331 protein-coding genes, 1 pseudogene and 4 riboswitches (2 of these 336 only partly in view) are annotated in these 377,500 nt (G+C 59.2%); of the genes and pseudogenes, 190 read left to right on the top strand and 142 right to left on the bottom strand.

Annotation, left to right across the window (positions count from 1 at the left end; genetic code table 11):
- The 3 genes from hrpB to JZY08_RS13815 all read left to right on the top strand — a co-directional run.
- On the top strand, positions 1-1,680 hold the 3' portion of the coding sequence (gene hrpB / locus JZY08_RS13825; RefSeq protein WP_216330456.1) for an ATP-dependent helicase HrpB. 807 nt of this gene lie to the left of the window's left edge; only the last 1,680 of its 2,487 coding nucleotides appear in the window; its start codon lies off the left edge, out of view; its stop codon occupies positions 1,678-1,680.
- 29 nt (positions 1,681-1,709) lie between these two features.
- The gene (locus tag JZY08_RS13820) at positions 1,710-3,017 is read left to right on the top strand and encodes an ActS/PrrB/RegB family redox-sensitive histidine kinase (RefSeq protein WP_080600209.1); all 1,308 of its coding nucleotides are present in this window, start codon (positions 1,710-1,712) and stop codon (positions 3,015-3,017) included.
- A 65-nt stretch (positions 3,018-3,082) separates the two neighbouring features.
- Complete coding sequence (locus JZY08_RS13815; RefSeq protein WP_003492893.1) at positions 3,083-3,670, top strand: ActR/PrrA/RegA family redox response regulator transcription factor; 588 nt, start codon at positions 3,083-3,085, stop codon at positions 3,668-3,670.
- 58 nt (positions 3,671-3,728) lie between these two features.
- Here the strand turns inward: JZY08_RS13815 and JZY08_RS13810 are convergent, their stop codons facing one another.
- Positions 3,729-4,214, bottom strand: coding sequence for an MmcB family DNA repair protein (locus JZY08_RS13810; protein WP_035241937.1), 486 nt, complete (start codon positions 4,212-4,214; stop codon positions 3,729-3,731).
- Between the two features lie 183 nt (positions 4,215-4,397).
- Between JZY08_RS13810 and JZY08_RS13805 the strand changes: the two genes are divergently transcribed.
- On the top strand, positions 4,398-5,111 hold the full coding sequence (locus tag JZY08_RS13805) for a L,D-transpeptidase (RefSeq protein WP_003492889.1): 714 nt from the start codon (positions 4,398-4,400) through the stop codon (positions 5,109-5,111).
- Between the two features lie 78 nt (positions 5,112-5,189).
- Here JZY08_RS13805 and JZY08_RS13800 read toward each other — a convergent pair whose 3' ends face one another.
- The 4 genes from JZY08_RS13800 to hslV form a co-directional block, all read right to left on the bottom strand.
- A complete protein-coding gene (locus JZY08_RS13800; RefSeq protein ID WP_216330455.1) occupies positions 5,190-7,358 on the bottom strand; it encodes a malate synthase G in 2,169 nt (722 codons plus the stop codon).
- 121 nt (positions 7,359-7,479) lie between these two features.
- A complete protein-coding gene (locus JZY08_RS13795) occupies positions 7,480-8,445 on the bottom strand; it encodes a DUF1402 family protein (RefSeq protein WP_216330454.1) in 966 nt (321 codons plus the stop codon).
- A gap of 196 nt (positions 8,446-8,641) precedes the next feature.
- Complete coding sequence (hslU, locus tag JZY08_RS13790; protein ID WP_216330453.1) at positions 8,642-9,949, bottom strand: ATP-dependent protease ATPase subunit HslU; 1,308 nt, start codon at positions 9,947-9,949, stop codon at positions 8,642-8,644.
- An 84-nt stretch (positions 9,950-10,033) separates the two neighbouring features.
- Complete coding sequence (gene hslV / locus JZY08_RS13785; protein WP_003492881.1) at positions 10,034-10,558, bottom strand: ATP-dependent protease subunit HslV; 525 nt, start codon at positions 10,556-10,558, stop codon at positions 10,034-10,036.
- Between the two features lie 202 nt (positions 10,559-10,760).
- Here hslV and hisB point away from each other — a divergent pair, with 202 nt between their 5' ends.
- The 7 genes from hisB to coaA are packed head-to-tail and all read left to right on the top strand — an operon-like array spanning position 10,761 to position 15,381.
- Positions 10,761-11,357 (top strand): imidazoleglycerol-phosphate dehydratase HisB, encoded by a 597-nt coding sequence (hisB, locus tag JZY08_RS13780; protein WP_216330452.1) that lies wholly within the window; start codon positions 10,761-10,763, stop codon positions 11,355-11,357.
- Between the two features lie 23 nt (positions 11,358-11,380).
- Entirely contained in the window at positions 11,381-11,872 is a 492-nt protein-coding gene (locus JZY08_RS13775; protein WP_003492877.1) for a DUF2628 domain-containing protein, read from the top strand.
- 1 nt (position 11,873) lies between these two features.
- Positions 11,874-12,524, top strand: coding sequence for an imidazole glycerol phosphate synthase subunit HisH (gene hisH, locus JZY08_RS13770; protein WP_082183327.1), 651 nt, complete (start codon positions 11,874-11,876; stop codon positions 12,522-12,524).
- Between the two features lies 1 nt (position 12,525).
- Positions 12,526-13,269, top strand: coding sequence for a 1-(5-phosphoribosyl)-5-[(5-phosphoribosylamino)methylideneamino]imidazole-4-carboxamide isomerase (gene hisA, locus JZY08_RS13765; protein WP_216330451.1), 744 nt, complete (start codon positions 12,526-12,528; stop codon positions 13,267-13,269).
- Complete coding sequence (gene hisF, locus JZY08_RS13760) at positions 13,266-14,042, top strand: imidazole glycerol phosphate synthase subunit HisF (protein WP_216330450.1); 777 nt, start codon at positions 13,266-13,268, stop codon at positions 14,040-14,042. The genes hisA and hisF overlap by 4 nt, the downstream gene beginning before the upstream one ends.
- 17 nt (positions 14,043-14,059) lie before the next feature.
- On the top strand, positions 14,060-14,383 hold the full coding sequence (locus JZY08_RS13755; protein WP_003516295.1) for a phosphoribosyl-ATP diphosphatase: 324 nt from the start codon (positions 14,060-14,062) through the stop codon (positions 14,381-14,383).
- On the top strand, positions 14,380-15,381 hold the full coding sequence (gene coaA, locus JZY08_RS13750) for a type I pantothenate kinase (RefSeq protein ID WP_175414383.1): 1,002 nt from the start codon (positions 14,380-14,382) through the stop codon (positions 15,379-15,381). The genes JZY08_RS13755 and coaA overlap by 4 nt, the downstream gene beginning before the upstream one ends.
- 49 nt (positions 15,382-15,430) lie before the next feature.
- Here coaA and lysM read toward each other — a convergent pair whose 3' ends face one another.
- The 3 genes from lysM to JZY08_RS13735 form a co-directional block, all read right to left on the bottom strand.
- Positions 15,431-15,883, bottom strand: a complete 453-nt coding sequence (lysM, locus tag JZY08_RS13745) for a peptidoglycan-binding protein LysM (RefSeq protein WP_003492864.1) — start codon at positions 15,881-15,883, stop codon at positions 15,431-15,433.
- A gap of 83 nt (positions 15,884-15,966) precedes the next feature.
- Positions 15,967-16,401 (bottom strand): alternative ribosome rescue aminoacyl-tRNA hydrolase ArfB, encoded by a 435-nt coding sequence (arfB, locus tag JZY08_RS13740; protein ID WP_035241311.1) that lies wholly within the window; start codon positions 16,399-16,401, stop codon positions 15,967-15,969.
- A gap of 112 nt (positions 16,402-16,513) precedes the next feature.
- Positions 16,514-18,124, bottom strand: a complete 1,611-nt coding sequence (locus tag JZY08_RS13735) for a phosphoenolpyruvate carboxykinase (RefSeq protein ID WP_216330449.1) — start codon at positions 18,122-18,124, stop codon at positions 16,514-16,516.
- Between the two features lie 338 nt (positions 18,125-18,462).
- On the opposite strand from JZY08_RS13735, the gene chvI reads away from it, so the two are divergent.
- The 12 genes from chvI (at position 18,463) to trxA (ending at position 36,015) form a co-directional block, all read left to right on the top strand.
- A complete protein-coding gene (chvI, locus tag JZY08_RS13730) occupies positions 18,463-19,191 on the top strand; it encodes a two-component system response regulator ChvI (protein ID WP_080600208.1) in 729 nt (242 codons plus the stop codon).
- Between the two features lie 56 nt (positions 19,192-19,247).
- Positions 19,248-21,038, top strand: a complete 1,791-nt coding sequence (gene chvG, locus JZY08_RS13725) for a two-component system sensor histidine kinase ChvG (RefSeq protein ID WP_003492854.1) — start codon at positions 19,248-19,250, stop codon at positions 21,036-21,038.
- Positions 21,028-21,492, top strand: coding sequence for an HPr kinase/phosphorylase (locus tag JZY08_RS13720; RefSeq protein ID WP_216330448.1), 465 nt, complete (start codon positions 21,028-21,030; stop codon positions 21,490-21,492). Before chvG ends, JZY08_RS13720 begins: the two co-directional genes overlap by 11 nt.
- A gap of 125 nt (positions 21,493-21,617) precedes the next feature.
- A complete protein-coding gene (locus tag JZY08_RS13715; protein ID WP_035222011.1) occupies positions 21,618-22,019 on the top strand; it encodes a PTS sugar transporter subunit IIA in 402 nt (133 codons plus the stop codon).
- Positions 22,020-22,030: 11 nt separating this feature from the next.
- Positions 22,031-22,306: an HPr family phosphocarrier protein gene (locus JZY08_RS13710; RefSeq protein ID WP_003492846.1), complete on the top strand. Its 276-nt coding sequence runs from the start codon at positions 22,031-22,033 to the stop codon at positions 22,304-22,306.
- Between the two features lie 128 nt (positions 22,307-22,434).
- On the top strand, positions 22,435-23,835 hold the full coding sequence (gene ahcY, locus JZY08_RS13705; RefSeq protein ID WP_003492844.1) for an adenosylhomocysteinase: 1,401 nt from the start codon (positions 22,435-22,437) through the stop codon (positions 23,833-23,835).
- Positions 23,836-24,044: 209 nt separating this feature from the next.
- Positions 24,045-26,627 carry a PAS domain-containing sensor histidine kinase gene (locus JZY08_RS13700; protein WP_216330447.1) on the top strand — a complete coding sequence of 861 codons (2,583 nt, stop codon included), beginning with the start codon at positions 24,045-24,047 and terminating at the stop codon, positions 26,625-26,627.
- Positions 26,624-28,135 (top strand): tRNA (adenosine(37)-N6)-threonylcarbamoyltransferase complex ATPase subunit type 1 TsaE, encoded by a 1,512-nt coding sequence (tsaE, locus tag JZY08_RS13695; RefSeq protein ID WP_216330446.1) that lies wholly within the window; start codon positions 26,624-26,626, stop codon positions 28,133-28,135. Before JZY08_RS13700 ends, tsaE begins: the two co-directional genes overlap by 4 nt.
- 16 nt (positions 28,136-28,151) lie before the next feature.
- Positions 28,152-28,889 (top strand): nucleotidyltransferase family protein, encoded by a 738-nt coding sequence (locus tag JZY08_RS13690; RefSeq protein WP_216330445.1) that lies wholly within the window; start codon positions 28,152-28,154, stop codon positions 28,887-28,889.
- The gene (gene addB, locus JZY08_RS13685) at positions 28,886-32,071 is read left to right on the top strand and encodes a double-strand break repair protein AddB (RefSeq protein ID WP_216330444.1); all 3,186 of its coding nucleotides are present in this window, start codon (positions 28,886-28,888) and stop codon (positions 32,069-32,071) included. Before JZY08_RS13690 ends, addB begins: the two co-directional genes overlap by 4 nt.
- Positions 32,064-35,618, top strand: a complete 3,555-nt coding sequence (addA, locus tag JZY08_RS13680; protein WP_216330443.1) for a double-strand break repair helicase AddA — start codon at positions 32,064-32,066, stop codon at positions 35,616-35,618. Before addB ends, addA begins: the two co-directional genes overlap by 8 nt.
- 76 nt (positions 35,619-35,694) lie before the next feature.
- Positions 35,695-36,015, top strand: coding sequence for a thioredoxin (gene trxA / locus JZY08_RS13675; RefSeq protein ID WP_082183299.1), 321 nt, complete (start codon positions 35,695-35,697; stop codon positions 36,013-36,015).
- A 47-nt stretch (positions 36,016-36,062) separates the two neighbouring features.
- On the opposite strand, the gene JZY08_RS13670 is transcribed toward trxA, so the two are convergent.
- The 8 genes from JZY08_RS13670 to JZY08_RS13635 form a co-directional block, all read right to left on the bottom strand.
- Positions 36,063-37,442 carry a folylpolyglutamate synthase/dihydrofolate synthase family protein gene (locus JZY08_RS13670; RefSeq protein WP_216330442.1) on the bottom strand — a complete coding sequence of 460 codons (1,380 nt, stop codon included), beginning with the start codon at positions 37,440-37,442 and terminating at the stop codon, positions 36,063-36,065.
- A gap of 85 nt (positions 37,443-37,527) precedes the next feature.
- Positions 37,528-38,421 carry an acetyl-CoA carboxylase, carboxyltransferase subunit beta gene (gene accD / locus JZY08_RS13665; RefSeq protein ID WP_003492828.1) on the bottom strand — a complete coding sequence of 298 codons (894 nt, stop codon included), beginning with the start codon at positions 38,419-38,421 and terminating at the stop codon, positions 37,528-37,530.
- Positions 38,422-38,448: 27 nt separating this feature from the next.
- The gene (trpA, locus tag JZY08_RS13660; RefSeq protein ID WP_035241931.1) at positions 38,449-39,288 is read right to left on the bottom strand and encodes a tryptophan synthase subunit alpha; all 840 of its coding nucleotides are present in this window, start codon (positions 39,286-39,288) and stop codon (positions 38,449-38,451) included.
- 4 nt (positions 39,289-39,292) lie between these two features.
- Complete coding sequence (gene trpB / locus JZY08_RS13655) at positions 39,293-40,513, bottom strand: tryptophan synthase subunit beta (RefSeq protein ID WP_216330441.1); 1,221 nt, start codon at positions 40,511-40,513, stop codon at positions 39,293-39,295.
- A gap of 1 nt (position 40,514) precedes the next feature.
- Positions 40,515-41,177: a phosphoribosylanthranilate isomerase gene (locus tag JZY08_RS13650; RefSeq protein WP_003492823.1), complete on the bottom strand. Its 663-nt coding sequence runs from the start codon at positions 41,175-41,177 to the stop codon at positions 40,515-40,517.
- A 102-nt stretch (positions 41,178-41,279) separates the two neighbouring features.
- Positions 41,280-42,047 (bottom strand): M48 family metallopeptidase, encoded by a 768-nt coding sequence (locus tag JZY08_RS13645; RefSeq protein WP_216330440.1) that lies wholly within the window; start codon positions 42,045-42,047, stop codon positions 41,280-41,282.
- Between the two features lie 68 nt (positions 42,048-42,115).
- Positions 42,116-43,348 (bottom strand): polyhydroxyalkanoate depolymerase, encoded by a 1,233-nt coding sequence (locus JZY08_RS13640; protein WP_216330439.1) that lies wholly within the window; start codon positions 43,346-43,348, stop codon positions 42,116-42,118.
- A 123-nt stretch (positions 43,349-43,471) separates the two neighbouring features.
- The gene (locus JZY08_RS13635) at positions 43,472-44,314 is read right to left on the bottom strand and encodes a fumarylacetoacetate hydrolase family protein (protein ID WP_003492817.1); all 843 of its coding nucleotides are present in this window, start codon (positions 44,312-44,314) and stop codon (positions 43,472-43,474) included.
- 128 nt (positions 44,315-44,442) lie between these two features.
- On the opposite strand from JZY08_RS13635, the gene JZY08_RS13630 reads away from it, so the two are divergent.
- Positions 44,443-45,045, top strand: a complete 603-nt coding sequence (locus JZY08_RS13630; protein ID WP_216330438.1) for a nitroreductase family protein — start codon at positions 44,443-44,445, stop codon at positions 45,043-45,045.
- Between the two features lie 106 nt (positions 45,046-45,151).
- Here JZY08_RS13630 and gyrB read toward each other — a convergent pair whose 3' ends face one another.
- From gyrB to JZY08_RS13605, 5 genes are all read right to left on the bottom strand, one after another.
- Positions 45,152-47,587, bottom strand: a complete 2,436-nt coding sequence (gyrB, locus tag JZY08_RS13625; RefSeq protein ID WP_216330437.1) for a DNA topoisomerase (ATP-hydrolyzing) subunit B — start codon at positions 47,585-47,587, stop codon at positions 45,152-45,154.
- 156 nt (positions 47,588-47,743) lie between these two features.
- Positions 47,744-48,109 carry a helix-turn-helix domain-containing protein gene (locus tag JZY08_RS13620; protein ID WP_216330436.1) on the bottom strand — a complete coding sequence of 122 codons (366 nt, stop codon included), beginning with the start codon at positions 48,107-48,109 and terminating at the stop codon, positions 47,744-47,746.
- Complete coding sequence (locus tag JZY08_RS13615) at positions 48,106-48,675, bottom strand: Smr/MutS family protein (protein ID WP_035221977.1); 570 nt, start codon at positions 48,673-48,675, stop codon at positions 48,106-48,108. The genes JZY08_RS13620 and JZY08_RS13615 overlap by 4 nt, the downstream gene beginning before the upstream one ends.
- A complete protein-coding gene (locus tag JZY08_RS13610; protein ID WP_216330435.1) occupies positions 48,675-49,784 on the bottom strand; it encodes a murein transglycosylase A in 1,110 nt (369 codons plus the stop codon). The genes JZY08_RS13615 and JZY08_RS13610 overlap by 1 nt, the downstream gene beginning before the upstream one ends.
- Complete coding sequence (locus JZY08_RS13605; RefSeq protein WP_216330434.1) at positions 49,781-50,479, bottom strand: Tim44/TimA family putative adaptor protein; 699 nt, start codon at positions 50,477-50,479, stop codon at positions 49,781-49,783. The genes JZY08_RS13610 and JZY08_RS13605 overlap by 4 nt, the downstream gene beginning before the upstream one ends.
- 141 nt (positions 50,480-50,620) lie before the next feature.
- Between JZY08_RS13605 and JZY08_RS13600 the strand changes: the two genes are divergently transcribed.
- The gene (locus JZY08_RS13600) at positions 50,621-51,169 is read left to right on the top strand and encodes an FxsA family protein (RefSeq protein WP_216330433.1); all 549 of its coding nucleotides are present in this window, start codon (positions 50,621-50,623) and stop codon (positions 51,167-51,169) included.
- A gap of 101 nt (positions 51,170-51,270) precedes the next feature.
- Positions 51,271-51,753 (top strand): protein-export chaperone SecB, encoded by a 483-nt coding sequence (gene secB / locus JZY08_RS13595; protein ID WP_003492802.1) that lies wholly within the window; start codon positions 51,271-51,273, stop codon positions 51,751-51,753.
- A gap of 102 nt (positions 51,754-51,855) precedes the next feature.
- On the opposite strand, the gene dnaQ is transcribed toward secB, so the two are convergent.
- The 5 genes from dnaQ to JZY08_RS13570 are packed head-to-tail and all read right to left on the bottom strand — an operon-like array spanning position 51,856 to position 55,460.
- A complete protein-coding gene (dnaQ, locus tag JZY08_RS13590) occupies positions 51,856-52,554 on the bottom strand; it encodes a DNA polymerase III subunit epsilon (protein WP_082183292.1) in 699 nt (232 codons plus the stop codon).
- Entirely contained in the window at positions 52,547-53,155 is a 609-nt protein-coding gene (gene coaE, locus JZY08_RS13585) for a dephospho-CoA kinase (protein ID WP_216330432.1), read from the bottom strand. The genes dnaQ and coaE overlap by 8 nt, the downstream gene beginning before the upstream one ends.
- Positions 53,155-54,015, bottom strand: coding sequence for a shikimate dehydrogenase (locus JZY08_RS13580; RefSeq protein WP_216330431.1), 861 nt, complete (start codon positions 54,013-54,015; stop codon positions 53,155-53,157). Before JZY08_RS13580 ends, coaE begins: the two co-directional genes overlap by 1 nt.
- Complete coding sequence (locus JZY08_RS13575; protein WP_003492792.1) at positions 54,008-54,607, bottom strand: Maf-like protein; 600 nt, start codon at positions 54,605-54,607, stop codon at positions 54,008-54,010. Before JZY08_RS13575 ends, JZY08_RS13580 begins: the two co-directional genes overlap by 8 nt.
- Before the next feature lie 31 nt (positions 54,608-54,638).
- Positions 54,639-55,460 carry a pyruvate, water dikinase regulatory protein gene (locus tag JZY08_RS13570; RefSeq protein WP_003492790.1) on the bottom strand — a complete coding sequence of 274 codons (822 nt, stop codon included), beginning with the start codon at positions 55,458-55,460 and terminating at the stop codon, positions 54,639-54,641.
- Positions 55,461-55,867: 407 nt separating this feature from the next.
- Between JZY08_RS13570 and hemE the strand changes: the two genes are divergently transcribed.
- From hemE to JZY08_RS13530, 8 genes are all read left to right on the top strand, one after another.
- A complete protein-coding gene (gene hemE, locus JZY08_RS13565) occupies positions 55,868-56,902 on the top strand; it encodes a uroporphyrinogen decarboxylase (RefSeq protein WP_216330430.1) in 1,035 nt (344 codons plus the stop codon).
- Positions 56,899-57,444 (top strand): protoporphyrinogen oxidase HemJ, encoded by a 546-nt coding sequence (gene hemJ, locus JZY08_RS13560; protein WP_003492786.1) that lies wholly within the window; start codon positions 56,899-56,901, stop codon positions 57,442-57,444. Before hemE ends, hemJ begins: the two co-directional genes overlap by 4 nt.
- A gap of 185 nt (positions 57,445-57,629) precedes the next feature.
- Positions 57,630-58,895, top strand: a complete 1,266-nt coding sequence (gene rho, locus JZY08_RS13555) for a transcription termination factor Rho (protein WP_003492784.1) — start codon at positions 57,630-57,632, stop codon at positions 58,893-58,895.
- Between the two features lie 88 nt (positions 58,896-58,983).
- The gene (gene mnmE / locus JZY08_RS13550) at positions 58,984-60,312 is read left to right on the top strand and encodes a tRNA uridine-5-carboxymethylaminomethyl(34) synthesis GTPase MnmE (protein WP_216330429.1); all 1,329 of its coding nucleotides are present in this window, start codon (positions 58,984-58,986) and stop codon (positions 60,310-60,312) included.
- Positions 60,313-60,373: 61 nt separating this feature from the next.
- Positions 60,374-62,257 carry a tRNA uridine-5-carboxymethylaminomethyl(34) synthesis enzyme MnmG gene (gene mnmG / locus JZY08_RS13545; RefSeq protein WP_216330428.1) on the top strand — a complete coding sequence of 628 codons (1,884 nt, stop codon included), beginning with the start codon at positions 60,374-60,376 and terminating at the stop codon, positions 62,255-62,257.
- An 11-nt stretch (positions 62,258-62,268) separates the two neighbouring features.
- A complete protein-coding gene (rsmG, locus tag JZY08_RS13540) occupies positions 62,269-62,886 on the top strand; it encodes a 16S rRNA (guanine(527)-N(7))-methyltransferase RsmG (RefSeq protein ID WP_003492776.1) in 618 nt (205 codons plus the stop codon).
- A gap of 19 nt (positions 62,887-62,905) precedes the next feature.
- Positions 62,906-63,700, top strand: coding sequence for a ParA family protein (locus JZY08_RS13535; RefSeq protein ID WP_216330427.1), 795 nt, complete (start codon positions 62,906-62,908; stop codon positions 63,698-63,700).
- Positions 63,701-63,730: 30 nt separating this feature from the next.
- Entirely contained in the window at positions 63,731-64,612 is an 882-nt protein-coding gene (locus JZY08_RS13530; protein WP_216330426.1) for a ParB/RepB/Spo0J family partition protein, read from the top strand.
- Positions 64,613-64,672: 60 nt separating this feature from the next.
- Here JZY08_RS13530 and JZY08_RS13525 read toward each other — a convergent pair whose 3' ends face one another.
- Positions 64,673-64,873 carry a DUF1674 domain-containing protein gene (locus JZY08_RS13525; RefSeq protein ID WP_003492771.1) on the bottom strand — a complete coding sequence of 67 codons (201 nt, stop codon included), beginning with the start codon at positions 64,871-64,873 and terminating at the stop codon, positions 64,673-64,675.
- Between the two features lie 118 nt (positions 64,874-64,991).
- Between JZY08_RS13525 and htpX the strand changes: the two genes are divergently transcribed.
- The 4 genes from htpX (at position 64,992) to purH (ending at position 70,903) form a co-directional block, all read left to right on the top strand.
- Complete coding sequence (htpX, locus tag JZY08_RS13520) at positions 64,992-65,957, top strand: zinc metalloprotease HtpX (protein WP_003492769.1); 966 nt, start codon at positions 64,992-64,994, stop codon at positions 65,955-65,957.
- Complete coding sequence (locus JZY08_RS13515) at positions 65,954-67,339, top strand: RsmB/NOP family class I SAM-dependent RNA methyltransferase (RefSeq protein ID WP_216331564.1); 1,386 nt, start codon at positions 65,954-65,956, stop codon at positions 67,337-67,339. Before htpX ends, JZY08_RS13515 begins: the two co-directional genes overlap by 4 nt.
- 124 nt (positions 67,340-67,463) lie before the next feature.
- Complete coding sequence (locus JZY08_RS13510; protein WP_216331563.1) at positions 67,464-69,131, top strand: heparinase II/III family protein; 1,668 nt, start codon at positions 67,464-67,466, stop codon at positions 69,129-69,131.
- 155 nt (positions 69,132-69,286) lie between these two features.
- The gene (purH, locus tag JZY08_RS13505) at positions 69,287-70,903 is read left to right on the top strand and encodes a bifunctional phosphoribosylaminoimidazolecarboxamide formyltransferase/IMP cyclohydrolase (protein ID WP_216330425.1); all 1,617 of its coding nucleotides are present in this window, start codon (positions 69,287-69,289) and stop codon (positions 70,901-70,903) included.
- A 138-nt stretch (positions 70,904-71,041) separates the two neighbouring features.
- Here the strand turns inward: purH and JZY08_RS13500 are convergent, their stop codons facing one another.
- Positions 71,042-72,574 (bottom strand): UxaA family hydrolase, encoded by a 1,533-nt coding sequence (locus JZY08_RS13500; protein WP_003492761.1) that lies wholly within the window; start codon positions 72,572-72,574, stop codon positions 71,042-71,044.
- Between the two features lie 42 nt (positions 72,575-72,616).
- Positions 72,617-73,309, bottom strand: a complete 693-nt coding sequence (locus JZY08_RS13495; protein WP_003492759.1) for a FadR/GntR family transcriptional regulator — start codon at positions 73,307-73,309, stop codon at positions 72,617-72,619.
- A 257-nt stretch (positions 73,310-73,566) separates the two neighbouring features.
- Between JZY08_RS13495 and JZY08_RS13490 the strand changes: the two genes are divergently transcribed.
- From JZY08_RS13490 to JZY08_RS13450, 9 genes are all read left to right on the top strand, one after another.
- Positions 73,567-75,132 carry a sugar ABC transporter ATP-binding protein gene (locus JZY08_RS13490; RefSeq protein WP_216330424.1) on the top strand — a complete coding sequence of 522 codons (1,566 nt, stop codon included), beginning with the start codon at positions 73,567-73,569 and terminating at the stop codon, positions 75,130-75,132.
- A gap of 8 nt (positions 75,133-75,140) precedes the next feature.
- Positions 75,141-76,163, top strand: coding sequence for an ABC transporter permease (locus tag JZY08_RS13485; protein WP_003492755.1), 1,023 nt, complete (start codon positions 75,141-75,143; stop codon positions 76,161-76,163).
- 74 nt (positions 76,164-76,237) lie between these two features.
- Positions 76,238-77,179 carry an ABC transporter substrate-binding protein gene (locus JZY08_RS13480; RefSeq protein ID WP_003492753.1) on the top strand — a complete coding sequence of 314 codons (942 nt, stop codon included), beginning with the start codon at positions 76,238-76,240 and terminating at the stop codon, positions 77,177-77,179.
- 118 nt (positions 77,180-77,297) lie between these two features.
- Complete coding sequence (locus JZY08_RS13475; RefSeq protein WP_216330423.1) at positions 77,298-78,311, top strand: aldo/keto reductase; 1,014 nt, start codon at positions 77,298-77,300, stop codon at positions 78,309-78,311.
- Between the two features lie 4 nt (positions 78,312-78,315).
- Complete coding sequence (locus JZY08_RS13470; RefSeq protein WP_216330422.1) at positions 78,316-79,137, top strand: amidohydrolase; 822 nt, start codon at positions 78,316-78,318, stop codon at positions 79,135-79,137.
- A 3-nt stretch (positions 79,138-79,140) separates the two neighbouring features.
- A complete protein-coding gene (locus JZY08_RS13465) occupies positions 79,141-80,151 on the top strand; it encodes a zinc-binding alcohol dehydrogenase family protein (RefSeq protein WP_216330421.1) in 1,011 nt (336 codons plus the stop codon).
- On the top strand, positions 80,148-81,281 hold the full coding sequence (locus JZY08_RS13460; RefSeq protein WP_216330420.1) for a mannitol dehydrogenase family protein: 1,134 nt from the start codon (positions 80,148-80,150) through the stop codon (positions 81,279-81,281). The genes JZY08_RS13465 and JZY08_RS13460 overlap by 4 nt, the downstream gene beginning before the upstream one ends.
- A 12-nt stretch (positions 81,282-81,293) precedes the next feature.
- Positions 81,294-81,623 (top strand): L-rhamnose mutarotase, encoded by a 330-nt coding sequence (locus tag JZY08_RS13455; protein ID WP_216330419.1) that lies wholly within the window; start codon positions 81,294-81,296, stop codon positions 81,621-81,623.
- Positions 81,624-81,659: 36 nt separating this feature from the next.
- The gene (locus JZY08_RS13450; RefSeq protein WP_216330418.1) at positions 81,660-82,937 is read left to right on the top strand and encodes an L-fuconate dehydratase; all 1,278 of its coding nucleotides are present in this window, start codon (positions 81,660-81,662) and stop codon (positions 82,935-82,937) included.
- Here the strand turns inward: JZY08_RS13450 and cobD are convergent, their stop codons facing one another.
- The gene (gene cobD, locus JZY08_RS13445) at positions 82,938-83,966 is read right to left on the bottom strand and encodes a threonine-phosphate decarboxylase CobD (RefSeq protein WP_216330417.1); all 1,029 of its coding nucleotides are present in this window, start codon (positions 83,964-83,966) and stop codon (positions 82,938-82,940) included. It abuts the gene before it with no gap.
- Here cobD and cbiB point away from each other — a divergent pair.
- Positions 83,965-84,930 (top strand): adenosylcobinamide-phosphate synthase CbiB, encoded by a 966-nt coding sequence (cbiB, locus tag JZY08_RS13440; RefSeq protein ID WP_216330416.1) that lies wholly within the window; start codon positions 83,965-83,967, stop codon positions 84,928-84,930. The two genes, cobD and cbiB, sit on opposite strands and share 2 nt — an antisense overlap.
- Here cbiB and JZY08_RS13435 read toward each other — a convergent pair.
- Positions 84,917-86,374, bottom strand: coding sequence for a cobyric acid synthase (locus tag JZY08_RS13435; protein ID WP_216330415.1), 1,458 nt, complete (start codon positions 86,372-86,374; stop codon positions 84,917-84,919). The genes cbiB and JZY08_RS13435 overlap by 14 nt on opposite strands.
- A gap of 1 nt (position 86,375) precedes the next feature.
- Entirely contained in the window at positions 86,376-86,993 is a 618-nt protein-coding gene (gene cobO, locus JZY08_RS13430) for a cob(I)yrinic acid a,c-diamide adenosyltransferase (protein WP_216330414.1), read from the bottom strand.
- Between the two features lie 135 nt (positions 86,994-87,128).
- Positions 87,129-87,346: riboswitch (cobalamin riboswitch) on the top strand.
- Positions 87,347-87,465: 119 nt separating this feature from the next.
- Between cobO and JZY08_RS13425 the strand changes: the two genes are divergently transcribed.
- From JZY08_RS13425 to JZY08_RS13395, 7 genes are all read left to right on the top strand, one after another.
- Positions 87,466-87,891, top strand: coding sequence for a DUF1636 family protein (locus tag JZY08_RS13425; protein ID WP_216330413.1), 426 nt, complete (start codon positions 87,466-87,468; stop codon positions 87,889-87,891).
- On the top strand, positions 87,888-88,925 hold the full coding sequence (gene cobW, locus JZY08_RS13420) for a cobalamin biosynthesis protein CobW (protein ID WP_216330412.1): 1,038 nt from the start codon (positions 87,888-87,890) through the stop codon (positions 88,923-88,925). Before JZY08_RS13425 ends, cobW begins: the two co-directional genes overlap by 4 nt.
- 96 nt (positions 88,926-89,021) lie before the next feature.
- Positions 89,022-92,372 carry a cobaltochelatase subunit CobN gene (cobN, locus tag JZY08_RS13415; protein WP_216330411.1) on the top strand — a complete coding sequence of 1,117 codons (3,351 nt, stop codon included), beginning with the start codon at positions 89,022-89,024 and terminating at the stop codon, positions 92,370-92,372.
- Positions 92,369-93,727 (top strand): precorrin-3B synthase, encoded by a 1,359-nt coding sequence (gene cobG / locus JZY08_RS13410; protein WP_216330410.1) that lies wholly within the window; start codon positions 92,369-92,371, stop codon positions 93,725-93,727. Before cobN ends, cobG begins: the two co-directional genes overlap by 4 nt.
- Positions 93,724-94,356: a precorrin-8X methylmutase gene (locus JZY08_RS13405; protein WP_082183241.1), complete on the top strand. Its 633-nt coding sequence runs from the start codon at positions 93,724-93,726 to the stop codon at positions 94,354-94,356. The genes cobG and JZY08_RS13405 overlap by 4 nt, the downstream gene beginning before the upstream one ends.
- Positions 94,353-95,120 carry a precorrin-2 C(20)-methyltransferase gene (locus JZY08_RS13400; protein ID WP_003492723.1) on the top strand — a complete coding sequence of 256 codons (768 nt, stop codon included), beginning with the start codon at positions 94,353-94,355 and terminating at the stop codon, positions 95,118-95,120. Before JZY08_RS13405 ends, JZY08_RS13400 begins: the two co-directional genes overlap by 4 nt.
- Entirely contained in the window at positions 95,117-95,878 is a 762-nt protein-coding gene (locus JZY08_RS13395) for a precorrin-3B C(17)-methyltransferase (RefSeq protein WP_216330409.1), read from the top strand. The genes JZY08_RS13400 and JZY08_RS13395 overlap by 4 nt, the downstream gene beginning before the upstream one ends.
- On the opposite strand, the gene JZY08_RS13390 is transcribed toward JZY08_RS13395, so the two are convergent.
- On the bottom strand, positions 95,845-96,621 hold the full coding sequence (locus tag JZY08_RS13390) for a cobalt-precorrin-6A reductase (RefSeq protein WP_216330408.1): 777 nt from the start codon (positions 96,619-96,621) through the stop codon (positions 95,845-95,847). The genes JZY08_RS13395 and JZY08_RS13390 overlap by 34 nt on opposite strands.
- On the opposite strand from JZY08_RS13390, the gene cbiE reads away from it, so the two are divergent.
- From cbiE to cobM, 3 genes are read left to right on the top strand one after another with little or no spacing between them, the layout of a single operon-like run.
- A complete protein-coding gene (gene cbiE / locus JZY08_RS13385) occupies positions 96,620-97,897 on the top strand; it encodes a precorrin-6y C5,15-methyltransferase (decarboxylating) subunit CbiE (protein ID WP_216330407.1) in 1,278 nt (425 codons plus the stop codon). The two genes, JZY08_RS13390 and cbiE, sit on opposite strands and share 2 nt — an antisense overlap.
- Positions 97,891-98,310 (top strand): cobalamin biosynthesis protein, encoded by a 420-nt coding sequence (locus tag JZY08_RS13380; protein WP_216330406.1) that lies wholly within the window; start codon positions 97,891-97,893, stop codon positions 98,308-98,310. The genes cbiE and JZY08_RS13380 overlap by 7 nt, the downstream gene beginning before the upstream one ends.
- Positions 98,307-99,080 (top strand): precorrin-4 C(11)-methyltransferase, encoded by a 774-nt coding sequence (gene cobM, locus JZY08_RS13375; protein ID WP_216330405.1) that lies wholly within the window; start codon positions 98,307-98,309, stop codon positions 99,078-99,080. Before JZY08_RS13380 ends, cobM begins: the two co-directional genes overlap by 4 nt.
- On the opposite strand, the gene JZY08_RS13370 is transcribed toward cobM, so the two are convergent.
- Entirely contained in the window at positions 99,035-100,165 is a 1,131-nt protein-coding gene (locus JZY08_RS13370; RefSeq protein ID WP_216330404.1) for a cobalt-precorrin-5B (C(1))-methyltransferase, read from the bottom strand. The two genes, cobM and JZY08_RS13370, sit on opposite strands and share 46 nt — an antisense overlap.
- A 59-nt stretch (positions 100,166-100,224) precedes the next feature.
- On the opposite strand from JZY08_RS13370, the gene cobA reads away from it, so the two are divergent.
- From cobA to JZY08_RS13355, 3 genes are all read left to right on the top strand, one after another.
- Entirely contained in the window at positions 100,225-101,013 is a 789-nt protein-coding gene (cobA, locus tag JZY08_RS13365) for a uroporphyrinogen-III C-methyltransferase (protein ID WP_216330403.1), read from the top strand.
- Positions 101,010-102,326: a cobyrinate a,c-diamide synthase gene (locus JZY08_RS13360; protein ID WP_216330402.1), complete on the top strand. Its 1,317-nt coding sequence runs from the start codon at positions 101,010-101,012 to the stop codon at positions 102,324-102,326. Before cobA ends, JZY08_RS13360 begins: the two co-directional genes overlap by 4 nt.
- A 230-nt stretch (positions 102,327-102,556) precedes the next feature.
- Positions 102,557-103,807 carry a cytochrome-c peroxidase gene (locus JZY08_RS13355; RefSeq protein WP_216330401.1) on the top strand — a complete coding sequence of 417 codons (1,251 nt, stop codon included), beginning with the start codon at positions 102,557-102,559 and terminating at the stop codon, positions 103,805-103,807.
- On the opposite strand, the gene leuB is transcribed toward JZY08_RS13355, so the two are convergent.
- The 3 genes from leuB to JZY08_RS13340 all read right to left on the bottom strand — a co-directional run bounded on the left by leuB (position 103,788) and on the right by JZY08_RS13340 (position 106,125).
- Positions 103,788-104,900: a 3-isopropylmalate dehydrogenase gene (gene leuB / locus JZY08_RS13350; protein ID WP_216330400.1), complete on the bottom strand. Its 1,113-nt coding sequence runs from the start codon at positions 104,898-104,900 to the stop codon at positions 103,788-103,790. The genes JZY08_RS13355 and leuB overlap by 20 nt on opposite strands.
- A 224-nt stretch (positions 104,901-105,124) precedes the next feature.
- Entirely contained in the window at positions 105,125-105,730 is a 606-nt protein-coding gene (gene leuD, locus JZY08_RS13345; RefSeq protein ID WP_003492701.1) for a 3-isopropylmalate dehydratase small subunit, read from the bottom strand.
- Positions 105,731-105,894: 164 nt separating this feature from the next.
- The gene (locus JZY08_RS13340) at positions 105,895-106,125 is read right to left on the bottom strand and encodes a hypothetical protein (protein ID WP_003492699.1); all 231 of its coding nucleotides are present in this window, start codon (positions 106,123-106,125) and stop codon (positions 105,895-105,897) included.
- A 109-nt stretch (positions 106,126-106,234) separates the two neighbouring features.
- Here JZY08_RS13340 and JZY08_RS13335 point away from each other — a divergent pair, with 109 nt between their 5' ends.
- Together JZY08_RS13335 and JZY08_RS13330 are read left to right on the top strand one after the other, a co-directional pair.
- A complete protein-coding gene (locus tag JZY08_RS13335; RefSeq protein WP_216330399.1) occupies positions 106,235-107,146 on the top strand; it encodes a CoA ester lyase in 912 nt (303 codons plus the stop codon).
- A complete protein-coding gene (locus JZY08_RS13330; RefSeq protein WP_216330398.1) occupies positions 107,143-107,349 on the top strand; it encodes a DUF1737 domain-containing protein in 207 nt (68 codons plus the stop codon). The genes JZY08_RS13335 and JZY08_RS13330 overlap by 4 nt, the downstream gene beginning before the upstream one ends.
- A gap of 21 nt (positions 107,350-107,370) precedes the next feature.
- Here JZY08_RS13330 and JZY08_RS13325 read toward each other — a convergent pair whose 3' ends face one another.
- Entirely contained in the window at positions 107,371-107,811 is a 441-nt protein-coding gene (locus JZY08_RS13325; protein ID WP_003492693.1) for a metallopeptidase family protein, read from the bottom strand.
- A 330-nt stretch (positions 107,812-108,141) separates the two neighbouring features.
- Here JZY08_RS13325 and rplU point away from each other — a divergent pair, with 330 nt between their 5' ends.
- From rplU to JZY08_RS13255, 14 genes are all read left to right on the top strand, one after another.
- Positions 108,142-108,456: a 50S ribosomal protein L21 gene (gene rplU / locus JZY08_RS13320; protein WP_003492690.1), complete on the top strand. Its 315-nt coding sequence runs from the start codon at positions 108,142-108,144 to the stop codon at positions 108,454-108,456.
- A gap of 40 nt (positions 108,457-108,496) precedes the next feature.
- A complete protein-coding gene (gene rpmA / locus JZY08_RS13315; RefSeq protein ID WP_003492686.1) occupies positions 108,497-108,766 on the top strand; it encodes a 50S ribosomal protein L27 in 270 nt (89 codons plus the stop codon).
- Between the two features lie 130 nt (positions 108,767-108,896).
- Complete coding sequence (locus JZY08_RS13310) at positions 108,897-109,529, top strand: GNAT family protein (RefSeq protein WP_003516453.1); 633 nt, start codon at positions 108,897-108,899, stop codon at positions 109,527-109,529.
- Positions 109,526-110,116, top strand: coding sequence for a GNAT family N-acetyltransferase (locus JZY08_RS13305; protein WP_216330397.1), 591 nt, complete (start codon positions 109,526-109,528; stop codon positions 110,114-110,116). The genes JZY08_RS13310 and JZY08_RS13305 overlap by 4 nt, the downstream gene beginning before the upstream one ends.
- A 215-nt stretch (positions 110,117-110,331) precedes the next feature.
- Positions 110,332-111,399, top strand: a complete 1,068-nt coding sequence (obgE, locus tag JZY08_RS13300) for a GTPase ObgE (protein WP_082183220.1) — start codon at positions 110,332-110,334, stop codon at positions 111,397-111,399.
- Complete coding sequence (gene proB / locus JZY08_RS13295) at positions 111,396-112,565, top strand: glutamate 5-kinase (RefSeq protein ID WP_216330396.1); 1,170 nt, start codon at positions 111,396-111,398, stop codon at positions 112,563-112,565. The genes obgE and proB overlap by 4 nt, the downstream gene beginning before the upstream one ends.
- Positions 112,558-113,844 (top strand): glutamate-5-semialdehyde dehydrogenase, encoded by a 1,287-nt coding sequence (locus JZY08_RS13290; RefSeq protein ID WP_216330395.1) that lies wholly within the window; start codon positions 112,558-112,560, stop codon positions 113,842-113,844. The genes proB and JZY08_RS13290 overlap by 8 nt, the downstream gene beginning before the upstream one ends.
- Positions 113,845-113,847: 3 nt before the next feature.
- Positions 113,848-114,471: a nicotinate-nucleotide adenylyltransferase gene (locus JZY08_RS13285; RefSeq protein ID WP_003492670.1), complete on the top strand. Its 624-nt coding sequence runs from the start codon at positions 113,848-113,850 to the stop codon at positions 114,469-114,471.
- An 81-nt stretch (positions 114,472-114,552) separates the two neighbouring features.
- Positions 114,553-115,029 (top strand): ribosome silencing factor, encoded by a 477-nt coding sequence (gene rsfS, locus JZY08_RS13280; protein ID WP_216330394.1) that lies wholly within the window; start codon positions 114,553-114,555, stop codon positions 115,027-115,029.
- A 154-nt stretch (positions 115,030-115,183) separates the two neighbouring features.
- A complete protein-coding gene (rlmH, locus tag JZY08_RS13275; RefSeq protein WP_035221851.1) occupies positions 115,184-115,666 on the top strand; it encodes a 23S rRNA (pseudouridine(1915)-N(3))-methyltransferase RlmH in 483 nt (160 codons plus the stop codon).
- 159 nt (positions 115,667-115,825) lie between these two features.
- Positions 115,826-117,232 carry a murein hydrolase activator EnvC gene (locus JZY08_RS13270; protein WP_003492663.1) on the top strand — a complete coding sequence of 469 codons (1,407 nt, stop codon included), beginning with the start codon at positions 115,826-115,828 and terminating at the stop codon, positions 117,230-117,232.
- Positions 117,222-118,550 carry a S41 family peptidase gene (locus JZY08_RS13265; protein ID WP_035241275.1) on the top strand — a complete coding sequence of 443 codons (1,329 nt, stop codon included), beginning with the start codon at positions 117,222-117,224 and terminating at the stop codon, positions 118,548-118,550. The genes JZY08_RS13270 and JZY08_RS13265 overlap by 11 nt, the downstream gene beginning before the upstream one ends.
- A 63-nt stretch (positions 118,551-118,613) precedes the next feature.
- Positions 118,614-119,810, top strand: coding sequence for a divergent polysaccharide deacetylase family protein (locus tag JZY08_RS13260; RefSeq protein WP_216330393.1), 1,197 nt, complete (start codon positions 118,614-118,616; stop codon positions 119,808-119,810).
- Between the two features lie 57 nt (positions 119,811-119,867).
- Positions 119,868-120,380 (top strand): RNA pyrophosphohydrolase, encoded by a 513-nt coding sequence (locus tag JZY08_RS13255; RefSeq protein ID WP_216330392.1) that lies wholly within the window; start codon positions 119,868-119,870, stop codon positions 120,378-120,380.
- Between the two features lie 45 nt (positions 120,381-120,425).
- Here JZY08_RS13255 and bfr read toward each other — a convergent pair whose 3' ends face one another.
- From bfr to JZY08_RS13235, 4 genes are all read right to left on the bottom strand, one after another.
- Positions 120,426-120,911 carry a bacterioferritin gene (bfr, locus tag JZY08_RS13250; RefSeq protein ID WP_035241272.1) on the bottom strand — a complete coding sequence of 162 codons (486 nt, stop codon included), beginning with the start codon at positions 120,909-120,911 and terminating at the stop codon, positions 120,426-120,428.
- Entirely contained in the window at positions 120,877-121,188 is a 312-nt protein-coding gene (locus tag JZY08_RS13245; RefSeq protein WP_080600126.1) for a bacterioferritin-associated ferredoxin, read from the bottom strand. Before JZY08_RS13245 ends, bfr begins: the two co-directional genes overlap by 35 nt.
- 266 nt (positions 121,189-121,454) lie before the next feature.
- Positions 121,455-122,180, bottom strand: coding sequence for an acetoacetyl-CoA reductase (phbB, locus tag JZY08_RS13240; RefSeq protein WP_216330391.1), 726 nt, complete (start codon positions 122,178-122,180; stop codon positions 121,455-121,457).
- 169 nt (positions 122,181-122,349) lie between these two features.
- A complete protein-coding gene (locus JZY08_RS13235; protein WP_082183213.1) occupies positions 122,350-123,531 on the bottom strand; it encodes an acetyl-CoA C-acetyltransferase in 1,182 nt (393 codons plus the stop codon).
- 243 nt (positions 123,532-123,774) lie between these two features.
- Between JZY08_RS13235 and phaR the strand changes: the two genes are divergently transcribed.
- Positions 123,775-124,350 (top strand): polyhydroxyalkanoate synthesis repressor PhaR, encoded by a 576-nt coding sequence (phaR, locus tag JZY08_RS13230; protein ID WP_216330390.1) that lies wholly within the window; start codon positions 123,775-123,777, stop codon positions 124,348-124,350.
- A gap of 225 nt (positions 124,351-124,575) precedes the next feature.
- Here the strand turns inward: phaR and JZY08_RS13225 are convergent, their stop codons facing one another.
- Positions 124,576-125,952 (bottom strand): MFS transporter, encoded by a 1,377-nt coding sequence (locus tag JZY08_RS13225; protein ID WP_216330389.1) that lies wholly within the window; start codon positions 125,950-125,952, stop codon positions 124,576-124,578.
- A gap of 110 nt (positions 125,953-126,062) precedes the next feature.
- Complete coding sequence (locus tag JZY08_RS13220) at positions 126,063-130,823, bottom strand: NAD-glutamate dehydrogenase (RefSeq protein ID WP_216330388.1); 4,761 nt, start codon at positions 130,821-130,823, stop codon at positions 126,063-126,065.
- Between the two features lie 541 nt (positions 130,824-131,364).
- Here JZY08_RS13220 and JZY08_RS13215 point away from each other — a divergent pair.
- Entirely contained in the window at positions 131,365-131,934 is a 570-nt protein-coding gene (locus JZY08_RS13215; RefSeq protein ID WP_003492641.1) for a CarD family transcriptional regulator, read from the top strand.
- A gap of 62 nt (positions 131,935-131,996) precedes the next feature.
- Here the strand turns inward: JZY08_RS13215 and JZY08_RS13210 are convergent, their stop codons facing one another.
- Entirely contained in the window at positions 131,997-132,545 is a 549-nt protein-coding gene (locus tag JZY08_RS13210; RefSeq protein WP_216330387.1) for a L,D-transpeptidase, read from the bottom strand.
- 240 nt (positions 132,546-132,785) lie between these two features.
- Here JZY08_RS13210 and JZY08_RS13205 point away from each other — a divergent pair, with 240 nt between their 5' ends.
- On the top strand, positions 132,786-133,469 hold the full coding sequence (locus JZY08_RS13205; RefSeq protein WP_003492637.1) for a response regulator transcription factor: 684 nt from the start codon (positions 132,786-132,788) through the stop codon (positions 133,467-133,469).
- A 156-nt stretch (positions 133,470-133,625) separates the two neighbouring features.
- Positions 133,626-134,081: a cyclic nucleotide-binding domain-containing protein gene (locus tag JZY08_RS13200; RefSeq protein WP_216330386.1), complete on the top strand. Its 456-nt coding sequence runs from the start codon at positions 133,626-133,628 to the stop codon at positions 134,079-134,081.
- A 15-nt stretch (positions 134,082-134,096) separates the two neighbouring features.
- Here the strand turns inward: JZY08_RS13200 and JZY08_RS13195 are convergent, their stop codons facing one another.
- From JZY08_RS13195 to tesB, 6 genes are all read right to left on the bottom strand, one after another.
- On the bottom strand, positions 134,097-134,900 hold the full coding sequence (locus tag JZY08_RS13195; RefSeq protein WP_003492631.1) for an exodeoxyribonuclease III: 804 nt from the start codon (positions 134,898-134,900) through the stop codon (positions 134,097-134,099).
- Between the two features lie 219 nt (positions 134,901-135,119).
- The gene (locus JZY08_RS13190) at positions 135,120-135,845 is read right to left on the bottom strand and encodes an outer membrane lipoprotein carrier protein LolA (protein WP_003492627.1); all 726 of its coding nucleotides are present in this window, start codon (positions 135,843-135,845) and stop codon (positions 135,120-135,122) included.
- A 50-nt stretch (positions 135,846-135,895) separates the two neighbouring features.
- Positions 135,896-138,568: a DNA translocase FtsK gene (locus tag JZY08_RS13185; RefSeq protein ID WP_216330385.1), complete on the bottom strand. Its 2,673-nt coding sequence runs from the start codon at positions 138,566-138,568 to the stop codon at positions 135,896-135,898.
- A 321-nt stretch (positions 138,569-138,889) separates the two neighbouring features.
- Positions 138,890-140,239, bottom strand: a complete 1,350-nt coding sequence (locus JZY08_RS13180) for an ammonium transporter (RefSeq protein WP_137038364.1) — start codon at positions 140,237-140,239, stop codon at positions 138,890-138,892.
- A 29-nt stretch (positions 140,240-140,268) separates the two neighbouring features.
- Positions 140,269-140,619 (bottom strand): P-II family nitrogen regulator, encoded by a 351-nt coding sequence (locus tag JZY08_RS13175; protein WP_003492620.1) that lies wholly within the window; start codon positions 140,617-140,619, stop codon positions 140,269-140,271.
- Between the two features lie 213 nt (positions 140,620-140,832).
- Positions 140,833-141,717 (bottom strand): acyl-CoA thioesterase II, encoded by an 885-nt coding sequence (tesB, locus tag JZY08_RS13170; RefSeq protein WP_082183206.1) that lies wholly within the window; start codon positions 141,715-141,717, stop codon positions 140,833-140,835.
- Between the two features lie 86 nt (positions 141,718-141,803).
- Between tesB and JZY08_RS13165 the strand changes: the two genes are divergently transcribed.
- The 4 genes from JZY08_RS13165 to fdxA all read left to right on the top strand — a co-directional run bounded on the left by JZY08_RS13165 (position 141,804) and on the right by fdxA (position 147,428).
- The gene (locus JZY08_RS13165; RefSeq protein ID WP_253204025.1) at positions 141,804-143,018 is read left to right on the top strand and encodes a ubiquinone biosynthesis hydroxylase; all 1,215 of its coding nucleotides are present in this window, start codon (positions 141,804-141,806) and stop codon (positions 143,016-143,018) included.
- A gap of 426 nt (positions 143,019-143,444) precedes the next feature.
- The gene (locus JZY08_RS13160; protein WP_216330384.1) at positions 143,445-146,510 is read left to right on the top strand and encodes a helicase-related protein; all 3,066 of its coding nucleotides are present in this window, start codon (positions 143,445-143,447) and stop codon (positions 146,508-146,510) included.
- 4 nt (positions 146,511-146,514) lie between these two features.
- Positions 146,515-146,931 carry an RNA-binding S4 domain-containing protein gene (locus tag JZY08_RS13155; RefSeq protein WP_216330383.1) on the top strand — a complete coding sequence of 139 codons (417 nt, stop codon included), beginning with the start codon at positions 146,515-146,517 and terminating at the stop codon, positions 146,929-146,931.
- Between the two features lie 158 nt (positions 146,932-147,089).
- The gene (gene fdxA, locus JZY08_RS13150; RefSeq protein WP_035222116.1) at positions 147,090-147,428 is read left to right on the top strand and encodes a ferredoxin FdxA; all 339 of its coding nucleotides are present in this window, start codon (positions 147,090-147,092) and stop codon (positions 147,426-147,428) included.
- Positions 147,429-147,506: 78 nt separating this feature from the next.
- Here fdxA and holA read toward each other — a convergent pair whose 3' ends face one another.
- From holA to leuS, 3 genes are read right to left on the bottom strand one after another with little or no spacing between them, the layout of a single operon-like run.
- The gene (gene holA, locus JZY08_RS13145) at positions 147,507-148,544 is read right to left on the bottom strand and encodes a DNA polymerase III subunit delta (protein ID WP_216330382.1); all 1,038 of its coding nucleotides are present in this window, start codon (positions 148,542-148,544) and stop codon (positions 147,507-147,509) included.
- An 11-nt stretch (positions 148,545-148,555) separates the two neighbouring features.
- Positions 148,556-149,101, bottom strand: a complete 546-nt coding sequence (lptE, locus tag JZY08_RS13140) for an LPS assembly lipoprotein LptE (protein WP_253204024.1) — start codon at positions 149,099-149,101, stop codon at positions 148,556-148,558.
- Positions 149,094-151,724 carry a leucine--tRNA ligase gene (leuS, locus tag JZY08_RS13135; protein WP_216330381.1) on the bottom strand — a complete coding sequence of 877 codons (2,631 nt, stop codon included), beginning with the start codon at positions 151,722-151,724 and terminating at the stop codon, positions 149,094-149,096. The genes lptE and leuS overlap by 8 nt, the downstream gene beginning before the upstream one ends.
- A 192-nt stretch (positions 151,725-151,916) precedes the next feature.
- Here leuS and JZY08_RS13130 point away from each other — a divergent pair, with 192 nt between their 5' ends.
- Positions 151,917-152,576 carry a YggS family pyridoxal phosphate-dependent enzyme gene (locus JZY08_RS13130; protein ID WP_216330380.1) on the top strand — a complete coding sequence of 220 codons (660 nt, stop codon included), beginning with the start codon at positions 151,917-151,919 and terminating at the stop codon, positions 152,574-152,576.
- A 59-nt stretch (positions 152,577-152,635) separates the two neighbouring features.
- Here the strand turns inward: JZY08_RS13130 and JZY08_RS13125 are convergent, their stop codons facing one another.
- Positions 152,636-153,337 carry a DUF1013 domain-containing protein gene (locus JZY08_RS13125; protein WP_035241253.1) on the bottom strand — a complete coding sequence of 234 codons (702 nt, stop codon included), beginning with the start codon at positions 153,335-153,337 and terminating at the stop codon, positions 152,636-152,638.
- 235 nt (positions 153,338-153,572) lie between these two features.
- On the opposite strand from JZY08_RS13125, the gene acs reads away from it, so the two are divergent.
- Complete coding sequence (gene acs / locus JZY08_RS13120; RefSeq protein ID WP_216330379.1) at positions 153,573-155,528, top strand: acetate--CoA ligase; 1,956 nt, start codon at positions 153,573-153,575, stop codon at positions 155,526-155,528.
- 109 nt (positions 155,529-155,637) lie between these two features.
- Here acs and JZY08_RS13115 read toward each other — a convergent pair whose 3' ends face one another.
- The 6 genes from JZY08_RS13115 to JZY08_RS13090 all read right to left on the bottom strand — a co-directional run bounded on the left by JZY08_RS13115 (position 155,638) and on the right by JZY08_RS13090 (position 162,168).
- Positions 155,638-156,645, bottom strand: a complete 1,008-nt coding sequence (locus JZY08_RS13115; protein WP_003492596.1) for a TRAP transporter substrate-binding protein — start codon at positions 156,643-156,645, stop codon at positions 155,638-155,640.
- Between the two features lie 40 nt (positions 156,646-156,685).
- Positions 156,686-157,963 carry a TRAP transporter large permease gene (locus JZY08_RS13110; protein ID WP_003492595.1) on the bottom strand — a complete coding sequence of 426 codons (1,278 nt, stop codon included), beginning with the start codon at positions 157,961-157,963 and terminating at the stop codon, positions 156,686-156,688.
- A gap of 4 nt (positions 157,964-157,967) precedes the next feature.
- Positions 157,968-158,498 (bottom strand): TRAP transporter small permease, encoded by a 531-nt coding sequence (locus JZY08_RS13105; protein ID WP_003492593.1) that lies wholly within the window; start codon positions 158,496-158,498, stop codon positions 157,968-157,970.
- Positions 158,499-158,519: 21 nt separating this feature from the next.
- Positions 158,520-159,680 carry a fumarylacetoacetate hydrolase family protein gene (locus JZY08_RS13100; protein ID WP_035241250.1) on the bottom strand — a complete coding sequence of 387 codons (1,161 nt, stop codon included), beginning with the start codon at positions 159,678-159,680 and terminating at the stop codon, positions 158,520-158,522.
- A 207-nt stretch (positions 159,681-159,887) separates the two neighbouring features.
- The gene (locus JZY08_RS13095; RefSeq protein ID WP_035241247.1) at positions 159,888-160,604 is read right to left on the bottom strand and encodes a FadR/GntR family transcriptional regulator; all 717 of its coding nucleotides are present in this window, start codon (positions 160,602-160,604) and stop codon (positions 159,888-159,890) included.
- Between the two features lie 118 nt (positions 160,605-160,722).
- The gene (locus tag JZY08_RS13090; RefSeq protein ID WP_216330378.1) at positions 160,723-162,168 is read right to left on the bottom strand and encodes an FAD-binding oxidoreductase; all 1,446 of its coding nucleotides are present in this window, start codon (positions 162,166-162,168) and stop codon (positions 160,723-160,725) included.
- Positions 162,169-162,368: 200 nt separating this feature from the next.
- Here JZY08_RS13090 and denD point away from each other — a divergent pair, with 200 nt between their 5' ends.
- From denD to JZY08_RS13070, 4 genes are all read left to right on the top strand, one after another.
- Entirely contained in the window at positions 162,369-163,355 is a 987-nt protein-coding gene (denD, locus tag JZY08_RS13085) for a D-erythronate dehydrogenase (RefSeq protein ID WP_003492583.1), read from the top strand.
- Positions 163,352-164,254: an NAD(P)-dependent oxidoreductase gene (locus JZY08_RS13080; protein ID WP_216330377.1), complete on the top strand. Its 903-nt coding sequence runs from the start codon at positions 163,352-163,354 to the stop codon at positions 164,252-164,254. The genes denD and JZY08_RS13080 overlap by 4 nt, the downstream gene beginning before the upstream one ends.
- Positions 164,255-164,263: 9 nt before the next feature.
- Positions 164,264-166,048 carry an IlvD/Edd family dehydratase gene (locus JZY08_RS13075; RefSeq protein ID WP_216330376.1) on the top strand — a complete coding sequence of 595 codons (1,785 nt, stop codon included), beginning with the start codon at positions 164,264-164,266 and terminating at the stop codon, positions 166,046-166,048.
- A 109-nt stretch (positions 166,049-166,157) separates the two neighbouring features.
- On the top strand, positions 166,158-167,132 hold the full coding sequence (locus tag JZY08_RS13070; protein ID WP_216330375.1) for a threonine/serine dehydratase: 975 nt from the start codon (positions 166,158-166,160) through the stop codon (positions 167,130-167,132).
- Positions 167,133-167,134: 2 nt separating this feature from the next.
- Here JZY08_RS13070 and JZY08_RS13065 read toward each other — a convergent pair whose 3' ends face one another.
- A complete protein-coding gene (locus tag JZY08_RS13065; RefSeq protein ID WP_216330374.1) occupies positions 167,135-168,238 on the bottom strand; it encodes an NAD(P)/FAD-dependent oxidoreductase in 1,104 nt (367 codons plus the stop codon).
- A 230-nt stretch (positions 168,239-168,468) separates the two neighbouring features.
- On the opposite strand from JZY08_RS13065, the gene JZY08_RS13060 reads away from it, so the two are divergent.
- Complete coding sequence (locus JZY08_RS13060) at positions 168,469-168,612, top strand: hypothetical protein (RefSeq protein WP_003492573.1); 144 nt, start codon at positions 168,469-168,471, stop codon at positions 168,610-168,612.
- Between the two features lie 72 nt (positions 168,613-168,684).
- On the opposite strand, the gene JZY08_RS13055 is transcribed toward JZY08_RS13060, so the two are convergent.
- A complete protein-coding gene (locus JZY08_RS13055) occupies positions 168,685-169,866 on the bottom strand; it encodes a M20 aminoacylase family protein (RefSeq protein WP_216330373.1) in 1,182 nt (393 codons plus the stop codon).
- A gap of 575 nt (positions 169,867-170,441) precedes the next feature.
- Here JZY08_RS13055 and JZY08_RS13050 point away from each other — a divergent pair.
- Positions 170,442-178,925 carry a glucoamylase family protein gene (locus JZY08_RS13050; protein ID WP_216330372.1) on the top strand — a complete coding sequence of 2,828 codons (8,484 nt, stop codon included), beginning with the start codon at positions 170,442-170,444 and terminating at the stop codon, positions 178,923-178,925.
- A 437-nt stretch (positions 178,926-179,362) separates the two neighbouring features.
- On the opposite strand, the gene JZY08_RS13045 is transcribed toward JZY08_RS13050, so the two are convergent.
- Entirely contained in the window at positions 179,363-181,126 is a 1,764-nt protein-coding gene (locus JZY08_RS13045; protein ID WP_080600123.1) for a glucan ABC transporter ATP-binding protein/ permease, read from the bottom strand.
- 337 nt (positions 181,127-181,463) lie between these two features.
- Here JZY08_RS13045 and JZY08_RS13040 point away from each other — a divergent pair, with 337 nt between their 5' ends.
- The 6 genes from JZY08_RS13040 to JZY08_RS13015 all read left to right on the top strand — a co-directional run bounded on the left by JZY08_RS13040 (position 181,464) and on the right by JZY08_RS13015 (position 190,002).
- Positions 181,464-182,201, top strand: coding sequence for a LuxR family transcriptional regulator (locus tag JZY08_RS13040; RefSeq protein WP_003492558.1), 738 nt, complete (start codon positions 181,464-181,466; stop codon positions 182,199-182,201).
- A 106-nt stretch (positions 182,202-182,307) separates the two neighbouring features.
- The gene (gene pyc / locus JZY08_RS13035) at positions 182,308-185,769 is read left to right on the top strand and encodes a pyruvate carboxylase (protein WP_216330371.1); all 3,462 of its coding nucleotides are present in this window, start codon (positions 182,308-182,310) and stop codon (positions 185,767-185,769) included.
- 132 nt (positions 185,770-185,901) lie between these two features.
- Entirely contained in the window at positions 185,902-186,702 is an 801-nt protein-coding gene (locus JZY08_RS13030; protein WP_216330370.1) for a DeoR/GlpR family DNA-binding transcription regulator, read from the top strand.
- A gap of 12 nt (positions 186,703-186,714) precedes the next feature.
- Positions 186,715-187,905, top strand: a complete 1,191-nt coding sequence (locus tag JZY08_RS13025; protein WP_003492552.1) for an MFS transporter — start codon at positions 186,715-186,717, stop codon at positions 187,903-187,905.
- A gap of 120 nt (positions 187,906-188,025) precedes the next feature.
- Entirely contained in the window at positions 188,026-189,276 is a 1,251-nt protein-coding gene (ispG, locus tag JZY08_RS13020; RefSeq protein ID WP_035241238.1) for a flavodoxin-dependent (E)-4-hydroxy-3-methylbut-2-enyl-diphosphate synthase, read from the top strand.
- A gap of 63 nt (positions 189,277-189,339) precedes the next feature.
- Positions 189,340-190,002 (top strand): OmpA family protein, encoded by a 663-nt coding sequence (locus tag JZY08_RS13015; protein ID WP_003492547.1) that lies wholly within the window; start codon positions 189,340-189,342, stop codon positions 190,000-190,002.
- A gap of 154 nt (positions 190,003-190,156) precedes the next feature.
- Here the strand turns inward: JZY08_RS13015 and JZY08_RS13010 are convergent, their stop codons facing one another.
- Entirely contained in the window at positions 190,157-191,071 is a 915-nt protein-coding gene (locus tag JZY08_RS13010; protein ID WP_003492544.1) for a polyprenyl synthetase family protein, read from the bottom strand.
- A 171-nt stretch (positions 191,072-191,242) separates the two neighbouring features.
- Here JZY08_RS13010 and mtgA point away from each other — a divergent pair, with 171 nt between their 5' ends.
- Positions 191,243-191,953, top strand: a complete 711-nt coding sequence (gene mtgA / locus JZY08_RS13005; protein WP_003492542.1) for a monofunctional biosynthetic peptidoglycan transglycosylase — start codon at positions 191,243-191,245, stop codon at positions 191,951-191,953.
- A gap of 15 nt (positions 191,954-191,968) precedes the next feature.
- Here mtgA and JZY08_RS13000 read toward each other — a convergent pair whose 3' ends face one another.
- Together JZY08_RS13000 and metA are read right to left on the bottom strand one after the other, a co-directional pair.
- A complete protein-coding gene (locus JZY08_RS13000; RefSeq protein WP_082183163.1) occupies positions 191,969-192,988 on the bottom strand; it encodes an aldose epimerase family protein in 1,020 nt (339 codons plus the stop codon).
- A gap of 74 nt (positions 192,989-193,062) precedes the next feature.
- Positions 193,063-193,989 carry a homoserine O-succinyltransferase gene (gene metA, locus JZY08_RS12995; protein WP_082183160.1) on the bottom strand — a complete coding sequence of 309 codons (927 nt, stop codon included), beginning with the start codon at positions 193,987-193,989 and terminating at the stop codon, positions 193,063-193,065.
- A gap of 82 nt (positions 193,990-194,071) precedes the next feature.
- Positions 194,072-194,148: riboswitch (SAM riboswitch) on the bottom strand.
- 90 nt (positions 194,149-194,238) lie between these two features.
- On the opposite strand from metA, the gene JZY08_RS12990 reads away from it, so the two are divergent.
- From JZY08_RS12990 to JZY08_RS12960, 7 genes are all read left to right on the top strand, one after another.
- Complete coding sequence (locus tag JZY08_RS12990; RefSeq protein WP_216330369.1) at positions 194,239-194,892, top strand: thiamine diphosphokinase; 654 nt, start codon at positions 194,239-194,241, stop codon at positions 194,890-194,892.
- 4 nt (positions 194,893-194,896) lie between these two features.
- Positions 194,897-196,723: an ABC-F family ATP-binding cassette domain-containing protein gene (locus tag JZY08_RS12985; RefSeq protein ID WP_216330368.1), complete on the top strand. Its 1,827-nt coding sequence runs from the start codon at positions 194,897-194,899 to the stop codon at positions 196,721-196,723.
- 92 nt (positions 196,724-196,815) lie between these two features.
- Complete coding sequence (locus JZY08_RS12980; protein ID WP_003492532.1) at positions 196,816-197,208, top strand: VOC family protein; 393 nt, start codon at positions 196,816-196,818, stop codon at positions 197,206-197,208.
- A 45-nt stretch (positions 197,209-197,253) separates the two neighbouring features.
- A riboswitch (TPP riboswitch) is annotated at positions 197,254-197,364 on the top strand.
- A gap of 37 nt (positions 197,365-197,401) precedes the next feature.
- Positions 197,402-198,415, top strand: a complete 1,014-nt coding sequence (thiB, locus tag JZY08_RS12975) for a thiamine ABC transporter substrate binding subunit (protein ID WP_216330367.1) — start codon at positions 197,402-197,404, stop codon at positions 198,413-198,415.
- Positions 198,416-198,434: 19 nt separating this feature from the next.
- Complete coding sequence (gene thiP / locus JZY08_RS12970; protein ID WP_216330366.1) at positions 198,435-200,060, top strand: thiamine/thiamine pyrophosphate ABC transporter permease ThiP; 1,626 nt, start codon at positions 198,435-198,437, stop codon at positions 200,058-200,060.
- A complete protein-coding gene (locus JZY08_RS12965; RefSeq protein WP_216330365.1) occupies positions 200,057-200,773 on the top strand; it encodes an ATP-binding cassette domain-containing protein in 717 nt (238 codons plus the stop codon). The genes thiP and JZY08_RS12965 overlap by 4 nt, the downstream gene beginning before the upstream one ends.
- Before the next feature lie 307 nt (positions 200,774-201,080).
- Complete coding sequence (locus tag JZY08_RS12960; RefSeq protein ID WP_003492523.1) at positions 201,081-202,541, top strand: M48 family metalloprotease; 1,461 nt, start codon at positions 201,081-201,083, stop codon at positions 202,539-202,541.
- Between the two features lie 59 nt (positions 202,542-202,600).
- Here JZY08_RS12960 and leuC read toward each other — a convergent pair whose 3' ends face one another.
- Entirely contained in the window at positions 202,601-204,022 is a 1,422-nt protein-coding gene (leuC, locus tag JZY08_RS12955) for a 3-isopropylmalate dehydratase large subunit (RefSeq protein ID WP_003492521.1), read from the bottom strand.
- Positions 204,023-204,452: 430 nt separating this feature from the next.
- On the opposite strand from leuC, the gene JZY08_RS12950 reads away from it, so the two are divergent.
- Positions 204,453-205,730, top strand: coding sequence for an MFS transporter (locus JZY08_RS12950; protein WP_216330364.1), 1,278 nt, complete (start codon positions 204,453-204,455; stop codon positions 205,728-205,730).
- Positions 205,731-205,884: 154 nt separating this feature from the next.
- Here the strand turns inward: JZY08_RS12950 and JZY08_RS12945 are convergent, their stop codons facing one another.
- From JZY08_RS12945 to rplS, 4 genes are all read right to left on the bottom strand, one after another.
- Entirely contained in the window at positions 205,885-206,847 is a 963-nt protein-coding gene (locus JZY08_RS12945) for a rhizobiocin (RefSeq protein ID WP_082183144.1), read from the bottom strand.
- Between the two features lie 192 nt (positions 206,848-207,039).
- Entirely contained in the window at positions 207,040-208,353 is a 1,314-nt protein-coding gene (locus JZY08_RS12940) for an HlyD family type I secretion periplasmic adaptor subunit (RefSeq protein ID WP_216330363.1), read from the bottom strand.
- Positions 208,346-210,082, bottom strand: coding sequence for a type I secretion system permease/ATPase (locus JZY08_RS12935; RefSeq protein WP_035241225.1), 1,737 nt, complete (start codon positions 210,080-210,082; stop codon positions 208,346-208,348). Before JZY08_RS12935 ends, JZY08_RS12940 begins: the two co-directional genes overlap by 8 nt.
- Positions 210,083-210,316: 234 nt before the next feature.
- The gene (gene rplS, locus JZY08_RS12930; protein WP_003492508.1) at positions 210,317-210,856 is read right to left on the bottom strand and encodes a 50S ribosomal protein L19; all 540 of its coding nucleotides are present in this window, start codon (positions 210,854-210,856) and stop codon (positions 210,317-210,319) included.
- Between the two features lie 267 nt (positions 210,857-211,123).
- On the opposite strand from rplS, the gene JZY08_RS12925 reads away from it, so the two are divergent.
- Positions 211,124-211,870, top strand: a complete 747-nt coding sequence (locus JZY08_RS12925) for a sulfite exporter TauE/SafE family protein (protein ID WP_137038339.1) — start codon at positions 211,124-211,126, stop codon at positions 211,868-211,870.
- On the opposite strand, the gene trmD is transcribed toward JZY08_RS12925, so the two are convergent.
- From trmD to ffh, 5 genes are all read right to left on the bottom strand, one after another.
- Positions 211,852-212,550 carry a tRNA (guanosine(37)-N1)-methyltransferase TrmD gene (gene trmD / locus JZY08_RS12920; RefSeq protein ID WP_003492502.1) on the bottom strand — a complete coding sequence of 233 codons (699 nt, stop codon included), beginning with the start codon at positions 212,548-212,550 and terminating at the stop codon, positions 211,852-211,854. The genes JZY08_RS12925 and trmD overlap by 19 nt on opposite strands.
- A gap of 4 nt (positions 212,551-212,554) precedes the next feature.
- Positions 212,555-213,121 carry a ribosome maturation factor RimM gene (rimM, locus tag JZY08_RS12915; protein WP_216330362.1) on the bottom strand — a complete coding sequence of 189 codons (567 nt, stop codon included), beginning with the start codon at positions 213,119-213,121 and terminating at the stop codon, positions 212,555-212,557.
- Positions 213,122-213,241: 120 nt separating this feature from the next.
- A complete protein-coding gene (gene rpsP, locus JZY08_RS12910) occupies positions 213,242-213,619 on the bottom strand; it encodes a 30S ribosomal protein S16 (protein ID WP_003492498.1) in 378 nt (125 codons plus the stop codon).
- 33 nt (positions 213,620-213,652) lie between these two features.
- Entirely contained in the window at positions 213,653-213,970 is a 318-nt protein-coding gene (locus tag JZY08_RS12905) for a chorismate mutase (protein WP_082183136.1), read from the bottom strand.
- A gap of 11 nt (positions 213,971-213,981) precedes the next feature.
- Positions 213,982-215,550, bottom strand: coding sequence for a signal recognition particle protein (ffh, locus tag JZY08_RS12900; RefSeq protein WP_216330361.1), 1,569 nt, complete (start codon positions 215,548-215,550; stop codon positions 213,982-213,984).
- A 327-nt stretch (positions 215,551-215,877) separates the two neighbouring features.
- Here ffh and JZY08_RS12895 point away from each other — a divergent pair, with 327 nt between their 5' ends.
- From JZY08_RS12895 to JZY08_RS12865, 7 genes are all read left to right on the top strand, one after another.
- Positions 215,878-216,948 (top strand): MBL fold metallo-hydrolase, encoded by a 1,071-nt coding sequence (locus JZY08_RS12895; RefSeq protein ID WP_216330360.1) that lies wholly within the window; start codon positions 215,878-215,880, stop codon positions 216,946-216,948.
- A gap of 121 nt (positions 216,949-217,069) precedes the next feature.
- Positions 217,070-217,972: a diaminopimelate epimerase gene (gene dapF, locus JZY08_RS12890; RefSeq protein WP_216330359.1), complete on the top strand. Its 903-nt coding sequence runs from the start codon at positions 217,070-217,072 to the stop codon at positions 217,970-217,972.
- The gene (mtaB, locus tag JZY08_RS12885) at positions 217,969-219,243 is read left to right on the top strand and encodes a tRNA (N(6)-L-threonylcarbamoyladenosine(37)-C(2))-methylthiotransferase MtaB (protein ID WP_216330358.1); all 1,275 of its coding nucleotides are present in this window, start codon (positions 217,969-217,971) and stop codon (positions 219,241-219,243) included. Before dapF ends, mtaB begins: the two co-directional genes overlap by 4 nt.
- 31 nt (positions 219,244-219,274) lie before the next feature.
- Positions 219,275-220,699, top strand: a complete 1,425-nt coding sequence (ftsY, locus tag JZY08_RS12880) for a signal recognition particle-docking protein FtsY (RefSeq protein WP_216330357.1) — start codon at positions 219,275-219,277, stop codon at positions 220,697-220,699.
- A gap of 2 nt (positions 220,700-220,701) precedes the next feature.
- Complete coding sequence (locus tag JZY08_RS12875) at positions 220,702-221,352, top strand: septation protein A (RefSeq protein WP_003492484.1); 651 nt, start codon at positions 220,702-220,704, stop codon at positions 221,350-221,352.
- On the top strand, positions 221,349-221,945 hold the full coding sequence (locus tag JZY08_RS12870) for a DUF2585 domain-containing protein (RefSeq protein WP_216330356.1): 597 nt from the start codon (positions 221,349-221,351) through the stop codon (positions 221,943-221,945). Before JZY08_RS12875 ends, JZY08_RS12870 begins: the two co-directional genes overlap by 4 nt.
- A 121-nt stretch (positions 221,946-222,066) precedes the next feature.
- Positions 222,067-223,254: a diguanylate cyclase gene (locus tag JZY08_RS12865; protein ID WP_003492481.1), complete on the top strand. Its 1,188-nt coding sequence runs from the start codon at positions 222,067-222,069 to the stop codon at positions 223,252-223,254.
- A gap of 18 nt (positions 223,255-223,272) precedes the next feature.
- On the opposite strand, the gene JZY08_RS12860 is transcribed toward JZY08_RS12865, so the two are convergent.
- The 5 genes from JZY08_RS12860 to ccmA all read right to left on the bottom strand — a co-directional run bounded on the left by JZY08_RS12860 (position 223,273) and on the right by ccmA (position 226,391).
- Positions 223,273-223,878 (bottom strand): DsbE family thiol:disulfide interchange protein, encoded by a 606-nt coding sequence (locus JZY08_RS12860; protein ID WP_216330355.1) that lies wholly within the window; start codon positions 223,876-223,878, stop codon positions 223,273-223,275.
- Complete coding sequence (ccmD, locus tag JZY08_RS12855) at positions 223,875-224,048, bottom strand: heme exporter protein CcmD (protein WP_035241213.1); 174 nt, start codon at positions 224,046-224,048, stop codon at positions 223,875-223,877. The genes JZY08_RS12860 and ccmD overlap by 4 nt, the downstream gene beginning before the upstream one ends.
- A gap of 4 nt (positions 224,049-224,052) precedes the next feature.
- Complete coding sequence (locus tag JZY08_RS12850) at positions 224,053-224,814, bottom strand: heme ABC transporter permease (RefSeq protein ID WP_216330354.1); 762 nt, start codon at positions 224,812-224,814, stop codon at positions 224,053-224,055.
- Between the two features lie 73 nt (positions 224,815-224,887).
- Positions 224,888-225,547, bottom strand: a complete 660-nt coding sequence (gene ccmB, locus JZY08_RS12845) for a heme exporter protein CcmB (protein WP_003492473.1) — start codon at positions 225,545-225,547, stop codon at positions 224,888-224,890.
- A gap of 202 nt (positions 225,548-225,749) precedes the next feature.
- Entirely contained in the window at positions 225,750-226,391 is a 642-nt protein-coding gene (ccmA, locus tag JZY08_RS12840; RefSeq protein WP_216330353.1) for a heme ABC exporter ATP-binding protein CcmA, read from the bottom strand.
- 270 nt (positions 226,392-226,661) lie between these two features.
- Between ccmA and acnA the strand changes: the two genes are divergently transcribed.
- From acnA to JZY08_RS12825, 3 genes are all read left to right on the top strand, one after another.
- Complete coding sequence (gene acnA, locus JZY08_RS12835) at positions 226,662-229,355, top strand: aconitate hydratase AcnA (RefSeq protein WP_035241209.1); 2,694 nt, start codon at positions 226,662-226,664, stop codon at positions 229,353-229,355.
- 196 nt (positions 229,356-229,551) lie between these two features.
- Positions 229,552-230,292, top strand: a complete 741-nt coding sequence (locus JZY08_RS12830) for a thioredoxin family protein (RefSeq protein ID WP_216330352.1) — start codon at positions 229,552-229,554, stop codon at positions 230,290-230,292.
- A gap of 400 nt (positions 230,293-230,692) precedes the next feature.
- Entirely contained in the window at positions 230,693-231,085 is a 393-nt protein-coding gene (locus JZY08_RS12825) for a DUF2794 domain-containing protein (protein ID WP_003492464.1), read from the top strand.
- Between the two features lie 137 nt (positions 231,086-231,222).
- Here JZY08_RS12825 and JZY08_RS12820 read toward each other — a convergent pair whose 3' ends face one another.
- From JZY08_RS12820 to JZY08_RS12810, 3 genes are all read right to left on the bottom strand, one after another.
- Positions 231,223-231,960: a Bax inhibitor-1/YccA family protein gene (locus JZY08_RS12820; RefSeq protein WP_003492462.1), complete on the bottom strand. Its 738-nt coding sequence runs from the start codon at positions 231,958-231,960 to the stop codon at positions 231,223-231,225.
- A 218-nt stretch (positions 231,961-232,178) separates the two neighbouring features.
- Complete coding sequence (locus JZY08_RS12815; protein ID WP_216330351.1) at positions 232,179-234,740, bottom strand: ABC transporter permease; 2,562 nt, start codon at positions 234,738-234,740, stop codon at positions 232,179-232,181.
- Positions 234,737-235,447: an ABC transporter ATP-binding protein gene (locus JZY08_RS12810; RefSeq protein ID WP_080836142.1), complete on the bottom strand. Its 711-nt coding sequence runs from the start codon at positions 235,445-235,447 to the stop codon at positions 234,737-234,739. The genes JZY08_RS12815 and JZY08_RS12810 overlap by 4 nt, the downstream gene beginning before the upstream one ends.
- Positions 235,448-235,537: 90 nt before the next feature.
- Between JZY08_RS12810 and JZY08_RS12805 the strand changes: the two genes are divergently transcribed.
- Positions 235,538-236,188, top strand: a complete 651-nt coding sequence (locus tag JZY08_RS12805; RefSeq protein ID WP_082183108.1) for an arylesterase — start codon at positions 235,538-235,540, stop codon at positions 236,186-236,188.
- Between the two features lie 68 nt (positions 236,189-236,256).
- Positions 236,257-236,850, top strand: a complete 594-nt coding sequence (gene thpR / locus JZY08_RS12800) for an RNA 2',3'-cyclic phosphodiesterase (RefSeq protein ID WP_003492455.1) — start codon at positions 236,257-236,259, stop codon at positions 236,848-236,850.
- On the opposite strand, the gene JZY08_RS12795 is transcribed toward thpR, so the two are convergent.
- Positions 236,784-237,263, bottom strand: a complete 480-nt coding sequence (locus JZY08_RS12795; RefSeq protein ID WP_216330350.1) for a low molecular weight protein-tyrosine-phosphatase — start codon at positions 237,261-237,263, stop codon at positions 236,784-236,786. The two genes, thpR and JZY08_RS12795, sit on opposite strands and share 67 nt — an antisense overlap.
- An 83-nt stretch (positions 237,264-237,346) precedes the next feature.
- Between JZY08_RS12795 and JZY08_RS12790 the strand changes: the two genes are divergently transcribed.
- The 7 genes from JZY08_RS12790 to JZY08_RS12760 all read left to right on the top strand — a co-directional run bounded on the left by JZY08_RS12790 (position 237,347) and on the right by JZY08_RS12760 (position 243,157).
- Positions 237,347-237,652, top strand: a complete 306-nt coding sequence (locus JZY08_RS12790) for a 4a-hydroxytetrahydrobiopterin dehydratase (protein ID WP_035221696.1) — start codon at positions 237,347-237,349, stop codon at positions 237,650-237,652.
- A gap of 51 nt (positions 237,653-237,703) precedes the next feature.
- Positions 237,704-238,084 (top strand): YkvA family protein, encoded by a 381-nt coding sequence (locus JZY08_RS12785; protein ID WP_035221694.1) that lies wholly within the window; start codon positions 237,704-237,706, stop codon positions 238,082-238,084.
- Positions 238,085-238,380: 296 nt separating this feature from the next.
- Positions 238,381-238,884 carry an invasion associated locus B family protein gene (locus JZY08_RS12780; protein ID WP_035221692.1) on the top strand — a complete coding sequence of 168 codons (504 nt, stop codon included), beginning with the start codon at positions 238,381-238,383 and terminating at the stop codon, positions 238,882-238,884.
- Between the two features lie 266 nt (positions 238,885-239,150).
- Entirely contained in the window at positions 239,151-240,323 is a 1,173-nt protein-coding gene (gene rlmN, locus JZY08_RS12775) for a 23S rRNA (adenine(2503)-C(2))-methyltransferase RlmN (RefSeq protein WP_078052458.1), read from the top strand.
- A 108-nt stretch (positions 240,324-240,431) separates the two neighbouring features.
- Positions 240,432-241,385, top strand: a complete 954-nt coding sequence (locus JZY08_RS12770) for an ABC transporter substrate-binding protein (RefSeq protein ID WP_035221690.1) — start codon at positions 240,432-240,434, stop codon at positions 241,383-241,385.
- Positions 241,386-241,484: 99 nt separating this feature from the next.
- Positions 241,485-242,366, top strand: a complete 882-nt coding sequence (locus JZY08_RS12765) for an ABC transporter permease (RefSeq protein ID WP_035221688.1) — start codon at positions 241,485-241,487, stop codon at positions 242,364-242,366.
- Entirely contained in the window at positions 242,363-243,157 is a 795-nt protein-coding gene (locus JZY08_RS12760; RefSeq protein WP_216330349.1) for an ABC transporter ATP-binding protein, read from the top strand. The genes JZY08_RS12765 and JZY08_RS12760 overlap by 4 nt, the downstream gene beginning before the upstream one ends.
- 41 nt (positions 243,158-243,198) lie before the next feature.
- Here the strand turns inward: JZY08_RS12760 and JZY08_RS12755 are convergent, their stop codons facing one another.
- Complete coding sequence (locus JZY08_RS12755) at positions 243,199-243,846, bottom strand: LysE family translocator (protein WP_082184531.1); 648 nt, start codon at positions 243,844-243,846, stop codon at positions 243,199-243,201.
- Between the two features lie 150 nt (positions 243,847-243,996).
- Positions 243,997-244,851: an SDR family NAD(P)-dependent oxidoreductase gene (locus JZY08_RS12750; protein ID WP_216330348.1), complete on the bottom strand. Its 855-nt coding sequence runs from the start codon at positions 244,849-244,851 to the stop codon at positions 243,997-243,999.
- A 320-nt stretch (positions 244,852-245,171) separates the two neighbouring features.
- Here JZY08_RS12750 and JZY08_RS12745 point away from each other — a divergent pair, with 320 nt between their 5' ends.
- Positions 245,172-246,395 (top strand): argininosuccinate synthase, encoded by a 1,224-nt coding sequence (locus tag JZY08_RS12745; protein ID WP_035222091.1) that lies wholly within the window; start codon positions 245,172-245,174, stop codon positions 246,393-246,395.
- A gap of 57 nt (positions 246,396-246,452) precedes the next feature.
- Here the strand turns inward: JZY08_RS12745 and JZY08_RS12740 are convergent, their stop codons facing one another.
- From JZY08_RS12740 to JZY08_RS12730, 3 genes are all read right to left on the bottom strand, one after another.
- A complete protein-coding gene (locus JZY08_RS12740) occupies positions 246,453-247,649 on the bottom strand; it encodes a multidrug effflux MFS transporter (protein WP_216330347.1) in 1,197 nt (398 codons plus the stop codon).
- 5 nt (positions 247,650-247,654) lie between these two features.
- Complete coding sequence (locus tag JZY08_RS12735; RefSeq protein ID WP_003492430.1) at positions 247,655-248,113, bottom strand: MarR family winged helix-turn-helix transcriptional regulator; 459 nt, start codon at positions 248,111-248,113, stop codon at positions 247,655-247,657.
- A gap of 132 nt (positions 248,114-248,245) precedes the next feature.
- Positions 248,246-248,671, bottom strand: a complete 426-nt coding sequence (locus JZY08_RS12730) for a hypothetical protein (protein WP_003492429.1) — start codon at positions 248,669-248,671, stop codon at positions 248,246-248,248.
- Positions 248,672-248,847: 176 nt separating this feature from the next.
- On the opposite strand from JZY08_RS12730, the gene JZY08_RS12725 reads away from it, so the two are divergent.
- From JZY08_RS12725 to ppa, 4 genes are all read left to right on the top strand, one after another.
- A complete protein-coding gene (locus tag JZY08_RS12725; RefSeq protein WP_216330346.1) occupies positions 248,848-250,908 on the top strand; it encodes a M3 family metallopeptidase in 2,061 nt (686 codons plus the stop codon).
- Positions 250,909-251,070: 162 nt separating this feature from the next.
- Complete coding sequence (typA, locus tag JZY08_RS12720) at positions 251,071-252,891, top strand: translational GTPase TypA (RefSeq protein WP_003492424.1); 1,821 nt, start codon at positions 251,071-251,073, stop codon at positions 252,889-252,891.
- A gap of 216 nt (positions 252,892-253,107) precedes the next feature.
- Entirely contained in the window at positions 253,108-253,614 is a 507-nt protein-coding gene (locus tag JZY08_RS12715) for a GNAT family N-acetyltransferase (RefSeq protein WP_003492423.1), read from the top strand.
- Between the two features lie 167 nt (positions 253,615-253,781).
- Positions 253,782-254,315, top strand: coding sequence for an inorganic diphosphatase (ppa, locus tag JZY08_RS12710; RefSeq protein ID WP_003492422.1), 534 nt, complete (start codon positions 253,782-253,784; stop codon positions 254,313-254,315).
- A gap of 5 nt (positions 254,316-254,320) precedes the next feature.
- On the opposite strand, the gene JZY08_RS12705 is transcribed toward ppa, so the two are convergent.
- Entirely contained in the window at positions 254,321-254,632 is a 312-nt protein-coding gene (locus tag JZY08_RS12705; protein WP_216330345.1) for a DUF167 domain-containing protein, read from the bottom strand.
- A complete protein-coding gene (locus tag JZY08_RS12700) occupies positions 254,629-254,919 on the bottom strand; it encodes a YggT family protein (RefSeq protein WP_003492418.1) in 291 nt (96 codons plus the stop codon). The genes JZY08_RS12705 and JZY08_RS12700 overlap by 4 nt, the downstream gene beginning before the upstream one ends.
- A 137-nt stretch (positions 254,920-255,056) precedes the next feature.
- Between JZY08_RS12700 and JZY08_RS12695 the strand changes: the two genes are divergently transcribed.
- A complete protein-coding gene (locus JZY08_RS12695; protein WP_003492417.1) occupies positions 255,057-256,289 on the top strand; it encodes an MFS transporter in 1,233 nt (410 codons plus the stop codon).
- 12 nt (positions 256,290-256,301) lie between these two features.
- On the opposite strand, the gene JZY08_RS12690 is transcribed toward JZY08_RS12695, so the two are convergent.
- From JZY08_RS12690 to hemC, 6 genes are all read right to left on the bottom strand, one after another.
- Positions 256,302-257,033, bottom strand: a complete 732-nt coding sequence (locus JZY08_RS12690; protein ID WP_003492416.1) for a glutamine amidotransferase — start codon at positions 257,031-257,033, stop codon at positions 256,302-256,304.
- A complete protein-coding gene (locus JZY08_RS12685; protein WP_003492415.1) occupies positions 257,023-257,511 on the bottom strand; it encodes a TerB family tellurite resistance protein in 489 nt (162 codons plus the stop codon). Before JZY08_RS12685 ends, JZY08_RS12690 begins: the two co-directional genes overlap by 11 nt.
- A gap of 14 nt (positions 257,512-257,525) precedes the next feature.
- Entirely contained in the window at positions 257,526-259,142 is a 1,617-nt protein-coding gene (locus JZY08_RS12680; RefSeq protein WP_216330344.1) for a heme biosynthesis protein HemY, read from the bottom strand.
- Between the two features lie 3 nt (positions 259,143-259,145).
- The gene (locus JZY08_RS12675) at positions 259,146-260,606 is read right to left on the bottom strand and encodes a COG4223 family protein (RefSeq protein WP_216330343.1); all 1,461 of its coding nucleotides are present in this window, start codon (positions 260,604-260,606) and stop codon (positions 259,146-259,148) included.
- Positions 260,607-260,679: 73 nt separating this feature from the next.
- A complete protein-coding gene (locus tag JZY08_RS12670; RefSeq protein WP_216330342.1) occupies positions 260,680-261,420 on the bottom strand; it encodes a uroporphyrinogen-III synthase in 741 nt (246 codons plus the stop codon).
- A 4-nt stretch (positions 261,421-261,424) separates the two neighbouring features.
- Positions 261,425-262,354 (bottom strand): hydroxymethylbilane synthase, encoded by a 930-nt coding sequence (gene hemC / locus JZY08_RS12665; RefSeq protein WP_216330341.1) that lies wholly within the window; start codon positions 262,352-262,354, stop codon positions 261,425-261,427.
- 73 nt (positions 262,355-262,427) lie between these two features.
- On the opposite strand from hemC, the gene tsaD reads away from it, so the two are divergent.
- From tsaD to JZY08_RS12640, 5 genes are all read left to right on the top strand, one after another.
- Positions 262,428-263,525, top strand: a complete 1,098-nt coding sequence (gene tsaD / locus JZY08_RS12660) for a tRNA (adenosine(37)-N6)-threonylcarbamoyltransferase complex transferase subunit TsaD (protein ID WP_216330340.1) — start codon at positions 262,428-262,430, stop codon at positions 263,523-263,525.
- Positions 263,525-264,508, top strand: a complete 984-nt coding sequence (locus JZY08_RS12655; protein WP_216330339.1) for an NAD(P)H-dependent glycerol-3-phosphate dehydrogenase — start codon at positions 263,525-263,527, stop codon at positions 264,506-264,508. Before tsaD ends, JZY08_RS12655 begins: the two co-directional genes overlap by 1 nt.
- Positions 264,509-264,594: 86 nt before the next feature.
- On the top strand, positions 264,595-264,888 hold the full coding sequence (locus tag JZY08_RS12650; protein WP_003492408.1) for a YciI-like protein: 294 nt from the start codon (positions 264,595-264,597) through the stop codon (positions 264,886-264,888).
- A 6-nt stretch (positions 264,889-264,894) separates the two neighbouring features.
- Positions 264,895-265,338, top strand: coding sequence for an EVE domain-containing protein (locus JZY08_RS12645; RefSeq protein ID WP_003492407.1), 444 nt, complete (start codon positions 264,895-264,897; stop codon positions 265,336-265,338).
- Positions 265,339-265,345: 7 nt separating this feature from the next.
- Positions 265,346-265,990, top strand: a complete 645-nt coding sequence (locus tag JZY08_RS12640; RefSeq protein WP_003492406.1) for a methyltransferase — start codon at positions 265,346-265,348, stop codon at positions 265,988-265,990.
- An 11-nt stretch (positions 265,991-266,001) separates the two neighbouring features.
- Here the strand turns inward: JZY08_RS12640 and JZY08_RS12635 are convergent, their stop codons facing one another.
- The gene (locus JZY08_RS12635) at positions 266,002-266,370 is read right to left on the bottom strand and encodes a hypothetical protein (RefSeq protein ID WP_137038310.1); all 369 of its coding nucleotides are present in this window, start codon (positions 266,368-266,370) and stop codon (positions 266,002-266,004) included.
- A gap of 306 nt (positions 266,371-266,676) precedes the next feature.
- On the opposite strand from JZY08_RS12635, the gene sdhC reads away from it, so the two are divergent.
- The 16 genes from sdhC to JZY08_RS12555 all read left to right on the top strand — a co-directional run bounded on the left by sdhC (position 266,677) and on the right by JZY08_RS12555 (position 283,697).
- On the top strand, positions 266,677-267,069 hold the full coding sequence (gene sdhC, locus JZY08_RS12630; protein WP_035241184.1) for a succinate dehydrogenase, cytochrome b556 subunit: 393 nt from the start codon (positions 266,677-266,679) through the stop codon (positions 267,067-267,069).
- A gap of 11 nt (positions 267,070-267,080) precedes the next feature.
- The gene (gene sdhD / locus JZY08_RS12625) at positions 267,081-267,461 is read left to right on the top strand and encodes a succinate dehydrogenase, hydrophobic membrane anchor protein (RefSeq protein ID WP_137038309.1); all 381 of its coding nucleotides are present in this window, start codon (positions 267,081-267,083) and stop codon (positions 267,459-267,461) included.
- Positions 267,462-267,468: 7 nt separating this feature from the next.
- A complete protein-coding gene (gene sdhA, locus JZY08_RS12620; RefSeq protein ID WP_216330338.1) occupies positions 267,469-269,310 on the top strand; it encodes a succinate dehydrogenase flavoprotein subunit in 1,842 nt (613 codons plus the stop codon).
- A 15-nt stretch (positions 269,311-269,325) separates the two neighbouring features.
- Positions 269,326-270,105, top strand: coding sequence for a succinate dehydrogenase iron-sulfur subunit (locus JZY08_RS12615; RefSeq protein WP_003523509.1), 780 nt, complete (start codon positions 269,326-269,328; stop codon positions 270,103-270,105).
- 205 nt (positions 270,106-270,310) lie between these two features.
- Positions 270,311-270,853: a protease inhibitor Inh/omp19 family protein gene (locus JZY08_RS12610; protein ID WP_142174261.1), complete on the top strand. Its 543-nt coding sequence runs from the start codon at positions 270,311-270,313 to the stop codon at positions 270,851-270,853.
- A gap of 93 nt (positions 270,854-270,946) precedes the next feature.
- Positions 270,947-272,110, top strand: a complete 1,164-nt coding sequence (gene zapE / locus JZY08_RS12605; protein WP_216330337.1) for a cell division protein ZapE — start codon at positions 270,947-270,949, stop codon at positions 272,108-272,110.
- A gap of 178 nt (positions 272,111-272,288) precedes the next feature.
- The gene (mdh, locus tag JZY08_RS12600) at positions 272,289-273,251 is read left to right on the top strand and encodes a malate dehydrogenase (protein ID WP_035221645.1); all 963 of its coding nucleotides are present in this window, start codon (positions 272,289-272,291) and stop codon (positions 273,249-273,251) included.
- 33 nt (positions 273,252-273,284) lie between these two features.
- Positions 273,285-274,478: an ADP-forming succinate--CoA ligase subunit beta gene (gene sucC, locus JZY08_RS12595; RefSeq protein ID WP_142174260.1), complete on the top strand. Its 1,194-nt coding sequence runs from the start codon at positions 273,285-273,287 to the stop codon at positions 274,476-274,478.
- Between the two features lie 17 nt (positions 274,479-274,495).
- Positions 274,496-275,398: a succinate--CoA ligase subunit alpha gene (sucD, locus tag JZY08_RS12590; protein WP_003492390.1), complete on the top strand. Its 903-nt coding sequence runs from the start codon at positions 274,496-274,498 to the stop codon at positions 275,396-275,398.
- 178 nt (positions 275,399-275,576) lie between these two features.
- Positions 275,577-278,573: a 2-oxoglutarate dehydrogenase E1 component gene (locus JZY08_RS12585; protein WP_035221643.1), complete on the top strand. Its 2,997-nt coding sequence runs from the start codon at positions 275,577-275,579 to the stop codon at positions 278,571-278,573.
- 53 nt (positions 278,574-278,626) lie between these two features.
- Positions 278,627-279,865, top strand: coding sequence for a 2-oxoglutarate dehydrogenase complex dihydrolipoyllysine-residue succinyltransferase (gene odhB / locus JZY08_RS12580; RefSeq protein WP_035221640.1), 1,239 nt, complete (start codon positions 278,627-278,629; stop codon positions 279,863-279,865).
- Positions 279,866-279,934: 69 nt separating this feature from the next.
- Positions 279,935-280,348, top strand: a complete 414-nt coding sequence (locus tag JZY08_RS12575; RefSeq protein ID WP_216330336.1) for an MAPEG family protein — start codon at positions 279,935-279,937, stop codon at positions 280,346-280,348.
- Between the two features lie 13 nt (positions 280,349-280,361).
- Complete coding sequence (locus JZY08_RS12570; protein ID WP_035221636.1) at positions 280,362-281,006, top strand: LysE family translocator; 645 nt, start codon at positions 280,362-280,364, stop codon at positions 281,004-281,006.
- Positions 281,007-281,070: 64 nt separating this feature from the next.
- Entirely contained in the window at positions 281,071-282,477 is a 1,407-nt protein-coding gene (gene lpdA / locus JZY08_RS12565) for a dihydrolipoyl dehydrogenase (RefSeq protein WP_216330335.1), read from the top strand.
- 158 nt (positions 282,478-282,635) lie between these two features.
- A complete protein-coding gene (locus JZY08_RS12560) occupies positions 282,636-283,136 on the top strand; it encodes a cytochrome b (protein WP_082183041.1) in 501 nt (166 codons plus the stop codon).
- Positions 283,137-283,217: 81 nt separating this feature from the next.
- Positions 283,218-283,697, top strand: a complete 480-nt coding sequence (locus JZY08_RS12555; RefSeq protein ID WP_216330334.1) for a DUF2867 domain-containing protein — start codon at positions 283,218-283,220, stop codon at positions 283,695-283,697.
- Between the two features lie 9 nt (positions 283,698-283,706).
- Here JZY08_RS12555 and JZY08_RS12550 read toward each other — a convergent pair whose 3' ends face one another.
- Positions 283,707-284,801 carry a TraB/GumN family protein gene (locus JZY08_RS12550; RefSeq protein ID WP_216330333.1) on the bottom strand — a complete coding sequence of 365 codons (1,095 nt, stop codon included), beginning with the start codon at positions 284,799-284,801 and terminating at the stop codon, positions 283,707-283,709.
- Between the two features lie 80 nt (positions 284,802-284,881).
- Positions 284,882-285,829 carry a tyrosine recombinase XerC gene (locus tag JZY08_RS12545; protein ID WP_003492373.1) on the bottom strand — a complete coding sequence of 316 codons (948 nt, stop codon included), beginning with the start codon at positions 285,827-285,829 and terminating at the stop codon, positions 284,882-284,884.
- A gap of 145 nt (positions 285,830-285,974) precedes the next feature.
- Between JZY08_RS12545 and JZY08_RS12540 the strand changes: the two genes are divergently transcribed.
- The 8 genes from JZY08_RS12540 (at position 285,975) to fdhD (ending at position 295,024) form a co-directional block, all read left to right on the top strand.
- On the top strand, positions 285,975-288,191 hold the full coding sequence (locus JZY08_RS12540) for a primosomal protein N' (RefSeq protein ID WP_216330332.1): 2,217 nt from the start codon (positions 285,975-285,977) through the stop codon (positions 288,189-288,191).
- Positions 288,192-288,271: 80 nt separating this feature from the next.
- Complete coding sequence (locus tag JZY08_RS12535) at positions 288,272-288,658, top strand: phage infection protein (RefSeq protein ID WP_003492369.1); 387 nt, start codon at positions 288,272-288,274, stop codon at positions 288,656-288,658.
- Positions 288,659-288,919: 261 nt separating this feature from the next.
- A complete protein-coding gene (locus tag JZY08_RS12530) occupies positions 288,920-289,486 on the top strand; it encodes a F0F1 ATP synthase subunit delta (RefSeq protein ID WP_175414380.1) in 567 nt (188 codons plus the stop codon).
- A complete protein-coding gene (gene atpA, locus JZY08_RS12525; protein WP_003492364.1) occupies positions 289,486-291,015 on the top strand; it encodes a F0F1 ATP synthase subunit alpha in 1,530 nt (509 codons plus the stop codon). Before JZY08_RS12530 ends, atpA begins: the two co-directional genes overlap by 1 nt.
- A gap of 30 nt (positions 291,016-291,045) precedes the next feature.
- On the top strand, positions 291,046-291,924 hold the full coding sequence (locus tag JZY08_RS12520; protein WP_003492362.1) for a F0F1 ATP synthase subunit gamma: 879 nt from the start codon (positions 291,046-291,048) through the stop codon (positions 291,922-291,924).
- 23 nt (positions 291,925-291,947) lie between these two features.
- Positions 291,948-293,402 carry a F0F1 ATP synthase subunit beta gene (gene atpD, locus JZY08_RS12515; protein ID WP_026363767.1) on the top strand — a complete coding sequence of 485 codons (1,455 nt, stop codon included), beginning with the start codon at positions 291,948-291,950 and terminating at the stop codon, positions 293,400-293,402.
- A gap of 129 nt (positions 293,403-293,531) precedes the next feature.
- Positions 293,532-293,942: a F0F1 ATP synthase subunit epsilon gene (locus tag JZY08_RS12510; protein ID WP_003492358.1), complete on the top strand. Its 411-nt coding sequence runs from the start codon at positions 293,532-293,534 to the stop codon at positions 293,940-293,942.
- A 269-nt stretch (positions 293,943-294,211) separates the two neighbouring features.
- A complete protein-coding gene (fdhD, locus tag JZY08_RS12505; protein WP_216330331.1) occupies positions 294,212-295,024 on the top strand; it encodes a formate dehydrogenase accessory sulfurtransferase FdhD in 813 nt (270 codons plus the stop codon).
- 53 nt (positions 295,025-295,077) lie between these two features.
- Here the strand turns inward: fdhD and JZY08_RS12500 are convergent, their stop codons facing one another.
- The 5 genes from JZY08_RS12500 to JZY08_RS12480 all read right to left on the bottom strand — a co-directional run bounded on the left by JZY08_RS12500 (position 295,078) and on the right by JZY08_RS12480 (position 304,452).
- A complete protein-coding gene (locus JZY08_RS12500) occupies positions 295,078-296,850 on the bottom strand; it encodes a methyl-accepting chemotaxis protein (protein ID WP_253204023.1) in 1,773 nt (590 codons plus the stop codon).
- Positions 296,851-297,150: 300 nt separating this feature from the next.
- Positions 297,151-297,627, bottom strand: coding sequence for a chemotaxis protein CheW (locus JZY08_RS12495; RefSeq protein ID WP_003504949.1), 477 nt, complete (start codon positions 297,625-297,627; stop codon positions 297,151-297,153).
- 266 nt (positions 297,628-297,893) lie between these two features.
- Positions 297,894-302,054, bottom strand: a complete 4,161-nt coding sequence (locus JZY08_RS12490; RefSeq protein ID WP_216330329.1) for a translocation/assembly module TamB domain-containing protein — start codon at positions 302,052-302,054, stop codon at positions 297,894-297,896.
- A gap of 45 nt (positions 302,055-302,099) precedes the next feature.
- Positions 302,100-304,025, bottom strand: coding sequence for an autotransporter assembly complex family protein (locus JZY08_RS12485; protein WP_216330328.1), 1,926 nt, complete (start codon positions 304,023-304,025; stop codon positions 302,100-302,102).
- 175 nt (positions 304,026-304,200) lie between these two features.
- Entirely contained in the window at positions 304,201-304,452 is a 252-nt protein-coding gene (locus JZY08_RS12480) for a YMGG-like glycine zipper-containing protein (RefSeq protein ID WP_003492347.1), read from the bottom strand.
- Positions 304,453-304,822: 370 nt separating this feature from the next.
- Between JZY08_RS12480 and hemA the strand changes: the two genes are divergently transcribed.
- Complete coding sequence (hemA, locus tag JZY08_RS12475) at positions 304,823-306,040, top strand: 5-aminolevulinate synthase (RefSeq protein ID WP_035241168.1); 1,218 nt, start codon at positions 304,823-304,825, stop codon at positions 306,038-306,040.
- A 39-nt stretch (positions 306,041-306,079) separates the two neighbouring features.
- Here hemA and dxr read toward each other — a convergent pair whose 3' ends face one another.
- Positions 306,080-307,273 (bottom strand): 1-deoxy-D-xylulose-5-phosphate reductoisomerase, encoded by a 1,194-nt coding sequence (dxr, locus tag JZY08_RS12470; RefSeq protein WP_216330327.1) that lies wholly within the window; start codon positions 307,271-307,273, stop codon positions 306,080-306,082.
- Positions 307,274-307,459: 186 nt separating this feature from the next.
- On the opposite strand from dxr, the gene JZY08_RS12465 reads away from it, so the two are divergent.
- Positions 307,460-308,161: a phosphatase PAP2 family protein gene (locus JZY08_RS12465; RefSeq protein WP_216330326.1), complete on the top strand. Its 702-nt coding sequence runs from the start codon at positions 307,460-307,462 to the stop codon at positions 308,159-308,161.
- A gap of 33 nt (positions 308,162-308,194) precedes the next feature.
- Positions 308,195-309,457 carry an FAD-dependent oxidoreductase gene (locus JZY08_RS12460; RefSeq protein WP_164056408.1) on the top strand — a complete coding sequence of 421 codons (1,263 nt, stop codon included), beginning with the start codon at positions 308,195-308,197 and terminating at the stop codon, positions 309,455-309,457.
- Between the two features lie 6 nt (positions 309,458-309,463).
- On the opposite strand, the gene JZY08_RS12455 is transcribed toward JZY08_RS12460, so the two are convergent.
- Genes JZY08_RS12455 through JZY08_RS12440 form a run of 4 tightly spaced genes read right to left on the bottom strand, consistent with a single transcriptional unit; the run spans position 309,464 to position 313,361 of the window.
- Entirely contained in the window at positions 309,464-310,390 is a 927-nt protein-coding gene (locus tag JZY08_RS12455) for an ROK family protein (protein WP_216330325.1), read from the bottom strand.
- A 3-nt stretch (positions 310,391-310,393) separates the two neighbouring features.
- Complete coding sequence (gene nagA / locus JZY08_RS12450; protein ID WP_216330324.1) at positions 310,394-311,560, bottom strand: N-acetylglucosamine-6-phosphate deacetylase; 1,167 nt, start codon at positions 311,558-311,560, stop codon at positions 310,394-310,396.
- Positions 311,557-312,579: an SIS domain-containing protein gene (locus JZY08_RS12445; protein ID WP_216330323.1), complete on the bottom strand. Its 1,023-nt coding sequence runs from the start codon at positions 312,577-312,579 to the stop codon at positions 311,557-311,559. Before JZY08_RS12445 ends, nagA begins: the two co-directional genes overlap by 4 nt.
- 26 nt (positions 312,580-312,605) lie before the next feature.
- Entirely contained in the window at positions 312,606-313,361 is a 756-nt protein-coding gene (locus tag JZY08_RS12440) for a GntR family transcriptional regulator (protein WP_082183006.1), read from the bottom strand.
- Between the two features lie 439 nt (positions 313,362-313,800).
- On the opposite strand from JZY08_RS12440, the gene JZY08_RS12435 reads away from it, so the two are divergent.
- The 5 genes from JZY08_RS12435 (at position 313,801) to JZY08_RS12415 (ending at position 319,307) form a co-directional block, all read left to right on the top strand.
- A complete protein-coding gene (locus JZY08_RS12435) occupies positions 313,801-314,982 on the top strand; it encodes a Gfo/Idh/MocA family protein (protein WP_216330322.1) in 1,182 nt (393 codons plus the stop codon).
- Between the two features lie 12 nt (positions 314,983-314,994).
- Positions 314,995-315,879 carry a carbohydrate ABC transporter permease gene (locus tag JZY08_RS12430; RefSeq protein ID WP_003492321.1) on the top strand — a complete coding sequence of 295 codons (885 nt, stop codon included), beginning with the start codon at positions 314,995-314,997 and terminating at the stop codon, positions 315,877-315,879.
- Positions 315,876-316,733, top strand: coding sequence for a carbohydrate ABC transporter permease (locus JZY08_RS12425; protein WP_003492317.1), 858 nt, complete (start codon positions 315,876-315,878; stop codon positions 316,731-316,733). Before JZY08_RS12430 ends, JZY08_RS12425 begins: the two co-directional genes overlap by 4 nt.
- A 40-nt stretch (positions 316,734-316,773) precedes the next feature.
- Entirely contained in the window at positions 316,774-318,006 is a 1,233-nt protein-coding gene (locus JZY08_RS12420; protein ID WP_216330321.1) for an ABC transporter substrate-binding protein, read from the top strand.
- 188 nt (positions 318,007-318,194) lie between these two features.
- Positions 318,195-319,307 carry an ABC transporter ATP-binding protein gene (locus JZY08_RS12415; protein WP_082182997.1) on the top strand — a complete coding sequence of 371 codons (1,113 nt, stop codon included), beginning with the start codon at positions 318,195-318,197 and terminating at the stop codon, positions 319,305-319,307.
- Between the two features lie 152 nt (positions 319,308-319,459).
- Here JZY08_RS12415 and JZY08_RS12410 read toward each other — a convergent pair whose 3' ends face one another.
- The gene (locus tag JZY08_RS12410; protein WP_137038288.1) at positions 319,460-319,945 is read right to left on the bottom strand and encodes a hypothetical protein; all 486 of its coding nucleotides are present in this window, start codon (positions 319,943-319,945) and stop codon (positions 319,460-319,462) included.
- A gap of 243 nt (positions 319,946-320,188) precedes the next feature.
- Here JZY08_RS12410 and JZY08_RS12405 point away from each other — a divergent pair, with 243 nt between their 5' ends.
- The 6 genes from JZY08_RS12405 to JZY08_RS12380 all read left to right on the top strand — a co-directional run bounded on the left by JZY08_RS12405 (position 320,189) and on the right by JZY08_RS12380 (position 327,417).
- On the top strand, positions 320,189-321,052 hold the full coding sequence (locus JZY08_RS12405; protein ID WP_082182992.1) for a MurR/RpiR family transcriptional regulator: 864 nt from the start codon (positions 320,189-320,191) through the stop codon (positions 321,050-321,052).
- A gap of 84 nt (positions 321,053-321,136) precedes the next feature.
- Positions 321,137-321,919, top strand: coding sequence for an SDR family oxidoreductase (locus JZY08_RS12400; protein WP_082182990.1), 783 nt, complete (start codon positions 321,137-321,139; stop codon positions 321,917-321,919).
- Between the two features lie 44 nt (positions 321,920-321,963).
- Entirely contained in the window at positions 321,964-323,883 is a 1,920-nt protein-coding gene (locus JZY08_RS12395; protein WP_216330320.1) for a beta-N-acetylhexosaminidase, read from the top strand.
- Between the two features lie 12 nt (positions 323,884-323,895).
- A complete protein-coding gene (locus JZY08_RS12390; protein ID WP_216330319.1) occupies positions 323,896-325,329 on the top strand; it encodes a M81 family metallopeptidase in 1,434 nt (477 codons plus the stop codon).
- A gap of 62 nt (positions 325,330-325,391) precedes the next feature.
- On the top strand, positions 325,392-326,597 hold the full coding sequence (locus tag JZY08_RS12385) for an MFS transporter (RefSeq protein ID WP_216330318.1): 1,206 nt from the start codon (positions 325,392-325,394) through the stop codon (positions 326,595-326,597).
- Positions 326,598-326,676: 79 nt separating this feature from the next.
- Positions 326,677-327,417: a copper homeostasis protein CutC gene (locus tag JZY08_RS12380; protein WP_216330317.1), complete on the top strand. Its 741-nt coding sequence runs from the start codon at positions 326,677-326,679 to the stop codon at positions 327,415-327,417.
- Here JZY08_RS12380 and JZY08_RS12375 read toward each other — a convergent pair.
- From JZY08_RS12375 to JZY08_RS12345, 7 genes are all read right to left on the bottom strand, one after another.
- On the bottom strand, positions 327,383-328,534 hold the full coding sequence (locus tag JZY08_RS12375) for a glycosyltransferase family protein (protein WP_216330316.1): 1,152 nt from the start codon (positions 328,532-328,534) through the stop codon (positions 327,383-327,385). The genes JZY08_RS12380 and JZY08_RS12375 overlap by 35 nt on opposite strands.
- Positions 328,531-329,778, bottom strand: coding sequence for a glycosyltransferase (locus JZY08_RS12370; protein WP_216330315.1), 1,248 nt, complete (start codon positions 329,776-329,778; stop codon positions 328,531-328,533). Before JZY08_RS12370 ends, JZY08_RS12375 begins: the two co-directional genes overlap by 4 nt.
- A 43-nt stretch (positions 329,779-329,821) precedes the next feature.
- Entirely contained in the window at positions 329,822-331,030 is a 1,209-nt protein-coding gene (locus JZY08_RS12365; protein WP_035241152.1) for a glycosyltransferase family protein, read from the bottom strand.
- 72 nt (positions 331,031-331,102) lie between these two features.
- The gene (locus tag JZY08_RS12360; protein WP_003492297.1) at positions 331,103-332,278 is read right to left on the bottom strand and encodes an ABC transporter permease; all 1,176 of its coding nucleotides are present in this window, start codon (positions 332,276-332,278) and stop codon (positions 331,103-331,105) included.
- Entirely contained in the window at positions 332,275-333,273 is a 999-nt protein-coding gene (locus JZY08_RS12355) for an ABC transporter permease (protein ID WP_216330314.1), read from the bottom strand. Before JZY08_RS12355 ends, JZY08_RS12360 begins: the two co-directional genes overlap by 4 nt.
- Position 333,274: 1 nt before the next feature.
- Entirely contained in the window at positions 333,275-335,176 is a 1,902-nt protein-coding gene (locus JZY08_RS12350; RefSeq protein WP_216330313.1) for an ABC transporter substrate-binding protein, read from the bottom strand.
- Positions 335,173-337,065 carry an ABC transporter ATP-binding protein gene (locus JZY08_RS12345; protein WP_216330312.1) on the bottom strand — a complete coding sequence of 631 codons (1,893 nt, stop codon included), beginning with the start codon at positions 337,063-337,065 and terminating at the stop codon, positions 335,173-335,175. Before JZY08_RS12345 ends, JZY08_RS12350 begins: the two co-directional genes overlap by 4 nt.
- A gap of 211 nt (positions 337,066-337,276) precedes the next feature.
- On the opposite strand from JZY08_RS12345, the gene JZY08_RS12340 reads away from it, so the two are divergent.
- Positions 337,277-338,239 (top strand): glycosyltransferase family 32 protein, encoded by a 963-nt coding sequence (locus tag JZY08_RS12340; protein ID WP_216330311.1) that lies wholly within the window; start codon positions 337,277-337,279, stop codon positions 338,237-338,239.
- On the opposite strand, the gene JZY08_RS12335 is transcribed toward JZY08_RS12340, so the two are convergent.
- Together JZY08_RS12335 and JZY08_RS12330 are read right to left on the bottom strand one after the other, a co-directional pair.
- Positions 338,231-338,974: a polysaccharide deacetylase family protein gene (locus tag JZY08_RS12335; RefSeq protein WP_216330310.1), complete on the bottom strand. Its 744-nt coding sequence runs from the start codon at positions 338,972-338,974 to the stop codon at positions 338,231-338,233. The two genes, JZY08_RS12340 and JZY08_RS12335, sit on opposite strands and share 9 nt — an antisense overlap.
- Positions 338,971-340,068, bottom strand: a complete 1,098-nt coding sequence (locus tag JZY08_RS12330; RefSeq protein ID WP_216330309.1) for a glycosyltransferase family 4 protein — start codon at positions 340,066-340,068, stop codon at positions 338,971-338,973. The genes JZY08_RS12335 and JZY08_RS12330 overlap by 4 nt, the downstream gene beginning before the upstream one ends.
- Before the next feature lie 127 nt (positions 340,069-340,195).
- Between JZY08_RS12330 and JZY08_RS12325 the strand changes: the two genes are divergently transcribed.
- Together JZY08_RS12325 and JZY08_RS12320 are read left to right on the top strand one after the other, a co-directional pair.
- Positions 340,196-341,536, top strand: a complete 1,341-nt coding sequence (locus JZY08_RS12325) for a nucleotide sugar dehydrogenase (RefSeq protein WP_216330308.1) — start codon at positions 340,196-340,198, stop codon at positions 341,534-341,536.
- Between the two features lie 34 nt (positions 341,537-341,570).
- The gene (locus JZY08_RS12320; RefSeq protein WP_216330307.1) at positions 341,571-342,050 is read left to right on the top strand and encodes a class I SAM-dependent methyltransferase; all 480 of its coding nucleotides are present in this window, start codon (positions 341,571-341,573) and stop codon (positions 342,048-342,050) included.
- A 38-nt stretch (positions 342,051-342,088) separates the two neighbouring features.
- Here the strand turns inward: JZY08_RS12320 and JZY08_RS12315 are convergent, their stop codons facing one another.
- The 4 genes from JZY08_RS12315 to JZY08_RS12300 form a co-directional block, all read right to left on the bottom strand.
- Complete coding sequence (locus JZY08_RS12315) at positions 342,089-343,783, bottom strand: adenylate/guanylate cyclase domain-containing protein (protein WP_216330306.1); 1,695 nt, start codon at positions 343,781-343,783, stop codon at positions 342,089-342,091.
- Positions 343,784-343,997: 214 nt separating this feature from the next.
- Positions 343,998-344,699, bottom strand: coding sequence for an MBL fold metallo-hydrolase (locus tag JZY08_RS12310; protein WP_216330305.1), 702 nt, complete (start codon positions 344,697-344,699; stop codon positions 343,998-344,000).
- A gap of 348 nt (positions 344,700-345,047) precedes the next feature.
- Positions 345,048-345,503: a cyclic nucleotide-binding domain-containing protein gene (locus tag JZY08_RS12305; protein ID WP_035222069.1), complete on the bottom strand. Its 456-nt coding sequence runs from the start codon at positions 345,501-345,503 to the stop codon at positions 345,048-345,050.
- Between the two features lie 43 nt (positions 345,504-345,546).
- On the bottom strand, positions 345,547-348,264 hold the full coding sequence (locus tag JZY08_RS12300; RefSeq protein ID WP_216330304.1) for an ABC transporter ATP-binding protein: 2,718 nt from the start codon (positions 348,262-348,264) through the stop codon (positions 345,547-345,549).
- A 345-nt stretch (positions 348,265-348,609) separates the two neighbouring features.
- Between JZY08_RS12300 and JZY08_RS12295 the strand changes: the two genes are divergently transcribed.
- Positions 348,610-350,430, top strand: coding sequence for an alpha/beta hydrolase (locus JZY08_RS12295; RefSeq protein WP_216330303.1), 1,821 nt, complete (start codon positions 348,610-348,612; stop codon positions 350,428-350,430).
- On the opposite strand, the gene JZY08_RS12290 is transcribed toward JZY08_RS12295, so the two are convergent.
- From JZY08_RS12290 to JZY08_RS12270, 5 genes are read right to left on the bottom strand one after another with little or no spacing between them, the layout of a single operon-like run.
- Positions 350,398-352,854, bottom strand: coding sequence for a glycoside hydrolase family 2 protein (locus JZY08_RS12290; protein ID WP_216330302.1), 2,457 nt, complete (start codon positions 352,852-352,854; stop codon positions 350,398-350,400). The two genes, JZY08_RS12295 and JZY08_RS12290, sit on opposite strands and share 33 nt — an antisense overlap.
- Positions 352,851-353,834, bottom strand: coding sequence for a DUF1839 family protein (locus tag JZY08_RS12285; RefSeq protein WP_216330301.1), 984 nt, complete (start codon positions 353,832-353,834; stop codon positions 352,851-352,853). Before JZY08_RS12285 ends, JZY08_RS12290 begins: the two co-directional genes overlap by 4 nt.
- A 6-nt stretch (positions 353,835-353,840) precedes the next feature.
- Positions 353,841-354,749, bottom strand: coding sequence for an amino acid--[acyl-carrier-protein] ligase (locus JZY08_RS12280; RefSeq protein WP_216330300.1), 909 nt, complete (start codon positions 354,747-354,749; stop codon positions 353,841-353,843).
- 4 nt (positions 354,750-354,753) lie between these two features.
- On the bottom strand, positions 354,754-355,935 hold the full coding sequence (locus JZY08_RS12275) for an acyl-CoA dehydrogenase family protein (protein WP_216330299.1): 1,182 nt from the start codon (positions 355,933-355,935) through the stop codon (positions 354,754-354,756).
- Positions 355,935-356,186 (bottom strand): acyl carrier protein, encoded by a 252-nt coding sequence (locus tag JZY08_RS12270; RefSeq protein ID WP_003492279.1) that lies wholly within the window; start codon positions 356,184-356,186, stop codon positions 355,935-355,937. Before JZY08_RS12270 ends, JZY08_RS12275 begins: the two co-directional genes overlap by 1 nt.
- A 183-nt stretch (positions 356,187-356,369) precedes the next feature.
- A riboswitch (TPP riboswitch) is annotated at positions 356,370-356,481 on the top strand.
- 94 nt (positions 356,482-356,575) lie between these two features.
- Here JZY08_RS12270 and thiC point away from each other — a divergent pair.
- The 6 genes from thiC (at position 356,576) to JZY08_RS12240 (ending at position 361,841) form a co-directional block, all read left to right on the top strand.
- Entirely contained in the window at positions 356,576-358,399 is a 1,824-nt protein-coding gene (gene thiC, locus JZY08_RS12265) for a phosphomethylpyrimidine synthase ThiC (RefSeq protein WP_216331560.1), read from the top strand.
- A 1-nt stretch (position 358,400) separates the two neighbouring features.
- Positions 358,401-359,405: a glycine oxidase ThiO gene (thiO, locus tag JZY08_RS12260; RefSeq protein WP_216330298.1), complete on the top strand. Its 1,005-nt coding sequence runs from the start codon at positions 358,401-358,403 to the stop codon at positions 359,403-359,405.
- Positions 359,374-359,571, top strand: a complete 198-nt coding sequence (thiS, locus tag JZY08_RS12255; RefSeq protein ID WP_216330297.1) for a sulfur carrier protein ThiS — start codon at positions 359,374-359,376, stop codon at positions 359,569-359,571. Before thiO ends, thiS begins: the two co-directional genes overlap by 32 nt.
- Positions 359,572-359,575: 4 nt before the next feature.
- Positions 359,576-360,349 (top strand): thiazole synthase, encoded by a 774-nt coding sequence (locus tag JZY08_RS12250; protein WP_216330296.1) that lies wholly within the window; start codon positions 359,576-359,578, stop codon positions 360,347-360,349.
- An 88-nt stretch (positions 360,350-360,437) separates the two neighbouring features.
- Entirely contained in the window at positions 360,438-361,442 is a 1,005-nt protein-coding gene (locus JZY08_RS12245; protein ID WP_216330295.1) for a P1 family peptidase, read from the top strand.
- A gap of 3 nt (positions 361,443-361,445) precedes the next feature.
- Complete coding sequence (locus JZY08_RS12240) at positions 361,446-361,841, top strand: winged helix-turn-helix domain-containing protein (protein ID WP_216330294.1); 396 nt, start codon at positions 361,446-361,448, stop codon at positions 361,839-361,841.
- On the opposite strand, the gene modC is transcribed toward JZY08_RS12240, so the two are convergent.
- The 4 genes from modC to JZY08_RS12220 all read right to left on the bottom strand — a co-directional run bounded on the left by modC (position 361,810) and on the right by JZY08_RS12220 (position 365,850).
- Positions 361,810-362,886, bottom strand: coding sequence for a molybdenum ABC transporter ATP-binding protein (modC, locus tag JZY08_RS12235; protein ID WP_216330293.1), 1,077 nt, complete (start codon positions 362,884-362,886; stop codon positions 361,810-361,812). The genes JZY08_RS12240 and modC overlap by 32 nt on opposite strands.
- Complete coding sequence (modB, locus tag JZY08_RS12230) at positions 362,883-363,590, bottom strand: molybdate ABC transporter permease subunit (protein WP_082182926.1); 708 nt, start codon at positions 363,588-363,590, stop codon at positions 362,883-362,885. Before modB ends, modC begins: the two co-directional genes overlap by 4 nt.
- Before the next feature lie 56 nt (positions 363,591-363,646).
- On the bottom strand, positions 363,647-364,438 hold the full coding sequence (modA, locus tag JZY08_RS12225) for a molybdate ABC transporter substrate-binding protein (protein ID WP_216330292.1): 792 nt from the start codon (positions 364,436-364,438) through the stop codon (positions 363,647-363,649).
- A gap of 128 nt (positions 364,439-364,566) precedes the next feature.
- Entirely contained in the window at positions 364,567-365,850 is a 1,284-nt protein-coding gene (locus JZY08_RS12220; protein ID WP_216330291.1) for an FAD-binding oxidoreductase, read from the bottom strand.
- Between the two features lie 130 nt (positions 365,851-365,980).
- On the opposite strand from JZY08_RS12220, the gene JZY08_RS12215 reads away from it, so the two are divergent.
- Positions 365,981-366,892: a LysR family transcriptional regulator gene (locus JZY08_RS12215; protein WP_216330290.1), complete on the top strand. Its 912-nt coding sequence runs from the start codon at positions 365,981-365,983 to the stop codon at positions 366,890-366,892.
- 118 nt (positions 366,893-367,010) lie between these two features.
- A complete protein-coding gene (locus tag JZY08_RS12210) occupies positions 367,011-367,247 on the top strand; it encodes an Lrp/AsnC ligand binding domain-containing protein (protein WP_003521320.1) in 237 nt (78 codons plus the stop codon).
- A 371-nt stretch (positions 367,248-367,618) separates the two neighbouring features.
- Here JZY08_RS12210 and JZY08_RS12205 read toward each other — a convergent pair whose 3' ends face one another.
- The 3 genes from JZY08_RS12205 to epmA all read right to left on the bottom strand — a co-directional run bounded on the left by JZY08_RS12205 (position 367,619) and on the right by epmA (position 370,314).
- On the bottom strand, positions 367,619-367,810 hold the full coding sequence (locus JZY08_RS12205) for a hypothetical protein (protein WP_003492264.1): 192 nt from the start codon (positions 367,808-367,810) through the stop codon (positions 367,619-367,621).
- Between the two features lie 378 nt (positions 367,811-368,188).
- Entirely contained in the window at positions 368,189-369,253 is a 1,065-nt protein-coding gene (locus tag JZY08_RS12200) for a lysine-2,3-aminomutase-like protein (protein ID WP_216330289.1), read from the bottom strand.
- On the bottom strand, positions 369,250-370,314 hold the full coding sequence (epmA, locus tag JZY08_RS12195; protein ID WP_216330288.1) for an EF-P lysine aminoacylase EpmA: 1,065 nt from the start codon (positions 370,312-370,314) through the stop codon (positions 369,250-369,252). Before epmA ends, JZY08_RS12200 begins: the two co-directional genes overlap by 4 nt.
- Positions 370,315-370,565: 251 nt before the next feature.
- Between epmA and efp the strand changes: the two genes are divergently transcribed.
- The gene (efp, locus tag JZY08_RS12190; protein ID WP_003492258.1) at positions 370,566-371,135 is read left to right on the top strand and encodes an elongation factor P; all 570 of its coding nucleotides are present in this window, start codon (positions 370,566-370,568) and stop codon (positions 371,133-371,135) included.
- A 116-nt stretch (positions 371,136-371,251) separates the two neighbouring features.
- Here the strand turns inward: efp and JZY08_RS12185 are convergent, their stop codons facing one another.
- The 4 genes and pseudogenes from JZY08_RS12185 to JZY08_RS12170 all read right to left on the bottom strand — a co-directional run.
- Positions 371,252-372,694 carry an efflux transporter outer membrane subunit gene (locus JZY08_RS12185; RefSeq protein WP_142174215.1) on the bottom strand — a complete coding sequence of 481 codons (1,443 nt, stop codon included), beginning with the start codon at positions 372,692-372,694 and terminating at the stop codon, positions 371,252-371,254.
- A 149-nt stretch (positions 372,695-372,843) separates the two neighbouring features.
- A pseudogene (locus JZY08_RS12180) lies at positions 372,844-375,932 on the bottom strand (efflux RND transporter permease subunit).
- Between the two features lie 53 nt (positions 375,933-375,985).
- Positions 375,986-377,188 (bottom strand): efflux RND transporter periplasmic adaptor subunit, encoded by a 1,203-nt coding sequence (locus JZY08_RS12175; protein ID WP_035241128.1) that lies wholly within the window; start codon positions 377,186-377,188, stop codon positions 375,986-375,988.
- Positions 377,189-377,387: 199 nt separating this feature from the next.
- A protein-coding gene (locus tag JZY08_RS12170) for a TetR family transcriptional regulator (protein WP_216330287.1) crosses the window boundary here: on the bottom strand, positions 377,388-377,500 show its end. The gene runs 550 nt beyond the window's last position; 113 of the gene's 663 nt are visible here — the last part of the coding sequence; the start codon falls outside the window, past its right edge; its stop codon occupies positions 377,388-377,390.

Genomic DNA, 377,500 nt, shown 5'->3' with positions numbered 1-377,500 from the left:
ATCAAGCCGGCACCGGCCGGACGACGCAAGATCGTGCTTGCCACCTCGATCGCCGAAACATCGATCACCATAGACGGCGTGCGCGTGGTGATCGACAGCGGGTTGCAGCGACTGCCGGTCTTCGAACCGGCAACGGGCATAACGAGGCTGGAGACTGTGCGAGTTTCGCGGGCTTCCGCCGATCAGCGGGCGGGCCGCGCTGGGCGAACGGAGCCCGGCGTTGCGGTCCGTCTTTGGCATCAAGGGCAGATGGCGGCGCTCAACACCTTCACACCACCGCAAATTCTGGCGAGCGACCTTTCCAGCCTGGCGCTTGATCTTGCCCATTGGGGCGTTCACGATCCGTCTGCGCTTGCATTTCTGGACGCCCCTCCCGAAGCGGCGCTGAAGGAATCCATCGCGCTTCTCAAAAATCTCGGCGCACTCGATGAAGCCGGATCACTGACGCAACGCGGCCACCTCATGCGCGGCCTCTCATTGCCGCCGCGACTGGCGGCCATGGTGATTGCCGCGACGGGTGAAGGTGCGGGAAAAAAGGCGGCTATGCTCGCCGTCATGCTGACCGAACAGGGGCTCGGCGGAAACGACATTGATCTCGATGAACGTTTGCGGCGCTTTCTTTCCGAGAAGAACGAAAGGGCGCAGGCGGCCCGCAAGCTGGCGTCGAGGCTTTTCGATACGATCGGCGGTGCGAAGGCAGCAACCGAATTGCCGAACGAGGCTGGCCCCCTGCTGCTGCATGCCTATCCGGACCGGATTGCGCTTCAGCGTGGAGCACGCGGCCGTTACGTGATGGCGAACGGCCGGGGTGCTGAACTCGCCGAGACCGAGCGGCTTGCCTCAAGCAGGATGCTGGTGGTTGCCGACATCACCGGGCGGGCGGCGCAGCCGCGCATCCTTTCAGCTGCCGGCATCGAGCGGGCCGATATAGAAGAGCGAATGCCGCATCTTATCGTGCAGCAGGACCAGCTGCTGTTCGACAAGGCGAGCGGCCAGGCGCGTGCACGCCGCGTCACGCGCCTCGGCGCCATCATACTCGACGAAACGCCCCTACCCCGTCCCGAAGGCGAACAGGCGGCGCAGGCGCTCGCCAACGGCGTTCGCGAATACGGCATCGGCATTCTTCCTTTTTCGAAAGAGACCCTTCAGCTGCGTGACAGGATCGGCTTTCTGAGCGCCAGCATCGGCGAGCCTTGGCCGGATGTCAGCGATGCGGCATTGCTTTTGCGACTGGATGAATGGTTCGTGCCCTTCCAGCACGGCGCACGCAGCCTGCAGGATATCCGGCCCGGCAGCCTCTCCGAGGGACTTTTATCCTTGGTGCCCTATGAGGTCGCGCGCGATCTCGGCAGGCTTGCGCCGACGCATTTCGAAGCACCGACGGGCCAGCGGCATCCCATCCGCTACGACGCCAGCGAACCGACGCTTTCCATTCGCGTGCAGGAGCTTTTCGGGCTGACGGCCCACCCTGCCATCGCGCAGGGACGATTGCCGCTGCTTCTGGAATTGACCTCGCCGGCGCACAGGCCGATACAGACGACACGCGATCTTCCCGGTTTCTGGGCGGGATCGTGGAAGGACGTGCGGGCGGATATGCGCGGGCGTTATCCGCGCCATCCATGGCCGGAAGACCCTGCATCGGCATTGCCGACCAGCCGCGCCAAACCGCGCGGAACGTGACGACGATGACAAAGGTAAAGGAGACGAAGGTGGCTGGTCATCCGATCGAAACCACGAGGCTTGGCCGCGCCAGCCGCAGGATAAGGCTGCAAACCATCGTATGGTTGCGCTGGCTGGCGGTTGCGGGGCAGACCGCAACGATCCTGTTCGTCGCCCTGGGGCTGAATTTCCCCCTGCCGCTTCTCGCTTGCAGCCTTTTGATTGCGGCTCTGGCGCTTGCCAACCTGTTCCTCACAGCCCGTTTTCCCTCCACCTATCGTCTGGAGCCCTGGGAAGCGACGCTGCTGCTTGCTTTCGATCTGCTGCAATTGACCGCGCTCATCTATATTACCGGCGGCCTTTCCAATCCGTTCGCGCCGCTGATCTGCGTGCAGGTCATCATTGCCTTTGCCTCGCAGCCGCTTCGGCACTCTCTTATTCTTCTCGCCTTTGCCGTCATATGCTCGACGGCGATTGCCTTTTCGCCGTTTCCGGTTCCTTGGTATCCCGGCGAGGTGCTGCCGATCCAGCTTCTGCTGCATGTGGGCACCTGGGTCGCGATCATTGCTACCACTTCTTTCGCAGCCTTTTATGCCTATCGCGTTTCGCACGAGGCCAACCAGCTCGCGGATGCGCTGGCTGCGACCGAACTGGTGCTGGAGCGGGAAAAACACCTGTCTCAGCTGGATGGGCTTGCAGCAGCAGCAGCGCATGAACTGGGCACGCCGCTCGCGACAATCAGTGTCGTCGCCAAGGAGATGGAGCGGGAATTCGGCAATGATGAAAGATTTGGCGAAGACATAGCGCTGCTGCGCAGCCAGAGCGAACGATGCCGCGATATTCTGCGCCGCCTCACATCGCTTTCCGCCGACAATGAGGAGCACATGCGCCGCCTGCCTCTCTCCTCCCTGATCGAGGAGGTGGTGGCGCCGCACCGGGAATTCGGCATCCGCCTGGAACTCGTTGAAAAGAACAACCGGGCTGACGAGCCGGTCGGCATCCGCAATGCGGGCGTCATTTACGGGCTGGGCAACCTCATTGAAAACGGTGTCGACTATGCGCGGGAAAAAGTAACCGTGACGGTGGACTACGATTCGCAGACCATCACTGTCATCATTGAGGATGACGGACCTGGTTATGCCCATGACGTGCTTGCGCGCATCGGCGAACCCTATGTGACCGAACGTCACAATGACACGCGGGCTGGCGGGCTGGGCCTTGGGCTTTTTATCGCCAAGACGTTGCTGGAAAGGTCCGGCGCCGCCGTCACCTTCGGAAATCGCGGTTCGAGCGGAACCGGAGCGCGGGTCACAATCGTCTGGCCTCGGGCACTTATGGACGATAAAAGAAGCCGTTGACTTTACCATCCACGTTGAAGCGGCGATAAGAAGAAAGCCGACGAAGTTGCCGGAAGGCCGGAAACATGAAGACAGAAGACCAGAACCCATCCACCAGCGCGCCGACGGACGACGAAGATCCGATCGGACCTGACAGATCACTGCTGATCGTCGATGACGACGGCCCGTTTCTGCGCCGGCTTGCCCGGGCGATGGAAACACGCGGATTTGCCGTCGACACCGCCGAGACGGTCAGCGAGGGCATTGCGCGCTCCAAGGCGGCACCGCCCAAATATGCGGTCGTCGATCTGAGGCTTGCGGATGGCAATGGTCTGGAGGTCATCGAAGCCATCAGGCAGAACCGGGACGATACGCAGATCGTTGTCCTGACCGGCTACGGCAATATTGCAACCGCCGTTACCGCGGTAAAACTCGGGGCGCTGGACTATCTTGCCAAACCCGCCGATGCGGACGATGTCTTCAATGCGCTGACGCAGCGCAAGGGCGAGAAGACCGAAGTCCCTGAAAACCCCATGTCGGCGGACCGGGTTCGGTGGGAGCATATTCAGCGCGTTTATGAAATGTGCGAGCGCAACGTTTCGGAAACAGCCCGCCGGCTCAACATGCATCGGCGAACGCTGCAGCGCATTCTGGCGAAACGCGCGCCCAAGTAGCGCATTTCCAGTAAAAGTGCGAAGCGGTTCTGCGCCCGGAAAATGCGCCGAACCGGAACTACTCTCCGAAGCTGCGCCCGGTCGTCCATTCCGCCAGCATCAGCCGGGTTGCAGCGGTTCTCGAGAAATCCAGCATCACCGATTTGCGGGTCGCCGGCGGCAATTTGTGCTCCGGCGCATCGCGAAGCATATGGGCGCCATATCCATCCGACAGGATCAAACCGCATTCCTCCGGGAAGATTTCGACCGGTACTTCCGGATGGGTCGCGAAAAACAGCCGGTCGCAATGCAGGCGGTATTCCGGCCATTTGCGGTCGACCCGAAAATCCTCGATGGAGGATTTGATCTCGATGATCCAGATTTCACCCTTCACCGACAGGCTGATGAGGTCCGCCCTGCGTCCGCTTGCAAGCGGCAGTTCCGGCAGCACCGAATGGCGCATCTCGTGCAGAAGCACCTGAACGCCACGGCGTACAAGCATCGCCTTGTCCGACTGGCGGCCGTCGATTAACGGATTATTGTTGGTAACGGAAAGAATAGTCATGGATAAAAGCTGCTGAAGCGTTTGACCTATTGTTGCAAAAAGGCAATCAACCGGCAATTTCGAGGGCACAACCGTCTTGCGGCAGCGCAACGGCTTGCCAAGAGCGGCTGAATGGAAAATAACCGATTTATCCTGTTAAGCCTACTCCTTCGCACAATTTGGCGAATTTTCCGCGAGAACGACATGCGCATCCGCACCCCATTGACCGCACTCGGTCTGACGGCAGCACTGGCTCTGGCCGGCTGCGCCGAAACCACTTCCCAATCATCTGCGCCGACTTCCGGCAAGATCGCGGCGTCCGTGCCGGTCGCCGACCCGGTTCCGGCGAAGGTCGAAACGGTCCAGATCTTCAACGATGTTTACGGCCCCGTGACCGATGCGGGCTATGCGCTGCCGGCCATTCCGATCAATCGCGTGAATGAGAAGTTCCGTCGCCAGATCGTCGAGTTCCAGACCAGTGAACGGCCGGGCACGATCATCGTCAACACGCGTGACCGTTACCTCTATTATATCCTGTCCGGCAACCGTGCGGTTCGTTACGGCATCGGCGTCGGCAAGGCGGGTTTCGCCTGGGCCGGTGAGGCCTATGTCGCCTGGAAGCAGGAATGGCCAATGTGGCATCCGCCAAAGGAAATGGCGGACCGCAAGCCGGAAGTCGCGAAATATGTCGAGGCGGGCATGGGCCCGGGTCTTTCCAACCCGCTCGGCGCGCGCGCCATGTATCTCTTCAACGAAAAGGGACAGGACACGCTGTTCCGTATCCATGGTTCGCCTGAATGGGCTTCGATCGGCACTGCCGCCTCTTCCGGCTGCATCCGCATGATCAACCAGGACGTCATGGACCTCTACAGCCGCGTCCGTCCGGGCCGCAGCTCCAAGGTTGTCGTGATCCAGTAAGATCGATACCAGACAAAGAAAAAGCCGCCGAGGAATTCCCGGCGGCTTTTTTGTTTATGGAAATGACTTGCGGCGGCGTCAGGCCGCCTGCTTCGCCTTCAGTTCAAGACGGCGGCGATGCAGAACCGGTTCGGTATAACCGTTCGGCTGCTCCCGACCCTTCAGCACCAGTTCGACGGCGGCCTGAAACGCGACCGATCCATCAAAGTCGGACGCCATCGGCAGATAGGCCGGATCTCCGGAATTCTGGCCATCGACCACCGCCGCCATGCGCTTCATGGTCTCAACGATCTGCCCCTCTGTCACCACGCCATGGCGCAGCCAGTTCGCCATATGCTGCGCGGAGATACGCAGTGTGGCGCGGTCTTCCATCAGCCCGACATTGTTGATGTCAGGCACCTTGGAGCAACCAACGCCCTGATCAACCCAGCGCACGACATAGCCGAGAATACCCTGCGCATTATTATCGAGTTCGCGCTGGATTTCCTCCGGCGTCCAGTTGGGACGCGTCGCGACCGGGACGGACAGAATATCCGAGAGCTTCGCGCGGCCGCGGCTTTTCAAGCCTTCCTGAACGGCTGCGACATCGACTTTGTGATAGTGCGTGGCGTGCAGCGTTGCCGCCGTCGGTGAAGGCACCCAGGCGGTGTTGGCGCCGGCCTTCGGATGCGCGATCTTCTGTTCCAGCATGGCCGCCATCAGGTCCGGCATGGCCCACATGCCCTTGCCGATCTGCGCATGGCCGGAAAGGCCGCATTCCAGCCCGATATCGACGTTCCAGTTCTCGTAAGCCGCGATCCAGGCCGCCTGCTTCATGTCGCCCTTGCGGATCATCGGACCCGCTTCCATCGAGGTATGGATCTCGTCGCCCGTGCGGTCGAGGAAGCCCGTATTGATGAAGACGACCCGGTCCTTTGCCGCGCGGATGCTTTCCTTGAGGTTGACCGTCGTGCGGCGCTCCTCATCCATGATGCCCATTTTCATGGTGTTAGGCGCCATACCAATCAGATTTTCGACCCGCGCGAAAATCTCGTTGGCGAAGGCGACCTCCTCCGGCCCGTGCATCTTCGGCTTGACGACATACATCGAGCCGGCGCGTGAATTCTGACGCCGCCCGGACGGGCCAACATCATAGAGCGCGATCAGCGCAGTGACGACGGCGTCCATGATGCCTTCCGGCACCTCACGACCATCCCTGTCGAGGATCGCCGGATTGGTCATGAGATGACCGACATTGCGCACCAGCATCAGGGAGCGCCCCGGCAGAGTAAGCGCCGACCCATCGGGAGCGGTATAATAACGATCCGGATCGAGGCTGCGGGTGAAGGTCTTGCCACCCTTAGACACCTCTTCCGTCAGGTCGCCGCGCATCAGGCCAAGCCAGTTGCCATAAACCAGCACCTTGTCCTCGGCGTCGACTGCGGCAACCGAATCCTCGCAATCCATGATGGTCGTGAGCGCTGATTCGAGAAGGACATCCGAGATACCCGCCTTGTCGCCCTTGCCGATTTCGGTCGACGGATCGATGACGATCTCCGTGTGCAAACCATTCTTGCCAAGCAGGATGGTTGCCGGTTTTTCCGCCTCACCGGTAAAGCCCTTGAATTGCGCCGCATCCTTCAATCCCGTCGTGCCCTCACCGATTGCAAGCTGCAATACGCCGCCGACAATCTCGAAGCCGGTCACATCCGACCATCCTGCCGTTTCGAGCGGGGCCGATTCGTTGAGGAAGTTCCGCGCCCAGGCAATGACCTTGTCACCGCGCTTGGGATTGTAGCCCCTGCCCTTTTCCGCTCCGTCGGCATCAGAAATGGCATCCGTTCCGTAAAGCGCATCATAGAGCGAACCCCAGCGGGCGTTCGCAGCATTCAGCGCATAACGCGCATTCATGACCGGAACGACGAGCTGCGGGCCAGCAACGGCGGCAATTTCAGGGTCGACGTTGCTCGTTTCCACCTTGAAGTCGGGGCCTTCCGGCAGCAGATAACCGATTTCCTTGAGGAAACCTTCATACACATCGAAATCCGTCGGTGCGCCGTTCTGCCGGTACCAGCCATCAAGCTTTTCCTGCAAGGCGTCGCGCTTGGCGAGCAGCTCACGGTTTTTCGGGGAAAGCTCGTGGACGATGGCTGAAAAGCCTTCGAAAAAAGCCTCGCTGTTCAGGCCCGTGCCCGGCAGCACCTCATCCGTCAAAAAGGCATGAAGCCTGTTATCGATGGAAAGACCGAATTTATCCGTGCGGCTCACATGCGCCTCCATTTTAACTTGAGGGCACAGAGTGGACGCTGAGGCGGCCGCTCGTCAATTGCGGGAGACAACCAAATATTATTTCCATTTTGGAAATAATGCAGGAGATAATCGCCTTTTCCTACAAAAGCGCCTGCAGGTCCTTGAGGCGGTCATTCACCAGCCAGCCGTAATAATTCTCTTCCGGCAACAGGGGCTGTTCCCCGCCAGCGGCGCGCTGGCGGTTTTTCTGGGCGAGCGCCGCCGCACGTTGCTGCGAGCCGCCGACATTATAAAGCGTTGAGGTGACGCCCGGATTTCTGGCGATGTCCATGTCGGCAATGGATTTATAGTCATCGATCGATCTACGGATGGATGCCGCCATGAAGGCCAGCGAACGGTCGGGATCCATGATCGCGGTATAAACGGCTGTGGCGTCATTCTCGTCCAGCTTCTCGTAACCGGACGTTCTCGACACCATGTCGGACAGCATCAGTGCCGTCAGCGGATTGATCTGGCCGAGACCGAAAGTCTGTCCTGCATAAAAGGGCTGGAAGAATACGGCGCTGAAACGATTGTTCGGATAGGCAACGCCATCCACCGTCTTGCCGCGGAAGCTGTCGTCCCAGACATCTTCCCGACAGTTCCAAAGACTGTAGGAGTCCTTTTTCGACTGGCATCTGGAAAATTGCGAATGCGTCAGAAACTGCGCAATGGTTTCGTCCTTGTAGCCGAAACGGAAACTGTTGCCGGCATAGGAAGCCGCCTTGACGTAATAGGATTGCAGGCGGTCATAGGCATCGACATTATAAGTATGCTCACCAACGATTGCGCCGATCATATGGATCGGATCGATACCGTAGCGCCCGGCCGTCGACTTGATCTTGCCGATCAGCGCCTTGTCGGAGGACAGGAGGTCGATCACTTTCTGGTATTTGCGCTCGAAAGAGGTGTTGGACGCCTTGGTCCTCTTTGCGGAAGCGCCCGGGACGCCCGGCTGTTCTGCATTGCGATTGCCCGGCGGAACGACCGTCGCAGCCTCGGTAAAGGAAGACGAGACGACGGTGAACGTCAAAGCAGCGGCAAATGCCAGAAGAGTTTTGCGCACGAGCGAATGCCTTTTCTCAAGCCTGCGGTTTCCCTGGCGACATATGCGGGAAAACCGGACCATTCCACTAAAGCGGTTCCAACCGGAATGCAGCCCTTCCATAAACAAAATGCGGGCTGAATGCGAGACAAGGCAGATAAAATAAAAGAGTGCGGCAAATATGGCCGCACTCTCACCTCTTTGATCTGAAGAGTCTTCAGAGAATATAGCGCGACAAATCCGTATCGGCAGCAAGATCGCCGACATGTTTTTTCACATATTCCTGATCGATCTTGACGGCTGAACCACCGCGATCCGGTGCATTGAACGAAATCTCGTCCAGAACACGTTCCATCACGGTCTGGAGGCGGCGCGCACCGATATTCTCGACCGACGAGTTGAGATGAACGGCCACGTCGGCCAAAGCATCTATCGCATCGTCAGTGAAGTCGAGATCGAGTTCTTCCGTCGCCATCAGCGCCTTGTACTGGCGGATGAGGCTTGCTTCCGTCTCCGTCAGGATACGGCGGAAATCCTCCTTCGTCAGCGGCTTCAGCTCCACGCGGATCGGCAGACGACCCTGAAGCTCCGGCAGAAGGTCGGAAGGCTTTGCGACATGGAAAGCGCCCGATGCGATGAAGAGCACGTGGTCGGTCTTCACCGGTCCATATTTCGTCGAAACCGTCGTGCCTTCGACAAGCGGCAGAAGATCACGCTGCACACCTTCGCGCGAGACGCCGGCACCCATGCCACCGTCACGGGCAGCGATCTTGTCGATCTCGTCGAGGAAGACGATACCGTCATTTTCCACCGACTTCACCGCTTCGCGCTGGATCATTTCATTGTCGAGCAGCTTGTCGGATTCGTCGCGGACAAGATCGGTATAAGACTTCGAAACCGTGGTGCGCACCTTCTTGGTACGTCCGCCCATGGCCTTGCCGAACATTTCCGACAGGTTAAGAACGCCGATATTGGCGCCCGGCATGCCGGGAATTTCAAAGCCGGGCATGCCCGATCCGCTGTCTGCAACCTCGATGTCGATTTCCTTGTCGTCCAATTCACCATCACGCAGCTTCTTGCGGAAGCTTTCGCGAGTGCCGGGCGACGCCGTCGATCCGACCAGTGCGTCGAGCACCCGTTCTTCGGCGCTGGCATGGGCCTTTGCCTGAACCTCGGTACGCTTCTTTTCACGCACGAGACCGATGCCGATTTCGACCAGATCGCGTATGATCTGCTCGACATCGCGGCCGACATAACCGACTTCGGTGAACTTGGTCGCCTCGACCTTGATGAAGGGCGCGCCGGCAAGCTTGGCCAGGCGGCGGGAAATCTCCGTCTTGCCGACACCGGTCGGTCCAATCATCAGAATGTTTTTCGGCATGACTTCGTCGCGCAGGCTCTCATCGAGCTGCTGGCGACGCCAGCGGTTGCGAAGCGCAATCGCGACCGCACGTTTCGCATCATGCTGGCCGATGATGTGGCGGTCGAGTTCCGAGACAATTTCCCGGGGAGAAAAAGTGGTCATTCTGTCCTCTCGGCTTTCCTGTTCCGACCGGCCTTTCTGGCCCGGCCCACAGGACCCTTGGGTGAGAAATGGGGTGGAATATACTTACTCGGCGTCGAGAGTTTCGATGACGAGGTTATGGTTGGTATAAACGCAGATATCGGCGGCGATATCGAGCGACTGGCGCGCCACGTCTTCTGCCGACTTGTCCGTGTCCATCATCGCGCGGGCAGCCGCAAAGGCGTAGTTACCGCCCGAGCCGATGGCGATCGCGCCGTGTTCCGGCTCCAGCACGTCACCATTGCCGGTGATGGCCAAAGTGGTGGATTTGTCGGCCACCAGCATCATGGCTTCGAGGTTGCGCAGATATTTGTCCGTGCGCCAATCCTTCGCAAGCTCCACGGCTGCGCGCATCAACTGGCCGGGATATTGCTCGAGTTTCTTTTCGAGACGGTCGAGCAGCGTGAAGGCATCCGCGGTCGCACCGGCAAAACCGGCAATCACTTCGCCCTTGCCGATGCGGCGAACCTTGCGGGCGTTGCCCTTCATGACGGTCTGGCCAAGGCTTACCTGACCATCGCCAGCCATGACGACCTTGCCGCCCTTCCTGACTGTAATAATCGTTGTCATCAAACACCTGTCTGCCCTGCCGGGCCTGCTGTTAACGGGCCGGCATCCGGCCCTTCTCGAGTTCTATGTAAGTTTGCTTTTCACGATTGCAATCTTGGGCGCCGTGCACCGTTTTGCGCAAGCCAGGCAAGACGATGGAACAACTGGATATTTATGTCCTGTGCTGATAAGGAACGGCAACATTTTCACGGAGCGGCCACAAATGGCAGAACGTAAAGGCGAGATTATCCGCAAGACCAACGAAACCTCGGTTTCGGTGCGCGTGGATATCGACGGCACCGGCAAGTCGACAATTTCCACCGGCGTTGGATTTTTCGACCATATGCTGGACCAGCTCAGCCGCCATTCGCTGATCGACATGGAGATCGAGGTCAAGGGCGACCTGCATATCGATGACCACCATACGGTGGAAGATACGGGCATCGCCATCGGCCAGGCCATCGCCAAGGCGCTGGGCGACCGGCGCGGCATTACCCGTTATGCCTCGCTCGACCTCGCCATGGATGAGACGATGACCAAGGCCGCCGTCGATATTTCCGGGCGTCCCTTCCTGGTCTGGAACGTGAACTTCTCCGCACCGAAGATCGGCACCTTCGACACCGAGCTGGTGCGTGAGTTCTTTCAGGCGCTGGCGCAGAATGCCGGCATCACCCTGCATATCCTGAACCATTACGGCGCCAACAACCATCATATCGCCGAAACATGCTTCAAGGCCGTTGCCCGCGTTCTTCGCGCGGCAACCGAGATCGACCCCCGGCAGGCAGGCCGCGTTCCCTCGACAAAGGGCATGCTGGCCTGACCGCCAAAGCTGTCAGGAAGCCCATGACAAGCTATCTCGTTCTGGAAGCCCCCAACGGGCCGGACAGGGACCATAAAACGACCCGCTTCATCGCAGACCGTTTTGTCTGGCTGGCGCTGATTGCGCCCTGGCTGTGGCTCGCCCTGAACCGGTTGTGGCTGGCGGCCGCCATTGTTTTCGTCGCCATCATTCTGGCCGGTCAGGCATCGATGTTACCCGGGTTTGAACCGGCCGGCATTCTGTGCGGTTTCGCCATTGCCCTCATCACCGCACTGGAAGGACGCAATTTTCTCGTCCGGCACCTGATCGGCAAAGGCTGGAAGATGACTTCCGTCATTTCCGCCCCTGATCTTTCGAGTGCAGAGGAAATATATTTCTCCGACCTCACCGATACCGCAACGACGGAACAGCTGTCGCAGCCGGTATGGACCCCTGCGCCGCAAAGGAGCGGCGACAAAAACTTCGTCAACGATCCCGCCGGATCGTTTCTTTTCGACTTGAATGGAAGGCGCTGACATGCGTGTCGCGATCATCGACTACGGTTCGGGCAATCTGCGTTCGGCCACCAAAGCTTTCGAGCGTGCCGCCCGTGAAGCAGGCATCAGTGCAACCATCGACCTGACCGACAGGCCGGATCACGTCGCATCGGCGGACCGCATCGTTCTGCCCGGTGTCGGCGCCTATGCGGATTGCCGTGCAGGCCTCGATGCCGTTCCCGGCATGCATGAGGCGCTCATTGAAGCCGTCGAGAAAAAAGCCCATCCCTTCCTCGGCATCTGCGTCGGCATGCAGCTGATGTCCTCACGCGGTCTGGAAAAGACCGTCAGTGCCGGGCTTGGCTGGATCGAAGGCGACGTCGTGGAAATGACGCCGTCCGATCCGGGCCTGAAGATTCCGCAGATCGGCTGGAACACGCTGGAAATCCGGCATGCCCACCCGCTATTCGAAGGCATCAAGACCGGCGCGGACGGGTTGCATGCCTATTTCGTGCATTCCTATCATCTGGCGGCAAAACATCCGGCGGACGTCATCGCCACCACCAATTACGGTGGCGCGATGACGGCTTTCGTCGGCCGTGACAATATGGCGGGCGCGCAGTTCCACCCGGAAAAAAGCCAGACGCTCGGCCTTGCCCTGATTTCCAATTTCCTGCGCTGGAAGCCCTGACATGATTCTTTTTCCCGCAATCGACCTTAAAGACGGCCAGTGCGTTCGCCTGAAACTCGGCGATATGGAGCAGGCCACCGTTTATAACGAAGACCCCGGAGCACAGGCCAAGGCCTTCGAGGATCAGGGTTTCGAATGGCTGCATGTCGTTGATCTCAACGGCGCCTTTGCCGGCCAGACAGTCAATGGCGAGGCGGTCGACGCCATTCTGAAAGCCACGAAAAACCCGGTGCAGCTCGGCGGCGGCATCCGCACGCTCGACCATATCGAAGCGTGGCTGAGCCGTGGGCTTGCCCGCGTCATTCTCGGCACCGTGGCGGTGCGCGATCCGGCTCTGGTTCTGGAAGCCTGCAAGCGTTTCCCCGGCCAGGTCGCCGTCGGCATCGACGCCAAGGGCGGCAAGGTCGCTGTTGAGGGCTGGGCAGAGGCGTCCGAGCTCGGCGTCATCGAACTCGCCAAACGCTTCGAAGGTGCCGGCGTCGCCGCCATCATCTACACCGATATCGATCGCGACGGCATTCTGGCCGGCATCAACTGGGCCTCAACGCTGGAACTGGCGGATGCCGTGTCGATCCCGGTCATCGCATCCGGCGGTCTCGCCTCCATTGAGGACATCAAGCGCATGTTGCAGCCTGGTGCTGCAAAGCTCGAGGGTGCTATTTCAGGTCGTGCGCTTTATGACGGGCGCATCGACCCCGCCGAGGCGCTTGCTCTCATCAAGGCTGCAAAGGGAGTAGACGCATGACCCTCAAAGCCCGCGTTATCCCATGCCTCGATGTGAAAGACGGCCGCGTCGTCAAGGGCGTGAACTTCGTCGACCTGATCGACGCCGGTGATCCCGTCGAGGCGGCGAAGGCCTATGATGCGGCGGGAGCGGACGAACTCTGCTTTCTCGACATCACCGCCTCGTCCGACAATCGCGACACGATTTTCGACGTCGTATCGCGCACCGCCGACCATTGCTTCATGCCGCTCACCGTCGGCGGCGGTGTCCGCGCCGTCGCTGACATCCGCAAGCTGCTTCTCTGCGGTGCCGACAAGGTCTCGATCAATTCCGCAGCGGTGAAGGATCCTGATTTCGTCGCGCAGGCCGCCGACAAGTTCGGCAACCAGTGCATCGTCGTCTCGATCGACGCCAAGAGGGTTTCGAAAGACGGGGAAGCCGACCGTTGGGAAATCTTCACCCATGGCGGACGCCAGCCGACCGGGATCGATGCCGTGGAATTCGCCATCAAAATGGTCGAACGCGGTGCCGGCGAATTGCTCGTCACCTCAATGGATCGCGACGGCACCAAAAGCGGATACGATATTGGCCTGACGCGCACCATTGCCGATCAGGTTCGCGTGCCCGTTATCGCCTCGGGCGGCGTCGGAACGCTGGATGATCTGGTGGCAGGTGTGCGTGATGGCCATGCCACCGCGGTGCTTGCCGCTTCCATCTTCCACTTCGGCACCTATTCGATCGGGCAAGCCAAGACCTATATGGCCGAGCATGGCATCGCCATGCGTCTCGACTGATTGCAGGAACCTCTTCCATGAGCGCATTTTCCCTTTCCGATCTGGAGCGCATCGTCGCGACACGCGCCGCCGCCTCTCCTGACGAATCCTGGACAGCCAAACTTGTTGCGGCGGGTCAGGAACGTGCGGCTAAAAAACTGGGCGAAGAGGCGGTTGAGGCCGTCATCGCCGCCATCGCGAAAGACCGCGACGGGCTGAAAAACGAGGCCGCCGATCTGCTTTATCACCTGCTGGTGGTGCTGAAGATTGCCGACATTCCGCTTGCCGACGTTTTTGCCGAGCTGGAGCGCCGAACCGGACAGACCGGGCTTGCGGAAAAGGCAGCGAGGCCGACATCATGAACGTCAAGGCAGGCAGCGGGGAGAGAGGCATGCCGAGCACACTCGATCATTTCCGGCCGGATGAATATTCGCCCTACCACTTCTTCAGCTCTGAAGAATGGGCGAATTTTCGCGCCGATACGCCGCTCACCCTTTCCGCCGACGAGGTGAAAAGGCTGCGTTCGCTGGATGACCCGATCGATCTGGACGAAGTGCGGCGGATCTATCTGTCGCTGTCGCGCCTCTTGTCATCGCATGTCGAAGCGTCGCAGCTGCTTTTCGAACAGCGCAACCGCTTCCTGAATATGGCGGACGTCAACAAGACGCCTTTCGTCATCGGCATTGCCGGTTCGGTGGCCGTTGGCAAATCAACGACGGCGCGTATCCTGAAGGAGCTTCTGGCCCGCTGGCCTTCCAGCCCGAAGGTCGATCTCATCACCACCGACGGATTTCTTTACCCAAACGAGGTGCTGCGGCGCGAAAACCTGATGGAGCGCAAGGGCTTTCCGGAGAGCTACGATATCGGCGCTCTGCTGCGTTTCCTCTCGGCGATCAAGGCGGGCCAGCCGAATGTGAAGGCCCCGCGCTATTCCCACCTGACCTATGACGTTTTGCCGAACGAATTCACTGTCATCGACCAGCCGGACATCCTGATCTTCGAAGGCATCAACGTCCTGCAATCGCGTGATCTACCCGCAGGCGGGCGGATCGTGCCTATCGTGTCGGATTTCTTCGATTTCTCGATCTATATCGATGCGGATGAGGACTTCATTCACAACTGGTATGTGAACCGGTTCATGAATCTGCGGCAAACCGCGTTCCGCGACCCGAATTCGTTCTTCAATCGCTATGCATCGATCAGCGAGGAAGCAGCACTCAGCATTGCCGAGGGTCTCTGGCAGAACATCAACCTGAAGAACCTGCGCCAGAACATCGTGCCCACGCGACCGCGCGCCGATCTTATCTTGCGCAAGGGAAAGAACCACCTGATCGACACGGTGGCGCTTCGCAAGCTGTAAAAGATGCCGCACGAGGCGGCATCTCCATTGCTGCGGTTAAAAGCCGTTATTACGCAAGGTCTGGAATACGCAGGACCTGACCGGGATAGATTTTATCGGGGTGAGTCAGCATCGGCTTGTTGGCTTCGAAGATGATGTTGTTCTTCGCACCATTGGCCTTGCCATATTGCGCTTCGGCGATCTTCCAGAGATTGTCGCCCTTCTTGACCGTGTAGAAGACGGGTTCTTTCGCCGGCGCTTCGGCGACCTTCAGTTCACCCGCCTCGACCTTGGAAATGCCGAGCGTATTGCCAACCGCGATGACCGCCTTTTCGAAAACCGACTGATCGGCCACTTCGCCCTTCAGAACGACCTTGTCGTCCACCACCTCGACCTGAACCTTGTCCGTGCCGAGATCGTGGGAAGCGAGTTCCTTTTTGACCGCTTCGACATCGGGGGCATCATCACCACCGCCGATACCAAGCTTCTTTCCCGCTTCCTTGATGAAATTGAACAGACCCATAGCACCCTCCTTGGTTGTAGGGATGCTTACCAGACGATATTTGAGGCTCTATGACAAGTGCGAAACATTTCGCCGTCTGCCGCCTATTCGCCTGACGGTTTGCCACGCATTTTCTTCACGTCCGAACGTCCGGACTTTGCCTTGAGGCGGCGCTCGACCGAGCCTTTGGTCGGCTTGGTGGCCTTGCGCACAGGTGGCGGCGGGGCGGCGGCTTCAAGGATCAGTTCCTTCAGCCGATCACGGGCATCTTCCCGATTGCGCTCCTGGCTGCGAAACCGGCTCGCCTCGATCATCAGCACGCCTTCTTTCGAAACGCGCCGGCCGCCCAGCCGCAGGGCGTTTGCCTTCACCCGGTCTGGCAGGGACGGTGAATTGGCGATGTCGAAAAACAGCTGAACCGCCGTCGAGACCTTGTTGACATTCTGGCCGCCGGGACCACCGGCCAGCACGAATTGCTCCGTCAGTTCCCAGCCGGCGATGGTAATACGGTTACTGATGTAAAGCGCGTCGCTGGCCATGATCTTTCTCCGCGCCGGTGATGCCACAGATCGCAAAAAATGAAAACAGCAGGCCAAACGAAAGAACCCGGCACAAGGCCGGGTCCCCTCCTCCTCATAAATGAGGCTTCATTCATTCAGCCGCGAGCAGCAGGCCAGGTGCAGCGTCGCGAACCTTGCTGTCGACATGGTCCTCGAACTTGGTGAAGTTCGTGACGAACATGGATACGAGCTTCTCCGCCTGCGCATCGTAAGCTGCGCCATCAGCCCAGGTCGAACGCGGATCGAGGATCGTGCTGTCGACGCCTTCCAGCGACAGCGGCACGGCGAAACCGAAATTCGCATCGGTGCGGAATTCCGCATTCTTCAGGTCGCCGGTCAGTGCAGCGGTCAAAAGCGCGCGGGTCGCCTTGATGGGCATGCGCTTGCCGATGCCGTAAGCACCGCCCGTCCAGCCGGTGTTGACCAGCCAGCAATCGACGCCGTGCTTGCCGATCAGCTCACGCAGCAGGTTGCCATATTCCGCCGGATGACGCGGCATGAAGGGCGCGCCGAAGCAGGTGGAGAAGGTTGCTTCCGGTTCCGTTACGCCCTTTTCCGTGCCGGCAACCTTCGCGGTGTAACCGGAGAGGAAGTGGTACATGGCCTGTTCCGGCGTCAGACGGGCGATCGGCGGCAGCACGCCGAAGGCATCCGCCGTCAGCATGATGATCGTCTTCGGATGGCCGGCAATGCCGGTTTCCGATGCATTCGGAATGAAGTGCAGCGGATAGGCGCTGCGGGTGTTTTCCGTCAGCGAATTGTCGTTGAAGTCGGGAACGCGGTTTTCGTCCAGCACCACGTTTTCGAGAACCGTGCCGAAACGGCGGGTCGCGGCATAGATTTCCGGCTCGGCTTCAGCCGAAAGCTTGATCGCCTTGGCGTAGCAGCCGCCTTCGAAGTTGAAGATGCCGTGCTCGCCCCAACCATGTTCGTCGTCGCCGATCAGCGTGCGCGACGGATCGGCCGAAAGCGTGGTCTTGCCGGTGCCGGAGAGACCGAAGAACACGGCGGAATCACCCTGCGGACCGACATTGGCCGAGCAATGCATCGGCATGACGCCCTTGGCCGGCAGAAGGTAGTTCAGCACCGTGAAGACGGACTTTTTGTTTTCGCCGGCATAGGAGGTGCCGCCGATGAGGACGAGACCATTGGTGAGATCGCAGGCGATGACAGTTTCCGTACGCACGCCGTGACGGGCGGGATCAGCCTTGAAGCTCGGCAGGTTGATGATGGTCAGCTTCTGCTTGAAGCCCGCCAGTTTCTCCTGCTTCGGGCGGATCAGCAGATTGCGGATGAACAGCGAATGCCAGGCAAGCTCGGTGACGACGCGTGTTGGCAGCGCGTTTTCCTCATCGGCACCGCCGATCAGATCCTGCACGTAAAGTGTCTTGCCGGCGGCATGGGCCAGCATGTCCTGGCGCAGCAGCTCGAAATTTTCCGGCGACAGCGGCTTGTTGTTGTCCCACCAGATGGTGTTCTCGGTGGAGGCATCACGAACGACGAACTTATCCTTCGGCGAGCGGCCCGTATGCTGGCCGGTGACGGCGCGCAGCGCACCATCGATGGTCAGTTCAGCCTCGCCGTTGCGGATCGCCTCTTCGTATAATTCGCTCTCATTGAGGTTATAAAAGACGCGGGAGGCCTCGCCCAGTCCGAGTTCCGCAACTCCATTGGCAGGATTATGAACCCCAAGCTCGTTCATGACGCGTTCCTTGTTAATGACGATAAGGACGTTGAAATTTCCTCGGAAAATACGTGGCGGCTTTTAGAAACGCAAGAGCCGAACTTTAAAAAACTTAGTGATTTCAATATATTAATCGATTTAAAAGATTTTATTTCTTTTTAAATCGGTTGAAGACGCATTAAAATCCGGCTGCGGCGTTTTCACCGAAATCCCCTCATCGCGCTGCGGATTTGGCTGCGAGATTTCCTTTGCCACAATTTGTTCCACCTTTATACTCAAGAGAGTGGCTCACGGCGCACAACCTTGGCTGGGTGAATGTCGGGAGTTACGAGAAAATGACGATGGAGACCAACTACATGCAGACTATCGCGCTTGTCGACGATGACCGGAACATTCTCACTTCGGTATCGATCGCGCTCGAAGCCGAAGGGTACCGGGTCGAAACGTATACGGACGGCGCGTCCGCGCTTGACGGGCTGATCGCCCGCCCGCCGCAGCTCGCCATTTTCGACATCAAGATGCCCCGCATGGACGGCATGGAGCTTTTGCGGCGTCTTCGCCAGAAATCGGATATTCCCGTTATCTTCCTGACGTCCAAGGACGAAGAGATCGACGAATTGTTCGGCCTTAAGATGGGCGCTGACGATTTCATCACAAAGCCTTTTTCGCAGCGCCTTCTGGTGGAGCGCGTCAAGGCCATCCTGCGCCGCGCCAGCAGCCGCGATGCTTCCCCCGTTGCCGGTGGCGGCGCGGCGAAACCGACTGCGGACCAGCAGGCGCGCACGCTTGAACGCGGGCAGCTCGCCATGGACCAAGAGCGCCACACCTGCACCTGGAAGGGTGAACCGGTAACACTCACCGTGACCGAATTCCTCATTCTGCATTCGCTGGCACAGAGGCCGGGCGTGGTGAAAAGCCGCGACGCGCTGATGGATGCCGCCTATGACGAACAGGTCTATGTGGACGACCGCACGATCGACAGCCACATCAAGCGCCTTCGCAAGAAGTTCAAACTGGTCGACGGCGACTTCGATATGATTGAAACGCTTTATGGCGTAGGATATCGCTTCCGCGAAGCAGCTTAAACAAGCGCGCCAAGCGGAAGAGACCACCCGACGAGTGGTGGCGAGGACTTAAATACGTGTTGAAGAAAACGCCGGAAACCGTCTCGGACAGTGACGATGCCGAAGATCGCGGCAGCGAACGCCGCCATCGTATCCATCCACTGACGATTATCCGGCGCATCTTCGGCAATGCGGTGTTTTCCAGCCTCACGCGCCGTATTCTTTTCTTCAACGTCGCAGCGACGGTCGTTCTGGTCGGCGGCATTCTCTACCTCAACCAGTTCCGCGAGGGGCTGATCGATGCGCGGGTGGAGAGCCTTCTGACACAGGGCGAAATCATTGCTGGCGCCATTTCCGCCTCCGCCTCTGTTGATACCAACTCGATCACCATCAATCCGGAAAAGCTTCTCGAATTGCAGGCGGGGCAAAGCATCACGCCTGCCCCCAATGACGAGGACTTAAGTTTCCCGATCAATCCTGAACGGGTGGCCCCGGTGCTGCGCCGGCTGATTTCACCGACCCGCACCCGCGCGCGTCTGTTCGATGCCGACGCCAACCTGCTTCTCGATTCCCGCCATCTTTATTCCCGCGGCCAGGTCCTGCGCTTCGATCTGCCGCCGGTGACGCCGGAAACCCAGACCTGGGGCGAATGGTTCACCAGCATGTTCAACCGCATGCTGCAACCAAGCAGCCTGCCGCAATACAAGGAAGCGCCGGGCGGCGACGGCTCTATTTATCCGGAAGTGATGAATGCACTGACCGGCGTCCGTGGCGCCGTCGTGCGCGTCACCGAAAAGGGCGAGCTGATCGTTTCGGTTGCCGTGCCGGTGCAGCGCTTCCGGGCCGTGCTCGGCGTACTGCTGCTGTCGACGCAGGCGGGCGATATCGACAAGATCGTGCATGCGGAACGCCTTGCCATCATGCGCGTCTTCGGCATCGCCACGCTCGTCAATATCGTGCTGTCTCTGTTATTGTCCTCGACAATCGCCACGCCGCTCCGGCGGCTCTCGGCCGCCGCGATCCGCGTGCGTCGTGGAGCGAGAACCCGTGAGGAAATACCGGATTTCTCAGCGCGTCAGGACGAGATCGGCAACCTCTCCATAGCGCTGCGTGAAATGACGACGGCGCTTTATGACCGCATTGATGCGATCGAAAGTTTCGCCGCCGATGTGAGCCACGAGCTCAAGAACCCGCTGACGTCGCTGCGCAGCGCCGTGGAAACGCTGCCGCGCGCCAAGACCGAAGAGTCCAAACAGCGCCTGACAGAAATCATCTTCCACGATGTCCGCCGCCTCGACCGGCTGATCAGCGATATTTCGGATGCCTCGCGGCTCGATGCCGAGCTGGCACGCGCCGATGCATCGCCGCTCGATCTCGATGTGCTGATGAAGGGGCTTGTGGATATATCCCGCCAGATCAGCACCAAAAAGAAAAGCGTGACGATCGATTATGTTGCCGATCGCAAGGCAGGCGCCAAAACCTCCTTCGTGGTGAATGGTCACGATCTTCGTATCGGCCAGATCGTTACCAACCTCATCGAGAATGCGCGCTCTTTCGTTGCCGAGGAAAGCGGCCGCATCACGGTTCGCCTTTCCCGCCACAAGGATCGTTGCATCGTGCAGGTGGAGGACAACGGACCCGGCATTCAGGCAGAAGACATCGACCGGATTTTCGAGCGCTTCTACACCGACCGGCCGGCAAGCGAAGGTTTCGGCCAGAACTCCGGCCTTGGCCTTTCCATCAGCCGCCAGATCGCCGAGGCCCATGGCGGCAGCCTCAGGGCGGAAAATGTCGTCGACAAATATGGCGTGATTTCCGGCGCGCGCTTCACCCTGTCGCTGCCGGCGGCCGAGACCCATGAACGCTGAACGCTTCAACCTGCACGCAACCGCCATCGTCGTTCAAAATACCGGCATTCTTTTCACCGGACCGTCCGGCAGCGGCAAAAGCGAGCTTGCCTTCAGTTTCCTGACGGAAGCCGAACGGTGCGGATTGCCGGCTGCGTTGATCGCAGATGATCAGATCTTCGTGTATCGCGACGGCGAAAACATCATTGCCGAGAGGCCGGAGGCGATTGCCGGATTGCTGGAACTACGCGGCAGCGGCATTGTTTCGCTTAAAAGCGTTGCGCGCGCTCCACTACATTTCGCCGTCACGACAGTTCTTTCACCGGAAAATCCAAGACTTCCTGAAGATGACGAGGTGTTTCTGCTGCCCTGCGGCGGGCATCTTCCACTCTTACGCATTCCGCTTGCAAGTCTTGCGCCCTATGGAAAATTTGCTGCACTTGCTCAAAATCTTTTTAAAACGAATGTGAAGTGACCGCGATTCGGGCGATTTTAGGCTTGCGATTCGCATTTTCCTCATCAAGATGAAATCCCACCGATGGACAGGATTGCCGCGTTGCGATAGTCGGCAATGAGAGTGCGTGTGCAAGGGAGCATTTCATGATCGGACTAGTGCTTGTCACCCATGGCAAGCTGGCTGAGGAGTTTCGCCATGCGTTGGAGCATGTCGTCGGTCCCCAGAAATTGATCGAGACGGTTTGTATCGGTCCCGAAGACGACATGGATCAGCGCCGGCAGGATATCATCGACGCCGTCACACGCGCCAATGATGGCAATGGCGTCATCATCCTGACGGACATGTTCGGCGGCACGCCCTCCAATCTCGCGATTTCCGTCATGAACAACGGCAATGTCGAAGTCATCGCCGGCGTCAATCTTCCCATGCTGATAAAGCTCGCCGGTGTTCGCAGCGAAGACAACATGGACAAGGCGCTCCAGGATGCGTCCGACGCCGGCCGCAAATACATCAACGTCGCCAGCCGCGTTCTAAGCGGCAAGTGAGAAGTCAGCCCATGTCGCCATTTTCCCGGGAATTACCGATCATCAACAAACGCGGTCTCCACGCCCGGGCATCCGCGAAGTTCGTGCAGATGGTCGAGGGGTTCGACGCGACGATCACGGTTTCCAAGGATGGCATGACCGTTGGCGGCACTTCCATCATGGGTCTCATGATGCTGGCGGCGAGCCCCGGCTGCAGCGTCTATGTCGAGGCAAGCGGCAACCAGGCGGAAGAAGCGCTCGCGGCACTCGAGGCGCTTGTCGCCGACCGCTTCGGCGAAGAAGCCTGAACCTCAGCCATATAAAGACATAAAGACTTCTTTATATCATCATTGCCAGATCGTTTGTGGCCTGCTAAACCGCTGCTACGTTTAAAAGCCGGGCTGACAGGCACGGCATTTCTGATCTGGAGAACCTCATGAGCCTTGAGAAGGACTACATCGTCGCCGATATCAACCTTGCCGCATTCGGCCGCAAGGAATTGGACATCGCCGAAACCGAAATGCCTGGCCTGATGTCCTGCCGCAAAGAATTCGGCGAGAGCAAGCCCCTGAAGGGCGCACGCATCACCGGTTCTCTTCACATGACGATCCAGACCGGCGTTCTGATCGAGACGCTCAAGGAACTCGGCGCGGATATCCGCTGGGCATCCTGCAACATTTTCTCGACGCAGGATCATGCAGCAGCGGCCATCGCGGCTGCCGGCATTCCGGTCTTTGCCGTCAAGGGTGAAAGCCTGACGGAATATTGGGAATATACCGACAAGATTTTCCAGTGGACCGATGGCGGTCTCTCCAACATGATCCTCGATGATGGCGGCGACGCCACCATGTACATCCTGCTCGGTGCGCGCGCCGAAGCCGGCGAGGACGTTCTTTCCAATCCCGGCTCCGAAGAAGAAGAAATCCTCTTCGCACAGATCAACAAGCGCCTGAAGGCTTCGCCCGGCTGGTTCACCAAGCAGCGTGACGCGCTGAAGGGTGTTACCGAAGAAACGACGACAGGCGTTCACCGTCTTTACGACCTCAGCAAGAAGGGCCTGCTGCCCTTCCCGGCCATCAACGTCAATGACAGCGTCACCAAGTCGAAGTTCGACAACAAATACGGCTGCAAGGAATCGCTCGTCGACGGCATTCGCCGCGCAACCGACGTGATGATGGCCGGCAAGGTCGCCGTGGTCTGCGGTTACGGCGATGTGGGCAAGGGTTCGGCCGCCTCGCTGCAGGGCGCCGGCGCCCGTGTCAAGGTCACCGAAATCGACCCGATCTGCGCGCTTCAGGCCGCCATGGACGGTTTCGAAGTTGTTCGTCTTGAAGATGTCATTTCGTCGGCCGATATCTTCATCACCACCACCGGCAACAAGGACGTGATCCGCATCGAGCATATGCGCGAGATGAAGGACATGGCGATCGTCGGCAATATCGGCCATTTCGACAATGAAATTCAGGTCGCATCGCTGCGTAACCTCAAGTGGACGAACATCAAGCCGCAGGTCGACATGATCGAGTTCCCGAAGGGCAACCGCATCATCCTTCTGTCCGAAGGTCGCCTGCTGAACCTCGGCAATGCCACGGGTCACCCGTCCTTCGTCATGTCGGCGTCCTTCACCAACCAGGTGCTTGGCCAGATCGAACTCTTCACCAAGCAGGGCGAATACAAGAACGAGGTTTACGTGCTGCCGAAGCACCTCGACGAAAAGGTTGCACGCCTTCATCTTGAGAAGCTCGGCGTGCGTCTGACGGAACTTACCGACGTGCAGGCAGATTATATCGGCATCTCGAAGCAGGGCCCGTTCAAGGCAGAACACTACAGATATTAATTTCATAGTTAATATCCACTGAAATTACACAATATGTAGATGCCGCGCGCTTGACAAAGCGCGCGGCATCTTTTTTGCGCGCTCCCTTTCCGCAGATTTATGAAGGCGGTATTGTCATCGAACTTGATTCGGACACGCCAAAGGGCGGCGGGGGACGAAATGGGATGTCTTGTCGAAGATGCGGCACATAGGACGGAGACAGACCGGGGATGACGGTTCACAATTCGGATCTGCGCGAGCAGACAGTTCAACGCGTTGAAAACACGCATTCTGGCGTGGCATTGAGCGCGGCTATTGGCCGTTGCCGGCAGGTCGTCAGTGCGGTTCGGACGGGCTTTGCGAGGCTTCCCGTCCTGATGTCGGGTACTATTCTCACCGGCTCTGCAAGCATGGCACTGGCGCAGGACAGCCTTGCGGCAAAGACCGGCGCACGGCTGTTTTCATCCGGAGAAACAATCACCTATTCGCTTTTTGTCGGCATGCTGTCAGCAACGCTGTTTTCCGTCGTCTGGCTGGTGCGGCAGCGCGGCAATATAGAGGCGGAAAGCAGCGAATATCGCCAGGCACTTGCCCAGTCCCACCACAAGATCGCGAAATATGAAGCGCTGATCTCGGACAAAAGCCGACGCATCGTCATCTGGGATGGTGCGGACAGGCGCCCGGAGTTTCTCGGGCAATTGCCGGTGGAAACGGGCGCACCGCAGGCCGACCATGATTTTCTGGCCTTTGGGCGCTGGCTGAAACCCGCATCCGCAAGCCAGCTTGAAAAATCGTTGGAAAAGCTGCGCAGCCACGCGCAGAGTTTCGACCTGACCATCGAGACGCAGCGCGGCGAAGTCATTGAGGTTCAGGGCCGGGTTTCCGGCGGCAATGCCTTTGCGCGTTTCATCGCGCTTAACAATCTGCGTGCGGAGCTTGCCGAATTGCAGGTTGAGCGCGAGCGCCTCGTGGCCTCGGTCTCCACGTTTCAGGAACTTCTGGATTCGATCGAGCAGCCCGTCTGGCGGCGCAATGGCGAAGGTGACCTCACCTGGGTCAACCACGCCTATGCGCAGGCAGTGGATGCGCGCAATGCCGATCAGGCCGTTCACGAAAAACGCGAGCTTCTCAATACCGTTACCCGGCAGAAGATACGCGCGGCCGCAACGCCGGAATCGCCCTATCACGACCGTATTTCGACGGTGGTGTCCGGAAATCGCACCTTCTTTGATGTTGTCGACATTAAGACGGCGGGCGGGTCCGCCGGCATCGCCATCGATGCCACAGAAGCGGAAACCATCCGCGAGGAACTCAAGCGGGTTCTGAAAAGCCACGCCGAAACGCTGGATCATCTGGCAACGCCCGTCGCCATTTTCGACGGCCGGCAGCGGCTGCAATTCTACAATCAGGCTTTTGCAACCCTGTGGGGTTTCGATCTGGTTTTCCTCGAGTCCGGCCCTGATAATTCCGAGCTTCTCGACAGGCTGCGCACCGCCGGCAAGTTGCCGGAGCAGCTGAACTGGAAAAACTGGAAAGAGACGGCACTCTCCGTCTATCGTTCCCTCGATACCAAGACCGATCTCTGGCATCTGCCAAACGGCCAGACCCTGCGGGTCATCGCAACCGCCCACCCGCAGGGCGGCGCGACCTGGGTCTTCGAGAACCTGACCGAGCAGGTCGATCTGCAGATGCGCTACAACACGCTGGTGAAGGTGCAGGGTGAAACCATCGACCATCTGGCCGAAGGCGTCGCCGTTTTTGGTGCGGATGGGCGCATTCGCCTTTCCAACCCGGCATTCCGGGCGCTTTGGGGCGTTACCGCAGAGCAGGTCGAAACGGGCACCCACATCCGCGCGATCGAAACGGCCTGCACGCAATCCTATGACAGGCCGGACGGCTGGCGTTCTTTCAGCCAGTTCATCACCAGCTTTGACGACGAACGCCCGTCCAGGCAGGGTACGCTTGAGCTGCTCTCCGGCCTCGTGCTCGACTACGCCATCATTCCGCTGCCGGACGCACAAACCATGCTGACTTTCGTCAACATGACAGACAGCGTGCGGGCCGAGCGGGCTCTCAAGGAAAAGAACGACGCACTGCTCAAAGCAGACGAGTTGAAGAACGATTTCGTGCAGCACGTCTCCTACGAATTGCGCTCGCCGCTGACGAATATCATCGGTTTCACCGATCTCCTGAAGACCCCAGGTATTGGAGAACTGACGGAGCGGCAGGCGGAATATCTCGACCATATTTCCACCTCGTCCTCGGTTCTCCTGACCATCGTCAACGATATTCTCGATCTCGCGACCGTCGATGCCGGCATCATGCAGCTGAATTATTCGGAAAACGATCTGAACGAGTTGCTTGACGATGTATCGGTGCAGATCGCCGACCGGCTGCAGGAGAGCGGCATTTCGCTCGAGGTCGTCGCACCGGCCCATCTTGGCAGCCTGGTGGCCGATCATCAGCGCCTGAAGCAGATCCTCATCAAGCTTCTGACCAATGCGATCAATTTCGCGCCGGAAGGATCTGTCGTTCAGCTTTCCTGCCAGCGCAGCGAGGGCGACTTCCTGTTCTCGGTGGCGGACAAGGGCCCGGGCATCCCGGAAGACATGCTGAAGAGCGTCTTCGACCGCTTCGAGACGCGCGGTAATGGCGGGCGGCGAACCGGCGCGGGGCTTGGCCTTTCCATCGTGGAAAGCTTCGTCAGCCTGCATCACGGCACCGTCAGCATCGACAGCCGACCCGGTAACGGCACCATCGTCACCTGCCGCATTCCCTCCGCCACGCGCCCGCATTCCATCGCCGCAGAATGAGTGACGATATCCTGCCAATCACCATTTCCCTTGATGGGGAAAAAGACACCATCCGGTTAGGTGAAGATTTGGCGCTGGCTTTGACGGCCGGGGATTGCCTTGCGCTCATCGGCGATCTCGGTGCCGGCAAATCCACCCTCGCCCGTGCTTTCATCCGGGCGATGGCGGACACACCGGATCTTGAAGTTCCAAGCCCAACATTCACGATCATACAGACCTACCCCACACGTATTCCGGTCGCGCATCTCGATCTCTACCGGCTTTCGGATGTCTCCGAACTGGACGAGCTCGGCATTGACGAGATGCTGGAGGACGGTATCTGCCTGATCGAGTGGCCGGATATGGCTGCCGAGGTTCTGCCGCCCGAGCAGACAATCAGCTTGACGCTGACCCATTCCGGTGAAGGGCGTCTGGCTGTGATCGACGCTCCCGCGAAACAGAAAGCACGGCTTGAGCGCGTTTTTGCCATCCGCGCGTTCCTCGCAAAAAATGGTATGGGCGACGCGACGCGCCGTTTTCTGAGCGGCGATGCTTCCACACGCGCCTATGAGACCATTTCCACCGATGGTTCGGACCTTATCCTGATGGACTGGCGACGCCCCTTGAGAGGGGCGATCGTCGCGGATGGCAAGACCTATGCGGAAATCGCCCATCTCGCCCAGGATGCCCGTTCCTTCGTGGCGATCGGCAACTATCTGGGAAATAGCGGCTTTTGCGCGCCGGAGATTCTGGCGGCGGATACCGATCAGGGCATTCTCCTTCTGGAGGACCTCGGACGGGACGGAGTGCTGGCATCTGACGGAACGCCGATAGAGGAGCGTTATCTGCAAAGCGTCACCTGTCTCGCCGCCCTCCATCAGACGCCCCGGCCCGATCTGCTGCCGGTGGGTGATGGCAGCACCTATGAGGTTCCGCCCTTCGACCGGCAGGCGATGAAGATCGAGGTGTCGCTGCTGGTGGAATGGTATCTGCCCCATAAGCGTGGCAAGCCGCTCACCGATAGCGAAAAGAGCGACTATTACGCCCTATGGGACAGGCTGATCGATACGCTCGCCGATTGCGAAACAGGGCTTCTGCTGCGCGATTTCCATTCTCCGAATATTATCTGGCAACAGCAGAATAGCGGCATCCGGCAGGTCGGACTGATCGATTTTCAGGACGCGATGATCGGCCCGACCGCCTATGATCTCGCTTCCATCGTGCAGGATGCCCGGGTTACCATCTCCCGCGAACTGCAAGCGCGTCTGCTTTCGCACTATCTCGACGGCAGACGAAACACGCCTTCGTTTGAGGAGACCGCTTTCCTCAAGGCCTTCGCCATCATGTCGGCGCAGCGCAACTGCAAGCTGGCCGGTATCTGGGTAAGACTGTTGGAACGGGATGGAAAACCCGGTTATATGCAACATATGCCAAGGACGTTCCGCTATCTTGGCGCAGCGCTTTCGCATCCGGAACTTGCGCCTCTCCGAGACTGGTGCTTGCGCATGGGCATGGAATTTAACGACTGAAAGACGGTTGACCACGATGACGATCAAGAACGCGATGGTGCTTGCCGCAGGGCTCGGCACGCGGATGCGCCCGATCACGGATACGATACCGAAGCCGCTCGTCAAGATCGCCGGCAAGCCGATGATCGACTACGCGCTCGATGCCCTTGTCGAAGCCGGGGCCGAGAGGATCGTCGTCAATGTGCATCACCATGCCGAACAGATGATCGCCCATCTTGAAACCCGCTCGGATGCCGAGATCCTGATTTCCGACGAGCGGTCGCAGCTGATGAATTCCGGTGGCGGGCTTGCCAAGGGCCTGAAACTTCTGGAGCCCGGTCCCGTCTTCGTCATGAACGCCGATCTTTTCTGGATTGGCGAGCAGCTGAATGCCGTCAGCAATCTGCGCAAGCTTGCGCAATTCTTCGACGCCACGCACATGGATATGGCGCTGCTCTGCGTCGACATGGACCGCACAACCGGACATAACGGCAAGAGGGATTTCAACCTCTCTGCCAGTGGCAAACTGGCGCGTTATCGCGACGGTGATCCGAACCCGGTGGTTTATGCCGGGGCGATCGCCATGGATTCGCGCCTGCTTGACGATGCGCCGACGGATGCCTTCAATCTTAATATCTATTTTGACGGCGCCATCGAAAAAGACCGGCTTTTCGGGCTCTCACTGGATGGCCACTGGATCACCGTCGGCACGCCCGATGCGATAGAAGACGCCGAAAGCATTATCCGGCAATACCGGCAAAAGCGCTCTGCATGACTTTGACCCACCACGCAAAGCGCGTCCTGACGATCGCCGCGGGAACACCGTTCCTCAAGACGCTCGCGGAAACGCTGTGTGACGGGACACTGACATCCGGCTATCAATATGACCCGGCCGATCCGCTTTCGCTCGCCAAGGTGACGATCTATGTGCCGACCCGGCGCTCCGCCCGCGTGCTGCGCTCCGAATTCGTCGATCTTCTGGGGGGCCGTTCCGCCATTCTGCCACTCATCCGGCCGCTCGGCGAAACGGATGACGACAGCGGTTTCTTCGAAATCGAAAATCCCGAGATCATGGATCTGGCGCCGCCGATCTCCGGCACCGGCCGGCTGATCGAACTGGCGCGCCTCATTCTGGCATGGCGCAACAGCCTGCCGGACGCCATCAGGGCCATCCATTCGGATTCACCGCTCGTCGCCCCCGCCAGCCCCGCCGACGCCATATGGCTGGCGCGCGCGCTCGGCGAAGTGATCGATGCGATGGATACCGAAGAAAAAGAATGGGAAGCTCTTCAGCATCTCGATACCGGCGATCACGCCCAATGGTGGCAGCTGACGGCGGATTTCCTGAAGATCGCCAGCGTCTTCTGGCCTGCCCGTCTCGCCGAGCTCAACCGCACCTCCGCAGGCCGGCATCGAAACGGCATCCTGCGGGCGGAGGCCAACCGGCTTGCCAATCTGCCGGATACCGGACCGATTATCGTTGCGGGCTCCACGGGCTCCATTCCGGCGGCAGCTGACCTCATCGCCTCCGTTGCCTCCCTGCCGCAGGGCGTCGTCGTGCTTCCGGGTCTCGATCTTTCGATGCCGGAGGAGCAATGGGAGGCGATTGCCGAGGACGCAACCGACCCTTCCAGCCGCACCCATTCGCAATATGGGCTTTACATGCTTTTGCAGAAGCTCGGCATCATGCGCGACGATGTCGTTCAGATCGGCGCTGTCGACAGTGATCTCGAAAAACGCGCGGCGGTGTTTTCAGCGGCACTCGCGCCGGCCAAATCCACCAGCGACTGGAACCGCTGGCGTGAGGAGAAGCAGCCCGGATTTTTCAACGATGCTTTCGCAGCGGCGACCCTGATAGAAGCTGCCAATGAGCGGGAAGAGGCAACCGCAATCGCGGTGGCGCTGCGGCTGGCGCTCGAAGCGCCGGGTGCCGGGCGCCCGTCTCAGGCAGCGCTGATCACGCCCGACCGCGGACTGGCGCGGCGCGTTGCGACGGAACTGCAGCGCTTCGGTATCGAAGCCGATGATTCGGCCGGCACGCCATTATCCGCCACGCCACAGGCGGGGCTGACGCAACTGGCGCTGGAAGCGATCCTCAGGCCCGGAGATCCGGTGCCGGTCATTTCCCTTCTGAAACATCCGCTCAGCCGTTTCGGGCTTTCTGAGGAAGCATTCACGACGGCATCGAAAGCGCTGGAGTTGATCGCGCTCAGAGGCGGCCGCGTCGAAACTGAAATCGGCAATCTGGAGGCAGTTCTCGACGCGCAACTCGTGGCGCAGCGCGATGATCGGCACCCGCCTGCCTGGCGGCTGGCACTGCCGGAGGGAAGCGTGGAGGCCGCACACAATCTGGCGCGTCGGATCGCCGTTTCGACAGAGCCGCTCGGTGCTGCATTCGTTCGACGCGACAGGTCGGGCCGGTCTTTCACGGATAAATTACCGCTTTCCGATTGGGCGGAGCGCACCGGCCGGGTGATCGAGGCCATCTGCGCCGATGAAAACAATGATCTTGCCGCGCTCTGGTCCGGCGAGGCAGGCGACAAGCTTTCCGGCCTGTTCGGCGAATTGATGGAAAGCGGCGAAATCCTCGATGCTGACGGTCCGCAATGGGCCGATATCTTCGCAGCACTGGTGGCCGGCGAATCGATCAAACCGCGATCCATGCGCCATCCACGCATTTTCATTTTCGGCGCGCTCGAAGCGCGTTTGCAAAGCGTCGACACCGTGGTGATCGGCGGCCTCAACGAAGGGCTTTGGCCGGGCCAGACGGCAAACAATCCGTTTTTATCCCGCAACATGAAGACCGCGATCGGCCTGGAGCCGCCGGAGAGGCGGATCGGCCAACTGGCGCATGATTTCGAGATGGCGAACGGCACGCGGCAGATTTTTTACAGCCGGGCGCTCAGACAAGGTTCGACACCCGCCGTCGCATCGCGCTGGCTGCAGCGATTGCTGGCACTCGGCGGCGAAGATTTCGCCGACCAGCTGAAGAAGCGTGGCGAGACCTATCGCCACTGGGCGGGTCTGATGGACGCGAGCATCGACCAGGAAGCGGCAAAACGCCCTGCCCCGAAGCCGCCTGCAGAGTTGCATCCGAAAAGCTATTCCTTCAGCGAAGTGGGCAGGCTGCGCCGCGATCCCTATTCGATCTATGCGCGGCGCATCCTGCGGCTTGATCCTCTCCACCCGTTCAATCGCGACCCCAACGCCGCCGACCGTGGTACGCTTTATCACGCAATCATCGAACGCTATTCCCGCGAGGGGCATATTCCGGGCACGCCGGCATCGCTTGAGGCCATGCAGCGTATTCTGGATGAAAGTTTCGATGCGCAAGATCTTCCCTTGCATGTCGATGTCATCTGGCGCCCGCGATTCGAGGCGGTGGCGCGCGCCTTTATCGACTGGGAGAAGGAACGACACCCATCCATCCGCCGCAGCTTTTTCGAAGCCCGCGCCGGACAGGAAATCCCCGAGGCGGGCATAAGGCTGACTGGTATCGCCGACCGTATCGACATCAAGACCAGCGGTCAGGCGGATATTATCGATTACAAGACGGGGCTCGCGCCGTCAGTCAATCAGGCACGCGCGCTGCTTGACCCGCAGCTTGCGCTCGAAGCGGCAGCGCTGATGCGCGGCGCCTTTCGCGAGGCGGGTTCGCACACGCCGGAAAACCTTATCTATGTGCGCTTGCGGCCGGGCGCTCGTTTTTTTCCCGACCAGGTGAATAACGAACATTCCAACCGGAGCGGCAAGAAAGCGCCGAAATCGGCAATCGAACTGGCAACCGAATCCATCGACCAGCTGGCCAAATTCGTGCGTTCGCTGCGCGATGGCGAGAATGGCTTTGCCTCACGGCTGGTGCCGGAGGAGCAGCAATCCTATGGCGGGGAATATGACCACCTCGCCCGGGTTTCGGAATGGTCGACGGCGGAACCGGGAGACGGCGAGGATGATTGACCCTATCGATCACGGGCCCGCCACGGACACCCCTCAAAGCTGGATAGACTGGACGAGCGACCGGCAGCGGCTCGCCTCCGATCCGGCAAGCTCCGCCTGGGTTTCGGCCAACGCCGGATCCGGCAAGACCCATGTTCTGACCCAGCGCGTCATCCGCCTGCTTCTCGCCGGATGCCGACCCTCCGCGATTTTGTGCCTCACCTATACCAAGGCGGCGGCTTCTGAAATGTCGAGCCGCGTTTTCGACCGCCTGGCGGAATGGGCTACATTGCCGGATAATGATCTTAAGGACCGCATTGCCGCCATCGAAGGCAAGGTGCCGGATCGCATCAAGCTTGCCGAAGCGCGACGGCTGTTCGCCAAGGCGCTCGAAACGCCGGGCGGGCTGAAAATCCAGACGATCCACGCTTTCTGTGAAGCGCTGCTGCATCAGTTCCCGCTGGAGGCCAATGTCGCTGGCCATTTCTCGGTTCTTGATGACCGTGCCGCAACCACCCTGCTGGCCGAGGCGCGCCGTTCGCTCCTAACGGCGGTTTCGACGGAGGGAGACACTGATCTCGCGCAGTCTCTCGCTTATGTGCTTGATCTGGCAGATGAAAGCGGACTTGAATCGCTTCTGACCGCCATCATCGCCAATCGCAGCGCCCTTCGCGCCTTTTTGATCGAGGCAAAACAGGCTGATAGCATCGATGCCCAATTGCGGCAGGCAATGCAGATTGAAGCGGGTGAAACAGAAGAGACGGCAGCGGCGGCCTTCTGGCCCCTGCCCGGCCTCTACGGGCTTTCCCTCGATACATATCTCACGCTTGCCGACGAGGTGGGCGGATCGCGCGTCATCGACGTCGCTTATGCCCTGCGGGAAGCGAAACGGCAGACAGATCCCGTGCGGCGCATGGAATTCATCGAGGCCGCGCTCTTGACGGCCAAGGGCGAGAAAAAATCCGATGCCTATGTCATCAACAAAGGCATGCAGAAATCGGCACCTGATCTCCTCGACGCACTGACGCTTGCGCGGGACCATGTCGTTGCCTGCCGCAACCGCTATCGTCTGGTGCGGATGCTGGAGGCGACGAAATGTGCGCTTGTTCTGGCCGAGCGGTTGATCGGCGATTTCGAGGATCTGAAAAAGCAGCGAAGCCAGCTCGATTTCGAAGACCTGATCGAACGCGCCGCCAACCTCCTCAACCGCGATACGGCGGGCGCCTGGGTGCATTACAAGCTGGACCAGGGCATAGACCATATTCTCGTCGATGAGGCGCAGGATACGAGCCCGGTGCAATGGTCGATCATCCAGTCGCTGGCGGCGGATTTCTTCACCGGCGAGAGTGCGCGCCTAGGCCGGCGCACGCTTTTTGCAGTGGGTGACGAAAAGCAGTCGATCTATTCGTTTCAGGGCGCAAGGCCGGAGCGGTTCTCCCAGGAGCGCGACGAGACAAAAAGGCGCGTCGATTCGGTCGAGCAGGCGTTTCACCGCATCCGCCTGCCGCTGTCCTTCCGTTCCACGGAAGATGTTCTGGCTGCCGTCGATCAGGTCTTTTCCGACCCAAAAAATGCCAGTGGCCTCAGCGCCGATAACGAGCCTGTCGAACACCGTTCCAACCGCGCCGGCCACCCCGGCACGGTGGAAGTCTGGGATATGGTTGCGCCGGAAACCGCCGAGGACGAAGAGGACTGGACAGCACCTTTCGATGCACTTCGGGAAAGCGCGCCGGCTACCATCGTTGCCCGCCGGATCGCCGCGCGCATTGCCGGGATGATCGGGACCCAGACCATCATCGAAAAGGGCGTGGAACGCGCCGTCGAACCGGGCGACATTCTGGTCTTGGTCAGAAAACGCCACGCCTTCGTCAACGCGCTGACGCGCGAGCTGAAACGACGCAAGAACATTCCCGTTGCCGGTGCCGACCGTCTTCGCCTGACCGACCACATCGCCGTCCAGGATCTTCTGGCGCTTGGCCGTTTTGTCGTGCTGCCCGAGGATGATCTTTCGCTGGCAGCACTTTTGAAAAGCCCTATTTTCAATCTCACCGAAGATGATGTTTTCGATGCGGCTGCCTCGCGATCCGATATGGAGAGCGTGTGGCAGAGATTGCAGACACTTTCGCAGGATGAGAGCAGCCGCTTTTCCGCAGTGGTCAGCAAACTCAAAAACTTCATCGCGCTTTCAAAAACGGCAACCGTGCATGATTTCTTTGCCGCGGTTCTGACCCTGCATGACGGTCGCAAGAAGTTCCTGGGCCGTCTCGGCAACGAGGCGAGCGATGTTCTGGACGAGTTCCTGTCCTTTGCGCTTGACCATGAGAGGACAGGCCTGCCCGGCCTGCAGGCCTTCCTTTCCGTTCTGGAAACGGATTCGCCTGAGGTGAAGCGCGAACAGGACAAGGATCGCGGCGAAGTGCGCATCATGACCGTGCATGCCTCCAAGGGTCTTGAAGCGCCGGTTGTTTTCGTCGTTGATGGCGGATCAAAAGCCTTCAACCACAGCCATGTGCCGAAACTGCGCTTCGTGGAAGCGGACGGCGACGCCTTCCCCGTCTGGCTGCCAGGCAGCGGTTTTTCCAATCATCTCATTCGCGCTGACGAGGACCGCCTGAAGACGGCCGCCGAAGATGAATATCGCCGGCTGCTTTATGTAGCGATGACACGCGCTGCCGATCATCTGGTCGTTTGTGGTTATCGCGGCCAGAAGGAAAATCCAGAATGCTGGCATGCCATCGTCAAGGCAGCACTTGCCGACAATGAAAAACACTCGCAGCCGCAACTGTTTGCGGCCGACGGCGAGGAATGGCAGGGGCTGGTCTGGCGCAAGTCCGAGGCCCGCCCGACACCCGCCCCGCAAAGACTGACCGAACCGCAGCAGCACGAAGAATATGCGCTTCCGGCGGGACTTCTCGGCCCCTTGCCTGCCCTACCCTCCCTGCCGAGACCGCTCAGCCCTTCCGGCGCGGGCACCATCATCGATGACGGTGCCGACGATCTGGCCGTTCGTTCACCGCTGTTCGGCGAAAAAGCCGATGCATCCTCACTGGCGCTGCAACGCGGCCGGCTGGTGCATCGCATGCTGCAGGCCCTTCCGGATTTTACCGCGAGTGAGCGGGAAGAGGCGGCCCGCCGCTATGCGGAACGCGCTGCCCGTTTCTGGCCGCCCAATGAACGCGAACACCTGATACGGGCCGTCCTGCGGGTGATGTCCGAACCGGCGGTTCAGCCGGCATTTTCACCCAACAGCCGTGCGGAAGTTTCCATCATGGGAACCATGACGATCGGCAGGCAGCATTATGCCGTTTCTGGCCGTATCGACCGTCTGGCGGTGGATGGCGACCGGGTCATTCTGGTCGATTACAAGACCAACCGCGTACCGCCGCGCGAGGCGCGCGAAATACCCTTTTCCCACACGGCGCAGCTTGCGATTTATCGGGAAATTCTCGCACCGCTTTATCCCGGCAAAAAGTTCGTCTGCGCGCTGATCTACACGGAAAATGCTGCTTTTGTGACGGTAGATGACAATGCCATGAAGCAGGCCCTTGCCGCAATAAAGACAAAGTGAGATACCGGGGCATTGAAATTTCGCCGCGCCCGCATCACATCATAGCGGAAAAGTTTAGCTGAAAGGAGAGCCAGATATGGCTACCGTAAAAGTCGACGCCGCCAACTTCCAGTCCGAAGTCCTCGAATCCGCCGAACCTGTCGTGGTGGATTTCTGGGCCGAATGGTGTGGCCCGTGCAAGATGATCGCGCCGAGCCTTGAGGAAATTTCGTCCGAGCTTGCCGGCAAGGTCAAGGTTGCGAAGCTCAACATCGACGAAAACCCGGAACTGGCCGCCAAATTCGGCGTTCGCTCGATTCCGACCCTTGCCATTTTCAAGGGCGGCGAAGTGGCCGACATCAAGGTTGGCGCTGCTCCCAAGACAGCGCTTTCCGCCTGGATTTCCGGTGCTGCATAAGCGATTTTTGATGGAATAAAAAAGCCCGGCAGCGATGCCGGGCTTTTTTATTGGGGAATGGTGCCGTTCAGTGCGAGCGCATTTCCGGCAAGGTAAAGCGAACCGCCGATCAGGATACGCGGCGCCGGCCCTTCGGGATCGAAGCGGCGTGACAATTCATCAAGCGCTTCGGTAAGGGAAGATGTAGGCGCTGCCACCAGACCGGCATCAAAGGCCGCATGGGCAAGTACAACGGGGTCGATCGCCGCATCGGTGCCGCCGATCGGTACAGTGAAGACATATTCGGCGATATCCGCAAAAGCCTTGAAATAGCCCACCGGGTCCTTGGTATTGATCATGCCCGCAATGATGAACAGCGGACGTGGCGTCTTGTCCTCAAACCCCGCCATGGCTTCAGCGATAACTTCGCCGGCACCCGGGTTGTGGCCGCCATCGATCCAGATCTCCGCATCCTTCGGGGCCATGTCGGCGATTTTGCCGGTCAGGACGCGCTGAAGACGGCCGGGCCACTCCACTGTCGTCATGGCCTTTTCGATCATCCGCTCCGTCACCTCGAAACCGGCCGCCTTGACGGCGCGGATCGCGGCAGCGGCATTGGCAAGCTGGTGGCGGCCGGGGAGCCGCGGCAGCGGCGCATCGGTCAGGCCGAACTCATCCTGATAGACCATGCGGCCAAATTCTTCATGGGCGGAAAAATCCTGTCCATAGACCGATACAGGGCAACCGAGACGCTCCGCCGTGGCAACAAGCGTTTCCAGCGCCGCGTCGTATTCCTGGTGGCCGATGACGACGGGAGAACCCGATTTCATGATGCCGGCCTTTTCAGCGGCAATCAGTTCCACCCGATCTCCAAGATAGGCCTGATGATCGAGTGATATCGGCATGATAACGGAAACGGCCGGGTTGTTGATCACATTGGTCGCATCGAAGCGCCCGCCAAGCCCAACTTCGACGACAGCGGCGTCAGCGGGCTGCTCCGCAAAAAGCACGAACATCGCGGCGGTCAGGATTTCGAAAACCGTTATCATCTGGCCGCCATTGGCAGCTTCAATACGGCGCAGCGCATCCGCAAAGACGGCATCCTCGACATAACGGCCCCTCTCGCCGGAAACCCCGATCCGATAACGCTCGTGCCAGTTCACGAGATGCGGAGAGGTGTGCACGTGGACGGAAAGGCCCGCCGCCTCCAATAATGCGCGGCAGAAGGCCGTAACCGAACCCTTGCCGTTAGTGCCTGCGACATGAATGACCGGTGGGAGTCTTTTCTGAGGGCTACCCAATTTTTCGAGAAGACGGGAAATTCTATCCAGCGAAAGATCAAAACCCTTGGGGTGGAGCTGCATCAGCTCTTCGATGATCTGTTCGGCCTCGCCGATTGCGGGCTTCGTCATGTCTTCTGTCCGCCTTTCAGGCGTTGTCTTGGCCATTTTGTCCGCCGCATCAGAAATGAAATCATGCAACGTATAACATCACCCGAAGGCGATTTGCCGCCTTCGGGTGAGATATTTTTCATCAGGCCGAAGCCGCAAGCGGAACGACCGCATTTGCTTCCGCCGGCGCTTTCGTCATGATCTTGAGAAGGCTGGCCAGCGTATCGGGGATCTCGCGGCGGTCGATTACCATGTCGACCATACCGTGCTCGAACAGGTATTCCGATGTCTGGAAGCCCTCAGGAAGCTTTTCGCGAATGGTCTGCTCGATCACGCGCTTGCCCGCAAAGCAGATTTCGGCACCGGGCTCGGCGATATGCACATCACCCAGCATGGCGTAGGAAGCCGTAACACCACCCGTCGTCGGGTTCGTCAGAACCACGATGTAAGGCATGCCCGCCTCTTTCAGCATGTTCACCGCAACCGTGGTGCGCGGCAGCTGCATCAGGGAGAGAATGCCTTCCTGCATGCGAGCGCCACCGGAGGCCGGAAACATGACCAGCGGGCAACGCTCGGAAATGGCCCGCTCGAATGCCTTGACGATGGCTTCGCCCGCCGCAATGCCGAGAGAACCGCCCATGAACTGGAATTCATGCACGACGGCAACGATCTTGAGGCCTTTCAGCATACCAACGCCGGCAAGGATCGTATCTTCCTGCTCTGTCTTCGTGCGGCTGTCGCGCAGGCGATCGGTGTATTTCTTGGAATCGCGGAACTTCAGCGGATCCTGCGCCACCTTCGGCTGGGGCAAGGCCTCATACACGCCGCCATCAAAAAGATCGACGAGACGCGCCTTTGCCGGCATCTTCATGTGGTAACCGGAAGCCGGGATGACCCACTTGTTATCCTCGAGGTCCTTGTGGAAGACCATCTCGCCCGTTTCCGGGCACTTGATCCACAGGTTCTCCGGAACCTCCGGGCGGCGGCCAAGCATGGAATTGATCCGGGGCCGTACGTAATTGGTGATCCAGTTCAACTGACTACTCCTGACTGGGCCGCGCGATTATTCCGCAGCGGCAAGGCGCGACGCGCGCACGCCCGTTGAAAGTCCTTTTACCAGCGTCGTGACGGCCGGCACGGTATCGGCGGTCGCCTGTCCGTCCTTGGTCAGGCTGCCCGCAATCTGGTTGACGATGGCCGAACCGACCACCACGCCATCCGCCACGGCACCGATCGCTTTGGCATGATCGGCCGTCTTGACACCGAAACCGACGCACACTGGCAGTTCCGTATGCGCCTTGATACGACCGACCGCGCCCGAGATCAACGAGGGATCGGGAAGTGCGGAGCCGGTAATACCGTTCATCGAGACGTAATAAACGAAACCTGAGGTATTTTTAAGAACGGCAGGCAGGCGCTTGCCATCCGTCGTCGGCGTGGCAAGACGGATGAAATTGATGCCGCGCGCCAGGGCAGGCACGCAGAGCTCATCATCCATTTCCGGCGGCAGATCGACCACAATCAGGCCATCGACACCGGCCGCCAACGCATCATCCAGAAACCTGTCGACACCGTAGATATAGATCGGATTGTAATATCCCATCATCACGATCGGGGTCGCGTCATCACCCTTCCGGAACTCGCGGGCGAGATCGAGTGTGGTTTTCAGCGTCTGGCCACCTTTCAGCGCGCGCTGTCCCGCCAGCTGGATCGCCGGGCCGTCCGCCATCGGGTCGGAAAACGGCATTCCAAGCTCGATAACATCGGCGCCTGCTTCCGGCAGGGCCTTCATGATGCCGAGCGAGGTTTCGAAATCCGGGTCGCCGCCCATGAAATAGGTGATCAGGGCCGGGCGATTTTCCGCCCGCAGATCGGCGAAGCGCTTGTCCATACGTGCAGTCATGATCTTATACATCCATTCCAAGGAACTTGCTGACGGTGTGGACATCCTTGTCGCCGCGACCGGAGAGGTTCATCAGGATGATTTCGTCCTTGCCCATCGTCGGCGCGCGCTTGATGACTTCCGCCAGTGCGTGGCTTGGCTCCAGAGCGGGAATGATGCCTTCGAGGCGGGTCAGCATCTGGAAAGCGTCCAGCGCCTCATGGTCCATAATCGGCACATATTCCACGCGGCCGATATCGTTCAGCCAGGAATGTTCAGGGCCGATGCCGGGATAATCGAGGCCGGCGGAGATGGAATGGCCTTCCTTGATCTGGCCGTCCTCATCCTGCAGCAGATAGGTGCGGTTGCCATGCAGCACGCCCGGCGAACCGGCGGTGATGGAAGCGCAATGCTCATCACCCGAAAGACCCTTGCCGCCGGCTTCGACGCCAACGATACGGACATTCTTGTCATCGAGGAAAGGATGGAAGATGCCGATGGCATTCGAACCACCGCCGACAGCCGCGACGACCAGATCCGGCAGGCGGCCTTCGGCCTCCAGCATCTGCGCCTTGGCTTCCTCGCCGATGACGGCCTGGAAATCGCGGACCATTTCCGGATAGGGATGCGGGCCGGCCGCGGTGCCGATCAGGTAATAGGTATCCTCGACATTGGTAACCCAGTCGCGCAGGGCCTCGTTCATGGCATCCTTCAGGGTGCCGTGGCCAGCCGTGACCGGCTTCACTTCAGCGCCAAGGAGCTTCATGCGGAACACATTCGGGGCCTGACGGGCAACATCCGTCGCGCCCATGTAAACGACGCAGGGCAGGCCGAAGCGTGCGGCGACGGTTGCGGAGGCAACGCCGTGCTGGCCGGCACCGGTTTCGGCGATGATGCGGGTCTTGCCCATGCGCTTGGCAAGCAGGATCTGGCCGAGGCAATTGTTGATCTTGTGCGAGCCGGTGTGGTTCAGCTCTTCGCGCTTGAAATAGATCTTCGCGCCGCCAAGTTCCGCCGTGAGGCGTTCCGCAAAATAAAGCGGGCTCGGACGACCGGTATAGTGCGCGCCGAGATGCTTGAGTTCCGCCTGAAACGCGGGATCGGTCTTGGCCTTGTCCCATTCCGCCTGCAAATCCAGAATGAGCGGCATCAGCGTTTCGGCAACGAAGCGACCTCCGTAAATGCCGAAACGGCCGTCCTCATCGGGACCAGCGCGAAAAGAATTGGGTGTTGGCGCGTCGTTCACTTCAAGCTCCCTTTGGGCCTTTCGACCAATCATTCACCACATCGAAAAATGCGTCGATCATGGACAGATCCTTGACGCCCGGCGCGCTTTCCACACCGGACGATAAATCTAGTCCGCTTGCCCTGGTCTCCGCCAGCGCCTCAGCGACATTGTCCTTGTTCAATCCCCCGGAAAGCATGTAATCCACACTTCCGTCAAGTGATCGCAGGATGGTCCAGTCGAAGGAGACGCCGTTGCCGCCCGGAAGTTCGGAACCGGCGGGCGCCTTGGCATCCAGCAGAAAACGGTCGGCTATTCCAATATAAGGGTCGATTTTGGCAAGATCAGCGGCATCGCGAATGGAAATCGCCTTCATGACAGGCAGGCCATACAGCGCCTTGATATTCAGCAGCCGCTCCGGGCTTTCATTGCCATGCAGCTGCAGGATGTCCGGCTTGACGAGATCGACGATTTCATCGAGATAATCATTGTCGGCATTGACGGTGACGGCAACCACCTTGGCGGCGCCACGGGCACCTTCCGCCAGCCTGCCGGCAATATCGGGCTCGATGTTGCGCGGGCTTTTTTCAAAGAAAATAAAACCGACATGGGACGCACCACGCCTGACGGCGCGCTCGAGCGCTTCCGGTGTCTTCAATCCGCAAATCTTGATATCCGGTTTCATACCCGCGACCTGACATGAAATGCGACAAGAGTCGAGCCAAATCGCATCCGTTTTCTCTGGAATGTTTCACGTGAATCCAGATGGCGATCCACGCCTCCACTTTCAATCGAAATCGATGGCGTGGAGTTTGGAGCCATGGCGTTTCAGCCAGCTCTTGGCTTCTTCCGTGTACGGGCAGAGCTTTTCGCATAATGCCCAGAATTTCGGGCCGTGGTTCATTTCGCTCAGATGTGCAACCTCGTGGGCGGCGAGATAGTCGATGACCTTTTCGGGGGCCATGACGATACGCCATGAGAAGCTCAAATTTCCATCATGGGAACAGGAGCCCCAGCGGCTGCGGGTATCCTTCATGCTGATGGAGCGCACCGGCCGGCCGGCGGTGCGTGCATGAACAGCCACAAGCCGTTCCAGATCCGCTTTCGCTTCCTTTTTGAGGAATGTCGCTATCCGTCGTCTCAGATGTTCCGGCGTGCCGCTGACCTTCAGAACCGCCACCCCATCGGCGTCTTTCGTGACATGTGTCAGCCCTCGCAGGCTGCCAGTATGGTCAATGCGGTGGGCTATGCCGCGAATATCGATGGTCGCACCCGGACGCAAACCGTCGTCTGGGCTGAATTTCACAAGCTTGCCTTCCAGCCAGCCCTGATGCCTCTCGAGAAAGTCATCCACCTGGCGGTGATGCAGGCCCATCGGGATCGTCAGTTTCAGCGCCCTGCCGCCCGGTTCGATGCGCAGCGTAATGCGCGTGGCGCGCGGATTTTCCCTGACCGTAATCGGCACCTGCCTGCCCGCCACCGCAACGGTGCGCTGGCTGGGCAGCGCCTTCTTTGGGGCCGGTGATTTCAGGGATTTTCTGAGGAGCGAAAACATGAACTCTTCATAACCGATTCGTCCGTCGGTTGGCCATGCAAATGCGCGGCATGGCCCGCCGTCTGCCCTTAAGCTGTCTGGTGTTTACGGATAAAATCCAGCATGCGCGGCACGATTTCCTTGCGGAAGCGCGAACCGTTGAAGACGCCGTAGTGCCCGACATCCGGCTGCATGTAATGGGCGCGTTTGTCTTCAGGGATGTTCCGGCAGAGATCATGGGCCGCCTTTGTCTGGCCAACGCCGGAAATATCGTCGTTCTCACCTTCCACCGTAAACAATGCGACTTTGCGAATGGCGGCGGGATCGACCGCCCTGCCCCGGTGCAGCATGTTCCCCTTCGGAAGCGCATGGTCGATAAAAACCGTTTCCACCGTCTGCAGATAGAACTCCGCCGTCAGATCCATGACGGCCAGATATTCATCGTAGAATTCGCGGTGCTTTTCAGCGGAATCGCCATCATTCTTGACGAGGTTGAGGTAAAAATCCTTATGCGCTGTCATGTGCTTGTCGAGGTTCATGGACATGAAGCCGGAGAGTTGCAGGAAGCCAGGATAGACATTGCGGCCAAAAGCGGGCTGCGGCCACGGCACCTGCATGACGACATTGTCGCGGAACCATTCAATGGGTTTCGCCTTGGCAAGATCATTGACGGCTGTGGGATTGATGCGGGTGTCGATCGGACCGCCCATCAGCGTCATGGATGCCGGCGCGAATTTATCCCCATCCGCCTCCATTAACGAGACGGCGGCCAGCACCGGCACGGACGGCTGACAGACGGCAACCACATGCGCCCCCGGCCCGATCACGCGCAGCATCTCGATGACATAGCTGATGTAATCGTCGAGATCGAAGGTGCCCTCGCTCACCAGCACCGTGCGGGCATCGGCCCAATCGGTGATGTAGATATCCGCCGAAGGCAGAAGGGCCTCCACCGTCCCCCGTAACAGGGTGGCATAGTGGCCGGACATCGGCGCCACCAGCAGCACCTTCGGATCGGGCTGGCGGGCTGGATCAAGTTCCTTCTTGAAATGAAGCAGATTGCAGAACGGACGCGACCAGACGATCTGTTCGACAACATTGACGGTCTGGCCATCGATGATCGTATTTCGGAGAGCGAATTCCGGTTTTGCGTAACGGCGCGTCATGCGCTCGAAGACCTCAAAACCGGCATCGAGGCTTCTTCCGAAAGCCGTGCTGGAGAGCGGATTGAGCGGATTGTTGCAGGCCTGGCGCATCATGTCGGCACCGGCGCGCAGCGGCGCCATGGCCGCATGGTTCATTTCATAGAGGTGGTAGAACACTGATGACGCCTCCCTCGCGATCACGCTCTTTTTTCAACCATAGCAGCTTTTCGCAGGTGCACAAAATCGAAGGCGCCGGCGGTTTCCCGCCAGCGCCTCACTTTCCGTTGAACGCCTTTGCGATCAGATGTCGGCGACGAAAGTCTGCTTCTGGGAACCGAGGCCTTCAATGCCGAGTTCCACGACATCACCGGTCTTGAGATAACGCGGTGGCTTCTGGCCCATGCCGACGCCGGGAGGCGTGCCGGTGGAGATGACGTCACCGGGATGCAGCGACATGAACTGGCTGAGATAGGAAACGACATGAGCGACGCCGTAGACCATGGTCTTGCTGGAACCATCCTGCATCGTCTGACCGTTCACCTTCAGCCACATGCCGAGGTTCTGCGGATCAGTGATTTCGTCCTTCGTGACAAGCCAGGGGCCGATCGGACCGAAAGTGTCGCAGGACTTACCCTTGGTCCACTGCCCGGCACGCTCCGTCTGGAAGGCACGTTCGGAAACATCATGCGACACGCAATAACCGGCGACGTAATCGAGAGCATCGGCTTCCGAGACGTATTTGGCGGTCTTGCCGATGACCACGCCAAGCTCGACTTCCCAGTCGGTCTTTTCGGAGCCGCGCGGAATGACGACGTCATCGTTCGGACCGACGATCGCCGAGGTCGCCTTCATGAAAATGACCGGTTCCGGCGGTACGGTTGCACCCGTTTCAGCAGCATGGTCGGAGAAGTTGAGGCCGATGCAGATGAATTTCCCCGTTCCGGCAACGCAGGCGCCGATGCGCTCTTCGTTGAGGACCGGAAGAGTGCCAAGATCGATGGCAGCAATCTTCTTGAGGCCCTCTGGAGAGATGGCATCACCGCCTATATCTTTCACATGGGCGGACAGATCGCGGACTTTTCCTTCCGCGTCGAGGATCGCAGGCTTTTCCTGGCCGGGTTGGCCAACGCGCATCAATTTCATGGAACTCTCTCCCGGTTGTCTGACAAGGTGATGCATATATGAACGATGCATTCATACTTGTCACCCCTTGACTGCTCCGACTTTCGAAAAATACCTTTTCCCTCCCGGCAATCAAAAGGACATGGCCCGTGACGAACAGTAATTCCCGGCAATCAGAATATCCCGTCGATCCCCTTTTCCTCGATCGCTGGTCTCCGCGCGCCTTCGATGGCAATGCCATGCCGCAAGAGCATCTGCTGACCATTCTCGATGCGGCGCATTGGGCACCCTCGGCATCCAATCATCAGCCATGGCGATTTGTCTATGCACACAAGGATAGCGAGGACTGGCCGCTCTTCGTGGAACTTCTGATGGAGGGGAACCAGCGCTGGGCAAAAAATGCCTCCGTGCTGCTCTTCGTCATTTCCCGCGACCACAATATTTCGCGAGAAGGCGAGAAAAAACCTTCAGCGACCCATTCCTTCGATGCCGGTGCGGCATGGTTTTCGCTCGCCATGCAGGCCCATCTGCTCGGTTACCACGCCCATGGCATGGCCGGCATATTGAAAGACCAGATCGTGGAAAAGCTTGATGTTCCAGAAGGCTATAAAGTGGAGGCGGCGGTTGCCATCGGCACATTGACCGACAAGGCTGTGCTCCCCGACGATCTGGCGGAACGGGAAGTGCCGAGCAAACGCCTCCCCCTTTCGGACGTCGCTTTCAAGGGGCGTTTCACCGGCAAGGCCGATTGATATTCGAGCGTCAATATCAACAAAAAAGGCCCGGCGGAAAACGACCGCCGGGCCTTTTGTTAAAGTTTCGTTTCACGTGAATCGTTACGCGAAACGTCCCACAGAATTAAATGTCGAGGTTGGCAACGCTCAAGGCGTTTTCCTGGATGAAGTCACGGCGCGGCTCCACCTCGTCACCCATCAGGCGGGCAAACAGGCCGTCGGCATCGGTCGCATCGTTGACCTTGACCTGCAGAAGCGAACGGACATTGGCGTCAAGCGTCGTTTCCCAAAGCTGTTCGGCATTCATTTCGCCGAGGCCCTTGTAACGCTGCATGGAAAGACCCTTGCGGCCGGCGGCGAAAATCGCATCCAGAAGCGCACGCGGACCTGGCAGCTCCATGGTGCCGTCCTTGCGTTGCAGAACCGGCGGCGTCACGTAGATGTCGCGCGTGCGGGCTGCGAGTTGATCGATATGGCGGGCATCGGCCGAACCGATGAGACCCATATCCAGCGTCGAAACTTCCTTGACGCCGCGCACCATGCGCTCGAAGCGCAGTCCGCCATCATCCAGCACCGTACCCGTCCAGCCACGTTCGGTTTCTTCCGCAATCATGTCGAGACGGCGGGCAACTTCGGCAACCGTTTCCTCGGCACGCGCCGCATTGGCTGAAAGCTCAGGGTTGAGCGCACCGGCAATGGCGGCCTGTTCCACAATCGAACGGCTGTAGCGGGAGTGCAGACCATCGATCAGCGAGCGCATGCGCAGCGCATCGAGAATAACTTCGCGAAGATCGGCGCCAACGCGAACCTCACCGGTGCCGAGGGTCAGCGATGCTTCCTCAAGACCCATGGAAATGAGGTATTCTTCCAGCGCCTTCTCATCCTTGAGGTACTGCACGGACTTTCCGCGCGTCACCTTATAAAGCGGCGGCTGGGCGATATAGAGATGGCCGCGCTCGATCAGTTCCGGCATCTGGCGGAAGAAGAAGGTCAAAAGCAGGGTTCGGATATGGGCGCCGTCGACGTCAGCATCCGTCATGATGATGATCTTGTGGTAACGCAGCTTGTCGGCGTTGAATTCGTCCTTGCCGATCGACGTGCCAAGCGCGGTGATCAGCGTGCCGATTTCCTGGCTGGACAGCATCTTGTCAAAACGGGCGCGCTCGACATTCAGGATCTTACCGCGCAGCGGCAGGATGGCCTGGGTTTCGCGCGAGCGGCCCTGCTTGGCCGAACCGCCGGCGGAGTCGCCCTCGACGAGGAAGAGTTCGGATTTCGCCGGATCGCGCTCGGAGCAGTCGGCTAGCTTGCCGGGCAGAGAGGCGATATCGAGCGCACCCTTGCGGCGCGTCAGTTCACGCGCCTTGCGGGCGGCTTCGCGGGCGACGGCCGCTTCCACGACCTTGCCGACAAGGATCCTTGCATCGGAAGGATGTTCTTCCAGCCAGGTAGACAGGGCCTCGTTGACGAGGCTTTCCACGACCGGGCGCACTTCGGACGAAACGAGCTTGTCCTTCGTCTGCGACGAAAACTTGGGATCGGGAACCTTGACGGAGAGAATGGCCGTCAGACCTTCACGGCAGTCCTCACCCTGCAGGCTCACCTTTTCCTTTTTCAGGATGCCTGATGTTTCGGCGTAGGATGTTACCTGGCGTGTGAGCGCCGCACGGAAACCGGCCATATGGGTGCCGCCGTCGCGCTGGGGAATGTTGTTGGTAAAGCAGAGCACGTTTTCATGGTAGCTGTCGTTCCACCACAGCGCGACCTCGACCGTGATGCCGTCCTTTTCGCCACGGATGGCGACCGGCTTGTCCACCAGCGGCTTCTTGGCGCGGTCCAGATAACGGACGAAGGCTTCAAGCCCGCCGTCATACAGCAGCTCTTCCTGCTTGATATCGGAATGGCGCTTGTCGGTGAGCAGGATACGCACGCCGGAATTCAGGAACGCCAGTTCGCGTAGACGATGCTCCAGCGTGCCGTAATCATAGTCCGTCATGGTGAAGGTCTGCGGGCTCGCGAGGAAGGTGACCTCCGTTCCCGAGCGGCCTTCATATTCGCCAATGACCGAGAGCGGCGCATCGGCGACACCGTGGGTGAAGCCGATTTCGTGCAGCTTGCCATTGCGGCGGATTCTGAGCTTCAGCCAGACGGAAAGCGCATTCACTACCGAAACGCCCACACCGTGCAGACCGCCGGAAACCTTGTAGGAGTTCTGGTCGAATTTTCCGCCTGCATGCAGCTGGGTCATGATGACTTCGGCTGCGGAAACACCTTCGGAAGAATGGATGTCGGTCGGAATGCCGCGTCCATTATCCGTCACCGTCACCGATCCATCGGCATTCAGCGTCACCGTCACCAGATCGGCATGGCCCGCGAGCGCCTCGTCGATGGCGTTGTCGACCACTTCGTAGACCATGTGATGCAGGCCGGAACCGTCATCGGTATCGCCGATATACATGCCGGGCCGTTTGCGCACAGCATCAAGACCCTTGAGGACCTTGATCGAATCGGCTCCGTATTCCGTGTTCGCGCCGACTTCGCTTGACGATGTTTCGGTCATAAGTACTCTTTCCAAAGTTTTCCTGGCCAAGTTTTCAGTGAGAAGGCCTGAAGCCAGCGAATCACTCAAATCCGACATGCGACTATAGAAATTCTACACCCAATCCCAAAGGCCGCATGCTTCCGGATGCTGCATAAAGCAGGGGATAGAGGGGTTTCAATCGCAAGAACGGCTTTTTTGCAGCACCGCTGACAGTTCCTCTATCATACTCGGTGGCAGCTTGCGAATATCCCGCGCCAGACGATTGGCGAAAGCCGTATATAGTGGTGGCAGACCGATGGTGTCGATCACCACCTTCGGGTCGGACGAGCCGGCGAGAAAGAACAATTCCTCCGCCTCATCCCAGATAATATTGAAATATCCGGCAATGCGCTGAAGGAGATCAAAGCTCGGCTTGCCACGTTTACCGTGCTCCAGCGCCGAAAGATAGGCTGGCGATACGCCGATGGCTGCTGCCATTTCCTTCTGCGTTACGCCCTTGCGTTCGCGAAGCTGTCGCACGGCCTCCGCAAAGGGTGTCATGATTTTTCACCCCTGCGGCGTGCCAGCCGCACATAGAGCGCGCCGTCGCCGCCATGATTGGCAGATGCATCCTCGTACGAGGAAATCAAATGGCGATATTCCGGTTTGGAGAACCACATGGGCACCGCCCTCTTCAGCGCGCCGTCGCTGCCGATCGAGCGCCCCTTGCCGGTAATGACCAGCACATGCCGAAGACCACGCTCATGTGCGCGCAGCAGAAAATCAAGCAGAACTGCATGGGCCTCGCTCTGGAACATGCCGTGCAGATCGATCCGCCCTTCCAGCGGCAGCCTGCCGCGGGTGAGCTTACGCTTGACCGGTTTTTCCAGCGGCTGATGAATTCGGGGTTTCTTGTCCGGCGAAGCGGGCGGCACCTCCGCCGGCTCCGCGAGCATGCGCGGAAAGAGACCCTTGCCGGTTTGCGGAACCACCGGCTCGGCCGGGGTTTCCTCTACATCGTCGAAAGCCAGCAAATCCTCCAGCCTGCCTGGGATCGGCCGCGCTGTTCGTGCGACCTTACCCCACAGGATGCGTTCTTCCTTGCCAAGCTTTCGACTGCCCTTCATCACCGATACCTTTCCGCAGCAGCATGCGGCAACAGTATATAAAAATCGGCGTCGTTGCGCACCGTACCGGCAAGTTCGCCGGCTTCGAAACCGGAGCCGGTGAAAATATCACCGCGCGCCGGGCCGACGATGGCCGACCCCGTATCGAGCGCCAGCATCAGCCGGGCGAATGGTTTTCCATCATCCAGATGGGTCAATGACGGCGCATGGATGAAAAAGGGCAAACCGAATGTGTGAATGAGCCTATCGACCGCAAGCGCCCGGCCAGCGATCAGCGGCACCTTGGCGGCGGCAATCGGTCCCATATCGTCTTTGGCGACATCCGCTTCCAGGAAAAAAATATAGGAGCGGTTATGCCAGAGCACGCCATCCACGTCGTCGGGATGATCGGCGAGCCATTTTCGGATCGTCTGCATCGAGACGGTTTTTGGATCGAGTTCGCCGCGATCCAGAAGCAAGCGGCCGATTGGCGAAAACGGATGCCCGGCTTTTGCCGCATAGGTAATGCGTTTCACCTCACCATTGCGAAACAGGAGACGGGCAGCACCCTGAACGTGGACGAAAAACAGATCGACTTTCGATTTCGCCCAGGCGATCTCAAGACCCCTGCCCTGCAGATATCCTTCATCGATGGCGCGACGGTCCGGAAAATAGGAAATTCCGTCCTTGCCTTGTCTGCCGAAAGCATAGGTCGGATCGAAACCCGAGGGACGATTGTCGTCGTCGATATCCACCAGCTCCGGCGGCCTGCGATAGATCGGATAACGCCAGATCTCGTCCGGGGTGGAAGACACTTCCAGTTCCGGTTCGTAAAAGGCGGTGACGAAACCGCTCTTTCCCTGGGACGGAGAAATCTTGAAGGGTACGCAATTGGTTTCGAAAAAGCGGCGCGCCTGTTCCGGGCTATCCGCTTCGTTGCCGTCGGCGGCTTCCAGAAGCAAAACCAGTTCAGCGGCGGTGACGCCCAGCGCGCCGGTCCTGTAGGGTTTCGCATTCCGCAGATGCGACAGGATCGTTCCCATCGCTGCAAAAAGCTTGCTGGGATTGTCTTCCCGCCACCCAGGCAGATCGCGGAAAGACACTTCATCGATTGAAAAGGGCGTGTTCATTGCTCGGATTCGGTAGCTATCAGCTTCCAGTTCGGATCGCGCGAACGAATGTCGCGCGAGAAGGTCCAGATATCATCGACCTCTGCGACCGCATCCGGATCACCATCCACCAGCTTGCCGTCCTTGTCATAGGTGGCAGAAATCAGCTGGCTGACCAGCCTCAGCGTGACCTGCACTTCCGAGTCTCGAACGGCCGCCTGGGTGATATCGGCTTTTTCGATGCCGACGAAGGTGGACTTCACGACCTCGCCGCGACTTTCGCGCTCGGAAATGGCTGCATCGAAACCGTCAAAAACCTCCTTCGACAGAAGGTTCTTGAGTGTCTTGCGGTCGCCGTCGGCAAAACCCATGACAATCATTTCATAGGCCATGCGCGCGCCGTTGAGGAATTCCTTCGGGCGGAACGTCGGGTCCTTGGTCATCACGTCCCTGAGGGAAGCATTTAATGCGGAGTCCACGGGCGCAAGCGCATCCGCCTCGGCAAAGCGGTTTTCATCCTCAGCCTCGCCGCGTTTCGGCAGTGTCACGACCTTGTTATCGTCCGTGACGGGACCTTTCGCGACATCGCGCGGGCTGTAGGGATCGAATGGCGGCTTCTCATTGCCCGTTCGGCGGCCGAGAACGCTACGCAGCTGAAAGAAGATCAGCACCGCCGCAACGAGAAAAAACAATGTGATAAAGTCGCTAAAGCCCATCTTTTACCAAAACCGCCATTTAAAATCGAAAACCACACCATCATATAGTCTGCATCTTACCATCATTCAAATGTGCAGATTCAATCATCGGTGTTCTCGCAAACCGGCAATCTGCCAGAGATGCACACGCAAGGCTAGAAGATGCGTTTTTCCTTTCTCCCCATCGTCATCCTGATGATGCCCATCCTCGAAATTGCCGGCTTCATCATTGTCGGCAAAGCGATCGGTTTGTGGCTGACATTGGCGCTCGTCCTGTTCACGTCTTTTCTCGGGCTCCTGATCCTGCGCCTCGGCGGCATCGGCATGGTGAGAAACCTCCAGGCAGCCGGACGCACCGGTGCCCAGCCAGCGGATGAGCTGGTCAATGGCGCCATGCGGGTTGTCGCCGGAATCCTGCTTTTCATTCCCGGTTTCATTACCGACATCCTCGGCCTTCTGCTGTTGTCGAAAACGGTTCGGCGCTTTTTCTGGAAAGCCTTCGGACCACGCGTCGTTGTTGCGGGCTCGTTTCGCCGGTCTGGCAGCCAGTCCGGTCCGCAGCCCGGCGATTTTTCCGGGTTCCGCAATGATCAGGGAAAAAGCGGGAATTCCAAGGTTGTAGACCTCGACGAGGAAGAGTTTCACCGCGAAGGACCAACGGATTCTCCCTGGTCCCGCAAGCCGGATGATCGCGACCTGCCCAAACCCTGAAGGCGCGTTGGAACAGACCCAGGGCCGGCTCACGAAGGGTTGTAAGGCTCGGGTCGAAATGATAGACCGCCTTCCACGAATTCACGCCGCGAGGAAACGTAATGACCGCTGAAAATGGTGCACAGGACGCAGTAAGTCCTTCCCTCAACATTCTTACCCAGTACATCAAGGATCTTTCCTTCGAAAATCCGGGCGCTCCTCGTTCGCTCCAGGCACGTGAAAATGCGCCGTCGATCAACATCAACGTCAATGTCAATGCAAACCCGATCTCCGGTTCGGATTTCGACGTTGTTCTGGCGCTGAATGCGGAAGCCAAGGATGGCGACAAGGTTCTGTTCGCAGCCGAGCTGGTTTATGGCGGCGTGTTCCGCATTGCCGGTTTCCCGCAGGAACATATGCTGCCGGTGCTGTTCATCGAATGCCCTCGGCTTCTATTCCCCTTCGCACGCCAGATCATCGCGGACGTTACCCGCAACGGCGGCTTCCCGCCGCTGATGATCGACCCGATCGATTTCGCGCAGATGTTCGCTCAGCGCGTTGCCGAAGAACAGGCGAGAGCCAAGGTTCAGGCCGTACCGAACTGAACGGCGCATATCGCGTTTCAGAATCTCTGAGAAAACAAAACCCGGGTTATTCGCCCGGGTTTTTCTTTGACCACATTTGCCGTGTCAGCGTCCAGGCAGGCGTCAATTCTGGTAGCGGTTCCAGATCGCCTTGTCGCCCATGCCGAGAACAAGTTTGCCATGAGCCGCGAGCGTCTCCGCATCCAGTCTCGAGGGCAAGGGGCTCGGCCGTTGCAGTGGCTCAAGCGGCACATCATCCTCGATGACGATGGTTTCCTGCTTGGCGGAGGAACCGAAACCGAGCGCCGTCTGGCGCCCGCCGATCATCTCGATGTAGACTTCGGCCAGAAGTTCGGAGTCGAGAAGCGCGCCGTGCTTGGTGCGGTGGGAATTGTCGATGCCGTAACGCCGGCAAAGCGCATCGAGAGAATTCGGTCCCATCGGGTGCTTGCGGCGGGCGAGCGAAAGCGTATCCGTCACCAGATCGGGTGCGACAGGTTCAATTCCAAGACGGGCGAATTCCGCATTGATGAAGCCCATATCGAAGGTCGCATTATGCGCCACCCAGCGCGCGCCCTCGAAGAAATCACGGATCTCGTCGACGACATCGGCGAATTTCGGTTTGTCTTTCAGGAAGTCGTCGGTAATGCCGTGAACCGCAAGCGCATCGGGGTGAACCTTGCGGTCTTCCGGGCTGATATAGAGATGCAGTGTTTTTCCGGTTGGAAAATGGTTGATCAGCTCAATCCCGCCGATTTCGATAACACGGTCCAGTTTCGATTCAAGGCCCGTGGTTTCCGTATCGAAAATGATCTCACGCATTGTTTTCTCCGTGGCCTGAACCGGCGGCCAATCTTTGCAAAATCCCTCTTACCTGATCCCGCGCCGCTTCGACACCATTTCCGGTATCAATGACGAAATCGGCGCGCTTTCGCTTTTCAGCATCGGGCATCTGCCGGGCAAGGATCATTTCGAACTTCTGTTCCGTCATGCCCGGCCGCGATAAAACTCGCTGGCGCTGTATTTCCGGCGCACAACTGACGACCACTATTTTATCGACACGCTCTTCAGCCCCGGTTTCGAACAGAAGGGGAATATCCAGAAGGGCGAATTGCCGAGCTTCTTCCCTAGCCTTTGCGAGAAAGGCCTCCTGTTTCTGCCGGACAAGCGGGTGAACAATCGCTTCGAGCTTGCCAAAATTAGCCGGATTCTCCCGCAGAACTTCGCCGAGCTTCTGGCGATCCACCGCACCGGAAACGGTCGTACCGGGGAAAGCGGTTTCGATCAAGCCAACAGCTTCTGCCCGATAAAGCGCGTGCACGACCTCATCGGAATCGAGAACCGGGACGCCTTCTTCAGCAAACAGCTTTGCCGTCGTTGTTTTTCCCATTCCGATCGAGCCGGTAAGACCGATGACAATCATCAATGTTTTTCCATATCCGCGATGATGATGGAACGAAGGGTTTCGTCGACCTCCGGCATTTGACCGAACCACTTCTTGAAACCGGGTTTCGCCTGATGGAGGAGCATGCCAAGCCCATCCACGGTCGCAATGCCCTGCGCCTGCGCCATCTGCAGGATGGGCGTTATCAAGGGCACATAGACGATATCCGTCACGACGGCATTTTCTCCCAGCGGCGAGAAGTCGAGTTCGGGCGCTTCGGTCCCGTCCATGCCGAGCGATGTGGTGTTCACGAAAAGACCGGCACCTTGCATGACCTCATGAAGCGCGCCCTGCGGATGGGAAAAAACACGGGCGCCGAAACGGTCGGCCAGTTCCTGGGCACGTTCGACAGTACGGTTCAAAATGTGGATTTCGCCAATACCGCGGTCCCGCAAGGACTGAACCACCGCCCGGCTTGCGCCACCAGCCCCAAACACCACCGCCCGATCGGCTTTATCCCAGCCCGGGTGTCGCTCATCGAGATTGGAGACAAAACCATAACCATCCGTGTTGGTGGCGTGAATCCTACCCTCTTCCATCCAGATGGTGTTGGCCGCACCCAGTTCTTCAGCGACCTCGTCAGGGCTATCGGCGAGCCTGTAGGCGGCTTCCTTGTGCGGGATGGTGACGTTTCCGCCGACGGCGGATCCAAGCCCCTGCGCCCTTATTGTCGCAATGAAGTTCGGGAAGTCGTCCGGCGCGACCTCCACGGCCTTGTAGGAACCGGAAATGCCGAATTTCTTCAGCCAATAGGAGTGGATGATCGGCGACCTGGAATGCTTGATCGGGTAACCGGCAACAAAGGCATTTATGGTTAATGTTTCACGTGAATCAGCCATCGATAACATCCATGTCGCGCAGTTTCGATAAAAGAGGCAGAAGCGGCAGGCCGAGAATGGTGAAATAATCGCCTTCGATCGAAGTGAATAGCTGGATTCCCTCGCCCTCGAGCTGATAGGCGCCAACGCTACTCAGAGCTTTTTCTCCCACCCGTTGCAGGTGACGCGAGATAAATTCGACGCTCAGTTTCCGCACGGAAAGATCGGCACTGGAAACAGTCTGCCATATGATTTCTTCCCCGCGAACGAGGACGGCCGCGCTGTTCAGGCGATGAACCCTGCCGGACAATGAAAGCAGGTGCGCCTCGGCTTCCGCCATCGTTTTCGGCTTGTGATAGACGCGGGTGCCGAGCGCCATTGTCTGGTCGCATCCAAGAACGAGCGCTTCAGGATGGAGCGCGCTGACTGCGAGCGCCTTGGCTCTGGCAAGTTCAAGCGCAACCTCTTCCGGGCCGGCGCCGTTTTTCTCCAGCTCTTCATCGAGCGCACGCTCGTTTATATCCGCCGGGATTGCCGAAAATGTCAGGCCCGCATTGCGCATCAACATCTGGCGGGATGCGCTGGACGAGGCGAGGATCAATTCTTGTTTCATCGACTGTCTGCTCCGAATGGTGCGATCCGGATTATCGTGTCCTCGGGCGAAGGGCAAGAATGGCTGCCGCCGTTTCCTCAATGGACCGTCGCGTGACGTCAATCAGTGGCCAATTGTTGCGCGCGCAGAGCGCCCGCGCATATTTCAGCTCCTCCATGATGGTGGCGCGGTCCGTGTACCGCCCGCTGTCAAATCCGCCGGTAACGCCAAGCTCCCGGTTTTCACGCACCTGCGATATGCGATCCGATGTCGCGACGAGACCGACGATCAGTGGCCTTGTGGCCGCATAGAGGCTTTCGGGCAGAGGCACGTTGGGAACGACCGGAATGTTGGCGGTCTTTATTCCCCTGTTGGCGAGATAGATGCTGGTTGGCGTTTTTGATGTACGGCTGATCCCGATAATGACGATATCGGCCTCATCATAGGTTTCCGGCATCTGCCCGTCATCATGGTCCATGGCGAAATTGAGCGCCTCGATCCGCGCGAAATAATCCGCATTCAAGACATGCTGCGCCCCGACCCGACGTCTGGAGGGCGCGCCGAGATAGGTCTGGAAAATACCGATGATCGGTTCCAGAACGTTGACGCAGGGCACCCCGATCGCGTGGCAGCGTAGATCCAGAAACTCGGCCAGCTGCTGGTCAACGATGGTATAAAGGACGATGCCCGGTTCCTTGTCGATAAGGTCCACCACCTGGGCAAGCTGCTTCTGGTTCCTGATCATCGGATAAACATGTTCCACCGGCATGGAGGCGTGGAACTGCGCAGAAACCGCGCGGCCGGCCGACATCAGAGTCTCGCCCGTTGAGTCCGAAATCAGATGCAAATGGAAGAAGCTTTTTTTGTTCTCCACGCTGTTTTTCTCCCGCTGTTGATAAACCGGGACAAACTTCCGGATTGTCCTGCGGGCTGCGCCGCGCCGTGGATAAAGTGGTTTTTTTCCACAATTCGCAAGTGGCTTCTTTGTTGTTCGGCGTGCCTGTGAATAGTCTGAAAATCTGGAACTTGTTCAAATCTCTCCACAAGCCATCCACAGACAACGCCTTCGGTACTAAAATTCTAAATTATTGAAATAATTTATTGAATCTTCGATTTCTCCATTATTCTGCGAAAGAACGATTTCCTTGTGCTCACAGAATGATGAAAAGGCACGGCTGCGGCATTTCGACTGGAAAGATTTTAATCCTTGCTACTCACCGACTCTAAGAAATAGAAAATCTTTTAAATCTCTTTGATTTTATTTTTTAGAAGTTGGGTGGCATGAGCGAGCGTAAGGTTATAAAGGTGTTGAACGGGCAAACGGTCACACCTCCGCCCATATGGCTGATGCGGCAAGCAGGGCGTTACCTCCCCGAGTACAGGGAAACGCGAAAGATCGCCGGCAGTTTCCTCGATCTCTGTTATAATCCCGAGCTGGCAACTGAAGTGACCCTTCAGCCCATTCGCCGGTTCGGGCTCGATGCAGCCATTCTGTTTTCCGATATTCTGGTGATACCGGACGCGCTTCATCGCAATGTCTCTTTCAGCGAAGGAAAGGGTCCGGCCATGGACCCGATCGATGTGAGCGGTATCGAAAAGCTAGATTCAGCGAATGTCCTAAAACATCTTTCGCCTGTTTTCGAAACCGTTTCCCGGCTGCGCACAGCCTTGCCGGATGAGACGACGCTTCTCGGATTCTGCGGCGCGCCCTGGACGGTTGCCACCTATATGATTGCCGGCCACGGCACACCTGATCAGGCACCGGCGCGGCTATTCGGCTACCAGGAGCCGGTCGCGATGGAAAAACTTCTCGCTTTCCTTGCGGATATTTCCGCTGATTATCTGGTGGCGCAGATCGATGCCGGCGCCGATGCGGTTCAGATTTTCGATTCCTGGGCCGGCGTTCTCGGCGAGAAGGAATTCGAGGAATATGCAGTAAAGCCCGTTGCACGGATTATCGCTTCGGTACGCGCTCGTCGTCCATCCGCAAAGATCATCGCTTTCGCCAAGGGGGCCGGTTATCTTTTGAAGGATTATCGCCGCAAGACAGGTGCAGACGCCATCGGGCTCGACTGGTCTGTACCTCTCAGCTTCGCTCGCGATCTGCAAAAGGAAGGCCCTGTGCAGGGCAATCTGGACCCGATGCTGATGGTGGCAGGTGGCAGGGCGTTGCAGGATGGCATCGATGCCGTGCTACAGGCGCTCGGACAGGGTCCGCTGATCTTCAATCTCGGCCATGGCATTACCCCGCAGGCCGATCCGGAAAACGTCGCAAGGCTGGTACAGCGGGTGCGCGCTTATGGAGCCGGGGCATGAGCGACGAGAAACAGACCTCTGCCCGTTCGGGAAACAGAGCCGCCCTTCGGGCGGGCGTAGCACTTGGCGTCTTTGCGGCATTTGTCGCCCTGTTGTTTTACGCCGATCCCGCCGATCTTTATCTCTGGATCAAGGCGCTTCACATCATCGCGGTGATCTCCTGGATGGCGGCGATTTTTTACCTGCCGCGGCTGTTCATCTATCACACCGATGCGCCTGTTGGCTCACAGCAGTCCGAGACCTTCAAGGTGATGGAACAGCGGCTGATCAAGGTCATCATGAACCCGGCGATGATGATAAGCTGGGTATTGGGGCTTTATCTCGCCTGGTCGGTTTACGGTTTCTCCGGCGGCTGGCTGCATGCAAAAATCGCGCTGGTGGTGATTTTGACCATCACCCATGTCTATTTCACCCGCAGCGCCAAACGTTTCGCACGGGATGAAAATACCAGACCTGCCCGTCACTGGCGGTTGATGAACGAAGTTCCGACGGTGCTGATGATCCTCATAGTCGTACTTGTGGTTGTGAAACCCTTCGGTTAAGAGGTTCTCACGATAAATTTCGCGGAATTCGTGCTTTCCTCTTGCGGCGGCCGTGTTCAGTCGCTATTTTCCCCTCACTCATCTTCGTGGCATGTGAATTTTTCAGTCATCTGCGGTATCTCCCTCAGCATCTGATTCGCGAACACGCCCTCCCCCAAATTACATTATCAAACGGTCTTTCCTTCATGGCTGAAATGAAGCTTCAGGAACTTAAGAGCAAATCGCCTACCGACTTGCTGACTTTTGCTGAATCCCTGGAAGTTGAAAATGCGAGCACCATGCGCAAGCAGGAGCTTATGTTCGCAATCCTCAAGGTTCTCGCGAGCCAGGACATTGAAATTATCGGCGAAGGCGTCGTTGAAGTCCTGCAGGATGGTTTTGGTTTCCTGCGGTCTGCAAACGCGAACTATCTGCCGGGTCCGGACGACATCTATATTTCGCCCTCGCAAATCCGCCGCTTCTCGCTGAAGACTGGCGATACCGTTGAAGGCCCTATTCGTGGTCCCAAGGAAGGCGAACGTTACTTCGCGCTTCTGAAGGTCAACACGATCAATTTCGACGATCCTGAAAAGATCCGTCACAAGGTTCACTTCGATAACCTGACGCCGCTTTATCCGAACGAGCGGTTCAAGATGGAACTCGATGTTCCGACATCGAAGGATCTCTCTTCGCGGGTGATCGATCTCGTCGCGCCGCTCGGCAAGGGCCAGCGCGGATTGATCGTCGCGCCGCCGCGCACCGGTAAAACGGTTCTGCTGCAGAACATCGCCCATTCCATCACGGCGAACCATCCGGAATGTTATCTGATCGTTCTCCTGATCGACGAACGCCCGGAAGAAGTGACCGACATGCAGCGTTCGGTGAAGGGTGAGGTCGTCTCCTCCACCTTCGACGAACCGGCTGTGCGCCACGTCCAGGTCGCCGAAATGGTCATTGAAAAGGCGAAGCGCCTTGTGGAACATGGCCGCGACGTCGTCATCCTGCTCGATTCCATCACCCGCCTCGGCCGCGCCTATAACACTGTCGTTCCCTCTTCCGGCAAGGTCCTGACCGGTGGTGTGGACGCTAACGCGCTGCAGAGGCCAAAGCGTTTCTTTGGTGCGGCTCGTAACATCGAGGAAGGCGGTTCGCTGACGATTATCGCGACTGCATTGATCGATACGGGCAGCCGTATGGACGAAGTGATCTTCGAAGAATTCAAGGGTACGGGTAACTCGGAAATCGTGCTCGATCGCAAGGTCGCCGACAAGCGCATCTTCCCGGCTCTGGACATCCTGAAATCCGGCACGCGTAAGGAAGACCTGCTGGTACCGCGTCAGGATCTGCAGAAGATTTTCGTGCTTCGTCGAATTCTGGCACCGATGGGAACGATGGACGCCATCGAGTTCCTCATCGACAAGCTGAAGCAGACCAAGACAAACTCGGACTTCTTCGAGTCCATGAATACCTGATCCGGAGTTTAGCCGGATTCTTCGACCAAGATTTAAAGCCGCATTCGTTAGTTCGAATGCGGCTTGACTGTTTTAGACGAGGTACGTGATGTCAGCTTCCACCGATACGATCTATGCGCTTTCGAGCGGAGCCCTGCCGGCCGGTGTTGCCATCATCAGGATCAGCGGTCCGTTAGCCTTTGAGGCTCTGTTGAAGTTGACCGGCCGCGAGCTTCCCTCCCCTCGGCAAGTCGCGTTGGGTTCGATTCGGGATCGAAACAATGAGATTATCGACCAGGCGCTGACGGTCATTTTCCCGGCCCCAAATTCATTCACGGGCGAGGATTGCGTGGAGATTCACAGTCACGGCAGTCGGGCTGTCATGGCCTCGATTTTCACGGAACTCGACAATCTTCCGGGGCTCAGGCCCGCAGATGCCGGCGAATTCTCCCGTCGTGCATTCGAGAACGGCAAGATGGACCTTCTCGAAGTTGAAGGACTTGCCGACCTGTTGCAGGCGGAAACTGAAATGCAGAGGCGGTTGGCTGTCGAGCAAAGCTCAGGCAAACTCTCGGCGCTCTATGATGGCTGGGCAAATCGGTTGACCCGTGCTCGCGCCTTGATCGAGGCGGAACTCGACTTTGCCGATGAAGAGGACGTTCCGGATTCTGTTGCGTCCCAGGTCTGGGATTCCGTGTCGCAGCTGCGAGATGAGATTGCCGGTCATCTGCGGAGCGGTGGAAGCAGTGAAATCATTCGCGACGGCTTCAAGGTGGCGTTGGTTGGAGAGCCTAATGCGGGTAAATCCACTCTCCTTAACGCTCTGAGCGGTCGCGACGTCGCCATTGTGACGGATATCGCCGGCACGACCAGAGACGTGCTGAGTGTTGACATCAATCTGGATGGTTATCTGGTTCGGATATTCGATACAGCCGGTATCAGGGATACTCTGGATGTGGTCGAACAGGAGGGTGTCAGGCGTGCCGTTCTGACGGCGGAAACTGCCGATCTCGTATTGGTGTTGCAGGATAATGATTCGATTCCGAAACAATTTGCCGCGTCGGTTGAGAATCAAAGACGGTTACGGGTCCGAACTAAAACGGCGGTTTCCCACTCTAATGCAGGCTCGGATTATGATCTCTCTATCTCGGCCAAGGAGGGTGTTGGCTTGGCCGAGTTGCGTTCGTCGATCAAACGGGAGATTGAAAGGCGGGCCGGCGCTGCGCAGACTTTGGTTCCGGCGCGCGCGCGTCATAAAAAACGTCTTGAAGACACGCTGAATTATGTTAGTGATGCGCTCCATTCCGAAGCCATGGACCTTGCGATCAGGTCAGAATATTTGCGGCTTGCGGCGACCTCGCTCGGACGCATTACGGGCCGCGTGGATGTGGAAGATTTGCTCGGCGTGATCTTCTCGGAATTCTGCATAGGAAAATGATTCACGTGAAACATTGGCGACCCACGCGGTAGTGCCGATGGTTAGGATAAGGCGCAGGAATATGCACCACTCATTCGATGTCATTGTTATTGGTGGCGGTCACGCGGGCAGTGAGGCAGCAGCTGCGGCTGCCCGGCATGGTGCGAAAACCGCGCTCGTTACCCATAAGCGCGAAACGATTGGTGTGATGTCCTGCAACCCGGCCATCGGTGGCCTTGGTAAGGGCCATCTTGTTCGTGAAATCGACGCGCTGGACGGGTTGATGGGTCGGGTGGCTGATGCTGCGGGAATTCAGTTCCGTATGCTCAATCGTAAAAAGGGCCCAGCCGTGCGCGGGCCTCGCACCCAGGCCGATCGGCGTCTTTACCGAGAGGCGATGCAGCGCGAAATCGATGCCATAGACATGCTCACGATTATTGAAGGGGATGCTTTCGATATCGAAATGGCCGGTGACCGGGTTTCTGCCGTTATCATGGCAAATGGTAGCCGGATTCTCTGTGGCGCCGTTGTTCTGACTAGCGGCACTTTTCTACGCGGACTTATTCATATCGGCTCCGAAAAGATTCCCGCCGGCCGCGTCGGCGAAAAGCCGTCTCTTGGGCTCTCCGAAACGCTTTCCCGTCTCGGTCTTGCCATGGGTCGGCTGAAGACCGGCACGCCCGCGCGCCTTGATGGGCGCACAATCGATTGGAACGCGGTGGATCGCCAGGCTGCCGATGAGGATCCGGTCCCGTTTTCCTTTATGACGGACCGCATCGTCAATCCGCAGATCGAGTGTGGCGTGACCCGCACGACGCCTGCCGGGCACAAGATCATTCAGGACAATATTCATCTGTCGGCGATGTATTCAGGGCAAATTGAAGGCGTCGGTCCGCGCTATTGCCCGTCGATTGAGGATAAGATTACCCGCTTCGGTGAACGCGACGGCCACCAGATCTTTCTGGAGCCGGAAGGCCTGGATGATCACACCATTTATCCGAACGGGATTTCGACGTCTCTCCCCGCTTCTGTCCAGGAGCAATTTATCCGCACCATACCCGGCCTTGAGAACGTGACTATTCTCCAGCCTGGCTATGCAATCGAATATGATTATGTCGATCCGAGGGAGCTTAAGCCGTCTCTGGAATGCCGCAAAATTCCGGGGCTATTTCTTGCAGGGCAGATAAATGGAACGACAGGTTATGAAGAAGCCGCCGCCCAGGGTCTCGTTGCCGGACTGAACGCGTCGCATTATGCCGGCGGCGCGGATGCCATCCATTTCAGCCGCACGGAATCCTATATTGGCGTCATGATTGATGACCTCACCTCGAAAGGTGTTAGCGAGCCCTATCGCATGTTCACATCGAGAGCAGAATATCGACTTTCGCTTCGTGTCGACAATGCCGACCTGCGATTGACGCCCATTGGTCAAGTTGCCGGAATCATAGGCCGTGAACGGCAGGAGCGCTTCGCGAATTTCCTTTCCGATCTTCATCGGGGACGGGAGTTGATGAGGAGCATGTCCATCAGCCCCTCTCAGGCGGCCAAGCAAGGATTGAAGCTCAATCAGGACGGCCAACGTCGCTCGGTTTATGAACTGCTTGCCTATCCTGATATGACTCTTGAAACGCTGACTGAACATTGGCCGGAGCTGCAATCCATCGACAACAAGGTTGCTGAGGTATTGCAGATTGAGGCAAGTTACGCCGTCTACATGCAACGCCAGAGTGCGGATATTGTCGATATCAAGCGCGACGAGGACAGGAAGATTCCCGATGACTTCGATTTTCAGACTTTGTCCGGTCTATCCAATGAGCTGAAACAAAAGCTGGAAAAGGCGCGCCCAGAGAACATTGCACAGGCCGCCCGTGTTGACGGTATGACACCTGCTGCTATATCGCTGCTGCTCGCACTTTTGCGGAAGAGTTCCGCAACGCGAAATGAAAAACTGCGCATGCACCAATAGCGAGTCGGATTATGAAGATAAACGGCCAGAGTGTTTCACGTGAAACACAAGAGAGGCTCGAGCATTTTGTCGAGCTTTTCAAGAAGTGGAATAAAACCACAAATCTGGTGGCGCCTTCGACTCTTACTGAGCTTTGGAGCAGGCACGTCGCTGACAGTGCGCAGATTTTCCAGCTCTCCCCTGCCCCTCAGAAATGGATAGATCTGGGTAGCGGCGGCGGATTTCCCGGCGTCATCACCGCTATTTTTCTTGCGGAGCTTGGCGAAGGCTGGGTCGATCTCGTTGAAAGCAACAATAAGAAAGCTGCATTTCTGCGAATCGCGCTGAAGGAAACCGGCGCGAGAGGCTCTGTTCATCCGGTCAGAATTGAAAAAGCGCCCGAATCCGTTAAAAACTGCGATGCCGTTTCCGCAAGAGCGCTGGCTGAGCTGGATCTGCTGTTCGACTACATCCACCCCTGGGCGCGGAATAATCCAAATCTCAAGGCCTATTTTAATAAAGGCCGGGATTATGATTCCGAAGTGCAGAAAGCACATGGCCGCTGGCAGTTTGATCTGATAAAACATCAGAGTGCCATTGAGGCGGATTCTGTTGTTCTTGAAATCAGAAACCTCATTTTGAGGCACTGACGAACTGACCAGGTGCGGCATGAGCTTTGAAAAATACCGGATAATCGCAGTTGCAAACCAGAAGGGCGGCGTGGGTAAAACGACGACGGCCATCAATCTGGCCACCGCGTTGGCGGCAATTGGCGAGCGCGTGCTGATCATCGATCTTGATCCGCAGGGCAATGCGAGCACAGGACTTGGAATTGACCGTAAAGAGCGTAAGCTCTCGTCCTACGATCTTCTGGTAGGTGATAACACCATTGCCGAAGTTGCGGTCCCGACAGCGGTTCCAAACCTCGATATCGTTCCTTCTACGATGGATCTGCTTGGCTTCGAGATGCAGGTCGCCAATGTCGCCAATCGTGTCTTTCTTCTGCGCGCCGCCATGGAGACGCAGGAAGCGCGAGGCTATTCCTATATCCTCGTAGACTGCCCGCCCTCGTTTAATCTCCTGACCATGAATGCCATGACGGCCGCACATTCCGTGCTGGTGCCGCTGCAATGCGAGTTCTTCGCGCTGGAGGGTCTCAGCCAGTTGCTGGATACCGTCAGCCAGATACGTGGCTCGGTCAACCCGCAGCTCGATATTCAGGGCATCGTTCTAACGATGTTCGATGCGCGCAATAATCTTGCGCAACAGGTCGTGACCGATGTGCGTGCGCATCTGGGTGAGAAGGTTTACCACACTCTCATTCCGCGGAATGTGCGTGTTTCCGAGGCGCCGTCTTATGGTAAGCCTGCCATTCTTTACGACCTGAAATGTGCGGGTAGCCAAGCCTATCTGCAACTGGCGTCTGAAGTGATCCAGAGAGAGCGTCTGCGCAAGGCCGCGTGACGTTTGCCGGACTGTATGGAGTAATATCTTATGAGTGATGATCTTTCCAAGCGTCGTCTCGGACGCGGTCTTGCGGCGCTGATCGGTGAAATGGATCAGCCGGTGCCGGTGGGCGAACCACAGCGTGCCGTCAACGCTGATCGTACCATTCCGATCGAGTTCATCGCTCGCAGCCAGAGAAACCCGCGCCGTCATTTCGATGAGAATGAGCTGCAGGATCTCGCTGCATCCATTCGTCAGCACGGAATTGTTCAGCCGGTGGTGGTGCGGACAGTTGGCGTCAACCGTTACGAGATTATCGCTGGTGAAAGGCGTTGGCGTGCGGCGCAGCTGGCTGGTTTTACCAATGTCCCTGTCATCGTTCGTGATGTCGACGACCGCACGGCACTGGAGCTGGCGATTGTCGAAAACGTGCAGCGTTCCGACCTCAATCCGCTGGAAGAAGCGATGGGTTACGAACAGCTGATCGCCGAGCACGGTTACACCCAGAACGATCTGGGCGAAATTATCGGCAAAAGCCGAAGCCATGTTGCAAACAGCCTCAGGCTTCTGAAGCTTCCCGATCCGGTTCGGGATATGCTGGCCGATGGTTCTCTTTCCGCCGGTCACGCGCGAGCGCTTGTATCGACGTCAGATCCGGCCACTCTGGCAAAGACCATCGTCTCCAAGGGCCTCTCGGTGCGTGATGCCGAGCGTTTGGCGCAAAACGATATCAAGTCGCAGGGTGACGTTGCCGAGAAGCGCCCGGTTGCCGAAAAGGATTCCGATACGGTTGCTCTGGAACGCAGCCTGTCAGACGCTCTCGGCCTGGACGTGAAGATCAGCCACAAGGGTGGCTCCGGGCAAATACGCATCAGCTACCGTACACTGGAGCAACTGGAAGCGATCTGCCGGCTGTTGGAACAGAAATAAGCAAGTACTTGTTTTTATTGAAAAATACCCGCTAAAAGCGGGTATTTTTTATTGCAGTGTTCAAAAGTCGATAGCCCGGCCTTTTATTTCGTAGTCCCCGAAACGAACGGGTTCTGCGCCGCCGCGGCCCCCGGTTTCCGGCGGTAATTGGAGATCCGCCTGCTGTTTGCGGCGTTCTTCCGCTTCCTTCAACGCACGTTCCGCAGCAGGCGAAAGCCGCCTGGCCATCTCCGCGCCGTTGTCATTATCCGCATCCTGCATGAGAATCCTCCCTATGACGGGATATTGAAATATGTTTGCCGTTTACCAGATTATATAATCAAACGCGCTTTATAAACCCCGGAATATTCCCAGATAAATTACGAGGAGAGTTTGACAGATGAACATGATGCGCACGGCAATGCTTCTGGCCTTCATGACGGCATTGTTCATGGGTGTCGGTTTTCTGATTGGCGGCAGGGGTGGCATGATGATCGCTTTCCTCATCGCTGCCGGCATGAACCTCTTCTCCTACTGGAATTCGGACAAGATGGTCCTCTCAGCCTATCGCGCGAGGGAGATCGATGAGGCCAATGCGCCCGAGTTTTTTCACATGATCCGCGATCTCTCGCATAATGCCGGTCTGCCGATGCCTAAGGTCTATATTTACGACAGCCCGCAGCCCAACGCCTTTGCGACGGGAAGAAACCCGCAGAATGCCGCCGTCGCCGCCTCCACGGGTCTGCTGGAGCGTCTGACACCTGAGGAAGTGGCCGGTGTGATGGCGCATGAGCTTGCGCATGTGCAGAACCGGGATACGCTGACAATGACGATCACCGCAACATTGGCTGGTGCGATCTCCATGCTGGGCAATTTCGCGTTCCTGTTCGGTGGCAATCGCGAAAACAACAATAATCCACTTGGTTTCATCGGCGTGCTGGTCGCGATGATCGTGGCGCCGCTGGCTGCGATGCTGGTGCAGATGGCCATCAGCCGCACCCGGGAATATTCGGCTGACCGACGCGGGGCGGAAATCTGCGGCAATCCGCTGTGGCTTGCCTCCGCATTGCAGAAGATTTCCGGCATGGCGCAGCAGATTCACAATGACGATGCTGAGCGCAACCCGGCAACGGCCCATATGTTCATCATCAATCCGCTCTCGGGCGAGCGTATGGACAATCTCTTCTCGACGCATCCCAATACGGAAAACCGGGTCGCCGCGCTGCATGCCATGGCGCAGGAGTTTTCCCCGCGAGGATCGACGCCGGCGCCGTCGAATGATAAGCGTCTGCGCAAATCAGGCTCGGTTCCAAGCACAGGCTCGGGGCGAGGCAATGAAAACGAGCGAAAAGGGCCGTGGTCTTGACATCCGATACGCAGAACAAGCCGGCGCGGTCCAAAAAACCGAGGCCGGCCAATGGTGGGGGCCGCGAAGACGGCCCTTCGTCTTTCCAGGACAAGCCGGGCCTTGCCGCACGCGTTGCCGCGACGCGCATTCTCGCAGCCGTTCTGGAAAAGAAGACCTCGCTCGATGGAATGCTGGACAGCGAAAATGGCAATCCGGTGTACCGCGCGCTGTCCCTTGCGGACCGGGCGCTGGTGAGAGCCATCGTCAACAGCGCACTTAGACATCTGCCGCGTGTCGAGGCGGCATTGTCGATGCTGCTTGATGGCCCCTTGCCGCAGGGCGCCCGCTCGCTGCATCACGTTCTCGTCGTCGGTGCAGCGCAGATGCTTTATCTCGACGTTCCGGATCATTCGGCAGTGGATCTCGCTGTGGAACAGGCCCATCGCGACCCGCGCAACAGGCGCTTCGTCAAGCTGGTGAATGCCGTTTTGCGGCGACTGGGTCGGGAAAAAGCTGATATCGAACAGGCAATCGCGCAGGTCCCGGTACTGCCGGACTGGTTCTATGCGCGTCTGGTTTCCGCCTATGGTGATAAGACTGCCGAACGGATTTCCGAGGCACAGCTGACGCCGTCCTCCATCGATCTTACGGTGAAGGCCGATCCGGCTCTGTGGGCGGAAAAGCTGGGTGGCACGCTCATGCCGAATGGCAGCGTCCGTCTCGGGGAGTTCGAAGGGCAGATCCCGTCGCTGGAGGGCTTTGCCGATGGCGCCTGGTGGGTGCAGGATCTCGCTGCCAGCATGCCGGTGAGGCTGATGGGCGATGTGTCCGGCAAGCGCGTTGCCGATCTTTGTGCCGCTCCAGGCGGCAAGACCGCGCAGCTTGCGCTTGCGGGTGCGAAAGTGACTGCTCTGGACCAATCCGGCAATCGTCTTCGCCGCCTCAGGGAGAATCTCGATCGGCTCGGCCTTCACGCCGAAACGGTGGAGGTCAACATGATGAAGTACCAGCCGGAGCAGCTTTTCGACGCCGTTCTTCTTGATGCTCCCTGCTCGTCAACCGGCACGCTGCGCAAGCATCCCGATGTCTGCTGGACGAAGGATGAAAACGATATCGCCAAACTTGCTACGCTTCAGGGCCAGATGCTGCGGCATGCGCTTACTCTGGTCGATTCCGGAGGCATCGTGGTGTTCTCCAACTGCTCGCTCGATCCTTCTGAAGGGGAAGAGATGATTGCGCAGGTTCTGGCAGAAAACCCCGGTATTGAGCGTGTCGCCGTCCGCAAGGAGGACTGGCCCTCGATGGAGGCTGCTATCACCGCAGAGGGCGATCTTCGCACGACGCCGGATATGTTCGGTGGGGTCGATGGGTTTTTTAGCAGTGTCTTGCGTAAGAAGTAGAAAAAAGCGAAGCTCTCGCGAATCATTAGATATTTATCGATAACGTTCCGGTCATCGCGGTTCACTGATAAAAACAAAACATGTGAACGGGAAACACAGCTTGTTAGGGTCCTTTGCAGGCAGCATGAATGCGGCCGGTCTTCTTTCACGGATGGCGTATCGGCATCTGTGCGTCGGCCTCACGCCTTTGCGCCTGCATGTATCCCGGTTTGCCAATCGTGTTCCCGACGGGCTGGTGGCGGCGCCTACCGATCTGAGGGCGATCGATCCCTATTTTGCCGAGGAATTGTTGCGTGGCCGTATAGCGCTTGCCGGTCGCGTCGTTGAAACCGGTGGCCTCTCGCCATTTCAGGTGGATTACCCTTCGCTGGTTTTTGAGGAACGCTTGCACGCTTTCGGCTGGCTGCGGCATATCCGTTCCGACAGATCGAGCGAGGCGTGCAAGCGCGCGCGCCGTATCGTTGCCGAGTGGATCGCCATCCATGGCAAGCGGCTTGCGGGCGCCGCCTGGTCACCGGAAATTGCGGCGCAGAGGCTGATCGCCTGGCTCTCCCATTCACCCGTCGTTTTATATGAGGCAGATGCGGGCTTTTATCGCCGCTTCCTGAAAAGCCTTGCCTTTCATGTGCGTTACCTCGACAGGATCGTGAAACATGCGCCTGACGGAGAAGCGAGGCTGAGGATCAGGATTGCGCTCGCCATGGCCTCCATTGCCATGCCTACCCGCCTCTCCCGCATTACCCGGCACGGAATGAAGCTGGCTCAGGAAATGGAACGCCAGATTCTCCCCGATGGCGGACATGTTTCGCGCAATCCGCGGGTCATGCTTGATCTCCTGCTTGATCTTTTGCCGCTTCGGCAAAGCTACATCAATCTCGGCCACGATCTGCCCTCGGGGCTTGTGCCGGCGATTGACCGCATGTTTCCGGCAATCCGGTTTTTCCGGCATCAGGGAGGCGATCTCGCGCTGTTCAACGGCGCGACAGCCACGCTGGCCAATGAGCTCGTCTCCGTGCTCCGCTATGATGAAACGGCGGGCCGGCCCTCCAAGGTGCTGCCCGACGTGAACTACCACCGGCTTGCCACCGACGATACCGTTATCATAGTGGATACGGGTTATCCCAGTTCGGCAGAGCTTTCACGCAACGCCCATTCAGGGTGCCTGTCCTTCGAAATGTCTTGCGGCAAGAACCGGTTCATCGTTAATTCCGGTTTTCCGAAAAATGCCGCACCGGAATATCAACGGGCCAGCCGGTCGACGGCCGCCCACTCCACGGTCACGCTTGCGGACACGTCTTCCTGCAAATTGTCCCGATCGAGACTGCTTGGGCCCATCATGATCTCCGGTGTCAGCGAGGTCGATAGCAGGCGCGGAACGGATGGAAACGGCAATGATGTGCTGTGGGCATCGCATGATGGATATCTGCAGAATTTCGGCTGCTATCACGAGCGGGAAATCGAATTGAATGCAGCGGGTACGAAGATAAAAGGCCGCGACCTGCTGCGTGCGGATGAAGATGCAATAAAGACGCAGCTGCAATCCGTTTCGGCAGTATCGCGTTTCCATATCCATCCTCACATCCAGCTGCATCAGCGGGATGAGGAGTCGGTTTATCTTGAAGCGGCGGATGGAACCACCTGGCTGTTCTCCGCGCCGGGGCTGGAGCTTTTCGTCACAGAGGATGTCTTCATGGCCGATGCCTCCGGCATGCGGCCCTCGCAACAGATCGAGTTGCCCTTCAACCTTGCCAATACCCGGGAAATCCGCTGGATCATCGAACGCAAGGCCTAGATGGCTCCGGATGGTTTTCACACGAAAACCGCGTGTAGTTTTCGCCGTTCCGCATCCCCGCTGTTTATTAATACGGCAAGCTGTGTTAACGCGGCGGCAATTGCTGGATCAATCCCCAGTCCAGCCTGTCCTCCCTGTTGAATGGAGTATGCCTGATGGCTGTCGTATCCAAAAAAATCCCCGCTCCCGATAAGGTCAAAATCCGCACGGCACTTCTTTCCGTGTCCGACAAGACGGATATCCTCGAGCTGGCGACGGTTCTGTCGAAGCTTGGCGTCAAGCTCCTGTCGACAGGCGGTACGGCGAAGGCCATCGCCGAGGCGGGCCTGCCGGTGACGGATGTTTCCGATGTAACCAATTTTCCGGAAATCATGGACGGCCGGGTCAAGACCTTGCATCCCAATGTGCATGGCGGCCTTCTGGCCATCCGTGATGATGCCGACCATGTCGAGGCCATGAAGGCGCATGGTATCGAGGCGATTGATCTCTCGGTCATAAACCTTTATCCGTTTGAGGAAGTTCGCGCCAAGGGCGGCGATTATCCGACAACGGTCGAGAATATCGACATCGGCGGCCCGGCGATGATCCGCGCTTCGGCCAAGAACCACGCTTATGTCACTGTTGTCACCGATCCTTCAGACTACCCGGCACTGGTTGAAGCCCTGCAGGCGGATGACGGCCAGACATCCTATGCGCTGCGCCAGAGATTTGCCGCCAAGGCCTATGCCCGCACGGCCGCTTATGATGCGGTGATTTCCAACTGGTTTGCCCAGGCTCTTTCCATCGAGACGCCGGACTACCGGGCCATTGGCGGCGCGCTGAAGGAAAAGATGCGTTATGGCGAGAACCCGCATCAAAGTGCCGGCTTCTACCTGACCGGCGAAAAGCGTCCGGGCGTTGCAACGGCAACGCTTCTCCAGGGCAAGCAGCTTTCCTACAATAACATCAACGACACGGATGCGGCTTACGAGCTTGTGGCGGAGTTCCTGCCGGAAAACGCGCCGGCTGTTGCCATCATCAAGCACGCAAACCCCTGTGGCGTTGCAACCGGTCCCACGCTTGCCGAAGCTTACCGCCGGGCGCTGGCTTGCGATTCCGTTTCGGCATTCGGTGGTGTCATTGCGTTGAACCGCACGCTCGATGCGGAAACGGCGGAAGAGATTGTCAAGCTCTTTACCGAGGTCATCATTGCACCCGATGTTACGGAAGAGGCCAAGGCAATCATTGCCCGCAAGCCAAACCTTCGCCTGCTGGCTGCAGGCGGCCTGCCTGATCCGCGCGCAGCCGGTATCACGGCCAAGACCGTTTCGGGTGGCCTGCTCGTGCAGAGCCGTGACAACGGTATGGTCGAGGATCTTGAGCTGAAGGTTGTCACCAAGCGCGCGCCGACGGCGCAGGAACTTGAAGACATGAAATTTGCCTTCAAGATTGCCAAGCATGTGAAATCCAACGCCGTCATCTATGCCAAGGATGGCCAGACCGCTGGTATTGGCGCCGGTCAGATGAGCCGGGTCGATTCCGCCCGGATCGCCGCCCTGAAGGCGGAGGATGCGGCCAAGGCGCTTGGGCTCACTGAGCCCCTGACACGTGGCTCTGCCGTGGCGTCGGAAGCGTTCTATCCGTTCGCCGACGGTCTGCTTGCTGCGATTGCCGCAGGTGCCACCGCCGTCATCCAGCCGGGTGGTTCCATGCGCGATCAGGAAGTGATCGACGCGGCGAATGAGCATGATGTGACGATGGTCTTTACCGGCATGCGCCACTTCCGCCACTGAGCGAGAATACCCTACTCGAATGGGAAAAGGCCCGGGAAGTGATTTCCGGGCCTTTTGTTTCACGTGGGACAGTCGGATTTCATTTCCCGCATTTTCCGGATGCAGAACCGCTACGCAGTTTTACTGGAATGCTCAGGTTCAGGTCACCGCTCCTACCTGCCACGGTACGAATTCGTTGTCGCCGTAGTCGTAAATCTCACTGACAGTCTTATCACCGGACGCGACCGCCAGAATGTGCTCGAAAATTCGTTTGCCGGATTCCTCAATGGTTTCCGCGCCAGTAACGATCTCGCCGCAGTTGAGATCCATGTCTTCCTTCATGTGTTCATACATTTCGGAATTGGTGGCGATCTTGATGCACGGCGCCGGCTTGAACCCTGATACGGAGCCGCGGCCGGTGGTGAAACAGATGACGTTGCAGCCGCCGGCAACCTGGCCGGTGACGGCAACCGGATCGTAACCGGGCGTATCCATGAAAACGAAGCCCTGTTCGGTCACGGTTTCCGCAAATTCATAAACGGCTTTCAGCGGCATGGAGCCGCCCTTGGCGACCGCACCCAGCGATTTTTCCAGAATGGTGGTCAGGCCGCCGAGCTTGTTGCCGTGGGACGGGTTGTTGTTCAGTTCGTCACCATTACGGGCGGTATAATCCCGCCACCAGTCGATGCGCTGCAACAGCTTTTCAGCAACGGCAGGTGTGATGGCCCGCTTCGTCAGGAGGTGCTCGGCGCCGTAGATTTCCGGTGTCTCTGAAAGAACCGTCGTGCCGCCGTTACGGACAATGAGATCGGAGGCGTAACCGAGTGCCGGGTTCGCCGATATGCCGGAATAGCCGTCAGAGCCACCACATTCCAGCGCCACTTTCAGTTTTGAAAGGGGTTGTTCGGTTCTGCGGGCGGCATTGACCATCGGCAGCATGGCTTTGATCTCGGCAATCGCCGCGTCGATCGTCTTGCGCGTGCCGCCATGCTGCTGGATGGTCATGGTGCGCAGGCGCTCGCCTTCCTCCATCTTGTAGTGCTCGAGGATGGGGGCGATCTGGTTTGTTTCGCAACCGAGGCCGATCAGCAGAATGCCGCCGAAATTGGGATGGCGGGCATAACCCTGAATGGTGCGGATCAGAAGGCGGTATCCTTCCGATTTCGTGTTGAGCGCGCAGCCGCCGCCATGCGTCAGCGCCACGACACCATCGACATTGTCGAAACCTTCAAGGCCGCCCTGCTTGTTGAAATAATCGGCGATGTAGCGCGATACCGTGGCGGAACAGTTCACCGAAGCGATCACGCCGATGTAGTTGCGCGTGCCGACGCCACCGAGACCGCGATCATAACCCATGAAGGTCCGGCGGTCGGCTTCGGGCACCATACCCTTTTCTTCGATATCGACACTGAACTGATGCGCATGTTCGGAGGGCACCATGGCGAGATTGTGCAGATGCACGTGCCGGCCAGGCTCGATATCCTGTGTGGCGATGCCGATTACCTGCCCGTATTTCAGGACCTCGTCTCCGGATCTGATGAGCTTCAGGGCCACCTTGTGTCCGCGTCCGATCAGTTCAAGCGCCGTCAGATCGCCCCTGCCCGTCGCACCACCGGCCGGAATGGACCGGCGCGCCACCGCGACATTGTCGTTGGCGTTCAGCAAAATGGTTGCCTCGGAATTCTCACTCACGGGTTTTCCTCCTCCCGGTATATTGCCTGCTATATTTTAGATTCAACTATCAACCCAGCGCCTCTTGGAGCCTTCGAGATGGATGTGCATTGCGGCCTGCGCCAGCAGCGGGTCTTTCAGCTCCAGTGCCGCCAGAATGGCCTCGTGTTCCTGAAGGGCGAAGGCCCAGGTGTCGCGATCCTCAAATTTCACGCGCAGCTGGGCCGAAATGGGGCTGTGCCGCTCATCAAAGAGGTTTGCCACCAGCCGCGCCAGAACGCTGTTTCCGGATTGTTCGGCAATGGTGACATGAAACAGCCGGTCCTGATCGAGAGGCTTGCGTCCCGCCTCGATTTCCTTCTGCATGGTGTTCAGTATCTGGCGAAGGCTGGCTATGGTTTCCTCCGTCATGCGGCTTGCCGCCAAAACGATGGTTGCCCCTTCCAATGCCGCCCGCGCCTGCATCAGTTCAGACGGGCTGTCGCCCAGCGACTTGGTGTGATGGGTGGTCTGCAGAGCTTCGGTTGATACATAGACACCGGAACCCATGCGAATTTCGACGGTGTTGTCGATTTCCAGTGCGATCAGCGCCTCGCGCAGGGATGGTCTGGAGACGCCGAGTTTCTGTGCCAGTTCCCGTTCCGCCGGAAGCCGCGTTCCGGGCAAAAACTCGCCCAAATCGATGAGCTCGCGTATCTGGTCCGCAATCTGCTGATAAAGCCTGCGTGGTTCCGCTATTTTGGCCTGACCATTCATGTGTTTTCTAACGAGCCCTGTCTTTAATCTGCATTTGGCCTTACCGTAACGCCAAGCGTATCGATACGCAAGGAATTACTTAAATATAAGAATTTACAACACTATTACGGATTTTAGTTCTTGATGATTTTGTTCTTTCTTGAACCCCTATCCGAATTTTGACCAAATTGGCTTGACCATTCCAGAAAACCGGCCTAACCATTTGGCCTGTTCATGGTACCCCGGTGGAGCGGGGAGCACGGGTGGGAGGTTTCCAGATGTCGCAGGGCGCATCGACAATTCGGGGCGATTTTTCGCCTGAGGAGATGGCGCGCGACGAGCGGTCCGTTCTTCTGCGTCTTGAAAACATCAGCAAGGAATTCCCGGGCGTCAAGGCGCTGTCGAACGTGCATTTCGATTTGCGCAGCGGCGAAGTGCATGCCGTCTGCGGCGAAAATGGCGCGGGAAAATCGACGCTGATGAAAATCGTCAGCGGCGTCTATCAGCCGAGCGACGGCACGATCCTGCATAAGGACGTTAAGGTGCAATATGCATCGCCGCTGGAGTCCGAAGCCGCCGGCATCGCCATCATCCATCAGGAACTCAACCTCGTTCCGCATCTCTCCGTCGCCGAAAACATCTATCTCGCCCGCGAGCCACGGCGGGGTTTCCTCGTTGATCGCAAGAAGCTGCGGCTCGATGCCAAGCGCTGTCTTGATCGGCTTGGCGTCGATATTGACCCGGACCAGATCGTCCGCGGTCTGTCGGTCGCCCAATGTCAGATGGTGGAGATTGCCAAGGCTCTTTCTCTCGATGCTGAAGTCCTCATCATGGACGAGCCTACCTCCTCGCTGACCGAGCAGGAAACCCGGCTGCTGTTCAAGGTCATCCGTGATCTCAAGGCATCCGGCGTCGGCATCGTCTATATTTCCCACCGTCTCGATGAAATGGCCGAGATCGTCGACCGGGTAACGGTTCTGCGCGACGGACGCTATATTTCGACCGATGATTTCGCGTCGATCACCGTTGACGATATCGTCACGCGCATGGTCGGACGTTCTCTCGAGGACAAATTCCCCGAGCGCACCTCGCATCCTACGCAAGACATTATCTTCTCCGTGGAAGGGCTGACACGCAGCGGCGTGTTCCACGATGTCGGTTTTTCGCTGCGCCGGGGTGAAATTCTCGGTTTTGCCGGGCTGATGGGTGCGGGTCGAACCGAGGTTGCGCGGGCGATCTTTGGCGCCGATCCTCTGGATGCGGGCAAGATCGTTTTTAATGGGCGCGAACTTTCGATCAACTCACCGCAGGACGCCATCAGGGAAGGCATCGCCTATCTCTCGGAAGACCGAAAGAGTGATGGTCTCGCGATCAAAATGTCGGTTGCGGCCAATACGACGCTTGCCAATATCGGCGAGGTGTCCAACCGTTTCGGACTGATCGATTTCAAGAAACATGACGATGTCGCTAAGCGTTATGTCGATCTTCTGAATATTCGCACGCCCTCGATCGAGCAGACGGTGCGGCTGCTCTCGGGCGGCAATCAGCAGAAAATCATTATCGGCAAATGGCTGTTCCGGCAGTCGCGCGTGTTGTTCTTCGATGAGCCGACACGCGGCATCGATGTCGGCGCGAAATTTGCGATCTACAAGATCATGGATGAACTGGCCGCACAGGGGATTGGTGTCATTCTCATCAGTTCGGAACTGCCGGAAATTCTGGGGCTGACGGATCGTATCGCCGTCTTCCACCAGGGCCGCATCACGGGCGTGCTTGAGACCGCCAAGACCAATCAGGAAGAAATCATGCGGTATGCGTCCGGTTACGGCCGGGCCGCGCAGTGAGGAACGACATGGCTAATATTGCAGAACCCAAGAAGAGCTTCGCCTTCAGCGACCGCCAGAAGGATATTATCCAGAAGTTTGCGGCGCTTGGCAGTCTAGTTGTGCTGGTTATGGTGTTTTCCGCCACCAGCAGCGCCTTCTTCTCCGTCAACAATGCCATGACCATTGCGCTTCAGGTCACGTCCATCGCCCTGCTCGGCATCGGTGCGACCTGCGTCATCATCACCGGCGGCATCGATCTTTCCGTCGGCTCTGTGCTTGCCCTGGCGGGGGTCGTCGCCGCCCTTGCGGTGAAGGAACTTGGCATGCCGGTGCCGGTCGGCATGTTTCTCGGTGTTCTGACGGGGTCGCTCTGCGGTCTCATCAACGGCCTTCTGGTTACCCGCTTCAAGCTGCCGCCCTTTATCGCCACTCTCGGCATGATGCTGATTGCCCGCGGCGTGGCGCTGCAGATCACCGGCGCGCGCGCGGTTTCCGGTCTTGGCGAATCCTTCGGCGAACTTGGCAATGGCGCTCTCTTCCGCATCGTCAACATCGGTGATGACGGCTTTCCGAACGTGGTGTTCCCGGGCATTCCCTACCCTGTCATCCTGATGGTGGTGATTGCACTTGCCGTCTCCTTCATGCTCAACCGCTCGATCCTCGGCCGTCATATCTATGCCGTTGGCTCCAATGCGGAAGCCGCACGTCTTTCCGGCGTCAACGTCGCCCGCGTCACCAATTTCACCTACATCCTGTCCGGCACGCTCGCAGGGTTGACGGGTTGCGTGCTGATGTCGCGCCTCGTCACCGCCCAGCCGAATGAGGGCGTGATGTATGAGCTGGATGCAATCGCCAGCGCCGTCATCGGCGGCACATCGCTCATCGGCGGCGTGGGTACGATTTCCGGCACGGCCATCGGTGCCTTTGTCATCGGCATCCTGCGCAACGGTCTCAATATGAATGGCGTCTCCGCCTTCACGCAACAGATCATCATCGGCCTCGTCATTCTGGTCACCGTCTGGATCGACCAGTTGCGAAACCGCCGCTGATCAAAGGGCTGCGGACCCTTTCCGCAAAAAGATCGGCAGGGGAGGCCCGGTATGCCGACATCACGGAGGAAGAAATGAAGAAAATTGCGACTGCCCTTTTGACATCCGCAATCGCGCTGTGGAGCGTCTCCACCGTGCAGGCCGGCGAAATCGCCGTCATCGTCAAAACCGTCAACTCCACCTTCTGGCAGAACGTCCAGAAGGGCGCCGATGCGGCGATGAAGAACTCTTCCGGCAACACCATGACCTTCCAGGGTCCGGCTGCCGAATCCGCCATCGCCGACCAGGTCAACATGGTCGAAAACGCGATCAACCGTAAGGTCGCAGGCATCGTTCTCGCCCCTTCCGATCCGGATGCGCTGGTGCCGGCCGTCAAGAAGGCCTGGGAGGCCCGCATTCCCGTGGTTCTGATCGACTCGCAGCTCGCTCAGGGTTCCGAGCAGTATTACCAGTCCTTCCTCGCGACCGATAACAAGAAAGCCGGCGAACTGGCAGCGCAGGCGCTGATCGACAAGGTTGGCAAGGAAGGCAAGATCGCCGTCATGTCTTACGTGGCCGGTGCCGGTTCGGAAATCGGCCGTGTCGGTGGTTTCACCGACTACATCCAGATGAATTCCAACCTGAAGATCGTCGGCCCGTTCTATTCGCAGTCGCAGATGGCGACGGCGCTGAACCAGACGACCGACGTTCTGGCCGCCAATTCCGATCTCAAGGGCATCTTCGGCGCCAATGAGCCGACCGCCATCGGGGTTGGCCGTGCGCTTGCCCAGACCGGCAAGGCGGGCAAGGTCGTCGGCATCGGTTTTGACGGCAACCAGGACCTTCAGGGCTTCGTCAAGGACGGCACGCTCGCCGGCATCGTTGTTCAGGGTTCCTACCAGATGGGCGAAAAGGGCGTGGAGACCATCTCCAAGCTCATCAACAAGGAAAAGGTCGAGAAGTTCGTCGACACTGGCGTCGTTGTTGTCACCAAGGACAATATCGAGAAGCCGGAAGCCAAGAACGTTCTTTACTGATGCGTGACGGCGCGCCGCTTTGGCGGCGCGCCTCAAAATTTTGAGATGCGGGATTTCAGGCGAAAACCGCTCACCGTTTTTCGCCATCCCGATCTGCTAAAAATCAGAAAGCCCCGCGATGAAAGTCTCCGATACCCGTAAATTGCCGCGCCGAGCCGTCGAAGTCACCCTGATGGGCCTTGGTTGCGCCCAGATGGGCAATCTCTACCGCGTCACGCCCTACGAGGAATCCAAAGGCGCGTTCGACAAGGCATGGGAATGCGGCATTCGTTACTTCGATACCGCGCCTTTTTACGGGTACACACGTTCGGAGCGCCGTCTTGGAACCATGGTGACGGAGCATGACCGTGGTGAATACACGCTCAGCACCAAGGTCGGTCGCGTCATGGTTCCGGATGCAACCGTTGGCCCGGAAGAGGACGCCTATATTGCGCCCCTGCCCTTCCGTCCGGTCTATGACTATTCCTATGACGGTATCCTGCGGTCCTTCGAAGCCAGCCAGCAACGGCTCGGCGTTCTGAAGCCGGATATTCTTTATGTGCACGATATCGGTTCCTACACACATGGCGAGAAGCAGCAGCATTACTGGGAGCAGCTGACAAGCGGCGGCGGCTTCCGGGCGCTTGGCAAGCTGCGCGACGAAGGGTCGACGGGCGCCATCGGCCTTGGTGTCAACGAGTGGGAAATCGTCCGCGACGCCATGGATGTTTTCGATATCGATGTTGCGATGCTCGCCGGCCGCTATACGCTGCTCGAGCAGCAGAGCCTCGCCTTCATGAACCGCTGCGCGGAAACCGGCGTTGCGATCGTGGTCGCCGGTGCGTTCAATTCTGGCATTCTGGCCGGTAACCGCAAATTCAATTATGCCGACGCGCCTGCCGACATCATCACCCGTGTGGATGCCTTGCAGGGCGTTTGCGACGAAGTTGGCGTTTCCCTGCAGGCGGCCGCGCTGCAATTTCCGCTCGGTCATCCAGCCTCCGTCACGGTCGTCTCCGGCGCGCGCAATGCGCAGCAGCTTGCCTCCAACATCGAATGGTTCGAACAGGCGGTCCCGGATGAATTCTGGGCCGAGCTGCAAAAGCGCGGCCTGATCTCCGAAGGCGCGCCTGTGCCCGGCGGAAGGGCCTGAGGCCATGATCATCGACGCTCACCAGCATTTCTGGCTGATGAAGGACCGCGCCGGGCAATGGCCGCCGCCGTCTCTCTCCGCCATCTACCGGGATTTTTTGCCGGCCGATCTGTCGCCTCTGCTGGTTACGGCCGGGGTCTCCGGCACGGTGCTGGTGCAGACGATGGAAGATGCGGCCGATACGGATTTCATGCTGGAACTGGCGGAGCAAACGGATTTCATCAGGGGTGTGGTTGGCTGGGTGGACATGAAGTCCGCTGATGCGGCAGCAGAGATCGCGCGCCGGGCGAAACATCCGGCTTTCAAGGGCGTACGCCCGATGCTGCAAGGCCTGGAGGATGTCACCTGGATCGACGATCCGGCGCTCGACCCGGCCGTGGATGCGCTGGTGAAACACAGGCTCGTGTTCGATGCGCTGGTATTGCCGCCAAATCTGCCGCATCTCCTGTCTTTTGCCCGCCGGCATCCGCAATTGCCTGTTGTGATTGATCATGGCGCGAAGCCACTTATCGCCACCGGTCACTATAGGGAATGGCGCAGGGATATGGCGGCCCTGGCGGCCCTTCCCAACCTTCATTGCAAGCTTTCCGGCCTGTTGACCGAGCGCGGCGAACAGAAGCCCGAAGCGGTGCGGCCCTATGCAGAAACCATTCTGGAGCTGTTTGGCGGCAACCGCGTGATCTTCGGCAGCGACTGGCCGGTCGTGCGACTGGCCGGCGATTATCAGGAATGGCTGGATTTCTGCCGCGATATCGTCCCGGCGCAGGACCATGCGGCAGTCTTTGGCGACAATGCCATTCGTTTTTATTCCCTTTCCCACAGGTGATGCATGCTGGCAATTTTCTGCGAGACCCCCGGTCAACTCGTCCCAAAGGAACTGCCGAAACCCGTGCGTGGCGAAGGTGACGTGCTGGTACGCATTCGCCGCATCGGTGTCTGCGGTACGGATCTGCATATCTTTACCGGCAACCAGCCCTATCTTTCCTATCCGCGCATCATGGGCCACGAGCTTTCCGGCACGGTAGAGGAGGCGCCGGAAGGCAGCCATCTCTCGGTTGGCGATGTCGTCACCGTCATTCCGTATATTTCCTGCGGAAAATGCAGTGCCTGTCTGAAGGGCAAGAGCAATTGCTGCTGCAATATCGGCGTGCTCGGCGTTCACCGCGATGGCGGCATGGTCGAATATCTGAGTGTCCCGCAACAGTTCGTGCTCAAGGCGGACGGCCTCAGCCTCGATCAGGCGGCGATGACGGAATTTCTGGCGATCGGCGCGCATGCCGTGCGCCGTGGCGCGGTTGAAAAAGGGCAGAAGGTTCTGGTCGTCGGCGCCGGTCCTATCGGCATGGCGGTTGCGGTTTTCGCCGTTCTCGATGGCGGCGAAGTGACAATGATTGACGGGCGCACAGACCGGCTGGATTTCTGCAAGGAGCATCTCGGCGTGGCCCATACGGTGACGCTTGGCGAGGGTGACAAGGACCATCTGTTACATATTACCGATGGCGATTTCTTCGATGCGGTCTTTGATGCGACCGGTAATCCGAAAGCCATGGAGCGCGGTTTCTCCTTTGTCGGCCATGGCGGCTCCTATGTGCTGGTTTCCATCGTCGCCAGCGATATTACCTTCAACGATCCGGAGTTTCACAAGCGTGAGACGACGTTGCTCGGTAGCCGCAATGCGACGCCGGAGGATTTCGAGCGGGTGTTGCAGGCGCTGCGGGAAGGAAAGGTGCCGGAAGCCCTCATCACCCATCGCATGACGCTTGCCGATGTGCCTGCCAAATTTGCCTGGCTGACCGATCCGAAAGCCGGAGTCATCAAGGGCATGGTGGAGGTCGCATGACGCCTGACACACCCATCCTGCAATTCGGCACCAGCCGCTTTCTTCTCGCGCATGCGGATCTGTTCATTTCGCAAGCGTTGGACAAAGGCGAAGCTCTCGGGCGCATCGCAATTGTCCAGACGACGGGCAATGCGGAAAGCCTGAAGCGCGTTGCGGCGCTGAATAGCGGTGCCCCCTATCCCGTGCGTATCCGCGGCATTCGCGATGGGCAGGACGTTGATGAAGAAATTTCCGGCAAGGCTGTCGCATTGGCGCTGACGGCGGATACGGACTGGGCCGAGGTTCGACGCATTGCCTGCATGGCCGAAGTCATTCTGTCCAATACCGGCGATCGCGGTTATGAGCTGGATTCGTCTGATGGACCGGATCTCGCCGACGATTTCGAGCGCGTTCCGAAGAGCTTTCCGGCCAAGCTGTGCATGCTGTTGCTGGAGCGTTTTCAGACCAATCCGGAAGCGGCACTGTCGATCTTCCCCTGCGAGCTTGTTCCGCGCAATGGCGACCGCCTCAAAGCGGTTGTTCGCCAGCTTGCAGACGAGTGGCAATTGCCAGCGGGATTTGCCTTTTACCTGAATGAAAAATGCCGTTTCGCCAATAGCCTGGTGGATCGCATCGTCTCCGAGCCAATCGATCCGGTTGGTGCGGTTGCGGAACCCTATGCACTTTGGGCCATCGAAAAGCAGGAAGGTCTCGTCCTTCCCTGCGACCACCCGGCAATGGTGCTGACGGATGATCTGGACCACTACGAAAAGCTGAAGCTGTTCCTGCTTAATCTCGGCCATTCCTATCTTGCCGAGCGCTGGTTGCGGGATGGTCGCGTAAAAGACGAGACGGTTCGCCACGCAATGGCCGATGATGCATTGGTCGACGATCTTGAAACGCTCTGGCGTGACGAGGTGCTGCCGGTCTTTGCAGCGGAAGGCATGGGGGATGAGGCGCAGGCCTATATCGGTGTGCTGCGGGAGCGTTTGAGAAATCCCTTTCTCGCGCATCGGCTCGCCGACATCGCCGGCAATCATGATGAAAAGAAACGCCGTCGCTTCATCCCGATCATCGCTGCTGCGGAACGTCTGGGATTGAACCTGCCGCAACCGAAGCTGCGTGCGGCGCTCGCCACCATCAAGCAATAATGGAGTTTTTTCATGCAGCGTATGGGCATGGTCATCGGCGTCAAACCGGACATGATTGCTGAATATAAAAGACTGCACGCCGCCGTGTGGCCTGAGATTCTGGCGCTGATCAGCGACTGCAACATCCGCAACTACACGATCTTCCTGCGCGAGCCGGAAAATCTGCTGTTCGGCTATTGGGAGTACCACGGCAGTGATTTCAGCGCCGACATGGCGAAGATGGCCGCAAGCCCGAAGAACAAGGAATGGTGGTCTTTCACCATTCCCTGCCAGCAACCGCTCGAAAGCCGAAAGGAAGGCGAGTGGTGGGCAATGATGGAAGAAACCTTCCACCACGATTGAACGATTTCCTTTGACACTGACCGCGAGTGAACGGCCATGACCAAAATTACAGATCTGCGTGTTTTCGACCTGCGTTTCCCCACCTCCCAGAGTCTCGACGGTTCGGATGCGATGAATCCCGACCCGGACTATTCGGCGGCTTACGTCATCCTCGATACCGATGAGCCGGGACTGAAAGGCCACGGGCTGACATTTACCATCGGCCGTGGCAACGACATCTGCTGCATGGCGATCGAGGCGATGCGCCATCTGGTGGTTGGCACCGATCTTGCCACCGTGACCGAGAACCCCGGCAAATATTGGCGGCATCTGACGAGCGACAGCCAGCTGCGCTGGATCGGCCCGGACAAAGGTGCGATGCATCTCGCCACCGGCGCGGTCGTCAATGCTGTCTGGGATCTGCTGGCCAAGAAGGCGGGAAAGCCGGTCTGGCAGCTCGTTGCCGATATGAGCCCGGAAGAAATCGCCGATATCGTCGACTACCGTTATCTGACCGATGTGCTGACCCGCGATGATGCGCTTGCAATCCTTAAGAAAGCCGAAAGTGGCAAGAAGGAGCGGATCGAGACGCTGAAGAACGAAGGTTACGCCTGCTACACGACCTCGGCCGGCTGGCTCGGTTATGACGACGCCAAGCTGCGCCGTCTTTGCCAGGAAGCGATCGATGCCGGCTTCAACCACGTGAAGATGAAGGTTGGCCGCGATCTGGAAGACGATATTCGCCGTCTCACCATCGCCCGCGAGGTGATCGGTCCCGACCGTTATCTGATGATCGACGCCAATCAGGTGTGGGAAGTGGACCAGGCCATCGACTGGGTCAAGAAGCTTGCTTTTGCCAAGCCCTTCTTCATCGAAGAGCCGACCAGCCCGGACGACATTGCCGGCCATCGCAAGATTCGTTCGGCTATCGGTTCGGTGAAAGTGGCGACGGGCGAAATGTGCCAGAACCGCATCATGTTCAAGCAGTTCATCGCCGAAGGCGCAATCGATGTCGTGCAGATCGACAGCTGCCGCATGGGTGGTCTCAATGAGGTGCTGGCAGTTCTCCTGATTGCCGCCAAATACGGCCTGCCGGTCTGGCCGCATGCCGGCGGCGTCGGCCTTTGCGAATACGTCCAGCATCTGTCGATGATCGACTACCTCGTGGTTTCCGGCACCAAGGAAGGCCGCGTGATCGAATATGTCGACCATCTGCACGAGCACTTCATCGAACCCTGCGATATCAGAAATGCTGCTTACATGCCGCCGAAACTGCCTGGCTTCTCCATCGAAATGAAGCCGGAGTCTATCGAGACCTATACGTTCGAAGAATAATCAGAAGGATGACAGCGCTTCTTCGAGGCGCTGCCATTCCTCTTCAGCACCGGGAAGGCCGAAACGCATGTCGTTCGGCCTTTCATCAAAGATGCGTACCAGAATGCCGCGCCGGCCAAGATGATCGAACAACTCGGCAGCGCGATGGTCACGCACAAGAGTAAAAAGGGACGTACCGCCTGCAATCGTCAGTCCCGCTTTTTGCAGCAGGCCATTCATACGCTGCGCTTCTTCAGCGAGCCGTTGACGCATGGAGAATTGCCATTCCCTGTCCGCCAAGGCTTGCGTCGCAATATGCAGTGCCGGGCCGGAAACTGCCCACGGGCCAAGCCTTGCCTCCAGTTCTCCAGCGATCTCGGGACGTGCGAGCGCAAAACCGAGCCGGACACCCGCCATGCCGTAAAACTTGCCGAAGGAGCGCAGCACCACCAGTGCTTCATAATCGGCAGCATTTGCGAGGCTTTCGGCACCTCCAGTTTCGATGAAGGCCTCATCCACCACGAGCAGGCCGCTCTTCCGGTGCAGGGTCTTGGCCAAGGACAACAAGTCTTCGCGATCGATAACACGGCCATCGGGATTGTTGGGATTAACGACCACGGCATAATCAGATGCCGCCAGGCCGCTGAGGTCCTCCACTTCGGTCACAGTCAGTCCGGTCATTCGGGCGGTTCGGGCGTGTTCGGCATAGGCGGGGGAAAGCACGGCTCCGCTTTTCGCTCCGCGGTGGACCGCGATATGAGCCAGCAATGGCATCAGCATCTGGGTGCCGGGAGAAAGCGAAACATGGCGGGCCGAAGGTGCACCGAAAGAGGCTGCTGCGAGCCCTTTTAATTCTTCGGCTGCATCAGGCTCCGGCAGGCGGGCAAATGCGCTGGCGGGAATGGGCGAATGCGGGTAGGAGTGCGGATTGATCCCGGTCGACAGGTCGATCCACGGTTCCGGCGCTTCAGGAAACATCAGGCGCGCCCTGCCGAGATTGCCGCCGTGACGGATCGCAGTCTGCGCCTTTTCTGGTACTGTCTCGCCCATGTTCTTTGCTCTCGCTTTCCTGTCGCTCGTGATCGAACGCCTGACCGGTTATCCGGACTGGCTGTTCAAACGTATCGGCCATCCCGTCACCTGGATCGGTTCGCTTATCGCGCTGCTGGACAAAAAATGGAACCGGGAGAGCGCGTCATTTTCGCAGCGTAAGACGGCCGGCGTTGTGGCTCTGGTCGTTTTTGTAGGGCTGACTGTATTTCTCGCATGGTTTGCGCAGTCGCTTCTTATGTTCCTCCCCTTCGGTCTGTTGCTTGTTGCGGTGCTCGGGGCGTCGCTTCCGGCACAGAAAAGTCTGGAACAGCATGTGGAGGCCGTCGCCATCGCACTGGAGCGCGAGGGGGTGGAGGGGGGCCGCAAAGCCGTTTCGATGATTGTCGGCCGCGATCCGCAGGCGCTGGATGAGGCCGCGATATGCCGGGCGGCGATCGAAAGCCTGGCCGAGAATTTTTCCGACGGCATCGTTGCCCCTTCCCTCTGGCTAGGTCTTCTGGGGCTGCCGGGTGGTGCGGGTTACAAGGCGATCAATACGGCTGACAGCATGATCGGCCATCGCTCGCCACGCCATGAAGCCTTCGGCTGGGCGTCGGCGCGGCTGGACGATCTAGTCAATCTGCCGGCATCGAGGCTGAGCGGCGGTCTTTTCGTACTTGCGGCATTTTTTGTGAAAGGCGCATCGCCGGGCGGAGCCATCGCCGCGATACGCCGCGATGCGCGTCATCACCGCTCCCCAAATGCTGGTTGGCCGGAGTCGGCGCTTGCGGGTGCTCTCGGTTTCGCCCTTGCCGGTCCGCGTTCCTACGGTGGGCAGATGATCGAAGCCCGCTTCATGGGCGAAGGCGGAAGAGCGGCGTTGGTTGCCGGCGATATTCGCACGGCGCTTCGATTGGCGCGGATCGCAGACTTCTTGCTGATTGGGCTGTTCGGGTTACTGGCGATCCTTATCGCGCTATAGAAAGCAGTCTGTCGAGATCGAGGTGGTTTTCCATATGGGCCGCCAGGCGATCAAGAACGGCGTCCACCTGCGCTTCGTAGTTCAGTTCCGTGCTTTCTCCACCAAGCCGCTCAAGCCATGCACCACGCTGGCGATCATCCGCAAACAGACCATGTATATAGGTCCCGAAGATGCGGCCATCGGGCGATATCGTGCCGTCCGTATGTCCGTCGATGTTCGAAAACGGGAGATTGCCCGTTACGCTCGTCGTTTCGCCGACATGCATTTCATAGCCGGATAAATTAACTCCGTCGAAACTCCTGCCCTGCACGGAGACGAGCCTCTTGTCGCCGGTCAAAACCGTCGTCACATCCAGCAGGCCAAGCCCTTCCACCACGGCTGGTGGCCCTTCGATGCCGTCAGGATCGGCAACGGTTTTACCAAGCATCTGGTATCCGCCGCAGAGGCCGAGAACATAACCGCCGCGGCGCACATGCGCCTTGATGTCGATATCGAGCCCCGCATTTTTAAGCACGGCAAGATCGGCGATGGTGGATTTCGAACCGCAAAGCAGAACCAGCCCGCAATCGGCGGGTATGGTCTCGCCCGGCCGCACGCGTATCAACTCCACATCCGGCTCCATGTCGAGGGGATCGAGATCGTCGAAATTGGAAATATGCGGCAGGATCGGCACGGCAATGCGGATTTTTGCACCGGGCTTGTGTTGCGCCGGGCCGGAAAGCCCGAGAGCATCTTCGGCCGGCAATTTCGCAGCATCGGAAAAATGCGGCAGAAGCCCGATGGACGCCCAGCCGGTTTTTTCCGCAATCATTCGCATACCGTCCGAAAACAGTGACGGATCGCCGCGAAAGCGGTTGACGATGAAGCCCTTTATCATCGCGGCATCGTCGGGGTCGAGAACGGTTCTTGTACCCACGAGGCTGGCGATGACCCCGCCTCTGTCTATATCGCCGATCAGGATGACGGGAGCATCGGCCGCGCGGGCAAAGCCCATATTGGCGATGTCGTTGGCGCGCAGGTTGATTTCGGATGCGCTGCCCGCCCCTTCCACCAGCACCAGATCGGCCCGTTGTTTCAGGTGCTCGAAGCTTTCCAGCACGCGCGGCAGCAGCCCGGCCTTCATGTGCTGGTAATCGGCGGCTTTGGCATTGCCGACAATTTTACCCTGCACCACCACCTGCGCGCCGGTTTCGCTCTGCGGCTTCAAAAGCACCGGGTTCATGTGAACCGACAGCGGAACGCCCGCTGCACGCGCCTGCAGCGCCTGCGCGCGGCCTATCTCGCCGCCATCGGCGGTGACCGCGGCATTGTTCGACATGTTCTGCGGCTTGAACGGCATGACGGACAGGCCGCGTTTGACGAAGGCACGGGCAAGGCCGGCCACCATCAGCGATTTGCCGACATCCGAGCCGGTTCCCTGAAACATCAGCACGCGTGCAGTCATGTCAGAATTCTATCCCTGCCTGCGCCTTCACACCCGCCTTGAAGTGATGTTTGATAAGGGTCATTTCGGTCACCATGTCGGCGGCGTCGATCAACGGTTGCTTGGCGTTGCGGCCGGTGACGATGACGTGCAGATCGGGCCGGCGGTTGGAAAGGGTTTCGACGACTTCTTCCAGCGGCAGGTAATCGTAACGCAGCGCGATATTCAACTCGTCGAGGATCAGGAGGCCGATCGTTTCGTCAGCCATCAGGACCTTGGCTTCTTCCCAGGCCTTTGCGGCTGCCATGACATCGCGTTTCAGGTCCTGCGTGTCCCAGGTAAACCCCTCGCCCATGGTGCGCCAAGCCACTTTGTCACCGAAGAGCGTCAGTGCCTGCTGTTCACCCGTCGACCACGCTCCCTTGATGAATTGCACCACGCCCACCCTGCGTCCGGTGCCGAGCATGCGCAAAGCAAGGCCGAAAGCCGCCGTGGACTTGCCTTTTCCGGGGCCGGTATTGATCATCAGCAGACCTTTTTCGATGGTCTTTTCCGCGACTTCGGCATCCTGAACCGTCTTGCGGTTCACCATTTTCTGCCGGTGGCGTTCGGCTGCGCTGTCGCTGATGTCGCGTGTCATCGCGTTTTCCTTCTCGTCCAGCGGCGCGGGGCCGGATGCCCCTGCCTTTCGGAGCGGCGACTATACCCAATTTGCCGCACCCGGCAATGCGGCCAGCCAACGGGCCGCGGCATTGACCCCCACGCCCGTTCAGCCTAAGGGTAAGGGACTGACGGTCTTTTCCCGGCAACGGGAAAAGCTAAGAGGGAACACGGTTCCGCCCTGACAGGGGTCATTCCGTGGCTGCCCCCGCAACTGTAAGCGGCAAGCCCGCACCGTAAAGCCACTGAACCTCTAAAGATGGTTCGGGAAGGCGGTGCCCGGGTGTTTTAAAGCCGCAAGCCAGGAGACCTGCCGTTTCAGGAAAAACGTCTGCCGGGCGGGGTGCTCCGGTCAGTCGGTCAGATCGAACAGCCGGCTCTGCGCTTTTCCGCATGCCGTTTTCGACATCCGCACCCCGATGAGTTTTTAAAGGCGCGGAAAGCGAAACGGTTTGGATATTACAGCGGTCTCTTCATGTGCGAATTCGGAGGCGGAAGGCGAAAACGCCTCCGGCGTCGTCGTTTTTGTCTGCCGCAGCTGTCGCGATGAAACCGATCCCAATGCGGAGCCGCGACCCGGTGCACGTCTTGCGGATGCCGTCATGGCAACAGCGCAGGAATCCGGCATTGTCGTCCGTTCCGTCAATTGTCTTGCCAATTGCAAACGCGGCCTCAGCGCCGTGCTTCGCGGCGGCGGCGGCTGGTCCTATGTCTTTGGCGGGCTGACGCCCGACGACGCGGAAGACCTGCTGACCGGCGCGCGCATGCTGGCCGCCTCCGCCGATGGCCTGATGCCCTGGCGCGGCCGCCCCGATACGTTGAAGCGCGGCATGGTGGCGCGCATTCCCCCATTCGATTTTACCGAGGAGAGATCATGAGCACCCTTCTGGACCGCGTTCCCTGCACCATCGTCACCGGCTTTCTGGGGGCCGGAAAAACCACGCTGCTGCGCGGTCTTCTCGAAAAGCTTGATGGCAAGCGACTGGCCATCATCGTCAATGAATTCGGTGATATCGGCATCGATGGCGAAATCCTCAAAGGCTGCGGCATTGAGAGCTGCCCGGAGGAAAACATCGTCGAACTGGCCAATGGCTGCATCTGCTGCACGGTCGCGGATGATTTCCAGCCGGCCATTGAACAGATCCTCAGTCGCCAGCCGAAGGTGGAACATATCCTCATCGAGACCTCGGGCCTCGCCCTGCCGAAGCCCCTGGTGCAGGCGTTCCAGTGGCCGGCCATCAAGAGCCGCGTAACAGTGGATGCCGTGGTGGCTGTCGTGGATGGTGCCGCCCTTGCCGAGGGCCAGGTGGCACATGACATGGAAGCACTTGCCGCCCAGCGGGCGAATGACGAAGCGCTCGATCACGACGATCCGGTCGAAGAGGTTTTTGAGGATCAGGTCGCCTGCGCCGATCTCATCGTCCTCACCAAGGCCGATCTCCTTGGTCACGCCGGTCTGGAAAAGGCGAAGGCTCATATTCTCGAGCATCTGCCGCGGGCTGCGAAGATCGTCGTCGCCTCGAATGGTGCAATCGACCCCGCCGTTCTGATCGGCCTCGGCCTTGCGGTGGAGGAAGATATCGAAAACCGCCGCACCCATCATGATGGCGAGCTTGACCACGAACACGACGATTTCGACAGCTTCGTCATCGATCTGCCCGCCGTGACCGATCCGGAAGCACTGGCCACCCGTATCGCGGAAACTGCTGCTGCGGAAAACGTTCTTCGCATCAAGGGTTTCGTTGAAGTTTCCGCCAAGCCGATGCGCCTGCAGGTGCAGGCCGTCGGCAGCCGTGTCAACCATTATTACGATCGGCCATGGGCAGCCGGTGAGGAGCGCCGCAGCCGCCTCGTCGTCATCGGCCAGAAGGGCCTCAACCGCGAAAAGATCGAACAGATGCTGGCCGCCTGACATAAAGCACGTCCGGTTTAAACGGGACGTGCTCTCTAGTTTTTGCGCATCATCCGGACGCAAAACCGCACCGCACTTTTACTGGAAATGCCTTAGATGCATATTCTCGCCACCACATCCTCGTCTCTGGACGATCTGGTCGAGCCGGTTGATCTCAACCAGCCGCGATCGGATGTGGTGATGCTGTCTTTTTCGGCAAGCGATCTTGCCGGGCTGGAACAGGCATGGCGGCAGGTGGGGCCCAGACTTCCTTCCCTGTCCGCCGCCAACCTCTCCGAACTTCGGCATCCGATGTCGGTCGATCTGTGGATCGAAAAGACGGCGGAACACGCCCGTGTCATCCTTATCCGGATTCTGGGCGGTGCGGAGCGCTGGCGTTACGGCGTCGATCAACTCTCCATAATGGCGCGACGGCGCGGCATAAAGCTTCTGTTATTGCCTGGTGAGTGCAGCGAGAGGGACGAGAAGCTGGAGGCGGCCTCGACCGTCGATCGACAGACGCTTTCCTCAGTCCTCTCCTTCTTCCGTGAGGGTGGGAGGGAGAATATGGACCGGCTTGCCTCCGGGCTTTCGGTTCTTGCAAGCGGTGGCGCATGGCCGGATATCGAGGCTCAACCGCTGCCGAAAGCGGGCTTCTACCGGCCCGGTAAAGGCGTTGTGGATCAAGCGGAAGCCTGCGCGGGTTACCCCGCCGATGCACCTATTCTGCCCATTCTCTTTTACCGCTCCATGCTTCTGGCTTCGGATTCTGCGCCCATCGATGCGCTGTTTCATGGGCTCGCACAGCGCGGTTTTAGCCCTTTGCCGATTTTCGTCAGCGGCCTGAAGGATGGGGAGGCGATCCGCTTTCTCGAAACCGTGCTGCCGGATATCAAGCCCGCGGCCATTGTTGCCGCCACGGCTTTTGCCAGTCAGACGGACGACGGTGGCAAAACCCTGTTTGATCGCCTCGGCGTGCCGGTGTTTCAGGTGGTCATGGCGACGACGCGCCGCGACGGCTGGGCGGAAAATGCGCGCGGTCTCAACCCATCCGACCTTGCCATGCATGTGGTTTTGCCGGAACTCGATGGCCGGATTCTTGCCGGTGCTATCTCATTCAAACAGATGCGGACCGATGGCGGTGTCAGCCTCGTTAACACGCCGGAAGCGGATCGTGTCGAGCAGGTGGCAAACCGCATCGCTGCGTTTCTGCGGTTGAAACAGTCTGCGCCACGGGAACGGCGGATCGTTATTCTGATGCCGGATTATCCGGGTGCTGCGCCGGGGCGCACCGGTTATGCCGTTGGTCTCGATGTGCCGCAAAGCGTGCTTGAAATGCTGCGCGATCTGGCCGCGGCCGGATATGCCGTTTCGGATATTCCCGAAACGGCGCGGGCTTTGCTGGATTGTGTCGACCAACAGGAAGCGTCTGTCGAACTTTCAGCCTATCAGGATTTTCTCGCGGCTTTGTCTGAGGGGGCTTCTGCCTCCGTGGATGCCACGTGGGGTTCCGCCGAACGGGATGATGCGCTAGCCAACGGCGCATTCCGTTTTCGCGTTGCTCGTTTCGGCCAGGTGTTTGTAGCGCTGGCGCCGGACCGGGGGCGGAACGAGGACCGCCGGGTGGATTACCATGACCCTGCCCTGCCGCCACGTCACGCGCTCGTCGCTTTCGGCGTCTGGATGCAGCGGGTCGCGGATGCGCATGCCATCGTGCATGTGGGTGCGCATGGCACGCTGGAATGGTTGCCGGGCAAGACGGTGGCGCTTTCCCGCGATTGTTTTCCCGAGATCATCGCTGGTTCGTTGCCGGTGATCTATCCGTTCATCGTTTCCAATCCGGGCGAGGCGGCGGTTGCCAAACGGCGGATTGCTGCTGTTACCATCGGCCATGTTCCGCCGGTGCTGGTGCATGCCGGACTTTCGCCGGAACAATTGGCTTTGGAACAGCTTGTCGATGAATATGCACAGGCAGACGGGCTTGACCGCCGCCGCCGCGACCGGCTGGCGAAACTGATCGTAGAGAAGGCGCTGGAAACCGGGCTCGCGGCCGATGCGGGCGTGGGGGCTAAGGACGATGCCGATGCGGCGCTATCGCGCATTGATGCCTTTCTCTGCGACCTGAAGGATTTTGCCATCAAGGATGGCCAGCATGTTTTCGGTCGCTCCCCCGAAGGCGAGATCGATCTTCTGAGGCTTGAAAGCGCTGCGGCGGAAAAAGCAGCGCTGCTTGCCGCGCTCGATGGCCGCCATATTGTCCCCGGCCCGTCAGGCGCGCCCGCGCGCGGGCGTCTCGATGTCCTACCCACGGGCCGCAATCTTTATGCCGCCGATCCGCGCACCATGCCGACGCCGACGGCTTTCGAGCTGGGCCGCATGGCGGGTGAAGAAGTGCTTCGGCACCATCTGCAGTCCCATGGCGACTGGCCGAAACATCTGGTTTTTGATCTCTGGGGCAGCGCCAGCCTGCGCAATGGCGGCGAGGATGTGGCGCAGGCGCTGCATTTGATGGGGGCGCGACCGATCCATGACCCGGCCACGGGTCGCGTCACAGGCATCGAGGTTCTGCCGCCCGCCAGTATCGGGCGGCCGCGTGTCGACGTCACATTCAGGATTTCCGGCTTGTTCCGCGACATGTTTCCAGCGCTCATTGCTCTTCTCGACGCAGCGGCCAAGGCCGTCGCGCGGCGGGATGAAGCGCCGGGCGACAATCCTCTGGCGGAAGAGGCGGTGGCACTCGGGCACATACCGGCACGTATCTTCGGCTCCGCGCCCGGCACCTATGGCGCAGGTATTGAGGAAAAACTCGCCAGCGGGAAATGGGAAGAACGTGAGGAACTGGGCCAGGCCTATCTCGATTCGGCAAGTCACGCCTTCGGCGGTGCCGATGGGCTTGAGATTTTCGAGAATGCCGGTTTTGTTGAGCTGGTACGTCGGGCCGACCTTCTCGTTCACACCGGTGACGATCCGGGCCGGGATCTTCTCGACGGCTCTTCCGATGTCGCCTTCATTGGGGGGTTTTCCGCCGCAAAGGCAGTACTTGGCGGCGTTGCCGATATTGTGGCGCTGGATACGACCGATCCTGCACGTCCGCGCGCCCGGTCCATTTCTCAGGCGCTGACCCGCGTGGTGCGGGCCCGCGCCGTCAACCCACGCTTCATTGCCGGCCAGATGCGGCACGGCCCGCGCGGCGCGGCGGAATTTGCCGAGACGGTTGACCGGCTGATCGGCTTTGCCGAAACCACCCATGCGGTTTCTTCCTCGCTGATCGAGGCGCTTTATGACGCCTATTTCGGCAACGAGGACGTGCGCGATTTCATCCTGCGGGAAAATCCGAAGGCGGCGGAGGTGATGGCGACGCGCTTTTTATCCGCCCGTCGGCGCGGCCTGTGGCACAGCCGCCGCAATGCGGTTGATGTGGAACTTGAAATGCTGATCCTGCCCCGTTCTGAAAGGGTCGGCGCATGAGGACGGCCCCTTCCGATCCGGTCCAGCCATTTGGCCGCCGTGGGACGTGTCCGGCCTTGTCGACCCCGATGCTGACCGGTGACGGATACCTGTCACGCATCGCATTCGAGGCTGATATTGCGCCCCATGACATGATAGCGCTTTGCGAACTTGCCGAGCAGCACGGCAACGGGCTGATCGACATCACGGCACGCGGCAGCCTGCAATTTCGCGGTCTGACGCGGGAAAGCGCCTGCGACCTGGAGAATGATGTTCTGGCGCTCGGTTTGTCGCTTCGCGACGGACTGGCAGTCGAGACCTCACCCCTTGCCGGCCGAGACGATCAGGAAATCGCCGATGGCAGTTCTCTTGCGGGCGAGATTCGCAGAGAGGCTGCCGCGCTGGCGCTGCATGAAAAGCTCGCCGCCAAAATGTCCGTCGTCATCGATGGGGGCGGTCGTCTTTCCATGGGCGATTTGCTGGCCGATATCCGTCTGAAAGCGATGTGGTTTGAAGGCCGCGTTTTCTGGCAATTGTCTGTCGGGGGGCCGGAGAGCAAGGCGCTGCGCGCGGGATTTGTCGAGGCCGACAAGGCGGCGGATGTTGCCCTGTTGCTGCTCGTTCATCTGGCCGGCAAGGGACCGCTTGCCCGTGGCCGTGATCTGGATTTACGGACGATAAAGGCAATTTGCGGAGACCGGCTAGTGGATAGGGAGATTGAAGGCGAGACGCCCGCGCCTTCTTTGCCGCTGGGATTGATGGCGATCGGCACCGGCACTTTCGCTGCCGGTATCACCCCTGCTTTTGCGCAAGTCCGTGCCTCCGATCTGTCGCGGCTCTGTGATCTGGCGCGCGCAGTTGATATCGAAACATTGCGGCCCTCGCTCAATCATAGCCTGCTATTTTTCGGGTCACGGGATGCTTGTGTTGCGTTGATTCCGGCCGCAGGTACTTCCGGGTTCATCACAAGGGCAGGTGATGCGCGGTCTTCCATCGCCGTCTGTCCCGGCGTGCCGGGATGCGCTTCGGCGTTCTTTCCCACCCATGATCTGGCCACCTTTGCATCCGAGGAATGCGCCTCGTTGCTCGACGGCTCCTTCACGCTGCATATCTCCGGCTGCGGCAAGGGTTGCGCGCATCCCGCCGCGTCGCTCTTGACCTTTTCCGGCACCGTCGATGGCCTGGCCTTTTCGATTTCGGGCCGCGCCTGCGACCCGCAGGACGGTATTTTACCTTTAGAGCAACAGAGGACGGCGCTTTCGCGGCTTGCCCGTCTTTACGAAAAAGAACATAAGCCCGGGGAAAACGCTGCCAACCTCATCGCCCGCCTGGGCAAAGAGGCAATCGTTGCGGCGCTTCGACAGGATGACCGATGACCGACCATGATTATATTCGCGACGGCAATGCGATCTACGAGCGCTCCTTCGCCATTGTCCGCGAAGAAGCGGATTTATCTGCCTTTACCGAAGAACAGGCGGATATTGCCGTTCGCATGATCCACGCCTGCGGGCAGGTGGAGGCGGCCAGCCATTTCCGGTTCTCACCGGATTTCGTTGCCGCCGCACGCGGCGCTTTGCTGGCGGGCAAGCCCATACTTTGCGATGCGGAAATGGTTGCCCATGGCGTGACCCGCGCTCGCCTTCCGGCCAATAATGACGTGATTTGCACCCTTCGCGATCCGCGCACGCCGGAACTTGCAAAAAAGATCGGCAACACCCGCTCCGCCGCAGCGCTCGATCTCTGGGCGGACAAGCTGGACGGCGCTCTCGTTGCCATTGGCAACGCGCCAACAGCACTGTTCTATCTTCTGGAAATGCTGGAAAAAGGCGCTGCACGTCCCGCCGCCATCATCGGCATGCCGGTCGGTTTTGTCGGCGCGGCGGAATCGAAGGATGCGCTGGAGGCTAGTTCGCTCGGCATTCCTTATGCCATCGTCAAGGGACGCATGGGTGGCTCGGCCATGACGGCTGCTGCCGTCAACGCGGTCGCGAGGGCAGGTCTGTGAGCGCGGCTCTTTTTGAACACACCAAGGGTAAACTGGTCGGTGTCGGAACCGGCCCTGGCGATCCCGAGCTTCTGACGCTGAAAGCCGTCCGCGCCATCGAAAATGCCGATGTCCTTGCCTTCTTCTGCAAGAAGGGCAGCAGCGGCAATGGTCGCGGCATCGTTGAGGCCTTCATTCGTCCGGGCACGCTGGAAATGCCGCTGGTCTATCCGGTCACGGTCGAGAGCGACAAAAACGGCGATGAGTATCGCGGCGCAATCGCCGCCTTTTTCGATCAGTCGGCCATGGATATTGCTGCCCATCTCGATGCCGGGCGCAATGTCGCCGTGCTGTCGGAAGGCGATCCGCTGTTTTACGGCTCCTATATGCACCTTCATCTGCGGCTTGCGCCCTCCTATGAGGCGGAGGTCGTCGCCGGCATTACCGCCATGTCCGGCTGCTGGTCGATGGCCGGTCTACCGCTGGTGCAGGGTGACGATATCTTGAGCGTGCTTCCCGGCACGCTGGCGGAAGATGTGCTGACAGAGCGCCTGTCCGGCACGGATGGCGCCGTGATCATGAAGGTGGGGCGCAACCTGCCGAAGATCCGCCGGGCGCTGGAAAAGGCTGGCAAGCTTAACGAGGCGCTTTATGTCGAGCGCGGCACCATGGCGAACAGCCATGCCGTGCCGCTGATCGAGCGGGACGCATCGCCTGCCCCTTATTTTTCGCTGGTTCTGGTGCCGGGCTGGAAAACCAGACCCGCTGGCGGTGAAACGCCATGACCGGCAGGCTCGTCGTTGTCGGCCTCGGCCCCGGAAGTGCAGCGCAGGTGACGCCGGAGGCGCTCGCCGCCGTTGAGGCATCAGAGGATTTCTTCGGTTATATTCCCTATCTCGACCGTCTGGCGCTCAGACCCGACCAGCGCCGCCATGCCTCTGATAATCGCGAGGAAATTTCCCGCGCCGAACAGGCGCTGCGGCTCGCCGCCGCTGGCGGCAAGGTCTGTGTGGTTTCGGGCGGTGATCCCGGCGTTTTCGCCATGGCCGCGGCGGTTTGCGAGGCAATTGAAAACGGCCCGTCCGAATGGCGCGAGATAGACTTTTCGGTCGTGCCTGGTGTGACGGCGATGCTCGCTGTTGCCGCAAGAGCCGGCGCTCCGCTCGGGCATGATTTCTGCGCCATTTCGCTGTCGGACAATCTCAAGCCCTGGGGCATCATCGAAAAGCGGCTTATCGCGGCGGCGGAAGCCGGATTCGTGATGGCCTTCTACAATCCCGTCAGCAAGGCGCGCCCGCACCAGCTTGGCACCGCCTTCGATCTTTTAAGGGCGCATTTGCCTGGTTCGGTGCCGGTGATCTTCGGTCGGGCCGCAGGCCGGGCGGATGAACGCATCCGGGTCGTGCCTTTGTCGGAAGCATCGAGCGACATGGCGGATATGGCCACCTGCATCATCGTTGGTTCGGTGGAAACGCGTCTGATCGAACGCTCCGAGAAAGACCCGCTGGTCTATTCGCCACGTTTTTCGAAAAGAGAAAGCTGATGGCGGATGGCGGTGAGCGCAGTCGCTATATCAGGCACGTTCGCGCCATTGGCGTCGTTCCGCTGGGGCGGCCGCTCGATCATGATGACCGGCAGGCCGAGCCGCCTCGCCGCCTCGATCTTGCCATAACTGGCACTGCCGCCGGAATTCTTGGAAACAACAGTCTCGATACGGTTTTTTTCCAGCATGCGGATTTCATCATTGAGCGCAAAGGGACCGCGCGCGGTCATATAGCGCGCATCCGGCACCTTGAGCGGCGGCTCCACCGGATCGACGCTGCGGATGAGATAGCTGTGCTGAGGGGCGGCTTCGAAGGGAAGAAGCTCCTGCCGTCCGAGCGCCAGAAACACGTGCTTGCCTTCGCTGCCGAGCGCCGTGACGGCCTGTTCGACGGTGTCGACGCTCTGCCACCTGTCACCCGGCTGGCGCTGCCAGGCGGGGCGCGAAAGCGCTACGAGCGGAACTTTGGCAAGTCGGGCTGCCTCGATGGCATTGGCGGAAATCCTCGCCGCATAGGGATGGGTGGCGTCCACGAGAATATCGAAGCCCTCGGCGCGAATGAAATCCGCAAGACCCGTCGCACCGCCAAATCCGCCGCTGCGCATCGGCACGGGCTGTTCCACTGGCGAAAGCGTGCGTCCGGCCATGGAGAGCAGGATTCGGTAGCCGGAGTCCTCTGCCAGCCTGCCGGCCAGAATGCGGGCATCCGCCGTGCCGCCAAGGATGAGTATGGAGCGTGTCATGACGTCTGAATATTCCGGAACGGGCGGTGCTTCTACTGAAAAGAAGGCTTCCGCTGAAAAGAAAGAGAAGCCGTGGCTTTCCATCGTTGGCATTGGCGAGGATGGGCTTGAGGGACTCGGCCGGAATGCCCTTGCGGCGATAGAAGCGGCCGAGATCGTTTTCGGCGGCAAACGCCATCTGGAACTGGCAGCTTCAGCCATTCGTGGCGAAGCGCGTTCGTGGCCGGTGCCGTTCGATGCCGAGATGAGCGATGTCGTGGCGTTGCGCGGCGGCAAAGTCTGCGTGCTCGCCTCCGGCGATCCGTTCTTTTATGGTGTCGGCGTTACACTTCTGCGGCGAATCAATGCGGATGAGACAGTCTGCTATCCATCACCTTCCGCTTTTTCGCTTGCCGCGGCGCGGCTTGGCTGGGCCTTGCAGTCTGTCGACTGCGTGTCGTTGCATGGGCGCTCCATCGATCTTTTGCGACCGCACCTGCATCCGGGTGCAAGGATCATCGCGCTGACTTCGGATGAACGTGCGCCGGCTCTGATCGCGGAACTGCTGACCAGTTCGGGTTTCGGCCAGTCGGAATTTGTCCTGCTTGAAGCTTTGGGCGGACAGCGGGAAAAGCGGCGGCAGGTCAGGGCGGCTGATTTTGCCTTTGACGACATAGATCCGTTGAACGTCGTGGCCATCGATGTCGTCGCGGCTGAGGGCGCACGTGTTCTGCCTTTTGCACAGGGGCTTGATGACAGCCTGTTCGAGCATGACGGGCAGATCACCAAGCGTGAAATCCGTGCCGTGACGCTTTCATCGCTGGCCCCGCGCCGGGGCGAGTTGCTGTGGGATATCGGTGCCGGTTCGGGTTCGATCGGTATCGAATGGATGCTGTCGCACCCCTCGCTTCGTGCCATCGCCATAGAGCAGCACCCGGAAAGGGCGGAACGTATCGCCCGTAATGCCGAGGCATTTGGCGTTCCGGGGCTTGAGATCCTGATCGGTGCAGCACCTGCGGCTTTTGAAGGCCTGCCTCAACCGGATGCGATCTTCATTGGTGGCGGCGGCAGCGAAGCGGGTGTGCTGGAAGGCGCCATGCAGGCCCTGAAACCGGGCGGACGGCTGGTCGCCAATGCGGTGACGCTGGAAATGGAGGCGGTGTTGCTCGATGCCCATGCGCGACTTGGCGGTTCTATGATCCGTCTGGACGTGTCGCGCGTTGTTGCTGTCGGCTCCATGTCTGGCTGGCGTCCGGCGATGCCGGTGACGCAGTGGAGCTGGGTCAAGCCATGGTGACCGTCGCTGGCATAGGCTGCCGTAAAGGTACGGGTTCGGATGCAATTATAGCAGCCGTGCGCGCCGCCGAGCTTGCTTTCGGCGTGACCGTCGAATGCCTGGCGACTGCGCCGCTCAAGGCAGAAGAAGCTGGTCTTGTGGAAGCGGCGAAACGCCTGTCGTTGCCGCTTGAAATCGCATCGCAGGAACGGCTCGAGGCGGTTGCTTCGAAAACAATGACATTTTCACAGGCAAGCCTCGATCATGCCGGGACGCCCAGCGTCAGTGAAGCGGCGGCACTTGCCGCAGCCGGAGAAAATGCGCGGCTGGTTGCGGCGCGTCTTGTGGTTGGCGATGTGACGGTGGCAATCGCCACGACAAGCGACGCGTCACGGGACCGCGAGCGTGCCATCGAACATGGAGAACAACAATGACAGTTCATTTTATCGGCGCTGGTCCGGGTGCTGCCGACCTCATCACGGTGCGCGGGCGTGATCTTATCGCTGCCTGCCCAGTCTGCCTTTATGCCGGTTCGCTGGTTCCTAAGGCGCTGATCGATTATTGCCCGCCGGGTGCACGCATTGTCGATACGGCCGCACTGTCGCTGGATGAGATCGAGGCAGAATTCGTTGCGGCGGCAAAGGCGGGCAAAGATGTGGCGCGGCTGCATTCCGGCGATCTCTCCGTCTGGAGCGCTATGGGCGAACAGATTCGCCGGCTCGAACGGCTGGGTCTCGACTACACCGTGACTCCTGGCGTGCCCTCGTTTGCCGCTGCCGCTGCCACCCTGCAGCGGGAACTGACGGTGCCGGAGGTGGCGCAAAGCCTTGTACTGACCCGTATTTCAGGCCGCGCTTCGAAAATGCCCGAGGGCGAGACGCTGAAAGCCTTCGGTGCGACAGGTACTACGCTTGCCATCCACCTCGCCATCCATGCCATCGGCAAGGTGGTGGAAGAACTGACGCCGCTTTACGGTTCCGATTGCCCTGTTGCCATCGTCGTTCGCGCCTCCTGGCCGGACGAGCGGGTCATTCGCGGCACCTTGTTCGACATTGAAGGGAAACTGGCCGCCGAGCCGGTGGAGCGGACGGCGCTGATCTTCGTCGGGCGCGGGCTTGCCTCGACGGATTTTCGTGAGAGCGCACTTTATAGCACCGATTATGTACGCCGGTTCCGGTCCCCGAAGGAAGATGCGAAGGGTTGATGCGACGGCGTGGAGGCGGTGCGCCCCTTGAGCGTACCCTGACGATCGAAAACCAGAATATCGAGCGCGATGGTGGGCGTCTTCAGCGCGGCGGCCGCGGTTACCCAGGCTTTTTCCGCAACGATCGCACCGAGTTCAATCCCGGCGCCTTCGGCCAGCTCAAAAGCGTGCGCGACCATGTTGGCCTGACGGATGGCGACTGCGAGATTCTCATCTCCGCCGGCTTCGGTTGCCAGCTTCGCCAGCGCGTCGAGATCGGCGAGGCCTTTCTTGGAGTGGACATCGAGCATGCCCTGGGCGAGCTTCGTCATCTTGGCGACGCCACCGGCAATCGTGACCCGCTCGACAGGGTGGCTGCGCAGATATTTCAGCATGCCGCCGATGAAATCACCCATGTCGATCAGTGCGGTCTCCGGCAGGTCGTACAGTGCCTGTCCGGCTTTTTCGGAGGTATTGCCGGTTGCGCCGAGCAGATGGGTGCAGCCGGTCGCGCGCGCCACATCGATGCCGCGCCAGATGGAATGTATCCATGCCGAGCAGGAAAACGGGATGACGATGCCGGTGGTGCCGAGAATGGAAATGCCGCCAATGATGCCGAGCCTGCCATTCAGGGTCTTTTCCGCCAGTTTCTCACCGTCACGGACGGAAATCTCGACTTCGAAATCGGCATTCTCTCCGGCGACCTCGTGAATGGCGGTTTCGATCATCTTGCGTGGCACGGGGTTTATCGCGGGTTCGCCCGGAGGCAGGGGCAATCCCGGCCGGGTGATGGTGCCAACGCCCTTTCCGGCCCTGAAGGTGATGCCGCTTCCCGGTTTACCTCGTCTGACCGTGCTTTCGATCAGCGCGCCGTGGGTGACGTCGGGATCGTCGCCCGCATCCTTGACGACGCCAGCACGGGCGAAGTTTTCGCCTTTTTCCTCGGTGGCGAGGGAAAATGCCGGCCTTGCGCCGCTTGGAAGTTGGACTTCGACAGGGTAAGGAAACTCCCCGGTCAGAAGGGCGGCGCACGCCGCCTTCGAGGCCGCCGCCGCGCAGGTGCCCGTGGTCCAGCCGCGGCGAAGGGTCTTTCCATCTGTTTCCATATGAATTCCTATAGCCGGGACGGCTTTTTCCGTCATCGTTAAAAAAGCAGCCGAGAAGAATGTCGATACGCCAAGTTTTAAACAGCATCGCCGCAAAAGGTCCGGTCTTTGAGCCCGGTCACGTCTGGCTCGCAGGGGCGGGACCGGGGGATGTGCGTTATCTGACACTCGAAGTGGCGCTTGCGCTTTCGCAGGCCGATGTGATCGTTCGCGATGCGCTGGTCAGCGACGATGTCGTTGCCCTTGGTCCCCAGGCTGAAATCGTCTTTGCCGGCAAGCGTGGCGGCAAGCCTTCGGCAACGCAGGACGACATCACCGCCTCGCTGATCGATCTCGCCCGGCAGGGTAAGAAGGTGTTGCGGCTTAAGGGTGGCGATCCCTTTATTTTCGGGCGTGGTGGTGAAGAGGCGGAGGCGCTGATCCTAGCCGGTATCCCGTTCCGTATCCTGCCGGGCATGACCTCGTCGCTCGCAGCCCTTGCTTCCGCGCATATTCCCGCCACCATGCGCGGCATCAGCCGCGCCGTCACGCTCGCCACGGGCCATGCCGCTGGTACTGAAGAGGATCTGGATTGGCTGGCGTTGGCGAAAACACGGGAACCCATAGTCGTTTATATGGGGCTCAAGAACATAGGTTCTATCGCCGATCTTCTGATGCAGGGCGGCCGTTCAGGAATAACGCCGGTCGCCGTCATCATGTCGGCAACGACGGCGCAGGAGCGCATTTTCATCGGAACGCTGGAAAGCATAGCTGACGATGCAAAGCGGGAAGAATTTGAGGCACCGGCCCTGATCGTCATTGGCGAGATTGTTTCGATGAGAAACCGCCTTGGTGGAGCCGGACCATGACGGCCCGGGCGATCATCATCGGTGCACCGCGCTCCGGTTCCGGCAAGACCAGCGTGACCATTGGCCTGCTCAGGGCTTTTGCAAGACGCGGCGTCAAGGTGCGCGGCATCAAGACCGGGCCTGACTATATCGACCCCGGCTTCCATGCCTTCGCCACCGGCACGCCTGGGCTCAATCTGGACAGCTGGGCCATGCGGCCGGAACTGCTGCGGCACCTGTTCTTGCAGCAGACTGACGGCGCGGACCTCGTTCTGATCGAAAGCGCCATGGGCCTGTTCGACGGCATTCCCGTGGCGGAAAACCGTACCGGGTCGGCGGCGGATCTAGCCCGGCTGTTCGGCATTCCCGTGCTGCTGGTGCTGGATGTGTCCGGCCAGTCGCAGACGGCGGCGGCTGTCGCCCATGGTTTTGCCCATTACGATCCGGACGTCACAATGGCGGCGGTGGTGCTGAACCGGGCCGGCAGCGAAAGACACCGGACGCTGTGTACGGAGGCTATCGAAAAAATCGGACTGCCTGTCGCAGGCTGTGTATTGCGCGATCCGTCGCTCATCATGCCGGAGCGGCATCTGGGGCTGGTGCAGGCCAGCGAACATCCGGAAATTGACGCGCATATAGAACGGCTGGCGGATGCGATGGAAAGGTCCATCGATCTCGATGCCCTGCTTTCGCTCGCCGCGCCGGTGGATGTGCCCCTAGGCTTGGCGGAGGCGGCGATTGCGCCGCCCGGCCAGCGTATCGCGCTTGCGGACGATGCGGCTTTCACCTTCCTTTATCCGCATCTGAAGAGCCATTGGCATACGGCCGGAGCCGAGATCGTGCCCTTCTCACCGCTCGTAGACGAGGCGCCTGATGAGACCTGCGACATTTGCTGGCTGCCCGGTGGCTATCCAGAGCTTTACGCTGGAAAACTTGCCGATGCGGCCGGGTTCAAAGCGGGCATTACCCGTTTCGCCGCGACAAAACCAGTCCACGGTGAGTGCGGCGGCTATATGGTGCTTGGTGTAGCGCTGGAAGATGCCGATGGTGTGACCCATGCCATGACCGGACTCTTATCGCATGCCACCAGTTTCGCGACGCGCAAGATGAATCTCGGTTATCGGCAGGCGACGATCGTGGCAGATGGAGCGCTCGGCGGAGCGGGCGAGATCCTGCGCGGCCATGAGTTTCATTATGCGCGTGTTATCGATCCGGGCCACGATGAGCCTTTCGCCCAGATTGCTGACGGGCAGGGTCGTCCGCTCGGCCCCTCTGGCGGCAGGCGGGGTCTCGTTTCAGGCACTTTCTTCCATGCCATCGCCAGAGGCGGTTGATCGTCTCGGACATTTGCCTTCCCCCCCTGACAGTGCGGCAAAGTGGACCAAGCAGCGAAAGTTTGTAGGCTTGGAACGGGGGAAAGTGCTATAGATCGCCGCACAGGATGTGGAACAGGGGAATTGCCTCCGGGTCTCCACGCTTGGTGAAGCGCGGCCGGACCTGAAACCGCTTCATATTTTTCGGTCCGATATTGTACTCGCGCATTTTACATCGAGCGTGCATACCGATGATGAAACCCGGATTTTTTATCTCTGCCGTCTTTGCTGCGGCCATTCTGCTGGCTCCTATCGGTACCGGGTTCAACGGCACGCGCGCCCATGGCGGCGAAGACTATGCGACTTTGGAAAAGCTCGGCGCAGCTCTTTTCGGCGACCCCAATCTTTCCATGAATCGCACCATGGCCTGTTCCACCTGCCATATGCAGGCGGCGGGTTTTTCCGATGCGCGCGAGAGCGACAAGGTCGGGCGGGACGTGTCGCTCGGCGATGACGGGATTTCGCTGGGTGACCGCAACGCGCCGACTGCCGCCTATGCCAGGTTCACACCGCCTTTCGGCAAGAACGCGGCGGGCGAGTATGTAGGCGGGCAATTCTGGGACGGTCGCGCCTCGATGCTGGAAGATCAGGCGGGTGGTCCACCGCTCAACCCGATCGAAATGGGCATGCCGGACAAGGCGTCCGTCGTGAAACGGCTTAAGGAAAACCCTGACTATGTCGCGGCCTTCGGCACGCAGTTCGGCAAAGATGTTTTTGAGACCGATGAAACCGGCTATGCCGCAATGGCCAGGGCGCTGGCAAGCTTCGAGCGTTCGGATGAATTCTCCACCTTCGATTCCAAATATGACCGTTTCCTGCGCGGCGAGGAAAAGCTGACCGATCAGGAGGAGCTGGGGCGGGTTCTGATTTCCTCCACGCAATTTACCAATTGCAATACCTGCCATGAAATTCGCGGCGCCAAGGGGCTGGAAGACGGTCTCTTCACCAACCACAAATATTTCAACATTGGCGTTCCGGCCAACACGGCGGTGAGATCCGCCAACGGCTCGAAGCCGGATGCTGTCGATCTTGGGCTCGCGCAAAATCCTGTTGTGGCCGGCGATCCGGCTGAGCGTGGCAAGTTCAAGGTGCCGACGCTGCGCAACGTCGCCGTCACCGGTCCATACATGCACAATGGCGTCTTCAAGGACCTGCGCACGGTGGTGCTGTTTTACGTGAAATACAAAAGCAAGAAGCCCAGCCGGCAGATCAATCCGGAAACCGGCAAGACATGGGATGCGCCGGAAGTGCCTGAGAACATCGCCATGACGGAGTTGACGTCCGCGCCGGCACTCGACGACAAGCGTGTAGATGCCGTCGTCGCATTCTTGAAGACTTTGACCGACAAAAGATATGAGCATCTTTTGCCGAAGGAAGACGGGCAGGGAGCCGTGGCCCCTGCCCAGCCGGTTCCTGTAAACGTTACGCCGAAAGCGCCTTGAATTCGGAGAGAACCGTGTCACCCATTTCCGAGGTGCCGACCTGGCGGCTACCCTCGGCCATGATGTCGGCGGTGCGGATGCCCTTGTCCAGCACGTTTGCGATTGCCGCCTCGAGCTTCGTTGCCTCATCCACCATGTTGAACGAATAACGCAGGCACATGGCGAAGGACGCGATCATGGCGATGGGGTTGGCGATGCCCTTGCCGGCAATATCCGGTGCCGAACCGTGTACCGGCTCATACATGGCCTTGCGCTTGCCGGTCTTGGCGTCCGGTGCACCGAGGGAGGCCGACGGCAGCATGCCGAGCGAGCCGGTCAGCATGGCGGCGACGTCGGAAAGCATGTCGCCGAAGAGGTTGTCGGTCACGATCACGTCGAACTGCTTGGGCTTGCGCACCAGCTGCATGCCGCCGGCATCGGCCAGCATATGCTCCAGCTGCACATCCTTGTACTTGGCGGCGTGGGTCTCGGTGACGACCTGGTTCCACAAAACGCCTGATTTCATGACGTTGCGCTTTTCCATCGAGCAGACGCGGTTGTCGCGGGTGCGGGCCAGTTCGAAAGCGACGCTGGCAATGCGCTCGATCTCGAAAGTGTCGTAGATCTGCGTGTCGATGCCGCGCTTCTGGCCGTTGCCGAGATCGATGATTTGCTTCGGCTCGCCGAAATAGACGCCACCCGTCAGTTCGCGGACGATGAGGATATCGAGACCTTCGACCAGTTCCGGCTTCAGCGAGGAAGCGGCGGCAAGCGCCGGATAGCAGATGGCGGGACGCAGATTGGCGAAAAGCTCGAGATCCTTGCGCAGGCGAAGCAGGCCGGCTTCCGGGCGGTGTTCGTAGGGAACGCCATCCCACTTCGGGCCGCCGACGGCGCCGAACAGAATCGCATCGGCGGCAAGCGCCTTTTCCATGTCCGCATCGGAAATCGCCACGCCATGGGCGTCATAGGCAGAGCCGCCGACCAGACCTTCCGAGACGGTGAAGCCTGCATTGTGCGCGCTGTTCATATAATCGATCAGCTTGCGAACTTCGGCCATGGCTTCGGGGCCGATACCGTCACCGGGCAGCAGGAAAAGCGAACGGACTGTCATGAGAAACCCTCCTTGGGCGGCACGCCGGAAACCGTCATGAAGATTTTTCGGTTGCGGCGAGCGCGGCGTCAAACTCGTTTCCGTCCTGCGGCAAGCCAAGTCGTGTGGCCAGCCGGACGGGATCGAGGGCTTCTTATCTCCGGCTCAAGGGCTTTTCAAGCAAAGCAAAAGCCGATCCGGTACGGTTTTGTACGGGATCGGCTTTTAAAGGGATGGAAATCTCATCAGGCCCAGGGGCGGATCGAGGCGTTTGCCTTTTCGAAAGTGTCGATGGCGCCGGAATGTTCGAGCGTCAGGCCAATGTCATCAAGGCCGTTCAGCATGCAATGGCGCTTGAATTCATCGATCTCGAAGGTAATCGTGCCGCCATCGGGGCCGCTGATTTCCTGACTTTCCAGATCGACGGAGAGAACGGCATTCGATCCGCGCGACGCATCGTCCAGCAGCTTTTCGAGGTTCTCGGGGCTGACGACGATCGGCAGGATGCCGTTCTTGAAACAGTTATTGTAAAAGATGTCGGCGAAGCTGGTGGAGATCACGCAGCGGATGCCGAAATCGAGAAGCGCCCATGGCGCATGTTCGCGCGAGGAGCCGCAACCGAAATTGTCGCCGGCGACAAGGATCTGGGCGTTCTGGTAAGCGGGCTTGTTCAGCACGAAATCGGGATTGGGCGAGCCATCCTCGAGATAACGCGACTCGGCGAAGAGGCCCTTGCCGAGCCCGGTGCGCTTGATGGTCTTCAGATAGTCTTTCGGAATGATCATATCGGTGTCGATATTGACAACCGGCATGGGCGCGGCGACGCCCGTCAGCTTCGTGAACTTTTCCATCTGTCGCTTCCCGTTTTCCCTTCAACAAAATCCAGCGCGGGCCGAAGCTCGCCGGATGTGTTCTGCCGGGAAATACTGCAAAACGGATCGCTTTAGAAGCGCAAACCCGCGTTCTTCGGTACGCCTTCTGCGGCGTCCTCGCATTTTGACCGGATTAAACGATCTCAGAGATCGATAATCGTGCCCTTGCCATCGTTCCAGACGCGCATGTCGCGCTGGTTGCGGGGCTTGACCGGAATGGGGGCCGGCTTCAGACGCGCCGAAAGCAGACGGCCAGCGCTGAGAACGGCGAGCACGCCGATAAAAGCGACCGTAAGCGAGGCGGTGAAAAGAGCCACCAAAGCCAGAACTGCGATGCCGGATGCGGCGATGAAAAATGAACGGATGCCTTGCATGATTCAACCTTTCTTTCCAGACGAATGTGGGCCTTCTTCTTCCGGCTTGCAAGAGGATTCAGTGGATTGTCAGGTTGCAGATGTCACAAAAGCTTGACACAAGTGCGGCATGACTAATTTTTTCGAAAATATTCCTGTGAGACCGCGCCGTTCGCTGCTGTCGGTTCCGGCCATCAATGTCAGGGCGCTCGAAAAAATCCGCGATCTCGATTGCGACGGGGTAATCCTTGATCTGGAGGATTCCGTCGCGCCCGACATGAAGGGCGAGGCGCGGGAAAATCTGGGCAGGCTATTTTCGGATGCGCCTTTCGCCGGACGCGAGACCATTATCCGTATCAATCCGCTCTCAACGCCGGATGGCATGGCGGATTTGAAACTCGTGCTTTCCTGCCGGCCGGATGCGGTTTTATTGCCGAAGGTGGAGCAGCCTGCCGATATTCATGATGTGGCCGACCTTCTGGCGGAGGCCGATGCGCCCCAGGACCTGAAAATCTGGGCAATGATAGAGACGCCACTCGGTGTTTTGAACGCCGCTTCCATCGCCGACGCTGCCCACACGCCGGATGCGCGGCTTGCCGCTTTTGTCATCGGCCTGAACGATCTGCGCAAGGAAACGCGTGTTCCGGCACTGCCGGGGCGAACTTACCTCGTGCCATGGATGATGCAGGTGGTGCTTGCCGCCCGCGCCTACGGCCTTGATGTCATCGACAGCGTGTCCAACGATTTTCGCGATCTCGCGGCTTTTGCCAGCGAATGCGAGCAGGGTCGTGCGATGGGGTTCGACGGCAAGATGTTGATCCATCCGGCCCAGATCGAGCTCGCCAACCGGCATTTTGCTCCGGACGAGGCGTCTGTTGCGGAGGCCAAAGAGATTATTGCTGCTTTCGCAAAGCCCGAATCTGTGGAATTGAACGTCATCAACATGAACGGGCGAATGATCGAACGGCTGCATGTAAGCCAGGCCGAAAGGCTGGTCGCTATGGCCGATATCATCGCACAGAGAAAGGCAAAAAAGACGTGAAGGTCTATCGTTTCATAACCGGTCCGGACGACTCCAAATTCTGTCACCGGGTCACCGAGGCGCTGAACAAGGGATGGGAGCTAGCCGGTTCGCCGAGCTACGCCTTCAACGCGGCGAGCGGCGTCATGCATTGCGGCCAGGCCGTGACCAAGATGGTCGAGGGCAAGGACTATCATCCGGATATGAAGCTCGGCGAGCAATAAGAGGCGTAGCCGCCGGCGGGCTCAGCGCTCCGCCGCGGCCTCGTCGGCGCTTTCCTCGATCCGCTCCATATCATCATCCGAGAGGCCGAAATGGTGGCCGATCTCGTGGATGAGGACATGGGTGATGATGTCGCCCAAGGTTTCCTCGTTCTCGGCCCAGTAGTCGAGAATGGGACGACGATAGAGCGTGATGCGGTTCACCATCTCACCCGTTTCCATGGTGAAACGTTCGGAGATGCCGCGCCCTTCGAACAGTCCGAGAAGATCGAAGGGTGTTTCGAGCGCCATGTCTTCGAACACGTCATCGGTCGGAAAATCGGCGATCTCGATGATGAGATCCTTCGTTAAGGCGCGGAATTCTTCTGGCAGGTGGCCATATGCCTCGATCGCAAGCGACTCGAAGGCGGAAAGTGTCGGCGCATGGCGGTCCCGCCAATCGTCGGTCTGGTCTATGCGGGCCATTTCTGCTCCTTGTTGGAAGGCCCATATAAACACTTGCTGCGCAAATTTCGAGACCCGACTGCTCCACCTGCCGAAAAAGCATGAAATTCTTGGCGTTACAGTTACTTTTCAAGCCGTCGTCATCTTGACATAAACGGACGTCTCGCGTAATCGGCACCCAAATTGATGGCGTAGTGCGCCTTCTGTTTATTCCGCCCCTCAAAAGGCGGCTTCACCGGCAGACATTCAAAGGGGCATTCAGTCCTGACGGATTTCCGCTACTCCGACTGATAAAAAGACGGCCAGCTTGCATATGCGGGCAGAGCCGGAACGAACATGAAAGGATAAAAAATGTTCGCAGTCATCAAGACCGGCGGTAAGCAGTACCGCGTAGCGGCCGACGCCGTGCTGACCATCGAAAAGCTGGAAGCAGAGGCAGGCGCAACTGTAGAATTCACCGAAGTTCTCGTTGTTGGCGAAGGCGCCGACGCCAAGTTCGGTGCACCCTTTGTCAAGGGCGCCATCGTCAAGGCTGAAGTTGTCGAGCACAATCGCGGCAAGAAGGTCATCGCCTTCAAGAAGCGTCGTCGTCAGAACTCCAAGCGTTCGCGCGGCCATCGTCAGCATCACACTGTCGTCCGCATCACGGACATCGTTGCTGCCTAATCGGCGCGACACGGGAAACAAGGTTTAAAGGAGAACTCCAATGGCACACAAAAAAGCTGGCGGTTCCTCGCGTAACGGTCGCGATTCCGAATCCAAGCGCCTTGGCGTGAAGAAGTTCGGCGGCGAAGCCGTCATTCCAGGCAACATTATTCTGCGTCAGCGCGGCACGCAGTGGCATCCGGGCGCCAATGTTGGCATCGGCAAGGACCACACGATTTTCGCACTGACCGCAGGTAACGTGAACTTCCGCACGAAGGCCAACGGCCGCGTATTCGTATCCGTGGCGCCGAAAGCGGAAGCCGCAGAATAAGCCGGTAAGCGTCATATGCAGCCGGTGTCCCATCGACCCGGCTGAATAATGCAAAGTTCAGTCAAGAAAACAGGGGAGATGGGGCACTACCATCTCCCCTGTTTCTTTTACCCCAAGGAGGGACTGAACCATGCAAGCTGAATTGTTGAGGGTCGACCAATCACGGTCACCCGAGGAACGGCCGAGGCCCGATCGGTCGAGGAGCGATTGCCCCGTTTTACTGTCGCAGAGGCTGGTTTTACGCAAGCCTCACGAAGAAGACATCGACGCCCTTGCCCATCTTGCCAACAACGCCAATATCGCGACCATGGTGTCGCGTATGCCGCACCCGTACACGGCCAAAGACGCCGCGGACTTCGTGCGACGCACCAATGCTGGCGAGATCGGCAAGTGCGTCTATGCGATTACGCGCATGGACAATGGCGAGTTTCTGGGGTGCTGCGCGCTTGAACCCCAGGAAGACGAAAAAACGCTGGAGATCGGTTACTGGCTGGGGGAACCCTACTGGAACCGCGGTTATATGACGGAAGCGACGCATGCGCTGATCGACATGGCCTTCCGCACGCGTGAAATCGACCAGATCGATGCGCGTTGCCGGGTCACCAATATCCCGTCGCGCCGGGTCATCCAGAAGTGCGGCTTCCAGTTCCAGGGCTCCGGCATGGTCGGTTCGCTGGCGCTGGGCGGCATGGTGCCGGTCGAATGGTACAGGCTCGACCGCAAGACCTGGGTTTCACTGAAGAGCTGGGGGGACATGGGATGAGCACGCTCGAGCTTACCCGTCACCGGGCAGCTGCGACGGTTGCGCCGCCCGGTCCCTGCCCTGTCATCGAAACGTCGCGTCTGGTGCTGCGCCCGCAGCGGCTTACCGATGCCGGTAGCATTGCGGAATCGCTTGGCGATTTTGCCGTGACTAGGATGCTGGCCCGCGTTCCCGCGCCCTATCACAGGCAGGATGCGCTGGAATGGCTGGTCCTGCGCACTTCCGGCACCCTGCCCGACTGGGACTTCGCCATCACCAGCGGTGACGATACCCTGATCGGTGTCGTTTCGGTGGAATTGCGGCACGGCGAGTGGCATCTCGGCTACTGGCTGAACCGCTTCTACTGGGGCAAGGGTTACATGACCGAGGCGGTGGCCGCCGTGGTCGAGCGGTTCTTCCGCCGCATGCCCGGTGTGGTTCTCCATTCCGGTGTGTTTGCGGATAACCCTGCATCCCTGCGAGTGCAGGAAAAACTGGGCTTCCGGGTAACCGGCTGCCACCAGATCTATGCCACGGCGCGTGCTGCCATGGTGGCGCATATCGATACGGCGATCACGGCTGAGGATTTCATTCCGCCGCATCGCTGAAACCTGAGGAACATCGGGCCGAAAACCATTACAGTTTTCGGCCCGATGCTTTGAACAGGGCCGGTTTATCCCAAACCGACCTTGTCTCACGCAGGGGCTTCCCGCACGATAGTCTTTGACCTCGTGAAGAAGCGCTTGTATTCGAAACGACGATATTTTTGTTTGGCGCAACGCGATTAGCCGGTGTGCCCGCAAACCGATAGAACGGCAGTCCGATGAAATTTCTCGATGAAGCAAAAGTCTATATCAAGTCCGGTGATGGCGGCGCGGGCGCCGTTTCCTTCCGGCGCGAAAAATTCATCGAGTTCGGCGGCCCGGACGGTGGCGATGGTGGCCGCGGCGGCGATGTCTGGATCGAGGTGGTCAACGGTCTCAATACCCTGATCGACTTCCGCTTCCAGCAGCATTTCAAGGCCTCGATCGGACAGCACGGCATGGGCAAGACCCGCACCGGCGCAAAGGGTTCGGATGTGGTGCTGAAGGTGCCCGTCGGTACCCAGATATTCGAGGAAGACAACGAGACGCTGATCGTCGACCTCACCAAGGAAGGCCAGCGCTTTCGTCTTGCCGCTGGCGGCAATGGCGGTTTCGGCAACGCCTATTTCAAGTCTTCGACCAATCAGGCGCCCACCCATGCCAATCCGGGTCTTGCGGGCGAGGAAAAGACGGTCTGGCTTCGCCTGAAGCTGATTGCCGATGCCGGTCTCGTCGGTCTGCCGAATGCCGGCAAATCGACATTCCTCGCGACTGTGACGCGCGCGCGGCCGAAGATCGCCAATTATCCCTTTACGACCCTGCATCCGAATCTCGGCGTTGCGACCATCGATGGCCGTGAATTCGTGCTGGCCGATATTCCGGGCCTCATTGAAGGCGCGCATGAGGGCGTGGGCATCGGTGACCGTTTCCTCGGTCATGTGGAGCGTACCCGCGTTCTTCTGCATCTCGTCTCCGCGCAGGAAGAAAAAGTCGGCAAGGCCTATAAGACGGTCAAGGCCGAACTGGACGCCTATGGTGGCGGGCTGACCGACAAGCCGGAAATCGTGGCGCTGTCGCAGATCGACGTGCTCGATGAAAAAGAGCTGAAAAAGAAGGCCAAGGAACTGGAGAAGGCCTGCGGCCGTCCTCCGCTCCTGTTGTCTGCCGCTGCCCATATCGGCATGACGGAGGCACTGCGCGCCCTTCGTGATATTATCGTCTCGGCGAGCAATGGCGGCGAGACCGCCCTTCCCGACCGTTCAATGCCTGAGGAGAGCGAGGCCGAGGAAGAGGACGATCGCCTATGAGCCTGACGCGTAAACCGCTGGGCAGCCACCACAGGATCGTCATCAAGATCGGTTCGGCACTTCTGGTGGACCGGAAAAGCGGGCTGAAAAAGGATTGGCTCGACGCCATTTGCGAGGACATCGCGGCGCTGAAGAAAAACGGCGTCGATGTTCAGGTCGTGTCTTCGGGCGCCATTGCGCTTGGCCGCACAGTCCTTGGCCTGCCCTCCGGCGCATTGAAGCTGGAGGAAAGCCAGGCGGCGGCGGCAGTCGGCCAGATCGTCCTGGCAAGGGCATGGTCGGAAAGCCTGTCGCGGCATGAGATCGTTGCGGGCCAGATTCTGCTGACGCTGTCCGACACCGAGGAGCGTCGCCGTTACCTCAATGCCCGCGCCACCATCAACCAGCTGCTGAAGATCGGCGCCATTCCGATCATCAATGAAAACGACACGGTGGCGACCACCGAAATCCGTTATGGCGACAATGACCGTCTGGCGGCGCGTGTCGCGACCATGACGGGTGCCGATCTTCTGGTGCTGCTGTCGGATATTGACGGACTTTACACCGCCCCACCGCATCTTGATCCGGATGCGAAATTCCTTGAGACGATTGCGGACATTACCCCCGAGATTGAGGCCATGGCCGGCGGTGCTGCTTCCGAGCTTTCGCGTGGCGGCATGCGCACCAAGATCGATGCGGGCAAGATCGCGACCGCTGCCGGCTGCGGCATGATCATCGCTTCCGGCAAGACGCTCAATCCGCTGAAGGCCATCGAAAACGGTGCACGCTCCTCCTGGTTTGCGCCATCAGGCACACCGGTGACGGCGCGCAAGACCTGGATTGCCGGGCAGTTGCAGCCGGCCGGTGAAATCCATGTGGATGCCGGCGCGGAAAAAGCCCTCTATGCCGGCAAGAGCCTGCTTCCCGCGGGCGTGCGGGTGGTCAAGGGCAATTTCGGCCGCGGTGATGCCATCGCCATCATCGGCGTTGAGGGCCGCGAGGTCGCGCGTGGTCTCGCGGGTTACGATGCGGAAGAAGCGCGTCTCATCATCGGCCACAAGTCGAACGAGATCGAGGCGATCCTCGGTTATGTCGGACGTGCGGCGATGATCCATCGCGACGATCTGGTGATGACCGGTGCTGCCGTCAAAGTCAAAAATGCGAAGAAGGATGAGGTCCATGCCTGAACAGGCCGTGAAGCAGAGCCATGATATCGATGCGCTGATGATGACCATCGGCGCTCAGGCAAAAGCTGCTTCGCGACCGTTGTCCATTGCAGGGACTGAGCAGAAGAACCGCGCGCTTCTCGCCATGGCCTCCGCGATAGAGGCCTCCAGAGAAACGATCCTTGCGGCCAATGGCAAAGATCTGGCAGCGGCGGATAATGCCGGCCTTGCTGCTTCCTTCATCGACAGGCTCACCCTCAACGATGCGCGGATCGCCGGCATTGCCGAAGGCATCCGCTCGGTTGCGGCGCTGCCCGATCCGGTCGGCGAAGTCATTGCCGCCTGGGATCGTCCGAACGGGCTGAAGATCGAGCGGGTGCGCACGCCGCTTGGCGTCATCGGCGTGATCTACGAAAGCCGCCCGAATGTGACGGCGGATGCCGGTGCGCTCTGCCTTAAAGCGGGCAATGCCGTGATCCTGCGCGGTGGCTCGGATTCGCAACATTCATCGCGTGCTATTCATGCCTGCCTAGTCGAGGGCCTGAAGATTGCCGGTCTTCCCGAGCATGCCATTCAACTGGTGCCGGTCACCGACCGCGCTGCCGTGGGCGCACTTCTTGGCGGCTTGAATGGCACGGTTGACGTGATTGTGCCGCGCGGCGGCAAAAGCCTCGTTGCGCGCGTGCAGTCTGAAGCGCGGGTTCCGGTCTTTGCGCATCTGGAAGGTATTTGCCATATCTATGTCGACGGCTCGGCCGATCTCGACATGGCGAAACGCATCGTCGTGAATGCCAAGATGCGCCGTACCGGCATTTGCGGGGCGGCCGAAACCCTGCTGGTGGATGCCGCTGCCGTTTCCACGCATCTGCAACCGCTCATCAACGGCCTGATCGAGGCCGGTTGCGAAGTGCGCGGCTCTCAGGCCGTTCGCGATGTGGTTGAGGGCCTGAAAGCTGCGACGGAAGAAGACTGGCGCACCGAATATCTCGATGCAATCATTTCGGTTGCTGTCGTGGACGGCATTTCCGGCGCCATCGATCATATCAGCACCTATTCGTCCAATCACACCGAGGCCGTAATCGCTGAGGATCCCGATGTGGTCGAACGTTTCTTCAACGAACTCGATTCGGCCATTCTGCTGCATAATGCCTCGACGCAATTTGCCGATGGCGGCGAATTCGGCATGGGTGCGGAAATCGGCATTGCGACCGGCAAGATGCATGCGCGGGGCCCGGTCGGGGTCGAGCAGCTCACCTCGTTCAAATACCGGGTGCATGGCACCGGCCAGACACGGACCTGATATTTGTCGACCGAGAAACGCCTCGACAGACGTTATCTCACCATGCCGCACGCGGAGCGCGGCATGGTTGTCGGGCTATTCGGCGGCTCTTTCAATCCGCCACATGCCGGCCATGCCCTTGTTGCCGAAATTGCGCTGCGCAGGTTGGGTCTCGATCAGCTCTGGTGGATGGTCACACCTGGCAATCCGCTGAAAAGCCGCTCGGAACTGGCGTCTCTGGAGGATCGCATCGCCGCCTGCGAAAGGCTGGTCAGCGATCCGCGCATCAAAGTGACGGCCTTTGAAAAATCGCTGGGCATCAGCTACACGGCCAATACGCTCGCCAAGGTGAAGGCGAGAAATCCGCATGTCCGGTTTATCTGGATCATGGGCGCCGACAATCTGAAAAGCTTCCATCGCTGGCAGAAATGGCGGGAGATCGCAGAGACCTTTCCGATTGCGGTGATAGATCGGCCGGGCTCCACCCTCTCCTATCTCTCCTCCACCATGGCGCAGGCCTTCAGTCAGGCGCGGATAGATGAGGACGATGCGGGCGTCCTGTGGAAGAAGCGCGCCCCTGCCTGGGTTTTCATCCATGGCCCGCGCTCAACGCTCAGCTCCACGGCACTGCGCAACGGTCACAAATGACACGCGCGATCACAAATGATGTATGCGCCAGAAGCCGAAGCCTCCATATCTTGAAAAGTTAATGCTTTGGTGCCACCTTTATTGAGCGACGCAGAGAATCGCGTCGCCAGTACCTGTTTTGTCATTCTTGGAAAGGGAAAACCTCTGACAACAGTACACGCCAAGGGAAGAGCATTTGTTGCTATCCCGAAGGGCCAGGACAGTGGCGCCGATGCCGCCGGCCATGCCCTCGAAACCGTCCTCGCGAGCCTCGAGGACTCCAAGGCCGAAGATATCGTATCTCTCAACATTGCCGGAAAATCGGCGCTTGCGGACTACATGGTTGTGGTCTCCGGGCGATCGAACAGGCATGTTTCGGCGATCTGCGAACATCTTCTTAAAGATATGAAGGGTGAAGGGTTCGGAAACGCCCGCGTCGAAGGTCTTGAGACCGGAGACTGGGTGCTGATCGATACCGGCGATATCATCGTTCATGTGTTCCGTCCGGAAATCCGCGCCTTCTACAACATTGAAAAAATGTGGGCGACGCCGGATATGCCGGAAGAAACGCTGCATTGACGCGGTGAGCCTTGTTGCGCATCGAGCTTCCCGACTATCTCGTTTGATGTCGGGCCGGTGCGTCTGGCCGGAAAGCCAACCGGCCGCATAGGAATCCGCAGTCTATGCTGTTAAGAGCGTGACCCTGTTGGGTCACGACGAATGCAGGTTTGCGATGCGGATTTCGATTTTTGCGGTGGGGCGGCTTAAATCCGGCCCGGAGAAGGATCTTGCGACCCGTTATATCGAGCGTCTCGCCAAGACCGGCCCGGCGATCGGGCTGGAGTTTTCGCGGGTGATCGAGGTTGCGGAAAGCCGGGCGTCGAATGCCGAGACACGCAAGCGCGAAGAAGCGGCGATGCTCGAAAAACATTTGGTCGACGGGGCGGTTCTCGTGCTTCTGGACGAGCGCGGCAAAGCGCTGGACAGCCCGGGTTTTGCGACATTTTTTGGTGATTTGCGCGATAGCGGCAAGCGTGACCTCGTGATCGCGATCGGCGGTGCCGATGGTCTTGATCCGGCCCTTTACGACAGGGCGGCGGCCGTTCTTAATCTCGGCAAGCTCACATGGCCGCATCAGATCGTTCGCATTTTGATCGCCGAGCAGCTTTACCGCGCCGTCACTATCCTTTCCGGTCATCCATACCATCGCGTTTGAGCAGGCTCCGGACACGGAAAATTGTCTCAATTTCAACATGAAACTTCGCGAGACGGAAAGGCGTGGCGGCTCCGTCGCCAGCCTCTTTTGGGCCTCTTGGAAGATTGCGGCAAAATCCCTAATATCGGCGCTCCTGCTTCGGCATCAAAGAAAGTTCAAATGGACAAGAGGTTTCAACGAAAACGGCACGCTGCCCTTGCGGGCGCGGTTTTCGCTGTCTTGTCGATCGGGACTTTTCCGGTCGATTTCGCTTTTTCGCGCGACGATGCCGGTGCTGTTCCAGTGGAGAATGGCGATTCATCACCTGAGGCGCTTCAGACGCTGGAAAAGCGTCGTGATCAGAACCGGCAGGATCTGGAGGAGCTGGTCGACAGCATCGGCCTTTCCGAAGACAAGACCCGCACTCTTCAGGAAAGCATCGCTTCGCTTAATCAGGATAGTGCCCGCATCCGGGAGGAGCTGATCGCATCGGCTGCCCGGCGCAAGGCGCTGGAAACCAAGATCAGCGATGGCGAGGATCGTCTGGCGAAGCTTTCGGTTCGCGAAGACGGCGTCAAGGCATCGCTGCGGGAGAGACGCGGCGTGCTTGCCGAGGTTCTGGCCGCGTTGCAGCGCATGGGCAGAAACCCGCCGCCTGCCCTTCTCGTCTCACCGGAAGATGCGCTCGCTTCGGTGCGAAGCGCCATTCTTCTCGGCGCCGTCGTTCCAGGCATTCGCGGTGAAACCGACAAGCTGGTTTCCGCTCTCAAAGAATTGACCGATCTCAGGCAGGCAATCGCTCGCGAAAAGGACGATCTTACGGGTATGATGACGGCAAGTCTGGAAGAGGAAAAACGCCTCGACCTGCTGCTTGCCGAAAACGACCGCAGAAATTCCCAGACGGCGGCGGCGCTGGAGGCGGAACGCAAGCGATCCGAGGAACTTGCAAGCAAGGCCACCAGCCTTGAGGGGCTGGTGAGTTCGCTCGAAGGCGAGATTACTTCGGTACGGGAAGCGATGGAAAAGGCGCGTGCGGAAGAGCAGCGCATTGCCCGTCTTTCCGAGGCGGAACGCGAAAAAGAGCGTGCCGCGGCCGAGGCGGGAATGCCCGATAAAAACCGTATTGCCCCCGCATATCCCTTCGCAAGTTTGAAGGGAAAGCTGGAGGTTCCGGTTGCGGGCGAGGTGCTTCGGCGCTTTGGCGATGCTGATGGTACGGGCCACTTTTCCAAGGGAATTGTCGTCGCGAGTGGACCGGAAGCCATCGTGACAGCGCCTGCAGACGGCTTTGTGGTGTTTGCCGGAGATTTTCGCAGTTACGGCCGGATGATCATCCTCAATACGGGTGATGGATATCATGTGGTGATGACGGGCATGGACAATGTGAGGACACGGCAGGGAATGTTTGTGTTCTCCGGAGAGCCCATCGCCTCCATGGGTGCAAAAAGAGTAGCGAGTGCAGCAGCATTGGCGCTGGAAACCGACAGGCCAACGCTTTACATTGAGTTCAGGAAAGATGGTGTGCCGGTTGATTCCCAACCGTGGTGGACCGCAAAAAATACCGGAAGGGCGCACAATGATTCGTAAGGTTTCGCTTCTCCTTATCGGTGGGCTTATGGGCGCCACGGCGATGAGCGTGATTTATTCGGCGAGCATGCCGGCACAGGCGGCCGGGCCTTCGACCTATAAGGAGCTGTCGATATTCGGCGACGTGTTCGAGCGTGTGCGTGCACAATATGTGACGCCGCCGGATGACGAGAAGCTGGTGGAAAATGCCATCAACGGCATGCTGAGCTCGCTTGATCCGCATTCGAGCTTCATGAATGCCAAGGATGCCAACGACATGCGCACCCAGACCAAGGGTGAATTCGGTGGTCTCGGCATTGAAGTGACCATGGAAAACGAGCTGGTCAAGGTCATCACGCCGATCGACGATACGCCGGCTTCCCGCGCGGGCATTCTCTCCGGCGACTTCATTTCCGAAATTGACGGTACGCCGGTTCGCGGCCTGAAGCTGGAGCAGGCGGTCGAAAAGATGCGCGGCGCGGTCAAGACGCCGATCAAGCTGACGATCATCCGTCAGGGCGCCGACAAGCCGCTCGAATTCACCGTCATGCGTGATGTCATTGCCGTTCGTGCGGTGAAGTCGCGCGTCGAGGGCGACAATGTCGGTTATCTGCGCGTCATCTCCTTCACCGAGAAGACCTACGACGATCTCGAAAAGGCGATCAAGAAGATCAAGGCGGATGTGCCGGCCGACAAGCTGAAGGGCTATGTGCTCGACCTGCGTCTCAACCCGGGTGGTCTGCTCGATCAGGCGATCAATGTCTCAGACGCTTTCCTTGAGCGTGGCGAAGTCGTTTCGACCCGCGGCCGCAACCCGGACGAGACCCGTCGCTTCAATGCGACGGCAGGCGATCTGACCGACGGCAAGCCGGTAATCGTGCTCGTCAACGGTGGTTCTGCTTCGGCCTCTGAAATCGTCGCCGGTGCGCTGCAGGATCTGCGTCGCGCGACCGTGGTCGGCACCCGCTCCTTCGGCAAGGGTTCTGTCCAGACGATCATTCCGCTCGGCGAGGCCGGTGCGCTGCGCCTGACCACGGCGCTTTATTACACGCCGTCGGGCAAGTCGATCCAGGGTACGGGCATTACGCCTGACATCAAGGTTGAACAGCCGTTGCCGCCGGAATTGCAGGGCCGGGTGACCACCGAGGGTGAATCCAGCCTGACCGGCCACATCAAGGGACAAAGTGAAACGGACGAAGGTTCTGGTTCCTCCGCTTATGTTCCGCCGGAAGCCAAGGACGACATCCAGCTCAACTACGCGCTGGACCTGTTGCGCGGCAGCAAGACGGATCCGTCTTTCCCGCCGAACCCGGACAAGGCTGTGGTCAACAAGCAGTAAGATGGATGCGCCGGCCAGCCGGCGCATTTTCTCGATTGCCTAACCGTTTGGACGGATTTTTCATTGCCTTCGGACCTGCGAAAACCGCTTCTGGGTCGTCAGAAAAAAAGCGCCGGTATCAACCGGCGCTTTTCCGTCATTATGGTTCTGTCTGTGCTTGCTGTCCTTACACTCGGTGGGCTTTCCGTCTATACGGCCTTGTCTCCGGGCAATCTGCAGAAGACGGCGGCTGGTCCGGACACCCAACCCAAGCTCCCCGACAATAAGCCGGAACCGGCGGCGACCGATGCCGGACCCCGCGATACCGCTGGTCTGCAGCCGGAAAGCGGACGCTCCGGCGCCAATATCAATCGGGCGACGATGCCGGACGGCAATGTCGTGTCGGTCTATTCTCCCCGCCCCCGGGACAGCGACGGACCGGTGTTGATGAGCGGCCAGACCTATGGTCAGGATCCGCGCATGGCCACGCGGCCTAATGATGCGTTGCTGGAAGAGACCGCCTTTGGCCGGCTGCCGGTCGTCGGTGCCGATGGGTTGCGGCCGATGGAGCAATATGCCCGGCCGTGGTCCGGCGCACGTGGCACCCGGGTGGCGATCGTGGTCGGTGGTCTCGGCCTCAGCCAGACGGGATCGCAAAAGGCGATCCGGGAATTGCCACCCGAGGTGACGCTCGGTTTCGCCGCCAGCGGAAACAGCCTGCAGCGCTGGATGCAGGAGGCGCGCCGTGAGGGTCATGAAATCCTTCTTCAGATACCGCTGGAACCCTTCGGTTATCCCGGCACCAATCCCGGCCCGGATACGCTGCTGGCAGGCGATCCTGCCAAGGTCAACATGGACCGGCTGCACCGCTCCATGGCAAAAATCACCAATTATACCGGCGTCATGAATTATCTCGGCGGGCGCTTCCTTTCCGAACAGGCGGCGCTGGAGCCGGTGATGCGCGACATCGGCAAGCGCGGGCTGCTTTTTCTGGATGACGCCTCATCGGCGCAGTCGCTGAGCGGCGGGATCGCCAAGGCCATTTCTGCGCCGCAGGGTTTTGCCGATGTGCTGCTTGACGGCGAAGTGACCGAGGCCTCCATCCTGCGCAAGCTGGATGAGCTGGAGCGGATCGCGCGCCGCAACGGTCAGGCAATCGGTGTGGCGTCGGCATTCGACGAAAGCATTGCCGCCATCTCGAAATGGTCTCGGGAAGCCGGTGGACGCGGTATCGAGATCGTCGGCGTTTCTGCGCTTGTTTCGCAGCAGGCGGGGCAGTAAACCTTCTGCGCGGCAATTTTCCGCGCCTTTTCGGCGCCCAGACAGTGCGGGTTTCCAATGACAATCAAAGCAGAAGATTTGCCTTACCGTCCCTGCGCGGGGATGATGGTTCTGAACGCCGAAGGCCTCGTCTGGGCCGGCCGGCGCATCAGGGAGGGTAACTCCGAATATGACGGGTCACCGCAATTGTGGCAGATGCCGCAGGGCGGTATCGACGACGGCGAGCGGCCTTTAACAGCTGCCATTCGCGAACTCTATGAAGAGACGGGCATGACATCGGTGACCTTGCTCGCGGAAGCCAGCGACTGGATTCACTATGATCTGCCGCCCGAACTGATCGGCATCGGTCTCAGAGGCAAATATCGCGGGCAGGCGCAACGCTGGTTTGCGTTTCGTTTCGATGGCGACGAAAGCGAAATCCAGATCGATCCGCCGCCGACCGGGCATGCGGCTGAATTTGACGCCTGGGGCTGGAAACCGATGGAAAGCCTTCCCGAGCTGATCGTGCCGTTCAAGCGTGGGGTCTATGAGAAGGTGGTTGCGGAGTTCCGGCATCTCTCCGGCAAATAAAAAAGGCGGCCATTGGCCGCCTTTTCCTTAGTCCATTGTGAGAGCTTATTCCGCTTCGTTGGCGGAATCGGCGTTGAGCTGGCCGTATTTTTCCTGGCCGATCTTGCCGAGCAGTTCGAGCTGGGTTTCGAGGAAGTCGATATGGCCTTCCTCGTCGATCAGCAGGGTTTCGAACAGCTTCATGGAGACATAGTCTCCGGCCTCGTGACAGATATCACGCGATTTCTTGTAGGAGGTGCGGGCGTCGTATTCGCCGGCGAGATCCGCTTCCAGCACTTCCTTGACGTTCTGGCCGATGCGCAGCGGAGCCAGGGTCTGAAGGTTGGGGTGGCCTTCGAGGAAAATGATGCGATCAATGATCTTGTCGGCGTGCTGCATCTCTTCGATGGATTCCGCGCGCTCTTTCTTCGCGAGCTTGGTGTAACCCCAATCGTTCAGAAGCCGGTAGTGAAGCCAATATTGGTTTACTGCACCGAGTTCGAGGAATAGGGCCTCGTTAAGCCGCTCGATGACTTTTTTGTCGCCTTTCAATGTCCGCTCTCCTGTTCTCTTCATGGAATCGCTTCAAGCGGGACATAAAATCAAAAACATCGGCCTCAGTCGAGTGGCGACGGGCGTGATATTCTTCCGTGGTTTTGATGATCAGGTCGACAACGGTGGGAAAACAGCCGCAGCAGCGGCCGCGCTTTTCCATGGCATGATACACTTTTGCAGGAACGATCAACTGCCAACAGTCTTCATCCAGGAGCTCGTTGATGACGTCCCGGATATCGTGATCGGTGATGTAATTGCAGCTGCAAACCAGCATGATGAACTGCCTGTATGACGCAACACGTTGTTTTCGTTCTTAAACCAAAACAGGACACCTACTGTCAAGAAAAACATCCCGCCTGATGGCCTCCAGTTTTCTAGACTCATTCTAAACTATACAAAAACTATCGTGTTTTCATTGGTTTAGCATTTTCATCATTGAGGTATTTTACATTCAAGTTTTTGTGCTTCGCAAAAACGCAAACGCTATTATCACGAAAAGTTTACTGCATTCGGCCGGTCCGGAGGCCGTGGTAACCCTTATCAGGCGAAATATTGCCCGCCATTTGCGGTCATCGTGGAGCCGGTGATGAAGCCGGCCTCGTCGGACACCAGGAAGAGGACGCAGCGTGCAATTTCCTCCGGTTCGCCCAGTCGCCCAACGGGAATCTGCGGCACAATCCGTTCGGCCAATACTTTCTCCGGTATCGCTCTCACCATCTCCGTGCCGATATAGCCGGGGCAGATGGCGTTGACGGTGATGTTGCGGCTGGCACCTTCCTGGGCAAGCGCCTTGGTAAAGCCGATATCGCCGGCCTTGGAGGCGGAATAGTTCGCCTGGCCGGCCTGGCCCTTCTGGCCATTGATCGAGGATATATTGACGATGCGTCCGAAGCCGCGGTCGCGCATGCCCGGCCAGACGGGATGCGTCATGTTGAAGACGCCGGTGAGATTGGTGTCGATCACCTCGCGCCATTGCTGCGGCGACATCTTGTGAAACATGGCATCGCGGGTGATGCCGGCATTGTTGACGAGGACCTCAACGGGACCGAGGGTTTCTTCCACCTTCGCTATGCCGTTCACGCAGGCGTCGTAGTCGCGCACATCCCACTGAAATGCCGGAATGCCGGTTTCCCTCTGGAATGCTTCCGCCCTGTCCGTCGTGAAGGCGTAATTGACGGCGACCCGGTAGCCGGCCGCCTGCAAGGCGCGGGCGATTGCAGCGCCGATGCCGCTCGTTCCACCCGAAATCAACGCAACCCGGCTCATATCGGCCTCCATGACCTGTCACTGAAGCGCCTGCATATGCGCGGATGCTTCAATCCTGCTCAACTTTTTTGTCGTGCTCAACGGCCATAGAAATGCGGCCAATGGGAGGCCGCTTCTACCCTATTGTTCGCCGAACCGGAATTGCTTTTTGGAAGCCGCGTTGCTGCCGTCAGAGCGCCTCGATGCACATCGCGACACCCATGCCGCCGCCGATACAAAGCGTTGCGAGACCCTTCGATACGTTGCGGCGGCGCATCTCGAAAATCAATGTATTGAGGACACGTGCGCCGGAAGCGCCAATCGGATGGCCGATGGCAATGGCACCGCCGTTGACGTTGACGATATCAGGATCGAGGCCCAGTTCGCGCACCACGGCGCAGGACTGGGCGGCAAAGGCTTCGTTGGCTTCCACAAGGCCGATATCGTTTATCGACCAGCCGGCCTTGGCGAGCGCCTTGCGGGAGGCGGGGATGGGGCCGGTACCCATGATCTGCGGATCGACACCCGCCGTTGCCCAGGAGACGATACGCGCCAGAGGCTGGATGCCACGCTTTGCAGCTTCCTGCTCCGACATCAACAGTGTGGCGGCTGCGCCGTCATTCAGGCCGGAGGCATTGCCGGCCGTGACAGTGCCTTCCTTGTCGAAGGCGGGGCGCAGCTTGGCCATGGTTTCCAGCGAAGCGCCATGACGGATATGTTCGTCCGCATCAATGACGATATCAGCCTTGCGGCCTTTTACCGTGAAGGCCACGATCTCGTCCGTAAAGCGTCCGGCGTTCTGTGCCGCTTCGGCCTTGTTTTGCGATGCGACGGCGAACTGGTCCTGTTCATCGCGGGAGAGCTGCCATTGGCGGGCAATGTTTTCGGCGGTAATGCCCATGTGGTAACCGTAAAAGGCGTCGGTCAGGCCGTCTTTCAGCATGGTGTCGATCATCTTGAAATCGCCCATCTTCACGCCGCCGCGCAGATGCGCGCAATGGGGAGCCATGGACATGGATTCCTGGCCGCCGGCAATGACGATGGCTGCGTCGCCTGTCACGATCTGCTGCATGCCGAGGGCAACGGCGCGCAGGCCCGAACCGCAGAGCTGATTGAGGCCGAAGGCGGTTGCTTCCTGAGGGATACCGGCCTTCATCGCCGCCTGTCGTGCCGGGTTCTGCCCCTCACCTGCGGTGAGGACCTGGCCAAGGATGACTTCATCGATTTCACCTGCCGCAACACCGGCGCGTTCCAGCACCGCGTTGATGACGGTTGCCCCCAGTTCATGGGCGGGCGTATTGGCGAAATGGCCATTAAAAGAGCCGACGGCGGTGCGGGCGGCACTGGCAATCACGATTGAAGGCAGGGACATCTATTTTCTCCTCACAAGCGGGCGGAGACTGGCAAAGCTTTCAATGCAAGTCAAATGCCGAAAGTTGCTTTAAAAGATGTTGCTAAATCACGCTGGAATCTTGCGAAAAATTGCTGCGCAAAAAACAAACTGTTGCGATGCACAAAACATTTGTCAGAGGGCTTGTTTTGCGCATACACTTTGCAGCGGGAAGAGCAATAACACCAAAAAACAAAAAAATACCATCATCGCGAGGAGGCGGGCATGGCGAAACACGACGGCGAAACAATCATTAAAAAATATGCCAACCGGCGGCTCTACAATACCGGAACCAGCACCTATGTGACGCTCGACGATCTCGCGCAGATGGTCAAGCGCGGTGAAGACTTCAAGGTTCAGGACGCCAAGTCCTCCGAAGACATTACCCATGCGGTGCTTACGCAGATCATCGTCGAACAGGAGGCCAAAACCGGCAATACTCTGTTGCCGACGGCGTTTCTGCGGCAGTTGATCTCCTATTATGGCGATCAGATGCAGATGGTCGTGCCGACCTTCCTCGAACATTCGATGAAGACCTTTTCCGATCAGCAGAGCCAGATGCAGGAGCATATGGCCAAGGCCTTCGGCGATGGTTCGCTCGCCCGCAATTTTCAGGCGCCATTGCAGATGATGGAAGAGCAGATCCGTCGTAATACGGAACTGTTCCGGCAGGCGATGCAGGGCTTCACGCCTTTCGTAATGCCGCAGGCGCCCAAGGAAACCCGCAAGCCGAACGCATCCGAGATCGATGAGCTGAAGGCGCAGCTGCGCGCATTGCAGCAAAAACTCGACCAACTGTGATGAAGGCCGTGGCATTCAGAAGCGGTGCGCTTCGCTTGCCTATATCCGCGATGCAGCTTCCAGCTTGCTGACCAAGGTGTTCAGACCTCTCCTTCGTCGTCCTCGGGCTAGACCCGAGGATCCACAACATGCTGAAGTCAATGGATCCTCGGGTCAAGCCCGAGGATGACATCGAATATGCGGAGCGATTTGTCATCACTCGCGCGTCTTAAAGTTTGAGGTTCTTCAGTTTGCGGCCCGCTCCGGCACACGCAGCAACAGCAGAAATCCAGCCCCCAGGAACAGGATGAGCGTGGCCATGCCGATATGGGCGGAGCCGCTCATATAGGTTGCTATTGAAAAGGACAGCGTCGCCATGAAGCTAGTGGCGCGACCGGAGAGCGCATAGATGCCGAAATAACGGCCCGCTTCCGCCACAGTGATATTGCGGGCGAGATAAGACCGCGACGAGGCCTGGACGGGGCCGAAGGCAAGGCCGATCAACACACCGTAAATCAGATAGGCCTTTTCCGCGCCGGTGGCGAATATGCCGCCATTATCCGCCGTTGATAATTGTACCCAGCCGAACAGGGTCGAGCCCTTTTCCGTGGAGACAATGCCGAGCGTGGCAAGCAGCAGGAGCACCAGACTGATGAGAATGGTGATTCGAGAACCGAGTTTCTGATCGACGCGTCCGGCCGCAAAGCAGCCTGCGATGGCGACGACATTGAGGAGAATGCCGAAGAGGCCGATTTCCATCGTCGCCCAGCCGAACATGCCGGCGGCGAAGGCTCCCCCCAGAATGAGCACACCATTGACGCCGTCCTGATACAGCATGCGGGCGATGAGGAACCGCAGCAACACAGGGCGATAGCGAAGCTCGCGCAGCGTTGTTCTGAGCTCTGAAAGGCCCGAGCGGATTGCCGCCGCGAAAGGCAGGCCCTTGTCGGCATCCGGGGTCAACAGGAACATCGGTAAAATGAAGATGAGATACCAGAATGCGGCAAGCGGGCCGGTTATTCTGGCATCCTCGCCGGTTGCCGGGTCGAGGCCGAAGAGCGGTGTGATACCGGCGATGGTCAGCCCTGTCTGCGGGTTGGCGGCCAGAAGCGTAACTACGGCGATCAACACCACCATGCCGCCGAGATAACCCAGCCCCCAGGCAAGGTTGGAAATGCGTCCGACATTTTGCGGGTTGGTGAGCCGCGGCATCATGGAATCGTTGAAGACGATCGAAAATTCCGCGGCGATGGAGGCGAGGATCATGCAGACGATCGGCAGGATGAGCGGTGAGCCCGGTGCTGCGAACCAAAGGAAAAAGAGGCTGACGATCTTGATGACGGCAAAAAAAGCGATCCATGGCTTTCTTGCACCGGATTGGTCAGCGATGGATCCTAGGATGGGGGAGAAGAGGGCGATGATGATCGACGACACCGTCGCCATGTTGCTCCATGTCGCCTGCGCCGAAATCGGATCATCGGTGAGGCGGGCAACGAAATAGGGGCCGAAAACGAAAGTCGTAACAACTGTAAAGAAGGGCTGCGCCGCCCAGTCGAACATGACCCAGCCCCAGATACCGCGTTTTGCAACCACTGTTTCCGCATTCGGGGTGGGGACAGTCATTCATCGTCCTATCGGATATCAGGGGGAGGATAAAAGGTGGGATGCCGACGCATCGCGGCATCTATCGCCATCCGGGCCAAGAACCCGGATGGCGTTTTTCGGATGGTCGATCAGCGTGTCTGAACGATATCGCCAAGCAGTCCCGCTGCCACGGTCAGGCGAGCAAGGTTGGTGTCACCGCTTTCACTGAGCGCGCCGAGTTCCGAGACGATACGGTTGACGCGTACGCGGTCAGCCGCATACCAGGCCTGAACCGGATCCTTCTCCTTCGCATGCTCGGTAAGCGCCGAGATGACGATCCGGCGTCTCGACAGGGCGATTTGGTCCTGGCTGCGCAGGAGAGCCAGACTCTCATAGTGGTCGGCCGGTGTGATGCGCTGGCTGGCGTCCAGCAGACGCGCGACACGGAAGGTCGAGGAGACGGTGGCGTAGCTTTCGGCGGCGCGGGCGAGCGTGGTGCCTGCACTTTCGGCGATGCGCATGATCTCCGGCACGTAGACGAGCAGGGAAAGCGTATCCAGTTCCTCCAGAAGACCGGCAGGAACACCGTCAATTTCCGTGACGCCAAGCTCGCGACGATATTTCGCCGCCGCCGGCGACAGCGTCTTGATCGCGGTTTTCAGACGTTCGATCTCGGTCGCCATGTCTCCCGTCGCAGCGCCTGCGCTTCCGGTTTGCAGATAGAGCCTGCTTGCATCCGAGAAGATACGGGTGATCGTGGCATAAAGCCCGTTCTGGACTTCTCCGCCGATCTTTCCGTCAAGCGCATCGACCTCGCTCCACAGACGTTTGAGACCGAAACCATCCTCGACGATCACCGCCGCCTTGACGACATCGGCCGACAGCAGGCCGCTCGCATCCGCGAGTTTCTGCACAAAGCCCGGGCCGCCGCGGTTGACCACGGCATTGGCGAGTGCCGTTGCCACGATTTCGCGGTGCAGGCGATGCGCCTTGATATCGTCCGCATAGTTCTTCTGCATCTTGGCAGGGAAGTAATCGGCAAGAAGATGCTGGAGATAGGGTTCGTCGGGAAGCGGGCTTGCCACCAGTGCGTCAAACAGGGTCAGCTTGGCATATGACAGAAGCACGCCGATTTCCGGCCGGGTCAGCGGCTTGCCGGTGGCGTATCTTTCGCTGAGTTCGGCATTGCTCGGCAGGGTTTCGACCTTGCGGTTCAGTTGCCCGGTTGCCTCCAGCGCGCTCATGAGGCGGCCGAGTTCCTCGCGGTTTGCAAGCCCAAGCCGTTCCGTCAGCGAGATCGCCAGCGATTGCAGGTAGTTGTTGCGCAGCACCAGCTGCGCCACTTCCGGCGTCATGGAGGCGAGAAGCTGGTTGCGCTTCGGCATCGTCAGGCGACCGCTGTTGACGGCGGAGGCGAGCGCGATCTTGATATTGACCTCGACGTCGGAGGAGTTCACGCCGGCCGAGTTGTCGATGGCGTCGGAATTGCAACGTCCACCCGCCAGCGCGTAGGCGATGCGGCCCTTCTGGGTGATGCCCAGATTGGCGCCTTCGCCGATGACCTTGGCGCGCAGCTCCGTGGCGTTGACGCGGATGGGGTCGTTCGCCCTGTCACCCACCTCGGCATTGGTTTCCACCGCCGCCTTGATGTAGGTGCCAATGCCGCCGAACCACAGAAGATCGGTCGGCGCCTTCAAAATGGCGGTCATGATCTCGAAGGGTGTGGCGACGGATTTGTCGATGCCGATGGCAGCGACGGCTTCCGGTGTCAGCGTCACCGATTTTTCGGAACGCGAGATGATCATCGCGCCGGCGGAGAGAGCCGAGCGATCATAATCCTGCCAGCTGGAACGCGGCAGTTCGAAAAGCCGCTTGCGCTCGGCAAAGGATTTGTCGGTATCAGGATCCGGATCGATGAAGATGTCGCGGTGATCGAAGGCGGCGATCAGCCTGATCTTTTCCGACAGCAACATGCCGTTGCCGAAAACGTCTCCGGACATGTCGCCCACGCCCGCAACCGTGAAGGGCGTGGTCTGGATGTCGGTATTCATTTCGCGGAAATGACGTTTTACCGTTTCCCAGGCGCCGCGCGCGGTGATGCCCATCTTCTTGTGGTCGTAACCGGCGGAACCGCCCGATGCGAAGGCATCGTCCAGCCAGAAGCCGGCGTCGTGGGCAAGGCCGTTTGCCGTATCGGAGAACGTTGCCGTTCCCTTGTCGGCAGCGACGACGAAATAGGGGTCGTCACCATCCAGCCGCAGCGTATCGGCCGGCGGCACGATGGCGTCATCGACGATATTGTCGGTGATGGAAAGCAGGGTCCGGATATAGGTCTTGTAGGCTTCGCGGCCGGCATTGAAGACTTCGTCGCGGGAGCCGCCAACGGGCAGGTTCTTCGGGAAGAAGCCGCCCTTGGCGCCGACAGGCACGATCACCGCATTCTTGACCTGCTGGGCCTTGACGAGACCGAGCACTTCCGTGCGGTAATCCTGGCCGCGATCCGACCAGCGAAGACCGCCGCGCGCAACCTTGCCGAAGCGCAGGTGCACGCCTTCGACCTCGGTTCCATAAACGAAGATTTCGCGGAAGGGGCGCGGATCGGGCAGGCCATCCAGATGTTTGGGATCGAACTTGAACGCCAATAGGTCACGCGGCGTGCCGTCGGCATTTTTCTGGAAGTAGTTGGTGCGAAGCGTTGCGTCGATGGCGTTGACGTAGCGCCTGAGCGTGCGGTCCTCATCGAGATTGGGCACGCCGCTCAATGCAGATTCGATGGCCTTGTGTATTTCAGCGAGTTTCTTCAGCCGTTTCTTCTCTTCGATGGACGGATCGAAGCCCGCCTTGAACAGCGCGAAAATGTTCCGGGAAATGGCCGGATATTTGAAGAGTGTTTCGGAAATATGCTCCTGCGAATAGACAATGCCGGTCTGGCGCAGATAGCGGGCATAAGCGCGCAGCACGGAGACTTCACGCACGGTGAGGCCGCAGGCGAGGATCAGCCGGTTGAAGTTGTCATTATCGACCTTGCCCGAGAAGGCGGCGAGGAAGGCCTCTTCCAGTTTCGGCCCGTAATGTGGCAGGTCAAGCGTCGTGCCGGCCGCGACGGATAGTTCCATGTCATGCAGCACGATATCGCGCTTTTGGCCATCCGAAACGACGCCGATGTCGAAGGTGCGCTCGCTGATGACGTTGAAGCCGAGATTTTCGAGCAGGGGCACGCGGCGCGAGAGCGGCAGGTGCCCGTCGCGATGGAATATCTTCAGCGAAAGTGTCTCGGCCGACTGGCCTTCCTGCTGGTAGAATTCAATGCGGACCGGCTCGCCTTTGACGGCGGCGAGAATATCCGTCATGTCACCGATCGCCTCTTCCGGCGTGAAGGCCTCCTGATAGGCCTGATCCACCTCCAGCACGGGCGCACCCGGTTCGGAAAGCGCGATGAAGTGGTCTATCCAGCGCGCCGCAATATCGCTGACGGCATCTTCCAGCCTGTCCTGCGCAATGCGCGGTGTCTTGCCTTCCGTGCGGCCGACGATGAAGTGCACGCGGGCGACCGCGCCTTCGGGGAACGCCGGGTAATAGGCGGAAATATGCCCGTCATAGACCTTGCTCAGATAGTCGCCGATCTTCTCGCGCACATAGGAATTGTATTCCTCGCGCGGCACGAAAATGATGGCGGAAACGAAGCGGTCGAAACGGTCGATACGGGCGAGGACGCGGACGCGCGGACGGTCGCTCAGTTCCATGATCTGCTCGATGAAGCGGATCAGCAGATCCGTCTCGATCTGGAAGAGATCGTCACGGGGATAGGCTTCCAGCGTGTTCTGCAGGATGCGGCCGGAGTGGCTGTTCGGATCAAAACCGAAATGCCGCTCGACATCCGCGACCTTGGCGCGCAGCAGCGGTATCTGCTTGACCGAACGCGTATAGGCGGTGGCGGTGAACAGGCCGACGATACGCAATTCACCGATGACATTGCCGTCCTCGTCGAAGCGCTTGATGCCAATATAGTCCATGTAAGCGCGGCGATGCACGATGGACTTCACATTCGCCTTGGTGACGATGAGGAAATCGGGGCCATCGAGGAAGGCAAGGATTTCAGGGGTCGTCGTCACTGCGTTCTTGCCAAGGCGCAGGACGCGCACATCCGGATCGCTCAAGCTGCCGAGGCCGACGCCGTCACCGCGTTCGATCTTCGCGTTCTTTCCCTTGCCGGAATAGGTGTAGTCGCGCATGCCGAGGAAGGTGAAATTGTCGTTGCGAAGCCAGTTGAGAAACTCGACGGCTTCCGCACGCTCGGTCTTGCGCCGCGAGGAGCCGCGCTTCGACAGTTCGTCGAGCGCCTCGTCGAGCTTCGCCAGCATCGGCCGCCAGTCGCGGTAGGCGGACTGGACCTGCGTCAGCACGAAGCGCAACCTGTCTTCCAGCGCTGTTGCCGCCTGCGTCGCCAAGGGCGCGATGTGCAACTGGATGAGACTGATATTTTCGGAGGGCTCGTCATCGGGCTCTGCAAGGCGATAACCCGCCTGCGCCTTTTCGTCGCGCACCAGAATGGGGTGAACCGCAAGATAAAGGCCGCGATAGCTGCTTGTGACCTCCCCCATGACGGAATCGTAGAGGAAGGGCATGTTGCGGCCGATAATGGTCAGCACCGTTACCGGAATTTCCCGGGGGGTGACGCCTTCGACCTGGGCAATGCTGATGAGGGGCGCATCTCCGGTCCAGCGCGAAAGCGCCTCGAAACTGTGGGCAGCGCTGGCGGCCAGCATTTCTGCGGAATAATATTCTATGTCGTCCGCGCTTGCTCTTCCATAAAGAATACCCGGATCAAGAAATGGCGCATTTTCGGCAATTGCTTGCTGGCGTGCTTTTTCGATCTGTTTTTCGCGTTTTGGATTATTTCTGTAGCCCATTTGACGTGGATTCCTCCAAAAATCACACTTTAATGTAAAAAAGCACCGACAATTTGCGGATTTTGCCTTTTCATTCGAATCGGATACTGGCGTGTAATTACGAAGAGTTTAAGAGGCTTTCGTGTTTCTTCAGTCGGGATATGAAATTTTTTTGCTCTTTGTGCCGTGAAGGCCTGTCACGAAGCATTTGACAGTATTTCGGCAGACAATTTATAGGTGGTTCTTTGGCCGCCATGTGATGTTGCGGCCACGGTCGAAGCAAATTATTGATTTGTGCCTATTTTTGTGGTACACAAACGACACTGATCCACAGCGTGGCATTTGTGTGCCCAAAAACACCACGAAAGCAACACCTCTTTTGCACGCGGTTTCCGTGACATATCGAGCGTTTACGTTATCGAACCCCGCAATGCGGGAAGGTGTGTTTTTGCGTGCACGGCTGGACCAGTGCGGAGTCACCTGACGGTTCCCCCGTCTCATCAGGGCCTGACCGACCCAACCCCGGCACCTCCGGGTATGTAACAGGGAGTTTTTAGAACGAATGACGACCCAGCAGAAGAAATCTCCAGCACATCACGGTTTCAAGACCGGTGAAGCGATTGTGTATCCCGCTCATGGTGTCGGTACCATTTCTGCCATCGAGGAACAAGAAGTCGCCGGCATGAAGCTTGAGCTTTTTGTCATCGATTTCGAAAAAGACAAGATGCGTCTTAAAGTTCCCGTCGCAAAAGCCGTGAGCATCGGCATGCGCAAGCTTTCCGAAGGCGATTTTGTCGAGCGGGCGCTGAAAGTGGTGCAGGGCAAGGCGCGTGTGAAGCGTACCATGTGGTCGCGCCGCGCCCAGGAATATGATGCGAAAATCAATTCCGGCGATCTTATCGCGATTGCGGAAGTTGTGCGCGATCTTTACCGTGCGGAAAATCAGCCGGAGCAGTCCTATTCCGAGCGTCAGCTTTATGAGGCTGCTCTCGATCGCATGGCGCGCGAAATTGCCGCCGTCAACAAGATGTCTGAAACCGAGGCTGTTCGCCTGGTGGAAGTCAACCTTGCCAAGGGTCCGAAGCGCGGCAAGGCCGTCGAAGAGGACGATTCTCAGGAAGAAGCCGCGTAATCACCGGCTTTCTCCTTTTTTAAAAAAACCCGCCAAGAATGGCGGGTTTTTTTGTGCCTCATCTACAGGATGCGAATTTTCGTACCCTTGCGCAAATGGGGCAAAATACGTTTCATGTCGCGGGGATGGAGAGCGACGCAGCCGGCGGTCGGCTCATATCCCGGGCGGATCATATGCATGAAGATCGCCGAACCGCGGTTTCGACTTCTCGATGTGATGTTCCAATCGAGCACGAGGCAAACGTCATACAGGCCATCCTTTCGCATCATCTCCTCGTGGCTCTGCGTGAAAGGTCCCTTGACCAGCCTGTTGTAATTGGCGCTGCGGGGTTCGTCGCACCACAGCATGGATTGCCGCGTCCGTTGCATCGGCAATGCCGTGGGGATAGCGGGGTTACGGTCGCCCCGATAAAATCCGTGCAGCAGGCGTGTGAGGGAAATGGGTGACTTTCCGTCTCCCTCGCGTTTCAGCACGGTGCGGCCATTGCGCCCGATTGCTGCGGGAAAGGTGAGATGCCCGAGCTGGACGACGGCCCGGCTTATTTTCAAGGGCGCCGGCCGAACAATGAGCGTCGATGCGCGTTTATGTTGCTTTACGGGCTGTCTGCTCATGTTTTTCACGAGATTTTGCTTTGCAGGTTATCTAACGTGAAGTCATAGCACTTCGTAATATCATGGCAATGGGTTGACCTTTTATCGGCAAACCGCTGAATTGGCTGACAATTAGAGCACCTTGCCGCCTTTTGGAGGCACTGGAATGCTCTAACTCTTTTAAACTACGCATTGTGCTTTCCGAAAATCGAACGCGATTTTTGGGTCGATGCGCTAAAGTAAGAAAGGCTGAGAATCCGAATGACGGCTCGCACTATCCTTCTGGTGGACGACGACGACGATCTTCGGGAGACGCTGACCGAGCAACTGTCTCCTTATGAGGAATTCTCGCTTCTGAGCGGCGCAAACGCCGCCCAGGCAATGCAGACCGCAAAGACCGCCCAGGTCGATCTTCTGATCATGGATGTCGGCCTTCCGGACATGGATGGTCGTGAAGCGGTAAAGCTTTTGCGAAAGGGTGGCTTCAAGGCACCGATCATCATGCTGACGGGGCATGATACCGATTCCGATACGATCCTCGGGCTTGAAGCCGGCGCGAATGACTATGTGACGAAGCCTTTCCGTTTTGCCGTGCTTCTGGCGCGCATCCGGGCGCAGCTGCGTCAATACGAACAGAGTGAGGACGCGGTTTTCACCGTCGGCCCCTATCAGTTCAAACCCAGCCAGAAGCTGCTGACGACGGAAGACGGCAAGAAAATCCGTCTGACGGAAAAGGAAGCGGCGATCATCCGTTACCTCTATCGCGCCGGCAGTGCCGTGGTAACGCGTGATGTCCTGCTGGAGGAGGTGTGGGGTTACAATTCCGGGGTGACGACGCACACGCTTGAAACCCACGTATATCGTCTGCGCCAGAAGATCGAGCGTGACCCTTCCAATGCTGAAATTCTGGTGACCGAGAATGGCGGCTACAAGATCGTTCCCTGAAGCGGGATAGTCCTGTCGCTTGGCATTCATCCGTGTTCTAAAGCTGGCGCCGTGCGTTTGAGAAAACGCACGGCGTTCTAACTGCTTGTATTTTGAAGACCGATATTGGAAAACCGCTATAGTAGCGCAGGCGGCTTTCTGGAGTAGCGATCAAACATGGCCTTGACGGACGATATCATGCTTCTGGGGCAAGTGCCGTTGTTTGCGGGCTTCAGCGATGATCAGCTGCGGCTGATCGCCTTCGGCGCGGAACGCCGCCGCGTCTCGGCAGGCCAGACATTGTTCCGGGAACATTCACCGGCTGAGTGCGCCTTTGCGGTGACATCAGGCCATTTCGAGCTTTTCACGGCAGGAAGAGACGGCAAGCCCGTGCTGCAGGCAGCGCCCGGCAAGGGTGTGTTGCTTTCCGAACTTGCGCTTTTCACGCTCTGCGAACGGAAATTCACCGCTGTGGCCGCGGAGGATTCTGAGGTCATCCGCATCACGCGTATTCTTTTTCACCGGCTGGTGGAGGAGTTTCCGGAAGTGGCCGATATCGTATCGGCGCGCATTCGCGACAATATTGCGGCTCTGGCGGCAGGCGCGGCCCGTTTGCAGAACCGCTTCGCCTGACGCTAGTCAAAACCGTTAGAATCGGAAATGCGCGGTAACCGGAACATGGTCCGATGGCCGGTTCCAGCCGCGCGCCTCGCGCAATATGTCGATTTTTTCAAGCGAGGGGCCTAGGTCCTGAGACGACCAGATATGGTCGAGACGGCGGCCGCGGTCTGCGGCTTCCCAATCCTTGGCGCGGTAGCTCCACCAGGTATAAATCTTTTCACTGTCAGGCACGTTCAGCCGCATCAGGTCGAGCCAGTTGCCCTTCTTCATGATATCCAGCATGCCGTCGGTTTCGACCGGCGTATGGCTGACGATTTTCAGCAGCTGCTTGTGCGACCACACGTCATTTTCAAGCGGTGCGATGTTGAGATCGCCGACGAGAATGGACGAGGTGCCGGGAACGCCATCGGCGCGAAGCGCCTTCATTTCCTCGATGAAATCAAGCTTGTGGCCGAATTTCGGGTTTATTGAACGATCGGGTTCGTCGCCGCCGGCCGGCACGTAAAAATTATGCAGCCGCACGCGGCGCGATCCCACCTGAAAAATCGCGGAAATGTGCCGTGCATCGCCGATGCCGCAATAGTCCTGCCGATGGTCTTCGGTGAGCGGAATTTTCGAGGCGATCGCGACGCCGTGATAGCCCTTCTGGCCGTGGATGATGACGTGTTCGTAACCGAGCGCCTTCAGCGGCTTCATCGGAAATTCGCCATTCGGGCATTTTGTTTCCTGCAGGCAGAGAATGTCGGGTTTGTAACGCACCAGAAACTGCTCAACGATCGGCATTCTGAGCCTGACGGAGTTGATATTCCAGGTGGTTATCGAAAACGACATGCATGAGCTCCGCTTCTAGAATATTTTGGCATTTCCGGATGGAAAGAGGTGACCCCATTTCCAGGAAATGCTGTGTCGCCTCGAAGCCTGTTGTTTCGAGGCATGTTTCCGGGGCGCAGGCTTATAACATCGCGATGAAAACGGGAATGGATTTTAGCGGCAAAATAAAAAAGGCGACCGCCAGGCCGCCTTTCGAAGAGTTTTTACGAGCGAGAAGCTTTAGCCGCGCTTGCGGACTTCCTCGTAATTGATGTTGAAGACGCGTTCATCGAGGTTCACGCCCGTCTGAACGTTGAAGATCATGACGGTCGTGTCCTTGTTCTGGGCGTCCGTCGTCGTCCACTGCCTCAGATCGAAGGTCTTCGGGTCGAACATCAGGGTAATGGTGGAATCGCCGAAGATGCTCTTGTCGCCCAGCACGATGGTGGTCAGGTCCGACTCTTCCTTCACATTCCGGACCTTCTGGTTGCCGAGGTCGATCTTGTCGGAGAGAAGCAGGCTGAGCGGGGTCTTGGACAGAGGATAGAGATCCCACGTCTTCAGCTTCATATTGCCGATGACCACATTCTTGCCATCGGCGATGACCCGCATGGGCGAGGGGTCCTCATAATTGAAACGAAGCTTGCCCGGCCGTTCGATGTAGAATTTGCCGCCGGTCTGTTCACCGCGAGGGCCGAATTGCACAAATTCTCCCATCATGGTTTTGACCGAGGAGAAGTGATTGGCGATTTTCTGCGCGGTCGCGCCGTTGCCGGCGGCCTGGGCAAATGCGTTGAGCGGCGACAGGCCGGCCATGGCGGCTGCCATGGAAAATGCCGTCAGCACGCCGCGTCGCGTCACGCCGTTTTGCGGTGCGTTTGCGGCTGCAGTTTCGCCGGTGGTGAGGTCGTTCATTCTGTTCTCCTTCATCGCAGCGATTGTCCGCATAAAAGGCGGCGGCTTCATGACGTTGAAAGCGTGTAATAACGCTTCTCAACCCCGCTTGGTTGCGGACGTTATCGCTCGATGATGTCTGATTCCGTCGGTACGAGGATTTCGCGTTTTCCGGCATGGTTGGCGGGGCCGATAATGCCTTCCTGTTCCATGCGCTCGATCAGCGAGGCGGCGCGGTTGTAGCCGATACCCAGACGCCGCTGCACATAGGAGGTGGACGCCTTGCCGTCCCTCAGCACGACCGCCACGGCCTGATCGTAAGGGTCTTCCGAATCGGAGAAATTGCCTGTCCCGGCCGGGCCGCCGCCATTGCCTTCCTCGTCGTCTTCCTCGGTGATCGCTTCCAGATATTCCGGCGATCCCTGGGTCTTCAGATAAGCGACGATCTCTTCCACTTCGTTGTCGGAGACGAACGGGCCGTGCACACGCTGGATGCGGCCGCCACCGGCCATATAGAGCATGTCACCCATGCCGAGCAGCTGTTCCGCGCCCTGTTCGCCCAGAATGGTGCGGCTGTCGATTTTCGACGTTACCTGGAAGGAGATGCGGGTCGGGAAGTTGGCCTTGATGGTGCCGGTGATGACGTCGACGGACGGGCGCTGGGTCGCCATGATGACATGGATGCCGGCGGCACGCGCCATCTGAGCGAGACGCTGTACGGCGCCTTCGATGTCCTTGCCCGCAACCATCATCAGATCGGCCATTTCGTCGATGATGACGACAATATAGGGCAGGGGCTTCAGGTCGAATTCTTCCGTCTCGTACATGGCCTCGCCGGTCTGGCGGTCGAAGCCGGTCTGCACCGTGCGGGTGAGGATTTCGCCCTTGTCGAGGGCTTGCTGCACGCGGCTGTTGAAGCCGTCGATGTTGCGAACGCCGATCTTCGACATTTTCTTGTAGCGCTCTTCCATCTCGCGCACCGTCCACTTCAGGGCAACAACGGCCTTTTTCGGATCGGTGACAACAGGGGAGAGCAGGTGTGGAATACCGTCATAGATCGACAGTTCCAGCATTTTCGGATCGATCATGATCAGGCGGCACTGTTCCGGCGACATGCGGTAAATGAGCGACAGGATCATGGTGTTGATGGCGACGGATTTGCCCGAACCGGTGGTGCCGGCAACGAGCAGATGCGGCATCTTGGCGAGATCGGCGATGACGGGTTCGCCGCCAATGGTCTTGCCGAGCGCCATGGCAAGCTTGGCCTTGCTGTTTTCGAAATCGCGGCTGCCAACCAGTTCCCGCAGGAACACGGTTTCGCGGGTCTGGTTCGGAAGCTCGATGCCGATGGCGTTGCGGCCGGGAACGACGGCCACGCGCGCGGCAATGGCACTCATGGAGCGGGCGATATCATCCGCAAGGCCGATGACGCGCGAGGATTTGATGCCGGGTGCCGGTTCCAGTTCGTAGAGTGTCACGACCGGGCCGGGGCGAACATGAATGATCTCGCCCTTGACGCCGAAATCTTCGAGAACGCCTTCGAGCAGGCGGGCATTCTGCTCCAGCACTTCCTCGCTCAGTGTGTTGTCGCGCACGATATTCTTCGGCTCCGCCAGAAGATGGACGGAGGGCAGCTGGAAGCCGTCGGCGGCGATGAAGGAGGCCTGCGCCTCGCGTGCCACGCGCTCGCTCGGCTTGGGGCGTGCGGAAGGGGCGGTTATTCTGGGCTGACCGCGTCCCGGTGCCTGTCTTGCGATAAATTTGGGGTCGGATTCATCGGCACTGTCGTCATCCGAGAGAATGCCATTGGGCAAGCGCTGCCCGTCTGCAGCGAAACGCGGCTCTCCGTCCATGTCGTCATCATCATCGAGCGCGATGGAAGGAGGTGACACCTGCCGGCGGGATGCAGCGCGTTCCTCGAAGGACGGCTCCGCACGCTGGTCGAGGCGGTTGATCGCCGTCTTGAGGCGGGAAGGCTCGTTCAACGTGCCGAATTCATATTCGTTGAAATCGTATGGATGTTCGAATTCATCATGCAGGGATTTCGACTTGATGCCGAACAGGCGGCGAAGACGGGCCTGGGTAATGTACCAGTAATGTGCGATTGCGCCGAAGGCGAGGATATTGGCGAAGAAACCCTCGCCGTCGTCATCATCTTCCTCGGCCTCCCGGGTGGCGCGCGCCTTGCTCGTAACGGGTGCGCGTTCTTCCAGTTCCGGGACATCTTCCGGGCCTCCCATGAGACCGGCGGCGAACAGCATCAGCCAGGCGGCGGGTGCTGCGAATATGACGCCCAGTACCGTTGCAATGGTGCCCGTCGGATAAGCGCCGATGAAAAGGGCCGGGAAGCGCAGGATCATATCGCCGATGACGCCGCCGATGCCGTTTGGCAGCGGCCACGTGACGGGCGCGGGAAAACAGCCGAGCGAGGCGGCGCAGACGATGGCGCCGGCAACCCAGGCGACGAGGCGGGCGGGTATCCGGTTGAACCTGCGTCCGGCGATCAGCGCGATCGCCCAGGCGATCATCGGCAAAAGCGAGATGATTGCGGAGAGACCGAGGAACTGCATCACGATATCGGCGAAGATCGCCCCGCCGTATCCCAGAAGATTGGTGGGCTGGTTTCCGGTGGCATAGGAGAGGCTCGGATCCGCCACATTCCATGTGGCGAGCGCGGCAATACCCAGCGCAATGGTGGCCAGCAACGCGAAACCGGCCAGAGCCATGATCTGCCGCACGAAAAACGCCGTCAGCACGAAGCGTGTGTGACGACCATCGAATGTCGGAGATTGCATTCTGCCCATGTCCCTGAACCCGTCGTTTTTGTGGTTTCGGCAAGATCCGGCAGGTGACCAGATCCCGGATTGACAGGGAAAACTAACCGCTCGCTGGTTAATGTCGTGTTAACCATGCGGTTTTTTGATGCTGCCAGAGCATTTCCAGTAAAAGTGCGACGCGGTTTTACGTTCGGAAAATGCGTGAAAACAAAGATCTAGAGCGCGTCCAACTATTCCGTTTAAACTGGATGCGCTCTAGCAGATTTGCGACAAAGAAAAAGGCCCGCCGGAGCGGGCCTTCTTTTGGGTAAGGGGATGGAGAACCCCTTTTCCCTGATTTTAGGAGTGGTAAGCGGCTTCGCCGTGGGTTGCGAGGTCGAGACCTTCGCGTTCCGCTTCGACCGGGACCCTCAGACCGACGATAACGTCGACTATCTTGTAGAGGATTGCCGAGACGATTGCGCACCAGACGATGGTGATGGCGACGGCGACGAACTGCGTCCAGACCTGCGAGGCGATGGAGAAGTCTTCCTTGCCCGTGCCGCCAAGTAGCGGCGAGGTGAAGATGCCGGTGCCGAGGGCGCCGATGATGCCGCCGATGCCGTGGACGCCGAAGACGTCAGCCGTATCGTCGTAACCGAACTTGTTCTTCACGACCGAGACGAAGAAGTAGCAGATCGGCGAGACGATGAGGCCGAGAACGATGGCGCCCATCGGGCCGACGGAGCCGGCCGCAGGCGTGACGGCGACGAGGCCGGCAATCATGCCCGAAGCAGCACCCAGCATGGAAGCCTTGCCGCGGGTGAAGCTTTCAACCAGCGACCAGGAAACGATGGCAGCGGCAGTTGCGAGGAAGGTGTTCATGGTTGCAAGAACCGCACCACCCGATGCTTCGAGGTTGGAGCCGGCGTTGAAGCCGAACCAGCCGAACCACAGCATGGCCGCGCCGACCATCGTCAGCGTCATGGAGTGGGGCGCCATCATGTCCTTGCCGAAGCCTGTGCGCTTGCCGACCATGATCGCGCCGATCAGGCCTGCCACACCGGCATTGATGTGAACGACCGTGCCGCCGGCGAAGTCGAGAGCGCCCATGCCGAAGATCAGGCCGTTCGCATCCCATACCATGTGTGCAATCGGGAAATAGACGAAGGTTGCCCACAGGATGGTGAAGAGGATGACGGCGGAGAACTTCACGCGTTCCGCAAAGGCGCCGACGATCAGCGCCGGTGTGATGGCCGCAAAGGTCATCTGGAAGGCGATGAAGGTGTATTCGTAGATCACCACGCCTTCCGAGAAGGTCGCCGATGTGCTGTCAAGCGACACGCCGGAGAGGAACAGCTTGCCGAAGCCGCCAAAATAGGGGCCAGTGCCGCCGCCGAAGGCGAAGGAGTAACCGTAGATCACCCAGACGAGCATCATCACTGCCGCGACGACCGTGCACTGCATGAGAACGGAGAGCATGTTCTTGGTGCGGACGAGGCCGCCATAAAACAGGGCGAGGCCCGGAATGATCATGAAAAGCACGAGGATCGTCGCGACATACATGAATGCGGTGTCGGCTTTTTCCGGAACAGGTGCTGCGGCCGCTGCTGCCGGCGCGGCTTCCTGGGCAAAGGCGATGGCCGGGGCCATCAGGGCCGCCACACCGGCGCCCAGCTTGCCGAGCGTTGAAAACTTGTTGAGTTGCATAGCTAGAAAACTCCCCTGTCAGCCGTGCTTCAAAGCGCTTCTGTGTTGGTTTCGCCGGTACGGATGCGCACGGCCTGTTCGATAGAGTAGACGAAGATTTTTCCGTCACCGATCTGCCCGGTCTTTGCCGCAGACGCGATAGCCTCGACAGCCTTGTCGACGAGGTCGGATGGAACTGCGATTTCGATCTTCAGTTTGGGAAGGAAGCTCACCGCATATTCCGTGCCGCGATAAATCTCGGTATGCCCCTTCTGGCGTCCGTAACCCTTTACCTCGGTCACGGTCAGGCCTTGGATGCCGACGCCGGTGAGCGCTTCGCGCACCTCATCCAGCTTGAACGGCTTGATAATGGCCATCACAATTTTCATCTGGTTTCCCATCCTTTGTTTGTCCTCGGCACGGAGCCGACTCTCCTTGCCGCTGGCAGATCAGTAACAGCGACTGCGGACATACATTCAAAGGGCGTGCCAGTTTTTCATCTGGCTTATAAGCTATTGAAATATAAAACTTATATGAAGGACGTCTGAAAAAGGGGCATTTGTCGACGGAATTTGCGTCTATTAAATGTGCGATTTCTGAGAAAAGCACATTATTTAATCATCTGCCCTTTTGCGGATCAAACCTTCCTGTGCGACGGAGGCGACCAGCTCACCCTGTCTGGTGAAAATATTGCCACGGGTCAAACCGCGGGCACCGGAGGCGCTGGGGCTATCCTGCTTGTAGAGCAGCCAATCATCCAACCGGCAGGGGCGGTGGAACCACATGGCGTGATCGAGGCTGGCCACCTGAATGGAAGGATCGAAGATCGTCGTTCCATGGGCGTAGAGCGATGTGTCGAGCAGGGTCATGTCCGACAGATAAGCCAGAATGGCCGACTGGAAATGCGGATTGTCGGGCACATCACCGACGGCGCGAACCCAGATATCCTGCTGCGGTTCCAGCTTTTCTTTCGAGATGTAATGGGTCAGTGAAACAGGCCTTATCTCGATCGGGCGCTTGTTGCTCCAGTATTTGCGGATCGAGGCGGGTGCCTTGGCGAGAAAGGCCGCCTGCATCTGCTCTTCGCTCATCAGCTTTTCGGGCGGCGTCACATCCGGCATTTTTATCTGATGGTCAAAGCCGTCCTCAAATATCTGAAACGACGCGGACATGGAAAAAATCGCCTTGCCATGCTGTATGGCGACCACGCGGCGGGTGCCGAAGCTGGAACCATCGCGGATGCGTTCCACCTGGTAGAGGATGGGCACCAGCGGATCGCCGGGGAGCATGAAATAGGCATGCAGCGAATGCACTAGGCGGTCGTCGTCCACGGTCCTCTGCGCGGCGATCAGGGCCTGCGCAATGACCTGGCCGCCAAAGACGCGCTGCCAGCCGATTTGCGGGCTTTCGCCCCGGAACAGGTTCTCTTCCAGCTTTTCGAGATCGAGCGTGGTGATGAGATTGGCCATCGGGTCTGACGTTTGCAAAGGATGCGACATTTTTTCGGCCTGCTCCGGCTGTAGGAAGACGTCACATGGTCTATAGTGCGCCGATGATGTGTGCACAAGATTTGAGGAGAAGCGCGATGCTAGACGTGGTGGTTGCAGGCGGCGGATATGTCGGTCTTTCCGTTGCTGTCGCAATTAAGCAGGCGGCCCGGCATCTCAATGTGCAGGTGGTTGAGGCAGCTCCCGAGGATGTCTGGAAGAAGGATGTCCGCGCCTCCGCCATCATTGCGGCGGCCACGCGCATGCTCGACGTTTTCGGCATATGGAACGAGATCGAACCGGAGGCCCAGCCGATCAACAAGATGATCGTCACCGATTCGAAGACCGCAGACCCCGTCCGTCCGGTGTTTCTGACGTTTGATGGTGTGGTCGAGGAGGGCAGGCCGTTCGCCCATATGGTTCCGAACGTTGCGATGGTCGGCGCTTTGCGAGGCCTGTGCGAGCGTCTTGGCGTTGAAATCCGCCATGGTCTCAGTGTTTCCGGCTTTACTACTGGGCCGCAATCGACATTGATCAGCCTTTCTGACGGCTCTTCCCTTGAAGCGCGGCTGCTCGTCGCCTGCGACGGGGTTCGCTCGGCGCTCAGGGATATGGCAGGCATCAAGACCGTGCAATGGAATTATGATCAGTCCGGGATTGTTACCACCGTCGAACATGAGCGGCCGCATGAGGGCTGCGCGGAGGAACATTTCCTGCCGTCGGGGCCTTTCGCCATCCTGCCGCTCAAGGGAAACCGCTCCTCGCTTGTCTGGACCGAGCGCACGGCCGATGCCGACAGGCTGGTCGCTGCCGATGATCTGGTGTTCGAGGAAGAACTGGAGCGCCGGTTCGGTCACAAGCTCGGCCCTGTCCACCCCGTCGGCCCTCGCCGTGCCTTTCCGCTGGGGCTAACGCTGGCGCGCTCCTTCGTTGCACCGCGTTTCGCGCTCGCCGGCGATGCGGCCCATGGGATTCATCCAATCTCGGGCCAGGGCCTCAATCTCGGCTTCAAGGATGTTGCAGCCCTGGCCGAAACCGTGGTCGAGGCCGACCGCCTCGGCCTCGATATCGGCTCCCTCAACGTTCTCGAGCGGTACCAGTCCTGGCGGCGTTTCGATACGTTGCGGATGGGTGTGACGACGGATGTGCTGAACCGGCTTTTCTCCAACGATGTCGGTCCCATCCGCATCATGCGGGATTTCGGGCTGGGTGTTGTCGATCGTTTGCCGGCGCTGAAATCCTATTTCATCGGGCAGGCCGCCGGCACGACAGATGCGAATGCGCCGCGTTTGCTCGCTGGCGAGGCGCTCTGATCCCGCGATTGCGGCTTGACAGCCGATTCCGGTATTTTTGGCGAAAGGCCGGTGCGGAAAGCATGAATCCGGGCAAGGACTTACCCGGATTCACAATCTGGTATGGGAAGCGCATTCGCCAACCAGATGCTGTAGAGAACAAAAGCTGAATCCCGTCGAGTCAGCGATTCGTATTCGATTCGTTCGCAGACTGTTCCGCAACCGAATCGATTCCATTTTCGCCGGATTCTTTTTATTCTCTCAACCGGCTGAATCTGAACGGAAAATTCGGTGCAGCAGGAGCTGCGGCCGACTTTACGGGCAAGGCCTATTGCCTTTGTCTTCGGGCATTGCCATGTGTGGTGCGTGCGGCCTGCATCAGCGATGGTGGGCGGCACGGCAAGCAGTGCAAGTCGATTCGCGGATAGTACGTTGAATTTTCGCCCCATGATCCTGAGCGGCCGCGGTGTCACGGCCGTTCTCGGCCCCACCAATACCGGCAAGACCCATTACGCGATCGAGCGTATGGTGGCGCATGGCAGCGGTGTCATCGGCCTGCCGCTGCGCTTGCTGGCGCGGGAGGTCTATACCCGCCTTGTCGAAAAGGTGGGTGCGCCGAATGTGGCGCTGATTACCGGCGAAGAAAAGATTTCACCTCCCAAAGCCAAATATTCCGTCTGCACGGTGGAAGCCATGCCGCGCGAAACGACGGCCGCATTTGTCGCGATCGACGAGGTGCAGCTGGCCGGTGATCTGGAGCGTGGCCATATCTTCACCGACCGCGTGCTGCATTTGCGCGGGCGGGAGGAAACGCTGCTCCTTGGCGCAGGCACGATGCGCCCGATCCTTGAAAAGCTCTTGCCAGGAATTACCGTTGTGGAGCGGCCGCGTCTGTCGCAGCTTTTTTATGCGGGCCAGAAAAAGATTACCCGCCTGCCGCAACGCACGGCAATTGTCGCCTTTTCCGCCGATGAGGTTTATGCCATCGCCGAACTGGTGCGTCGCCAGCGCGGCGGTGCCGCTGTTGTGCTGGGCGCGCTTTCGCCGCGCACGCGCAATGCGCAGGTCGGTCTCTACCAGTCCGGCGATGTCGAATATCTGGTGGCGACCGACGCCATCGGCATGGGCCTTAACCTCGATGTCGATCATGTCGCCTTCGCGCAGGACCGCAAATTCGACGGTTATCAGTTTCGCAATCTCAACCCCGGCGAGATCGGCCAGATCGCCGGCCGCGCCGGCCGCCATCTTCGCGATGGCACTTTTGGCGTGACGGGGCGCGTCGATCCCTTTGACGACGAATTGGTGGAGCGTATCGAGACCCATCAGTTCGACGCGGTGAAGGTGCTGCAGTGGCGGACGAAGAATTTCGATTTCTCCTCCATCGCCAATCTGCGTTTGAGCCTTGATGCCGCACCGGCGATCCAGGGACTTTCCCGGGCTCTGCCGGCGATCGACCAGCAGGCGCTGGAATATCTGTCGCGTTACCCTGAGATCATCGACGTGACGACGACGGATGCGCGGGTGGAAAAACTGTGGGAGGCATGCGCGCTTCCCGACTATCGCCGTATCGCACCTGCCCAGCATGCCGACCTGATCTCGACGCTCTATTTCGATCTCGTAAAACGCGGTGCTGTGAACGAAGATTTCATGGGTGAGCAGGTGCGCCGCGCCGACCGCACGGACGGAGAGATCGATACACTGTCTGCAAGGATTGCGCAGATCAGAACATGGACTTATGTATCGAACCGCCCAGGATGGCTTGCCGATCCGACACACTGGCAAGAAAAGACGCGGGAAATCGAGGATCGATTGTCCGATGCACTACATGAAAGGTTGACGAAACGCTTTGTTGATCGCAGGACATCTGTGCTCATGAGGCGCCTGAGAGAGAATGCGATGCTTGAAGCTGAAATCAGTGTAAATGGTGATGTCTTCGTAGAAGGACATCACGTCGGCCAGTTGGCCGGGTTCCGGTTCACGCCGGTGCCGGGAATGGAAGGGCCGGATCAGAAGGCCGTGCAGGCTGCGGCGCAAAAGGCGCTCGCGCTCGAATACGAGGCGCGTGCTGCGCGTCTGCATGCCAGTGGAAACGGTGATCTCGCTTTGAGCTCCGATGGTCTGGTTCGCTGGTTGGGCGAGCCGGTGGCCCGCCTTTCGGCAGGCGACAACATCATGAAGCCGCGTGTGATCCTGCTTGCCGACGAACAGTTGAGCGGCAATGCCCGCGATCATGCGCTGGCGCGTGTCGAACGTTTCGTCAATCACCAGATTGCGACCGTGCTGAAGGCGCTGGACGATATTTCCCGCGCCGAAGACCTTCAGGGTCTGGCGAAGGGGCTGGCGTTCCAGCTGGTCGAAAATCTTGGCGTTCTGTTCCGCCGCGACGTCACCGAAGACGTGAAGTCGCTGGATCAGGATGCGCGCGCCTCCATGCGCCGCTACGGCGTGCGCTTTGGTGCCTATCACGTCTTCCTGCCCGCGCTGCTGAAGCCGGCTCCGGCCGAGCTGGTCACGCTGCTCTGGGCCCTGAAGAATGATGGCCTCGGTAAGCCGGGTTATGGCGATCTCATTCCGGTTCTGGCCGCCGGCCGCACCTCCGTGGTGACGGATCCGACCTTCGAGCGCATGTTCTACAAGCTTGCCGGTTTCCGTTTCCTCGGAAAGCGCGCCGTGCGTATCGACATTCTCGAGCGTCTGGCCGATCTCATCCGTCCGCTGTTGCAGTGGAAGCCCGGCCAGCAGCCGCGTCCGGAAGGCGCCTATGACGGCCGTCGTTTCACGACGACGACTGCGATGCTTTCCATTCTCGGTGCGACGCTCGACGACATGGAAGAGATCCTCAAGGGTCTCGGCTACCGTGCTGACCAGGTGACGGCGGAGGAGGCGCAGGCCTTCCTCGCCAGCCAGACCGGTGCTGCGGCTACGGCCGCCGCTGAATCGGTGACGGAAGAGGAAAGCGCCGAGACCGAGCAGGATGAACCGACTTCGGAAGAGCAGTCGTCCGAGACGGCTGTTGCTGAAGCCGCCGAGGAAACACCGGTCGCGGAAGCCGTCAGCGAAGAAGCCGCGGCGAGCGAGACCGTGCCTGCGGAAAGCGCTGAGGCTGCCGAGCCGAAGCCTGTTCTTCTATGGCGTCCCGGCGGCCGCAACGAAAACCAGCGTAGCGAGAACCGTCGTCCGGGCAATCGCGGTCAAGCCCGCGATGGCGCGCGCGAGCAGGGCGAGCGTCGTGGCGAAGGCCGTCGTGACAATCGTGACGGCGCAAATCGCGAGGCCGCTAATCGCGGCGGCGAGGGTGAGCGCAAGCGTGATGGCGGACGCCCTGATCGCGGCAATCGCAACGATCGTCAGGATCGCGGCGAGCGCAAGGACAGGCCGGATCGCAACGACCGCAGCGGAAAACCGCAGGGTCAGCAGCGTTTCGAAGCCAAGCCGCCCCGCAAGGAGAAGCCACTAGACCCGGATTCGCCTTTCGCAAAACTCGCTGCTCTCAAGGAGCAGCTGAAGAAGTAAGCCTATGGGGAGCAAAGAACAGCCATTGGAGAGTACGCGTCAGCGTCTGGACAAGTGGCTGTTCTTTGCCCGCATGGCTAAATCCCGCTCGCTTGCCCAGGGCTACATTCAGTCGGGTCACGTCAAGGTCAACGGGACAACCATCCGCCAGCCCAGCCATGCGGTGAAGGCGGGAGACAGGCTCGATATCGGTTTCGAGCGCATGGACAAGGTCCTCGTCATCAAGTCCGGGGGCGAGCGGCGCGGGCCCTATGAAGAAGCCCGGCTTCTCTACGACGATCTGACGCCGCCACGGGCGCCTTCCGACGGGCTGAGCCCCCTGGAGCAGGCGATGCGAGAGCCGGGCAGCGGTCGTCCGACCAAAAAAGAGCGCAGAGCGCTCGACAAGTTTCTGTCAGACAGTGACGGAAATACAGATTAGAATAAACCTCCAGGTCAGGCCGGTTTTTCAGAATTGTTTATCCTTGCTATCTGAAGGCAAAGGCATTACGTCACTTGCGAAATTGCCCTGTCTGAATTCCGGGCGACGGCTTGTGTTCCGAAGCCCAAAGACCCGGCCTGCATATTCTGGAGTTCATCATGACATATGTCGTGACCGACAATTGCATTCGCTGCAAATATACCGATTGCGTTGAAGTCTGCCCCGTCGACTGCTTTTACGAGGGTGAGAATTTCCTCGCGATCAATCCTGATGAATGCATCGACTGCGGTGTGTGCGAACCGGAATGTCCCGCCGAGGCAATCAAGCCCGATACGGAGCCGGGTCTCGACAAGTGGCTGAAGCTGAATGCGGAATATGCAGCGATCTGGCCGAACATCACGATAAAGCGCGACCCCATGCCCGAAGCCAAGGAAATGGACGGCGTCGAGGGCAAGCTGGACCTTTATTTTTCCGCCGAACCCGGTCAGGGTGACTGAGTTTTCGACGGCCTATCGTCTTCGTACTATGATTTTGAGAGCCCTCGCAGCGCCAGCGCGAGGGCTTTTTGCTGAAGTTCAGCCACCTCGGCCGGATTGCAGCGTGGTCGAAAGCAGGGTCAGAAGGGCCACGCTTTCTTCCAGGCTTTGCCGCTGGCGGCTTTGCAATATGGCGGCCTGGAGGCGGTTCATCTCGCGGGCAATCGCCGCTGGCTGCCATGTGCGCAGTGCCCTTTCGATCATCGGCTTTCTGCGAAAATGGATGTGGCGTCCGAGCGTTTGCATGACCTGACCGGCCTGCTGCTTTTTCTCGTCCATTTCGGCCCGCATCTGGTCGAGCAGCTGGAATTGCTTGAGGCAACCCTGAAGCACCAGAAAAATCGGCGTCTTTGACGAGATGATCTTCTGGGTCGCGTGGAAAAAGGCGTTTCTGTCACCTTTGAGAATGGCGTCGACCGCGTCGTCAGCGGAAACCGTGCTGGCATCGCCGATGATCGCCAGCACGTCGTCTTCCTCGATCACTTCCGCGCCACGGCAGTAAAGCGCCAGCTTGCGGATTTCGTTGCGCGAGGCAATGCGGTCGCCGCCGAGCGATTCAATCAGTCTCTGCCGTGCGGCCGGCGCGATGCGCAGATTGTCGGCCGACAGCTCCTGATCGATCAGTGCGTTCAACGAGCGCGCATCATCCGCATAACAGGGGATTGCGGCGATCGAGCGCGCGGGTTCTGCGATCTTGCGCAGCCCGGTGCCTTTTTTGAGGTCACCCGCCTCGATGATTAGGAAACTTGCTTCGGGTGGTGTCTCGGCCAGTATCTGGAGCGCATCCACCAGTGCCTTCTCAGCCGACGCACCTTTGATCCAGACGAGTTTTTCACCACCGAAGAGACCAATGGCGTTGACCTCATCGAGGAGGCGGCCGGGATCACCCTGCAGGTCGGATGCGGCCAGTTTCAGTGATGCAAAGGCGTCATCGGGATCGATGCCGGTTTTTTTAGCGATGAGGTTGGCCCGCTCCGATACGAGGCCCCGATCTGGGCCATAGAGCACAAAAACGCGAAAGCGCTCCGCCGGGTTTTCGGCGAAGCGCTCAAACTCATGCGATTTTATCTCCGCCACGGCCGCGGTTCTCAGCGGCCGAGAGTGGCGGCGATATCGGTGCGGATGATTTCAGCCAGTTCGCGGGCCGCCCGGTTTTCAGCATCGCGGGTTGCCCTGATCTTGGCGAATTCCTGCTGCGGCAGATCCACCTGCGCCGTTACGCTGCGGCGTGCGGAGCGCAGGATCTGACCATCGGAAATACGGGTCAGAACGTAGTTGCCGGTCATCACCACACGGCCGGGATAGGGGCCGTCGTAATTGTTGTTCGCGCGGGTCGTCAGGTCGTAATTCTGCACTTCCGTCGTTGAGGAGCTAGAGCTTACGGAAATCTTGACGTTATACTGTGCCGTTGCCGGCTGGCCTGCGCCACCCGCCATCAGAAAGATCAGCTGATTGCGGACTTCCTGCCCAACTCTTCCACCGACGTCGGAAACGCTGACAGCCGCCAGCCTTTCCTTGGTTCCGGAAGCCTCGCCATAAAGCGGGCGCACCTGGCAGCCCGCCAGAAGACCAGCCATCATCACGACGGAAATTGCTGCCGCGACGCGGCTCCATCTCAAAAAAACGTCAGACAACAATGTTCACAATCCTCTGCGGAACCACGATGACTTTCTTGGGCTCGCCACCGGCAAGAATAGATTTCACGGCATCCAGCGCAAGGGCGGCCGTGCGGACCGCATCTTGATCCGCATCGCGCGCGATTGTCAATTCGCCGCGCTTCTTGCCGTTGACCTGAACGGGCATCACCACATCGTTTTCCTCGACCAGCGAGGGCACGAAAGCTGGCCATGGCGTCTGGGCGACGAGACCCGTGTTCCCCAGTGCCGACCAGCATTCTTCGGCCAGATGCGGCGTCATGGGGGCAATGATGCGGATGAGGATTTCGACGGCATCGCGTGCCGCTGCCTTCACATCATCCGGCTTGCCGCCCGCCGCGACATCGGCAAGCGGGCCGGCCAGGGCGTTGACCAGTTCGTAAACGCGGGCTATCGCCTTGTTGAAGGCGAGCTTGTCCAGATCTTCTTGAACGGCCTTCAGCGTCTTGTGGGCCGCCTTGGACGCTGCCAGGCCTTCACCTTCGGTCGCAGGCTTCGGCTGAACGTTCTTCAGTTCCTCGGCTGCTTCGCCGATGATGCGCCAAACGCGCTGGACGAATCGATTTGCGCCCTCCACGCCAGCTTCCGACCAGATGACGTCACGATCGGGCGGAGAATCCGACAGGACGAAGAAGCGCGCGGTGTCCGCCCCATAGGATGCGATGATGTCATCCGGGTCGACCACGTTCTTCTTCGACTTCGACATCTTCTCGATCGAGCCGATCTTGACTTCGGCGCCGGAGGACAGAAGGAAAGCCCGGCGAGCGCCGTCCGTCTCCTCTATGCGCAGGTCGGCGGGTGCTATCCATTCGCGGCCAGTGCCTTCGCCATGGCTGTAGGTCTCGTGCACCACCATGCCCTGTGTGAACAGGCCCTTGAAGGGCTCCTTGACGCCCACATGGCCTGTCTCGCGCATGGCACGGGTGAAGAAGCGGGAATAGAGCAGATGCAGGATCGCATGCTCGATGCCGCCGATATACTGATCGACGGGCAGCCAGTGGTTGGCCACCTTCGGGTCGGTTGGCTGGTCTTCCCACGGCGCGGTGAAGCGGGTGTAATACCAGCTGGAATCGACGAAAGTATCCATCGTGTCGGTTTCGCGACGCGCGTCATGGCCGCATTGCGGGCAGGCGACGTGACGCCACGTGGGGTGGCGGTCCAGCGGGTTGCCGGGCACGTCGAAGGTCACGTCATCGGGCAGCTTGACCGGCAGGTCCTTCTTCGGAACCGGCACAACACCGCAGACTTCGCAATGGATGACGGGGATAGGGCAACCCCAGTAGCGCTGGCGGGAGATGCCCCAGTCGCGCAGGCGGAAATTGACCTTGCGCTCAGCCTGCGGCGCATTGCCCAGCATCTCGGCGGAGAGCTTCTGCACGACTGCCTCAAAGGCGTCAGCCGTCTTCATGCCGTTCAGGAAGCCGGAATTGATCATAACTCCATCATCGGTGAAGGCTGTGTCTTCAACGGTGAAGCTTGCGGCATCGGGACCTTCGGGTGCGACGACGGCCACGACGGGCAGGCCGTATTTGCGGGCGAAATCCAGATCGCGCTGGTCGCCGGACGGGCAGCCGAAAATCGCGCCGGTGCCGTAATCCATCAATACGAAATTGGCGACATAGACGGGCAGTTCCCAGGTCGGATCGAGCGGGTGCACGACCTTGACGCCGGTATCGATGCCCTTCTTTTCTGCTGTTTCCAGCGCGGCCAGGGAGGTGCCATGGCGGCGGCATTCATCGCAGAACTCGGCGATATCGGGGTTGTTCGCCGACAATTCTTTTGCCAGCGGGTGGTCTGCGGCAATCGCCAGGAAGGATGCGCCGAACAGGGTGTCCGGACGCGTCGTATAGACGGTGATGTCGGAAAAACCTTCCGGCACTGTGCCAGCAACTGTCTGCCAGCGCAGCGACAGGCCTTCGGAGCGGCCGATCCAGTTCTTCTGCATCAGGCGCACTTTTTCCGGCCATTGGTCCAGCGTGTCCAGCTCGTCCAGCAGATCCTGGCTGAAATCGGTGATGCGGAAGAACCATTGCGTCAGTTCGCGCTGCTCGACCAGCGCGCCGGAGCGCCAGCCGCGTCCGTCGATCACCTGCTCGTTGGCGAGAACGGTATGGTCGACCGGATCCCAGTTGACCTTGGACTGCTTGCGGTAAACCAGCCCCTTTTCCATGAAGTCGACGAACAGCGCCTGCTGGCGGTGGTAATATTCCACGTCGCAGGTCGCGAATTCACGGGTCCAGTCCAGCGACAGGCCCATGGACTTCAGCTGGCCGCGCATGGTGGCGATGTTCTGGTAGGTCCAGTCCTTCGGATGAACCTTGTTCTGCATGGCTGCGTTTTCCGCAGGCATGCCGAAGGCGTCCCAGCCCATCGGGTGCAGAACGTTGAAGCCGCGCGCACGCTTGTAGCGGGCGACGACGTCGCCCATGGCATAGTTGCGGACGTGGCCCATGTGAATGCGTCCCGACGGGTAGGGAAACATCTCTAGAACGTAATACTTCTCACGCGGATCGCTGTTGTCGGTGACGAAAACCTTGTCTTCGTTCCATTTCTGCTGCCAGCGCGGCTCGGCGTCGCGAGGATTGTAACGTTCGATGGCCATTGTTCTGAATTCCGGGTATCGAGGGGAAAAATTTGCGCTGACCTTCACCATGAAACGACCGGGGCGTCAAGTTTGGCGGGGCGTCCGGGCGTTCAATCTTGGCCAGCGTGCCTCAAATGGTGCTAAACCCGCTTGGCATCAAGGCAATCGGCGTCTAGTTAGCTTGCGAATGGTTCAAATAAAGGTTCTGTGATGGAAATCGAAGCACGTCTTGAGGATGTCAGGCAGCGTATCGCGGAAGCTGCGGAAAAATCCGGTCGCAGGGCTGACGAGGTTACGCTCGTCGCCGTCTCGAAGACATTCGATGCGGAGACCATCCAGCCGGTCATCGACAGTGGCCAGCGCGTGTTCGGTGAGAATCGTGTTCAGGAAGCGCAGGGCAAGTGGCCTGGCCTGAAAGAGAAGACACCTGACATCGAACTGCATCTGATCGGTCCGCTGCAATCCAACAAGGCGTCGGATGCCGTCGCGCTGTTTGACGTCATACAGAGCATCGACCGGGAGAAAATCGCCCGTGCGCTGTCCGAAGAATGTGCCAAACAGGGCCGCAGCCTTCGTTTTTATGTGCAGGTCAATACGGGGCTTGAGCCGCAGAAGGCTGGCATCGATCCGCGCGAGACGGTCGCCTTCGTTGCTCTTTGCCGGGACGAGCTGAAATTGCCGGTGGAGGGACTGATGTGCATTCCGCCGGCGGAGGAAAATCCCGGCCCGCATTTCGCGCTTCTGGCAAAGCTTGCAAAACAATGCGGCCTCGAGAAGCTTTCCATGGGCATGTCAGGCGATTTCGAGACTGCCGTTGAATTCGGCGCCACCAGCGTGCGGGTCGGCTCGGCGATCTTCGGCGCGCGATAAACCATTCAACAAAAAACCCGGCACTGCGGCCGGGTTTTAAATGAATGCAAGACGTCCGATCAGTAGTGATCGTCCTCGTCTTCGTCCTTCGGTGTCGACTTCAGCGAGCTGAGCTTCTTGAAGACGGCGTCGGCATCGATCTGTTCGTCTTCCTCGCGCTGGAAGTTATAGTCCAGACCTTCCGTCACCGTTGCCGGCTGCAGCGTGTTGCCGAGTTCTTCGGCAGTCGGCAGCGGACGGCCGCGCGAGGCGCGTTCAACCTCGAGGTCGAGATCGATCTGGCTGCAGAGGCCAAGCGTCACCGGGTCCATCGGCGTCAGGTTGGCCGAATTCCAGTGGGTGCGGTCGCGAATCTGCTCGATGGTGGATTTGGTCGTGCCGACGAGGCGCGAAATCTGCGCATCCTTCAGTTCCGGGTGGTTACGAACCAGCCAGAGAATGGCGTTCGGACGATCCTGGCGCTTGGAAACTGGCGTATAACGCGGGCCGCGGCGCTTGGATTCCGGCACACGGACCTTCGGCTCGGAAAGCTTGAGCTTGTGGTTGGGGTTGCCTTCAGCGCGGGCGATCTCGTCGCGGGAAAGCTGTCCGGTCGCGATCGGGTCGAGGCCCTTGATGCCCTGCGCGGCTTCACCGTCGGCAATCGCCTTGACTTCGAGCGGATGCAGTTTGCAGAACGTGGCGATCTGATCGAACGACAGCGCGGTGTTGTCAACCAGCCATACAGCCGTAGCTTTTGGCATGAGCAATTGTTGAGCCATAGATACAGTCCTTCTGTCCGTCCGCGCCGGTGTCGCGGGCGTGGTATCAACCACTGATTTCCGGGATATTGGCGCTCTATAACCGGATTGCATCATAATTGCAATTCTTTGCAAAACAAATGCCTTTGTCTAATTGCCGTCAGTCATCGACCTGCTATGAATTCACCACATGCCTGAGGATGGGAGTCTCTCGGCGCGCGCTAAAACAAGACATACTTGGTTTCAGGAGGAGTTCATGTCTGCCAAAATCTATCCGGTGCTCAAATCGGCGAAGGCCCGCACGCTCATCGACAATGAGCGTTACCAGAAATGGTATCAGGAGAGCGTCGAGGATCCAGAAAAGTTCTGGGACAAGCACGGCCGGCGGATCGACTGGTTCAAGCCCTATACCAAGGTCAAGAACACGTCCTTCAAGGGACGGGTGCCGATCAAGTGGTTCGAGGACGGCCTGACCAACGTCTCCTATAACTGTATCGACCGGCATCTGAAGACGCATGGCGAGCGCACGGCGATCATCTGGGAAGGTGACAATCCCTATATCGACAAGAAGATCACCTATAACCAGCTTTACGACTATGTCTGCCGACTGGCGAACGTGCTGAAGAAGCACGGCGTGAAGAAGGGTGACCGCGTCACCATCTACATGCCGATGATTCCCGAGGCGGCCTATGCCATGCTCGCCTGCGCGCGCATCGGCGCCATCCATTCCGTCGTGTTCGGCGGGTTCTCGCCAGAGGCGCTGGCGGGCCGTATCGTCGACTGCCAGTCCACCTTCGTCATCACCTGCGATGAAGGCGTGCGCGGCGGCAAGCCGATCCCGCTGAAGGAAAACACCGACAAGGCGATCGATATTGCCGCCAAGCAATATGTCATCGTCAACAAGGTTCTGGTCGTGCGCCGCACCGGCGGCAAGACCGGCTGGGCGCCGGGCCGTGACGTCTGGTACCATCAGGAAATCGCCACCGTGAAACCGGATTGCCCGCCCGTGAAGATGCGCGCGGAAGATCCGCTGTTCATCCTTTATACGTCGGGCTCCACCGGCAAGCCCAAGGGCGTGCTGCACACCACGGGTGGTTACCTCGTCTATACGTCGATGACGCATGAATATGTGTTCGATTACAAGGATGGTGAGGTCTATTGGTGTACCGCCGATGTCGGCTGGGTCACCGGCCATTCCTACATCGTCTATGGGCCGCTTGCGAACTGCGCGACGACGCTGATGTTCGAGGGCGTGCCCAACTTCCCGGATCAGGGCCGCTTCTGGGAAGTCATCGACAAGCACAAGGTCAATATCTTCTACACCGCACCGACGGCGCTCCGATCGCTGATGGGGGCGGGCGACCAGTTCGTTACGCGTTCGTCGCGCTCCAGCCTCCGGCTTCTCGGCACGGTGGGCGAGCCAATCAATCCGGAAGCCTGGGAGTGGTATTACCATGTGGTCGGCGAGGACAAGAGCCCCATCGTCGACACATGGTGGCAGACCGAAACCGGCGGCATTCTCATCTCGCCGCTACCGGGCGCGACCGATCTGAAACCCGGCTCGGCGACAAGGCCGTTCTTCGGCGTGCAGCCGCAGCTTGTCGATGCCGAAGGCAAGGTGCTGGAGGGCCCGGCGGACGGCAACCTCTGCATCATCGACAGCTGGCCGGGCCAGTCGCGGTCCGTTTATGGCGATCACCAGCGCTTTATCGATACCTATTTCTCGACCTACAAGGGCAAGTACTTCACCGGTGACGGCTGCCGGCGCGATGAGGACGGCTATTACTGGATCACCGGCCGCGTCGATGACGTCCTGAACGTTTCCGGCCACCGCCTCGGCACCGCCGAGGTGGAGTCCGCACTGGTGTCGCATCACCAGGTTTCGGAAGCGGCCGTGGTCGGTTATCCGCATCCCATCAAGGGGCAGGGCATCTATTGTTATGTCACGCTGATGGCAGGCCAGAACGGTGATTATGCGCTGCGCGAAGAGCTGGTAAAGCACGTGCGCAACGAGATCGGTCCGGTCGCGACGCCGGACAAGATCCAGTTCGCACCGGGCCTGCCGAAGACCCGTTCCGGCAAGATCATGCGGCGTATCCTGCGCAAGATCGCCGAGGACGATTTCGGCGCGCTGGGGGATACGTCGACGCTCGCCGATCCGGCGGTGGTGGAAGATCTCATCGCCAACCGGCAGAACCGCACGGCGTCCTGATTTTCATAAAAAGGCTGCTTCGGCAGCCTTTTTTCTGGCCTGAGTTTTCCGCAAATAAAAACACCCGGAGGCGGAACCTCCGGGTGTTTTTCATTTCAGTCAGATGGGCTTACTGGCCGCGGATCTTCTTGAGGTCGGCCAGAACGGCGTCAACGACATCAGCGCCGATTTCAGCCTTGTGCTTTTCGTAGACGACCATCGACTTCTCGCGGATACGGGCCTGCTCTTCCGGAGACAGCGAGTTCACCTCAAGACCGGCAGCCTTGATCTTTTCCAGCGACTTCTGGTTCAGATCGCGGATGACCTTGCGCTCTTCGTCGCGGCCCACGACTGCGCATTCACGCAGGGCGGTCTGTTCTTCGGGCGTGTAGCTGTCGAAGATCGGCTTGGAGAAGAGGAAAAGGAACGGCGTGTAGGCGTGGTTCGTCTCGGTGATGTACTTCTGCACCTCGTAGAACTTGGAGGTGTCGATCGTCACATAGGGGTTTTCCTGCGCGTCGATCGCGTTGGTTTCAAGCGCCGAGAAAACTTCGCCGAAAGCCATCGGCGTCGCATTGGCGCCGAGGTTCTGGAAGGTGTCGAGGAAGATGTTGTTCTGCATCACGCGAACCTTGAGACCGGAGAAGTCTTCCCACTTCGTAACGGCATGCTTGGAGTTCGACAGGTTGCGGAAGCCATTTTCCCAGTAAGCGAGGTTCACGAGACCCTGCTCTTCCAGCTTCTTGTTCATCATGTCGCCGAAGGCGCCGTCCATGACGGCATCGGCTTCCTTGTCATTGGCGAAGAGGAACGGCAGGTCGAACACGCCAAGCGACGGGATGAGGCCGACGAGGGGCGAAGAGGACGTCACGACGGCTTCCTGAACGCCGGAACGCAGGGCCTGAGTTGCCTGAAGGTCACCGCCGAGAGCGCCACCCCAGAATGCCGTCAGCTTCAGCTTGCCGCCCGACTTGTCGTCGAGGCAGGCCTGCATGGCCTTGATACCGTTGCCGACCGGGTGGTCCTGGTTGATGCCGTTCGAAACGCGGATGTTGCGGCTGTTGAATTCGGCCATTGCCGGCGCTGCGGCGCCAACGGCGAAAGCGATGGCCGTGGTGGTCAGAAGAAGCTTTCTCATAATATCCTCCCTTGGATTGTGTTCGAGAAGCGGTTGCGGATTAGCGGAGATATTGCAGCGGTACGAGAACGATGTCCGGGAAAATCACGAGCAGCGCCAGGACGATGGTTTCGGCAACGAGGAACGGCCAGACGCCGACCGTAACCTTGCCGAGCGGGATGCGGCCGACGCCGCTGACAACGTTCAGAACGACGCCAACCGGAGGGGTAATCAGGCCGATGGCGTTGTTGATGATGAAGAGGACACCGAAATAGACCGGGTCGATGCCCGCCTGTTTGACGATTGGCATCAGAACAGGCGTCAGGATCAGGATGGTCGGCGTCAGGTCGAGTGCGGTTCCGACAATGAAGACCAGTACCATCATGGCGGCCATGAGAAGCATCGGGCGGTCGATCAGCGGCTCGATATAACCCGCGACTTCGTTCGGAATGTTCGCTGCCGTGATGAGCCATGCGGAGACGAGCGCCGCGCAAACCAGGAACATGATGATGGACGTGCTCTTGGCGGCGCGCAGAAGCACGTGGAACAGATCCGCCGGTTTCAGTTCGCGGTAGATCACCATGCCGACGAAAAGCGCGTAGGCAGCCGCGACGACGGCAGCTTCCGTCGGCGTCATGATGCCCGCCTTGATGCCGCCGAGAATGATAACAGGCATGCCGAGCGCCCAGCCGGCACGAGCAGTCACGAGCAGACGTTCCTTGCCCGAAGTCTTGGGCAGGGGCTTTACGTTGTCCTTACGCACCACGATCAGCCAGGCGATGATGAGCGATGTGCCCATCAGAATACCAGGAACGATGCCGGCGAGGAAAAGCTGAGTGATTGACACGTTGGCGGCAACACCGAAGACGATGAAGGCCATGGACGGCGGAATGACCGGGGCGATGATGCCGCCTGCGGCGATGAGGCCACCGGAGCGCGGAATGTTGTAACCGGCCTTCGCCATCATCGGGATCAGGATTGCGGCAAGGGCTGCGGTATCAGCTGCCGCAGAACCGGAGATGCTGGCCATGATGATGGCCGCGACGATCGCCACGATGCCGAGGCCGCCACGGATATGGCCGACGAGCGCGATCGCAAAGTCGATGATGCGGCGGGAAAGACCGCCGGAATTCATCAGTTCGCCAGCCAGAATGAAGAAGGGGATGGCAAGCAGCGTGAAGGTGTCCGCGCCCGAGATCATGTTCTGGGCGATGATCGCGGTGTTGAACATGCCCATGTACCACATGAGCACGACGCCACAGAACATCAGCGAGAAAGCGACGGGAACGCCAATCGCCATGGCTCCCAGAAGAGAGCCGACAAAAACGAAAAGTGTCATGGTATCAGCGCTCCGAAAGCTGTTCGATCGTGAGGTTCTCGCCCGCGAACTGGGCGATTTCGTCCTCTGTCACGCGACCGGTCACATAGCGGTACAGGCGTTCCAGTGCGATGATGAACATCAGGCCGCCGGTGAACATGCCAATGCCATAGACCCAGATCATCGAAAGCTTGGTGACGGGCGCATGCATGCTGGCATTGATGGCGGACTGCTTCCACGTTCCCCAGAAGAAGATGGCGGAACAGGCCAGAATGATGATGTTCGACGCAATCATGCATACGATGCGGGCGCGGCGCGACAGGAACATCACGAGCGTTTCAATGCCCATGTGGCTGTTTTCGCGGAAGGTCAGCACGGCGCCGATGAAGGTCAGCCATACGAAGAAATATCGCGACAGTTCTTCCGAGATGTTGATGCCGGAATTCATCGTATAACGCATGACGACGTTAACGAAGACCATGATCGACATGCCGGCGAGCAGCAGGACGAGAATGATTTCGAGAATCCGATAAAAGAGATTGATGGTCTTTTGCATTTTCCCCTCCCGAAGAAATATCTAGAGTAGCCCTCGTTTCGCCAGATTGCGCATCAGGGCCGTCGTGCCGAATGTCCATTCCGGGCATTCGTCGGTCGTCGTGACCCAATTGATCAGCTTGCCGAGCTTGGGCGTGGAGATTTCGACACGGTCACCTTTTGAATGGGTGAAACCGAGGCCTGGGCCATGGCGATCCTTCACCGGGGCGAACATCGTGCCAAGGAAAAAGACAGCACCGTCAGGATATTGATGGTTGCGGTTCAAGAGCTGCGAAGCGAGGTTTTCCGGTGTGCGGCTGATCGCTTCCATGGGGCTGACGCCCGTCATGGTGAAGCCGTCTTCGCCTTCGACCAGAAGCGATATCTGCGACTTCTTCACGTCTTCGATGGTGAAGTTGCCATCGAACAGGCGGATGAAAGGACCGATGGCGCAGGAAGCGTTGTTGTCCTTCGCCTTGCTGAGAAGCAGGGCGGAACGGCCTTCGAAATCGCGAAGATTGACGTCGTTGCCAAGCGTCGCGCCGACGATGCGGCCGTCGGAAGCGATGGCCAGCACCACTTCCGGTTCCGGGTTGTTCCACTGCGATTTCGGGTGAACGCCGATCAGCGCACCGCAGCCGACGGAAGCCATGGCCTGCGCCTTGGAGAAAATTTCCGCATCCGGGCCAATGCCCACTTCCAGATATTGCGACCAGAGGCCCATTTCCTGGAGCAGTTTCTTCACTTCGGCGGCCTTTTCGGAGCCGGCCTCAAGTCCCTTCAGATTGTCGCCGAGAACCGGTGCCAGTCTTCCGCGGATTTCCTGCGCGCGAAGCGGGTCACCCTTGGCCTGTTCTTCGATCACGCGTTCCAGCATGCTGTCGGCGAAGGTGACGCCTGCGGCCTTGACGGCCTGAATGTCATTGGGGGCAAGAAGTTCGCCGGCGGAGCCGTCCAGAAAGGCTTCAAGCGAGCCGAGGGCGACGAAAGTGCCGGTGTCGGCGAGCCGCTCCACCAGATCCGTCTTTTCCAGAAGTTCCGACATGGTGGGCGAGATAGAGGTGAGGTCGTAAAGGACGCCGTCCTTGAGCAGGACCGGGCAGGGACCGCCTTCGCTTTTCGACCAGACGCGGCCGACGAGCAGCGCGTTCTGGAAATCTTCAGGCAAAATTGCGGTAGCGTCGATGGACCTTGTGCCGGTCATGTAGTCCTCCCCTTCAGCCTCCGGACAATCCGCCTCCTGCGGTCTTATTGTCTGGATGTCTGACAACCTAATCCCATTCTTCTTAGTATGACTTTTCTGCCGAGTCTAGCGGTCTCGCGGACAAAATTATCGTCTTTCGCCTCTGGATTACCGGAAAGCCGTGAAACCTGTCCTATAGCTTTGCGGTTCGGTCCTTTATTCCACCCTCTAGAAAATATCCAGTTCGAGGTTAACCCGGCTTGCCGCGCCGATCAGGTGCTTGCGCATGGCGTTCTTTGCCGCAGTCGCATCGGCGCGTTCGACGGCCTCGTAGATGGCCACATGTTCAGCGATCGTCACCTCGAGAATTTCTCCGAAAACAGCGCGCGAGAAAGCGATGTTGATGGCGGAGCTGATGCGTTCCGCAATAAAGCCGAGAAACATCAGGAAATATTCGTTCTCGGTCGCTTCCGCCAAAATGCGGTGGAAGTCGAGATCGGCCGCAACGCCTTCCGTCGACCAGTCGTCGGCGGTTTTCATCTTTTCGAGCGCTGCCGCCAGGCGCGCCAATTGCTGTGGGCTGCGGTGAAGTGCGGCCAAGCCCGCGGCCTCGATTTCCAGCGGCATGCGAAGCTGGAAAAGATCGCGGAAATTTTCCGGGTCGTTCAGGCGGGACCGCTCGATGCGGATGGACAGTCTCTGCCGGGGATCGGTGACGAATGCGCCCACGCCTTGGCGCGTTTCGACAAAGCCCTCGTTACGCAGTTGCGCGATCGCCTCGCGAATGACCGAGCGGCTGACGCCGAAGGTTTTCGCCAGAACATGTTCCGTCGGCAGCCTGTCGCCCGGCCCGAGTTTCGAATCATTGATCTCGCGGGCGATCTCCGCGGCGATACGGCCGGGAAGATGGTCGTTGCGATGTATCTGATTGAACTCCAGCGTCATGGTTGCTCCCGTTCCACAGAAACGATTGGTTCGTTTTCTCCCGCGGCAGCGACTTCCTCCTTCGCCGCCAGCGGGGTTTTCAAAGGCGGCGTACCCGGACGCCTCTGCCATTCTTCGATTAGCTATCCGGTTGTAGGCTTATCTGGCAACCGGGATTCATCCGCAAATCGGGGTCGAAGGCGTTTTTCAGCCCCGTGATCATCCGGCGCTGCACATCAGATAGCCGGCTCTCGAAATCGGAGCGCTTCAGACGGCCGATGCCGTGCTCGGCGCTGATGCTGCCGACGTAGCGGTCGAGCACCTCGTTAACGAGTGTCTTCGACTTGTAGATGAAGGCGTCGCGCTCTTCCGGCGCCGAACCGTTGGGCGGCAGGACGTTGAGGTGGACGTTGCCGTCTCCGACATGGCCGTAGGAAACCGCGAGGCACTCCGGCAGCTTTTCCGCCAGTTCCGCTTCCGCCTCGGCCACGAAAGCCGCGAGTTTGGACAGCGGCACCGAAATGTCGGTGCGCATATGGCTACCGCGCAGCGCCTGGCCTTCGTTCATGCCCTCGCGGAAAAGCCACAGCGACTGCGCCTGCGCGCGCGAGGAGGCGATGACGCCGTCCAGCACCAGGCCGTCTTCCATGACGCCTTCGAGGAAGCGTCCCATCAGGTCCGCGGTATCGACCAGACCGGAGCCTGAAATTTCCATCAGAACATAGGCCGGATAATCGCCGGCGATCGGCATTTTGAGGTCGGGTATGGCCTCGATCGCCAGCGTGAAGGCGACGGGCGGCATGAATTCGAAGGCGGACATCAGGTCACAGCATTCGCGGCGGGCGCGACGGTAAAGCTTGATGGCGTCATCCAGCGAGTTGAGGCCGAGCAGTGCGGTCTCGACATGTTCGGGATTGGGGTAAAGCTTGACGGCAACGGCAGTGATGATGCCGAGCGTTCCTTCGGCGCCGATGAAAAGCTGCTTGAGATCGATGCCGCGATTGTCCTTGCGCAGCGTCGACAGGCCATTCCAGATGGTGCCATCAGGCAATACCACTTCGAGACCCAACACCAGTTCGCGGGTCATGCCGTAGCGCAGGACATTGATGCCGCCGGCATTGGTGGAGACGTTGCCGCCAATGCGGCAGCTGCCCTGTGCGCCAAGCGACAACGGGAAGAACATTCCCTCATCCTGAACAGCATCCTTGAATTCCGACAGAATGCAGCCGGCTTCGACGACGGCCGAAAAATCGTCGCTGTCTATGGTGCGGATGGCGTTCATGCGCTCGAGGCTCAGCACGACCTGCCGCTTCGGCGCATCGGGAATACCGCCCAGAACAAGACCGGTATTGCCGCCCTGGGGAATGATGGAGAGGCCGAGCTCGGCGCAGGCGCGAACCGTGTCGGAGACTTCCTTGGTTGACCGGGGGCGGATGACGGCCACGGCAGAACTGGTGACGTCGCCGTGCCAGTCGCGGCAATAGCGCAGCATGTCTTCCTGCGATGTCAGCAGCAAAGCCTCGCCGAGCCTGTTTTTCAACGAGAACCGCAATTCCTCGATATCGTGTTCGCTCACGATCGTCATTCCACCCTCTCCGTCCAATCCGCCCTAAAATACCCGGACAAGGGTCTTTCGCCCTTGCTTTTGCCGGTTTGTGAAAAAATACTATTTTCAATCCGATCATATAAGGTTATCAGACAACCTTACAAGCTAATTTATCGGTCGACTGGCCGATGATGTTTTTTCGGTCTCGGGAGAATGACCGGGACAAAGAGGAGGAAGACATGCATATCGCAATCATCGGCGCCGCAGGTATGGTTGGCCGCAAGCTGACGCAGCGTCTCGTCAAGGACGGATCGCTTGGTGGCAAGCCGATCGACAAGTTCACGCTTATCGACGTTTTCCAGCCTGAAGCGCCCGCCGGTTTTTCGGGTGTGGTCGATGCGCGCGCGGCGGATCTGTCTGCGCCGGGCGAAGCCGAAAAGCTGGTTGAGACCCGTCCAGACGCCATCTTTCACCTCGCTGCCATCGTGTCCGGCGAAGCCGAGCTCGATTTCGACAAGGGCTACCGCATCAATCTCGATGGCACGCGTTATCTCTTCGACGCCATCCGCATTGCCAACGGCAAGGATGGTTACAAGCCGCGCGTGGTCTTCACCTCGTCGATCGCCGTCTTCGGTGCGCCGCTTCCCTATCCGATCCCGGATGAATTCCACACCACGCCGCTGACCAGCTACGGTACGCAGAAGGCGATTTGCGAACTGCTGCTGTCCGATTACAGCCGTCGCGGTTTCTTCGACGGTATCGGCATTCGCCTGCCGACCATCTGCATCCGCCCCGGCAAGCCGAATGCGGCCGCTTCCGGCTTCTTCTCCAATATCCTGCGCGAGCCGCTGGTCGGCCAAGAAGCGGTTCTGCCGGTGCCGGAAAGCATTCGCCACTGGCACGCCTCGCCGCGTTCCGCCGTCGGTTTCCTGATCCATGGCGCAACGATCGACGTGGATAAGGTCGGTCCGCGCCGCAACCTGTCCATGCCCGGCCTCAGCGCCACCGTTGGCGAACAGATCGAAGCACTGCGCAAGGTTGCCGGCGAAAAGGCCGTTGCCCTCATCCGCCGCGAGCCCAATGAGATGATCATGCGCATGTGCGAAGGCTGGGCCCCCGGTTTCGAAGCAAAGCGCGCCCGCGAACTTGGCTTTACGGCCGAAAGTTCCTTCGAAGAGATCATTCAGGTTCATATCGAGGACGAACTGGGAGGTTCGCTGAAATGAGTATCAATGGGGAGGAGAAGAAGCGGTCGGTTGCCTTTATCGGCACCGGCCTGATGGGCGGGCCGATGGCCCGGCGTCTGCTGGGTGCCGGCTTTTCGGTTTCGGTCTGGAACCGCAGCGTCGAAAAGGCTGAGGCGCTGGTTGCCGATGGTGCGGTTCTCGCGGCATCGCCGGCCGAGGCCGCCAAGGGTGCCGATATCGTCATCACCATGCTGAGCGATGGCAAAGCCGTGGGCGAGGTGCTGTTCGAGGCCGGAGTGGCCGAAGCGCTGGAAAAAGGCGCGGTCGTAATCGACAGCAGCTCGATTGCACCGCCTATTGCGCGCGAACACTCCTCCCGGCTTAAGGCTCTCGGCATTCATCATATCGATGCGCCGGTCTCTGGCGGTGTGCCGGGCGCAACCGCGGGCACGCTGGCTATCATGGCCGGCGGGGACGAAGCGCTGGTGTCCGGTCTGTCCGACGTATTTGCGCCGATGGGCAGGCTTACCTATGTCGGTCCCTCGGGTGCGGGCCAGCTCTGCAAGCTCGCCAATCAGCAGATCGTCGCCATCACCATCGGCGCGGTAGCAGAGGCGATGATGCTGGTGGAAGCGGGCGGTGCATCGCGTGAAGGATTCCGCAACGCCATTCGCGGCGGTTTTGCCGAAAGCCGGATCCTGGAATTACATGGCGACCGCATGGTGAAGCGCAATTTCGTGCCGGGTGGTCCCTCCAAGTTCCAGCTCAAGGATCTGAACGGCGTGCTGGCGACGGCGAAGGATCTGTCTCTCAACCTGCCGCTTACCCAGCAGGTGACGCGGGAATTCGATGACTTCGTCGGTGACGGCGGTGCCGATATCGACCATAGCGGCATCCTGCTTTACCTCGAAAAACTGAATAACCGGGAACAGGGCTGAGGCAGGTTCATGAGCGACGAGAAGACACCGATGCCCCGCCTGCGGTCGCAGGACTGGTTCGACTATCCCGACCATCTCGACATGACGGCGCTCTATCTGGAACGTTTCATGAATTATGGCGTGACGCCGGAGGAGCTGCGTTCCGGCAAGCCGGTCATCGGCATTGCCCAGAGCGGCAGCGACCTGACACCGTGCAACCGCGTCCATGTGGAACTGGTCAAGCGGGTGCGCGATGGTATCCGCGATGCCGGCGGCATCCCCATCGAGTTTCCGACCCATCCGATGTTCGAAAACTGCAAGCGCCCGACAGCGGCGCTTGACCGCAATCTCGCCTATCTCAGCCTTGTGGAAGTGCTTTACGGCTATCCGCTCGATGGCGTCGTTTTGACCACGGGCTGCGACAAGACCACGCCTTCGGCGCTGATGGCGGCTAGTACTGTCGATATTCCGGCCATCGTCTTGTCCGGCGGGCCGATGCTCGACGGGTACCATGATGGTGATCTGGTCGGCTCCGGTACTGTCATCTGGCGCATGCGCCGCAAATACGGCGCGGGCGAAATCACCCGCGAGGAATTCCTGCAGGCGGCGCTGGAATCCGCGCCTTCCGTCGGTCACTGCAATACCATGGGTACGGCATCGACCATGAATGCCATGGCGGAAGCGCTCGGCATGTCGCTGACCGGCTGCGGCGCGATCCCTGCCGCTTACCGCGAACGCGGTCAGATGGCCTATCGCACCGGCCGCCGCGCCGTCGAACTTGTTGTCGAAAATATCAAGCCTTCCGACATCATGACGCGCGAGGCGTTTTTGAACGCTATCCGCGTCAATTCGGCAATCGGCGGCTCCACCAATGCCCAGCCGCATCTGGCGGCGATGGCCAAACATGCGGGCGTCGAGCTTCGCGAGGAGGACTGGCAGGTCCACGGTTACGACATTCCGCTCATCGCCAATGTCCAGCCAGCCGGTAAATGGCTGGGTGAGAAATATCACCGCGCCGGCGGCACGCCCGCCATCATGTGGGAGCTTCTGAAGGCTGGTAAGCTCAATGGGGGCTGTCCGACCGTGACTGGCAAGACCATGGCGGAAAATCTGGAAGGCCGGGAATCGACTGACCGCGACGTGATCCTGCCTTACGACAAGCCGCTGAAAGAGCGGGCCGGTTTCCTCGTTCTCAAGGGCAATCTGTTCGATTTCGCCATCATGAAGACGAGCGTGATTTCGGCGGAATTCCGCCAGCGTTATCTGAGCGAGCCGGGACGCGAGGGAATTTTCGAGGGTAAATGCGTGGTGTTCGATGGTTCGGAAGACTATCATGCCCGCATCAACGATCCAGCGCTGGATATCGATGAGCGCACCATTCTCGTCATTCGCGGGGCGGGGCCGCTCGGCTGGCCGGGTTCGGCCGAGGTCGTGAACATGCAGCCGCCGGACGCGCTGTTGAAAAAGGGCATCACCAGCCTGCCGACGATCGGCGACGGCCGGCAATCGGGAACGGCGGACAGCCCGTCCATTCTCAACGCCTCGCCGGAAAGTGCCGCAGGCGGCGGACTGGCATGGCTTCGCACCGGCGATGTGATCCGCATCGATTTCAATCAGGGCCAATGCAATGTGCTGGTGGCGGAGGCGGAGCTTGCAGCCCGCAAGGCCGATGGCATTCCCGCGGTTCCTGCGGATGCAACGCCCTGGCAGCGCATCTACCGCCAGTCGGTGACGCAGCTTTCGGATGGTGCGGTTCTGGAAGGGGCCGCGGATTTCCGCCGTATTGCCGAAAAGATGCCCCGGCACAATCATTAATATAGGACAAAATCCCCGGCCACGTCCGGGGATTTTTCTTTTCCGGGCGGTTTCGCAATTGACTGCGACCTCTTAATGTATCCGCAAATCCGCATCACAGGGGCAGGACATGACAGATATTTCGATGATAGAAGCCGCGCGTGGGCGCATCGGCAACCATGCGGTTCGCACACCGCTTCTCTCATCGCCTTTTCTGGACGAAATTGCCGGGCGGAAGCTGTTCGTAAAGGCTGAATGCCTGCAGAGAACGGGTTCCTTCAAGTTTCGCGGCGGCTGGTCGGCCGTCTCCGGCCTGCCAGCGGAGGTGCGCGCCAAGGGCGTGATCGCCTTTTCCTCCGGCAACCATGCCCAGGGTGTCGCACTTGCCGCCCGCCTGCACGGCGTGCCTGCCGTCATCATCATGCCGTCCGATGCGCCGAAAATCAAAATCGACAATACCCGTGCTTATGGTGCGGAGGTGGTGCTCTATGACCGGGCGAACGAGGATCGCGACGCCATCGGAGATCGCATTTCTCGCGAGCGTGGGCTGACGCTGATCAGGCCCTATGACGAACCGCTGGTCATTGCCGGGCAGGGGACGGTGGGGCTGGAGATTGCCGAACAGGGCGCGGAGCTGGGCATCGATGCGGCCGAGGTTCTGGTGCCCTGCGGTGGCGGCGGCCTCACCTCCGGCATTTCCCTGGCACTTGCAGCGAAAGCGCCGAACTACAAGGTCAGGACGTCGGAACCGGAGCGGTTCGACGATGTGGCGCGCTCCCTTGCCTCGGGCAGGATCGAGCGTAACGCCACGACATCCGGTTCGATCTGCGACGCGATCGTCACGCCGCAACCCGGTAACATCACCTTCCCGATCATGGCCGGGCTTTGCGGAAAAGGCATCGCCGTGACGGAGGAGGAAGCGTTGCGGGCCATGGTTCTCGCCTTCAACCGGCTGAAGGTCGTCGTCGAGCCGGGTGGCGCGGTAGCGCTGGCAGCGGCGCTGTTTCACGGTGATGAACTGGAGAGTGAAACCGTAATTGCCGTCGCCTCCGGCGGCAATGTCGATCCGGGCATCATGGCGGACGCGCTATCCCGATTTGGCTGAGATCAGGCCTCGAGCCGCATCGCGACCTCATTGGCGATCGCCAGCGATGCGGTCAGGCCGGGGCTTTCAATGCCGAAAAGATTGACGAGGCCGGCAAGGCCGTGTTTTTCCGGCCCGTCGATGCGGAAGTCCATGGCCGGTTCGTCGGGACCTGAAATTTTCGGGCGGATGCCGGAATAGGCCGGGGTGAGTGCATGTTCGGGAAGGCCTGGCCAATAGCGGCGTATGGCGTCGCCGAAACCCTCCATGCGGCGGGGATCGACGGCATAATCCACGGTATCCACCCACTCCACATCCGGCCCGAAACGCGCCTGACCGGCCAGATCAAGCGTCAGATGCACGCCAAGGCCGTGGGTGTGCGGTGCCGGGTAGATGAGCCGTGAAAAAGGTGACTTACCGGCCAGCGAAAAATAGCTGCCCTTGGCGAAACGCGCTTGCGGTATCGCATGCTCCGGCAATCCCTCGATCTTTTTGGCCACCATCGGCGCCAGAAGGCCGGCGGAATTGACGAGCAGCCGGCATGTCAGGCTGAGAGGCTCTTTTCCGCCCACATGAACCCGGAAACCCTCGCCGGTCGCTTCCGCCCTTTCGAAGGGGGCGTTGAGCGCAAGGGCCGCGCCATGGTCTTCCGCATCGCCGAGCAGGGCCAGCATATAGCCATGGCTGTCGATAATGCCGGTGGAAGGCGAGAGCAGGGCGGCTGCGCAGGTGAGGGCAGGTTCGAGCGAGAGCGCCTGCCGCGCGTCGATCAGTTCGAGGTCGTCGCAGCCATTGGCGTAACCCTTGTCCTTCAGTCCGACCAGCAGGGCCGTTTCCGCCTCGTCTGCCGCCACGATGAGCTTGCCGCAGCGGCGGTGCGCAACACCGTGGCTTTGGCAGAAGGCATAGAGCTGCTTCTTTCCCTCCACGCAGAGGCGGGCCTTCAGGGTTCCGGCCGGATAATAAAGCCCGGCGTGAATGACTTCGCTGTTACGCGAAGAGGTGGCGGAGCCGAATTCCTTTTCGCTTTCGAGGATGATGACGGAGAGGCCGCGCATTGCCAGTTCACGACCCGTCGCCAGTCCTATCACCCCGGCCCCGATGATGATGGCGTCGATATCCGTCATTGTCCTTGTCCGAGCCTGCCGATGATTTTGAACGGAAATGCCATCCGCCGCGTTGATCCTGCGCAATGGGTAGATTGATGCTTGCCGGTGGGCAAGTCGCGATCCGTATTTTTCCCGATGCACCGATCTTATGGAATTTTATCTCTACTGAAACGGTGGGGAATAAAGCTATTCTCTAGTGGAAATGAGCAGTGCCCGCTTCGAAGGGCCGATCAGGAAGGGAGTGTACAATGTCTTATTCCAAGGCAGGAAAAGTAAAAGACTTTGTCTCGCAGCCCCAGTCGCCGCGCAACTGGCGGGATTCTGTTCATGCGGCTCTTGTCGGTGTGTGCGTGGCTTTTGTCGCCGCCGTTATCTTCGGTCTCGTTCCCTGATCCTCCCGACTTTTCCCATCAGGAAGCTTGAGAATAAAAGGCCGGTCGCTCCTCCGACCGGCCTTTTCATGTTTATCGCGCCTTGAGATAGTCCTCTGCCAGATCGACCCAGAAAGCGGTTCCGATCGGCAGGATATCGTCGTTGAAATCGAATTTCGGATGATGCAGCGGCGGGTCGTTGTCGGTGCGCGCGGTGCCAAGGAAGAAATAGCAGCCGGGCCGCTTTTCCAGCATGTAGGCGAAGTCTTCCGCGCCCATCGACAGGCGCTGCATCTCAGCCACCTTTTCGGCCCCGGCAAAACGGCGGGCCAGATCGGCGACATAATCCGTTTCCGCCTTGTGGTTGACCGTCGCGTTGTAACCGCGCTCGTAGTCGATGGTGACGCTCATGCCGTAGCTGGCCGCCTGGCCTTCGGCGATCGCCCGGATGCGCTTTTCCAGCTCGTCGCGCACGCCTGCGTCAAAGGAGCGGATGGTAAGCAGCATCTCCGCCTTTTCGGGAATGACGTTGCTGGCAGCACCGGCATGGAATGCGCCGACGGTGACGACGGCCGAGAGTTGCGGATGGATGTTGCGGGACACCACGGTCTGCAAAGCCATGATGATGCTCGCGCCTGCAACGATGGGGTCGGCCGCGTCCTGTGGTTCCGCGCCGTGGCCGCCATAACCGTTGACGGTGATCCTGCATTCATCGACTGCGGCAAGGACCGGCCCGTCACGCAGCACGAATTGCCCGAAGGGTACGCCGGGATCGTTATGAAGGGCAAAAACCGCATCGCAGGGAAAGCGGTCGAACAGTCCGTCCTCGATCATGATGCGGGCGCCGCCGAAGTTTTCCTCAGCCGGCTGGAAGATCAGATGCAGGGTTCCGTCGAAATTCTTGCGCTCGGCGATGATCTTCGCCGCGCCGAGAAGCATGGCCGTATGTCCGTCATGGCCGCAGGCATGCATAACACCTTCGTTGGCGCTCGCATAATCCGCTCCGGTCTCCTCATGGATCGGCAGGGCGTCAATATCGGCGCGGATGCCGAGAGTTCGCGGGCTGTCGCCATGGCGCAGCGTGGCGACGATACCCGTTCCGGCAAGCCCGCGCGTCACTTCGTAGCCCATCTCCACCAGCTGTTCGGCAATGAAGTCCGAGGTTTTGAACTCCGAAAGGCCGATTTCCGGATTGCGGTGCAGGTGGTGGCGGATCGCCACCACATCGGGCATGTGATTGGCAAAGGATGCGATGTCTGCGGTCTGTCTGGTCATTTTCGAAGTCCCGGTTTTCGCCGCTTTTTTCCGGCGTCTTTCAGCAAGGACATAGCAGCATATGGCGTTGCAGGTAAGGGGTGTTGCAGCACCCGAAATGCCCTGAAATTCAGCGCTTGCATCGTGCCGCGACAGGTGGCATGGAACTATTGACGTCCTGGGGCATTAGCTCCTTTCGGATGTGGCGCGGGTCTTCTTGGCCCTGTGTTGCCCTTCAGGTTGTCAACGGGGGACTATCGGGCGTTGCGCGAACAATTTTCGCCGTCGAGGAGGGAGCGAAATCCGGTCGGAACGGCGTTGCCGTGCCGCAGGACAAAGTTTTCCTGTCGCCCAAAATCTCCCTTTCAGACCGATCCCCGGCTTTGCAGACATCTCGGAATGATTGCGCCGCGGGACATCGCGCCTGCGGATATGCGCCGTCTGACGATCCGCTCCGCAAGGCGGGCAGTCCGGTTCACCGAAGGTTCAGGATAAGTCATAAATATAGCGTGGCCCGATTTCGTGCGTGTTCCCGCCACGGACGAAAATGACGGTCAAGTCGAACAAGTATCCCTAAAGTTCAGAATACGAGCCCGATGTCATTTCATATTACCCCGACCGCCGCCGCCCGTGATTCCGAGACGAAGCAGATCGATCACAATGATTCGATCCGCGCGTCGTATATGACGGTCGAGGAACTGCATGATGCGGGCGCCGCGCTTTCCCGTGACGGTGCCGACAGCCTTCCAGGCTTCATGGAGTTCGATTTCTTCGAGCGTCATCGCGAGAACGAAAAGGAAATCCTCAGGGTTTATCGCACGACGGCGGTCGACGCGGAAAATGGCGCGACGATTACGCCCGCTGCGGAATGGCTGCTCGACAATCACTACGTCATCGAAGAGGCGATCCAGGAAGTCCGCCGCGATTTCCCGCGCAAATTCTATCGCCAGCTGCCGACCATGACGGTTGGCGGCGTGACGATCCCGCGGGTGATGGCGCTCGGCTGGCTTTATGTCGCCCATACCCACAGCACGGTTTCGCGCGAGAACATGACGGCTCTGGTGGATGGCTACCAGACCTCGAAGACGCTGCAGATCGGCGAATTGTGGGCGCTGCCGTCGATCATCCGTTTTGTCCTCATCGAAAATCTGCGCCGCATCTCCATCCGTGTGGAGCGCTCGCGCCGCATGCGCCAGAAGGCGAACGAGGTCGTTGACGAGATCATTCGTCTCAACGATGCGGAAGCCTCCGCAGCCCTTCTGAAGCAGGTCGATACGCTGGTCGACGACCCGACTTTCGCAACGCAGTTCCTCTATCGCCTGAGAAACGGCTCGCAGACATCTGGTTTTGCGGTGGCTTGGCTCGAAGAGCGCCTGCATGCCGCCGGCACCGACGCCGAAAACGTCATGATGTCGGAACATAATCGCCTGGCCTCCGGCAATGTGACTATGGGCAATATCGTCAAGAGCCTGCGCGAAATCGACGATACGGAATGGTCGGTATGGTTCGAGGAAGTCAGCCATATCGACAAGGTCCTGCGTGAGGAAACCGACTACGAGGTTCTCGATTTCGGTTCCCGCAACACCTATCGCAACACCATCGAGCTCCTGGCGCGTCGTTCCCCCAAGACCGAAGTGGAAGTTGCGCGCGCCGCCGTTGAAATGGCGCGATCCGATATGCCTGCGGAGGCGGCTGAAAACCAGCGCGTCAATGTTGGCTCCGTGCTTGTCGGCCAGCGCCGGTTTGAGCTTGAAAAGGCGCTGGGTTACCGGCCGCTGGTGTCGCAGCATATCGTCCGCTCAATGCGCAAGTTCAACTGGCTCGCGATCGCGGCGCCGGTGCTTATGATCACCGCGCTGGTCATGCTGGCGGTGGGCTGGTTCCTGGCGGAAGCGGGCATGCCGTGGTATGTGGTGACCGCTTTCCTGCTGATGTTCGCACTGCCTGCCTCGGAAGGCGCGACCGGCCTCTTCAACACGCTCGTCACATTCTTCGTGAAACCGTTCCGCCTGGTCGGATACGAGTTCAAGAACGGTATTCCGCAGGATGCCCGGACATTGGTCGCCGTGCCCTGCATGCTGACCAGCCGCGACAGCGTCGACGAGATGATGCGCAATATCGAGGTGCATTATCTCGCCAATCCGCATGGCGAGATCTATTTCTCGCTGGTGAGCGACTGGCGCGATGCGCAATACGAACAGTCCGACGACGATCTCGAGATTCTCGACTATGCCAAGCGCGAGCTTGCGGCGCTGAACAGCCGTTACGCTTTTGACGGCAAGACGCGTTTTTACCTGCTGCACCGCCGCCGCATCTACAATCCGGCAGAAGGCTGCTGGATGGGTTGGGAGCGCAAGCGTGGCAAGCTGCATGAGTTGAACATGCTGCTGCGCGGGGACAAGGACACGACGTTCCTCAGCGGCGCGAACATCGTACCGGCGGACGTCAAATACGTCATGACTCTGGATGCCGATACGCGCCTGATGCGCGACGCGGTGACCAAGCTCGTCGGCAAGATGCATCACCCGATCAACCGTCCGGTTATCGATCCGCAATCCGGCCGTGTCGTCGAAGGTTACGGCCTGTTGCAGCCGCGCGTAACGCCCTCGCTCACGACCGGCAAGGATGCATCCGTCTTCCAGCGCGTCTTCTCGATCAACCGCGGTATCGATCCTTACGTCTTTACGGTTTCCGACGTTTATCAGGACCTGACGTCCGAGGGCACTTTCACCGGCAAGGGCCTTTATGACGTTGATGCCTTCGAGGCGGCCCTGAAGGGCCGTATCGAGGAAAACTCCGTTCTCAGCCACGATCTGCTCGAAGGCTCGTTTGCGCGTTGCGCGCTGGTGACCGATGTGGAGCTGGTCGAGGATTTCCCGACCCGCTACGAGGTGGAAGTCTCGCGCCAACATCGCTGGGCCCGTGGCGACTGGCAGCTGCTGCCCTATATTCTCGACCGTGCCCGTGGCGTCACCGCCATCGGCCGCTGGAAAATGGTCGACAATCTGCGTCGTTCGCTGACGCCGATCGCCTGGTTCTTCGCTTCGATCCTCGGCTGGTATTTCATGGATCCGCTCGGCGCCTTGATCTGGCAGATCCTGCTGATCTTCTCGCTGTTCGTCGCGCCCACGCTTTCTCTGCTTTCCGGCCTCGTGCCGCGTTCCACCGACATCGTACCGCAGGCGCATTTCCACACCATCTGGTCGGAAATCCGCGCCACCAATGCGCAAGTCGCGTTGCGCATCGTCTTCATCGCCGATTCCGCCTGCATGATGACCGATGCGATTGCCCGTTCGCTTTACCGTCTGCTCGTCAGCCACAAGCTGATGCTGGAATGGCGTACCGCCGCCAGCATGCAGTCCAGCGCGCAGGGCGGCATCACCTATTATTTCCGTCAGATGTGGCATGCGCCCGTCGTTGCCATGCTTGGCCTTTTGTTTGCGGCGCTGCCCGGCGACAACGCCTTCCTGATCGGCATTCCCTTCACGCTGCTCTGGGTCCTGTCGCCTGCCGTTGCCTGGTATGTCAGCCAGTCGGCCGAAACCGAGGACCGGCTGTTCGTTTCGGAACATGTCTCCTTCGAGCTTCGCAAAATCGCACGTCGCACGTGGCGTTATTACGAGGCTTTCGTGACGCCGCAGGAAAATCACCTGCCGCCTGACAACTTCCAGGAAACGCCGGAGCCGATCGTCGCTTCGCGTACCTCGCCCACCAATATCGGCGTCTATCTCCTGTCCGTCATTTCGGCGCGCCAGTTCGGCTGGATCAGCTTTGCCGATACTCTGGAGCGGATCGAGAATACGATCCAGACCGTTGAAAAGATGGAGAAACATCGCGGCCATCTCTACAACTGGTATCATACCGACACCTTGCAGACGCTTGGACCCCGCTATGTTTCCGCGGTGGACAGCGGCAATCTCGCCGGCCACCTGATTGCGGTTTCGTCCGCCTGCCGCGATTGGGCGGAAGCACCCTCTGCCCATCTTCAGGGCAATCTGGACGGCATTGGTGATGTCGCCGGCATTCTGCGCGAAACGCTGAAGGCGTTGCCCGACGACCGCAAGAACCTGCGTCCGCTGCATCGCCGCCTCGAAGAGCGCATCATCGGTTTCTCGAATGCTCTGGCCTCCGTCAAGCGCGAGCATGAATTCGCATCCATCCGCGTCATCAATCTTGCGGTGCTGGCACGCGACATCCAGAAGCTTGCAACCAATGTCGACCATGAGGTGAAGTCCACGCAGAGCGCGGAAGTGACCCGCTGGGCGCAGTTGCTCGTGGAATCCTGCGAGGCGCATATTTCCGACAGCGCCATCGACCTCACCAATATGGAGCCGCTGCGCCAGCGTCTCGCATCGCTGCGCGACCGCAGCCGCAATCTCGCCTTCTCGATGGATTTCACGTTCCTTTACCGCAAGGATCGCCGTCTTCTGTCAATTGGCTACCGCGTCGAAAGCAAGGAGCTGGATGAGGCCTGCTACGACCTTCTCGCCTCCGAATGCCGCCTGACCAGCCTCTTCGCCATCGCCAAGGGCGATCTGCCGACCGAGCACTGGTACCGTCTCGGCCGTCAGGTCGTGCCGATCGGCGCGCAGGGCGCGCTGGTCTCCTGGTCCGGCTCGATGTTCGAATATCTGATGCCGCCGCTCGTCATGCAGGAGCGTCAGGGTGGCATTCTCAACCAGACCAACAATCTGATCGTCAAGGAACAGATGAATCACGGTCGCCGTCTTGGCACGCCGTGGGGCATTTCCGAAGCGGCGTTCAACGCCCGCGATCACAATATGAATTACCAGTACACCAACTTCGGCGTACCGACGCTCGGTCTGAAACGCGGCCTTGGCCAGAATGCGGTGATCGCGCCTTACGCGTCGATCCTCGCCAGCCAGTACGATCCTGACGGTGCGTTGGAAAACCTCGACAAGCTGCGCAAGCTTGGCGCACTCGGCCAGTACGGTTTCCACGATGCGGTGGATTTCACGCCGACACGCGTACCTGACGGCAAGGTCTGCGCGGTGGTCTACAATTATTATGCCCACCACCATGGCATGTCGATTGCGGCCGTCGCCAACGTCGCCTTTGACGGCGTGCTGCGCGAACTCTTCCATTCAGACCCGGTGATCGAGGCCGCCGAACTGCTGCTGCAGGAGAAGGCACCGCGCGAAGTGCCTGTCATGAGCGCCAAATACGAGCCGGAGACCCCCGGCAAGGAGCAGGCCGACCTGCTGCGCGCGGAAGTGCGCTCCATCGCCGATCCGGCCGTCCGCGACCGCGAAGTGGTGTTCCTCTCGAATGGCCACTATTCGACGATGCTCACCTCGACGGGTGCGGGTTATTCGAAGTGGAACGGCCAGGCAATTTCCCGCTGGAAAGCCGATCCGACCGAGGACCGCTGGGGCACCTTCATCTTCCTGCGCGACACCACCAACGGACAGTGGTGGAGTGCGACGGCAGAGCCGCGCGTCATCGAAGGTGAAAAGACCAAGACGATCTTCACCGACGACAAGGCCGAGTTCCACAAGACGACCGGCGATCTGCAGAGCGTGGTCGAATGCATCGTTGCCACCGAGCATGATGCCGAAGGCCGCCGCGTCACCCTGCTCAATGTCGGTTCCGAGGATCGTTACATCGAAGTAACCTCCTATATGGAGCCGGTCATTGCTTCGGAGGACGATGACAACGCCCATCCGCTGTTCTCGCGCATGTTCGTGCAGACGGAGATTGGCCGGCGCGGCGATGTCATCCGCGCCTGGCGCAACCGCCGCAGCCCGAACGAGCCCGGCACCGTCATCGCGCATCTTGCCGCCGACAATGCCGGCCCGTCGCGCCCGACGGAATTCGAGACGGATCGCGCCAAGTTCATCGGCCGTGGCCGGTCGCTTGGCGAGGCGGCGGCTTTCGATGCCGGTGCCACGCTGTCCAGCACCGATGGCTTCACGCTCGATCCCATCCTGTCGCTGCGCCGCACCGTGCGCGTGCCGGCCGGCAAGAAAGTGAGCGTGATCTTCTGGACGATTGCCGCGCCGAGCCGCGAGGAAGTCGACAAGGCGATCGACCGTTACCGCCATCCGGACGCTTTTGCGCATGAACTCGTGCATGCCTGGACGCGTACGCAGGTGCAGATGCGCCATGTGGGCGTGACCTCTCAGCAGGCGGCAGCCTTCCAGCATCTCGGCCGTTATCTGACCTATCCCGACATGCATCTGCGTGCCGATTCGGAAACGCTGAAAACGGGCCTCGCTTCGCAGCGGGCGCTTTGGCCGCTTGCCATTTCGGGCGATTTCCCGATCTTCAGCCTGCGCATCAACGACGATATGGATATGGATATCGCCCGCGAAGCGCTGAGCGCGCATGAATATCTTCGTTCGCGCGGCGTGATCTTCGATCTTGTCATCGTCAACGAACGGGCTGCGTCCTACGCACAGGACATGCAGCATGCGCTCGATCACATTTCCGAGGCGCAGCGCCGCATCAATCCCGCCGATGGCGGTCGTCCGCACGTCTTCTCGGTGCGCCGTGACCTGATGGATGAAGAGACCTGGACCGCGCTTCTGGCGGCTTCCCGCGTCGTTCTGCACGTGCGCAACGGCAAGATCGTTGACCAGATCAACCGCGCAGTATCGCTGTTTGCGGCCCACCGTGGCCCCGACGCCGCGCAAGCGCGTCTACCTGTGCCGGCTTTCCCCATTGCGGAACCGGTCGAGGATGCGGGCGATCTCGATTTCTGGAACGGTTTCGGCGGTTTCGCCAAAAGCGACCAGGAATATGTCGTGCGCCTGCATGGCGGGCAGTCCACACCGCACCCGTGGATCAACGTCATCTCGAACGAGAATTTCGGCTTCCATATTTCGGCCGAAGGCGCCGGTTTCAGCTGGAGCCGTAATTCGCGCGACTATCAGCTGACGCCCTGGAGCAACGATCCGGTCATCAACCGGCCGGGTGAGGCCTTCTATGTCGCCGATGTGGAAACAGGGAAGCTCTATACGCCCTGTGCCGCGCTGTCGCGCGATCCGGAAGCCATGTTCGAAACCCGCCATGGTCTCGGCTACTCCGTGCTGACAGGCGTTGCGGATACGCTTGAAGTCGAGGTGACACAGACCGTTGACCGCGAAAAACCGGTCAAGTTCTCGCAGGTCATCGTTCGCAACAAGGGTTCGAAGAGCCGCCGTCTGAAGGTCTATGCCTATGTGGAATGGGTACTCGGCAATAACGGCCAGAAGTCCGCGCCGTTCATCCTGAGCAGACATGATGCGGGCAGCAATGCGATCTTTGCTTCGAATCCCTACAGCATCGATTACAGCGCCCGCACCTCGTTCCTCACGCTCGATAGCGAGGCAAGCGGTTTCACCACCAGCCGCCGGGAATTCATCGGCCGCTTCGGTACGCCGCAGGCCCCGCAGGGCATCGTGTCCGGTGCCGCACTCAGCGGCAGCACCGAGGTGGATGGTGATCCCTGCGCCGCCTTGATGCAGGAAATCCACCTGAAGCCGGGCGAAGAACGGCACATGACCTTCATTCTCGGCGATGCCGACAATGCGGAGGAGGCCGAAGCGCTGGTGAAGGACGTTCGCCAGGCGGATTTCCAGTCGGTGCTGGACGAAAGCAAGGCGTTCTGGACGGGCTTTACCGGCCAGTTGCAGGTTTCCACGCCGGATGCCGGCTTCAACCACATGGTCAACAGCTGGCTGCCCTATCAGGCACTGGCATGCCGTATCCTGGCGCGTACCGCCTTTTACCAGTCGAGCGGTGCCTTCGGTTTCCGTGACCAGCTTCAGGATACGCTCGCCTTCCTCCTTTATCAGCCAGATCTCGCCCGCAAGCAGATTCTGCGCGCGGCAGGCCGTCAGTTTGCAGAAGGTGACGTGCAGCATTGGTGGCTGCCTTTGACCGGTGCCGGCGTGCGCACGACGATCTCGGACGACGTTGTCTGGCTCGCTTATGCGATCAACCAGTATGTTTCCGCTACGGGCGATAGTGCCATTCTCGACGAAAGCATCCCCTTCATTAAGGGTCCGGCATTGATGCCGGGTCAGCACGATGCCTTCTTCCAGCCGGAGACGAGCGACAGATCCGCAAGCCTTTACGAACATGCGGCGCTGGCTCTCGATCTTGCCATCCATCGCACCGGCGAAAATGGCCTGCCGTTGATCCTCGGCGGTGACTGGAACGACGGCATGAACCGCGTCGGCGTTGGCGGAAGGGGCACCAGTGTCTGGCTCGGCTGGTTCCTGGCCGGGGCCTTGCGCGATTTCATCGAGATCGCCGAAAAGCGCGGTGATACTGACCGCGTCGGCAGATGGGCGTCGCACCGGGAAAAGCTGCGCAAGGCGCTGGAAACGGCGGGTTGGGACGGCAGCTATTACCGTCGCGGCTACTTCGATGACGGCACGCCACTCGGTTCCGCCGAAAGCGAGGAGTGCCGGATCGATTCACTCGGCCAGAGCTGGAGCGTTCTCTCCGGCGAGGGCGAGGAAGGCCGCTCGCGGCAGGCGATGGATGCCGTCATGGAGCATCTGGTCGATGAGCAGACGGGCATCATCCGCCTGTTCACGCCGCCCTTCTCGCGTGCGCCGCATGATCCGGGTTACATCAAGGGATATCCGCCGGGTGTACGTGAAAACGGCGGACAATATACCCATGCGGCGACCTGGGTGGTGCTTGCCCTTGCACGACAGGGCCGCGCCCAGGAGGCCTGGAACTGCTTCAAGCTGCTCAACCCGGTTAATCATGCCCTTGATGCGGCATCGTCTGAAACCTATCGGGTCGAACCCTATGTGGTGACAGCGGATGTTTATGGTGAGGGTGCCTATGCGGGTCGTGGTGGCTGGAGCTGGTATACGGGTTCGGCCGGCTGGCTCTATCGGGCTGCGATCGAGGGTATTCTCGGTATCACCCGAACCAACGGCAAGCTTCATATTGCGCCTTCGCTGCCGGAGGACTGGAGCGGTTTCTCGGTGAAGATCACGCTCGACGGGAAGGCAAAGGACATTGTCGTCAGCCGCAAGGCCGGTGCGGCGGAAGTCTCCGTATCCGTCGACGGCAAGCCGCTCTCGGCAGGTGATCGGGTGATCCCGTTCGACTGAGACGAAAGGTTCTCCGTTCGCTTTTAAAGCCAGGCTCCTGCGGTGACGCAGGGGCCTGAACTTTTACGGGATATGTCCGCTGCAGACCCACCTCCGTCATTCCGGCCCTGAGCCGGAATCCAGCCGACGCGCGTCTGCGCGACGGGAAGACTCCTTTCAGCCCAAGGACTTGGGCTGGCTGGATTCCGGCTCAGGGCCGGAATGACGGAGGTGGGTGTGCAGCGGCACCGATAATCGGGTCAGTAATCTTCTAACGGCTTTCGCAACAGGGGTTTCATACATGTTGTGTGAGTGTGCGTGAAACCGGTCCAAAGGTTTAGGCGGTTACTCGCCCGATTTAAGATCGTACTCGTTGCGTCGCGGAACGCACGAAGCGAATAAAGAAAAAGGGCGGAACATTGTGTCCGCCCTTTCTGTATTCCTTGCGCTATAAAGCCTTAGGAAGCTATCGCCTTTGGTCGAGGCTGGCCTTCGTCTTCGGTCAGCAGGCCGCTGGTGCGCAGCAGCGAGGTGAAGCGTCCGCCGCGCTGGCTGAGTTCGTCGAAAGTGCCCTTTTCGATGATCCGGCCCTGATCGAGGAACAGCACCTGATCGGCATCACGCACCGTGGAAAGGCGGTGGGCGATGATGAAGGTCGTGCGGTTCATTCTGAGCGCATCCACGGCGGCTTTAACGCGCGCTTCCGTTTCCACGTCCAGCGCACTGGTCGCCTCGTCGAGAACCAGGATGGGGGCATTCTTCAGGATGGCGCGGGCAATGGCGATGCGCTGGCGTTCGCCGCCGGACAGGCGGTTGCCGCGCTCGCCCACCTGAGTCAGGTAGCCATTGATGCGGCTGTCGATGAAATCCGTCGCCGCCGCTGCTGCCGCCGCCTCCACCACTTCCGCATCCGTGGCCGATTCGCGGCCAAGGCGGATGTTTTCGCGGATGGAGCGATTCAGGAGGCCTGCATCCTGGAATACGGTGGCGATGGAGTTGCGAAGCGAGTTCTTCGTCACGGTCGAAATATCGGTTCCATCTATCAGAATCTGGCCGGAATCCGGATCGTAGACACGCTGCAGCAGGTTGATGAGCGTCGTCTTGCCGGCACCCGTCGGTCCGACGATCGCGATGGTCTGTCCGGCCTTGGCCGTGAACGAGATGTCGTGAACACCCTGCTTGGTGTTGGCGAAACCGAAATTGATGTTACGGAATTCCACGGTGCCGGAGACGTTCGACAATTCGCGGGCATCACCCGGCTCTTCCCGTTCCTTGACGGAATCCTCCAGCACGAAGAAATCCTCGAGCTTGGCGCGCGCCTCGAAAATCTGCGTCACGAATTGGCGCATCTGATCGAGCCTGCCGATGAGAAGATTGGCAAAACCGATGAAGGCGATGACGTCGCCGACGCGCAATTCGCCGTTTTTCACCAGCACGGTGCCGATGACGAGGATGATCATCATCGAAACCGTCGAGGCCGTGCGGTTCAGCGCACTGGCGAAAGCCCACCAGTCAAGCACCGGATATTGCGCGCTCAGCAGTTTTTCGGTGAAGGATTTCAGCGCTTTCGTTTCGGCCTCGATGCGGTTGTAGCTGTGCAGCACCGACACGTTGCTGATGGAATCGCTGACATGGGCAAAAACGCTGTGATAGTGCTCCTCGACCGAAGCCTGGCCGTCCTTGGTCCGGCCCATCACCCACTTGCCGATGAACCAGTAGACGATACCGAGGCCGATCAGGACGAAGCTGAGGCGCAGATCCATGGCCATGGCTGTCGGAATAAGCAGCACGAGCGCCACGAAGGTTGCCAGATGCGTGCGCATGAATTCGAGCCAGAGGCCGAACAGCGTTTCGCTGGCGCGCAGCAGTGTGTGCAGCGCATTGGAGGTGCCGCGCTGATGGTGCCAGGACAGCGGCATCGAGATGATGCGCCCGAAGGCTTCCGTCAGCAGCGTCGCACGGCGGCCATGCGCCAGCCGGTCGGCCTCGCGGGCAACGGCGACATAGGCAACGGTGTTGAAGACGCCAAAGCCCGCCCACAGGATGAGGATGGACGTGACACCGGTGCCGGAAGAGATGGCGTCGATGATCCGTCCGAACAGCACGGGTTCGGCAATGGTTATCGCTGCAAGAATGACGTTGGCGATGACGACGACCGTGACACGCCATTTATGTACGGTCAGATAGCGCAGAGCGCGTGTGTAAACCTGAAACAAAGTCAAATTTTCAATCCAGTCCGGCGTCTTTTTCGAGCGGTTGATTGTTCGGTCTCAAGACAATCCTTTTTTAGCAAGGTTGCATGAGACGGCGAAATTTGTGTAATTATCGCTCTTTCTGTCTGAATGGCGGCTTAACAAACTGACCGCGTGTGCGAACCGAAAAAAACCGAACCTGATATTTCCAGAGGCGTCGTCACAAGATTTTGCATGTTCGTTTCAGGGATTGCTAACGATGACATGATCAATCTCATCCGACCGGCGCCCGAGTAACATGACGTCATCGCGGGACCATGTCCTTCGGTCATTCCTTTCAAGTCAAGCTCCGGGCCATGTGTCTTTAATGCACGATATCCTTCACTTCATCTCTGCGTGTTACCAGGCGGGAAGCGCCGACCGCGTTCGCTCTGAATTCGCAACGCTTATTCGCGAATATGGTTTCGAATATTTCCTCGTCAGCAGGCGAATGACCGGGGAGCTTGCCTCCACCGGCCAGATTCTCGCGCAACATCTCCCCGAAGGCTGGATCGAGGTCTACAGGGCCAAGAAATACAATCTCGTCGATCCCGTCCGCAAGGTGATCGGCATGGTGCACAAGCCGTTTCAATGGAAAGAGGCTCTCGAAGGCCTGCCCCGCGCCATGCATCGGAAAAGGGCAAGCGTGTTTTTTAACGATGCCGGCCGCTATGGCCTGCAGGGCGGTTATGCCTTTCCCGTGCATGGGCGCGCCGGATTTATCGGCGCGGTGTTCATTGGTGGTCAGGACAGGCAATTGCCCTCGCTCCAGGTCGAACTGCTGGATGCGGCCACGCGTGCGGTATTCTGGCGCCTGCTCGATCTTTCCGGTCAGGCTCACGGCCTCAACAATTCCCCGGATGTTTCCGCTCTCGAGTTGACGAAACGGGAAATGGAGGTGCTGACGCTGATGGCTGATGGCATGACCTCGACCGAAATCGGACGCCAGCTATCGATCTCCAACCATACGGTCGACTGGTATATCAACGGAATCCAGCGCCGGTTCAGCGCCAAGAACCGGCAGCATACAGTCGCGCTCGCTTTTCGCCACGGCCTGCTGAGCTAGCGGCGACAGGACGGTTCTCTCCCGAATTGCCCTTTCCAAGACCGGGTTTTGCTGCTTAATTCCGCAGTGCAGCAGAAATTTTGTTTTGGCGTGTGGGGAGACCGTCTTGAAAATATCGAAAATACTTGTTGCCAACCGATCCGAAATTGCGATCCGCGTTTTCCGGGCAGCGAATGAGCTGGGGATAAAAACCGTCGCGATCTGGGCGGAAGAGGACAAGCTGTCTTTGCACCGCTTCAAGGCGGATGAAAGTTATCAGGTCGGCAGGGGCCCTCATCTTGCCAAGGATATGGGACCGATCGAAAGTTATCTTTCGATCGAGGAGGTTATCCGCGTCGCCAAACTTTCGGGAGCTGACGCGATCCATCCCGGCTATGGCCTTCTGTCCGAAAGTCCTGAATTCGTAGAGGCCTGCAACAAGGCGGGTATCACCTTCATAGGACCGACGGCGGATACGATGCGCCAGCTCGGCAACAAGGTCGCCGCCCGCAATCTTGCCATTTCGGTTGATGTACCCGTTGTTCCCGCCACCGATCCGCTGCCGGACGATATTGCGCAAGTCGAGCGCATGGCTGAGGAAATCGGTTATCCCGTCATGCTGAAGGCCTCCTGGGGCGGCGGCGGCCGCGGCATGCGCGCCATCCGCAAGAAGGAAGACCTGGCGCGTGAGGTGACCGAGGCCAAGCGCGAGGCGAAGGCCGCCTTCGGCAAGGACGAGGTCTATCTCGAAAAGCTGGTGGAGCGCGCGCGCCACGTCGAGAGCCAGGTTCTCGGCGATACACACGGCAATGTCGTGCATCTGTTCGAGCGTGATTGTTCTATTCAGCGCCGCAATCAAAAAGTGGTCGAGCGTGCACCCGCACCTTACCTCAGCGAAGCGCAGCGCCAGGAACTGGCAGCCTATTCCCTCAGGATCGCAGCCGCGACCAATTATATCGGCGCAGGTACGGTCGAATATCTGATGGATGCCGATACCGGCAAGTTCTACTTCATCGAGGTCAATCCACGCATTCAGGTGGAGCATACCGTCACCGAAGTCGTGACCGGTATCGATATCGTCAAGGCGCAGATCCATATTCTGGAAGGTGCCGCAATCGGCACGCCGGAATCGGGCGTGCCGAAGCAGGAAGATATTCGCCTCAACGGGCATGCGCTGCAGTGCCGCATCACCACGGAAGATCCGGAACACAACTTCATTCCGGATTATGGCCGTATCACCGCTTATCGCTCGGCGTCCGGCTTCGGCATTCGTCTGGATGGCGGCACGTCCTATTCGGGAGCGATCATTACCCGCTATTACGATCCGCTGCTGGTCAAGGTAACGGCCTGGGCGCCGCAGCCGGACGAAGCGATCAGCCGCATGGACCGCGCGCTGCGCGAATTCCGTATCCGCGGCGTAGCGACCAACCTGACCTTCCTCGAAGCCATCATCGGCCATCCGAGTTTCCTCAACAACACCTATACGACCCGCTTCATCGATTCGACGCCGGAACTGTTCGCGCAGGTCAAGCGTCAGGACCGCGCTACCAAGCTGCTGACCTATCTTGCGGATGTTACGGTGAACGGCCATCCGGAAACCAAGGGCCGCGTCAGGCCGCCGCCGAATGCGGCGCAGCCAGTCGTGCCCTATATCGACGCGCCGACGCCGGATGGTACGAAGCAGTTGCTCGACCGGCTGGGACCGAAGGGTTTTTCCGACTGGATGCGCAATGAAAAGCGGGTGCTGGTGACCGATACGACGATGCGCGACGGCCATCAGTCGCTGCTGGCCACGCGCATGCGCACACACGACATTGCCGGCGTGGCGAGCGTTTACGCCAAGGCCTTGCCGCAGCTTCTGTCGCTGGAATGCTGGGGTGGTGCAACCTTCGACGTTTCCATGCGCTTCCTGACCGAAGACCCGTGGGAGCGTCTGGCGCTGATCCGCGAGGGTGCGCCGAACCTGCTTCTGCAAATGCTGCTGCGCGGTGCGAACGGCGTCGGATACAAGAACTATCCCGACAATGTCGTGAAATATTTCGTCCGCCAGGCCGCAAGGGGCGGTATCGACCTGTTCCGTGTGTTTGACTGCCTCAACTGGGTGGAGAATATGCGTGTCTCGATGGACGCAATCGCCGAAGAGAACAAGCTCTGCGAAGCAGCCATCTGCTATACCGGTGATATCCTCAATTCGGCACGCCCGAAATACGACCTGAAATATTACACCAATCTCGCCGCTGAGCTGGAACGTGCAGGCGCCAATATCATCGCCGTGAAGGATATGGCAGGGCTTCTGAAGCCTGCCGCTGCCAGGGTGCTGTTCAAGGCGCTGCGGGAGGCGACCAGCCTGCCGATCCATTTCCACACCCATGACACATCCGGCATTGCGGCTGCGACCGTGCTTGCCGCCGTCGATGCGGGCGTGGATGCGGTGGATGCCGCCATGGACGCGCTTTCTGGCAATACGTCCCAGCCCTGCCTTGGCTCCATCGTCGAGGCGCTGGCCGGGTCGGAACGGGATACCGGTCTTGATCCAGAATGGATCCGTCGCATCTCCTTCTACTGGGAGGCGGCGCGCAACCAGTATGCGGCTTTCGAAAGCGACCTCAAAGGACCGGCCTCGGAAGTCTATCTGCATGAAATGCCGGGCGGCCAGTTCACCAACCTCAAGGAACAGGCCCGTTCGCTGGGTCTGGAGAGCCGCTGGCACGAGGTGGCGCAGGCCTATGCCGATGCCAACCGCATGTTCGGTGATATCGTCAAGGTAACGCCGTCTTCCAAGGTCGTCGGCGATATGGCGTTGATGATGGTGAGCCAGGATCTGACGGTTGCCGATGTCGAAAACCCTGATCGTGAAGTGTCATTCCCGGACTCGGTGGTTTCGATGCTGAAGGGCGATCTTGGACAGTCGCCAGGCGGCTGGCCGGAAGCCCTGCAGAAAAAGGCGCTGAAAGGTGAGGCGCCCTACACCGTGCGTCCCGGTTCGCTGCTGCCGGATGCCGACCTCGATGCGGAAAGAAAGGCGATCGAAACCAAGCTCGAGCGCTCCGTGAACGACTTCGAATTCGCGTCCTATCTGATGTACCCGAAGGTGTTCACCGATTTCGCACTGACCGCCGAGACCTATGGTCCGGTCTCGGTCCTGCCCACTCATGCCTATTTCTACGGCATGGAGGATGGGGAGGAGCTGTTTGCCGATATCGAACGCGGCAAGACGCTGGTCATCGTCAATCAGGCCTCATCCGGTACGGATGACAAGGGCATGGTGACGGTGTTCTTCGAGATCAACGGCCAGCCGCGCCGCATCAAGGTGCCGGACCGCGCCCATGGCGCATCGGGTTCTGCGGTCCGCCGCAAGGCTGAACCCGGCAATGCGTCGCATATCGGCGCGCCGATGCCGGGCGTGATCAGCCGCGTCTTCATCAATCAGGGTCAGGAGGTGAAGGCCGGTGACGTGCTCCTGTCCATCGAGGCCATGAAGATGGAAACAGCGCTTCACGCCGAACGTGACGGCAAAATCGCCGAGGTTCTGGTGCGCCCCGGTGACCAGATCGACGCGAAGGACCTGCTGATCTCCTACGCCGAATGATGCGCTGACGCGTGACATTTTACTTTTCGGTATAAACGCCCGCCCTTTGGCGGGCGTTTTGCTGTTGCGCCTTTGCTAAAACTCAATTATGCATGTTCGTGCACGTTTATTCCTGTTTATGCATGAGTCCCGATGAACGATCATTTTGTCAGCGAGCGCCAGGCGCTCATCCTTGCGCAGTTGCGGCAAAGCGGCCGTGTGCTCGCACAGGATCTGGCGCAGAACTTCGGCGTTTCCGAAGACACGGTCCGCCGGGATCTGCGCGAGATGGCGGCACGTGGCGAATGCCTGCGCGTTTATGGCGGGGCTTTGCTTTCCGATAGCACGACGGTGCCGCTGAAGACGCGTATTGCCGAGGATGCCGACCGCAAGGCTTCGCTGGCGCGCGCAGCCATTCCACTTCTCGAGCCGGGCATGGTCGTTTTCATCGATGCTGGCTCCACCAATCTGGCCATCGCCAGAGCGATCCCCACCGGTCTTAACTTGACCGTGGTGACGAATACGCCGGCCATCGCCGCTGAACTGACGGGGCGGGCCGATATCGATCTGGTGCTGATCGGCGGCAAGGTCGATCCGGCCGTTGGCGCTGCGATCGACGCCATGGCTTTGCGGCAACTTGAATTGATGCGGCCCGATCTCTGTATTCTCGGCGTTTGCGGCGTCGCGGACGAGACCGGCCTTTCGGCGGATGTTTTCGAGGATGCCGTGTTCAAGCGGCTCGCCTGCAGCGCCAGCCAGCGGATTGTCGCCGCCGTTACCACGGAAAAGCTTGGCCACAGAGCGGCTTTTCACGTGCATGATTTTTCCCCGCCCCTTTCCCTGGTGCTCGAACATGATGCCGACCCGGCGCTGATCGAGGCGCTGTCGGCAAGAGGTGTACAGCTTCATTGCGGCGATGATGACGCCGTTCGATTTTCCCATGGTCAAGTCTGAAGGATATTGCCGATGAACGGCCCCACGACATTTTCGCCAACGGTGAAGCGCTCATCCTATCTGACGCGCCACAGGCTTGGTGTGTCCCTGCTGTTTTTGATGAACGGTTTCATGATGGGGTCCTGGGCCCCGAAGATTCCGGAGTTTGCGGCGCGTTTATCCCTAAGCGAAAGTGCGCTCGGCCTGATTATTCTGGTTTTTGGCATCGGTTCGCTGGTTTTCATGCCGATCGCCGGTTCCCAGATCGCCCGTTTCGGATCGCGCACGGTCAGTCTCGTGACGGCAGCGATCTTCCTGCCGACACTGCTTTTCATCTCCTGGGCAGGCACGATCTGGGCGGGAGTGATTGCGGTTTTCCTGTTTGGCGGTCTGACGGGAGCGATGGATGTGGCCATGAACGCCAATGCCGTGGCGGTCGAGCGTGACATGCGCCGCGCCATCATGTCGTCGTGTCATGCCTTCTGGAGCCTCGGCGGCCTGATCGGTGCCGGTCTTGGCGGTTACCTCATCACGGCAATCGGCGTTCAGGGTCACGCGATTGCACTGACAATTATCGCCCTTGTCCTGCTGGTCATTGCATGGCCGCGCGTTCTTGCGGATCGTCCCCATGCGGAAGAGGAGCGCCCGAAGGGCGGCCTGCCGATGACACCCCTGCCGTGGATCATCGGCCTGATGGCGTTGTTTTCGATGATCCCGGAAGGTGCGATCCTCGATTGGGGTGCTCTTTATCTGCGCAACGAACTCGGTGCTTCCGTCTCGCAGTCCGGTTTCGCCTTCGCTGCATTTTCCATGACCATGGCGATCATGCGTTTTGCCGGCGATCTGGTGCGCGACAGGTTCGGGGCCGTCCGGACCCTGCGTTTCTGCTCGGTCATGTCGATCACCGGTCTTCTGATTGCCGGTCTTGCGGGAAATTCCACTTTCGTGATTATCGGTTTCGCCATTGCCGGTATCGGTATTTCCAACATGGTTCCGATCGCCTTTTCGGCAGCGGGCAACATGCCCGGGCTGGCACCCGGCATCGGCCTGTCAGTCGTCACCACCATGGGTTATTCCGGCATTCTGGTAGCGCCCTCGGCCATCGGCTTCATTGCCGAACATACCGGCCTTGCCAGCGTCTTTCTCGCTCTGCCGTTGCTGCATGTGGTGGTTTTGCTGCTTTCGCGGCTTGCCCGGCACGCGGATGGTGCGGGCAAGGAATAGGCGTCTCGAATTTTGCCATGATTGCGGTAAAGTAGAAGCTCTTACGCGTTGGGTGTTGACAAGGAGGCCCCCTTGTTTCACCTCAATTGCCAGACCTTGCCGCAAGCTCCAGAGACCGCCATGACGTCACACGCCGATTACGACCCAAAGCCCCGCCGCGCATCCGTCGCCGTCGACGTGGGCGGCGTCATCGTCGGGGGCGGCGCGCCCGTTGTCGTGCAATCCATGACCAATACCGACACGGCGGATATTGACGCCACCGTGCAGCAGGTGGCGGCGCTTTTCCAGGCTGGTTCGGAAATGGTGCGCATCACCGTTGACCGGGACGAGAGCGCCGCAGCCGTGCCGAAAATCCGCGAGCGGCTGCTGCGTCTTGGCATGGATGTGCCGTTGATCGGTGATTTCCACTATATCGGCCACAAGCTTCTGGCGGATCATCCGGCCTGTGCGGAAGCTCTGGCGAAGTATCGCATCAATCCCGGCAATGTCGGCTTCAAGGACAAGAAGGACAAGCAGTTCGGCGAAATAGTCGAAATGGCCATCCGCTACGACAAGCCGGTTCGCATCGGTGTGAACTGGGGATCGCTTGACCAGGAATTGCTGACGACGCTGATGGACAAGAACAAGGAGGAGGGTTTTCCGCTCTCCGCCCGTCAGGTCACCCGTGAGGCCATCGTCCAGTCGGCGCTGATCTCCGCCGAGCTTGCCGAAGAGATCGGCCTGCCGCGCAACCGCATCATCCTTTCTGCCAAGGTCAGCCAGGTGCAGGACCTGATCGCGGTTTATTCGATGCTGTCGGAGCGGTCCAACCACGCCCTGCATCTCGGGCTCACCGAAGCGGGCATGGGTTCCAAGGGCATCGTCGCCTCTTCTGCCGCCATGGGTTATGTGCTGCAGCATGGCATCGGTGACACGATCCGCGTTTCGCTGACGCCGGAGCCGAATGGCGACCGCACCCGCGAAGTCCAGGTGGCGCAGGAATTGCTGCAGGTCATGGGTTTTCGCCAGTTCATTCCGGTCGTTGCGGCATGTCCCGGCTGCGGGCGCACCACGTCCACCGTGTTTCAGGAACTTGCCCAGAACATTCAGAACGACATTCGCAAGAACATGCCGCTCTGGCGTGAAAAATATCCCGGCGTCGAGGCGCTCAATGTTGCCGTCATGGGCTGCATCGTGAATGGCCCCGGCGAAAGCAAACATGCCGATATCGGCATTTCGCTGCCCGGAACCGGCGAGAGCCCCGCCGCTCCAGTCTTCATCGACGGCGAAAAGGCCCTTACCCTGCGTGGGCCCAATATCGCCGCCGATTTTGAAGCGCTTGTGATCGATTACATCGAAAAGCGTTTTGGCCGGAAAGATGCGGCGGAGTAAAGAGTACCGTGAAACCGGAATTCCACTGTCATACCTCCTGAACCCTTCGGAGCATCAAACTACATGATCAAGAAAATTGCGATCGTTGCCCTTTGCGCGACCTATCTTTCCTCCTGCACCACCACCGACCCCTATACGGGCGAGCAGAAGATGTCGAACACGGCGGGCGGCGCCGGCATCGGCGCTGTCGTCGGTGCTCTCGGTGGTCTGGCTGTCGGCGGGTCGCCGACGGGTCGCCGTAACGCAGCCCTCATCGGTGCCGGTATCGGTGCGCTTGCCGGCGGCGCCATCGGTAATTACATGGATGGTCAGGAAGCCGAACTGCGCGCCCAGCTTCAGGGCACGGGCGTTTCGGTTAGCCGCCGTGGCGACAGCATCGTTCTCAACATGCCGTCGAACATCACCTTCGCGACGGATCAGGATCAGGTCATTCCGCCGTTCTATCAGACGCTTGATTCCGTTGGCATCGTGCTGAACAAGTTCAACCGCACGCTGATCGACATCAATGGTCACACCGATTCCACCGGTAGCCCCGGCTACAATCAGGGCCTCTCGGAACGCCGTGCCGCCTCGGTTGCCAATTATCTTGGCGCACGCGGCGTCGATCAGCGCCGTATTTCGACGCTCGGCTTCGGTCCGTCGCAGCCGATCGCTTCGAATGCAACGCCGGATGGTCGCGCCCAGAACCGTCGCGTCGAAGTGCTGATTTCGCCGCTCAAGGGCTAAAGCGCACGTAGCTCTCCTACCGTCACCCCGGACTAGATCCGGGGTCCAGCGCGATCAAGTCCTTGATCGCGAAAGACTCCCGTCACGACGCAGACGCGCCGTGGCTGGATGCCGGATCTAGTCCGGCATGACGGAAGACGCTACGAGAACCTTGTCAGCTTTTTCGTTCAGCGATGAATCTTGCGGCCGCGATGAGAATCGCGGCCTTTTCGCCATAAGGGGCCAGGAGTTCGCCGGCTTCCGCCACCAGTTCCTGAAGCTTGCCGCGCGCCCAGTCCTCACCGCGCAGCGCCACCAGCGTTCCCTTGCCGCGTGCGGCGTCCTTGCCGGTTGCCTTGCCCATGGTGGCGGCATCGGCCGTCAGGTCGAGGAGATCGTCGGCAAGCTGGAAGGCGAGGCCGATCTTTTCACCGAAGAGGCGCAGTCTTTGCCTTTCGGAAATATCGCTGCCGGCGATGATCGCGCCGGCTTCGCAGGCGAAACGCAGCAGCGCACCGGTTTTCATAGCCTGCAATGTAACAATGCCTGCTTCGTCCGGAGCCTTCTTTTCCGCAGCGAGATCGAACGCCTGACCGCCGGCCATCCCGCCGATACCCGCTGCGCGGGCGAGTGACAGCACGAGAGCGGCCTTGCGATCTGCCGAGAGCGGATTTTCGTCCGACGCGATGATGTCGAAGGCGAGCGTCAGCAGGCTGTCGCCGGCGAGAATGGCGGTTGCCTCGTCGAATTTGCGATGCACGGTCGGCTGGCCGCGACGCAGATCGTCATCATCCATGGCTGGAAGATCGTCATGCACCAGCGAATAACAATGGAGGCATTCGAGTGCAGCACCGACATAAAGGGCAGCACCGGCATCTCCGCCCAAAAGGGCAGCGCTTTCAATGACGAGGAAAGGCCGCAGACGTTTGCCGCCGTTCAGCACACCATGACGCATGGCGTCGAGCAGGTTTTGCGGGCGCGTAATCTCATCCGCGCGCGCCTCTGCGGACAGCAGGCGACCAAGCAGGGATTCGGTCTTTGCCGCGTTATCGCGCAGCCGCGTTTCGAAATTCGTCATCTGAGCGTCCATGTCGCGCTCTTTGGCATGCCGCGCGGGGCCAGGCAACCTTTTCGTGATTCCTGAGGTCAACTGTTTGACCGGACTCGCCTTGAAGCCGGCAATGGAATATGAAAGGCTTCGATTGGTGCGGGGCTTTGACGAATATTGAGCAGTACGCCTGAAAGCGACGCAGATTACGCCGTGCTGGCGGAAGACCGGAGCAGTCCGAAGGTGGATTTTCGCACGTTGGCAAAGCGTATCTTCTTGACCTTGCTGGCATTGCTGATCCTGCCCTATCTGCTGATCCCGGTTTATGCGCTGCCTTTCATCCGGCCGGTCTCGACGCTGATGCTTGCCGATCTGGTGACCCTGCAGGGTTATGACCGGCGCTGGGTGCCTCTTGAGGATATTTCACCGCGCCTCGTTCAATCCGTGATGATGTCCGAGGACGGGCAATTCTGTTTCCATGGCGGCGTTGACTGGAACCAGATGCAGTCCGTCGTCAGCAATGCGCTCGACGGCGCCTCCACCCGCGGTGCCAGCACCATTCCGATGCAGACAGCCAAGAACCTGTTTTTATGGAACGGCCGTTCTTTCCTGCGCAAGGGGCTGGAACTGCCGCTGGCGATTGCGGCCGATTTCGTCTGGTCGAAAAAGCGTATGATGGAGATTTATCTCAACGTTGCCGAATGGGGGCCTGGCATTTACGGCATTGAGGCGGCGGCGCAACATCATTTCAAGGTGCCGGCTGCAAAGCTCAGTTCCCGTCAGGCAGCGCTGCTAGCCGTTTCCCTGCCCAATCCCATCGACCGTGTCGCCGGCAAGCCGGGTCGTGGCCTGCAAAGACTTGCCGGCCTTATAGAACGACGCGCCCGGGCCTCCGGGGCTTATGTCGGCTGCGTGCTGGACTGACGCCAGCCCGCTGCCTTAGCCCTTCTTGAAAATATAATCGGTTTCCTGACGCAGCGTTTCGCCCGGCCGAAGGATCGCGTGCGGAAAATCGGGGTGATTAACGGCGTCCGGCCATATCTGCGTTTCCAGACAAAAACCGGCAAAGGGGCCGTAGTGGCGGCCATCGAGACCCGCAACAGGAACGTTCAGCTTGAAGGCCGAATAGAATTGCACGCCGGGTTCGGTGGTGTGAACCTCAAGGGCGATATCGGAGGCGGGCGAATAGGCGCGGGCAACCTTGCGCTTGGCGCGACGCTCTGGCGAAAGGCAGAAATTGTGGTCGTAGAGAACCTGTTCGCCATTTTCCTTGCGCCGCATCGGCGTCGGGTGTCGCAGGTCGAAGACGGTGCCCTCGACGGAGCGTATTTCGCCGGTCGGTATCTGCTTGTCGTTGGTCGGCAGGTAAAAGTCGGCGGCGATGCTGATCTCGTGCCCAAGTGCGGTATCCGCGCCATCGAGATTGAAATAGGAGTGCTGGCAGACATTGGCGATGGTCGGCTTGTCAGTCACCGTTTCATAGACCACCGAAAGCACGCCGCCGTCGCGGATCGTATAGGTGGCGGTAACAGTGCAATTGCCGGGATAACCGGCGCGGCCATCGGGATCGATGATCTGCAGAACCGCATGGCTTTCGCCATGTTCCATCAGCATCCAGTTGCGTTTGCCCATGCCGTCGCTGCCGCCATGCAGGTGGCTGACGCCTTTTTCGTTCAGTTCCAGCTGGTATTCGTGCCCGTCGATCGAGAATTTGCCATCACCGATACGGTTGGCATTCCGGCCGGGGGTGGCGCCGAAATAGGACGAATATTTGTAGTCCTCGAAGGTATCGAAGCCGAGGACGAGCGGCGGCTGGTGGCCCTCAAGGCGCAGATCCTGAATGACCGCTCCCCAGGTGATAACCTTGGCCGTCAAGCCGCCCTTCGAGATGGTGACGCGCTCGACCTTTTCGCCGGTCGCCGTGAAACCGAAATTCTCCCGTGCCGCCGCGTCGCTCATGGCGTCCTTCTCCCGATATCTTTGAATTGCCGGCGGACGTTGCGTCATTTTCCGGCAATTCGCAATCCCGCAATTTACGCGGCGATTTCCCCGATGGATTCGAGATCGTAGGGCGTCGTCTGGTATATCTCGTTGATCCAGTTGCCAAAAAACAGATGGGCATGGCTGCGCCAGCGGTTGAGCGGGGCTAGTTCCGGATCATTGTGCGGAAAATAATCATGCGGCAGCTTGATAGGCACGCCGGCATTCGCATCGCGGAAATATTCATCCGAAAGCGAAGTGGAATCATATTCGACGTGGTTGAACATGTAGAGACGGTTGCCCGCTTTCTCATGCACCAGGCACACGCCCATTTCCTCTGACTCCATCAGGATTTCGAGCTCGGGGTGTTTTTCAATGTCAGTGCGGCGCACTTCCGTCCAGCGTGAGACCGGAACCTGGAAATCGTCCGAAAAGCCGTTCAGATAGATCGATGAAGGGCAGAGATTGCGGTGACGATAAACACCGAAAGCCTTTTCCTTCAGTTCGTATTTCGGCACACCGTGGAAATGGTAGATGGCGGCCATCGCGCCCCAGCAGACGTTCAGTGTCGAATGGACGTTGGTTTGCGTCCAGTCGAAAATCTTTTGCATCTCGTCCCAGTAGGTGACGTCTTCATAGTCCAGCATTTCGATCGGCGCGCCGGTGATGATGAAGCCGTCGAACTTGCGGTGGCGCACTTCCTCCCAGGTCTCGTAGAAAGACAGAAGGTGCTCTTCCGGCGTATTCTTGGCGCGGTGGCCGCCGATGCGTATCAGAGAAAACTCCACCTGCAGCGGCGAAGCACCGACGAGGCGCGCCATCTGCACTTCCGTCTTGATCTTGTTCGGCATGAGATTGAGAAGCCCGATCTGGAGCGGGCGGATATCCTGCCGGATGGCCGCCGTTTCAGTCATGACCCGCACACCCTCATGAACGAGGGTGTCGAAGGCGGGAAGCGTATCGGGAATCTTGATCGGCATGTCGAACTCTCTTTTCGGATGACGTAAAGAACGTTGCGAAAACAAAAAAACCGGCAGCGAAATCGCAGCCGGTCCCAGGAAATTGCCTTTTTCCTCGACCCTTTAGCGACTTCTTTAAAGTGGCTGCAAGCCGGTCGGCAAATCACCACTGAGGCGTTTCATAATCCTGAAGCCGACGAAAATCAATATCGGCTGATTTCGTCGGGTTTCTGCCTTTCCATTTTTGCCTGAGGTGCGATAAGGCAGGGCATGGATAGAGAACGCTTCACCATTCTGCTTGGCGGCGATGTGACGGTTACCGACCGCCTGAAGCTGGCGGTTGCGAACAGCCGTGTGATCGCGGCCGATGGCGGCATGCGCCATGCTGCACCGCTTGATCTTACGCCAGAGCTCTGGGTGGGAGATTTCGATTCCGCCAGCACGGAGCTGCTCAGCTCCTGGCCAAATGTGGAGCGCCAACCTTACCCGGCCGCAAAGGCCGTGACCGATGGCGAGATCGCAGTCTCGGGGGCTCTCGCCCGCGGCGCGGGTTCGCTGGTGCTCGTTGGTGCACTCGGCGGGGCGAGAAGCGACCATGCGCTTCAGCATCTTCTTTACGCGGTGGCGCTTGCTGAGCGTGGTCTAGACGTTACGCTGACCTCCGGCGAAGAGGAGGCTCGCCCGCTTGTTGCCGGTTCCCTCGATATCGATCTGCCGCCCGCTTCGCTGTTTTCCGTTGCCGGGCTCACCGCTCTTACGGGGCTTGATATCGGCAATGTGCGTTATCCGCTCAAGGATTTCGCGCTTGCTTTCGGCTCCTCCCGCACTATTTCCAATGTCGCGAATGGCGGGCTCGTGCATTTCTCGCTGAAAAGCGGAAAAGCCATCGTGCTCGCCCGCCCTTATGATCTGACCGGAGCCTGACGCCTTGGCACCCCCAATTTTGAAACTCGATGACATCAAGCTGACTTTCGGCGTGACCCCGCTGCTCGATGGCGCCAATCTTCAGGTGGAGCCGGGCGACCGCATCTGCCTTGTCGGGCGCAACGGTTCCGGCAAGTCGACCCTGATGAAGATCGCCGCAGGTCTCGTCGAAGCGCAGTCAGGCGAGGTTTTCCGCCACCCCTCCGCCACCATCCGCTATCTGGAACAGGCACCGGATTTTGCCGGTTACGATACCGTGCAGGCCTATGCCGAGGCGGGGCTCGGGCCGGGAGACGATGCCTATCGTGTCACTTATCTTCTCGAGCATCTCGGCCTGACCGGACAGGAACATCCGGAAAGCCTTTCCGGCGGCGAAGCGCGGCGCGCGGCTCTTGCCCGCGTTATGGCGCCCGAGCCCGATATTCTGATGCTGGACGAGCCGACCAACCATCTGGACCTGCCCACCATCGAATGGCTTGAAGGCGAATTGCAGCAGACGCGCAGCGCGTTGGTGCTGATTTCGCACGATAGGCGTTTTCTGGAGAAGGTCTCCACCTCGACCGTGTGGCTCGATCGCGGCCAGTCGCGCCGTCTCAATCGCGGCTTTGCGCATTTCGAGGAATGGCGTGACAAGGTGTTGGAAGAGGAAGAACTGGAGCAGCACAAGCTCGGTAAGGCCATCGAGCGCGAAGAACACTGGATGCGTTATGGCGTGACTGCCAGACGCAAGCGCAACATGCGCCGCGTGGGCGAGCTTCAGGCCATGCGCGCGGAATATCGCGGTCACAAGGGACCGCAGGGCGCGGTGCAGGCGACGGCTTCGGACGTGCGGGAATCCGGCAAGCTGGTCATCGAGGCCGAGGCCATCACCAAGTCTTATGGCGAGCGCGTGATAATCGCACCGTTTTCGCTGCGGGTGCATCGTGGCGATTGCATCGGTCTCGTCGGCCCGAATGGTGCGGGCAAGACCACGCTTCTGAAGATGCTGACCGGACAGCTTGAGCCGGACAGCGGCACGGTGAAGCTCGGCACCAATCTCGAGATAGCGACGCTTGACCAGAAGCGCGAAGATCTCAATCCAAACGATACGCTTGCCCATTACCTCACCGACGGGCGAGGCGATAATCTGCTGGTCAACGGCGAACTGAAACATGTGACGGGCTACATGAAGGACTTCCTGTTCCAGCCGGAACAGGCCCGCACGCCGATCCGCAACCTTTCCGGTGGTGAGCGCGCCCGTCTTATTCTGGCGCGCATTCTGGCAAGGCCGACCAATCTGCTCATCCTCGACGAGCCGACCAACGATCTCGATATCGAAACGCTCGATCTGTTGCAGGAAATCGTTGCGGGCTTTTCGGGCACCGTCATCCTCGTCAGCCACGACCGCGATTTTCTCGACCGTACCGTTACTTCCACCATTGCGCCCGCCAATCCGGACCAGCCGGATGGACGCTGGATCGAATATGCCGGTGGCTATTCGGACATGATGGCGCAGCGCAAGGGTGCGGCGGAAGAAAAACGCAAGGCGGAGAAGCAGGAAAGGGCGAAGGCCGCACCTTCCGCTTCCGCGTCGCAGGACCCTTCAAAGGCCAAGGCCAAGCTTTCCTTCAAGCAGAAATTTGCGCTCGAAAATCTTCCCAAGGAAATGGAAAAGGCGCAGGGCGAAATCGCAAAACGCGAGCAGCGCATGGCCGATCCCAATCTCTTTGCCAAGGATCCGGCTGCCTTCAACACGCTGGCGCAGGAAATGACGAAGCTGCGCGAAAAGCTCGAAGCCATGGAAGAAGAATGGCTGGAGCTGGAGATGCTGCGCGAGGAAATTGAGGGGTGACTGCGGTCGCGATTTCTTGACTAAGGTCTCATCCGCCTTTGACAGGGAGGCGGAATTGCCGTTTCCTGTGCGGGTTCGGAGGAGTTCAGAAAATGCGCATGATCTTCGTCAATCTGCCGGTCAAGAATATCGAGACATCCAGAAGCTTCTTCACGGCTCTCGGTTTCAGCTTCAATCCGGAATATTCGGATGACCGCACGCTTTGCATGATCGTTGAGGAGAACATCTTCGTGATGCTTCTCCAGGAAGAGCGTTTTCGTGATTTCATCAATGGCGATATCGCCGATGCGACGCGCAGCACCGAGGTGCTGACCTGTCTGACGGCGGGAAGCCGCGAGGAAATCGACCGGATGATCGCAACGGCGCTTGCCTCCGGTGGCAGCGACTGGAAACCCGTGCAGGATCACGGCTTCATGTATGCCGGCAGCTTTCAGGATCCGGACGGTCACGTCTGGGAACTGGTCCATATGACGGCGCAGGGCTGACGGCAGCCATCTTGCCAATCAGAGACGGCGGGACTACATCATCATCATGATCTAACGGGGTGTCTTTTGTGCTTGCGTGCAAAAGGCTGAGAGGCTTGCCAACCCGAAGAACCTGATCCGGTTCATACCGGCGGAGGGATTAGACGGCTTCAAGGCAAGCGGCTATTTCCCTTTTTGTTATGAGGAGATACCCGTGCGCCGTCGTCTTTTCCCGAGTTTTCTCGTTGCCGCTTCGCTGTTTCTGCCAGGTCCTGCCGCTGCGCAGGATAAACAGGAACTGACCGTCTACACCTATGAAAGCTTCGTTTCCGAATGGGGTCCCGGCCCCAAGGTGAAGGAAGCCTTCGAGAAGGTCTGCGGATGCACGCTCAATTTCGTTGGCGTGGCGGATGGTGTTGCGCTTCTCAACCGTCTGAAGCTTGAAGGCGCAGGGTCCAAGGCGGACGTCGTCGTTGGTCTCGACACCAATCTGGTCGCGGAAGCGAAACAGACCGGTCTCTTTGATGTCAGCGGCATCGATGTATCGGCGGCCAAGGTGCCGGGCGGTTACAAGGACGATGTTTTCGTGCCCTACGACTACGGGCATTTTGCCGTCATCTATGACACGCAGACGGTGAAGAACCCGCCGACGAGTCTCAAGGACCTCGTGGAAGGCGACCCCTCGCAGAAGATCGCCATTCAGGACCCGCGCACTTCCACGCCGGGGCTTGGCCTGCTGCTCTGGGTAAAGTCGGTTTATGGCGACAAGGCCCCGGAAGCCTGGGCGAAGCTCAGAAAGCGCATCCTCACCGTCACGCCGGGCTGGTCGGAATCCTATGGCCTCTTCACCAAGGGTGAGGTTCCGATGGTGCTCTCCTACACCACGTCGCCTGCCTATCACATGGTCTCGGAAAAGACCGATCGCTATCAGGCCGCGGCTTTTTCCGAGGGGCACTACATCCAGATCGAGGTTTCCGGCCTTCTCAAAAACGCGCCGCATAAGGAACTGGCGAAGCAGTTCCTCGCTTTCACGCTGACATCAGGATTTCAGGATGCCATTCCGGAAAACAACTGGATGATGCCGGTCGCTGAAACGTCCAAGCCTCTGCCCGAGGCGTTCTCCAAACTCGTCGTGCCGCAGAAGACATTCCTGATGGACCCGGAAGAGGTGGCGAAGAACCGCAAGGCCTGGATCGACGAATGGCTTGCAGCCATGAGCATGAATTGAGGAAGAGGCAAGCCCGCGCATGATGCTGCGTCGCGACTACAGGTGGTCGATCATCGCCGGAACGGCGGCCTTTGCCGCCGTTTTCCTGTTCATGGCGCTCGCTGTCGCGACCCTTCTGTCTTTCGATGCCGGTGCACCCGCCGCCGGCATCATGGATGCCTATACGCTGCGCATCCTGCGTTTCACGCTTTATCAGGCAACGCTGTCCACCGTTCTATCGATCCTTCTAGGCCTGCCGGTGGCGCTGGCGCTCTCCCGCCGACAAGATTTTCCGGGGCGGATATGGATCATCCGGCTAATGGCGGTGCCGATGGGGCTGCCGGTCATTGTCGGCGCCTTCGGCATCATCGCCATCTGGGGCAGGCAGGGTGTTTTGAATACGGCCCTTGTTTTTGCAGGTGCGGATGAGCCCTTCAGTATTTATGGCCTTTCCGGCATCCTCATCGCGCATGTGTTTTTCAATCTGCCGCTCGCGGTGCGGCTGATGCTGGCCGGGCTGGAGCGCATTCCGGGCGAATATTGGCGCATGGCCGCGAGCCTTGGCATGGGGCCGGTTGCGGTTTTCCGTTTCATCGAATGGCCGACGGTCTCGCGGCTTGTTCCCGGCATTGCCGGGCTTGTCTTCATGCTGTGCGCCACCAGCTTCACGCTCGTGCTTCTGCTGGGCGGCGGGCCAGCGGCAACGACACTGGAAGTGACGATCTATCAGGCGCTGCGGTTCGATTTCGATCCGCAGCGGGCGATTGCGCTTTCGGTTCTGCAGATTGCTCTCACGGCGATCCTGCTCGGCCTTCTTGCCTTTTTGCCATCGCCCGAGGCGGAAATTGCCTCGCTTGGCCGTCCCCTTCGCCGTTTCGACGGCAAGGGCGCTGGCGCCCGTCTTTGGGATGGGATGGCCATCGCTTTTGCGGTTCTGCTGATTGGCTTGCCGCTTGTCGCCATAACAGTCTCAGGGTTGGGGGCAGATTTGACGCGTCTTCTGTCGGCGTCGATCTTCCTGCGCGCGGCGGCGACCAGCCTTGCAATCGCCCTGCTTTCAGCAACTCTCGTCGTGCTCTGCTGCTTCGCAATCATAAATGCGCGCCAGGCTGTGGCTTCCGGACGGCATGCAGCCCGACCGCTGCGATTTCTGTCCAACACGCTCGGGGCGGGGTCTTCGCTTGTGTTGCTGGTGCCGCCCGTCGTGCTGGGAAGCGGGTGGTTCCTGCTGTTGCGGGTGTTCGGCGATGTCAGCTTTTATGCTCCCGTTCTGGTGGCGCTGATCAACATGCTGATGGCGCTGCCGCTTGCCATGCGGGTGCTGGAGCCAGCCTTCACCAGCCATTTTTTACGCACGTCTCGGCTCTCCGCCAGCCTTGGGCTTCAGGGACTAACGCGGCTGCGGTTTGCCGATCTGCCGGTTCTGCGGCGGCCTTTACTCATGGCGTTTTCCTTTGCCATGGCCCTCTCGCTCGGCGATCTCGGGGCGGTTGCCCTGTTCGGTTCGGAAAGTTTCGTGACCTTGCCATGGCTGGTCTATAGCAATATGGGCAGCTACCGCACCAATGATGCCGCCGGATACGCATTCATTCTTGGCATCGTCTGCCTGCTGCTTGCCGCCGGCGGTGTTTCACGGCAATCGCAATCAGCAAGGGCGAGCATATGACGGGCGATGAATTTGCCGTGGGGCTGGACAAGGTCACGCTGAGGCTTGGAACGCAGGATTTCGATCTTGATTGCACCTTCCCGCAAGGCCAGATGACGGCCGTGGTCGGGGCCTCCGGTTCGGGAAAGTCGACGCTCCTCAATCTCATCGCTGGTTTCGAGGTTCCCGATTCCGGGCGCGTCCTGATCGGCGGGCAGGACATGAAGGCGCTCGATCCTTCCGAAAGGCCGGTTTCATCGATCTTCCAGGACAATAATCTTTTCGCCCATCTCGATATCTTCACCAATGTCGCGCTCGGCATCAGCCCCGGGCTGAAACTGCGGGCGGAAGACCGGCAGAGGATCGACGTGGCGCTTACACGCGTGGGACTTGCCGGTTTTGACAAACGTTTGCCCGGAACGCTTTCCGGCGGGGAAAGGCAGAGGGCGGCGCTGGCGCGTGCGCTGGTCCGGAAAAAACCGGTCATGCTGCTCGACGAACCTTTCGCGGCCCTCGATCCGGGGTTGCGGGCGGGCATGGCCTCTCTGCTTCTGGACTTGCATGCTGAAACAAAAAACACGGTGATTATTGTCACCCACCATCCCGAAGACATAAAAAAGCTGGCGCAGCGGGTGGTTTTTCTTGATCGTGGCCGGGTCGTCTACACTGGCGCGACCGCAGATTTCTTCGCCACACAAAATGTGAAGGCGGTGGAGAGTTTTCTGAACGGCTGATCGCCTTATTTTCGACGCGCCTCGCTGGCAATCGCTTTAGATGACTTCAATGGCGCTAATTTGCACTTGCCAGTTTCAAGTTGTTGCCCGAGAAAAGACGAGAATTATTGCGTTCTTCAGGAATATTCCGGACTTGATGGATCGTTTTTACCGTTTCGGCATTCATGGCTCGTTGGGGCGAATCTGTTATTCTGGTCTGCAATTAACGGATGATCAGGAACGTTAGGGGCAGGCATAGAGAATGAGAAATAGCATGACTGCACAGGGGAGGCTCTTCTCCCGTTCAGGCCTTAGCCGTTCGGGCAGGATGGCTGCCGCGTGGTCTTTGCTGACGGCGTCCGCTGTGCTCCTGTCGTCGTGCCAGTCTCTCTTCAGCCCGGCCTACCAGTCCACCTTGCGCCCCTCGGACAATCCGCAGACCGTGGAAGAGGTGCAGAAGAACGATCCCCGTGCCCAGATGGGGGCGCGTGAACATCCGCGTATCGTGGCGAGTTACGGCGGTGAATATCGTGACGCGAAGACGGAGCGGCTCGTCGCGCGCATCGCGGGTGCTTTGACAGCCGTTTCGGAAAACCCGCAGCAGTCCTACCGCATCACCATCCTCAATTCGCCTGCCATCAACGCCTTTGCGCTGCCGGGCGGTTATCTCTACGTGACGCGCGGGCTTCTCGCGCTCGCCAACGATGCCTCGGAAGTCGCAGCCGTGCTGTCGCACGAGATGGGCCATGTCACCGCAAACCACGGTATCGAGCGCCAGCGCCGGGAAGAGGCGGAGGTGATTGCGAGCCGCGTGGTTGCCGAGGTGCTGTCGAGCGATCTTGCCGGCAAGCAGGCGCTTGCACGTGGCAAGCTGCGGCTCGCGGCCTTTTCGCGTCAGCAGGAATTGCAGGCGGATGTGATTGGCGTGCGCATGTTGGGTGAGGCCGGTTACGACCCCTTCGCATCGCCGCGTTTTCTGGATTCCATGGCCGCCTATGCGCGTTTTTCCTCGGCCGATCCGGAAAACGACCAGAGCCTCGACTTCCTTTCGAGCCACCCCAACACGCCGCAGCGCATCGAGCTTGCGCGCCGGCACGCCCGCGCCTTTGGCCAGGAGGGCCAGGTCGGGGATCGTGGGCGCGACTGGTTTCTGGATGGCATAGACGGCCTGCTTTATGGCGACAGCCCGCAGGAAGGGTACGTCAGGGGCCAGACGTTCCTCCACGGAACGCTCGGAATCCGCTTCGACGTGCCGGAAGGTTTCGTCATCGACAACAAGGTGGAGGCGGTGCTTGCAACGGGGCCGGGCGATATGGCGATCCGTTTCGACGGCGTGGCCGACCCGAAGCAGACCACCCTTGCAAATTATCTGACCAGCGGCTGGGTTGCCGGCCTGATACCGGAAACCGTGAAGGAAACGCAGATCAACGGTCTGGAAGCCGCTACAGCCCGGGCGACCGCCGACAAATGGGATTTCGACGTGACCGTCATTCGTGTCGGGCAACAGATATTCCGTTTCCTGACGGCGGTGCCGAAGGGCAATGCGCAGCTTGATTCAATCGCCAACGTGCTGCGCACAAGCTTCCGCAAGATGACTCCGTCGGAGATCGCTTCACTGAAGCCGCTGCGGGTGCGGGTGGTGACGGTGAAGTCCGGTGAAACCGTGGCGACGATCGCCGCGCGGATGATGGGGACCGACCGGAAGCTCGACATGTTCCGCATGATCAATGCGATGAGCGCCACCGCCACGCTTCAGCCCGGCCAGCGGGTGAAGATCATTTCGGAATAAAGCTCAAAGAAAAACCCCGGATCGCTCCGGGGTTTGCTGTTCAAGCCGTCGTCCGGCAATTATTGCCACTCACGCACATCGACAAAATGACCTGCGATGGCCGCTGCCGCCGCCATGGCGGGAGAGACGAGGTGAGTGCGGCTCTTGTAACCCTGACGGCCTTCGAAGTTGCGGTTCGAGGTGGAGGCACAGCGTTCGCCGGGCTTCAAGCGGTCGTCATTCATGGCAAGGCACATCGAGCATCCCGGTTCGCGCCATTCAAAACCGGCTTCGAGGAAGATCTTGTCCAGACCTTCCTTCTCCGCCTGTTCCTTCACGAGACCGGAGCCGGGCACAATCATGGCTGAAACGGTGGGAGCCACCTTGCGGCCATCGACGATCTTCGCGGCTGCACGCAAATCCTCGATGCGACCATTGGTGCAGGAACCGATGAAGACGCGATCGATGGCAATATCGGTGATGCGTGTGCCGGGTTTCAGGCCCATATAATCCAGCGCACGCCACTTGGACGTGCGCTTGTTTTCTTCCTCGATATCATCCGGATTGGGAACGATGCCCTCTACGGAAGTCACGTCCTCAGGTGACGAACCCCAGGAGACGATCGGCGGCAGGTTGGCCGCGTCGAGCACTACGACCTTGTCATAGTGGGCGCCTTCGTCGGATTTCAGCGTTTTCCAATAGGCGATGGCCTGTTCCAGCGTCTCACCCTGCGGTGCGCGCGGCTTGCCCTTGATGTAATCGAAGGTGGTCTCATCCGGTGCGATCAGACCGGCGCGGGCTCCGCCCTCGATGGTCATGTTGCAAACCGTCATGCGGCCTTCCATGGAGAGTGACCGGATCGCCTCGCCTGCAAATTCGATCACATGGCCGGTTCCACCCGCCGTGCCGATCTCACCGATGATGGCGAGGATGATGTCCTTGGCGGTAACGCCATCCGGAACCTTGCCATCGACACGCACCAGCATGTTCTTGGCCTTCTTCTGGATCAACGTCTGGGTCGCCAGAACATGCTCCACTTCAGACGTGCCGATACCATGCGCCAGCGCGCCGAAAGCGCCGTGTGTGGAGGTGTGGCTGTCGCCGCAGACGATCGTCATGCCCGGCAGGGTAAAGCCCTGTTCAGGGCCGACGATGTGGACGATGCCCTGGCGCTTGTCACGCTCGGAATAATATTCGACACCGAAATCCCTGGCGTTCTGCGCAAGCGCTTCCACCTGGATGCGGCTTTCTTCATTCTTGATGCCTTCCAGCCGGTCGGCTGTGGTGGGCACGTTATGATCAACGACAGCGAGTGTGCGGGTGGGCGAATGGACCGGTCGACCGGCGATGCGCAGGCCTTCGAAGGCCTGCGGGCTCGTCACCTCATGGACCAGGTGACGGTCGATATAGAGAAGACAGGTCCCGTCCGGATCACGATTGACGACGTGGTCGTCCCAGATCTTGTCATAGAGGGTGCGGGGCAGGGTGCTGGATGCGCTCATGGCTCTATTGCCTTGTCATGGAAAAGGTAAATCAGGGTTCAATACGGCGGTGGACAGCGTGGTGCTGTCAGGCGAGCCTAAGTCGGCTGTTGAGCGCCCCGGAAATGCGCGCGAAAAATCGTGCCGGCAGACGCTTGTGGTCCTGCAGCACATATACATTCTGCGCGAGACATCCGAATTTAGATCCCATGGCGGTCTTCATAGCAGATTGCCGGTTTCGCGGCAATATGAATGCACGCCGACCGTAAAACGCTGACGCGGCGACTTAAATGTGCGCCGCACCATCTGTTTGCGACCCTGAAGTGCCTGTTTTGCAGCCCTTTCACCATTGGTTATGATGCAATGCAACTTGCGTATTTTGCGCCGCACATATAGATGGGTCCCCTTATCATTTGCATTTCGACGAGCAATCGAAGGGAGGGAAAAGCATATGGTATCGGAAAAATCCCTTATCTCGAAGATCACCTGGCGGCTGATGCCGTTTCTTGGCCTTCTCTATCTCATCGCCTATATCGACCGGCAAAACGTCAGCTATGCCAAGCTGCAGATGGTCGATGCGCTGAGCCTCAGCGAATATGCCTATGGACTTGGCGCTTCGCTGTTCTTCATCGGGTATTTCATTTTCGAAGTGCCCAGCAATCTGTTCCTCAACCGTTTTGGCGCCAGCAAATGGTTCGCCCGCATTTTGGTTTCCTGGGGTGCCGTCACCATCGCGCTTGCCTATACGCAGAATGCCACGATGTTCTACATCCTGCGCTTCCTGCTGGGGCTTTGCGAGGCCGGTTTCTTCCCGGGCGTGCTGTTCCTGATGACGCTGTGGTTCCCGCGCGATTATCGCGGCCGCATGATCGGCCTGTTCATGATCTTCAGTGCGCTTGCCAATGCGATCGGCGCACCGCTCGGCGGCATGCTGCTCGATCTCGATGGTTTCCTTGGTTATGCCGGCTGGGAGTGGGTGTTCCTGGCAACGGGTATTCCCGCCGTCATCGCTGGTATAGCCACCTTCTTCTATCTGGATGATACACCGGAAAAGGCGAAGTTCCTGACCCAGGCTGAGAAGGACTGGTTGAAGAACCGCTTGGCCGAAGAAAACAAGGGCATGGAAGAGCATGCGGAGGACGGCTTCAAGGCCCTGATCAATCCGCGTGTGCTGTTCATGGCGCTTTGCTATGTCGGCTTTCCGCTGGCGGCCTATGGTCTCAGCTACTGGCTGCCGACGATCGTGAAGAGCTTCGGCGTTTCCAACACCGCCAATGGCTTCATCAACATCATCCCCTGGGTGATCGTGGCTGTCGCCCTCTTCGTCGTGCCTCTGGCAGCCGACAAGGCGAAGAACAAGACGCCTTATATCGTCGGCCCTGCCTTCGTCGGCGCGTTTTGCCTGCTGATGTCGGCGCTGCTCAGCGACCCGGTCCTGCAGTTCGCCTTCCTCTGTATCGCCGCTGCGGGCATTTTCGCCGGCCAGCCGGTGTTCTGGAGCCTGCCCGGCCGCTTCCTGAAGGGAGCGGGTGCCGCTGCCGGCATCGCCGCCATCAACTCCGTCGGCAATCTGGGTGGTTTCGTGGCGCAGAACGTGGTGCCATGGATCAAGGATCAAACCGGCAGCACGATTGCGCCAATGTTCTTCCTTGCCTTCTGCCTTGCGCTAGCAGGTGTGCTCGTCATCATCGCGGCGCGCAAAATGGGCAATCAGGCGGAGGCGGCCTGATTTCGGAAGGCGACAATGGGGGCACCTCGCCAGCTGTTGGGGCTTCTCGGTCATAGCTGTCTCTTGCGGCATCAACATAAAAAATTGTGGCCCGGACATGTGTCCGGGCCACTACTATTTAAGGGGTATTGTGCAGAAATTCTCTTTTAGAGAATTATGCAGTGAACCAGTCGCTGCCTGTCAGGTGAACACCCTCAAGAACGATTTTCTCGCCCTTGTGTGCGCCATCAACGTTGTAGCTTACAATGGTGTCTGCCTCATAGGTCGACACTGTCCAGTTGCTGATTGTCGTGCCGACCAGCTTCAGCTTGTCCATCGACGCATTGAAGCCGGTGATGGTGTCGGTAACAATGCTCTTGGCCATGTCGCCCAGATTGAAGACGAAGGTATCGGCGCCAGCGCTTGCAATGATGTGGTCGATACCCGTGCCGCCCGTTACCAGCGAAGAAGCAAGCTTTACGCCGCTGAGATCGATCGTATCGTTACCGGCGCCTGCGTTGATTGTGACGGAGGTGAAGCTGCCGTCGGTGACGCCAGCGCCACCGTTCACAACATTGGTGCCGGCAGCAATACCGCCCGTGCCCGCAGCAGAGGCGCTGTTGAACGCCGTGCCAGCCTTGACGGTGATGGTGTCGTTGCCTGCACCGGTGTCGATGTTGAAGGCGTTTACCCAACCACTGTCATTCGAAACGACGGAGACGGTGACCGTGTCGTTGCCAGCGCCGGTGGTGATATTGCCGCGTTTGGCGTTCAGAACTTCGACATTGGAAGAACCTGTGCCGCCAAGGTAAACGTCAACGTGAACGAAATCCTTGAACGAAAGATTTTCAGAGGTCTCGGACTTGGCGAGAACGTTTTTCACCGAGTTCCATGCCGACGTTACGTCAAAGGTGAAGCCGTTCTTGCTGGCATCGTATCCGACATCGACATTTCCGCCTGCACCACTGCCGGGAACCGCGACGGCCGCGACGTTGACTACGCCGGAATCGAGCGAGGAGCCGTTCTTGGTCTGCGTCGTGGATTCCGTGAGGAGCTTATAAGCTTCCTGATCGACCAGATTGGTGAGCGATGAAACCGTGGAGGCACCGCCATTACCGAAAGTTACTGTTAATGCCATGTTACTCTCCCATAAATTTTTGAGAATGAAATGATGTGAAATTTACTTTTGGATAAATATGCTTGTGATATCTAATCCATAAAAATTGACAGTACAATATATATTAAATTGTTTTTTTAGAAAAATTGATTTTTGATTCTCTCATGTCCTTTCGTGAAGATTTTACTAGGGGAACGGAATTTTTAAAGTAGTTTATTCCTGTATGAACGTTTCTCTTAGTCTATCCTGGAATGGTTTTACAAAATAAGAAAGAACGCTTCTTTCACTTGTCTGTATGAATACTTCTGCGGGCATGCCGGGATATAGTTTTCCGCCGGGAAGATGTTCCATTCCAGCTTTGCTTGGTTTGATGCGCAGCGAATAATAGGATGTTCCAGTTCGGGAATCCGTTTGCAGATCGGGAGCAACGACGGCGACCTCCGCGCTGACATCCGGCGTAGTACTTTGATTGAATGCCGTGAAACGAATGGTTACCGGCTGTCCCACGTAAATCTGGTCGATGTCTCGCGGAACTATGTTGGCCTCGATTGCAAGCTCTTCCTTTTCCGGCACCACGAGCATCAGCACTTCACCCGGCTGGATCACGCCATTTATGTTGTGCACCGAGAGCTGATAGATGCGTCCTGCAATGGGCGAGCGAATATCGAGGCGATCCAGCTGGTCGCGTGTTGCCGCAAGCCGTTCTTCATATTCCGCCACCGTCGCTTCGATCGACGTCAGATCTTTGGTCACCTCGGACTTGCGGTCTTCGTCAAGCTGCAGCAGCTGCAGGTCCAGTTCGCTCAGCTTGCCCACCGTCTGGGCCCTGGCCGCCATGTACTGGCCCTGCTGGCCTTCGAGATTGGAAAGCTGGCGCTTCAGGAGATTAAGGCGCTGAAGCGTCACGAGCCCCTTGCTGTAGAGCTCCTGCGTCTTGGAAACATCTTCCTTGACGATGACAAGCTCGTTGTCGGTCGCTCCCACCTGAACACCGAGGCCCCGGGCCTCATCGGCAAGCTGGTCCTTACGCGTCGCCAACTGCTTTTTCATGCCGCTCAGCGCGTTGCGGCGGCTGCTGAAAAGGCTCTGTTCGCTATCTATGAAAGTCTTTGCAGCCTTGGAATTCGTCAGAGCCTCCAGATCTTCTGGAACGGAAAAGGAAGATGCCTCGGCAAGCTCAGCCCCCAGACGCGCCCGGCGCGAATAGAGTTGTGCCAGCGTGTTCTCGACAATGGACAGGTTGGCCTGGACGATCGTATCGCTCAGGCGCAGCAAAACCTGGCCGGCGTCGACCCTGTCACCTTCGGCAACATCTATTTCGCTGACGATACCGCCGGAGAGATGCTGGATCTTCTTGGAATTGCCTTCCACAACAACCCGACCGGTGGCGACGACCGCGCCGGCAAGTTTTGCCAGAGCCGCCCAGCCTCCCAATCCAACCAGAAGACCGATAGCCAGAACGATAACCGCGGCCGAGTGTTTGGCGATAGACGCATGCGTCAAACCGGCTTTCTTTGTCTCAGCCATTTTCGCTCACCCGGTTTTCGATCTTGCGTGTTTCTTCCTCTGCTGCCGGTACCTGATGGATGTTCTGCCGCAGGATCTGCGCAAGCACCTCTTCCTTGGTGCCGAAGCGGAACATCCGGCCATTGCTCATCACCATCACGAGATTGATGCTTTCGATGGCGCTGGGGCGATGGGCAATGACGACGACGATGCCGCCCCGCGCCCTGATGTCACCGATGGCGTTGCGCAAAGCGGCCTCGCCTTCGCTGTCCAGATTGGAGTTCGGTTCGTCGAGAAGCACGAAGAAGGGCTCGCCGAAAAGTGCGCGTGCAAGGCCGATGCGCTGTTTCTGCCCGCCTGACAATGCCTCTCCGCGGTCGCCAATATAGGTATCGTAACCATTGGGCAGGTTGAGGATGAGCTCGTGCACCTGTGCGGCCTTGGCGGCGGATACAATGGATTCCGCCGTCGCATCACGGTCGAAGCGGGCGATGTTCTGCGCCACAGTCCCCGGCATCAGTTCCACCTGCTGGGGCATATAACCGATGGATTTGCCGAGAACTTCGAAATCCCACTGGTTCAATGCCGCCCCGTCGAAGCGCACGGAGCCACGCTCATAGGGCCAGATACCGGTTATGAGACGCGCCAGCGTGGATTTGCCGGAGGCACTGGGGCCAATGATCCCAAGACCATCGCCCGCATTCAATGTGAACGAAATATCGGCAACGGTGTCGCGCGCGCCATTGGGTGGGCCACCGGTTACGCGATCAACGGCCACGGTAAATTGTGGACGCGGCAGGGAAAGCGGCGGAGCGGGTTCCGGCACCAGTTCAAGAAATTCGTTGACGCGCTTCCAGCCCTGCCGCGCGGTCATGAAGCCGCGCCAGTTTGCAATCGCATGTTCAACAGGGCCAAGCGCCTTTGCCGAAAGGATCGAGCCCGCGATGATGCTGCCCGCTGAGGCATTCCCGTCGATAACCAGCACGGCGCCGATGGCCATGACGCCGGACTGCAGCAGCAGGCGGAATGTTCTGGAAATTGCACCGAGCATGCCTGCCGTATCTGACGTCGACAGGGTGACGGCGCGGTACTGGTTATGCAGACCGTCCCACATCGATGTCACCGCCCCCATCATGCCCATGGTTTTGATGGATTCGATGTTGCGCTGGCTGCTGCCGACGAGGGCGTTTCTCTGCCCACGCACGGCATAAGCCTGCTTGGTTGCCCTTTCCGTCAGCCAGTTGGTCAGAAGCGTCAGTATAACCAGGACGACCGCGCCGCCAAGCACGGCAAAACCGATCCAGGGATGCAGGGCAAAACAGATCAGCAGATAGATCGGCAGCCACGGAATATCGAAAAACGCGCCGGGGCCGGGGCCGGAAAGAAACTGACGCATCTGATCCAGATCGCCAACGATCTGCAGTCCGTCGACTTTAGCGGAGGCAACCAGCGGCGCACTGATCGACGCCCTGAAAAGCTTCTGGTTGAGCGCGTCATCCATATTGTCCGAGATGCGTGCCAATATCCGGCCTCGCAAAACATCAAAGCCCATCAGAAAGGCATAGAGGACCACAAGGAGGACGACCAGAGCCACAAGAGAAGGAATACTCTTGCTCGGCAAGATGCGGTCGTAGACCTCCAGCATGAAGAGAGAGCCTGAAAGATGAAGTATATTCATCAATGCGCTGGCAAGGCCAACAGCAAAAAAAGCGCTCTTATTTTTTGTTAAAAAAGAATTAAAAAAAAGCATATCAACACCTAAAACTGCATGAAAATTGCACAATAAGTGAAATTAGGCAATGCTGTTCGAGTAAGACCTAAAGCAATATGCTTTTTGAACTCGGCCGGTCGATGTATTTTGAAGGGCGTGGACGCGAAAAAGGCCGGTCCCGCTGCGCCGCGTTTCGGATCTCCCTGATATTTTTGCGCAACAAAAAAGGCGGCCCGAAGACCGCCTTTTCGTCAATCCATCTAAATGGAAATCTTATTCCGCTGCAGTTTCCGCAGCCTTCGCTGCTTCTTCCGCTGCCTTGGCTTCTGCTGCTTCGGCTGCTGCCTTCTCGGCGGCGAGAGCCTGTGCTGCTGCTACCTTTTCAGCTTCCAGACGTGCCTTTTCTTCGGCAACGGCCTGACGCTCGGACTCGTTCAGCTTGCGGGCGCGGGTACCGGTGTTTTCAACGATACGGGCAGCCTTGCCGCGACGGTCGCGCAGGTAGTAGAGCTTCGCGCGGCGAACCTTACCGCGGCGAACGATCTCAACGCCTTCGACCAGCGGGGAGTAGATCGGGAATACGCGCTCGACGCCTTCGCCGTAGGAGATCTTGCGAACGGTGAAGCTTTCGGAAAGGCCACCGCCGGAACGGGCAATGCAAACGCCTTCGTAGGCCTGAACGCGGGTACGGTTACCTTCCGTCACGCGAACGTTGACGCGCAGCGTGTCGCCCGGAGAAAACTCAGGCAGGGTACGCTTTGCTTCGATCTTGGCAGCCTGTTCGGCTTCCAGCTGCTGAATGATGTTGGTCATGTTAACCTCTGATTTCTTCTGAAACAGCCAGAGCGCTCAACGTTCGTCCGTTGGTCAATGCCTTCGGACCATGCCTTGCGGAAGGAGCGGGTTCGCCATTCTTTGATTACGGTTAAAGGGGAAAACCCCAATTCCACGCGGGCACATACACGAGGCAGCGCCATTTGTCATCCCTTTCATGACAATATTTTATCAATTCTGCGTCGCACTCGGGTGGTTGCGAAGGCGCATTCCTCCGGCTATGGCATGAATACCTTGGGAGGGGCCATGTCAGTTTTCATCGTTCTCATGCTGTTTGCGACCGGTTTCCTGTCGGGCGTCGTCAATGCGATTGCCGGTGGCGGCACCTTCCTGACCTTCGGAGCGATGACGCTTGCCGGCCTGCCGCCCATCGTCGCCAACGCCACGTCGGCGATCGTGCAGTTTCCGGGCTACATCACGTCGGTGATCGCCTACGGTCCGGAAATCCGTGCGCATTGGCGTGAAGCGATCCTCCTGTCTGCGGTTTCCGTCGTCGGCGGGCTGGCAGGGTCGCTGCTTCTGCTCTCGCTTGACAATCCCTCCTTCCGCCAGCTGGTGCCTTGGCTGCTTCTGGCGGCGACCGTCGTTTTCGCTGCCGGCCCATGGCTGCGGCCCAAGGCCAGTGCGGAACGGTCACCTGGTAATCTGCCGAGCCTCGTCTTTCAGGGGCTCGCCTCCATCTATGGCGGTTTTTTCGGGGCAGGAATGGGCATCATGATGCTGGCCATCCTCGGAATGACCTCGGGCGGCAGCTACCATCATCTGAACGCGCTGAAGAACCTCCTGTCGGTGGTGATCGCCGTCATCGCGATTACGATCTTCGTCAGTGGCGGCGTCGTTTCCTGGTGGGCGGCTTTCATCATGTTCCCGGCGGCTGCACTTGGCGGATATGCGGGCGTGCACACGGCAAGGCGGGTGCCGCAATGGATCATCCGCTGGCTGGTGATCGCGGTCGGGCTGATATTGACGGTCTATTACTTCGTTTCGACCTGAGCTTTTTTGAGAAGATCTGGCCGTCTTTCCTTCGTCAGCGCCAGCGCCTGCTCGTGCCGCCATTTGTCGATGACGGCATGGTTGCCGGAGGTTAGAACGGCAGGAATGTCACGGCCTTCCCAGACCTGTGGCCGGGTATAATGCGGGTGCTCCAGAAGCCCGCCTTCGAAGCTTTCATGAACACCGGACAGATCGTTGCCCATCACGCCCGGCAGAATGCGGACGATGGCGTCCAGAAGCGTCAACGCCGCAGGTTCACCGCCGGAGAGGATGTAGTCGCCGATCGACACTTCCTCCAGCCCGCGTGCCTCTATGACCCGCTGGTCGACACCTTCGAAGCGTCCGCACACGATGATCGCGCCGTCGCCCGCCGCCAGTTCGCGCACACGGTCCTGCGACAGTGGCTTGCCGCGCGGGCTCATCAGCAGGCGCGGTCGGGTATCGCCATTGGAAACATGGTCGATGGCGGCTGCGAGAATGTCGGGTTTCAGCACCATGCCGGCGCCACCGCCTGCCGGGGTGTCGTCGACGCTTCTGTGCCTGTCGGTGGCGAATTCGCGGATCTGCACGGCCTCAAGCGACCATTGCTCGCGCTCCAGCGCCTTGCCCGCCAGCGAATATCCCAGGTGCCCCGGAAACATTTCCGGGTAGAGCGTGAGAACGGTAGCCTTGAACGTCATGGTTTTATTTCTTGCCGAACGGCGATCCGCCGGTTTCGTCTTTGTCGTCCGGATTGTCGATCAGGCCGGCAGCCATGGGATCGATGAGAATACGGCCGCCTTCCAGATCGATTTCAAGCACGGCAGATTCGGAAAACGGAATGAGCGCGGGTCGGCGGCCAGCGCCTTTGAGTTCCAGCAGGTCACCCGCGCCGAAATCGTAAACGGCGCTGACGGCGCCATAACTTTTGCCTTCGGCATCGACGGCTTCCAGCCCTTCGAGATCGGCATAATAAAACTCGTCGTCATCAAGTTCGTCGTCGGGAAGGTTGTCGCGGTCGATGAACAGTTCCAGACCGTTCAGGCTTTCCGCCGCATTGCGATCGTTGACGCCCCTGAAACGGACGACGACCACATTCTTGCCCTCGCGAACCTCCAGAATTTCGAAGATACGGCCATCGGCGGTGACCAGATTGCCGTATTCGCCGAGCGCCATCGGATCGGCCGTATAGGTGCTGACACGGACTTCGCCGCGCAGACCCTGCGCGCCGCCGATCTTTGCCATGAGTACCGGGTTTTCCAGCTTTGCCATCGGGCCGTCCGTCTTCTGGTGTTGGTTGCGTCAGCTTTAAGGTTTGTTGACGCCAAAATAAACAAAAAACGGGCGGCATGGAAAACCACGCCACCCGTTCTTCAAAAGATTCCGCGCAGATTATTCTGCGGCAGAGGCTTCCGCAGCAGCAGCGGCTGCATCTTCAGCCTTCTGCTTCTTTTCTGCGACGCGTTCCAGGGCGCGCTTGCCCGGCAGTGCCTTTTCCGGGTTGCTGCGAGCGGCGCGCTCGGCAAGGCCGGCCTCTGCGAGGAAGCGCAGAACGCGGTCGGTCGGCTGTGCGCCCTTGGCGATCCATTCCTTGATGAGGTCAGCCTTCAGCTCAACGCGCTGCGGGTTGTCCTTGGCGAGCATCGGGTTCCAGGAACCGACCTTCTCGAGGAAACGGCCGTCGCGGGGCGAACGGGCGTCAGCAACGACGATCTGGTAATACGGGCGCTTCTTGGAACCACCGCGTGCGAGACGAATTTTAAGTGCCATTTTATTTACTCCTTAGGATGGCTTGTCCGCCGTTCAGGCGGTCTTTTCGGTGCCGCCATGTTCGGCGGCGATTGCTTCATGATGCCGGATGACTTCCTTGATGATGAAGTTCAAGAACTTCTCGGCGAAATCCGGGTCCAGATTGGCATCCTTCGCCAGATGGCGAAGGCGTTCGATCTGGTATTCCTCGCGCGCCGGGTCGGCCGGCGGCAAATTGTACTTTGCCTTCAGCACGCCCACCGCCTTGGTACAGCGGAAACGTTCGGCAAGAATATGGACCAGTGCGGCATCGATATTGTCGATCGACTGGCGGTATTCGGAAAGCTGGGTTTTCACTTCTGTATTGTTCACCGGTGTCCCCCTCACTTCTTTTTCGGAAAGCCGGGCAGGCCCGGCATGCCGCCAAGACCGGGCAGCTTGGCGCCACCCAGACCCGGCAATCCGCCCGGCAGACCACCAAGACCGGGCATTGCGCCCGGCTTGCCGAGACCGGCGGCTTCAGCCTGCTTCTGGAGCGCTTCAAGCTGCTTCGGATCGATGTTCGACAGATCAGGCATGCCGCCACCAAGGCCACCGAGGCCCATCTTGCCGGCAAGGCCGCCCATCATCTGCTTCATGATGCCGCCTTTGCCCTTGCCGCCCATGGCCTTCATCATGTCGGCCATGCCGCGATGCATCTTCAGAAGCTTGTTGATTTCGGCGGCATCCGTGCCGGAACCGGCGGCGATGCGCTTCTTGCGGCTGTGCTTCAGAATGTCGGGATTGGCGCGTTCCGCCTTGGTCATGGAGGAGATGATGGCGATCTGGCGGTCGAACATCTTGTCGTTCATGCCGGCCGAAGCCATCTTGTCCTTCATGCCGGCCATGCCGGGCATCAGCCCCATGATGCCGCCCATGCCGCCCATCTTTTGCATCTGGCGAAGCTGGTCGGCCAGATCGTTGAGGTCGAACTTGCCCTTGGCCATTTTCTCGGCCATGGCGCGGGCTTTTTCCGCATCGATGTTTTCGGCGGCCTTTTCGACCAGCGAGACGATGTCACCCATGCCGAGAATACGGTCGGCGATACGGCGCGGATGGAACTCGTCGAGTTCGTTCATGCGCTCGCCGATACCGATCAGCTTGATTGGCTTGCCGGTAACGGCGCGCATGGAGAGGGCCGCGCCGCCGCGTCCATCGCCATCCATACGGGTCAGCACGAGACCGGTGATGCCGACGCGCTCATCGAAATTGCGCGCGAGATTGACGGCGTCCTGACCGGTCAGCGAATCCGCGACCAGCAGGATTTCATGCGGGTTGGACTTCTTCTTGATGTCGGCCATTTCCAGCATCAAGGGTTCGTCGATATGGGTGCGGCCGGCGGTGTCGAGAATGACGACGTCATGGCCGCCGAGTTTTGCAGCCTGCACGGCGCGTGCGGCGATATCGGTCGGCGACTGGCCGGCGATGATCGGCAGCGTGTCGACGCCGGTCTGGACGCCGAGCTGGCGAAGCTGTTCCTGGGCGGCGGGACGGCGCGTGTCGAGAGATGCCATCAGCACCTTCTTCTTCTCGCGGTCCGTCAGGCGCTTGGCGATCTTGCCCGTCGTGGTTGTTTTACCAGAACCCTGCAGACCGACCATCATGATGACGACCGGGGCGGCCGCATGCAGGTCGATCGAGACGCCTTCGGTGCCGAGCATTTCGACAAGTTCGTCATGCACGATCTTGACGACCATCTGGCCAGGCTTGATGGACTTCAGGACGGCGGCACCAACAGCCTTTTCACGCACCCTGTCGGTGAAGGAACGCACGACTTCCAGCGCAACGTCCGCTTCCAGAAGCGCACGGCGAACCTCGCGCAGGGCGGCGGCAACATCGGCTTCCGTCAGCGCGCCACGGCCGGTCAGTCCATTCAGAATGGAACCAAGGCGGTCCTGGAGGTTTTCAAACATCGTTTCTTCCTTCTTCGTTCCGGGGTCTCCGAAACGTCGGTGCTTTCGCTGGCAAAAACAAGACGCAAAGCCAAAAAGCACCCGAGGGCGCATCGCGCTGTCGGGTGTTGACCTCCGGGATCTCTTTATACCTTTGCGGGTCCCGGTCGGCGGCTTGGAGTCGTGAAACTACCAGCTGATTGGCGGGGATAAACAGGAAAGTGCGGGAAAAGTCAAGGCGGTGCCGGTTTTCAGCCGCGCGGCCACGCATTTCATCTTTGCGTGATCGGCTGCAAGCCGCGATTGGCGCCGCTTGAACGGCACCATTCCGCTCCCTATACCTTTAGCATGAACCGTCGAAACTTCTTTCGTTTTTCAACTCTTGGATTGCTCGCTGTGGCGGGCGGTGGGCTGTTTGCCCGCCGTTCGAACGCCAGCGCCTATTATAGTGGCCCGATCTCCGATCATTTCGACGGGGTGCGCTTCTTCAACCCCGGCGGTTCGCCGCCCGGCAATTTCATGGGCCTGCTCAAATGGCGCTTCAACGGCGAGCGCGCAACATGGCCGGAAGATTATCCGAGCCCCTTTCCTTTCGCGAAGCCAGAACCGCGGATCGACGGAAAAGATATTCGCGTGACCTTTGTCGGTCACGCCTCCTTTCTCATCCAGACGGCGGGGCTGAATATCCTCATCGATCCGGTATGGTCGCAGCGTACCAGCCCGTTCAGTTTTGTCGGTCCCAAACGCGTCAATGCGCCCGGTATCCGCTTCGAGGATTTGCCGCCCATCGATCTGGTGCTGGTGACGCATAATCACTACGACCATCTAGATATGGAAACGCTGAAGCGGCTGCATGTGGCGCACAAACCGCTTTTCGTCACGCCGCTCGGCAATGACGCAATCATCCGTACGGGCGTCGAGGCGGCGCGTATCAAGGTGGGGGACTGGGGCGATGTCGTGGAGACCGGTTCGGTCAAAATTCATTTCGAACCCTGCCACCATTGGTCCGCGCGGGGTCTCAACGACCGGCGCATGGCGCTCTGGGCGGCCTTCGTCATCGAAACGCCTGGCGGCAAGATCTACCATATCGGCGATACGGGTTTTCACGAGGGCCTCAATTATCACGCCGCGCGCAAGAAGCACGGCGATTTCCGTCTCGCCAACCTGCCTTTCGGCGCCTATGAGCCGCGCTGGTTCATGAAGGGCCAGCACCAGAACCCGGCGGAAGCCGTGGAAGGCATGAAGATCTGCGGTGCTGCGCATGTCTGCGGCCACCATTGGGGCACGGTGCAGCTTACCGATGAAGCGGTGGATGCACCGCTTGCGGCGCTCAAGACAGCACTTGTCGGGCAGGAGGTAGAGGAGAGCCGTTTCCGGCCGATGCGCCCCGGCGAGGTTTTCGACGTGCCTGCCGCCTGAGCGGCTCACCGGTTTGCGCCGCAACAGTCTGGTAATTTGCCGTCCTTTCCGCCATATAGGGCGAAAGCGCGAGGCAAAGCCCGTGTATAATCCGGTTTTCAGATAATTCAGGTTCAAGGCGATGGCGGATACGGTCGAATTTGCGAAGATGAACGGGCTTGGCAACAAGATCCTCGTTGTCGACATGCGCGGCCGCAAGGACATGGTGACGCCCGCCGCAGCCATTGCGCTCAACGCCGATCCCACCACCCAGTTCGACCAGATCATGGCAATCCACGATCCCCGTATCGGCGGCACCGATGCCTTCATCGATATCCTCAATTGCGATGGCACGAAGGCGCAGGCCTGCGGCAACGGCACGCGCTGCGTGGTGCAGGCGCTTTCCTCGGAAACCGGCAAGACCAGCTTTACCTTCCAGACGGTGGCGGGCATCCTCAACGCCGTCGAGCATGAGGACGGCATGATTTCCGTCGACATGGGCCTGCCGCGTTTCCGCTGGAGCGACATTCCGCTTTCCGAAGAATTCCACGATACGAGCCGCATCGAGTTGCAGATCGGGCCGATCGATGCGCCTATCCTGCATTCGCCCGCCGTCATGTCGATGGGCAACCCGCATGCGATTTTCTGGGTGGATCGCGACCCGATGAGTTTTGATCTGGAACGGTTCGGACCGCTTCTCGAAAACCACCCGATGTTCCCGGAAAAGGCCAATATCACGCTGGCGCAGGTGATTTCCGACAGCGCGCTTCGCACGCGCACCTGGGAGCGCGGCGCGGGGCTGACACTTGCCTGCGGTTCCGCCGCCTGCGCTGCCGCCGTTTCCGCCGCGCGCACCGGTCGCACAGCTAAGAAGGTCACCATCGATGTCGCCTCCAGCCCCGTACGTGTGCCGCTGACCATCGACTGGCGCGAGGACAACCACGTCATCATGACCGGCCCGGCCGAATGGGAATGGTCCGGCGTTGTCGATCCCGTCACCGGCGTCTGGTCGCGGGATGTCGCGGCCGAACAGGGGGCCATATGAGCGGCGTCGAGGTCATAACCTTCGGCTGCCGTCTCAACACCTACGAATCGGAAGTGATGCGGGCGGAAGCCGAAAAGGCCGGGCTCAACAATGCCGTGCTGGTCAATACCTGTGCGGTGACGGGTGAGGCGGTGCGACAGGCCCGCCAGGCCATTCGCCGGGCGCGGCGCGACAATCCGCATGCGCGCATCATCGTTACCGGCTGTGCCGCCCAGACGGAAAAACAGACCTTCGCCGAAATGCCCGAGGTGGATGCGGTGCTGGGCAATGAGGAAAAGCTGAAAAGCGCCTCCTATCGCGCGCTGCCGGATTTCGGCGTTTCGGCGGAAGAAAAGCTGCGCGTCAACGATATCATGAGCATCAAGGCGACCGCGCCGCAGATGGTCAAGCACATAGACGGGCATGTGCGCGCCTTCATTCAGGTGCAGAACGGCTGTGACCATCGCTGCACCTTCTGCATCATTCCTTATGGGCGCGGCAATTCCCGCTCCGTGCCGATGGGTGCCGTGGTGGATCAGGCGCGCAGGCTGACGGAAAGCCGCTATTGCGAGATCGTTCTGACCGGGGTGGACGCCACGAGCTATGGCGCGGACCTGCCGGGCGAGCCTTCCCTTGGTTACCTCGCGAAGACGTTGCTCAAGCAGGTGCCGGACATCCTGCGGCTGCGGCTTTCCTCCATCGACAGTATCGAGGCCGACCACCATCTGATGGATCTTATTGCCGGTGAGCCGCGTTTCATGCCGCATCTGCACCTCTCCCTCCAGCATGGCGACGACATGATCCTGAAACGCATGAAACGCCGTCATTCTAGGGCTGATGCCATTCGTTTCTGTCACGAGGTGCGGTCGCTCCGGCCGGATATCGTCTTTGGCGCGGATATGATCGCCGGTTTTCCGACCGAGACGGAAGAGATGTTTGAAAATGCTGCGACGCTTGCGGAAGAATGCGGCATTTCCAGCCTGCATGTGTTTCCCTATAGCCCGCGCGCCGGCACGCCTGCTGCACGCATGCCGCAGCTTGACCGCGCCTTGGTGAAGGAGCGGGCCGCGAGGCTTCGCGAGCGCGGCGAGGCGCTGAGGCTCGCGCATCTGCAAAACATGGTCGGCTCGGTGCAGACGATCCTCGTTGAAAACAACGGTTTTGCGCATACCGACAATTTCACGCTGGTGGAGGCACCGCATCTTGCCCCGCGCACTCTTGCGCAGGTTGCGATTACCGGCCACAACGGCAAACATCTGAACATGAAGCTTCTGGCGGCGGATGCGGCCTGAAGCGGTACGAGATTAAGACACGGGAACAACCATGGCCCTCGGCTTCATCAAAAAAGTCTTCTCGTTCGGCAAGGATAAGGCCGACGACAGGCCGCACGAGGATTCCGCGCCCGAACACGGCAAGGAAAACGCCTCTTTCGAAGAAGCGTTGAGCGAGGCCGAAGCGCATAACCCTGTCGATGTGGATCCGGTTTCGGAACTGGAGATGGAGACGGCCGGCGGACCGGCTCCGGACGAGACGGCGGATGTTGTCCTTTCCGAAGAGGATGAGGATGCGCCGCTGCTGCCCGGCGCCGAGCTTTCCGGCGATATGGGTATCGTGCCGTTGTCGCTGTTGCAGGCGGAAGCCGCGGCCGAAGAACAGGTAGAACCTTCGCCGGACGTTGTGGATGCCGTGCTTCATGCGGATGCGATGGATGCGCTGCTGGATGAGGCCGAGTCCATAGATGCCGTCGAACCACCCGCCGTGCCACAGGCTTTACCGAAGGGCTTTTCATCGGCAAGTGAGCGTGAAGAGCCTGTTATCGCTGCGCCGGAGCCGAAGCTCAGCTGGTTTCAGCGTCTGAGGGCCGGGCTTGCCCGCACATCATCGCAACTGACCACGCAGATTTCGGCGCTGTTCACCAAGCGCAAGCTGGACGAGGATACGCTTGATGAACTGGAAGACCTTCTGATCCAGTCGGATCTGGGTGTCGAGACCGCCATGCGCATCACCGGCGCCCTGTCGTCCGAACGTTATGGCAAGGATGTGAGCGGCGAGGATGTGGCGCGCATCATGGCCGGCGAGATCACCAAGGTCCTGAAGCCCGTCGCCAAACCGCTGGAACTGGATCTTTCGCACAAGCCGCATGTCATTCTTGTCGTCGGCGTGAACGGTACGGGCAAGACGACGACGATCGGCAAGCTTGCCGCCAAGCTTTCGGGCTCCGGCCTCAAGGTCATGCTCGCGGCTGGCGACACGTTTCGAGCTGCTGCAATCGAGCAGCTCAAGATCTGGGCCGACCGGACCGGCTCGCAATTCATTGGCACCAAGCTGGGTGCGGATGCCTCTGGCCTGGCTTATGATGCTTACGAGCAGGCGCGGGCGCAAAAAAGCGATGTACTCATCATCGACACGGCCGGCCGCCTCCAGAACAAGACGGAACTGATGGCGGAGCTGGAAAAGATCGTGCGGGTGCTCGGCAAGCTCGATCCGGATGCGCCGCACACCGTGCTGCAGACGCTGGATGCGACGACCGGGCAGAACGCCCTGAACCAGGTGGAAATATTCCGCAATGTTGCGGGTGTTTCGGGCCTGATTATGACAAAATTGGATGGCACGGCGCGGGGCGGTATCCTCGTTGCCATCGCCGCCAAACACAAGCTGCCGGTTTATTTCATCGGTGTGGGTGAAGGTGTGGACGATCTGGAGCCCTTCGAGGCGGAAGATTTCGCCAAGGCCATTGCGGGAGTTTGAGTATGGATATCGAAAGCAATTCCAAGGAAAGCGAAAAGATGGTGGCGGAAATCAGCCCGCTCCTGAAATTCGTGCTCGAGCTTGGCCCGCTTATGGTGTTCTTTTTCGCCAACTCCCGCGGCGAGTGGTTGGCGTCGACTTTCCCCGTGCTGACGGAGTTCGGTGGGCCGATCTTCATCGCCACCGGCCTGTTCATGATCGCAACGGCGCTCGCGCTTTCGGTTTCATGGGTGCTGACGCGGAAACTGCCGATCATGCCGCTGATATCAGGCATCGTGGTTTTCGTGTTCGGTGCGCTGACGCTCTGGTTGCAGAACGATACTTTCATCAAGATGAAGCCGACCATCGTCAACGCCCTGTTCGGTGTCATCCTGCTTGGCGGCCTGTTCTTCGGCCAGTCTCTGCTGGGTTATGTCTTCAATTCCGCCTTCAAGCTGAACGATGAGGGCTGGCGCAAGCTGACCCTGCGCTGGGGTGTATTTTTCCTCTTCCTCGCGGTGTTGAACGAGGTGGTCTGGCGCATGTTCTCCACCGACACCTGGGTCGCCTTCAAGGTGTGGGGCACGATGCCGATCACCATCATCTTCACCATGGCGCAGATGCCGCTCGTCATGCGCCATTCTGTCGAGCCTCTCGGCAAGGACGAAAAATGACAGTTGCGGAGATGCCGGCTTCCCGTTCGCGTTCGCTCAAATGGTTCGGCGTGGCCGCCGGGCTACTTCTCCTGCAGATCGTCATCCTTTATTTCATGGGCCGCATTCCCATTTGCGAATGCGGTTACGTGAAGCTGTTCGAACCGGGCGTGAACACGCCGGGCAATTCCCAGCATCTGGCTGACTGGTATACGCCGTCGCATATCATCCATGGCTTCCTATTCTACTGGTTCGCCTGGCTGCTGTTCCGCAACAAGCCGCTTTCCATGCGGCTTTCGCTTGCTGTTCTGGTGGAAGCGGCATGGGAAATCCTCGAAAACTCGCCTATCATCATTGATCGTTACCGTACGGCGACCATGGCGCTGGGTTACACCGGCGACAGCATATTGAACTCGGCGATGGACACGGTTTTCATGGCGCTGGGTTTCCTTTTCGCAGCCCGCATGCCGGTGTGGCTGACGGTGGTGATCGCCATCTTCTTCGAAATCTTCACCGGATGGCTGATCCGCGATAATCTGACGCTGAACGTGGTCATGCTCGTCTGGCCCGTCGAGGCGATCAAGGAATGGCAGAACGCGCTCCCGCAAATGTGAACATATCTGCCGGGGCATGCGGCGGAAAGGCACGAAAACCCCGCGCCATATGCAAGTTTTCTTAAGGGCATTGCGGTAGTGTCCGGGCTCAAAGGCTCGTCTTTCCGTCCGGCAGAACACTGTGCAAGATAATTTCGCCTATCTTCTCCCCTTCATCATGCTGACATTCGGTGTGGTGTTCCTGTTCCTGCAGAGGATCGGCCACGCTTCGGCGCGATATTGGGGTTTGGGATATCTTTCGGCGGCCTTTGGTTTTGCCGCACCCCTGGTGCTTGGCGGTTTGCCGTTCGAAGTTCAGGCGATCGTCTCGAACCTGTTGTTCTTTTCTGCGTTTTTTCTCTACGGCCACGCGCTGCTCACCCATTTCGGACGGCCGCTTTATACGACGGCGCGACTGTCCATCGTAGCTGCGGCGGTTCTGTTGGTCTCGTTCCATGTCTTCGTCACACCGGATCTGAAACGTGAGCTGGTCATCGGCGATCTTGTCTGCGCCCTGCTGCTCGCCATCCCGGTCTGGATCGTGCGGAGGCGGCCTTTGGCGCTTGCCGACAGGCTGATGGTGGCGATCGCGTCGCTCGTGGTGCTGGAGACGCTGGTGCGCATCGGCATGTTGCTGGTGATGACGCCGAACGGCTCGATGATCGAACTCAGCGAATTCTTCGAATCCGATTATGCTTTCTACATGCAGCTTGCCGCGAGCATATTCGGCTTCCTTCTTGCGCTTTCCGTGCTTGCGAGCCAGATTTCCGTTACCGTTGACCGGCACCTGCATGCGGCGGAGCACGATCCGCTGACGGATGTGCTGAACCGCCGCGGCTTCGACCGGCGCGTGCCCGATTTTCGCAATGATACGCCGGATGGTGCCGTCATTGCCTGCGACATAGACCATTTCAAGCGCATCAACGATGTCTACGGTCATGCTGCGGGAGATATCGTTCTCATCGGCCTTGCCGATCTTCTCAGGCGAAATGCGCCTGAAGATGCGCTGGTGGCCCGTTTCGGCGGTGAGGAATTCGTGGTCTTCCTGCCCGGCCAGACCGCTGCCTTGGCCGGACAGCTCGCCAATGGCATGCGACTTGGCCTCTCGTCGCTCGATTGGCGCAACCGCGGCGTGGCGACACAGATCACCGCAAGCTTTGGCGTCTCGGCCGTCGCGAGAGGAGATCATTCCATTCACGATGCCATCAAGCGTGCCGATGACAGTCTCTATGCCGCAAAACGTGGCGGTCGCGATCAGGTCGTGCTGGAGGGCATACGTCTTCCCGCGACCGCTGAGGTCCCGTCGCTCAGGGTAGTTTCCAAAGTGTGAGGTTTTTCGACCCGGGTGTTATTTTCCGGCGGCGGCAGCAATGGCCGGCAGCAGGTCGCGTTCGACGCTGCGGGCATCGAATGGGCCGACCTTTTTGTAAAGGATCGTGCCGTCCGCGCCGACCAGATAGCTTTCGGGAATGCCATAGACACCCCAGTCGATCGCGGCCTTGCCGTTTGGATCGACGCCTATCGCAGCGAAGGGATTGCCGAGTTCGCCGAGGAAGCGCAGCGCGTTGTCCTGCTTGTCCTTGTAATTGATGCCGACAACGGTGATGCGGCTGTCTTTGGCCAGTTCCTGAAGCAGCGGGTGCTCCTGACGGCAGGGAATGCACCAGGAAGCAAAGACGTTGACCAGAGTCAGCTTGCCCTTGATGGCGGCATCGGTGAGCGCCGGCAGGTTGGAGCCCTCCAGCGGCGGCAGCGACAAACTCGGCGCTTTGGTGCCGATGAGAGCCGAGGGAATGGCGCTGATATCCAGCCCGTTCACGTCCTGATCATAGAGCATCTTGCCGGCGACGAGGGCAAAGCCGCCGAAAAGCAGAAGCGGCAGCAGCGCCAGCGCATATCGTGCGCGGCCGGTGGCTTTGGCCTTTGTATTCTGGTCCTGGCCGGCCTGCGTCATGGCGCGTCACCCGCAGAACCGGCTTTCGTCCTGCGGCGAACGCCGGATGCTTCCAATGCTTTCAGTTCCCGTTTACGCGCCTGACCGTCTAAAACGACCCAGGCGATGAGACAGAGAACGACAAGGCCGGTCGCCGCATAGGACATGCCGATATAAAAGGCGTGCGTCATCACCTCAGCCCTCCCGGTTTGCCATGCGGGCGGCAAGGCGCCGTTGCGCAGCCACGCGCCGGCGCCAGATTTCATTGCGCATGGCAGCGATGTGCAATGTGAAGAACAGCAGCGTGAAGCCGATCGCCATGGTCAGAAGCGGCCAGAGAAATTCCGCATCAATGGCGGAACCGCCCATGCGGATGACGCTTGCCGGCTGGTGCAGCGTGTTCCACCACTCGACCGAAAACTTGATGATGGGAATATTCACGAAACCGACAAGGATCAGCACGGCGCTGACACGGGCGGCTCTGGAGGGGTCGTCCATGGCACGGTTGAGCGCGATCAGCCCCAGATACATCAGGAAAAGCACGAAAACGGAGGTCAGCCGCGCATCCCACACCCACCAGGTTCCCCACATGGGCTTGCCCCAGAGGGAGCCGGTGACCAGCGCAATCAGCGTGAAGGCGGCCCCGATGGGGGCGGCGGCCTTGTGGCTAACATCCGCCAGCGGATGACGCCAGACGAGGGTGCCAATGGCCGAGACGGCCATGACCGTATAACACATCATGGCCAGCCACGCCGAGGGGACATGCACATACATGATGCGCACGGTGTAACCCTGCTGATAATCGCCCTCGGTCGTAAAGGACAGATAAAGGCCTATGGCCAGCACCAGCGCTGTCAGAACAACGAGCCAGGGCAGAATGCGTGCGGCAAGCGCCAGAAACCGCGTGGGATTGGCGAGATCGCTGAATTTGGTGATGGCGAAAGTCTGCTCGTTCATGCCGTTTGTGTAACCCGAGAATGGCCATCCCGCAATTGATCCCTGTCAATCCGGGATCGTCTGGCCGGTTTCATCAATCCATAACATTGCGCAACGCCAAAGCGGCAAAGAAAGGACCGGTTACGGCTGAAAATAATGTGATCGCGCAGAGAATGAGGAATGGCGGCATAAAGGGCGCCGGGTCCTGCACCGCCGCATAGGAGGCGCTGACGCCGAAGATCAGGACCGGAATGGCAAGCGGCAGGACGAGAATGGAGACCAGCAGACCGCCACGCGGCAATGCCACGGCGACGGCGGCGCCCACAGCCCCGATGAAGGTAATGGCGGGTGAGCCGACGAGAAGGGTCAGCATCACCGCGCCGATCGCCACTTCATCCATATTCATGAAAAGGCCGAGCAACGGCGAAGCAAGCACCAGCGGCAGGCCGGTTGCGACCCAATGCGCCAGGCATTTGACGAGCACGGTCAGGACCAGCGGGTTTTCCTGCATGAGAATGAGGTCGAGGGAGCCGTCATCCCGTTCCGCCTGAAAAAGCCGGTCTAGGCCGAGAAGGGCGGACAGAAGTGCGCCTATCCAGACGATGGCAGGGCCGATGCGGGCAAGCAGATTGAGATCGGGTCCGACGCCGAAGGGGATGACGGCAACCACGGTCATGAAGAACAATACGCCGATCAGCGCGCCACCGCCGGCACGGATGGAGAGTTTGATGTCACGGAGGAAAAGGGCGGTCATCGGGGTGCCCTCGTGTTCGCGGCGTGACCCCCCTCTGCCCTGCCGGGCATCTCCCCCTCAAGGGGGGAGATCGGCAGGAGGCACTTTCGCCACTCCATCCGCAAACTTCGAGATGGGCGAAACCTCGCCGCAGATCGATCTCCCCCCTTGAGGGGGAGATGCCCGGCAGGGCAGAGGGGGGTATGTCCCGCGCGCCTACCCATCATGCCCAAGCCTCCACACCCGCAAACCCCGTCATCTGCAATTCACGAGCATTCTCCAGTCCCAAAGGCTGATGGGTAGCAGCCAGGACGATGCCGCCTCTCCCCAAGTGGCTCTGGACCAGACCGGTAAACATCCCGTCAGCCGCCTTGTCGAGCGCCGCGGTCGGCTCGTCGAGAATCCACACCGGCCGCCATGCAATCAAAAGCTTCGCCATGGCAAAACGCCGTTGCTGGCCGGCGGAAAGATAACCGAAGGGCAGATGGGTGATGCCGGCAAGGCCGACGATTTCCGCCGCCTCATCGATCTCCACACCCGCCCCACCGGAAAAATCGCCGAGGAAGTCTTTCCAGAATCTGAGATTTTCCCAAACGGTCAGCTCCGTTTTCATCGCATTGCGATGGCCGAGATAGTGACAGGCCTCCGATGGCCGCATGTCCATTTCTATCCCTTTGCCGGCTATCTTTATGCGCCCCTGTTCGGGGCGCAAAAGACCGGCCACGGTACGCAGAAGCGTCGATTTTCCCGAGCCGTTTCGGCCCGTCAGGACCAGTGCGTCGCCGTCGCTTAACTTGAAGGAAACATTCATGAATATGAAATCTTCACCGCGCCGCACGCCAAGATTTTCCGCCGTCAAATCCATGCCGCGTTTCCGTATAAGATTTTCATCGTGTCGCACAAAAAAATCGATTTGATTTCCTGAATGGTCTGGCACGTTTCTCCGAAATTATCTATATGGGTGTCAACCACGCCAGCGGCCGGCGTGAACATCATCTTGCGCCGGACCTGAATGTTACGAGGAGTAACTTTCACGTGCGGACAGCGGAAATGGTCGTACCCGCATCCTGATGTGCATGAGTGCATAGGTGTCCGCACGCACGTGTTGGCTATCAGAGTAAGCGGGGTTTTATCCATGCCCAAATCACTCGACAGTTTCAATTGTCGTTCCGTCCTTACCGTGGATGGTAAGGAATACGTCTATTTCAGCCTTCCCAAGGCTGAGGCAAATGGCCTCAAGGGCGTATCCAGGCTGCCCTATTCCATGAAGGTGCTGCTCGAAAATCTGCTTCGTTTCGAGGACGGCCAGTCCGTCACCAAGCAGCATATTCTGGCCGTTGCCGAATGGCTCAACAACAAGGGCCTGACCGAAACCGAAATCGCTTATCGCCCCGCCCGCGTTCTGATGCAGGACTTCACCGGTGTTCCAGCCGTAGTCGATCTTGCAGCCATGCGCGACGCCATGGTGTCGCTTGGCGGCGACCCGGAAAAAATCAATCCGCTCGTCCCCGTCGATCTCGTCATCGACCACTCGGTCATCGTTGACGAATTCGGCACACCGACTGCGTTTGCCCGCAACGTAGAGCTCGAATATGAGCGCAATGGTGAGCGTTACCGCTTCCTGAAGTGGGGCCAGCAGGCATTCAAGAATTTTCGCGTGGTGCCGCCCGGTACGGGTATCTGTCACCAGGTCAACCTCGAATATCTCGGCCAGACCGTCTGGACGAAGGAAGAGGATGGCGAAACGATTGCTTACCCGGATACCTGCGTTGGCACGGATTCGCATACCACGATGATCAATGGTCTCGGCGTTCTCGGCTGGGGCGTTGGCGGTATCGAGGCTGAAGCGGCGATGCTCGGTCAGCCGGTCTCCATGCTTCTGCCTGAGGTCATCGGCTTCAAACTGACGGGCAAGGTGAAGGAGGGCGTGACCGCGACCGACCTCGTGCTGACCGTCGTGCAGATGCTGCGCAAGAAGGGCGTGGTTTCCAAATTCGTCGAATTCTTCGGCCCCGGCCTTGATTCGATGACGCTGGCCGACCGCGCCACCATCGGCAACATGGGTCCGGAATATGGCGCGACCTGCGGCTTCTTCCCGGTTGACGGCGAGACCATCAACTATCTGACCATGTCCGGTCGCACCAAGGACCGTATTGCGCTCGTCGAAGCCTATTCGAAGGCGCAGGACATGTGGCGCACCGGCGACGGTTCGGACCTCGTTTTCACTGATACGCTGGAACTCGACCTCGGCGATGTCGTGCCCTCCATGGCCGGCCCGAAGCGTCCGGAAGGCCGCCTGCCGCTCGAAACCATTGCGCCGAATTTCGCGACGGCTCTCGAAAACGACTACAAGAAGCCCGGCCAGCTCCACAGCCGCTATGCGGTTGAGGGCGAGGAGTTCGATCTCGGCCATGGCGATGTGGCGATTGCCGCCATCACCTCCTGCACCAACACTTCCAACCCCTCGGTTCTCATCGCTGCCGGCCTTCTCGCCCGCAACGCCGTTGCCAAGGGGCTGAAGTCCAAGCCGTGGGTGAAAACCTCGCTCGCGCCGGGAAGCCAAGTGGTTGCCGAATATCTCGACAAGTCCGGTCTGCAGAAGGACCTCGACACCATCGGCTTCAACCTCGTCGGTTTCGGCTGCACGACCTGCATCGGCAACTCCGGCCCGCTGCCGGCGCCGATCTCCAAGACGATCAACGACAAGGGTCTGATCACGGCTGGCGTTCTTTCGGGCAACCGCAACTTCGAGGGCCGTATTTCGCCGGACGTTCAGGCGAACTATCTGGCCTCTCCGCCGCTCGTCGTGGCCTATGCGCTTGCCGGCACGGTCCAGAAGGACCTGACGAAGGAGCCAATCGGCGACGATCAGAACGGCAATCCGGTCTATCTCAAGGATATCTGGCCGACCTCGCAGGAAATCCAGGAATTCATCCTGAAATACGTCACCCGCGAACTTTACGAATCGAAGTACGCTGATGTCTTCAAGGGTGACGCGAACTGGCAGGCCGTTCAGGTTCCCCCGGGCCAGACATATGCCTGGGACGACAAGTCGACCTATGTTCAGAACCCGCCTTATTTCGTGGGCATGGGCAAGACCGGTTCCGGCCTCAAGAATATCAAGGGCGCGCGCGTTCTTGGTCTCTTTGGCGACAAGATCACCACCGACCACATTTCTCCGGCCGGTTCGATCAAGGCCGCTTCGCCGGCCGGCGCCTATCTGACGGAGAATGGTGTGGCCGTTGCCGACTTCAACCAGTACGGCACGCGTCGTGGCAATCATGAAGTGATGATGCGCGGCACCTTCGCCAATATCCGCATCCGCAACCACATGCTCGGCCCGAACGGCAAGGAAGGTGGCTACACCATCCACTATCCGTCCAAGGAAGAGATGTCGATCTACGACGCTGCCATGAAATACAAGGCGGAGGGCGTTCCGCTCGTCATCTTCGCCGGTGTCGAATATGGCAACGGTTCTTCCCGTGACTGGGCGGCGAAGGGCACCAACCTGCTCGGCGTCAAGGCCGTGATCGCACAGTCCTTTGAGCGTATTCACCGTTCGAACCTCGTGGGCATGGGTGTCGTTCCCTTCGTTTTCGAGGAAGGCACGACCTGGGCAAGCCTTGATCTGAAGGGGGACGAAATCGTCGAGATCGACGGTCTCGAAGGTGAGATCAAGCCGCGTGAAAAGAAGATCGCCAAGATCACCTACAGCGACGGTTCGGTTAAGGAAGTTCCGCTTCTTTGCCGCATCGATACGCTGGACGAAGTGATCTACATGAACAATGGCGGCATTCTGCAGACCGTTCTTCGCGATCTGGCTGCCTGATCAAGCATAGACCAATAAAAGGCGCCGCGAGAAATCCCGGCGTCTTTCCTGTTTCTTCGTCTGTTTTTTTGTGATTGCCGCTCACCCCTTCGTGACTTTCTATTGAGGGGGAATAGACGTTATTTTCCGGTTTGCATCCCGGCGGGATTGATCGCATCAATTCGTCTGGATATCTTGCCGGACAAAGGTTTTTGTAATGCCACTGAAATTCCCCCTGTCGATATGTCTTCTCGGCACGTTCCTCGTCACATCCGCGCATGCGCAGGAGGCAGTGAAGGGCGTCGTTGAATTGTTCACATCGCAGGGATGCTCGTCTTGCCCGCCGGCGGACGAGGCTTTGCGCAAGATGATCCAGAAGGGCGATGTCGTCGGTCTCTCTTATCATGTCGACTACTGGAATTATCTCGGCTGGGCGGATTCGCTTGCATCGAAGGAAAATACCGAACGGCAATATGGCTATATGCGCGCGCTTGGCCGCAACGGTGTCTATACGCCGCAGGCCATTCTGAACGGTCGCGATCATGTCAAGGGTGCCGATGTTCGCGGCATTTATGACCGGCTTGATGCATTCAAGCGCGAGGGGCAGGGGCTGAACGTGCCGGTCTCGTCAAAATTTGCCGGGGACGAGGTGGAGATCGATATTGGCGCCGGCAACGGCAAGGCCGATGTCGTGGTTGCCTATTTCACGCGCGAGCAGACGGTGGATGTGCAGAAGGGCGAAAACCAGGGAAAAAAAATGTCCTACTGGCACAGCGTCTATGATGTGCAGACCGTCGGCATGTGGGATGGTTCGCCGATGACAGTGAAACTTCCGGCGAGTGTCGTTGCAAAGGTGAAAAAGGGTGGCTGCGCCGTCCTGCTGCAGACGGCTAATGCCAGCGGCGATCCGGCGGCTATCGTCGGCGCGAGCATTCTTTTGGGAAATGAAACCCCCTAATCGCCTGTCGGGCGATGGAAGATCCGGTCCGGGCATTGGGGGCTGGGGGTAAAGGGTCAATGCACCGGACCGGGTCATCTTGGTGCCTAGGCATCAATTGACAATAGGACTATTCCACCCAATTCGGGCCATGGTTTGACCGAAATACGGCAGGCCATGCTAAAATGGCTGCCTAAATGGTTACCATTTTTTACCCCTGCTTTTGCGGCAGGCAGCCTCCCTGGTGGCTTTGGTGGGAGCCATTTTATGTAGTCGCCTCTCGATTTTGGTGTCGTTCCAAGATTGTAAAATGCCTTCGGATCATTGCCGATGCTGTGTCTTACGGCGCGGGCGAGGCTTGCAATTTCGCCGTCACGGGCTCACATTAAGTGGATGATTTGGGTGGAATCGGAGGTATTGGATGACCGATCAACCGGATGTGCAGCAGGTGCAGACTGCTTCACGCGACAATTCCACCGTTATCGATCTCCGTGAATACAAGAAGAACAAGGACCCTTTGCCGGTCACCTTTCACCGGCGCGAGCTGGATGCGATCCTGCGCATCTATGGCCGGATGGTGGGAGAGGGCGAGTGGCGCGATTATGCCATCGACCACTTGCGGGAAAAGGCGGTATTTTCGGTCTTCAAGCGCTCCGGCGAAATGCCGCTCTACAGGATTGAGAAAAACCCCAAGCTGGCAACGAAACAGGGGGCCTATAGCGTGGTCAATACGGACGGCCGCATTCTCAAACGAGGTCATGAGCTTCCGCAGGTTCTCAAGGTTTTCGACAAGGTCTTGAAGCTCATCGAGTGAGCTTCAGACCGGCGGGGTGCGTACTTGCCGCCGGTTGAGGACAAGAGAATTCGGAGGCCGTCAGGTTTCGATTGCAGGTAAATAAAAAGGCGGCCGATGGGCCGCCTTTCGCATGTTTGCCAGTCGGGTTCCTACCCTTACTTGTCACGGTTGCCCATGAACTGCAGAAGGAACATGAACAGGTTGATGAAGTCGAGATAAAGCGTCAGCGCACCCATGATGGCTTTGCGGCCAGCCACGGCAACTTCGTCGCCATCGAAGTACATTTCCTTGATCTTCTGCGTGTCATAGGCGGTGAGGCCTGCGAAGATCAGCACGCCGATCGCGGAAATCGCGAACTGCAGCGCAGAGGAGGCGAGGAAGATGTTGACGATGGATGCGATGATGAGGCCGAATAGACCCATGATCAGGAACGAACCCATGCCTGAAAGGTCTTTTTTCGTCGTGTAACCGTAAAGCGAGAGCGCGCCGAACGAGGCAGCGGTCACGAAGAACGTCTGTACGACGCTCTGGCCGGTATAGACCAGAAAGATCGAGGACAGAGACACACCCATCAGCGCCGCATAGACCCAGAAGGTCATCTGGGCGGCGGAAACGCTCATGTTCTGGATACGGAAGCTAAGGAAGAACACCAGTCCGAGCGGTGCGAGCATGACGACCCAGCGCAGCGGCGACGCATAGAGCAACTGTGCGAAAGCCGGATTGGTGGTCGCGAGCGTGAAGGTAGCGAACGCCGCAATGCCGGTGATGACCAGAGCCAGCGCCATCAGGTTGTAAACCTTGAGCATATAGGCGCGAAGACCTTCATCGATCATCGCACCAGTCTGTGCACGGGTCTGCGCCATGCGGTTCTGGTAGTTATTGAAGTCAGCCATTGTTTCCTCTTTTGAGCTCCGTAATTGCTACGGTGTCGGGATACCTCCCGGGCGCCGCTGCGGAGCTTCAGCAAGCCTGCCCAAGAATATGATGGCAGAACGTGTCCGATACAAGGCCTTTTCCGGTCGAAAAGACACCATATGCGCGAAAAGCGCTCACGTTTCGGCGATCATTACAAAGAATTAATCGTTAAAGTTAAGCGGCGCACAACCGATGATTATTCACCCGCCTGCCGCAAAACCGGAGCGGCTTTCTGTCCGAGAATTCGCCAGGTACCGATGAGGCCGATACCCACCGTCATGACGAGGGCGACGACGAGCGTGCCTATCGCCACATCCGGCAGGAAGGTGGAGGGCAGTTTCATGATGCGGGCAATCACGAACCATGCCGAGACGCCACCGGCGAAAAGTGCGAAAACGGCGGTGGCGAGACCGAGCATCATGTACTCGTAGGAGAAGGCGCGGATGAGCAGATTGCGCGTGCCGCCCAGCGTTTTCAGGATGACCGCGTCATGGGTGCGGGCGCGGTTTCCGGCGGCAAGAGCGCCGGCGAGAACGAGAACCGATGCTATCAGGGCAACGGCCGCCGCGGCACGAATGGCAGTGGCAAGCTGGCCGACCAACCGGTTGACGACATCGAGGGCGTCCTTCACGCGCACGCTGGTGATCGTCGGGTAGGCGTTGGTGACGGCGCGCAATATCTGGCCTTCATCACTTGCGGATGCGGAAGGGTCAGCGAGTGTCGCAAGCCAGGCATGCGGTGCGCCGCGGAACGTGTTTGGCGAAAACACCATGACGAAATTGATCGACAGGGATTCCCATTCGACATTGCGCAGATTGGCGATCTTCGCCGTGATGCTGCGGCCGAGCACGTTGACGGTGACGCTGTCGCCGATCTTGAGGCCCAGTTCCCGCGCCTCTTCCGCCGCAAAAGAGACCAGCGGTTCGCCGCTATAGTCCTGTCCCCACCACGTTCCTTCCGTCAGTGTCGCGTTTTCGGGAATATCCTGCGAATAGGTAATGCCCCGATCGCCGCGCAGCACCCATCGACCGGCCGGCGGCACATCCATTTTTGTCACATCTTCGCCGTTGAGCGCGAGGATCCGCCCGCGCAGCATCGGCACCTCGGTCAGCGTGCCTTCCGGCGCTTCCCGCTTCAGGAGATCGCGGAAGCCCTGCAGCTCGCTGCCCTGAATATCCACGAAGAAGAAATTCGGCGCGCGGTCCGGCAGGCTGTCCGTCAGTTCGCGGCGCAGATTGCCGTCGATCAGCGTCAGGGTCACGAGCAGGGTCAGGCCAAGGCCGAGGGAGAGCACGACCGAGGGTGTGAGCGCACCCGGCCGGTGAATATTGCCAATCGCCAGGCGAAGGGCGGCGGAATGAACGCGTGGGCTGCGTTTGGCGATGGCCTTCACGCCAGATGCCACGAGCCGCAGGACCACGAAAGCGAAGGCGATGGCGGCGAGGAAGACCGAGGCGATGAAACGGTCTTCCGCCGAAAATATGGCAAGTGCTGCGAGCGCTGCCAGCAGCAGGCCGGTGGTGGCCAGATAGGGCCAGGACGGCCAGCTGCCCTCTTCGAAACCCTGTTCGCGGAAGAGCGCCGTCGCCGGGACCTCGCGTGCCTGACCGAGAGGCACGATGGCGAAGGCAAGCGTCGTCAAGAGGCCGAACAGCGCGGCGAGACCGAGTGCGCCGGGGTAGAAGGCGAGTTCTTCCGGCACCGGAAGCACGCCTTCCAGAAAGCGCATGGCGACCAGTGGCGCGATGGCGCCCACCGCAAGGCCGATGACGATGCCGACAACGGCAATGAAGGCGATCTGGAAGAGATAGGTCATGGTGACCACGGAGGCCGGTGCGCCCAGGCATTTCAGCGAGGCAATCGTGGTGCGCTTGGAATCGAGAAAGGCGCGAACGGCGTTGGCGACGCCGACACCGCCGACGATGAGGGCGGTAAGCCCCACCAGCGTCAGGAATTGCGAGAAGCGGTTGACGTTTTCGGTGAGCGAGGGGGCTGCGCGGTCGCTGGTGCGGATGGACCAGCCGGCATCGGGGAACGCCTTGTTGGCCGCGTCGGTCATCGTTGTCCGTGCTGCCGGGTCGTCCAGCCGGATTTTATAGGCATGTTCGACCAGGCTGCCGTTCTGAACGAGACCCGAGGCAAAAAGGGCATCGCGGCTGACCATCAGCCTCGGTGCAAAACCGAAGCCATCGGACAACGCGTCCGGTTCGTCGACCACGGTGCCGGTCAGTTTAAGCTTCGCATTGCCAAGCAGGATTTCATCGCCGACCTTGATGCCGAGCCGTTCGAGCAAAAGCGGCGCAGCGATTGCGCCATAGGTGTCGCCGGTCGCGGCCAGAAGCTCGCTCAGCGGCCGATTGGGATCCGCCACGAAGGTACCGTAGAGCGGATAGGCGCCATCGATGGCCTTCACTTCCGTCAGGGTCTGTTCGGAACCGTCGGCGAGGCGCGCCATGGAGCGCAGCCCGGTGGAAACGGCGATCTTGCCGAGGCCGTCGAGATAGGCCCTTTCCTCTGCGGTCGCCTCCCTGTTGCGCAGTTCGAAACGCACATCGCCTGCCAATATGGACTGGCCTTCCGTGGCGATGGCGCTGGTGACGGCGCGTGACACGGAATTGACGGCTGCAATGGCGCCGGTTCCGAGCGCGATGCAGGCGAGGAAAATGTAAAAGCCGCGCAGGCCGCCGCGAATTTCCCGCCGCGCGAGCCTCGCGGCGTTCCGGATATTGGCGAAAGACGGGAGAAAGGAGCCGATCATGCCGAGACCGCCCGCGCCATCTGGGCCTTGGCGCTGTCACCCTCTATTTCGCCTGAGCGCACCTTGATCTGCCGTGAGCAGCGGGCGGCAAGCGATGGGTCATGGGTGACGAGGACCATGGTCATGCCGCGTTCGGCCTGTTTTGTAAAAAGAAGATCGGCGATCTGCTTGCCGGTATCTGTATCGAGATTGCCCGTCGGTTCATCGGCGATCAACACGGCGGGGGAGGGGGCCAGCGCGCGGGCGATGGCGACACGCTGCTGCTCGCCGCCGGAGAGTTGACCGGGATAGTGGTTGAGGCGTTCGCCCAGACCGACGGCCACGAGTTCCCGTTTGGCGATCTCGAAGGGGTTCGGAACATTGGCCAGTTCCAGCGGAACGGCGACGTTTTCCAGCGCTGTCATGTTTGCGATGAGATGGAAGGACTGGAAAACGATGCCGATATTCTTGCCGCGGAAATCCGCGAGCGCATCTTCGCCGAGCTTGTGCAGCTCCGTGTTCGCGATGACGATCTCACCGCTATCAAGCCTCTCAAGCCCGGCAAGCACCATCAGAAGCGTCGATTTTCCCGAGCCGGACGGGCCGACAATGCCAACCGCCTCGCCTTCGCCGATGGCGAGATCGATGTTCTTGAGAACGTGAACGGAGGCGGCGGCGTTGCCGAGCGTGAGGTCGGCTTTCTTCAGCTCTATGATGCTTTTCGTCACAATTCTCGTTCCTATATATGATGAAAACAGTCTGGCGGTGTCGATGCGGTCGGTATTTCAGACAATGTGAACCAAGTTAGGAAAGCCGTGATGAGATTTAAAGCTGCCCTGTTTCACTTCATCGTCATTTTCGCCGCCGCCTTTTCTGCCTCTGTGGCCATGGCTCAGGAGCGGACATTGCAATTGGTCGGCCTCGGCGACAGCCTGATGGCCGGGTATCAGCTGCCTCCTAACGACAGCTACACCGCACAGCTTGAAGCTGCATTAAAAGCCAAGGGCATCAATGTCACCGTCACCAATGCCGGTGTGTCCGGAGATACCTCGTCCGGCGGTCTGGCGCGGGCGGAATGGTCCGTTCCTGATGGTACGGACGGGGTCATTCTGGAACTCGGAGCCAATGATGCGCTGCGTGGTATTGCGCCGGAACAGACCGAAAAGAACCTCGACGCCATCATTTCCGGTTTTCAGAAGCGCAATATAGCCGTCTTGCTGGTCGGCATTATGGCGCCGCCGAATATGGGCGAAGATTATGCCAAGCGCTTCAATCCGCTCTATCCTCAGCTTGCGGAAAAATACAACCTGCCGCTTTATCCCTTCTTTCTGGATGGCGTGGTGACAGATGACAAGCTGAAGCTGGATGACAAGATGCACCCCAATACGCAAGGAGTTGCCATGATGGTCGAGAAATCTTTGCCGGCTGTTGAAAGCTTCATCAAGACAATCGGTGCGCAAAAAAAATAAGCACTTGCGCCCGCCTGCATTGCGTGATTCGCTATGCTTGTTCTGCCAAGAGATTCGGGGAGCTCGCCATGCCGAGACTGTTTACCGCCCTCGAAATTCCGCGCAATGCGGCTATGAGCCTCTCATTGTTGCGCGGTGGTCTGCCGGGAGCCCGGTGGATCGATGTGGAGAATTATCACATAACCCTGCGTTTTATCGGTGATATCGACGGGCGGACCGCCGATGAGGTCGTTGACCGGCTGGATCGGATCGAAAGGCCGGAATTCCAGCTCAATCTCACCGGCATGGGTTCCTTCGGTTCCAAGAAACCGCATTCCATCTGGGCAGGGGTTTCCCCCTCACCGGAAATGCATGCGCTGCAGGCCGAGGTCGAGAGAATTTGTCAGAGGATCGGTCTCCCACCCGATCCGCGCAAATTCATGCCACATGTGACGCTGGCGCGGCTGCGCTCCTCGCGTCTGGACGATGTGGTGCATTATCTTTCCGGACGCGGCAACTTCCGCACCTCGCCCTTCACGGTCGGCCGTTTCGTGCTGATGTCGTCGAAGGAATCGGTGGGCGGCGGGCCCTATATCGTTGAAGAGGCCTTCCCGCTTCACGAGGCGCGATCCAGCTCCATCTTTTCGAGCAACGAGCTGCATCCCGCCAAAAGCATGTTGTAGACGGTTAGAAAGCCGTCTTCACCGCCGAAATATGGATCGGGGACGCTATCGCGGCGTCCCGACGCATAGTCCAGAAAAAGGTGGATTTTGTGCTTGCGGTTTTCCGGCGCTTTTTGGAGCAGCTTCGCCAGGTTGCTCGTATCCATGGCAAGGATCAGATCGAAGGTTTCGAAATCGACCTGACTGACCTGCCTTGCCCGTTGCCGGGAAATATCGATGCCATGCTTGCGGGCCACCGCAACCGATCTGCGGTCCGGGGCGTTGCCCGCGTGCCAGCCACCCGTTCCGGCGGAATCGACGGTGAGTTGGTCTGCGACACCTTTCAGTTCGGCAAGATGGGCAAAAACGCCTTCGGCGAGGGGTGAACGGCAGATGTTGCCCATGCAAACAAACAGAACGGATGTGCGTTTCATGAGGATTATGGGTCGCTCCGGCAATTCAAGCGTGCCATGGTTGTGCCGGTACGGCAGGCGCCCTGTCACGCGGAGGTGAAAACATGAAATATCCCAGACTTGAGCAGGACGCCATCCGGCAGGAGCTCTTAAAACTTGAAGGCTGGTCGTTACGGGAAGATGGCGCGGCGATCGTCAGATCTTTCAAGTTTTCGAGTTTTGCGGAGGCTTTCGGTTTCATGGCGGAGTCCGCTCTTGTGGCGGAAAAGCTCAACCACCACCCGGAATGGTCCAATGTCTACTCGCGGGTGAAGGTCTGCCTCACCACGCATGATTCGCAGGGCGTGACCGAGCAGGATTTTCTTCTGGCCGGTGCCATGCAGAAGGCTGCCGCCGGCCGGGGGAATTGAACGCTGGGCCATAAGTCCCATATAATAGCCGTGACCGGAGGACCGTCGATCATGGATGATGTGAAAATCGGTGAAATTCTTCTGCCCGGCGAAAACGACAGGCAGGAAGAGCGCGAGAGCGTCGTGCGTGCCAAATTCTGGCCGAAGCTGAAGCGCGTGATGACGAAGGTGCCGTTTGCGCGCGACGCGGCGGCTGCCTATTATTGCGCGATCGACCGCGACACGCCGCTGCGCGCCAAGGGCATCATTCTTGCTGCTCTCGCCTATTTCATCATGCCGATGGATGCCGTGCCGGATGTGCTGGCGGTCATCGGTTTTACCGACGACATCGCGGTTATCACCGCCGCCCTTGCCATGATCCGCGCCCATATCAAGATGGAACATTACGACGCCGCGGACGCCATGCTGAAAAGACAGCAGGAAGCCGGGTAACGTGTCTGTGATGTGCCTGCCCGGTCGAGCCCAGCAGGTGACAAATTCTTGCCTGAATTTGTGTGTCATACACATGACGGAAGGACGTGCCTCGCCCTTCTCCTCAGGGTGCTGGGAGTCGCCGATCTGTAACACTGCAAGACGTTTCGGCATTTTATGCGTGTTGTTGACGGTTTGGTAACCGCTTCCTGACCACAATGAGAAAAGACGATCCGCACCTGAACGTGGCCGATCCATAAAATGGAGCCCGCCGCTGCTTCGGGCCAATGGAAGACAATAACCCGGCAGGAAATTCTATGTTTGTAAGAAGTGTAGCAACCGCAGTGGCCATTTTGCTGACCAGCGTCGGCGTAGCATCTGCACAGTCGCCCACGCGCATCCAGCAGTTCAATGCATGGGGTGCCTATTCGTACAAATCGGGCAACAGCACCGTCTGCTACGTTCTTTCCATTCCGACCGCCAAGGAACCGGCGAGCGTCGATCACGGTGATATCTTCTTCATCGTGTCGCAGCGTCCGGGCCAGAACATCTCCTATGAGCCGCAGGCCATGGTGGGTTACCCGCTGAAGCAGGGTTCAAAGGTCAATGTGACGATCGACAACAAGAACTTCGTCATGTTCACCAAGGACAAGGCTGCCTGGGTTGAAAATGCTGCCGAAGAACCGGCTCTCGTGGCTGCGATGAAGGGCGGCAAGTCGATGACCGTCAAGGCCGTCTCCGGCCGCGGCACCGCGACGTCCTATTCCTATTCGCTCTCGGGCATTTCGGCCGCTCTCAAGCAGATCGAGAGCTGCAAGTAATACTGACACTCTGTCAGCTTGGTGGATGGCCGGTCATGGATCGGCCATTTGCGTTTTTACCAGTTTGATGCTAAACGCGCGGCAACATTGACAGGCGGATGCGCGAAAAGTGCTCCGCCTTTGATTTTCTCGACATGCAGACGATTTTCCGCCTATCCGACAGGCCGGTCGTGCGATGCATGGAATGATGGGATAGCGTGATGTCCGTAATGCAAGCCCCTGCCGGCCTGGCAGTCAAAACCCCGCTGATCGCCAATAGCGATCTCATGTCCGGCAAGCCGTCGCTGATCGGCCTGACGCGTGAGGACATGGGTGAGGCGCTGGCCGAAATCGGCGTGCCGCAGAAGCAGGTGAAGATGCGCGTCAGCCAGTTGTGGAACTGGCTTTATGTGCGCGGCGTCTCGGATTTCGACAATATGACCAATGTCGCCAAGGAGCTTCGCGAGAAGCTGAAGGCGGCCTTCACTATCGCCCGCCCGGAAATCGTCGAAGAGCAGATCTCCAATGACGGTACCCGCAAATGGCTGATGCGTTTTCCGCCGCGCGGTGCGGGACGTCCCGTCGAGATTGAGACTGTCTATATTCCCGAAGAGGGTCGCGGCACGCTGTGCATTTCGAGTCAGGTGGGCTGTTCGCTGACCTGTTCCTTCTGTCACACCGGCACCCAGCGCCTGGTGCGCAATCTGACGGCTGAGGAAATCCTCTCCCAGCTTCTGCTGGCCCGCGATCGGCTCGGCGATTTTCCCGATGGTTCGACACCGGTTGGCGCCTATGTGCCGAGCGAAGGCCGCAAGGTCTCCAACATCGTGATGATGGGGATGGGCGAACCGCTCTATAATTTCGAGCATGTGAAGACCGCGCTTCTGATTGCCACCGATGGCGACGGCCTGTCGCTCTCCAAGCGTCGCGTCACGCTCTCCACCTCCGGCGTTGTGCCGGAAATCTTCCGCACCGGGGATGAGATCGGCGTGATGCTGGCGATTTCGCTGCATGCGGTGCGTGATGAGCTGCGCGACATGCTGGTGCCGATCAACAAGAAATATCCGCTGAAGGAGCTGATCGAAGCCTGCCGCAAATATCCCGGCCTTTCCAATGCCCGCCGCATTACCTTCGAATATGTGATGCTGAAGGATGTGAATGACAGCCTGGAAGACGCAAAGATGCTGGTTCAGCTTCTGAAGGGCGTTCCGGCCAAGATCAACCTCATCCCGTTCAATCCATGGCCGGGCACGAATTACCAGTGCTCTGACTGGGCGCAGATCGAGAAGTTCGCCGATTTCATCAATCAGGCGGGTTATGCCTCGCCGATCCGCACGCCGCGCGGCCGCGACATTCTTGCCGCTTGCGGTCAGCTGAAGTCGGAATCGGAGCGCATGCGCAAGACGGAGCGGCTGGCTTTCGAGGCGATGATGATCGCCAACCACGGCGCTGATGACTGAATAAGTCACAACTGCGCCAGAAAGCTTGGCTTGCGGCGGTTCTACGATTGATTTCGGGCTGTCTTGTTTCTAATAAGACGGCAATAAGAAACCAACTGGAGGATACCCATGCGCGCATTTATTCTGGCGCTCGCAGCAGCGAGCGCCCTCGTTCTGCCGGCCAAGGCTGAAAACGTCACCGTCGCCGTCACTGCCATCGTCGAACATCCGGCGCTTGACGCAGCACGTGATGGCGTCAAGGCAGCCCTTGCGGAAGCCGGTTACAAGGAAGGCGAGAACCTCAAGTTCCTCTACGAGTCCGCGCAGGGCAATCCCGGCACCGCAGCGCAGATCGCGCGCCAGTTCGTGGGCGATGCGCCTGATGTCATCGTGCCGATCTCCACGCCGTCGGCACAGGCCGTCGTTGCGGCGACGCGCGATATTCCTGTCGTCTTCACGGCCGTTTCCGATCCGGTCGGTGCACAGCTCGTCAAGAGCATGGAAAAGCCCGGCCGCAACGTGACCGGCCTTTCCGACATGCTGCCGGTTGGCGAGCATCTGGCGCTCATCAAGGAAATTTCGCCGAACGCGAAGTCCATCGGCTTCATATACAACTCGGCCGAGGCCAACTCCGCGTCCACTCTCGCACTGCTGAAGGCTGAAGCCGAAAAGGCCGGCCTGAAGATCGTCGAATCCGTCGCCACCAAGTCCGCTGAAGTTCAGGGCGCGACACGCGCGCTGGTCGGCAAGGCGGACGTGATCTACGTTCCGACCGACAACACCATCGTTTCCGCTTTTGAGGCGGCAGCCGGCGTTGCAGCGGAAGCCAAGATCCCGCTTTATGCCGCCGATACGGATTCCGTTGCGCGCGGTGCGGTTGCTGCCCTCGGCTTCAACTATTTCGACGTTGGCAAGCAGACCGGCGCCGTGGTTGTCCGTATCCTCAAGGGTGAAAAGCCGGGCGATATTCCGGCAACCGTTGCTGTCGGCACGGATCTGGTGATCAACAAGAAGGCCGCTGAAAAAGCCGGCGTCACCTTCCCGGAAAGCGTGACCAAGCGCGCCACCAAGGTCATCGACTAACAACCGAACTTCGGGCGGCGGCAACCCGCCGCCCGCTTTGCGCGGCACGAAAACAATGCCCGCATCCGCCGACGTGGCGGCAATAACAAGGACATTACCGTGAGCCAAATCGCCTTCTGGGGTGCCGTGGAGCTGGGACTGGTCTTCGCTTTCGTGGCGATCGGCGTCTATCTCGCTTTCCGCGTGCTTGATTTTCCTGATCTGACCGTTGACGGTTCGTTTCCGCTCGGCGCTGCCGTGGCGGCCGTACTGATCATTTACGGTCTCAATGCCTGGGTCGCGACGGCGATTGCGATGGTTGCGGGTGCAGCCGCCGGCATCGTTACGGCCACGCTGAACGTCCGCTTCAAGATACTCAACCTGCTTGCGTCGATCCTGACGATGATCGCGCTATTTTCGGTCAATCTCCGTGTGATGGGGAAACCGAATGTGGCGCTGCTCAATCAGGATACGATGATCTCGCCATTTTATGGTCTTGGCCTTTCCGAATATCTCGTGCGGCCGCTCTTTGTCGGCGCGCTGGTGGTGATTGCGGTCATTCTCGTCTGGCGTTTCCTTGAAAGCGATGCCGGCCTTGCCATGCGGGCAACGGGCGCCAATGCGCGCATGGCGCGGGCGCAGGGTGTGAAGACCGGCAACCAGATCTATCTCGGCATGGCGCTTTCCAATGCGCTGGTGGCGCTCGGCGGGGCGCTGTTTGCGCAGACCAACGGTTTTGCGGATGTGACCTCGGGTGTCGGCACCATCGTCGTCGGGCTTGCGGCCGTCATCATCGGTGAAACGCTGTTCGGCGCACGGGGCATTCTGATTGCGCTGATCGGGTGTGTTTTCGGCTCCATCGCCTATCGCCTTGCCATCCAGCTTGCTTTGTCGAGCGATGTGCTGGGCCTCAAGGCATCCGATCTCAATTTCGTAACGGCGGTATTGGTGGCCATCGCATTGATCCTGCCCCGACTGCGCCGCGGGGGAGCAACATCGTGATTTCCCTTTCCGATATTCAGGTTGTCTTCGGGCGCGGCACGCCGCTGCAAAAGCAGGCGCTGGCCAAGATCGATCTTACCATTGAGACCGGTTCCTTCGTGACCGTTATCGGCTCGAACGGTGCCGGCAAATCCACGCTGCTCGGCGTTCTGGCCGGCGACGTCCTGCCGACGGCCGGAAAGGTGACGATCGGCGGCGCCGATGTCACCCGCAAGCCGACCGCGAGCCGCGCGGGAAGGGTGGCGCGCGTGTTTCAGGACCCGCTGGCGGGCAGCTGCGGCGCGCTCACCATCGAGGAAAATCTGGCGCTTGCGGCATCACGCGGAGAGCGTCGCGGTTTGTTGCCGGCGCTTGGGCGCGGCAGACGGGATTTCTTCAAGGAGCGGATCGCTTCGCTCAATCTCGGCCTGGAAAATCGCCTGAAGGACCGTATGGACCTGTTGTCCGGGGGACAAAGACAGGCGGTCTCGCTTGTCATGGCGACGCTTTCCGGCTCGGATGTGCTGCTGCTGGATGAACATACGGCAGCGCTTGACCCTGGTATGGCGGAGTTCGTGATGGAACTGACCCGCAAGGTGGTCTCCGAGCGCAAGCTGACAACGCTGATGGTCACCCATTCCATGCGCCAGGCGCTGGATTATGGCGACCGCACCATCATGCTGCATGCCGGTGAAATCGTGCTCGACGTATCCGGTGACAGCCGCAAGGGGCTAGAGGTCGAGGATCTGATCGACATGTTCCGCAAGATACGTGGGCAGACGCTAGATGACGACGAGTTGTTGATCGGCTGATCGTTTCAAAAGGCGCCTTCGGGCGCCTTTTTTGTTTGCCGTCAGCGCGCCTGGGTGAAGAAAATCTTGAAGGCGAAAATCGAAAAGACGCCGGCGATCGTATAGTCCAGCCCGCGCAGCACCTTCCTGTTGCGCTGCAGCCAGGCGGACAGGACATCGGCGGCGATAACGATGCCGATGCCGATCGGCAACGCCACTATTATGGACCAGAGCCCAAGGAAAATCAGCTTGCCGGTGACGTGCGGATCGGAGGCGCTGACGAATTGCGGCAGGAAGGTCATGAAGAAGATGATGATCTTCGGGTTCAGGAGATTGACCCAGATGCCGTTCAGCAGGGCGGATTTCAGGGAGGCCTGCGTTTTCTCGCCGGTGGTCTTGACCATCACGAAATCCGAACCCTTGCGGATCGCCTGAATGGCGAGCCAGACGAGATAGGCGGCTCCGCCGGTCTTGAGGACCATGAAGGCGGTCGGTGAGGCGACGATGAGGGCGGCAACGCCGAAAGCGACGAGCATCGTGTGCACGGTAATGCCAATATTGGTTCCGAGAAGCGTCATGAAACCAGCCGTGCGGCCTTCGCGCAGGGACCGGCTGATCCACAGCGTCATGTCGGGTCCCGGCGTTACCGCCAGGAGCAGAATGGCAATGGTGAAGGCGGCAAGTGTTGGCAGGCTTGGAACGAAATCCATCGCGGCACCCATGAAATCTGGAGATTGCCGTTGCTTAACGCGATTTCGCGTTTCTGCCAATGTTTTTGCATGCCGATGAAATGGCGGGCAAAGCCGAACCGGTCATGGCGAAAGCCACCGCAATTTTCAAATCGCGGTGGCTCCAGACATTCAGTTTTTCAGGAAGCTGGTGAAGGCGGCGGAATATTCCGTGTGCCAGCGTGACAGCGGTGGACGGTTCTCGACGATGTCCTGAGCCGCCCAGAGAATGCGTTTCTCATCTGTGGAGCGATCCACCTCGCCATCCGGGCAGAGAATGTAGAAATCGCCCTTGCCGATGCTTTCGACCATGAAGTCGACGGTCTGTTCGCCGGTCCACGCCCCTGCCGGCTTTTCCGTCCTGCCATGGGCGGTAAGGCCCGTAAAGACGAAGCCAGGGATCAGGAGATGGGCGGAAACTGCGCCGTTCGGAATATTGCGCAGCTCATGCTGAAGCGCTTCCGTGAAGGCTTTGACGCCCGCCTTCGAGACATTATAGGCGGGATCGCCGGGCGGGGTGGTGATGCCCTGCTTCGAGCCGGTATTGATGATGAGCGAGGCCTCGCCATGGGCGATCATGCCCTGTCCGAAGACGCGGCTGCCGTTCACCACGCCCATCAGGTTGACGTTGATGACTTTTTCCCAATTGGCCTGCGGGCCGAAAATGGCGCTTCCCGGCTGAATGCCAGCATTGTTCATCAGCACGTGAACCCGCCCGAAACGCTGGATGACAGCACGTTCCAGCGCTTCCAGCTCATCGAGTTTCGAAACGTCGGTTGGAATTGCGACGATCTGCGCCTCGCCGTCCTTTGCGAATGTCAGAATATCCGCATGCGCTGCGGCGAGCCTGTCGCCGTCGAGATCGGCGAGCACAACGCTCATGCCGAAACCGGCGAATTTGCGCGCGGCGGCAAGTCCGATGCCGGATGCCGCACCGGTGATGACGGCGACATTATCTTCCTTGAATGCGGGGTGGATGGTCGTCATAGGTTTCTCCTTCGCGTCGTTTTGTGCTGTTTCCAGCCGTTTGCAACGTTGCCTGAACCCTGAGTGGCTTCATTCACGGTCTTCAAGTCGATCGAGACGCTCCCATGTTAAAGCGCGAAATTCCATAATGCATGTGACAATCCCTTCGTTCCAGTCATGAAGAGCCGGTCGCTTGCATTTGGCCATTCGCGCCATTCGATGTTTTGTCGCGCATCTTTTCGGAAAATCGCTTCACAGTTTTGGGGTTGCACTGTAAAAGTGCCGAAATCCCAAGGAAATGGCGGTGTCTCGATGCCGTCTTCATGCAGATGGACATCATTATGGCACTCCCGAAAGACGTTAAGAAAGTCGTTCTCGCCTATTCCGGCGGCCTCGACACCTCGATCATCCTGAAGTGGCTTCAGACGGAACTCGGCGCTGAGGTCGTGACCTTCACCGCCGATCTCGGCCAGGGCGAAGAGCTTGAGCCGGCGCGCAAGAAGGCCGAGATGCTGGGCATCAAGGAAATCTTCATCGAGGACGTCCGCGAAGAGTTCGTACGTGATTTCGTTTTCCCGATGTTCCGCGCCAACGCCGTTTATGAAGGCGTCTATCTGCTTGGCACCTCCATTGCCCGTCCGCTGATTTCCAAGCACCTGATCGAGATCGCCAAGAAGACCGGCGCCGACGCCATTGCGCATGGCGCCACGGGCAAGGGTAATGACCAGGTCCGTTTCGAACTTTCGGCTTATGCGCTGAACCCGGATATCAAGATCATCGCCCCCTGGCGTGACTGGACGTTCAAGAGCCGTACCGACCTCCTGAACTTCGCCGAACAGCACCAGATCCCTGTTGCCAAGGACAAGAAGGGCGAAGCGCCTTTCTCGGTTGACGCCAACCTTCTGCATTCCTCCTCCGAGGGCAAGGTTCTGGAAGACCCGGCACTGGAAGCTCCGGAATATGTGCATATGCGCACCATCTCGCCGGAAGCGGCCCCGGACAAGGCAACCGTCATCAAGGTCGGTTTCCGCAAGGGCGATGCCTGCTCCATCAACGGCGTTGAAATGTCGCCGGCCACGCTTCTTGCAACGCTCAACAATTACGGTCGTGAAAACGGCATTGGCCGTCTCGATCTCGTTGAGAACCGTTTCGTCGGCATGAAGTCGCGCGGCGTTTACGAGACGCCCGGCGGCACCATTTTGCTGGCCGCGCATCGCGCCATCGAGTCCATCACGCTTGACCGGGGTGCTGCCCACCTCAAGGACGAGCTGATGCCGCGTTACGCCGAACTGATCTATTACGGTTTCTGGTTCTCGCCCGAGCGCGAAATGCTTCAGGCCCTGATCGACAAGAGCCAGGAACATGTGGAAGGCGAAGTGACGCTGAAGCTCTACAAGGGCAACGTCATGGTAACCGGCCGCGAGAGCGCCAAGTCGCTCTATTCCGACGCGCTGGTAACCTTCGAAGACGACCACGGCGCTTACGACCAGAAGGATGCGGCGGGCTTCATCAAGCTCAATGCGCTGCGCCTGCGCACCCTGGCCAAGCGTAACCTCAGCAAGTAATTTTCACTGAGGTACAGATAAGAAAAACCCGCAGGCGGGAACGCCTTGCGGGTTTTTTCACGTCTGTCTTTTGGAGACGATCCTGAAGCCGATGTAGCTTGCGACTGCTGTAAACTCCATCACCGGGATGATGATACCGAAGCCGGTCAAGGGCGAGCCGATCAGGGAGGCCGTGGCCCCGCCCGCAAAACCCGATCCCATCTGGATGAAACCCATCATGGCCGATGCCGAACCGGCAATGTGCGGGAAGGGCGCAAGCGCGGCCGTTACCATCGAGGGCGTCAGCAAGGCGATGCCGACTGTCGCTACCGCCACGGGCGCCATGATGGAGAGGAAGGATGGCGGCACGAGAAATACGGACAGCATGATGAGAAGCCCACCCGTGCCGGAAAAACAGAGGCCAAGTACGACCGAGCGCCGGTCGCCCAGCCGCGGTGCGATATAACGCAGGGCGATGGAGCCGAAGAAATAAGCGCCGGTCTGCATCAGCATGCCAACGCCGAAGGCTGTGGGGGACATGCCGACTTCGTTGATAAGGATGAAAGTCAGCATGGTCGCCTGCGCATAAAGCGCGCCTATGGAGCCGCCGAGCACGAGCGCGGCCAGAAGAAAACGCGGTTGCGCCAGCAATGCGCCATAGGCTGACAGGAGGTGGCGAGGGCGGATCAGGTTTTTATCCGGCCTCGTCGTTTCGCGCAGGAAAAACACCACGGACAGGATGGCGATAGCTCCAAGGCCGGCCATCAGGAAAAATACCGATTGCCAGCCGAAAGCCGCAAGCGAGAGACCGCCGATCGTCGGGCCCATGGCGGGACCGACGGCCAGCATGATGCCGATGAGGTTCATGATGCTGGAGGCTTCCGCGCCGGTGAACTGGTCGCGTACCACGGCGCGCGCCACCGTCATGCCGACGGAGGCGCCGATGCCCTGGACAAGCCGGGCGAAGAGCAGCACTTCAATCGTCGGGGCAAGGATGGCGAGCAAGCCGCCGCCGAGAAAGATCGACAGGAAGACGAGGCTCGCCTTGCGCCGTCCGAAGGCGTCGGATGCCGGCCCGGCAAGCAACTGCGCGATGGCGAAACCGGCGAAATAGAGGGAGAGGCTGAGTTTTACGGAGGACTCTGTTGTTGCGAAAACCCGTGTCAGCTCCGGCATGGCCGGCGTGTAGATCGCCATGGAAATGGGCGCAAGCGCCGTCAGCAAAGCTCCAAGCATTGCCGTGCGCTTTGTGGACATGATCGTTTTTGACGACATTGCGATCAGCAGTTCTGGCCAGGCTGTTCTGGCTGCAGATTGTTGCGCAACGTCTGCAGGAAGCTGCGGAAGAGCGCAACTTCCTCTTCGTTCAGCCCCTGTGTGGCATGAAGAACGAGCTGGTCGATTTCCTGCCGCACGGCTTCCAGCATTTCGGTAGAAGCCTTCGTCAGCACGATGCGCTTGGAACGTCTGTCCTGCGGGTCCTGCTGGCGCTCGATGAGATCGAGAGATTGCAGCTTGTCGAGATAGGCGCAGATCGTCATGGGTTCGATCCCGAGGCGGGCGGCGATGTCCGACTGCTTGCTGCCATCGACAACGGCAACCGTCAGCAAGGCTCTCGCCTCGCCGGGGGTCAGGCCCAGTCCGGCTTCAGAAATACGGCGCTCAAAAGCACTGTTCAGCAGCCGCGCGCCGCTGTTCAACAAAAATGCCAGTGAGTCTTTTTCGCGTTTCGTGCCCATGCTTTGCCTTTTCGTAAGTCAGCCTTACTAAATTCCGGGCGATAAGCAATGGTACGCAAATCATATTGTCGAAAATCGAGTAAAGTATTTGTCAATTAGGGTGCAGCATGTGCCGCACCATTGCGATAATCATCACGTCGAAGTTAAAAAAAACAGCACATCCTGCATTTTCTCTATGTCATCCGCAGTGCCGATGGACCGGGCAATCTCCACCTTGTGGGAAAAATAGGTCTGAAAGTCGAAATCCGTGTCGTCCGTCACGTCGGTTATATCGATCACGTCGCCATTGGCGTTCAGTGTCTGAGCGGGCAGTTCTGACGAAAGCTCAAGCCAGGTCTCATGGCTTATTTTCCCCGCGTCGTAATACTCCCGAGCGATTTCCCGCAATTCCCGGGGGCTGACACGGGTGAAGTCGATGCGATTGATCGTCTCTTCGAAGCCGGTAGCTGTGTCGGACTGGGCTGCCTTGCCGAAATCGGTGCTGTCTACAGGTCTGGCGTTTCTGGAATTGTCTCTGAAAAGGAAATTATTAGAGGCCCTTAAAGAATAAATCTCCATAATACATATCTCCATCATGGGATATTATTGCGATGAATCAGACCATGCCGTTGCCCGGCCGGTCAATACTTGGCGGCGACGGCATCTGGGTATTCCACACCAAAATCCGGCATATTGAATTGGTGGTGGAGGCGTGCCCATATGGGCTTAAACCGGAATTGTACAAGGAAGATGAAATGCCATCCAAGACCGCGCCCTATCCCGCACTCGTTACCTGGAACGGTTACAACGGTCTGCCAAAATTCGAAGCGGTCAAGGATGAGGATTTCGGCCCGGCCTTCGACGCAGCACTTCTGTCTCACGAGCAGGAAATCGATGCGATTGCCGGCAATCCACAGGCACCGACCTTTGAAAACACCGTGACGGCGCTCGAAATCGCAGGTGATGAGCTTTCGCGCATCTCGGCCCTGTTCTGGAACAAGGCGGGCGCTCACACCAATGGCAACATCCAGGCGCTGGAGCGGGAAATCGCGCCGAAAATGTCACGGCACTATTCCAAGATCGGCATGAACGAGGCGCTGTTCAAACGCATCGATGCGCTGTGGGAAAAGCGCGAGTCGCTTGCCCTGACAAATGAGGAAAAACGCGTTCTCGAACGGCATTGGAAGGGCTTCGTGCGCTCCGGTGCCAAGTTGCAGAAGGACCGCCAGGAGCGGCTCGCCGCGATCAACGAAGAACTTGCCGGCCTCGGTGCCAAGTTCGGGCAGAATGTGCTGGCGGATGAAAAGAACTGGAAGCTTCTGCTTTCTGCGGAAGACGAGCTTGCCGGCATTCCCGGTTTTCTGCGAGACGCGATGGCGGGTGCCGCACGCGAGCATGGTGAAGACGGAAAGTTCGCCGTCACCCTTTCCCGCTCCATCATCGAGCCATTCCTCACCTTTTCCGAGCGCCGTGATTTGCGCGAACAGGCCTTCAAGGCATGGGTGGCGCGTGGTGAAAACGGTGGCGAAACCGACAATCGCGATATCGTCCACCGCACGCTGGAACTGCGCGAGGAAAAAGCGAAGCTTCTCGGCTATGAGAATTTCGCGGCCTACAAGCTTGATGACACGATGGCGAAAACGCCGGATGCGGTGAACGGCCTTCTGGGGCAGGTCTGGGAAAAGGCCGTGCTGCGCGCGGGTGAAGAAGAGGCGGAGCTTGCCGCCATCATCACGCAGGAGGGCAAGAACCACGAGGTCATGCCCTGGGACTGGCGTCACTATGCCGAAAAACTGCGGGCGCAGAAATTCAGCTTCTCAGAGGCTGAGTTGAAGCCCTATCTGCAGCTGGAAAAGATCATCGACGCCTGCTTCGATGTGGCCAACCGGCTCTTCGGAATTCGGGCTGTCGAGGTCAAGGATGTCGCTGCCTATCACCCGGATGTGCGGGTTTTCGAAATCCGAGACAACAACGGCGATCTGAAAGCCATGTTCCTTGGCGATTATTTCGCCCGCCCCTCCAAGCGTTCCGGCGCATGGATGAGTTCGTTCCAGTCGCAGCACAAGCTGCCTTTGAAGAACGGCACGGTCGGCGAAATACCGATCATCTACAATGTCTGCAATTTCGCGAAACCGGCCGAGGGAAAACCGGCGCTGCTGTCGCTGGACGATGCGCGCACGCTGTTTCACGAATTCGGTCACGCCCTGCACGGCATGCTGTCCAATGTCACCTATCCTTCCGTCTCAGGAACGGGTGTCTCGCGCGATTTCGTCGAATTGCCTTCGCAGCTTTACGAGCATTGGCTGACGGTTCCGGAAATTCTGGAAAAATACGCGCTGCATTACGAAACCGGTGCGCCGATGCCGAAGGCCTTACTGGACAAGGTTCTGGCCGCCCAGACCTTCAATGCCGGTTTCAGCACGGTCGAGTTTACTTCTTCGGCAATCGTCGACATGGCGTTCCACACCCGGGAAAGCGTGAGCGACCCCATGGTCGTGCAAGGCGAGGTGCTGTCCGCCCTCAACATGCCGAAGTCCATCGTCATGCGGCACGCGACGCCGCATTTCCAGCACGTGTTTTCCGGCGATGGCTATTCTGCCGGTTATTATTCCTACATGTGGTCGGAAGTGCTGGATGCTGACGCCTTTTCAGCCTTCGAGGAGACCGGCAATCCCTTCGACGGCGAGATGGCGCGCAAGCTGAAGGATAATATCTACTCGGTTGGCGGCTCCATCGATCCGGAGGAGGCCTATCTTGCTTTTCGGGGCAAGATGCCGAGCCCGGACGCCATGCTTTTGAAGCGCGGCCTCGTATAACAGCCCGGTATAAAGACTGTCATATTTCTGAGCTAGAACCTGAGCGCAGGGGCCTTATGACAAGGCCCCCCCTTTCGCATTTGCAAAAAAAAGGTTATGAGCGCGCCAAACTAAATTGGCGTATCTCCTGATAGTAGCGCCCAACCTCAGAGATTTTGAACAATGGCACTTCGCAACATCGCGATCATCGCGCACGTTGACCATGGAAAAACGACGCTCGTGGACGAGCTTCTGAAGCAGTCCGGCTCGTTCCGCGACAACCAGCGTGTCGCCGAGCGCGTGATGGATAGCAACGATCTCGAAAAGGAACGCGGCATCACCATTCTCGCCAAGGCGACCTCGGTGGAGTGGAAGGGTGTTCGCATCAATATCGTCGACACCCCCGGCCACGCCGACTTCGGCGGTGAAGTCGAGCGTATCCTGTCGATGGTGGACGGCGCGATTGTTCTGGTCGATAGCTCGGAAGGCCCGATGCCGCAGACCAAGTTCGTGGTCAGCAAGGCGCTGAAGGTCGGTCTTCGCCCGATCGTTGCGATCAACAAGATCGACCGTCCGGATGGCCGCCATGAAGAAGTCATCAACGAAGTCTTCGACCTCTTCGCAAATCTCGATGCCACCGATGAGCAGCTCGACTTCCCCATCCTCTACGGTTCCGGCCGTGACGGCTGGATGAACGTCAACCCGGAAGGTCCGAAGGATCAGGGTCTTGCGCCGCTGCTCGATCTGGTTCTCGAACATGTTCCGGAGCCCACGGTTGAAGAAGGTCCGTTCCGTCTGATCGGCACGATCCTTGAAGCCAACCCCTTCCTCGGCCGTATCATCACCGGCCGCATCGCCTCCGGTTCGATCAAGCCGAACCAGGCCGTGAAGGTGCTTGGCCAGGATGGCAAGACGATCGAAACCGGTCGTATTTCCAAGATCCTCGCCTTCCGCGGCATCGAGCGCACTGCGATTGACGAAGCCCATGCGGGCGATATCGTCGCCATTGCCGGTCTGTCCAAGGGTACTGTTGCCGACACCTTCTGTGACCCCTCGGTCACTGAAGCGATGACCGCACAGCCGATCGATCCGCCGACCGTCACCATGTCCTTCATCGTCAACGACAGCCCGCTCGCCGGCACCGAAGGCGACAAGGTAACGTCGCGCGTCATCCGCGACCGCCTGTTCAAGGAAGCCGAAGGCAACGTTGCGCTGAAGATTGAAGAAGCCGAAGGCAAGGATTCGTTCTTCGTGTCCGGCCGTGGCGAATTGCAGCTGGCGGTTCTGATCGAAACCATGCGTCGCGAAGGTTTCGAGCTCGCCGTTTCGCGTCCGCGCGTCGTCATGCACAAGGATGAGAACGGCACCCTGCTGGAGCCGATCGAAGAAGTCGTGATCGACGTCGATGAAGAGCATTCCGGCGTCGTCGTTCAGAAGATGTCCGAGCGCAAGGCTGAAATGGCCGAGCTTCGTCCTTCCGGCGGCAATCGCGTTCGTCTGAAGTTCTATGCCCCGACTCGCGGCCTGATCGGCTACCAGTCGGAACTTTTGACCGACACGCGCGGCACGGCAATCATGAACCGTCTGTTCCACGACTATCAGCCCTTCAAGGGCCAGATCGCCGGTCGCGTCAACGGCGTTCTCCTGTCGAACGGTTCGGGCGAGGCAGTCGCTTACGCCATGTTCAACCTGGAAGATCGCGGCCCGATGATCATCGAGCCGGGTGAGAAGGTTTACGCCGGTATGATCATCGGCATTCACACGCGCGACAACGATCTTGAAGTGAACGTGCTGAAGGGCAAGCAGCTGACCAACATCCGCGCCGCCGGCAAGGATGAAGCCGTGAAGCTGACGCCGCCGATCCGCATGACGCTCGATCGCGCCCTTTCCTGGATCCAGGAAGACGAACTGATGGAAGTGACGCCGAAGTCCATCCGTCTGCGCAAGATGTTCCTGGACGCCAACGACCGCAAGCGTTTCGAAAAGGCAAAGCTCGCTGTCTGATCGCGGCTTGTCGTCACGAATTTGGAAAAACCCGGCTTCGAGCCGGGTTTTTTTATGCCCATGTTTTTATTTGTGCATGAGTCGAAAGATGCTTGTGCCAAAGGTTAAGGATGCGTTAATTTTTATCGGTCGTCCACATGAATAGGCTGTGGGTAAGCTTGCCGGCGTTAACCTTTATGACTGGTAAGTTTCCGTGGCCGGGGCCAGAATCGCGTTATGAAAACGTTATCCATCGATGTTCGCCGGGCCGAACCGCATGATGCGCGCGCCATCTCCGAGGCGCACCGTCTGTCGTGGCAACAGGCCTATGCGGGGCTTATCCCGCACAGGCCGCTGACGCAGATGCTGGAGCGCCGTGGCGAAGTCTGGTGGAAGAAGGCGACCAAAGGCTCCGCTACCATGCTGGTGGTGGAAGTGGCCGGTGTGGTTGCCGGATATGCGACACTGGGCCTCAGCCGCGCGCGCGGGCTGCCGCATGATGGCGAGATTTATGAACTTTATCTGCGGCCGGAATATCAGGGCATCGGACTCGGCTCGTTGCTATTCACCGAAGCGCGACGGCTGCTGAGATCGCTCGGATGCAACGGCATCGTTGTGTGGTGCCTTGAAGACAGCGACGTCGCCAATCGGTTTTTCCGTTCGCATGGCGGCCGGGATATTGCCGAGGGCATGGAAGACTTCGACGGCAAGTCACTGCGCAAAGTCGGCTTCGTCTGGAACTGATAAAAGTGCCGGTGGATGCCGCCCGGTTTGGTTTTTCCTGCCGGCCATGCGCAATCGCGATACCCTCAAATCTTGCATTCTGCCTTATCCGCCCAAAGCCATGTTGCAATGCGGCGACTTTCCCAGTATCGAAAACCAAATCCAACCCGTCGAATTGAGGGAAGCGAATGCGTATCGATGCAATTTCCATAGGCAAGAACCCACCGGATGACGTGAATGTTATCGTTGAGGTGCCGGTCGGTGGCCATCCGATCAAGTATGAAATGGACAAGGACGCCGGTGCGCTGATCGTCGATCGTTTCCTCTACACGCCGATGACCTATCCGGGTAACTATGGCTTCGTGCCGCACACGCTGTCCGACGATGGCGACCCGATTGATGTTCTCATCTGCAACACCCGTCCGCTGGTTCCCGGCTGCGTGATCAACGTTCGTCCCATCGGCGTGATGATCATGGAAGATGACGGCGGCAAGGACGAGAAGATCCTCGCTGTGCCGGCTCCCAAGCTGACGCGCCGTTACGACAAGGTCCACAACTACACCGACCTGCCGGAAATCACGCTGAAGCAGATCGAGCATTTCTTCGAGCACTACAAGGATCTGGAGCCCGGCAAGTGGGTGAAGATGGGCGGCTGGCAGGATGTCGACGTCGCCAAGAAGCTGATCGTCGAAGCCATTGAGCGCTACAAGGCGCAGGGCTGATTGGCTTAACCTGTCAGCTTTTTAAAAAGCTTTTCGAAATCCTCCGGGTCGGTATCGATCCGGAGGATTTTTTTACGCGCTGTTTCGCCTGAAATGACGGTGATCGTAGATTTGGGCAGGCCGAGTTTTTTTGCCAGCAAAACAATCAGGGCCCTGTTCGCCTTGCCACCTTCCGGCACGGCGCTGACGCGGACTTTCAGATGCGCGTTTCCGTCCGCATCCTGTTCCACGCCGTCAATCGCATCCCGCCCGCCATTCGGCGTGAGGCGAACCGACAGGCGGACATGACCATCGTGCTTTTGCCAGAGGCCACTCAAACGGTCATCGGATAAAGCGTGTTCCACATGAAGGAGCGGATGAAGAAGATGATCAGCAGCAGGATGATCGGCGAAATGTCGATGCCGCCGAGATTGGGCAGAATGCGGCGGATGGGGCGCAGGGCCGGTTCCGTGACATTGACCAGGAAACTTCCAATGGCATTCACGAACTGGTTGCGGGAATTGATGACGTTGAAGGCGTAAAGCCAGGAAAAAATGGCGCTGGCAATCAGCACCCACGTATAGAGGTTCAAGGCCAGATCGATGGTCTGAAACAGGGCAAGCATCAATATCTCCGTATCTTGGTTGCTAGACATTTAGACATTCGCTCGTGAACCGGCAAGTGTTGCGCCAGGAGGGCTGGCGATTCTTGTCGTATCGCTCTATTGCAAACGTCTCATATTGTCTTGCGAGCACCCAGCCGATGTCCCTGCCTTCTGCCGAAAACCGCTTCGGTGCATTCCGGCACAGTTCCTATCGCCGTTTTTTCAGCGCCCGGTTTTTCTCGGCCTTCGCCATTCAGATCGTCAGCGTTTCCGTCGGCTGGCAGATGTATGAGGTCACCGGCAATGCATTTTATCTCGGTCTGATCGGTCTTTTCCAGTTTCTGCCGTCATTGCTTTTGATCCTCGTCACGGGAACAGTCGCCGACAGGCATAACCGCCGGCGTATCATGGCCATCTGCCTCGTGATCGCGGCCGGCTGCGCTGTGGCTCTGCTTGGCTTGACGATAACGCACAGCTTTTCGCCCTGGCCGGTCTTCGCCATTCTGGTTGTGTTCGGCATAGAGCGGGCATTCATGGGGCCGGCTGTGCAGTCGCTTGCACCCAATCTCGTGCCGGTCGAGGATTTGCCGAATGCCATTGCCTGGAATTCCTCGTCCTGGCAAATGGCATCCATTCTCGGCCCCGTTGCCGGCGGTCTGCTTTATGGGCTCGGCGCATCCGTTGCCTATAGCGTGGCATTCGTGCTCTTCATCGTGTCCGCGACGCTGGCCGTGACGATCCGGAAGCCTGAGCAGCGCGGTCCGGCGAAAGCCATCAGCCTCGAGACCATGCTGGCGGGATTCAAATTTATCTCGCAGGAAAAAGTCGTTCTCGGCGCCATTTCGCTCGATCTTTTTGCCGTCCTGCTGGGCGGCGCTGTCGCTTTGATGCCGATTTTTGCCAAGGAAGTGCTGACACTCGGACCATGGGGTCTCGGGCTTCTGCGTGCGGCACCCGGTATCGGCGCAATTACAGTTGCGGTCATTCTGGCATTCAGGCCCATCCGCCACAATGCCGGTCTGCTGATGTTTGTTGGTGTCGGGTTTTTCGGTATTTCGACGGTGGTGTTCGGACTTTCCGAAACCGCATGGGTGTCGATTGCCGCATTGGTGGTGATGGGCGCATCGGACATGGTGTCCGTTTATGTGCGGGAAACGCTGATTGCACTCTGGACGCCGGATGAGGTGCGCGGGCGCGTGAATGCGGTGAACATGGTCTTCGTCGGAGCCTCCAACGAGCTGGGAGAATTCCGCGCCGGCACCATGGCGCATGTGGTTGGAGCCGTGCCCGCCGTCGTCATCGGCGGGACGGGCACGCTTGCGGTCGCGGTCATCTGGGCGCTCGGCTTTTCAAAGCTGCGCAGGATCGACAATCTGGATGCGCCGAACTGACGGCGGATTGCCTCAGCGCTGCGCCTTGCCTTCGAAAACCAGATCAAGGAAATTGCCGAGCCAGGAACGGAGCGGCGTGTCGAACAACATGCGTCCTTCGAGATGCTGGCTGCCCACCTGTGCATTGGGCATGCCGAAACGCTGCGCGCCGCGCACCACCCAGCTGTGCATCATGGCGCGGGTCAATTCGGCATGAAATTGCAGGCCCCAGGCGTTCTTTCCGTATCTATAGGCCTGATTGGGATAGGTTTCGCCCGACGCCAGCAGCTCGGCCCCTCGCGGAAGCTCGAAGCCCTCGCGGTGAAAATGGTAGACCATCTTCGGCCAATGCGGCATCAGCAGCCGCCCGTGTTCGGTGGCGTGAAGCGGATACCAGCCGATCTCCACCTTGCCTTCCCTGTCAGCCTCCACCTTGCCGCCCAGATGTTTGGACAGCATCTGCGCGCCGAGACAGATGCCGAGAAAGGGCTTGTTTTCCTTCAGCGGCACCTTCAGCCAGTCAATTTCGGCTTTGACATAATCATGCGGGTCATTGGCGCTCATCGGGCCGCCGAAAATGATGGCGCCCGCATGTTTCTCCAGCGTTTGCGGCAGGTCATCGCCGAGCGCGGGGCGCCTTATATCCAGCCTGTAGCCCTTTTCCACCAGCATCTGGCCGACGCGGCCGGGCGTGGAACGTTCCTGATGCAGGACTACGAGCAGTGAAGGTTGTTTTCCCTGTTGCCTGGAAGGGTCAAACAGCATCGTCTTCGTTTTCGCTTTCTTCAGCGGGCCCGGACCTCGTGGCGGCCTGCTGACGTTGCAGAACCCTGTCGCGTACGGAAACACCGAGCAGATCGGCCACTCGCCAGATCACATGGTCTTCCATTTCGCTTCGTTCGCCGTCAGCGTAAACAATATCCCAGAGGATGCCAATAAGCTCCACACGCTGATCTTCGTCGAGATGGCGGCGGATATCGGTGGTGAAGCGGTAATAGTCGACGGCTTCCTTGCCGGCCTCCTGGCCTGCGGCAAGAAGCGCGTCCAGCTTGCCGGCGTCGAGACTGTAATAGTCCTGGAGGATTTCGCGAAGGCGGTCACGCTCGCTTTTCGAGACGGTGCCATCGGCTTCCATCACCTGAAAGCAGAGGGCGGCGACCGCCACCCTCAGATCATCCGGGCTGAATTCATCCGTATGCTGGCCAACGAGGTTCTGAATAAACGACTGGATTTGGTTGAACATCGATAGCCTGTTCGTCAGAAGAGTTTCAAGCGGGTCTTTGGTTCGGTTTCGACGCCGGGCTTTTTGACGCCCGGGTCATCCGGCGCCCCGCCGAAAAACGGCACGGGTTCCGCCTTCACATCCGCTGCATCCGCTTCCACCGGCGCCTCGATCGTTACCGGCCTGTTCTCCTTGGGGGCCGATACGACCGGCTTGACCTCAATCGGCTCGGCAGGTGCGGGTTTCGGCTCCACACGCGCCTCAGGTGCGGCCGGGACAACGATCGTTGCGGGGGCTGGTTCGGCCCTCGCTGGTGCGGCGGCAATCGCATTGTCTATCGTCATGTCTTCGACGGGACCTTCCAGCTGGCCGAAAGGCGCTTTCCATTCAAAGGCGTCGAGGCGGCCGGTGACCGGCGAGACGGGCAGCCATTTTTCCGAAACGATGTTATCGGCCACCCAGGCCGGATCTCGCGGTGCGCGCAGCGCCTGCGCCATCCAGTAGCGGACCCGTCCCTGATCGCCGGTTTCGGCCTCCTCGATATCGGCCATCAGCAGGAAGATGCTTTCGCGTGGCTCGATGCGGGCGGCGGCCTCCGCCTTGGCTCGCGCCTTGGCAAATTCCTTGGCGTCGAGTGCGGCCTGCGCCACGGCAAACAGGGATTCGATGTTGTTGGGCTTCAGGCTTTCAAGCCGTTCGGCGCGTTTCAGGCGGTCAATAGCCGTATCGCCGCTGCGCGCCCGCACATAAAGTTCGGCGATCTGCGGATGCGGATCGGTCTTCCAGACCGGCTCCAGAACCGTTGCCGCCTTGCGCAGATTGTCTTCGCGAAGATAGGATTTTGCCGCGATCAACGCTGCCGGCACAAGGCTTTTCGCGAGCTTGAGAGCATGTTTTGCATCCTCGCGCGCACCCACCGGATCGCTTTCCAGCTTCTCGCCGGCCTTTGCCGTCAGCAGCACCGCTTTCAGCCGTTCCGCCTCACCGCGTTCGATGACGCCTGCCGCCTTCTGCTGGTCGAGGAGGCGGATCGCGTCGTCCCATTGTCCATTGCGGCAGCGGTTTTCCAACGTCGCCTGCGCTGCCCATGGCAGGTAAGGGGCTTTTTCCGCCGCGTCCTCGGCATATTGCTGGGCCGCCTCATAGGCTCCCTGACGGCGGGCCTCGATATAGAGGCCGCGAAGACCAAGTTCGCGGGTTTCCGGATCGCGGGCCATCGCCTCGAATTTGCGTCGCGCCTCGTCATATTTGCCTTCGATGAGATCGGCCTGCGCATCGAGCAGATGGATCAACGGCTCCTGATCGGCGCTGAGCAGCCCCTGCGTGCGGGCCGTCATCTTGCGGGCGAGAATGGCGTTGCCGGCACCGGCGGCGATAAGGCCGGTGGAAAGCGCCTGATAACCGCGGTCGCGCTTGCGGGCGCGAAAATAGCGCCGGGCAGCGTTCGGCGATGTCCATACGGCATTAACGATCCACCAGACCAGCATCACGGCGGCAACCAGCGCCGCAATGATGGAAGCGGCGACCATCAGGCTCATTTCGATCAACTGGCCCTGCCAGACGATGGAAAGGACACCGGGCCTGTCCGCGAGCCAGGAAAAACCGAAACCGAGCGCCAGAACGATAAGGGCGAAAGTCAGAATTCTGGTCATGCCTTACCCCTGCCTGCCGGTGCTGGTGATGGCGCGGTTCAAGGTGCCTCCCACCAGGTTTTCAACCTCGATGCGGGCATCGAGGGACTTTTTATAGTCGGCGGATGCTGTCCTGGCGGCCTCGGGAAGCCCGTTCCATTCAAGCGCCGCACCCTGCAGATCACCGTTGCGCAGCTTGTTTTCCATGCGCGCGATCATGGCGTCGGGGGTCTCGCCTTCGATATTTCCGACCGGGCGCACCTTCACCAGCGAAAAGGCGCTTTCCGTCAGGCGCTCAACGATGCCCTGATTGGGATCAGGCTGGTTGATGGCGGACAGCATCGCATTGGCGACATCAGGGAACTTCTGCATCAGTTCCGAGCGCGACGGCACACCGGTCGCAGCAAAGGATTGCAGCGATGCAATGGCGGGATCGTCGGGGATCACTTTCGAGAGCGTATCGAGTTCGGTCAGGAACGGCCCGCCGCGATCGATCGCTGCCTTCAGCCCGGCAGACGCGATGGCGCGGGCGACTTCGATATCGTCACGCGGCTCGTTGATCTTGGCTTCCGCGTCAGTAAGGCGACGCGTCAGGTCCGCCGTCGCCGAGGCCTGTGCGGATCGCTCCGACTGGAGTGTGGATTCCAGCGCGGCTATTTTTTCCGAAAGCGCATCCACCTGTGGCGCCTCGCCCTTTGTGCTCTCGAGGGTGGCGATGCGTTGTTCCAGAGCCGAGGTGTCTCCGGTGCTGGCCGGAACATTGGCGAGCTGCTGACGCAGGCTCCCCAGATCGGTTCTCAATGCGGCGATCTCATCGCTTCCGGCTTTACCCGCATTAAATGAGGGCAGGATGCCGGCATATTGCATGCTGCCGGCAGCAGCGAGGGCCACGAGGCCGCCGACGATGCCCGCTGCGATCAGGCCGGAGGTTGCTGCCTGTTTGCGCTCGGGTTGCTGCGTCGTGGAGGGTCTGGCCGGTCCCGATGACGGGGCGCTGGTCGAGGGTCTTGCAGTGGCAGTCGCGCTTCCGGATGCGGCAGAGGCCGATGAAGTGGAAGCAGAAGTCGCAGGCTTTGCGCTGGCTGCGGCAGCGGCGCTTGTTCCGATGGTGCCCGTGGCGGGTTTCGCATCGGTTTTTGGCGGAACAGGCGTCGGCGAAACGGCCTCTGTCTGTTTGTCCGTCGGCTTCTCTCCCTGCGGCCTGTCGGCTGCGGGCTCTGCCTTGTGGACGTTCGGCTCGGGCTCGATTGGGGTCTTGTGTGGCTGGTCCCAAACCGGCGCAGGGTTGGCCGTTTCGGCTACCGAGGGCTTCTGGTCCGGAACGCTTGGTTCTGCAGCTGTGGCCTGTGCCTTCTCGCTGGTCCTATCATCAGTATTGGCAGCGTCCACGTCGGCGGAAATTGCTTTCACGTCTTTTGCGTCCAGGTCGATGGTGACCGGTTCGGCTTTGGACTTGGAGTGGCGTGGCGGCTTTCCCGATACCATGACAACCTCATTTCTGCCTGCAATAGTCTAAACCTAGTCAGTGACGGCGGCAAAGGAAAGAGGCGAGCCTGAATTAGGTTCCCGAGTTGCGGTGAAGAAGTTCAAACATCGCCGCCTCGTTCGCGCTTTCTGCCGCCCCTGCATTCTCACGGAAGATTTCCGGAACCAGCGAAAGCACATTGCGGCTGATGCAGACGAATTGTGTAGAGGCCAGCGCCGCCACATATTTTTCCGCAGACGCGTGACGGAAAAATGCCTTTGCCGCTTCCGATGAATAGAGCAGCACCACATCGGCAGCTCTCTTCAGAAGCACCGTTTCGAGCATATCTTCCGAAAGATCTGACGGCTGCATTTCGTAACAATCGACTGCCCGGAAGGGGATCCCGGCAGCAGCAAGACCATCTTCGAAGACGGAGCCTCGTGGCGTACCGGCGAGATAAAGCAGGGGGAGGCCGTTCTTCAGAAGGGAGCGATGCTCCGCGACGAGCGCAGCGAGAGCCGCCGCATCGCCAGAGGCTGTGAAGATATTGCTGAAGCCGATTTTTTCTGCCGCCTCCGCCGTCGCCTCACCGACGGCGAAGAGCGGTTTTGACAGATGGGGTACAAGTCGGTCGCGCATGGTCTCCAGCGACCGCAGGGCCTCGGCGCTGGTGACGGCGATAGCCGATAGCGGGTCCGATAGCGCCGGGATGGCGTGCTCGCCGTAGTGGACGGGATGAAACAGCGGAAGAAGCACTGGCTGGTGGCCGAGGGCTTCAAGCTTTGCGGCCGTCTTTTCGCCCGAACGATGCGGCCGGGTGACGACGATCCGCATCGGCTCAGCTCCAGCCGTCGAAAAAGTTGCTGCCGGCCCGGGCGCGCACGTCTTCGCCGGCCTTGCGGCCCAAAGCTTCGGCATCCTTGCGGGCCCCGGAAATCTCGACGCCGTGGCTCGTCTGTCCGTCCGGGGTGAGGATCAGGCCGGAAAAATGCAGTTCCTCACTGTCACAGGTGGCGTAGCCTGCAATCGGGGTGCGACAGGAGCCATCGAGGGCTGCCAGAAAGGCACGTTCGCAGGTCACGGCATCATAAGTGGGCATGTCATTGATGGATGACAGCAAATCGTCCATGCGATTGTCACCGATACGGCTCTCGACGCAGATCGCGCCCTGCGCGGGGGCAGGCGGAAAATCCTTCGGGTCGAGGATTTCCGTCGGGACGCTATCCATGCCCAGCCTCTTCAAGCCGGCAAAGGCGAGAAGCGTGGCGTCCGCCTGCCCTTCTTCCAGCTTGCGCAGGCGGGTTTCCACCTGGCCGCGGAAGATGATGACGCTCAGATCCGGCCGCAGTCGCCGGATCAGCGCCTGGCGGCGCAAGGAGGCAGAACCGACCACGGCGCCCTGCGGCAGTTCCAGAAGTTTCGGTGCGGTGCGGCCGATGAAGGCGTCCCGCATGTCCTCGCGCGGCAGGAAGGCGGAAAGATGGAGGCCGTTGGGCAGAACGGTCGGCATGTCCTTGGAGGAATGGACGGCAATATCAAGCTCGCCGGACAGAAGCTGGCTCTCCAGTTCCTCCGTAAACAGGCCCTTGCCGCCGATCTCCGACAGAGCGCGGTCGGTTATCCGGTCACCCTTGGTGGACAGCACGACGATTTCGAACATCTCTTCCGGCAGATCATGTGCCGCCATCAGCCGGTCACGCGTCTCGTAAGCCTGTGCGAGCGCCAGAGGGCTGCCGCGCGTGCCGATTCGGAAAGGTTTTGTTTGCATCCGCGTCTATCCATTGTTACCGGAGTTGTCTTAGACCAACTCAGCGCATGATCGCAATGAACGAACAGAATTGATGACCCCCTTTCTTCGTATCCTCGGCATAGAGACAAGCTGTGACGAAACCGCTGCATCCATTGTGGTTCGGCATGCGGACGGCCATGGCGAGATCGTCTCCGACGTCGTTTTGTCGCAGCTTGAGGAACACAGCGCCTATGGTGGCGTGGTGCCTGAAATCGCCGCCCGCGCCCATGTCGAGGCGCTGGACACGCTGGTGGAAGAAGCGCTGGAGCAGGCGGGTGTTACCCTTGCCGATGTCGACGCCATTGCGGCCACATCCGGTCCGGGCCTTATCGGCGGCCTGCTGGTGGGCCTGATGACGGGCAAGGCGATTGCCATGGCAGCAGACAAACCGCTTTACGCCATCAACCATCTGGAAGGCCATGCGCTGACGGCGCGTCTGACCGATGGTCTGTCTTTCCCCTATCTGATGCTGCTGGTGTCCGGCGGCCACACCCAGCTGGTGCTGGTGCGCGGCGTCGGCGAATACGAGCGCTGGGGCACCACCATCGATGATGCGCTGGGGGAGGCCTTCGACAAGACCGCGAAGCTTCTGGGGTTGCCCTATCCCGGCGGACCTGCCGTTGAAAAGGCAGCGGCGAAAGGCAATCCGGACCGTTTTGCGCTGCCGCGTCCGATGGTCGGTGAGGTGAGGCTCGATTTTTCCTTCTCCGGCCTCAAGACGGCGGTGCGGCAGGCGGCGACCGCCATTGCCCCGCTCTCTGAGCAGGATATTGCCGATATCTGCGCTTCCTTCCAGAAGGCGGTGTCGCGCACCCTGAAAGACCGTATTGGCCGTGGCCTTGCGCGCTTTAAAGAGGAATTTCCGCATCTGGAGACGGAGCCTGCTCTGGTCGTGGCCGGCGGCGTCGCCGCCAATCAGGAAATCCGCCAGACGCTTCAGGCACTTTGCGATGCCCATGGCTTCCGTTTTGTTGCACCGCCGCACCGGCTCTGCACCGACAATGCCGCGATGATCGCCTGGGCGGGGCTGGAGCGGATGGCTGAGGGCAAAAAAGCCGATCCCCTTGAGATACCGCCGCGCTCACGCTGGCCTCTCGATGGCAATGCGGAGACATTGATCGGTTTCGGCAAAAGGGGAGCCAAGGCCTGATGCAGCGGGAAAAAATCGTCGTCATCGGTGCTGGCGCCTTCGGAACCGCGCTCGCCGTCGTCATCGCGCTGGAGAACCGGCATGATGTGACCCTGCTCGGCCGCGATGCGTCCCTGATGGCCGATCTGAAGGTTGATCGTATTCACGAGGCTGTCCTGCCGGGTGTCGACCTCCCGGATGCGCTTGCGTTTTCCGTCGAGCCGGATGTCCTGGCCGATGCAGGCATTGTCCTATTCGCCATGCCCTCGCAGGCCCATGCGGATGCGGCCCGCCATTACGGTCCCTATCTGGCTAAAGATTGTATCATCGTTACCTGCGCCAAGGGCATAGACCGGGTTTCCGGGCGTCTGCTGACCGAGCTTCTGGAAGCGGAACTGCCGCATCATCCAATCGCCGTTCTCTCCGGTCCGGGTTTCGCCGCCGATATTGCACGCGGACTGCCGACCGCGATGGCGATCGCGGCGGAAGATGCTGTCATCGCCGAGCGGCTGGCGACAACGATTTCCGGCAGAACCTTCAGGCTTTATGCCTCCACCGATCGCATCGGTGTGCAGCTTGGCGGCGCGCTGAAGAATGTGCTCGCCATTGCCGCTGGCATCGTTGAGGGCGCGGGTCTCGGTGATTCCGCCCGGGCAGCGCTGATTTCGCGCGGTCTCGCTGAAATGTCGCGGCTGGTCGTCGCCATGGGCGGCAAGGCGGATACGGTGCGCGGTCTTTCAGGCCTTGGTGATCTGGTCCTGACCGCCACCAGCCACCAGTCGCGAAACCTGCGTTTCGGCATCGCTCTTGGCCGGGGCGAGGGCAAGGATATGTCCGGCGGGCTGGTGGAGGGCGCCTTTGCGGCAGCCGTTGCCGCCCGGCTCGGCGAACATCACGCTGTCGACATGCCCGTCACCGAGGCGGTAGCGGCCATCATAGACGGTAATCTGGATGTGGCGAGCGCCATGCAACAATTGATGACACGGCCCATCACCACGGAATGAGTGTGGCCTCTGAATAGTTTTTACGCATGTCCTGGTCCCAAAACCGCTGACACTTTTATAGGACATGCGCCAGCGAGGAGAAAAAAATGCTGTTTGCCTTTATCTGCAAGGACAAGCCCGGCCATCTGAATGTGCGCATGGACACGCGCCCGGCCCATCTGGAGCACCTGAACAAGCTGAATGCCGAGGGCACGCTGAAGATTGCCGGCCCGTTTCTGGACGCCGAAGGCAAGCCCAATGGCAGTCTGGTTATCGTCGAAGCCGCGGATATCGAGGCCGCGAAGGCGCTTGCCGATGCCGACCCCTACGCCAAGGCCGGCCTGTTCGAAAGCGTGGATGTGAAGCCCTATAACTGGGTCTTCAACAATCCGGGAGCGTGATGGGTCATGGCGAATTACTGGCTTTACAAGTCCGAGCCGTTCAAATGGTCCTGGGAAATGCAGAAGGCCAAGGGCGAGGCCGGCGAAGAATGGACCGGCGTGCGCAACTATCAGGCCCGCAACAACATGCGCGCCATGAAAATCGGCGACAAGGGTTTCTTCTACCACTCCAATGAGGGGCTGGATGTCGTCGGCATCGTCGAAGTCTGCGCCCTTTCGCATCCGGATTCGACCGCAGAGGGCGACCTGAAGTGGGATTGCGTGGATATCCGCGCCGTATGCGACATGCCGCAGCCGGTTTCGCTGAAGGATGTGAAGGCCAATCCGAAACTGGAGAAGATGTCTCTGGTCACGTCCATGCGGCTTTCCGTGCAGCCGGTGACGGAAGAGGAATATCTCGAGGTCTGCCGCATGGGTGGTCTCGCCAATCCGCCGAAATCGCCAGACTGAGCTTTCGGTGAGGACCGATCCCGAACGCTTCATTCTTGACAATACCGGCATCATGCATCCGCCGCATGTGCCGGAATTGCGCCTTCATCTGGCAAGCGAAGCCCATGAGCTTTGGCTGAAGACGGAGGAGGAGCTGGAAGAGATCGGCCTGCCTCCACCTTTCTGGGCCTTCGCATGGGCCGGCGGGCAGGGGCTTGCGCGCTATGTTCTCGATCATCCTGAAAGTGTCTCCGGCAAGCGCGTGGTGGATTTCGCCAGCGGTTCAGGGCTGGTCGCCATCGCTGCCGCCAAGGCGGGTGCCGCTGCCGTCATTGCCGCCGATATCGACCCCTGGACGGAAACGGCCATCCGGCTGAATGCTGCTCTCAATGGCGTGGATGTCGATTTTACCGGGCGCAATCTGGTCGGGACGCCGGTTGAAGCGGATGTTCTGCTGGCCGGCGACGTGTTTTATGACCGCGCCTTTGCCGATCTTCTCGTACCCTGGTTCCTGGAACTGACGGCGAAAGGCGTGAGCGTGCTCGTCGGTGACCCGGGGCGTGCCTATCTGCCCAAGCAGCGCCTTGTCGCAGAGGCAACCTATCAGGTGCCGGTGACACGGGCTCTGGAAGACAGTGAAGTCAAAAAGACCACCGTCTGGCGTTTTGTCTGACTATATTTGACTTACGGCCGGATGATGCAGACGCCATGCTCATAGGCGCAGGCGTCGCCGGCTGTATCGGCATGAACATTGATGATTTTCGCTCGGGGGGCCAGTTGCGTGCCCGTCGTGGCGACTGCAACTCTTCCTGAAAGACCACCGCCAATAGCAAAGTAATTGCCGTTGCCGCGAACCCGCAAGGCCGATATCGCCCCCACATAGGTGCCGCCGTGGAGGGTTGACGGCAAGCCGTCGGTGGAGAAACTGTCCTGCGATTGCCGATGCTGATTATCGTGGCGTCCGTTAAAATTCTCTGCCGTCGCAGCAGGCACTGCGGTGAAAATGATACCTGCCGCCAGCATGACCAGAGCGGCGATTCGATGCTGTAACATGAGCCTTATTCTCCGGATTTTTTCAGTTAATGAATAGTAAATTACACGATTCATGAATTACGTAAAGGTAAATATTTTGAGGGTGTAAATCTTGGAAATGCTCGATTTTTTATTTTCGAGCAAAAAAATTCCAAAAAAAATTCGTGAACCAATCGATTAAATTGGAATCGGTCATGAAATGTGCTTGTCGTGATGCTCCCATGTGATTAAACGTCGCGGTTGGTGCAATGCACATTCTTTCGTCATGTGCTGTTGCTTGGGGGCGCCCTATCTCATGGGCGCACGGGAAAACGCCGCGAGGTTCTGATGGCGAATGCGACTAATAACCGGCCTCTGTCGCCGCATCTTCAAATTTACAAGCCGATTCCGACGATGGTTGCGTCCATCGTGCACCGCATCACGGGTGCTGCACTTTACTTCGGAACGCTTCTGGTTGCCTGGTGGCTTATCGCACTTGCTTCCGGCCCGGCCTATTATGACTGGGTCAGCTGGGCGATGGGGACGATCATCGGCAAGCTTATCCTGATCGGATACACCTGGGCTCTCGTTCACCACCTGCTGGGCGGCCTTCGCCACTTCATGTGGGATCTCGGCCATGGCTTCGAAAAGAACTTCAACACGAAACTCGCCAAGGCGACCTTCGCAGCGTCGATCTGTCTGACCGCGCTCATCTGGGTCATCGCCCTGATCGTGCGCTGAGGAGATTTATCATGGATATGCGTACACCTCTCGGAAAGGTTCGCGGCCTCGGCTCCGCCAAGGAAGGCACCGACCATTTCTGGCGTCAGCGCCTGACGGCGGTCGCCAACGTTCCGTTGCTCATCTTCTTCGTGGTCTTCCTCATCCAGTACGCCGGCGCGCCCTATCCGGAAGTCGTCGCCGCGCTGTCGAACCCGCTCGTCGCCGTTATCATGGGTCTGGTGCTGGTTTCCGGCCTCATCCACATGAAGCTCGGCATGCAGGTCATCATTGAAGACTATGTTCACGCCGAGGTTTCGAAGCTCGTTCTTCTGATGCTCAATACGTTTTTCGCGGTTCTCATTGGCGGTCTTTGCATCTTCGCCATTCTGAAAATCGCATTCGCAGGATAAGTCCGCCATGGCATCGATCAGTTCACCTTCCCAGAATGGCAAGGCCTACACCTATGTCGATCACTCCTATGACGTGATCGTGGTGGGCGCCGGCGGCGCGGGTCTGCGCGCAACGCTCGGCATGGCGGAACAGGGTTTCCGCACGGCCTGCATCACCAAGGTTTTCCCGACGCGCTCGCACACGGTCGCGGCGCAGGGCGGCATCGCCGCATCGCTCACCAATATGACGCCCGACTGTTGGCAGTGGCACCTTTACGACACCGTAAAGGGCTCCGACTGGCTGGGCGACGTCGACGCGATGCAATATCTCGCCATGGAAGCGCCAAAGGCGGTCTATGAGCTGGAGCATTACGGCGTGCCGTTCTCGCGCAATGCCGAAGGCAAGATCTACCAGCGCCCGTTCGGCGGTCACATGCAGAATTACGGCGAAGGCCCGCCGGTGCAGCGCACCTGCGCTGCCGCCGACCGTACCGGCCACGCCATCCTGCACACGCTTTACGGCCAGTCGCTGCGCAACAATGCGGAATTCTTCATCGAATATTTCGCGCTCGATCTGATCATGTCGGCAGATGGCCGCTGCACCGGCGTCGTCGCATGGAACCTCGATGACGGCACGATCCATCGCTTCTCCGCCAAGATGGTGGTGCTGGCGACCGGCGGTTACGGTCGTGCGTATTTCTCGGCGACCTCCGCCCATACCTGCACCGGCGACGGTGGCGGCATGATCGCACGTGCCGGCCTGCCGCTTCAGGATATGGAATTCGTTCAGTTCCACCCGACCGGCATTTACGGCGCGGGCTGCCTGATTACCGAAGGTGCGCGCGGCGAGGGCGGTTATCTCGTCAATTCCGAAGGCGAGCGCTTCATGGAGCGTTATGCGCCTTCCGCGAAGGACCTTGCCTCGCGTGATGTCGTGTCGCGCTGCATGACGATGGAAATCCGCGAAGGCCGCGGCGTCGGCAAGAACAAGGACCACATCTTCCTGCATCTCGATCACCTTGATCCGGCGATCCTGCACGAGCGTCTTCCGGGCATTTCCGAAAGCGCCAAGATTTTCGCCGGCGTCGACGTGACGCGCGAGCCGATCCCGGTTCTGCCGACCGTTCATTACAATATGGGCGGCATTCCGACCAATTATTGGGGCGAAGTGCTCAACGCCAACGCCGAAAACCCGGAACGCATCGCGCCCGGCCTGATGGCCGTTGGCGAAGCCGGTTGCGCCTCGGTTCACGGCGCGAACCGTCTCGGCTCCAACTCGCTGATCGACCTCGTGGTCTTCGGTCGTGCTGCCGCCATCCGTGCAGCCCAGGTCATCGACCGCGATGCGCCGGTTCCGGCTCTCGACACGGCGGCCTGCGACAGGATCATGGAACGCTTCGACAGCCTGCGTTACGCCAATGGCTCGACGCCGACGGCGGTGCTGCGCGACAAGATGCAGCGCGCCATGCAGGACGATGCGGCCGTGTTCCGTACGCAGGAATCGCTGGAAAGCGGCTGCCAGCGCATTTCCGCCATCTGGAGGGAGCTGCCTGATGTCAAGGTCACCGACCGTTCGATGGTCTGGAACTCCGATCTGGTCGAGACGCTCGAGCTGCACAATCTGATGGCCAACGCGATCACCACGGTCTACGGCGCGGAAGCGCGCAAGGAAAGCCGCGGCTCGCATGCCCGCGAGGATTTCGTCGATGGTCCGTTCGGCGGTCGCGACGATGTGAACTGGCGCAAGCACACCCTTGCCTGGGTCAGCCCCGAAGGTGACGTCAAGCTCGACTACCGCCCTGTTCATACCGACCTGATCGCCGACGGCATCGATCCCAAAAAGATCGAGCCGAAGGCTCGCGTCTACTGATTTGAGGAACTGGATATGGTTGAACTCGCTCTCCCCAAGAATTCCCAGATCAGCGAAGGCAAAGTCTGGCCGAAGCCGGATGGTGCCAAGAACGTTCGCGAATACCGGATCTATCGCTGGAACCCGGATGACGGCCAGAACCCGCGCATCGATACCTATTATATCGATGTCGACGATTGCGGGCCGATGGTTCTCGATGCGCTTCTCTACATCAAGAACAATATCGACCCGACGCTGACGCTGCGCCGCTCCTGCCGTGAAGGCATCTGCGGCTCCTGCGCCATGAACATCGACGGCACCAATACGCTCGCCTGCACCAAGGGCATGGAAGAGATCAACGGTACGGTGAAGGTCTATCCGCTGCCGCATATGCCAGTCGTGAAGGATCTTGTTCCTGATCTGTCGAACTTCTACGCCCAGCACCGCTCCATCGAACCCTGGCTGAAGACGGTTTCGCCGACGCCCGCCAAGGAATGGAAACAGAGCCATGAGGACCGTCTGAAGCTCGACGGTCTTTATGAGTGCATTCTCTGCGCCTGCTGCTCCACCTCCTGTCCCAGCTACTGGTGGAATGGCGATCGTTATCTCGGTCCGGCCGTTCTGCTGCAGGCCTATCGCTGGCTGATCGACAGCCGCGATGAGGCAACCGGCGAGCGTCTCGATAATCTCGAGGACCCGTTCCGTCTTTATCGTTGCCACACCATCATGAACTGCGCGCAGGCTTGCCCGAAGGGCTTGAACCCGGCCAAGGCGATCGCGGAAATCAAGAAGATGATGGTCGAGCGTCGCGTCTGAAGGCGATTCGCCTGGACGGAAAATCTATCGGGTCGCGGTGTGGACTGCGGCCCTTTTTTACAACCGGGTGCGGGAAATTTCGGTAAAAATCGACCGAAATTGTAATTATCCCGGCCATCGCTTGCGCAAGATAAGGCTTTGGTAATAATTCAGCCTTCTTGTTTGATCATGGTCTTTCCGGAAGCGAGAGAATCGGGAGCTTGATATGCAATTCAGATATGTGGTGACGGGCCTTGCGGTTGTAATGAGCCTTGCCGGTTGCCAACGTACCTCCTACGATTACAACAACAATAGCGGCAGTAATCCCGGTTATACGCCGCCGCTGCAGGCTCAGCCGGTTCCGTCCGTTCAGTCTGGCGCGCTGCCGCCACCCGGCGGTGCGACGGGCAGTCAGTTCCCTTCGGCGCCCGCTTCTGCGACGCCTGGCGGCACTGATGTGGCCTCTGCCGCTCCGCCGACAACGGCGCTCGATGTCACCAAGGAATCCATGGTCGGCAACTGGCGTGTTTCCAACGGCGGCGCCAATTGCGACATGTTCCTGACACTCACCAATCTCGGCAGCGGTTCGCGTGGCGGTACGCGCGGATGCTCCGGCGAGTTGACGGCGATGGGCTCCTGGGAAGTGTCCGGCAAGATGGTCCTCTTCAAGAACCGTTCGGGCGATACGATCGGCCGCGTCTACAAGAGCGCCGATGCGCGCTTTGACGGCACGACCAATAGCGGCCAGCCGCTCAGCCTCAGCCGATAGAGCATTTCCGGTGTATCCGGATCGCCCTGCCTGTTCTGAGCCATTCCATTCGTCGCGGATGCCTGTCGGCGTCCGCGACCGGAGCGCTTTTCCATGAAGCCATTGCCCGACTACAATCATAGTGTCGTTGAACAGCTCAACGCATTAACGGCAGCTGGCACCTTGCAGGCGGATGCGGCACAACTCGGCGTGGCGGCTCACCTCGACCGTATCCTTGCCGATCTGAAGGCACGCAAGCCCGCCAAGAAAAAAAGCGCGCTCGGCTGGATGTTCGCGCGCAAGGCCGGTCCGGCTGCGCCCGTCAAGGGATTGTATGTCTATGGCAGCGTCGGCCGCGGCAAGACGATGCTGATGGACATGTTCTATGAGATGGCGCCCGTCACTTCCAAACGGCGCTGCCATTTTCACGAGTTCATGGCGGATGTGCATAATCGTGTGCATGCGCATCGGCAGAAGCTGAAGAATGGCGAAACCAAACAGGCAGATCCCATTCCGCCTGTCGCGGCTCAACTTCTGGCGGAAGCGGAGCTCCTTTGCTTCGACGAGTTCACCGTTACGGATATTGCCGATGCGATGATCCTCGCCCGGCTGTTCAGCGAACTCTTCGCTAATGGCTGCACTCTGGTAACGACATCCAACGTCGTTCCCGACAATCTCTACAAGGACGGGCTCAATCGCGGCCTGTTCCTGCCTTTCGTCGAGTTGCTGAAGAAATATGTTGAGGTCGTGACGCTCGACAGCCCCACCGATTACCGGATGGAAAAGCTGGAAAGCCTGCCGGTCTATGTCACGCCGCTCGACGGTTCGGCGGATCAGGCGATGGACATGGCCTGGCGTCACATGACCGGTGGCCACCTTATCGCGCCAACGGAAATACCGATGAAGGGCCGCTCTATTCTGGTGCCACGCGCCAGTGGCCGTGTGGCGCGCTTCTCCTTCTCCGATCTTTGCGAGAAGCCGCTCGGGGCTTCCGACTTCCTGGCCATCGCCAATCGTTTCGATACGGTCTTCATCGACCATATCCCGTTCTTGAATGCGGACAAGCGCAACGAGACCAAGCGTTTCATCATCCTCATCGATGCGCTTTACGACCACAGCGTCCGGCTTTTTGCCTCCGCTGCCGCCATGCCGGAAGACCTGCTCGGCAAGCGCAAGGGAACCGAAGGCTTCGAGTTTGATCGCACCGCCTCGCGGCTGTTTGAGATGCGCAGCGCGGATTATCTGGCGCTGCATCACGAAAAACGGCAGAAAGTTTGACACTTTCGTGACGCATTTTCTTACGTTTACGTAAGAAAATAATGATCTAAACGATTGAAAATATTCATCACAAAAGAATCTGTTGCCAATTTTGGCCAATGGGGCTAATCGAAGTCCGACAATTTGGCTGCCGGTTTGGCGCGGTGAAATTGAATTGAAGCTCAAGAGGAAGCATTCGATGGCTCGCAAAAAAATTGCACTTATTGGTTCTGGCATGATCGGCGGCACGCTGGCACATCTCGCCAGCCTGAAGGAACTGGGCGATATCGTCCTCTTCGATATTGCCGACGGCATCCCGCAGGGCAAGGGTCTGGATATTGCCCAGTCCGGCCCGGTTGAAGGCTTCAATGCAAAGCTCACCGGCGCTTCCGATTACGCCGCCATCGAAGGTGCTGACGTCTGCATCGTCACCGCTGGCGTTGCCCGCAAGCCGGGCATGAGCCGCGACGATCTTCTCGGCATCAACCTCAAGGTCATGGAGCAGGTCGGCGCCGGCATCAAGAAATATGCCCCGAATGCTTTCGTCATCTGCATCACCAACCCGCTCGACGCCATGGTCTGGGCGCTGCAGAAGTTCTCCGGCCTGCCGAAGAACAAGGTCGTCGGCATGGCCGGCGTTCTCGACAGCGCGCGCTTCCGTCTTTTCCTCTCCGAAGAATTCAATGTTTCGGTTGAAGACGTCACCGCCTTCGTTCTCGGCGGCCACGGCGACACCATGGTGCCGCTCGCACGCTACTCCACGGTTGCCGGCATTCCGCTGACCGACCTCGTCAAGATGGGCTGGCTGACCGCCGAGCGTCTCGAAGAGATCGTACAGCGCACCCGCGATGGCGGTGCGGAAATCGTCGGCCTGCTCAAGACCGGTTCGGCTTATTACGCACCGGCTGCCTCGGCGATCGAAATGGCTGAATCCTACCTCAAGGACAAGAAGCGCGTCCTGCCCGCCGCTGCCCATCTTTCGGGTCAGTATGGCGTTGACGATATGTATGTCGGCGTTCCCACCATCATCGGTGCCGGCGGTATCGAGCGCATCATCGAGATCGAGCTGAACAAGGAAGAAGAAGCAGCCTTCCGCAAGTCCGTCGGCGCTGTCGCCGGTCTTTGCGAGGCCTGCATCAACATTGCTCCGTCGCTGAAGTAATAGCCTCTAGCGGCTCCAAACAGGGATTATTCCATGAATATTCACGAATATCAGGCCAAGGCTCTTCTGAAGGGCTACGGCGCGCCGGTTGCTGAAGGCGTCGCCATCCTCAAGGTCGAAGAAGCCGAAGCTGCTGCAAAGCAGCTTCCCGGCCCGCTCTACGTCGTCAAGAGCCAGATTCACGCCGGCGGCCGCGGCAAGGGCAAGTTCAAGGAACTCGGCCCCGACGCCAAGGGCGGCGTTCGCCTGGCAAAGTCCATCGAGGAAGTCGTTTCCCATGCCAAGGACATGCTCGGCAACACGCTGGTAACGGCGCAGACGGGCGACGCCGGCAAGCAGGTCAACCGCCTCTACATCGAAGACGGTGCCGACATTGCCCGCGAACTCTACTGCTCGCTGCTGGTTGACCGTTCCGTCGGCCAGGTCGCATTCGTGGTTTCCACGGAAGGCGGCATGGACATCGAGGCTGTCGCCCACGACACGCCGGAAAAGATCCACACCATCGCCATCAACCCGGAAAAGGGTGTGAGCGACGCTGACGTTGCCGCGATCTCCAAGGCTCTCGAGCTTGATGGCGTTGCTGCGGAAGACGCCAAGGCGCTGTTCCCGATCCTCTACAAGGCCTTCAACGAGAAGGACATGGCTCTCCTCGAGGTCAACCCGCTGATCGTCATGGAAAATGGCCATCTGCGCGTTCTCGACGCCAAGATGTCCTTCGACGGCAACGCGCTGTTCCGCCATGACGATGTCAAGGCGCTGCGCGACGAGACCGAAGAAGACGCCAAGGAAATCGAAGCCTCCAAGTGGGACCTCGCTTACGTTGCTCTCGACGGCAACATCGGCTGCATGGTCAATGGTGCAGGTCTTGCCATGGCGACGATGGACATCATCAAGCTCTACGGCAAAGAGCCGGCTAACTTCTGCGACGTCGGCGGCGGCGCCGGCAAGGAGAAGGTTGCGGCAGCCTTCAAGATCATCACGGCTGACCCGAAGGTCGAGGGCATCCTCGTCAACATCTTCGGCGGCATCATGAAGTGCGACGTCATCGCCGAAGGCGTGATTGCCGCGGTGAAGGAAGTCGGTTTGCAGGTTCCGCTCGTTGTTCGCCTCGAAGGCACCAACGTCGAACTTGGCAAGAAGCTCCTGAACGAATCTGGCCTTGCGATTACGGCTGCTGACGATCTGGACGACGCAGCCAAGAAGATCGTCGCGGCGATCAACGGCTAATTGAGGGACCGGAAATAATGTCTATTCTTGTTAATAAAGACACGAAGATCCTTGTTCAGGGTCTGACCGGCAAGACCGGCACCTTCCACACCGAACAGGCGCTTGCCTATTACGGCACGCAGATGGTCGGCGGTATTCACCCGAAGAAGGGTGGCGAAACCTGGACCGGTTCCAAGGGCGAAAGCCTGCCGATCTTCGCAACGGTTGCCGAAGCCAAGGAAAAGACCGGTGCAGACGCATCCGTGATCTATGTTCCGCCGGCAGGTGCAGCAGACGCCATCATCGAAGCCATCGATGCGGAAATTCCGTTCATCACCTGCATCACCGAAGGTATTCCGGTGATGGACATGGTTCGCGTCAAGGCTCGCCTCGACCGCTCCAAGTCGCGCCTGCTCGGCCCGAACTGCCCGGGTATCCTGACGCCGGAAGAATGCAAGATCGGCATCATGCCGGGCTCCATCTTCCGCAAGGGTTCGGTCGGTATCGTTTCCCGTTCGGGCACGCTCACCTATGAAGCCGTGTTCCAGACCTCCAATGAAGGCCTCGGCCAGACCACGGCTGTCGGCATCGGCGGCGACCCGGTCAAGGGCACCGAGTTCATCGACGTGCTGGAAATGTTCCTCGCCGACGACGCCACCCAGTCGATCATCATGATCGGCGAAATCGGTGGTTCGGCTGAAGAAGATGCGGCGCAGTTCCTGATCGACGAAGCCAAGAAGGGCCGCAAGAAGCCGATGGCCGGCTTCATCGCAGGCCGTACGGCTCCGAAGGGTCGCACCATGGGTCACGCCGGCGCTGTCGTTTCCGGCGGCAAGGGCGACGCAGAGTCCAAGATCGCAGCCATGGAAGCAGCCGGCATCAAGGTCTCGCCCTCTCCGGCGCGCCTCGGCAAGACGCTGGTTGAAGTCCTCAAGGGCTGAGACCACATGAGACCGGTAACGGGCGGCGCGGCTTCAACGCTGCGCTGCCCGATGCCGCAAGAACGACAGACAGAACGGCATACCGCCCCGGCGGCAGACAGCAATAATCAAAGCGGCAGGCTGGTCAAACAGCCCTAACGGCATCGAGGAGGCGGACGGACAAGTCCGCAAGAACACAATGGCAAGGCAAGAAGCGAACGAGCAGTTTCAGATCACGTCGTTTCTGGACGGCGCGAATGCAGCCTATATCGAGCAGCTCTATGCCCGGTACGAAGAGGATCCCTCTTCCGTGTCGCCGGAGTGGCAGAGCTTCTTCAAGGCGTTGTCCGATAATCCGGAAGACGTGAAGAAGGCGGCCAAGGGCGCCTCCTGGAAGCGCGCCAACTGGCCTATCCCGGCCAATGGCGACCTGGTATCCGCTCTCGACGGCAACTGGGCCACGGTCGAGAAGGCCATCGAAAAGAAGGTTCAGGCGAAGGCCGAGGCGAAGAGCGCCGATACCGGCAAGGCCGTCAGCCCGGCTGAAGTGCTTCAGGCGACCCGTGACAGCGTCCGCGCCATCATGATGATCCGCGCCTATCGCATGCGCGGCCACCTGCACGCCAAGCTCGACCCGCTGGGCATCGCCAGCGCCGTTGAGGATTACAACGAGCTTTCGCCGAAGTCCTACGGCTTCGAAGAAAGCGATTACGACCGCAAGATTTTCATCGATAACGTTCTCGGTCTCGAATATGCGACCGTGCGCGAGATGGTCGATATTCTCGAGCGTACCTATTGCTCGACGCTCGGCGTCGAATTCATGCATATGTCCAACCCGGAAGAAAAGGGCTGGATCCAGGAACGCATCGAAGGCCCGGACAAGGGTGTCGCTTTCACGCCGGAAGGCAAGAAGGCCATTCTTTCCAAGCTGGTCGAAGCCGAAGGTTACGAGCAGTTCCTCGACGTGCGTTTCAAGGGCACCAAGCGTTTCGGCCTCGACGGCGGTGAATCGCTGATCCCGGCGCTCGAACAGATCATCAAGCGCGGCGGCCAGGACGGTCTGGAAGAAGTCGTGCTCGGCATGGCCCACCGTGGCCGTCTGAACGTTCTCACCAACGTCATGGGCAAGCCGCACCGCGCCGTGTTCCACGAATTCAAGGGCGGTTCGTTCAAGCCTGACGACGTCGAAGGTTCCGGCGACGTGAAGTACCATCTCGGTGCTTCCTCCGACCGCGAATTCGATGGCAACAAGGTTCACCTGTCGCTGACGGCCAACCCGTCGCACCTTGAAATTGTCAACCCCGTCGTCATGGGCAAGGCGCGCGCCAAGCAGGACCAGCTTGCCAAGGCATGGGACGGCGACATCATCCCGCTGTCCGAACGCGCCAAGGTGCTGCCGCTGCTGCTGCACGGCGATGCCGCTTTTGCGGGTCAGGGCGTGGTTGCTGAAATTCTCGGCCTTTCCGGCCTGCGCGGTCACCGCGTTGCCGGCACCATGCATTTCATCATCAACAACCAGATCGGCTTTACGACAAACCCGGCCTTCTCGCGCTCGTCGCCCTATCCGTCCGACGTTGCCAAGATGATCGAGGCACCGATCTTCCACGTCAATGGCGACGATCCGGAAGCGGTTACCTATGCGGCAAAGGTTGCCACCGAATACCGCATGAAGTTCCACAAGCCTGTCGTCATCGACATGTTCTGTTACCGCCGCTTCGGCCATAATGAAGGCGACGAGCCGGCGTTCACGCAGCCGAAGATGTACAAGGTTATCCGTGGTCACAAGACCGTCGCGCGCATCTATGCCGACCGTCTGATCGCCGAAGGCCTGATCAACGAAGGCGAATTCGAGAAGATGAAGGCCGACTGGCGCGCGCATCTCGAGCAGGAATTCGAAGCGGGCCAGTCCTACAAGCCGAACAAGGCCGACTGGCTGGACGGCCAGTGGTCGGGTCTGCGTGCCGCCGACAATGCCGATGAGCAGCGTCGCGGCAAGACCGGCGTGCCGATGAAGCAGCTGAAGGAAATCGGCAAGAAGCTGTCGACCATTCCGGAAGGCTTCAGCGCCCACCGCACGATCCAGCGTTTCATGGAAAACCGCTCGCAGATGATCGAGACGGGTGAGGGCATCGACTGGGCGATGGCGGAAGCACTTGCTTTCGGTTCGCTTGTCGCCGATGGCCACAAGATCCGTCTTTCCGGTCAGGATTGCGAACGTGGCACCTTCTCGCAGCGCCACTCGGTTCTCTACGATCAGGAAACCGAAGAACGTTACATCCCGCTCGCCAACCTTTCGCCAACGCAGGCCCGTTACGAAGTCATCAACTCGATGCTTTCGGAAGAAGCGGTTCTCGGTTTCGAATATGGTTATTCGCTGGCCCGTCCGAATGCGCTGACGCTCTGGGAAGCCCAGTTCGGCGACTTCGCCAACGGCGCGCAGGTGGTGTTCGACCAGTTCATCTCTTCGGGTGAACGCAAGTGGCTGCGCATGTCCGGTCTCGTCTGCCTTCTGCCGCACGGTTATGAAGGTCAGGGTCCGGAGCACTCGTCCGCCCGTCTGGAGCGCTGGCTGCAGATGTGCGCCGAAGACAACATGCAGGTTGCCAACTGCACGACGCCGGCCAACTACTTCCACATCCTGCGCCGTCAGATGAAGCGTGATTTCCGCAAGCCGCTGATCCTGATGACGCCGAAGTCGCTGCTGCGTCACAAGCGCGCCACCTCGTCGCTGGCGGAGCTTGCGGGTGAGTCCTCCTTCCACCGTCTACTGTGGGACGATGCTGAAGTCATCAAGGACGGCCCGATCAAGCTGCAGAAGGATTCGAAGATCCGTCGCGTCGTCATGTGCACGGGCAAGGTCTATTACGATCTGCTCGAGGAGCGTGAAAAGCGCGGTATCGACGACATCTACCTGCTGCGCGTCGAACAGCTCTATCCGTTCCCGGCCAAGGCGCTCATCAACGAGCTTTCGCGTTTCCGCAATGCGGAGATGGTCTGGTGCCAGGAAGAGCCGAAGAACATGGGTGCGTGGTCGTTCATCGATCCTTACCTTGAATGGGTTCTGGCGCATATCGACGCTAAGTACCAGAAGGTCCGTTACACGGGCCGTCCGGCTGCCGCCTCTCCGGCGACCGGCCTGATGTCCAAGCATCTGGCGCAGCTAGCTGCGTTCCTGGAAGACGCGCTGGGAGAGTGAGAACTCTCCCGCATCGCCCCGCAAAAAAGACACCTGAATAACGGAACTAGATCATGGCCACTGAAATCCGCGTACCAACCCTCGGCGAATCCGTCAGCGAAGCGACCGTCGGCACCTGGTTCAAGAAGGTCGGCGATACCGTCAAGGCCGACGAACCTCTCGTTGAACTGGAAACCGACAAGGTTACCGTCGAAGTCCCGGCACCCGCCTCCGGCGTGTTGACCGAAATCGTCGCGCAGAATGGCGAAACCGTCGGTCTCGACGCGCTTCTCGGCCAGATCGCCGAAGGTGCTGCCGGCGCTGCGACCTCCGCACCCGCTGCCGAACCGGCAAAGCCTGCTGCTGCCGCAGCTGCCCCGGCCCCTGCGGCTACCGCTGCTCCGGCAACGGGTTCCATGCCGCCGGCACCTGCCGCCGGCAAGCTGCTTGCTGAAAACAACCTGTCTGCCGATCAGGTCGACGGTTCGGGCAAGCGTGGCCAGGTTCTGAAGGGCGACGTTCTCGCTGCCGTCGCCAAGGGCGTTTCGGCACCTGCCGCCGCTCCGGCTCCGGTTGCTGCTGCTCCCCGTCCGGTTTCCGCCGAGCAGGATCAGGTTCGCGAAGAGCGCGTGAAGATGACGCGCCTGCGCCAGACGATCGCCCGTCGCCTGAAGGATGCGCAGAACACCGCCGCCATGCTGACCACCTATAATGAGGTGGACATGAGCGCCGTCATGGACCTGCGTAACCGCTACAAGGACGTGTTCGAGAAGAAGCATGGCGTCAAGCTCGGCTTCATGGGCTTCTTCACCAAGGCCGTGACCCACGCGCTGAAGGAACTGCCGGCCGTCAACGCTGAAATCGACGGCACGGACATCATCTACAAGAACTATTGTCACGTCGGCATGGCTGTCGGCACCGACAAGGGTCTCGTTGTTCCCGTTATCCGCGATGCTGACCAGCTCTCCATCGCCGGCGTTGAAAAGGAACTGGGTCGCCTCGCCAAGGCAGCGCGTGACGGTTCGCTCGGCATGGCCGACATGCAGGGCGGCACCTTCACCATCACCAATGGCGGTGTCTATGGTTCGCTGATGTCTTCGCCGATCCTCAACGCGCCGCAGTCCGGCATCCTCGGCATGCACAAGATCCAGGAGCGCCCGGTCGCTATCGGCGGTCAGGTCGTCATCCGTCCGATGATGTATCTCGCGCTCTCCTACGATCACCGTATCGTTGACGGCAAGGAAGCCGTGACCTTCCTCGTCCGCGTTAAGGAAAGCCTCGAAGATCCGGAACGCCTAGTTCTCGATCTCTGATCGGTCTTGCTTTTCGTTTCGGCGGGGTTTCAATTGAGGCCCCGCTGAAATTCCATCAGGAGAGCGAACGTGCAGCCGACATTTCTTGCCGCTTCACCCTTTCTACCGCTGATCGGTCTCAGCGTCCTTCTGCTTGTGGTGCATATCATGCTGCAGGGAATGACGGCGACGCGGGAATTTGGGATGGACTGGAATGCCGGCCCACGGGATGCGGAGAGGAAGCCTGAAGGCAGGTTCACCGGCCGGGCAGCACGCGCCTCGGAAAATTTCCGGGAAACCTATCCCGCTTTCATCGCGCTCGCCTTCGGTGTCATCATGGCCGGCGATCCGTCCGGGCTGGCACTCACCGGCGCATGGATCTGGCTGATCTGCCGGGTGGCCTATATTCCACTTTATCTGGCCGGTGTGCCTTATATTCGTTCACTGGTCTGGCTCGGCTCGATGCTCGGCCTGCTGCTGATGCTCTTCGTGTTGATGTTCTAGAGGCTGGTTTCCGATGCATCAGTATTTGATCGAACTTGCATCCCTGATGGCGATCTTCGCTTTCGCAATCGTCTCGCCCGGCGCCGATCTGGCGATGGTCATGCGTCAGGCCATGGTACATGGGCGAAAACAGGCCATCATCACCAGCTTCGGCGTGGGCACATCGCTGATGTTCCATGTCACCTATACGATCCTAGGACTTGGTCTCATCATTTCCCAGTCGATCTATCTCTTTAATATCGTCAAATGGCTGGGTGTTGCCTACCTCATCTATATCGGTATCAAGGCGCTGCGCGCCGGCAAGACCGAATTGCCGGAGGTCGGTGCGGATGGTGTCGTGCCGGTCAAAAGCAGGCAGACCGCGCTCAAGGCCTTCACGCTCGGTTTTGCCGCCAATGCGCTCAATCCCAAGCCGGTGTTTTTCTTCCTGTCGATCTTTTCGACGGTGGTTCATGCGCATACACCCGTCACCATCAAATTCGGATATGGCCTCGTCATGGCAAGCTGCCTTATCCTGTGGTTCGTCGGGGTCAGCCTGTTCATGACGACGCCCCGCATGCGCGCCGCATTTCAGCGCGCCAGCCAATGGATCGACCGCACCAGCGGCGTGGTCTTCATCGCACTCGGTATAAAACTCGCAACGGAAAAAGCGGCCTGAGTTTCAGGTCAAACGGAAGCAGGGCGGTTCAAAATCCTGCCCGATATCAATCAGGAACAGAAACATGGCATATGATGTAGTTGTAATCGGTACGGGTCCCGGCGGTTATGTTTGCGCGGTCAAGGCGGCACAGCTCGGCCTGAAGGTCGCTGTCATCGAAAAACGCGCGACCTATGGCGGCACCTGCCTCAATGTCGGCTGCATCCCTTCCAAGGCGCTGCTGCATGCGTCCGAAACCTTTGCGCATGTCGCCCATGGCGTCGATACGCTCGGTATCGAAGTTGCCGCTCCGAAACTGAACCTCGACAAGATGATGGCCCACAAGGACGGCGTGGTGAAAGCCAATGTCGACGGCGTTTCCTTCCTGTTCAAGAAGAACAAGATCGATGCCTTCCAGGGCACCGGCAAAGTGGTTTCCGCCGGCAAGGTTTCCGTCACCAACGACAAGGGCGAAACACAGGAAATCGAAGCGAAGAACATCGTCATCGCCACCGGTTCTGATGTTGCGGGCATTCCAGGCGTCAAGGTCGATATCGATGAAACCGTCATCGTCTCCTCCACTGGCGCGATCGCTCTTTCCAAGGTTCCGGAAAAGCTGATCGTCGTCGGCGGCGGCGTCATCGGCCTCGAGCTTGGTTCGGTCTGGTCGCGCCTCGGCGCCAAGGTGACCGTCGTCGAATATCTCGACAATATTCTCGGCGGCATGGATGGCGAAGTTTCCAAGCAGGCGCAGCGTCTGCTGGCCAAGCAGGGTCTCGATTTCAAGCTCGGCGCCAAGGTGACGGCTGTTGAAAAGACTGCTGGCGGCGCAAAGGTTGTGTTCGAACCGGTCAAGGGCGGTGCTGCTGAGACGCTGGAAGCGAACGTCGTGCTGATCTCCACCGGCCGCAAGCCCTACACCGAAGGTCTCGGCCTTGCGGAAGCCGGCGTCGTGCTGGACAGCCGTGGCCGTGTCGAAATCGACGGTCACTACAAGACGAATGTCGACGGCATCTATGCGATCGGCGACGTGGTGAAGGGTCCGATGCTGGCGCACAAGGCGGAAGACGAGGGCGTTGCTCTCGCGGAAATCCTCGCCGGCCAGCGAGGCCATGTGAATTACGATGTCATTCCGGCAGTCGTCTATACGCAGCCTGAAATCGCTTCCGTCGGCAAGACCGAAGAGGAGCTGAAGGCCGCTGGTATCGCCTACAAGGTCGGCAAGTTCCCCTTCACCGCCAATGGCCGCGCCCGCGCCATGCAGGTGACGGATGGTTTCGTGAAGATCCTCGCCGACAAGGAAACCGACCGGGTTCTCGGTGGTCACATTGTCGGTTTCGGCGCTGGCGAGATGATCCACGAGATCACCGTGCTGATGGAATTCGGCGGTTCTTCGGAAGATCTCGGCCGCACCTGCCATGCGCATCCGACCATGTCGGAAGCGGTGAAGGAAGCGGCACTGGCGACTTTCTTCAAGCCGATCCATATGTGATCGACGTTGGAGCGCTGAACATGAAACTGCTGTGCAGTTTCAGTCTGATGCTCCAATATTAAATTTCAGCCATCTGCTGAACCCCGGCTTGCCATGCAGGCCGGGGTTTTCCATACTCGCGCCACAGCCTGTCTAACCTTTTGATAAAAGGCAATAAAATGGCGTCTTCCACTCAAGTTTCATTTTCCGTTCCACAGCGCGTCATCCATTGGGCGATGGCGCTTCTGATCTTCTTCAATCTCCTGTTTCCGGATGGCATGGCCCATGCGTATCGGCTGATGCGGCGGGGTGAAACGCTGACGCCCGACCAGATTTCGTCCGCCAATATTCACGCCTATGTCGGCTTTGCCATTCTGTTCCTTGCTGTTCTGCGCCTCTGTCTGCGGTTCTTCCAGGGGGTGCCGCCGCACCCCGCCGAGGAACCGCGTGTCTTTCAGATCGCCGCAAAGGTGGCTCATTTCACCTTCTATGCGCTGTTCCTCATCCTGCCATTGTCCGGCATCGCCGCCTATTACTTTGGTGTTCAGGCTGCGGGGCAATTGCATTCGGGCCCGTTCAAGGCACTGATGTGGGTGTTGATCGCCGGCCATCTCGTCGCTGTTCTGGTTCACCAGTTCTATTGGCGTACCGGCGTCCTGAAGCGCATGACGCACGGCTGAGCGGCGGTTTGCCGCGTTTTCGCATCAACAGGAATATAGGATAGTGCCTTTGCCGCGAAGGGCGGCAAAAAGGGGTTACGAATGCCGGATTTCGAAGGAATATTACCGGGTGCTGACTGGCGGGATAGCTATCAGGGAGAGATGGTGCAGGGTGCATGGAGTTCGCTCGATGTGAGCCGACTTCTTCTCGATCATCCGCCGGCGTGGATCGGCAGGCTCATGGCCCTGCGCAACCGTATCGTGTCGCTTTTTGGTCTCAAGACAGTTGAACACGCATCCGGAACCTCGGCGGGAGGGTTCCCCATCGTGTCAACCACCCCGGACCGGACCGTTCTTGGTTTCGACGACAGCCATCTCGATTTCCGCATCGTTGTAGATTTGGAGGAGAAGCATGATCTGCCGATCGTCCATGACCGGCGGATCGTGAAAGTCACCACCATCGTCAGGCGCAAGACGTTGTTCGGGCGTATTTATCTGTTGGTTGTCGGTCCGTTTCATCGCCGCATCGTGCCCGCGACGATGCGGCCGTTTTGCAGGGACATCCAGCCCGTCAGGACATGAGCGCGAGTTTTAATCGACCCGTGTCAGTGTGAAACCCTGCGAGCGCAGGAGCTCGACAACGCCTTCCTCGCCCGGCAGGTGCAGGGCGCCAACGGCCATGAAGACATTGCCCTTGCCAAGCTCGGGCGAAGCCCGCTCCGCCATGACGTGATTGCGGTCGGTGATGATGCGTTGCTCGAAGGCGGCGTAACCCTGGTCGCTCTCTTCCGGTTTCTTGGGGTCGAGGCTTTTCAGCATCGGCATCGTCATGCCGATATCGCCGCTGACATAGAGATCGGTCATGGTCGTCATGATGTCGTCCATGCGGTCGCCCAGTTCCAGCGTTTCGATGAGCGCCTGAAGATGAAACTCCATGGGTAGCTCTGACATGGCCGTCAGCTGCTCGACCATCGTTTCCAGCCCGACGAGACGTTTCCCGTCAGCGACCGCGTCTTCGGCCAGCTTCTTGTCGAGGAAGGACAGGCCGGTGGCCTTGCGGGCAAATTCGCAGGCGGGAAGGGCGACGAAGCTCGACAGCATCCATGGCTTCATGCGCGAAACCGCGTTCAGCGGAATGCCGCGCTCCTTGAGGCCCTTTTCAAGGCGGGCAACATTGTCGGGGGACAGGATGTCGGTGATCGACTTGCCGTCGAGAAACATGGTGAGTTCGGGCCGGGTCAGCAGCGATGCGGCAATCTTCTTGTCGTCAACGATTTCGTCGGATTCCACGATGACCGTCGCAGCCTTGTCGAAGGCAGGTGCGGCGGCGGCAGGCATGCCCAGAACACGCGGATCGGTGATGTGCATGGTGCCGAGAAGAAAGGAGGGTTCCGTTCCGGCTTTTTCGATGCGCCAGAAGTTGCCCTTGCCGTTCGGGATCGCGGCCGCTTCCTGTTCGATTTTCGCAAAGCCCTGCGGATCGTTTTTGCGCATCTCCACGAGAATGTCGCTGCCGGTGCAGCTTATCTCCTGTTCGGCCGCTTGCGCCTCACCCAGCGAGAGCAGAGTCGCGAGCAGGATTGCGACGGCGGCGACGTGCATGGCTGCGAGCAACCAGAGCAGGGCATCGCCGGTCTTGCCCATCAGGGTGGCGGTGAGATTGTGTGGCTTTATCAGGCTTTGCATAGGTACCATCCGGTTCTTGTTTTCTTATAGAACGGTGGCTTGGACGTCTGGTTAATGACTATGGTTAAGCATTTCCTGCTTCATGCGCGCGGGTGGGCATTATCATATATTTCCAGCAATCTTGCGGTATCGACGCCGGTGTAGATCTGCGTGGTGGAAAGGCTGGCGTGGCCGAGCAGCTCCTGAATGGTGCGAAGATCGCCGCCGCCGGCCAGAAGATGGGTGGCGAAGGAGTGGCGCAGCGCATGCGGCGTGGCGTTTTCAGGCAGGCCGAAAGCGCCGCGCAATTTCTGCATTTCGCGCTGGATGATGGCAGGCTGCAGCTTGCCGCCGCGCGCACCGAGGAACAACGGCTGATCCGCCGCCAGATGATACGGGCAGAGTTTCTTGTAGGCTTCGACCGCTTCCGTTACCACCGCCAACAGGGGAACGATCCGGGTCTTGTTGCCTTTGCCGGTGATGCGAAGGCTGCGCGCACCGGGCGGGAAATCGGCCGGAATGAGCCCCAGCGCTTCTGAAATGCGAAGGCCGCAGCCATAAAGCAGCGAGAGGACGGCGGCGTTGCGGGCAGCAATCCACGGCTCTTCGTTCAATTGCGCCTCGGCGGTGGTGATTTTCAGCGCCTGCCGGTCGGTCAGCGGCTTAGGCAGTGATTTTGGCTGTTTCGGCGCGCGCATGGCAGTGGCGCCCGCCGCATTCACCAGACCTTTCTTTTGTAGATAGTGAAGAAAGGAGCGCAGGCCTGCCAGATGGCGACCAAGTGAGCGTGCGCCGGCACCTTCCCTGCGGCGGCTGGCCAGAAAGGCACGAAGATCGACCGGGCGCAGATCGGCTATATCCGCAATGGCTGTGGGCTTGCCAATATAACCGGTGAGGAATGTCAAAAACTGGCGGGTGTCGCGCTCATAGGCCTCGACGGTGTTGTCTGAAAGACGACGTTCGCCCGCGATCGAGGCAAGCCAGGACTGGCGCTCGTTCAGGAGATCGGGTTCGGCAAAAGTCAGGATTTCAGTCACGGGACGCTCCATTCCTCTCCTCAAAGCTATGCTCTTATGGTCAGCATTTGGTTAAGGCCTGCGTCTGCGCTTTCTATCTGGCGTGGACTTTGCGGGAGCCAGACATTACATCCGGGCGGTTTCCTTTTTCACCTCGCCGGGGCATGGTCGCCACATCATGGCAAAAGATTCGTCCGATCTGTTTGGGGCTCTGTTCGACCCGCCGTCGCCCACGCGCACGGTGCCCGTTCTTGTGCCCATGCCGGCGCCGGGACCCTACAGTTACGCCGTGCCTGAAGATATGGTCGTGGAGACCGGCTCCGTCGTTCAGGTGCCGCTCGGCCCGCGGCAGGTCTTCGGCGTGGTGTGGGACGATGCCGGAGAAAAGAGCGTCGATCCGAAGAAGCTGCGGCCCATCACCAAAAGTTTCGAGTGCCCGCCGCTGAAAACGGAAATGCGGCGCTTCATCGACTGGGTTGCCGCCTATACGCTTTCTCCCCCCGGCCTTGTGGCACGCATGGCGCTTCGAGCGCCCGCCGCCTTCGATCCCGAGCCGATGATCGAGGGACTGCGACTGACCGAAGGCAGGCCGGAACGTCTGACGCCTGCCCGCGAGAGGGTGATGGAACTGGCGGCCGAGGGGCACGGCTGGACGAAGAGCGGGCTTGCCCATGCAGCCGGCGTCTCCACCAGCGTTGTCGACGGTCTCGTCAAGCAGGGTGTGTTCGAGACGGTTTTTCTGCCTGCGCCGCCCGTGGTCGCTGAACCTGATCCTGATTATGCCGAGCCTCGACTGGAAGGCCCCCAGAGACAGGCGGCATCGGAAATTCTTGAGGATGTCCGCAAGGGCGGTTTTCATGTTTCGCTGATCGACGGCGTGACCGGCTCCGGCAAGACGGAGGTCTATTTCGAAGCCGTGGCCGAGACGCTGAGGCAGGGCAAGCAGGTCCTTATCCTGCTACCCGAAATCGCGCTAACGGCGGCGTTTCTGGATCGATTTCACGATCGCTTCGGTGCACGGCCGGCGGAATGGCATTCGGATCTGTCGCCGCGCATGCGCGAAAAGGTCTGGCGGCAGGCCGTGACGGGCGAGGTGAAGGTGGTTGCCGGTGCCCGCTCGGCGCTTTTTCTCCCCTTCGACAATCTTGGTCTCATCATCGTCGATGAAGAGCACGATCCGGCCTACAAGCAGGAGGACCGCGTCTATTATAATGCCCGCGACATGGCAGTGGTGAGAGCAAGGATCGCGGATTTCCCGGTGGTGCTGGTGTCCGCTACGCCCTCGGTGGAAAGCCAGGTCAATGGCAGTTCTGGCCGCTACAATACCATCCACCTGCACACCCGCTTCGGTGATGCGGCGATGCCCGACCTGCACCTTGTCGATATGCGCCGTCATCCGCCGGAAAGGGGAGGGTTCCTGTCACCCGTCCTGCTGCGCGGCATCGGCAAGACTATCGAGAAGGGTGAGCAGGCTCTGCTTTTCCTCAATCGCCGGGGTTATGCGCCATTGACGCTCTGCCGGGTCTGCGGCCACCGTTTCCAGTGCCCGCAATGTTCCAGCTGGCTGGTGGAGCACCGGTTCCGCAACCAGTTACAATGCCACCAGTGCGGTCACAGCGAGCCGACGCCCGACCATTGCCCGGAATGCGGTACCTTCGATCATCTGGTCGCCTGCGGGCCGGGGGTGGAGCGGATCGCTGAGGAAGTGGAGAGACATTTCCCCGAGGCCCGGACCATTGTCCTCTCTTCCGATCTCATGGGCGTCAAGCGGCTGCGTCTGGAGCTTGAGGCCATCGTCAAGGGGGAGGCCGACATCGTCATTGGCACGCAGCTCGTCGCCAAGGGACACAACTTTCCCCTGATGACGCTTGTCGGCATTGTCGATGCCGATCTCGGCCTTGCCAACGGTGATCCGCGCGCGGCGGAGCGGACGTTTCAGCTGCTCTCGCAGGTGACAGGGCGCGCCGGGCGCACGGGCTTGAAGAGCCATGGCCTGTTGCAGACCTATCAGCCGCAGCATCCCGTCATGCAGGCGATCGTTTCAGGGGATGCATCGGCTTTTTACGAAAGGGAGATCGTGGAACGGGAAAAGGCCGTTCTGCCACCCTTCGGGCGTCTTGCCTCGGTCATTGTCTCCGCCGATACTCGTGCCGAGGCCGAAACCCATGCGCGGGGCTTAAGGGCGGCAGCACCGCAGGTTACGGGCATCATGCTGCTTGGCCCGGCCGAAGCGCCGCTGGCGCTCATCCGTGGTCGGCACCGCTTCCGTCTGCTGGTGCACGGGCGGCGCAATTCCGACATGCAATCCTTCCTTCGAACGCTCCTGGCAAACGGGCCGAAGGAGCGGGGCAGCGTGCATGTACAGCTCGATATCGATCCGCAAAGTTTCCTTTGAACTTTATCGACAGGGGCGTTTTCCCGCTGTCATGACCGTGTCATAACGCAGCAGGCGAAAAGAATGATTTGGGGAACGAGATGGAGTTTTATTTTCCCGCCGAGTTCGGCGAGCAGCTGGCCTTTGGAGCGGCTGCGATATCGGCCGTGATCGGCCTGTTTTTCATGTTTGCACCGGGCATGACGCTGCGCGCCTTCGGCCTGCAACCGGCTGGCGAGCGCAGGGACGGTTACACGCTCGTGCGCTCCTCGCTTGCCGGTTTTTATCTCGGCCTCGGCGCTGCCGCTCTGCTTCTGGCGCAGCCGATGGTCTATCTTGCTTTCGGCGCGGCCTTCGCCCTGAGTGTCTTCGGTGGCATTCTCTCCATTCTCTCCGATGGAGGCGCAACCATGCGAAATTGCTTACTCATGGTTGTGCATTTTCTCCTGGCCGCATTGTCGTTGAGCTACGTGTTTGGACTGGTCTAAACCGGGCTTTTTGGCTTTTCTGCCGCACCAGACCCGCATCCTGAGCGAAATCGGAAAATTTAAACGCATTCCCCCTTGCCCAAACGGCGCTTTCCGCTATTACGCGTGTTGCGAGTCCCGGCGTCCTATGCTAGACGGACCGCGAAATTGGGAAAAGGCAGGGGGGAATTCCGGTCTTTTTCGGGGAAATTGAAACGATTTCAAGAATTTGATGCGGTGGATCGCCACCGTTGATAATCTTGGACGATTAGCAGGGAAAAAGTGCCCGTGGCAGATACCTCCCATGGAACATCCGGTGTAGCGGAAAGGTATGCGTCGTCGCTTTTCGAGCTTGCTTTGGAAGCGGGTGCGGTCGAAGCGGTTGGAGCCGATCTGGACAAGTTCGGCGCACTTCTCGACGAGAGCGACGATTTGAAGCGTCTGGTTGCGAGCCCGGTGTTTTCCGCCGAGGATCAGTTCAAGGCAATCACCGCAATCTGCGAAAAGGCCGGCATTGCGGGTCTTGCCGTCAATTTCCTCAAGGTTGTTGCCAATAATCGCCGTCTCTTTGCCGTTCCCGGCATGATCCGCGCCTACCGCACCATTGCCGCTGCCCATCGCGGCGAAATCACCGCCGAGGTCACCTCGGCACATGCGCTCGACGAGGCGCAGGAAACTGAACTGAAAGCGGCGCTGAAGAGCGTTACCGGCAAGGATGTGACGATTTCCGTTACCGTCGATCCGTCGATCCTCGGGGGCCTGATCGTCAAGGTCGGTTCCCGCCAGATCGATACGTCTCTTCGCACCAAACTTTCCACCCTTAAGCTTGCACTGAAAGAGGTTGGCTGATGGATATCCGCGCCGCGGAAATTTCCGCAATTCTGAAAGATCAAATCAAAAATTTCGGCAACGAGGCGGAAGTCTCGGAAGTCGGTCAGGTGCTTTCCGTCGGTGACGGTATCGCCCGCGTTTACGGCCTCGACAATGTTCAGGCTGGCGAAATGGTCGAGTTTCCCGGCGGCATTCGCGGCATGGCGCTCAACCTCGAAGCCGACAACGTCGGTGTGGTTATCTTCGGTTCGGACCGTGACATCAAGGAAGGCGACACCGTAAAGCGGACTGGCGCTATCGTTGACGTTCCCGTCGGCCCGGAACTGCTCGGCCGCGTCGTTGACGCGCTTGGCAACCCGATCGACGGCAAGGGCCCGATCAATGCCGCCAAGCGTTCGCGCGTTGACGTCAAGGCTCCCGGCATCATTCCGCGCAAGTCGGTTCATGAGCCGATGTCGACCGGCCTCAAGGCCATCGACGCCCTCATCCCGGTTGGCCGCGGCCAGCGCGAACTCGTCATCGGCGACCGCCAGACCGGCAAGACCGCGATCATTCTCGACACGATCCTGAACCAGAAGGCCATTCACGATAATGGTCCTGACGGCGACAAGCTTTATTGCGTTTACGTCGCTATCGGTCAGAAGCGTTCGACCGTTGCCCAGTTCGTGAAGGTTCTGGAAGAGCGCGGCGCGCTGCAGTATTCGATCATCGTTGCTGCTACCGCTTCCGACCCGGCTCCGATGCAGTACCTCGCTCCGTTTGCTGGTTGCGCCATGGGTGAATACTTCCGTGACAACGGCAAGCACGCTCTCATCGGCTATGACGACCTTTCCAAGCAGGCCGTTGCCTATCGTCAGATGTCGCTCCTGCTGCGCCGTCCTCCGGGCCGCGAAGCTTATCCGGGCGACGTTTTCTACCTTCACTCCCGTCTTCTGGAGCGCGCTGCGAAGCTCTCCGACGAAATGGGCGCTGGTTCGCTGACGGCTCTGCCTGTTATCGAAACCCAGGGTAACGACGTTTCGGCGTTCATTCCGACCAACGTGATCTCGATCACCGACGGCCAGATCTTCCTTGAAACCGACCTGTTCTACCAGGGCATTCGTCCGGCCGTTAACGTCGGTCTGTCGGTTTCGCGCGTTGGCTCCGCCGCCCAGATCAAGGCGATGAAGCAGGTTGCCGGTTCGATCAAGGGCGAGCTTGCCCAGTATCGCGAAATGGCCGCCTTTGCCCAGTTCGGCTCGGACCTCGACGCGTCCACGCAGCGCCTGCTCAACCGCGGCGCCCGCCTGACAGAGCTTCTGAAGCAGCCGCAGTTCTCTCCGCTCAAGACGGAAGAACAGGTCGCGGTGATCTTCGCCGGTGTCAACGGCTACCTCGACAAGATCCCGGTCGCACAGGTCGGCAAGTTCGAGCAGGGTTTCCTCTCCTACCTCCGCTCGGAAGGCAAGGCGATCCTCGACACCATCCGCACGGAAAAGGCAATCAGCGACGATACCAAGGGCAAGCTCAAGGGCGCTCTCGATACCTTCGCGAAGTCTTTCTCGTAATTAGGGCTCTTTTACTCGGACGGATAACGGATGCCTTCACTTAAGGATCTGAAAAACCGCATTGCCTCCGTGAAGGCGACGCAGAAGATTACCAAGGCGATGAAAATGGTCGCCGCGGCGAAGCTTCGGCGCGCCCAGGAAGCTGCGGAGGCCGCCCGGCCTTATTCTCAGCGCATGAGCGCCGTTCTTGCCAACATCGCCAAGGCGGTTGAGGCGGACGTTGCTCCGGCGTTGATGACCGGCACCGGCAAGGACGACGTGCATCTGCTCGTCGTCTGCACGGCCGAACGTGGTCTTTGCGGCGGTTTCAACTCGCAAATCGCCCGTTTTGCCCGCGATCAGGCCCGCAAGCTGATTTCCGAAGGCAAGACGGTCAAGATCATCACGGTCGGCAAGAAGGGTTATGACAGCCTTCGCCGCGAATTTGCAGCCAACATCATCGAGCGCATTGAACTGCGCGACGTGAAGAAGGTCGGTTTTGAAAACGCCGACCAGATCGCCAAGAAGGTGATCTCGCTCTTCAACGCGGGTGAATTCGACGTCTGCACTCTGATCTATTCGGAGTTCAAGTCCGTCATCAGCCAGATCCCGACCGGCCTGCAGCTCATTCCGGCCGCAACGCCTGTTGTGGAAGAGGATGAAGTGACGCAGAGCGCCGTCTACGAATACGAGCCGGATGCGGCTTCTATTCTGGAAGACCTTATTCCGCGCAACATTTCGGTTCAGGTTTTCCGGGCTCTGCTCGAAAACGTTGCCGGTGAAATGGGCGCCAAGATGAGCGCGATGGATAATGCAACGCGCAATGCCGGTGAGATGATCAACAAGCTGACGCTTTCCTACAACCGTCAGCGCCAGGCTCAGATCACCAAGGAACTCATTGAAATCATTTCGGGCGCGGAAGCGCTCTGAGGTAAGGAAAGAGGGTAAGGATAATGGCTAAGGCAGCTACCCCCAAGAAAACCGCAGCGGTGAACGGCGCGGGCAAGGTTACCCAGGTTATCGGCGCTGTTGTCGACGTGGCGTTCGAAGGCGAACTGCCTCCGATCCTGAACGCGCTCGAAACCGAGAACAACGGCAACCGCCTCGTTCTGGAAGTCGCGCAGCATCTCGGCGAAAACGTCGTACGCACGATCGCCATGGACTCGACCGAAGGTCTTGTCCGCGGTCAGCCGGTCAGCAACACGGGCGCTCCGATCGAGGTTCCGGTCGGTCCTGAAACGCTCGGCCGCATCATGAACGTCATCGGCGAGCCGGTTGACGAAGCAGGCCCGATCGTTACGGCCAAGAAGCGCGCCATCCACCAGGATGCGCCGTCTTACGTCGAGCAGTCGACCGAAGCACAGATCCTCGTCACCGGCATCAAGGTCGTCGACCTTCTGGCTCCTTACGCCAAGGGCGGCAAGATCGGCCTGTTCGGCGGCGCCGGCGTTGGCAAGACGGTTCTCATCATGGAACTGATCAACAACGTCGCCAAGGCGCACGGTGGTTACTCGGTATTCGCCGGCGTGGGTGAGCGTACCCGCGAAGGTAACGATCTCTACCACGAAATGATCGAGTCCAACGTCAACAAGCTTGGCGGCGGCGAAGGCTCCAAGGCTGCGCTCGTTTACGGCCAGATGAACGAACCGCCGGGTGCCCGCGCCCGCGTCGCCCTGACCGGTCTGACGATCGCTGAAAACTTCCGTGATGAAGGCCAGGACGTTCTGTTCTTCGTGGACAACATCTTCCGCTTCACGCAGGCTGGTTCGGAAGTGTCGGCTCTGCTCGGCCGTATTCCTTCGGCCGTGGGCTACCAGCCGACGCTCGCAACGGACATGGGCCAGATGCAGGAACGCATCACCACCACGAACAAGGGTTCGATTACCTCGGTTCAGGCTATTTACGTTCCCGCCGATGACTTGACCGACCCGGCACCGGCCACCTCGTTCGCGCATCTTGACGCAACGACGGTTCTGTCGCGTTCGATCGCCGAAAAGGGTATTTACCCGGCTGTTGACCCGCTCGACTCCACCTCGCGCATGCTCGACCCGATGATCGTCGGTGAAGAGCACTACGAGGTTGCCCGTAAGGTTCAGTCGACCCTGCAGCGCTACAAGTCTCTCCAGGACATCATCGCCATCCTCGGCATGGACGAACTGTCGGAAGAAGACAAGCTGACGGTTGCCCGCGCCCGCAAGATCGAGCGCTTCCTGTCGCAGCCGTTCTTCGTTGCTGAAGTCTTCACCGGTTCGCCGGGCAAGCTCGTTGCGCTCGAAGACACGATCAAGGGCTTCAAGGGCCTGGTCAACGGCGAATACGACAACCTGCCGGAAGCCGCTTTCTACATGGTCGGTTCGATGGAAGAAGCCATCGAAAAGGCAAAGAAGCTGGCTGGCGAAGCTGCCTGATCATGAATTGGCGGGCGCGTGGTTCAACCGCGCGCCTTGCCAGCAATGACGGCGAAACCGAAATGGTGAGGCCGGCGTTGTAAAAGACAAGTCCGTGACGCCCGCGTAATTGAAAAGAAGTGAATAGCCATGGCTGACAGTTTCAAATTCGATCTCGTTTCCCCGGAACGTCTGCTCGTTTCCGAAACGGTTACGGAAGTCGTCATCCCGGCTACGCTGGGTGAGATGACGGTGCTGGCCAATCACGCGCCGACCATGACGACGATCAAGCCGGGTCTGGTGACGGTGAAGTTTGCCTCCGGTGAAACGCATAAATACGTCGTTTTCGGCGGTTTTGCCGATATTCTTCCGACGGGCTGCACGCTTCTGGCGGAATCCGCCGTTTCGGCCGACGATATGTCCCCCGATACGCTGCAGAAGCGCATCGATGCGGCCAAGGCTGAAATCGAAGAAGGCAATCACCACCACGAGCATCTGACCAAGCTTGAGAAGCATCTTTACGAACTGACGAACCTGCATGAGGTTCTCGTCGCTGCTTGAAAGCACCGGGCGGGTTCGAAAGAATGACTGCCCACACAATATCAAACCAGAAAAGCGGCCGCTTCGGTCGCTTTTTTGTTTTAAGCCGGTGCCTGTCTCTCGGGATGAGGGGAAGAAGTCCCCCTCCGTAAGGTCCCTGCCTCGATCGACGCGCTCAACGGCCTGAAATAGATTCCGATTTTCCGGGCCTTGGGCTAGAGGTGATGTTGAGAAGAAATGCAGCTTCTGTCAGCCGCGAGCGGAGAGAGGTGCCTTCTTGCAATGGAGGGATGATCGTGTCGGCAAAGGCAAGTTACCGAAGGGTCGCAAGAACTGCCCTGCGACAGGGCATAGTCGCCGCGGGTGAGCGATCCGTGCCGGAAGAGGTGCCCGTTGCCTTTTCTTATGGTGGCAGCACCCATGCCGTGATGATGGCGAGCCCAGCCGATCTTGTCGATTTCGCCATCGGCTTCAGCCTCACCGAGGGTATCATATCGGCGCGTTCGGAAATCCTCTCGGTAGAGGTGATTGAAGCAGGGCAAGGCTTTGATGTTCAGGTGGATCTGCGGGATGCGGAAGCAGACGCCCTGCGGGCGAGACGGCGGCATATGGCGGGACCGGTTGGCTGCGGTCTTTGCGGTATCGAATCCATCGAACAGGCCGTGCGCCTCGTGCCCGATTTGAGTGGCGCGGAACTATCCGTTGAGGGTCACGAGATCGTCGCCGCAATGAAGGCGCTCAATGATGCGCAAGACCTCAACCGCGAAACGAGGGCCGTTCACGGTGCGGGGTTCTATAATCCCGAAAAGGGTCTGCTTGCTGCGCGCGAGGATGTCGGCCGCCATAATGCGCTCGACAAGCTTGCCGGCGCTGTCGTCAACGCCGGCATATCAGCCAGGGCGGGCATCTTGGCTGTCACCAGCCGCCTGTCGGTGGAAATGGTTCAGAAGACGGCGATCCTCGGCAGTCCCGTTCTGGCGGCAATTTCGGCCCCCACCGCGCTTGCCATTGAAACCGCCGAGAGAGCAGGCATCACGCTTGTCGCTTTGGTGCGGGGTGAAGACTTCGAAATCTTCACCCGTGCGGACCGCATTATTTTATAACGCCAGGGGCCACCATCTGTCGGTGGCCTTCCGGCCTGGTGCGCTGTTAATATCTAAAACTCCGCCCATTCTGCCGCCACGTTCCCATGAGATCTCGCTGCGGAATATCGCTGTTGCGGTGCTGGCAGCCTGGTGACGATGGCTGGCTTTCTGTCGCCCGATTGCGCAGACGATGGCGAAGCCACATGCGAGATTCTGAACTGACGCAGCAATTCGTGTAGCGTTTCAGCTTCATTGGCGAGGCCGTGGCTGGCGGCGGTGGTTTCCTCCACCATGGCGGCGTTTTTCTGGGTTGCCTGATCCATGACGTTGACGGCCTGGTTGATTTCCCTCAGCCCATTCGCCTGTTCGCGCGAGGCTTCGACGATGGCCGAGACATTGGCATCGATTTCGCCCATCTGGGACTGAATATCCCGCAGAGCGCCGCCGGTTCTGCCGACCAGATCAACACCATTGGCCACCTGTTCGCGCGAGGTGTTGATAAGGGACTTGATCTCCTTGGCCGCAACGGCGGATCGTTGTGCAAGTTCCCGGACCTCCTGTGCCACGACGGCGAAACCCTTGCCCGCTTCACCGGCACGGGCAGCTTCGACGCCTGCATTCAGGGCAAGAAGATTGGTCTGGAAGGCGATGTCGTCTATGACGCCGATAATGTTGGTGATTTCGCCGGAGGAGCGCGAAATCGCATCCATGGCGGAAATTGCCTGCTGAACGATTTCACCGGAATGCTCGGCATGATCTTTCGTGCGCAGCACCAGCTTCCCGGCTTCGCCGGCGCGCTGGCTGGCATCGGTGACGGTGGTGGTGATTTCTTCCAGCGCGGCTGCGGTCTGCTCCAGCGAGGCGGCCTGCTGTTCGGTGCGTTGCGAGAGCTGATCCGCAGCTATGCGTATCTCGCCCGAGCCGGATGCGATTGTCGAGGCGTTGTGGGCGATCGTCTGCATGGTGGTCTGGAGCTTGCCGACCACGTCGTTGAAGTCGTGCCGAAGCTTCTCCATGCTTGGCACGAAGCTATTGTCGAGCCGCTGCACCAGATCGCCCTCGGCCAGCGCCTGCAGGGCATCGGCAAGAACCGTAATGGCGCTCATGCGCGGCGTGACGTCGGTTGCGAATTTTACGACTTTCACCACCTTGCCCGCCTCATCCAGCACCGGATTATAGGCGGCTTGGATCCATATCTCCTTGCCGTTCTTTCCGTAGCGTACGAACTCGTCAGAAATGAATTCTCCCGATGCCAGCCGCGGCCAGAAATTGGCATAGGCCGGAGACGCTGCGTAAGCGGGATCACAGAACATGCGGTGGTGCTTGCCCTCGATTTCCTTGAGGTCGTAATTCACCGTAGCGCAGAAATTCGGATTGGCGGTGATGATCGTGCCGTCGGGGAAAAATTCGATGGTGGCCTGAGAGCGGGAAAGCGCCTCGAGCTTGCCGGCGTCTTCGACGGCCTTGATCTTCTTGGCGGTGATATCGGTCGCGATCTTGATGACCTTGTAGGGTTTGCCCGAACGGAAGACCGGATTGTAGGACGCTTCGATCCAGATGACCGAGCCGTCCCTGCGGATGCGGCGATATTCCTTGGCCTGAAATTCGCCTCGGCCGAGGGATTCCCAGAATTCCTGATAGCTGCGCGAGGCTGCAAGATCCCGGTCGCAGAAGATGCGATGATGTTTGCCGACGATCTCGGCGAGCTCATAGCCGAGCGCCTTGCAGAAATTGCTGTTTGCCGTGAGAATATTGCCTTTAAGATCGAATTCTATAACCGCCTGCGATCTGGATATCGCATCGAGCATGTTTCGGTTATCTGCGCTTTTCCCTAACCCCAGCATTGGACGTCCCCCAAATATCGGTCCACGGTGCGGCGAACTACACTGTTATGCGGTTCACGCCGTATTAGTTTGAACATCGGACAGGTTCTGCCGCCGAGGCGGCAATTCAGGCACTTGCGACTTCTTGGCCTCGGTCGGGCATCCTTTTAGTGTGTACTGATCTTCGGCCTTTAATATTAGATATCTATAATATTAAAATGTTCTTATTTGATAAAATGAGATCAGCACAAAAAACAAAAACCGCCGGGCTTGTGCTCCGGCGGTGCTGTCTTATTGTCGATAATCGAAGCGAAGGGCTGCTTAGGCCGCGAGATCTTCCGCTTCTGTCCCCTTGAACATCTTTGCAAGGTTCAGGAAGCAGATCATGCCATGTTCGTTGGCGATGATGCCTTCGGAATAGGACTTGTCGAAAGAGGCGGAGATTTCCGGAACCGGCTGGACCTGATTTGCCGGGATCGTCAGAATGTCGGACACGCGGTCGACGAGCATGCCGATGACCATGTTGTGCACTTCAGCCACCACGATGGCGCTTCTCTCATTGGCGACGGTGCTCTTCATGCCGAGCTTGTGGGCCAGATCGATGATCGGAATGACCGAGCCGCGCAGGTTCATGACGCCGATGACGTCTTTCGGCGCGTGGGGAATGGGCGTGGAAGGCGCCCAGCCGCGAATTTCGCGAATGGTCGTCGTCTTTACGCAGAATTCCTGATCATGCAGGCGGAACGCGATGATTTCGAGCGTCTCACCGCCAAAATTGGTAGAGTTAATCATTGCCATCAGAATTCTTCCCAATGCTCGCTGTGGAGGCCGGCGCAAGTGCACCGACACTTGCATATGCGGATTTGGCGTTCTGCCTGGTGCCTGAACAGCCGGAAACAATATTTCCGTCTTCATTCAATGATTCTTACCATGAGATGGTTTCGCAAACCTAAATGCGGACCGGCCTCGGAGCGTTTTCGCTTTTCTTCGAATCGCGAAAACACTCTCCCTTTGATTCTGCGCATTGTCCGGACGTAAAATCGCTACGCACTTTTACTGGAATGCTAGTATTCCTTCTCGTAAAATATGCCGGCAGCGCCTTCGCCATCGCCGCCTGCTTCACCGCGCAATTTCACACCGCGCCCGACATCGAGGTTGATTATGGCTTTGGCGCCGGAATCGCCGCTTTGCTGCAATTCGAGATAGGTTCTTTCATTGAGATATTTGCCGGCGGAAACGCGGGCCTGGCCTTCGGAATCCGTCGAGATATCAAGATCGTCGACGCCGAGATTGCTTCTGAGCTTGTCGAACAGCGAGGTGGAGCGTCCGCCGGCAAGCTGGGCGGCGGCATCCGCCAGCCGTGCGATCTGCAGGGCGGAGAGTTTCGACATGGACTGACCGAAGATCAGCTGGGCCATGACTTCATCCTGCGGCAGGGCAGGGGCCGAGGAGAAGGCGAATGTAGGGTCGTTGGCATTGCCGGAAACCGCGACCGTGACGGTGGTTGAACCGACCGTCGAGTCCGCCTTCATATCGAGAACCGGGATGAGGCCGCCACCGAAGCTGATGTTGCCGGTGGTGAAATCAAGACGACGGGTGAGGATTTCCAGCCTGCCGCGACGCATTTCAAAGCCGCCGGAGATGACGGGAACGGCCGCCGTGCCCCGGATCGTCAGATTGCCCGTCAACTCGGCGTCGATGCCGCGTCCGCGTACGAAGATGCCGCTTGGGGCGTTCACCTGCAGATCGAGATTGATGGTGGAGGAACTGCCGCTGCCGCCCTGATCGCCACCCAGTGCTTTTGCCTGCGCGCGTACCTTCGGTGGGGCATTCTTGTGTTTGACGTCGATTTCCGTCAGTGAGGCCGGAAGCTTTTCGGGAATGGTGATGGCGCTCCTGTCCAGCGTCAGGTTGCCGCCGAGCACGGGTGAGTTCAACAGCGGGCCTTTCAGCGTCAGCGTACCGCTGACCACCGTCGTTACCAGCGTGCCGTCATTATAACCGGCGCGATCCAGCGTGATCGAAATATCTGCGGGGAAGCCCGAGCCACCGGCTATGCCGACGCTGCCGGTTCCCGAGATTGTGCCGCCGCCTGCCAGCTTGCCCGTCAACCGGGAAATGACGGCGCGGTCGCGATCGAAAGTGATGGTTGCACCCAGTCCATTGACGGTCAGGTTCCGGCGCACGTCGGTCAGGCGCGTGCCATCTGTGGTGATGCTACCGGTCACGACGGGTGCGGATGCGCTGCCGGAAATCTTCACGTCGATGGCGGCTGTGCCATTCACATCGAGGCCCTGGGCGGCGGTCTGCGCGGCAACCGCAGAGAAGGGCAGCCTTCCGGTAAAGGCCATGGAAAGCGGGCGATTGCCGGCAATGCCAAGGGAGCCGCCGCCCGCAAGCGACATGCCGCCCTGACCGGTCACATTGGTGTCGATCTGCAGCGTACCGCCGGCAAAGCGGCCGTTCGCCTTGATGCCAAGCGCTGCAAGCCCGGCGGCGCGGGTCTGCGAGACCTCGGCATTCGCCCAGTTCAGATTATAATCAACCGAGGGGTCGGATGCCGCCCCCTTGGCGCTGACGGTGCCGGATATGCTGCCGGCCGCATCCAGCCCGGCGGCGAAGGCGTTTGCCAGGCTTGCGGGAAGCGAACGGATATCGGCATTGATGTCGAGCGTCGATCCGGCAGTACCGTTGACCTCGACGCGCCCGTCGCCTGTGATGATGGTCAGACCGGAAATGCGGGCCGTGCCGTTCTCGATCGCGATGGTGCTCGGCTTTTCGAGCCGCACGGCGATGCCCTTGGGGGCGGCGGAAAAGGCGTCGATCCGCACGGTCATCGGCGAGCCGCCGGTATCGGCGCTGCCTTTTGCCACCAGCGGCGCATTGTCGTAGCGGCCGTTGACGTCGAATTGCGTTGTGGTGCCGGAATGGCCGATGGTCGCGTTCAGTGCGGAAATCGATGCAGCACCCGCATTGACGCTGTCGGCACTGACCTTGCCATTGATGGCGAGCGCCTGCAGGTCATCGATGGAGATATCGGCAGCCAGCTTGGAGATCGTCGTCGTGCCCTGACGGATGGTGCCGCCATTCGCCTTTATCGTTGCGGCAATCCGGTCATTTTCGTTGCTCAGCGCTATATCGCCGGCAACGTCGCCTTCCGCCTGTTGTGCGGCAAGGGCTGCCAGCAGAGCCAGATCCGGGAAGTTGAAGGAAAGATTGCCGGAAGGGAGGAACTGCTGCGAAAATTGCAGCTGCCCGTCCAAGATATTGCGGCCCACCGCGACGTGAAGCTCGGGGATCGCCGTGCCGTTTTCGGTCTGCACCACATTGGCGTTGGCGTCGATCTTCTGCTGGTCGAGGCTGCCGCTGGCCGTCAGTTTCGCCTGCGGGGCCTTGGGATCGGCCTTGCCAGAGGCATTGACCTTCAGCGCTTCGAGTTTTCGTCCGGCAAGGATCGCACTTTCGGAACTCAGGGTGACATTGAAATCAGGTGCGGCGAGCGCGCCGCTGGCTTCGATTGCAAAATCGGCAACGCCTTTGGCCTGCGGCGTCAGCTTTTCGAGCGCCGGAAATTTACCTGTCAGATTGGCGCTCAACGCGTCGTTTTCGAGGCTGACATCGCCGGCCGCTTCGATCGTTCCGGATTTGACCACGAGGTTCTGAACGCTGGTGCGCCCGCCAATGATCAGGTCGATATCGCCCTGGAGAGCGATGGTGGTATCGAATTTTTCGGCAAGCGCCGGCGGCAGGGTGGCGGGCAAAGCGAAAAGCTGCACGCTGGATGTCAGGCGATTATTGGCAAGGTCGAAACTGCCGTTCAGCGTTCCGCCCACACTGGCGCTTTCCAGCGTCGCGCCGTCAAAGCCAATGGCGGAAGAGGTGAGGCGGAGCGGCGCCTTGATGGTGACGGGCGCGCGCACGAGCCGGTCGATATCCGGGCTGACGAAGGACGATTGCGCGACGGAAAGGACGGTCTGGATGGTGCCGCTCTGGTCGGCAATATTGAGATCGGTGCTTTCCGCCGTCAGCTTGATATCGTCAAGCTTGCCTTGCGGCAAAGAAAGGCTGCGCAATGACGCCGTGGTCTTGAGATGTGCGGCATCGGCGTTGCCTTTCAGCGAAAGATCAAGCCCGTTGATGAGGGCCTGAACCTCGCCATTGTTCAGCGGCCAGCGAAAATCTACCGGACCCGCTGTGCCGATGAGGTTCGCACTAAGATCGTTCTGACCGTTTGGATCGACGATGCCGGAGGCCGTCAGCAGCAGGGTGCCGGTTTCCAGCGTGCTGCTGCCGATTTCTATGCGGTTCTGCGGAGAAAGCGTGGCGTTCGCATCGAGTTTCGTCTCGCCGGCAAAAAGCTGGCGGAAGGCAGGGGGCAGAAGCAGATCCGGCTGGCCGCCGCCGGCAATCTCGATGCGGCGTGTGCCGTCGTCGGCAAGAAGATGGCGGCCCGTGACATTGAGGATCTGGTTGCCTGCGACATTGCCGCGCAAGGTGCCGGTCCAGTCGGAAAGCGGCCCTTCGCCGTTCACGTCGATAGCCACGGCTGGCGTGCCGGGAAGGGAAAGCAGCGTGGCGAGAAGCCCGCCCTCTGGCTCTTTCATCTCCGCTTTCAGCTTCAGCACATTTTCATTCGGAAGAAATGCGACATCCGCATTGACGGAGGCATTGGGAGCATTCAGCCGGTTGGCCGTGAGCGACAGCCGCATATCGTCCTGCGCCGCCTTCAGATTGCCTTCGGTCGTCAGGTCGAAGGGGCGCCCGAGAAGCGACTGCCCGAGGCTGATATCGGGAAAGCTGAAATTATCGATGGCGATTTCGATTGGCAGCGAGGAATTGCCGGCGCTTTTCGTCGCTGTTTCCTGTGCGGGAAGCGGCTTACGCTCGACATCGATCGATCCGGCCGACACACGGTCGGCATGGAAAGTGCCGGCAAGCAGAGAGAGCGGCGACCAGTCGACGGCAATCTGGTTTACACGGGCATAGGCTCCCTGCCGGTCCGAAAGGGTGACGTTGTCGAGCCGCAGGCGGCCAGTCAGAAGACCGCTGGGCGGGGATATTTCAATCGTCTGATCGGGCGTGGATACGAGCGATGAAATCTGTTTTGCGGCAATTCTGGCACCCATCGGTGTAAAACCGACGAACAGAACCGCAAGCAATACCAATACAACGCCGCACAATGCAGCGTAGCCCAGCCATTTCAGCAATCGAATCAACGTTTTCATCAAGGGTAATCTACACTCTGTTGTAAGGGTGTTCGACTGCGGCGTTTAAAAAGACTGGCCGATGCCAGCATAAATGCCGAAACTGTTGCCGCCATCATATTTATCAAGCGGCATGGCAACATCGAGACGCAGAGGCCCGAAGGGCGTCGCGTAACGCAGACCAATACCGGCGCCAGCCCGGATATCGGAGAAATCGGGGGTCACTTCGTCCGAAACCACGCCGGCATCGATGAAAGGCACGATGCCGATCGTATCAGTGACCTTGATGCGGGCTTCGACGGAGCCTACCACATAAGAGCGGCCGCCGGTTGCATCCCCGTCTGCATTATAGGGCGATATTTCCTGGTAGCTATAGCCGCGAACCGAGCCGCCGCCGCCGGCGTAAAAACGCCGGGTGGTCGGTATGTCCTGCAGGTCGCTGCCGCCGACCAGCACGCCGCCCGAAAGCTTTCCGGCCATGATCAGCCGGTCTTCGGCGCCGAGCCCCTTGTAGCCCGTGATGGAGCCTTCGAAGGAGGAAAAGAACGTGCCGTTCAGCGCCTCATAGCTGGGCTTCGCCGCTACCGATGCACGGAAGCCTTCGGTGGGGTTGAGCTTGTCGTCGCGTGTATCGCGCACGAATTCCAGCGGTATGGAGGTGGTCAGATATTCGTTCTTGCCGAAAGCATCTTCGGTATCGGCCCATTGGACCTCAAGACCGGCGGCCGCGGTGTCCGTATCGTTCAGCTCATAGCTGAAACCGGCCGTTCCCGTCAGCGTCTTCGCCTCATAGGTATCGGGATGCTCGGTCTTGGCGATAAGGCTGGTCTTGAATGTAGTGCGCGGATTGAACATACCGGGCTTGGTGAAGGTGATGCCCGCCGAATAATCCATGCCTTCGACGCTGGATGCTTCGGCGATGCGCGAAACCGAGCCCTCGATGCGCAGCGATTCCGCCTGTCCGAACAGGTTCCGGTGGCCCCAGTAGCCCTGGAGGCCGATACCTTCGGTGGTGGAATATTGTGCACCGACACCGAAATAACGGTGCTTGCCTTCCGACACCTCGATGGTGAGCGGAATGGTGCCGTCGCGCGAAAGCGTTCCGGCTTCCTTGATTGTCAGGCTGGAAAACACGCCCAGCTGGCGCAGCCTGTCCGCAGCCTTGCGCAGCTTTTCCGGCGAATAGGGCTCACCGCCATTGAGGCGCGAATAACGGCGGATGAAGTCCCCATCGACGGTTTTTTCACCGGTGACGGTCACCTCTCCGAGGGGGGCAATAGGCCCGCCTTCGGCGGCCATGGTAATGTCGACCGTATTCGTCGCGTGGTTTGCGACCGCCTCGCGTTTCGTCAGCTTTGCAAGCGGGCGGCCTTCGGCTTTCAGATCCTCGATCAGCTTGTTGCCGGCGCGGATGATTGCCAGAGATCCGGCATCGCCGCCGGTGATGAGACCGTATTCTTCAAGGTTGCGTCCCGTCACATCGCCTTCAAGGCGGACGCTGCCGAGCGTGAATTTAGGACCCGGCGTCACCGTTATGACCACCGGTACGGGTGCGCTGTGGTCGAACACAGGATTGGGGGGCAGATCGTCCACGTCCTTGCCGGCGACGGTGACCTTGACGATGCCGCCATACCGCGCGTTTTCATAGAGAGCTGCGATCAGCCTGTCCCTGTCATCTCTTGCCTTTATGAGAAGGCCAAGATCGCCGGAGGCGGGTTTGTCCTTGTCTGCCAGAAGGAGCGAGCTGTTCTCGAGGCTGCCTGTCAACGATTTGTCGGCATCGGGCGCGTTGAGCGTGACGGCATATTTGACCGGATTGATAACCTCAACCTCCGGTTCTTCCGAACCCCAGAGGCGCACACCGAACAGTTTGAAGGCAAAGGCGTCGCGGGCAAAAGCCGGATACAGGGCGAACGCCATGGCAACCGCAAGAGCGGTGCCAGCTTTCCGATACGCAATACCTGTCTTCGGGTTAGTCCGTTTTCTTCGCATAAGCTGCTTTATGGTTGAGCATTTATTTTGGCTCTAACCCGTTTCCTGTCCGTTAACATTGCAATTTAATCATAAATAAACGGCGTTGAGGACCCTTTGGCTTGCGTTTTGCCCGTCTTAACGCAAAAAGCCCCGGGTGACCGGGGCTTCTGTGCAACGGTATTTCGCGATGCGATTAACGGCAACGCGCCGTGTAACGCTGACCGTACTGGTCGCGATAATAGCAATAGCCCGGCTCGGATGCATTGCCGATCAATGCGCCGCCTACGCCGCCGATCGCTGCGCCCACTGCCGCGCCACGAACATTGCCCGTGATAGCGCCGCCAAGGACCGCACCGGAAACGGCACCGATCGAAGCTCCCTTTTCAGTCTGCGTGCAGCTTGCAAGCGACAGGCCGACCAGCGCAAATATGATTGCCTTTTTCATGAAACTCTCTCCAACGTTACAATGAGCTCTTCGGCTCGGTAGGCGTCCCATATTTATCTGCGGCGACTGCTACCTCCGACCGCCACAGATAACTAACAATTCGATGCCGTTTAGGGAAGCCTCGAGTTCAGGCATTCCTCCGAGCGTAAATCGATTGCGTCCCAAACAACGGCGCGTCGCGAAAAAGGTTACAAAATTCGCGGTTTTTTGATGTGAATCAATTTTGTACTTTTCATTGGGTTCTATAAACGGTTTATTGGAATGGTTCAAAACAACGGCGAATTGACGCAGACGCGGTTAAAGTGGCCCAAAAGGGTTGACGGTCCCGATGTCGGGGGAGAAAACGATCTGGTCAATTCTGGAGCATGGCATGGACTTCGAGGCATTTTTCACGGCGGAACTGCAGAGCCTGCATTCTGAGGGACGCTATCGCGTTTTTGCGGATATCGAGCGCCAGCAGGGCAATTTTCCCCGCGCGACACGGTACAACGCCAATGGCGAGCGCAAGGACGTAACGGTCTGGTGCTCCAACGATTATCTCGGCATGGGCCAGAACCCGAAAGTCATCGAAGCCATGAAAGCCGCCATCGATCACTGTGGCGCGGGTGCGGGAGGCACCCGGAATATTTCTGGCACCAATCATTACCATGTCCTGCTTGAACAGGAACTTGCCGATCTGCACGGCAAGGAATCGGCGCTGATCTTCACCTCGGGTTATGTGTCCAACTGGGCGACACTCGGTACGCTCGGCCAGAAAATTCCCGGCCTGATCATTTTCTCCGATGCGCTGAACCATGCTTCGATGATCGAAGGCATCCGTTACGGCCGTTGCGAGCGGGTGATCTGGAAGCACAATGATCTCGAAGATCTCGAGGCGAAACTCAAGGCGGCCGATCCGAACGCGCCGAAGCTCATCGCTTTTGAGTCTGTCTATTCGATGGACGGCGATATCGCGCCGATCAAGGAAATCTGCGATCTCGCCGATCGTTACGGCGCCATGACCTATCTCGATGAGGTTCACGCCGTTGGCATGTACGGACCGCGCGGCGGCGGAATTGCCGAGCGCGAAGGTCTCATGGATCGCCTGACGATCATCGAAGGGACGCTCGGCAAGGCCTTCGGCGTGATGGGCGGTTATATTACCGGCTCTACGGCGGTCTGCGACTTCATCCGCTCCTTTGCCTCCGGTTTCATCTTCACGACGGCCCTGCCGCCGTCGCTTGCCGCCGGCGCGATTGCCTCGATCCAGCATCTGAAGGCAAGTCCCTTCGAGCGCGCCCGCCATCAGGATCGGGTGCGCAAGCTGCGGGGTCTTCTCGACGCGCGCGGCATTCCGCATATGGACAATCCAAGCCATATCGTGCCCGTGATGGTCGGTGATGCTGCCAAATGCAAATGGATTTCGGATATCCTGCTCGACAATCACGGCGTCTATGTGCAGCCGATCAACTATCCGACCGTGCCGCGCAAGACAGAGCGCCTACGCATCACGCCGACACCGCTGCATACCGATGCCGACATCGAGCAGCTGGTCGGTGCATTGCACCAGCTCTGGTCGCATTGCGCGCTGGCTCGTGCAGTGGCCTAAGGCCGCAGTTCAAATATCAAGAGAAGAACGGGGCCGCGTTTACGCGGCCTTTTCTTTGGTGGCGATCAGTTCGCGCGCGTGGTCCCGGGCTTCGTCGTCCGCCGCGAACACATCGTCAATCGTTACGCCGGATCGGCCATCATGCATACGGTCCATGACCGTTTCGACGATCTCGGCCATATCGAGAAACCCGATGCCGCCCTCGACGAAGGCGTGAAAGGCGGTCTCCTCGGCTGCGTTCAGAGCCGCGCCCTGCAGGCCCCCGCGCTCCAGCGCCGTGCGCGCCAGACGGAGCGCCGGGAACCGGTTCTCGTCGGGCGCTTCGAAATCGAGCCGCGCCAGTTTTGCAAAATCCAGACGCTCGACATTGAGATTGCCGCGCTCGGGGTAGGTAAGGGCATAGGAGATGGCGGTTCGCATATCGGGCGACCCGAGTTGTGCGATGTAGGAGCCATCGCTGTAACCGACCATTGAATGCACGATCGACTGCGGGTGGACGATCACCTCCACCTGATCGGGCCTGAGGTCGAAGAGGTATTTCGCCTCGATCATTTCCAGACCCTTGTTGAACATCGAGGCGCTGCCGATCGATACCTTTAACCCCATCGACCAGTTGGGATGGGCGCGGGCGATATCCGCCGTAACATTGGCCATCTGTTCACGCGACCAGGTGCGGAACGGTCCGCCGGAAGCCGTGAGTACGATGCGCTCCACGGCCTGTTTGTGTTCGCCCGTCAGGCACTGGAAGATCGCGCTATGTTCGCTGTCGACCGGGATCAGCCTGCCGCCGCCCTGTTTGACCGTGCGCAGGAAAACATCGCCCGCCGAAACAAGGCATTCCTTGTTGGCAAGTGCTATATCCGCGCCGCGCCGTGCGGCCGTCAATGTCGGGGCCAGACCGGGTGTTCCGGCAATCGCCGCCATCACCCAGCCTGCCTCCATCGAGGCCGCCTCTTCGAGGCCGGATTTGCCTGCTGCAACCTTGATGCCGGTGCCGGAAAGTGCGGATTTCAGCGCCTCGTATTTGTCATCCTCGGCAGTCACCGCGAGCTCAGCGCCGAATTCGCGCGCCTGTTCCGCCAGAAGGGTGATGTTGCCTGCGCCGGTGAGCGCCATGATCTCGAATTGGCCACGGCCCCCCAGCTGACGCACGACATCCAGCGTGTTCGTTCCGATCGAGCCCGTCGAACCCAATATCGTCAGCTTGCGTGGCATTTCACTGGCAGTCGTCATCTTCAGTCCGTCGGTCGTTTCCGGTTCGCACCTTCCGGTGCATGACATTCCCCGAAACCGCTACACAGTTTCGGGCGACATGCATTAGCCTCTACTCGCGAAAACCAGCCATAACAAGGACAAAGCCCGGCTATTGTTTTTGTGGACGGCAAAGCCATATGCAAGAAAAACGATGAGAGGATATTGATGCGACGTTTCCTTGTTTCCAGTGGTTGGATTTTTGCGGCAAGCATTGTGCTGGTTCTGGTCTTTATTCCTTTCGACCCGCGCCTTTCGGAACGTGCCCAGGCCCTGCCGGGAACGATCGTTTCCTTCAATCGCTCCATTACCGATTTCGGAACATTCAGCTGGATGCTCTATTCCACGGGGGCTCTCGCAATCCTTGCCTATGTCGGCGCGCGCGTTTTGCAGGCGCGGACCTATGCCGGGCAGCTGCGAACCGCATGGCGGCTTCTCGCTTATTTCTTCCTGACGATCGGTACGGCCAGCATTCTCGTCCACACGCTGAAATTCCTGATCGGGCGGGCGCGGCCGGAGCTTCTTCTGGAGATGGGCGCCTACAGCCTCACGCCCTTCACCGGCGACAATCTCTATGAAAGTTTCCCCTCCGGCCATTCGACCGCTGCCGGGGCATTTTTTGGCGTCTTCGCCATGCTGATGCCGCGCTTCCGCTGGGTGTTTCTCCTGCTTGCCCTGGTCATCGGCGTTTCGCGCGTCATTGTCGGTGCGCATTATCCAAGCGATGTCGCCGCCGGGCTGTTGCTTGGCATGTGGACTGCCATGGCCTTCGCCTTTATCTTCGCCCGATCCGAAATGCTTTTTCGCTTCGATGCGCACGGCTGGCCGCAGCCGAAAAATGCAACCCTTCCGGCGGCGGATTCACGATAAAGACCTTTAAAGGGACGGAAACGGGGGAAGGTGATGGAAGAAGCGAAAGTCGTAGCGGAAAATGACGGTAGTGGTGTTCAACACATCCGCACGTCGGTCGTCGTGGCGGGCGGCGGGCCGGCCGGCCTGATGCTCGGCCTGCTCCTTGCCCGCAGCGGCATCGATGTCACGGTGGTCGAGAAACACGGGGATTTTCTGCGTGATTTTCGCGGCGACACCATCCACCCTTCCACGCTGGAATTGATGGAGCAACTGGGTTTTATCGATGAGTTCCTGAGTCTGCCGCATACACGCGCGCCACGGCTGAACGCAGTCATTGGCGGCGAGCGCATCACGATCGCAGATTTTTCGCGGCTGCCGGTCCGGCATCGCTTCATTGCGTTCATGCCGCAATGGGATTTTCTCAATTTCATCGTCGGCAAGGCCGGGCAATATGAAAATTTCCGGCTGCTGATGAATGCGCCGGTGACCGGCCTGATCGAGAGGGACGGGCGTATTGGCGGTCTCATCGTCAATACGCCGGAAGGCGCGATCGAGATCGCCGCTGATCTGGTGGTGGGCGCGGACGGCCGCAATTCCATCGTCCGAGAGGCGGCTGGCCTCGAAGTGCAGCGCTTCGGTATACCGACCGAAGTGCTGTGGTTGCGCCTTTCGAAACAGCCGGGTGATCCAACCGAAACCATGGGGCATGCGGGCTCGCAGCAGGGTTTCGTGATGATCAACCGCGGCGACTACTGGCAATGCGGTTATGTGGTGCGCAAGGGCTTTTTCGCGGACATAAAGCTGCAGGGAATTGAAGCCTTCAGGGACAGGGTCGCGGAAATCTGCCCTTTCCCGCGCGAGAGGCTCGATGAACTCAAAAGTTGGGATGACGTGCATCTCCTGACCGTTCGTATCGACCGGTTGAAGCGCTGGTGGAAACCAGGCCTCATCTGCATCGGCGACGCGGCCCACGCCATGTCGCCTGTTGGCGGTGTCGGCATCAATCTCGCTGTTCAGGACGCCGTGGCCGCGGCCAATGTGCTCGTGCCGGTGTTCTTGTCCGGCCGGGCCGTTGCCGATGATGATCTCGCCGCAATCCAGAAACGCCGGTCCTTTCCGACCAAGGCCACACAGTTTCTGCAGCGGATGATGCGTATCGGCCGCAAGAAAGAGCAGGCGGATACGGATAGGGTGGAAAAGCCCAAAGGCCCGCCCGCCTTTGTGCGGGCGATCATGCGATTTCCGCTTTTTGCCCATTTGACAGGCCGGCTGGTGGGGCTGGGCTTTCGTCGGGAAAAGATCAAGACGGTGTAACGCGGCTTAAGCCGCGTTCCCGATTTCCTTCGCATATTTCAGCCCGATAACAGCCGAACCGATCAGACCCGGCTCGATCCGGCAAATGGCGGGCACGACGAGCGGTCGGTTGAAGCGCCTCAGAATGCGGCTCCTGACGGCCTCGTCCAGAGCGCCCACAAGTTCCCTGGAATTCGAAAGCCCGCCGCCGACCGGGACGATGGTCGCGCCGGTGACATTGATCACCATTGCCAGCGGTGAAGCGAGAATATCGATGAGAACATCGATGGTTCTGGCGGATTGTGCGTCGCCCGCCTGCCATGCGGCAATAATATCCTCACTGGTCAAATCCTGCCGGTGAAGATGCAGATGCAGCTTTTCCATGCCGCGGGCGCTGCCGATCGCGTCGACGCAGCCGGTAAGGCCGCAACCGCATTCGAAGCGCGGCAGCGAGACCGGCGGGTTGCCCGCCAATGTCGCGGCCACCGGGCCGTGGCCCCATTCACCGGCAAAACCACCATCGCTATTGATGAGCTTACCGTCGATCACCAGCCCGCCGCCGACACCCGTTCCGAGGATGACGCCGAAGACGACGCGATGACCCTGTCCGGAGCCGATCTCCGATTCGGCGATCACGAAGCAATCCGCGTCGTTCGAAACGATGACGGGAAGGTTGAGCGCCTTTTCGAGTTCGTCCTTCAATACTGTACGGTGAATACTGGGAATATTGGCAACGGTGGCCTTGCCCGTTTCCGGATCGATGACGCCAGCAATCGACAGCGAGACGCAGCCGGGTGTGCCGCCGCTCTCGTCGATGACGGATTTCAGGCCGGCGGCGAAGTCTTCAAAACTGGTTTTCGGTGTCGGTATGCGCGGAACGGGGCGAATATCGTCCGGGGCATGGGCAATTGCGCCCTTGATGGTCGTTCCGCCAATATCGAAACAAACAATCATTGTTCACACTCCGGAACGCTTGGCATCATAGATTTTTTCTCCTGATATCCATGTGGAATGCATCTGGAGGTCTGGTGTCAGCATGACGAAATCAGCATCGAAACCGGGCAGGAGTTTTCCCTTGGCTGACGCGCCGATTGCCTCCGCCGGGTAGGCGGATGCCATTCGCAGGGCTTCTTCCAGCGGTGTTTCCATCTTCTCATGCATGAAGCGGATGCAGGAGAGCATGTCGATATCCGCGCCTGCCAGCGTGCCGTCGGCCAGTGTCAGCCGTCCGCCGTTGCGATAGACGCGCCGGCCATTCAGCTCGAAACCGTCATCATCGGTCCCGATAGTGGACATGGCATCGGTGACGAGGAAAATACGGGCCGGGCCATTCTTGGCACGAAGTGCAATGCCGATTGCAGCAGGGTCGACATGAAAACCATCGGCGATCAGCCCGCAATGCAATTTGCCGTTCGAAAGTGCGGCTCCGACCAGCCCCGGTTCGCGGTGGCCAAGCGGGCTCATGGCGTTGAAGAGATGGGTCACCATGGATGCGCCGGCTTCAGCATAGGCAGTCGCCACATCGAGGCCCGTGTCGGTGTGGCCGAGGCTGACGATGATGCCGGTGTCCCTGAGGGCCTTAACCTGTTCGACTGTCACGTTTTCGGGGGCAATGGTTGTCAGCACGAAGGGAAGTTGCGCCTTGCAGCCGGTCAGAACTGCAAGATCGGCCGTCTCCATCTTGCGGATCAGCGCCGGATCATGCGTGCCCTTGCGCGCAACGGAAAGATGCGGCCCTTCGAAATGCAGACCGAGGAAACCGGGCACCTGCGCCTTGCCGGCGGCAATGCCCGCCTGCGCCGCCTTGGAGGTCACGTCCGGCCGGTCGGTGATGAGCGTGACCATCAGCGCCGTGGTGCCGAATTGCGCATGAGCGGAACAGATGCGGGCAATGCCTGCCACATCCGGCTGGTTGTTGAACATGACCCCGCCGCCGCCATTGACCTGGAGGTCGATGAAGCCCGGCGCGATCAGCAGCCCATTCACATCGATCGTCTCGGCGTCGGCGGGTACGCTGTCCGAAATTGCGGCAACATGCCCGTCGCGGGTCAGAAGCACCTTGTCATCGTGCCACACGACGCCATCGAAAATGCGCGCGCCGATAAATGCCTTGATGCCGCTCATTGGGTTTCCGTGACCTTCTTCAATGCCACGGGCGCATCCGGGTTGAAGCCTCTTGCACGCGACAATTGCTCGATGAAGCCATAAAACGGTGCGATCAGCAGCAAGGCATCGGTCAGCGGATGATTGGTTTCCACGAAGGGCAGGGGCTTGGCCGGGCTGCCCTTGGCGGAAGTGACGAAAACATTCGCGCCTTTCTGAGCGAGATTTGCGGCAATATCCGTGACGGAGGTTTCGGCGCGGTCGCGCGCAGCAAAGGCAATGACCGGAAACTTCGGCGCAACCAGCGAGACCGGGCCGTGCATGACTTCCGCCGAAGAATAGGCTTCCGCATGCAGCTCGCAGGTTTCCTTGCACTTCAACGCGGCTTCTGCGGCAATCGCAAGGGCGGGACCGCGACCCAGCATATAAAGCGATTCCTCGCCCTTCACCGCCTCAGCGATCTGGCTCCAGTCAAGCGCAATGGCTCTCGCGAAGTTCTGCGGCAGGGCGCTGACGGCCTTGGCCAGCAGGGTGTCTTCCGTCCATTCGGCAAGGATCGCAAGGCCCGCGACAATGGAATTGACGAAGGATTTGGTTGCGGCAACGGCTTTTTCCGGTCCTGCCTGGATATCGATCGCCTGATTGGCCGCATCGCCAAGCGGAGAGGGCAGGGTGTTGACGAGAGAAAAGGTGAGCGCGCCGCCCTTGCGGGCGCTTTGTGCCAGGGCAACGATGTCAGGGCTTTTACCCGATTGCGACACGGCGAAGGCCGCCGCCCGCTCCAGCCGCAGTTTCGTCTGGTAGATGGAAGCGAGCGACGGTCCGAGAGAGGCCACCGGAAGGCCGGTCTGCAATTCGATCGCATATTTCAGAAAATGTGCAGCGTGGTCGGAAGAGCCGCGCGCAATCGTGACGATAACGGCGGGATCGCGGGCCTTCAGCTGGCTGCCGGCCTCGTGGAAATCATTTTTCGCATTGTCCAGCAGACGGGCGACGGCATCGGGAATCTCGTTGATTTCCTGGCGCATCAGGGTTGTCATCGTTTTCTGTCCTTGGTCGATTTGTTTCAGTCGGAGGTCATCGTCAGTTCGGCGACGAGGTCATAGGCGTCGCTGCGATAAAGGGCGCGGGATATTTCCATGAGGCGTCCGCTTTCCAGATATGCCATGCGCTGCACGGAAAGTGCAGCCGAGCCCGGCGGAACGCCAAGCAGCAGGGTTTCCTCGTCCGTCAGGTTGCGGGCGGAGATGCGCTGGATGGCGCGGACCGGGCGAATGCCGTTTTTCTCAAGCTCCAGATAAAGCGAGTTTTCCACCAGTTGCGGGTCAGGCAGAATATCGCCCGGCAGGCTGGTGACTTCGAGCGCGATCGGCTGGTCGTTGGCAAGGCGCAGTCGCGTCAACCGTGCAACCATGGCGGATTGGGACAGGCCGAGAGCCATCATCTCGTCACCTGTCGGATAAAACAGGCCCCTGTCCAGCCAGCGCGTGCTTGCGGCCATGCCGCGGCGGCGCATGTCCTCGGTAAACGAGGTCAGCTTGGTCAAGGGCTGCTGCATGCGGGTGATGGGCTTGACGACAAAGGTGCCCGAACCGTGCCTGCGCACCAGAAGCCCATCACGGACGAGATCGTCCACCGCCTTGCGCACCGTGACACGGCTGACGCAGGCGCTTTCGGCAATATCGCGCTCGGGCGGCAAGGCGTCGCCATGTTTCAGGCGGCCGGCATTGATGGCATCTTCAATCGTCTGACGCAGTTTCAGGTAAAGCGGGCCACCGCCCCCCGATTGCAGGTCGTCCAGATTAAGCGCTGCGCCGTTCATGCATAACCTCTGTCACAATCGATGTGGCGAATTTTGGCTATACCATAAGCATCGCAATCGGCAATACCAAAATAGAACCATTAGCGTATTTGTACGATAAATCGGTGTTTTTTTCGAGTTTTTGCTGAATAATCGGGCTATGTGCTTGATATTTTCGCATTAACCAAAAAAAATTTCCCACTGCAGGAATTGCTCTAGACGATTGGCATTTTTTTGGTATTGTTTTTTTGCGTTGGTGGCTGCAGCGGTCTGTTTCGCTTGCGCTCCGACGGGAAAGTCGATCTCCGGTCCTCCGCAGGGTTGGCGAAATCGAATTTAGCTTGACCGTTGTGAAAATTAATTTCATCGTGGCAGGAAATTATCGCAGATATGTGAATAGCCAGCACAGAAATGGTTACTTCTGCGAAAATGAATTACGAATGAACAGGGAACAAAGTTCATGAAGGTGGGAATTATCGGACTCGGATTCCGTCTCGGTTATCTGGGCTACGTTTTTCATGAGATTGACAAGGACTTCGAGATCGTCGGTTACGTCGATCCCGCGCCGGCTGGTCTTCCGGGTCTCAAGGAAAAAGGCATTTCGGCCGGCAAGGCCTATGACAGCCCCGAGGCGCTGATCGCCGGCGAGAAATTCGACCTCTTGATGATCGGCTCGCCGAACCATATGCATCTTGATCATATCCGCATCGGGCTTGAAGCCGGTTGCACCATCTTCTCCGAAAAGCCCATCGTCGTCAGCATCGAGGAAAGCCTCGAGCTCGCCCGGCTGCTCAACAAGCATGGTCATGAGCGGCTGCTGGTGGGTCTGGTCCTGCGTTATTCGCCGCTTTACCGCGATCTGCGCGCCGCGCAGGCCGAAGGCAAGCTGGGCGATGTCGTTTCCATCGAGGCTTCGGAACATATCCCGCCCTATCATGGCGCGTTCTTCATGCGCGACTGGCGGCGTTACGAAAATTATTCCGGCTCTTTCATGCTGGAAAAATGCTGCCACGACCTCGATCTCTATAATGGTGTTGTCGGTGCGCGGCCGCGTTTTGTGTCGAGTTTCGGCGGGCGCAAGAGCTTCACGCCTGCGAATGCCCCACAGAATGACGGCATCAACGACATGGAGGTCTACCATCGCAAGCCGAGCGGCTGGATGGGCTCGGAAAAGGTCTTCGACAGCGACGGCGACATCATCGATTACCAGACGGCGATCGTCGAATATGAGAACGGCGCGTCGCTTGCCTTCCATACCAATCTCAACGTTCCCGACGATTTCCGCCGTTTCTGCGTCATTGGCGCCAAAGGCATGGCGGAGGGCGATTTCGTGCGCGGTTTCCTGAACGTGCACAATGCCCGGACCAACGAAAAGACGGTCGCCAAGACCTATTCGGCGGCGACCGTGCTCTCCCAGCATTATGGTGCTGACGAACAGATGGCCGAGGACGTGATCGATCATATCGTCAAGGGCACGCCACTGCCGGTTTCCGCACTTGATGCCATCGAGGCCGGCATTCTGGCGCTTGCCATGGATGAGGCGCGCCACGGCCGCAAGGTGGTGGATCTCAAGCCGGTGTGGGAGGAATACGATCTGGCGCTCCACGGGCAGCCGAAGACGCCTGCGGCGAAATCGGCTTAAGGGGGCGCGGCGATGGATGCGAAACGCAGCGCGGTCGTCTTTGCCTGGCTTCTTCTTTTGCCGGCACTTCTCTACATCACGGTTATCGTTGCTTATCCGCTCGTCGATACCTTCATCCTGTCCTTTACCGATGCGTCGCTCAGAAAAACGACGAATTGGGTAGGCTTCATCAACTACGACAAGATCTTCAACGCGACTTTTGCCGATGTCATCACGCGGACCTTTATCTGGACGTTCTTTTCCGTCTCGATAAAGATGATCATCGGCACATTTGGCGCGGTGCTTCTGAATTCCGCCGTTCCCGGCCGTGCGCTGTTTCGCATCCTGACCATGCCGCCATGGATCGTGCCGATGGCCATCGGCATCTTCATGTGGGGCTGGATGTATAACGGCCAGTTCGGCATGATTTCCGGTGTTCTTCAGAACCTGGGTCTCGTGAATGGACCCGTCGCTTTCCTCGCCTATGGCAACACGGCCTTCTGGGCGACCATCATTACCGACGTGTGGATCGGCGTGCCGATGGTGACGCTCTATCTGCTGGCGGCAATCCAGGCCATTCCGCAGGACCTCTATGAGGCGGCCTGGACGGATGGGGCAAGCCGCGCCTACCGCTTCCGCCGCATCACGCTGCCGCTGATGCTGCCCGCCATGATCACCATGTCGATGATCTCGCTGATTTCGACCTTCAATTCCTTCGACATCATCTGGATCCTGACGCAGGGCGGTCCGACCGGCCAGACGACGACCATGATCATCGACACATACAAGACGGCGATCGGTTCTTACAAATACGGTGAGGGTGCCGCCCGCGCCGTGCTGATCTGCATCTTCCTGTCGATCTTCACCTATTTCTACTTCCGCATCACCAGCCGTATCTCGCAGGAGGCCAGCCGATGACCGACAAGAATGCGATGATCAACCGCTACAGGTGGTATGAAATGGTCGGGATCTATTGCGGCATCGCCGTGTTCCTGACCTTCGTCCTGGCGCCTTTCGTGGAAGGATTTCTGGTTTCGCTGAAACCGCTCAGCCTGCTGTTTTCCTCGCCGTATAAATTCTGGCCGGAGAACGGTTCCTTCGAGGCCTATAGGACCATGTGGGTCAGCGTTCCCGGCTTTGCCCGCTACGTCTTCAACTCCTTCTTCATTTCGACGATCTCGACGATCATCGTTCTGCTTCTGGTGGTACCGGCCTCCTATGCTTTCGCCCGGTTCCAGTTTCGCGGTCGCGGGCAATTGCTCGGCGCGTTTCTGGCGATCAACATGTTTTCCGGCGCGGTCCTTCTGATCCCGCTTTACCGGCTGATGCGCAATATGGGCGTGCTGAACACCTATCTGGCGATGATCATTCCCGGCGCCGCCTTCCTGATCCCCACCGCCATCTGGCTCTTGCGGACCTACATGCTGCGTATTCCACGTGAGCTGGAGGAAGCGGCCTATGTGGACGGCGCGAGCTATTTCTATACCTTCCGCCGGGTGATCCTGCCGCTTGCGATGCCCGGCATCGCGGTCGTCTCCATCACCACCTTCATCGGCGCTTATGCCCAGCAGTTCATCTTCGCGCTCACCTTCAATTCCAAGACCGAATATATGCCGCTGCCCATTGGTCTGTTCGCTTATTTCGGTCGTCAGGAAGTCATCTGGAATGAGTTGATGGCAGCCAGCTTCGTCGGCATTGCCCCGGCCATGGTCGTCATCTTCTTCATGCAACGATATCTCGTCAGCGGTCTGACCGCCGGCGCGGTGAAATAATCAACAATCGGAACGACCACCAGAAAATGGGAGACTACCTATGGCACTGAAACATTACGGATTGGCGCTTTGCGCTTTCGCATTTGCCGGTTCCACTGCCCTTGGCACGGTGACGGCGCATGCCGCCGACAAGGAGATCAGCTGGATCTATTGCGGCGACAAGATGGACCCCATCCATGAGAAGTATATCAAGGAATGGGAAGGCAAGAATGCAGGCTGGAAAGTCGTGCCTGAAGTCGTCGGCTGGGCTCAGTGCCAGGACAAGGCAACCACTCTCGCTGCTGCCGGCACCCCGGTCGCCATGGCCTATGTCGGTTCGCGCACGCTGAAGCAGTTCGCGCAGAACGATCTCATCGTTCCGGTGCCGATGACGGAAGACGAAAAGAAGACCTATTACCCCAACATCGTCGACACGGTCACCTTCGAGGATACGCAGTGGGGCGTGCCGGTCGCTTTCTCGACCAAGGCGCTCTACTGGAACAAGGACCTCTTCAAGCAGGCCGGCCTCGACCCGGAAACACCGCCGAAGACCTGGGCGGAAGAAATTGCCTTCGCCAAGCAGATCAAGGAAAAGACCGGCATCGCCGGTTACGGTCTTCCCGCCAAGACCTTCGACAACACCATGCACCAGTTCATGCACTGGGTTTACACCAATAACGGCAAGGTTATCGATGGCGACAAGATCACTGTCGACAGCCCGCAGGTTGTTGCAGCCCTTACGGCCTACAAGGACATCACGCCCTATTCCGTCGAAGGTCCGACCGCCTATGAGCAGAACGAAATCCGCGCCATCTTCCTCGATGGCAAGGTTGGCATGATCCAGGCCGGCTCGGGTGCTGCAACCCGCCTGCAGGAAACCAAGATCAACTGGGGCATCGCGACCCTGCCGCTCGGCCCCGAAGCCAAGGGTCCCGGCACGCTGCTCATCACCGACAGCCTCGCGATCTTCAAGGGAACGGGCGTGGAAGAAAAGGCGACCGAATTCGCCAAGTTCATCACTTCGCCCGGCCCGCAGGGCGAATACGAGTTGCAGGGCGGCGCTGGCCTCACCCCGCTTCGTCCGTCGCCGAAGGTTGATGAATTCATCGCCAAGGACCCCTTCTGGAAGCCGCTGATCGACGGTATCGCCTATGGTGGTCCCGAGCCGCTCTTCACCGACTACAAGGGCTTCCAGGACACGATGATCGAGATGGTACAGTCTGTCGTTACCGGCAAGGCTACGCCGGAGGATGCCGCGAAGAAGGCCTCCGCCGCTCTCGAGCAGTATAAATAATCCACAATGCGACGGTTGCGGGCGCAGGTCGCCCGCAACCTCATGAATTCGCCGCGAGAATGCCAGCCGCTGTGACGGAAGGGGCTTCTCGTGTTTTTCAACGGTTCCGGTAAGGCGCGGTTTTCTCCCGTGTTGCGGAACGTCTCTGAACGCAGCCTGATGTCGGCTGGTGACGGGAGAGGCAAGTTTTGGGTCAGCTTTATCTCAACAACGTCCGCAAGAACTATGGACATTTCGAAGTCATCAAGGGCGTTCAGCTCGACATCAGGGATGGCGAGTTCGTCGTTTTTGTCGGCCCCTCGGGATGCGGAAAATCCACATTGCTGCGCATGATCGCCGGCCTTGAGGATATTACCGCCGGCGACGTCGTCATCAACGGCGTCAAGGTCAATGAATTGCCGCCGGTAAAACGCGGCATTGCCATGGTGTTCCAGTCCTATGCGCTCTACCCGCATATGACAGTTTTCGAAAACATTGCTTTTCCCCTCCGCGTCGAAAAGATGGAAGAGAGCAAGATCAAGGAAAAGGTTGAGGGGGTTGCCAAGATCCTGCAACTCGACCAGCGCCTGCAGCAGCGCCCCGGCATGTTGTCCGGTGGCCAGCGCCAGCGCGTGGCGATCGGTCGCGCTATCGTTCGCGAACCGAAGATCTTCCTGTTTGACGAGCCGCTTTCCAACCTCGATGCGGCACTTCGCGCCGACATGCGCATCGAGCTTACCAATCTTCACCGGACGCTGCAGGCGACGATGATCTACGTCACGCACGATCAGGTGGAAGCCATGACCATGGCCGACCGCATCGTTGTGCTGAATGCCGGTGAAATCGCCCAGGTCGGTGCGCCGCTGGAGCTTTATCATAAGCCGGCGAACCTTTTCGTCGCCGGTTTTATCGGCAACCCGAAAATGAACTTCCTGAAGGTCACCTGCAAATCCGCCAGCGCCGATGGCGTGACCGTGGAATATGAGGGCCAGACGATCACCGTGCCGGTGGAACCTCGCCCCGGTCTCGAAGGCGCGCAGCTGACGCTTGGCATTCGTCCGGAACATACAGGTCTTGAAACGGCCGACCTGAATATCAAGATCGCGCCCAGCGTCATTGAGCGGCTGGGGGTCAATACCATCGCTTACGGTGTTGCTCCGACGGGCGAGAACTATTGCGCGCTTCTTTCCGGTTCCGCCCCGGTTGTCGTTGATGAACCTATTGTCACCGGCATCAAGGCGTCGGATTGCCATCTGTTTGATGAGAGCGGTATCGCGCTGGAACGGCGCGTCGACCTCTCAGTCCTCAAGCTGATACAATAAAGGGCAGGAACCGGGCCATGAAATCTGTTTCCCCATGCCCGGTTTTTCCTGACGCGATCCCTTTTCGGCGGTTTTCCTCCGCCTTCTCCGGACGAAAAAATAACGCCGGGCTTTCGGCCCGGCGCTCGAATATCTCTCGCAGAAGCCTTGGATCAAGGCATCGGGTTGGGCATGTAGCCGGTAAAACCGCTGATTTTCCAGCGGCCCTCATGCAGCCGGCAATAATAGAGCGTCTGCCATTTCATGACGTCGAAGCTGCCATCGGCCTTGCGAAGCCCGCCATCGAACTTCTTGCGAACCAGCGCGGTTTCACCTTCCACTTCGATTTCTTCCAGCGTGGTGGTCGTAAAGATCGCACCCCGTGGGTCTTCGGCGAATTGCTGGGTTTGGAAATCCTGCGCCTGTCGCAGCCATTCGTCGCGATAGGCCACGAGCGACGGGAAGGACAGACGCCAGTTGTCCGGGTTTGCATCCCGGTTGGCATTGATGCCGAGAAAGCCCTCTTCGACGAAATCATCCGCGACCTTCGACCAGTCGGCGGCGAGGAATGCGTCGATGTCCCGCGTCACCAGCATCTCCCAGATGGAATGGCGGGCGACGTCTGTTTCGGGAAAGGGGTTTTTGAAGGGATCGCGCATGATTCAGGTCCATTGTTGAAATTATTTTCAGGATTTGGAGATTTCTCTGGCGAAGATTGTTGGCATATGCTCATCTCGCAATCAACAGAGAAAATAATTTTCAAATCAAAGGTGTCCATCGTGTCGTCAATGGGACGAAGCATGGTTGATTCATGGGTGTGTACGGTTGACGGGCGTCTCGGATTAGGATGCATCGGTAACGGGGCCAAGCCTTAAGTTTTGGCGGAACGGAGACCGGTGAGCATGGATATTTTCGCAAGGATTCAGGAAGACAAGGGGCAGTTCTCGCAATCGGAGCGGCGCATCGCCGAGATTCTGGTTTCGGACTTCGAATTCGCCGTCAATGCCTCTATCATCGAGCTTGCCGCTCGCGCCGAGGTTTCGCCGCCAACGGTGACGCGCTTCTGCCGGCGTCTCGGCTGCCAGAGCTTTTCGGATTTCAAGGTCAGCCTTGCCAAGACCGCCTATGTGGGCATCCGTTATCTCACCTCGGAACCCACAAGCACCGGCCCGTCGGATGTGGCAGAGGAAGTGCTTGCGAAAGCGCAGGAAGCACTTTTCCTGTTGCACAAGACGCTCGATCCCGCTCTTGCCGACGAAGCGGCGATCAAGATCGCCAATAGCGGCATGATCTATGCCTTTGGTGCCGGCGGTAATTCCTCGATGATCGCGTCGGAAATCCAGAACCGGCTGTTTCGCCTGGGCCTGCGCGTTTCCACCAGCGCCGACCATAGCATGCAACTGATGATGGCCGCTGCCGCGCGGAAAGAAGATGTCATCATCGGCTCCTCCTTTTCCGGGCGCAACATGGAACTGGTGAAATGCTTCAAGGTGGCGCGGGAAATGGGGGTCACCACCATCGCGCTTACCCAGAGCGACACGCCCGTTGCCATGGCCGCCGATATGGTGGTGGCCGTCAACGTGCCTGAAGGAAACAATATCTTCCGCCCGACCTCATCACGTTACGCCTATCTGGCCGCCGTCGATATCCTGGCGACCCTTGCTGCCTATCATCACCGGCAACGGTCGATGGTGACCCTGCGTCACATCAAGCAGCAACTCGTGGAACATCGCGATCCGGATGACCGGCAATTGCTGGGTGATTGAAGGCGGGAAAGTGAAAATTGTGAGCGGTTTGCCTGAAGAACCCGCTCCGAGACTGATTGGAAAGCTTCGAAGGAGTGGGATGAGATGCAGGACAGGAAAGACCGGGTCGCCGTCGTAACGGGGGCGGCAGGTGACATAGGCCGGGCAATTGCCGCGGCGCTTTCTGAAAGCCATGCGAAGGTGGTGTTGGTGGATATCGATCCCGACGCCCTTTCCAATGCGCTTTCCCTGCTTTCCGGTCCCGCCTTCGTTTCGAAAACCTGCGATGTCACCGATCCGCAGGACCTTGCAAGGCTGGCTGCGGAGGTCGCGGAGCTGGGTGATGTTGCGACCCTCGTCAACAATGCAGGGGCTGCAAGGGCGGTCAGCCTGCACGACACGACCGCCGAAATATGGCGCAAGGACAATACCCTCAATCTGGAAGCACCGTTTCTCTGCTTCAGGGCTTTCGAAGAGGCGCTGAAGCGAACGCAGGGTTCCGTGGTCAATATCAGTTCCGTCAACGGCATGGCTGTGTTCGGCCATCCCGCCTATAGCGCGGCAAAGGCGGGGCTGATCCATCTGACGAAGCTGATCGCCGTCGAATACGGTAAATTCGGCATCCGTTCCAATGCCGTTGCGCCGGGCACCGTGCGCACGCAGGCGTGGGAGGCGCGGGCGGCGGTCAATCCTCAGGTCTTCGAGGAAGCGAAGCACTGGTATCCGCTGCAGCGCATCGTGAGACCCGAAGATGTGGCCAACGCCGTGGCCTTTCTGGCCGGTCCACAGGCGGCCGCCATCAGCGGCGTGTGCCTGCCGGTGGACTGCGGGCTCACGGCGGGGCAAGCGCCGCTTGCCCGTACTTTCTCGCAATCCGAACACTACTGATCGAAGCCCTTTCGGGGGCGCAATGCGCAATAAAGGGGAGCATCATGGCGCTCGCACATTATCGTCTTGAAAATTCGTGGCATCCGCTCGCAGAATCCGCATCGGGTGGTTTCACCTTCACCCTGTTCAATCTCTCCCGTGAGCCGCTGAAAGATTTCCGGATCGTCTACACGTCCCTCACCCGGACGGTGGACAAGCCGGTTTGCGGCAATGCCGTTTATCTGCGCCGCAATGCCAATTTCCATGAATTTGCGCCGCCGCCCGGTTTCGTGCTCGAGGCCGGTAAATCCTGGCGTTTCACCGTCGATGGCTTGCTGAGGCCAGCCCGCCATCGCACGGATGGCGCGAAATCCGCCTATGTCAGCCTTGCCGACGGTACGCATCGCGCCGTTGCTGTCGGCGATTTGATGCTGGACGGGCGTCACAGCGAGCCGGCGCCGGTTCTGCTTCCTGAAGGGAAGCTCGACCTACCCTTCGCCATCCAGCCATGGCCAGCGGAAATCGATGCCGAGCCGGGCGAGACCTTCCCCGTCGCGCTTTACCCGGCGGATAATGCGAAGGCTGAGGAAGTACTTGCGGTGGAAACCGTGCTTTCGCTGTTCCGCAGGCTTTTTGCCGTGGGACATGTGCCTTTCAGCCTTGCGCCGGTTCATGAGGGAAAACCGCTTCGTTTCAAACAGCATAGCGGGCTGGAAGCGGAAGGTTATCGCCTGTCTTTCTCCGATGAAGCCGTCGTTGTGGAATATTCGGCCGCTGCCGGTCTGCAATATGGCCTGACGGTGCTGGCGCAATTGCTGCATGGCGCGCGGATCGATCCCAAGTTCCGCTTCCCGGCCTCCGGCACCATCACCGATGCACCGCGTTACAGCTGGCGCGGTTGCCATCTGGATGTTTCGCGGCAATTCTATCCGACTGATGATGTCGTGCGGCTGATCGATATTCTCGCATGGCTGCGCATGAACAGGTTCCATTGGCATCTGACGGATGACGAGGCGTGGCGGCTTGAAATCAAGGCCTATCCGCTGCTGACAACCGTTGGCGCAACCCGCGGTCCGGATACGCCGCTTCTGCCGCAGCTCGGCAACGGGGCCGAGCCCGTTTCCGGCTATTACAGCCAGGACGATGTGCGCAAGGTCGTTGCGCATGCGGCCGCATTGAACGTCGAGATCGTGCCGGAGGTCGATATTCCCGGCCATAGCACTGCGGCTCTCGTCGCCTATCCGGATCTGACAGACGGGCAGGAAGCGCCGGACAGCTACCGTTCGGTGCAGGGCTATCCCAACAATGCGCTCAACCCCGCCATCGAGCCGACCTATGAGTTCCTCGGCAAGATATTCGACGAGATGGTGGAGCTTTTCCCCTCGCGGCTGATCCACATCGGTGGCGACGAGGTTGCGGATGGTTCCTGGCTTGCCTCGCCGCTTGCCAAGTCGTTGATGGAAAAGGAAGGGCTCGACGGCACCTTCGGCATCCAGTCCTATTTCATGAAGCGCATCCAGGGGATGCTGCATGAGCGCGGCCGCCAGCTTGCGGGCTGGGACGAGGTTTCGCACGGCGGCGGCGTCGATCCGGCTGGAACATTGCTGATGGCCTGGCAGAAGCCGGAAGTTGGCCTTGAGCTTGCAAAACAAGGCTATGACGTGGTGATGACGCCGGGACAGGCCTATTATCTCGACATGGTGCAGGATGAAGCCTGGCAGGAGCCCGGTGCAAGCTGGGCGGGCACCGTTCCGCCTTCGCACACCTATGCCTATGAGGCAGTCGGCGACTTCCCGGAGGAATTGAAGGAGCGGATGAAAGGCGTTCAGGCCTGCATCTGGTCGGAGCATTTCCTCAACCGCGCCTATTTCAACCATCTGGTTTTCCCGAGGCTGCCGGCCATTGCCGAGGCGGCGTGGACTCCGAAGGCGCAGAAGGACTGGCTGCGTTTTTCCGCCATCGTCTCCTTGAACCCGGTTTATTGAGGGGCAGGCGAGATGCGTATTGCCGTTGGTGGTATTCATACCGAATGCAGCACCTATTCGCCGGTGCTGATGCGCCAGGAAGACTTTCGCGTTTTCCGCGGCGCGGAGTTACCGGAAGCCGAGTACTTCAATTTCCTCGGCGAAGGCGGGGCGGAGGTGTTGCCGTTGCTTCATGCGCGGGCGGTGCCGGGTGGTCCGGTATCGCGCGCGGCCTATGACGCGTTCAAGCAGGAATTTCTCGAGCGTCTGAACGCTTCACTGCCGCTGGATGGACTTTATCTCGCAATGCACGGCGCGATGAATGTCGAAGGCATGGACGATGCGGAGGGCGACTGGATTTCCAGCGCCCGCGCCGTGGTCGGGCCGGATGTGATCATTTCCGCCAGCTACGATCTGCACGGCAATGTCAGCCAGACGATCGTCGATCAGCTGGATATATTCGCCGGCTACCGAACTGCACCGCATATCGATGTGCGCGAGACGATGGTGCGGGCGTGGACGATGCTGATCAAGGCCCTGAAAACGGGCGAGAAGCCCGGTGTGGCCTGGGCGAAAATCCCCGTGCTGCTGCCGGGTGAAAAGACCTCCACGGAAGATGAACCGGCCAAAAGCCTCTATGCCGTCCTGCCGGATCACGATACCCGTCCGGGCATATGGGATGCGAATTTCATGATTGGCTATGTCTGGGCCGATGAACCAAGGGCGACGGCCTGCGCTGTCGTGACGGGAACGGATCGGAAGGCCGCGCAGGCGGTTGCCGCCGAGATCGCGCAATCCTACTGGAATGCCCGGCAGGATTTCCGTTTCGGCCCCGTGACCGAACCGCTTGAGGCCATTCTGGATATTGCGGAAAAAACGGCCACCAGCCCGATCATTCTCGCAGACTCGGGGGACAATCCGACCGGCGGCGGCGTGGGCGATCGCGCCGATGTTCTGGCGGCGCTGATTAAACGCAACTGGCAGGGCGCTTTGATGGGCGGCATCACCGATAGGCCGGCCGTCGAAGCCTGTTTTGCGGCAGGTGAGAACGCGACGCTTTCCCTGAAGATTGGCGGCAGCCTCGATCCGGAGAGCCCGTCCGTCACGGTGGAAGCCAAGGTTCTGAAACTGGACGATCCCGGTGCTGCGGATCAGCGGCAGGCGGTGGTCGGCATCGGCGGCATCATCGTCATTCTGGCCGCAAGGCGCAGGCCCTATCACATGATTTCGGATTTCACCCGTCTGGGCTTCGATCCGAAGGCTGTGAGGCTGCTGGTCGTCAAATCCGGTTATCTTTCGCCGGAGTTGGCGCCGATCGCCAATCCCAATCTGATGGCGCTGACGGAGGGGGTTATCAATCAGGATATCGAAAATCTTCCCAATCGCCGCCGGGAAGGCGATTTTTACCCATGGAAGCCTCATTTCGACTATATCCCGAAACCCATCCTTTCGGCCCGCTGGCGATGACGGCGGTTCGATAGCTTTTATCCAGCGATCCGGTGATGCCGGATCATCTCAGGCGAATATCCATGCCGTCGGCTCTTTCCATCGTTATCAATAATCCGTCGATCCGCATCGGGGCGCTCGCCATTCTGTTTTTCGGGTTTTCGAATGCAGCCACCGCTCCCTATCAGGCGGTTATCGGCATTCGCGAAATCGGGCTCAGCAACACCGTCTATTCCCTGCTGATGCTGTTTGCCGCCGTCATCAATGTCAGCGCCAGCGTGCTGATGGGCATCGTCGCCGACAGGCTGGGCGAATATCGCAAGCCCATGCTGCTCATCGCGCTCTTCGGCGTCAGCGGCTACCTGCTGGTTTATCTCGTCGGTAACGCCATGGCTTTCATCAGTGCGAAGCTGGTCCTCCTGCCGATTTTCGGGGCGATGAATTCGCTGATCTTTGCACATGTGCGCGCCGATGCCCGTAATCTTTCGACGGGTGACATGATTGCCGTGAATTCGATCATGCGGGCCACGATCTCGCTGTCCTGGGTGCTGGTGCCTGGCATCGTCGGTATTTTTCTGGTGAATTCCGGCAATATGCTGCTGGCTTTCCTCTTCTCGGGTATTTGTGCGCTTATCTGCTTTCTGCTTGTCGCCTTTTGCCTGCCGCGCGCCTCCACGCCGGCAACGGTGAATACGCAAGCGCGATTCGGCCTGCGCGCCTCGCTTGCTGAAATCGGGTCGCGGCGGGTGCTGCTGCGGATCATCGCCATAGCCCTGATCTGCTCGATGCTGCATCTCAATGATTCCATACGTTCGCTGATCATAACGGGTCAGGCGCAGGGCACGGTCGCGGATATCGGTATCGTGGCGGGTATTGTCGCGGCGCTGGAAATCGTTTTCATTCTCCTGTGGGGCTGGATCGAGAAAAAGGTGCCGCAAACGCTGACGCTGGCGGCGGGAGCGGTGCTTTATGCCATCTATCTCATCCTGCAGGGGCTCGCTTCCGCGCCATGGCACATTTACGCACAAACCGTCATCAGCGCGCTGGGCGCGGCGGCCATCATCAGTATCCCGATTACCTATCTGCAGGAGCTGATCGCGGATCGGCCGGGGCTTGGAAGCTCGCTGATCGCCGTCAATATCTTCCTTGGTGCCGGTCTGGGTGCGCTGATTTTCGCCCTGGGCACATTTGTCACAAGCTATTCGGGAACCTCTATTCTGGGAGCAGTTGTGGGTCTCGGCGGCGTTTACATGCTCTATGCGCTTGATGGGACGGGTCGCCGCAGGTAGAGCGTCGGACCGAAAAGTGTGGGCGGTTTTCGGATGATCCGGCGCGTGAACAGAGCACGTTCGAATGAAAGAGGTTACGATGATTCTCGAGATTTGCGTGGACGATGTGGCCGGGCTGGAAGCGGCGGTCAGGGGCGGGGCCGATCGGATCGAGCTCTGCGCGGCGTTGTCCGGAGGTGGCGTGACACCGTCTGCGGGTTTCATGCAGCGGGCGGCGGCCTATGGGTTGCCGGTCAGCGTGATGATCAGGCCGCGCGCGGGCGATTTCGTGTTCACGCGTGACGAAGCCGATGTGATGAAACGCGATATTGATACGGCGCGTGCTGCGGGGCTTTCCGGCGTGGTGCTCGGCGCATCGCTTGGCGACGGATCGCTTGATATTCCACTGCTCGAGGAATTGCGCCGCCACGCCGATGGGCTGGATTTGACGCTGCACCGGGCGATCGATGTCGTTCCCGACATGGATGAGGCTTTGGAGGCCGCCATCGCGCTCGGCTTTCCGCGAATCCTCACCTCCGGCGGCGCACGTTCGGCGCTCGAGGGCATTGAGACGCTGGCGCGATTATCCGAGAAGGCCGCTGGCCGGATCGTCATTATGCCAGGTGCGGGCGTGCGTCCACAGATCGTGCAGACATTGCTGGACCGCTTTCCCATCACGGAAATCCACGCATCCTGTTCCGCCGTTCCGTCTTATGATCCAGAAAGCAAGGTGGCGAAACTCGGTTTCACCGGCGATGGTCGCAAGGGAACGGACGAAGCGGCGGTTCGCGAGTTAAAGGCGATCCTCACCGCTCATCAAAAAGGCGGCGCAAGACTCTAGCCGTTCCGGCAGCGCCGTCGAGATCGAGTTTGATCTTATCCGGGGCTGGCAGAGCCAATGCGGCCCTGATGGCATCTGCCATGGATTGCGCGGAGATATCTTTCTCCTCCAGCACCTGCGCCAGTCCCAGCCGCGCCAGTCGTTCGGCGCGGGCGCTCTGTTCCGTTTCGCCGCCCGCCGCGAAGGGGATCAGAAGCGAGCGGCATTTTGCCTGAAGAATATCGCAGACGGTGTTGTAGCCGGCCTGCGAAACCGAAAGCCGCGCGCCGGCAAGAAGGCTTGCGAAGTCCTTGCGGAAACGGAAGACGGATACATTGTCTGCCGCCTCAGCCGAGATCGCATCGAAATCCGCCTGAGGCATATTGGGGCCGGTGACGAGGCACCAGCTTTTGATGCCGTCCAGCAGCGGGGCGGCTTCAAGTGCTGCCCGGACGAGTGCTGCGCCAACCGCGCCACCGCCTGCGGAAACGACGATATCGAATTTCTCCGCCGGTTCGGGGGGCGGCAGCGGTGCAACGAGGCCGGTATAGATGATACGCTGGGTGATTTCGCCGGCAAGGGGAAAGGTATCCTCCAGTCGCACAAATTCCGGATCGCCATGGACCAGCACCGCGTCGAAATGCTTCTTCACCAGCGACACGGTTTCTTCGTCCCGGCCCGGTTTGGTTTTTTCCTGCAGAATGTCGCGTAGCGACGTCATGACGAGCGGGCGCGGTTCGCTGTCCTCGATCTCATCCAGAAGCGGCAGCAATTCGAAACGCACTTGTCTGCGGCCAAAGGGGAAAGCCTCGATGATGACGATATCCGGTTTTGCACCGTGATAGGCGCCGATCAGCATGTCTGTTCGAAGCTTTTTGAAGTCGTCATCCACCGGTTTGCCGGAACTGTCGACAAGGCCGGAAAAGCTGCCATCGCTGACGGCGATGGGCGGCAATTCGACGTGGCGGATGCCTTCACCGGGAAAGCCCGGAACCGGGGTGCCGCCCGTTACCAGAACGACATCGAAACCATCCGCCTGAAGGGCGTTGGCAATGCGGCTGGCGCGGGCGATATGGCCGATACCCAGAAGATGCTGGACGTAAAAGAAAACGACGGGGCGTTTTTCCATGTCGGTCATGGCGTTTTTTCCCACTCGGTCTCGAACAGGGCCTTCAGCTCGGCAATGCTGGTGCGATGATCGAAAGCGGTTCGAACGCGGTTTTCGGCGGCAGCACCCAGACGCTGGCGCAATTGCGGATCTGTGATGGCAGTGCGCAGGGCTTCAGTGAAGGCGGCCGGATTTTCCGGCTCGGTCAGCAGCCCGTTTTCGCCGCTGACGAAGAATTCCGGAATGCCTGATATATTGGTGGAAATACAGGTCATTGCCTGGCTGGCGGCCTCGACCAGCACATTGGGGAGGCCGTCACGGTCACCGTCGCTGGTGATGCGGCAGGCAAGGGCGAAGAGGTCCGCCTCCCGGTAGTTCTCCAGCACCTGTTTCTGGTCCATGGCCCCGGTCCAGACGATCCTGTCGGCAATGCCAAGCTCGTCGGCAAGTTTCTTCAGCGCGGCAAGTTCGTCACCGCCGCCGATATGGGTGAAGCGCCAATGGATATCCTGCGGAAGCGAGGCCAGGGCCTGCAACAGAATGTCGATGCCCTTTTTCTTGACCGCGCGGCCGACACTCAAAATCCTGACCGGATCGTCAGCGTCTGAACCATCTCTTTGCGGACGAGGGGCGTCGAAATGCGGGAAGCGGGTAAGATCCAGCCCGTGATAGCTTAAGTGCACGTTCTGCCTTGGCCCGGAAAGGGTGCGAAGATGCTGAAAGCCGCTCGCCGTACAGGTCACGGCCCAGCGGGCGCTTTCCAGCTTTGCGGCAAGGTCGCGGTCGCTCGAGGTCCAGATATCCTTAGCGTGGGCCGAAATCGTCCAGGGCGTGCCGGCGATGAGATGGGTGTAGGCGGCGACCGAGGCCGGCGTGTGGATGAAATGGACATGCAGCCATTCGGCATCCGCCGGCCATTCATGCGAAAGGACGGCGGCCTGCCCGAAACGGCGGAACCGGTTGCGGCTGAGATCATGCGGCAGATCGCTGAAAAACCGGCGGAGCGCCTTGGTGAAGCCCGGCTTTTTGCGGCACGCCCACAACGCCTTTAGAACGCGCAGCGGTTCTTCATGCAGATATTCCGGCAGGTAGGTGACGGGTGCGCGAATTTCATCATGAACGGGGTGGCGTTTTTTATCCGTCGGCCGGCGCATGGACATGAGTTCGAGTTGCAGCCCGGCCTTCTCCAGCCCCAGAAGTTCTTGGGCGATGAAAGTCTCCGACAGGCGCGGATAGCCCTTGAGGAGCACCACGATTTTTTTTGTATCTGTCACGTTGCGCGTGTCTCTTTTGAAGCGGTGATTGTCAGGGAACCGGTCACGCGGTCAGCGTGATCGGCGCCCGCTCGCCCTCGGGCGGCAGCCATTCAGCGATCCGTTTCGAGATGTTCTCGAGACCGTCGAGCTTCAGATCCCGCGAATTGACGGAGGGCGGTGCACGGTTTGGCAGCGCCTTGAGAGCCGCCGCCATTTTTGCGGGGTTCTCGGCATCCTCCGGCAGAAGCATGTCGAAAAGGCCGAGTTCCGACGCGCGGCTGGCGCGGATAAGCTGCTCTTCCCTCGGCACCGTGCGCGGTACAACGAGGGCGGGTTTGTCGAAGGACAAAATCTCGCAGACGGTATTATAGCCGCCCATCGACACGACGGCTTGAGCGCCGGCGACGAGGTCTTCCATGCGATTGTCGAATTCGATGATCTCGATATGCGGGATATCGGCAACGCTGCTCATGAAGCGCTGGCGCTGATCCGCCGGCATATAGGGGCCGAGCACCACCAGCGCCTTGTGCGTCAGTTCACTGTCATGGCGATAGGCATTGATGACGTCGTCGATCAATTCGCTGCCATCGCCGCCGCCGCCGGTGGTGATGAGAAGATAATCGCCTTCCGGCCGGTGCGCCACGGTTTCGGCCTGCGTTTTCGAGCGCTGCAGGAAACCGACGAAATCCATCTTGTCGCGAACGTTCTTCGGAACATCGAGCCCCGTCAGCGGGTCGTGGAAATCCGGCGGGCCGTAGACCCAGACATGGTCATAGAACTGACCGATCTTGGTCATGACGTTATTGCGCTTCCACTCCGCTTCGAGCAGTTGCGGCGCATCCATGACATCGCGTAGGCCGATGACGAGCTTGGTTCCCTGTCCCTTGAGATAGGCCAGCGTCTCCTCCACCTCGCCGCGAAGGCCCATGGGCTCCTTGTCGACGATGAAGATATCCGGCTTAAAGCTTTCGGCGGTATGATAAATGATGGAGCGGCGCATCTTCAGCGTTTCCTGAAGATCGATATGCCTGTCCATCGAGGTGTATTCACCGTTGCGCAGCTTGATGACGCTTGGGATTTTCACGAAATCGACGCGGGCGCGATAATCGAAAGCGCCGGCAATCGTCGCGCCGGAAATGATGAGAACGTTGAGGCCGCGATAATCCTCCACCAGCGCATGCGCAATCGTGCGACACCGCCGCAGATGCCCGAGGCCGAAGGAATCGTGGCTGTACATGAGGATACGCGCGTCGTTCAAACGGGAGGTCATGGGCCACACCTCTTTTTGCCTTTCACAAAAAAGGCGATGGCGGAAGAGCAGTTCATCAAAGGGTGTTCCATTTTATCTGAAGGGATCCGCAGCATCACGTAGTCCGTCACCGAAGAAATTAAAGGCCAGAATGACGAGAACGACCGGGATCGTCGGTAGCAGAAGCCACGGATATAGCGCAATGACGCTGACGCTGCGCGCCTCCGTGAGCAGAATTCCCCAACTTGTGATCGGTGGCCTGAGGCCGAGGCCGAGGAAGCTCAGCGCGGTTTCGCCGAGAATCATGCCCGGTATCGTCAGCGTTGCCGAAGCGATCAGATGCGACATGAAGCCGGGGATAAGGTGTCTGCCAATGATGCGCGGCGTGCCAGCACCCATCAATTGCGCAGCCAAAACATAGTCTTCTTCGCGAAGCGCCAGCAATTTCGAACGCACGGCGCGCGCCAGTCCCGTCCAGTCCAGCATGCCGAGAATGATGGTGATGCCGAGATAGACGAGGATTGGGCTCCAGGTCACGGGCATGATCGCCGCAAGCGCCAGCCATAGCGGAATGCTCGGGATGGATTGCAGGACCTCGATGATGCGCTGGACGATGAGATCGAAGGTGCCGCCGCGATAACCGGCTAAACCGCCGATCACAATGCCGAGAACAAAGCTCATGGCGACGCCGAGGAGGCCGATGGTCAGCGAGATGCGTGCGCCGTAGATGATGCGCGACAGCACGTCGCGTCCCAGCCGGTCGGTGCCGAGCAGGAACATTTCACCGCCTTCGGCGGGGCACACGAGGTGGGTTCTGCCTTCGAACATGCCCCAGAAACGGTAGGTATCGCCCTTGCAGAAGAAGCGGAGCGGCTGGATATCCGTCGGTACATCCCGGTAAACGCGCCTCAGATTGTCCATGTCGAGCGTCATTTCCCGGCCATAAACGAAGGGGCCGACAAATTTGCCGTCGTTGAAGAGGTGAATAGCCTGTGGCGGAGCGTAGATATGCTCGATATTGCGGGTGTGGAGATTATACGGCGCCAGGAACTCGCTGATCAGGATCGAGAGATAAAGCACCACCAGAAATGCGCCGGACCATACCGCGATCTTGTGCTGGCGGAACTGCCACCACATGAGCCGCAATTGCGACGCCTTGCTGAAGGCCGCCATTCCGGACGTATTGGGTTCGATGAGCGACGGGTCGAATGGTGCCGTCGAGACGTAGTGGGGCAGCGCTTCGCCTGAGTTCGGGATGGATGAAGTCATTTGACGTTACCACCTCCAAAGCGAATTCTCGGGTCGAGTATGGCAAGGGCGATATCCGAGACCAGAACGCCGATCACCGTCAGGAAAGCGAGGAACATCAGGAACGAACCGGCCAGATACATATCCTGGCTCTGCAAAGCCCGAATGAGCATCGGACCGGTGGTTTCGAGCGACAGGACGACGGCGGTGATTTCCGCGCCGGAAATAATGGCAGGCAGGATCGAGCCGATGTCCGAAATGAAGAAATTCAACGCCATGCGCAGCGGATATTTGATCAGCACCTTGAAAGGGTGAAGCCCTTTGGCGCGCGCCGTTACGACATATTGTTTTTGCAATTCGTCCAGAAGGTTGGCGCGCAGGCGGCGGATCATGCCGGCCGTGCCCGCTGTGCCGATGATGAGGACGGGGATCCAGATATGTTCGAGGATCGACCTGAACTTCGCCCAGCTCATCGCCTGGTTCAGATATTCCCTGTCCATCAGATGGCCGATGGAAATGCCGAACCATATATTGGCGAAATACATCAGGATCAGCGCCAGCATGAAGTTGGGGATGGCGATGCCGAGCAGGCCGAGGAAGGTCAGTCCGTAGTCACCCCAGCTGTATTTGTGGGTGGCGGAATAGATGCCGATCGGGAATGCGAGGAGCCATGTGACGATGATGGTGACGAAGGACACCAGAACCGTCAGCCACAGGCGATCCCCCACCACATCGCTGACGGGCAGCTGATATTCGAAGGAGTAACCGAAATCGCCGACCAGCATGCCGGTTGCCCAGCGGAAGTAGCGGATCGGCGCTGGCTGGTCGAAGCCGTAGCGGGTGCGCAGCTCCTCGATTTCGGAGAGGTTCGCGGTCTCACCCATGGCACGCAGTTCGGCGACATAGCTTTCGAAATAATCGCCCGGCGGCAGTTCGATGATGGTGAAAACCAGCATCGATATCAGGATCAGCGTGGGGATCATGACGAGGATGCGCTTGAGAATATACCGCAGCATATCAGGCGTCTCCGTCGTACCAGAAGGCATCCGGCAGGTAGACGCCGAGATACGATGTGGGTTCATAGCCGAAAAGCGCCTTTTCCGGCACGTTTCGCATGCGTTTGACATGGACGACGGGCTGAAGCGCGCCGTTGACAATGCCGATGGAAAACACCTGCTGTGTATAGATTTCCAGCATTTCCAGCCAGATGGCCGTCCGCTCTTCTTCGGTGATGCTTCTGCGCCATTTTTTCAAGAGATCGAGCAGATGGGCGGCCTCCGGCAGATCGGGCTCCTTGCCTTCACGTCCGCCGGAGAGATAGTGGATGCCCCAGACCGGCCACTGCAGCTGGTCGTCGCCTGTGGGTGCGAGGCCGGAGGGCAGCATGTCGGGCGTCGGCACGCCATTGTCCATGCCCATCCATACCGACATCAGCACCTCGCCGCCCATGGCGCGCTTGCGGAAGACATCGCGCTGCGTGGGGCGGACGGAAACCGCAATGCCGATGTGACGCCAGTGATCCGTCACCAGTTCCATCACGTCGGTCTCAAGCGTGCTTTCGCCTGTTGTCTCGACGATGATATAGGCCGGACGGCCGTCCGGCAGGAGCCTTATGCCGGCACTGTCGCGCTTGTCGAGACCCACCTCATCGAGCAGCCTGTTGGCCGCCGCCCGGTCGAAGGCGCTCCAGGCTTCTGCGAATTCCGGCCGGTAAAGCGGGCTTTCCGGCAGAACGGTGTCGGCGCTCTCCTTTGCCAGCCCGTAAAAGCAGACCATGTTGATTTCGTGCCGGTTGATCGCCAGCGATAGCGCACGGCGCACGCGCACATCCTGGAAATAGCCACGCCATACCGGATCGGCGCAATTGAGGTTGGGCAAAAGCGCGATGCGCGACCCTTGAGAGCGCTTGTAGAGGTTGACCTTCAGGGGGAAGCGCTTTTCGGCATCCTTCAGAAAGGTGTAGTCGGCGAAATCGAGGCCGAAATATTGCAGGTCGCTGTCGCCAGATGCTGTCTTGGCCGAGATAATGTCGGACGAGGTCACGTTCAGCAGGAACCGGTCGAGATAAGGCAGTTGCAGGCCATTTTCATCGACACGGTGATAATAGGGGTTGCGTTCGAACACGAACTGTTCGGCCGGCGGCGAAGTGGTGTTTCGCCATGCGTCGAGCGTCGGCAAAGCGGGATTTTCCGGCCGGACCTGCCGCGACATCTTGATATGTAGCCCGCTCCAGTCATCCGTCTTGTTTTTCTTGATGAGCTTGGCGAGGTTTTCTGCAGTCTGATATTTGATGTGGAACTGCTTCATATAGGCGGCGGGAAGGAACAGCCGCGCGGGTGAGGCCGCCGCGAGCTTCGCCAGAAAATCCGGGTTCGGACCTTCCCAGGTGTAACGCACCGTCAAACGGTCGATGACTTCGATCAGGGGAGGCTGGTTATTGACCAGAAGTTCGATCGGCGGACCGCCCTTGTGGATTTCCTTATTGAGGGCGACATCCTCCCAGAAATAGCGAAAATCCTCAGAGGTGAGGTCGCTGCCGTCGGACCATTTGTGACCCTCACGCAGCTTGAAGGTGAAGATGCGCTCTTCCTGAACATCGTAGCTTTCCAGAATATCCGGATGAAGCTCGAATTTTTCGTCATAACCGACAAGGCGGGCATAGTTGCTGATCGGCATAAGCCTGATATCGCGCTGGCCGCCAATCAGCATGCGCACGGAGCCGCCGTGTTTGCCCGGCTCGCGGCCAAGCGCCTTCATGTCGATGACGCGCGGATTTTTCGGCAGGCGTTCCGCTATATCAGGCAATTCGCCCTTTTCCCGCTTTTCCTTGAAGTAGGCAGGGTCGGTATAGGCGGCGCGTGCATAGGCCGGTAAAAAGACGGAGGCCAACAAGGCAAGGGTGGTGCGGCGCGTGATCAAGGGCGGAGCTCTCGGATATCGGCATTGCCGTTTGCGAGAACGAAATGGCCGTCACCCAGATCGGCAGAGATCATTTCGCCGTCACCCTCGTCGCGGAACTGTTTGCCCCAGTCGAACTTTCCGGTCGCGCTGATCTTGCCGATGGTGCGGAAATCGAGCGGACGGTCGAGGTCGGGGAAGGGCACGGCCGCCAGCAGCGATTTGGTATAGGGATGCACGGGTGAGCGCATCATGACTTCCCGCGGCGCCAACTCGACGATACGGCCCTCGCACATCACGGCCACGCGGTCGGCCATGTAATCCACCACTGCCAGATTGTGCGAGATGAAGAGGTAGGTAAGCCCGAGGTCCTTTTGCAGATCCTTGAGCAGGTTGAGAATTTGCGCCTGCACGGAGACATCGAGGGCGGAGACGGGTTCGTCGCAGATCAGCAGCTCGGGACCGAGCGCGAGGGCTCTGGCAATGCCGATACGCTGCCTCTGGCCGCCAGAGAAACTGTGCGGGTAACGGTTCAGCGCACTTTCTCCAAGACCGATGGCCTTGACGAGGTTGCGGACTTTTTCCGCGCGGTATTTCGCATCGCCTCGCCCATGGATTTGAAGTGGTTCACTGAGGATGTTGCCCACGGTCATGCGCGGCGAAAGCGATGAGATCGGGTCCTGGAAGACCATCTGTATCTTCGAGCGCAACTCCTTGAGATCGCCGTCCCTGGCATTGAGGACATCGATATCGCCCTGCGGCCGGTGAAAGGTCACGGAGCCTTCGTCCGGGCGAACGGCGCGCATGAGGATCTTGCTGACGGTTGTCTTGCCGCTGCCGCTTTCGCCGACCAGACCGAGGCATTCACCCCGGCGGATGTCAAAACTGACGCTGTTGACCGCCTTGGTGGCATGGGCATCGCCTTTGCGGAACCAGCTGGACTTGCGGGTCGTGAAGGTCTTGCTGATATTGTCCACCGTCAGGAGCGGGCCGGGGGTCTTGTTGACTGCGGCGGTTTTCTTCCCGACAAGGCTTTCATGGTCGACGGTGATCTCGCGCAGCGCCTTCAGCCTCTCGCCGGGCTTCATGTCGAAATGCGGCACCGCGGCCATCAGGCCCTTGAGATAGGGATGGCTTGGTGATTTGAAAATGTCGTCGACCGTGCCCGCTTCCATGATCTCGCCCTGATAGATCACGGCCACTTCATCGGCGATGTTTGCCACCACGCCGAGATCATGGGTGATGAGCAGCATGCTCATGTTGAGCCGGCTCTGCAGATCTCGCAGGAGTTTGAGGATTTGCGCCTGGATGGTCACATCAAGCGCCGTCGTCGGCTCGTCGGCGATCAGAAGCGCCGGGCGACAGATCAGCGCCATGGCGATCATGGCGCGCTGGCGCATGCCGCCCGACAATTCGAAGGGATACATGTTCACGACCTTCTTCGGGTTGGAAAACCCTACAAGATCAAGCGTTTCATGCATTTTTTCCGCGCGCTCGGCCGGCGACAGGATGCTGTGGATTCGCAGCGCCTCGTCGATCTGGTTGCCGATGGTGTGCAGCGGTGAAAAAGACGTCATCGGCTCCTGAAAAATCAGCCCGATGCGATTTCCGCGGATGGCCCGTATTTCCCGGCCGTCCTTCGGCAATTGCAGCAGATCGACGGGGCCGGCGGCGGTATTTTTAGGATCGGTAAAGAGCACGCGGCCGTTCACGCGGGCCGTCTTGGGGTGAATACCCATGATCGTCTGGCCGATGACGGATTTTCCGGAGCCGGACTCGCCGACCAGTGCGGTTACTTTGCCCGGAAGAATGCGGAGGCTGGCGCCTCTCACGGCTTCAATGGTGCCACCCATAAGAGAAAACGAGACCCGCAGGTTTTCAATACGGAGCAAATCTGCGCCTGCGCTCATGCCAAAGGGTTCCTTGCCGTCTCTTTATCGTTGCCTTGTGACAACTTGCTCAGGAGGGCTTAAATTCACGTTATCGCAGGGTTTGTTGTCTGTCTATGCTTCTGAAACATCGAATTGTTTAGCAAATTCAAAGCCGGCTTCTGAAACCTGACGGCTTGCGCGACGGCTCTTGTTTGACGATATGTTAACGAGCGTTTCTGGATGAGGATCCATGTCCGACAAGAAATATTACGATGCCCAGCTGGACAGAGCCCGGCAGTTGCAAAACGAAGGCCTGTATGGGGAAGCGCACGCGCTTCTCCTATCGCTGGTTGCAGTAAAAGACGGGCACCTGATGGGCGAGGAAACAGTGCTCGGCTTGCCGCGCAGGCTTCATTCCGCGCGGCTGCGTCTCGCCAAGGCCGAAGGCGATATTGTCGCCAGGATCGGCTATCAATATACGTTGGTTCCGCCGCCGCGGGTGCTGGCAAAATATGCACAATTTTCGCCTGAAGAGCGCCGCACGATCAACCTGAAAAGCAGGGAGGAGGTGCCGAAGCTCATTCACCAGATATGGATTGGTGAAAAGGCCCCGCCCGCATCGGTCAAGGCCTGGGCTTCCCATGCGGCCTCGCACGGTTACGAGTATCGCCTCTGGCGCGAGTCCGATCTTGAGCGGGAAGGCGTGTTTGCAAACGACGTCTTCAGAACGATGCTGGATCAGGGCGATTATCCGGGAGCGGTGGATGTGGCCCGTTACATTCTGCTGGAACGTTTCGGCGGCATCTATCTCGATTGTGACTGGTATCCGGCGAGGGACGATCTGAGTTTCGACGCTTTCCTGCCCTTGATGGGGCTGACGGCGTTCGATGAAAAAACGCCGCGCGATACCGGGCAGGGCAGCATGTTGCTCGCCAATTCTTTCATCGCCGCGCCTGCCGGACATCCGGTCTTCCGCAAGATGCTGGAGGCCTTTCCCGGGATCATCGAAGACATGCCGCGTGCACCCGCCTGGTGGTCGACAGGCCCTTTGATCTTCTCTGTCATCGCCCGGGCGGGAAGCATCAGCCTCGCGCCTGCATCCTTTGTCGCCGCGTCCCTTCCCGACCGCGCGCCTTTCGAGGCGGTGGAAGCGGTCAGGCGGGAACTCGCAACCGAAGAAGGTGGGTTGCTGATTGCCTGGAAGTCATGGTGAAATTTCGTTGACAAGGTCTGCCGAGGAACGCCAGCGGGCGGCGGGATGCCCGGTGGTCACCTCGAAAAGCCGTCTCAGAAAACGCCAGACATTGTCGTCATGCACGAGATGATGGGTGAGAACACCGGTGGCGCCTCCACCCTCCGCAGTCGTTAAGATACGGGCGGCGGTTTCGGCGAAAAGGATGTCATCGTCACGGCCACCTCGGCTGCCATGCCAGTCGATGACGTCGACATGGGTGTTCAGGCACGGCGGCAGGGTGTTTTTCTCCGGGCCGAAAACTGAAAGCGCGCCATATCCGAGGCCCGTCAGCCCCTCCACGATGCTGGCATCTATCCGGTTCCACGGCGGAACGAGCATCGGCACCAGGCGCGCACCGTGCAGATCGTGCAGCTTTTCCAGCCCGGATTGCAGTTCATCGAGAACGATGGACAGGTCGCGATGCGCTCCGAGTTCCTGTTTCTTTTCTTTCTCGCCGGCATAATTCGTATGGGACCAGCCATGGACGGCGATCTGGGCGATGTTCGAAGCATCCAGATGCCGTGCGAGCCTGTCCGTGGTCATTTCGGGAATGACCGCGAGCGTGACCGGAGCGGAAAAGCTGCCGCAAAGATCGAGCAGCGTGTCGAGAGCCGGTGTTGGCTCCACCGCATCGTCGTCTCTCAGCCAGAGATCGGCGGTTATGCCGCGCCGTCCGCATTCGTCCAGTGCCGCTACGAGTTTTTCCAGACTCATGATGTTCGTGCCTTTGCTCGCAACAGGATATGGTTCAGTTCTTTCGCGGCGTTCTGCAAAGACCGTTCATCCTTGACGAATTGTCGGGCCGCCCTTGCCATTTCTTCACGCCGCCTGTCATTGCCGAGCAGGGTTTCAATTGCTCCGGCATAGGCGGCTTTATCATTTTCTGGTGTCAGTAATCCGGTGGTTCCGGATTTCACCACTTCGGGAACACCTGCCACCTTTTCGGCCACCACGGGCAGCCCGGCCGCCTGCGCTTCAAGATAGGCAAGACCATAGGCTTCGCCATGCCCCGGCCAGACGTAAAGGGACGCTTTGGAAAGAAGAGCAGCGATTTCCGTCGCGGTTTTTTCCCCGTGCCAGACAGGGCGGTGAGCGGGAAAAGAGCTGAACAGGGCTTCCACGGCCGCGCGTTCCGGCCCGTCGCCGACGATATCCAGCGTCCAGTGCACCTCCTGCGGCAAGAGGGCGAGCGCTTCGGAAAGCGCGCGGTAGCTGTCGAGCTTGTCCCCCGCCCGCATCATGGCGACGGTGATCAGCCTTGCCGGTGTCGCGCGAGGCTCGTTTTCGAGAAAGGCGCTGGCGTCGATAAAGGGTTGCAAGGTCGCATGGTGGATTGTGGGGGAGGCGCGCAGAAGCCCCTCGCGATCGCGCGCGGTGAAGCAGATATTGACGGCGGCGGCATTCAGTGCGGCCAGCAATTCGTCCTGAACCGCCTGCCAGCCCATGCCGTTGCGCTTCGGGGAATAGGAGGCCTCGGCGGTGACGTAGGGAATATCGAAACGCCTGCCCAGTTCCGGCCCGAGCAAATCCGGGGCCTTGTAATAGGGGTGATAACAAAACCAGAGGTCCGGTGCGCCCTGCTTTCGCCAGCGCTCTGCAATGGTCTCGATTTCGCGTTCGGCCGCATCGGTGAGCAAGGTCCGCGCCGGATCATCCGCCTGTTTCAGAAAGCTGCGCAACTCGGAGGCGACGGAAACCTCATGGCCGCCCATGGTCATCGCCGTCATCAGCAGGCGGGCCATCAACCGGTCGCCGGAGGGAACGGGATGGTTGGGCGATTTGAGCGGCGAATAAAAGGCGATCTTCATGCCGATGGTTGTGCGTTGGCCGCGGCTGCGGCGTCAACCGGAATTTGAAAGGGCGCAGCCTTGACAGCCCGGCCATTCTTGCCCAACTGAAAGGCATCTTTTGCACATGCGCGGAGCGTGACACGCTTTGACTTCCCCAGATGTCTCCCAGAACCTGCTTTCCAGCATCGAAAACAAGAGCGCCAGAGCGGGCGTGATCGGCCTTGGCTATGTCGGCCTGCCGCTTGCCATGACAATTGCCAAGGCCGGTTTCAAGGTCATCGGTTTTGATATCGATCCCGGTAAAATCACCGCGATCGATGCGGGCCGGAGCTATATCGAGGCCGTGTCGGACGACGTGCTTTCAAGTGTCCGGCGGGGTGACGGCTTCGTCGCAACCTCCGATTTTTCCAGACTGGCCGAATGTGATGTAATCGCCATCTGCGTGCCGACGCCCTTGACGAAATATCGCGAGCCGGATCTTTCCTACGTTGAAAAGACCTGCCGGGATATTGCCGCGCATCTGCGCAAGGGGCAGCTCGTCGTTCTGGAATCCACCACCTATCCCGGCACGACCGACGGTGTGGTAAAGACCATTCTGGAAAGCACCGGGCTTGTCTCCGGCGTTGATTTCTTCATCGGCTTTTCCCCCGAGCGGGAAGATCCCGGCAATCGCGATTTCGAGACCTCGACCATTCCAAAGGTCGTTGCAGGCGATGGTGAGGCTGCCGGAAAACTGATGGCCGCCTTCTACGGTTCGGTGGTCAAGAAGATCGTTCCGGTTTCCACAAACGCCACGGCCGAGGCCGTCAAGATTACCGAAAACGTCTTTCGCGCCGTCAATATCGCCCTCGTCAACGAACTCAAGGTCGTCTATGAGGCAATGGGCATCGATATCTGGGAAGTGATCGACGCGGCGAAAACCAAGCCGTTCGGTTTCATGCCGTTTTATCCCGGTCCGGGTCTCGGTGGCCATTGCATACCGATCGACCCTTTCTATCTCACCTGGAAATCGCGGGAATACGAGTTGCCGACGCGGTTCATCGAACTTGCCGGCGAAATCAACACCGGCATGCCGCGCCATGTCATCGGGCGGGTGGCGGAAGCGCTCGATATCCATTCCGGCAAGGCGCTCAGCCGCTCGAAGGTGCTGGTCGTCGGTCTCGCCTACAAGAAGAACGTGCCCGATATTCGTGAAAGTCCCTCGCTGAAACTCATCGAGCTCATCCAGGAGCGTGGCGGCGAAGCTGCCTATTATGATCCGCACGTGGCTGAAATCCCGAAAACCCGGGAATATAGCCACCTGATGGGCATGAAATCCGTGGCATGGGACAGGCAGTCGATCGGCGCCTTTGATGCCGTTCTCGTCGCGACGGATCACGACAATGTCGACTATGCCGCTCTTTGCGAGTGGTCGCCGCTGATCATCGATACGCGAAATGTCTTCGCGCGCCGGGATATAGTCGCAAAACACATCATCAAGGCCTGATAGCCCTCATCAGGCATTCATGAACGGACGGAATATGAGCAGACTGGACAGTTTCATTCGCCGGTTGACCGCGCAGCGGGATATCCTCAACCACGTCGAGGCCGATCTGGATCTTCCGGAGGGCGCGATTATGGAAATCGGGCTTGGAAACGGGCGCACATTCAACCATTTGCGGGAACTGTTTCCGGAGCGCCGTATCGTTGCCTTCGACAGGGCCATGGGGGCACACGCCTCCTCCGTTCCGCCTCAGGAAGATCTCGTGATCGGCGAAATATCGCAAACCGCTCCGGCCTTCATCGGTGCTGAGGCGGCGCTGGTGCATGCCGATATCGGTACCGGCTATTCCGAGAAGGATGCCATCACCCTGACGTGGCTTCCTGATCTCGCTGCGGGCATGCTCGCAAAGGGAGGCGTTGCGGTCAGCGGTCTGCCTCTTGATCATCCCGTGTTGAAGCCGCTGCCGGTGCCGGAAAGCGTGCCGACCGACCGCTATTTTCTCTACCGAAAGATTTGAGACCAAGCGGCCTGCCAGCAGGCGCGCGGGGGCTTGTCTCATAGATAGCGTTCGCTCTCTTCCTTGGAGAGCAGGAAGACCTTCATTTGCGAGTTTCGTCCGCGAATGGCGATTTTCTCACTTCGCAGATCGGAGATTTCCTGGCCCGCCTGAATGATGGCCGGTTCGGAAACGACGATGGCGGCGCCGAATTCCTTTGCCTTGGACTCCAGCCTGCTGGCGACGTTTACAGTGTCACCAATCGCGGTCAGGGTCTTCGCCGCGCCATACCCCATGATGCCGACGATTGTCGGGCCGACGTGGATGCCGACCACCACTTCCAGCCGGACGGCAAACTGCTTTTCCAGACCCTCGTTCAGGATGGAAAGTTCCCGCAGGATGATCGCGGCCGCCTTCATGGCATTGCGGCAGGCATTTTCCGCGTTATCGCCAAGTCCGAAGAGGGCCATGGCGCCGTCGCCGATAAATTTGTCGAGATGGCCGCCAGCCTGTTCGACGGCCTGGCCGACGATGGTGAAGTAGCGATTCAGGAGAAATACGACGTCGTAGGGCAGCTTGGCTTCGGAAAGCGTGGTGAAATTGCGCAGATCGCAGAATAGGATGGCGATCTCCTCTTCCGTGCCGGGTCGTGCGGGTTGGGCATCCGCCGGCAGGTCGCTTTGTTGCGGTGGCGATACGAGAAGTGCAACTCCGAGATCATGGTTGGGCCGCAACTGACAGCCGAGGCGCACATCCGAATCGGCATGGATACGCCTCAACGTGGTTTGCTCGATATCTCCGGGAGGCGGAAGCGGACCCTTGCTGCCGACAACTCTGACACGGCAGGTCGAGCAACGTCCTTTGCCTCCACAGACGGAATAATGCGGGATGCCCGCCAGCCGGCTGGCTTCCAGAATGCTGAGCCCTGCCGGTACACGCGCCTGCGCGCCATGTTCGTAGCGGATTTCGATGGCCGTCAGCCGTTGCCGGAAGCTGCGCACACCGCGCAGCACGAATACCAGCATCACTGCGCCGGCGAACAGGGTCTCCGTCGCGCCGGTGATAAAGCGGATCCGCGTCTCCATTTCCCGTTGCAGCGGCAGTTCGTCTTTCTGAATGGTATTGTCGGTCAGCCCGGGAGGAAGGGCGTATTTTTGATCGATCTCCGCCAGCCAGCGGCCCGCATCGCTGAAGCCGAGGAGTGCCAAAAGGGGAAGCATCACCGCCACCGTCATGAACAGCCCGGCTATGCGCGGATACCAGTCCCGGTAACGCAGCCAGAAATAGAGGCCGATGCATCCGTGAACCCAGATCACGATCAATGCGAGGCTTTGCCACATGCCCTGTATCGGATTGTTGATCCACAGCCGGCGGATGACCGAGTAGTAGCCGACATCAATGCCATAAAGCATATGCGATACACGGATATTGACGGCATGGCCAATGATCAGAAATGGGATCGACAGGCCGAATATGACCTGAAGCGCTTCACGAAGCGGCATGCGCAGGGTTCGACGCTGATAAAGCGAGCGCAGGACAAGACAGACATGCACCAGAACCGACCCGTAAAAAAGCAGGCTGCTGACGGGATTGAGCCAGATCAGGCTGAACCATTTCCGTGCCCGCTCGGCGGTATCGATGGAGATGAGTGCAAGGGAATGGTTGAAAAGATGGGAAAAGACGAAAGCAAATATGATGAGGCCGGATAAAATCCGGGCGCGTCTCAAATTGGTCTCCGAAAAGAAACGGATCATGCAAATCCCGTCAAATGGCCATTCGGCGTAGAATCAAATGCAATATGTGGTGGCGATTGCTTTAGTGCAGGCCGCCTCGTGGCAATATCGTGGAGCAATCGATCGGAATCGGTCAATTGTGCGTGTTCGAATGCCTGTCTCATGGCAAGGCTGTCGAAGCAGGCCTTCGAAAAACCGTTTGGCAGGTCAGGCTGCGATCAGCGCAAAGTTGTGATCAGAGTTCTATAATCTGGCCATCCATGGCCGCGAATGCGCCGCTGAACTGAGACTTTGCCTGTTTTTCGATATCGTCCAGTTCGTCGTCGCTGCGGCTTGGGGCATGATGGATGAAGCCGACATTTCTCGCGCCCGCGAGCTTTGCGAGGCGGATTGCCTCCTGCCAGGATGAGTGGCCATAACCGCGGTAAAGGCTCATCTCCTCCTCGGTGAACATGGCGTCATAGAGGAAAAGATCGACGTCCCTGATCAGATCGAGGACGTTATTGTCGGTATTGCCCGGCTCGTGTTCGGTATCGGTGATGATGGCGAGGGATTTTCCTTCCCAGTCCAGACGGTAACCGATGGCGTTGCCTGGATGGTTGAGCATTCCGGTCCTGATCGTCAGTCCCGGATGAACATCGAGCGCATCACCCGGCATGAAGTCCCGCGTCGCCATCTTTGCGCAGCAGACTTCCAGCGGCACGGGGAACCACGGCGGGCTCATGAATTCGCGGAGCATTTGCCGTGTCGTCATGGTGCCGGAGAGGTGACCTGACCAGATGGCGACATCATTGGAGCTGTTATAAAACGGCTTGAAATAGGGGAAGCCGACAATATGGTCGTAATGACAGTGCGAGAAGAACAGGTTGACGTCGGTAATGCCTTCCGCCCGCAACGCCAGACCGGCGGGGTGCAGCCCCGATCCTGCGTCGAACAAAAGAACGTGATCTCCGCATCGTACCTCGATGCAGATGGTATTTCCGCCGTATTTTCGGAAGTTTTCACCTGAAACAGGAAGCGTTCCCCGCGCACCCCAGATCTTTACCCGAAAATTTCTATTACTTTCCCGACTTGCTGTGTCGGAATCGAACGCCATGACACACCCCAATAACAACGGAATCTTGCACGCTTTCCTCCCATGAAGCCCGTTGTCTCTAAAGATTCTTATATCCGCCATTTTCTGGCGGATGCCTTTGCCCTTATTCAGTCAGCATTTCATTTATATTGCAATGGTGCGACATTTATTTTTCCAATATCGCCCGTCACGGTAGCAAGGAATTGTCGCTCATGTTCTGGCGTTTGCGCGTGCTTTGCTCAGTTCCGTCGTCGTCTGGGTGAGGCGTTCGGCAAGAACGCGCATGACCTTGATCGTGATGTCGGGGAAATCGGACATGAGCTTGAAGAACTGTTCCTTGCCGATCCGCAGCGCTTCCACATCGGTCGAAGCGCGGATGGTTGCCGTTCTGACGCTGTCGCAGAGGATGGCGATTTCGCCGACGATCGCATTGCCGGTCATTTCGGCCACTTTCAGCGTGCCCGATGGGGAATCGACCAGAACATCGACTTTTCCGGTCAAAAGAACGTAGGCCGCATCTCCGACATCTCCCTGCCGGAACAGAACATCACCGGTGTGATAGGACACGCGGTCTGATGCAAATGCGAGCAGTTTAAGTTTTGACGGTTCCATTTCCGAAAAAAATGGGACCCGTTTCAACATCTGAATTTCGTCTTTGAATAGCATTGCCTTACCCTGTTCCTGTTCCACCTCGGCCACATTCTTTGATTTATGTTGCGACCATTTCCTTGAATGTACCGTTTTCCTCCGCGAGAGTCTCGTAACTTCCGTCGGCGGTGATCAGGCCCTGGTGGACAACGATGACCCGGCCAAACATACGCGAGAGCGTTGCATTGGACAGAACCCATACGATCGAGGGGTTATTGTTGTTCTGTTGCAGGAGTGTGATGACCCGTTCGACAATTTCCTCCTGCTGCCGGGGATCAAGGCCGGGGAGAGGGCGGTTGAAGACGTAATAATCGGACTTGCGGATCAATGCCCTTGCAAGGTTGAGCTTCTGACGCTGGAGAGGCCCGAGCCGCTTGCCGCCGGCGCCGAGATTGAAATCCAGACCCACTGCCAGAACGCGCTCGTAAACGCCCTGCTTGCGCATGACATCCGCGACGATGCGGGTGATGCGCCGCGAGGCATCCGTATAACGATGGCTGACCTTGCCGAAGAGAATATTGTCCAGGAGGCTGGTGGCGCTCATGTATTTTGTCGGATCGTAGATTTCGATCACGTTCTTCAGGCTGTCGGGCAGGTTTTCATGGAACATGTGCCGTACTTCGACGATCCGGTTCATGATCTCCGGTGACAGAAGGCCGAAACGCTGCCTGGGTTCGATGTAGAAGAAGCTCAGCCGCAGCATTGCGCGCTTTTCGCTTTCATTGGCCTCGTCGAAACCGCGACCCTGAAGGCGTTGCAGCATTTGCTGATAGACCGGGATATCATCCGGCGTCATGAATGTGAGCTGCTGGAAGAAGGGGTGATCGCCCGGCAGATCTGCGAAGATTTCCACGATGTTTTCCGCGATCGTGTAACCCATCTCGAACAGGGTTTTGACGAGGCCGGTCTCACGCATAAGCGAGCGGAAATAGTCACTTTCGATGACGGTCCTGATTGTCTGGGTGGAGTCCCGCATGGTGCCAAACAGCAGGTTCTCACCAACAGTCGCTTCGCTGTTGTAGCTCTCCAGCTCGAAGGGCGCGATGAGACCGCTCAGGTTCTCCTTTTCCAGTTCGGCGCGCAGAACATGCCGCAATTCCACGATGCGGGCGGCCAGATGCAGGTCGGTCAGTGGATCGATGGACGAGCGCAGCGCAAATTCCAGAATATCCTGCGAGAGTTCGACGCTGTCGAGGACTGCCAGAATGGCCTGGATGAGATTTTCCGGCCGACCGTCACTCGCCGGGCTCGAAGCATAATCGATCCATTCGCCGTTGATGTCGATCAGCGGATTGCCCGCCATCTTGGCTTCGCGGATTTCCCATTTGCGATGTTCCAGCGCGGCACCTTCATAATCCTTGTCCGCAAGTGGTGCGTGTTTCAGGCCGTAAAGCAGGTTGTCCTTGAGGCTGGCGTGAAAAAAATAACTGTCCGAGGAGACATAGGAGATGCGTCGTCCCGTCAGCGATTCCGGCAGTTCCAATATGTCGACGTCGTTGATGCTGATCTTGCCGGAAGTCGGCCAAAGTGTGCGGCCGATCGCATCCGCTAAAGCCTCGGCTCCTGAGCCGCCAACGATCGCGATTACTTCGCCCGGTTCGATCTTCAACGTTGCCTGCTCAAGAAGCCGGCTGCCGCTATCGTCTTCGAGCGTCAGATTGGTGACCACGATCGGCGCGGTGATTGCCGCGACGCTTCCCGGGGACAGTTTTTGGACCTTGTCATCGATCATGTTTGGCGCGTTGAACTGTTCGAAGACCTGCTCGTATTTAACCTGGACGTCCTGACGCGCCTGATCCCAGTCGATCAGTTCCTTCAGCGGCCCGGGCAGTTCCTTATAGGCGTTGATGACGGCGACCAGCTGGCCGACATCGAGACTGCCCTTGAGCGTGAGATAACCGCCGAGCGCGTAAAAGAAGAAAGGAGTGAGCTGTGCGAGGAAGTTATTGATGAATTTGACCAGAAACTTCCACTGGTAGAGATCGTAGCGGATCTTGAAAATGTCGCCGAGCCGGTGCGAGGCATCGGCGCGCTCGAAATTAGACGTATCATAGGCGTGGATGGTGCCGATGCCGTCAACCATTTCGCCGATGCGCCCGGCAAGCTGGCGCGCGCTCAGCTGCCGCTGCCGCCCCAGTTCGATGAGGCGGCGTCGCATCTTGGGAATGATGCCCACCTGGATGGCGGCCATGAAGGCCGCGATCAGACCCAGCCAGAAATTCTGCACGAGGATGAAGAAGAGTGCTGAAAGCGCCTGACCGCCGAGAAGCGCCGGCTGCACAAAGGCATCGCCGGTAAACCCGCCCAGCGGCTCGACCTCGTCCTTCACCATGCTGGAGATTTCGGCGCCCTTGACGCGCTTGAAATGCGTGGGCGGAAACCGGAGGATTCTGTCGATCAGTTCAAAACGGATACGACGGAGAAGCCGTTCGCCGAGGCGGCCCTTGTAGGTATTGATGTAATATTTGAAGAGCCCGTTGATGATGACAAGCGCAAGGAAGGTGAGGCTGAGCGCCATCAGCATCGACATGCGGTTGAGCTCAAGCCCGGGGAACAATGTCACGGTGCCCCAATAGGGAATATCGACCGTGAGATGCATGAAAAGCTGCGTTGCGTTCGCCCCCTCGAAACCGTCTCCCTGAATGGGACCGTTGACGATCTGCTTGGGCAGATCGAATGCGAGGAAGTAAGGGATCATGGACAGGGCGACGATCAGCAGGATGAAAAGCTGCTGCCGCCTTGTGTGCGACCAGATGTAACGCGTAAGGCTTTGTTCCATATAAAACTTCTATGACCGGTCGGGCCAGGCCCGGCGTGTTGGTTTGCGCGGTGTCAAGACGATCGGGCTGCCAGGCGGCGGAACCTCCTCCTGCAAATAGGTATGAGATTCGCTATTTATCAGTATATTCAAGCGGTTTCGAGCAAAATAGCGCCTGGGCCGTACGCTGGCCAGCCTATCGGCATGTTCCCTTGTCACGCCGCTTTTGCGACATATGGAACACGGCGGTATTTCTATATTTCTCTAATGTTACTGTTTTTATTGTTGAACAGGCGTTATGAGACTTCTGTATAGTGAACCCGATGAATGTCTGAGCCACCCACTGGCGCAATAATGGCAAGGTTGATGGCGATAGATATTTCAGAGCGCGCCGGCAATGAACCCTCCTTTGATACGTTGTCGCTTTCAGGCATTGCATCGGATGGGGTGATCGCGCATCCGGTTTCTTTTGAAGGGTGCACGGGTATTTTCCATCCGGTGCGCAAAGACGTTAAACAGGATCATGCGGTTCTTTTCGTCAGCCCCTGGGGCATGGAGGAGCTGTGCAGCCGCAAGTTTCAGCGGGTTCTGGCCGAGCGGCTGGCCGCATCGGGTGTCGCCAGTCTGCGGTTCGATTATCACGGTGCAGGTGATGCGCTTGATCCGGAAGACATGGGCCGGACGGCGGACTGGCTTTCCGACACGCGGGCGGCGCTTGACTATCTCAAACGTCTTTCCGGCTGTTCCCGAGTGGCCGTTATCGCCCAGGGCCTTGGTTGCCTGATCGCCGCACAGGCGCTTGCCGGTGAGGCCGCTGTGGGTTCCATGGCGCTTCTGGCCCCCGTTGTCTCCGGTCGCGCCTATCTTCGCGAGCTGGCCATGTGGTCTTCCATGATCGATGATGGACTTGGTCTTCGCCCAGAACAGCGCATTGCGGAGGCTGGCGCGATTGCGGGCATGGTGATGCCGGCGGGTGTTGCCGACGGGATCAAGAAGGTCAATCTTTCAAATCTGGATGCCGCTCCGGCACGCGCCATTCTGGTCCTGTCGAGGTCAGGCCGGGTGACCGACGGCGATTTAGCAAAACGCCTCGCCACAATCGGCGGTGAGGTGGAGGAGGCGGAGTTTTCCGGCTATGACGATCTCGTCTCCAGCCCGACGCTGTCGAAAATATCCGGCGATGTGGTGAACCGGCTTCATGACTGGGTGCTGTCCAGGGCCCGCGCCGGGGATGCGGTGGGCCGGCGGTCGGATTTTACCATCAACGCCCCCCAGCACGGTCGCGGGTTCTTCGAGCAGCCGGTACAATTTGGCGAAGGCGGTCGGCTTTTCGGTGTTTTTTGCGAGCCAGACGATCGGCAGGCAGTCTCTTCGGTCCTTCTTCTTGGCGCGGCCTATGACCGGCATGCGGGCTGGGGCAGGCTTTCCGTGCAGACGGCCCGCACCCTTGCGCGCGAGGGCATCGCCTCGCTCCGGTTCGATGCGGCCAATATTGCCGACAGCCCTCCCGTCAAGAGCGTGCCCGATCAGGTTCTCTACGATGTCGCGCAGAATGACGATGTTGCAGCGGCGCTCGATTTCCTTGGCCGGCGCGGCAAAGGACCCTTGATTGCCGCGGGCCGCTGCAGCGGCGCTTATCTCGCCTTCAACGGCGCGCTCGCCGATGACAGGATCAGCGCCGTCGTCGCGGTCAATCCGGTCGTCTTCCACTGGCAGAAAGGCCGCTCGGTTGATGAGGCGCTGCACAAGCGGCCGCGCTCCTTCGGTGAATACAGCCAGCGTTTTCGTCAGGGCGCTACATTCAAGCGCCTCATCAGCGGCGATGTCGATGTTGTGAGCGCCGGGCTGAACATCGTCAAGGCGACGCTCAAGAAGCTCAAGACAAAAACGGCGAGGCTTTTCCGCAGGGGAAGCGAGGAAGGGCGCGCCGTCTACGGTGCCTTTGACAGGTTGAAGGCGCAGAACACCGCCATCAGCCTGCTTTACAGCGACAATGACGACGGGCTTGAGCATTTTCAGTATTATTTCGATGCCGATGGCAGGGGACTGTCGGCCTATCGGAATGTTTCGCTGACCATCATTCCCGATGCCGACCACAATCTCTCGACGCCTGAAGCGAGAAAAACCTATATCGATGCGGTGAAGCGACTGGCTTTAAAAGGAAAATCGCCGGCTCGACCCCAGTGACATCACCTCGCCGGAAGGCAGCGTTTCGGATGCCGTAGTCTCCGGCAATAGGGCGATTTTCCTGCTCTCGCCGGGGGCGAGATGGAACCAGTTTTCCGAGGCACGGTAACCTTCCGTCGTGACATGGACGGATTGAGCCAGCCGGTCCGTGCTGATTTCCAGTGACCAGCCGCCATTTTCCTCGCGCACTGCCACCTGAAGATTGGCGGCATGCAGCGCCTTTTTCCGGCCAAGCGGAAAATGGAAGGCGTCGGCGATGACATGTCCGGTCGCCATATCACGAAGCCGGGCAACCGTGACATCATGGGATGGCGGGCCGAAACGATAGGCGTAGGTGGTGTCGAAAAAGGCGCCGAACATGCCCGTTGCGGCGATGGTCTGGCTCTGTCGCGGCAAAAGCGTCAGCGGCCGTTTGGCGTGGACGACGGGTTGTGTGCCGTCGCGCAGGCAGGTCAGCTCCAGCATTGCTTCAAGGCCGTTGCCGGTTTCGTTGATGAGATGAATGTCCAGCCCGTTTGTGCCCTCATCGGAAAGACTGAGCTGTATCGGGCGAAATGCTCTTTTCAGCGCATACCACACGGATTTCGGCCTGCCGGTGGCGTCGATGACACCCCAGCCTGCGCCGGGCACCAGATCCTGCAGGGTCCAGACCAGGGCACCCTGGCACGAAGAAGCATCGCGGCGCCATTCGGCGAAGGTTGCTTCCATGACTTCGGCCGTGGCGGCGCGGGACATGTCGAGATAGAGACCGCCATCCTCGCGGCGCAGCACATCCGGTTCGACGTCGTATAGCAGTTTTAGATAATGGTCGCGAACATCCTCGAAATCCCAGGAGGCGCCGCGATCGCGTGGCGCGCGGGCCTTCCATCGCGGATCATGCACCGCCAGCGCGGGAAGATGTCTGTCAAGGGTTTCCTGCTCGGGAATATTGGCGAAGGCGAGGCACTCGGCGGCAAAGCGCACATCTGCCCGGCGGGCATCTTCCAGCGGACGGCAATAGGCGCCGACGCCATAATAATGGCCGACCCTGGCGTTGGGGAAGAAGGGCAATGCGCCACCCGAGGGTGAGTTGGCGACATAGACCGTGTCCGGCCGTTTCTCGACCACCACTTCCGGCAGGATTTCCTCGGTGAGCGTTCCTTTCCAGATTTGCTCCGGCAGACCGAGCATTGCGCCCTGCTGGTACATTTCGCTGCCGCCGCAAAAGACGGCGAGCGAGGGAGAAAGGGCCGTCGTCTCAAGGAACTGCGAGATTTCCGTGACGATATGCTGGCGGAGGGCTTCGTCCTTTGCCGGGTAATCGAAATTGGCGAGCATGGCGTCCTGCCAGACCATGATGCCGAGTTCGTCGCAGAGCGTGAAGAATTCCGGCGTCTCATAAGCCATGGTGCCGCCAACGCGGATCATGTTCATGCCGGCTTCGGCAGCTTTCCTGAGCCATGGTTCGTAATCCGGTCTCGATCCCGGCAGACGCACAATGTCTGCCGTCGTCCAGACCGCACCACGGCAGAAAACGGATTGTCCGTTTACCCTCAGCCCGAAACCGTTGCCGTCCTCGCCGTGATCGATCTCGAGATTTCGAAAGCCGGTCCGTCCGAGACGGTGTTGTTTGCCGTCCAGCTCCAGAATGATCTCGTGGAGAGCCGGTCTGCCATGCGTGTGCGGCCACCAGGTTTCGACGCCCGGTATGTGAAGTTCGCCGGAGAATTTGCCATTTTCAATGCTCGAAAGATCGGTGCTGTATCCGGCACAGATCAGGCGTGTGGTTGCAACGGTGCGGTCTGTTTCCAGTGCAATAGCCAGCTTGCCGGTGCCGGTTTCATCCAGTGAGGATCGGGCTGTGCAGAGAACTCCGTCCTGCCTTATCAGGCTGATGGGTCGCCATGGGCCGGCAGCATGGATTTCCGGGCACCAGCCGGGCATATAGCCGAGTGCCGTTGTCCGGATGAGCCGCAGACCCTGCGTGTTCATCATCTGTGGCCGCCAGCGGGCGCGCGGGCCGGTTTTTTCAAGCCTCGGCGCAAGCGCCCGGAAGCAGATCGACAGTTCGTCCGCACCCGTCAGCTTGACTGGAACCTCCAGCCTTTCGAACATGCTCTGACTGGCCGCGATCAATTCGCCGTTGAAGAAGATTTCCGCAATTGTCGACAGGCCATCGAAGCGCAGGATTGCCCTTTCGCGGACATCGGAAATCATCGTCAGGCGATACCAGGCGTCCCTGTCGTTGAGGGCTGCCGGGGCAATGCGATCGAATTTTCCGGCCATTTCCAAGGCCTGCGCCACAGTGCTCGGAACGGATACGTTAAGGCTTTCAAGGGTTGCGGAAATATCCGACGGCGTCTCGAAGGCATCGGCCGGCGTCAGCGTCAGCGTCCAGCCTTCGCTCAGCAATTCTACGCTTTCGCCCGGAAGGTAGATCCTCACGCGGCCTCGCTGGCGTTCGACAGTTTCGCAGCAAGGCTGTCCATCAGGCCATCCCATGCATCCGCAGCCGGATCGAGCACGGCGGCAAGCGCATCGAACTTGCGGCGCGTAACGGCGCGGGCAAGCTGGAACTGCACGGTCTTGGCGACCTCAGAGAGGCGAAGCGCATGATCTCTCGCTTCAGAAAAGCCGTCCTTGTCCAGCCAATCGAGGTGGCTTGCCGCCAGTTCGAAATTGGCGCCGAGCTGGCGCAGCGTGTTGAAGGCGTATTTGTGGAAAAAGCCGAATGGCCTGTCTGCGACCTTTTCCACCTGGGCCGGAAACACGGCCGCGAAAGCCCTGACCGGGTTGGCGGAAGGGCGTCTTGAAAAATGAAATTTCAGCAGCCGTTCGGCTGTCTTGCGGATATGGGCCGGTGAAGGATCGCCGTCCGCGAATTTTGCAAATTCCGTATAGGGCAGGAATGGCGGGTCGGTTTCCTGCAGATGATGCTGGAACAGGCCGTCAAAGTCTTCGCCCGATAAGTGGAAAAAACCGGCATTGTGGAAATAGTCGAGTTCCCGCGTCGCCAGATCGAGCCGGTTGATGGCAATGGTGGTCTTGCCATGCTCCTTCTGGTAACCCACCCCATGGGTATCGGGCATATAGAAGCTGTCCATCTCGATCAGGCAGATGCGGCCGCGTTCCAGCTGCGCCTCGATGTGGTTTTCCACCCGGTCGAAGATCGCAAGTTCGGTGGCGCGAACGCCATAAAGCGCTTCGAGATCTTCCAGCGGCACTTTGAAGAAGGTGAACTGGTCGCCTTCGAAATCCTGCGTCAGGGTGAAACCGAACATGGCTTCCGGCGGCAGCCCCTTGGCGGCCAGCACCTCGATCCACAAATCGATGTAGCAATTGGTTTCCGGCCACATTCGCTCTGACGAATGAAGCGGATGCTGCACATGATTTCTGGGATCGAGACCGGGGAAAATCTGCCGCATGAACGATCAGCCCCAGAGCGTTTCCACGACCTTGGAAGGCCATTGCTTCACATTAAGACCGTGATGGGCAAAGAGCGCCAGTGCAATGCGCTCAAGACCGAAACCGACGCAGGCGGTATGGGCCACGTCACCATTGTCGAGGTTCAAATCCCATTTCTGGCCAAAGGCGTCCTGATGATAGTTGAAACTCATGCAGGCCGTCGGGTTGGTGGCGGATGTGACGGGGATCAGCAGTTCGAACTTCAGGTTCTGGTCACGCTGGTTGTTGGCCAGCATCTTACCCGCGCGGCCAAAGAAGGGATCGTTGGCCACATCGATGGTGACATCGAGCCCCACGGCTTCCATCATCGCCACGCCGCGATCCATCCATGTCTGGCGGAATTCGGTCACATCGCTCTCCGTGCCCATGCGAACATATTCACGCATGCGGAAAAGCTGCTGACGCGCGGGGTCCTTGGAGGGCTCATGGCGGAAACAATAGGACTGGATGTCGTAGAGACCGCCGCCGAAAGGCAGCGCGCCGCGCTTGGCAATCGTCGGATAAAGCGGGTAGCAGGCCGCCGGCGTCAGCACGATGTCGGTGGCTTTCTGATCCTTGGTCCAGTCGCCGCCCTCATCCATGGTTTTCAGCAGGCTGACATGGTCGAGCTCGCAGCCACAGAAGGAGTGGACCGTGCCGGCAAGCTGCGGAAAGCTCTTCATGTAGCCGCTTTTTTCGAAATAGGCGCGGTTGATGCCCGGCGGAAAACGGATTGCTTCCGCGCCGTCAGCGCCGCCCGTGCGGTCGATCAGCCGTTCGAATGCGGCAATGACGTCCTCGAACTGGCCGCTGCGCCCGTAAAGACCGTCCACACCCGTTTCAATCAGCAGGCCCTCTTCGAACAGTCGATCGAGAAAGGATGTTTGCATGTCCATGGTCTTATCCCAAAAGGCTGGTGTCCTGCCTGTGAACCAGCAGGAGATTGGCGGAGTTACCGAGAATACGGTCATTGGAGATCATCAGGCGGGCGGAATGCGCATCGCGAAGGTGCCGGCCGAGGCTGTAGGGCGTACCGTTCTTGTAACCCATGATGCCGCAGACCAGCATGGCGTGGTCGATGATCTGAAGAATGGTTTCAGAAGAGCAGATCTTCACATTGTTCATGGCCACTGCAAAGGCCATGGACATGAGCTTGTCCGGGTCGCTCTTGGTGTCCTCGTAAGCCTTGATGCCGGCGATGATGTTGGATTTGACCACCTGCAGTTTGGTGGAAACTTCAGCAAGTCGGATCGCGCCGGGCGGAGCGACGCCGGGTGACTTGCGCGCCGCTGCTCTCACAAAGGACTGGGCGCGCAGCACGGCGTCGGACGCGATACCGTACCAGACGGCGCTCCACAGCAGATGGGAGCTTGCAAGCATCGATTGCGCCGCGATTTCAGCAAATGGTTTCGGGAATATCTGCACTGCCGGCGCTTCGCCGCGAAACAGGAAACCGTCCGAACAGGTGCCGCGCATGCCAAGCGTATCCCAGACATGGGTTTTTTCGAGCGTGTACTGATTTTTCAGGAAGACGGTCATCACCTGATCGGCGGGCGCGGCATCCTTGTGGGAGCGGGAGGTGATGAGGATGGCATCGGCATTGCTGCCATAGGAAATGACGGTGGCGTCCTTCTCCAGCTGGCAGAAGTCTCCGTCGACCTCGATGGCGCAGATTGAATTGCGCAGATTGCCGCCGATGCCGCCTTCGGTCGTCGCAGAGCCAAGCAGAAGCTGCTCGTTTGCAATGCGGCTCATGAAGCCTGCATGCCAAGCGCTTGCCTCGCCATGTTCCACAAGGCTGGATGCCTTGATGTGGTGCATGGCGAAAATCATCGCGGTTGCCGAACAGGCCTGGCCAAGCCGGGCACAGATATCGGCGATTTCCTGCAGGGAGGCCCCTTCGCCGCCAAGGGAGGAGGGGATCTGGATGCCCAGCAGGCGTTCCCGCTTCAATGCATCGACAGCCTCCTCAGGGAAGCGGCCGGTGACATCCACCTCGTCCGCATGTTTGGCGGCGATCGTCGCGACACGGTTCGCGCGCGCCGACAGTGTTTCATCCTGCGGCGATACGGTTACGTTCATCAGGCGGCCTCTTTGCCGTCCAGGATGAGCTTAACGGTGTCTTCGATGGCCTTGATGCTTGCAAAGGACTTGCGGTTGAGGAGGTTGTCCGGGAATTCGATATCGAAAGCTTCCTCGATACCCAGCATCAATTGCACCGATGCAAAGGAAGAAAGGCCGGCCGCATAAAGATCGGCTTCATTTTCAATCGTATCGACGGGGGTGGGAAGCTGGCCGAATTTTGCCAGTATTTCACGAATAGTCGCATTCATTCCAACGTATCTCCCGTGAATTTCACATTAGGATGGTTTGTGCTTATCGTTACGTTGCAAACGATAATATTCACCTAAACCGTTAGGTTAACTACAGCTGACGGCAACATGCGACATTCACGCACCGTTGCCAAGCATTGATCCGCGCCCTTGACAAATGTCGGGTGGTGTCTTTTGCTATCCTCCATTCACCAGGGGTGTCCCGTCAAGGGGCTGAGATTCTGCTTTCTTGCGCAGTGACCCGTTGAACCTGATCCAGTTCATACTGGCGTAGGGACGGTGCAAAGACCGAAGGTCGGCTGGCGTATGGCGTCCAGTGTCGGCACTTCGGTATTTTCCATCATTCCGGCTCGAACTGGGTCTCCACTGTCAAACTTTGGAGCCTCATGATGAATATCGCTGCCAAGAATATCCCGCTTTCAGTTACAACCGGGCCGCATCCCGCCTCCACGAAAACCCATAAAAGCGGAATTTTACATCCGCATATCCGCGTGCCGATGCGCGAGATCGCCGTTCACCCGACCGCCGGCGAACCGCCGGTGACGATCTATGATTCCTCGGGTCCCTATACCGATCCTTCACACGCCGTTCTGATCGAAAAGGGCCTGCCGCGTCTGCGTCACGACTGGGTTGTGGCGCGTGGCGATGTCGAGGCTTATGACGGCCGGCACGTCAAGCCGGAGGATAACGGCTTTGCAACCGGCGAGCGCCTGACGCCTGAATTTTCCGTCCGCCATCAACCGCTCAGGGCAACGGGGGGCAAGGCCGTGACGCAGCTTGCCTATGCGCGTGCCGGCATCATCACGCCGGAAATGGAATTCATCGCCATCCGGGAAAATCTCGGACGCGAAGCTGCGAAAGAGAAGCTGATCCGCGATGGCGAGAGTTTTGGCGCGCAGATCCCCGACTACGTAACGGCTGAATTCGTTCGTCAGGAAGTTGCTTCGGGCCGTGCCATTATCCCCGCCAACATCAACCACCCGGAACTCGAGCCGATGATCATCGGTCGCAATTTTCTGGTGAAGATCAACGCCAATATCGGCAATTCCGCCGTCACCTCCTCCATGGCCGAAGAGGTGGAGAAGATGGTCTGGGCGATCCGCTGGGGCGCCGATACCGTCATGGACCTTTCGACCGGGCGCAACATCCACAATATCCGCGAATGGATCATCCGCAATTCGCCGGTGCCGATCGGCACCGTGCCGCTTTATCAGGCGCTGGAAAAGGTCAACGGCATTGCCGAAGACCTGAACTGGGAGGTGTTCCGAGATACGCTGATCGAACAGGCGGAGCAGGGTGTGGATTACTTCACCATCCATGCCGGCGTTCGGCTGCATTACATCCCGCTCACCGTCAACCGCGTCACCGGCATCGTGTCGCGTGGTGGTTCGATCATGGCCAAGTGGTGTCTGCATCACCACAAGGAGAGTTTCCTCTATGAGCATTTCGATGAGATCTGCGACATCTGCCGCGCCTATGACGTTTCCTTCTCGCTGGGTGACGGCCTGCGGCCCGGCTCGATTGCCGACGCCAATGACGCGGCGCAATTTGCAGAACTGGAGACGCTGGGCGAGCTGACGCAGATCGCCTGGGCCAAGGACTGCCAGGTCATGATCGAAGGCCCCGGCCATGTGCCGATGCACAAGATCAAGGAGAACATGGACAAGCAGTTGAAGACCTGCGGCGAGGCACCCTTTTATACGCTCGGGCCGCTGACCACCGATATCGCCCCCGGTTACGATCATATCACCTCCGGCATCGGGGCCGCGATGATTGGCTGGTTCGGCACGGCGATGCTCTGCTACGTCACGCCGAAGGAACATCTTGGCCTGCCTGATCGTAACGACGTGAAGGTCGGTGTCATCACCTACAAGATCGCTGCCCACGCCGCCGATCTAGCCAAGGGCCATCCGGCCGCGCAGGTGCGGGACGATGCGCTGTCGCGTGCAAGGTTCGAGTTCCGCTGGGAAGATCAGTTCAACCTGTCGCTCGACCCGGATACGGCGCGTTCCTTCCATGACGAGACACTGCCGAAAGAGGCGCACAAGGTCGCGCATTTCTGCTCCATGTGCGGGCCGAAATTCTGCTCGATGCGGATTTCCCACGATATCCGCGCCGAGGCGCAGAAAGAGGGGCTGGAGGCCATGGCCGCGCGCTTCAAGGAAGGTGGCGAGCTATATATGCCGCTCGCCGCCCCGGTGGACGGCCAGTAGCATGCGTGTCCTTGTCAAGGGAACGGGGGTCGCCGGTCTGACGGCGGCCTTCGAACTGGCACGGAACGACGTTACCGTGGAGGTTTGCGAGCGCAATGCCGAACCCTCGCGCGGCGCATCGTGGTATGCCGGCGGTATGCTGGCGCCATGGTGCGAGCGCGAGAATGCGGAAGAGGCGGTTCTGACGCTCGGCCAGGCGGCGCTCGACTGGTGGGACGAAGCGACCTCCGGCCTTGTCGTCCGGCACGGCACGCTGGTTGTCGCGCCCGCCCGCGACAAAGCGGAGCTTTCGCGTTTCGCATCGCGGACCGGTGGCTATCGCTGGGTGGATGAGGGTGAAATCGCCGCTCTGGAGCCCGATCTTGCCGGGCGGTTTTGCTCCGGGCTTTATTTTCCGGGCGAGGGGCATCTCGATCCGCGCCTTGCGCTGAAATCGCTCTATGAGCGGCTTTGCACCATGGGTGTGCGGTTTCACATGGGCATCCCGGTGGATGAACGACCGTTCGACCGGGTGGTGGATTGCACCGGCCCCGCGGCGGTGGGTGAGATTGCCAACCTTCGCGGGGTGCGGGGAGAGATGCTTTATCTCGCCACGTCAGAGGTTTCCCTGTCCCGTCCCGTCCGGCTGCTGCATCCGCGCATTCCGCTTTACATCGTGCCGCGTGAGCCGGGCCGTTTCATGGTGGGTGCGACGATGATCGAAACGGAGGATGCGGGTGCCATTTCCGCGCGCTCGATGATGGAGTTCCTGAACGCCGCCTATGCGGTGCATCCGGCCTTCGGGGAAGCGGAAATCATCGAGACCGGCACGGGCGTGCGCCCCGCTTATCCCGACAATCTGCCCAAAGTCACGCAAGACGGCCGGATCATTTTCATCAACGGCGCGCACCGGCATGGCTTTCTGCTCTCGCCGGCTATCGCGCGGCAGGCGGCTGACACCGTCTGCCAGACTCTCTCTCAAAAGGAACAGGATCATGAAACTTCTGGTCAATGGCGACGAGCTTGATCTCTCCGCAGAGACGCTGGCCGGGCTGCTCGCCAGCCTCGATTACGAAGGCGACTGGCTGGCGACGGCTGTCAATGGCGAGCTGGTGCATTCGGAAGAGCGCGCCGATTATCAACTGAGGGCGTTCGACCGTGTCGAAATCCTCTCGCCGATGCAGGGAGGTTGAGGCCATGTTGACACTTTACGGCCGTGAGGTCTCTTCCCGCCTTCTGCTCGGCACGGCGCGTTATCCGTCTCCCGCCGTGCTTGCCGATGCAGTGCGGGCCAGCCATACGGATATTCTGACGATTTCGCTGCGCCGGGAAACGGCGGGCGGCAAAAAGGCCGGTCAGTTTTTCGAACTGATCCGCGAACTGGATCGCTACATCCTGCCAAACACGGCCGGTTGTCATACTGTGAAGGAAGCGGTGCTGACGGCGAAGATGGCCCGCGATGTTTTTCACACCAACTGGGTCAAGCTGGAGGTCATCGGCCATCACGACACGCTGCAGCCCGATGTCTTTGCGCTTGTCGAGGCGGCGAAAATTCTCTGCGACGATGGTTTCGAGGTTTTTCCCTATACGACGGACGATCTTGTCGTCGCCGAAAAGCTCCTGGATGCGGGTTGCAAGGTGCTGATGCCCTGGTGCGCGCCAATCGGCAGCGCCATGGGGCCGCTCAATCCGATGGCGCTGAAATCGATGCGGGCGCGGTTTGCGGATGTGCCGCTGATCGTCGATGCCGGTATCGGCCGGCCGTCACATGCGGCGACTGTCATGGAGCTTGGCTACGATGCCGTTCTGCTCAACACTGCGGTTGCAGGCGCGGGGGATCCGGTCGGCATGGCGGAAGCTTTCGCCCGCGCCATCGAGGCTGGCCATCAGGCATTCCTGTCCGGGCCGCTGGAGGCGAGGGACATGGCCATTCCCTCGACACCTGTTATCGGGACGGCGGTTTTCTCCTGATCGCGGTCTGCCGCCTTCATCGGACATGTCACCTTTTGCGTTGACAGTGTCCCGTGGCGGCGGGATACCGGGAGAAAAGGGGAATGGCATGGCGGCACGCAACAATCTTCTGACGGATATCGCTGGCGTTTCGGTCGGCAATGTCACCGATCTTTCACTGGGCTCCGGCGTTACCGCGATTGTTTTCAACAAGCCCGCAATCGCCTCGGGTTCGGTTCTCGGCGGGGCTCCCGGCGGGCGTGATACCGGCCTGCTCGACCCGGCGATGACGGTGGAAACCGTGGATGCCTTCGTATTGTCGGGCGGTTCGGCCTTCGGGCTGGATGCGGCGGGTGGTGTTCAGGCCGGGCTGCGCGAGATCGGGCGCGGCCTGCAAGTCGGTTCCACCCGTGTTCCCATTGTGCCGCAGGCGATCCTGATGGACCTGCTGAATGGCGGCGACAAGGACTGGGGCCTCCATTCGCCCTATCGCGAGATGGGATATGCGGCTTTCAGGGCGGCGCGTGCGGAACCCTTCGAGCTTGGAACAGTTGGCGCGGGAACGGGGGCAACCACAGCCACCTTCAAGGGCGGGCTTGGTTCGGCAAGCGCTGTCAGTTCCGGCGGATACACGGTGGCGGCCATCGTCGCCGTCAACGCGCTCGGTTCCGCGACTGTCGGCACAAGCCGCCATTTCTGGTCCGCACCTTTTGAGGTGCAGGGCGAGTTTGGCGATTGCGGTTTCCCCGCCCGCTTCACGGCGGACGATACAGCGCTTCGTCTGAAGGGTGTGACCCTGACGGCGACGACCATCGGTGCGGTTGTGACCGACGCGGTTCTCACCAAAGCGCAGGCGCATCGCCTTTCCATCATGGCGCATGACGGGCTGGCGCGCGCCGTGCTGCCCGCCCATCTGCCGAGTGATGGCGACACCATGTTTGCGGCTGCGACCGGTGAGAAGCCGCTTGAGGGCGGCGCGCATTTCGCGGAACTCTGCCACCTCTCCACTATTGTTATGGCGCGCGCGGTGGCGCGTGGCGTTCACGAGGCGACGGCGCTGCCGCAACACGGTGCGCAGAAAGCCTATCGCGATCTTCATGGCCGGGGTCTTTGAACGATGGGTGAGACACTCCCGCCATTGAACCCGGTTCTCCGCATCGATTTTCCGCCCGGAGAGCGTCTCGGGCACGGCAAGATCGAGTTGATGGAACTGATTGTCGAGACCGGCTCGATATCAGCCGCCGGGCGGGCGATGGATATGTCCTATCGTCGCGCATGGCTGCTTGTGGATGCGCTGAACCATATGTTCAGGCAACCGGTGATCGAATCCCAGCGGGGCGGCAAGCAGGGCGGCGGCGCTGCGCTAACCGCATTCGGTGCTGAATTGCTCGACCGTTATCGCGGCATGGAAAAGCGGATGAATGACGCCTTGCGCGCGGATATCGACTGGCTCGAGGCCAACCGCAACCCGGATGCCGCCCTCAATAAGGATCGAGAGCCGCCGACTTTATGATCGCATGCACCGGTTTTCCGGGTTCCAGCTGGAGACGTTCGCGCGACAGATCGGTGATGCGCGACTGGATGATATCGCCGCCGCAATCCACCTGAACGGTTAGCATGCCATCTTCGCTTGCCGAGACGCTGGCAATATGGCCTTCGAGAATGTTGAGCGCGCTCAGGCCTTCCGGCTTTGTCGTGGCGAGCATCACATCGCGTGCCGGTATCAGCACGCGCGCCGGGGTGCCGGGAGCAGCTTTTTTTGCCGGAACCTGCAAGAGTGCTGAGCCTAGCCTCACGGCTGCAAGCCCATGCCGCTCATCGAAGCTTTCGATATGCCCGGAAAGAATGCTGCCCGCTTCCCGCCGTTCAAGATGGGCGCTGAAATCCGGTCTCGACAACACGTCGGCCGCGTTTCCCTGCGCCTCGACCTTGCCATCCTTCATCACTACGATACGGTCGGCGAGGCGGGCGACTTCCTGGATGGAGTGGCTGACATAAACGATCAGGATTTTCGTCTCGTCGCGCAGTCGCTCGAGATAAGGAATGATCTCGGCCTTTCGCTGTTCGTCGAGTGAGGCGAGCGGTTCATCCATCAGCAGCAGTCTGGGTGATGACAGAAGTGCGCGGCCGATGGCGACGCGCTGTTTTTCGCCGCCGGAGAGCTTGTCCGGGCGACGTTGCAAAAGATGACCGATGCCGAGCATCTCGATGATGCGACCATCATCCCCTCCGGTTCCCTTTTCCGTGGCGAACCATTTGCCGTAGTTCAGGTTCTGGGCAACGCTGAGATGGGGAAACAGCCGCGCTTCCTGAAAAACGTAACCAAAACGGCGCCTGTGCGCCGGCAGGAACAACCGCTTCCCGCTATCGGCCAGCACTTCGCCGTCCAGTAAGACCTGTCCCTCGTCCGGCTGCATGAGGCCGGCTATGATGCGGATCATTGAGGTCTTGCCGGAGCCGGAGCGTCCGAAAAGCGCTGTAACGCCGCCGTCAGAGGTGAATGATGCATCGAGCGCAAAGGAGCCGAGGCGGTGGCGGGTGGTAACTGAAAGCGTCATTCCATGCTCACCCGTTTTCCGATGATGCGGGCCAGAAACTCCGAGACGAGCAGGGCGAGCATGGAAATTACGACGGAAACGATGGTCAGCCGCAATGCGCCGGCATCGCCGCCCGGAACCTGGGTGAAGGTGTAGATGGCGGCAGACAGCGTCTGGGTTTCGCCCGGAATATTGGAAACGAAGGTGATCGTCGCGCCGAATTCACCCATGGCCTTGGCAAAAGCGAGGATCATGCCCGCGATGATGCCGGGCAGGATCAGGGGGAGCGTGACGGTGAGGAACACCCAGAACGGGCTCGCACCCAATGTTCCCGCCGCCTCTTCCAGTTTGCGGTCCACCGCTTCGATGGAGAGGCGGATGGAGCGCACCATCAGCGGAAAAGCCATGACGGCGCAGGCAAGCGCCGCCCCTGTCCAGCGGAAGGAAAAGACGATGCCGAACCAGCTGTCGAGAAATTGCCCGATCGCTCCCCTGCGACCGAAGAGGACCAGCAGCAGAAAGCCCGTGACGACGGGCGGCAGAATGAGCGGCAGGTGGACGATGCCATTGAGGAGCGACTTGCCCCAGAAGTTGCCTCGCGCCAGCGCCACGGCCACCGCAATGCCGAAGGGCAGGCTGGCGAACATGGCGATGGAGGACACCCACAGGCTGAGCCTGATTGCCGTCCATTCTTCAGGGCTGAGTGTCCACCAATGCAATGCCATATCCCGCAATCGTCATTTCTCTCGGCCCCAAAAAGGATGAGGCCGCGAGGCGCAGTTTATTTCAAAACGGTAAAGCCTTGCTTTTCGAAGAAAGGTGTCGCTTTCGCGGACTTCAGGAAATCCAGGTAGGATTTTGCTGCCGGCGATTTTGCCTCGGAGAGAATGGCGACGGGATAGATGATGGGCGGATGGCTGTCTTCCGGGAAGGTGCCAACGATCTTCACGCCGGGATCGGCGGCCGCGTCGGTCTGGTAGACGATGCCATAGGGCGCTTCGCCGCGCGACACGAGCAGCAGTGCTGCGCGCACGCTTTCCGCGCCGGCGACTTTCTTCTCCACCGAGGACCAGACGCCGAGTTTTTCCAGCGCAGCCTTGCCGTATTTACCGGCCGGAACGGAATCCACCGCTCCCATGGCAAGGCGACCGTCACCCACCAGCCCGGCGAGATCGAAGCCTTGCTTGATATCGACCGGTTTGGCCTTGTCGGCCGGTGCGACGAGAACGATGCGGTTGCCAAGCAGATTGGAGCGGCTTTCAGTCTCGATCAGCTTCTTTTCGGCGACGTAATCCATCCATGCTAGGTCGGCGGAAATGAAGATGTCTGCCGGTGCGCCCTGCTCGATCTGCTTGGCGAGAGCGGAGCTTGCAGCGTAGGACACGGTCGCTTCGTTGCCGCTTTCCTTCGCCCATTCGGCATTGATGGCATCGAGCGCATTTTTCATGCTCGCGGCGGCAAAAACCGTGACCTTTTCGGCGGCATGGGCTGGAACCACTGCAAAGGAGGCCGCCACCCAGAAGGATGTGGCCGCGGCGATAGTTTTGAAAAAGGTACGACGCAAGAGTCTCATGGTATGTCCCCCGGTTCGAGATATCCTGATGAATATATCGATAGGCCTATAGGGCAATCATTATATTTTCAAGAATATATCGATACCGAAGGAAAAGGCCGCCTCGAAGGGCGGCTTCCGCCTGTGGATCAGAAACGCTCGCCAGCAAAATGGGCGATCTGTGCACCCGCCTCGTAATAGGCTTCCTTCACAGTTCGGAAGGCCTGCGCTTTCGGCTCCGTTGCGGGAAGGGGCAGGTCATTTTCAGCAATGTCACCGAGAATATGCTGTGCAATCACCTTGCCGAAGGCCGTCCCGGGCGCGATGCCGCGGCCGTTATAGCCTGAAAAGCCGACGACATTTTCCGCAAATTTATGGAAGCGAGGTACGGCATTGTCCGTCATGCCGATCTGGCCGTACCATTCGCATTCAAATTCCGTCTCACCCAGCTGTGGGAAAAGCCGCTTCAGCGATCGTTTCGCCCAGGCCCGGTGAATGGCAGCACCCGGGCCGCGCAGGGCGCCGACGCTGCCGAAGACCAGTCGGCCCGCTTTGTCCATGCGGAACGAGGAGAGGATTTCCTTCGTATCCCAGCAGCCTTCGCGGCCCGGCAGAATGCTTTTTTGCAGGTTATCGCTCAGCGGTCTTGTCGCGAAGTTGAAATAGGGCAGGTAGGTCTGCTCGTCACGAACGATCTGCCATGGTCCGGTGCTATAGGCTTCCGTGGCCACAACGATCCAGTTGGCGGTTACCGACCCTTGCGGCGTTTTTACCACCCATTTTCCGCCGCTGCGTTTGGTCGACACGACAGGGCTTGCTGTGTGCAGCCGCGCGCCCGCCGTTTGCGCGGTCGCAGCCAGACCACGAACATAGGCAAGCGGCTGAAGCGTGCCGGCGCGCGTGTCGAAAAGCGCGCCGGAATAGGCGGTGCTGCCGGTGCGTCTTGCCGTTTCATCGGCATCAAGGACGCGGACGGGAGCGCCCCTTGCAGCCCATTGTTCACAGCGCTCGCGAATTTCGGCGAGCCCTTTTTCACCGACGGCACAATGGAGCGTGCCGTTCTTTTCGATCTCGCAGGGGATCTCGTGCTTTTCCACCAGTTCGCGCACGAGAAGCGGGGCATTACCCAGAAGGTCGAGAAGCCGTTCGCCGTAAGTTTCACCCAGCACGCCGGGCAGCTCCTTCGGCATGACCCACATGCCGCCATTGATGAGGCCGACATTGCGGCCCGCGCCACCGAAGCCGATTTCCTTCGCTTCGAGAAGAACGACGTCCACGCCTTTTTCGGAAAGATGAAGGGCGGCGGATTGACCGGTGAAGCCGCCGCCGACAATCACGACATCGGCAACCGCATCACCTTGCAGCGCAGGCGTTAGAGGCGGCTGCGGCGCGGTCTTTTCCCAGAGGCCGTGCGAGCGGGGGTCGTTATACATCGTTCCACCATTTTCCGGGCGAGTTCATTTGTTTTCCGTATGAGTGACAAGCCCTTGTTTATGAGACTTTACAAGCGGCCTTGCCTGTTGAATATCGACATATCGTCAAGAGTTCATTCCGTGAGGGAATATGGTACTTCCGCCCCGCCGCTTCTTACCGTCGCTTTCGCTACTTGCGGCCTTTGAAGCCGCCTCGCGTACGGGCAGCGTGACCGCGGCGGCGAGAGAACTCGGGCTTACTCAAGGCGCGGTCAGCCGGCAGATCCTTGCGCTTGAGGAACAGCTTGGCGTCGCGCTGTTCCTGCGCGAACGGCAGACAATCCGGCTTACCCGGGCGGGAGAGGGGTATGCACGGGAGATCCGCGAGGCCCTGCGGCGCATTTCGACGGCCTCGCTTAATCTGCGTGCCAATCCGGATGGCGGCACGCTCAATCTCGGGGTTCTGCCAAGTTTTGGTACGCGCTGGTTGGTGCCGCGCCTGCCCGATTTCATAGCCCGGCATCCGGGCGTTTCGGTCAATCTTCTGACGCGTTCGTCGCTGTTCGATTTCCGCACCGATACCGTAGATGCGGCGATCCATTTCGGTTTGCCGCATTGGCCGGGTACCGAGCTCGTTTTTCTGATGCATGAAACAGTCATTCCGGTGTGCAGTCCGGCTTTCAGGGAGCGCTACGGGCTTTCACAGCCGGGCGATCTGCTGCGTGTGCCGCTGCTGCACATGACGACGCGGCCGGATGCCTGGGAACAATGGTTTCGCAGCCATGAGGTGCGTTTTGATAACGTACACGGCATGCTTTTTGATCAGTTCACAACCATTGCCGAGGCTGCAAGCGCCGGGGTTGGAGCGTCGCTTATTCCGTCCTTCATGATCGAGGAGGAGCTGCGAACAGGCCGGCTTGTCGCCGCAGTTAAAGGAGAGGTGGAAAGCGAAGAGGCCTATTATCTCGCCTGCATGCCGGATCGCGCCGGTTATGCTCCGCTTGAAAGTTTCCGAAGCTGGATCGTTTCTCAGGCCGCTATCGGCACAAGCGGTAGCGGATGAGACTTTTAGGCCTAAACCGGCGGGCGGTCTTGCAAGACCGGCGCGGCTAAGCCAATAGTGCGCCATGACGTGTGGCGGACAGCGCCATGCACCGCAAGTTCCAATACGGGAGATGTCCGTGAAGCCCATTTTTGTTCAGCTTCAATGCGAGCCCGGCAAGACCTACGATGTCGCCGATGCCATCTATAAAACGGAGCTGGTTTCCGAGCTCTATTCCACCAGCGGCGAATATGATCTGTTGCTGAAAATCTATCTTCCGCAGGAAGAGGATATCGGCAAGTTCATCAACCAGAACATCGTCAATATTCCGGGGATCGTCCGTTCGCTGACGACGCTGACCTTTACCGCATTCTGACGCGTATTTCGAAATCATAGGCTCGGTTCTCATTTCTGGGCTTGTCACAGGAATTCAGCGACGCGCGTCTGCGTGGCGGAAGAGACTTTTCAGCCCGAGGACCTGGGCTGATTAGATTCCCTTTGACGAACACAAATGAGAGGAGGCGGGAGCTTCAGGAGCGCGCTTAGCGTTTGGCACTCTAATTCGGTTTTGGGAAAGCATTTTCAACTCAGCGCAGGGCGTATTGATACACCCTGAGTGGTCTATGGCAGACCAGCGGACGAATTGTCAGGCAAGATAAAAGCGCGCCATCGACCCGATGTTCGGGATCCGATATGTGGCGCGCTTTGGTGTCGACCGGTCTGTGAGCGGGTGAGGGGTTTCCCGCATCAGGCGACCGCGGCCAGGTTCCGGTTGCGTACGAGATCGCGGATCGCAATCCGTACGTCGTCGGCGCTGTCGAACTTCTGTTCGTCCAGGTCGTGAACGTGGAACTTCACCGCGATGAACTTCAACCGGTCATTGTCCGGTATGACGATGCCGACGGGTTCGCCAGCGAATTCAATAACTTGCTTTTGCATAGATATACTCCCGCTGTGGCTCATTAACACAGCATGTTGTCGAACTGATTTTCAGGAAATTGAGACCGTCAGGTCACATTCGACAGCAGCGGGAACACGTGGATTTAAATCCAGCATTCCAGGACTCAAGACCAAGGATTGCGTTGATGTTGATATGTTTTGACATGACACACTCCCTGTATTGGTGTTGGCCCGGAATCAGGAGACTCGTTCTCCAGTTCCACACTGATAATCCAGACCAGCACTAAAATCAATGCTGATTGTTATAGGTAGAATATTTTTCTTTATGATGACAGGAGAGGGGCGGAAATGTGAAATTTTTGTTTTCGCTCGAGGTCGCCCCAAAAAGCCCGGCGCGGCGGGCTTTTTATACCTGTTTTAATCACCGCCAGATGCCGGCGGTGGGTAAATATGATCGTTTCCGTTGAAGTCCGAGACGGAGTAACAGCCATCGCGGGTTTTTTCGGTCGCATTTCGGCCGATCGTGGCCTTGCCGTGGCCGCCCGGGATGTCGAGAACATAGGTTGGCTGGCAAAGACCGGAGACATGTCCCCGCAGGGCGGAAACGATTCGCTGGCCCTCCTCAATCGTCAGCCGGAAATGGCTCGTTCCCGGCGCAAGATCCGGATGGTGCAGATAATAGGGCTTGATACGGTTCTCGACAAAGGCCCGCATCAGCTCGGCCAGAACTGCCGGATCATCATTGATGCCCTTCAGAAGCACGGTCTGGCTGACCATAGCGATGCCGGCATCGATCAACCGCGCGCAGGCGCTTCGGGCTTCCTGCCCGAGTTCGCGCGCGTGATTGGCGTGCAGGGCGACATAGGTGGTCTTGCCGCTGGCCTTCAGCGCCTCGATCAGCGGCCCGTCGACACGATCGGGATCAACGACCGGCACGCGAGTATGAAAGCGGACGATCTTGACGTGCGCTATATCTTTCAGCCGTTTCATCAGATCGGACAGGCGTCGCGGGGAGAGGACGAGCGGATCGCCGCCCGTGAGGATGACCTCCCAGATGGCAGGGTTGGCTTTTATATAGTCGAATGCGGCGTCCAGTTCTTCCGGGTTCATCATGCCGTTGCCCAGCGGCCCGACCATTTCGCGACGGAAACAGAAACGGCAATAGACCGGGCAGACATGAACCGCCTTCAAAAGCACCCGGTCCGGATAACGGTGAACAATGCCGTGAACGGGGCTGTGGGCGTCATCGCCGATCGGATCGTCCCGCTCTTCGGGGAGATGGACCAGTTCCGCCGTATCCGGCACGAATTGCAGGGCGATGGGGTCTTGCGGATCTCGACTGTCCACCAGTCCGGCAACCGTTGGGGTGATGGCGAGCGCGTAACGCTGCGTTACCGCGCGTAGCTCCTCCAGCGCCTCGGCCTTGATCAGCCCCGCCTCGAGAAGTGCTTCAGGTGTCTTGATGGTTTCAGGTCTTGTCATCGACCGTATTCCGCGACAGGTGCCCACATGACCAGATCGATGCGCGGTGCTCCGGTTGCCAGCATCACCAGCCGGTCGAAGCCAAGGGCTATGCCGCTTGCGGATGGCATGATTGCCAGTGCCGCCAGAAAATCCTCGTCCAGCGGATAGGTCTCGCCGTAAACCCGCTGCTTTTCGGCCATCTCCATTTCGAAACGCCGTCTCTGCTCGGAAGCGTCGGTCAATTCGCCAAAGGCATTAGCAAGTTCCACGCCGCAGGCATAAAGCTCGAAACGTTCCGCCACCCGCGCATCATCAGGCGATTTGCGGGCAAGAGCCGCTTCGCTGGTCGGATATTCGTCAAGAATGGTTGCCCGGCCAAAGCCCAGTTTCGGCTCCACGCGTTCGACAATCACGCGGCTGAACATATCCGCCCAGGTGTCGTCATCGGCGACGCGGATGCCGGCATTGGTGAGGCTTGCGGCGAGGTGCCGCTCGTCCGTTTCGCCGTTTCGGCCGATGGTGGCCAGAAGGTCAATTCCCGCATAACGCTCGAAGGCTTCGGCAACGCTCAGGCGTTCCGGCTCCAGGAACGGATCGACGCTGCGGCCACGATAGGTAAAGTTCTTCGTCCCGGCGGTCTCAGCGGCCAGTGCCAGAAGGTTGGCGCTGTCCTTCATCAGGGTCTCGTAGGTCTCACCGACCCGATACCATTCCAGCATGGTGAATTCCGGGTGGTGCAGGGGGCCTCTTTCCCTGTTTCTATAAACATGGGCGAAACAGAGGATGCGTTCTTCACCGGCCGCGAGCAGCTTCTTGCAGGCGAATTCGGGCGAGGTGTGGAGATAGAGCGGGGCGGCCTCACCGCCGGGTGCCAGTCCCTGGGTGGCGAAGGCGTGCAGATGCGCCTCGTTGCCGGGGGAAATCTGCAGCGTGGCGGTGTCGACCTCGAGAAAATCGGCGCTGGCGAAATAGCTGCGAAAAGCCGACTGGATCGCATTGCGTCCTAGCAGGAAAGCGCGGCGGTCGGCGTGGACATCGGGTGTCCACCATGGCGACATTGTCTCGTTGCTCGAGCCCATCTCTCTTTTCTTTTCCGTCTCACCTGCGGGCCTTGCTGCGGATAAACGGCCCGCAAAACGCCTGATCGCATCATTTAAAGCAATTCCGGGCGGAAAACCGCTAGGCACTCTTCCGCGAATTGCTGTAGAAGGCTGGCAATTCGCGCGGATTTAAGGTAGTTGCGCCCCAGAAAAAAGACAAAACGTCTGCCGGGGCCGGTGCTGCCGCGCAGTCCTTTACGACGCATTTCATCGAGTTACAAGGAAGTCATATGGTCAAGGTTATCGCCTCATCCGTCCGCAAGGGCAATGTTCTCGACGTGGACGGCAAGCTTTACGTCGTTCTTACCGCGCAGAACTTTCACCCAGGCAAGGGCACGCCGGTCACGCAGGTGGACATGCGCCGCATCGTTGACGGCGTCAAGGTCTCCGAACGTTGGCGCACCACCGAGCAGGTCGAGCGCGCTTTCGTCGAAGACCTGAACTTCCAGTTCCTTTATGAAGATGGCGAAGGCTTCCACTTCATGAACCCGGAAAACTACGATCAGGTCGTTGTCGACGTCGATACGATGGGCGACCAGAAGGCCTATCTTCAGGAAGGCATGACCTGCGTTCTTTCGATTCATGAAGGCAACCCGCTGGCCGTCGAACTGCCGCGCCACGTCACGCTGGAAATCATGGAAACGGAGCCGGTTGTTAAGGGCCAGACGGCGTCTTCTTCCTACAAGCCGGCAATCCTCTCCAACGGCATCCGTACCATGGTGCCGCCGCATATTGATGCCGGCATCCGCGTGGTCATCGCGACGGAAGACAATTCCTACGTTGAGCGCGCCAAGAGCTGAGCCTGATGGCTGGTTAAACAAAAAGCACCGGGTGACCGGTGCTTTTTTTGTGCCCTGAATAGCAAAAAGCCCGCGTCGAAAGACGCGGGCTTTTTGTTTGCCTTTTGGGGCCATTCTTACATGCCCTTCGCGGCGGCCACGGTTGGGCCGGCGGACTTCTTGGGGGCTGGCTGGCCAACGGCATAACCGCCACCGAGAGCCACGTTGAGCGAGACATAGTCCTGCGCGGTCGTCTGGATCGCCGTGGCAAGGTTTGCCTGTGCATCCGAGACCGAGCGCTGGGCATCCAGAACGTCGAGCAGAGACGATGCACCATCACGATAGCTGGCGGTCGAGAGCTGCAGTGCTTCCTGGTAGGAGGCGACGGTCTTTCTCAAAGCGTCGACGGTACGCTGGTCGCGATTGATGGCGGCCAGGGCGTTTTCGACTTCTTCCACCGCGTTGAGAACGGTCGCCTTCCAGACGAGATATTGCTCGCGTGCCTGTGAGTTCGCGATATCGACATTGGCGCGGAGTCTGCCACCGTCGAGGATCGGGAGAGTGAGGCTCGGACCGAAGGACCAGCTATTGGCCGTTCCCCTGCCGCCGCCACTCAGGAAATTGTAGCTCGGGGTGATCGCGCCACCAAGCTCGATGCTTGGATAAAGCTGCGCCTCGGTTACACCGATCGTGGCGACCGCAGCGGCGAGATTGCGCTCGGCGACGCGGATGTCCGGACGGTTGCGGATCAGGTCGGCCGGGATGCCGGTGCGGGGAACTGCGCGCGCAACAGGCTGGCGTGCGCCCTTCTGCAGCTCGGCGATGAGCGACGAGGCCGGCATGCCGAGCAGGGTCGCGATGCGGTGGGCTGCCTTGCGGAAGCTGGTTTCGAGGCCGGGTATCTGCGACAGCGTGGAATTGACCAGACCTTCGGACTGGACGACATCGAGACGCGAGGCCGCACCCGCTTCGAGCTGGAGCTTTGTCAGATCGAGCGTTTCGCGGCGTGAACCCAGGTTCTGGCGGGCAATCGCCAGGCGCTCCTGATAATAGCGCACGTCGATATAGGCCGCGGCGACGGACGAAATCAGCGTCAGGCGCTGAACGTCGACGGTGGAGTAAGCGGCATCAAGCGACGCATTGGCGCTTTCCGTTGCCCGACGATAGCGGCCGAAGAGGTCGAGGAACCAGGAAACGCTGAGGCTGCCTGAGGACACGTTGGTGACGGGAACGTCACGGTAGCTGCCCTTGGTCTCGCTGGTCGTGTGGCTGCCGCTGCCCGTCAGGCTCGGCAGGCCGCCGGCGCCGTCCACGATCACCTGGGCCTGCGCCTGATTGATGCGCTCGATCGCCTGCATCACGGTGAGGTTCTGCGCAAGGCCGGTGGAAACGTAACCGTTCAGGCGGCTGTCGTTGAAGGCCGTCCACCATGCAACGCTGCTGATGTCGCCATTACTGGTTTTTCCGGCTTCCGCAAACTTTCCCGGCAATTGGATTTCCGGCGTCTTGTGGTCGGGTCCAACAACACAGCCTGAGAGCAGCAGCATTGTCAGGGGAAGGGTAGCGCGAATAGACAGCATATAGTTTTCCCAATTCTCTGGTTGGCTTACCGAGCGCGGCTTACTGACAAATGGGCTGCGCGATCGATATGCCGTAGAAACGTGCATTTGCCAAATCGGCAACATTTCTAGCAGCGTATTAACGGTTGGCACAGCCCATTTTTGTTTTGTTAACGCCTTGAAAGGCGACGAATGATGACGAAAAAGGACGGAACGAAGAAAATTCCGAGGAGTGTTGCAGAAAGCATACCACCCAGCACCCCGATACCGATTGCATTTTGCGCGGCTGAACCCGCTCCGGTTGCGATCGCGAGAGGCACAACACCCAGGATGAAGGCGAGCGACGTCATGATGATCGGACGCAGACGCAGCTTCGCCGCTTCCAGTGTCGCTTCCAGCAGACTCAAGCCGTGCTCCTGCCGTTCCTTGGCGAATTCGACGATCAGGATCGCGTTTTTCGCGGCAAGGCCGATTGTCGTGAGCAGGCCCACCTTGAAGTAGACGTCGTTCGTCTGGCCGAAGAAATGGGCCGCGGTCAGGGCGCCGAGAACGCCGACCGGCACGGCCATGATGACCGAGAACGGGATCGACCAGCTTTCGTAAAGCGCTGCAAGGCAAAGGAACACGATCAGAACCGACAGCGCATAAAGCATCGGAGCCTGCGAGCCGGAAAGGCGTTCCTGATAGGAAATACCCTGCCATGCCACCGTGTAACCGCCCGGCAGGCTTGCCGTCAGGCGTTCCATTTCATCCATGGCGTCACCGGAAGCAACGCCCGCGCCCGCGGTGCCCTCAAGCGAGATCGCGCCCGTGCCGTTGTAGCGTGCCAGTGACGGCGGCGCGTTGATCCACTTCACTTCGCTGAAGGAAGAGAAAGGTACCATCTCGCCGCTGGTGTTGCGGGCATACCAGAACTTCAGGTCGTCCGGCTGCATGCGGTAGGGCGCATCGCCCTGAACATAGACCGGCTTGAGCTCGCCGTTCAGGGTGAAGTCGTTGACATCCCGGCCGGCAAAGATCGTCGACAGCATCAGGTTCACGGAGGAAAGATCGACGCCCATGGCCCCCATCTTTTCCTGATCGAGAATGATCTTCATCTGCGTTTCGTTGTCCTGGCTGTCGCTTCTGAGCGAGCTGACCTTCGGATTGCTGGTCGCAAGCGCGATCAGTTCCTTGGACGTTGCAGTCAGTGCCTCTGTGCCATTACGGCCGCTATCCACGAGATACATCGAGAAACCGCTCGATGTGCCCATGCCCTGAATGGCCGGCGGCAGAAGCGGGAACACCTGCGCATCGCGGAAGCCGAAGAATGTGCCCATCGCACGCTGCACAATGGCGGCTGCGTGCTGATCCGGTGCAGTTCTCTCGGCGAAATCCTTGAGCTTGGTGAAGACGATGGCGTTGTTCTGGCCGGAACCGCTGAAGCTGAAACCAAGCACGCCGAAAACGGATTCGACATTGTTGGCTTCTTTTTCGCGGAAGTAGTTTTCGACCTGCTTCACCACCTCGTTGGTCCGCTCGATATTCGAACCCGTCGGGGTCTGAATGATCGTCAGAAGAACGCCCTGGTCTTCCTGCGGCAGGAACGAGCTTGGCAGCTTGGAAAAGAACCAGGCGCAGCCGCCGATCACGATCGCGAAGAGAATCATCACGCGCAGGGGCCGCTTCAGCAGGTAGCCGATGGAGGAGACGTAACCATCCGTCGTCTTGCCGAAGCCGCGGTTGAACCAGGCACCCGGTCCGCGCTGCTTCTTGTGATGATCGATCGGCTTCAGCATCGTGGCGCAAAGCGCCGGCGTCAGAACGATGGCGACCACTGCCGAAAGCAGCATTGCCGAAACGATGGTGATCGAGAACTGGCGATAGATGATACCCGTCGATCCGCCGAAGAAGGCCATCGGAATGAAGACGGCCGTCAGCACGAGCGCGATGCCGATGATCGCACCGGTGATTTCACCCATCGACTTTTCAGTTGCCTCGACCGGCGAGAGCCCCTCTTCCGACATGATGCGCTCGACGTTTTCGACAACGACGATGGCGTCGTCGACGAGAAGGCCGATAGCGAGAACCATGGCGAACATGGTGAGGGTGTTAATTGAATATCCTGTCAGTGCGAGGATGCCGAAGGTGCCGAGAAGCACGACGGGCACCGCAATCATCGGAATGAATGTGGCTCTCAGATTCTGCAGGAACACCAGAAGCACGACGAAGACGAGGATGATCGCTTCGATCAGCGTGTGGACCACCTTCTCGATCGACAATTGCACGAAAGGTGTCGTGTCATAGGGAATTCGATCGAAACGCCTTCGGGCAGCGAACCCTCAACGGCGGAAAGCGCCGACTTTACACGCGCTGCCGTATCGAGCGCGTTGGCACCCGTGGCGAGGTTGACCGCGAAACCGGCAGAAGGACGGCCGTTCGACCGGGAATCGCCGCCATAGGTTTCCTGGCCGATTTCGATGCGTGCGACGTCGCTGAGACGAACGGTCGAGCCGTCCTTTACGACTTTCAGGATGACCGATTCAAAATCGGCAACCGTGGTGAGCTGGCTCTGCGCCGTCACGGTCACGTTCAGCTGCTGGCCTTTGACCGCGGGCACCGCGCCGAGGGAACCGACCGAAACCTGGGTGTTCTGGCTTTCGATGGCGCTGGTCACGTCTGCCGTCGTCAGCTGGTACTTGTTGAGCTTGAACGGATCGAGCCAGATGCGCATCGCATATTCGGAACCGAAGACGTTGATGCTGCCCACGCCCTCGAGGCGCTTGATCTGGTCTTCGACGCGCGAGGAGAACACGTCGCCGAGATCGGCCGAATTGCGTTTGCCGTCGGTCGAAATCAACGCACCCACCATCAGGATGCTCGATGTGGAGCGGCTGACCTGAATACCCCGCTGCTGCACGGTGTCGGGCAATTGCGACTGGACGAGCTGCAGCTTGTTCTGCACCTGAACCTGCGCGATATCGGGCAGAATGCTGTTGCCGAAGGTCAGCGTCACTTCGGCGCTGCCGGTTGAGGATGACGAGGTCATATAGGTGAGATCGTCGAGGCCGGTCATGCCGTCCTCGATGATGGTCGTCACCGATTTTTCGACGGTTTCGGCGCTGGCGCCGTTATAGGTCGCGCTGACGCGCACCGTCGTCGGCGCAATATCGGGATATTGCGAGATGGAGAGCGTCGCAATTGCCAATGCGCCGCCCAGCATGATGACGATGGCGATAACCCATGCGAAAACGGGGCGCCTGATGAAGAAATGGGCCATGGCAGTCCTGCCTTACCTTTTACGAGCTTCGACCGAGGGTTTCGTGCTCATGCTTATTTCGAGGGGGCGGCGGCAGGCTGAGCTTGCTGCGGCATAACGACGATACCGCGATCGTCGATGGTCACTTCAACCGGTGCGACCGTCGCACCGTCGGCAATCCACTGGAAACCGTCGACGATGAGCTTGTCGCCATCCTTGACGTTTTCCGTCACCAGCCAGGCATTGCCCGACTGCTGGCTGGACGGGAAGGTGCGGGTTTCCACCTTGTTTTCCGCTGTCACGAACTTTGCGGTCAGTTCGCCATTGGCGTTCCGGTTCGCCGCGCGCTGCGGTATGCGGAAACCCTTTTCCTTGCCGATGGTCAGCGTGGCGCGGACATAGGTGCCGGGGAGCAGAAGATCATCCGGGTTGTCGAAGAGGGCGCGGATGGAGAAGGTGCCCGTCGTTTCGCTCACCGCCATGTCCGACATGTCGATCTTGCCGTCATGCTTGTATTCCGTGCCGTCTTCCAGCGTCAGATGAATGCCGGTTTCCTTCGTATCGCCGCCGAGCTGGCCCGACGAGATCGCCTTTTTCAGACGCAGAAGATTGGTGCTGGATTCCATCAGGTCGATGTAGATCGGGTCGATGCGGCGCAGCGTCGTCAAGGCCGTGGTCTGGTTTGCCGTCACCACGTTGCCGATGCTGAAAGCGGTTGCACTGGTGATGCCGTCGAAAGGCGCCCGGACCTTGGTGAGGTCGAGGTTGATTTCAGCGGTTTCCAGCGCTGCCTTGGTCTGGGCCACATCGGCCTGGGCCTGCAGCAGCGTCACCTTGGCGTTTTCATATTCGATCTGCGTTGCGCCGCTGTTGACCAGCCGTTCGTAGCGGGCAAGGTTGGCCTCGGCGCTTGGAACGCTTGCTTCGGCCTTCGCCACGCTTGCCTTGGCCTGCGCCACTTCCGCCATATAGGTGTTGTCCTCGATCTGGTAGAGAACATCGCCCTGCTTGACCTCGCTGCCTTCCTTGAAGGGAATTTCGCGGATGATGCCGGTAACGCGCGGGCGGATTTCCGCTGTCTGGAACGCGCTGGCACGGCCGGGAAGAACGGTGGTCAAAGGATATTCGCTGGTCTTCATCAGGATGATGCTGACCGGAGACGGGGGACGCGCGGCGGCCTGGCCGGCCGCCTGGTTGCTCTCGCCGCCGTCGCTGCATCCCGAAAGGATCGCGGTTACACACAGAGAAGCAAATAGGGGTAAAATACGTCGGCTCATTGTTCTTCCCTGCGTATGGTCGCATTCAACTATAAGCGCAATGTCGCTCGGCGGATGGGTGTCCGGGAAACAGGGGCGACAGGTAAAGGTCCCGTGAGGGGCCTCCTTCGCTCATTCTGTCCGGACCGCCATTCGCATAGAAGCGCAGGCTTTGGCGCTTCGCAAGCAATTGCGAGAAGGTGACGTAAATTGGGAATCGTCACTTAGCAAGCGGATTGCGCAATCCCGCATCGATTAAATCGACGAGTTGATCACAACGTGTTGCTAAATTGCCGATGTCTTCCCGGGCGAGGAGGACGGGGTGGATCACGC

Origin of the sequence: Rhizobium sp. X9 (assembly GCF_018873185.1) — a bacterium.
In the GTDB taxonomy this organism is placed as follows: Bacteria; Pseudomonadota; Alphaproteobacteria; order Rhizobiales; family Rhizobiaceae; genus Agrobacterium; species Agrobacterium oryzihabitans.
This window is presented reverse-complemented; position numbering and strand designations above follow the sequence as displayed.

What these genes read in the sequence shown, in the direction of transcription:
- ccmD (WP_035241213.1), bottom strand. Translation starts at nt 224,048, where the DNA reads ATGACGCACGCCTTTTATATCGGCATGTCCTATGCGGCGACCGGCCTT.
- JZY08_RS13470 (WP_216330422.1), top strand. Translation starts at nt 78,316, where the DNA reads ATGATCATCGACGCTCACCAGCATTTCTGGCTGATGAAGGACCGCGCC.
- JZY08_RS12750 (WP_216330348.1), bottom strand. Translation starts at nt 244,851, where the DNA reads ATGACGACCATCCACCCCGCATTCAAGGAAGATAATGTCGCCGTCATC.
- JZY08_RS13610 (WP_216330435.1), bottom strand. Translation starts at nt 49,784, where the DNA reads ATGAACACGCCCTTTTCAATCGATGAAGTGTCTTTCCGCGATCTGCCT.
- JZY08_RS13810 (WP_035241937.1), bottom strand. Translation starts at nt 4,214, where the DNA reads ATGACTATTCTTTCCGTTACCAACAATAATCCGTTAATCGACGGCCGC.
- JZY08_RS12585 (WP_035221643.1), top strand. Translation starts at nt 275,577, where the DNA reads ATGGCAAGGCAAGAAGCGAACGAGCAGTTTCAGATCACGTCGTTTCTG.
- secB (WP_003492802.1), top strand. Translation starts at nt 51,271, where the DNA reads ATGACCGCTGAAAATGGTGCACAGGACGCAGTAAGTCCTTCCCTCAAC.
- JZY08_RS13305 (WP_216330397.1), top strand. Translation starts at nt 109,526, where the DNA reads ATGAGCACGCTCGAGCTTACCCGTCACCGGGCAGCTGCGACGGTTGCG.
- JZY08_RS13125 (WP_035241253.1), bottom strand. Translation starts at nt 153,337, where the DNA reads ATGGCTCAACAATTGCTCATGCCAAAAGCTACGGCTGTATGGCTGGTT.
- cobG (WP_216330410.1), top strand. Translation starts at nt 92,369, where the DNA reads ATGAGGACGGCCCCTTCCGATCCGGTCCAGCCATTTGGCCGCCGTGGG.
- phbB (WP_216330391.1), bottom strand. Translation starts at nt 122,180, where the DNA reads ATGAGCCGGGTTGCGTTGATTTCGGGTGGAACGAGCGGCATCGGCGCT.
- JZY08_RS13325 (WP_003492693.1), bottom strand. Translation starts at nt 107,811, where the DNA reads ATGGCCCGCATAGACCAGACCGACGATTGGCGGGACCGCCATGCGCCG.
- JZY08_RS12390 (WP_216330319.1), top strand. Translation starts at nt 323,896, where the DNA reads ATGCGTATTGCCGTTGGTGGTATTCATACCGAATGCAGCACCTATTCG.
- JZY08_RS13390 (WP_216330408.1), bottom strand. Translation starts at nt 96,621, where the DNA reads ATGACACGCTCCATACTCATCCTTGGCGGCACGGCGGATGCCCGCATT.
- JZY08_RS12270 (WP_003492279.1), bottom strand. Translation starts at nt 356,186, where the DNA reads ATGAATGCGACTATTCGTGAAATACTGGCAAAATTCGGCCAGCTTCCC.
- ccmA (WP_216330353.1), bottom strand. Translation starts at nt 226,391, where the DNA reads ATGGATTTGACGGCGGAAAATCTTGGCGTGCGGCGCGGTGAAGATTTC.
- JZY08_RS13090 (WP_216330378.1), bottom strand. Translation starts at nt 162,168, where the DNA reads ATGACGATCGTGAGCGAACACGATATCGAGGAATTGCGGTTCTCGTTG.
- JZY08_RS13210 (WP_216330387.1), bottom strand. Translation starts at nt 132,545, where the DNA reads ATGAGCAGACAGCCCGTAAAGCAACATAAACGCGCATCGACGCTCATT.
- JZY08_RS13010 (WP_003492544.1), bottom strand. Translation starts at nt 191,071, where the DNA reads ATGGACGCTCAGATGACGAATTTCGAAACGCGGCTGCGCGATAACGCG.
- JZY08_RS12860 (WP_216330355.1), bottom strand. Translation starts at nt 223,878, where the DNA reads ATGACGCAGGCCGGCCAGGACCAGAATACAAAGGCCAAAGCCACCGGC.
- JZY08_RS12945 (WP_082183144.1), bottom strand. Translation starts at nt 206,847, where the DNA reads ATGGCATTAACAGTAACTTTCGGTAATGGCGGTGCCTCCACGGTTTCA.
- JZY08_RS13475 (WP_216330423.1), top strand. Translation starts at nt 77,298, where the DNA reads ATGAAAGTCTCCGATACCCGTAAATTGCCGCGCCGAGCCGTCGAAGTC.
- JZY08_RS13395 (WP_216330409.1), top strand. Translation starts at nt 95,117, where the DNA reads ATGACCGGCAGGCTCGTCGTTGTCGGCCTCGGCCCCGGAAGTGCAGCG.
- mtaB (WP_216330358.1), top strand. Translation starts at nt 217,969, where the DNA reads ATGAGCGGCGTCGAGGTCATAACCTTCGGCTGCCGTCTCAACACCTAC.
- JZY08_RS13670 (WP_216330442.1), bottom strand. Translation starts at nt 37,442, where the DNA reads ATGGCCAAGACAACGCCTGAAAGGCGGACAGAAGACATGACGAAGCCC.
- coaA (WP_175414383.1), top strand. Translation starts at nt 14,380, where the DNA reads ATGAACGTCAAGGCAGGCAGCGGGGAGAGAGGCATGCCGAGCACACTC.
- leuC (WP_003492521.1), bottom strand. Translation starts at nt 204,022, where the DNA reads ATGAGCGCATCCAGCACCCTGCCCCGCACCCTCTATGACAAGATCTGG.
- JZY08_RS12300 (WP_216330304.1), bottom strand. Translation starts at nt 348,264, where the DNA reads ATGGAACAAAGCCTTACGCGTTACATCTGGTCGCACACAAGGCGGCAG.
- trmD (WP_003492502.1), bottom strand. Translation starts at nt 212,550, where the DNA reads ATGACGTTCAAGGCTACCGTTCTCACGCTCTACCCGGAAATGTTTCCG.
- hslU (WP_216330453.1), bottom strand. Translation starts at nt 9,949, where the DNA reads ATGACCACTTTTTCTCCCCGGGAAATTGTCTCGGAACTCGACCGCCAC.
- JZY08_RS13775 (WP_003492877.1), top strand. Translation starts at nt 11,381, where the DNA reads ATGACAAGCTATCTCGTTCTGGAAGCCCCCAACGGGCCGGACAGGGAC.
- JZY08_RS13225 (WP_216330389.1), bottom strand. Translation starts at nt 125,952, where the DNA reads ATGACTGTCCCCACCCCGAATGCGGAAACAGTGGTTGCAAAACGCGGT.
- JZY08_RS13450 (WP_216330418.1), top strand. Translation starts at nt 81,660, where the DNA reads ATGACCAAAATTACAGATCTGCGTGTTTTCGACCTGCGTTTCCCCACC.
- JZY08_RS12965 (WP_216330365.1), top strand. Translation starts at nt 200,057, where the DNA reads ATGACGGGCGATGAATTTGCCGTGGGGCTGGACAAGGTCACGCTGAGG.
- JZY08_RS12500 (WP_253204023.1), bottom strand. Translation starts at nt 296,850, where the DNA reads ATGCTGGGGTTAGGGAAAAGCGCAGATAACCGAAACATGCTCGATGCG.
- JZY08_RS12610 (WP_142174261.1), top strand. Translation starts at nt 270,311, where the DNA reads ATGCAATTCAGATATGTGGTGACGGGCCTTGCGGTTGTAATGAGCCTT.
- hisA (WP_216330451.1), top strand. Translation starts at nt 12,526, where the DNA reads ATGATTCTTTTTCCCGCAATCGACCTTAAAGACGGCCAGTGCGTTCGC.
- JZY08_RS12185 (WP_142174215.1), bottom strand. Translation starts at nt 372,694, where the DNA reads ATGCTGTCTATTCGCGCTACCCTTCCCCTGACAATGCTGCTGCTCTCA.
- epmA (WP_216330288.1), bottom strand. Translation starts at nt 370,314, where the DNA reads ATGGGCTCGAGCAACGAGACAATGTCGCCATGGTGGACACCCGATGTC.
- JZY08_RS12375 (WP_216330316.1), bottom strand. Translation starts at nt 328,534, where the DNA reads ATGACCGACATGGAAAAACGCCCCGTCGTTTTCTTTTACGTCCAGCAT.
- JZY08_RS12480 (WP_003492347.1), bottom strand. Translation starts at nt 304,452, where the DNA reads ATGAAAAAGGCAATCATATTTGCGCTGGTCGGCCTGTCGCTTGCAAGC.
- JZY08_RS13525 (WP_003492771.1), bottom strand. Translation starts at nt 64,873, where the DNA reads ATGCAGGATGCGGATAATGACAACGGCGCGGAGATGGCCAGGCGGCTT.
- JZY08_RS13405 (WP_082183241.1), top strand. Translation starts at nt 93,724, where the DNA reads ATGACCGACCATGATTATATTCGCGACGGCAATGCGATCTACGAGCGC.
- JZY08_RS12330 (WP_216330309.1), bottom strand. Translation starts at nt 340,068, where the DNA reads ATGAAGATCGCCTTTTATTCGCCGCTCAAATCGCCCAACCATCCCGTT.
- JZY08_RS13185 (WP_216330385.1), bottom strand. Translation starts at nt 138,568, where the DNA reads ATGCAATCTCCGACATTCGATGGTCGTCACACACGCTTCGTGCTGACG.
- JZY08_RS13510 (WP_216331563.1), top strand. Translation starts at nt 67,464, where the DNA reads ATGAATGCGGCCGGTCTTCTTTCACGGATGGCGTATCGGCATCTGTGC.
- modA (WP_216330292.1), bottom strand. Translation starts at nt 364,438, where the DNA reads ATGAGACTCTTGCGTCGTACCTTTTTCAAAACTATCGCCGCGGCCACA.
- JZY08_RS12320 (WP_216330307.1), top strand. Translation starts at nt 341,571, where the DNA reads ATGAGCAGACTGGACAGTTTCATTCGCCGGTTGACCGCGCAGCGGGAT.
- trpA (WP_035241931.1), bottom strand. Translation starts at nt 39,288, where the DNA reads ATGACTGCACGTATGGACAAGCGCTTCGCCGATCTGCGGGCGGAAAAT.
- JZY08_RS12305 (WP_035222069.1), bottom strand. Translation starts at nt 345,503, where the DNA reads ATGCTATTCAAAGACGAAATTCAGATGTTGAAACGGGTCCCATTTTTT.
- JZY08_RS12410 (WP_137038288.1), bottom strand. Translation starts at nt 319,945, where the DNA reads ATGCGCGATCCCTTCAAAAACCCCTTTCCCGAAACAGACGTCGCCCGC.
- efp (WP_003492258.1), top strand. Translation starts at nt 370,566, where the DNA reads ATGGTCAAGGTTATCGCCTCATCCGTCCGCAAGGGCAATGTTCTCGAC.
- JZY08_RS12400 (WP_082182990.1), top strand. Translation starts at nt 321,137, where the DNA reads ATGCAGGACAGGAAAGACCGGGTCGCCGTCGTAACGGGGGCGGCAGGT.
- JZY08_RS12440 (WP_082183006.1), bottom strand. Translation starts at nt 313,361, where the DNA reads ATGAACGGCGCAGCGCTTAATCTGGACGACCTGCAATCGGGGGGCGGT.
- JZY08_RS12980 (WP_003492532.1), top strand. Translation starts at nt 196,816, where the DNA reads ATGCGCATGATCTTCGTCAATCTGCCGGTCAAGAATATCGAGACATCC.
- trxA (WP_082183299.1), top strand. Translation starts at nt 35,695, where the DNA reads ATGGCTACCGTAAAAGTCGACGCCGCCAACTTCCAGTCCGAAGTCCTC.
- JZY08_RS12740 (WP_216330347.1), bottom strand. Translation starts at nt 247,649, where the DNA reads ATGTCGTCAAAAACGATCATGTCCACAAAGCGCACGGCAATGCTTGGA.
- JZY08_RS12615 (WP_003523509.1), top strand. Translation starts at nt 269,326, where the DNA reads ATGGTTGAACTCGCTCTCCCCAAGAATTCCCAGATCAGCGAAGGCAAA.
- JZY08_RS13105 (WP_003492593.1), bottom strand. Translation starts at nt 158,498, where the DNA reads ATGCAAAAGACCATCAATCTCTTTTATCGGATTCTCGAAATCATTCTC.
- JZY08_RS12460 (WP_164056408.1), top strand. Translation starts at nt 308,195, where the DNA reads ATGGAAGAAGCGAAAGTCGTAGCGGAAAATGACGGTAGTGGTGTTCAA.
- JZY08_RS13605 (WP_216330434.1), bottom strand. Translation starts at nt 50,479, where the DNA reads ATGGGCTTTAGCGACTTTATCACATTGTTTTTTCTCGTTGCGGCGGTG.
- cobW (WP_216330412.1), top strand. Translation starts at nt 87,888, where the DNA reads ATGAGCACCCTTCTGGACCGCGTTCCCTGCACCATCGTCACCGGCTTT.
- leuD (WP_003492701.1), bottom strand. Translation starts at nt 105,730, where the DNA reads ATGGAAAAGTTCACGAAGCTGACGGGCGTCGCCGCGCCCATGCCGGTT.
- JZY08_RS13455 (WP_216330419.1), top strand. Translation starts at nt 81,294, where the DNA reads ATGCAGCGTATGGGCATGGTCATCGGCGTCAAACCGGACATGATTGCT.
- JZY08_RS12510 (WP_003492358.1), top strand. Translation starts at nt 293,532, where the DNA reads ATGGCTGACAGTTTCAAATTCGATCTCGTTTCCCCGGAACGTCTGCTC.
- JZY08_RS12435 (WP_216330322.1), top strand. Translation starts at nt 313,801, where the DNA reads ATGAAGGTGGGAATTATCGGACTCGGATTCCGTCTCGGTTATCTGGGC.
- JZY08_RS13095 (WP_035241247.1), bottom strand. Translation starts at nt 160,604, where the DNA reads ATGACGCTGGAGTTCAATCAGATACATCGCAACGACCATCTTCCCGGC.
- JZY08_RS13600 (WP_216330433.1), top strand. Translation starts at nt 50,621, where the DNA reads ATGCGTTTTTCCTTTCTCCCCATCGTCATCCTGATGATGCCCATCCTC.
- JZY08_RS12540 (WP_216330332.1), top strand. Translation starts at nt 285,975, where the DNA reads ATGGCAAAAGATTCGTCCGATCTGTTTGGGGCTCTGTTCGACCCGCCG.
- JZY08_RS12805 (WP_082183108.1), top strand. Translation starts at nt 235,538, where the DNA reads ATGAGATTTAAAGCTGCCCTGTTTCACTTCATCGTCATTTTCGCCGCC.
- addB (WP_216330444.1), top strand. Translation starts at nt 28,886, where the DNA reads ATGACTTTGACCCACCACGCAAAGCGCGTCCTGACGATCGCCGCGGGA.
- ispG (WP_035241238.1), top strand. Translation starts at nt 188,026, where the DNA reads ATGACGTCACACGCCGATTACGACCCAAAGCCCCGCCGCGCATCCGTC.
- JZY08_RS12535 (WP_003492369.1), top strand. Translation starts at nt 288,272, where the DNA reads ATGGAGTTTTATTTTCCCGCCGAGTTCGGCGAGCAGCTGGCCTTTGGA.
- JZY08_RS12755 (WP_082184531.1), bottom strand. Translation starts at nt 243,846, where the DNA reads ATGGATTTCGTTCCAAGCCTGCCAACACTTGCCGCCTTCACCATTGCC.
- JZY08_RS12830 (WP_216330352.1), top strand. Translation starts at nt 229,552, where the DNA reads ATGCCACTGAAATTCCCCCTGTCGATATGTCTTCTCGGCACGTTCCTC.
- hemC (WP_216330341.1), bottom strand. Translation starts at nt 262,354, where the DNA reads ATGCAAACAAAACCTTTCCGAATCGGCACGCGCGGCAGCCCTCTGGCG.
- JZY08_RS12295 (WP_216330303.1), top strand. Translation starts at nt 348,610, where the DNA reads ATGGCGATAGATATTTCAGAGCGCGCCGGCAATGAACCCTCCTTTGAT.
- JZY08_RS13215 (WP_003492641.1), top strand. Translation starts at nt 131,365, where the DNA reads ATGACGACCCAGCAGAAGAAATCTCCAGCACATCACGGTTTCAAGACC.
- JZY08_RS12545 (WP_003492373.1), bottom strand. Translation starts at nt 285,829, where the DNA reads ATGGAGCGTCCCGTGACTGAAATCCTGACTTTTGCCGAACCCGATCTC.
- JZY08_RS13265 (WP_035241275.1), top strand. Translation starts at nt 117,222, where the DNA reads ATGATTCGTAAGGTTTCGCTTCTCCTTATCGGTGGGCTTATGGGCGCC.
- JZY08_RS12490 (WP_216330329.1), bottom strand. Translation starts at nt 302,054, where the DNA reads ATGAAAACGTTGATTCGATTGCTGAAATGGCTGGGCTACGCTGCATTG.
- JZY08_RS12950 (WP_216330364.1), top strand. Translation starts at nt 204,453, where the DNA reads ATGGTATCGGAAAAATCCCTTATCTCGAAGATCACCTGGCGGCTGATG.
- cobM (WP_216330405.1), top strand. Translation starts at nt 98,307, where the DNA reads ATGACAGTTCATTTTATCGGCGCTGGTCCGGGTGCTGCCGACCTCATC.
- JZY08_RS12730 (WP_003492429.1), bottom strand. Translation starts at nt 248,671, where the DNA reads ATGGAGATTTATTCTTTAAGGGCCTCTAATAATTTCCTTTTCAGAGAC.
- dxr (WP_216330327.1), bottom strand. Translation starts at nt 307,273, where the DNA reads ATGACGACTGCCAGTGAAATGCCACGCAAGCTGACGATATTGGGTTCG.
- arfB (WP_035241311.1), bottom strand. Translation starts at nt 16,401, where the DNA reads ATGGCCAGCGACGCGCTTTACATCAGTAACCGTATTACCATCGCCGGC.
- purH (WP_216330425.1), top strand. Translation starts at nt 69,287, where the DNA reads ATGGCTGTCGTATCCAAAAAAATCCCCGCTCCCGATAAGGTCAAAATC.
- mdh (WP_035221645.1), top strand. Translation starts at nt 272,289, where the DNA reads ATGGCTCGCAAAAAAATTGCACTTATTGGTTCTGGCATGATCGGCGGC.
- JZY08_RS13755 (WP_003516295.1), top strand. Translation starts at nt 14,060, where the DNA reads ATGAGCGCATTTTCCCTTTCCGATCTGGAGCGCATCGTCGCGACACGC.
- JZY08_RS12560 (WP_082183041.1), top strand. Translation starts at nt 282,636, where the DNA reads ATGGCGTCTTCCACTCAAGTTTCATTTTCCGTTCCACAGCGCGTCATC.
- JZY08_RS13115 (WP_003492596.1), bottom strand. Translation starts at nt 156,645, where the DNA reads ATGAGAAAGCTTCTTCTGACCACCACGGCCATCGCTTTCGCCGTTGGC.
- JZY08_RS12175 (WP_035241128.1), bottom strand. Translation starts at nt 377,188, where the DNA reads ATGAGCCGACGTATTTTACCCCTATTTGCTTCTCTGTGTGTAACCGCG.
- JZY08_RS13710 (WP_003492846.1), top strand. Translation starts at nt 22,031, where the DNA reads ATGTCGCCATTTTCCCGGGAATTACCGATCATCAACAAACGCGGTCTC.
- JZY08_RS13070 (WP_216330375.1), top strand. Translation starts at nt 166,158, where the DNA reads ATGACAGATATTTCGATGATAGAAGCCGCGCGTGGGCGCATCGGCAAC.
- JZY08_RS12345 (WP_216330312.1), bottom strand. Translation starts at nt 337,065, where the DNA reads ATGAGCGCAGGCGCAGATTTGCTCCGTATTGAAAACCTGCGGGTCTCG.
- JZY08_RS12445 (WP_216330323.1), bottom strand. Translation starts at nt 312,579, where the DNA reads ATGACAACCCTGATGCGCCAGGAAATCAACGAGATTCCCGATGCCGTC.
- JZY08_RS12990 (WP_216330369.1), top strand. Translation starts at nt 194,239, where the DNA reads ATGGATAGAGAACGCTTCACCATTCTGCTTGGCGGCGATGTGACGGTT.
- JZY08_RS12795 (WP_216330350.1), bottom strand. Translation starts at nt 237,263, where the DNA reads ATGAAACGCACATCCGTTCTGTTTGTTTGCATGGGCAACATCTGCCGT.
- JZY08_RS13110 (WP_003492595.1), bottom strand. Translation starts at nt 157,963, where the DNA reads ATGACACTTTTCGTTTTTGTCGGCTCTCTTCTGGGAGCCATGGCGATT.
- JZY08_RS13615 (WP_035221977.1), bottom strand. Translation starts at nt 48,675, where the DNA reads ATGAAGGGCAGTCGAAAGCTTGGCAAGGAAGAACGCATCCTGTGGGGT.
- hemA (WP_035241168.1), top strand. Translation starts at nt 304,823, where the DNA reads ATGGACTTCGAGGCATTTTTCACGGCGGAACTGCAGAGCCTGCATTCT.
- metA (WP_082183160.1), bottom strand. Translation starts at nt 193,989, where the DNA reads ATGCCGATCAAGATTCCCGATACGCTTCCCGCCTTCGACACCCTCGTT.
- cbiB (WP_216330416.1), top strand. Translation starts at nt 83,965, where the DNA reads ATGTTCTTTGCTCTCGCTTTCCTGTCGCTCGTGATCGAACGCCTGACC.
- JZY08_RS13635 (WP_003492817.1), bottom strand. Translation starts at nt 44,314, where the DNA reads ATGAAATTGATGCGCGTTGGCCAACCCGGCCAGGAAAAGCCTGCGATC.
- JZY08_RS12690 (WP_003492416.1), bottom strand. Translation starts at nt 257,033, where the DNA reads ATGCTGTTTGACCCTTCCAGGCAACAGGGAAAACAACCTTCACTGCTC.
- JZY08_RS13000 (WP_082183163.1), bottom strand. Translation starts at nt 192,988, where the DNA reads ATGAGCGACGCGGCGGCACGGGAGAATTTCGGTTTCACGGCGACCGGC.
- JZY08_RS13355 (WP_216330401.1), top strand. Translation starts at nt 102,557, where the DNA reads ATGATGAAACCCGGATTTTTTATCTCTGCCGTCTTTGCTGCGGCCATT.
- JZY08_RS12220 (WP_216330291.1), bottom strand. Translation starts at nt 365,850, where the DNA reads ATGTATAACGACCCCCGCTCGCACGGCCTCTGGGAAAAGACCGCGCCG.
- JZY08_RS12825 (WP_003492464.1), top strand. Translation starts at nt 230,693, where the DNA reads ATGACCGATCAACCGGATGTGCAGCAGGTGCAGACTGCTTCACGCGAC.
- JZY08_RS12820 (WP_003492462.1), bottom strand. Translation starts at nt 231,960, where the DNA reads ATGGCTGACTTCAATAACTACCAGAACCGCATGGCGCAGACCCGTGCA.
- htpX (WP_003492769.1), top strand. Translation starts at nt 64,992, where the DNA reads ATGAACATGATGCGCACGGCAATGCTTCTGGCCTTCATGACGGCATTG.
- JZY08_RS13175 (WP_003492620.1), bottom strand. Translation starts at nt 140,619, where the DNA reads ATGGGAAACCAGATGAAAATTGTGATGGCCATTATCAAGCCGTTCAAG.
- hemE (WP_216330430.1), top strand. Translation starts at nt 55,868, where the DNA reads ATGAGCGAGCGTAAGGTTATAAAGGTGTTGAACGGGCAAACGGTCACA.
- mnmG (WP_216330428.1), top strand. Translation starts at nt 60,374, where the DNA reads ATGCACCACTCATTCGATGTCATTGTTATTGGTGGCGGTCACGCGGGC.
- JZY08_RS13195 (WP_003492631.1), bottom strand. Translation starts at nt 134,900, where the DNA reads ATGTCGTTTTCGATAACCACCTGGAATATCAACTCCGTCAGGCTCAGA.
- JZY08_RS12275 (WP_216330299.1), bottom strand. Translation starts at nt 355,935, where the DNA reads ATGAACGTAACCGTATCGCCGCAGGATGAAACACTGTCGGCGCGCGCG.
- JZY08_RS12205 (WP_003492264.1), bottom strand. Translation starts at nt 367,810, where the DNA reads ATGCAAAAGCAAGTTATTGAATTCGCTGGCGAACCCGTCGGCATCGTC.
- modB (WP_082182926.1), bottom strand. Translation starts at nt 363,590, where the DNA reads ATGGCATTGCATTGGTGGACACTCAGCCCTGAAGAATGGACGGCAATC.
- JZY08_RS12960 (WP_003492523.1), top strand. Translation starts at nt 201,081, where the DNA reads ATGGCTGCCGCGTGGTCTTTGCTGACGGCGTCCGCTGTGCTCCTGTCG.
- JZY08_RS13465 (WP_216330421.1), top strand. Translation starts at nt 79,141, where the DNA reads ATGCTGGCAATTTTCTGCGAGACCCCCGGTCAACTCGTCCCAAAGGAA.
- odhB (WP_035221640.1), top strand. Translation starts at nt 278,627, where the DNA reads ATGGCCACTGAAATCCGCGTACCAACCCTCGGCGAATCCGTCAGCGAA.
- JZY08_RS13180 (WP_137038364.1), bottom strand. Translation starts at nt 140,239, where the DNA reads ATGCAACTCAACAAGTTTTCAACGCTCGGCAAGCTGGGCGCCGGTGTG.
- JZY08_RS12355 (WP_216330314.1), bottom strand. Translation starts at nt 333,273, where the DNA reads ATGCTGCGGTATATTCTCAAGCGCATCCTCGTCATGATCCCCACGCTG.
- dapF (WP_216330359.1), top strand. Translation starts at nt 217,070, where the DNA reads ATGGCGGATACGGTCGAATTTGCGAAGATGAACGGGCTTGGCAACAAG.
- dnaQ (WP_082183292.1), bottom strand. Translation starts at nt 52,554, where the DNA reads ATGCGTGAGATCATTTTCGATACGGAAACCACGGGCCTTGAATCGAAA.
- JZY08_RS12770 (WP_035221690.1), top strand. Translation starts at nt 240,432, where the DNA reads ATGCGCGCATTTATTCTGGCGCTCGCAGCAGCGAGCGCCCTCGTTCTG.
- JZY08_RS13715 (WP_035222011.1), top strand. Translation starts at nt 21,618, where the DNA reads ATGATCGGACTAGTGCTTGTCACCCATGGCAAGCTGGCTGAGGAGTTT.
- hisB (WP_216330452.1), top strand. Translation starts at nt 10,761, where the DNA reads ATGGCAGAACGTAAAGGCGAGATTATCCGCAAGACCAACGAAACCTCG.
- JZY08_RS13360 (WP_216330402.1), top strand. Translation starts at nt 101,010, where the DNA reads ATGACGGCCCGGGCGATCATCATCGGTGCACCGCGCTCCGGTTCCGGC.
- coaE (WP_216330432.1), bottom strand. Translation starts at nt 53,155, where the DNA reads ATGATTGTCATCGGTCTTACCGGCTCGATCGGAATGGGAAAAACAACG.
- hisF (WP_216330450.1), top strand. Translation starts at nt 13,266, where the DNA reads ATGACCCTCAAAGCCCGCGTTATCCCATGCCTCGATGTGAAAGACGGC.
- JZY08_RS13050 (WP_216330372.1), top strand. Translation starts at nt 170,442, where the DNA reads ATGTCATTTCATATTACCCCGACCGCCGCCGCCCGTGATTCCGAGACG.
- JZY08_RS12250 (WP_216330296.1), top strand. Translation starts at nt 359,576, where the DNA reads ATGTTGACACTTTACGGCCGTGAGGTCTCTTCCCGCCTTCTGCTCGGC.
- JZY08_RS13245 (WP_080600126.1), bottom strand. Translation starts at nt 121,188, where the DNA reads ATGCTGGTTTGCAGCTGCAATTACATCACCGATCACGATATCCGGGAC.
- hemJ (WP_003492786.1), top strand. Translation starts at nt 56,899, where the DNA reads ATGAGCGACGAGAAACAGACCTCTGCCCGTTCGGGAAACAGAGCCGCC.
- sdhC (WP_035241184.1), top strand. Translation starts at nt 266,677, where the DNA reads ATGGCGAATGCGACTAATAACCGGCCTCTGTCGCCGCATCTTCAAATT.
- rsmG (WP_003492776.1), top strand. Translation starts at nt 62,269, where the DNA reads ATGAAGATAAACGGCCAGAGTGTTTCACGTGAAACACAAGAGAGGCTC.
- rpsP (WP_003492498.1), bottom strand. Translation starts at nt 213,619, where the DNA reads ATGGCACTTAAAATTCGTCTCGCACGCGGTGGTTCCAAGAAGCGCCCG.
- JZY08_RS12430 (WP_003492321.1), top strand. Translation starts at nt 314,995, where the DNA reads ATGGATGCGAAACGCAGCGCGGTCGTCTTTGCCTGGCTTCTTCTTTTG.
- JZY08_RS13080 (WP_216330377.1), top strand. Translation starts at nt 163,352, where the DNA reads ATGAGTATCAATGGGGAGGAGAAGAAGCGGTCGGTTGCCTTTATCGGC.
- modC (WP_216330293.1), bottom strand. Translation starts at nt 362,886, where the DNA reads ATGACGCTTTCAGTTACCACCCGCCACCGCCTCGGCTCCTTTGCGCTC.
- JZY08_RS13290 (WP_216330395.1), top strand. Translation starts at nt 112,558, where the DNA reads ATGCCTGAACAGGCCGTGAAGCAGAGCCATGATATCGATGCGCTGATG.
- JZY08_RS12280 (WP_216330300.1), bottom strand. Translation starts at nt 354,749, where the DNA reads ATGGACATGCAAACATCCTTTCTCGATCGACTGTTCGAAGAGGGCCTG.
- JZY08_RS12680 (WP_216330344.1), bottom strand. Translation starts at nt 259,142, where the DNA reads ATGACCAGAATTCTGACTTTCGCCCTTATCGTTCTGGCGCTCGGTTTC.
- JZY08_RS12285 (WP_216330301.1), bottom strand. Translation starts at nt 353,834, where the DNA reads ATGCGGCAGATTTTCCCCGGTCTCGATCCCAGAAATCATGTGCAGCAT.
- JZY08_RS12925 (WP_137038339.1), top strand. Translation starts at nt 211,124, where the DNA reads ATGTCAGTTTTCATCGTTCTCATGCTGTTTGCGACCGGTTTCCTGTCG.
- JZY08_RS13255 (WP_216330392.1), top strand. Translation starts at nt 119,868, where the DNA reads ATGACAATCAAAGCAGAAGATTTGCCTTACCGTCCCTGCGCGGGGATG.
- JZY08_RS12495 (WP_003504949.1), bottom strand. Translation starts at nt 297,627, where the DNA reads ATGGCAATGATTAACTCTACCAATTTTGGCGGTGAGACGCTCGAAATC.
- JZY08_RS12385 (WP_216330318.1), top strand. Translation starts at nt 325,392, where the DNA reads ATGCCGTCGGCTCTTTCCATCGTTATCAATAATCCGTCGATCCGCATC.
- rplS (WP_003492508.1), bottom strand. Translation starts at nt 210,856, where the DNA reads ATGACCAACATCATTCAGCAGCTGGAAGCCGAACAGGCTGCCAAGATC.
- JZY08_RS12685 (WP_003492415.1), bottom strand. Translation starts at nt 257,511, where the DNA reads ATGTTCAACCAAATCCAGTCGTTTATTCAGAACCTCGTTGGCCAGCAT.
- JZY08_RS13645 (WP_216330440.1), bottom strand. Translation starts at nt 42,047, where the DNA reads ATGTTTTCGCTCCTCAGAAAATCCCTGAAATCACCGGCCCCAAAGAAG.
- thiS (WP_216330297.1), top strand. Translation starts at nt 359,374, where the DNA reads ATGAAACTTCTGGTCAATGGCGACGAGCTTGATCTCTCCGCAGAGACG.
- tsaE (WP_216330446.1), top strand. Translation starts at nt 26,624, where the DNA reads ATGAGTGACGATATCCTGCCAATCACCATTTCCCTTGATGGGGAAAAA.
- JZY08_RS13220 (WP_216330388.1), bottom strand. Translation starts at nt 130,823, where the DNA reads ATGGGCTACAGAAATAATCCAAAACGCGAAAAACAGATCGAAAAAGCA.
- JZY08_RS13460 (WP_216330420.1), top strand. Translation starts at nt 80,148, where the DNA reads ATGACGCCTGACACACCCATCCTGCAATTCGGCACCAGCCGCTTTCTT.
- JZY08_RS12700 (WP_003492418.1), bottom strand. Translation starts at nt 254,919, where the DNA reads ATGCTTGCCCTGTTTCAGACCATCGATCTGGCCTTGAACCTCTATACG.
- hisH (WP_082183327.1), top strand. Translation starts at nt 11,874, where the DNA reads ATGCGTGTCGCGATCATCGACTACGGTTCGGGCAATCTGCGTTCGGCC.
- JZY08_RS12715 (WP_003492423.1), top strand. Translation starts at nt 253,108, where the DNA reads ATGAAAACGTTATCCATCGATGTTCGCCGGGCCGAACCGCATGATGCG.
- JZY08_RS12200 (WP_216330289.1), bottom strand. Translation starts at nt 369,253, where the DNA reads ATGACAAGACCTGAAACCATCAAGACACCTGAAGCACTTCTCGAGGCG.
- JZY08_RS12735 (WP_003492430.1), bottom strand. Translation starts at nt 248,113, where the DNA reads ATGGGCACGAAACGCGAAAAAGACTCACTGGCATTTTTGTTGAACAGC.
- JZY08_RS13370 (WP_216330404.1), bottom strand. Translation starts at nt 100,165, where the DNA reads ATGGAAACAGATGGAAAGACCCTTCGCCGCGGCTGGACCACGGGCACC.
- JZY08_RS13065 (WP_216330374.1), bottom strand. Translation starts at nt 168,238, where the DNA reads ATGACGGATATCGACGCCATCATCATCGGGGCCGGGGTGATAGGACTG.
- JZY08_RS12570 (WP_035221636.1), top strand. Translation starts at nt 280,362, where the DNA reads ATGCATCAGTATTTGATCGAACTTGCATCCCTGATGGCGATCTTCGCT.
- proB (WP_216330396.1), top strand. Translation starts at nt 111,396, where the DNA reads ATGAGCCTGACGCGTAAACCGCTGGGCAGCCACCACAGGATCGTCATC.
- tesB (WP_082183206.1), bottom strand. Translation starts at nt 141,717, where the DNA reads ATGTCGCATCCTTTGCAAACGTCAGACCCGATGGCCAATCTCATCACC.
- fdhD (WP_216330331.1), top strand. Translation starts at nt 294,212, where the DNA reads ATGATCGTGTCGGCAAAGGCAAGTTACCGAAGGGTCGCAAGAACTGCC.
- ppa (WP_003492422.1), top strand. Translation starts at nt 253,782, where the DNA reads ATGCGTATCGATGCAATTTCCATAGGCAAGAACCCACCGGATGACGTG.
- JZY08_RS13335 (WP_216330399.1), top strand. Translation starts at nt 106,235, where the DNA reads ATGACTAATTTTTTCGAAAATATTCCTGTGAGACCGCGCCGTTCGCTG.
- ccmB (WP_003492473.1), bottom strand. Translation starts at nt 225,547, where the DNA reads ATGACCGCCCTTTTCCTCCGTGACATCAAACTCTCCATCCGTGCCGGC.
- JZY08_RS12365 (WP_035241152.1), bottom strand. Translation starts at nt 331,030, where the DNA reads ATGACCTCCCGTTTGAACGACGCGCGTATCCTCATGTACAGCCACGAT.
- JZY08_RS12790 (WP_035221696.1), top strand. Translation starts at nt 237,347, where the DNA reads ATGAAATATCCCAGACTTGAGCAGGACGCCATCCGGCAGGAGCTCTTA.
- JZY08_RS12745 (WP_035222091.1), top strand. Translation starts at nt 245,172, where the DNA reads ATGGCACTCCCGAAAGACGTTAAGAAAGTCGTTCTCGCCTATTCCGGC.
- JZY08_RS13155 (WP_216330383.1), top strand. Translation starts at nt 146,515, where the DNA reads ATGGGGAGCAAAGAACAGCCATTGGAGAGTACGCGTCAGCGTCTGGAC.
- rimM (WP_216330362.1), bottom strand. Translation starts at nt 213,121, where the DNA reads ATGGCAAAGCTGGAAAACCCGGTACTCATGGCAAAGATCGGCGGCGCG.
- JZY08_RS12935 (WP_035241225.1), bottom strand. Translation starts at nt 210,082, where the DNA reads ATGCTTTTTTTTAATTCTTTTTTAACAAAAAATAAGAGCGCTTTTTTT.
- cobA (WP_216330403.1), top strand. Translation starts at nt 100,225, where the DNA reads ATGTCGATACGCCAAGTTTTAAACAGCATCGCCGCAAAAGGTCCGGTC.
- JZY08_RS12870 (WP_216330356.1), top strand. Translation starts at nt 221,349, where the DNA reads ATGACAGTTGCGGAGATGCCGGCTTCCCGTTCGCGTTCGCTCAAATGG.
- JZY08_RS12875 (WP_003492484.1), top strand. Translation starts at nt 220,702, where the DNA reads ATGGATATCGAAAGCAATTCCAAGGAAAGCGAAAAGATGGTGGCGGAA.
- JZY08_RS13575 (WP_003492792.1), bottom strand. Translation starts at nt 54,607, where the DNA reads ATGAAACAAGAATTGATCCTCGCCTCGTCCAGCGCATCCCGCCAGATG.
- JZY08_RS12645 (WP_003492407.1), top strand. Translation starts at nt 264,895, where the DNA reads ATGGCGAATTACTGGCTTTACAAGTCCGAGCCGTTCAAATGGTCCTGG.
- JZY08_RS12420 (WP_216330321.1), top strand. Translation starts at nt 316,774, where the DNA reads ATGGCACTGAAACATTACGGATTGGCGCTTTGCGCTTTCGCATTTGCC.
- JZY08_RS12380 (WP_216330317.1), top strand. Translation starts at nt 326,677, where the DNA reads ATGATTCTCGAGATTTGCGTGGACGATGTGGCCGGGCTGGAAGCGGCG.
- JZY08_RS13130 (WP_216330380.1), top strand. Translation starts at nt 151,917, where the DNA reads ATGGAAATCGAAGCACGTCTTGAGGATGTCAGGCAGCGTATCGCGGAA.
- acs (WP_216330379.1), top strand. Translation starts at nt 153,573, where the DNA reads ATGTCTGCCAAAATCTATCCGGTGCTCAAATCGGCGAAGGCCCGCACG.
- JZY08_RS13340 (WP_003492699.1), bottom strand. Translation starts at nt 106,125, where the DNA reads ATGCAAGGCATCCGTTCATTTTTCATCGCCGCATCCGGCATCGCAGTT.
- JZY08_RS12425 (WP_003492317.1), top strand. Translation starts at nt 315,876, where the DNA reads ATGACCGACAAGAATGCGATGATCAACCGCTACAGGTGGTATGAAATG.
- JZY08_RS13805 (WP_003492889.1), top strand. Translation starts at nt 4,398, where the DNA reads ATGCGCATCCGCACCCCATTGACCGCACTCGGTCTGACGGCAGCACTG.
- JZY08_RS13700 (WP_216330447.1), top strand. Translation starts at nt 24,045, where the DNA reads ATGACGGTTCACAATTCGGATCTGCGCGAGCAGACAGTTCAACGCGTT.
- JZY08_RS13310 (WP_003516453.1), top strand. Translation starts at nt 108,897, where the DNA reads ATGCAAGCTGAATTGTTGAGGGTCGACCAATCACGGTCACCCGAGGAA.
- sucC (WP_142174260.1), top strand. Translation starts at nt 273,285, where the DNA reads ATGAATATTCACGAATATCAGGCCAAGGCTCTTCTGAAGGGCTACGGC.
- JZY08_RS13030 (WP_216330370.1), top strand. Translation starts at nt 185,902, where the DNA reads ATGAACGATCATTTTGTCAGCGAGCGCCAGGCGCTCATCCTTGCGCAG.
- mnmE (WP_216330429.1), top strand. Translation starts at nt 58,984, where the DNA reads ATGTCAGCTTCCACCGATACGATCTATGCGCTTTCGAGCGGAGCCCTG.
- JZY08_RS12215 (WP_216330290.1), top strand. Translation starts at nt 365,981, where the DNA reads ATGGTACTTCCGCCCCGCCGCTTCTTACCGTCGCTTTCGCTACTTGCG.
- obgE (WP_082183220.1), top strand. Translation starts at nt 110,332, where the DNA reads ATGAAATTTCTCGATGAAGCAAAAGTCTATATCAAGTCCGGTGATGGC.
- JZY08_RS13690 (WP_216330445.1), top strand. Translation starts at nt 28,152, where the DNA reads ATGACGATCAAGAACGCGATGGTGCTTGCCGCAGGGCTCGGCACGCGG.
- JZY08_RS13815 (WP_003492893.1), top strand. Translation starts at nt 3,083, where the DNA reads ATGAAGACAGAAGACCAGAACCCATCCACCAGCGCGCCGACGGACGAC.
- rho (WP_003492784.1), top strand. Translation starts at nt 57,630, where the DNA reads ATGGCTGAAATGAAGCTTCAGGAACTTAAGAGCAAATCGCCTACCGAC.
- sdhA (WP_216330338.1), top strand. Translation starts at nt 267,469, where the DNA reads ATGGCATCGATCAGTTCACCTTCCCAGAATGGCAAGGCCTACACCTAT.
- JZY08_RS12695 (WP_003492417.1), top strand. Translation starts at nt 255,057, where the DNA reads ATGTCCCTGCCTTCTGCCGAAAACCGCTTCGGTGCATTCCGGCACAGT.
- JZY08_RS12340 (WP_216330311.1), top strand. Translation starts at nt 337,277, where the DNA reads ATGTCCGACAAGAAATATTACGATGCCCAGCTGGACAGAGCCCGGCAG.
- JZY08_RS12485 (WP_216330328.1), bottom strand. Translation starts at nt 304,025, where the DNA reads ATGCGAAGAAAACGGACTAACCCGAAGACAGGTATTGCGTATCGGAAA.
- JZY08_RS13055 (WP_216330373.1), bottom strand. Translation starts at nt 169,866, where the DNA reads ATGACCAGACAGACCGCAGACATCGCATCCTTTGCCAATCACATGCCC.
- JZY08_RS13200 (WP_216330386.1), top strand. Translation starts at nt 133,626, where the DNA reads ATGGCCTTGACGGACGATATCATGCTTCTGGGGCAAGTGCCGTTGTTT.
- JZY08_RS13495 (WP_003492759.1), bottom strand. Translation starts at nt 73,309, where the DNA reads ATGAATGGTCAGGCCAAAATAGCGGAACCACGCAGGCTTTATCAGCAG.
- leuB (WP_216330400.1), bottom strand. Translation starts at nt 104,900, where the DNA reads ATGACAGTCCGTTCGCTTTTCCTGCTGCCCGGTGACGGTATCGGCCCC.
- JZY08_RS12655 (WP_216330339.1), top strand. Translation starts at nt 263,525, where the DNA reads ATGCAGCGGGAAAAAATCGTCGTCATCGGTGCTGGCGCCTTCGGAACC.
- addA (WP_216330443.1), top strand. Translation starts at nt 32,064, where the DNA reads ATGATTGACCCTATCGATCACGGGCCCGCCACGGACACCCCTCAAAGC.
- rpmA (WP_003492686.1), top strand. Translation starts at nt 108,497, where the DNA reads ATGGCACACAAAAAAGCTGGCGGTTCCTCGCGTAACGGTCGCGATTCC.
- JZY08_RS13205 (WP_003492637.1), top strand. Translation starts at nt 132,786, where the DNA reads ATGACGGCTCGCACTATCCTTCTGGTGGACGACGACGACGATCTTCGG.
- JZY08_RS13650 (WP_003492823.1), bottom strand. Translation starts at nt 41,177, where the DNA reads ATGAAACCGGATATCAAGATTTGCGGATTGAAGACACCGGAAGCGCTC.
- phaR (WP_216330390.1), top strand. Translation starts at nt 123,775, where the DNA reads ATGGCGAAACACGACGGCGAAACAATCATTAAAAAATATGCCAACCGG.
- JZY08_RS12555 (WP_216330334.1), top strand. Translation starts at nt 283,218, where the DNA reads ATGCCGGATTTCGAAGGAATATTACCGGGTGCTGACTGGCGGGATAGC.
- JZY08_RS12315 (WP_216330306.1), bottom strand. Translation starts at nt 343,783, where the DNA reads ATGATCCGTTTCTTTTCGGAGACCAATTTGAGACGCGCCCGGATTTTA.
- atpD (WP_026363767.1), top strand. Translation starts at nt 291,948, where the DNA reads ATGGCTAAGGCAGCTACCCCCAAGAAAACCGCAGCGGTGAACGGCGCG.
- zapE (WP_216330337.1), top strand. Translation starts at nt 270,947, where the DNA reads ATGAAGCCATTGCCCGACTACAATCATAGTGTCGTTGAACAGCTCAAC.
- JZY08_RS13480 (WP_003492753.1), top strand. Translation starts at nt 76,238, where the DNA reads ATGAAGAAAATTGCGACTGCCCTTTTGACATCCGCAATCGCGCTGTGG.
- JZY08_RS12245 (WP_216330295.1), top strand. Translation starts at nt 360,438, where the DNA reads ATGGCGGCACGCAACAATCTTCTGACGGATATCGCTGGCGTTTCGGTC.
- JZY08_RS13435 (WP_216330415.1), bottom strand. Translation starts at nt 86,374, where the DNA reads ATGACTGCACGCGTGCTGATGTTTCAGGGAACCGGCTCGGATGTCGGC.
- thiP (WP_216330366.1), top strand. Translation starts at nt 198,435, where the DNA reads ATGATGCTGCGTCGCGACTACAGGTGGTCGATCATCGCCGGAACGGCG.
- JZY08_RS13735 (WP_216330449.1), bottom strand. Translation starts at nt 18,124, where the DNA reads ATGAACGAGCTTGGGGTTCATAATCCTGCCAATGGAGTTGCGGAACTC.
- cbiE (WP_216330407.1), top strand. Translation starts at nt 96,620, where the DNA reads ATGACGTCTGAATATTCCGGAACGGGCGGTGCTTCTACTGAAAAGAAG.
- tsaD (WP_216330340.1), top strand. Translation starts at nt 262,428, where the DNA reads ATGACCCCCTTTCTTCGTATCCTCGGCATAGAGACAAGCTGTGACGAA.
- JZY08_RS12780 (WP_035221692.1), top strand. Translation starts at nt 238,381, where the DNA reads ATGTTTGTAAGAAGTGTAGCAACCGCAGTGGCCATTTTGCTGACCAGC.
- JZY08_RS12240 (WP_216330294.1), top strand. Translation starts at nt 361,446, where the DNA reads ATGGGTGAGACACTCCCGCCATTGAACCCGGTTCTCCGCATCGATTTT.
- JZY08_RS13160 (WP_216330384.1), top strand. Translation starts at nt 143,445, where the DNA reads ATGATCCTGAGCGGCCGCGGTGTCACGGCCGTTCTCGGCCCCACCAAT.
- ahcY (WP_003492844.1), top strand. Translation starts at nt 22,435, where the DNA reads ATGAGCCTTGAGAAGGACTACATCGTCGCCGATATCAACCTTGCCGCA.
- thiC (WP_216331560.1), top strand. Translation starts at nt 356,576, where the DNA reads ATGAATATCGCTGCCAAGAATATCCCGCTTTCAGTTACAACCGGGCCG.
- lpdA (WP_216330335.1), top strand. Translation starts at nt 281,071, where the DNA reads ATGGCATATGATGTAGTTGTAATCGGTACGGGTCCCGGCGGTTATGTT.
- JZY08_RS12850 (WP_216330354.1), bottom strand. Translation starts at nt 224,814, where the DNA reads ATGAACGAGCAGACTTTCGCCATCACCAAATTCAGCGATCTCGCCAAT.
- rlmH (WP_035221851.1), top strand. Translation starts at nt 115,184, where the DNA reads ATGCGGATTTCGATTTTTGCGGTGGGGCGGCTTAAATCCGGCCCGGAG.
- JZY08_RS12465 (WP_216330326.1), top strand. Translation starts at nt 307,460, where the DNA reads ATGCGACGTTTCCTTGTTTCCAGTGGTTGGATTTTTGCGGCAAGCATT.
- acnA (WP_035241209.1), top strand. Translation starts at nt 226,662, where the DNA reads ATGCCCAAATCACTCGACAGTTTCAATTGTCGTTCCGTCCTTACCGTG.
- rlmN (WP_078052458.1), top strand. Translation starts at nt 239,151, where the DNA reads ATGTCCGGCAAGCCGTCGCTGATCGGCCTGACGCGTGAGGACATGGGT.
- thpR (WP_003492455.1), top strand. Translation starts at nt 236,257, where the DNA reads ATGCCGAGACTGTTTACCGCCCTCGAAATTCCGCGCAATGCGGCTATG.
- fdxA (WP_035222116.1), top strand. Translation starts at nt 147,090, where the DNA reads ATGACATATGTCGTGACCGACAATTGCATTCGCTGCAAATATACCGAT.
- atpA (WP_003492364.1), top strand. Translation starts at nt 289,486, where the DNA reads ATGGATATCCGCGCCGCGGAAATTTCCGCAATTCTGAAAGATCAAATC.
- JZY08_RS13580 (WP_216330431.1), bottom strand. Translation starts at nt 54,015, where the DNA reads ATGGCTGATTCACGTGAAACATTAACCATAAATGCCTTTGTTGCCGGT.
- JZY08_RS13165 (WP_253204025.1), top strand. Translation starts at nt 141,804, where the DNA reads ATGCTAGACGTGGTGGTTGCAGGCGGCGGATATGTCGGTCTTTCCGTT.
- JZY08_RS12635 (WP_137038310.1), bottom strand. Translation starts at nt 266,370, where the DNA reads ATGTTACAGCATCGAATCGCCGCTCTGGTCATGCTGGCGGCAGGTATC.
- JZY08_RS13025 (WP_003492552.1), top strand. Translation starts at nt 186,715, where the DNA reads ATGAACGGCCCCACGACATTTTCGCCAACGGTGAAGCGCTCATCCTAT.
- JZY08_RS12725 (WP_216330346.1), top strand. Translation starts at nt 248,848, where the DNA reads ATGCCATCCAAGACCGCGCCCTATCCCGCACTCGTTACCTGGAACGGT.
- JZY08_RS12405 (WP_082182992.1), top strand. Translation starts at nt 320,189, where the DNA reads ATGGATATTTTCGCAAGGATTCAGGAAGACAAGGGGCAGTTCTCGCAA.
- JZY08_RS13535 (WP_216330427.1), top strand. Translation starts at nt 62,906, where the DNA reads ATGAGCTTTGAAAAATACCGGATAATCGCAGTTGCAAACCAGAAGGGC.
- sucD (WP_003492390.1), top strand. Translation starts at nt 274,496, where the DNA reads ATGTCTATTCTTGTTAATAAAGACACGAAGATCCTTGTTCAGGGTCTG.
- JZY08_RS13380 (WP_216330406.1), top strand. Translation starts at nt 97,891, where the DNA reads ATGGTGACCGTCGCTGGCATAGGCTGCCGTAAAGGTACGGGTTCGGAT.
- nagA (WP_216330324.1), bottom strand. Translation starts at nt 311,560, where the DNA reads ATGAGCGGCATCAAGGCATTTATCGGCGCGCGCATTTTCGATGGCGTC.
- JZY08_RS13530 (WP_216330426.1), top strand. Translation starts at nt 63,731, where the DNA reads ATGAGTGATGATCTTTCCAAGCGTCGTCTCGGACGCGGTCTTGCGGCG.
- JZY08_RS12550 (WP_216330333.1), bottom strand. Translation starts at nt 284,801, where the DNA reads ATGCAAAGCCTGATAAAGCCACACAATCTCACCGCCACCCTGATGGGC.
- JZY08_RS12670 (WP_216330342.1), bottom strand. Translation starts at nt 261,420, where the DNA reads ATGCGGATCGTCGTCACCCGGCCGCATCGTTCGGGCGAAAAGACGGCC.
- JZY08_RS13485 (WP_003492755.1), top strand. Translation starts at nt 75,141, where the DNA reads ATGGCTAATATTGCAGAACCCAAGAAGAGCTTCGCCTTCAGCGACCGC.
- lysM (WP_003492864.1), bottom strand. Translation starts at nt 15,883, where the DNA reads ATGGGTCTGTTCAATTTCATCAAGGAAGCGGGAAAGAAGCTTGGTATC.
- JZY08_RS13040 (WP_003492558.1), top strand. Translation starts at nt 181,464, where the DNA reads ATGCACGATATCCTTCACTTCATCTCTGCGTGTTACCAGGCGGGAAGC.
- JZY08_RS12940 (WP_216330363.1), bottom strand. Translation starts at nt 208,353, where the DNA reads ATGGCTGAGACAAAGAAAGCCGGTTTGACGCATGCGTCTATCGCCAAA.
- cobD (WP_216330417.1), bottom strand. Translation starts at nt 83,966, where the DNA reads ATGGGCGAGACAGTACCAGAAAAGGCGCAGACTGCGATCCGTCACGGC.
- ffh (WP_216330361.1), bottom strand. Translation starts at nt 215,550, where the DNA reads ATGTTTGAAAACCTCCAGGACCGCCTTGGTTCCATTCTGAATGGACTG.
- JZY08_RS13075 (WP_216330376.1), top strand. Translation starts at nt 164,264, where the DNA reads ATGAGCGACGAGAAGACACCGATGCCCCGCCTGCGGTCGCAGGACTGG.
- JZY08_RS13060 (WP_003492573.1), top strand. Translation starts at nt 168,469, where the DNA reads ATGTCTTATTCCAAGGCAGGAAAAGTAAAAGACTTTGTCTCGCAGCCC.
- JZY08_RS13490 (WP_216330424.1), top strand. Translation starts at nt 73,567, where the DNA reads ATGTCGCAGGGCGCATCGACAATTCGGGGCGATTTTTCGCCTGAGGAG.
- hslV (WP_003492881.1), bottom strand. Translation starts at nt 10,558, where the DNA reads ATGACAACGATTATTACAGTCAGGAAGGGCGGCAAGGTCGTCATGGCT.
- JZY08_RS12455 (WP_216330325.1), bottom strand. Translation starts at nt 310,390, where the DNA reads ATGATTGTTTGTTTCGATATTGGCGGAACGACCATCAAGGGCGCAATT.
- JZY08_RS13015 (WP_003492547.1), top strand. Translation starts at nt 189,340, where the DNA reads ATGATCAAGAAAATTGCGATCGTTGCCCTTTGCGCGACCTATCTTTCC.
- JZY08_RS12650 (WP_003492408.1), top strand. Translation starts at nt 264,595, where the DNA reads ATGCTGTTTGCCTTTATCTGCAAGGACAAGCCCGGCCATCTGAATGTG.
- JZY08_RS12675 (WP_216330343.1), bottom strand. Translation starts at nt 260,606, where the DNA reads ATGGTATCGGGAAAGCCGCCACGCCACTCCAAGTCCAAAGCCGAACCG.
- thiO (WP_216330298.1), top strand. Translation starts at nt 358,401, where the DNA reads ATGCGTGTCCTTGTCAAGGGAACGGGGGTCGCCGGTCTGACGGCGGCC.
- chvI (WP_080600208.1), top strand. Translation starts at nt 18,463, where the DNA reads ATGCAGACTATCGCGCTTGTCGACGATGACCGGAACATTCTCACTTCG.
- cobN (WP_216330411.1), top strand. Translation starts at nt 89,022, where the DNA reads ATGCATATTCTCGCCACCACATCCTCGTCTCTGGACGATCTGGTCGAG.
- JZY08_RS12395 (WP_216330320.1), top strand. Translation starts at nt 321,964, where the DNA reads ATGGCGCTCGCACATTATCGTCTTGAAAATTCGTGGCATCCGCTCGCA.
- JZY08_RS13270 (WP_003492663.1), top strand. Translation starts at nt 115,826, where the DNA reads ATGGACAAGAGGTTTCAACGAAAACGGCACGCTGCCCTTGCGGGCGCG.
- JZY08_RS13100 (WP_035241250.1), bottom strand. Translation starts at nt 159,680, where the DNA reads ATGACCGGCACAAGGTCCATCGACGCTACCGCAATTTTGCCTGAAGAT.
- ftsY (WP_216330357.1), top strand. Translation starts at nt 219,275, where the DNA reads ATGGCCCTCGGCTTCATCAAAAAAGTCTTCTCGTTCGGCAAGGATAAG.
- JZY08_RS12895 (WP_216330360.1), top strand. Translation starts at nt 215,878, where the DNA reads ATGAACCGTCGAAACTTCTTTCGTTTTTCAACTCTTGGATTGCTCGCT.
- leuS (WP_216330381.1), bottom strand. Translation starts at nt 151,724, where the DNA reads ATGGCCATCGAACGTTACAATCCTCGCGACGCCGAGCCGCGCTGGCAG.
- JZY08_RS13620 (WP_216330436.1), bottom strand. Translation starts at nt 48,109, where the DNA reads ATGACACCCTTTGCGGAGGCCGTGCGACAGCTTCGCGAACGCAAGGGC.
- cobO (WP_216330414.1), bottom strand. Translation starts at nt 86,993, where the DNA reads ATGACACGCGACATCAGCGACAGCGCAGCCGAACGCCACCGGCAGAAA.
- JZY08_RS13235 (WP_082183213.1), bottom strand. Translation starts at nt 123,531, where the DNA reads ATGTCCCTGCCTTCAATCGTGATTGCCAGTGCCGCCCGCACCGCCGTC.
- rplU (WP_003492690.1), top strand. Translation starts at nt 108,142, where the DNA reads ATGTTCGCAGTCATCAAGACCGGCGGTAAGCAGTACCGCGTAGCGGCC.
- typA (WP_003492424.1), top strand. Translation starts at nt 251,071, where the DNA reads ATGGCACTTCGCAACATCGCGATCATCGCGCACGTTGACCATGGAAAA.
- JZY08_RS12360 (WP_003492297.1), bottom strand. Translation starts at nt 332,278, where the DNA reads ATGACTTCATCCATCCCGAACTCAGGCGAAGCGCTGCCCCACTACGTC.
- denD (WP_003492583.1), top strand. Translation starts at nt 162,369, where the DNA reads ATGCATATCGCAATCATCGGCGCCGCAGGTATGGTTGGCCGCAAGCTG.
- sdhD (WP_137038309.1), top strand. Translation starts at nt 267,081, where the DNA reads ATGGATATGCGTACACCTCTCGGAAAGGTTCGCGGCCTCGGCTCCGCC.
- gyrB (WP_216330437.1), bottom strand. Translation starts at nt 47,587, where the DNA reads ATGACCGAAACATCGTCAAGCGAAGTCGGCGCGAACACGGAATACGGA.
- JZY08_RS12335 (WP_216330310.1), bottom strand. Translation starts at nt 338,974, where the DNA reads ATGAGTCTGGAAAAACTCGTAGCGGCACTGGACGAATGCGGACGGCGC.
- JZY08_RS12815 (WP_216330351.1), bottom strand. Translation starts at nt 234,740, where the DNA reads ATGATCGGCTCCTTTCTCCCGTCTTTCGCCAATATCCGGAACGCCGCG.
- JZY08_RS12785 (WP_035221694.1), top strand. Translation starts at nt 237,704, where the DNA reads ATGGATGATGTGAAAATCGGTGAAATTCTTCTGCCCGGCGAAAACGAC.
- JZY08_RS12520 (WP_003492362.1), top strand. Translation starts at nt 291,046, where the DNA reads ATGCCTTCACTTAAGGATCTGAAAAACCGCATTGCCTCCGTGAAGGCG.
- JZY08_RS13720 (WP_216330448.1), top strand. Translation starts at nt 21,028, where the DNA reads ATGAACGCTGAACGCTTCAACCTGCACGCAACCGCCATCGTCGTTCAA.
- JZY08_RS13190 (WP_003492627.1), bottom strand. Translation starts at nt 135,845, where the DNA reads ATGAAGCCGCCGCCTTTTATGCGGACAATCGCTGCGATGAAGGAGAAC.